Genomic DNA, 455055 nt, shown 5'->3' on the forward strand with positions numbered 1-455055 from the left:
GTAACTCATGGCAGCCAACAACCGCCGCATGTCCGGCAAGAAGGGCGCGCAGGTCGGCAGTGGCGGCCAGCGGCGCCGGGGCCTGGAGGGCAAGGGCCCGACCCCGCCCGCCGAGATGCGCAAGGGCCACAAGAAGAACCGCATCGCCACCGCCAAGGCCAAGCAGACCCAGCGCCGCCCGGTGGCACGCGGCCGCGGCGGCAAGGGCACGTCCGAGATGGTCGTCGGCCGCAACCCGGTGGTGGAAGCCCTCCGCGAGGGCGTCCCGGCCTCCACTCTCTACGTCCAGCAGTTCATCGACAACGACGAGCGGGTCCGCGAGGCGCTGCAGCTCGCCGCCGAGCGCGGTGGCATCAACCTCATGGAGGCCCCGCGCCCCGAGCTGGACCGTATGACGAACGGCCTCAACCACCAGGGCCTGGTCCTCCAGGTTCCGCCGTACGAGTACGCGCACCCCGAGGACCTGGCCGACGCGGCGGCCGACGAGGGCGAGGACCCGCTGATCGTCGCCCTGGACGGGGTCACCGACCCGCGCAACCTCGGCGCGGTCGTCCGCTCGGTCTCCGCCTTCGGCGGCCACGGAGTCGTCGTCCCCGAGCGCCGCGCGGCCGGTATGACCGCCGGCGCCTGGAAGACGTCGGCCGGTACGGCGGCCCGCACGCCCGTCGCCCGCGCCACCAACCTGACCCGGGCCCTGGAGTCGTACAAGAAGGCCGGCATCGTGATCGTCGGCCTCGCGGCGGACGGCGAGCACGAGATCGGCGACCTGGAGGCCCTCGGCGGCCCGGTCGTCATCGTCGTCGGCAGCGAGGGCAAGGGCCTGTCCCGACTGGTCGGCGAGACCTGCGACTTCCGGGTCCGCATCCCGATGCCGGGCGGTGCCGAGTCGCTCAACGCCGGTGTGGCGGCGGGGATCGTGCTGTACGAGGCGGCGCGGCGGCGGGGCTGACGGCCGTACGAGGCGGCGCGGCGGCGGGGCTGACGGCCATGCGAGGCGACGCGCCGCCGGGGCTGAACAAACGTCCGTAACCTCACCCGTGCGGGGTAATTCCGGCGTCCAGGGCATCCTTGACGGGGTCCGGACACATCCGGCCGGTCAAAGCAGTGTCCTAACTCCACGTCACTCGGTTAGATGAGTGTGGACACCAGAACACCCCGCACACCCACGGGGGACCGCTCGTCGGGATTCCGCTCCGGATTCGCCTCCGGTCCCGACGACGCTCCCGCGCTGAGCATGGTGAAGGTGCCGAGCGATCCGGCGCAGGTCATCGTCAACCACGCGAGCTTCCGCGTGCAGCTGGGCGTATCGACACGGCGTACCCAATCCCCCCGGGTCGTGCGGCACATGAGCGCCACCGAGGACACCACGCGGATCCCGGTCGCCGGCCCGGCGGGCAGAGCGGGAGCGGCCGTCGGCCGCCGCCGCCCGGTCGTGTGGAGCGGCAGGTCCGCGCCCGACGACACCGGCGCCCACCGGCTGCTCCAGGCCGTCCGCGGCGGCAGCGTCCGGTACGCCGAGGAACCGGCCGAGCCGGCCGGCGCGACCCAGGTCATCCCCCGCGTCGACGACGGCTACCACGTGCTGGAACAGACCGCCGAGACGCCGGTGGTCGGCCACCCGCGCTCCCCGGCCTCGGGCGAGAACCGACTGCTCCCGAACATGCGGACGGTCGGCAGCGCCTACGACGAACCGGGCTACGGCGAACCGGCCTACCCCGACGACCGGTTCGACGACTACGACCACCTCGACGAGGAGCCCCCCACCAGGCGGACCGGCGACGGCGACCCGGCCCGGCACGCCTACTACCCCGGCCGCCGGATGAACCTCGGCGTGGTCCTGCTCCCGCTCCGGATCTTCCTCGGCTTCATCTCCGTCTACGCCGGCATGGGCAAGCTGTGCGACCCCGTCTACTTCGACGGCGGCAAGCGCGGCTCCATGGTCACCTGGCTCAACACGCTGCACCCCTGGGAGGTCGCCGAGCCGCTGCGCCAGTTCGCCCTCCAGCACCCGGTCGGCTCCGGCCTGGTGATCGCCTTCTTCCAGGTGATCGTCGGCGTCCTGACCATCCTCGGCTGCTGGCAGCGGGTCGCCGCGGTCGTCGGAGCGCTGCTGTCCGCCGCGCTCATCGTCACCGTCAGCTGGAAGACCGTCCCCGCCTACGACGCCCCCGACATCATCTACCTCGCCGCCTGGTCGCCGCTGATCATCGCCGGCGCCCCCGTCTACTCCGTCGACGGCCGGCTGGCGGGCAGCGCCTGGCGACGCCTCGGCCCCCGCGCCGACATCTGGGAGCTGCGCGCCTTCGTGCTCCGCCGAGGCGCCCTGGTCACGGCCATCACCATCGGCCTCACCCTCCTCATCGGCTCCCTCCTGGGCGGCGCGGTCCGCGACTCCAGCCGAGTGGTCGTCCCCGGCCCCGGCGAGGCGCCCCGCAACAACCTCCCCGGCTCACCGCTCCCCGGCAAGCCGGCCAAGCGCCACGCCACGACTCCGTCGGCCCCCACCTCCCCCTCCGGGGGCGCGACGGCCGGCGCGAGCCCCTCCGGGGCGGCCACGACCCCGAGCGCCGGCCACACGGCGGGCAACACGACCACCACCCCCAGCGAGACCCAGGGCACGACAGGCCAGGCCCCGCCCCAGCACACCGCCCCGGCGCCCACCACAGCCGGCCCGACCTCCGGCGGCACCGCCACCGGCGGCGCCTCCTCGACGGGCGGCGGCACGGGCACCGGCACGGGCACCAGCGGCGGCGGCGCGTCATCCTCGGGCCAGCCGGGCCTGGTGGGCGGCCTGCTGGGCTGACCCACCTTCCTCATGGCGATGGGGCCCCGCGCCTTTCGGCGCGGGGCCCCATCGCCATGAGGAAAGAAAAAGAGGGTGAGAGGAAAGGCGCGTGACCAAGGCGCGCCCCAGAGGGGCGCGGGGAACTGCGCGACCAGCCACAACGGACCCGCAGCCGACGACGGCGGGCCGACCTTCAGCGCGGCCTACCGCCCCAGCGCCGCCAACTCCTTCGCCGCCTCCGTCAGATCCTTCGCCGTGTCGATCGCCCGCCAGTACGCCCCCTGAGGGATCGGGAACCCGGCCAGCTGTCGGCTTCGCGCCAGGTGCGGAAACGTCGTCCGCTCGTGATCCCCCCGCTCCGGCAGCATCCCGGCGAACGCGGGGGAGAAGACGTACACACCCGCGTTGATCTCGAACGTCGACGGCGGCGCCTCGATGAAGTCCGTGATGTGGCCGAAGCCGTCCGTCTTCACCGCGCCCCAGGGAATCCGCGGCCGCGCCAGCGCCAGCGTCGCCACCGCGTCCCGCTCCGTGTGGAAGTCGGCCATGTCGCGCAGCGAGAACCGCGTCCAGATGTCGCCGTTCGTGGCGTACCAGGGCCGCTCGGGATGGGGCAGATGCGCGGCCGCGTACTTCAGACCGCCGCCCCGGCCCAGCGGCTCGGACTCCACCACCGTGGTGACGGAGAGGGGCAGGTCGGCCGTCGCCAGCCACTTCTGCAGGACCTCGGCGAGGTGGCCGCAGGAGACCACCACGTCCGTGACGCCCTCCTCGGCGAGCCAGGTCAACTGGTGGCCGATGATCGGCGTGCCCGTACCGGGGATCTCGACCATCGGCTTGGGCCGGTCGTCGGTGTACGGACGAAGCCGTGAGCCCTGGCCACCGGCCAGGACCACGGCTTGAGTGGGGCGCAACGCGGCGTTCGGATGGGTCATGCCCGAACTGTACGACGCGCCCCGGGGCCGGCTTCCCGCCGGACGGGGTCCCTTAAGGTCCCGTTACCTACTTCCCAACCGCCGTTCAGCTGTGCGCCGCGAGCACGCCGGACGCGAAGGACGTGTCGCAGACCGGGCGGGCGAACGACTGGGCGCGGGAGGCGCCGTAGATGCGCACCGCGGCCTGGCCCAGCGCCCGGGCGATGGACGTGCAGTGCCGGGCGAGCGACGGGTGGCCGTTGACCGCCTGCTGGAGGTGGGTGAGGACCTGGCCCGGGTTCCGGTCCTGGAGCTCGGTCATCAGCTGGTCACGCAGTACGTCCTGCGGGGCCTGGGCGACGGCCTGGGAGGAGACGTGCGCGTCGGTCACCTCGGTCGCGGTGAGCACCGAGCTCCGCGGGCTTCCCGTCCAGTTGACGCGGGTGACGGCGAGGGTCCCGGAGAGCACCAGGACGACGGGCAGGACGAGGGCGAGAGTGCGGCCGATCCGGCGGGCAGGGCCGCCCCGGTGGCCGCGTCGCGTCTGAGGGGTGGTGGAGTGCTTCACGCGTGTGAGGGTAGCGTGCGGTAATGATTTGGCGACATTTAGTCACCGGTTCGGGGGATGGAGAAGTGCCGTGTTTCGGGTACGGGGTTGACGCACACTGCTCGAAAACCACCCGCTTGCCGGGGTAAAACCGGGCAACGGAAAGGCCCCGCAGCAGGCTGCGGGGCCTTCGTCGTCAACCTGGGCAGATTCACCCTGGTCAGAGGTTTGTCACTGTGACGGCGCCGAAGCCGTCGGTCTCTCAGTCGGAGATCTCTCAGTCGGAGAGACGCTCACCCGTGGACGTCGAGAACACGTGGGTCTCGCCCGGCCGCGGCACGACGTGCAGCGTGGCACCCTTCTCCGGGACCGCGCGGCCGCTGACGCGGACGACCAGGTCCTTGAGGTCGTCGCCGACCTTGGCGCTGCCGTAGACGTAGCCGTCGGCGCCGAGCTCCTCCACGACGTTCACGGAGACCGCGAGACCGGCCGGGGCGTCCTCGGTGTCCTTGGACAGGGCGGACGCGGCCTCGCCGTTGTGCTCGACGACGTCGAAGTGCTCGGGGCGGACACCGACGGTCACCGTGCGGTCACCCTTGTCGGCGGCGGCCTGCAGCGCCTCGCGGCTCACCGGCACCACGCTGTTGCCGAACTTCACACCGCCGTCGGTGATCGGGACCTCGACCAGGTTCATGGCGGGGGAGCCGATGAAGCCGGCGACGAAGAGGTTGGCCGGGCGGTCGTACATGTTGCGCGGCGAGTCCACCTGCTGGAGCAGACCGTCCTTGAGGACCGCGACCCGGTCGCCCATCGTCATGGCCTCGACCTGGTCGTGGGTGACGTAGACGGTGGTGATGCCGAGGCGGCGCTGCAGGGACGCGATCTGCGTACGGGTCGAGACACGGAGCTTGGCGTCCAGGTTGGACAGCGGCTCGTCCATGAGGAAGACCTGCGGCTCACGCACGATGGCACGGCCCATCGCGACACGCTGACGCTGACCACCGGAGAGCGCCTTCGGCTTGCGGTCCAGGTACTCGGTGAGGTCGAGGATCTTCGCGGCCTCCTCGACCTTCTGCCGGATCTCCGCCTTGTTGACGCCGGCGATCTTGAGCGCGAAGCCCATGTTGTCGGCGACGGTCATGTGCGGGTAGAGGGCGTAGTTCTGGAACACCATGGCGATGTCCCGGTCCTTGGGCGGCAGGTGCGTGACGTCGCGGTCACCGATGCGGATGGCGCCGCCGTTGACGTCCTCGAGCCCCGCGAGCATCCGGAGCGAGGTGGACTTGCCGCAACCCGACGGGCCGACCAGGACGAGGAACTCGCCGTCCTCGATCGCGATGTCGAGACCGTCGACGGCGGGCTTGGTGGAACCCGGGTAGATCCGGGTCGCCTTGTCGAAAGTGACAGTGGCCATGGCTCAGAGGCCCCCTTCTACCGGCAGGAACGTGCCGGACGATCCGTTGTAGGAAGGTGGTGGTGTAGTCCACGAGAGTGAACTGGCTCTGGACGGTACCTGGCGTTCACCCCGTATGTCAGTACCTGGAGCCCTGTGAACTTCGCGGAAATTTTCGACAGGCCCCGGCTGGGACGTGGGTACACTGCACTGGCACATCAGCGCCACGCGCGCGTGCATGCCTCCTTAGCTCAGCTGGCCAGAGCAACGCACTTGTAATGCGTAGGTCGTCGGTTCGAATCCGACAGGGGGCTCTCCATTCGTCGAGCCCGGCACGGTCCTGCTGCTCCACACCGGCGGCCCGGCAGCGGGATCGAGTAGTACCAGTCGCCGCCGACCAGATGTCCTGGACTCGGGGACGGGTCAGTGTCGTCCCGCCACCCGGTCTGCGATTCGGGCCAGGCGGGATGATTCGGTGCCGGGGTGGAGGCGTTCGCGTTGGTCGGCGGCGCGGTAGGTGGCGTACATGCCCTGGACGCCCAGCCAGCGGAAGGGTTCGGGTTCCCACTTGCGGACCTTGTGGTTGACCCAGGGGAGCTCGGTCAGGTCGGTGCGGCCGGCCTGGCCGGAGTCGAGCTGGACGAGGTCTCTGAGGGTGCGGGCGGCGAGGTTGGTGGTGGCGACGCCGGAGCCGACGTAGCCGCCCGCCCAGCCGAGGCCCGTCGAGCGGTCGAGGGTGACGGTGGCGCACCAGTCGCGCGGTACCCCGAGCACCCCTGACCAGGCGTGTTCGACGGCGACACCGGCCAGGGAGGGGAAGAAGCGTACGAGGATCTCCTGCAGGGCCTCGATGGTCGCCTGCTGGGTGCGGCCGTCGTTGTCGGTACGGGATCCGAAGCGGTACGGCACTCCGCGTCCGCCGAGTGCGATCCGGCCGTCGGCCGTGCGCTGGGCGTACATGTAGGCGTGTGCCATGTCTCCGAGGGTTTCCAGGCCGTTCCAGCCCACTGATTCCCACTGTGCCTCGGTCAGCGGTTCGGTGGCGATCATCGAGGAGTTCATCGGCAGCCAGGTGCGCTTCTGGCCCTTGAGGTTCGCGGTGAAGCCCTCGGTGCAGCGCAGGATGTAGGGGGCGCGGACCGTGCCGTACGGCGTGACGGCGTGCTTGGGCCGGATCTCGGTCACGGGTGTGGACTCGTGGATCTGCACCCCCAGTGCCTCCGCGGCCGCGGCCAGGCCCTTGACCAGCTTCACGGGGTGCAGTCGGGCGCCGTGCGGGGTCCAGGTGGAGCCGACGGCGTCGGCGACGCGGATCCGGTCGCGGGTCTCCCCGGCGCCGTACAGTTCGCGGTCCTGTTCGCCGTACGACAGTTCGTGTTCGTGGAAGGCCTTCAGGCGGGCCAGTTGTGCCGGGGTGGTGGCGATCTCCAGCACGCCGCCCTTGTGCAGGTCGGCGTCGATCTTCTCGGTCCTCGTGACCGAGATGACCTCGTCGACCGTCTCGTTCATGGCCTTCTGGAGGCGTACGGCGGCTGCGTGGCCGTGCAGCGCGGCGTACCGGTCGCGGCCGGCGATGCCGTTGTAGAGCCAGCCGCCGTTGCGGCCGGAGGCGCCGTAGCCGCAGAACTTCTGCTCCAGGACGGTGACACGGAGGAAGGGGGCCGTCTTCTTCAGGTAGTACGCGGTCCACAGGCCGGTGTAGCCGCCGCCGACGATCACCACGTCCGCAGTCGTGTCGCCGGCGAGCGGCTCCCGTACCGCGGGGAGGCCGTCGTTCGCGTACCAGAAGGAGATGCCGCCGTTGACGACGCTGCTTGCCGAGCTGCTCATGTCCGGACGTTAACCCTTGAGGGCGGCCAGTGTCTCCTTCGGATTCCATGCTTTTCCGCGCCCTCTGACCAGCGGAAAGCAGGCGAGGCCGATCCATACGGAGACGAAATGTCCGAGGTCGGTGAAGGTGGGCGACTCGGTCAGCGGCAGGCCGTAGACCAGCAGAACGACCGCGATGTAGGGATACCGCCAGGGTGTGGCGATCCGGTAGGCGAGTACCCCGATCACTCCGGCCAGTGCGTAACTCACCCCGAAGTCCAGGGTGTCGGCCGCCGACTGCGGGGCGATGCCGTCATGGATCCCCTTCAGCAGCGCGCCCTCGCTGATCAGCGTCGCCAGTACGTGCGCGGCCACGCACACCGTCAGCCAGCGCGCCGTGCCCAGCCAGCGTTCGGCGGGTGCGTGGAAGACGGTGTAGAGGAAGGCGTACGGCATCCAGTGCCCGCCGTCGATCCACATCGCGCTCGCGATCAGTACGCGTACGGGGTTGTCCGACAGTTCGTGGAGGTTGGTGGACCGCTGCCGTAGGAACTGCTGCTCGAACTCGGGTGACATGTAGTGCAGCGCGACGGTGGTCATGAAGAGAATCGCCAGCCAGATGTAGGTGCCGGGGGCGCTGCGGACGTACCACCGCACTCTGCTGCCGAGGCCCCGGAGAAATCCCATGAGGCGATTCATGCACGGCAGCAACGTCACATGTGTGATTGACATTCCGGATGAGCTGATCGTCCGGCATGTGCGATCGGGCGGCGCGGCGGGCATGCCGCTCGGCCGGCCCGCCCGTCGGCTGCTCGACCTCAGGTGACCGGCTCCGGTACCGGGGTCTTGGTGGGGGCGTCGTGTTTCGGCGGCTTCGCCGTCACCATCAGGCCCGCTACCAGGCTGGCCAGCAGCATCACGCCGACCGCCCACCAGATGGCGGCCGTGTAGCCGTGCACCACGGCCTGCGGGACGACGGCGGCCTTCTGGGCGGGGTCGTGGAGGTGGGCGGTGAGGTAGGCGGCGCTGCTGGTGGTGGCGATGGTGTTGAGTAGGGCCGTACCGACGGAACCGCCCACCTGCTGGGAGGTGTTGACGGTGGCCGAGGTGACACCGGCGTCCTGCGGGGCGACGCCCGCGGTGGCGGTGGCGAACACCGGCATGAAGGTCAGGCCCATGCCGAGGCCCATCAACAGCAGGGCGGGCAGGATCTCGGTGGGGTAGGAGGAGTGGACCGTGATGCGGGTCAGGAGCAGCAGCCCGCAGGCGGCGAGGAGCGTGCCCGGGACCATGAGCAGGCGCGGGGGCACGCGGTGCAGCAGCCGCGCGGATATCTGGGTGGAGCCGATGATGATCGCCACGGTCAGGGGCAGGAACCCGAGACCGGCCCTGACGGGGGAGTAGCCGAGGATGACCTGGAGGTAGTAGGTCAGGAAGAGGAACAGCCCGAACATGGCGACGGTCGCGAGGGCCATCGTCAGGAAGCTGCCCGCGCGGTTGCGGTCCTTGACGATGTGCAGGGGCAGCAGGGGGCTGGGGGCGCGGTTCTGCCACACGACGAACGCGGTGAGCAGCACGGCACCGGCCGCGAACAGGCCGAGGACGAGCGGGTCGCTCCAGCCGCGTGGCTGGGCCTCGCTGAAGCCGTAGACGATCGCGACGAGTCCGCCGCAGCCGAGCAGCGCGCCGGGTACGTCGAGCCGGGCGCCGGTGTGGCCCGGTCGGTCGTGCAGCAGTGCGGTGGCGCCGGCGACGGCGATGATCGCGATGGGCACGTTGACGTAGAGGCACCAGCGCCAGTTCAGGTACTCGGTGAGCAGACCGCCCACGATGAACCCGATCGCGGAGCCGCTGCCCGCGAGGGCGCCGTAGATGCCGAAGGCCTTGCCGCGCTCGCGCGGGTCGGTGAAGGTCGTGGTCAGCAGGGAGAGCGCGGAGGGCGCGAGGACGGCGGCGAAGACGCCCTGGAGGGCGCGGGCGCCGAAGAGCATGCCCGGGCTGTGGGCGGCGCCGCCGAACGCGGAGGCGGCGGCGAAGCCGACGAGCCCGATGACGAACGTGCGTTTACGGCCGACCAGGTCGGCGATCCGGCCGCCGAGCAGGAGCAGTCCGCCGAAGGCGAGCGTGTAGGCGGTGACCACCCACTGCCGGTTGCCGTCGGACATGCCCAGGTCGCGCTGGGCGGAGGGCAGGGCGATGTTCACGATCGTGGCGTCCAGGACGACCATCAGCTGGGCGAGCGCGATGACCACCAGACCCCACCAGCGGTGCGGGTCGGCTCCCTCGGTGCCGTGGGCCACACCGGTGGACACACCGGGAGAGTCACCCGATCGGGCGTGGCTCATCTGGTCAGAAGACCATGGATCGGGGTGTGTCGCATCCTGGGGTGTGCTGTTCCTGGTCATGGTTCGAGAACCACCTTTCCGGTTGTCGCCCGGTTCTCCAGGGCGTGGTGTGCGGCTGCGGCCTCGGGGATCCGGAGATCCGAGGTCGGAAGTCCGTGGTCAGTGCTTCGGCGGTCCGATGAGCTGACGGTTCGGTGATCTGACGGTTTGGTGATCTGACGGTTTGGTTCCTCGACTCTTCGACCTCAAGCGCGCTTGAGACTCTTCGACCTCAAGCGCGCTTGAGGTCAAGGGCGGACCGCCCGGGGACGCGCCTTCCTCGTCCTCGCTCATACGACGGATCCGGGCGGGCGGAATGTGACATCGGCGTGGTCGTGTCGGCTGTCGGCGCAGGTCGGGGGCGTTGTCAGTGGCGGCCTGCAAGATGGGGGCATGGCGAGGACAGCGGCCGGTGGGGCCGGCGGAGGCAAGGTGAAGGGCGCGCGGCGGCCGGAGGTGCGGCTGCCTCCACTGGAGCCCTGGGACGACGGCGCGCTGGAGCCGGACGGGGACTACGACGGGCTGGCGTTCCGGGAGGCGGACTTCGCCGGGCAGGACGGGGCGGGCGCCCGCTTCATGGACTGCGCGCTGACGGGCTGTGCCTTCGACGAGACGGGGCTGCGGCACGCGCGCGTGCTGGACTCGGTCCTCACCGGCATAAGAGGCGTCGGCACGGATCTGGCGGAGGCCACCCTGCGCGACGTCGAGCTCGTCGACGCCCGCCTCGGCGGCACGCAGCTGCACGGCGCCGTCCTGGAGCGTGTGGTGATCCGCGGCGGCAAGATCGACTACCTCAACCTGCGCACCGCGAAACTCAGAGACGTGGTCTTCGAGAGCTGTGTCCTGGTCGAACCGGACTTCGGCGACGCCGTACTGGAGCGGGTGGAGTTCACCGACTGCACCTTGAAGGGGGCCGACTTCAACGGGGTGACGATGAAGGACGTCGATCTGCGCGGCGCTGCTGAACTGGGCATCGCGAGAGGGGTGGAGCGGCTGGCCGGGGCGGTGATCAGCATGTCCCAACTGCTGGATCTGGCACCGGTGCTGGCGGCACAGCTGGGGATCCGCGTGGAGGGTTGACCAACCGTCTCTAGAGACTGAGCGGGAGTGAGTCCTGTTGCCAGGATTCGTGCTCAGCCGAGCGCCCCGGACGGTGTTGGGCGTTCTGGTCGACCGCGTTCGCTCCGCGTCCGGGCGGCACGGATCGTGTCCGTGGTCCGGGGATGCGGGGGCGGTGTCCCTCACGCCCTGGGGTACTCGGTCTGGCCTGGACGGTCCGATGCCCGCATCCATCGCTCTGGTGGGTGCGGGGCGGTGCCGTCCGACGCCTGATCGGGTGCCCCAGGGCGCGCCTTCCGATCGCCACGGCTGCCGCGTCGTGGCGGGTGGTCTTACGCGTAGTGGTGGTGAGGGGTTTCTGCCAGTGCTGGGCGCCCCACCGGGAGGTGTAGGCGGGGTCGACGGCGATGACGGGGATGCCGAGTTCGGCCGCCATGCTGACGAGCCGGGCCCGCAGCCTGGCCACGGGCATGCCAGAGATCAGCTTCCGGAACCACTTCTTGCGGCCGTGTTTCTCCCGGGTCTTCTCCGCGGTGAAGTCGAGGTCCTCGACGGCGATCGCGAGGCCGTGTCGCCGGGCCCAGTGCAGCAGCCGGATCAGGGCATGCCTCACCTGGGCGTCACGGTGACCGGCGGTGCCGGTGAGGTCGTAGCCGAAGCGGAGAGGTGCGCCGACAGGGTTTCCGTGGACGTCCAGGCGCCAGGCGGCCAGGTGGTCGGCGTTGGTGTCCACGCCGACCAGACCTCTCGCGCGGGCCGCCTCCAGCGGGATCGTCCGGACGGTCGGGAGGGTCCAGGAGGCGGTGAGGTACCAGCGGCCCCGGCCCACGTCTTCGTGGATGCGGTAGGCGACGGCCCGGTTGGCGGTGACGCGGTCGGCCCACTGCTCGCCCCGGTGCGCGAACGACACACGGGCAGCCAGGACATAGCGGCCGTGCGGGGCGTTCGCCAGGTGCGCCAGCGGCGCAGGGAGCTTGATCGAGACCTCGCCGTCGGGGGAGACGCGGAGGGTCTCGTTGCCGTACCGCTTGCCGGACTCGCCATCCGCCTGGAGGAAGCGGCGCCCGGCCCGCCACCGCCGACGCCACTCCTCTTCGGTCAACTGCGCCTGTTCCAGGTGATGCCGGCTGTTCAGCAGCTGCTTCCCGCCGCGCACCACGTGTACGACTCCGGTCTGCCAGTCGGCCTGTGCCGCCTGAAGCCGGTCTTCGAGAACGTGCAGGCGGCGGGATTTGGCAAACCACTCCTGTTTGCTGCGGTAGCCGCCGGGCGCGTGCTTGGAGCCCTTCTCGCCCGGGGGCAGGGACAGCCGGTGTGTGATCGTGCGCACGCCTGCCTGAAGGCTGTGGATGTGCGCGAGCCGGCCGCGCCGGGCCAGCGCCCACTGATCATGACTGGCCTTCGTGATACTGCCCGCCCAGCGGGAGGAGGACTCTCCGGTCAGAACCTGCTTGCGCCGCGCCCACTGCTCACCGTCGTGGTCCAGCTCGGCCGCGCACCTGGCCTTCAGATCACGGGAGGCCAGCGACCCGAGATGGTCACCGACCAGGCGCAGCGCCTCCTCGTCCCTGCCGGTCAGGTGTTTGAGCCGCGACCGGATCGCGACCCCGGACGGGCCGGGCACCATGAACGGTGTCGCGACCTCCCGCAGCCCGCCCACCCCTTCACCCCCGGTCCGGTGTCACACAAATCCGTCACCACCTCCAACGACCACCACCGGTAAAGGTCACGCATTCGACGCAGGAACTCCCGTTCCCCACCTAGAATCCACCCGCGGGTGCCTGGAAAAACTCACTCACGCACGCCAGAACGCGTTCAAGCACTGTCGATCGCCAACTGTTCACAACCCCAAGGACAGCGCGCCCCAAAGGGGTGCGGGGCTGTATCGATGTGCGGCTCCGCCGCGTGGGCGCGCCCAGCCCCCACCGACCGACAGCCGTGAACCGCCCGAAGCCCTCAGCTCGCCGGAGGCACCGGCGCCGCCTTCTTCCGCAGGCCCAGATGGTCGTCCGGGTCCTGGAGCCGGTCCGGCTGCGCAGCAAGCACGCGGCGGACCACCGGCTCCGGCATGCGGATCACCACCGGCCGGGGCAGGGTCAGTTCCCGTACGGCGGTGCCGGTACGGCCGGGGCGCACCCGGTCGGCCACTCTCGCCACCACCCGCACGTCCAGGGTGAACTGCACCAGGACCGACGCGGACTTGGGCTTGTGCAGCGGCATCGAGCCGGAGGCGTTCGCCGCCATGTCGGCCGCGCCGCCGGTGCCACCCGCGTTGCCCATCAACTGGTTGAGCCGGAACTCGTCGGCGTTGAGCAGCCCGGCGCCCGCCAGACCGCGCGCCGATCTGCCGTGGTCGGCGGAGCTCAGGCCGTCCGTCTGGGTGGGCCGGGGTGCGTCCAGGTGGCTCTGTCCCACCGTCTCGAAGGTCATCTTGTCGCCGACGCCCAGCACTCGCCCGTCCCGCAGCCGCGCGTGCAGGGACGCCCGCAGGTCCTGGCCCGCCGCTCCGGTGGCGTGCACCGGGGGCAGTTCCGCCCCGGCGGTGGTCAGCAGCGGCAGCGCCGCGATCAGCCACTCGGTGGAGACGGCCTCCTGCAGCGTGTATGCGGCGGCCTGCCCCTTGGTCCGGAAGCGGTCGCCGCCGCCGGCCTCCCGGACCGCGGAGTTGACCAGCTCCCGTATCTGCGGGGCCCCTTGGAAGCCGTTCACCTGCGCCTCCATCGGTAGCCGCACACCACCGGAGCGCCAGGTGCCGAGCGCGGCCGGGCGGTCGTCCTGCGGGCCGGGGGCCGCCGCGACCGGGGCGGGGCGCGGTGGGGTCAGCCGGCCGAGGGCGGCGAGGTCCTTGTCCAGGACGCGGTGGGTCAGTGCCTGGCGGCCCAGGGAGACCAGGGCCAGCCGGCGGCCGCCCCGGTGCAGTTCGAGGGTCGCCTCGATCGGTACCCGCATCCTGGACGACTTCGCGGTCTTCGCCTCGGCGACCGTCTTCATACCGAGCTGGCCGCGGCCGGCCGTGCCGGTGCGCCGCGAGCCGCCCGAGCCCGCCCCGAGCCCCGCCGCACCGCCCGTGCTCTTGAGCTGCCCGGTCCCGCCGTCCGGTTTGCCGGAGCCGGCGAAGATCCCCTCCACGCCGGTGGTCACGCCCTTGTCGTGGGAGGCGGTCTGCTGGGCCACGGCCGCGGTGATGTACTCCATGTCCCGGCCGTCGTCCGCCGCAGCGTCGTAGCCGCCGTCGCCCAGGCGGTTGATCTTGAACACCGCCCAGTACGGGGTCCTGCGGCCGTCGAACAGTTCGACGGTGACCCCGCCGTCCATGGCGCCGGACAGCAGCCCGGTGCTGCCGTCGCGGTCCAGGACGCGCAGCAGCCGCTGCACGTTGTCGTTGCGGTCCGTGAGCTGCTGCCGGGGCAGCAGGTCGTCGGCCAGGCTCTGCTGTCCGCTCTCCGTGAGACGGGTCCGCAGCCGGGCCAGCAGCGGCACGAAGTTCGGCAGGTTCTCGATCATGCCGAAGCCGAGCGGCAGTGCGCCGGCGAAGGACGGGCCGGTGCGCGGCGGTGCGGAGGTGGAGGACCCGGCGGTGTCCGTGGCGCGTGCCCGCTCCCCGGCCTCGCGTTCGGCGCCCGTGCGGGAGCTCTCGGCCGGTCGTCGTCCCGGCCGGGACGACGGCGTCATCAGCCCCGGTTCGGGGTCGAGCTTCAGCTGTCTACGGATCGCCGCCGGCAGTTGCGCCTCGGTCAGCCACACCGCCGCCTCGGCCGGCAGGGTGCGGGCGGCCGTCGCCACGTAGGGGCCGCCGCCGGTGACCTTGACCTCGGCGACCATGGTGACGAGCAGATCGCACTGTACGAGGTAGAGCGGTGCCTTCTTCGGGGTGTGGGCGTTGCGCTCGACCGTGCCGGACAGGGCCGCGGACCGGGTGTCGCCCTCGCTCGTGGTGCGGTTGCCGGAGAGGCCCTGGCCCAGACGCCACTCGGTGCCGTTCTCCGAGCCGGTGGCGCCGAACTGCCAGGTGCTGGTGGTGCCCTGCCCCTCCTGCCCTGCCGCCTGGTGTCCACCGAGCACGAAGGTCTCGGTGCCGGGACCGGCGCCCCGGTGCAGGAACTTCGGGTTGGTCAGCGTGAGCCGGGTGCCCACGGCCCCGTTGAGCGCGGCGAGCCGCCGCGGATGGCGCAGGTTCTTCACCACCCACCCGGAGGACGCGGCCTGCCGCAGCGAGGCCGTGATGGCCTGCGGCCCGAACCGCTCCTCGATCGCCAGCCGCGGCGCGAGCCCCTCGGTCTGCAGCGCGGGATCCTCGCGCACGCCCTTGTCGCGGGCGGCGGCCCGGGACAGCAGCTGGAAGGCGAGGTCCCGGACGGCTTGGCCGTCGCCGACCGTCTCCACCAGCTGCCAGTCCCGCAGCGGCTGCCCGACGGACGGCCGGGGCGCCAGCGTGGCCAGATCGCCTATGCCCTCGGCGGTGACGGCGTGCTCGGGCCGCGGGGCCTGCGCCCGGCGCCGGTCGCGCACCGCGCCCTGCCGCTGCCTGCCCTCCTCGTCGAGGGTGAACTCCGTCGGGGTGACCAGCCGCACGTCCTGCTCCTCCAGGTGCAGGCCCGCCAGCGGGGTGGCCTCCGGCGCGTCCCGGCCCGGGGAGCCGGGGGTGAGGGCGCGGCCCAGCTTGCGCTGCCGGGAGGTCATGGTGACGTCGACGTCGAGGCGCAGGGCGGCTCCGAAGGCGGCGGCCTTCTCGGAGCCGTTGGTGAGGACGTCGGTGCGGGTGGTGGGGCCGGCCTGGTTGCGGCGGGTGCCGGAGCGGTGCCTCTCGTAGCGGGCCGAGCCGGTCAGGACGCCGGGGACGAGCCTGGCCTGGCCGAGCACCAGGCCGCCGATCGAACGCGAACTGCTGCGCCCGCTCTGTGTGTTGCCGGTGACACCGGAGTGGCTGCGCACCAGCCAGTTGTCGGTGTCGCCGAGGTAGCCGGTCTCGCGGAGCTGCCCTCGGACCCGGAGCTGCACATCGTGCGCGTGCAGGGTGGTCTTGCGGCGCAGCCGGACCCGGATGCCGGTGGAGGTCAGCTGGTCCTTGTTGACCCGCAGGTTGGTCTCGGACAGGGCGGCCATCAGCTCGCGGTGGTTGCGCCGCTGGAGAGCGGCCTCCTCCTTGCCCGGGGCCGAGGCCACCGCATCCGTGCCGAAGGCGGGCAGATAGCCGGCCAGCCGGGGGTCGGTCGCGAACAGCTCCTGTACGGCCCGCACCATGGGGCCGGTGTCGAGTTGGCTGAGGGTGACGCTGGAGCCCATGGCGCCGAAGGGGAGGTGACGTTCGACGTCGGCCTCGTTCCCGTGCTCGTCGGTCCGCTTGGGCTTCTCGATGAACTCCCCGGCCTCGACGCCGGGCGGCAGCGGCAGCCCGAGCGGCTGTGCCTCGTCCGCGCGCAGGGTCATCCACACCCGCATCGAGTGCCGGGCGACCCGGGTGCCGGGGCGCAGGACCATCTCGGCCGAGCGCGGCCCCGTACCTTCCGCGGTGAACCGTACGGTCGCGAGGTAGAGCACCTTGTCGCCGCGGACCTCCGCGCCCTGGCGGCTGGACACGGTCTGCTCGGCCACGGTGAACCGCGCCTTGCGGGCCGCGGCGACCGGCATGGCCGTGGCCCGTACGACGGCGGCGCTGCCGGAGGCTCCGACGCCGATGGCCGGGCCCAGGCCGCCGGTGACGGCGCGCCCCTTGCCCGCGCTCTCGGTGACCGTGTGCTGGGTCTGCTGGTGGGTGCGCAGCTGGGTGCCGCCGGTGCCCCAGGCGGGTGACATGCCGGTGATCTCGGCGTGCATACGGTAGCTGCCCACGCTGCTGCCGTCCTTGGACGACAGGTCCTCGCCCGTGACGCCGTCGCGCAGCAGCCGGGGCATGTCCTCCAGCACGCTCGCCGTGGCGGTCGCCTCGTAGAGCCGGGCCCGGCCGGGTGCCCCGGGGGCGGTGAGCGAGGGGTGCAGGACGGAGGCGACCGCGTCGAAGAGCCCGCCGCCGCCCTGGTGCGGGGCGGCGGTGTCGGTCACCGCGACCGGGGCCATGGAGTCGGCGAGCGTGACGCGCCGGGCGGTGTCCGCCCCGACGGCCTGCGGCGGGGCGGGCGTCAGGGTGCCGGCCGGGACGAGGTGTTCGGTGGGCACCCGCTGGGTGAGGGTGCCCGACCCGTGGAAGGTCTGCTCCCGCTGGGCGCCGTGCTTCTTGATCCGTACGCCGTAGCGCACCTTGCGCGGCGCCTCGACCGAGCCCTTGTCGCTGCGCAGCACCCGTGGTTCGGCCACGTTGCGCTGGCTGCGGGACTCCCGCGAGGACTGCCAGGGCTGCGCGTTCGCCATCCCGGCGCCGCCCAGCCACAGTCCGGGTACGACGGGCGCGAGCCCGAAGGCCATGCCGCCCAGGCCCTTGCTCGACGAGCCGCTCGCGGTGGTCGCGACGGTGGCGGCGGTGTTGTGCTGGACGTCGACCTTGGTGTCCTTGCCCTCGGCCTCGTCGACCGCGGCGAGCGGTGCTCCGTCCGGGTCCGGCACGGTCTTGGCGAGCAGTTCCCCGGGGTGGAAGACGGGCGGCCGGTCGTCGGGGGCGCGGGAGACGGTGACGGTGACGTCGAACCACTCCTTGCCGTCCCTGCCCTTGACCGCGAAGGCGCGGCCCTGCCCGTAGTACGCCTCGGGCCGGCCGGCCAGGTCGGCGGCGAGGGCGGCGACCTGGCCGTCGCCGTGTCCGACCACGGCGGCCACGGCGTTGCGCACGAACTCGTGCCCGGTCAGCCCGTACGCCGTGGACAGCCCGGCGGCCTGGAAGTCCATGAGGTACGGCGGCAGTACCAGCCCGGGGGCGGTGCGTTCCTCCTCGATGGGGGGCGGCGGTGCGGGCCGGTTCCGTCCGGCCCGCGGCCGGAAGACGGCCTTCCCCTTCCGGTTCTGCAGCGCCAGTGTGGTGGCCTCGTTCCCCGCACTCCCCTGGAAGGCGAGCACAACATTCTCCGCGGGCCCGGCGGGCCTTGCGGTGACCGGTACCCGGGAGGTCTCCGGAGAGGCGTCTTTTCCGCTGTCGCCTGCCTGTCGCTGCGTCCGCACGCAGTCAACGTATGCACCGCCGGGACGGGCGGACCGCCTTCCGCCGACTCCCGCCTCACTTGTCACTCCCGCCTCGGCGGGGTGTCAACTCCCGTACATCGAACGGTCGTTCAGCGGTACGGGGACGGTCAGGAGACCCTCGGGAAGCGGGCCTGCAGCGTCCAGATCGCCGGGTTGTCCGCCAGGTCCTCGTGCATGTCGATCAGGTCGGCGATCAGGTCGTGCAGGAAGTCGCGGGCCTCCCGGCGCAGCTCGGAGTGGGAGAAGGTGAGGGGCGGTTCCTCGGCCGGCATCCAGTCGGCCTCGATGTCCACCCAGCCGAAGCGGCGCTCGAAGAGCATCCGGTCCGTGGACTCGGTGAAGTCCAGCTCCGCGTGCTGGGGCCGGGCGGCCCTGGACCCCGCCGGGTCGCGGTCGATCCGCTCCACGATGTCGCACAGCGCCCACGCGAAGTCGAGCACCGGCACCCATCCCCAGGCTGTGGACAGTTCCCGGTCCGCCTTGGTGTCCGCGAGGTAGACGTCCCCGCAGAACAGGTCGTGGCGCAGCGCGCGGACGTCCACCCGCCGGTAGTCGGTCTGGGGCGGGTCCGGGAAACGGTTGGAGAGGGCGTAGCCGATGTCGAGCACGTAGCCGATGGTGTCATGGCAGGAACCGCCTGCCTCATCGACCTGGGGGATGGGCCCCCGCCTCACTAGGATCGATCGCGTGTCCAGACCTGTACGCGTTTTCCCGGTCGCCGCAGGCGCGCTCGCACTCTCCCTCGCCCTCACGCTCACCGCGTGCGACGGCGGGGTCCACGGCACCCCGGGCGGCGCGGGCCGCCACGACCCGTACTTCCCGAAGGCGGGCAACGGCGGCTACGACGTGAGCCACTACGGCCTCACCCTCGCCTACGACCCGGGCACCCGCCACCTCACCGGCACCGCCGTCATCACCGCCCGCGCCACCCAGGACCTGACCGCCTTCGACCTCGACCTGAAGGGGCTGGACGTCGGCGCGGTCACCGTCGAGGGCAGGGACGCCCGCTGGAACCGCGCCGGCCAGGAGCTGACGATCCGCCCGCACGACGACCTGAAGAAGGGCGAGACCTTCAGCACGACCGTGCGCTATTCGGGCACCCCGGAGACGATCACCGACCCCGACGGCTCCAAGGAGGGCTGGCTGCGCACCGCCGACGGTGCGCTGGCCCTCGGCGAACCCGTCGGCTCCATGGCCTGGTTCCCCGGCGACGACCACCCCTCCGACAAGGCGTCGTACGACATCACGGTCACCGTCCCGAAGGGCCTCCAGGTCGTCTCCAACGGCGAGTTGAAGAGCGAGACGACCGACGGCGACCGCACCGCCTTCGTCTGGCACAGCGCGGAGCCGATGGCGAGCTACCTCGCCACGGTCGTCATAGGCCACTACACGATCACCCGGTCCACCACCTCCGACGGACTGCCGGTGTACGTCGCCGTGGACCCGACGCAGGTCGCCGCGAGCAAGAAGGTGCTCGCGAAGATCCCCGAGATCATCGAGTGGGAGCAGTACAACTTCGGCCCCTACCCCTTCTCCTCCACGGGCGCGATCGTCAACCGGCCGGGCGATTCCGGGTACGCCCTGGAGACCCAGAACCGGCCCGTCTTCCCCGGCGTCCCGGACACCGACATCCTCGTCCACGAACTCGCCCACCAGTGGTACGGCGACTCCGTCACCCCGAAGACCTGGCGGGACATGTGGCTCAACGAGGGCTTCGCGACCTACGCCGAGTGGCTGTGGGACGAGGACCACGGCGGGCGGACCGCCCAGCAGACCTTCGACAAGTACTACGCCACCCCCACGGACGACTCGACGCTCTGGGGGTTCCCGCCGGCGAACCCGCCGGGCGCCATGTACATCTCGAATCCGCCGGTCTACCACCGGGGCGCGATGGTCCTGCAGAAGATCCGCCAGACGGTCGGCGACGACCGCTTCTACGACATCATCCAGGGCTGGACCGCCGCCCACCGCCACGGCACCGCGGACACCGCCGAGTTCACCGCGTACGTGGAGAAGATGGCGCCGGGCAAGGACTTCAGCGGGATCTGGAAGGACTGGCTGTACGGGGACGGAAAGCCGGACCACCAGTGAGATGCGGCCCGGCCTTCACCGCCGTGCCGGAGGTCAGAGGTAGGCCGCAGCCTTCTTGCGGCGGTCGGGGAGGAACGGGTCGATCGATCCGGCGCCGGATCCGGGGACGGTGTCCTCGCCACGGATCCGGCGGGCAAGACGGGCAAGTCCGGGATCACCGGGGCGGACGTCGATCTGGAAATGGGACTCCTTGACCGGCTTTGCGTTACCGCCCCATGCGATGACGCCCTGACAGTCGGCGAGGATGTCCGCGACGACGATCTTCTCCAGATCGGACAGGCCGGTGCCCCGCTGCGCCCCCAGCGGGTAGAAGAGCGGACGGATCGCGATCGCGGTACCGGACAGATGGTTCGACTCGAAGCCGGCCCCGACGGTGCGGTGGCCGGTGTGGCCCTGAACGTCGCCGGGGCGGAGCATGTCGATCTCGTACGAGAACCTGCGGGCCACATGCAGCAGCACCGTGGCCACGTCGCCCTTCAGCAGCGGCACCGCGGCGTTGGCGCCTTCGACTCGGAAGAGCGCGGCGCGGTCGCCGTCGATCACGGGCCAGCCGTTCTGAGACCGTCGGTGACGCCACACGCTCCGCTGAGGTGCGGCCGCGGCAGCGGTAGGAGCAGTTGCGAGCAGGGCTCCCGCAGTGAGGCCGGCGGTCAGGCCGAGAGTCTGACGGCGGGTGAGTATGCGTGCGGTGTCGCTCAACGAGTGTGTCCTTTCCGGTAACGGCGGTAAGCAAGGACCGCCAACGTCACCAGACAGCCGGTCAACACGGCCATACAGGTGAACAGAAGCGGATTGACCCAGCCGCTTACGAGTTCCTTCTGCTCACCGTTGTCCCAGTGACAGGTGGCGTGCAGCGGAAAAGTGCCGTCCGTGAAGCGGTGGAAGCGGACGATGGGCCGCCTGTCGAAGAAGTCGGGACATGCATGCGACGGGAAGGCGAAGTAGACCTGGAACCAGCCGAGCAGGTAGCACAGGGTGCCAGTGGCGGTGGACGCCTTGATCAGGCTGAGGAGCCGGCGGCCTTTCCGGACGCGTACGAAGGCCAGGCCGAAGCCGACGAACAGCACCGCGAGGATCCAGGAATTCATCAGGCGGGATCGCCCGCGAACAGCCTGGCGTGGTTGGACTTCAGCTTCGCCTGGCTGCGGGCCTCCAGCCCGGCGCGAGCGATCAGCGTATCCGCGAAGCCGAGGCAGTAATTCTTCAGCCTGTCCTCCGGGAGCAGGTGGGAAAGGATCATGGCGACTCCACCGGTCTGCTGTTCGAGGGCGATGCGTCCGAGGTTGATCAGCGGATCATCGATCGATGTGAGGATGTAGAACGCCGCGTCCGTCGCGGCGGCCTGTGAAGTGCCGAACCGCTTGGCGAGGTAGTCCCTGAACCGGGTCACCCCACCGGTCTTCTCATAGTGCTCGTGCAGAGCCGTGGTGATGGCCACGCCGGACCGCATCTTCTCGGCCAAGAGGAACCCGTCGGCGTCCTCGACGAGGTCGTCGAAGCCGAACGAGGAGACCGAGCCGATCTTGCCGAGGCGTTCGGTGCAGTAGGTGTAGCCGTTGGGGAAGGAGTCGCTGTCGCGACGCCATTCCCCGTAGAAGGTCATGAGATCTCCGGCCCACCCGGCCACGTCGCCCCGGTTGGCCTTGTGTGAATCGGACAGAGGCGGCTTGATCATGTGACCGGCCGCGGTGGCCAGCAGGTGCTGTGGGCCCAGGATCTGGCCCGTGAAGGGGTCGGTGAAGTCGGACAACAGCTCCGCGCCATGGCTGTTGGCATAGTCGATGAACGACCAGTCGACCTCGCTGATCAGGTCCTTCCACTCGCGCGTCGCATAGCGCTCCTGCCGGTAGTAGTCCGTGACCAGCTGGTTCGGGTCGCCCTTTCCGTAGTTCTTGGCGAGGTTGTACAGCTGGTCGATGTTCGCGAGGAAGTCCGCGGCGGGGGACACAACACGGTTGACGTTCTGCTGTCCGTTGTCGGAGCCGGCCCGGTGTGAGTCGCGGTCCAGCGAGAACGTGTCGCTGCCGTTGGTGACTTTGTACTCCTTGATCTGGTTGAACGACCAGTTCGCCGGCAGGGGGAAGCCCAGGTTGCCGGAGAAGCCCCAGGACATGCCGGAGACGAACGAGTACGCCGCGTAGGTCTCCTCCGTCACCTGCGCGCACACGTTCCGGGAGCCGTACACCCCATGGAGATACCGCTTGCCCTTGGCCGCGAGGCCGGAGGTGACCCCGCGGAAGTACTCCACGATGTGCGTCATGTCCTCCTGGGTGGCGTCGTAGTCAACGGCGAAATAGATCACGGTGCCCCGGTTGAAGCCGAAGTGAACGGCTTGGTCATGGGCGAGCTGGCCGTGCTTGTAACCGTTGCCCCAGTAGTACTCCGCCAGGCTTCTGCCGTTGTCCTGGAAGATCGGGAAGACGCGCAGTCCGGCCTTGAAGATGTTGTCGAGCTCGCCCGGCTCCAGCATCTTCGACCCGCCGCCCGCCGAGGCCTCGTTGAGGTAGCGGCCGACGTACCGGTAGCCGTCGGAGTACATCCTGGCGCCGCGGGACGGAGTGATCGTGTAGGCGGTGTCGGAAGCGGTGACCGGCCGGTCGGGATCCCCCATGGACACCAGGAGCTGCGCCCACGTGCTGTAGTCGCCCTTTCCCGTGGCGGGGAGCTGGGAGAACGTCTGGAACGCCGTCACCCAGCCCTCGACATCCGCATCCCATGAGTCGGTGAAGTGGGTACGTGCGTCGGGCTCGCCGTATCCCGGAACGGGCTCGTTGAACACGCAGGCCGCGGAGAACAGTTGCGCGAAGAGACCGGACGAACCGGGTCCGACGGTGTGGGCCTGAAGGCCGGCCTGCGTGCCGGGGCCGAAGTTGCCGCTCGCGTCTGCCTCCGCGATGCCGATCGCGAGCTGGATCGCCTTCATCAGCGACTGCTGCACGACCCGTGAGTAGATCCCGTCAGTGGGGCCTATGGAGAACGTCTTCTTGGTCCAGTAGTTGTTGTTCAGCCACTGCTGGATGGACCGGATCTTGTCCGTGCCGCCCGCGACGGTGATGTAGGCGTCCATGTTGAGGAGGGCCTTGAGTACCTTGGGCTGGACCACCCCGCCGTCCTGGGGCAGACCCGTGTTCTCCTTCACCTTGTCGACCGACGCCGCGGCGACCGTGTCGAACTCGGCCACCGCCGTGTCGCCACCCCAGTAGCCCTTGCAGAACAGGGCGTGGCGGATGATTTTGACGATGTTGAGGTTCTTCTTCCACCCGATGCCGATGGTGCCGAGCGCTGTCACCTTGGCGAGGGTGCCGTCGCCGAAGCTCGCCACAACGGGGCTGATGCCGAGCTCGTGCTGCAGGCCCATCGTGAGGGAGAACATGGTGGACCAGCCGGTCTGCCCGTTCTCGGGGCACTTTGCATAGCCGGACACGTTGGCGTAGGTGGCGTTGACCCATTTCTGGGCGGCAAGAACCTTCTCATCAGCCATGTGGGGGGCCTCTCCTCCAGCAATCGGAGTTCTTCAGAACGTCGATATGCCGGGATAAAAGGGAAAGCGGAATCGTGCGCGTAGGCCCAGGCGGCCCGTTGCGTGCTACCTGCTGGGTGTCAGGGGCACCGCAGGAAAGGGGGCAGGCATGCGAGGTCGGATCGGCGTGCGCGAACAGCCCGGCACTGAGGCATGGCGATGTATCCCCCCATGACGACGGGTTCTCCCGGTCGTTGAACGACGCGTCGGCGGGCAGTTTGGTCGGGCTGCCCTACGCTGAGATCAGCATAGGCATAGGCATAGGCCAAAGGTCAGGGTCAAGAGACGCTGAAAGGTGTGAACGCCCTTGCGGTGGGACCGAGTTGGCGCACCCTGCCGAACGGGCGCGGCAGCAGTCGGCTCATCGTGCGGCGCACGGAACGCCGGTCAGCCCTGTTCGCGTTCGTTGCACAGCACCTTGCGCAGTACGGCGCAGGGGCGGCCGAGTTGGCGGTCTCCGCGGTGGTCGATCACCCGATAGCCGAGGGCGGTCCAGAAGGCCAGGGCCCCGGGGTTGTTGTCGAGGACGGCCAGCCGGACAGCCGTGCGGTCCGCCGCGCGGAAGCGGTCCTCGACGGCGGCGGCGATACGACGGCCGTACCCCTGGCGCTGCACCGTCGCGTCCACCATCAGCAGCCCGATCCACGGGTCCGGGTCGGCCGGGTCCGGGTGCCGGGCGAGGGTGACCGCGATCCCCACCAGCCGCCCCTCGCTGCGGGCGAGCAGCACCTCGGCGTCCGGGTGGGCCAGTTCGTCCGCCAGCGCCGTCGCCACCTGCTCCGGCCGTACGTCGTCCGGGTCCGGGAAGTCGCCGCTGAGGGCCTGGAACTCCCGGTTGGAGGCGTACAGGGCGGTGAGCTCGGTGAGGACCGGGGCCGGGATGTCGTCGCCGGGCTGTAGGGACAGGGGCTGGAGGATCATGCCCGCGACCTATGGGTAGCGGGGCAGGTTGTCCGTCGAGATCGTCCACTCCCCGATGGTGACGTCCTCGCCGTAGACGAAGTCCTTGCGGGTCGCGTAGCGCGGGCCGTCGGGCGTGGGGTGGATGTCGGTGAGGACGGCGCCGGTGCCGGTGCGGGGGTCGAAGATCGCGTAGACGGGGACGCCCATCAGGGGGTAGTCGCGCACCTTGCTGACCCAGTCGTTGTCCGGGTTGGAACAGGAGACGATTTCGACAGCGGCGATCAGCGTACGTGGGTCGAAAGACCCGTCTCCCTCCATGTCCACCTCTGCGATCACCATGATGTCGGGGCGGCGCATGATTCTTTCTGGCGCCACTTCGACATCGGGCTCGCCCGTGTGGGCCACGATCTCCTCAGGCATGACCTTCTCCAGACGTTTCCGGAGACGCAGTGCGGTGAGCTCGTGCTGCCGGACAGGCGACATCATGTCGAGGACGATCCCTTCCTTGGTGATCTCGAACTTGCCGGGGAGGGTGCCGTCCGTGGAATCCACGAAGTCGCGCATGGCCCGGTACAAGGGGGAGGCGTCCTGCCGTGCGTCGTCCGGTGCGATGGTCATGGCGCTCGCTCCTCGTCTGTGCCCAGGGGCAAGGATCGTCGCTTTCATGCTAGGTCTCCTCCGGGAGATCGGTTCGGCAGTCGCCGCAGAGTCCGGGCGCGGGGGCGCGGAAGCCGCGGTCGCAGCCGTTGCAGTTGTGGATTCGGGTGGGGACGGCTGGTGGCGGGGCAGGCGGGCGGAAGGGCGGTGGCGCGGGCAGCCGGTCCGTCAGGCGGTGGGCCAGGAGAGCGGCGGGCCTGTGGAGCGGCTCGGCCGGCAGGTCGGCGGTCAGGGCGTGCCGTACAGCGGTGGGCGTGACATCGCGTTCCAGCCAGGCGGCGACTCCGGGGACCAGGTGTTCGGTATCGGCGGCCGACAGCAGCAGCCGGGAGTCGTGGCGGCGGAGGTCCGCGAGCAGGTCCAGGGCCTTCTGGACGAGTGCGGGCGAGGGGCAGGCCGGGCGTGGCACAGGTGGGACGGCCTTGCGGACGGGTTTCTGCGGCGCCTTCGTTCGTGCTGAGGCTTCGGGTCGATGGGCGCGGCTGCGGTGACCGGGTTGATTGCAGGAGACCGTGCGGGTGACGATCCGGCCGTCGGGGATCCGCTCCCGCTCGCGCCGCAGATAGCCCTCGGCCTCAAGCTCGCGCAGCGCGGCGCCGATACGGTCCCTGCCCTCCGGAAAGCGGGCTGTCAGGCTCTTGATGTCGACCTGGGCGCCCTTCGGGAGCGACTGGATGTGCACGCCGAGCCCGATCGCGAGCGCCGAGAGGGTGGCGTGCTGGGCGAGGTGGTTGCCGATCACCACGAAGTGGGAGGTGTGGCGGGCGTTGTCGTGCAGGAGACCGCCGAACCCCCGATTCGGGTGCTTCTTGGCGGCAGTGCGGGACTCGGCACACGAGGGCGCGCTAGGGTCTTTCGTATCCATCGGGAAGGGTCTTCTTCCTGGGTGGTCAGGCCCTCGCACTGGGATTGCCGTCCCGGCGGGGGCCGAAGTTTTTTCTGCGGTTGTTGCGCTGAGCGTAGGGCACGCAACCCTCCCCAAATCCAGTCCACTTGGGCATATTCACTCGCGGGAGTGACTCTGCGCGACGGGCGGGAGGGGTGGGGCTTGGTGGGGTTCTTTCTCCCCGTCGTTCTTTGGTGGTGACGGCCCGTGCGACCGGCGCCCGCGTTTCCGGGCTACGGCGACACGCCGATCTCGGCCCACACCGTCTTGCGCGGCGACAGCCCCGGTGCCACGCCCCACTTGTCGGCGAGCGCGTCCACCAGGACGAGGCCCCGGCCCGACTCGGCGTCCGACATGAAGGGTTGGGGCTGCGGCAGGAGGTCACCGCGCGTGTCCGTGACCTCGATACGCAGGGTGTTCCCCACCACGTACAGCACGAGGCCGAAGTCGCGTCCCGGCACCCGGCCGTGCGTCGCCGCGTTCGCCGCCAGTTCGGCCACGATCTGCCTCGCCGGGTCCAAGGGCAGCCCCCACGTGCGAAGTTGCTCGGCGGCCAGCAGCCGGGCCAGCCGGGCGCCCCTCGGCGTGGACGAGAGACGCAGGCTCATGTTGCGGACGGGGGTGGAGATTTCGTCGTTCACATCACTCAGCGTGGCCGCGCGTGCGTACCGTGAACAGTCACGGAGGCCTTACGTACGGTGACTGTCCGGCGCTTGTCCAGTGCTGTCTTGGCTGTCGGGAAAGGGGTGTACGGGATGAGCGTGGACGGCGAGGTGGCCGAGCCGGGCTGGGAGGTCGACCCGGACGACGACTGGGGTGTGGCGGTCATCGCGACGGTCGGGCGTCAGCTGAAGCTGCGGCGAGAGGCGGTGGGGATGCGCGCCGCCGAGTTCGGGGAGGCGGTCGGTTACGGGGAGGACATGGTCTACAAGGTGGAGGGCGGGAAGCGGATTCCCCGCCAGGAGTACCTGAACAGGGCAGACGAGGTCCTGGAGGCGGGTGGGCTGATCTCGGCGACCTGGGAGGATGTCAAGAGAGTCCGGTACCCGAAGAAGGTGCGGGAGCTTGCGAAGTTGGAGGGGCAGGCCGTTGAGATCGGCTTGTACGAGTGCAACATCATTGCCGGGTTACTTCAGACGCCCGAGCACGCGCGAGCAGTGATCTCGGCGGCGCAACCACCCTACTCGCCGGACGACGTGGAGCGCATGGTGATGGCTCGTCTGGCTCGGCAGTCGGTCTTCGAGCGCGACCCGGCTCCGTCCATCCACTTTGTGCTGGAAGAGGCGCCGCTACGCCGCCCTATCGGAGGCACAATGGCTTGGCGGCAGCAGCTTGAACGTCTGCTGGAAGTGGGGCGGTTGCACAACGTCACGCTTCAGGTCATGCCGACCAACACGGATGCGCATCCAGGGCTGGACGGCAGGATCGAGTTGCTGAAGTTCCCGGACGGCACGGCTGTCGGACGCGCCGATGGTGCGTTCAGTGGGCGACCGACCAACGATCCGAAACAGCTTCGACTCATCGAGTTGCAATATGGCACCATCCGGGCGCAGGCTCTCCCTCCGCGGGAGTCGCAGGCCTTTATTGAGCAACTGCTGGGAGAGACATGATCCGCAAGGACTCCTCCGGGGAACCCACCGACCTGGCGTGGTTCAAGAGCAGCTACAGCGGCGGCACCAACGGCGAGTCCTGCGTCGAAGTCGCACTCGCCTGGTTCAAAAGCAGCTACAGCGACGGCCCCAACGGCGACTCCTGCCTCGAAATAGCCCCCACCCCCACCACCATCCACATCCGCGACTCAAAGTTCACGCCCGCCACCCCCGGGCCCCAACTCGCTCTCGCCCCCGCCGCCTGGGTGGCCTTCGTCCCCTACGCGTCTGCGGACTGAGCGCAGGCCGGAGCCCCTGGCGTCACACCGGGGGCTCCCGCACAGCGCAGCGCGTGTCAGACGTTGACGCCGAAGTCCTGGGCGATGCCGACCAGGCCGGACGCGTAGCCCTGGCCCACCGCGCGGAACTTCCACTCCGCGCCGTTGCGGTACAGCTCGCCGAAGACCATCGCGGTCTCGGTCGCCGCGTCCTCGGAGAGGTCGTAGCGCGCGATCTCGGCGCCGCCGGCCTGGTTGACGATGCGGATGTACGCGTTGCGGACCTGGCCGAAGTTCTGGCCGCGGTTCTCGGCGTCGTAGATCGAGACCGGGAAGACGATCTTGTCGATGTCGGCGGGCAGGGCCGCCAGGTTGACGTTGATCGCCTCGTCGTCGCCGGCGCCCTCGCCGGTGCGGTTGTCACCGGTGTGGACGATCGAGTTGTCCGGGGTGTTCTTGTTGTTGAAGAAGACGAAGTGGGCGTCCGAGTAGACCTTGCCCTGCCCGTTGACCGCGATGGCCGAGGCGTCCAGATCGAAGTCCGTGCCGGTGGTGGTGCGGACGTCCCAGCCGAGACCCACGGTGACGGCGGTCAGGCCCGGAGCCTCCTTGGTGAGCGAGACGTTGCCACCCTTGGACAGGCTTACAGCCATGGTCGGGAGTCCTTTCCCTTGTTCTGCGTACGGCCGTGCGGCGTACGGGCTCGAAGCTACAGCTACCCGTATGAACGCCACGAGGGGTACCGAAGGTTCCATCTTGCTTTACCTTCTTTACCGAACCGTGGATGAACGATATTCGCGTGACGTGTGCCGGTCAGTCGCGCGACCATGGGGACATGTCCGGTCCTTACGTCATCCGCGGCTCCGTCTCACTCCCCGAGGCCGAGCTCAACTGGCGTTTCTCGCGGTCCTCCGGGCCCGGCGGGCAGCACGTCAACACCAGCGACTCCCAGGTGGAGCTGCGCTTCGACCTGGCGAACACCGAGGCACTGCCCGAGGTGTGGAAGGCGCGGGCGCTGGAGCGGCTGGCCGCCCGGCTCGTCGACGGCGTGATCGTCGTACGCGCCTCCGAGCACCGCTCGCAGTGGCGCAACCGCGAGACCGCCGCCGTACGCCTCGCCGCGCTCCTCGCCGAGGCCACCGCGCCCCCGCCCAAGCCCCGCAAGCCGACCCGCATCCCGCGCGGGATCAACGAACGCCGGCTGCGGGAGAAGAAGCAGCGCTCGGACACCAAGCGCGGGCGCACTGGCCGCGACTGGTCCTGACGGCGCCCTGCCGCGGCCCTGTCGCACCCCCTTCAAAGCTCCAGCACCCCCACCGGCTGGTCCCCGCTGACCTCCCCGGTCTTCCGGAAGCCCAGGCGCAGATAGAACTCCTCGGGGCCGTCCGGGCCGGCGTGCCAGGTGACGTACATCTGCTCGCCGCCCCGGCGGCGGATCTCCTCGGCCACGGCCTGGACCGCGAACCGGCCGTAGCCCTTTCCCTGTTCCCCGGCGTCGATGTTGAGACGCCACAGGCCGGAGCGGAACAGGGTGCCGTCGGCGCGCCAGTCGATGTCCAGGAAAGCCATCAGAAAGCCGACCGGCCGGTTCTCTTCGCCGTCGACGATCAGACGCGGCCAGGCGACTCCGGGAGGACGGACGTACGCCTCGGCGAGGGAATGGGCGACCGGCTCGACGTTGTGTTCCTGACCGGGGCGGACGCGAATGGCGAGGGCCGCTTCCAAATTCCCCGTGGTGACTTCTTCGAGGCGGGGTTGGGGCCGGGGTGTTGTCATCCGTGCACTTTAGAAGGGGCGTTCAGCATGCGCCCAAGGGATTCCCGTACAGACCGCGCGGTCTCATCCCAACTGCCGGTACCGGCCCCGGAAATACATCAGCGGCCCGCCCTCCGTGCTCGGCAGGTGAGCGGTGAGGACCCGGCCGATGACGAGGGTGTGGTCGCCGGCCGTCACCCGCTGCTCGGTACGGCACTCCAGGGTCGCGAGGGCGCCGCCGACGAGCGGGGCGCCGGTGGCCTCGCCGCGGGTGTAGGGGATGTCCTCGAAGAGCAGGCGGTCGCTGATGCGGCCCTTCATCGCGAAGCGGCCGGCGATGTGCCGCTGGCTCTCGGTGAGCACCGAGACCGCCCAGAGCGGCTGTTCGTCGAGCAGGTCGTCCATGCGCGCGCCGGTACGCAGGCTGACCAGCACCAACGGCGGGTCGAGCGACACCGACATGAACGCCGTCGCGGTCATCCCGACGTCCTCGCCGGCCGGCGCCAACGGGTCGTCCGCATCCAGCGGCGGCTCCTGGGCGGTCACCAGGACCACACCGGCGGCCAGCCGGGACATGGCGGCCTTGAACGCTTCGTTGCTCACCCCCACAGCATGCCCGGTGGCTTCTGCGGCGGTGGGGGAGGGAGTCTTCAGCACGCCGGAAACGCTAATGTCGGTCCTTGTGCGACCGCATCGGCCATCGGCCCGAGCCGGGTCCTAGGACCAAGGGCGGGGAAGGGCCGTAACGTGCATCATGTGCGCACGGCCGCAAAGGCTGTGTTCAGTAAACGCACAGGGAAAACGCAGAAACTCCACTCAATTGTTCACGTTCTCCTGTGACTTGAGTCACAGGGGGCATTAATTGTTGACCCTGTGTACCGAGTGGGCAGCGCGCTGTGATTCAGTGGCGGGGAAAAGTAGCGCCGAATCAGACCCTTGATTCACTGCGAGGTCTCGGGGGGAGGGCGAGCATGGAGGCCGAGTCGGAGCCCTACGTCCGTCTTGCGTCCCTGCGACAGCTGCACCAGGTCATGGCCGACATGAACACGGCCCGGAGCCTGGCGGACACACTGCAGACGGTCGCCGACGGCGTGATCACCGCACTCGGCTACGAGATGGCGTGCGTCAACCTCGTCCGCCCCACCGACGGCCACCTGGTCGTCGCCGCCTTCTCCGGGAACTCCGCCGCCGAGGCCCTGATCACCGGCCGGGTCGGCTCCCGTGAGTCCTGGGACCGGCGGCTGGCCATGGGCGAGCAGTGGGGCGACCTCGTCTTCATACCGCACACCGAGGGCTGGGTCCTCGACGACGACGACGTCCCGCAGTGGTACACCGACGGCCCCGCCCCTCGCTTCGAGGACGAGTGGCACCCCTCCGACCGGCTCTTCGCCCCGATGTACACGCCCGGCATATCGGGCAGCTCCTGCGGCGAACTGCTCGGCGTGATCTCCGTGGACCGCCCGCGCAACGGCCGCCACCCCGGGGCGTGGGGCCGCGAGGCCCTGCAGATGTATGCCTTCCAGGCCGCGATCGCCATCAGCAACGCACGTCTACGCGCGAATATGCAGCGGGCACTGGTCAGGCTGGAACGCGAGCAGCAGGCCCTGCGCGCCAGCGAGGAATCCTTCCGGCAGGCCTTCGAGTACGCCCCCTCCGGTATGGCGATAGCCGAGATGGGCGGCGACCAGCACGGCCGGATACTGCGCACCAACGACGCCCTGTGCCGCCTCCTGGGCCGCCCCGCCTCCGCGATGCGCCGCTACTCCTTCTCCGACCTGGTCCACCCCGAGGACATCGGCACCCTGCTCCGCACCTCCGCGGAGGGCGGCCGTGCCGAACTCCGCCTCGGCCGCCGCGACGGCACCTACGTCTGGGTCTCGCTCCGCAACTCCGTCGTCGCCGACGCGGCCGACGGCCCCCGCTTCCTCCTCACCCACGTCGAGGACATAGAGGAACGCAAGCGCCGCGAGCTCCAGCTCGCCCACCGGGCCTCCCACGACTCCCTCACCGGCCTTCCGAACTCCGCCGAGCTCCGCTCCCGCCTCTCCTCCCGGCTCTGCACGCGCGCCGACGCCGGCGGCCTGGAGTCCCTGGACGCGGCCTACGGCCACCCCGCCTACGACGTGAACGGTCACGGCTTCGACTTCGCGGCCACGGCGGGCGGCTCGGCCGGTTCGTCGTCGTACGACGGCTACGACCACCATGTGCACACCGTCGCCCCCGAGGAGGGCCGCGACGACGGCGCCAAGGGGCTCGCGGTGCTCTTCTGCGACCTCGACGGCTTCAAGTCCATCAACGACCGGTTCGGGCACAACGCCGGCGACGCCGTCCTCATCGAGGTCGCCCGGCGCCTGGGCCGGGCCGTGCGCGACGGTGACACCGTGGCCCGCCTCGGCGGCGACGAGTTCGTGATCCTCGCCGACGGCCTCGGCAAGGCCGACGCCCAGGACCTCGCCGTACGCCTGAGAAACGAGATCATCCAGCCGATCCGCGCCGAGGGCCGGGCCGTCCGGGTGGGCGCCAGCTTCGGCATCGGCTGGGCACACTGCGGCATGACCGCCGACGAAGTCCTGAAATCCGCTGACGAGCGGATGTACGTAGAGAAACGATCTCGTCCCAAAGCACATCGCCGTGCGGGATGAGCCGCAGGTCACCGCGGGGATGCGGGCACTGATGCGGTGCGAGTCACCTGTTTGGCTCAGCAGGACCGGGTAGGCTCGACTCTCAATACTTGTATCGAGTCCGCCCGCACCTGCTGAGGAGTACCAGGGATGACGCCCGGCGACAACGGCGCGAGCACGCCCGAGGACGACGACCCGTTCGGCTATCTGTACGCCGACGGTCAGGCCAGAGGGGCCCAGCCGCCGTCCGGCTCCGGTGGCTACGGCTACCCGAACGCGGTCAGCAGGGTGCGCCCGGTCGGCGAGCGCACGTACGGCGGACAGCAGCAGGCACCGCAGCCGCAGTACGGCGCAGGCCAGACCATCCCGCAGCAGCAGCCCGGTGGCTACGGCCAGCCTCCGAACGCGGCCTACCAGGCCCCGGAGACCTTCCCTGGCGGCGCGCCGACGTCCCGCGTGGCCCCGCAGAACCCCGGCCGCGGCCGGGGCCCGAACACCAAGGGCCTCCTGATCGGCGCCATCGCGGTGGTGGCCGCGGTCGTCATCGGCATCAGCGTCGCGATGATGAACGGCAACGGGGACGAGAACAAGGCGGGCGGCGGCGCCTCCACCTCCCCGTCCACGTCCCAGAGCGCTTCCCCGTCCCCGTCGAGCAGTAGCTCGGTGTCGGCGTCCGGCGATATCGCGCCGGTCGACGCGAAGACCTTCCACCTGGACGGCGGCGCGAGCACGGCCTCGGACGTCAAGGGCGCGAAGGCCCAGGGCGGCATCTACGTGACCAATTTCAGCCAGACCGGCGCCGGCGTCACCTGGACGGTCAACGGCATCCCGTCGGACGGCCTCTACACCGTCTACGCGCACTACAGCGCCGTACAGGACCAGGCCATGACGCTGTCCATCAACGGCAAGACGTTCGGCAGCAAGTTCCCCCTGAACAACTACACGGGCCAGAGCGACCCGACCAAGGCCTGGACGACCAGCTTCACGTACCCCACCCTCACCAAGGGCACCAACGTCATCTCCCTGTCCTGCCAGAGCGGCGACAGGTGCGACGTCCTGCTGGACCAGATGTGGCTGAGGCAGGGCAAGCACACGAACAAGGACTAAGCGGCCGCAGGCCCACCGGTCACCGCGACCTGGCCGAGCAGCTTCTCGTACGCCGTGCGGTCGAACTCCCCGGCCGCCGGGGCCCGTACCGTCGCCGCCGACAGGGCCACCGCGCGGGACAGGCGGTCCGGCCAGGGGAGTTGTTCTACCAGGCCGGACAGGAGGCCGGCGACCGCGGAGTCGCCTGCGCCGGTCGGGTTGCCGTGTTCGCGGGAGGGCGGTGCGGCACGCCAGCGGCCCTCCGGGGTGAGTGCCAGCAGGCCCTGTGGGCCCAGTGAGGCGACGACCGCCGTCGCCCCGCGCCGGCGGGCGTCCTGGGTGGCCCGTGACGGCTCGTGGGAGCCGGTGAGTTCGGCCAGTTCGTCGGCGTTGGGCTTGACCAGGTCGGGCCGGGCGGCCACACCCCGTCGTAGCGGCTCCCCGCTGGTGTCCAGCAGCACCGGGACACCAGCAGAGCGGGCCGCCCTTATCAGTCCGGCGTACGCCCCCACCGGCACCCCCGGCGGCAGACTCCCGCACAGCGCCACCGCCGAGGCTCCCGCCAGCAGTTCCTCGTAGTGGTCCAGGAAGGCACCCCACTCGGCGGGCGCTATCTGCGGACCGGGCTCGTTCAACTGGGTCGTGTCACCCGTCCGTTCGTCCACGACGGCGATCGTGCGACGGGTCGCCCCGGCGACCGGCAGCAGTGCATCCCGTAGGCCCGGGGTGTCCGCGAGCCGCTCCCGTACCGCCCGCCCGGTGGCCCCGCCCGCGAAACCCGTGACCGTCGTCTCGTGCCCGAGCACGGCGAGCACCCGGGCCACGTTCACCCCCTTGCCGCCCGGCCGTTCGGTCACGGCCGAGACCCGGTGCGAGGTGTGCGGACGCAGTGCCCCGACCCGGTAGGTGATGTCGAGAGCGGTGTTCAGGGTGACGGTGAGAATCATCGGGCGACCTCCCTCGCAAATGCCCGTGCCGTCCGACGGGGGGCCTTGATCATGCCAAAGAGACGGCGACCGGGCCTAGGTCGCCGTCTCTCAAAGCATGGTCATGATCAGGGAAGTTCCGGTGCGACCACCCACTCGCCCTTCCTCATCACGCCCTTCAGCGTGAAGTCCGCGTCCAGGACGAGCAGGTCGGCGTCCTTGCCGGGCTCCAGGGAGCCGATGCGGTCGTAGAGGCCCAGCAGCCGGGCCGGGTTGGCGGACAGGGCGGCGACGGCGTGCTCGACAGGAAGCCTGTCGACGGTCACCGCCCGCCGGAGCGCGCGGTCCAGGGTCAGGGTCGACCCGGCGATGGAACCGCCCTCGACCAGCCGGGCGACCCCGTCCGTGACCTCGACCTCCAACGGGCCCAGCAGATAACGGCCGTCGCCGCTGCCGGCCGCGTCCATCGCGTCCGTGATGAACGCGACCCGGTCCGGGCCCGCGTGATGGAACGCCAACTGCAGCGAGGCGGGGTGCAGATGGGTGCCGTCGTTGATCAGCTCGACCGTCACCCGCTCGTCCTCCAGGAGCGCGGCGATCGGGCCGGGGGCGCGATGGCCCAGCTGCGGCATCGCGTTGAAGAGGTGGGTGGCGACCGTGGCGCCCGCGTCGATCGCCTCGACCGTCTGCTCGTACGACGCGTCCGTGTGGCCGACGGCCGCGATCACGCCGTGTTCGACGAGGAGCCGTACCGACTCGATGCCGCCGGGGAGTTCGGTGGCCAGCGTGACCATCCTCGCCTGCCCGCGCGCCGCGTCGAGCAGCTTGCGGACCTCCGCCGGGTCCGGGTGGCGCAGCAGCGCCTCCGAGTGGGCGCCCTTGCGGCACGGGGAGATGAATGGGCCCTCGAAGTGGACACCGGCGATCTCGCCCTGCTCGGCGAGCTCCGAGAGGAGGCCGGCCTGGCGGGCGAGGACGTCCATGTCGTCGGTGACGGTGGAGACGACGAGGGTGGTGGTGCCGTGCACGCGGTGCGTGTGGACACCGGTGAGGACCTGTTCCGCGGTGCCGGAGCTGAAGGAGGCTCCGCCGCCGCCGTGGTTGTGGATGTCGACGAACCCGGGCAGGAGCCAGTGGCCGGTGAGGTCGATGAGCTGGGCGTCGGGGGAGGGGGCGGCCGTGATTTTCATGCCCTCGACCGCGAGTCGGGCGTTTTCGATGACACCGGTCGGGAGGACTGCGCGGGCGCCGTGGAGGACCAGACCGTGTGACCCCGGGTGCGGGTGGGGTGTGGCTGGTCGCGCAGTTCCCCGCGCCCCTGACGGGGCGCTGTGGTCGGGCTCGTTCGCAGCCATCACGGGGTTACCTCCGCAGTAGTCGTAGTCAACAGATCCTGGGCGAGGAGCCCCGCCCCCAAGCAACCGGCCGTGTCTCCCAGTGCGGCCGGGACGATCGTCGGCAGCTTCTGGAACGTCACCCGGCTCTCCACCGCCTCCCGCAGCGGCTGGAACAGCACGCTCCCCGCCTCCGCCAGGCCACCGCCGATGATGAGAACCCGCGGGTCCAGCAGGGTGACGGCCGTGACCAGCCCGTCCGCCAGGGCGGCCACCGCCTCTCCCCACACCCGTACGGCGTTCGGGTCGCCGGACGTGACGGCCTTCGCGCAGTCCGCCGCGTCCGCGTCCGGGTCGCCGCAGGCCTTCGCCCAGGCCTCGCTCACCGCCGCCGCGGACGCGTACCGCTCCAGACAGCCGCGCTGCCCGCACGGACAGGGGGCACCCTGCGGCCGTACGACGACATGGCCGATCTCGCCCGCGAAGCCGTGCGCGCCCGACTCCACCCGGCCGTCCAGGCCGAAGCCGCCCGCGATACCCGTGCCGAGCGCCACGAAGAAGAAGCGGTCCGCTCCCCGGCCCGCGCCGAGCCGGCCCTCCGCCAGGCCGCCGGTGCGCACGTCGTGGCCGAGGGCCACCGGGATGCCGAGACGGTCGGAGAGGAGAGCGCGCAGCGGGATGTCGCGCCAGCCGAGGTTGGCCGCGTAGACCGCGATACCGGCCGACTCGTCCACGATTCCCGGGACCGCCACGCCGGCCGCCGACGCCGGCTCGCCGAGGTGCCGCTCGCCGTACCCGTGCAACTCGGCGGCGAATTCGAGGATGGCGGCGACGACGGCGTCGGGGCCGCGGTCACGGCCGGTCGCCCGGCGGTCCTGGTGGAGCAGCTCGCCGTCCGGCCCGACCAGCGCGGCCTTCATTCCGGTGCCGCCCACGTCCAGGGCGATGACATGTCTCACGGGAACAGTGTGGCCCGCTGACCCGCAAGAGGTCTAGTCCACTCACGTGGTGTAGACCTTATGGGTCCACATATTGAACGGCGAGACAGTTAGATCGAGGTAGTGCAAGTGCGGCGGCGTAAGGCAGGAATGATCGCAGTGGTGTCCACCCTGGGCATGACGGCGGTCCTCGGTGGCTGTGGGACGACCGGATCCTCGGACGTGACCCTCAGACTCGTCGCCGCCGACTACGGAGACTCCGCCGCCAACAGCTCGCAGAAGTACTGGGACAAGCTGGCCAAGGCGTACGAGGCCCAGCACTCCGGCGTGAAGATCGACGTCACCGTCTACTCGTGGAACGACGTCGACCGCAAGGTCAAGGACATGGTCGCCGCCGGCAAGGCACCCGACCTGGCCCAGATCGGTTCGTACGCCGACTACGCGGCCGCCGGCAAGCTGTACGAGGCCGGCGACCTGCTCTCCATCCCGGTCCAGGCCGACTTCCCGTCCCAGCTCGCCGAGGCGGGCCAGTGGAACCACGCGCAGTACGGCATGCCTTTCGCCGCATCCACGCGCGTCCTCTTCTACAACAAGACCCTCTTCTCCCAGGCCGGCATCACCACCCCGCCCACCACCTGGAACGAACTGGCCGCCGACGCGGAGGCGCTCAAGGCGCACGGGGTGAAGTACCCGTACGCCCTGCCCCTCGGTCCCGAGGAAGCGCAGGCGGAGACCATGCAGTGGCTGCTCAGCGGCGGCAGCGGCTACACCGACGACACCGGCACGTACACGATCAACTCCACGCAGAACATCGACACCCTCACCTGGCTCAGGGACGACCTGGTGGGCAAGGGGCTGACCGGCCCGACGGCGCCCGGCAAGCTCAACCGCGCGGCCGCGTTCACCGCGTTCGCGAACGGCCAGGTCGGCATGGTCAACGGCCACCCGACCCTGATGAAGCAGGCCGAGGCGAAGGGCGTGAAGTTCGGCATGGTCGCGATGCCCGCCCGCGCCGGCCAGACGACCCCCACCGCCTCCATGGGCGTCGCCGACTGGATGGCGGCGTTCAAGCAGAACGGCCACGCCGAGCAGGTGGGCGACTTCCTCGACTACGTCTACAGCGAGAAGAACGTGCTCGCCTTCTCCCGCGAGTACGGCCTGCTCCCCGTGACCACGTCGGCCTCCCAGGCGATGACCTACTCCACCCGGACGCAGGACGAACAGCTCCGTCCGTTCCTGGAGCAGCTGCCGTCCTCCGCGCTGTACCCGGCCGGCAAGACCTCCTGGGCCGCCATCAGCGCCGACATCAAGAAGCAGATAGGTACGGCGGTCACCTCGACGGGCAGCCCGACCACCGTCCTCACCCGGCTCCAGGCCGAGGCGTCGGCGGCCGACAGCCGTACGACCACGGGCTGAGCGCTACCGTTCTCGCCATGGACCGGCAAGAACTGGACGCGCGCGAGCAGGCCGTCCTCGCCCTCGAACGCCGGGGCTTTCCGAGCCCCGGCGCGAAGGAACGGGCGATACGGGAGGAACTCGACCTGGCCCCCGTGCGCTACTACCAGCTCCTCAACGCCCTGCTCGACGACGAGCGGGCCCTCGCGCACGACCCGGTGACGGTGAACAGGCTGCGGCGGGTGCGGGAGGCGCGGCGCGGGGAGCGGTGAGCTGGGGGTTTCGTCGCCCCCGCCGCCCCTACCCGTCCCATCACCAGGGGGCTTCGCCCCCTTAGACCCCCGCCGGCAGATGTGGATCCGCGGGCCGGTGGGGGTTGATCGCGCAGTTCCCCGCGCCCCTTACGGGGCGCTTGGATACTGTCGGGTGCATGGGAACCCACATCACGGAACCCCTCCCGACGCCTCGCACCGCGGCCGGTCGTGACGGCCTTGCCGCCCTCCTCGCACAGCCCCGCACCGCTCTCGTCGGCCTCGACTTCGACGGCACCCTCGCGCCGATCGTCGCCGACCCCGAGCAGGCACGGGCCCACCCGGACGCCGTACCGGCCCTCGCCGCCCTCGCGCCGAAGGTGGCCGCCGTGGCCGTCGTCACCGGCCGCCCGGCCGAGGTCGCCGTCCGCCACGGCGGTTTCGCCGGCGTCCCCGGCCTGGAACACCTGGTCGTCCTCGGCCACTACGGCGCCGAACGCTGGGACGCGGCGACCGGCGAGATCACCTCCCCGCCGCCCCATCCCGGCATCGCCGCCGTCCGCGCCGAACTCCCCGCCCTCCTCGACCGCGTCGGCGCCGCGCACGGTGCCTGGATCGAGGAGAAGGGCTTCGCGGTGGCCGTCCACACCCGCCGGGCCGACGACCCCCAGGCCGCCTTCGACTCCCTGCGCACCCCCCTGACCGACCTGGCCACCCGCCACGCCCTGATCGTCGAACCGGGCCGCCTGGTCCTGGAACTCCGCCCCCCGGGCATGGACAAGGGGGTAGCCCTGCGCGAGTACGCGAGAGAGATCGGCGCGGGGTCGGTCCTCTATGCCGGCGACGACCTGGGCGACATCCCCGCCTTCGCCGCAGCGGAGAAACTGAGGACGGAAGGCGTCCCGGGCCTGCTGGTATGCAGCGGCAGCGAGGAGGTCACAGAGCTCGCGGACCGATCGGACCTGGTGGTGAACGGCCCGGAGGGACTAGTACGACTGCTGAGAAGCCTCGCCGCATACAGCGCCCCGTAAGGGGCGCTGGGGGTCCCCCCGGCCGAAGGCTGGGGGAGGAACTGCGCGACCAGCCCCCACCGGCCCGCAGATCCGCATCTACCGCCGCGGGGGTCGAAGGGGGCGCAGCCCCCTGGTGAGGGGACGGGTAGGGGCGGCGGGGGCGAAAACTACCCGCCCAACGCCCCCAACTGCTCAAGAAACCAGGCCGCAGGAGGCAACGCGGTAGCCGCCGCGGCCAGCCGCTTGCACCGCTCCGCCCGCTCCCCCTCCGGCAAGGCCAGCGCCCGCGCCAACGCATCAGCCGTCCCCCCGATGTCATACGGGTTCACGACCACCGCGTCCTCCCCCAACTCCTCGAACGCCCCCGCCTCCCGCGAGAGCACCAGCACACACCCCTCGTCCGACACCACCGGGATCTCTTTCGCCACCAGGTTCATGCCGTCCCGGATCGGGTTCACCAGCGCCACGTCGGCCAGCCGGTACGCCGCCAGCGACCGCGCGAAATCGTCCTTCACATGCAGCACCACCGGCGTCCAACCCGCCGTCCCGTACACCGAGTTGATGTCGTCCGCCACCCGCTGCACCTCGGCCGTGTAGTCCCGGTAGACGGCGAGGTCCTGCCGCGAGGGGTACGCGAACGCGACATGCACCACCCGCTCCCGCCACTCGGGGTGGTCGTCGAGCAGCTGCCGGTACGCCAGCAGCCCCCGCACGATGTTCTTCGACAGCTCGGTGCGGTCGACCCGGACGATCGTCTTCCGCCCTTCCCCGATCTCCTCCCGAAGCGCCCGCATCCGCTCCTCGACGTCCGGCTCGTGCGACCGCTTCCGCAGGAAGTCCGCGTCGGCGCCCAGCCCGTGCACCCCGATCCGCGTCCCGCCGGACGACGGATCCGCGGCCGGAATCCCCGGCCCCAGCACCGCATGACAGCAGTCGACGAACGCGTCCGCCCACCGCCGCGTGAGGAACGCGGCGTGATCGGCGCCCAGGATCCCGCCCAGCAGCTCCGCCGCGATGTCGTCGGGGAGGAGCCGGAAGTAGTCCGGCGGCGCCCAGGGGGTGTGCGAGAAATGGCCGATACGCAGATCCGGGCGCAGCCGGCGCAGCATCCGCGGTGCCAGCGCCAGGTGGTAGTCCTGGATGACGACGGCCGCGCCCTCCGCCGCCTCCTTCGCCAGCGCCTCCGCGAACGCCCGGTTGTAGGCCTCGTACGCCCCCCACTGCCGCCGGAACTCCGCGTCGAAGACCGGCTCCAGCGGGGTCTGGTACAGCATGTGGTGGACGAACCAGAGCACCGAGTTCGCGATGCCGTTGTACGCGTCGGAGAACACGCCCGCGTCGATGTCGAGCATCCGGACCTGCTGGCCGCCGGTGTCCGTCACCGGCAGCCGGCCGCCCTCGGCCCGCCGCACCGCCTCCCGGTCCCCGTCGCTCAGCGCCGCGCACACCCACACCGCGTTCGCGTCCGGCCCGATCGCCGACAGACCGGAGACCAGCCCGCCGCCGCCCCGCTTGGCATGCAGCGCGCCGCCGCCCGCGTCGTCGGAGCGCACCTCGTACGAAACCGGGCCGCGGTTGGACGCGACCAGCACCTCAGCACCGCCGGTGGAAGCCATACGCCTGAACCTAGCCCGGCCCGGAAACGCTCAAACGTACGGCTACGCCCGACCGGCGGCCGTATACGGGACGCCCGTCGAAGTCACGCCACCCGGCGCTCGGCGTACTCCGCGATCTCCACCATCGGCGGCCGTTCCTCCGTGTCCACGGAGTACGTGCGCGGTTCGAAGCCGTCCTCGCCCCGTTCGAACTGGGTGAGCGAGGGGCGGATCAGGTGGCCGCGGGCCAGTCGCAGCTGCGCCGTGCGGTAGATCGCGGCGGACATCCGGCCGAGGGCCTGGCCGTCCTGGTGGCGGTGTTTGCGGACACCGACGTCCACCTGCGCCAGCGCATCCAGCCCCACCAGGTGCAGGGCATCGACCAGCATGCCCAGCTCGACCCCGTACCCCACCGGGAAGGGGAGCTGTTCCAGCAGGGAGCGGCGGGCCGCGTACTCGCCACCCAGGGGCTGCACGAAACCGGCCAGCTGCGGCCAGTGCATGTTCAGCAGCGGGCGGGCCATCAGCTCGGTGACCCGGCCGCCCTGCCCGGCCGCACCGGCCAGCGGACGGTCGTACATCGCCTTGACCAGGTCCACGTCGGGGTCGGTCAGCAGCGGGCCGACGATCCCGGAGACGAAGTCGGAGGAGAAGTCCCTCAGATCCGCGTCGACGAAGCAGACGATGTCCCCCGTGGTGACCAGGAGGGAGCGCCAGAGGACCTCGCCCTTGCCGGGGACGGCGGGGATGCGCGGGAGGATCGTGTCGCGGTGGACGACCCGGGCGCCGGCCGCCGCGGCCACGGCCGCCGTGCGGTCCGTGGAGCCGGAGTCGACGACCACGATCTCGTCGACGAGCGGCGCCTGCTGCATCAGGTCGTGGCGGATGATCGCGACGATGTCGCCGACCGTCTCCTCCTCGTTGAGCGCGGGCAGCACGACGGAGACCGACTGCCCGGTGCGCTGCTTGGCGGCGAGTATCCGGTGCAGGGGGCGGTCGCTCACGGACCAGGAGCGGGTGGCCAGCCAGCGCTCGACTTCTTCCAGCACAGTCAGCGGCTCCTCACTGTCACGGTCACACTGCGAAGTGTGATCCATCTCGCGGTACGGACGACTCTCTCAACTGTCCTGGCCTTCGGTTACAGTCTTGAACAACGCCGATGACCATCGCATGTCGTGCGGTCACCGTGCGTTGACAACCGAATACAGCTCATCCAGAGGGGCAGAGGGATACGGCCCGATGAAGCCCCGGCAACCCTCCAGTCGGTACTCGTAGATCGTCGTCGATCGGTCGGATCACTGTCGATCGTCCGCGAGGCTCCCGGCTAGGGAAGGTGCCAAATCCGTCTCACGGCGAGATGCGTCGTGAGGAAGATGAGGAGAAAGGGCCTCGCCTCACATGGCTGCGCAGACTGTTGCACCCACCACCGACTCTACGACCGTCGACCTCGGTCCCGCCGCGGCGCTGAGCTGCCGCGAGTGCGGTCACCGTGTGCCGCTCGGCCCGGTGTTCGCCTGCGAGGAGTGTTTCGGCCCGCTCGAGATCGCGTACGACTTCTCGGACTACGACACCGAGGAGCTGCGGAAGCAGATCGAGGCGGGACCCGCGAACATCTGGCGCTACGCGCCGCTGCTGCCCGTCCCCGCGGACGTGGCGACCAAGCCGAACATCAACCCCGGCTGGACCAAGCTCGTCAAGGCCGACAACCTGGCGCGGGAGCTCGGTGTCACCGGCGGGCTGTACGTGAAGGACGACTCCGGCAACCCGACGCACTCCTTCAAGGACCGCGTGGTCGCCCAGGCCGTCGAGGCCGCGCGCGCCTTCGGCTACACCACGCTCTCCTGCTCCTCCACCGGCAACCTGGCCGGCGCGGTCGGCGCCGCCGCCGCCCGGGCCGGCTTCCGCTCCTGCGTGTTCATCCCGCACGACCTGGAGCAGGGCAAGGTCGTCATGGCCGCGATCTACGGCGGCGAGCTCGTCGGCATCGAGGGCAACTACGACGACGTGAACCGTTTCTGCTCCGAGCTGATCGGTGACCCGGCCGGCGAGGGCTGGGGCTTCGTCAACGTCAACCTGCGGCCGTACTACGCGGAGGGCTCCAAGACCCTGGCGTACGAGATCTGCGAGCAGCTCGGCTGGCAGCTCCCGGACCAGCTGGTCATCCCGATCGCCTCCGGCTCGCAGCTCACCAAGGTCGACAAGGGCCTGCAGGAGCTGATCAAGCTCGGGCTCGTCGAGGACAAGCCGTACAAGATCTTCGGTGCGCAGGCGGAGGGGTGCTCGCCGGTGTCGGTGGCCTTCAAGGGGGGCCACGACGTGGTCCGTCCGCAGAAGCCGAACACCATCGCCAAGTCCCTCGCCATCGGCAACCCGGCCGACGGTCCTTACGTCCTCGACGTCGCGCGCCGGACGGGCGGTGCGGTGGAGGACGTGACCGACGAGCAGGTCGTCGACGCGATCAAGCTGCTCGCGCGGACCGAGGGGATCTTCGCGGAGACCGCCGGCGGTGTGACGGTCGGAGTCACCAAGAAGCTCATCGAGAACGGGCTCATCGACCCGGCGAAGTCGCTTGTCGTACTCAACACCGGTGATGGACTGAAGACGCTGGACGCTGTCGCGGAGACCGGGCTGACGGCGACTATTCGGCCCACTCTTGAGTCGTTCCGTGAGGCCGGGCTGGCCCAGTAGGCAGTCGTCGTTCTGCGGGCCGGTGGGGGCTGGTCGCGCCCGCGCGGCGGTAGCCGCAAATCGACTCAGTTCCGCGCCCCTGAAGGGGTGTTACAGCTACCGGAGGTTTAAACGTGAGCGTCACCGTTCGCATCCCCACCATCCTGCGCACCTACACCGGTGGCCAGGCCGAAGTCACCGCCGAAGGCGCGAACCTCGGCGAGGTCATCGCCGACCTGGAGCAGAACCACACGGGAATCGCCGCGCGCGTTCTCGACGACCAGGGCAAGCTGCGCCGGTTCGTCAACGTCTACGTGAATGACGACGACGTGCGATTCGAGCAGGGCTTGGAGACGGCCACCCCGGACGGTGCCGGCGTCTCCATCATCCCGGCCGTCGCCGGTGGCTGAGCCGCTGACCTGCCTGACGTGATGGCCGAATGACCGAACATTACCTTCGGTAACAGCCATCACCGATTGTTCATCTGATTGCCCCCTCCGCGAGAGAAGCGGAGGGGGCAATTCTGTGTGGTTGAGCGCGGTACAGTTGGGGAACACGGTCCCGATCTCCGGGGCGCGGGCCCTGTTATTCGATACCGCCAGCTCGCCAAGAAGTAGCCAAAGTGTGCGGGTTATATGCGGCTTTTGTGGCTTTCATGGGGCCCGACTTGCCCTGAATTCGGCCGAATTCTCGCTACATTCCGGACCCTTCCCGTCCAGAATTCTCGTCCGATTGACCTGTTGCAGACGGCAGTTGGACAGATACATTCAGCCGCGGTCGACGCGTTCCGGCGCACGCCCCCAACCATTGGGGGGTGAGGTCTGACCCGGATCCGCGAAGTGTGGATCTGTGCAAGGGCCAGTAATAGGGGAGTTAGGCATGGCTCAGGGCACCGTCAAGTGGTTCAACGCGGAGAAGGGGTACGGCTTCATCGCGGTCGACGGTGGTGCGGATGTTTTCGTCCACTACAGCGCGATCCAGATGGACGGGTACCGCACCCTGGAAGAGGGTCAGCGAGTCGATTTCGAGATCTCGCAGGGCCAGAAGGGGCCGCAGGCGGACATGGTCCGCTTGGCGACCAGCTGAAGCACGCGCCGACTGACAGCGACGTTCTTCTGTACTTCTTCGAAGGGCTCGTGCCTCCTGGGGCACGAGCCCTTCGGCATGCCTGGCAGCAGCCCGTCGCCGGCCCGTCGGCGGGCTCCCCGGCGGGCCCTCGGCGGGCCTGACTCCAGGTGCCCGATCCCCGGGAGGCGCTTGCACTCGGCATGGGCGAGTGCTAATCATTGGCGTTAGCACTCTGAAGGTGAGAGTGACAAAGAAGGACCGGGTCGGTGAGGCCCGCAGGCCGGGTGGGGCAAGGAACCCACGGGTCGGCGAGCCGTCCGTCGCGGGCGCGGGCGCGGTCCTCGAAGACTCACCCCCAGTCCTGGAGGGACCACTTCACATGGCCAAGATCATCGCGTTCGACGAGGAGGCGCGGCGCGGCCTCGAGCGCGGCATGAACCAGCTCGCGGACGCCGTGAAGGTGACGCTCGGCCCCAAGGGCCGCAACGTCGTCCTCGAGAAGAAGTGGGGCGCCCCCACGATCACCAACGATGGTGTGTCCATCGCCAAGGAGATCGAGCTCGAGGACCCGTACGAGAAGATCGGCGCCGAGCTGGTCAAGGAAGTCGCCAAGAAGACGGACGACGTCGCCGGTGACGGTACGACCACCGCGACCGTGCTCGCCCAGGCGCTGGTCCGCGAGGGTCTGCGCAACGTGGCCGCCGGTGCCAACCCGATGGCCCTGAAGCGCGGTATCGAGAAGGCCGTCGAGGCCGTCTCCGGTGCCCTGCTGGAGCAGGCGAAGGATGTCGAGACCAAGGAGCAGATCGCTTCCACGGCCTCCATCTCCGCCGCCGACACCCAGATCGGCGAGCTCATCGCCGAGGCCATGGACAAGGTCGGCAAGGAAGGCGTCATCACCGTCGAGGAGTCCCAGACCTTCGGTCTGGAGCTGGAGCTCACCGAGGGTATGCGCTTCGACAAGGGCTACATCTCGGCGTACTTCGCCACCGACATGGAGCGTATGGAGGCGTCCCTCGACGACCCGTACATCCTGATCGCCAACTCGAAGATCGGCTCCGTCAAGGACCTGCTCCCGCTCCTGGAGAAGGTCATGCAGTCGGGCAAGCCGCTGCTGATCATCGCCGAGGACGTCGAGGGCGAGGCCCTGTCGACCCTGGTCGTCAACAAGATCCGCGGCACCTTCAAGTCCGTCGCCGTCAAGGCCCCGGGCTTCGGCGACCGCCGCAAGGCGATGCTGAACGACATCGCCATCCTCACCGGCGGCGAGGTCATCTCCGAGGAGGTCGGTCTCAAGCTGGAGAACACGACCCTCGACCTGCTGGGCAAGGCCCGCAAGGTGGTCATCACCAAGGACGAGACCACCATCGTCGACGGCGCCGGCTCCTCCGAGCAGGTGCAGGGCCGCGTGAACCAGATCCGCGCCGAGATCGAGAACAGCGACTCGGACTACGACCGCGAGAAGCTCCAGGAGCGCCTGGCCAAGCTCGCCGGTGGCGTCGCCGTCATCAAGGCCGGTGCCGCGACCGAGGTCGAGCTGAAGGAGCGCAAGCACCGCATCGAGGACGCCGTCCGCAACGCGAAGGCGGCCGTCGAGGAGGGCATCGTCGCCGGTGGTGGCGTGGCCCTGCTGCAGGCCTCCCAGGTCTTCGAGAAGCTGGAGCTGGAGGGTGACGAGGCGACCGGCGCGCAGGCCGTGAAGCTCGCCCTTGAGGCCCCGCTGAAGCAGATCGCCGTGAACGCCGGCCTCGAGGGTGGCGTCGTGGTGGAGAAGGTCCGCAACCTCACCCCGGGTCACGGCCTCAACGCCGCGACCGGCGAGTACGTCGACCTGGTCGCCGAGGGCATCATCGACCCGGCGAAGGTGACGCGTTCCGCCCTGCAGAACGCAGCCTCCATCGCCGCGCTGTTCCTCACCACCGAGGCCGTCATCGCCGACAAGCCGGAGAAGGCCGCCGCGGCCGCTCCGGGCGGCATGCCGGGCGGTGACATGGACTTCTGATCCGGCAACGGATCGGCTCGTCCTTTCCGAGGGCGGCACCCCCTGCTACGGCGGGGGGTGCCGCCCTCGGGTGTTTCCCCGGCACGGGTCCGTGTCCGGTGTCACATGGCATCCGCGCGGAAGCGGGAATGCGTACGTCCGGGCAGTTCGTTGTGCACAGACGTGCACTCGATGCGCGTGCACATACCATCTGGTATTCGCCCCCGGACACACGCCTACTCACGAGGAGCCCCCCACGTGACCGTCACCACGCCCCCCGCCTCCCGCGCGGCCGAGATCCTCTCCCGTCCCATCGCTCTCAACGGGCTCACGGTCCCCAACCGGATCGTGATGGCGCCGATGACCCGCCAGTTCAGCCCCGGCGGCATCCCCGGCGAGGACGTGGTCTCGTACTACTCCCGCCGGGCCGCCGCCGGTGTCGGCCTGATCGTCACCGAGGGGACGTACGTCGGCCATGACTCGGCCGGGCAGAGCAGCCGCATCCCGCGGTTCCACGGCGAGGAGCAGCTGGCGGCCTGGGCGAAGGTCGCCGAGGGCGTGCACGCGGCCGGCGGCACGATCGTCCCGCAGCTGTGGCACATCGGCATGGTCCGCAAGCAGGGCCAGCCGCCGTTCGCGGACGCCCCCGCCGTCGGCCCCTCCGGCATCCGCCTGGACGGCACCGAGGGCGAGGGTAAGGAGATGACCCGGCAGGACCTGGACGACGTCATCCGCGCGTTCGCCGAGGCCGCGGCCGACGCCGAGCGCATCGGCTTCGACGGCGTCGAGCTGCACGGCGCCCACGGCTACCTGCTCGACCAGTTCCTGTGGGCGGGCACCAACCGCCGCGCCGACGCGTACGGCGGCGACCCGGTCGCCCGCACGAAGTTCGCGGCGGAGATCGTGGCCGCCGTACGTGACTCGGTCTCCCCGGAGTTCCCGGTCATCTTCCGCTACTCGCAGTGGAAGTCCGACAACTACGACGCCCGTCTCGCCGAGACCCCCGAGGAGCTGGAGGCGATCCTCACGCCGCTGGCCGCCGCCGGCGTCGACGTCTTCCACGCCTCCACCCGCCGCTACTGGCTCCCCGAGTTCGAGGGCTCCGACCTCAACCTGGCCGGCTGGACCAAGAAGCTCACCGGAAAGCCCACCATCACCGTCGGCTCGGTCGGCCTCGACGGCGACTTCATCAAGGGCTTCATGGGCGAGGGCTCTCCGCTCAAGAGCATCGACGACCTCCTCGACAGCCTGGAGCGCGAGGAGTACGACATGGTCGCCGTCGGCCGCGCCCTCCTCCAGGACCCGGAGTGGGCGTCGAAGGTCCTCGCCGGCCGCACGGACGAACTGAAGTCGTACGACGCGGCCGCGCTCAAGACCCTGAGCTGAGCACCTGCGCTCACACGAACGGCCGGGACGTCCTGCGTCCCGGCCGTTCGTGGTCTGCCGGCCGACGCCCGCCGACGGTCAGACGACCGCCAGGAAAACCAGGGACACCACCGCTTGGAGCGGCAAGGACACGATCCCGAAGAGCAGGGCCCGGTTCCATGCGATGGACGGCTCCGGCCGGCGTGGTCTCGCCCGGGCCCATGACACGAGAGCGGTGAACGCCGGAATCAGGGCGAGCAGGGCGCACGCCAGCCGGAACGGTGTCCGGGAGGCGTCATCGGCCGCTCTCGTCCACAGCGGCCAGGCGTAGAGCGCGTCGATCGCGAGCATGACCAGCAGCCCGGCCCCGGCCCTGCAGACGGACTGGCTGTTCGCCATGCCGTCCCTGCGCCTGGCGGAGGCACAGATCGCGGGCGGCGGCCGGGCGCACCTGTACGAACTGACCTGGGGCGCCCCCGGCAGCGGCGGGATCCTGGGCACCTGCCACGGCCTGGACATCCCCCTCCTCTTCGGCATGTTCGAGGCGGACCTGACCAACCTCCTCCGGGCGGGCGCAGGCGTCACCCCGGAGGAGCGGACGAGGCAGCTGCGGGAGGGGTGCGACCTCACCGTTCATCCGCTCTCGGGTCAGCCGGCGAGCAGCCGGAAGAACCCGAGAGCGAACGCGTAGGGCACGAGGAGCAGAAGCGCGGGGCGGTCCGTCAGCAGGCCGAAGGCCATGAAGCCGAGCGCCGAAAACCGCGATCGCCGGTGTCGCGCGCTACTGTTCCCCGCGTGACGGACAAGGACATATCCACGCCCCGGGTGGACGGACGGGTCGAACGGGGGAACAGGACGCGTCAGTCGGTGCTGGACCGGACCGTCAGGATCGCGTCCGTGGAAGGGCTGGAGGCGTTGTCCGTCGGGCGGCTGGCGACGGAACTGGGGCTCAGCAAGAGCGGGGTGTTCGCGCTCTTCGGGTCCAAGGAGGAACTGCAGCTCGCCACCGTGCGGGAGGCGGGACGCATCTTCACCGAGCGGGTGATCCGCCCGCTGGCGGCGGATCCCGCGGGGGTCCTGCGGGTGTGGCGGCTGTGCGAGGGATGGCTCGAGTACTCCCGGGGACGGGTCTTTCCGGGCGGCTGCTTCTTCTACGAGGTCATCGCCGAGTTCGACGCCCGTTCGGGGCCGGTGCACGACGCCGTGGTCCGGGCCCAGCGCGACTGGATGGCCCATGTGGAGCGCACCGTCGCCGACGCGCGTGACGCGGGTGAGCTGCACGCCGGCGTCGATGTGCCCCAGCTCGCCTTCGAACTCGTGGCGTTGATGGAGACGGCCAACGGGGTCGCGGTGCTGCACGGCGAGGAGACCGCCTACCGGCGGGCCCGGGTCGGGATCGCGGCACGTCTGCGGGCGGTGGCGGCCGACCCGGCCCGGTTGCCTCAAGTCCCCTGAGCCCACGATGAATTGGGACGGACCGGATCCCGTCAAACAACTAGCACGATCGTTCGCACAGTTTTAGGCTCGGTCCATGACTGTCACAGGAGCGGACATCGTCGAGTTGGACCGGATCGCCGTGCGTGAGGCGGTCCGGGTGGTGGATCTGGTGGGCGGCCAGGACTGGGAGCGGGACACACCGTGCGCGGGGTGGACGTTGCGCCGGCTCGTGGCGCACATGACGGCCCAGCACCACGGCTTCGCGGCCGCCGCACGGGGTGCGGGGGAAGGCGCCGCCCACTGGCGCGAGCCGGAGGACATGAGCGAGCCGGCGCGGGTGCACCGGGCGGCCGCGGCCCAGGTGCTCGGCGCGTTCGGTGAACCGGGCGTGGACGGACGGGAGTTCGCGCTGCCGGAGCTGGGCGGGACCTTTTCCGGGCGGCGGGCGATCAGCTTCCACTTCGTCGACTACGTGGTGCACGCATGGGACGTCGCCGTCACGCTCGGCGCGGCGGTGGAACTGCCGGACGAGGCGCTCGGTGCGGCGCTCGCCGTCGCTCGCCTGGTCCCGGCCGATCCGGCGCGGCGAGGGCCGGGATCCGCCTTCGCGCCCGCGCTGGAGGTCTTTGCGGGTGCCGGTCCCCTGGAGGAGACGCTGCGGCTGCTGGGGAGGGACCCGGAGCGGTGGCCGGTCCGCGGGTGAGGGCCGGGACCGCCCTCGTCCCCATCGGACCGGCCTCTTGCGTCATTCCGGTGACGGCGCGGTGATCCGCTTCTCGAACCAGTGGTGGGCGTACGGCTCGTCGTTGAAGGCGGGGACCTCCTGGAAGCCGAAGGAGTGGTAGAGGGTGATCGCGGCGTCCAGCGTCTTGTTGGTGTCCAGGCGCAGGGTGTCGCAGCCGTGCCCGGCGGCCCGTGCCTCCAGTTCGGTCAGGAACCGGCGGCCGAGGCCGAGTCTGCGGGCCTGGGGGGCCACCCACATGCGCTTGATCTCCGCCGGAGCCCCGGGCGGCAGCTTCACCCCGGCACAGCCGACGGGTTCGCCGTGCAGCCGGGCGACCAGGAACAGCCCGCGTGGAGGCCGGAGTTCACCCGCGTCGGGCAGCAGGCTGCGCGCGGGATCGAAGCCGGTGTCGAAGCGCTCCTGCAACTCGGCGAAGTAGGCCAGCAGGCAGTGCCGGGCGTCGGGGTGGCTGGGGTCGACGACGTCGAGGGTGACGGTCGAGGCGGTCAGCAGCCGGTCGACCTCGGCCATGGCCGCGACCAGTCGGGTGCGCTGTGCGGCGTTGAGCGGTTCGAGGAGGGAGGAGGCCAGTTCGTCACTGCGGTCGTCGAGCAGGGCGCGCTCCGCCCGGCCCTGCTCGGTGAGCCGCACGGTGCGTACCCGCCTGTCCTCGCGCTGCGGCTCCACGGTCACCAGGCCGGCGCTCTCCAGAGAGCGCAGCAACCGGCTGACATACCCGGAATCGAGCCCGAGGCGCTCACGCAGGCGCCGCACGTCCCGGCCCTGCTCGCCGATCTCCCAGAGCAGCCGAGCCTCGCCGATCGGCCGGTCGCGGCCCAGGTAGCGGTCGTGCAGCACGCCCACGCGTTCGGTGACGGTGCGGTGGAACCGTCGCACCTGCTCGATCTGTGCCGTATCCATTCTCTGACTTTAGTCAGAGAATTCTTCGTGGGCTACTCGATGTCTCACGGCAGGATGGAGTCGACGTATCCGCCGTCCACCCGAAGCGCGCCCCCGGTGGTGGCCGAGGCCTGGTCGGAGCTGAGGTAGACAACCATGTTGGCGATCTCCTCCGGTTCGATCAGGCGCTGCAGCAGCGACTGCGGCCGGTACTCGCGCATGAAGGCGCGCTGGGCCTCGTCCCAGGGCAGGTCGCGGTCGACGAGTTCGTAGACGAAGTCCTCGACCCCTCCCGTGTGGGTGGGGCCGGCGATCACTGAGTTCACCGTGACACCGGTGCCGGCGGCCTGTTTGGCGAAGCCGCGGCCCACCGCGAGCAGCGCGGTCTTCGACATGCCGTAGTGGATCATCTCGGCGGGGATGACGACCGCCGAGTCACTGGCGATGTACTGGACGCGTCCCCACCCGCGTTCGGTCATGCCCGGCAGGTACAGGCGGGTCAGCCGCACGGCGGCCAGCACGTTGACCTCGAAGTAGCGCCGCCACTCGTCGTCGGTGATCCGCAGCGGGTCCTCGGAGCCGAAGATCCCCAGGTTGTTGACGAGGATGTCGACCTGCGGCAGGGCCTGCGCCGCCAGACGGGCCCCTTCTTCGGTCGTCACATCCGCCGCGACCGGGAGGAGATCGGCCTCCGGTACTTCCTTCGTCAGCCGGGCGATGCTCTCGTCGACGCGCTGCGAGGACCGGCCGTTGACCCCCACCCGGGCCCCGGCGCGGGCCAGTCCGGCGGCGATCGCCGCGCCGATGCCCTGGGTGGAGCCGGTGACCAGCGCCGCGCGACCGCTCAGATCGATCTTCATCTCTCATCACACCCCTTTCGTGCGTGTGTCTCCGCTCAGGTACCCGAGTCGGAGCGACGGCACAAAGGGATCAGGCCTTCAACGCCTGTATGGCGGCACCGGGCTGTACCGGTGTCAGAGGTTGCCGAGGGGCTCGATGTCCACATGCACGGGAGTGCCCCAGACCCGGAGTACCTCGTAGTCGGTGAACTCGTGGACGAGCCGGTAGGCCATGGCGGGCCGGGATCCGCGCCGCTGGGCGGCGATGTACAGCTCTGCCTCGCGCCGGTCGCGGCGGGGCGTGCCGCACAGCTCCCACTTCCGGCCGTTCCACGCCTCCGGCAGCCAGCGCTGCTGCGGCTGCGGCCGGTCGGCCCGCACGCCGTACCGGGACATGGACGGACTGACAGCCTCCCCCGGCACCGGCCGCGGGCCACCCCCGAACTCCGACCGCCGCGCGGCCCGCCGCCGCGTCTCGCAGAGCAGACACAGATCGGGGGCGCTCTCGTCCACGGGCCCCTGCGGATGCTCGGCGCACCGGGTGGTGGGCGCGGCCGCGCTGACGCTCTCCTCCAGCAGATCGAGAGCGCGCCGCAAGTCGTCCTTCACCTCGTGCAGCTTGGCGTCTGGCGTGTCACCGGTCAGGGCCTCCCCGTGCTCGCCGATGACACGGAGGGCACGGCCCAGAGCGGTGAGCTGGGAGTGGTTCATGTGAACCAGGGTTGCACAGAGCGCTGACAACGCTCCGGTGAGATCAGTCGGCGTAGTCCTTGAGTTCTTCGGTGTCCAGGGTGAAGGCGAGGGGGGCGGGGAGCTCGACGGGGGTTCCCCAGGGGTAGGAGACGATCTGCTGGTAGCGACTGTCCTTGGGCTCGCTGTAGACGACAACGGTGTCGTTGTCGCGGTCGATGAGCAGGTAGACGGGGATGTCGGCTGCCGCGTAGCCGACAGGCTTGTCGATGCGGTCCCGTCGGTCGGTGTCGTGGTCGTGAGAGGTGATTTCCACGGCCATGAGGATGCCCTCCGATGCCGACCACTCGCCGTGCCCTTTGAAGTGGCCCTTGCGAGCGACGGCTCCGTCCGTGCGGGCGCGACCCCTCCGGTATTCCTCGGTCTTGACGCCGGACTCCCCGTAGACGCGCAGGTCAGGGCGATGCTGCATGCACTGCTCCTGCAACCAGACGAAGATCTCCCGGTGGTTGCCGTCCGGCACTGCCTTGACCTCTAGTTTTCCGTTGACGTACTCAAGCCGGACGGTCTCCGGAGCCCGCCGCTCCAGTTCCTCGAAGTCCTCGACGGTGAGCGGGTCCTTCGTACGAACCTTCCCGTCGACGAATTCGAGCCGCACGCCCTCCGGGGCCACGCCGGCGAGTTCCTCGAAGTCCTCGACGGGCATCTGCGGGCGTTCAGCGGCACCAGGGGTCATGGAATTGCCTCCTCCCCTCCATCGTGCCCCGGGGTGGCGTCGTCGGACCGTAGGAGCCGTCATGCGGGTGTCCTTTCTCGTTGTTTGATCATCGCGCCACGGATTTCGGCGGCCCGTGAGTGGACTTCGGGAGGCGACAGGGGCGTGTTGGGACTGCCGGGGGCGCGCCCGCCCCGGCATGCGCCGCAGATGCCGCCGGGCAGGGCCTCCGGGCGGCCCGGGGTGCCGCACTTCGCGCACTCCAGGATGCGGAGGGACGGGCGAGCGGGCGGGCTACCGGCTCGGGTGGGAGTTTGTCGGTGAGGCGTTTGCGGAGGAGGGCGGCCGGGTGGTGGACGGGGGAGGGGAGACCGCTGGTCAGAGCGTGGAGTACGTACTCGTCGCTCGCACCCCGCGCGAACCACTCCGTCAGCAGCGGGGCGAGGGCGGCGCAGTCGGCCTGGGAGAGGGAGAGAGCCGGGGCGGTACGGCCGAGGGCGGCCAGGAGGATGTGGGCGCGGGAGCGGGTGGGGCGAGCCCGGTCGGGGGGCTGTTCCGGCTCCGGTACGTCGCCTCGTGTGAACGCCGCCCACCAGTCATCGTCGCGTGCGGTACGGGACCACCACGAACGGGTGATCCAGCGTCGGCTGCCCGAGTCGGCGAGATGTTCCCGGCCCCGCCTCAAGTGCCCCGCCTGCTGAAGCCGGTTGAGGGCGGTGCGGAGGGCGCACTGCCCGTACGGGAGGTGCTTGGCCAGCGTCTTCACGGAGATGTCGGCGCCCTCGGGGAGCCGGTCGACGTATGCGGCGATGGCTGCTTCGCGGGGTGGGAGGTGGGCGAAGTCGTGGGCGGTGCGCCGGTGTTGGTTCGACGCGGACCGTTTTCCGTAGCCCGGGTTGGCCATCGGGTGCGGGGAGACGTGCGCGGGCGGGAGGGCAGCACTAAGCTGGCTGTCAGCCATGGGATCGCCTTTTCCGATCTCGTTGGTTAAGCCCCCGCAGGTGTTGGTAGCGCCTGACGGGGGCTGTTTCGTTCGTTATGCGGGCACGCTAGAGGATCGTCACTGTGCGTGGCAAGTCGAACGCGTCAAGTCAACACGCAGGGTGGGAGGGCGGGTTGAGGCCCTCCACCCATTCCCTGAAAAGAGGGCTCGGGGCTGGCGGCTTGAGCTTCGGGTGCTCGCTAGGCCTGTGACAGGACGACCGCGATGACGTCGCCCGGTTTGAGGCTCTTGTAGAGCCAGACGGCGTCCTTCGTGTCGAGGCGGATCCGGGCGCCGGAGTCGTCGGAGCAGCTGAAGGCGCCGACGTAGATGCTGGTCCGGCCGGTGTCGCGGAGTTCGACGACATGCGGATCGGCCGTCTTGCAGGCGGTCTTGGGGAGCGCGGCGACGGAGTCCCGGTCGAGGTTGAGTTTCGCGGTGACGGTCATGACGCCGGCGGAGAGAAGGGTCGGGGAGCCGGCGGCGATGGGCACGGTCCGGCCGTCGATCGTCAGGGTGTGCTTCTCGAAGTCGACCGTGCCGATGATCGCGGTCGGGACGGCGGAGACGGAGGGTGCGGGGGAGCCGGAGGCCGAGGGGGAGGGTGCGGGGGAGCCGGAGGTCGAGGGGGAGGGTGCGGGGGAGGTGAGGTGAGGGGTGGCGGCCGGGGGGCGGTGGTCGGGGCCGGTGTCGGTGCCCGTGTTCAGGGTCAGGGCGACGGCCGCCAGGGCCAGCGCCGCCGCGCCGGTGCCGAGAGCGAGGGTCGTGCGACGGCGGCGGGTGCGGCGGGCGGCAAGGCTGCGGATCTGGGTGCCCGCGACCGTCGGCGGGGTCTCATTCTGAGCGGCCAACTCACGGAGGGCGCGGGTCAGTTCATCGGACACGGCCGCCCTCCTTCCGTACCGGCTCGTCGGCCTCGTCCGGGCCCAGGTGCTGCGCCAGGGCCGCCCGGCCCCGGGACAGCCGGGCCTTGACCGTGCCCACGGGCGCGCCGGTCTCGGAGGCTACCTGCTCGACGCTCAGGTCGCACAGATGGTGCAGGACGATCGCCAACCGCTGTGCCTGGGGCAATTTGCGCAACGCGGCGACCAACGCGGTGTGTTCGGGGCCGGGCCCCGGCGTCGACTCGGGCGGGAGGTGCTTCCGCATCAGCTCCAGCCAGCGTCGGGTGCGCCGCCAGCGGCTGACCGCAAGCCGTACGGCGACCGTGCGGATCCACGCCTCGGGGGCGTTGTCGGCAAGGAAGGACTTGCGCCGGTCCCAGGCGCGTACGAACGCCTCCTGCACCACGTCCTGGGCCTCGCCGTGGTCACCGGTGAAGGCGTAGAGCTGCCCGGTCAGACGGGGGAACGCGGCCGCGTAGAACGCGTCGAACTCGTCCTCGGTCATGCCCTCCGCCGGAGTCTCTCGTTTCCCGTGCAACCCACCCGCCCCACCCGTGCGTACAGGTCCCGTGGGCCGCACATGCGGCGTACATCGAAACACACGCGAGCATGCGCGACCGAAGGAGAAGACGATGCGGACGGGCTCCGGGATCCCTCATGACTTCGACGCGTACGCACGCGACCGCTGGCCCCAACTCCTCGTCACCGCACGGTTGCTGACGGGTGATCTGCCCGCCGCACGGGAGCTGGCGCTCAGCACGCTGGCCCGGGTGTACGCGCGCTGGGGGCGCGTTCCGCGCAACGACGTGGACTTCCACGTGCGGCGCCGGCTCGTCCGGACCTGGCTGCTGCGGCGGCGGTGGCCGGGCCGCCGTCGGCGTGCCGCCCGGCAACAGACCGTGCTGGTGCTGCGGCACTGGGAGGCCGTGCCCGACAAGCAGATCGCCCAGCTGCTCGGCACCTCCGCGGGGGCGGTGCGCCACCTCGACCGGCGGGGCATGAAGGCGGTCGGGGTCGACGCCCGGCGGCTGCGCGAGGTGTACGCCGCCTGGGCCGGTGAGGTGCCCGATTCACCCTTCCCGCGTGAGGCGGTACGGACGCGGGGGCGGGCGCTGCGGCGCCGGCGGACCGCCGTGCTCGCGGCCGGGTGCGCCGCGGTGCTGGCGTTGCCGGCCTACCTCGCCGTCGGCCTCGGCGGCGGGACCGGCGCCGAGGCGTCGTCCGGTACGGCGGCGGGGCGGACGCCCGGCACGGTACGGATCGTGGCACCCGGCGAGCGGGTGGACGCGGCACCCGGCGTGCAGCTGTGGCTGACGGCGGACGGCAGCCACTGGTCGACACCCCGGGAGAACGACGTCTTCAGCGGGGTGGCCAACGACCGGCACGGCGAGCCCGGCGTGTCCTCCCAGCAGGCGGAGCCGGTGCGCGGCCGGTACCTCCTGTCCGGGGTGTACTACGGCGTGCACGGTGACCCGGGAGGCGTCGAGCTCGACACCGGCCACAGCAGGATCGCCGCCAAGGTGCTCACCCTGGCGGGCAGCCCAGGCTGGGGTGTCTGGTACGCGAGCGTGCCGGTGTCCGGGCGGGACGCCAAGGCGATCCTCGCGGGGAGCACGGAGCGCGGCGCGGGCGGCGATACGGGCGGCGTCAAGGTGTACGACAGCGCGGGCGCCGTCCTCGCACGGCTGCGGTTCGGGGGGTGGCGGGCATGACCGTACTGAAGTCGGATCCCGCGTCGGAGCCCAAGAAGGCACCCTCGCCCATGAGTTCGCGCCGCATACCGCTGCGCACCCGCCTGCGCCGCAACCGGGGCCGTATCGGGCGCCGCCTGCTGGCCGCCCTCCTGCTTGTCCTCGCCCTGCTGTGCGGAGCGGTCGTCGTCGCGTACCAGCTCACCGTCATCCCCAAGCCGCACCCGGAGACCGTCGTCCAGAGCACCGTCTTCCTCGACGAGAAGGGCTCCTACCTGGGCCGCCGGGGCCCGGTCGACCGTCAGGACGTACCGCTGTCGCGGGTACCGCGGTATGTGCAGGACGCCGTGATCGCCGCGGAGAACCGATCCTTCCGCAGCGACTCCGGGGTCTCCCCGAAGGCCGTCGTCCGCGCCGTGGCGGCGGCGCTGACCGGCGGCGAGCGGCAGGGCGGCTCCACCATCACCCAGCAGTACGTCAAGAACGCGCTGCTCAGCCCCCAGCAGACGCTGTCCCGCAAGGCGCGCGAGGCACTGATCGCGGTCAAACTGGACCGCACCCGCTCCAAGGACCAGATCCTCGCGGGCTATCTCAACACCGTGTACTTCGGCCGGGGCGCCGCCGGCATCCAGTCCGCCGCCCGCAACTACTTCGACGTCGACACGCAGGACCTCACGGTCGGGCAGGGCGCCGCGCTCGCGGCCATCATCAACCTCCCGTCCTACTACGAGAAGGCGGGCTCCGACCCGAAGGTGACCGCGACCCTCCAGAACCGCTGGACCTGGGTCCTCGACGCGATGGCGGCGAGCGGGGACATCACCGCGAAACAGCGCGCCGAGGCCCGTTTCCCGGCGTTCCGGTTCTATCCGCCGGGCGCGACCGAGGGACAGCGGCAGTATCTGATCGACGTGGCTGCGAAGGAGGCCGCCGACCGGCTCGGCATCACCGAGGACCAGCTGGCGCGCGGCGGCTACACGGTACGGACCACCTTCGACCTCTCCCTCCAGGACTCCGCGGCCGCGCTGGTCAAGGGGCACAAGGCCGCGGGCAAGGGGGTACGGCTGCACACCGCGATCGTCGGCATCAAGCCCGGCGACGGCGCGGTGCGCGTGCTGTACGGCGGCTCCGACTACGCCCGGCAGCCCTTCAACGACGCGGTGAGCGGGGCGGTGGAGGCGGGCGAGGCGCTGGAGCCGCTGGCGAAGTATCCGTTCACCGGGCCGCTTGCGAAGTTGCCGAAGACGGCGGCGCCGACACCGCTGAAGCTCACGTCGGCGTACGCGACGGTCGCGGCCGACGGCATGTACGCGGTGCCGTACACCGTCACCCGCATCACCCGCGACGGCCGGACCGTCTACTCCGCCCACCCCGACCGCGAACGGGTCCTGGCCGGGGAGGAGGCCCGCGCGGTGGCCGCGCCGGTCCCCGGCGGCTTCGCCGCCACGCCGGTCGCGGGCCCCGCGGCCAACCTGTTCACGGCGGGCGCGGGCGGCGGCATCACCCGCCGCACGGTGTGGACGGTCGCCTACGACGACCGGCTCGCCCTCACGGTCTCCCTCTTCGCCGACAAGCCCGGCAAGAAGAAGAACACGACGGTGCCCGCACAGCTGCCGACGTCACCCGCACCGACGGAGGTTACCGAGCAGACGGCAAGTCAGTTGTGGGAGCGCTTGATGTGATCGACGAAGGTGGCCCAGGCCTCCGGCAGGAACGTGAGTGTTGGGCCGAGGGGGGCTGCTTTGGAGTCGCGGACGGGGGTGAGGGCGGGGTGGTGGTCGACGGCTACTTCGAGGCAGTCGCCCCCCTGGCCGCCGCTGTACGTCGATTTACGCCAGCGGGCAGCTTCGAGGCAGTTGTCGCCGCCGCCACCGCTGTAGCTCGACTTGATCCATACGGCTGCGCTCAGGTCGTAGTCAGGGATGTTCCGCATGGGCGTAATCCTGCGCCAACGCCTCAATCAGGGCCAGGGACTTCTCTTGTGGGAGAGCCGAGGCCACGAGGAGATCAAACACGAACCTCAGTTGGGTGACGGTGGCCGGGTCGTCTTCCAGTCGCCCGGTACGGACCCCTTCGTAGTAGGCGAGCGGCGGCGCGTCCTCGAATTCCATCAGCTTCAGAGCACCCTGCATGGCCGTGTGAGCACCCGCGCTGAACGGCAGCACTTGCATGATGACCCGGTTCCGGCGCGCCAGACCGGCGACATGACTGCAGGTCGGCCAGGTCGAGTCGCTCGGACTTCGCCGCGAAACTGCCCATGGTCACGACGCGGGCCGCCGGTGCGGCCGACAGCAGCGGCATCAGCCACCGGGTCAACGCGAAGTGTCCGAGGTGGTTCGTGCCGAACATGAGCTCGTGGCCGTCCCCGGTCTCCTCGCGCGGCGGGTCGTCGAGCGCGACGCCGGCGTTGTGGACCACCGCGTCGAGGCGTTCCACCTTCAGTGATTCCACAACTGTCCGCAACGACGAGAGGTCGGCGAGGTCCAGCCGTACGGCCCGCACCTGGGCGCCGGGGACCCGCGCGCGTATCGACGCCATGGCGGCCTCGGCCTTCGTCGGGCTCCGGCTGCCGAGTACGACGGTCGCTCCGGTGGCCGACAACTGCTCCGCGACGAAGTACCCGATGCCGGCGTTGCCGCCGGTGATGAGGAAGACGCTGCCATCGGCACGCGGCAGCCGTTGGACGTTCCAGGGCGGAGTGGACGAGGTGGAGGACGTGGACGGCATGGCGACGGGACTTCCTTGCTGGTGAAGGCGGCTGCGGCTGACTGCCGGGCAACTCGGCACCCACGGTTCCAGCGGTCACCGACACATCGCCTACAGATCACCGACCGTCCCACCGACACGAGGCCGGCGGCCGTTGAAGAACCTCGGTGCCGACGTGGACATCAAGTACTACTGGGACGCCGGGCACGGCGCCGACGAGGACCCCGGGGACTTCATCACGTGGATCGGCGAAGTGACGAGCCATCGCCGACAGAATCGCCGTCGAAGCTGAGGTATGTGGCCAGGAAGCCGACGGCGTAGCCGGTCAGCAGACCGCCCGCGTAGATCGCCGCCGCGAGGGCCGGGCCCCTGTTTCCCGTGAGGAGCGGGAACAGGGCCCAGCCCGACGGGCCGATCGCCGTCGCGCCCACCCGGTCGCCGAGCACCGCGAAGAACCCCACGAAGGCGCCGCCGGCCGCCCCGCCCGCGCACGCGGTGAGGAAGGGGCGGCCCAACGGCAGGGACACCCCGTAGATCAGAGGTTCGCCCACGCCCAGCAGGCCCGCCGGGAGCGCCGACTTGATCGTCGTACGGAGCGAGGTGTCGCGGCGGAGGCGGGCGTAGACGGCGAGGGCGGCCCCGACCTGGCCGGCGCCCGCCATGGCGAGGAGGGGGAGCAGCACGGTGTAACCCTGCTGCTGGATGAGGGTGGTGTGGATGGGGATCAGGGCCTGGTGCAGGCCCAGCATGACGAGGGGGAGGAAGAGCCCGCCGAGGACGAGTCCCGCGAGCGGTCCCGTGGTGGCGAGGAGCCAGTTCGCGGCGGTGCCGATGGCGGTGGAGACGAGACCGGCGGCGTACATGAGGCCGTAGAGCGTGGCCAGTCCGGCGACCAGGACGGTGACGGTGGGGGTGAGGAGGACGTCGAGCGCGTCGGGGACCCGGCCTCGGCACCACCGTTCGACGCGGACCGCGAGCAGCGCCGCCGCCAGTGCGCCCAGCACCCCGCCCTGGCCGGGGGAGAGCGCGACCCCGAAGGCGGTGACCTTCGCGACCCCCGGATAGACGACGATCGCCGCGACCGCACCGCCAAGGACCGGGGTCCCGCCGAACACCTTCGCCGTGTTGTAGCCGACGAAGACGCTGATCAGGGCCATGAAGCCGGAGGCGATGGCGGCGAGGGCCGGGGTGAGCCAGGGCAGCCAGCCGGCGTTGACGAGCAGCCCGCCCAGCCCGGCCAGGATTCCGCAGCCGATCAGGGCGGGGATGAGCGGGACGAAGACGTCGGCGATACGGCGGAGGGCGGTCTTGAGGGGCGTCGCGTTGCGCCGGGCGTGGTCCGCCCGCAGCTCGGCCCCACGGGCGGCGAGCCGCTCGGCGGACAGCGGCGGGACGGGCAGCGGATCGGGGGACAGCGGCTGGGCGGACGCTGGCGGAGCGGACTGCGGCTCGGCGGGCAGCGGCGGGACGGGCAGCGGCTCGGCGGACTGCGGCTCGGTGGGCACTGGCGGAGCGGGCAGCGGATCGGCGGACAGCATCTGTTCGAACTCCGCGGTCACGGCCACCACGGCCCCGGGCCCGATGACGATCTGGAAGGTGTCCCCGTCGGCCACCACCCCGAGCACCCCCGGCACCGCCCGTACCGTCTCCTCGTCCACCGCCGACCGGTCGGCGATCCCCAGCCGGAGTCGGGTCATGCAGTGGGCGACGGAGGTGATGTTCGCGGGCCCGCCGAGCAGGGGCAGGAGCGCGGCGGCGGTGTCGTACGGCGATCTCTGCACTCCCCGAGCGTGCGGGTCAGCCGGCCGCGGCGGTGAGCGCCGCGCGCAGATGGCCGCGGGACTCCTCCAGAAGGCGGGCGGCGGAGGGTCCGTCGACACCGGCGAGGACCACCAGGATGGCGTTCTTCACCTCGCCGCCGGTGGCGGTGAGAGCCGCCTCGATCTCCTCGTCCGACGCACCCGTGGCGAGGGCGACGATGCGCCGGGAGCGGGCCCGGAGCTTGTCGTTCGACGCACGCACGTCGACCATCAGGTTCCCGTAGGTCTTGCCGAGCCGGATCATCGTGATCGTCGACAGCATGTTGAGAACGAGCTTCTGGGCGGTGCCGGCCTTGAGCCGGGTGGACCCGGTGAGCAGTTCGGGCCCGACGACCACCTCGATGCCGTGCTCGGCGGCGGCCGCGAGGCCGCTGCCCGCGTTGCAGGACAGGCCGACGGTCAGGGCGCCGAGGGCGCGGGCGTGCTCGACGGCGGCGACGGCGTAGGGGGTGCGGCCGGAGGCGGAGACGCCGACGACGGTGTCAGCGGCACGGATCCCGAGCCCGTCCAGGTCCTTTTGGGCCAGTTCGGCCGAGTCCTCGGCGCCTTCCACCGACGTCACCATGGCCTGCGGCCCGCCCGCGATGACACCGACGACCTGCCCCGGGTCGGTGTTGAAGGTGGGCGGGCACTCGGAGGCGTCCAGAATCCCGAGCCGCCCGGCCGTCCCGGCACCGGCGTAGACCAGCCGGCCGCCACGGGCCATACGGTCGGCGATGGCGTCGATGGCGGCGGAGATCTCGGGAAGCCGCAGAGCGACAGCGGCGGCGACTTCGGCGTCCTCGCCGTTCATCAGACGGGCGATGTCGAGGGTCGGGAGCGTGTCGATCTCGGCGAGCTCGGGCCGGAAGGCCTCGGTGGTGAGCGTTTCGAGCTCGGTGCGGAGAGCGCGGTTTTCGGTGGTCATAGGAAACGGTTCTTTCTGACGCGGTCCAGTGCACCCCCCCCAGGGGCGCGGGGAACTGCGCGACCAGCCACAACCCACCCGCAGCCGCCACACAACCCGCACCCCTACGGTCTATCGGCGCAAATTCCGATGCCGATGAGCCAACGCCTCATAAGACGCCGCCAACGCAGGAGCCGCCGCCTCATAGGTCCGCTGCGCCACCCCCACGAACAGGCAGTCCACGACCAGCAGCTGACCGGTCCGCGAGGACATCGCCGCTGGCCGCAACTCGCTCTCCCGCGAGGTCGAGGTCGTCAGCACGTGATCCGCGTACTGCGTCACCGAGGAATCCGGCCGCCCGGTGATCGCCACGGTCGTGGCGCCCCGCTCGAACGCGACCCGCAACGGCTCTATGACATCCCCGGTGGACCCGGAGTGCGTGATCGCGATCGCCACGTCCCCGGCCCGCAACTGCACCGCGTTGGTGACCGCCAGATGCGGATCACTGTGCGCATGGGCTATCAGCCCTATCCGCAGCAGTTTCTGGGTGAGGTCCTGGGCGACCAGCCCGGACGCCCCGATGCCGTACACGTCCGTGCGCCGCGCCCCGGCGAGCGCGCTGACGGCCGCCCCCAACTGTGCCGTGTCGAGGCCGGCGGCCGTGTCCGCGAGGGTCTGCTGCTCGTCGTAGGCGAGTTTCGCGACGACGTCGGCGATCGGATCGTCGACGGCGATGTCGGTGGTGATGGCGGGCGCCCGCCCCGACTGCTGCTGCGCGGCGAGCCCGGCGAGGGCGAGCCGCAGGTCGCGGTAGCCGGGGTAGCCGAGCAGCCGGGCGGTGCGTACGACGGTCGCCTCGCTCGTGCCCGTGAGTTCCGCGAGGCCGGTGACCGTGAGGGCGGCGCAGCCGGCGGGGTCGCCCGCGACCGCCTCGGCGACGCGCTGCATGGAGCGGGTCATGGAGGGCGCGAGGGTACGCACCTTGGCCGCGAGGGCGGCGGGAGCCGGCGGCGTACTCCTTCGCACGCCGCCCGAGCCGTTGCCGTTGCCGTTTCCGAAAATTTCCTTCATCTTCTCGGTCACCCTTGAAAGATATTTTCGGGTCGGTGTCCGGGTCAAGACCGCGCACAATGGGACCATGGACCCCGTAAGCCCCTTGGAACAGGCGTTGCACGCCGCCCGCGCCCTTGTACTCGCCGATCTGGTCGCGGGCGAGGTCGCCGAGGCGGATGTGGTCTCGCTGGTCGAGGACTCCGTCGTACAGCGCAGATGGTGGGTCCAGCAGTGGCCGGACGGGGCGGAGTACGTGGCGGGGCTGGTGGCCCAGGACGTACAGGACGCACTGCTGGAGCGGTACGGCCGCTGGCCGCTGTGCCCGGTGTGCGAGGCCGGCGACCCGCACGCGCTGGATGTCGAACCGGAACTCGGCCCGGACCCGCACTGGGTGTGCCACAAGGCGGGCGTGAAGGTCGCCTCCGTCGGCTCCCTGGGCCTGGCCACCGGAGGCGGGATGTCGTCCTCGTGACCGTGTACATCGACCCACCGAACTGGCCGGGCCACGGCCGGATGTGGTCCCACCTGGTCAGCGACGTCTCATACGCCGAACTGCACGTCTTCGCGGAGGAACTGGCCGTCCCGCGCCGCGCCTTCGAACGCGACCATTACGACATCCCCTCCCACCGCTACGCGGACGCGGTGCGGGCCGGTGCCGTGGAGGTCAGCAGCCGTGAGGTGGTACGGCTGCTGCACGGGGCGGGGCTGCGCAGACGCAAGAGCGACGTGGCGCGGTAACGGCTTTCACCGTCCCCGGCTTTCACCGTCCCCGGCTTTCACCGTCCCCGGCTTCTACCGTCCCCGGAGTTCGAAGGCGATGCCTTCCTCGTCCTCGCTCACCTTGGTGAAGCCGGCGCGGGACACGACCGCCTGGGAGGGCGTGTTGGCGGGGTCGATGGTGGCGAACAGGGAGCGTACGTCGTCGCGGGCCAGGGCCCAGTCGGCCAGGGCGCGGAGCGCCTCCGCCGCGTAGCCGTTGCCGCGGGCGGCCTCCGTGAGGTCGTAGCCGATCTCCACCCGGCCCTCCTCGTCCGGGGCGGAGTGGAAGCCCATGCCGCCGATCGCCCGGCCGTCCGCCCGGCGGACCAGGGTGAAGACGCCGAACTCCGGCCGGTGCACGCCTCCTTCGTACGCCTTCAGCATGAAGCCGGCGGCGTCCCGGGTGCCCTCGTACGGGCCGCCGTCGATCCACTCGAAGCCGCCGTCGCCGCCGAGGCGCAGGTCACGGGCCTCGGCCGGGCGGATGCCGACGAGGTCGAGGCGTTCGGCGGGTATGACGAGGTTGTTGTACCAGCCCCAGTCGCTGACCGGGGCGCGGCCGGGCAGCTCGCCGCGGCCGGTGGCCCACAGCAGGGTCGGCCAGGCGGCCGGGCCCGGCTGGACGTGCGGGAAGATCCAGGTCAGGACGGACTCGGCTAGTTCCTCGGCGGGCCGGTAGCGGATGCCCAAGCCTTCCGTCACATCGTGGGTGTGCAGCAGTACTTCGGCGATGGCCATCGCGGCGAAGCCCCGGCGGTCGGCGCTCCCGAAGCGCTGGGGATGGAAGGCGCGGACTCCCGGCGGGGTGGCGCGGAGGGTGGCCGCCAGCAGCGCTCCGGTCGCCTCGACCACGTCCAGCAGGCCGTGGTTGTCGGTGCCCTCGGCGAGGCCGATGCGCAGCGGGAGGCGGCCTTCCAGCACCCGCCCGGCGAGGCGGGAGGAGTAACCGACGAAGGTCTCGGCGATGTGGAACGCCGTGGTGCGGCAACTCCACTCCAGCCGTCCGGCTGTGACCCCCTCCCAGTCCCGGTCCGCCGCCGGTCGCAGTACTGCCAGAGAGCCCGCGACGGCCTCGTTCACATCATCCGCGTCTACCGGTCGCATGGGCGCACCCTAGGACGCCGGATCCCTCGCGGTCGACAGCATTTCCAGCTCCGCGGCGAGGTTGTAGCGGGCGGTCGGCTCCCACTCGGTGCGGCCGTGCGGAGTTCTGAACAGCTGAGGCAGTGCGAGGAGTTGGCGGAGGATCGCGGAACGGCCCTCGCGGAAGGCGTCGTTGGGCACGAAGTGGTACTCCTCACGCACGGCGGCGGTGTAGGCGGCGTACGCGGACGGCGGGGCGGCGAGGATCGCGAGGTCGGCGTCGCACAGGACCTCGCCGTTGCGGTCGCCGTCGGCCGGGTCGTGGGTGACGGTGAGCCGGACCAGGCGGGCGACTTCCGCGGTGTTCTTCGCGGAGATCATCGCCTCGGGGAGGGCGCGTTCGGCGAGGCGGGCCGAGCGCTCCTCGTTCGTCGAGCGGTCCGGAAGGTACACCGCGTCGTGGAACCAGGCGGCGAGCCGGACCAGTTCCGGGTCGGCCGCGTACTCCTCCAGTACGTCGATGTGGTCGAGGACCGCGGTGAGATGGGCGAGCGTGTGGTACCGGCGCTGGGGCTCCTGCCAGCGGCGCAGCAGTTCGTCGGCGTAGCGGTAGGGGTCGGGGCCGCAGGAGTCGTCGTCCCGCGCCATGAGGAGGGCGCGGAGCCAGCGGGAGCGGAGATCGTCGAGATCGGCCATGAGTTCATTCTCCCGCGCACCACCGACATCGCCCCTAGCGTGGCAGGCATGACTGCTGCTGACGCTGCACGCGACCCCCTGCTGCCCGGACGTCTCCTCACCGTCGAGCGCGATGCGCTGATCCCGCTCCTCCGCTCCAGGCCGGACGCGGACTTCGCGCTGCCGACCGCCGCGTGTCCGGGGTGGTCGGTGCGGGATGTGCTCGCGCACTGTTCGGCCGCGCTGATCCGGGTGGTGGAGAGCCGTTTCGAGCCGGGGGTGTTCTCGCCCGAGTCGAACGACCGGGACATCGCCGAGCGCGCGGAGTGGGAGAACGCGCGGGTCGTGGACGAACTGGAGCGCGGGATGACCGAGGCCGGGGAGGTGATCGCGGGGCGTGCGGACGGGCTCCTGGACCCGATAGCCCTGGGGGAGTGGGTGCACGCCGGTGACGTCCGCGACACGCTCGGCGAACCGGGGGCCTACACGGGCGCGGGCCTGCCCCACGCGCTCTCGCTGCTGGCCCGGGTGACCGGCGAGCGAGGGCACCTGAGGTTGCAGGCCGACCTGGACGACGTGGACGAGCCGCTGCAGCTGGGCGCGCCGAGCGGGACACGGACACCGGCCCGTTTCATCGGGGACGCGGCGACGCTCGTACGGCTGTACACCGGGCGGTCGGCCGACGGGGTGCCGTACGAGCTGACGGGGGCGGAGGTGAAGGAGCTGAATCTGTACGGGTGAGCGGCCGGGGGCGGTCTCGCGGCCCCGCACGGTCGGCACGTACCCTGGGATTGGACTAGACCTCCTGTAGCCGCTCCAGGGGAACACCGACGGAAGGGGTCCTATGAGCACGCGTGCAGTCCTGGAGGTGATCGCCCTCGACGCGGGGGACGCGGTCGCCGCCCAGGCCGGAGGCGCGGACCGCCTCGAACTGGTCACCGACATGGCGGCCGACGGCCTGACCCCGCCGACCCGGACCTTCACCGCGATCCGGGCCGCCGTCGATATCGACCTGCGCGTGATGCTGCGGCTGGCGGACGGGTTCGCGGCGGGCGACGTCGACCGCCTGGCGGGGGCGGCTGGGGAGCTGCGGGCGGCCGGGGCCGACCAGTTCGTGCTCGGGTTCCTCGACGCGGCGGGCGGGGCGGACCTGACCGCGGTGGAGCGGGTGGTGGAGGTGCTGGAGGGCTGCCGCTGGACCTTCCACCGGGCCATCGACCGCGCCGCCGACCGGGATGCGCTGCGCAAGGAGCTCGCCGACCTGCCGGGTCTGGACACCTACCTCACGGCGGGCGCCGCGGAGGGCGTGGACGAGGGCTTCCCCACGCTGCGGGCGGAGGCGCGCCGGGGCGGGGAGCCGGGGTACGGGCAGACGCTCCTGGTGGGCGGAGGGCTACGGCTCGATCATGTGCCCGAGCTCCGGGCGGCGGGCATCGGTGCGTTCCACATCGGCGGCGCGGCGAGGCCGGGGGGCTGGGACGGACCGGTGTCGGCGGAGGCGGTGCAGGAGTGGCGTCAAGTCCTGGACCGACCGTGAGTGGTCCCACCTAGGGGCGCGGGGAACTGCGCGACAAGCCCCGATGCGCCCGCTCCACCGCGGTCGGGTCCACCCGCACGCGAGTTTCCCGATCTACGGACCGCCCGATCTCCGGACAGCCGCCCGGGACCAGAGGAGCGACGCGGCCGACCGCGACCGGCCGGGTGCTTCTCCACCCCGGGTTCCACCCGTGGGTCCAGGTGTCGCGGGCCCTGCGACAGCAGGCTTGGGGGCATGACAACGACCGAGTGGATCACCGACATCGCTCTCATCCTCGTCGTCTTCCGGCAGCTGCGGGAAGGCCGGCTGGACCTCAAGACCTTCCTGATCCCGCTGGGGATCGTGGCCTACGTGGCCCACACGTACCTGGACTCCGTTCCCACCGGGGGCAACGACCTGATACTGGTCGGAGCGCTCATGGGCGCGGGCGCCGTACTCGGCATCGCCGGCGGCGTCTACACCCGGGTCAGGACCGCGGGCGAGCACATCCTGATCAAGGCGGGCGCGGTCTCCGCGATCCTGTGGGTGCTCGGCATGGGTGCCCGGATGGGCTTCCAGCTGTGGACCGAGCACGGCGGCGCCGACGACGTCGCCCGGTTCAGCCTCGCCCACCACATCACCAGCGACCAGGCATGGGTGGCGGCCTTCGTCCTGATGGCGCTCACCGAGGTCGTCACCCGGCTGGCCACGATCTTCGTCCGTAGCCGGATGCTGACCGCCGGGCAGCCCGCCCCTGCCTCGAACCGTGTCGCGGTCCGACCGTGAGCTATGGTCTGGCCGTGCCCACCGCCGAGACCGCCTCCTCCCCCGGACAGGTCCCGCCCCCATCGGCCGCGCCCCGGCCGATCCCGGGCCGGGACCCCCGGGCGCAGTGGGCCCTGACCGTGGCGGTCATCGTCAGTGGGGCCCTGACGATCCAGCCGATGGGCGTCAGCGGACGGGGGCTGGTGGTCGCGGTCCTGTTCGTACTGAACTGTGCGGCGCTGCTGGCCCGGGGCCTGCCCCTGGGCAAGGTCCCGCCGCGCGCCGCCGTCGTCTGGCTGTCGCTGGGCATCCTCGCGGCGGCCGCGCTGATCGGCGCCAGCCGCAGCGGAACGGGTTACCTCTTCGCCTTCTTCCTCTCCGGTCACATCGGATACCGGCTGCCGACCAGACAGGCCGTCGTCCTGGCGCTGGCCTGCAGCCTGCTCTGCGGCGGCGTCCTGTACTTCCATGTCGGACCCGGTCACCACCTGCTGCCCTGGGCCGTCGGTCTCACCACCGGCGCACCGGTCCTGATCGGGATACTCAACCGCGTCCAGCACCAGGCCGTGGACGCCGCGCTGTCGGCGGCCGAGAGCGCGGAGCGCGCCGCCCGGGCCGAGGCGCAGGCCGCCGTGCTCACCGAACGCGCCCGGATCGCCCGGGACGTGCACGACGTCCTGGCGCACACGCTCGCCGGGATCAACATGCAGCTGGAACTGGCCGACGCGCTGCTCGACACCGGCGACCTGGAGAAGGTCAGGGCGGTCAACGACAAGGCCCACAGCCTCGTCAAGGAGAGCCTGAAGCAGGCACAGTGGACCGTCCACGCGCTCCGCGAGGACTCGCTGCCGCTGGTGGAGACCCTCACCGCGATGCTTGAGTCGTCCGGCCACCGCGACGCCCTGACCGTCCGCGGCACCCCCGTGGAGGTACCGGCCCGGGTGACCCAGAATCTGCTGCGGATCGCCCAGGAATCCCTGACCAACGCCGCGCGGCACGCCCCGGGCGGTGCGGTGCGGGTGGAGCTGGCCTTCGCGGCTTCCTCGACGGCGCTGACGATCCGCAACCGGCACGCCACCCGTACGGTGAACGCGGGGGTCGGCAGCGGAATGGGGCTGATCGGAATGCGCGAACGCGTCGCCCTGCTGGGCGGCACCCTCACCGCGGGACCGGTCACCGAGGGACCGGACCAAGGCGGCTGGCAAGTGGAAGCAGTGATCCCGCGATGAGTGAACCCACCGAGAGCTCCCGGCCGTTGCGCGTGGTCGTCGCCGACGACCAGGCCGCCGTCCGCGAACCGCTCGCCGCGGTGCTGGGTCTGGCCGAGGACATCGACGTCGTCGCGGCGGCCGCGGACGGCAACGGCGTACTGGACGCGGTCGCCGCCGGTCCGGTGGACGTCGTGCTGATGGACCTGCGCATGCCCGTGCTCGACGGAATCGAGACCACCCGCAGGCTGAGCGACGAACACCCCGGGGTGGCCGTCGTCGTGCTCACCACGTTCGCCGACGACGACTCGATCCTGGCAGCCCTCAGCGCGGGCGCCCGCGGCTATCTGACGAAGAACGCCGGACGCCAGGACATCGTCCGCGCGATCCGCGCCGCCGCCGCGGGCCAGTCCGTCCTGGACCGCGAGGTCCAGGATCGGCTGCTGGCCACCGTCCGCGCCAGGCCGACGGCGTCCGGACAGCAGCTGCCCGCGGATCTCACGCCCCGCGAACGCGAAGTACTCACCCTGATCGGCCAGGGTCTGCCCAACCGCGCGATCGCCGAGAAGCTCTTCGTGAGCGAGGCGACCGTCAAGACGCACATCAACAACCTCTTCGCCAAGGCCGGCATCCGGGACCGGGCCGACGCCGTCCGCCGCGCCATCGCGGCCGGCCTGGCCTGACCTCCCGGCCCCGTGGGGCGGCCGCACAGCAGGCGGCGGCCGCCGTCCACGTCGAGCGTCCGGCCGGCGGCGAGACGGGCGCCGTCGGCGGCGAGGAAGAAGACCGGCCCGACCACGTCCTCGGCGGCCCGGTGCATCGGCAGCGCGCGGATCCCGATGCGATGTGGAACCGGATCGAGCCGTTGCTGCCGGCCGATCCGGTCCGCGGGCGGCGGTGGGCCGATCATCGCCGAACGCTTGAGGCCGTCGCGTGGAAGTACCGCACCAGCTCACCCTGGCCGGGACCTGCCCGAGGAGCTCGGCCCTTCCAGACCTCTCACAAGCGACCCGCTCGGTGCCCAGGACCGGGAAGTCTGCAGCACCCCAGTCCCAACGGTCAGAGAGACAGAACCTTGTCGTTTCAGTCGCCGGGGAAGCGGTGTCAGGGGGATCGGCTCAGGTCAGCTGGGGCGGCAGTGGGGCCCCGTGGGTGACGATGAGGCCGGACACCGCTCGCGTCAGCGACACGTACAGCCGTCGTAGTCCGGTCCGTTCGTCCGGTTCGCCGTCGACCACCGCCTGGGGCTCGTCGAGGACCACGTAGTCGTACTCCAGGCCCTTGGCGAGTGACGCGGGGACCAGGGTGAGGCGGGTTTCGGCCGTGGTCTCCTCGCCGGGGGCGAGGTAGCCGATCCCGGCCGCGGTGAGCGCTTCGGCCAGCGCGGGTACGCGCGCGTCCGCCGCGATCAGGCCCGTCGAACCCTCGTTGCGCAGCAACTCCTCGCAGGCGGCGATCACTTCGGCGGTGTCCTCGGCCGTACGGACCTCGAAGAAGCCGGGGTTCTCACGGACCGAGGCGACCGGGGCGAGACCGGGGGCGATGTGGGGGAGGAGCCGGGAGGCGTAGGTGATGACGTCCGTCGGGACGCGGAAACCGGCCGTCAGCTCCTCGATCACACCGTCCGTCTTGCCGAGGTGGGCCAGCGCCTCGTCCCAACTCCGCGTCGCCCAGGGCGTGGTGCCCTGTGCCAGGTCGCCGAGGACGGTCGCCGAACCGGTGGTGCAGCGGCGGCCGACCGCGCGGTACTGCATGGGGGACAGGTCCTGCGCCTCGTCGAGGACCACATGGCCGAGGGAGTGGGTGCGCTGGACGAGATCCGTGGTCTCGTCGATCAACACGGCGTCCGCGGCCGACCACTTGGCCGACTTCACACTGCGCACCGGCTTCGCCCACACGATCGTCTTCTGCTCGTCCTCGTCGAGGATCCCGGCGGCGTGCTCCGCGAGGAAGTCCGCGTCCGTCAGCAGGCGCAGCACCAGCTTCGCCGGGTCGACCGGCGGCCAGACCTGCTTGACGACCGCCTTCACCGCCGCGTTGCGCGCCACCGAGTCCTGCACGCGGTCGTCCGGCGCCTCTCCCGAGCGCTCCATCTGGACCAGCACGGCGTGCGCGATGCGCTGCGGCAGGGCCTCGCGAGCGGCGCCGTACCGGATGTCGCGGTCCAGCAACTCCCGGACGATGGCCTCCAGTTCGTACGCCGGGACGCGCCAGCGGCGGGAGCCGCGCACCACCACGACCGGCTCGGTGGGCAGGGAGACATGCGAGTAGACGGCCCTGCGCAGCACCTCCGCCATCCGCGCGTCGCCCTTGATGACCGCGGCCGGCGCGTCGTCGGCGCCGCGTACCTCGGCGCCGGTCGCCACCAGGTCGTCCACCGTCGCCTGCTGCACGGTCAACTCGCCCAGCGCCGGCAGCACCTGCTCGATGTAGTGGAGGAAGGACCGGTTCGGGCCGATGACCAGGGTGCCGGTGCGGGCCAGCCGCTCCCGGTGGGCGTAGAGGAGGTAGGCCACCCGGTGCAGGCCGACCGCGGTCTTTCCGGTCCCCGGGCCACCCTGTACGCACACGGTCCCGCCGAGCCCGCTGCGCACGATCTCGTCCTGCTCGGGCTGGATGGTCGCCACGATGTCCCGCATCGGACCGACGCGCGGCCGCTCGATCTCCTGCTGGAGCAGCTTGCTGGTGCGGGCCGCCTCCGCCGGGTCGGACAGGTGCTCGTCCTCGTACGCCGTGATGTCGCCGCGCGTGTACCCGAAGCGGCGGCGCAGCGCGATGTCCATCGGGTCTTTCTTGGAGGCCCGGTAGAACGGCTGCGAGACCGGCGCCCGCCAGTCGATGACCATCGGGTCGCCGTCGTGGTCGTGCACGTGCCGGCGCCCGATGTAGAAGCGCTCCCCGTCCGCGCCCTCGGCCTGGTCGGCGCCGGGGGCGTGCAGGTAGTCGAGGCGGCCGAAGAAGAGAGGCGTGTCGCTGAGGTCGGCCAGCGCCTTGATGCGCTCGTCGATCTGGCGGGCCAGGACCTCGGCGTTGACCCAGTTCGCGGTGACGTTGCTGATGTCCAGCGACTCGACGTCCTCGCGCATGGCGCGCAGCGCGGAGCGGGAGGACGCGAGGTGGGAGCGCTCGCGGGAGAGGGGGTCGTCGGCGGGTGCGGTGTGCGGGTCCGTGAGCGGGTCGTGGGCGGGCGTGGACAAGGGGGTGCCTCCGAAGGCCTGCGGGTGGTCGGCGCTCAGGTGTGGATGGCGCACGGGTGGCGATCAGCCGACCGGTTTCCGTCCGGGCGGCGGCACTCCGGGGGGCGGAGGCGGGCAAGAGCGGAGAGTCTAGTGAGACGGGGCCGGGGAGGCCAATGGATTTTCCCCCAATCGGCCGTCGGCCGGCTTCCGTGCCGTGCCCCCTAGGGGGAGTGTCACCCTGGAGGGCGGTCTGAGGTAGGGGGGAAGGTCCATCCGAGGGTGGACGGGCGGATGCCGGAAATTGGACCCGTGGACCGATGCCGTCCTTATGCCCGAAGTTCCACCATTGAGGCATGAGCGCAGCAACCATCACACCAGCCCCCAGCCGTCCCCCGGGCGCCACAGCCGTGGACGGCGTCCCGACCCACCGCCTGGGCGACGCCCTGCGTGCCGTCAAGGTCTTCGTCAGCGCGGCGTTCAGCGTCGTCATCCTCGGCGAGTACGGCGAGGAAACGGGCATACACCGTAAGTGACGGCATAGGGTCACCTGCGTGCCGAACCGGACGACGGTGACGTCCTCCCCTCTCCCCCTGTCCATCTCTCTCCCTCCGCCCGTCTCCCTCCGCCTGTCCAGCTCCCTCCTGGCGGTCTCTCTCTGCTCCTTCGCCGCCCTCTGCGTCCTGCTGCACGCCCCGATGGCCGATCTGCTGGTCTACCGGGCCGAGGGCGAGGCCGTGGTCCACGGCGGTGATCTGTACGGCTTCACGGTCACCGAGTGGCGGCTGCCGGCGACGTATCCGCCCTTCGCGGCGGTCCTGTTCGTCCCGACGACCTGGATCCCCGTCCCGGCCCTGAAGGTGGCGTTCCTCGCGGGCAACGCGCTCCTGCTCGCCTGTCTCGTCGCCCTCTCCGCCCGGCTGGCCGGACGCCCGCTGCCCCTTGCGCCGCTGTGCGCGGCTACGGCCCTCGGCCTCTGGCTGGAGCCGGTCTTCCAGACGGTTCTCTTCGGCCAGATCAACCTGGCGGTCGCCTGTCTGGTCCTCTGGGACCTCACCCGTCCGCCCGGCGCCCCCGCCAAGGGTCTGGCCCTGGGCATCGCCGCGGGCGTCAAACTCACCCCGGCGATCTTCATCGCGTATCTGTTCCTCACCGCACGCAGAAAGGAGGCAGGCGTTGCGACGGCGTCCTTCGTGGGCACGGCCCTGCTCGGTGCCCTTCTCCTCCCCCCGGCCTCCGTGGACTTCTGGACGCGGCGCCTGTTCGAGACGGGCCGGGTCGGCAAGGCGTGGATCGTCGACAACCAGTCGCTTCAGGGCCTGGTCGCAAGGGCGCTGGGCGCGGAGGCACCGGGTCTCGTGTGGTCGCTCCCGGCGGCCGGGCTGGCGGCGGCGGGGCTGTGGCTGGCCACCCGCGCCCGCCATGTGAACGGTGACCGCTGGGGCGTCCTGCTGACCGCGTTCACGGCCCTGCTGGTCTGCCCGATCAGCTGGTCCCACCACTGGGTCTGGTGCGTCCCGCTCCTGGCCGTCCTCCTGGCGGACCGCCGCCCGGCCCTCGCCCTCACCACGGCGGCCCTCTTCACCGCCCGCACGATGTGGCTGCTGCCCCACGAGGGCGACCGGGACCTGCGCCTGCCGTGGTGGCAGCAGCCCTTCGCGTCGCCGTACCCGCTGCTGGGGCTGGCGCTGCTGGCGGGCGCGGCCGTCGCCCTACGGCGGCACGGCCGCGCCCTGCGGAGCGGTGGGCCTCAGCTCTCCGCGAGGATCTCGTCGGCGTCCATGATCCGGTAGGCGTACCCCTGCTCCGCCAGGAAGCGCTGCCGGTGGGCGGCGAAGTCCTGGTCGATCGTGTCGCGGGCGACGACGGAGTAGAAGTGGGCCTGGTGGCCGTCCGCCTTGGGACGCAGCACCCGGCCGAGACGCTGGGCCTCCTCCTGGCGGGAGCCGAAGGTGCCCGAGACCTGGATGGCGACCGTGGCCTCCGGCAGGTCGATGGAGAAGTTGGCGACCTTCGACACGACCAGCACGCTGATCTCGCCCTCGCGGAAGGCGTCGAAGAGCTTCTCGCGCTGGGCGTTGGAGGTCTCGCCCTTGATGACCGGGGCGTTCAGGTGCTCGCCCAGCTCGTCGAGCTGGTCGATGTACTGGCCGATCACCAGGATCTGCTGGCCCGCGAAGCGCTTCACGATCGCCTCCGTGACCTTCCGCTTGGTCGCGGTGGTCGCACAGAAGCGGTACTTCTCCTCGGTCTCGGCGGTGGCGTAGGCCAGCCGCTCCGAGTCCGTGAGGTTCACCCGTACCTCGACACAGTCGGCGGGTGCGATGTAGCCCTGCGCCTCGATCTCCTTCCACGGGGCGTCGAAGCGCTTGGGCCCGATCAGGGAGAACACGTCCGATTCCCGGCCGTCCTCGCGCACGAGGGTGGCCGTCAGCCCCAGCCGCCGGCGCGCCTGAAGGTCGGCGGTGAACTTGAAGACAGGAGCCGGCAGCAGATGGACCTCGTCGTAGACGATCAGACCCCAGTCCCGGGAGTCGAAGAGTTCGAGGTGCGGGTAGACACCCTTCCGCCTGGTCGTCAGCACCTGGTAGGTGGCGATCGTGACGGGCCGGATCTCCTTGCGCGTCCCGCTGTACTCACCGATCTCGTCCTCGGTGAGACTCGTCCGCTTCACCAGCTCGTGCTTCCACTGCCGCGCGGACACGGTGTTGGTGACGAGGATGAGCGTCGTCGACTTGGCCTGCGCCATGGACCCGGCGCCGACCAGCGTCTTCCCGGCCCCACAGGGCAGGACGACGACACCGGACCCGCCGTGCCAGAAGTTCTCCACGGCCTGCTTCTGGTAGGGCCGCAGCGCCCAGCCGTCCTCGGCGAGCTCGATGGGGTGCGCCTCGCCGTCCACGTACCCGGCGAGGTCCTCGGCCGGCCAGCCCAGCTTCAGCAGGGTCTGCTTGATCTGCCCGCGCTCGGAGGGGTGCACGACGACGGTGTCGGGGTCGATCCGGGCGCCCACCAGCGGGATGATCCGCTTGGAGCGCAGGATCTCCTCGAGGACCGGGCGGTCGGTGGTCGTCAGCACCAGCCCGTGCGCCGGGTGCTTGCTGAGCGTCAGCCGCCCGTACCGGTCCATCGTCTCGGCGATGTCGACCAGCAGCGCGTGCGGCACCGGGTAGCGGCTGTACTCGACCAGGGCGTCCACGACCTGTTCGGCGTCGTGCCCGGCCGCCCGCGCGTTCCAGAGCCCCAGCGGGGTCACCCGGTAGGTGTGGATGTGCTCGGGCGCCCGCTCCAGCTCCGCGAAGGGCGCGATGGCCCGACGGCAGTCGTCGGCCCGCTCATGGTCGACTTCCAGGAGCAGGGTCTTGTCGGACTGGACGATCAACGGACCATTCACGCGCGGCACCCTTTCCCTCCGGCCCATGAGGCCGTTCATGCGGCCATCGTCATGGACCAAAGTTCCAGTGTGCCTCATGCGCGAGCGATCACCTCGGTCCCCGAACGGACCCCGTCTGATCGTCCGGTGCAACCTCGGGCCCGTTTCGGGTGTCATGTCCGGTGGAGGCCGCGCAGCGCGCGTGGCCCGGCGAGGAGGCGTGCGGTGACGTCCATACGCATCTGGGGACCCGGCGCGGGGGCTGTGGTGGTGCTGGTGGCCGCCGGGGTGTGGGCGCGCGGGTCGAGCGCGGTGGACGCCGGTCTGTGGGCCGACGTACGTCCCGCGATCGAGGCCCGGCTCGTGACGCAGTCCGCCGGGAGCGGAGCCGGAGAGAGCGAGCCCGATCTCAGATCACGGTGGTTCTGCCGGGCGGAGGCGCTGGACCTGGAGCAGAGCGAGAACCGGGTGCGGGCCGGCATCAACACCCTGTGCGAGGAGTACGGCGTGCGCGCGGGCGCCCTGGTGATGTGTGGCGGCGCGCAGATACCGCAGGTGATGCGGCTGGAGCGGGACCCGGTGAACGGCGGCTATCGCGTCGTCTCCCAGGAGGAGGAGCCGGACGACGGCAGCGGGTGGGAGGACAGCCACTTCAGTCACTACGCCGAGTCCCGCATCGGCCAGGGGATGGAGGCGGAGTCCGCCGGGCTGCAGACCCTGGCCCGGGCCCACTTCGGCCTGCCGGCCACCGCGCCCGTGCGGAACTGCTAGTCCGCCGCCCCCTCTTGCCCTTGCTCTCCTGCTTCTCCTACTCCTCGGCGAGCTCCGCCACGCCCGTCACCCGGTGCAGGGGATAGGTGCGCACCTCGTCGGCCGTGTGGTCGTACGCCGTGACGAAGCCGCCCTCCACGCGGATCGGGGCGATGACGCGCTGGCTGGCGGTGCCCTCGGCGTTGACGTAGCCGATCCAGAGGGTGTCGCCGGTGAGGACGGCGGCCTGCATGGTGGCGAGGGTCTCGGCGGGGGTGGTGCGCGGGAGCTCGCCGCCGCTGACGGGGGCACCGGCGGGCTTGCGCGGGGCGGTGGCGGCCAGGTCGCCGGCGCGGATCGCGCGGATCGCGGCCGACAGGAGGGTGGAGTCCGGTGCCGGCGGGCCGTCCGGGACCGGTTCCGGGGCCGTGCGCGGCGGGGTGCGGTGGGCGTGGGCGCGGGTGATCAGGACGTCGCCCTCGGCGGACTCGGCCGCGGGGGCGTAGCCCATCGCGCGCAGTCCTTCGAGGAGCGTGCCGGGGTCGGCCTGGGTGGCCAGCACCGTCGGGGCCAGGCGGCGCAGGCGGAGGGCGGCGGCGCGCTTGTCGGCCATGATCTCGCCCAGGACCGTGTCGTCGTCGCAGCGGACATAGGCCGAGGCCGCCCCCACCCGCAGATGGCCGTGCTTGCGGGCCACGTCGTCGACCAGGTAGGCGAGCGGCTGCGGGACCGGGGTACGGGAGTGCGTGGTGAGGAAGGCGTGCAGGTCGGCGGCGGTGCGTCCGGCGTCCAGGGCGCGGCGGACCGAGGCCGGCGTGAAGCGGTAGACCGTGGCGCCGCCCTTCGACTCGACGTCGGCCAGCACGCCCAGCGCGTCCGCCAGCGGGCGCCGCAGCGGGCCCGGGGCGACCGCCGTCAGGTCGGCCTGCAGAAGAACGTGGTCGAGGGGCTCGGGCAGGAGCGGGGCGAGGAGCCGGCCCGCGTTCGCGGTGGCGGTGGCCTGCTCGGGCGGCGAGAGGGGTTCGAGGACGGGGACGGGATGGGGGTGATGGTGCACGGGGAGCTTGTCACCGGGGCCGCCGGGCTGCGCGGGCGCCTTCTCCGCCGCCGGTGCGCCGAGGAGCGCTCTGCCGTGTGCCGACAGCGCCCCGCGTCCGGTCACGCCGAGCAGCTCGGCCTCCGTCAGGGTCCAGCGGGCCAGCCGGCCGCGCAGGTCGTCGTCCCTCTGCTGGGGGCCGCGCAGCGGGCGTTCCCAGCGCAGCCGGGCCAGCACCGACTCGGCGGCCGGGGCGGTGCCCTCCGGGAGCGCGGCGAGCAGGGTCAGCACCCGGTGCCGTACCTCCGGCGCGGCCGAGCGGTCGAGTCCGGGGCCGAGCGCCGACAGGGCGCGGTCCTTGGCGTCCCGGCCGCCGACCAGGCCGGAGGTGCGGGTCGCGGTGAGCCAGGCCTCCGCCAGCAGGGCCCAGCGCTCGGCGGGCGGGCGGTCCAGCCACTCGTCGTAGGCGGGGGTGGCCGCGTAGCGTTCGTCGGCCTCGCCGTCGGAGGCGAGCAGCCCGGCCGCGTAGGCCAGCTCGACCCAGAAGGCGGCGATGGGCTCGGGCACGTCCAGGGCCACGGCCGTCCGCTTCAGGTCCCGGACGCTGAGTCCGCCGGCCCGCAGCACGGCCGGGCCGCCCTCGTCCCAGTCCTTCAGCAGCTCCTCGACGGTCGCCAGCGCGGTGTACGCCTGCCCGGCCGCCGTGGCGTCCACAACCTGTGGACGGTGGGTGGCCGTCGGCTCGACGGCGGGGGGCGCGGGCTCCGGCTCGCGGTGGGCGCGGCCCTCGCGCAGATGCAGGGCGACCTCTCGGGGCAGCACCACCGTGCCCGGCGCGGTCGGCAGCAGCAGGCCGCGGTCCAGGAGCCAGCGCAGATGGGCGGCCGGTTCCGGGGTGACCTGGCCGTACGGCGGCCCCCACACCAGCCGGCCCAGGACCTCGCGGGATTCTGCGGGTGCGGCGGCGAGCAGCTTGGCCATCTTCTTCCGGTGGCCGAACAGCTTGCCGAGCGCGTCCACGGCCGACACCGAGTCATGCGTCGAGGGCAGCCCGGCCGCGGCAACGATCTCCTGGATCCGGCCCGGCGACATCCCCGAGGTCGCCTCCCGCACGGTCGGGCCGAGCCCGGTCGGGGACGGGTACTGCGGGGACGGCGCGAGCACCTCGCGCGCGGTCCGCACCAGCCGCAGCCGGTCGTCGTCGCCCCACACCAGCGCCTGGTCGCGGAGCGCGCCGAGGGCACGCGGCAGGGCCGCGGCGACCACCTGGTCCCCGGCGTCACCGGCCATCAGCCCCAGCAGTTCCCGGTACGGCGCCGGGTCGCCCGCCACGGCCAGCGCCTCCGCGGCCTGCAGAGCGAACCGGTCCAGGCGTTCCAGGGCGCGCAGCACCGAGGCGCGGGTACCGGCCCGGGTGGCCAGCTGGGTGAGGTCGGTGGGGACGGGGGTGATGAGGTCGGGGCGGGCGCGCAGCAGTACGGCCAGGGAGGCGTCGTCTCTGGCGCGAAGCGCCTCCGCGAGGGAGCGCGGCGGAGTGGCCGGGTTGCTCATCCGACCCACGGTAGCGGGTGCGGGGCGGAGACCGGGATCACCCGGGTTCGGCAACCGCCCCGGCTCGCAACGCGCTGCCGGTCGGTGCGCGGGCCGACGTGAACGGCGGGCTGCGCTAACGTCGTCGGGACGGGGTATTGAACGCAGCGGCCCCGGAGGGGACTTCGTGGGTATCGAGAGCGATCAGGTCGTCTACGAGTATCTGAGCCGCGTCGGGGACATCGCGCACCAGCGCCAGCTGTCGTCGGCCGACCGGATGCGCCTGGTCTCCGGGCTGCGCAACGAGATCGACCGGCACCGGGCGAAGACGACCGTCGACAGCCCCGCCGCCGTACGGCGCATCCTGGACCGGCTGGGCACGCCCGACGAGGTGGTGGAGGCGGCGGGGGGTACGACGGACACCGTCCCGCAGCCGCCGGCCGCGGTCCCCGTCCAACGGGAGGCGGGGAGACCGGCCGCACCGCCCGCCGAAGATCTGCGCGACGTCGTACCGAGCCCCCGGTACGGCGAGTCCGACGGCGGCGGTCCGGGGCAGCCCGACTGGTGGCGGGTGGACAGCAGCCCGTTCGGGGACGGCGACGGTGTGCCCGGGTTCGTGGGCGGGGTGGAGATCCCCGAACTGCTCAGGAAACCGCGGCTCCGGAAGGAGGCCGAGCCCGCGGCGGCGGAAGAGGCCGCGGCTCCCAAGGCTCCGGAGGCCGAGGTCGCCCCGCGTCGCAGGGTCCGTCTCCTTCCCCGCGCCGGCGCCGGCGCGGGCGCCGGCTGGAGCAACCCGTTGCTGCTGCTCGCCGCGGCCGCGCTGGTCGTGGGCGCGGTGCTGGGCAACTGGTTCGCGTTGTTGCTCGGCTGGCTGACCGCGTACGGCTCCCGACGGCTCACCCCGACGGAGACCAAGCTGGCGGTGATGTGGGTACCGGGGCTGTCCGTCGCGGCCGGGGTGGTCTGGCTGTGGGGGCGGAGCGACGGGCGGTGGGGCGCGCCGATCGCGCAGGGGCAGATGAGCGGTGCGGTGGGGGAGACGTGGCCGTGGGTGGTACGGGGGGCGGCGGTGGCGTCGGCGCTCTATCTGGTGTGGCGGTCGCAGAGGACGCGGTAGGGGACTCCAGCTCTCACCCCCGACCTCAGCGTTCCCCCGGCCCCAGCCTTCCCTTGGCCTCAGCTCTCACCCTCGGCCCCAGCTCTCTCCCCCTCCCCGACCCCAGCCCCAGCCCCCGGCCCAGTGCCCGCAGGGACCGGCACAATGGCGCATATGACTGATCACGCCCTGACCGTCGGTTTCGATCTCGACATGACCCTCATCGACTCGCGGCCCGGTATCCATGCCGCCTACACGGCGCTCGCCGAGCGGACCGGGACGTACATCGACGCCGATCTGGCGATCACCCGGCTGGGGCCGCCGCTCGCGGAGGAGCTGGTCCACTGGTTCCCGGCCGAGCGGATCGCGGAGATCAGTGATCTGTATCGGGCCATGTATCCGGAGATCGCCATTGCCGCCACTCCTGCCATGCCCGGGGCGCGGGAGGCCATCGCCGCCGTGCGGGACGCCGGGGGCAAGACGGTCGTGGTCACCGCCAAGTACGAGCCCAACGCCAAGCTGCACCTCAGCCACCTCGGCATAGTCCCCGACGCCGTCGTCGGGGATCTGTGGGCCGAGCAGAAGGCGGAGGCGCTGCGCGAGCACGGCGCGGGCGTGTACGTCGGCGACCATGTCGGGGACGTACGTGGGGCGCGTAAGGCGGGAGCCCTGTCCGTGGCCGTGGCCACCGGGCCGTGCGATGCCGATGAGCTGCGTGCGGCGGGCGCCGATGTGGTCCTCGCGGACCTCACCGAGCTGCCCGCCTGGCTCGCCGCCTACCGCGAGGACGCCTCCCGGGCCTGACGGCGTCCCGCCGCGATCGACTGGAGCACGCCGGCGCCGGCGACGAGGAAGCCGACGCCCATGAGCATGCTCAGCAGGTACATGTAGGTCGGAAAAGGCTTCGCACCGAGGAACAGCGGTATCACGGTGACGAGTGTGGCCACCGTACCGATGAAGAAGACCACGGCACCGGCGCGGATCAGTCGGTCACCGGGCCCGGCGGAATTCGCTTGGGTTTTGTCACGCACTCGACCAGGGTAGTTCCCTGCCCGAAGGAACAACCGGGCGACGTCTTGTCACGCGCCCGAAGACCATTAGCCTTGGTACCGGCGGGTCATGGTCGACCCGCCCGAGTGCTATCAAGGCCCGTTCCAGAGCTGTTGCATTCAGAAGTTTTCCGAGCAGTTTCCGACGAGATACGAGGACGAGGACAGACGTGCCTACCGGCAAGGTCAAGTGGTTCAACAGTGAGAAGGGCTTCGGCTTTCTCTCCCGCGACGACGGCGGTGACGTCTTCGTCCATTCCTCGGTTCTCCCCGACGGGGTCGACGCACTCAAGCCGGGTCAGCGCGTGGAGTTCGGCGTCGTCGCCGGTCAGCGCGGTGACCAGGCGCTGTCGGTGGTCCTTCTCGACCCCACTCCGTCGGTCGCCGCCGCCCAGCGCAAGAAGCCGGACGAACTGGCCTCCATCGTGCAGGACCTGACGACCCTGCTGGAAAACATCACGCCGATGCTGGAGCGCGGCCGCTACCCCGAGAAGACCGCCGGCAAGAAGATCGCCGGGCTGCTGCGAGCGGTCGCGGACCAGCTCGACGTGTAAATCCTTTATGGGAAATCCAGTGCGTGCGGGCCGAGGGGCGGAACGAGTCCCTCGGCCGCCGCGCGTGTGAGCAGTCCGCGTACCGCGGCGTAGCCGTCCTCGCCGAGTTCCGAGGTGAACTCGTTGACGTAGAGCCCGATGTGCTGGTCGGCGACGGCCGGGTCCATCTCCTGGGCGTGCGTCATGACATACGGCCGGGAGGCCTCGGGGTCGTCCCAGGCCGCGTGGACGGACGTACGGATCGAGTCGGCGAGCCGGGTGAGTGTCTCCGTGCCGAGCGAGCGCTTGGCGATGATCGCGCCGAGCGGGATCGGCAGGCCCGTCGTGTCCTCCCAGTGCTCGCCCATGTCGGCGAGCTTGTGCAGGCCGTAGTTCTGGTAGGTGAAGCGTGCCTCGTGGATCACGAGCCCCGCGTCGACCTTCCCGTCCCGTACGGCCGGCATGATCTCGTGGAAGGGCATGACCACGATCTCGCCCACGCCACCGGGAATCGTGTCCGCGGCCCAGAGGCGGAACAGCAGGTACGCCGTCGACCTCTCGCTCGGTACGGCGACCGTACGGCCGGTGAGGTCCGTCCCGGCCTCCCGGGTCAGCACCAGCGGCCCGCAGCCCCGGCCCAGCGCGCCCCCGCAGGGCAGCAGTGCGTACTCGTCGAGGACGTACGGCAGCACGGCGTACGACACCTTCAGCGCGTCCGACTCGCCGCGCTCGGCCATGCCGTTGGTGATGTCGATGTCCGCGAAGGTCACGTCCAGTGCGGGCGCGCCCGGGACCCGGCCGTGGGCGAGGGCGTCGAAGACGAAGGTGTCGTTGGGGCAGGGCGAGTACGCGATACGCAGAGGGTCACTGGTCATGTGGGTTCCAACTCTCCAGGACGGGCGCGAGCTTCCCGAAGGCCTCGGTCAGGGCGGCCAGCGCGTCGCCGATGCGCCAGGCGGCGCGGTCGCGGGGGCCGACGGGATTGGAGACCGCGCGTATCTCCAGCACGGGCACCCCGTGCGCGGCGGCCGCCTCGGCCACCCCGAAGCCCTCCATGGCCTCGGCGAGGGCGTGCGGATGCCGGGCGCGCAGCTCGGCGGCGCGGGCGGCGGTTCCGGTCACCGTGGAGACGGTGAGTACTCCTCCGGAGTGAGCACCGGCCGCTTGGGCGGTCGCTCGTACGAGCGAATCCGGCGGACGGTGACTGACGGTCCCGAAGCCCAGCTCGGTGACCGGCACGAACCCGTCGGCCGTCTCGGCACCCAGGTCGGCCGCGGTGATCTCGTCGGCGACGACCAGGGAGCCGACCGGGGCCTCCGGCTGGAAACCGCCGGCGATCCCGGCGGAGACGACCAGCGTGTAGGGGCGGCCGTCCAGGGCGGCGGCCGTGAGCGCGGTCGCGGTGCCGGCGGCGGCCAGGGCCGGGCCGACCCCGGCGGCGAGGAGGTCGTACCCCCCGCGAGTGCGCAGCAGGGTCGCCGCCGGTAGCGGCACCTCGGCCGCGTCGCCGAACGCCCGTGCCACCGCGTCCCGTTCGGCCGGGACCGCGGTGGCTACCAGGATGCGTACGGCGGACGTGGTCAGGCGTCCTTCTTGAGCTTGAACGACCACAGGCCCAGCACCGACTTGTCGCCCTCCTTGATGGAGACGAGGGTCTGGTTGCCGGAGGCGCCGTACTGGGCGTTGAAGAACACGCTGCCCGGGATGGTGCGGTAGGTCTTGGTGCTGGAGTCGGTGAGCGGCTGACCGTTCATCAGGATCGTCCAGCCGTTGTCCGCGATCTTCGGGTCGACGCCGAAGCGGACGGTGTCGTCCGGGTCCACCTTGATGGACTTGATCCCGGTGTCCTTCAGGCAGCTGGTGAGGGAGGCCGTGTCCAGGGCCTTGCCGTCGTTGTAGCAGGTGGCTTCGGAGTTGACCGAGTTCGTGCCGACGGTGATCGTGGCGATCGGGGTCGGCTTGTCACAGGCCGACAGAACGAGCAGTCCGGCGGAAACGGCGCCGGCGGCGGCGACGACGCGGCGGCGTCGCGAGCGGGAGTGCAGCGTGGTCATGGCCGAAGGCTATCGGGCGCTCTCGGCCGTCTCCCCATGTGGGGTACGGCGTGCCCGGTTCGTTACGCCACTCGCGGGCGCGTTCGGGTGCCGTGCCGGGCGGAGGCCAGCAGACCGCGCAGGGTGGTCAGCCAGCCGGCAGCCACGATCGCGGCGGCCACCACCAGGCCCAGGGTGCCGTTCAGCGGCATCACGATGCCCACCGCGCCGCCGAACACCCAGGCCACCTGGAGCAGCGTCTCCGAGCGCGCGAACGCCGATGTGCGCACCAGCTCCGGCACGTCCCGCTGGATCAGCGCGTCCAGGCAGAGCTTGGCCAGCGCCTGCGCGAAACCGGCCACGGCGGCGAGGACGGCCACCAGGAACGCGCCGAAGAACAGGGCCGCGACGATCGCCGTACCCAGCACCACGGCGACCACCGTCACGATGATGATCTCCGGGGCGCGGGAGCGAAGCCAGGACCCCACCGCCGTACCGAGGGCGTTGCCCGCGCCCGCCGCGACGCCCACGATCCCCAGCGACACCGCCGCGCTCTCACCGGTCAGCGGGTGCTCCCGGAGCAGGAACGCCAGGAAGAAGATCAGGAAGCCGGAGAGGCAGCGCAGGGCCGCGTTGGCGCCGAGCGCGTGGGTGACGGCGGGTCCGACGGTCCGCAGCCCCGGCCGCTTCGCCTCCTTCGCCTGCTTCCGGAGCGGGCCGTGCAGATGTTCCTCGTCGGCGGCGAGCAGCGCCACGTCCTCGCCCTTGGCGGAGTCGACCTTCGGGGGCAGGGAGAAGGAGAGAAAGGTTCCGGCGACGAAGATCACGAAGGCGCCGTAGAGCGGCCAGGGGTCGCCGATGGCATGCAGCCCGGCCCCGATCGGGGCGGCCACACCGGTGGCGAGCAGCCCGGCGAGGGTGACCCGGGAGTTGGCCTTCACCAGCGAGAACCGGGGCGGCAGGAGGCGGGGCACGACGGCACTGCGCACCACCCCGTACGCCTTGGACGCGACCAGCACGCCGAGCGCGGCCGGATACAGCTCCAGGCCGCCGCCGGCCACCGCCCCGGAGACCACCAGCGCGAGCAGCGCCCGGGCGAGCATGGAGGCGGCCATCGCGGCGCGGCGGCCGTGCGGGAGGCGGTCGAGAAGGGGGCCGATGACGGGGGCGAGGACGGTGAAGGGCGCCATGGTGATGGCGAGGTAGAGCGCGACGCGCCCCCGGGCCTCGTCGGTGGGTACGGAGAAGAACACGGTCGAGGCGAGCGCGACGGTGATCATCACGTCACCCGCGCCGTTGACCGCGTGCAGCTCGATCAGCTTGCCGAGGCCGGACTCACCGGCGCCGTGCGCGTGCGTGGCCTTGCGGATACCCCGGGCGGTTCCGGTCACCGGGAGGTGCAGGGCACGCCCGACGGAGCGGGCGGCACCGCGCATCCGGCCCGCACCGCTACCGACCCCGACGGCACGTTGGGGTGACCTCGCGGTTGCCACGTGCTTCATAGTGCCCTGAGTATGCGGCCCCCAGTGCACTTTGTGGCCAAGCGAGTCCGAGCACCCCGTGAGACGCTCTCGCTCGTAGCGCCCCGTCAGGGGCGCGGGGAACTGCGCGCCCAGCCCTCACTCACCCGCAGCCCGCGACGATGCAGTCCCCCCTCCCCGCACCGCCTTCGACCCAGGGCCGCCGCCCAGGCACCGCGCCGGACTGTCCCCCACCACCGGCGACGGGGTAGCGTGCCTATCTCAGCCATACATAACGCACAATGGATGGCAGAGGTGCGCCCGAGCGCGATCGGACGCGGACGTCGATGCGGCCCACAGGTCCGCTCCGTCCGCCCCACCGCCGGAGGCAGCCGCACTCGTGAGACGGCGTAGGAGAGAAGCGATACCTGTGAGCGCAGCGACAACGCGAAGCCGCACCCCCGACCGTCTGTGCGCCGAGGCGGTCGACCTCGCCCGCGCCGCCGCCGAGGAGGCCGCAGCACCCGGAGTGGTGGGCGAGCACGCCGGCGTGGTGGCGGAGGGCGATCGCGTCGTCACGCACTTCTTCGCCTGCAAGGAACTCGGCTACCGCGGCTGGCGCTGGGCGGTGACGGTGGCCCGCGCCTCCCGCGCCAAGGTCGTCACGCTGGACGAGGTGGTCCTCCTCCCCGGCTCTGACGCCCTCCTCGCCCCCGAGTGGGTGCCGTGGAGCGAGCGGCTGCGCCCCGGCGACATGGGCCCCGGCGACCTGCTGCCCACCGAGGCCGAGGACCTCCGTCTGGAACCCGGCTACAGCGGCGAGGACGAGCCGGCCGCGGACTCCCCGGTCTCGGCGGAGATGGAGGAGCTGGCGGAGGCGGAGGACGCCGAGGTCACCGCGGGCACCCCCGCCCATCTCCCCACGGTCCCCACCCGGGGCACGATCGCCTCGGTCGCCGAGGAACTCGGCATGCGCCGCGCCCGGGTTCTGTCCCGCTACGGCCTGCACACCGCCGCCGACCGCTGGGAGGAGGCGTTCGGTGCCAAGACCCCCATGGCCCAGGCGGCCCCCGCGACCTGCGTCAGCTGCGGCTTCCTGAGCCCCATCGGCGGCTCCCTCGGCCAGGCCTTCGGCGTCTGCGCCAACGAGTTCTCGCCGGCCGACGGCCGGGTGGTCTCCCTCTCCTACGGCTGCGGCGGCCACTCGGAGGCCGCGGTCATGCCGAAGCCTCCGGTGGTGGCGCCCCCGGTGATCGACGAGACCCGCGTCGATCCCTTCCCGCTCCGGCCCGCCGCGGACTCCGGTTCGGTCCCGGCGGCCTCGGACGAGGAGACGGCGGAGCTGGGGCACTCCTAGCCGACGCCGCTTCACCACGGGCCGCCCGCGAGGTGCGGGAGGCCTGCGGTGGCGTTTCTCCGGTGTGTCTTTCTCCTTGTGGTCCTCCGGGGCTTTCTCCTCGCGTGTCCTTCGGTTCGGGATTGACGGCCCGCGGGCCGTGGCCCATGAGCCCGAGGCCCGCGTTCCCGGACGCCGGGCGCGCCCCGTCCGGGTGAGCCGGGGCCGGTGTGCGGGGTGGCTCGGCCTCTTCACCCTGACCCGTCGAGCGGCCGGGCGGCACGGTCGCCACCACCCACAGGCTCCCGGCCAAGGTCGGCGGCCTCCAGCAGAAGACCCCCCGGTGAGGCGGTACCTTCGTGCTCACGTCGACGAGGAGAGTGAACGTGAGCAAGTTCGTGCGGCCCGCCGCCGAGGGCGCCGACCCCTTCGGCACCGCCCGCCTGCGCCGCGGTGTCCTCGACGCCTGGGCCACCAGCCCCGCCCGCTTCCGTGAGGACGCCAACGCCGAGGAGGACCTGGTCCTCGGGGGGTACCGGGACCGGCTCGTCGTGGAGCTCGCGCAGAACGCGGCCGACGCGGCGGCGAGGGCCGGCGTCCCGGGCCGGTTCCGGCTCACCCTCCGCGACGGCGTCCTGTTCGCCGCCAACACCGGCGCCCCGCTGGACGCGGCCGGCGTCGAGTCCCTCTCCACCCTGCGCGCCTCCGCCAAGCGGGGGGACGACGAGGGGGCGGTGGGGCGGTTCGGTGTCGGCTTCGCCGCCGTGCTGGCGGTGACGGACGAGCCCGCGGTCGTGGGACGGCACGGCGGGGTCCGCTGGTCCCTGCCCGAGGCCCGGGAACTGGCCGAGGAGACCGCCCGTAACAGCCCCGGGCTCGGCGACGAGATCCGCCGCCGGGACGGCCATGTGCCGCTGCTCCGGCTCCCGTTCGCGGCCGAGGGCACCGCCCCGGACCCGTACGACACGGTCGTGATCCTGCCGCTGCGGGACACGGCGGCCACCGACCTCGCCGAGCGTCTCCTCGACGCCGTGGACGACGCCCTCCTGCTCGCCCTGCCGGGTCTGGAGGAGGTCGTGATCGAGACGGCCGACGCCACCCGCACCCTGCGCCGCCGCGCCGACGGCGCGCTCACCGTCGTGGAGGACTCCCAGGAGGGCACGACCCTCTGGCGTACCGTCTCCGCGCACGGGCCGCTCACCCCCGACCTGCTCGCCGACCGCCCGGTCGAGGAGCGGCTGCGCCCGCACTGGTCGCTGACCTGGGCCGTGCCCACGGACTCGGCGGGCGCCCCCGACCGGCCGCGCACCGCCGCCGTCGTGCACGCCCCCACCCCCAGCGACGAGCCCCTTGGCGTCCCCGCCCTCCTCATCGCCTCCTTCCCCCTCGACACCACCCGCCGGCACGCGGCCCCCGGCCCGCTCACCGACTTCCTGGTGCAGCGCGCGGCCGACGCGTACGCCGAACTCCTCGCCGACTGGCGGCCGGTGGGGGAGGGGATCATCCACCTCGTGCCCGGCCCGCTCGGCAAGGGCGAACTGGACGGCGCGCTGCGCCAGGCGATCCTGGAGCGGCTGCCGCGCACCGCGTTCCTGCCGCCCGCCGTCGACGCGGCCGACGACTCCGACCTTCCCGAGGCACTGCGTCCGCGCGATGCCGAGATCGTCGAAGGGGCGGGGGCCGACACGGTCCGCGTCCTCGCCGAGGTCCTTCCGACCCTCCTGCCCGCCGGGCTGGAACGCCGCGTCGAGCTGCGCACGCTGTCCGTCGCCCGGCTCCCGCTCGCCGACGCCGTCGACCGGCTGGCCGGACTGGAGAAGGACCCGGACTGGTGGTGGCGGCTCTACGACAGCCTCGCGGGCGTCGACCCGGAACGGCTGTCCGGACTGCCGGTGCCGCTGGCGGACGGCCGTACGACCATCGGGCCCCGCCAGGTCCTCCTGCCCACCCCCGACGCGACCGTCATCGACCCCGAGGTCCTGGCCCGGCTCGGCCTCAAGGTCGCCCACGAGGACGTCGCCCACCCCCTTCTGGAGAAGCTCGGTGCTCTCCCCGCGTCCCCGCGCGCGGTGCTCACCACCCCGCAGGTGCGGGCCGCCGTGGCGGCCTCGCTCGACGACGAGGGGGGCGTGAACTGGGAGGAGGAAGCCCCGGACGCCGAGGAGTTGGCGGACACGGTGCTGGCGCTGGTCCGGGACGCCGGCCTTGAACCCGGTGACGAGCCCTGGCTGGGCGCCCTCGCCCTGCCAGACGAGGACGGCGAGCTGGCCCCTGCGGGTGAACTGGTCCTGCCCGGCAGCGCGTTCGCCCGGGTGATCAGAGAGGACGAACTGGCTTCCGTGGCCGCCGACCTGGCGGAGAAGTGGGGTGAGCAGCCGCTGGCCGCCTGCGGTGTGCTCGCCAACTTCGCGCTCGTCCGCGCCACCGACGTCGTGCTGGACCCGGACGAACTGGAGCCGCGCGAGGGCGACTTCGCCGAACCCGACGACGCGGGCCTGCTCGACGCCGTCGACGTCTGGTGCGAGGACATCCTCGACCGCTTCCCGGACACGCCCGTGCCGCCGGTCGCCACCGAGCTGATCGCCGTCCGCGACCTCGACCTGGTCGACGAGGACCGCTGGCCGGAGGCGCTCGCCCTCCTCGCCCAGCCCCCGCTCCGTGACGCCCTCACCCAGCCGGTCCGCATCCTGCTGCCGGACGGCACCCATGAGGTCGTACGGCCGTACACCGCCTGGTGGCTGCGCGGCCATCCGGTTCTCGACGGCCGCCGACCCGCCGGACTGCTGGCCGCCGGCGGCGACCCGTTGCTGCGCGGTCTCTACGAGGAGGCCGACGCGACCGGCTTCGAGGACGAGCAGGTGCTGCGGGCGCTGGGCGTACGGACCTCGGTGGCGGCGCTCCTCGACGAGCCCGGCGGTGCCGCCGAGCTCCTGGACCGCCTCGCCGACCCGGACCGCCCGGTCACCTCCGGTCAACTGCACGCCCTGTACGGAGCCTTGGCCGACCTCGACCCCGAACAGGTCACGCTTCCCGACGACGTGCGGGCCGTGGTCGACGGCCGGGTCGAGGTCGTGGACGCGGCGGACGCGGTGGTCGTGGACTCGCCGGACCTGCTGCCGTTCACGACCGGTGTGCCGTTGCTGCCCGTACGGCCGTTCCGGGCCGCGGAGTTGGCCGAGCTGTTCCAGGTGCGGCGGCTGAGCGAGTCCGTGACGGGTTCGGTCGACTCGGAGGGCGCGGAACACGACGTCCCCGAGTCGGTGCACGTCCTGCTCGGCCCGCGCACCCCGGAGACGTACGTCGAGCACGAGGAACTGGTGGTCGACGGCGTCGAGATCGACTGGCGGCTCACCGGGGACGGCGTCCTGCACGCGGCGACCCTGGAGGGCGTGGCCGCCGGTCTCGCCTGGGCCGCGGGCCAGTGGCCGCGCCGCTTCGAGGTGGCCGCGCTGCTGGAGGACCCGTCGAGGACGGAGGAGCTGGCGCGGGACCGCTGGTTCGACTGAACTTCACGGATCGCACACAACGTCCAGACGGCGTACAACCGTTCCCCTGCTCCCGAGGTCTGATCACACGAGCCACAAGGCTCACCGATCACTTCCATGCAGGGGAACGCATGCGTATACGTGCCACTGTGGCCGCCGTCTCCGGCGCCCTGGCTCTCTCCGCTTTCGCCATGCCGGCCGCGCAGGCCGCCGGCGGCTCCTCGTACACCCCCGCCGACCTGGCGAAGTTCGCCTCCGTCGCGCAGCATGCCGCGTCCGGCCGGTCCGCGTACACCGCGTCGACCGCCGCTGACACCGGCACGCCGTACACGCTGGACCTGTCCTTCTCCAACGTGAAGATCAACAAGGGCAAGCCGATTGCGGCGGGCATCGGCGGCCATGTGTCGGTGCCGGTGACCTTCTCGGTGAAGCACGCCGCGGACGTGAACATCCACGCGGACGACTTCATTCTGGCCGTCGACCTCTACCGCGGCTCCTACGACGACCCGAGCGGGATCCTCGTCGGCGAGGACCTGCCGACCTGCACGGACACCTCGACCACCACCGCCGACTGCAAGGGCACCATCGACATCTACCCGGGCGATGAGCTGTCGAACGCCGACGCCACCACCTGGAAGGCGGAGGGAGGCGCGCTCGCCCTCAACGGCCAGGACCCGACCGACCCCAACGTCGACCTGAGCAAGATCGGTTTCGTCGACTACCCGTCCCTGACCACCGTCAAGCTCCAGCGCGTGTCCAGGCTGACGGTCAACGCGGCCCCCGAGCCGGTCAAGAAGGGCAGGACCGTCACGGTCACCGGCAAGCTGACCCGCGCCAACTGGGACACCAGCACGTACACGGGCTACGCCAACCAGTCCGTGAAGCTCCAGTTCCGCAAGAAGGGCTCCAGCACCTACACCACGCTGAAGACCATCAAGACGTCCTCGACGGGCACCCTGAAGACCACGACCAAGGCGACGGTGGACGGTTACTACCGCTACTCCTTCGCGGGCACGTCCACGACCCCGGCGGTCAACGCCACGGGTGACTACGTCGACGTGAAGTAGCAGGCACAGCGGGTAGCCGCAAGGCCATGGAGGCGTAATCCGGTCGCAAAGGATTCAAAATCTGGCCGGATTACGCCTCACTCGTACAACCACTTGCACTGCTCATGGATCTGATCGCGTGAGTCAACAGACTCCCTGATCACTTGGGCCCCGCGCCCACTGTTCTCCACCTGGGGAATCCATGCGTATTCGTGCCACTGTGGCCGCCGTCTCCGGCGCCCTGGCCCTCTCCGCCCTCGCAGTCCCGGCCGCCCAGGCCGTAGGTAACTCGGGCACGCCGTACACGCTGAACGCCAGCTTCTCGAACCTGTCCATCACCAAGGCGATCAAGGTCGGCACCAGCGCCGCGGTCAGCGTCAAGTACACGTACAAGCTGACCCACGGCGCCGACGTGAACATCGCCGCGAAGGACTTCTACACGGACGCCATCCTCTACCACGGCTCCTACAGCGACTCGGCCCCCGAGCTGTACGGCGACGCCGACTCCGCGACCTGCACCGCCACCTCCTCGACCACCGCCAACTGCACGGGTTACATCAACATCCACCCGGCCGACGGTGACCTGGAGAGCGCCTGGGCCGGCAGCTGGAGCGTGGCCGCCGAGGCCGTCGCCTTCAACGGCCAGAGCCTTTCCAACCCCGACCTGAGCAAGGTCGGCTACAAGGACCAGAGCGGCCTCGCCACCACCCTGGTCCAGCGCGCGTCCAAGCTGACGGCCGACGCCACCCCCGAGCCGGTCAAGAAGGGCAGGACCATCACGGTCACCGGCTCGCTGACCCGCGCCAACTGGGACACCCACAAGTACTCGGGCTACGGCAGCCAGTCCGTCAAGCTGCAGTTCCGCAAGAAGGGCTCCAGCACCTACACCACGCTGAAGACCATCAAGACGTCCTCGACGGGCGCGCTGAAGACCACGACGACCGCGACGGTGGACGGCTACTACCGCTACTCCTTCGCCGGCACCTCCACGACCCCGGCGGTCAGCGCCACGGGCGACTACGTCGACGTGCAGTAAGCCCCTTTAGGGGCGCGGGGAACTGCGCGATCAGCCCCCACCGGGCCGCGCAGTTCCCACTACCGCATCACCACCGCATCACACCGGAAATCTCCGCTCCACCCACTTCCAGAGAACCTCCAGCACAGCCGACGCCACCACGGCCACGCCGACGGCAGTCCACGGCATCGCCACCCCCACCAGCTTCAGCGCGAAGAAGCTCTGCAGCGCGGGCACCGCCAGCACGAACACGAACGCCACGCCCATCGACGCGACCAGGACCACCCGCCACCAGGTGTACGGGCGGGCGATGATCGCCAGGATCCACATCGAGACCAGGAACAGGGTCAGGGTCGCCGCGCTGGTCTCCGCGTCCAACGATCCTGTTCCCGCGTAGTGGTGACGGGCGATCAGATACGTCACGAAGGTCGCGGCCCCGGCCACCACCCCGCCCGGGATCGAGTAGCGCATCACGCTGCGCACGAAGTGCGGTCTGGCCCGCTCCTTGTTGGGGGCGAGGGCGAGGAAGAACGCCGGGATGCCGATGGTCAGGGTCGACAGCAGCGTCAAGTGCCTGGGCAGGAACGGGTATTCCACCCGCCAGCAGACCACCAGCACCGCGAGCAGCACCGAGTAGACCGTCTTCACCAGGAACAGCGTGGCCACCCGGGTGATGTTGCCGATCACCCGGCGCCCCTCGGCGACCACCGAGGGCAGTGTGGCGAAGCTGTTGTCGAGCAGGACGATCTGGGCCACCGCCCGGGTGGCCTCGGAGCCCGAGCCCATCGAGACACCGATGTCGGCGTCCTTCAGGGCGAGTACGTCGTTCACCCCGTCCCCGGTCATCGCGACCGTGTGCCCGCGCGACTGCAGCGCCCCGACCATGTCCCGCTTCTGCTGCGGGGTGACCCGTCCGAAGACCGTGCCCTCGTCCAGCGCCTCGGCCATCTCGCCGGGCTCGGCGGGCAGCCGGCGCGCGTCCACCGTCGTACCGCTGAGGCCGAGCTTCGCGGCCACGGCACCGACCGACACCGCGTTGTCGCCGGAGATCACCTTCGCCCGGACGTCCTGCTCGGCGAAGTAGCGGAGGGTGTCGCCGGCGTCGGGGCGCAGCCGCTGCTCCAGGACCACCAGGGCGGTGGGGCGGGCGCCCTCGGCCACCTTCGTGTGGTCGAGGTCCCGGGCGGCGCGGGCGAGCAGCAGCACCCGCAGTCCCTGCTCATTGAGGCGTACGGTTTCGGCCAATGCCGGGTCGTCGGCGCCGAGGAGCACGTCCGGCGCCCCCAGCAGCCAGGTGCTCAGCTCCCCGTCGCCCTCGCTGAAGGTCGCCCCGCTGTACTTGCGGGCGGAGGAGAACGGCAGTGACTCCACGCACCGCCAGTCCACGCTGTCGGGATAGGCGTCGATGATCGCCCGGAGGGAGGCGTTGGGGCGCGGGTCGGACTCGCCGAGCGAGCCCAGCACCTTGCGTAGGTACGTCTCGTCGACCCTGTCCAGCGGCCGTAGCTCCATGACGTCCATGCCGCCCTCGGTGAGCGTGCCGGTCTTGTCGAGGCAGACGGTGTCGACGCGGGCCAGGCCCTCGATCGCGGGGAGTTCCTGGACCAGGCACTGCTGGCGGCCGAGCCGGATCACACCGATCGCGAAGGCGACGGAGGTGAGCAGCACCAGGCCCTCGGGGACCATCGGGACGATGCCGCCGACCGTGCGGGCGACGGCGTCCTTGAGGCCGTTGTTCTTCACCAGGAGCTGGGTGGCGACCAGGCCGATCGCGGCCGGGACCATCATCCAGGTCACGTACTTGAGGATGGTCGAGATGCCGGAGCGCAGCTCGGAGTGGACGAGGGTGAAGCGGGAGGCCTCCTCGGCGAGCTGGGCCGCGTAGGCCTCCCGGCCCACCTTCGTCGCCGCGAACGCGCCGCCGCCGGCCACCACGAAGGAGCCCGACATCACCTGGTCGCCGGGGTGTTTGACGACCGGGTCGGCCTCACCGGTGAGCAGCGACTCGTCGACCTCCAGCCCGTCGGCCTCGGCACACACCCCGTCCACGACGATCTTGTCGCCGGGACCGATCTCTATCAGGTCGTCGAGCACGATCTCGTTCGTGCTCACTTCGACGGCGGCCCCGTCCCGGCGCACGGTCGGCCGGGCCTCGCCGATCACCGCGAGCGAGTCCAGGGTCTGTTTCGCCCGCCACTCCTGCACGATGCCGATGCCCGTGTTGGCGAGGATCACGAACCCGAACAGGCTGTCCTGGATCGGTGCCACGAACAGCATGACCAGCCACAGCACACCGATGATCGCGTTGAACCGGGTGAAGACGTTCGCCCGCACGATCTCGCCGAGCGAGCGGCTGCTGCGCACCGGTACGTCGTTCACCTGGCCGCGTGCGATGCGCTGCGCGACTTCGGCCGACGTCAGGCCGGTTGTCCTGGCCGGCGCCGGGAGGGGTACCGGATGCACAGGGTCGAGCTCCGCGCCCGCGTCGATGTGCGTCATGCATTCGACGGTACGTGTGGATTTGGGTGTTCACCCGCTGGGTGGGCGGAAGATCCGACCAGGGGAGGAGCGATGTCGTGCGCTGGTAGTAGGGGGTGGGTCAACCGGTGCGGCGCCGTGGGGGTTGCTCGCGCAGTTCCCCGCGCCCCCGACGGGGCGCTCCCTACGAGGCGCTTGCCGCGGCCGCCCTCTTGATCGCCGCGTCCCGCTTCTTCACGTACCAGATGCCGATCAGGCCCAGGCCGGCGCCGGCCAGGCAGGTCCACACCCACCAGGCGTGGCCGTGGTCGGAGAACCAGCCGTAGAACGGGAGCTGGACCAGGAAGAGGACGAACCAGACGATCGTGCCGCCGATGATGGTCGGCACGACCGGGCCCTCCAGGGGTTCCGGTGCCTCGTGCTTGGGGGTCCACTTCGCCATGGCGCTCAGCTTACGCACCTCTGGGGTCTACGCGCGGAGATAGCGATCTAGAACTCATACGTTCATACTGAAACCGTTTGTGTCTGGCTACTTCTGCTCGTAGGAACCTCCAATGTCTACCCCGGCTTCCACCAAGGCCCCCGCCCCCGAACAGCCGGGTGCGACCCCCGCATACGGTGCGCTCGACCGTTACTTCAAGATCTCCGAGCGGGGCAGCACCCTGGCCCGTGAGGTGCGCGGCGGCTTCGCCACGTTCTTCGCGATGGCGTACATCATCGTGCTGAACCCGATCATCCTCGGCAGCGCGAAGGACATGTACGGCCACCAGCTCGACCACGGTCAGCTGGTCACCGCCACGGTGATCACCGCCGCCTTCACCACGCTGCTCATGGGTGTCATCGGCAACGTCCCGATCGCGCTCGCCGCCGGTCTCGGTGTGAACTCCGTCGTCGCGCTCCAGCTGGCGCCCCGGATGTCCTGGCCGGACGCCATGGGCATGGTGGTCCTGGCCGGCCTCATCGTGATGCTGTTGGTCGCCAGCGGGCTGCGCGAGCGCGTGATGAACGCCGTGCCCTACAGCCTGCGCAAGGCGATCTCGATCGGTATCGGCCTGTTCATCATGCTGATCGGTCTCGTGGACTCCGGCTTCGTCACCCGTATCCCGGACGCCGCCCAGACCACCGTCCCGCTCCAGCTCGGCGCCGACGGGCATCTGAACGGCTGGCCGGTCCTGGTCTTCATCCTCGGTGCGCTGCTCACCCTCGCGCTGATCGTCCGCAAGGTCTCCGGCGCGATCCTCATCTCCATCGTCGCGATGACCGTCCTCTCGCTGATCATCAACGCCGTCGCCCATGTGACGACCTGGGGCCTGGCCGTCCCGACGTGGCCGGGCAACCCGGTCTCCACCCCGGACTTCGGCCTGCTCGGCAAGGTCAGCCTGTTCGGCGGCTTCGGCAAGGTCGGCCTGCTGACCGGCATCCTCTTCGTCTTCACCGTCCTGCTGTCCTGCTTCTTCGACGCCATGGGCACGATCATGGGCGTCAGCGACGAGGCCAAGCTGACCGATGCCCAGGGCTACATGCCGGGCATCAACAAGGTCCTGTTCATCGACGGTGTCGCGGTCGCCGCGGGTGGCGCCAGCTCCTCCTCCGCCACCACCTGCTTCGTGGAGTCCACGGCCGGTGTCGGCGAGGGCGCCCGTACCGGCTTCGCCAACGTCGTCACCGGCGCGCTCTTCGCCGTGGCGCTGTTCCTCACCCCCGTCGCCACGATGGTCCCGTCCCAGGCGGCCACCCCCGCGCTGCTCGCGGTCGGCTTCCTGATCCTGGCCGGTTCGGTCAAGGAGATCGACTGGGCGGACTACACCCTCGCGATCCCGGCCTTCGTGACCATGGTGATGATGCCGTTCACCTACTCGATCACGAACGGCATCGGCATGGGCTTCATCACCTTCGTACTGCTCCGGCTGGCCGCGGGCCGGGCCAAGGAGATCCCGGTCGCGATGTACGTCGTCTCGGCGGTCTTCGCCTTCTACTACCTGATGCCTGCTCTGGGTCTCACCTGATCCCCAGGGGTCAGGTGGCCTCGTAGAACCTCTCCGTCTCCTCGACGGCGGCCGAGAACCGCTCGTCGAAGTCGTCCCGAATGAGCGTCCGGATCACATAGTCCTGGACGCTCATTCCCCTTTTCGCCGCGTGATGCCGGAGCCGGTCGAGCAGCTCTTTGTCTATCCGCAGGCTGAGCACACTGGTCCCCATGCATATGAGGGCGCCACATCCGCGCGTCCGGCGCGTCACTTTCCGGACTTGTCTCACTCGTACGGGTGACGATGGGGTTCAGTGGCCGAGGTCACGGGCATCCTGGCGTGTCCCGAGTGGTCCTTAGCTAGGGTAATGAGTTACTCTAAAGAACATGCCGGACCTTAGCCATGGCGACGACGCAGCCGCCGTGAACGACCTCCGCTCCGCCGTGATGCGACTCTCGCGACGGCTCAAGCACCAGCGGGTCGACGAGTCACTGAGCCCCACCGAGATGTCGGTGCTGGGCACCCTTTCCCGCTGCGGCCAGGCCACCCCCGGTGAGCTCGCCCGCAAGGAACACGTCCAGCCGCCCTCGATGACCCGCATCGTGGCGCTGCTGGAGGCCAAGGGACTGGTCCGTCTGGAGCCGCACCCCGAGGACCGGCGCCAGAAGGTCGTCAGCAGAACCGAGCAGGCCGAGGCGATGCTCGAGGAGAGCCGCCGCAAGCGCAACGCGTTCCTGGCCGGACTGGTCGACGGTCTCGACGAGGACGAGTGGGCGAAGCTGCGCGCCGCCGCCCCCGTGCTGGAGAAGCTCGCACATCTGTAAAACCCCGCAACGAGGAGGCGAACCCACTTTGAGTACGGGATCCGGAGCACCTTCCGCCCCCGCACCGACCGCCCCTACTACCCCCACATCCCGCAAGTCGTCGATGTTCGGCTCGCTGAAGGTCAGGAACTACCGCCTGTTCTTCGCGGGCCAGGTCGTCTCGAACATCGGCACCTGGATGCAGCGCATCGCCCAGGACTGGCTGGTGCTCAGCCTCACCGGCTCCGCGACCGCCGTCGGCGTCACCACCGCCCTGCAGTTCCTGCCGATGCTGCTCTTCGGCCTCTACGGCGGAGTCCTGGTCGACCGCCTCAACAAGCGGCGCGCACTCCTCGTCACCCAGACCTCGATGGCCCTCACCGGCATCGCGCTCGCGCTGCTGACCCTCTCCGGCCATGTCCAGGTCTGGCACGTCTACCTCGCCGCCTTCGCCGTCGGCCTCGCCACGGTCGTCGACAACCCGGCCCGGCAGTCCTTCGTCTCCGAGATGGTCGGCCCGGACCAGCTGCAGAACGCGGTCAGCCTGAACTCCGCGAACTTCCAGTCCGCCCGCCTGGTCGGCCCCGCCGTCGCCGGTCTGATGATCACCGGCGTGGGCACCGGCTGGGCGTTCCTCTTCAACGGCCTGTCCTTCGTCGCGCCCATCGTCGGCCTGCTGCTGATGCGCGCACGTGACCTGTACGTCGTCGAGCGCGCGCCGAGAGGAAAGGGCCAGCTGCGGGAGGGCCTGCACTACGTCGCCGGCCGCCCCGACCTCATCTGGACGATCGTCCTGATCGGGTTCGTCGGCACCTTCGGCTTCAACTTCCCGGTCTATCTCTCCGCCTTCGCCGACGACGTCTTCCACGCCGGCGCCGGCTCCTACAGCGCCTTCAACACCCTGATGGCGGTCGGCTCCCTGGTCGGCGCCCTGCTCGCGGCCAGACGTGGCACGGCCCGGATGCGGGTGATGATCGCGGCCGCGATCGCCTTCGGCGCCCTGGAGGTGGTGGCGGCCGCCGCACCCTCGCTGTGGCTCTTCGCCCTGTTCATGGTGCCGATCGGCATGTTCGGCATGACCGTCAACGTCACCGGCAACACCACCGTCCAGATGGGCACCGACCCGGCCATGCGCGGCCGGGTGATGTCCCTCTACATGATGGTGTTCATGGGCGGCTCGCCGATCGGCGCGCCCATCGCCGGCTGGATCACGGACGCGTACGGCGTCCGGGCGGGCCTCGCCGTCGGCGGCGCGATCGCCGCGACCGCGGCGATCGGCATCGGCCTGGTCCTGGCCCGCGTCGGCAATCTGCGCGTGTCGGTCGGCTGGCACCGGGGGCACCCGCGGGTGCGGTTCGTGCCGCGGGAGGACGAGCGGATGGCCACCGTGGCGTAGCGGGTGCCGGGTGCCGGGTGGCGCCGGTCGGGTGCCGGTGGCGGGGTTCGCGTGTCGATCACGAGTGCGATGACGGTCATATGAGATGACTTCTCCCGTTATGTCCATAGAGGACCTGTACGGGAAACAGGAGCATCCGCATGGCATCCATGGCATCACCGGTATCACCGGGACCGACCCGAGGACCCCGCTCCCGCGCACGGCGGCTGACCGCGGTCGTGCTGGCCCTGGGCACGGTCGGCGCGCTCGCCGCCGCCGCGCCGTCCGTCGCCGCGGACGCGCCGCACAAGGCCGATCACGGCTTCGTGGAGCGCGACCTCGTCTCCGACATCGCGGGCAGGGCCGAGGTGCAGGACCAGAACCTCGTGAACCCCTGGGGCCTGGTCAACACGCCGAGAGGCGCGATCCGGGTCTCCAACAACGGATCCAACACGTCCACGGTGTACTCGGGCGCCCGGGACCGGCAGCCGGTCAACGTCCTCTCTCCCGTCGCGCAGCTGCCCGACACCGCGGATCCGACCGGGGTCGTGCGCAACGACGGCAGCGCCTTCCGCTTCAGGGCCGAGTCCGGTCGCACCGGTCCCGCGCGCTACATCTTCGCGGGGGAGAACGGCGGGCTCTTCGCCTTCAACCAGAACGTGGACCCGACGAACGCCGTCCAGGTCGCGCAGGAGGACGACGCCGTCTTCAAGGGCCTGACGCTGGTGGAGTGCCAGAAGAAGGACAGCAAGGGCGCGGACTGCGGCAAGGGCAACGAGCGGCTGCCGCGCATCCTCGTCGCGAACTTCCGTGACGCGCGCATCGACGCCTTCGGCCCCGACTTCACCCGACTGAACCTGTCCGCCGGCGCGTTCCGGGACCCGCGCATCCCGGCCGGTTACGCGCCCTTCGACATCAAGAAGTTCGGCGAGGTGATCTTCGTGACCTACGCCAAGCAGGACGATGCCAAGCACGACGACGTCCCCGGCGCGGGCCACGGCTTCATCAACGTGTTCACCACCAAGGGCCGGCTGCTCGGGCGCTTCGCCAGCCGGGGTGTGCTCAACTCGCCCTGGGGCCTGGAGACGGCGCCCAAGGGGTTCGGGAAGTTCGCGGGCGACCTGCTCGTCGGCAACTTCGGCGACGGCCGCATCAACGCCTTCGACCCGAGGAACGGCCGGTTCGAGGGAGCCCTGAGGAACCGCAACGGGCAGCCGATCGTGATCGACGGCCTGTGGGGGCTGCAGCGGGGCACCGCCCTGTCCGGCGGCCGGGACAGCATCTGGTTCTCCGCGGGCCTCAACGGTGAGGCGGACGGGCTGCTCGGCACCCTGCGCGCCGCGCCGTGATCCGTCACCGCACCCCGGGTGCTCGCCGGGCGGTCACACCCGCCGGGCGAGCACCTGCCCCGGCCAGTCGTCCGACGCGGTGTAGGCGTCGGTGCGGGTGAAGCCGTTGCTCTCGTAGTAGCGGACCAGCTTGCCGTCGGCGCCCGCGTAGCAGTCCACCCGCAGCAGCGAGACCCCGGCCCGCCTGGTCTCCTCGGCGGCGTGCGCCAGCAGGGCGCTGCCGACTCCGTGCCCCTTGAAGCGGCGGTCGGAGGCCAGCCAGTGGATGTACCGCTCGGGCTCACCGGGCGCCGGCAGGTGGGCCAGATAGGCGCCGGGCGCGCCGGTGAGGGTCAGGGTGGCGGCCGGTACCCCGTCGGCCTCGGCGATGTAGGTCACGCCCTCGTCCATGTACCGGACGACCGACTCCACGGTCTTCTCGCGCTCCGACAGCGGTGTGGTCCCCCACTGCTCGGTCCGCCCCTGCCCCACCAGCCACTCCACGCAGCTGTCGAGCATGCCGAGTATCGCGGGAACGTCGTCGGGTCCGCCTTCTCTGATGGTGATCCGCATCACCCCATGATGGCAGGGTGGTCCGCATGAGACTCTTCGCAGCCGTGCTGCCCCCGCCCGAGGTGGTCGCCGAACTCGCCGCCGAGGTCGACAAGTTGAAGCGGCTGCCGGGCGCGGAGGGGCTGCGCTGGACCGGCCGCCCCGGCTGGCACTTCACGCTCGCGTTCTACGGCGAGGTCGAGGACGGGGTCGTACCGGACCTGTCGGACCGGCTGGCGCGGGCGGCCCACCGGACCGCTGCCTTCCCGCTGGCCGTCGCCGGCGGCGGGCAGTTCGGGCACGGCCGGGCTCTGTGGGCCGGCGCCGACGGCGACCTGGAGACCCTCCGGCTGCTGGCCGACCGCGCGGAGGCGGCGGCGCGGAAGGCGGGCCTGCCGATGGGGGAGCACCGCCGCTACAAGGCCCACCTGACAGTGGCCCGCAGCCGGGACGCGGTGGCCGTACGGCCGTACGTCGAGCTGCTCGCCGAGTTCGCCAGCCGGACCTGGACGGTGGAGGAGCTGGCGCTGGTGCGGAGCAATCTGCCGACGTCGGGGGTGCGGGGGGAGCAGCCGCGGTACGAGGTGGTCGGCCGCTGGGGGCTCGGGGCGGCCGGTTAGGCTCGTTGCCGTGGACCCGAAGACCCGGAACCGGATCATGGCCGTTGTGCTGGTGCTGCTGTTCGTCGTCGTCGCGGTGGCTTCGGCGATGAAGTGACGGCGGCGGCGATGAGGTGACAGCGGCGATGAAGTGACGGCGGTGGGCGGGGGAACTGCGGCCGGTCGGTTGTCGGCCGCGGGCCGTGGCCGGCTGGTCGCGCAGTTCCTCCCCCAGCCTTCGGCCGGGGGTGCCCCCAGCGCCCCTTACGAGGCGCCTGTCCCCTCCGGTGTTACCAGGCGAAGGCCTCCGGGGAGGGCCCAGGCCCCGGGAAGACCTCGTCCAGCCCGGCCAGGAGTTCCTCGCTGAGCTCCAGCTCCACCGCCCTGAGAGCCGATGCGAGCTGCTCGCCGGTGCGCGGGCCGACGATCGGGCCGGTGACGCCCGGACGGGTGAGCAGCCAGGCCAGGGCGGCCTCGCCGGGTTCCACGCCGTGCTTGTCCAGCAGGTCCTCGTAGGCCTGGACCTGGGCGCGGATGGCGGTGTTGGCGAGGGCGTCGGCGGCCCGTCCACCGGCCCGGCGCCCGCCCTCGACCTCCTTCTTGATCACCCCGCCCAGCAGCCCGCCGTGCAGGGGCGACCAGGGGATGACCCCGAGGCCGTAGTCCTGGGCGGCCGGGATGACCTCCATCTCGGCGCGGCGCTCGGCGAGGTTGTAGAGGCACTGCTCGCTGACGAGCCCGATGGTGCCACCGCGCCGGGCGGCGATCTCGTTGGCCTGGGCGATCTTGTACCCGGGGAAGTTCGAGGACCCGACGTAGAGGATCTTCCCCTGCTGTACGAGCACATCGATGGCCTGCCAGATCTCCTCGAAGGGAGTCCGCCGGTCGATGTGGTGGAACTGGTAGACGTCGATGTAGTCGGTCTGCAGCCGCTTCAGGCTGGCGTCCACGGCCCGCCGGATGTTGAGGGCGGACAGCTTGTCGTGGTTGGGCCAGGGCTCGCCGTCGCCGGCCATGTTGCCGTACACCTTGGTGGCGAGCACGACCTTGTCGCGGTGCGCGGGGCTCTTGGCGAACCAGTTGCCGATGATCTCCTCGGTCCGCCCCTTGTTCTCACCCCACCCGTATACGTTGGCGGTGTCGAAGAAGTTGATGCCGGCGTCCAGCGCCGCGTCCATGATCGTGTGACTGTCGGCCTCGTCGGTCTGGGGGCCGAAGTTCATGGTGCCGAGGACGAGTCGGCTGACCTTGAGTCCGGTACGTCCGAGCTGCGTGTACTTCATGGTCACCCAGCCAACGGCGTGGAGTGCGCTCTAGGCAAGGACCCGCGTCAGCCGTCTCCGAAGTCGCCTGCTGCCGGCCTGTCGGTCTGCCGGCCTGTCGTCGTCGGGGGAGGCGCTGTAGGTGTGGGGGCCGGACGGCGAGTGAGCAGCGGAAGGACGAAGTAGCAGCCCCTGTCGTCGTCGTCCCGCACGATCGGGTGAACGGCGAAGCCGAGCCGCAGTTTGAGCTGATGGTTCTCGGCGGGAGGGGCATCCGCTCAAGGCGCTCGAACCACTCGTCCAAGCGCCTGGTGTCGGCGTCGGCCATCTAGATCCTGTCCTCCAGGACGGTCATCGTGGCTCTTCACGGCCGCCCCGTGGACGGGTGCGACCGCACGGTTCAACGATACGCACGGTGACCGGGCAACGGCGGAATTTGGTCAGTATGTTCCGGCCTCGTACGGCTGTCCCACGTCCCACCCCTGCCACAACGCCTCCGCGAACGCCGCCGCGATCCGGTGCTCGCCGCTCGCGTTGGGATGGGTGCCGTCGTAGGTGTCGGTGTGGATGTCGTACGACTCCGGTGGCGAGGCCAGCAGGATCGGGGAGCGGGGTTCGTCCAGGTCGGCCACCGCCTTCGCCAGCAGCATGTTGAACTGCTCGACCTGTTCGGCGAACGGCGCGTCCGACGTGGCCCTGACGTTCGGGATCACCGGCAGCAGCACCATGCCGATGCGCGCGTTCGCCTCCCGTGCCGCCGCGACGAAGGACCGTACGCTCTCGGCCGTCTGCTCCGCGTTCGTGTAGAAGCCCAGGTCGATCAGGCCGAGGGAGACCAGCAGGACGTCGGCGCGGTGGACCCGTACCGCCTCCCCGATCAGCGGCGCCATGTGCATCCAGCCCTCGCCCCAGCCGGCCAGGTGGGCACGGGGGAAGTCGGGGTCGGCGTAGCCGTACGACGTCGGGGCGTCGGCGAGCTTGTCGTACAGCGTCTCGCGTGGACCGACCAGCGTGAACGGGCCGCCGTACGTCGCGCACAGGTGCTGCCACATGCGGTACCGCCATGTGTGTTCACCCGTGCTGCCGATCGTCATCGAATCCCCGACGGGCATGAACCTGAGCATCCGCTCATGATGGACGATCAGCGGGACGGGCGGGGTGTGAGTACCACCACGTCCTGCGCGCTGAAACACAGGGCGGGATGGCAGGCTTGGGCCCATGCGCCGACGATCGCCCGCCCTCCTCGCCGGGTTCCTGCTCACGGGAGTCCTTGCCTCCGCACCCGCCGCATCCGCTGCGGACGGCACCGGCGACCAAGGGTTCACGATCCAGGATCCGCGCATCACCGAGTCCAGCGGTCTCGCCGCCTCCCACCTCCATCCTGGCATCTACTGGACCCACAACGACAGCGGCGACGGCCCGTACATCTACGCCGTCGACAGCACGACCGGGAAGACCGTCGCGCGGATCACGCTGAGCGGCGTCGGAACGCCCCGCGACGTCGAGGCCATCTCCATCGGCCCCGACAACCAGATCTACGTCGGCGACATCGGCGACAACCTCGACGGCAGCTGGCCGTACGTCTGGATCTACAAGCTGCCCGAGCCCAGGAAGCTCGTCGACCAGACCGTCCGGGCCACCCAGTACGTCGTCAAGTACTCGAACGGCGCCCGCAACGCCGAGTCGCTCGTCGTCCACCCCAAGACCGGGCGGGTCTACATCATCGACAAGAAGGAGGACGGCGGGCATCTCTACGAGGGCCCGGCCACGCTCTCGGCCTCCGGCACCAACGTCTTCAAGCCCGTCGCCACCGTCGACCTCTGGGCCACCGACGCCGCCTTCTCGCCCGACGGCAGACAACTCGTCGTACGCGGCTACCTCGGCGGCATCTACTACGACTGGAACGGCGGCCGGATCAAGCGGGAGGGGCGGCTCGACGTGCCCCTGCAGAAGCAGGGCGAGTCGGTCAGCTACTCCACCGACGGGACCAGGCTGATGTACGGCAGCGAGGGGGCCGACAGCCCGGTGCAGGCCGAGGATGTGCCGGGAGGGTCCGGGAGCAGCAAGTCGCCGTCCGGCAGCGGGAGTGCGGCGGCCGGTGGGGGCAGCGGCAGTCTTACGGCCGGTGGGGCCAAGGTCGGCGCCGTCGCGGTCGGCGTCGCCGTGCTCGCCCTCTTCGGGCTGCGGCGGCTGCGGCGCGGCTCTACGCGCCGTAACTGATCCATTCCCCTCCGTCACCCGTATGGGTCACCGGCGCGGCGGAGGTGCGTCGGCCCGGGCACGCTGGAAAGCGTCTCGCGGGACGGGGGCGGCGACAGGCGATTCGGGTCCCGCCTCACTCGAACGGGAGTACCCATGCGCCGCAACGCCCTGCGCCGGGCCGGGAACGTCTGCCTGCTCACGGCCGCCCTCGGTCTGACCGTCCCCGCGACCGCCGGCACCGCCGCGGCTGGGCAGCCCGCCCGATCGGTCCGGACCGCGGCCGCCGTCCTTCCCCAGGTCCGCACCGTCAGCCGGTCGCTCAATGGTCTCGTCGCCGGCCCCAGCGAGAACATCAACCTCACGGGCACCATCGACATCACCGTCATCACCCTTCCCGCCACCGCCGGCGGCGGCACCGCCCAGATCATCAGCAGCCTGGACGACGCCACCGGCACCGGCGCCACCAGCGGGCGGAAGTACCTCTTCGTCGGCGCCCACCGGGACAACGTCACCTTCGCGTCGGGGGCGACCACGACCATCGACGTCACCCCGAACTTCCTGCTGATCCCTCTCGCCGTGCCGCCCAATCCGGTCGTCCCGCCGCAGCAGATCAAGCCCGTCAAGGTGTCGGTCACCGTCACCTCCGCCGGCGTGATCGACTCCATCGTCGCCGTGCCCGTCGCGCCCACGACCTGACGCGAGGCGGACCGGAGCGTCGTACGTCTTGACGTGATGATGGTGTGTCAGTTTCCTGGGAGGTGCGCGGCGCGTGGGAGCGCTCCCATCGGTTCCGGGGCCGCGCCTCCCTCCCGAGAGGAACAGGCACATGTTCCGCTTGCACCGTCTGGGAAGAGCGCTGTGCGCTGCCGCCGCCGCGCTTCTCCTGCCCCTCGCCGGTACCCACACCGCACACGCGGCGACGGCCCCCGCCGGGGCCGCCGCCGAGGCGGAGGCCGGGACCGGCTACTGGCACACCAGCGGCCGGCAGATCCTGGACGCGGCCGGGCAGCCGGTCCGGATCGCCGGGATCAACTGGTTCGGCTTCGAGACCGCCAACTACGTGGTGCACGGCCTCTGGTCACGCGACTACAAGAGCGTGATCGACCAGATGAGGTCGCTGGGCTACAACACCATCCGGCTGCCCTACAGCGACGACATCTTCAAGAGCACGACCGTCCCCAACAGCATCGACTTCAGCAACGGCAAGAACGCCGATCTGCAGGGGCTGAACTCGCTGCAGATCATGGACAGGATCGTGGCGTACGCCGGTCAGGACGGCCTCCGGGTCATCCTCGACCGGCACCGTCCGGACGCCGGCGGCCAGTCGGCGCTCTGGTACACGTCGGCGGTCCCCGAGTCGACGTGGATCGCCGACCTGAAGGCCCTGGCGGCGCGTTACGCCTCCGATCCGACCGTCGTCGGGATCGACCTCCACAACGAGCCCCACGATCCCGCCTGTTGGGGCTGCGGCGACACTTCCGTCGACTGGCGGCTGGCCGCCCAGCGCGCCGGGAACGCCGTCCTGTCCGTCAACCCCGGCCTGCTGGTCTTCGTCGAGGGAGTCCAGACGTACAACGGCGTCTCGGGCTGGTGGGGCGGCAACCTGATGGGCGTCGCCCGGTACCCGGTGCAACTGGACGTGGCGAACCGGGTGGTGTACTCCGCCCATGACTACGCCACCAGCGTGGCCCAGCAGAGCTGGTTCAGTGATCCGGCGTTCCCCGCCAACATGCCGGGGGTGTGGGACTCGTACTGGGGCTACATCTTCAAGCAGAACATCGCCCCGGTGTGGATCGGTGAGTTCGGTACGACGCTCGCCTCGACCGTGGACCAGAAGTGGCTGGCCGCGCTGGTGAGTTACCTCCGGCCCACGTCGACGTACGGCGCCGACTCCTTCCAGTGGACCTTCTGGTCCTGGAACCCCGACTCCGGTGACACGGGCGGCATCCTGAAGGACGACTGGGTGACCGTGGACACGGTGAAGGACGGGTATCTGGCGAGCATCAAGGCGCCGTTGTTCCCGGGCACGGGGGGCGGAAGCGGTGGCGGCGGTGGCGGCGGTGGTTCGACGGCCGCCTGCTCGGCTTCCTACACCGTCAGCAGCGACTGGGGGAGCGGCTTCAACGCCAGTGTCACGGTCACCAACACCGGTACGGCCGCGATCGGTTCATGGCGGGTGACCTGGACCTGGAGCGGGTCGCAGCAGGTCACCAACGCGTGGAACGCGTCGTACACGCAGAGCGGTGAGACGGTCACCGCGGTGAACGCGGCGCACAACGGGACGATCCCGGTCGGCGGCTCGGCGAGCTTCGGGTTCGGGGGTGCGCCGGGCGGCGGTGCCGTGCCGAGTGTGAGCTGTACGGCGACCTGAGGCGGGGTGCCCGGCGACGCGCTGTCACCTGCTTGGTGGACCGTGGCGCCCGAAATGCGCGGGTGTGCGCATCTGTGGAGTCAGGCTGTTCCCGATCGCACCGCGACCGCCGAAGGAGCCCAGCCATGTCCTATGTGCCCACCGACCTCCGCTACACCGACGAACACGAGTGGATCCGTACCGGTACCGACGGCATCGCGACCGTCGGTATCACCGACCATGCCCAGAAGAACCTCGGTGACATCGTCTTCTTCGAGTTGCCCGACGTCGGCAGGAATGTCGAGGCCGGGCACCCCGTCGGCACGGTGGAGTCGGTCAAGGCGGCGTCCGATCTGTACAGCCCGCTCACCGGGGAGGTCGTCGAGGTCAACCCCGACGTCGTCGACGAACCCGAGGCGGTCAACTCCGACCCCTACGTCATGTGGCTGTTCAAGATCAGGCCCAAGAAAGGCGCGTCCCCCAACGGGCTGCTCGACGCCAAGGCGTACCAGAAGCTCATCGCCGAGGGCTGACAGCACGACGGGTGCCCGGCGGTGATCCGCCGGGCACCCCTCACCGCCGTGGGGACGGGGCGGCCAGAGCTTCTCGACGAGTCAGAGCTTCTCGATCACGTAGTCGATGCACTTCGTGAGCGCCTCGACGTCCGCCGGGTCGATCGCCGGGAACATGGCGACACGGAGCTGGTTGCGGCCGAGCTTGCGGTACGGCTCGGTGTCGACGATGCCGTTGGCGCGCAGCACCTTGGCGACGGCGGCCGCGTCGATCTCGTCGGCGAAGTCGATCGTGCCGATGACCTGGGAGCGCTTGGCCGGGTCCGAGACGAACGGGGTGGCGTACTTCGACTCGTCCGCCCAGGTGTACAGGCGGGTCGAGGAGTCCTTGGTGCGGCCGGTGGAGAAGGCGAGGCCGCCCTGGCCGTTGAGCCACTCCAGCTGCTGGTTGAGCAGGAAGAGGGTGGCGAGGGCCGGGGTGTTGTACGTCTGGTTCTTGCGGGAGTTGTCGATCGCCGTGGGGAGGCTGAAGAACTCCGGGATGTGGCGGCCGGACGCGTGGATGCGCTCGGCGCGCTCGATCGCGGCCGGGGAGAAGACGCCGATCCACAGGCCGCCGTCGGAGGCGAAGGACTTCTGCGGGGCGAAGTAGTAGACGTCGGTCTCGGCGATGTCGACCGGGAGACCGCCGGCGCCGCTGGTCGCGTCCACGAGGACCAGCGAGCCCTCGTCGGCGCCCGCGACGCGCCTGATCGGCATGGCGACACCGGTCGAGGTCTCGTTGTGGGTGAAGGCGTAGACGTCGACGCCGGCCTCGGCCTGCGGCTCCGGGTGGGTGCCCGGGTCGGAGGCGATGACGGTGGGCTCGCCCAGCCAGGGGGCGAGCTTGGCGGCCTTGGCGAACTTGGACGAGAACTCGCCGAAGTTCAGGTGCTGCGACTTGTTGTCGATCAGGCCGTGGGTGGCGACGTCCCAGAAGGCGGTGGATCCGCCGTTGCCGAGGACGACCTCATAGCCCTCCGGGAGGGAGAACAGGGAGCTGATGCCCTCGCGGACCTGGCCGACCAGGTTCTTGACGGGAGCCTGGCGGTGGGACGTGCCCATCAGAGACGTGCCGGTCGCGGCGAGCGCCTCCAGCGCCTCGGTACGCACCTTGGAGGGGCCCGCGCCGAAGCGTCCGTCGGCGGGCTTGATGTCAGCGGGGATCTCGATGTCAGCCACGTGTCGGAGGGTAGCCGGTGGGCGAAACGGGACGGAACCGTGTCCGTTCGATGAGACGAGATCGCCAAGCCGTGGACTTGTGCGGTTGTACGACGGTATTGGCGCGACTGTGGAAAAGTCTCGGTGACTGTGCGTGATCGGATGCATCCTGGACGCATGACGGAACTCTCGGGTCTAGAGGCGGAACTGCGGGGGACCGTCCGGGGCGAGGTCGGCTTCGACATCACGTCCCGGGCGCTGGTCACGATGGACGCGTCCAACTACCGGCGGGTGCCGGCCGGGGTGGTGGCGCCCAGAGACGCCGACGACGTGGCGGCCGTACTGGAGGCGTGCCGGGCACGTGGCGTGCCGGTGGTGGCGCGCGGCGGGGGCACGTCGATCGCCGGGCAGGCGACAGGAACGGGCGTGGTGCTGGACTTCACCCGCCATATGAACCGCCTGGTCGGCCTGGACCCGGTGGCGCGTACGGCGGTGGTCCAGCCGGGCCTGGTCCTGGACCGCCTCCAGGAGGCCGCCGCCCCGCACGGCCTGCGCTTCGGCCCGGACCCCTCCACCCACGGCCGCTGCACGCTCGGCGGCATGATCGGCAACAACTCCTGCGGCTCCCACAGCGTGGCCTGGGGCACCACGGCGGACAGCGTCCGGGAGCTGGACGTGATCACTGCGAGGGGCCGCAGACTGCGTCTGGGGCAGGACTGGGCCGGGGCACCGGAAGGCTTGCGGGAGCTGGTGTCGGGAGACCTCGCCCGGCTGCGCACCGGCTTCCCGGACCTGCCCCGCCGGATCTCCGGGTACGCGCTGGACGCCCTGCTGCCGGAGCGGGGCGCCGACGTGGCCCGCTCGTTCTGCGGGAGCGAAGGGACGCTGGGGATCCTGACCGAGGCGACCGTGCGCCTCGTCGAGTCACCACGCGCGCGTGCGCTGGCGGTGCTGGGGTACGCCGACGAGAGCGCTGCCGCGGAGGCGGCGGCCGGTCTGCTCGCCTTCGGCCCGCTGACGGTGGAGGGCATGGCCGCCGACCTGGTGCCGTCCCCGGCCGGACTGCCGCGCGGCGGGGCCTGGCTGTTCGCCGAGACGGGCGGGGAGTCGGCGGAGGAGGCACGCGCGCGTGCGGACACGATCGTCCGCGCGGCCGACGCCCTGGACACCTCGGTGATCACCGACCCGGCGGAGCAACGGGCGCTGTGGCGCATCCGCGAGGACGCGGCCGGTACGGCGACGAGGATGCCGGACGGCGCCGAGGCCTGGCCGGGCTGGGAGGACTGCGCGGTACCGCCGGCGCGGCTCGGCGCGTACCTTCGCGACTTCCGGACGCTGTTGTCGGCCCACGGCCTGCGCGGCACCCCCTACGGTCACTTCGGCGACGGCTGCATCCACGTCCGCATCGACTTCGACCTGCTCGGCGAGGAGGGCGTGGCCCGCTTCCGGCGCTTCTCCGAGGAGCTGGCGGAGCTGGTGGTGGCGCACGGCGGTTCCCTCTCCGGCGAGCACGGGGACGGCCTGGCGAGGGCCGAGCTGCTGCCGAGGATGTACGGCGCGGAGCTGGTGGCGTTGTTCGAGCGGGCGAAGGCGGTATGGGATCCTGACGATCTCCTCAACCCCGGCGTCCTGGTCAGACCGGCCCCCCTGGACGCGAACCTCCGCTTCTCCGTCCTGCCCCGTGAACCGGTGGACGTGGCCTTCGGCTACCCCTTTGACGGCGGCGACTTCTCGGCGGCGGTCCGCCGCTGCGTGGGCGTGGCGAAGTGCCGTACGACCGAGGTCTCCGGCTCGTCCGTCATGTGCCCGTCCTTCCGGGCGACGGGCGAGGAGGAGCACTCGACGCGTGGCCGGGCCCGGCTGCTGCACGAGATGCTGGCGGGCGAGGTGGTGACGGACGGCTGGCGTTCGACGGAGGTCCGGGACGCGCTGGACCTGTGCCTGTCCTGCAAGGGCTGCCGGTCCGACTGCCCGGTGGGGGTGGACATGGCGACCTACAAGGCGGAGTTCCTGCACCACCACTACGAGGGCCGGCGCCGCCCGGCCGCCCACTACAGCATGGGCCGGCTGCCGGTGTGGCTGGGCCTGGTGGCCCGCACCCGCACCGCGCCGGTCGTCAACGCGCTCGCCTCCGTACGACCGCTGGCGGCGCTGGCGAAACGCCTGGGCGGGATCGCGCCGGAGCGGGGGATCCCGCGCCTGGCGGCGGAGCCGTTCAGCCGCTGGGAGCGGCGGCGCGAGCGGAAGCGCCTGCGGGGGTGGGCGGCGGAGGTGCGGGCGGGACGGCGACCGGACTTCCCGGCCGGGATGGCCTTCCTGTGGCCGGACACGTTCACGGAGTACCTGTCACCGCAGGTGGGGCGGGCGGCCGTTCGGGTGCTGGAGGCGGCGGGAGTGGGGGTGCTGGAGCTGCCGACGCGGCGGTGGAAGGCGCGGCGGTCGGAGGACGGTCGGCTGGAGGGCTTCGGCATGTCCGTGTTGAGCCCGCGCCGGACCCGTGCCTGCTGCGGCCTCACGTACCTCTCGACGGGCCAACTGGACCGGGCCCGTGCGGTGTTGCGCGAGACGCTGGACCTGCTGGAGCCGTTCCTGTTGGAGCACTCGGATCTGGACGTTGAGCTGGACGCGGACGATGAGCCGGAGGCGGAGCTGGACCCGGAGTCGGAGCTGGACCCGGAGCTGGACTCGGACTCGGACGACGAGTTCCCGTCCCCGCCGCCACCGTTCGTCGTCCTGGAGCCCAGCTGTGCCGCCGCCCTCCGCAGCGACCTGCCGGAGCTGCTCCCCGACGACCCCCGGGCCGCCCGTCTCGCCGCGCGGGTGCTCACCTTCGCGGAGGCGCTGGAACAGCTGGCCCCCGATTGGACCCCGCCTCGCCTGAACCGCCCGGTCACCGGCCAGACCCACTGCCACCAGCACGCGGTACTCGGCGACGCCCCCGACCGCCGCCTCCGCGAGGCAGCCGCCCTCACCGGGGACCTCTCCGGCGGCTGCTGCGGACTGGCGGGCAACTTCGGCTTCGAGAAGGGCCACTTCGAGGTGTCGAGAGCCTGCGCGGAGGAACAGCTGCTGCCGGCGGTACGGGAGGCGGCGCCGGGCACGGTGGTCCTCGCGGACGGCTTCTCCTGCCGGACCCAGCTGGAGCAGTTGGCGGGGGTGCCGGGGAGACATCTGGCGGAGGTACTGGCGGAGGGGCTGGAGAACTAGGCGGAGTTCAGGGCGCGGTAGCGGTCGAGGGCCTCGCGGGCGTCCGGGACGAAGGAGTCCCGGGCGGCCAGGGCGGAGAGTTCGGCGGGCGTCACCCAGGCGTGCGACCGCCCACCGCCGATGCCGATCACCGACCGACAGCTCCGCGGCGACCACCTGCCCCCGACACGCCCTCGGTGCCGTAGCGAAACGGTTCGGGAGCGTTGCGCGTCTGTTGTTCTTGATCGAGTCACCGGTCCGAAAGCCTTCCGAGCCCCGCCCGAGCCCTGCCTGAGCCTCCGCCCGAGCCTCCGCCCGAGAACTGCCCGCCCCCCCGAGACGTCCGAGCCCCCCGAGACACCGAGAACCCGAGGAGCCCCCGCCCATGACCGTAGATCTCCGTCTTCAGCCCGTGTCCCGTGCCGAGCACCTCGCCTTTGTCGGCTCTCGCTCCTCCGCCAGCCATATGCAGCTGCCGTCCTGGGGGGACGTGAAGCCCGACTGGCAGGCGGAGAGTCTGGGGTGGTTCGACGGGCAGGGGCGGATGGTCGGGGTGGGGCTGGTGCTGTTGCGGCCGGTGCCGAAGGTGAAGCGGTATCTCGCCTATCTGCCGGAGGGGCCGGTCATCGACTGGCACGACCCCGACCTGGACCGCTGGCTCGATCCGCTGCTGGCGTATCTGAAGGGGCGCGGGGCGTTCTCCGTGAAGATGGGGCCGCCCGTCGTCGTACGACGGTGGAGCGCGGAGGCGGTCAAGGCGGCGATCGCCGACCCGGCCGCCCGGCGGCTGCGGGACGCCGAGCCGACCTCGTACGAACCCCACGCCCTCGACCTGGCCGAACGGCTGCGCCGGGCGGGCTGGCGGCAGGCGGAGGCGGGCGGCGAGGAGGGGTTCGCGGTGGGGCAGCCCCGCTATGTGTTCCAGGTGCCGTTCGCCGGACGGTCGCTGGACGACATCCAGCGCGGGCTCAACCAGCAGTGGCGACGCAATGTGAAGAAGGCCGAGAAGGCCGGGGTCAAGGTCGTCCGCGGCGGCCACGAGGACCTGCCCGCCTTCTACACCCTGTACGCCGAGACCGCCGAACGCGACCGCTTCATCGCGCGCCCCCTCTCCTACTTCCAGCGCATGTGGACCGCGCTGACCGCGGAACACCCCGACCGGATGCGCCTCTACCTCGCCCACCACGAGGGCGACGTCCTCGCCGCCGCGACCATGCTCACCGTCGGCGAGCACGTCTGGTACTCCTACGGCGCCTCCACCGGCCGCAAGCGCGAGGTCCAGCCGAACAACGCCATGCAGTGGCGGATGATGTGCGACGCCCATGAACTCGGCGCCGCCGTCTACGACTTCCGGGGCATCACCGACACCCTGGAGGAGTCCAACCACCTGCTGGGGCTGCTCCGATTCAAGGTGGGGGCCGGCGGAGAGGCCGTCGAGTACCTCGGGGAGTGGGACTTCCCGCTCAACAAGCTGCTCCACAAGGCGTTCGACGTGTACATGGCCCGCCGCTGACCACGTACGGCCCAGCCCGGGCGTTCAGTCTCCTCAGCTTCATAAGGAGACTCTCAGGTTCATAAGAGGACTCTCAGGTTCGGCGTCGTTATACAGCTGTTACCTATGTATTCACAGCACCTGTTTGCCGTTCGGAAGCCGACTTTGCCGTCCCTTGGGATTTGAGCCGTGTAAGTTCATCGGTGTCGGGCGGCGGGGATTGCCGAGGATGACGATCCGAAATCCCCGTACGTTGCCCAAGAGAATTCTCGTACCACTTGCACTTGCACATCGAACTCTCAAGGAGTCGGAATGAGCCTCAAGAAGCTCGCCCCGCTGCCCCCCAAGCCCAACAAGCAGCTTCCCCCTCCGCCGCCGAAGCCGAAGAAGCGGGCCCCGAAGCCGGCTCCGAAGCCCATCCAGGGCCCGGGCCAGGACAACTGACGCAGTTGTGAAAAGGACCGACGGTTCGCCGTCGGTCCTTTTTCTCTCCTGAATTCCAGTAGAGCCGGCGCGGAAAGTGGAGGTAGTGAGAAATGCGCGTGAAGGAGAGTGAGGGCGCGGAATACGAGTACGAAGTCGCCGACTCGGAATACGAGGACGAAGACGACGACGAGTACACGCCCACCATCCCGGCCCGTACCGCCTTCCGCCGCTTCTGGCCGCTGACCCGGGGCCTGCGCCGCTGGCTGCTGATCGTCTGGGTGTGCACGGTGATCGCCGCGCTCGCCGAGACCGAGGCCATCCTGCTCTTCAGCGACCTCACCGACCACGCCCTGCAGAAGGGCTCGCTGAGCGCCTTCTGGAGCCCGGCCGGCAAATGGCTGGCCATCGCGATCGTCGGCGCGATCGTCGCGTACGCCGGCAACTCCCTCGCCGCCTGGACCACCGAACGCTTCGTGATGCGACTGCGCGAACACGTCTTCGACCACGTCCAGCAGCTGCCCCCGCACTTCTTCCAGCGCCACCGCCAGGGCGATCTGCTCTCCCGTCTCACCAGCGACGTCGACGCCATCGAGACCATGGTCGTCTCCGGGCTCGTCGGCGCCGCGTCCGCGCTGTTCAGCGCCATCTTCTACGCGGCCGCCGCGTTCTGGCTGCGCTGGGACCTGGCCCTCGCCACCTTCGTCCTGGCCCCCCTGTTCTGGCTGGCCGCCCGCCGCTTCTCCGGCTCCATCAAGGACGTGTCGAGGCAGGGCCGGGTCGCCGACGGCGCGATCACGTCCGTGGTCGAGGAGTCGCTCGGCAACATCGTGCTGACGCAGGCGTACGACCGCCGCGATGCCGAGCGCCGCCGGCTGAGCGAGGAGGCGAACGCCTGGTTCCGCGCCTCCGTCCGCTCCACCCGCCTCAACGAGGCCTACGAACAGCTCGTCCAGGTCATCGAGACCATCTGCGTCCTCGCGGTGATCGGCATCGGCGCCTGGGAGATCTCCACCGGCCGGATGACCCTCGGTCAGCTCCTCGCCTTCTCCGCCTTCCTCGGCTACCTCTACCCGCCCGTGCGCGGCCTCGCCCAGCTCGGCCTCACCGTCACCGCCGCCACCGCGGGCGCGGAACGGCTGATCGAGATCCTCGATGTGCAGCCCTCGGTCACCGACCCCCGGCGCGGCACCGGCACCGAAAGCGGCCGGCCCGACGGCACCGTAGAGCTCCGCGATGTCGGCTTCCGCTACCCCGGCGCCGACCGCACCGCCCTGGAGGGCCTCTCCTTCACCGTCAGCCCCGGCGAACTCGTGATCATCACCGGCCCCAGCGGCGCCGGCAAGTCCACCGTCTCCAAGATGCTGCTCCGCTTCTACGACCCGGACAGCGGCGAGGTCCTCCTCGATGGCGTCCCCCTCCGCGACTTCCCGCTGGCCCGCCTGCGCGAGTACATCACCCTGCTCCCGCAGGAGACCCTCGTCCTGCACGACACGGTCCGCGCCAACATCGCCTGCGGCCGCCCCGGCGCCAGCGACCAGGCCATCGAGGAGGCCGCGAAGGCCGCCGACGCCCACGACTTCATCGTCAGACTCCCCGAGGGCTACGACACCAAGGTCGACCCCAACTCCGCCCGGCTCTCGGGCGGCCAGCTGCAACGCCTCGCCATCGCCCGCGCCATCCTGCGCGACGCACCCGTCCTCGTCCTCGACGAACCGACGACCGGCCTGGACGCGATGGCCGCGCGCCGCGTCGTCAAGCCGCTGCGCCGCCTGATGACCGGCCGTACGACCATCATGATCACCCACGACCTCAACCTGGCTCCCGACGCCGACCGCATCCTTGTCGTCGACCGCGGCCGCATCGTCGAGACCGGCCGCCACGACGAACTCCTCGCCCGCGGTGGCGCCTACTCCCGGCTCCACCGCTCCCAGAACAACGCGATCATGGACACCGGCGAACTGCGCATGCCGCTGTTCATCGAGCAGAGCGCACCGGCTCAGGCCGTGGCACAGGCGCCGTACGCGGCGGCTTCGGTGACCGCAGCGACCGCTGCGACCGCGGCGGTCTCGGCGCAGGGCGTCGGCGGTGGGTACGGCTACCAGCAGCCGTACGGGAATGTGTACGACTACAACGCGTACGCGGTCGCCGGACTATGGCCCCAGCCCATGTACGACACGCACACGGATCCTGTGTACGCGGCGGACGTCCCCACCGTTCTTCCCGAGGCGATCCCGACCAGCCTTCCCGATGGGCGGCCCTTGTTCCGTGATGAGGAGGCCTGGCCGGGGATCTGAGCCGCGAGCCGTCGAAGCCGGCCGACCGCCTGGATGCCGGGTCTCAGCATCCAGGACAGTTCCATCAAGGGTTCACGCGCCTGTCGAAGTCCATTACCCTGGACTCGGCAGTACATCTCGATGAACGAGTCCTGGGCCGTCGAGCCCAGGAGCCGCAGCGCCGAACCCCAGGACCGCCCGTGACCACGCCCAGCACCTCACAGCCGACGCCCACACCGACACCCGCATCCGCACCTGTGTCCGCGCCCGCCGCTGAGGGCGCCCCGAGCCGGTTCGGCTCGCTCGGTCCCGTCGGCCTGGTGCTGGCCGGCGGGATCTCCGTGCAGTTCGGCGCCGCCCTCGCGGTCACCCTGATGCCCAGGGCGGGCGCGCTCGGCGTGGTCTCCCTGCGGCTGTTCGTGGCCGCCGTCGTCCTGCTCGTCGTCTGCCGGCCCAGGCTGCGCGGCCACTCCCGCACCGACTGGGGCACGGTGATCGTCTTCGGTATCGCCATGGCCGCGATGAACGGCCTCTTCTACCAGGGCGTCGCCCGCATCCCGCTGGGCCCCGCCGTCACCCTGGAGGTACTGGGCCCGCTCACCCTGTCCGTACTGGCCTCCCGGCGCGCGATCAACGCGGTCTGGGCCGGGCTGGCCCTGGCCGGAGTCTTCCTCCTCGGCGGCGGAGGCTTCAGCGATCTCGACCCCATAGGTGTCGCCTTCGCCCTGGGGGCCGGCGCCATGTGGGCCGCCTACATAATCTTCAGCGCCCGCACCGGCCGCCGTTTCCCGCAGGCGGACGGGCTGGCGCTGGCCATGGGAGTCGCGGCACTGCTGTTCCTGCCGCTGGGCATCGCCGAGGCCGGCACCAAGCTCCTCGACCCGACCACCCTCGCCCTGGGCTCGGCGGTCGCGGTCCTCTCCTCGGTCCTGCCCTACACCCTCGAACTCATCGCCCTGCGCCGCCTTCCCGCCCACACCTTCGCCATCCTCATGAGCCTGGAACCGGCCATCGCCGCCACCGCCGGTTTCCTCGTCCTCGGCCAGGCGCTGACGGCCACCGAAGCGGCCGCCATCACCCTGGTGATCGCGGCGAGCATCGGCGCGGTGCGCACCCAGGTGGGCCGCGGCCGCCGACCGGCGGGCGGCACCCGGCCGGAGCCGGCGGCCGGTTCTCAGCCGGAGGGGAACGGCAGCGCGTCCTGATAGCCGTTCGACGGCCGCTGGATCTTCTTCACGGTCTGGGCGTCCAGCGCGACCGGTGCCGACTTCGTGCCCAGCCTTCCGCCGGGATGCCAGTTCCCCGTGACCGACACCCAGGTGTTGGCGGGCGGGACGCTGCTGCCGTAGATCCGCACCTTCACGGACTGCGCGTCCGCCGCGCAGCACGAGATGATGATCCGGGTCAGGTCCCAGCTCCCGCCCCCCGAGACGGGTGTGACCAGCCCGCTCATCTCCACGGTCCGCCCCTTGATCGCCAGTGAACGGTCCTGCTGCACCCGGGTGGTGAAGTCCGTGAGCGTGATGGGCAGCGGTGAGGTCCCGGGCAGCGGATCGAAACTGTCCTGCTCCGGCACGGCCTTGGCGGGCTGCCGGGCGGCGGTGTACGCACCGAGCGCCGGCGGGGCGTAGAAGAGCAGACTCAGCGCCGGGAACAGCAGCAGCCAGGCGACCCGGGGGATGGCCGAGTGGTCGTGACCGTGGTGCCCGCCCTCATCGTCCTGTGGTCCGGCGCCATGTGCGTGGCCACCATGCTGCCCGTGCCCGTGCCCGTGCCCGTGCCCGTGCCCACGCTCCTTCCTGCCCTCCCGTGCGACCGCCTCCACGATGCCCAGTACCAGCAGCACGAACCCGGACAGGATCAGCAACGGACGCATCCCGGGCTTGACGTAGCGCAGGCACAGGTCGGTGAAGAGCGAGGCCTGCAGCAGGCCCAGGCCGCTGAGGACCAGCAGGGTCACCTGAAGCGGACGTCTCACAGCAGCATCCCTCCGACCAGCACACTGCACAGGACCGCGACGACCGTCGTGGCGGCCGAGAAGCGGGCCGCGAAGGCCCGGCCGAAGGTGCCCGCCTGCAACGCGATCAGCTTGAGGTCGACCATGGGCCCGACCACCATGAACGCCAGTCGGGCAGTGAGCGAGAACCCCGTGAGCGACGACGCCACGAACGCGTCCGCCTCCGAACACACCGCCAGGATGATCGCCAGCGCGGCCAGGAACAGCACCGACAGCCACGGCGAACCGGAGAAGGTGTCGAGCACGGAGCGCGGCACGGCCACATTGAAGGTGGCCGCCGCCATGGCGCCGACCACCAGGAAACCGCCCGCCTGCAGGAAGTCGTGCTGGAAGGCGCGCCGGAACTCCGTCCAGCGGCTGTGCCCCGGCTGGTGCCCGGTGTGCCGTACGGCGGGCCGCAGCCACTCCTCCCGGCCCAGCCAGAGCCACAGCCAGCCCATCACGGCGGCGGTGACCAGCGAGGCGAGCAGCCGGGCCAGCACCATGAGGGGGCTGCCCGGGAAGGCGATGGCGGTGGCGGTCAGCACGACCGGGTTGATGGCGGGAGCGGAGAGCAGGAACGAGAAGGCGGCGGCCGGCGCGACCCCGCGCCCGATCAGGCTGTTCGCCACCGGCACCGACGCGCACTCGCACCCCGGCAGCACGACCCCCGCGACCCCCGCGACCGGCACGGCCAGCGCCGGACGCTTCGGCAGCAGCCGGGTGAACACCCGCTCCGGCACGAACGCGTTGATCGCCCCCGACAGCGCCGTACCCAGCAGCAGAAACGGCGTCGCCTGCACGATCACGGCGAGACACACCGTCTGCCAGGCCTGCAGCGCGGCCTTGCTCACGCCCTGACCGAGGAGGAAGAGAGCGCAACCGGGCAGGACGGCGGCGGCGACCAGGAGAAGGGGCCAGAAGCGGGGGAGTTCGCGCGCCGGCGCGTCATCGGCCACCGCGTGACCGGCTCCCGGGGGCTCTACGACAATCGTCGCCTCTGTCCCCACGGCGAGTCCATCTGTCCTCCGCATCACCCGCACGCCCCACACATCACTCCATTGCCGGATGTTCGCATCGAACATAGGGCATGGTGGTGCCGGTGCTGCGGCGGGTTGACCCAAGGAACGCCCCAGAGGGCACCAAGGATCGCCCCAGGGGAACGTCCACCACCAAGAGGCGGCTGCGGTGCGGCAAATTCATGCAAGCATGCTTGATTGTTTCTGGTGCCGCTGCCATGCTCCTCCCCATGTCCGATCCGACGCCCGTCATCGACGACCTGCGTGAGGAAGGTGCGGAACTCGACCGGCTCGTGGCCGAGTTGGGAGCCGAGCAGTGGGCTCTCGCCACCCCCGCACCCCGCTGGACCGTCGCTCACCAGATCGCCCACCTCGCCTGGACCGACCACTCCTCGCTGCTGGCCGTGACCGACCAGGACGCCTTCGCCCGCGAGGTGGAGAAGGCACTGACCGCACCCGGGGACTTCGTCGACAACGGGGCGGAGGACGGGGCCGCCAAGCCCACCGCCCAGTTGCTGGCGGACTGGCGGGCCGGGCGCGACGCCCTGGCACAGGCGCTGTACGCGGCGCCCATGCGGGCGCGTTTCCCCTGGTACGGACCCCCTATGTCGGTCGCCTCCATGGCCACCGCCCGGCTGATGGAGACCTGGGCGCACGGCCTGGACATCGCGGACGCGCTGGGTGTCACCCGTACCCCCACCGACCGGCTCCGGCACATCGCTCGACTCGGCGTCCGCACCCGCGACTTCTCCTTCGGCGTGCACGGACTGCCCGTGCCGTTCGAGGAGTTCCGCGTCGAACTGACCGCGCCGTCCGGCGAGCTGTGGACGTACGGGCCCGAGGACGCCGACGACCGTGTCACCGGCCCCGCCCTCGACTTTTGCCTCCTGGTCACCCAGCGCGCCCACCGCGACGACCTCGCGATCGAGACCGTCGGCCCCGACGCCGACCGCTGGCTCGACATCGCCCAGGCCTTCGCGGGCCCGCCCGGCTCCGGCCGTGCCCCGAAGGGCGGCACGCCGTGACCCTCCGGATAGGCAACGCCTCCGGCTTCTACGGCGACCGCTTCGACGCGATGCGGGAGATGCTGACCGGCGGCGAACTCGACGTCCTCACCGGCGACTACCTCGCCGAACTGACCATGCTCATCCTGGGCCGCGACCGCCTCAAGGACCCCGGCGCCGGATACGCCCGCACCTTCCTGAGGCAACTGGAGGACTGTCTGGGCCTCGCGTACGAGCGGTCCGTCAAGATCGTCACGAACGCCGGCGGCCTCAACCCGGCCGGACTCGCCGACGCCGTACGGAAGCTGGCCGACCGGCTCGGCATCCCGGTGCGCGTCGCACATGCGGAGGGCGACGACCTCACCGCCGCCCACCCCGGCAGCCTCGCCGCCCACGCCTACCTCGGCGGCTTCGGCATCGCCGAGTGCCTGCGGGCGGGCGCCGACATCGTGGTCACCGGCCGGGTCACCGACGCCGCCCTGGTCACCGGACCCGCCGCCGCGCACTTCGGCTGGCAACCGGGGGAGTACGACCGGCTCGCGGGCGCCGTCGTCGCCGGCCATGTCCTGGAGTGCGGGACGCAGGCCACCGGCGGCAACTACGCGTTCTTCGCCGAAGCGGCGGCCGCCGGCCGGGACCTGCGGCGGCCCGGCTTCCCGCTCGCCGAACTCCATGAGGACGGCAGCTGCGTCATCACCAAGCACCCCGGTACCGGCGGCTTCGTCGACATCGGCACGGTCACCGCCCAACTGCTGTACGAGACCGGCGGCGCCCGTTACGCCGGCCCGGATGTCACCGCCCGCCTGGACACCGTACGGCTGCGCCAGGACGGCCCCGACCGGGTGCGGATCGACGGCGTACGCGGCGAGGCCCCGCCCCCGACCCTCAAGGTCGGCCGCAACCGGCTCGGCGGCTTCCGCAACGAGGTCGTCTTCGTGCTCACCGGGCTCGACATCGAGGCGAAGGCCGCACTCGTACAGGAACAGCTGGGGGACGCGCTCGCGCTCGCCAAGTCGCGACCGTCCGAGATCCGTTGGGAACTCGCCCGCACCGACCACCCCGACGCGGACACCGAGGAGACGGCCAGCGCGCTGCTCCGGCTCGTCGTACGCGACCGCGACCAGGAGACCGTCGGCCGGGCGCTGAGCGGAGCCGCCGTGGAACTGGCGCTCGCCAGCTACCCGGGCTTCCACGTGCTCGCGCCACCCGGAAAGGGCGCGCCCTATGGGGTCTTCGAGGATGCGTATGTCCCCCAGGGGGAGGTACCGCATATGGCGGTCCTCCACGACGGGCGACGGATCCCTGTGCCGCCGGCCCAGGACACCCTCGTACTCCAGGATCCGCCCGAACCGCCGCTGCCCGAGCCGCTTCCGGCCGGTCCCACCCGACGGGCGCCCCTCGGGCTCGTCGCAGGAGCCCGCAGCGGCGACAAGGGCGGGAACGCCAACGTCGGCGTCTGGGTGCGCTCCGACGAGGCCTGGCGCTGGCTCGCGCACACCCTGACCGTCGGCACCTTCCGCGAACTCATCCCGGAGAGCCAGGAGCTGACCGTCACCCGGCACCTCCTTCCCGGGCTCCGCGCCCTCAACTTCACCGTCGAGGGCATCCTCGGCCGGGGCGTTGCCGCCCAGCACCGTTTCGACCCCCAGGCCAAGGCCCTCGGCGAATGGCTCCGCTCCCGCCACCTGGACATCCCGGAGGCCCTGCTTTGACGGTCATCGAGACCACGCTCGACACGAACACCCCCGGCTTCCGGGCGAACCGCGACGCCATGCTCGCCAAGCTCACCGACCTGGAGGCCGAGCACGCCAAGGCCCTCGCGGGCGGCGGCGAGAAATACGTGGCACGGCACCGGGGGCGCGGCAAGCTCCTCGCCCGCGAGCGCATCGAACTCCTCCTCGACCCCGACACCCCGTTCCTGGAACTGTCGCCGCTGGCCGCCTGGGGCAGCGACTACGCCGTCGGCGCCTCCCTCGTCACCGGGATCGGGGTCGTCGAGGGCGTCGAGTGCCTGATCACCGCCAACGACCCGACCGTGCGCGGCGGCGCCAGCAACCCCTGGTCGCTGAAGAAGGCCCTGCGCGCCGACGACATCGCCCTCGCCAACCGGCTGCCCTGCATCAGCCTGGTCGAGTCCGGCGGCGCCGACCTGCCCTCCCAGAAGGAGATCTTCATCCCGGGCGGCGCCATCTTCCGCGACCTGACCCGGCTCTCGGCCGCCGGCATCCCCACCATCGCCGTCGTCTTCGGCAACTCGACCGCGGGCGGCGCCTACATCCCCGGCATGTCCGACCACGTGATCATGGTCAAGGAGCGTGCGAAGGTCTTCCTCGGCGGACCGCCCCTGGTGAAGATGGCGACCGGCGAGGAGAGCGACGACGAGTCGCTGGGCGGCGCGGAGATGCACGCGCGCGTGTCGGGTCTCGCCGACTACTTCGCCGTCGACGAACCGGACGCGCTGCGGCAGGCGCGCCGCGTGGTCGCCCGTCTCAACCACCGCAAGGCGCACCGGGACCCGGATCCGGCCGAACCCCCCAAGTACTCCGCCGAGGAACTCCTTGGCATCGTCCCCGGCGACCTCAAGATCCCCTTCGACCCGCGCGAGGTGATCGCCCGGCTCGTCGACGCCTCCGACTTCGACGAGTTCAAGCCGCTGTACGGGACGAGCCTCGCCACCGGCTGGGCGAGCCTGCACGGCTACCCGGTCGGCATCCTGGCGAACGCACAGGGCGTGCTGTTCAGCCAGGAGTCCCAGAAGGCCGCCCAGTTCATCCAGCTCGCCAACCAGCGCGACATCCCCCTCCTCTTCCTGCACAACACCACCGGCTACATGGTCGGCAAGGAGTACGAGCAGGGCGGGATCATCAAACACGGCGCCATGATGATCAACGCGGTCAGCAACAGCCGCGTCCCCCACATCTCCGTCCTCATGGGCGCCTCCTACGGCGCCGGCCACTACGGCATGTGCGGGCGCGCCTACGACCCCCGTTTCCTGTTCGCCTGGCCCAGCGCCAAGTCGGCCGTCATGGGCCCGCAACAGCTCGCCGGCGTCCTCTCGATCGTCGCCCGCCAGTCGGCCGCCGCGAAGGGGCTGCCGTACGACGAGGAGGGCGACGCGGCCCTGCGCGCCATGGTCGAGCAGCAGATCGAGTCCGAGTCGCTGCCGATGTTCCTGTCCGGGCGGCTGTACGACGACGGCGTCATCGACCCGCGCGACACCCGCACCGTCCTCGGCCTTGCCCTGTCCGCCATCCACACCGCCCCCTACGAAGGCGCGCGGGGCGGCTTCGGCGTCTTCCGGATGTGAGGGATCAAGTGATTTCGACCCTGCTGGTGGCCAACCGCGGCGAGATCGCCCGCCGGATCTTCCGCACCTGCGCCGAACTCGGCATCAGGACCGTCGCCGTGCACTCGGACGCTGACGAGAACGCGCTGCACGCGCGCGTGGCCGACACGGCGGTACGGCTGCCGGGCAACACCCCCGCCGAGACGTACCTGCGCGGCGACCTGGTGGTGAAGGCCGCCGTGGCCGCCGGCGCGGACGCCGTGCACCCCGGGTACGGCTTCCTCTCCGAGAACGCCGACTTCGCCCGCGCCGTCCTCGACGCCGGCCTGCTCTGGATCGGCCCGTCCCCGGCGGCGATCGAGGCGATGGCGTCCAAGACGCGCGCCAAGGAGCTGATGGGGATCGCGCCCCTCGGCGACGTCACCGACGCGGACCTGCCGGTGCTGGTGAAGGCGGCCGCGGGCGGCGGAGGGCGCGGAATGCGCATCGTGCGCCGTCTCGACGAACTGGGCACCGCGTTGGAGGGCGCGCGCGCCGAGGCCGCCAGCGCCTTCGGCGACGGCGAGGTCTTCGTCGAGCCCTACATCGAGCGCGGCCGCCATGTGGAGGTGCAGATCCTCGCCGACACGCACGGCACGGTGTGGCCGCTGGGCACCCGCGACTGCTCGCTCCAGCGCAGGCACCAGAAGGTGATCGAGGAAGCGCCGGCGCCAGGTCTCCCCGAAGGCCTCGTGAAGGAGCTGTACGCGCTGGCCGTGCGCGCCGCGCGCTCCGTCGCTTACGTGGGCGCGGGCACCGTCGAGTTCCTCGTCGCCGAGGGCAGGGCGCACTTCCTGGAGATGAACACCCGCCTCCAGGTCGAACACCCCGTCACCGAGGCCGTGTCCGGCATCGACCTGGTCGCGGAACAGCTCCGCGTCGCCGAGGGCCACGCACTCCCGCTCGACGCACCACGCGCGCGCGGCCACGCGATCGAGGCCCGCCTCTACGCCGAGGACCCCGCCCGCGACTGGGCCCCGCAGACCGGCACCCTGCACCGCCTCGCCGTACCCGACGGTGTCCGCCTGGACACCGGGTACACCGACGGCGACGAGATCGGCGTCCACTACGACGCGATGCTCGCGAAAGTCGTCGCGCACGCCCCCACGCGCGCGGAAGCGCTGCGCAAGCTGGCGCACGCGCTCGAAAACACCATCCTGCACGGCCCCACCACCAACCGCGACCTCCTCGTCCGCTCCCTGCGCCACGAGGAGTTCACCGCGGCCCGCATGGACACCGGCTTCTACGAGCGCCACCTCACCGAGTTGACGGCGCCCGCCCCCGATCCGCACGCCCCCCTCGCGGCCGCCCTGGCCGACGCCCACGGCCGCTCCCGCTTCCGCGGCTGGCGCAACGTCCCCTCCCAGCCGCAGACGAAGCGCTACCTGATGGCGGGCGAGGAGCACGAGGTCCACTACCGGCACACACGCGAAGGCCTCACCGCGGACGGCGTGCGCGTCGTGCATGCGGACGCGCGTCTGGTCGTACTCGAAGTGGACGGCGTACGCCGGAAGTTCGACGTGTCGACGTACGGCGACCAGGTCCACGTCAACAACACGGCCCTCACCGCCCTGCCGCGCTTCCCCGATGCCAAGGCTCAGTTGGCACCGGGTTCGCTGCTCGCACCGATGCCGGGGACGGTCGTACGAGTGGCGGAGGGGCTGGAGGCGGGGTCGGCCGTGGAGGCCGGCCAGCCCCTCCTCTGGCTGGAGGCGATGAAGATGCAGCACCAGATCACGGCACCGGTGACGGGCGTGCTGAGCGAGCTGCGAGTCCTGGTCGGACAACAGGTGGAGCCCGGCTCTCTACTGGCAGTAGTGCAGGCGCCCCTTTAGGGGCGCGGGGAACTGCGCGACCAGCCACAAACAACCCGCACCCGAGGAGCCACAGTGACCCCCCAGATCGAAACCGACGAACACAAGGCACTCCGCGCAGCGGTAGCCACCCTCGGCGCGAAGTACGGCCGCGACTACATCACCCGCACCATCGCGGAGGGCCGCCACCCCACCGAACTCTGGCAGGAGGCCGGAAAACTCGGCTACCTCGGCGTCAACCTCCCCGAGGAACACGGCGGCGGAGGCGGCGGAATCACCGAACTCTCCATCGTCCTCGAAGAACTCGGCGCCGCGGGCTCCCCGCTGCTCATGCTCGTGGTCTCACCGGCGATCTGCGGCACCGTGATCGCCCGCTTCGGCACCGAGGACCAGAAGCGGGCCTGGCTCCCCGGACTCTCCGACGGCTCACTCCTCATGGCCTTCGGCATCACCGAACCCGACGCCGGCTCCAACTCCCACCGCATCACCACCACCGCCCGCCGCGACCCGGACACCGGCGACTGGCTCCTCACCGGCCGCAAGGTCTTCATCTCCGGCGTCGACATGGCCGACGCGGTCCTGATCGTCGGCCGCACCGAAGACGCCCGCACCGGACGCCTCAAGCCCTGCCTGTTCATCGTCCCGACGGACGCCGAGGGCTTCCGGAAACACCCGATCGACATGGAACTCCAGGCGGCCGAGAAGCAGTTCGAGCTGACCCTGGACGACGTACGGCTGCCCGCGGACGCACTCGTCGGCGACGAGGACGCGGGCCTGCTGCAACTCTTCGCCGGCCTCAACCCGGAACGGATCATGACGGCCGCCTTCGCGATCGGCATGGGCCGCTACGCGCTGTCCAAAGCGATCGAGTACGCCCGCGACCGTGCCGTCTGGAAGACCCCCATCGGCGCCCACCAGGCCATCGCACACCCCCTCGCCCAGGCGCACATCGACCTCGAACTCGCCCGCCTGATGATGCAGAAGGCGGCGCAGCTGTACGACGCCGGGGACGACGCCGGCGCAGGTGAGGCCGCCAACATGGCGAAGTACGCGGCGGGTGAGGCATGCGTCAGGGCGGTCGACCAGGCCGTGCACACCCTCGGCGGCAACGGACTGACCCGTGAATTCGGGCTCGCGTCTTTGATAACAGCCGCGCGTGTGGCTCGTATTGCTCCGGTGAGCAGGGAGATGATTCTCAACTACGTCTCCCACCAGACCCTGGGCCTGCCCAAGTCGTACTAGGCCGCCTTGGAGGAACCGTGTTCCGCAGCGCGTACGCAGACGTCCCGCCCGTAGAACTCCCCATCCACGAGGCGGTGCTGGGCCGGGCCGCCGAGTTCGGCGACACGCCCGCCCTGATCGACGGCACCGACGGCACCACCCTCACCTACGCACAACTGGACCGGTTCCACCGGCGGATCGCCGCCGCGTTCGCCGACGCGGGCGTCCGCAAGGGAGACGTCCTCGCCCTGCACAGCCCGAACACGGTCGCCTTCCCGACGGCGTTCTACGCGGCCACGCGCGCGGGGGCCTCCGTCACCACCGTGCACCCGCTCGCCACGCCCGAAGAGTTCGCCAAACAGCTGAAGGACTCCGCGGCCCGCTGGATCGTCACCGTCTCACCGCTCCTGCAGACCGCCCGCCGGGCGGCCGAACTCGCTGGCGGCGTCGAGGAGATATTCGTCTGCGACAGCGCGACCGGACACCGGAGCCTGCTCGACATGCTCGGCTCCACCGCCCCCGAGCCGCAGGTCGACATCGACCCGGCCGAGGACGTCGCCGCGCTGCCGTACTCCTCCGGCACCACCGGCGTCCCCAAGGGCGTGATGCTCACCCACCGGCAGATCGCCACCAACCTCGCCCAGCTGGACGTCTCCGTGCCCTCGGGCCCCGGCGACCGCATCCTCGCCGTCCTGCCGTTCTTCCACATCTACGGCCTCACCGCGCTCATGAACGCGCCCCTGCGCAAGGGCGCCACCGTCGTCGTACTGCCCCGCTTCGAGCTGGAGACCTTCCTCAAGGCGATCCAGACCCACCGCATCACCGGCCTGTGGGTCGCCCCGCCGATCGTCCTCGCCCTCGCCAAGCACCCGCTGGTCGAGCAGTACGACCTGTCCTCCCTGAAGTACGTCATGAGCGCCGCCGCACCCCTGGACGCCCAGCTCGCCACGGCCGGCGGACAGCGCCTGGGCCTGCCGCCCGTCGCGCAGGGCTACGGCATGACGGAACTCTCGCCCGGCACCCACATCGTGCCCCTCGACGCCCTCGACCAGGCACCGCCCGGCACGGTCGGCAAGCTCATCGCCGGCACCGAGATGCGGATCGTGTCGCTCGACGACCCGCACAAGGACGTCGGCGTCGGCGAGCCCGGCGAGATCGCCATCCGCGGCCCCCAGGTCATGAAGGGCTACCTCGGCAAACCCGACGCCACCGCCGACATGATCGACCCCGAGGGCTGGCTGCACACCGGGGACGTCGGCCATGTCGACGCCGACGGCTGGCTGTACGTCGTCGACCGCGTCAAGGAACTCATCAAGTACAAGGGCTTCCAGGTGGCCCCCGCCGAACTGGAGGCACTCCTGCTCACCCACCCGGGCATCGCCGACGCCGCGGTCATCGGCGCCTACAACGAGGACGGCAACGAGATCCCGCACGCCTTCGTCGTTCGCCAGCCCACCGCCGACGACCTCACCGAGAACGAGACCATGCTCTACGTCGCCGAACGCGTCGCGCCCTACAAACGCATCCGCCAGGTCACCTTCATCACCGCGGTCCCCCGCGCCGCCTCCGGAAAGATACTCCGCCGCGAACTGCGCGAACTCGCCAAGACCGGGGAACCCGAGGAGGGCCCATGACGTTGATCGGACAGACCCGCGAGCGAGCCGTCACCACCCTCAGCCTCGACTCCACCGCCACCCGCAACGCCCTGTCCGCGGCCCTCGTCACCGAACTCGCCGAGGCCCTCACCGACTGCGCCAAGGACCCCGACGTCCGAGCGGTCGTCCTCACCCACACCGGTACGACCTTCAGCGCCGGCGCCGACCTGCGCGACCCGCCCCACCCCGACGCCCTCGTCCAGCTCCTGCGCCAGATCGTCGAGCTGCCCAAGCCGGTCGTCGCCCGCGTCACCGGCCACGTCCGCGCGGGCGGCCTCGGCCTCCTCGCCGCCTGCGACATCGCCGCCGCCTCCACCGAGTCCACCTTCGCCTTCACGGAGGTGCGGATCGGAGTCGCCCCCGCGGTGATCTCCCTCCCCCTCCTCCCGCGCACCGACCCCCGTGCCCTCGCCCGCCACTACCTCACCGGCGAACGCTTCACCCCCGCCGAAGCCGTCCACCTGGGCCTGCTCACCACGACGGCCGACGACGTGGACAGCGCCCTCTCACCCATCCTCGACGGCATCCGCCGCTCCTCGCCCCAGGCCCTGGCCGAGACGAAACAGCTGCTCACAGCTAGGGTGCTGGAGACATTCGACCGGGACGCGGCCCACCTCACCGCGCTCTCGGCCCGGCTGTTCTCCTCCGACCAGGCCCGCGAGGGGATGACGGCCTTCCTCGAACGACGGGATGCGGCGTGGGTGGTGTGAACACGGGTGTGAGTACGGCGGAACGCGCCCCGAAGCAGGACCGCAGCCGGGCCACCCGGCAACGGCTCCTGGAAGCCGCCGTGGCCTGCCTCGCGGAACACGGCTGGGCAGGCTCCACGGTCGCCGTCGTCGCCGAACGCGCCGGCGTCTCCAGGGGCGCCGCCCAGCACCACTTCCCGACCCGCGAGGACCTCTTCACGGCGGCCGTCGAATACGTCGCCGAGGAACGCTCCACGGCCCTGCGCGCCCTGTTCCCGCAGGGCGCGGGCGACGACCGCCGAGCCGTCGTCTCGGCCCTCGTCGACCTCTACACCGGCCCCCTCTTCCGCGCCGCCCTCCACCTCTGGGTGGCCGCCTCCAACGAGGACCAGCTCCGCCCCCGGGTCACCGAACTGGAAGCCCGGGTCGGCCGCGAGACCCACCGCATCGCCGTGGACCTCCTCGGCGCCGACGAGACCCGCCCAGGCACCCGAGAGACCGTCCAGGGCCTCCTGGACATGGCCAGGGGCCTGGGCCTGGCCAACCTCCTGACCGATGACAGGGGGCGGCGGGAACGGGTGGTGGCGCAGTGGGCGGCACTGCTGGACGAGGTCCTATGAGAATCAGGGCACGAAGTGCCCGATTCTCAGGGGCGCGGGGCCGTAGTTGATTTGCGGCTCCGCCGCTTGGGCGCGACAAGCCCCCACGCACCCGCAGCCGCCCACGTACCCCAGCCAGCCCCCTCAGTGGGCGATATCCACAAACCCCTCGATGTCCTGAGGCTTCCGCGCCCCCGGCCCCACATACTCCGCAGACGGCCGAACCAACCGCCCCGTCCGCTTCTGCTCAAGAATGTGCGCCGACCACCCAGCAGTACGCGCACACGTGAACATCGACGTGAACATGTGCGCCGGCACCTCCGCGAAGTCCAGCATGATCGCGGCCCAGAACTCCACGTTGGTGGCGAGCACACGATCCGGCCGCCGGTTGTGGAGCTCCTCCAGCGCCGCCTTCTCCAGCGCCTCCGCGATCTCGAACCGCGGCGCCCCCAGCTCCCGCGCAGTACGCCGCAGCACCCGCGCCCGCGGATCCTCGGCCCGGTACACCCGGTGCCCGAACCCCATCAGCCGCTCACCCCGGTCCAGTGCCTGCCTGACGTACCCGACCGCGTCCCCGGTCCGCTCGATCTCCTCGATCATCCCGAGCACCCGGGACGGCGCACCCCCGTGCAGCGGCCCCGACATGGCCCCCACCGCACCCGACAGCGCGGCGGCGACATCCGCACCGGTGGAGGCGATGACCCGGGCCGTGAACGTCGACGCGTTCATGCCGTGCTCGGCGGCAGAGGTCCAGTACGCGTCCACGGCGGCGACATGCTTCGGGTCCGGCTCCCCCCGCCACCGGATCATGAACCGCTCGACCACCGAGTGCGCCTTGTCGATCTCCTGCTGCGGCACCATCGGCAGCCCCTGCCCGCGCGCGGACTGGGCGACGTACGACAGCGCCATGACCGCGGCCCGCGCCAGGTCCTCCCGGGCCTGGGCCGCGTCGATGTCGAGCAGCGGTTTCAGCCCCCACACAGGGGCGAGCATGGCGAGCGCGGACTGGACGTCCACCCGGATGTCACCCGAATGGACGGGGATGGGGAACGGCTCGGCCGGCGGCAGCCCGGGATTGAAGGCCCCGTCGACGAGCAGCCCCCACACGTTCCCGAACGAGACGTGGCCGACCAGATCCTCGATGTCGACGCCCCGGTACCGCAGGGCGCCCCCCTCCTTGTCCGGTTCGGCGATCTCCGTCTCGAACGCGACGACTCCTTCGAGCCCAGGTACGAAATCGGACATGCGGCGGCTCCTCATGGGTGTAGGCGGAGGCAACAGCACCATAACCCCGAGTGCCATAGTTGGGGAGCCCAGCGGCACTCAGTGCCACACTCAGTGCCACACCCAGTGCCACACTCCGGTACCGCACAGAGCGATACGGCAAGATGACCGCGTGACCGACCGCGACGCCGCCACCTCCGACGAACCCATCCTCGACCCCGCCGCGATGCGCGAGCACTACCGGGCCGAGGGCTTCGACGAGCACGACCTGGCCGCACACCCGATGGACCAGTTCACCCGCTGGTTCGAGGAGGCAGCGCGGGCGGCCGCCGACGGCATGATCTACGAACCCAACGCAATGGTCGTCTCCACCGCCGACGCCGAGGGCCGCCCCAGCTCACGCACGGTCCTGATGAAGCAGTACGACACCCAGGGCTTCGTCTTCTACACCAACTACGACTCCCGCAAGGCCCAGGACCTCGCCGCGAACCCGTATGTCTCGGTGCTCTTCCCCTGGCACCCCATCGGCCGCCAGGTCGTCGTCACCGGCACCGCCCGCCGCACCGGCCGCGACGAGACCGCCGCGTACTTCCGCACCCGCCCGCACGGCTCCCAGCTCGGCGCCTGGGCCAGCACGCAGTCCACGGTCATCTACTCCCGCGCCGAACTCGACGCGGCCTACGCCGAGCTCAACGCCCGCTACCCCGAGGGCGAACAGGTCCCGGTCCCACCGCACTGGGGCGGCTTCCGCATCGCCCCCCAGACCGTCGAGTTCTGGCAGGGCCGCCAGAACCGCCTCCACGACCGCCTCCGCTACGTCGCCGACCCCGACGGCACCTGGCACGTGGAACGCCTCAGCCCCTGACAGCCCCCACAAACGCAGACGACCCGCGAGCTCGGGTCCCTCCGCCTCGGCGGAGGAGCCGGCCGGACGTACCGGCGAGCTCACGGGTCGGGTGACTGCTTGGGATTGGGCCGGCTGCGTACGTCTCGCGCACGCTGGTCCGGCACCGCACATCGTGTGGTGGCGAGCCGCTAGCCCGCAGCCACCTCGCGCGTCCGGGTTTCACTCATTTACCCGATCACCTCCTCTCTCACGTAAGAGCCACCCTAGGAAGCCGCCGGGCAGGACTCAACTGTTTTTCGGAGGTGCTTGCGGAGGCGCTTCACGCCGGGCGCTGTAGCCGAACCCGTCGCCCCGCTGGAGAAGCCGCAGATTCCAGTGCGAGACGTTGAGGCGGCCTTGGGGCGTGGTGAGGCTGTGCTGCCCCCCTGGCCCGGACGGAAACGTGCCCGGTCCAGGTGCCCGCCCACTTGCCCAGGGGGACGGCGGCACGCACGAGGTCCCCGGTGACGTACCCGAAGTGCTGCTTGGTGCGGGAGCGTCGCAGGCGCGGGAATCCGTTCGTCGTCCTGCAGGACCATGTCGCTGACGTACAGCAGCCCGCCGGGTGTCAGGAGGCGGTTCACCTCAGTGGCGAGTGTCCGCTGGGCGTCGTCGTCCGGGATGCACGTCAGCACGGCGAACAGCAGGACGACGTCGAAGCTCTCCGGGGCGCATGGCAGTCCCGGCGGGGATTTCAGGACCGAGAACCGCAGGTCCGGCCTCAGCCGGCGGCCACGTGCGATCAGCGCGGGAGACAGGTCCACGCCGGACACATCGGAGAAGCCGTGTTCGCTCAGCTCGGCCATGACGCGTCCGTATCCGCAGCCGTAGTCCAGCACGCGAGCGGTCCTGTTCACTCCCGTCAGCCAAGGGACGTGCAGCGGGTGGGTGAACGTCTTCGTGGCTCCGACGGTGTCCCAGTATGCGATCTGAGTGCCGAGATCCTTCATGCGAGTGCAGCGTACGGCTCTTCAGGGCACTCTCCAGTGCCTCTTGATCCACTTCCGGGGGGACTGTCCTGAAGTTTGTGTTTGGCCTGGTGTGACCCGAGTTGGCATGAGATGGGTTCTCTGCCGGGAAGGATCACGATGGGCAGTACGAACGAGAGTGGCCCCGAGGGTAACGAGCATCAGGTGCGGACGGGGGCGGAGTTGGCGCAAGCAGCGACTGAGCAGGACCGGGGGCTGGCCGAGAGCCTGATCGAGCGGGCCCGCCGGGACGGGCTGCAACTGGTCGGCGAGAACGGGCTGCTGACGGGGCTGGTGAAACTGGTCCTGGAGGGTGCGCTGGAGGCCGAGATGGCCGAGCACCTGGGCTACGAGAAGGGCGATGCGGCCGGCGCGGGCTCGGGCAACCACCGCAACGGCACCAGCCGCAAGACCGTGCTCTCGCAGGTCGGACCGGTGACCATTGACATCCCCCGCGACCGGACTGGCAGTTTCACCCCGCAGATCGTGCCCAAGCACGCCCGGCGCGTCGACGGCTTCTCGGAGACCATCGTCTCCCTCTACGCCAAGGGGCTCACGACCGGGGAGATCCAGGCCCACCTCGCGGAGATCTACGACGTGGAGGTCTCCCGCGACCTGGTCTCCCGTGCCACCGCCCAGGTCGCAGCCGACCTCGCCGTCTGGCGCACCCGCCCGCTCGACCGCATCTACGCGGTCCTGCTGATCGACTGCATCTACATCAAGATTCGCGACGGCGCCGTCGCGAACAAGCCCGTCTACATCGCCGTCGGCATCAACCTCGACGGCGACCGCGACGTGCTCGGGATGTGGGTCGGCACGGGCGGTGAGGGCGCCAAGCAGTGGATGACCTGGCTGACCGAACTACGCAACCGCGGCGTCCAGGACGTCCTGATCGCCTGCTGCGACGGGCTGAAAGGCCTGCCGGAGTCGGTCAACGATGTCTGGCCCCAGGCCGATGTCCAGCTCTGCGTGGTCCACCTCGTCCGCACGAGCCTGCGCTACGCAGCCAAGCAGCACTGGGGCGCCATCGCGAAGCAACTGCGCGAGGTCTACACCGCCAAAACCGCAGATGAGGCCGAGCAGCGGTTCGCCCGCTTCGAGGAGGAGTGGGGCCAGCGCTACCCGGCCGTGGTCGATACATGGCGCCGCAGCTGGGAGCACGTGATCGTGTTCATGCGCTTCCCGGCCCCGATCCGACGTGTCGTCTACACCACGAACATGATCGAATCCCTCAACTCCCGCTTCCGCCAGGCCACCCGACGACGCGGGCACTTCCCCGACGACGACGCGGCCTTGAAGGTGCTCTACCTGGTCATCCGCAACCCGATCAAGAACCGCCCCAACGTCACCGGACGGACACCCGCCTGGAAACAGGCCATCAACAGCCTCGCCAGCTACTACGGCGACCGCGTCACCGACCGCTAATCACGAACAACCACACCAGGCCACCCACAAACGATCAGACACTCCCCTTCCGGGACACCCCTAGCGTTCCGAGCATGGCAAAGCGGCGGGTGATTCTCAGTGGGTCCGTGTTCGAGGAGGAGATCGGGTATGCGCGGGCGGTGGTGGACGGGGAGTGGGTGCATGTGTCGGGGACGACCGGGTTCGACTATGCGGCGATGACCATCTCCGAGGACGTGGTGGAGCAGGCCGAGCAGTGTCTGCGGAACATCGGGGACGCGCTGGCCGAGGCGGGGTGCGGGTTCGGGGACGTGGTGCGGGTGCGGTACCTGCTGCCCGTGCGGGAGGACTTCGAGCCGTGCTGGCCGGTGCTGCGGCGGGTGTTCGGGGAGGTGCGGCCGGCCGCGACGATGATGGTGTGCGGGCTGGCCGATCCCCGGATGAAGATCGAGATCGAGGTTTGCGCGCGGCGGTCGGCGGAAGCCGAGGGTGACGCGTGAGCGGGCTCAGGGTGGCTCCCGTTGACGGGGGTGAGGCGCTGGAGCGGTGGCGGTATGTGCACAACGTCGTTGTGCCGCCGGCCGCGATGTCGGCGGAGGAGGCGGGGGAGCGGCTTGCGCGGGGGTATCGGCTGGAGAACGCGTATGACGGGGATGTGCTCGTGGGGTGTTCGACCGTGCGGCCGGCCGTCGACGGGGTGGTGACCGTGATCGTGCGGGTGCTGCCGGAGTTTCGGGGGCGGGGGTTCGGTGCGGCGTTGTACGAGCATGCGCTCGGGTGCGCGCGCGTGCCGGGTGTCACGGCTGTCGAGACGTGTGTGCTGGCCGTCAACGAGGGTGGGCTGCGGTTTGCCGAGCGGTACGGGTTCGTCGAGGTCGAGCGGTATGTGCTGGACGGGGAGAGCGACGAGTGGGTGGATCTGCGGCTCGGGCTGTGAACGACCGCTTGCAACGATTCCTTCAATCTTGCGGGAACACAGTGTGGGCTGCGTCACGTTCGAGTTGAATGAAGGGCAGTGAGTGAATCGACGCGCCGTGCGTGCGGACGCAGCCTGATGGGGGTCCAGGTGAGTGCTTCCCGGCGTAGTGGGGCCACGGACGAGCTGGGGCCCGACGGGCCCGAGCCGGAACCGGAGCGGGATGCTCCGGAGGACTCGGGCGGGTCCGATCTGCTCGCCGCGCTCCTCGACGGTATGGACGCGGCTCTGTGCGCCTTCGACGCGGACGGCTCCGTCACCCACTGGAACCGTGAGGCCGAGCGGATCCTCGGGTGGACGGCGGCCGAGGCGGTGGGGCGGCACGGGTTCGCCGGGTGGGCGGTGCGCGAGGCGGACGCCGAGGAGATCGAGGGGCGGCTGATGGCCGCCATGCACGCGTCCGGCCGGCAGGTGCACGAGTTCGCGCTGCTCACGAAGAACGGCGGGCGGGTGCTCGTACGGACGCAGTCGGCCGCGGTGCGCGGTCCGGACGGGAAGCCGGCGGGTGTGTACTGCGCGTTCAGCGAGGTGCACGCGCAGATAGACCTGGAGCGGTCGATCGCGCTGAGCGAGGCGCTGTTCGAGGACGCGGCCTGGGGTGTCGTACTCGTGGACGCGGATCTGCGGCCCGCCGTGGTGAACGCGCATGCGGCCCGGGCGCTCGGTATCGGGCGTACGTCGGCGCTGGGGCGGCCGCTGGGCGAGTTGCTCGCGGTGGGGGTGGAGGACCTGGAGGGTGCGCTCACGCATGTGCTGGCGGAGGGCGCGCCGCCCGCGCCGGCGGAGATGTGGGTGAGCGTACGGACGGCGGAGGGCGAGCAGCGCCGGTGCTGGCGGTCGGGGTTCGTGCGGCTGGCGTCGCCGCTCGCGGAGGAGCCGGTGCCGCTCGGGGTCGGCTGGCTGTTCCAGGACGTCACGGAGGCCAAGCAGGGCGAGCAGGAGGCGGCTGTGCTGCGCTTCCGTGTCAACCAGCTGCATCGCGCCGCCCGTGCCGCCGCCGAGTGCGAGGATCCGGCGGAGGCCGCGACGGTCCATCTGGACTTCGCGTTGGCGGGGTTCGCCGATCATGCGGTGATCGACCGGGTGGTGGGCGGTTCCCGGGGTGACGGGGATGTCGGGCTGGTGCGGCTGGTGCGGATCGCGGCCACGCCCGCCGGGGCGCCGGGGCCGAGCCTGCTGACGGGCGCGGCGGGGCTGCCGGTGCGCTACGAGGAGGGGCATCCGGCGCTGCAGTGCGTGGAGCGGTCCGGGAGTGTGCGGGCGGACGCCGGGTCGGTGCCGCCTGATCGTGCGCGGGCGTGGGCGCTGGACCGGCAGTGGCCCGGCGATGCGGTGCACGCGATGTGCGCGGTGCTGCGCAGCCGGGGGCGGACGTTCGGTGTGGTGACGTTCCTGCGCGGGGCGGGCCGGAGCCGCTTCGAGCGGGTGGACGCGACGTACGCGGAGGACGTGGCCGTACGTATCGCGACGGCGCTGGATCTGACGGGGCTCCTGAGAGAGCACTAGCTGGCTAGTGCTGGTAGAAGATGCGGTCCCGGTACTCCTCGAACACGCGGGCGTTCCATTCGTGGCCGCCGTCGACGTTGCCGGAGCGCAGCAGCGGGGGTTCGACGCCGCGGTCGGCGAGGATGGCCGCGGTGGTGGCCAGGACCGCCTGGAGCAGGGCGCTGGTGACGACCGTGGAGGCGGGTGCGAAGGGCGCCGGGATGGTGTCGAGGGTGAGTTCCGCGTCCCCGACGGCGATCTTCGAGTCGAGGACGACGTCGCAGTGGTCCTTGAGGTAGGTGCCGGAGGAGTGCCGGGAGGTGGTCTGCGTGGCGTAGGCCACGGAGGTCACGCCGATGACCTTGGCGCCGCGTTCGCGGGCGCCGATGGCCATCTCCACGGGCATGGCGTTGCGGCCGGAGAGGGAGATGATCACGAGGGCGTCGCCGGTGCGCAGGGGTGAGGTGTCGAGGACCGCGGTGGCGAGTCCGTCGACGCGTTCGAGGCGGGAGCCGAGGGTGGCGGGCATGACGTCGACGCCGACGAGACCGGGGACGGCGAGCAGGTTCATGAGGGCGAGGCCGCCGGCGCGGTAGACGACGTCCTGGGCGGCGAGTGAGGAGTGGCCGGCGCCGAAGGCGAACAGCCGGCCGCCGGCCGTGACGGTGTCGGCGAGGAGGGTGCCGGCGGTGGCGATGGCCTCGGCCTCCTCGTCGCGGACCCGTTGCAGGAGGCCGATGGCGGCGTCGAAGAACAGGTCGGCGGGCGTGCCGTCGCTCATGCGTTGCCCCTTCGCAGCGTCAGCGGCAGCGCTTGTGTCAGCGTCTGCGTCGCGGATCACCCTCAGGTCTGGACCAGCATGGTGTCAATACGGCCGCATGCCGGCCGCACGCGTACCGCACTTCGGCCGCTCTCTTGAGGCTCCCTTTTGTCGGTGCGGCCCGGTTGTCGGTGGGATCCGGCAGAATTGGTTGCAGGGCCAGCGCACGCGGCCGGGCTTCCGGCAGAGGTAATCGAGGGGCACGTATGTCCGGACTGATCGACACCACGGAGATGTATCTCCGCACCATCCTCGAGCTCGAAGAGGAAGGTGTGGTGCCCATGCGCGCCCGTATCGCGGAGCGGCTCGACCAGAGTGGGCCGACGGTGAGCCAGACGGTGGCTCGGATGGAGCGGGACGGTCTGGTGTCCGTCGCCAGCGACCGCCATCTGGAGCTGACCGACGAGGGCCGCCGGCTGGCCACGCGGGTGATGCGCAAGCACCGGCTCGCCGAGTGTCTGCTGGTCGATGTGATCGGCCTGGAGTGGGAGCAGGTGCACGCCGAGGCGTGCCGCTGGGAGCATGTGATGAGCGAGGCGGTGGAGCGGCGGGTGCTGGAGCTGCTGCGTCACCCGACCGAGTCGCCGTACGGCAACCCGATCCCGGGCCTGGAGGAGCTGGGCGAGAAGGACGGCGCGGACCCGTTCCTCGATGAGGGGATGGTGTCGCTGGCCGACCTGGACCCGGGTGCGGACGGCAAGACCGTGGTCGTACGCCGGATCGGGGAGCCCATCCAGACCGACGCGCAGTTGATGTACACGCTGCGGCGGGCGGGTGTGCAGCCCGGTTCGGTGGTGAGCGTGACCGAGTCGGCCGGCGGGGTGCTGGTGGGCAGCGGTGGTGAGGCGGCCGAGCTGGAGGCGGACGTCGCCTCCCATGTGTTCGTCGCCAAGCGCTGAGATCGCGGTGGCGTTCAACTTCCGTTGTACACAGGGAAGTTGACGCTCCTCTTCGGCGTCCTTGCCTGGTGTGTCGAACGCGCCGAATCCAAGATTCAGTGCGCTGAATCGCAGCGCTCGAACGTTTCGCGTGCGAGGCTGTCGCGAGAGGCATATGACCTGAGGGGGGCGGGGAGGATGTGCCGAAGACGTGGAAATGGACACGGGGGCGGACGTGGGTTTGGCCCCGGCACCTTGCGGTGCCGGGGCCTGTCCTCCCCATCGCTGACCCGGAGCCCCGAGCTCCCAGGGTCATCCCCTCGGACCGTTTTTCCCCGAGCGGTCCGCCCCCCCGCAGAACAAATCCCCCCGGCGGCGCCGATCATGCCTGAGCAGGGGTCACTCGAACGAGGGGTGTTGCCCGCAGGAGCCCTATTTTCGAATAGGCATTCGATAGTCTGCAGCGGTACCGGAACACCAGGAAGCGATACGAGGCGACACTAGGCACGCGGAGCTAGGGGGGTGCCAGGCCCATGGCACGGCGCATCGACGTGACAGGATCCGGCGGCGTACACCTCGCCGCCTGGGAGTTCGCGGACCCGCCCAAGAAGGACGATCCGGCACGGCTGGGCGCCGACCGTGCCGACCCGGACCACTCGTCCCCCGGCGTGCTGTTACTGCATGGCCTGATGGGCCGCGCCTCGCACTGGGCGTCCACCGCCCGCTGGCTCTCCGAGCGGTACCGCGCCGTCGCCCTCGACCAGCGCGGCCACGGCCAGAGCGACAAGCCCCCGCAGGCCGCGTACACCCGTGAGGCGTACGTCGAGGACGCCGCGGCCGCCGTCGAGCAGCTGGGCCTCGCCCCGGCCGTGCTCGTCGGCCACGCCATGGGCGCGCTGACCGCCTGGCAGCTCGCCGCGAAGCGCCCCGAACTGGTCCGGGGCGTGATCATCTGCGATATGCGGGCCTCCGCGCTGGGCGCGGCCTCGCAGCGCGAGTGGGCCGACTGGTTCAGGTCCTGGCCCGTTCCCTTCGCCACGCTCGCCGACGTACGCAAGTGGTTCGGCGAGGACGATCCCTGGGTGGAGCGGCCGAACCCCGCGCGCGGGGAGTTCTACGCCGAGGTGATGCACGAGAGCGGCGACGGCTGGCGGCCCGTGTTCGACCCCGACCGGATGCTGAAGTCCCGGGAGACCTGGGTGTACGACGCGCACTGGGAGGAACTGGCCCAGGTGGAGTGCCCCGCGCTGGTCGTGCGCGGGGTGGACGGGGAGCTGGGGCGGGCGGAGGCGCAGGAGATGGTCCGGGTGCTTCCCCGAGGGGAGTACGCCGAGGTGGCGGACGCGGGGCATCTGTTGCCCTATGACCGGCCGGAGGCTTGGCGGGCGGCTGTGGAGCCGTTTCTTGATCGGGTGGGGGAGTGAACAGCGCCTACTGGGCAGGGGATCAGGTGCGTCGGCGGCTGCGGGTCGTGTGTGGTTGCTTGCGCAGTTCCTCCCCCAGCCTTCGGCCGGGGGTACCCCCAGCGCCCCTGAAGTCACCCCTTACTGACAGCCATAAGGATCTCCGGCAGGTAGGCCGCCGTGCGCGGTGCCGCCGCGCGTAGCCCCGCCCACGTGATCGTCGCCCCGTAGGCCGCCCCCACCGGCAGCAGCAGCCAGGTCCACTCCCCGCCCCCCGCGCTCACGTTCAGAGCGATCGTCAGGGCGATCACGGGGGCGCACAGCAGGGCCGCCGAGACCATGCCGCCGAAGATCGCGATCCAGGCCAGGCCGGTCTGGCCGGCCGCGACGTTCCGGTGGCCCTCCTGGGGGATGGAGTACGGGAAGCGGGCCGAGGTCCAGGCGCCGGTCGCCAGCATCGCGCCGAGGAGCGCGAAGGACAGGCCGAGCACCTCGGGCAGCCGGGGCCAGTCGCCCAGCATCGCCGTGGTCAGGACGGTCACCAGCGCCGCGTACGGCAGGGTGATGACCAGCAGGGCCAGCGCCCGCCCGCGCAGTTCGACGTAGGCGTCGCGAGTGGACGAGATGGTCATGGCCACCATCCAGAAGGCCGACGTGTCCTGCCCGAACTGGTTGTACATCTGGATGCCGAGCATCCCGGCGGCGAAGCACGCGAAGTAGATCGATCCGGTGCCCTGCAGGGCGTTGAAGACGGGCACGATCAGACCGATGGCCAGCGAGGTCACCCACGCGGCCTTGGTCTTGGGGTCGCGCCAGACGTAACGGAGGCTGCGCATCATGACCGTACCGGTACGTCCGGAGGGGAGCAGCCGGCCCAGACCGTCACTCGACGCCGGGCCCCGGCCGGCCGAGTCGGGCGCCTGGAGCGTGGAGCCGTCCGGCGCGGTCATCAGCCGGGTCAGCGTCCGCGCCCAGGCACCGACGAGCAGCGCCAACGCGGCGGCGCAGAGGGCGAGCTGAGCGACGGCCGTGCCGTACGATCCCTTGCTCGCCGAGTGCACCGCCCCGATCGCCGAAGCCGGCGGCAGCCACCGCACCACGTCGGCCACCGGCGCGAGCTCCCCGAGCCCGGCCGAACCCAGGCTCCGCGCCCCGAAGTTGACCAACTGCGCCCCGACGGCGATGACAAGGCCGCTCAGTACGGCCAGGTCACGTCCCTTGCGGCTGGTCAGCAGCCGTACGTTGGCGGCGGCGACCGCCCGTGCGAGGGCCACGCAGACCAGCAGTGCGAGGGCGACGGCGACGACCGCGACGCCGTACCCGGCGGCCCCGTGCGCCACGGACACCGCACAGCCCACCAGCAGCAACAGCGTGAACAGCGGGCCGATGCCGACGAGCGAGGCGGCGAGGAGGGCCCGTACCAGCGGCCGGGGCCGCAGCGGGAACATCACCAGGCGGGTCGGGTCCAGGGTCTCGTCGCCGCTCGGGAAGAACAGCGGCATGAACGCCCACCCCAGCGCCAGTACGGCCGTCACCAGCACGGCCACCGCGTCCGCGTGCGGGTGGCCGCGCAGCAGGACCAGACCCAGCAGCTGCAGCACCCCGAACAGCAGCGCGACGACCGCGGACGCGACGAACGCGGCCCGCCGGCCGCCGGACTGCCGCAGCCCGTTCCGCAGCAGCGAAAGCTTCAGCCGTACGACGGTGGAGGTCACGTCCGTCATCGCGCCCCGCCGCCCAGCCAGTCCAGATCCGAGGCCGTGTCCCGCCCGCTCGCCCCGACCAGTTCCAGGAACGCCGCCTGGAGGGTGGTGTGCGCCCCGCGCACGTCCTCCAGCGTCCCCGTAGCGCGGATGCGTCCCGCCGCCATCACCGCCACCCAGTCGCACAACGACTCGACGAGTTCCATGACGTGCGAGGAGAAGACGACGGTCGCCCCGGAGGCCGTGTAGCGCTCCAGCACGCCCCTGATGGTCTGCGCGGACACCGGGTCGACGCCCTCGAACGGCTCGTCCAGGAAGAGGACTTCGGGGTTGTGGAGGAGGGCGGCGGCGAGCCCGATCTTCTTGCGCATGCCGGTCGAGTAGTCGACGACGAGTTTGTGCTGGGCGCCGGCGAGATCGAGTACGTCGAGGAGTTGGGTGGCCCGCTTGTCGACCTCGGTACCGGGCAGGCCGCGCAGTCGTCCCGAGTAGCCGAGGAGTTCACGGCCGGAGAGGCGCTCGAAGAGGCGTAGCCCTTCGGGGAGCACGCCGATGCGGGCCTTCACCGCGACCGGGTCCCGCCAGACGTCGTGGCCGACGACCTCGACACTGCCCTGATCCGGCCGGAGCAGCCCGGTCACCATGGAGAGGGTGGTCGTCTTCCCCGCTCCGTTGGGCCCGACAAGGCCGACGAACTTCCCGGCGGGCAGCGACAGATCGACACCGGCGACGGCAACCTGCTGCCCGAACCGCTTCCAGAGACCACGAACACGAACGGCATCGGTCATGCCGGTCACCCTACGGGGGCGCCGGGTTCTCAAGTGTGCGGGTGGGCGGGGCTGGGGGTTTCACTTACCGGCGCCGGCAGGGTGCCGCTGCGCCCACCTGTGCCGCCCTGCGGCACGCCTGCCCGCAGCTGGGCAGCTGTGAAAGGGGCGGCTGGGCAGCGCCCCGTAAGGGGCGCGGGGAACTGCGCGATCAGCCACGAACCACCCGCGGTCGCGGACGGCGCAGCACCTGGCAGCCCAGTAGGCGCTACCGATCCCTCCCGCACGCATAGGCCAGCGCCGAGATCAGCTCCTCCGCGTCCGGCAGCCACCGGTTCGCCGCGGTCGGCCGGCAGGCCCACTGCACCGCCCCCTGCGACCCGTACCGCGTAGGCGGTGCGGGAACGTACGCGCCCTCCCCGAGCGCCGTGAGGTCCAGCGAAGCCGGTGACCAGCCCAGCTTCCGTACCAGGTCAGGCACCTTCACCGCGGCCCCCGGCAGCACGAAGAACTGCATCCGGCGGTCGGGCGTCAGCGTCACCGGCCCCAGCGTCAGCTCCATCCGCTCCATCCGGGCGAGCGCCAGGAAACCCGCCGTCTCCGGGACGGACAGCGCGTCGAAGGTACGTCCCGTCGGCAGCAGGATCGACGCCGTCGGCTGCTTCTGCCACATCCGGCGCGCCACCGTCGCACTACCGGTCGCCTGCGATGCCCAGTCCGCGCGCGCCGCGTGCGCGCCGGGCGCCGCGCACGCGACCTCCCCGCAGGAGCAGCGCTGCACCCCCTCGACCGCTTCCAGCCAGGTGCCCGCGAAGACGTCCCAGTGGCGCTCTTCGGCGTAGCGTACGGCGGTCTCCAGCAGCGATTCCCCGCGCTGCTTCGGAATCTGAGCGGCTTCGGTGCCGACGATCGTCTCTTCCACGCTCAACACAACTCCCGCACCCACCTGGAGTTACGGGCGTAGCGCGCGCGGGGGAGGAGCATCTTTTCCGCAACTGGGGCGCATGGGTGCACGTGTGGGGGCGCGCAGGAGGAACCGGGGCGTGAGCGGGTAGTCACAAGTGGGGGGTTGGTGGCGGCCGTGCCCGCAGTTCCGCCGCCTTTACCCGGCAATCCTCGTATGTCCCGCATTTTCGGTATGTCCGCTGGGCAGTGATCGTCAGGGCCGGATCTTTTCCCTACAGGGAGTTCGCAGGGGGTACGCCATGGCCGCAAGGCCTCTCGTCGCGCGGCAGCCGAACGAACGGTTGCAGGCGCTCATCCAGGAGGCGGGGTGCTCGAACGCCGGGCTCGCCCGCCGGGTCAACATGTGCGGCGCCGAGCACGGTCTCGACCTGCGGTACGACAAGACGTCGGTCGCCCGCTGGCTGCGCGGGCAGCAGCCGCGGGGCCGGGCGCCCGCGATCATCGCCGAGGCGCTCGGGCGCAAGCTGGGCCGTACGGTCACGATCGACGAGATCGGCATGGCCAACGGCAAGAACCTCGCGTCGGGCGTCGGTCTCCAGTTCTCGCCGACGGTGCTGGGGGCCATCGAGCAGGTCTGCGAGCTGTGGCGCAGCGACGTGGGGCGCCGGGACTTCCTGTCCGGCTCCTCGGTGGCCGCGTCCGCGCTGGTCGAGCCGAGCCGGGACTGGCTGATCTCGGCGCCGGACGCGCAGGTCGCGCGGCAGGCGGGGCCGCGGGTCGGGCCGTCGGACGTCGCGGCCGTGAAGGCCATGACACAGGCGCTGACGGACCTGGACCACCAGTTCGGCAGCGGGCATGTGCGCCCGGTCGTGGTGCACTACCTCAACAGTGTGGTCTCGGGGCTGCTGGCCGGCTCCTACCGGGAGTCGGTCGGGCGGGAGTTGTTCGCCGCGGTGGCCCGACTCACCGAACTCGCCGGGTACATGGCCGTCGACACCGGCCAACCGGGTCTCGCCCAGCGGTACTACATCCAGTCCCTGCGCCTGGCACAGGCGGCCGGGGACCGCGGGTACGGCGGCTATGTGCTCGCCGCCTCCATGAGCCACCTGGCCGCGCAGCTCGGGAACCCCCGGGAGATCGCCCAGTTGGCGCGGGCGGCGCAGGAGGGGGCGCGCGGTCGTGTGACCCCGCGCGCGGAGGCCATGTTCTTCGCGGCCGAGGCCCGCGGCCATGCCCTGCTGGGCGATGCGCGGTCGGCGCAGCTGGCGTCCGGGCGGGCCGTGTCGGCGATGGAGGCGGCCGATCCGTCCTCCGGGGACGACCCGGCGTGGATCGCGCACTTCGACGAGGCCTATCTGGCCGACGAGTTGGCGCACTGCCACCGTGACCTGGGCCAGGCCGAGGCGGCCGCGCGGTGCGCCAGGCAGTCGCTGGACGGGCACCCGGAGACCAGGGCGCGGCGCCGGGCGATCGGTTATGTGCTCCTCGCCACAGCCCAGGTGCAGCAGCGTGAGATCGAACAGGCCTGCGCCACCGGTATGAAGGCGGTGGAGCTCCTGGAGACGGTCCGTTCCAACCGGGGTGCCGAGTACCTGGAGGACTTCCAGCAGCGCCTGGAGCCGTTCCGGGACGAACCGGTCGTCAGGGAGTTCGGCGCCCGGCTGGATCTGCAGGCGGCCGCATGAATTCATGCCCCGCGGATGCGTGAACGTGTGGCAAACCACACCTTGCCGTGCAGGAAGCGGCATTTACAGCGCACCGCGGGGCGGTTCTGTTACTGCTGTCACAGGGAACAAGATCGCGCCCTCGGCCGCGTGGCACCTTGCTGAGGGGACCCGGTAGCGTAAACCGACGATTCACAAGGTCCCCCATTAGTAGGAGTCCCGGTGACGCAGAGTGGACAGGGCGAGCCCGCACGCGAAGGCATCGTGCTGCCCTCCGACGGTGGCGAGCCGCTGCTGCCGGGCATGACGGGCGTTCCCGCGCCCATGTCGCAGCCGCCCGCCGCGGCCCCGGCGCCGGCCGCCGCACCCACGGAGGGCCAGGCCTGGGGGCAGCCGTGGGGTCCCGGCCATCCGCAGGGCGCGCCACAGCCCCAGCCGGAGTGGCCGCAGGCGGCCGGCCAGGAGTGGAGCACCCCGGAGCAGCCGCCCGCCTGGAACGCCCAGTCCCACGACGCCCAGGCGCAGGCCGCCGGCGCGGGCCCGCTCCCGCCGGAGGGGGCGTCGGCACCGTCGTACGGCGGCGGCTACGAGCAGTCGTACGGCTACGGCGCCCAGCCCCAGCAGCCGTACGGAGCCCCGCTGCCCCCGGCCGCCGGCCAGGACCACTACGGCGCTGCGGGCGCCGCGCTGCCGCCCGCCGTCCCGCACGGCAGCCACGGCGGGTACCCCGGCGCGTTGCCGCCCGCCGACGAGGGCGCGACCCAGTACATCCCGCCGGTGCCCGCCGCGCCGGTGGACGAGGGGGCCACGCAGTTCATCCCGCCGGTGGCAGCGGCCCCCGAGGGTGCCACCCAGCTGATCCCGCCGGTGGGCCCGGGCGCGTTGCCGCCGGAGAACTCCCACGGGCAGACCGCCTACCCGGGCGGGCCGCCCGCGCAGCACTCCGACGCCGACGCCACCCAGTACATAGCCCCGTACCCGGCCGGCGGCCCGCAGGGCGGCGACCGGCAGCCGCCCGCCGAGTTCGACAACCTCTTCCGCAGCGGGCCCGGCGGCGAGCCCCCGGCCGCCTCCACCGCCCAGCTGCCCCGCTTCCAGCAGCAGCCGCAGCCGTCCTACACCCCGCCCCCGCCTCCGCCGTCGTACGAGCAGTACGGCGGCGACGACGGCGGCCGGGGCAAGTCGAAGGTGCCGCTCATCGCGGCCGTCGGCGTCGGTATCGCCGTCCTCGGGATCGGGGCCGGTGCCCTGTTCAGCGGGGGCGGCGGCAACTCGGACGACAGCAAGACGGTCGCCGCCTCGGCCTCCGCCACCGGCGGGGCCACGTCCGGCGCGGCCGACCCGGCGAAGGCGCAGGCCGCCGCCCTGGACAAGCTGCTCGCCGACAGCGGCAGCAGCCGGGCCTCGGTGATCGCCGCCGTGGCCAGCGTGAAGCAGTGCAACAACCTGGACGGCTCCGCCTCCGACCTGCGCACCGCCGCCACCCAGCGCGCCTCGCTGGTCACTCAGCTGTCGAAGCTGTCCGTCGACAAGCTGCCGAACAACGCCGAGCTGACCGCCGCCCTCACCAAGGCCTGGCAGGCGTCCGCGAACGCCGACAACCACTACGCGGCCTGGGCCGACCAGGTGGGCGCGAAGCACGGCTGCCGCAAGGGCCAGGCCCGCGCCACCGGGCAGACCGCCGCCGGCAACCGCGAGAGCGGCACCGCCAGCAGCCAGAAGGTGAAGGCGGCCGCGCTGTGGAACACGATCGCGAGCAAGTACGGACTGACCCAGCGGCAGCCGACCCAGCTCTGAGCGCGGGCCGGCTGCGGGGGCGAGTCGGTCAGGTGCGAACCGGTCAGGTGAGGTCCGCGTTCTGAAGGATCTTCGTCATGTCGAGGGCGTTCTTGTTCGCGGACTGCAGCAGGCCGCCCTTGACGGTCTGGACGTTCACATCGGTGTTGACCAGCCGGGAGAAGCCGGCCGCGGCCAGCTTGCCCTGGTAGGGCCAGGAAAGGGTGGGGGTGAGGCCGCCGGTGGAGACCTTCAGGCCGTCGTTGAGGGTGCGGCGCACACTGTCGGAGCTGACCTCGCCGTCGCCGATCTCGTCCAGGACGGCCGTCAGGACCTTGTAGGCGATCCAGGTGGTCTGCACCCCGGCGTCGGCCGGGTCGATCCGGTTGTCGCCGAAGGCCTCCTTGCTGATGACCTTCTTCATCTCGTCCCAGTGCGAGTCCGAGGCCACCGGGTACCAGCCGGTGATGTACGACCCCTCGTACGGGCCGGACGCACCGCCGGTCGAGTTGATCACCGTCTGGTCGACGCTGCCGATCTCGGCGGCCGTCTTCACCTTCGCGTAGTCGCTGCGGGCCCGCTGGAAGTTGTCCATGAAGGTGGCCGTGCGGTCCCCGAGCTCGGGCACCACGCAGCCGGTCTTCAGCGAGTTCGAGGTGGCGCTCTCCAGGGCCTTCTGCGACTGCTTGTCGTACTCGGTGAGGTCCTCGGCCGCGAGCTGGTCGATCGACTTGGCGTGGCCGCCCGCCTGCAGGCCCGAGTCGAGCAGCTGGGGCAGCTGGTCGCCGGCGATGCTGTCGGGCCGGACCAGGGTCACCGGGCCGCAGGAGCCGGCCAGCGCCTCCCCGAGCCCGCTCAGCAGGGTGAGCTGGCCGCCGTTGACCGGGTAGGAGACCGGGCTGGTGAACTCCTGGTTCGAGGCCCCGTAGCCGCCTATGTAGGGGATGGCCGCGCCCTCCAGCGGGGCGAAGTAGGAGTCGCCGAACTGGCTGTAGGAGCCGACCACGGCGACGACGTTCTCGTCGACCGCGCGCTGGGCGCAGCTCGCGGCGCCCACGCTGGTGTTGTGGTCGTTGCAGGTGAGCAGCTTGAGCTTGCGGCCGTGGATGCCGCCCTGGGAGTTGATCCAGCGTACGTAGGCGGACGCCATGGCGGGCATGCCGGGCTTGTTGGTGGCGCTGGTGTCCTGCGGTGCCCACGTCATGATCTTGATGGTGTCGTCCGCTGAGCCCGACAGTCCTGGGACGGTGCCGCAGCCCGCGGCGAGTGAGGCACAGGCCGCCATGGCCACCGCTGACAGGGCGGTGGCTCTCGCGGGTCGGTGGGCCGAAGTGGGGAAGGTGCTGCGCTTGGGTCGCCTGCCGGTCATGGACACGCACGATTCCGCCACATCTGAAACCCGGGAGTGACCCATGGTCAATGAGGGGTGACGCGGAGGTGAATTACGGGGGCCTCTCACAGGCTTGCGGCGAGGAACGTACGATCGATGACCGTGCAAGGTTCGGAGAACTCTTCCCGTCGTGGCCGTCGCTCCTCCACCATGGGCGACATGCCACTCAATGACATGCCATGGTGGCGCTGGCGCAGCAATGTGCGCTCCGCGCTGCACATGCTTTCCGACCCGGAGTTCCAGCGGAACGTCTGGCTGGTCGGCACGGACGGCTACGGTGATGTGACCGACGCCGTCTACCGGCTGGTCGAGGACACCTGGCTGGACAACTGGTCCGCCGAGAAATACGTCGGGACGATATTCCGCGACTCGCAGGAGGCGGCGCTCGTCGACACCGCCGTGCTGCGGGTGCTGCGGATCATGCACCAGGTCGGGCCGGACGCCCCCGTCTCCGCGTATCTCGACCACCAGGCGTGGCCGGACGCGGTCCGCGCGGCCCGGGACGCCCACATACGTCTCGCGACGAGCGACGGCGACGACCCGGAGGCGCCGCCGCGCAGCCTCGAGGTGCTGCGGATCATGACGCGGGCGGCGTGAGCCCGAGGACGTCCGGGTAGGCCGTGCCGGGTCGGCGCTGGTCCGCGCTGGTCCGCGTGGCGGACAGGAGCCGACGGGGGCGGCGGGGCATGAGACCCTGTGGTGCATGACCGATCAGTCCACCCGAGCCCAGGCCGCCCCGGCCGACCAGTACGTCCTCACCCTTTCCTGCCCGGACAAGCAGGGCATCGTGCACGCCGTGTCGAGCTATCTCTTCATGACCGGCTGCAACATCGAGGACAGCCAGCAGTTCGGGGACCACGACACGGGTCTGTTCTTCATGCGGGTGCACTTCTCGGCCGAGTCGCCGGTGACGGTCGACAAGCTGCGGGCGAGCTTCGCGGCGGTCGGTGACTCCTTCCGCATGGAGTGGCAGATCAACCGGGCGGACGACAAGATGCGCATCGTCCTCATGGTCAGCAAGTTCGGCCACTGCCTGAACGACCTGCTCTTCCGCGCCAGCATCGGCGCGCTGCCGGTGGAGATCGCGGCCGTTGTCTCCAACCACACCGACTTCGCCGAGCTGGTGGAGTCGTACCACATCCCCTTCCGCCATATCCCGGTGACGAAGGAGACGAAGGCCGACGCCGAGGCCCAACTGCTCGAACTCGTCCGCGAGGAGGACGTCGAGCTGGTGGTGCTGGCCCGCTATATGCAGGTCCTCTCGGACGACCTGTGCAAGCAGCTCAGCGGCCGGATCATCAACATCCACCACTCGTTCCTGCCGAGCTTCAAGGGCGCGAAGCCGTACCACCAGGCGCATGCGCGGGGCGTCAAGCTGATCGGCGCGACGGCGCACTACGTCACGGCGGACCTCGACGAGGGCCCGATCATCGAGCAGGAGGTCGAGCGGGTGGGCCACGACGTCACCCCGGACCAGCTGGTCGCGATCGGCCGCGACGTGGAGTGCCAGGCGCTGGCGCGGGCGGTGAAGTGGCACGCGGAGCGCCGCATCCTGCTCAACGGCCGACGGACGGTCGTCTTCGCCTGACAGCACGTTTACGCCCCTCGGGCGAACACGCCTACATCCGGCTCAGGCTCGCCGCCGCGAACAGCACGTCCCTGATCGCGGCCCGGTCCCCGAGCTGACCCGCGGCGGCCTCCTCCGGCGGTACATGTCCCGCGGCCAGCCTGCAGAACTCCACGTCGTCCAGCGCCACGTGCGCCACCTCGTGGTCCGCCGAGCCCACCGCTCCCGGCGAGTCCAGCGGGATCAGCCACTCGCCGCCGCCGTTGCCCTCGATCTCCAGCCGCAGGCTTCGGCCGGGCCGTCCCGCAGGGACCAGGTGGGGGGTCTGCCCGGGCGCCGCCAGCCCGGCACGGCGCCGCTCGGCCAGTACAGCGGGCAGCATGCGGGCCGCGAGGTCGATCATCCGGTGCAGGTGCCTGGGGGCCGGCGGCCCGTAGGGATAGTCCACGGCCTCCGCGATGTCCTCCGCGTGCACCCAGCACTCGAAGGCGCGGTCCAGCATCGCGTCGTGCAGGGGCAGCGCGAAGTCGCCGTACGACACTCCGAGCCGCCCGGCGCCGCCGCCGGTGAAGGAGACGGTCTGCACGAGCTGGTGGCTCTGCTCCCGCCAGGGAACCCGCACCGCACGGGTCGGCGGGAAGTGCGAGGCCTGCCAGAAGGCCTCGGTGCGGCCGGCCGGACCCTGCGCGGGCGCGTCCCCGAGCGGGTCGTCCAGGCCGAGGGCCACCGCCACCAGCCCGTCCACCGACAGCAGGTGGGCGATGACTCCGGCGACCGTCGTACGGCGGCTCGTCGGCGCCTGGCCGTCGAACCAGCGCAGCCGCACCGGTGTGTGCCACTCCGCGTCGCCGATGTCCTGGAGGAGCGCGTCCAGGCGGGCGGCCTCGGCGTCGTAGGGTGCCGCCCAGGCGGGGAGCGGGATCCGGGCCGGCCGGCGGTCCAGGCAGCTCTCCAGGACGCGGGTGCGCAGGCCCGGGTCGAGGTCGAGGCTCTCCGGCTGGTGCAGCAGACCGACCGCCTCGCGCAGCCGCCGCGCCTCGTCCGCGCAGGCCCCGCAGTCGCCGAGGTGGACCTCGACGGCGAGGCTCTCCGCCGTCGAGCACGCGGCCAACGCCCACGCCCCGAGGAGCGACTTCAGGACGTCGTGCGGCAACTCCAGCGCTACGGGCGGCGGGTCGGCCGGCTCCGGCAGCGGCTGCCCGCCGTCCTCGACGGAGGACCGGGGCAGCGGTATGCGCGGCGGCAGCCCGGAGTCGCCGGTGCCGTCGTGCGCCTCGAAGGCGTCGCTCACGCGCCACCCCCGTATCCCGGCGGTGTTCCGGCGTCGTGCGCGGTGGACAGCAGCTGCAGGCCCAGACGCAGCCGGCGGCGGGCCTCGTCCTCGGTGACGCCGAGGTCCACCGCGGTCTGCCGGTAGTCCCGGCGCTGGAAGTAGGCGAGCTCCAGGGCGGCGCGCAGCGGGGTCGGCATGGAGTGGACGATGTAGTCCGCGCGGGCGGCGACGGATGCGCGCCGCACCTTGCGCTCCAGCTCCTCCGCGGCCTGGGCGGCCTCGGCGGAGCCGATGTCGCCCGCCGTGAGCGCGGCGGTCTCGGTGGCACGCAGGCGCTGTACGGCCAGCCGGTGGGTCAGCGCGGCGACCCAGGAGCGCAGCGGGCCCTGCCGGGGGTCGTAGGCGTCGGGATGCTCCCAGACCTGCGTGAAGACCTCGCGGGTTATGGAGTCAGCGGCGTGCTCGTCCCCGAGGACGCGGTGGGCGAGGCCGTGCACGAGCGAGGCGAAGCGGTCGTAGAGCTCACCGAGGGCGGCCGCCTCGCCACGCGCGAGCCGCTGCTGCATCTTGCGGTCCCAGCGGGGCGGTACGTCCTTCTTCGCCATGCGGCCCCCTCCCCGTGCCCGTGCCCAGCGTGTCTCCACCGTCACCTCGAATGTAGTCGGCACGTCCGACAACGCACGCCCCTTTGTGGCAATGCGCGCCCCTCGACGCATCGCGGGTGGTAGAAGGCCCCCTCCTGGTGTTTCTCGTGTTCCCCTCCCGCTCCTGATCGAACAGGATCGGAGATGACCGAAACAAGACCCTTCTTGATCGTCTCTCGTTTGTCATCCGGGGTTTCGGGGAACCGCCGCTGGGCAGCCGCGCGAAAAGAAGCGTAGGAACTGACTCCGTTTCCGGGCGGTTCCGGGAGATCCGGCGAGCGGAGGGCTGAGCCGTGGCTTTCAAGGTGACCGGCGTCGAACAGGGCGAGTGGGCTGTTCTCGGGGTGTCGGGCGAACTGGACCTGGTGACCTCACCGGTGCTGCGTCAGCGGGTGCACGACGTGGTGGCCGAGGGGCATCACTGCCTGGTCCTCGACCTCTCCGACGTCTTCTTCTGCGACTCCAGCGGCGTCGGCGTCCTCATCGCCGCCCGCCGTCTCATCCGCTCCTGCCGGGGCCGGCTGCGGCTGATACTGCCCGCCCAGGGCGCGAGTGACGGTTCTCACGTCAACCGGGTCCTCGGCGCCCTCGGCGTACGACGGCTGTTCGACGTGTACGGCGACATCGACAGCGCCACCGCCGACGAGGAGGACCCGCTGTCCGCCTGAGCGGGCTTCACCGGGCTCCTGGAGCGCATAGCCGATGGCGGCGGCAGCGCCACATTGTTGTCGCAGAATTCCCCCGGTCTTGGCACAACCGTCGTTTTCGTGCTCCGGGGCGGCCGCCCGCGTCGTACGCTCCCTGCTGGATGAACCCCCACGTCAAGTAAGGCGGCCCGAACACACATGGTCAGCACCGAGTACGAGCGACGGATCGCCGCCCGGTTCGCAACCTTCGACCAGGACGGCAACGGCTGGATCGACCGCGGAGACTTCAACGCGGCGACCAAGGCCCTGCTCACCGAGTTCGGCACCCCCGCCCGCTCGGACCGGGGCCAGGCCCTGTACGCGGGTGCGGAGGCCTTCTGGCAGGGCATGGCCGGCATGGCGGACCGGGACGGCGACCAGCGCATCACCCGCGAGGAGTTCGTGAGCGGCGCGGTCAAGCGGCTGCACGACAACCCCGACCGGTTCGGCGAGATCGCCCGCCCCTTCCTGCACGCGGCCCTCGCCCTCGCGGACACCGCGGGCGACGGCACGGCGACCGTCGCCGACACCGCGCGCGTGCTGCGCGTCCTCGGGGTGCCCGCGGAGATCGCGCAGGCGGTCGCGACCGGCCTCGACGTCGACGGCGACGGCAAGGTCGCGGAGGCCGAGATCGTCCCGGCGTTCGCCCGCTACTTCACGATCCCGGACTAGGACTTCCCGGGAGCCTTTGAGCCGGCACTCCCCGGGAGCCCCGAGAACCGCTCGCGCAGCCTGTACTTGAGCACCTTGCGCAGCGTCTCGTTGCGCGGAAGGGCGTCCACCACCTCCAGCCGCTCCGGCAGCTTGTGCACGGACAGCCCCTTCGCGCGCAGGTACGACACCACCTCCGGGAGCGTCAACGCAGCGCTCCCCGGCGGCTGTTCGACCACCGCGCACACCAGCTCCCCGCGCTCCGCGTCCGGCAGCCCGACCACCGCGGCGTCGCCGACCGCCGGATGCGCGGCGAGCAGGTCCTCGATCTCCTTGGCCGAGATGTTCTCGCCCTTGCGGATGATCACGTCCTTGAGGCGTCCGGTGAGGACCAGGTGACCGGTTCCGGTCACCTGACCCAGGTCACCCGTCCGCAGGAACCCGTCCGCGTCGAAGGCCTCGGCGGTCTGGGCCGGATCCAGATACCCCTGGCACACCGCCTCTCCCCGCAGCCGCACCTCGCCGCCCTCGGCTATCCGGATCTCCATCCCCTCCGGGGGCCGCCCCTCGGTCGTCGCCAGGTTCTCCGCCGTGTCGTCCGGCGTCCCCATGGTGATCATCGGCACCTCGGTCATGCCGTACCCGTGCGTCAGCTGCACCCCCATCTCCCGCACCACCGCGTGGTAGACCTCCGGCGGCTTCGGCGCCCCACCGCCGGCCAGCAGCCGCAGCGAGGGAATCACCGGAACCCCCGGCTGCCTGCGCTGCTCGGCCAGGAACATCGAGTAGAACGCCGTCGACCCGCCCGCCACCGTCACCCCGTGCCTGCGGTACTCCGGCAGCGCGTCCGGCAGCGCGAACTGCTCGAACATCACCGCCGGGAAGCCGTACAGCAGCAGCATCACCGTGTAGTCCGGGCCGGCGATGTGCGCGTACGGGAACGCCATCGAGCCCACGTCGTCCGCCGTGAGCCGCAGCGCGTGCGCCAGGCACGAACCGCCCGCGATGAGCGACCGGTCCGTATGCAGAACGCCCTTGGGGTCCGAGGTGGTTCCCGAGGTCCAGTAGATCCACCGGACGGAAGTGCCCTCGGCGGGCGGGGCGGGCAGCACGGCCGGATCGCCGGCGGGCAGCCCGGCGCCGTCGTACGCCTCGAAGATCCCCTTCGCGCCCAGCCGCCGTGCCATCTCGGTGTGGTCGAAGCCGCGCCACACGCCCGGCACGGCGAAGAACTCGGCCCTGGACTCGCGCAGCGCGAAGCCGACCTCGCGGTCCCGGTAGAAGGGGATGACGGGGGACTGGACGGCGCCGAGCCGGGCCAGCGCGAAGGACAGCACGGCCGTCTCGATCCGGGTGGGCAGCTGCCAGGCGACCACCGTGCCCGGGCGCACACCCATGCCGTACAGACCGGCCGCGACGCGTTCGGCACGCGCGCGCAGCCCGCCGAAGGACAGGGTGCGGTCGCCCTGGAGGAACACCGGGCGGTCGGGGGTGAGCCAGGCGCGACGGACGACCAGGTCCCAGAGCGTGCGGGAGGCGCCCAGTTCGCGCGCGACGGAGTCCGGATCGTACGAGACGGCGTTCGGATCGTGTGCGGTGGCGTTCGTGTCGTCCATGGCCCGGGCCCCCTGCTCGCTCCGTTAGCTGACGAGTCGTCAGATCGTAGGTCCTGGCGCCTTGTCGGTCCAGGGGTGCGGGGCTAGCCTGCGAGATCTGACGAACCATCAGTTCCATGGGGGTGTCTGCCGGTGGACCTGTCGTACACGCCCGAGGAGGAGGACTTCCGGGCCCGGCTGCGGGAGTGGCTCGCCAAGGCGCTGCCCGGCCTCCCGCCGAAGCCGAAGCCCGAGGACTGGCCGGGCCGCCGCGCCTACGACCTCGGCTGGCAGCGGATGCTGTACGACGCCGGGTACGCCGACGTCCACTGGGACGCGTCCCCCACCGTCCGGCTGATCTTCCTGGAGGAGACCGAGAAGGCCGGCGCGCCCTATGTGGGCGCCAACTTCGTGGGCCTTCTGCACGCCGGCCCGACCATCGCCGCCGAGGGCAGCGAGGAGCAGCGGGCGCGCTGGCTGGCGCCGATCCTGCGCGGTGACGAGGTGTGGTGCCAGGGCTTCAGCGAACCGGGCGCCGGCTCCGACCTGGCCGCGCTCCGTACGCGCGCGTGGCGCGACGGCGACGACTACGTGGTGAGCGGTTCCAAGATCTGGACCTCGCACGCGGAAGTCGCCGACTGGTGCGAGCTGTTGGTACGCACGGACCCGCAGGCACCCAAGCACAGGGGCATCACCTGGCTCGCCATGCCCATGAACGCGCCCGGTGTCACCGTACGGCCGCTGCGCACGCTCGCCGGGTCGGCCGAGTTCGCCGAGGTGTTCCTCGACGAGGTGCGCGTACCCGTGGCCAACCGGGTGGGCGCCGAGAACGACGGCTGGCGCGTCACCATGGTCACCCTCTCCTTCGAACGCGGCACCGCCTTCGTCGGCGAGGTCGTCGCCTGCCGCCGGGTGCTCGGCGACCTCGCGCGCGTGGCGTACCGGAACGGCACCTGGGATGACCCGGTGCTGCGCCGCCGCCTAGGCCGGCTGAACGCCGAGTTCCGGGCGCTGTGGCGGCTCACCCAGTGGAACGTCAGCGAGGCGGAGGGCAAGGGCGTGCCCGGGGTCGGCGGCTCAGTCTTCAAGCTGCGCTACTCGCACGCGCGGCAGGAGCTGTACGACGCGGCCGCCGAGGTGCTCGGCCCGGACGCCCTCGACCTGGACCGGCCGTGGGCCCTCGACCGGCTCTCCTCCCTCTCGTACACCATCGCGGCCGGAACCTCGCAGATCCAGCGGAACATCGTGGCCGAGCGGATCCTCGGGCTGCCGAAGGGGCGGTGACGTGCGCTTTCAACTGACCGAAGACCAGCGGTCGTTGCGGGACGGTATGCGGGGGCTGCTCGCGCGGCGGTTCGACGGCGAGGCGCTGCGGGCGGCCGTCGGTACGCCCGGCGCTCTCGACCGGGGCCTGTGGCGGGAGCTGGGAGCGGCCGGGTTCTTCGCGCTGCGGCTGCCGGAGGCCGACGGCGGGGTCGGGCTCGGACTGCCCGAGGCGGTGCTGGTCTTCGAGGAGGCCGGGCGGGCGCTGCTGACCGGCCCGCTGGTGGCCACCCACCTCGCGGCGGCCGACGTGCCCGGGGCGGCCGCCGGGGAGGCCGTGGTGGCCCGTGTGGACGGCGGCCTGGTGGAGTGGCTGGCCGAGGCGGACACCGTGACCGGGGACGCGTCGGGGGCCGTAGCGCTGCGCTCCGTGGACCCGTTGACGCCCCTGCACCGCGTCCCCGCGGCGGCCTCCGACCCGGCCTCCGACCCGGTGGCCGTACTTCTCACCGCCGCCGAGCAGCTCGGCACGGCCACGCGCGCGTGCGAGCTCGCCGTGCAACACGCGCGAACGCGCGAACAGTTCGGGCAGCCGATCGGGGCGTTCCAGGCCGTCAAGCACCTGTGCGCCGAGATGCTGGTGCGCGCCGAGACCGCGCGTGCGGCCGTCTACGCGGCCGCCGTGACCGCCGACACCGTGGACATCGCGGCGGCCCGGCTGCTCGCCGACGAGGCCGCCGTGCGCGGCGCCCGGGACTGTCTCCAGGTGTACGGCGGGATGGGCTTCACCTGGGAGGCCGAGGTGCATCTGCACCTGAAACGGGCCTGGGTGCGGGCGCAGCGTGGCGGTGGCAACACGGAGAGTGAGGAGTTGCTCGCCGTCGAGCTGCTCAAATGAGCGTTCGAAACGGCTCTGATCTGCGGAATCAGTGGTGCTGGTGGGTCGGATGTCGCGGATTGTGGCATACCGTAATCACGGAGCGTTGATACCGGGTTGTGTCCAACGCGTGACTCGTCACGGCCTGGAGTCGAGTGTCCTCTCCGGTACCTTCTGTGGGATGCGAGTGGTTCCGAGGACGAGCCATGCCGGCGGTGCCGTCGAAGCGGCCCCGCGGTTCATGGTGCGTGCCACTGCTTGCAGGGCGGTAAGGGCTTGCGCCCCCGCTTGTTCGACTCCCCGCCGCGAGCGTCGCACAGTATGCCGTAGGCGTACTCCTTCGCGCTGGAATATGCCCGAAGCGCTTGTTGGGGTGACTGTACGTCAACCATGCTGTCTCGTAAGGGAATCACGTTCCGTGACCCTTGCTCTGGCCGTTGTTCTGGCCATGCAGAAAATGGCTACGATCGTGGCCCTCGTCGCTCCAGTCGTCGCGACCCTCGTCGTGGCGCTGACTCGGCGCGGGTTCATGTGTCCGCCGGTTCGGATGGTGTGAGCGGTGCAGGTGCTTCAAGTGCAGCTGGAGATCCGGCCCGACCCCGCGGAGGTGGGGCGGGCCAGAAGGTGGGCCCGCTCGCGCCTCGCGGGGTCCGGTATAGCGGCGGACGAACCGCTGGCCGAGATCCTGATCCTGCTCGTCTCCGAACTGGTCACCAACGCCGTGGTGCACACCGGCCGCCCGGCCGTGCTGCGGCTCTCGCTGCCGGGTGTGGACCGCAGGGACGACGCCGAGGAGTCGGTCACCGTACGGCTGGAGGTTGCCGACACCAGCAACCGCGCGCCGGTGCCGCGCTGTGCCGACGGTGACGCGACCGGCGGCCGTGGCCTGGCCCTCGTCGACGGGCTCGCCGACCGCTGGGGCTGGAGTCCCGAGGGTGCGGGCAAGCGCATCTGGTGCGAACTCGACCGGTGTTCGGAGACCCGGCAGGGCGCGGCGGTGGCGTACGGGGGTGGGCTGGCCTCGTTCGAGGGGCTGGCGTTCGAGGCGGTGTGATCCCGGCGTGCGGACCGTGCGCCGGGGGTTGCATCCGTGCGCGCCCATTGTGAACCGGGGCATAAGCCATATAAGCCCGTACGGGTGTTGACGCCTTGTGACCGTTTGAACACGCTTGAGGTCTGCGATTCGCCGCGAGGGGACGGCGAGGGGTCCTGGGGACGGGCGCCTCGTCGAGTGTGGGTCGAGTCGGACGGTGGCGCGCGGGACCGGGCTCGGGGCGGGCCGGCGCGCGCAGCCGTCCGGATTCAGGGGGAATGGGGGAGGGTCGGTGTCACGCCGTCTTCGGCGTGACACCGACTTCGACTTCGATACCGACTTCGATACCGACTTCGATACCGACTTCGACTTCGACCTTGGCTTCGACCTTGACTTGGGCCGCGACGCCGACTTCGGCTTCAGAAGATCGCCACGGGTGCCACCGGAGTGCCCGTCGCCCCGACGAACGGCTCCGGCATCGCCGACAGCAGGAACGCATACCGGCCGGTTTCTCCACAGGCTGTGGACAACTCTTCGAGATTCCAGTTCTGGCCCTGGAGCATCCCCATCTCGACCAGGTCGAGCGCGTGTACGGGTAGCCACAGGTCCTCGATCTCGGGCGGGAAGATCTCGAACGTCAGGGTGTCGTTCGCCGCGGCGGCCACATCGCGCGCGTGGAACCACTCCGGGGTGCGTACCGAGAGCCCCGGCGACGGATAGCCGTACCCGTGCTTGTCCCCGGCGAGATACACCTGCACCTGCCCGGTCCGCACGAGGACGACGTCACCGCTCCGGACCGTCGTCCCGGCGAGCTCCTCGGCCGCGTCGAGGTCCTCCGGAGTGACCGCGTGGCCGCCCTCCAGCCGGTCCGTGCCGCGCGCGCGTGCCACGTCCAGCAGCACCCCGCGCGAGACGATGTGCCGCGCCGTGGCGATCCCGCTGAACTCCGCGCCGCCGTGCGCGGTCACGGTGTCCGCCGGGCGGCCGTTGTACAGCTTCCCCGAGTGCGAGACATGGGTCAGCGCGTCCCAGTGCGTGCCGGCCTGCAGCCCCATGGTCACGGCGTCGTCGCTGCACGCGACGGTCCCCGGGCCGAAGAGCTCCTGGTTGATCTGCACCATGGCGTGCAGCGGGTTGACCCGCCCGGGGATCATCCCGGTCTGTATGCCGTCCTCCCGGAGCGGCAGCGCGAGTGGGACGCGGCGGCCGGTGCGGACGGTCGCCGCCGCCTCCCGCACCACCTCGTCGGTGATCAGGTTCAGTGTGCCGATCTCGTCGTCGGCCCCCCAGCGGCCCCAGTTGTTGACGCGCTCGGCGATGTCGTGAAACGCGGGATGAAGGGTCGGCAGTGACATCTCGGTCCTCCCCGGGGCTTGTGTCCGCACATCCGACGCGCCATAAAATCTAACGGTCCGTCAGAAACCGCGGGAAGGGGCCGGGCGTGGGGAACTTCTTGGCAGGCAAGGTCGTCGCCGTGACGGGTGCGGGGCGCGGTATCGGACGGGCGGTCGCGCTGGCGGCGGCGGCCGAGGGGGCGAAGGTCGTCGTCAACGACTACGGCGTCGCGGTGGACGGCGCGTCGCCCACGAGCGAGGTCGCCGAGGCCGTCGTCAAAGAGATCGGGGCGGCGGGCGGGGACGCGGTCGCGGTGGCCGACGACATCTCCACGATGGCGGGCGGACAGCGGATGGTGGATGCCGCGCTGTCGTCGTACGGCCGTCTCGACGGGGTCGTGTGCGTGGCGGGGATCCTGCGCGAGCGGATGCTGTTCAACATGACCGAGGAGGAGTGGGACCCGGTGGTCGCCACTCATCTCAAGGGCACGTTCACGGTGTTCCGGGCGGCGTCGGCGGTGATGCGGAAGCAGCGCGCCGGCACGCTGATCGGCTTCACCAGCGGCAACCACCAGGGCTCGGTCTCCCAGGCCAACTACAGCGCGGCCAAGGGCGGGATCATCTCGCTGGTCCGGAGCGCGGCGCTGGGCCTGCACAAGTACGGGGTGACCGCGAACGCGGTGGCGCCGGTGGCCCGGACCCGGATGTCCGCGGGGGTGCCGACGGAGCTGGCGGAGATCGGCGAGCCGGAGGACGTGGCGGCGTTCGTCGTCTACCTCCTCTCGGACGGCGCACGGGACGCGGGGATCACCGGGCAGGTGTACACGGTGGCGGGACCGAAGATCGCGGTGTGGGCCCAGCCGAGGGAACTGCGGGCCGCGTACGCGTCGGAAGGGCCCTGGACCCCGGAGCGCATCGCGGAGGTACTGCCGGGGAGCGTCGGGGTGGATCCGATGCCGATGCTCGCGCAGCTGGCGGCGATGGAGGTCGCTGCGCGGGCGGGGGAACGGCCGAACGCGTAGGGGAGGTGGGCCGCGTGGGGGTGGGAGCCGGGCGCCTGCTCGCCGTTGGGGGTGCGGTGTGATGGCGAGTGCCGCGCCGTCGTGGTTGCTCGCGCAGTTCCCCGCGCCCCTGGGTCGGCTGCCCGCCCCGCCGTTGAAAGGCACCGCCCCCGGACCACCCACCCACTCAACCGCCGCCCGCCCACTCACCTGCCGCCCCCGCCCACTTACCCCCGGGCCCACTCACCGTCCCCCCGCCCACTCAACCGTCGCCCGCCAGCCACCTGCTCCACCCGCTTTCGCTGTCCGTACGCGCTGTCCGCCCCTCTTCTTTTTTCCGCCGCGACGGCGGTCAGCCCCGACGGCGGTGTCCGGCGGATTCGTACGGCCGTAACCCCGACGCACTTCTGGAGGTCACCGTGGAGTTCGGCTTCGCGCCGGAGGACGAGGCGTTTCGCCGGGAAGCCCGGGCCTGGCTCGGAGCGCACGCCAAAGCCGGTGTGGACCGGCGCAGTTGGGAGCGCACGCTGGGCGCCGCCGGGTGGATCGGGCTCGGCTGGCCGGAGGGCGGGTACGGGAACCGGACCGCCACCCTCACCCAGCAGGTCGCCTGGGCCGAGGAGTACGCGCGGTCGGCCGCGCCGCCGCGTTCCGGGCACATCGGGGAGAACCTGCTCGCCCCCACGCTCATCGCGCACGGCGACAGTGAGCAGAAGGCGCGCTTTCTGCCGCCCGTCGCCGCCGGCGAGGAGCTGTGGTGCCAGGGGTACAGCGAGCCGGGCGCCGGGTCGGACCTCGCAGGCGTGCGGACCGCGGCCGTCCGGGAGGCGGACGGCTACCGCGTCAGCGGGCAGAAGATCTGGACCTCGCTGGCGCACGAGGCGGACTGGTGCTTCGTACTCGCACGCACCGAGCCCGGCTCACGACGTCACCACGGCCTGAGTTTCCTGCTCGTGCCCATGGACCAGCCGGGCCGTATCGAGGTCCGGCCCATCCGCCAGATGACCGGCACCAGCGACTTCAACGAGGTCTTCTTCGACGGGGCGCACGCGCGCGTGGAGCACGTCGTCGGCGGTGAGGGCAACGGCTGGCGCGTGGCCATGAGCCTGCTCGGCTTCGAGCGGGGGGTGTCGACCCTCGCCCAGCAGATCGGGTTCGCCGAGGAGCTGGGGCGGGTGGTGCGGGACGCCGTGGAGACCGGCGCCGCCGGCGATCCCGTCGTACGGGAACGACTCGTGCGCCAGTGGGCAGAGTTGCGGGTCATGCGGTGGAACGCCCTGCGCACGCTGGGGAATTCGGCCGCAGAACCGGGCGCGCCCAGCGTGGCCAAGCTGCTGTGGGCCGGCTGGCACCAGCGGCTCGGGGAGCTCGCCGTGCTGGTGCGGGGCGCGACCGCGAGCGTCGGCCCGGCCGACTGGTCGGCCTCCGCACCGTACGAACTGGCCGCCGTCCAGCACCTGTTCCTCTTCTCCCGGGCCGACACCGTCTACGGCGGCTCGGACCAGGTCCAGCGCACGATCATCGCCGAGCGGGTGCTCGGTCTGCCGAGGGAACCCAAGGGGGTCGAGTCGTGATGCGTGGTGTTGTGTTCGACGGCAAACAGGTGCAGGTCGTCGACGACCTGGACGTACGGGAACCGGGACCCGGGGAGGTGCTCGTCGCCGTCACGGCGGCCGGACTCTGCCACAGCGATCTGTCCGTGGTGGACGGGACCATACCCTTCCCCGTTCCTGTGGTGCTGGGCCATGAGGGCGCCGGTGTGGTGGAGGCCGTGGGTGTGGGCGTCAGCCATGTGGCGCCGGGGGACCATGTAGCGCTGTCCACGCTCGCCAACTGCGGTGCGTGCGCCGATTGCGACCGGGGCAGGCCGACCATGTGCCGCAAGGCCATAGGGCGCCCGCAGAAGCCGTTCACGCGCGGCGGCCGGGCGATTTATCAGTTCGCGTGCAACTCGGCCTTCGCGGAACGGACGGTCGTCAAGGCCGTGCAGGCGGTGCGGATCCCGAAGGACGTGCCGTTGACGTCGGCCGCGTTGATCGGCTGCGGGGTGCTGACCGGGGTGGGCGCCGTACTGAACCGCGCCCGTGTCGACCGCGGCGACACCGTACTGGTCATCGGCACCGGCGGGATCGGGCTGAACGTCATCCAGGGGGCGCGGATCGCGGGCGCGCTGCGGATCGTGGCCGTGGACGCCAATCCGGCCAAGGAGGAGGTGGCCCGGCAGTTCGGGGCGACCGACTTCCTGACCTCGACGGACGGGGTCAAGGACCTGCTGCCGACCGGAGTGGACCACGCGTTCGAGTGCGTCGGCCGGGTCGAACTGGTCCGCCAGGCCGTCGACCTCCTCGACCGGCACGGTCAGGCCGTCCTCCTCGGCATGCCCGCCGCCACCGCCGAGGCGTCCTTCGTCGTCGCCTCCATGTTCCTCGACAAGTCCATCCTGGGCTGCCGCTACGGCTCCTCGCGCCCCCAGCGGGACATCGCCCTGTACGCCGAGCTGTACCGCCAGGACCGCCTGATGCTCGACGAGTTGGTGACCGAGACCTACCCGGTGGAGGACTTCGAGAAGGCCCGGGCCGACGCGGAGGCGGGGCGGGTGGCGCGGGGCGTGCTCACGTTCTAGGAGGTGTGCGTGAGTGGCGTGTGTGCGAGTGGGGTGTGTGCGCGAGGGGTGTCGGCGGGTTGTCCACAGGGCCCGGGAAAACCGCTCGGCGTTGTCGGCGCACCGCCCTACCGTCGTCCCATGCCCTACCGCGACGTCGTGTCCAAGCAGGTCCTGATCTGGGCCTGTACCGCCGTGGGCGCCCGGATGCCGGTCGCCATGGCCCCGTTGGCGCTGGTGTTCCTGGTGCGCGAGCGGCCCGGCGGGTACGCGCTGGGCGCGGTGGTCGCGACGGCCTATGTGATCGGCGAGATCCTGGGTGCGCCCGTGCTCGGGATGCGGCTGCGTCCGGAGCACGCCCGTGCGCAGCTGGCCGTGGGGCTCGCGACCGGGGCCGCCGCGTTCGCCGCGCTCGGCGGTCTTCCGGACGCGCACCCGGGCCTCCTCGCCGGGTTCGCGTTCGTCGCCGGTGCCGCACCGGCCGCCGCCACCGGGGGCCTGCGGACCCTGCTCACCACACTCGTCCCGGAGCGGTCGGCGGCCCAGGCACTGTCCGTCGAGTCGGTCCTGACGGCCGCCGTGTGGGCCGCCTCCCCGGCCGCGGTGGCCGGTCTGGCCCTCGGCGTCGCGCCCGGCGTCCCGTTGCTCCTCGCGGCCGCCCTCATGGCCTCGTCGGTGGCCGGGCTGTGGCTCCTCCCGGCAGCCTGGGGCGTGGGAGAGCGAGCGGACGCGCCCCTCGCGCGCGTGCTCGCCGGTGCCTGGCCGGTGTACGTCACGGGTGCGGCCAGTCTGACCCTGCTCGGGCTGTCCGAACTCGTCCTGCCCGCCCTGCTCGAACAGCGCGGGATCGGCGTCGGCTGGTCCGGTCCGCTGCTGGCCGGGATGGCGGTGGGCGGCGGGCTCGGCGGGTTCCTGCACGGCCTGCGCGCCTGGCCGGGCCGGCTGCGCACCCACAGCGTGCTGCTGATGACCGGCACGGCGGTCTGTACGACGCTCGCGGCGCTGATACCGCACACCGCCGGGATCGCGCTCGCGCTCGTCGTGGGAGGCATGCTCCAGTCGGCCGCGATGCTCACCCGCAACCTGGCGCTGCGCGCGGCGCTCCCGGCCCGTGCCCACGCCGCCGGGTACTCCGTCATGTACGCGGCCGCGGGAGCCGGTTACGCGGCGACCGGCTCCCTCGCCGGTGCACTGCTGCGAGTGGTGGCGCCGTCCACCGCCGTCCTGGCCGGGGTGGGGGTGACCCTGGCGCTCAGCGCGCTCGGCTGGTGGGGCGAGGTACGGCGGGCCGGGAGGTCAGCGCGGGGTGCCGGCGGTGCCGTGGCTCTCGCCGGTGCCCGCCCCGGTGCGGAAGGTCCGGCGATAGGCGGTCGGGGTGACACCGAGCGCTGCCTGTAGGTGCTGCCGCATCGACTGGGCCGTGCCGAAGCCGGAGTCCCGGGCCACCTGGTCGACGGAGAGGTCGGTGGACTCCAGGAGGTGGCGGGCGCGTTCGACGCGCTGCTGGGTGAGCCACTGGCCGGGGCTGACGCCGGTCTCCTCGCGGAAACGGCGTGTGAAGGTCCGTACCGACATGGCCTCCTGCTCGGCCATGTCCCGCAGCTGGACGGGCTCGTGGAGGCGGCCCAGGGCCCAGGCGCGGGCGGCCGTGGTCGTGGCCACCTGCGGGTCGGGGACCAGGCGGTGGATGTACTGCGCCTGGCCGCCGTCCCGGTGCGGGGGGACGATCGTGCTGCGGGCCACGCTGTTGGCGACGGCCGTGCCGTGGTCGCGGCGGACCATGTGCAGGCACAGGTCGATCCCGGCGGCCACCCCGGCCGAGGTCAGCACGTCGCCGTCGTCGATGAACAGGACGTCCGCGTCCACCTCGATCCGGGGGAACAGCTGCTGGAGATGGTCCGCGTGGGCCCAGTGCGTGGTCGCCGGGCGGCCGTCGAGGTAGCCGGCGGCGGCGAGGACGTAGACGCCGGTGCAGATGGAGGCGAGCCGGGTGCCGGGGCGGATGCGGGCCAGGGCGGCGGCCAGCTCGGGGGTGAGGACCCCCTCGTCGAAGACCGGGCCGAGCTCGTACGACGCCGGGACGATCACCGTGTCGGCGGTGGCCAGCGCCTCCGGGCCGTGCGCCACGTGGATCGCGAAGTCGGCGTCGGTCTCGACCGGGCCCGGCGACCGGATCGAGCAGGTCACGATCTCGTACAGCGGCCGGCCCCGCGCGTCCTTGGGACGGCCGAAGATGCGGTGCGGGATGCCCAGCTCGAAGGGGAGCAGACCGTCCAGGGCAAGGACGACGACTCGGTGCGGGCGGAAGCCGGGGCCACTGCTCATGGCCCGATCCTAACGAATACTGTCCTCCCGGCCACTCGATGGAGTGAATCCACTGACCGAAGCTTTATGGCGTGACCCAGACAACCGAACCCGCAGCAGCGCTCCAGGACTCGAAGCCGCCCCGCTCACCGCGTATCCACCGCGCCTGGTTCGTCGCCGCCGTCACCTTCGTCACGATCATCGGTGCGGCCGCCTTCCGGTCCCTGCCCGGTCTGCTCATCGACCCCCTGCACCAGGACTTCGGCTGGTCGCGCGGCACGATCGGCGCGGCCGTCTCCGTCAACCTCGCGCTGTACGGGCTCACCGCGCCCTTCGCCGCCGCCCTGATGGACCGTTTCGGCATACGGCGGGTGGTGGCCGTCGCCCTGACCGTCATCGCGCTCGGGTCCGGTCTGACCGTGTGGATGACGGCGGCCTGGCAGCTGATGCTGTGCTGGGGCCTGCTGGTCGGCCTGGGCTCCGGCTCGATGGCGCTCGCCTTCGCGGCCACGGTCACCAACCGCTGGTTCACCACCCGGCGCGGCCTGGTCAGCGGCATCCTCACCGCCGCCTCCGCCTCGGGCCAGCTGATCTTCCTGCCGCTGCTGTCCTGGATGGTCGAGACGTACGACTGGCGCCCGGCCGCCGTCACCGTCGCCCTCGCCGCCCTCGCGGTCGTCCCCTTCGTCTGGCTGCTGCTGCGCGACCACCCCGCCGACGTGGGCGTGAAGCCGTACGGCGCCGAGGAGTTCGTACCGAAGCCGGCACCGGTCACCGGCGCGGCGCGCAGAACCCTCGGGGTGCTGTCCTCCGCCGTGCGCACCGGTCCCTTCTGGCTGCTCGCCGGCACCTTCGCGATCTGCGGGGCCTCCACCAACGGCCTGGTCCAGACCCACTTCGTGCCGGCCGCCCACGACCACGGTCTGCCGGTCACGGCGGCCGCCTCGCTGCTCGCGGTCATCGGCGTCTTCGACGTCGTCGGCACGATCGCCTCCGGCTGGTTCACCGACCGCTTCGAACCCCGCCGCCTGCTCGCCGTCTACTACGCCCTGCGCGGCATCTCACTGCTGTTCCTGCCGATGCTGCTCGGCCCGACGATCCACCCCTCGATGGTCTTCTTCATCATCTTCTACGGCCTCGACTGGGTCGCCACCGTGCCGCCCACCCTGGCCCTGTGCCGGGAGCAGTACGGCGAGGACAGCGCCATCGTCTTCGGCTGGGTCCTCGCCTCCCACCAGGTCGGCGCGGCCCTCGTCGCCTACCTCGGCGGTGTCGCCCGCGATGTCTTCGGCGCGTACGACATGGTCTGGTACGCCTCCGGCGCCCTGTGCGCGGCGGCGGCCCTGATGGCACTGGTGATCCGACGCCGACCGCTGACCCCGCTGCCCGCGCCCGCCCTGGCCGGCTAGCCCTCCAGCCTGGCGAACCGCCCCCGGTGGAACAGCAGTGGCCCGCCGGGGGTCTCGCCCGCTCCCAGGGCGTCCACCCGGCCGACCACGATCAGGTGGTCGCCGCCCGTGTGCACCGCGTGGATCGTGCAGTCGATCCACGCGGCGGCGCCGGCCAGCCGGGGCGCCCCCGACACCGGGGCCGCGTCGTACGCCACGCCCGAGAACTTGTCCGCGCCGCTCACCGCGAAGGCACGGCACAGCCCGCCCTGGCCGGCGCCGAGCACGTTGACGCAGAACACGCCGGCGCGGGCGATGCGCGGCCAGGTCGCCGACGTACGGCCGACCATGAAGCAGATCAGGGGCGGGTCGAGGGAGAGGGAGGAGAAGGACTGGCAGGCGAAACCGGCGGGGGAGGGCTCCCCTTCGGCGGCCGGCGCGGTGACCACGGTCACCCCGGTCGCGAAGTTCCCCAGCACCCGTCGGAACTCCGACTGGTCGATGGGCACCCGCTCGTCCGCGCGTACGCACCGCAGCTCGGGGCGCGGCAGCGGCTCCACGGGCCCCGGTGCGGGCACCGACCTGAGATAACGGACGGCAGCCGCGGCCGCCCCTGCGTGTCCCATCACCCTTCCATTGAAAGTGACGGGTCGTCAGATGGGAAGGGGTGCGGGGGCCGGAATGGGGCGGGTGTCGCCCTCGACGGCCCCGGTCGCCGCCGTCAACGGCCCCGGAACTCGGGGCTTCTGCGCTCCATGAAGGCCCGCAGGCCCTCCTGAGCGTCCCACGTGGTCATGTTGATCTCCTGGGCCGCCGCCTCCGCCGCGAACGCGGTGCGGCGGTCGGTGTCCAGGGACGCGTTGACCAGCTGCTTCGTCAGGGCGAGGGCGCGGGTGGGGCCGGCGGCCAGACGCTCCGCCCACTCCCGTGCCGTCTTCGCCAGCTCCTCGTCCGGTACGACCCGGTTGACCAGCCCCAGGCGCTCGGCCTCCGGTGCGGAGAGCGCGTCGCCGAAGAACATCAACTCCTTGGCGCGGTGCGGGCCGACCAGGCGGGGCAGGAGATGGGCGCCGCCGCCGTCGGGGACCAGGCCGCGGCGCACGAACACCTCGATGAAACGGGCCGATTCGGCGGCCAAAACCAGGTCGCAGGCGAGCGCGAGGTGGACGCCGAGGCCGGCCGCGGTGCCGTTGACCGCCGCGATCACCGGCTTCTCGCAGTCGAGGACGGCGGCGACGAGCCGCTGGGCGCCGAGCCGGATGGTGCGGGCCACGTCGCCGGGGACGCGTTCGCCCGTGGCGCCGCCGCGGAGATCGGCGCCGGCGCAGAAGCCGCGGCCCGTGCCCGTGAGGACCACGGCCCGGACGTCGGGGTCGGCGGAGGCGTCGCCGAGCAGGTGGATGATGCGTTCGCGCTGGTCAGGGGTGATGGCGTTGAGGGATTCGGGGCGGTTGAGGGTGATGAGGGCGACCCGGTTGTCAGTGGCGTGCAGTACCAATGACTCAACGGATTTTTCCGGCTCTTGGGAGGAAACAGGCATGTTCATCTCAGCTGCACACCGCCAGCGCGTCCAGCGCCACGGCGCCCTGTCCCTGCTCCAGCACCATCAGCGGGTTGATGTCGAGCTCGGCGAGCCGGTCCCCGAGTTCCAGGGCCATCCGCTGGACGCGGAGGATCACTTCGACGAGCGCTTCGAGGTCGGCCGGCGGCCGCCCCCGGACCCCGTCCAGCAGGGCCCGCCCGCGCAGTCCGGCGAGCATGTCCCGGGCCTGCTCCTCACCGAACGGCGGCACCCGCACGGCCGCGTCGTGCAGCACCTCCACCAGCACCCCGCCCAGCCCCACGGTCACGGTCGGCCCGAACAGGTCGTCGTGGGTGACCCCGACGACCATCTCCACGCCCCGCTCCACCATCTGGCAGACCAGCACACCGTCCAGGGTGACGCCCTCGTGGCGGGCGATGTCGGTCAGCTCCCGGTAGGCGTCCCGGACCTGGCTGGCCGAGGTCAGGCCGATCTTCACCAGGCCCAGCTCCGTCTTGTGGGCGATCTGCGCGCCGGACGCCTTCATCACCACCGGGTAGCCGACCAGCCCGGCCGCGCGCACGGCGGCCGCCGCGCTGGTCACCAGCTGCTCGCGCGGCACCCGTATGCCGTACGCGCGCAGCAGCTGTTTCGCCGCGTGCTCGCTCAGCTGCTGTCCCGGCCGCATCAGCGCGAGCGCCTTGCGGTAGGAGGGCGAGGGGGTGCGCGGGGCCTCGTCGAAGGGGGAGCGGTAGGAGCGGACGAAGCGGTGGTGGTCGAGGTAGGCGCGGACGGCGGTCAGGCAGTTGCCGACCGTGCGGAAGGTGGCCACCCGGGAGGAGCCGAGCAGTACGTCGCGGTAGGCGGCCTCGGTGCCGACCGGCGAACCCCACACCACGCACACCAGCTTGTCGCTGGCCTCGGCCGCGTCCACCAGGTCTCGCACCAGCCGGTCGCTCAAGGGCGGGAAGGGGCCGGTGATCGGGCAGATCAGCACCCCCACCTCCGGGTCGGCGAGGATCGAGTCGATGATCTTCCGGCCGCGCCAGTCGCCCACCGGATGCCCCCCGTTGTCGACCGGGTTGGCCACGCTCAGATACTCCGGTATCCACTGGTGCAGCTCGGCCTGCCGGGCCTCGGACAGCACCGGCAGCCGCAGCCCCAGGCCGGACGCCAGGTCGGCCGCGTGCGCGCCCGTGCCACCCGAGATCGAATAGACGACGACCCCGTCGGCGCGCGGGGCCCGGGCCCGGGCCAGTAGCGCCGCGGTGTCCTGGAGTTCGTCCAGGCCGTCGACGCGGATCACCCCGTACTGGCGCAGCGCCGCGTCGACCACGTCGTCCGCGCCGGTCAGCTTGCCGGTGTGGGAGGCGGCGGTGCGGGCGCCGGCCTCGGTGCGGCCGACCTTCACGGCGACCACCGGTACCTTGCGGCGGGCCGCGCGGTCGGCGGCCAGCAGGAAGGCGCGGCCGTCCTTGAGTCCCTCGACATAGCAGGCGATGGCGCCGACCTCGGGGCGCTCGGCGAAGTAGGAGATGAAGTCGGAGGTCTCCAGGTCCGCCTCGTTGCCGGTGGGCGCCCAGTGCGAGAGGCGGATGCCGAGTTCCTGGGCGGCGAAGACGGGCCGGCCCTGGTGGCCCGACTGGGTGATCAGCGCGATCGCCGGGCCGCCCAGGTCGTCCCGGAAGCGTTCGAAGGCGTTCAGGTTGGTGTTCGGGCCGAGGAGTCGCAGCCCGGAGCGGCGTACGGCCGCCGCCAGCCGGGTCTGGGCCGCCGCGCCCTCCTCGCCGGTCTCCGCGAACCCGGAGGCGAAGGCGACGGCGAACTTCACCTTGGCCTCGGCCAGTTCCTCGATCACCGGAAGGGGGTCGGCGACCAGGAGCACGGCGAGATCGACCTGCTCGGGCAGGTCGGCGACGGAAGGAGCGCAGGCGATGCCGAAGACCGACGGCCGGGTCGGATGCACCGGGTGCACCCGGGCCCCGACCCGCCCGGCCCAGTCGAGCAGCTGCCGGGTGATACCGGTGTTGGGCCGCCCCTCGGCGTCCGAGGCGCCGATCACGGCGACGGACTCGGGCCGGAAGAACCGGTCCAGATCCGGTACGTCCGCGTACAGCGGCCGCCCGCTGACGTCCAGTTCGTCCTCGTCGGCCGTCCGGCCGTGGACGGCGGGTCCGGGACGCTGCTCACCGCAGGCGAGGACCCGGGCCCGGCGGGAGTCGGTGGTGAGGGTGCCGTGGGTTGATCCAAGCATCGTTCCGCCCGCTCCTGTGTGACAGCACAATTAACTGACGCAGTGTCAGATTACTGAACTGACACTGCGTCAGGAACTGGTCTGCACGCAAAGTTGAGGCGGGAAACGACCGGCGCCCTCAGCCGAGGGCGGCCAGTACCTCCTTCGCCACCCGCTCGCCCGACCGCACCGCTCCGTCCATGAAGCCCGTCCAGAACGTGGAGGTCTCCGTACCCGCCCAGTGGATCCCGCCCGCCGGCTCGCGCAGCGCGGCCCCGTACTCGGTCAGCACACCGGGCGGCGCGTAGGCCACCGGGCCACCCCGTGAGAAGCCCTCATTGTCCCAGCGCTGCAGCACGAAGGAGGAGGGGGATTTGGCCTTGCTGCCGAAGTAGTTGACGTAGTCCGCCAGTACGGCGGTCCTGATGTCGGCCTCGCTCGCCGCGTCGTACGCCCGCATTTCGTCGGCCTCGATGAAGCCCATCAGCGCCCCGTAGGAGGCGTCCGGCGGGGAGTTGTCGAAGGTCGAGCGGACCACGCCGGAGTCGCTGACGGCCTGCCCGTTGAGACCGTCGGCCCGCCAGAAGGGGGTGTCGTAGACGGCGATGGCCTTGCCGATCGAACCCATCGGCATCCGCTGGGTGAGCTGGTCGCGGGCGGCCGGCAGCAGCGGGTCGTAGGTGATGCGGGCGGCCAGCGGGGGCGGCACGGCGACGACGACGCGGGTGGCGTTGACCGTGATGCCGTCCGCCGTGACGACGTACGAGCTGCCGGACTTGACGATGGACCGGACCGGCGCGCTCAGCACCACCCGGTCGCCGAGGGTCGCAGCGAGCTTGATCGGGACCTGCTGGGAGCCGCCGACGAAACGGGACTCCTGGGCGCCGCCGGCCGTGTCGGTGAGGCGTTCCAGGGTGCCGGCGTTGGAGGCGTTGCCGGCGGCGGCGATGTAGTAGAGGACGTAGAGAAGGGAGAGTTCGCGGGGCTGGGCCGAGAAGATCGAGGTGCAGGCCAGGTCCAGGAGGAACTTGGCGGAGGGCACGATCGCGTTGGCGTTCAGCCAGCTCTCGAAGGTCTGCTTGTCCCACTCGGCGGCCTTGGCGGCGGTCCAGGGCGCGTCCACCGGCACCTGCGTGGCCATGCTGTCCAGCTCGGACTGCACGATCGCCGCGTTGGCGAGCCCGGCCGCGTCCACCGGCGGCACCGAGCCGAGCAGACCGCTGGTGTCGTACGGGGTGCGGGCGCCGTTTTTGTAGAGGAGGTTGTTGCCCGTGTTGTAGGTGGTGAAGGTCGCCACGCCCAGGGAGTCGGCGAGGGCCTTGATGCGGTCCTGGGTGGGGCCGATGAACTCGCCGCCGCCCTCGGTGTAACCGCCGTTGGCCAGCTTCAGGTTCACCACCCGGCCGCCGACCCGGTCCCGGGCCTCCAGGACGGCGACCGTCCTGCCGCCGGCGACCAGGTCCCGGGCCGCGGTGAGCCCGGCGAGGCCGCCGCCGACGATCGCCACGTCGACGGTCCGGGAGGCGGCCGAAGTCGCCGCCGCGGCCGTCCCGGCGGCGACGGTGGAGACCACGGTGAGGCCGGCGGCCCCGGCGGCGGCACCGCCGAGGAGGGAGCGGCGGGAGAGCTGTCTTTCACGTGCCACGTGCGTCCTCCGAGCTGAGCGAGAGGGGTGGAGCCGGAAAGTTGAGCAGGGCTCACATTCTGGCCTCGCGCACGGGCACAGTGCTACCGCCGGTAACAAACAACTGTCGTCGCATCGGTCACATGCGTAACAGGTCTTGTGCGGAAGGAGGTTGAGGCTTTCTACGCCACCCGCACACGCTTGGCGACCGTCTTCGCGATCTTCTCCGCGTCGATGGCCATCTCGCGGAACATGCCGCTGATCGGGTTGGTGTAGCCGGTGAAGTAGAGGCCGGGCGCGTCCTTCGGGGTGCGCGGGCCGTGGGCGACCGGGCGGCCTCTGCCGTCGAGGACGTCGAGGTGGCCGACCAGGCCCTCCAGCGCGCGGACGTACCCGGTCGCGGCGATCACCGCGTCGGGGGAGACGCGGGTGCCGTCGGCGAGGGCGACCTTGCCGTCCTCGAAACCGTCGACGGCGGCCACGATCTCGATCTTCCCCCGGCGCACCGCGTCGATGAGACCGACGTCCAGGACCGGGATGGAGCCCTCCTTGACCCGGCTGTAGAGGCCGGAGGCGGGGCGGGGCAGGCCCTGGGCGGCCAGGTCGGGCACGCTGACCTTGGCCATCGTGCGGGCCAGCCGGTCGACGAGGCCGGTCGGCAGTCGTCGTACCAGGATCGAGTTGTACTGGGCGGCCCAGCCGGCCGTGGAGCGGCGCACGATGTGCGGGACCGTGCGGACGGCGAGCCGCACCCGGGAGGCGCCGCCCTCGACCAGGTCGACGGCTATCTCGGCGCCGGTGTTGCCGACGCCGACGACGAGGACGTCCAGGCCGGCGAAGGGCTCGGCGTCGCGGTACTCCCCGGCGTGCAGGAACCGGCCGCCGTAGCCGTCCAGGCCGGGCCAGTCGGGGATGCGCGGGGTGTGGTTGAAGCCGGTGGCGACCACCACCGCGGAGCCGGTCAGCTCACGGCCGCCGGAGGCGTGCAGCAGCCAGCCGTCACCGTCGGGCGCGGGCTCCACCCGGGAGACCTCGACGCCGGTGACGATCTCCAGTTCATGGTGCTCGGCGTACTTCTCCAGATAGCGCACCACGTCGTCGCGGGAGACCCAGCGGCCGAAGCGGCGCGGCATGGGCAGACCGGGCAGGGCGGAGAGCCGGCGGGTGGTGTGGAGGTGGAGACGGTCGTAGTGGCGGCGCCAGGACGCGCCGACGTCGTCGGACTTCTCCAGGATCACGGCACGGACGCCCCGGGCTCGCAGCGCGTACGCGGCGGCGAGACCTCCGGGGCCTGCACCGATGACGTAGACGGGCGAGACGGTGGGGGGAAATACGGCCATGAGCGGGAGCGTAATCACACGTCACGTTGATGGGTCTCGGTCAAGACCGGAATTGGTTGCGGATTGATCACACCCGTAGGAGAAGTGGGTGGGACTTGTGACGTAGCCCACTTGGTCTGTGCGGACAGTCGCGAAAACGGGAGATCTGAAGAAAGGCCGCGCCGTCGGGCCCCGGTGCGCTGGGGCCCGACGGCGCGGGTGGCGGCGCCCCTTAGACAGACGGGAAAGGGACACCGCGTTCGGGGAGGCTATCGCGGCTTTGTTAGGACCATCACGATTGTGAGAGCTTCTTACTTCCGCTGATGCCTATTGGTTCTGCGGCGGGCTGTTAATTCCGCTTGCCCTTCTTGCCCTTGCCATGGCCCGTCACCTCGGCGATCCAGGTGATGAAGTCGCCGGGGTCGGTGTTGGCGCCGTGGCCCTGGTCCCAGTAGTAGAGGTGGTTCACGTCGTCGCCGAGGTTGTCCAGGCGGGCGGCCAGGTTGGCGGAGATGACGTGCGAGGTGTCCGAGTCGTTGGTGCCGAGGCGGATCCACCAGTGCCTGGAGCGGCGGTCGTTGACCTTCTCCATCAGGTGGTACATCGGGTTCATCAGGTTCAGCTTCGCGGGGATGTCGGCGGCGACCCGCTTGGTGCCGAGACCGGTGGTGTCGTTCTTCGCGCCGTACGCCGTGAAGTGCCGGTTCTCGGTCGTCCCCGCGCCGAACTCGTTGTTCTCGCCGGCCGACAGGTCGAAGGCGTCGAAGGCCGGGGTGTCCTTCTTGCGCGCGCCGACGTGGGTGAGGAAATCGGCCCAGGTGAAGGTGGCCTTGCCGGCGGACCAGGTGATGAAGGTGTTGGCGGCGAGATACGTCTCGCGGTCCGAGTCCGACAGGCCGGTCAAGTACCTGGTGGCCGACGGCTGGAGGTACTGCTCGACCAGGTAGTCGTCGTAGTTACGGGCGTTCAGCGGGCCGAAGCCGTCCAGGCCGCGCAGCTTCAGGCCCGCCTGGTACTCGGCGAACTGCGCCTTCAGGTCCTTCGAGACGGACTGGTCGACCTGCGCGCCCGTGGACAGGTCGTTGGTGCCCCAGTTCCACTCGTAGGCGCCGTCGGCGTGCTCCAGGTCGGTGATCGGGCACCAGGCGCCGACCGCGAAGATCGCGTCGGAGGCGTCGGCCGCGCCGAGCTCCTTGAGGTACTTCTCGTAGACCGGGCTGTCGCCGGACGCGCCGAGCAGCGAGGACAGGGCGCCACCGGCGCTCGTACCGGCGGAGACGATCCGCTCGACGTCGCCGGGGATCAGGCCCTTGTTGGCCCTGATGTACCGGACGGCCGCCTTGAGGTCGACGATCGCGGCGGGGGCGGTGCCGTAGTACTCGCCGCCGGAGTTCTTGAGGGTACGGCCGCGGGCTCCGGGCTCGATCACGACGTACCCGGCGGCGAGCGCGAGGAGCTGGTTGCTGGAGGTGGCGCCGCCGCTCGCGTTGGTGTTGCCGTTGGCGCCCGGGGCCGCGCTCGTGGCGGAGCTGGGGGCCGCCCCGCTGGGCGCCGCACCGCCGCCCATGGCCGAACCGCCGCCGCCCACCTCGGTGGCGTCCGCGACGGAGGAGGGCATGTAGCCGCCGACGGAGTTGGCGAGCAGGATCGGGGCGTCCGTCGGGTCGACCGTCTTGCCGTCGATCTCGACCGGGGCGCTGACGATCAGGGACTGGTAGGTCGCGTCCACCGGGTCGGCGACGTAGGTGATCGCCTTCCAGAAGTGGTAGGTCACCTCGTGCTCGGTGCCCTCGGTGTCCGTGATCGTCTTCGTCAGCTTCGAGTACCCGTCCGGGTCGAACGTCAGGGAGTCCGAGGACGAGGAGGGGTTGCTCGACGCCTGCGCGCTGAGGGCGATGCCGCCGACTGCTGCGACTCCGGCCGTGGCGCCGATGCCCATGACGACGGTCCTGCGCTTGAGTGCCCTGTGCTTCACCTTGCTGCCTCTCGTATCCGGCTCCTTGGCCTTGCGGCTGCGAACGTATTCGACCGCCGACAAAATCGTCAACAATTCGCCGGGATCTCATGGGGGACCCACAGGGCCACGGGAAACGCACAGGTTTTCCCTGTCCGGGTCTAGGTTGCGCTTCAGGAGCTGACGTAACGTCAGATTATGGATGCGACACGTTCCGGCGGGATGCACAGCGTTCCGCCGCGATACGACCTCCCCGAACCGGACGCCTTCACCCGCCCCTACTGGGACGCGGCGGCCGAGGGCCGGCTCCTGCTGCGCCGCTGCCGCCCCTGCGGCCGGGCCCACCACTACCCGCGGGAGTTCTGCCCGCACTGCTGGAGCGAGGACGTCACCTGGGAGCCCGCGACCGGCCGCGCGACCCTCTACACCTGGTCCGTCGTCCACCGCAACGACCTCCCGCCGTTCGGCGACCGCGTCCCGTACGTGCCCGCCGTGGTCGACCTGGCGGAGGGCCCGCGCATGATGACGGAGCTGGTGACCGCCGACCCGGAGACCCTGCGCGCCGGACTGGAGCTGGAGGTCACCTTCCGCGAGGGAGCACCGGTGTTCCGCCCGGCGCCGGCGCACTGAGACCGGCCGGTCCGCGCGGAGGAAACCGCCGCAACGCCGCCCGGCGAGGCAAGGGAACCCGCTGGACAGTTGCCCGGCGACTCATGGAACCCGCTGGGCTGCCGCCTGGTGCGGAGGTTTCAATGGGCCCATGGCTCTCACCGACGAACAGCCCGCCGCCCATCGCCCCGACAACGCCCCTTGCGGCCGCGGTCTGCGGCTCGACCGCTGGGACCCGGACGCGGAGGCGCAGGTCGAGGCGTGGCTGCGGGCCCGTAACGACCCGGACTTCCGTCGCTGGAACACCCCGCTCACCCTGGTGACCGACCTCGCGGGTGCCCGCGACGTGCTGCGCAGGCAAGCGGCGGACAGCACGTGTGAGCCGTTCCGCATCACGGACGCGGAGAGCGGTGCGACCCTCGGCCACATCGGTATCAACATGATCGACCGGACGTTCCGGACGGCCCGGGTCGGCTACTGGACGCTCCCCGAGGCGCGCGGCCGCCGGGTCGCGACCCGTGCCCTGGCCCTGGCGGCGGACTGGGCCTTCGCCGAACTGGATCTCCACCGCCTGGAGTTGGGGCACGCCCTCGGCCATGAGGCGTCCTGCCGGATAGCCGGGACGTGCGGTTTCGCGTACGAGGGGACGCTGCGCGGCGCGATGTTCGAGGCGGGCCGCAAGGACGCCTTCCGGGACGTACACCTCCACGCCCGCCTCGCCACGGACCCCGGGGCCGCCGCGGAGGCCTAATTCAGGTGCCGGGCAGGGCGGTCGGACGGGAACATCGACCATGGCACCCGAAACGCACGCATCCGATACGCAAGGATCCGGCTGGCACTTCACCTCCGACGTCGGCCAATTCCTCGCCCATTCCAGGGACTTCCTCCACTCGCGCCCCGATCTGCACACCGTCCATCTGACGGTGACGGAGCAGCTGCGGCGGAGGGGGCCACGGGCCTACGGCGACGCGCCCCCGCTCCTCGGCCACCTGGTCCGGGAGGACGGCAGCGTGGGCGCCGCGTTGCTGCACACCCCGCCGTTCTCCCTGCGCACCACTCCACTCACGGCCGGCGAGACCGAGACGCTGGTCACCGCTCTCCTCGATCTCGGCCACCCCGTCACCGGCTTCGCCGCCGAGCGCGCCACGGCGGAGGCGTTCGTGACGGCGTGGGAGCGTCGGACCGGGGTGCCCGCGCGGCTCGGCGAGCGCCAAAGGCTGTACCGGCTGGCCGAGTTGACGGACCCGTCGCCGATGCCGGAGGGCCGGGCGAGGGCCGCGGGCGAGGCGGACCGGGAGCTGCTGGTCCGCTGGTACGGCGGGTTCGTCGTGGACGCGGGCGTGCACGACGGCCGGGACGGCGGGGACTGGGCCGACTTCCGGCTCTCGTACGGCGGCGTCACCCTCTGGGAGACCCCCGACGGCACCCCCGTCTCCATGGCCGGCGTCACCCCGACGGTCGGCGGCCAGGCCCGGATCGCGCCCGTCTACACCCCGCCGGAGCTGCGCGGCCGGGGTTACGCCGGTGCGGTGACGGCGGAGGTCGGCCGGGCGGCGCTGGCGGCAGGGGCCGGCGAGCTCCTCCTCTTCACGGACCTCGCCAACCCGACGAGCAACGCCCTGTACCAGCGCATCGGATACCGGGAGGTGGCTGACTGGGCGGAATACCACTTCGAGGAGCGGCGCATCTGAGGGTCGGCCATGCCGAGGGCCGGTGCTCACGGCCACAGCAGCTCCTTCCGCCAGCCGCCGTCCGCGCCGCCGTCCGCGCCGGTGTCGGTGACGTACCGCAGCCGCACGTGCCGCCGTTCCGGGTCGCCCTGGAAGAACTCCACCTCCTGCGGGTGCAGCCGGTAGAGGGTCCAGGTCGGGGAGGGGGCGGCCGGGTCGGTGCGGGCCCGTTCCCAGGCTGCCTCGGACGCCTCCCGCAGCTCCTCCAGCGAGGACAGGACCCCGCTCTGCAGGCCGGTGAGCGCGGCCGCCAGGGCGCCCGTGGAGCGGGCGTGCAGATCCGCCTGGCTCTCCTGCGACGGGGCCGCGGTGACCGGGCCGCGGAGCCGGACCTGGCGGCCCAGCACCGGCCAGTAGAAGGCCAGCGCCGCGTACGGGCGGGCGCTCAGCTCGTGGCCCTTGCGGCTGGTCACATGCGTGCCGAAGGACCAGCCGGCCGCATCCGCGCCGTGCAGCATCACGATCCGGACGTCCGCCCGGCCCTCCTCGTCGGTCGTCGCCAGCGACATCGTGTGCGGCTCCGCCTGCCCCGCCGCCACCGCCTCCGCGAACCACGTGGTGAAGAGGGGGAGCGGGGCCGCGGGCGCCGCCGCCGGGTCGAAGGGCCGTAGCTCCGTCGCCCCGGGGGCCCAGACCCGGAGCTGCCCGAGGAGTGCGTGAAGATCCGTTGCTGCCATGGGGCGAGTATCACGCGGGCGGCTCCGCGACACCCATCACGGACACCCGTCACGCGGCCCGGCCGGGTACGGCAGCCCCTCGCCGTGGCCCTCGCCACAGATGGGCGGCGAAGTCACGCAAACCGCTGCGAACGCGCGTGCGCTGCCCCCAGACTGTCCGGGTCGAACGACGGCGGAGGGGACATGAACGCGCAGAGGACCGTGAAAGTGGCCGTCCGCCACATACTCAGCGATGTGGTCAAGGGCGGTGTCGTCACGCCCCGGACCCGTACCGTCACCTGGGCCTCCGGCCAGTTCCAGCTCAAACGGCCCGCCGAGGGACGGCACAGCGTCGAACTGGAGTGCCCCGTCTGCACGGCGTCCATCCTCGCCGAGGTCAGCGACCATACGCGGACCCGGCGGGTGCGGAACATCTGGGCGGTCGTGTCGGCGATCTCCCTCGTCGTGTTCGTCGCCGCCCTCGGCTACGCCTTCCAGGAGGGCGGCAAGACCCTGCCCGAGGGGCAGTCCCTGCCGGTCCTCTTCCCGGTCAGCGTGGTCGCCGTCTTCGTGGGCTTCGCCATGGCCCCCACAGCGTGGTTGCGCAGCCGCAACCACGTCGGCGTCACCATGCTGGACGCCCCCAGGCCCCGCCGCGGCCACCGCATCGTGCCCGTACGCGACTAGCGCCCGCCTACCGCCCGTGTCCGGTCAGTGCCGGGCGAACTGGAGCCCGGTCTGCTGGGCCACGTCCGGCCGTACCGCGAGCGCGGGCACGGTGAGCTGCTCGCCGTAGATGTCGGTGAGCCGGATCTCGCTTCCGCAGCCGGTGCCCTGCTCGGAGAGGAAGTAGTTGTACCCGGTGCGGGTCAGTGCCAGCCAGCCGCCGCTCGTACGGACCTCCAGCCGGGCCAGCGGGTTGCGGTGGCCGATCGCCTGGATACCGCACCAGTACTGGGTGGAACCGGTCTTGTAGCGGATCGAGATCGTGTCGGAGGTCGCCGGGCTCAGCAGGCTCCAGGTGATCGGGATCCGGCCCGCCGAGAGGGGCGCGAGCTTCGCGAACGCCTGTCGGCTGAGGTCGAGCTGGCCGACCGCGCAGGGCGCCGGGCACTCGTTGGTGATCCGCACGGTGATGGACTTGCCGCCCGCGTGCACGGAGATGTACGCCCCGCAGGCCTTGGCGGTCTCGTAGTCCGCGGTGTTCATCGCCGCGGTCATGACGTCGTCGGTCGGGCCGAACGAGCAGGCGCCGTCGCCGTTGCCGACGTCGTAGGAGGTGGCGACCCCGTCGTACGTCGTCCCGGGACGGATCCGGCCGGCCGCGGGGGCCGTGGTGGTCGAGGTGCCGGCGGTGCCGCTCGCCGCCCGGCGGGCGGGGGAGGCGGCCGACGGGGTCGCGGACGCCGACGCCCGGGCGGGGCTGCTCGCCGTGGGCTTCGGTGCCGCCGACGAGGGCTTCGACGGTGTCTGCGATGCAGAGTCCGTCTCCGTCGCCGTCCCGCTTGGCCCGGCTTCGGACGAGGACGAGGAGGACGACGCGGACACCGCCCGGTCCGACCCGGTGTCGGACGAGCCGCCGGGGCGGAAGGCCACGACCAGGGTCACGATCAGTGCGACGGCGGCCACGGCGGCGACCGCGAACAACGGCCCGCGGACCGGGCGCCATTGGAACTCCCGGTCCGGCTGCGAGCGACGGCGATGAGAGGAGGAGGCCACGGAGGGATCCTTACGTGGTTCGGCGGTGTACGTCCTTCGAACGTCTCCTTCTGAACTACGCAGTTCTGCGACGAAGTTCTGAACGTCTGAACGTCGAAAGCTTCCGGTAGGCAGTCGCCGCCGAAGCCCGGAAGGTTGCCGCCGTCACCCCGATTTCCGCCGCCCGTACGGAACCCGGGTCACCCCCGCCCCAGCACCACCGTCCCCGACGAGCAGAACCAGCCCCCCGTCCCCGACGCCACCCCCAGCTCCGGCAGCCCCCCGTCCGCCCGCCGCACCTGCCGGTCACCGGCCTCGCCGCGCAACTGCCGTACCGCCTCCACCAGGAGGAACAGGCCCCGCATCCCGGGGTGCTGGGCCGACAGCCCGCCCCCGTCCGTGTTCACCGGCAGCTCGCCGCCCTCGACCCGCAGCCGGCCCTTCTCCACGAACGCCCCGCCCTCGCCCTTGGCGCAGAACCCCAGGTCCTCCAGCGTCACCAGCGTCATGTAGGTGAACGCGTCGTAGATCTCCGCGAAGTCGACGTCGGCGGCGGTGACCCCGGCTCGCCGGAACGCCAGTCGTCCGCTCACCGCCGCCGGGGAGACCGTGAAGTCCGCCCACTCCGACATCGTCGCGTGGGACACGCACTCGCCCGCGCCAAGGACCCACACCGGGGAGGTATCGCAATCCCGTACGTACTCCTCGGCCGCCAGCAACACCGCCGCGCCGCCGTCCGAGCGGATGCAGCAGTGGAGTTTGGTGAAGGGGTCGGCGATCATCGGGCCGGACAGGACCTCGTCGACCGTGATCGTGGTGCGGAACATCGCCTCCGGGTTCAGCGCCGCGTTCGCCCGCGCCTGGATCGCCACCTCCGCCAACTGCTCGATCGTCGTGCCGTGTTCGATCATGTGGCGGCGGGCCGCCATCGCGTACTTGGCGATGAGGGTGTGGCCGTAGGGGACCTCGAACTGGAGGGGGCCCCGGGAGCCGAAGGACAGGTTCCCCGTCCGCCGCCCCGCCCTGACGTCGGCGCGGGCCGTCGAGCCGTACACCAGCAGGACCGCGTTCGCGTGGCCCGCCGCTATCGCGTCCGCCGCGTGCGCCGCCATGACCTCCCACGTGGAGCCGCCGACGGAGGTGGAGTCCATCCAGGTGGGGCGCAGGCCCAGGTACTCGGCCACCTCCACCGGGGCCAGCGTGCCGAGGCCCGCCGAGGCGAAGCCGTCCACCACCTCCCGGCCGAGGCCCGCGTCGGCCAGCGCACGGCGGGCCGCCTGGGCGTGCAGGGCGTAGGGGGTGGCTTCGTCCACCCGGCCGCAGTCGGACAGGGCCACGCCGACCACGGCGACCCTGCGGGGTCCAGTCATGAATCTGACGGTACATCAGATCTGCCTCACTCCGCCCCTGTGCATCTGCGTCCGGCGCCCCTAGCATGACGGGCCGTCAGATCGTCAGGAGGTCCGTTCATGGACGCCCGCTTCACCGACGAGCAGGACGAGATCCGGCGCGCCCTGCGTGAACTGCTCCACAAGCGCTGCGGTCCGGAGGACGTACGGGCCGCCGTCGACCGGGCGGGAGGCCATGACCCCGGCCTCTGGACCGCCCTGAGTGAACAACTGGGCCTGCCCGGGCTCGCGCTCCCCGAGGCGTACGGCGGGGTCGGCTGTTCCGGCACGGAAGTGGCTCTGGCGGTCGAGGAGTTGGGGCGCTCCCTGGCCCCCACCCCCTTCCTGGCCACCGCCGTCCTCGCGGCCCCGCTGCTCCTCGCCCTCGGTACCGACGCCCAGCGCGCCGAGCTGCTCCCGAGGATCGCGGCCGGCGGCCTCACCGCCGCCCTCGCCGTCCCCGGTACCCGGCTCGGCACCGCGCTCGCCCTCACCGGGACGGACGGCGGCGACTGGGCCGGCGGCGGCCGGGCCGGGGGCATCCAGGCCAGGCGCAAGGGGCAGGAGGGCGGGTGGCGGCTGTACGGGGAGGCCGACCAGGTTCTCGACGGGCACAGCGCCGGACTGCTGCTCGTCCCGGCGCACACCGGGGGGTACGCCCGCTCGCGCGTCCTGCTCTTCCTGGTGGCGGGGGACGCGGCCGGGGTCGTACGGACCCGGCGGACCGCCCTCGACGCCACCCGGAGCCAGGCCCGGGTGCAACTGCGCGAGGTGCACGCCGAGTTGCTCGGAGCGGACGAGGACACCGACATCCGTCCCGCGCTTGCCTCCCTCGGCGACTTTGTCGCCGCCGTGCTCGCGGGCGAGGCGGTCGGGGCCGCCGACCGGGCGCTGGAGCGGACCGTGGAGTACGTGAAGCAGCGCGAGCAGTTCGGACGGGTCATCGGGTCCTTCCAGGCCGTCAAGCACCGGCTGGCCGATGTGTACGTGGCGGTACGGGCGGCCAGGTCGGCCGCCTACTACGCGGCCTGGGCCACGGCGCACGGGGACCACGTGGGCGGGCTGGCGCTCGCGCAGGCGCTGGAGGCGCTGCGGACCGCCGCCGGGGAGGGGATCCAGTTGCACGGCGGGATCGGTTTCACCTGGGAGCACGAGGCGCATATGTACTTCAAGCGTGCGGCAGGGGACGAGTTGTTGTTCGGGCCCGTGCACCGGCTGCGCGGCCACGCGGCCGCCACGGCAGGGCTGTTCGAGCGGGCGGAGGTGACGGTGTGATCGGGGAACGGCTGGTGCAGCGGGTCTCCGCCACCCGGGGGTTCGCGAAGGTCGCCCCGCATGTCGTCCCGGCCCTGGACCGGGCCGTCCACCGGCTCAGCCGGGGCAGGGTGCTGCTCAGCGCACAGATGCTGCCCGGGGTGATCCTGACGTCCACCGGGGCGCGCAGCGGGCAGCTCCGGCGTACCCCGCTCGCGTGCATGCCGCAGGACGACGGCTGGTTCCTCGTCGGGTCCAACTTCGGCAGGGACGACCACCCCGCCTGGACGTACAACCTGCTCAGGCATCCCGACGCCGAGATCAGCTGGAAGGGACGGGACGTCCCGGTCACCGCCCGGCTGCTGGAGGGGGAGGAGCGGGCGGCCGCCTGGCGGGAGCTGCTGACGTTCTGGCCGCCGTACGCGGCGTACCAGGAACGGGTGGCGCGGGAGCTGCGGGTCTTCCGGCTCACCCGCAGGCAGGCATAACGCAGGCAGGCATAGCGCGACAGGCGATGGCCCACCTCGGGTGAACCACCGCCTGCCAGACAGGACCCAGGGCGCGGGTTACTTCGTGGGCTTCTTCCCGGTCACGCCCAGGTGCACCAACAGCGCGAGGTTCGGCTTGAGTTCGGCCTGCTTCACGCCCCAGGTCTGGAAACCCTTCTGGTGCGCGGCGACGGCCGCGAGCATCGCGACCAGCGAACCGGCCACGGCCGCCGGGTGCACGTCCTTGTCGACCTTGCCCTTGGACTGCAACTCCGCGATGGAATCGGTCAGGGAGTTGTTCACCGAGTTCAGGATCTTCATACGGATCTTGTAGAACCGTTTGTCCCCCTCGGCGGCCCCCAGGTCGACCACGCGCAGAATCGCGTCGTTCTTGCGCCAGAACTCCAGGAATCCGTCCACGAGTTCCTGCGCGGTCGCCCAGCCGGCCTTGCCGACCCAGGAGCGCCCCGCGACCAGTTCCGTCAACTGGCCGCCCTCGGTGGCCATTTGCTCGGCGATCTCCAGGACGGCGCCCTCGACGTCCGGGAAGTACTGATAGAAGGTCGCGGGCGAAGTCCCCGCTTTCCGGGCGACATCGATGACCTTGACGTCCCGGTAAGGGGAGGAGCTGAGCATCTCGCTGAGGCAGTCGAGCAGCTTCTGCCGGGTCGCCTGCCCACGCCGGCCGGCCACGCGGCCGTCGACGGTACGCACTTGTCCTGTCATGCCGTCAGCTTACCGAGGGGTGATCGGAGCGCGATTCGGCCGACTGCAAATGGGGTGCACGAATGTGCGGAGCCGCCGCACCGAAGGGAAACGGCGGCGAAAGCGCCGGTCACTCCGTCGGGGTGCGGCCGGTCTGCGGGGTGCGGGCCGGGCGGTTACTTTGACGACATGGCCGAAAACAGGGCATCCGAATACCGGGAGGGCGTCCCGTGCTGGGTGGACGTGCAGCTTCCCGACGTCGAGGCGGGCAAGCGGTTCTACGGTGAGCTCTTCGGGTGGACCTTCGAGGACACCGACGGCGGCTCCGCGCTGGCCCGCCTGGGTGGCGCGGACGTCGCCGGGCTGGCCCGCAAGACGGACGGCCGGATGCCCACCGTGTGGACGGTGTACTTCGCGACCCCCGACGTGTACGCCTTCACCCGGCGGATCCTCGCGGCCGGCGGCCATGTGCTGCTGGAGCCCGTGCCCGTCCGCGACCTCGGCACCGCCGCCCAGGTCGCCGACCCGCAGGGCGCCGTCTTCGGCCTCTGGCAGGCCGCCGCCCGCCGCGGCTTCGGGGTCCGGCACGCCCCCGGCACCTTCGCCTGGGCGCAGCTCTACACCAGCGACACCGACGCGGCCAACGCCTTCTACTCCCAGCTCTTCACCGACGCCCTGTTCGGCGCCGGTGCCGCCCCGGACTTCGGCCGTGCCCCTGTGACCGAGGTGTTCGCGGCCGGGATGCCGTCCCAGTTCGTCGTCCACTTCCGGACCGGGGACGTGGAGGCCGCGGTCGGGGCGGTGCAGCAGCTGGGCGGCCGGGTGCAGGCGCCGCCCTTCAGCACGTCGTACGGAAAAGTCGCCGTCGTGACCGACAATCAAGGGGCGTCCTTCGCGCTGCTGCAACGCTGAGGCCACAAAAATTCGGTACTCGGTGGCTAAATGTCTCACTTTGTCATGAGACACCCCGATTGGTCGCCGGGTTCGCAACCTGTGCCCGGGCCAGGAAGAATCAGGGTGCGTGCCGCCATGGCGGTGCGGTGGTGAGACGCTGCACAGGGTCGCGTACATATGTGGGTGGACGTGGCCCGTACGGGGAGGTGGCAGGCAAGTGGTGGATCAGCTGACGCAGCACGATCCGCGCCGGATCGGGCCGTTCGAGGTGCTGGGACGGCTGGGGGCCGGCGGCATGGGGCTGGTCTATCTGGCGCGCTCGGCGTCCGGCCGGCGCGTGGCGATCAAGACGGTCCGGACCGAACTCGCCGAGGACCAGCTGTTCCGGGTCCGCTTCACCCGCGAGGTGGAGGCGGCCCGCGCGGTCTCCGGCTTCTACACGGCGGCCGTCGTCGACGCCGACCCGCGCGCCGCGGTGCCGTGGCTCGCGACCGCGTACGTCCCCGCGCCCTCCCTCGAGGAGATAGTGAACGACTGCGGGCCGCTCCCGGCCCAGGCGGTGCGCTGGCTCGCGGCGGGCGTCGCCGAGGCGCTCCAGTCGATCCACGGCGCCGGACTGGTCCACCGCGACCTCAAGCCGTCCAACGTCCTCGTCGTCGAGGACGGTCCCCGGGTCATCGACTTCGGCATCGCCTCCGGTGTCTCGAACACCCGCCTGACCATGACGAACGTCGCGGTCGGCACCCCCGCCTACATGTCCCCCGAGCAGGCCAAGGACTCCCGCAGTGTCACCGGCGCCAGCGACGTCTTCTCCCTCGGCTCCATGCTCGTCTTCGCCGCCACCGGCCACCCGCCCTTCCACGGCGCCAACCCGGTCGAGACCGTCTTCATGCTGCTCCGCGAGGGCCCGGACCTGGAAGGCCTCCCGGACGAGCTGCGCCCGCTCATCGAGTCCTGCATGCAGATGGAGGCCACCGCCCGCCCCAACCCGGCCGACCTCCAGGCCCAGCTGGCGCCCCACCTCTTCGGCTCCGGCTCCGACGACAGCGGTACGGCGTCCGCCTGGCTGCCCGAGAAGGCGGTCGGGCTGATCGAGTCCCGCCGCGGCGGCCGCCCGGCCGTGAAGTCCTCCGCGACCCCGTCGGGCGGCCGCAGCGGCGGCCGCCCGATGCTCCCCCCGCCGCCCTCCTACGACCCCGCGATCCCCGCCCCGGTCCCGGTCGGCGGCCCTTCCCCCGACACCGGCCCGGTGCGCCTGGCCGGCGCCCAGGTGCCCATCGGCCCCGGCCCGCGGGTCTCCGACACCCGCGCCGCCGCCGTCAAGATGCCGCCGCCCGAGGCCGGCCTGGTGGCCAGCTGGTCCCGCCCGCACCCCGGCGTCAACGGCGCCGACCCGGCCGTACCGGCGGTACCCGCCCAGCTGCCGGAGACGGCGTCCGGCTGGCGCCCGTGGCGGTTCCGGATGTCCAACGACGTCTGGGGCACCCCGTCCGTCGAGGGCGACCTCGTCTACGTCACCTCCTTCGAGGTGCACGCCCTGGACGTGGCCACCGGCCGCCGCCGCTTCAAGACCCGCGACGTCGCCTGGTCCATGGCGGTCGCGGACGGCCGTGTCCACGCCTCCGACGGCCCCACCCTGTTCGCCCTGGAGGCCCGCGAGGGCGGCGACCTGTGGCGGCTGTCCACCGACGCCTGGGTGTACTCCCTCAAGGCCGACCGCGGCACCCTCGTCACCGGCACCCGGGGCGGCGGGGTCCAGGCCTGGGAGGCCTCCAACGGGCAGAAACTCTGGGAGCTGTCCGGCGCCCAGACCGACTTCGAGGCCCCCGAGTCCGGGCCCTCCCTGTACGACGGCACGGTCTACGTCTGGCAGGACGCCAGGCTGCGCGCGCTGGACGCCCGTACCGGCGACGAACGCTGGTCGTACCCCATCGGCGACGCGGCCTCCTGCGGCGGGGTCCCGGTCCGCCTCACCCACGCCGACGACGGCTTCGTGTACGCCTCCGCGGGTACCCGCGTCATCGCCCTCGACACCGCCACGGGCCGCGTCCGCTGGCACTTCGAGGCCCCCGCCGTCTTCCTCTCCCCGCCGACCTTCGTACCCGGCCCCGCGGTCACCGGCGGCGGCATCTACCTCGCCGACTACCTCGGCACGGTCTACGCCCTCGACGCCACCGACGGCCGCGACCGCTGGCGCATCGCGACCGAGGCCCGCGCCTCGATCGAGCCGGTGCTGGTCGCCGCGGGCCATGTCCACGTCGGCAGCGGCAAGGGCCTCTACACCCTGGACGCGGTCACCGGCACCCCCAAGTGGCGCTTCCAGGCGGGCGGCGATGTCGTCGGCGCCCCGGCGGTGGCCGAGGGCCGTATCCACTTCGGCTCCACCGACCACCTCCTGTACACGCTGAAGGCCGACGACGGCCGGCTGCGGTGGAAGCTGGCGACGGGCGGGGAGATCACCGGGTCGCCGGTGGTGAAGGACGGCGTGGTGTACGCGTGCAGCAAGGACCGGTGCGTGTACGCCCTGGACGCGGAGAAGGGGACGGGGACGGCTCGCACGGCGTGAGTGCCGGGGGTTGAGCGCCGAAGGGGGTGCCGCGATCGGTCGACGGCCGTGCTGCATCGGCACCCCCGGGACGGCCGTCGTACCGGTTGGTCGCACGGAAGGGTTGTGCACGGCGGCCGTCGCTCGGGGTGGGAGTCGGCTCCCACAGCGAACGGTACGCCGGGGTGACCCGGGCCGCCACGCGGCGATTCAGCGGATGCGGGGCGGGGTCCGGGGCCGGTCGCGGAAGAGGTCCGTCTGCCGGTCCGCGGGCAGGTTGCCCAGGGCGATCAGGTGCGGTGCCTGGGCGAACCCCCGCTCCCGCGCCGCCTCCTTCGCCGCCCACAGCGCCCGTACGCTCCCCTGCACCCCCTCCGTCGGATACCCGGCGATCACGGTCGCGCAGCGCACCGCCGCCTCCAGCGCCCGCCCGGCGCCGGTCACTTCCGACACCAGCCCCACCTCGTACGCCCTGCGCGCACCCATCCGCTCCGCGTTGCCCATGAGCACCATCCGGGCCACCTCCCCGTACGGCATCCGCTGGGCCAGCAGCACGGACTCGTAGGCGCTGACCATGCCGTAGGAGGTGTGCGGGTCGAAGAACGTGGCGGTCTCGTCGGCGATCACGAAGTCCGCCTCCCCGAGGAGGTAGAAGGCACCCCCGCAGGCCATCCCGGCCACGGCGGCGACCACCGGCTTCCACAGGTCGTTCGCCTTGGGCCCGATCGCGAGCAGCGGATCGTCCTGGCTGTACGGGGACGAGGGCTGTGGTACGACCGCGTCCCGGTCCAGCCCGGTGCTGAAGGCACGCCCGCCGGCCCCGGTGAGGACGACGGCCCGTACCGCGTCGTCGAACCGCAACGCCCGCCAGGTGTCGGTGAGTCCGGCGGCGGTGGTGAGGTCGATGGAGTTCAGTTTCTCCGGCCGGTCGAGGGTGAGGACCGCGACCCCGGTCTCCTTGTCGGTGGTGAGTCGCAGGGTCACGGCCGCTCCAGGACCCACTGCGGGACGCCGTCCGCGAAGACCGCCTGGACCCGGGCGCCGATCCGGATCCGCTGCGGGGGGAGAGAGCCGAGAGGCGCCCCGGCCTCGCTGACCATGTTGCCCACGATCCGCACCCGTGGCGCGTCGTCGAGTTCCACGACCACGACGTTGTACGGCGCCTGCGCCGCGTACTCGGGGAGCAGCGGCGGATGCGGGACGACGTACGACCAGATGCGGCCGCGCCCGTTCGTCGGCCGCCACTCGCTCGCGAACGACTGGCAGTGCGGGCAGCACGGGCGGGGCGGGAAGCGGGGCTCGTGGCAGTCGGCGCAGGCCTGGACGCGGAGCTCGCCGCGGGCCGCGTACTCCCAGAAGGGGGCGCCGTCGGTGTCGATGGCCGGTCGCAGCATCTCAGCTCCGGTTGGTGAGGAGGAGGGCGGAGGTCGGGACGCCCTCGCCGGCGGTGACCAGGCAGGTGGCGGCGCCGGGCACCTGGGCGGTACTGGTGCCGCGCAGCTGCTTGACGCCCTCGGTGATGAGGTTGAAGCCGTGCACGTAGGCCTCGCTGAGCCCCCCGCCGCCGGTGTTCACGGGCAGCCGCCCGCCGATCTCCAGGGCGCCCCCCTCGGTGAACGCCCCGCCCTCCCCTCTCCCGCAGAAGCCGTAGCCCTCCAGGGAGAGCGGTATGAGGGCGGTGAAGGCGTCGTAGATCTGGGCGACGTCGACGTCCTCCGGGGTGATGTCGGCGTGCTTCCAGAGGTGGCGGGCGGCGGTCCAGGCGGGGCCGGTGAGGGGGTCGTCGTTCCAGTAGTTGACCATGCCGTGGTGCTGGGCGGGGAGGCCCTGGGCGGCGGAGTGGACGTAGACGGGGGTCTTGGCGCAGTCCCGGGCCCGTTCGCGGGAGACGACCACGCAGGCCAGCGCCCCGTCCGTCTCCAGGCAGTTGTCGAAGAGGCAGAGGGGCTCGCTGATCCACCGGGAGGTCATGTACATCTCGCGGGTGAGGGGGCGGTCGTACATGACGGCGGCGGGGTTCTGGTTGGCGCGGTTGCGGCAGGCAAGGGCGACGTTGAAGAGGTGGTCGCGGGTGGCGCCGTACTCGTGCATGTAGCGGCGGGTGAGCATGGCGATCTCGTCGGCCGGCCGGAGCAGGCCGAAGGGGCGGGTCCACTGGGCGGGGGTGGGGAGCTGGACGGTGGTGTTGGTCCACGGGCGGGGTCCGGAGCCGCGCTTGCGTGACCGCCAGGCGACCCCGACGGAGGCCTGCCCGGAGGCGATGGCCGCGGCGAGGTGCGCGACCGTGGCGCAGGAGCCGCCGCCCCCGTACCCCACCTTGCTGAAGAAGGTCAGGTCGCCGAGGCCGACCGCCTTGGCCAGCTCCACCTCGTCGGTCTCCTCCATGGTGAAGGAGGCGAGCGCATCGACCTCGCCGGGGGCGATGCCGGCGTCGTCGAGGGCGGCGAGGACGGCACGGCAGGCGAGGGTCTTCTCGTCCTCGTCGAGCCGTTTGGCGAAGGGGGTCTGGCCGATCCCGACGACGGCGGTGGCGTCCTTGAGGCCATGGAGACCTTTGCGATCGGTCATGGTGCCCGCACCTCCACGGCTCTCGCGCTCTGCTGACAGGCCGTCAGGCTACAGCTAATCTGACGGTCAGTCAGCTATGCATCCGGGGAGGTCGGTTGTGCGCGGTGACATGGGGTGGGGGACCGTTCCAGGGCTGGTGCGGTCGGCGGCGGAGCGGTACGCGGACGTCGAGGCGGTGGTGGACGGCCGTACCCGGATCACGTACGCGGAGCTGGGCGCCCGGGTGGAGCGGGCGGCGGCCGCCTGCATCGCCTCCGGCGTCGGGAAGGGCGACCGGGTCGGGATCTGGGCGCCCAACTCCCTGGAGTGGATCGTCGCGGCGCTGGGCGCGGTGTCGGCGGGCGGGGTGCTGGTCCCGCTGAACACCCGCTTCAAGGGGACGGAGGCGGCGGACGTGCTGCGCAGGAGCGGGGCGCGGCTGCTGTTCGTGACGGGGACGTTCCTGGGGACGTCGTACGTGGCGTCGTTGCGGAGGGCGGCGCGGGAGGGGGCCTCTGAGGGGGCCTGTGCGGGTCCGCTTCCGGGGCTGCCGGCTCTGGAGCAGGTGGTGGTGCTGTCGGAGGACGCGCCGGTGGACTTCCGCACCTGGAAGGACTTCCTGGCGGGAGGCGAGGGGGTGGAGGCCGCGGAAGTCCGGGCGCGGTCGGGTGAGTTGGACGGCTCGTGCCTGTCGGACATCATCTTCACCTCCGGTACGACGGGCCGCCCCAAGGGCGCGATGATCACCCACGCGCAGACCCTGCGCGCCTACGAGGTCTGGGCCGACCTGGCGGGCCTGCGCAGCGACGACCGCTACCTGATCGTGAACCCCTTCTTCCACACGTTCGGCTACAAGGCCGGGGTGATCGCCTGCCTGATGCGCGGGGCGACGATGATCCCCCAGCCGGTCTTCAACGTGGAGACGGTCCTGGCGAACGTGGCGTCGGAACGGGTGTCGGTGCTGCCCGGCCCCCCGACCCTCCACCAGTCGCTCCTCGACCACGCGGCGCGCGATGCGCATGACCTTTCGGCGCTGAGGCTGGTGGTGACGGGCGCGGCGGTCGTACCCCTGCAGCTGGTGGAACGCCTGCGCGGCGAACTCGGCGTCGAGACGGTCCTGACGGCGTACGGCCTCTCCGAGGCGAGCGGGATCGTGACCATGTGCCGGCGGGGCGACGACCCGACGGTCATCGCGTCCACGTCGGGCCGGGCGATACCCGGCACGGAGGTGCGCCTGGACGAGGCGGGTGAGGTGCTGGTCCGCGGCTTCAACGTGATGCGCGGCTACTACGAGGACGCGGCGGCGACGGCCGAGACGTTCACGGCGGACGGCTGGCTGCGCACGGGGGACGTCGGCGTCCTGGACGGCGCTGGGAACCTGCGGATCACCGACCGCCTGAAGGACATGTTCATCGTCGGCGGCTTCAACGCCTACCCGGCGGAGATAGAGCAACTCCTGGGCCTGCACCCGGAGGTCGCCGACGTGGCGGTGATCGGCGTACCGGACGGCCGGCTGGGCGAGGTCGGCAAGGCGTTCGTGGTGCGCAGAGCGGGCGCGGTGCTCACCGGGGACGACCTGATCGCCTGGGCGCGACGGGAGATGGCGAACTACAAGGTGCCGCGGATGGTGGAGTTCGTGGCGGAGCTGCCGCGGAACGCCGGCGGGAAGGTGGTGAAGGGGGAGCTGCGGGGGCGGGGCTAGTGTGAGGCCTGCCCCCTCCGCACGTCATCCGACCAGCCAGAGGCCGTTCCCCGCGCGCGATATCTCCGGTCCGAGGTCGAGGTCGGTCTCCTTGAACGAGAGCAGCCGGGATCCGCCGCGCCACACCTCGATCCCCTCTTGGCCGGTGACCACCAGCTCGGCCGGCCTGCGGCCGTCGGTGTCGAGCAGTTCGGCCGAGCCGCCGGGCACGGACCGCGCCCCCTCGGTGGTCAGCCCTCCGGCGCTCCCTCTCAGCAGGATGACCTCCTCCGGCCCCGTCCTGGGCCGGACCGAGAACGCCACATCGGCGTATCCGTCGCCGTCCAGGTCCCCGACCGCCGGCGCGTTGCCGAACGTGCAGGGCATGAAGGGCCCCTTCACCGGCAGGCCCGCGGTCTCCTCGGTGAAGCGTGACGTCTTCAGCGTCCCGCCGTAGAGGACCATCAGCCGGCTGCCGCCCTCTGGGACCATCGTGTCGCCGAGCATCTCGCAGGGCAGCCCCGCCACCACGTCGGCGTAACCGTCGTGGTTCACGTCCGCCGTTCTGAGCGTCGAACCGTAGAAGCCGTCCGCCAGCCGCGGGCCCTTGACCAGCTTCCCGTCGGCGGCACCTCGGTACACGACGGTGGCGCGGGCGACGGGCGCGTAGTCCGCCAGGATGGACCAGCTGACCAGGAGATCGTCCTTGCCGTCCCCCGTGACGTCCCCCAGGGCGGCGGGCACCCCGACGGCGTAGCGCGGGTCGCTGGGCGTCAGGTCGAGAGGGACGGTACGGCGCGGTGTGCCTTTGCGGCTGAAGGGGCCCAGCAGGACCCGTACGGCGTTGTCCTTTCCCATGCCGACGCCCATGCCGACCACGAGATCGGTGTGTCCGTCGCCGTCGACGTCGCCCGCCAGGGGCGCCGAGCCGGTCAGCCGGGCGGCCGCGGCACCGGTCAGCCCCTTGTCGCTCCCCCAGACGACGAAAATCGTGTTCCGGCCCGCCTGGGTGACGAAGTCGGCCCGCCCGTCACCGTCGAGGTCGGCGGTCACGCTCGTGCCCGGGCTGCCGAAGTAGCCTCCCTCGCCCGCCTTGCCCAACCCCAGATCGTTCTGGGTGACGACCTGCGGCTTCCCGGTCCGCGGGCCCCGTGCGGACCCTCGCAGGACGGCCGCGAATCCGGCGGCGTACTTCCCGTTCACGGTCGCGGTCGTGTCACCGACCACGAGATCGCCGTACCCGTCCCCGTCGAAGTCGGACCGCACCCCCGGATGACGTGCCGGTCTCTCCTCCGACCCGCCCGACCCGCAGGCCGACAACAGGAGAAGCAGAACGGCACCCGCGCCAAGAGCTCTCTTCATGCCAACTCGGACCGCTGGGAGGGGCCTTGGGTTGCCCACAGACGCGAGGCTATGGAGGCGGCGGCCGGAGCGGTGAGCACGGTTCCCGCCGCGGATCGGCAAGAACCGTGCTCTTGACGCACCTCGGCCGCGACGGCTCCCCCTCCGAGCCGCCGCGGCCGTCCCCGTGTGGAGAAGGCTCCGTCGTCAGGCCTTCTCGTCGGTGATGTGGATGTTGGCCGGCGTGACCGTGGCGGTCTCCGTCACGGTCTCCGTCGTGGTGTCCGTGAGCGGCTCGTCGGTGATGTGGATGTTGGCCGGCGTCACCGTGTCGCCGGCCGGCTCGTCGGTGATGTGGATGTTGCCATTGGTCTTCTCGGCGCTCATCGGGTGCTCCCCTGACAGTGTTGGACGTGGTGGATGGACAAGATCCGTCCGGCAACTCCCCCGCGGGCTGCCGGACGGATCTTGAGGCCGGATCACCATAAGGGTCTGGCCCGACGCCGTTCCGTCTGCCCCCCGACGCGACGACCCGACACAGGCGAGAGTGCCGGACCGCGATAAACGAACGATGAACGCCTCCGCCGCGCCTGCTCAGGCCACCTGAGTCGGCGTCAGCAGGCCCCGGGCCTCGTCCGCTTCCGGCGCGCCGAGCGACTCGAAGATGTCGAGGGCCTCGCGCCAGCACACCTGTGCCCGGTCCAGCTGGCCGATGCCGTTGAGAGCGCGGCCGAGGACGGTGAGGACATTGCCGCGCCGCCACTCCCCGCCGATGCCCCGCAGCAGGGTCAGCGCCGTCTCCGCGTTCGACGCCGCCTGCGCGGGGCGCCCCGCCGTGACGTCGAGTTCGGCGAGGCGGAAGACCGTCATGCCCTCCCACAGCCGCTGCCGGCTGTCGCGGAACACCACGAGGGCCTGTTGGAGGCATTCGGTCGCCAGAGTCAGTTTTCCGCTCTGCGCCAGCGCGAGGCCCAGTGCGTACCGCCCGTTGGCGCCCTTCAGGTCGTGCCCCATGTCGTCGTACATGGCCGTACCCTGTCCGGCCAGGGTCACCGCGCTCTCCGCCCGGCCGGTGGCCAGGTGCACGCGCGACAGGTTGCACAGGGCGCTCGCCTCGCCCGGCCGGTCGCCGAGCGCGCGGAAGTGCTCGATGGCGCGGGTGAAGTGCGCCTCCGCGTCCTCGTGCCGGTTCTGGTAGGCCGCGATCGCGCCGCCCACGTTGGACGACCAGCAGTCGGCCATCGGGTCGTGGGAGGAGTCGGTCAGCTCGCGGGCCCGGCCGGCCTCCTCGTCGGCCAGGTCGAACCGGCCGGTGAGGCTGTGCGCATAGGCCAGGGTGATCAGCGCCCGGACCTCCGCGCACGGGTCCGCGGCCACCCGCGCCGCCGCGCACAGCGCCACCGCGACCGTCTCGTACTCCCGGGAGTTGGCCCCCGACTCGGCCAGGTCGATCGCCGCCCACAGGACGTCGACGGCACGCCGGAGCATCCCGGGGTGCGCGGACTGCCGGACGCACGCCAGCAGTGAGACCGCCTCGGAGTACAGCCAGTCCTGTGCCGCGTGCCGGTCGTCGAACGCGAGCCCCGGGTACTCCGGGGCCGCGAGGTGATCGACCAGCCGGTCTCCCGGCCGTTCGATCAGGTAGACCGCCGCGGCGGTGGCCAGGTAGAAGTCCAGCAGCCGCGACAGTGCCGCCTCGCGCTCGCTCGGCGGCTGTTCGTCGCGTTCCGCGCACGCACGCGCGTAGAGCCGGACCAGGTCGTGGAAGCGGTAGCGGCCGGGGGCCGCCGACTCCAGGAGCGAGGTGTCCACGAGGGCCTCCAGGAGGTCCTCCGTGTCCTCCTGCGGGAGGTCCAGCATGGCGGCCGCCGCCGCCAGGGAGATGTCCGGGCCGTCGGCCAGGCCGAGCAGGCGGAAGGCGCGGGCCTGGGTCGGCTCCAGCTGGCCGTAGCCGAGTTCGAAGGTGGCCTTCACCGCCAGGTCGCCGGCCTGGAGTTCGTCCAGGCGGCGGCGTTCGTCCGCGAGCTTCGCCGCGAGGACCGAGACGGTCCAGGTGCGTCGGGCCGCGAGACGGGATGCCGCGATGCGGATCGCGAGGGGGAGGAAGCCGCAGGCGGCGACCACGTCCAGGGCCGCCTCGCGCTCAGTGGCCACCCGCTCCTCGCCGACGATCTTCGTGAAGAGCTGCAGCGCCTCGTCGGGGGACATCACGTCCAGGTCCACCAGATGGGCCCCGGCCAGGTCGACCATGCGGACGCGGGAGGTGACCAGCGCCGCGCAGCCCTCCGTGCCCGGCAGCAGCGGGCGCACCTGTGCCGCGTCCTTGGCGTTGTCCAGCAGGACGAGGACGCGGCGGCCGTCCAGGACGGAGCGGTACAGGGCCGCGCGGTCGTCGAGGGAGTCGGGGATGGCCGAGTCCGGTGTGCCGAGCGCACGCAGGAAGGAGCCCAGCACCGTCTCCGGTTCCGCCGCCCGCGAGCCGGCGCCCTGCAGGTCGACGTACAACTGGCCGTCCGGGAAGGCGGACCGGGCCTGGTGGGCCACATGGACCGCGAGGGTCGTCTTGCCGACGCCCCCGATGCCCGCCAGCGCCGATACGGCCATCACCCGGCCCTCCGCCGAGGCCAGCACCTCGCCCAGCTCGGTGACGAAGGCCGAACGGCCGGTGAAGTCGGGCACGGTCGCCGGGAGTTGGGCCGGGCGAACGGGGACGGCCGCCGGCTCCTCCTCCGGGGAGGAGGGCTCCGCCAGAGCCGGGTCGGCCTGGAGGATGCGCTGCTGCAGCTCGCGCAGGCCCGGTCGCGGGTCGACGCCGAGTTCCTCGGCGAGGAGGCGGCGGGTGTCGGCGTACACCGCGAGGGCTTCCGCCTGGCGGCCGCTGCGGTACAGGGCGAGCATGAGCAGTTCGCGGAGGCGTTCGCGGAGGGGGTGGGCGGCCGTCAGAGCCGTCAGCTCCGAGACCGCCTCCGCGTGGCAGCCCTGCTCCAGGTCCATGTCCAGGCGGGTTTCGAGGAGTTGGAGCCGCCACTCCTCCAGGCGGACCCGCTGGGCGTCGGCGTACGGGCCTGGTACCCCGGCCAGCGGTTCGCCGTCCCACAGCGCCAGCGCCCGGTTCAGCACGTCACGGGCGTGGCACAGGTCCCCGCCGTTCTTCGCCTTCTCCGCCTCCGCCGCCAGGTCCTGCGCCGCCGCCAGGTCCAGGGCGCCCTCGCCGAGCCTGCGCACCGCGTATCCGCCCGACTCGCTGACCAGGACCCCGGGGTCCAGGACCTTGCGCAGCCGGGACGCGTAGGTGCGGACCGCCGCCAGCGCCTGCGAAGGCGGCTCGGGGCCCCACAGCGCGTCGATCAGCTCGGCCGCGGTCGCCGTCCGGCCCTCGCGCAGCAACAGGGCGGCGAGCAGCGCGCGTTGCTGGGGGGAGCCGGTGTTGAGCGGCTCCTCCCCCCGCCAGGCGCGCACCGGACCGAGCACACTGAAGCGCAACGCCGCCGCCTCCGCAGAGGAGGAGGGGCGCCGCTGCTCCGGTACCCGCGGTCCACCGTCCATGCCCGTCCCCCTAGACATCCCGATCCACCCCGTCAGTTTGCCTTGTTCACGGGGGTTGCGTCAGCCGGGCGAGACACCGATCACAGGGCGACACACGGTGGTCCACACACTCTTCACACAGAAGTGGCCTCTGGCGGCAGGACAGTCTTCACGCGGAAGCGGCCTCTGCCAGCAGCGCGAGTTCATGGCGGAACGACTCCGCGAGCAGGTCGGCGTCCTCGGCGCCCGAGTTGGTGCACACGCTCAGGGTGTGGCCGCGGGCGCAGCCGCCCAGGGCGAAGGTGACCGTGTCGTCCGGCGGCACCATGGGGACCAGGCTGATCCGGCGCAGCGGACGCCCGGCCAGGGTACGGCCGGACTCGCGCAGATGGACGTAGGTGCAGGCGGCCGGCGCGTAGTCCGGGGCGAACAGGCGGCCGCGGGCGAGCGCCTGAGCCAGTCCCGGCAGGGCGGTGACGGCCGCCTCGAAGAACTTCTCCGTCCTGCCGAGGGGGCGGGTGACGGTGGTGAGCAGACCGGCGCAGGCCCGGAGCCGGGCGGCCGGGTCGGACAGGGCGACCGGAGCGGGCAACCGTACGTTGCAGAACGCGTTGCCGAGGAAGTCGCTGCGGTCGGCGGGCCGTTGGTCGACCGGGACGGACAGCCAGACCGGTCGTCCGGCGGGGTCGGAGGTGTCAGAGGTGTCCGAGGTCAGCAGGCAGGAGCGCAGTACGCCCGAAACGGCCGCCAGGAAGACCATGTTGGTGGTCGCCCCTGCCCGCCCGCGCGCGGCCCGCACGAGTTCGGGAGGCAGTCGTACGACCGAGTACGCCGTCCTCCGTTCCCCCTTCCCCGGCAACGGCACCGCCAGACCGGCCGTCAGCAGGCCCGGTTGGGTGCCGGGCGCGGGGACGCGGCGCAGCTCGCCCGGTCCGGCCGCCGAGGCGTCGGCGTCCACCGGGCCGCAGCCGTCCAGGAGAGCGCGCAGCAGGGTGGTCAGCGACCGTCCGTCCAGAAGGCTGTGGTGCATCCGGAAGAGGAGGGTGAACTCGCCCTCGGCCGGGCCGCGCAGCAGGTGCAGGTTCCAGGGCGGTTCGCCGGACGGGAAAGGGGTGTGGAACCAGTCCCGTACGGCCTCCTCCAGGGTCTCCCCGCCCGTGTCCCGTAGCTGCGCGGCCGGGTCGGGACCGGCTGCCGGGGTCTCCCAGCGGTGCCGGCGCGACCAGCCCGACCGGGCCCGCCGCTCGTCGCGCACCAACTGCCGCCCCAGCCGGGGCAGATCGGCCCAGCGCCTGCGCACCAGCGTCCGGAGTCGCGCGAGTTCGGGCGGCGCTCCCGCGAAGTCCAGCGCGATCCCGGCATTGGGCGGACCGAACGGCCAGCGGGCCATCCCCTCCTCCATGAAGGGCAGCTGCGTTCCGGGCATGAGGCGGCTCCTGTCGTGGCGGCTCGTGGCGACTCGTGGCGGCGGTCCTCCACGCCGCCCAACGCTCGCCCACGACCTGCGGTCACGCTCGTCCACGACCTGCGGTCACGCTCGTCCACGACCTGCGGTCACGCTCGTCCACGACCTGCGGTCACGCTCGTCCACGCCCTGTGGCCCGCCCTCGTCCACGACCTGTGGCCGCGGCCGCTCACGCCCTGCGGTCACTCCCGTCTGGTCAACCCGCCGCCCCGCAGGTCACCACGAAGGGGTTGTCTTCGGTCCGTTGCCAGTCGCGTGACACGGGTCGGTGTCGTTGTACCGATGCCCGTCTCCCCACACCACGGCCCCACACGAACCGACGGGTGTCCTCCAACGCGCCGTACAGGAACAGGAAACGCCCATCGTGCCTGGCACCAGCCCCGCCGCCTCCTCGACCCCGCTTCTCCCGCAGGGACCGGCGCACATCGCCGTGGTCAACCTCCCGATGCAGGGGCATGTGAACCCGACCCTGGGCGTGGTGGAGGAGCTGGTGCGCCGGGGCCACCGGGTCACGTACGCCATCACCGAGGACTTCGCGCCCGCGGTCAAGGCGGCCGGCGCAGAGCCCGTCGTCTACCCCGTGGAGAGCGACGGCTCCGACGCGCCCGAGCGCCTCGCGGAGGGCTTCGCCCGCGCGGTGCACGTCTCGCTGGGCTCCCTGCCCGCGCTGACCCGGGCGTACGAACACGACCGCCCCGACCTCGTCCTCTACGACGTCTACAGCTTCGCGGGGCTGCTGCTGGGCGCCCAGTGGGGCGTGCCGACCGTCCTGTGCTCGCCCACCCACATGGCCTACGACGGACTGTTCCCCGAGTTCTTCGACGGCGCGGACGGTCTCGCCGGCCTCCCCGGGTACGACGACCTGGCCGCCGCCTTCGCCGTGCGCGGTCTCGACCCCGCCCGCATCCACGAGGTCGAGCGGCCCGACCGGGCGATCGCCTTCCTGCCCCGTTCCTTCCAGCGCGGTGCGGACACCGTCGCCGCCCGCCGCGTCGCCTACGTCGGGCCCGTCCTCGGCGACCGCTCCTACCAGGGGTCCTGGCAGCCGCCCCGCCCCGACGTGCCCGTGCTGCTGGTCTCGCTGGGCTCCCAGTTCACCCGGCGCCCGGAGTTCTACCGGGTGTGCGCCGAGGCCTTCGCGGACCTGCCCCACCATGTGGTGATGGCCGTCGGCCCGGACGTCACCCCGGACCAGCTCGGCCCGCTCCCCGCCCATGTCGAGGTGCATGCGCAGGTGCCGCAGCTGGCCGTGCTGGCGCACGCGGACGTCTTCGTGACCCATGCGGGGATGGGCGGCACGATGGAGGCCGTGCAGTACGGGGTGCCGATGGTGGCGATCCCGCAGATGGCGGAGCAGCGCGTCAACGCGGGCCGGATCGAGGACCTGGGGCTCGGGGTGCACCTGCCGCGCGAGCGGGTCACCGCGGAGTCGCTGCGGGCGGCCGTGCTGCGGGTCTCGGCGGACCCGGCCGTCCGCGCGGCCGTCGCCGGCCTGCGCGCCGAGATCGACCGGTCGGGCGGCGCGAGTGCCGCCGCGGACCTGGCCGAGGACGCGCTGGGAGCCGAGCAGGGAGCCGAGCAGTGAGCCATGCGACCCTGACGGCGGTCCCCGCCCCGGCCCCCGGGCCCGCCCCCGTGCCCGCGCAGCAGCAGGCGCACCACCACCGCCCCCACCTCTACAGCCGCCCGGTCCGGATGAGCGATCTGGACCCGATGAACCACGTGAACAACGTCCGCCTCCTGGAGATGGTCCAGGACGCCCACGTGGACCTCTTCTACCTCCAGCGCGGCCACCCCGGGCAGGCCGTTCGCGTCCGCGTGATCTACGCCCGCCACGAACTCGACTACACCGAGGCGCTCGACCTCCGTCCGGAACCGGCCGTCATCAGCACCACCGTCAGCGCGGTCCGCCGCACCTCCTTCCAGCTGACCAGCCGGATCACCCGGGGCGACCAGGTGTTCTGCACCTGTGTGAGCACCTGTGTCGCCTACGACCCCGCCGCCCGCCGCACCCGCAGGCTGGAGGACGACGAGCTGGCCGTGCTGGCCCGGCACGCGGCCTGCGACTGCTGACGAACCGCCATCCCAGTAGCTGACGGTTCGTCAGATCGGCGCTACCGTGAGCGCCATGGACACCCAGGACGGCACGTTTCCGCTGATCATCTCCGTCGACGACCACACCGTGGAGCCGCCGGACGTCTGGCAGTCCCGCCTCCCGAAGAAGTACCTGGACGTCGGACCGCGCATAGTCCGTGCCCCGCTGAGGGAGATGAGCTTCCTCGGCGGCCGGTTCAGGCCGGTCATGGGGAAGCCCGGGGAGGACGGCCCGACAGGCGACTGGTGGATCTACGAGGACCTGCACCGTCCCCTCACCCGCCTCGACACCGCCGTGGGCTACTCCCGTGACGAGATCAAGCTCGAAGTGATCACGTACGAGCAGATGCGGGCGGGGTCGTACGACGTCCCGCAGCGGCTCGCCGACATGGACGTCAACCACGTCCAGTCCGCCCTCTGCTTCCCGACCTTCCCGCGCTTCTGCGGGCAGACCTTCACCGAGGCCAAGGACCGCGAACTGGCCCTGCTCTGTGTCCAGGCGTACAACGACTGGATGGTGGAGGAGTGGTGCGGCCCGCTCGCGCAGGGTCGGCTCATCCCCCTCGCGCTCATCCCCCTGTGGGACGCGGAGCTGGCGGCCGCCGAGGTCCGCCGCAACGCGGCCCGCGGTGTCCGTGCCGTCGCCTTCTCCGAGATACCCCCGCACCTGGGGCTGCCCTCCGTCCACACCGACGCGTGGGACCCCTTCCTGGCCGCCTGCGACGAGACCGGCACGGTGGTCGCCATGCACATCGGCTCCAGCAGCAAGATGCCCTCCACCTCGGCGGACGCCCCGCCGGCCGTCGGCTCCACCATCACCTTCGCCAACTGCTGCTTCTCGGTGGTCGACTGGCTGATGAGCGGCAAGTTCGAACGCTTCCCCGACCTGAAGGTGATGTACGCGGAGGGCCAGATCGGCTGGATCCCCTACATCCTCGAACGCGCCGACGTGGTGTGGGAGGAGAACCGGGGCTGGGGCGGAGTCGCCGACAAGGTGCACCGGCCGCCGTCCGAACTCTTCGGGGAGCACGTCTACGGCTGCTTCTTCGACGACGCGTTCGGTCTGAAGAACCTGGACGCGATCGGTCTCGGCAACGTCCTCTACGAGACCGACTACCCGCACTCCGACTCCACCTGGCCGAAGTCACGGGAGGTCGGCGAGGCCCAGATGGGCCACCTGCCCCCGGACGTGGTCGAACGCATCGTCCGAGGCAACGCGATCGACCTCCTGGGCCTGACCCCCGACGGCCTGTGGCCGGGGCCGGGGGCGGTCACGACCGGCTGAGCCCCGCTCCCGCTGCCCTGCCCTGCGGGGCCGTGTCTGGATCAACGCTCCCGACCCTTGTCTGACAGAGCGTCAGGCAAGACGATGACTCCGACAGCTCCGATATGACGGATCGTCAGTTTTGGTTCACCGGATACGGCCACCGGATTCGGTTCATCGGATACGGCCACCGGATTCGGTTCATCGGATACGTCCACTGGATCCGGCCCATCGGATTCAGTCCATCGCGTTCAGGAGGGTGTGTGTCCATCCAAGCCCTGCCGGGCGGGCGGCCGGCGTACGGGATGCAGCTCCCCGTCCAGTCCCAGTCCACCATCTTCGCGGAGCCCTGGGAGGCCGCCGCCGGTCCGGCGGACCTCGTGGCGATCGCCCGCGCCGCCGAGCATGCCGGCTTCGCCTATCTCGCCGTCTGCGACCACGTGGCGATCCCGCGCCGGCTGGCCCCGGCCATGAGCACGGTCTGGTACGACCCGGTCGCCACCCTCGCCCACCTGGCCGCCGTGACCGAGCGGGTGCGCCTGCTCAGCCATGTCGCCATCGTGGGCCTACGGCACCCCCTCCTCTCCGCCAAGCAGTATGCGACCCTCGACCACCTCTCCGGCGGCCGGCTGATCCTCGGGGTCGGCGCCGGGCACGTGGCGGAGGAGTTCGAGGTGCTCGGTGTGGACTTCCGGCAGCGGGGAGCGGTGCTGGACGAGGCGATCGACGCGCTGCGGGCGGCTCTCGGGCCGGATGAGTTCCCGTCCCATCACGGGAAGTTCTACGACTTCGAGGGGCTCGGGCAGCGTCCCCGGCCCGCCCAGGAGCGGGTGCCGGTGTGGGTCGGCGGGTCGTCGCCGGCCGCCGTGCGCCGGGCCGCCCTCAAGGGCGACGGCTGGCTGCCCCAGGGCGACCCCAGGGACCGGCTGCCCGCACAGATCGACAGGCTGCTGCGGCTGCGCGAGGACGCGGGTGTCGAGGAACCGATCACCGTCGGCGCGATCGCCGAGCCGCTGTACGTCGGCGCGCCTGGGTGGGAGGTGGGCCGCCGCACCCTCAGCGGGAGTCCCGAGGAACTCGCCGAGTCGCTCAGGGCCTACGGCGAGATGGGCGTGCACCAGATCCAGGTGCGGTTCCGCAGCCGGAGCCGGGCCGAACTCATCGACCAGATCCACGCGTTCGGGGCCGAGGTCGCGCCCCGCCTGACCTGAGGAGCGGTATGGGCAAGCTGGACGGGCGCGTCGTCATCGTCACCGGGGCGGCGCGCGGGCAGGGCGAACAGGAGGCGCGGCTCTTCGTCGCGGAGGGCGCGCGGGTCGTCGTGGCGGATGTGCTGGACGACCAGGGAGAGGCGCTCGCCAAGGAGATAGGGGCGGCCTACGTCCATCTGGACGTGGGTGTGGAGGGGGAGTGGCAGGCCGCCGTGGCCGCCGCGAAGAAGGCGTACGGCCGGCTCGACGGGCTGGTGAACAACGCGGGCATCCTGCGGTTCAACGCGCTCGTGGACACGCCCCTCGACGAGTTCATGCAGGTCGTACAGGTCAACCAGGTCGGCTGCTTCCTGGGCATGAAGACGGTCGCGCCGGAGCTGGCCGACGGCGGGACCATCGTCAACACGGCCTCCTACACGGCGCTGACCGGGATGGCGGCGGTCGGCACGTACGCCGCGACCAAGCACGCGGTGCTCGGGCTCACCCGGGTCGCCGCGCTGGAACTGGCCGACCGGGGGATACGGGTCAACGCGATCTGCCCCGGCGCCATCGACACCGCGATGTCCAACCCCGCGCGGCTCGACCCGACCGCCGACCCGGCGGAGATGAGCCGCGCCCTCGACGACCTGTACCGCAAGCTCGTGCCGCTGGGCCGGATCGGGCGGGCCGAGGAGGTGGCCAGGCTGGCGCTCTTCCTGACCTCGGACGACTCGTCGTACATCACCGGGCAGCCGTTCGTGATCGACGGGGGGTGGCTGGCGGGGGTCAGTGTCATCTGACGGCTCGTCAGCTATTGACCTTTCTGACGCTACGTCAGAAAGTGCGTAGGACTCATAAGGACCACCCACCTGGACTTGGGACGGTGAACCGCCTTGGAATTCGGGCTCTTTGTACAGGGATACGTGGGCAAGCGCGCCGAGACCGACCCGCTGGCCGAGCACAAGGCACTGATGGAGGAGACCGAGTACGTCATCCAGGCGGACAAGTCGGGGTTCAAGTACGCCTGGGCCTCCGAACACCACTTCCTCGACGAGTACTCGCACCTGTCCGCCAACGACGTGTACCTCGGCTATCTGGCCCACGCCACCGAGCGGATCCACCTAGGCTCCGGGATCTTCAACCCCCTCGCCCAGGTCAACCACCCCGTGAAGGTCGCCGAGAAGGTCGCCATGCTCGACCATCTCAGCGGCAACCGCTTCGAGTTCGGCAGCGGACGCGGCGCCGGCTCCCACGAGATCCTCGGGTTCATCCCTGGTGTGACCGACATGAACTACACCAAGGAGATCTGGGAGGAGACGATCGCCGAGTTCCCCAAGATGTGGCTCCAGGACGAGTACGTCGGCTTCCAGGGCAAGCACTGGCAGCTGCCGCCGAGGAAGGTGCTGCCGAAGCCGTACGGCAAGTCGCACCCCGCGATGTGGTACGCGGCCGGATCCCCGCCGTCGTACGCCATGGCGGCGAGGAAGGGGCTGGGGGTGCTCGGGTTCAGCATCCAGAAGGTCTCCGACATGGAGTGGGTGCTGGAGCAGTACAAGACGGCGATCGTGAACGCGGAGCCGGTCGGGGACTTCGTCAACGACAACGTCATGGTGACGACGACGGCGATCTGTGCGCCGACCCACGACGAGGCGATCCGGATCGCGGCGAGCGGCGGGCTGCACTATCTGCCCTCCCTGGTGTTCCGGTACCACGACACGTTCCCGCGGCCCGAGGGGTTCCCGGTCTGGCCGGAGACGCTGCCGGAGTACACGCCGGAGTTCGTGGAGCTGCTGGTCGAGGAGGAACTGCTGATCTGCGGGGACCCGGACGAGGTGCTGCGGCAGTGCAAGCGGTGGGAGCAGGCCGGGGCGGACCAGTTGAGCTTCGGGTTGCCGGTGGGGGTGCCGAAGGAGGAGACGCTGCAGACGATCCGGTTGATCGGGGAGCACGTGATTCCGAAGATCGACACGGATCCTGTGCATCGGACCACGCGGTTCCGTCAGGGGGCTTGAGCGCGCGTTGGCGGGTGCGGGTGCGTTGTGGCTGGTCGCGCAGTTCCTCCCCCAGCCTTCGGCCGGGGGTACCCCCAGCGCCCCTAGGTAGGTAGTCCTGCCGCATACCAGGAGGTGAGCCCATGCTTGATCACGTCATCAAAGGGGCGACGGTTGTCGACGGCACCGGCGCGCCCGCTTTCGTCGCCGACGTCGGTATCCGTGACGGTCGTATCGCCGTCATCGGGTCTGTCACCGAGGAGTCCCGTACGGCCGAGGACGGCGGCGGGCTCGTCCTCGCCCCGGGGTTCGTCGATCCGCACACGCACTACGACGCCCAGCTCTTCTGGGACCCGTACGCGGTCCCTTCGTTGAACCACGGTGTCACGACCGTCGCCGCCGGGAACTGCGGGTTCACCCTCGCCCCCCTCAACCCGTCCCGCCCCGCCGACGCCGACTACACCCGCCGCATGATGTCCAAGGTCGAGGGCATGTCCCTGGTCGCCCTGGAGGAAGGGGCGCCCTGGAGCTGGAACTCCTTCGGGGAGTATCTGGACGCGCTCGAAGGGCGGATCGCCGTCAACGCCGGGTTCATGGTGGGGCACTGCGCCCTGCGCCGGTACGTGATGGGGCCGGACGCGATCGGCGGGCAGCCCAGTGAGGAGCAACTAGCCGAGATCGTACGGCTGTTGCACGAGGCCATGGACGCGGGCGCCTGGGGGTTCTCCACCACCCAGTCCAGCACCCACTCCGACGGGGACGGGCAGCCGGTGGCCTCGCGGCACGCGCTCCCCGCCGAGCTGCTGGCCCTGTCGAAAGCGGTCGGGGAGCACGAGGGGACACAGATCGAGGCGATCGTCGCCGGGTGTCTCGACCAGTTCAGCGATGCCGAGATCGAGCTGTTCGCCGAGATGAGCGCGGTGGCCGGGCGGCCGCTGAACTGGAACGTGCTGACCGTCGACGCCGCCGTGCCCGAGCGGGTCCCCCGGCAGCTCCAGGCCAGCGAGCGGGCCCGGAAGGCGGGCGGCAGGGTCGTGGCGCTGACCATGCCCATCCTCACCCCGATGAACATGTCGCTCGGGACCTTCTGCGCGCTGAACCTCATCCCCGGGTGGGGGCCGATCCTCGGACTGCCGGTTCCGGAGCGGATCGAGAAGCTGCGCGACCCGGACGTAAGGGCCGAGATGCTGGCGCGCGCCAACAGCAAGGAAGCCGGGGTCTTCCGGCGGCTGGCGAACTTCGGGCGGTACGTCATCGGGGACACCTACAGCGAGGCCAACGCCGGGCTCACCGGGCGGGTGGTCAAGGACATCGCCCAGGAGCGCGGCCAGGACCCCTTCCACTGCCTCGTCGAGATCTGCGCCGCCGACGACCTCCGCACCGTCCTGTGGCCCATGCCCACCGACAACGACCCCGCCTCCTGGGCGCTGCGCGCCGAGACCTGGCAGCACGAGGACGTGATGCTGGGCGGGTCGGACGCGGGGGCGCATCTGGACCGGATGTGCGGGGCGCCGTACACCACCCGGTTCATCGGGGACTGTCTGCGCGGGCGGAAGCTGCTCGGCCTGGAACAGGCCGTGAAGATGCTCACCGACGATCCCGCCCGGCTCTTCGGGCTGCGGGAGCGGGGGCGGATCGCGGAGGGCTGGCATGCGGACCTCGTCCTCTTCGACCCGGAGCGGATCGCCGCCGGCCAGGCCACCCTGGTGCACGACCTGCCGGGAGACAGCCCCCGCCTGGACGCGAAGGCGATCGGCGTGCACGCGGTCTGGGTCAACGGCGTCGAGGCCATCCGGGACGACGTGGTGAGCGGTGCCGTACCGGGCAGGGTGCTGCGGTCCGGGCGGGACACCAGGACGGTGAGCACCCGGTGAGTGCCGTGTCCGACGGGCAGCGGCTGTTCGTGGGCGGTGCCTGGGTGGCACCGGACGGCGGGCACTACGAGGTCGTCGACCCGGCGACCGAGGAGACCGTCGGCTGGGCCCCCGAGGCCTCCTCGGAACAGGTCCGGTCCGCGTGCGAGGCCGCCCGGGAGGCCTTCGGCGCCTGGTCGCGGACACCGGCGGGGGAGCGGGCGGCGGTGCTGGGCCGGGCCGCCGACATCATCCGGGGGCACCTGGGGCCGTACGCCGACCTGGCCCGGGCCGAGACCGGGGCGACCACCGGGACCGCCCGCGCGATGCAGGTGGGGGTGGCCGTGGCCCGCTTCCGCCGCTACGCCACCGTCGAACCGGCGGAGTGGGCGATCCCGCCGCAGATCAACGAGGCCGGCCCGATGGGCAAGGCCGGGGTGATGGGCGCGCTGGCCGTGCGCCAGCCGGTCGGTGTGGTCGCCTGCATCACGTCGTACAACAACCCGTGGGCCAACCCGGCGGGCAAGGTCGCACCGGCGCTGGCCATGGGCAACACAGTGGTGGTGAAGCCCGCCCCGCAGGATCCTCTCTCCGTCTACCGGATGGCGGAGGCGCTGGAGGCGGCGGGGGCTCCGGCCGGGGTCGTGAACGTCGTCTCCGGGCGGGACGTGGGGGTGGGCGAGGCCGTCGTCGCGTCACCCGACGTCGACATGGTGAGCTTCACCGGGTCCACGGCCGTCGGGCAGCGCATCGGCGAGGTGTGCGGGCGGGACATGAAACGCCAGTTGATGGAGCTGGGCGGGAAGGGCGCGGCGGTCGTCTTCGAGGACGCGGACGTCGGGTCGGCGGTGGCCGGGATCGGTACGACCTTCTCCTTCTACAGCGGGCAGATCTGCACGGCGCCCACGCGGGTGCTGGTGCAGCGCGGGCTGTACGACCGTCTCGTCGAGGAACTGGCGGCCTACGCGGGCAGGTTGAAGGTCGGGGATCCTTCGGAACCCGGCACGGTGGTGGGGCCGTTGATCACCGCCGAGCACCGGGCGCGCGTCGAGTCGTACGTCGAACTGGCCAGGAAGGAAGGCGCGTCGGTGATAGTCGGCGGTGAACGCCCGTCCCTGGAGCGGGGTTTCTACCTCACCCCCACCCTCCTCGCCGACTGCACGCACGACATGCGGGCCGTCCGGGAGGAGATCTTCGGCCCGGTCGTCTCCGTCGTCCCCTTCGACGAGGAGGAAGAGGGCATCGCCCTCGCCAACGACTCCGACTACGGCCTCATCGACTACGTCTGGTCGGGGGACGTGGCCCGGGCCTTCCGGGTGGCGCGGCGGCTGCGGGCGGGCGGCGTCGGGGTCAACACCGTGGGGCGGAACATGGAAGCGCCCTTCGGAGGGTTCAAGAAGAGCGGGGTGGGACGGGACGTGGGCTCGTACGCGCTGCACGCCTACAGCGAGGTGCAGGCGATCGTCTGGCCGGGATGAGGGTGTCAACTCGGTAGGCCCGCTTGCCCTTTGGGGATCCGGGAGGTGTCCCGTGCGGGCAGAGATCGGGGATCGGGTTCCGAAAGCGGTCATGGATCCGTAGCGTCCGGACGTGACAAGGGGGACGGCCGGTTTCCGGTCTGTCGATGTCCGGCCGCTTCCTTCCTCCGACACGCACGAAATCCTTGGAGACCACTCCATGAAGCTCGCCAAGAGACTCGCTCTGACCACCACGGCCGTAGCCGCCGCGGCGGCCGCCACCCTGCTCGGCACGACGGCGGTCCAGGCCGCGTCCACGCAGCCCGCCCGCCTCCCGGCCGTGCACGCCCCCGCCGCGCTGGCGGTGCCCGACGGCAACAAGCTGACCGGCGTCTACTCCGCGCACGGCGTGCAGACCTATACCTGCACCGACGGCGCCTGGAAGCTCCTGGAGCCCGCCGCCACCCTCTCCGACAAGCGGGACCGCGCCCACCGCCCGGTCGCCCTGCACTCCCGCGGCCCGGTCTGGGTCTCCACGGTCGACGGCAGCGCCGTCAACGCCTCCGCGGTCGCCACCTCCGCCAAGGACGGCGCCGTCCCCGAGCTGCTCCTGAAGGCCACGGCCACCCGTGGCGCCGGGACGTTCGAGGGCGTCACCTACGTCCAGCGCCTGGACACGGAGGGCGGCGTGGCCCCGGCCACCGCCTGCACCGGCACCGACCAGATCTCGGTGCCGTACTCGGCGACGTACGCGTTCTACAAGGCGAGCTGACCCGGTCAGTCGGTGAGATCGACCCGGATCGTCAGGAGCTGCGTGCCCAGCATCTTCACGGCCGCGCTGTTGCCCTTGGGCAGGGTGCGCAGCCGGGCGACCGGGTCGTCGTCGGGCAGCAGGTGGGCGGTGCCGTGATGCCACCGCCCGCCGATCCGCACCCGCACCCGCGGATCGGCCTGGATGTTCCGCACGTACTGCGACCTGACCCCGAACTCCGACACCAGCCAGAAGCAGTCCCCTACCCGCTTCCCCCCGAGCGGCGTCCGCCGTGGCTGCCCGGAGACCCGCCCGGTGGTCTCCAGCAGCGTCTGGAAGGGCAGCAGCCGGGTCAGCGGGTTGGCGACGTGCCGCTGGAACGCGGTGGTGACACGGAATCTGCGGTCGGACATGGACCCTCCTACTGTGTGAAGTGCGAGGCGGGGTGGCGGGGGTCGGCCGAGCAGACGAACAGACCCGCGTGGCCGCCCCGGCCGATGGTCATGCCCGTCGGTTCCAGCGCGGCCCAGCAGGCGTCGGTGTGCGGCTCCAGCCCGCGCTCCTCCAGGGGCCAGAAACGGTCGGGCGTACCTTCCGGGCCCCAGCTGCCCAGCCCGTACTCGGACGTGTCGAACTGCAGGAACAGCTCCAGCGGCGCCCGGCACGCCTCGCACTCCAGGCGCTCGGGCCGGTCGGTCACACCCCAGGTCATACTGCCGCCCAGCTTGTAGCCGGGGATCGCCGACACGTCGTCGGGCAGATTCCGTTCGGCGAGCCAGGCCTCGTAGCGCCGCGCCGGTCCGGCCGGGAGCTCCTGGACGCAGGGGTACTCCGTCAGCCGCTCCGGGTGCAGCACACAGGGGCGCGGGACCATGTCCGGATCGGGGTCCTCGGAGCGCGGCTGCTCGGTGAGGAGGCCGGTCACCTCGGCTGCCCGGCGCCAGAACAGCCGGCACGCCTGGCCCCAGCCCTCCGGATGCGGCTGGTCGTGCCAGTCCGGGCACCACAGCAGCTGTACGACGTCAGTGCCGTCCGGGAAGCGGATCTCCGGGAAGTCCGCCGTCGTCAACTGGGCCACCGCGGCCATCGGCTCCTCGTGCTCGCCGCACCGCGGCCACGGCTCGGCGGCCGGCCACAGCATCGGGCCACCGAGGTGACTGCCCCGTGGCCCGGGGACGCCCCGGCGCGGATGCAGCCGTACGACCGTACGTGCGTACGGCGCCAACTCGGGGAAGTCCCGGGCCGGATCGTGGGAGGCGGGCGCGGTGGTGAGACTCACATGCGCAGTTTCGCAGACGCCTCCGACACCGCACCGGGGGGTTCCAGCGGCGACCGACGAGATCAGGAACTCGCCCGAGACCATGACGGCCCTGGAAGACGCGCGAGCCGAAGGCGGCGGCGCCGACGCGGGGAAAAATGTTCCAGGCCGTTGTCGATCCGGTCGTGTCTCGTTCGACGTCATGGTGTGGGGCGGCTTGCCCCGCGACGGTGCGACAGGGTCTGGTGAGGAACGACGTGGATCAGCTGCTGAAAGTCATGAACTTCAACGTCTCGAGTGACGGGATCGGTGCCGGTCCCGGTGAGGACCAGAGTCTTGAGCGGCCGTTCGGCCTCGACCGGCCCGAGCGGCTCTTCTCCTGGGCCGGGGCCACGGCGAGCTGGCCCATGCGGACCGAACCCGGCGGGAGCCGGGGGCTCGACGACTACTTCACACGGGAATTCGCGTGGAACATCGGTGCCGAGATCATGGGCCGCAACAAGTTCGGGCCCCAGCGTGGCCCATGGCAGGACCATGACTGGCTCGGCTGGTGGGGCGACGAGCCCCCGTTCCACACGCCGGTGTTCGTCATGACCCACCACGAGCGGCCGTCGTTCACGCTCTCCGACACCACCTTCCACTTCGTGGACGGCGACCCGGCCTCGGTCCTCCGGCAGGCGCGGGAAGCGGCGCAAGGCAAGGACGTCCGGCTCGGCGGCGGGGTCACCACCATCCGGCAGTTCCTCGAAGCCGACCTCGTCGACACCCTGCACGTGGCGGTCTCGCCGTTCACGCTCGGGTCCGGACTACGGCTGTGGGAGTCCCCCGACGAACTGCTCGACCGCTTCCACCTGGACGTCGTGCCCAGCCCCAGCGGCGTGACGCACCACCTGTTCTGGCGGAGGTGAGGACCGAGGCGTACTGGCCGCCGGTCGGCCGGTGCGCGGGGCGGATCAGTTGCGCGTGCCGGCCGGTGGGCCGACGACGGTGGTGAGCCGGAGTCCGGTCTCGTCCTCACTGCCCGGCGCGGCGGTCATGATGACGATCTTGAGCTCGGTGTCGCCGTCGGGCAGGACATCGCAGTCCACGGTGACCGGGCCCACCGACGGGTGATCGACCGTCGTGCGGACCTCGCGGTTCGCGGTCACCTCTCCCGTCGCCCACAGCTCGGCATGAACGACGTCCCGTCGGACGGCATCACGGTTTACGGGCCACACCGACGTACAGCGGGACCGGGGAGTGGGGTTTCCGGTCGCCGGGCTCGGGGTGCCAGTCCGTGGCCACCTGGATGCCGGGTTCCACGAGTTCGAGGCCTTCGAAGAAGCGGGTGAACTCCGCCCGGGAGCGGACCTGCGCGGGCACCCCGCTCTCGCGGTAGATGCCGACGATCTTCTCCCACGTCTCCGGATCGAAGTCCCCGGTCACGTGTGAGAGCACGAGATGGCTTCCGGAGGGGAGGGAATCGAGGAGGCTCTCCACAAGGTCGTAGGGCCGGTGCTCGTCGGAGAGGAAGTGGAGGAGGGCGACCATGGACAGGGCGACCGGCTGATCGAGGTCGAGGATCTCCCCCGCGCCCTCGATTATCTTCTCGGGTTCCCTGGCGTCGGCCTGGATGTACCCGGTCCGCCCCTTGGGAGTGCTGCGCAGGAGCGCCTCCGCGTGCCGCAGCACGATGGGGTCGTTGTCCACGTAGACGACGCGCGCGGCGGGAGCGACCTCCTGCACCACCTGGTGGAGATTGGGCGCGGTCGGAATCCCGGTCCCGATGTCGAGGAACTGGCGTATGCCACGCTCCGCCAGCAGCCGGCAGGCCCGGTTCATGAAGGTGCGGTTGATGCGCGCGCCCGTTCCGATTTCCGGGAAGAGGGACATCACCCGATCCGCCGCTTCCGAGTCGACGGGGTAGTTGTCCTTGCCGCCCAGGTAGTAGTCGTACATGCGGGCCGGGTGCGGCCTGCTGGTGTCGATGGGCGGCGGCGTCGAGTTCTGCTCTGCCTCGTTCAACGGAATCTCTCCTCGGGCTCTCGCGGTGATCTCAAACGTACGATGCCCGGCTCCCCTCGGAGGGGGAAACCGGGCATCAGCGCCGCCAGGGCGCCGGGGACCGTGCCGAGTGCCGTCTCGTGGCGCGACTCCGCCCTGCCGTAGGCCGCGTACGACGGGGTCGTGCGCCACTCCACCACGCCCGATCCGGCGACCGGGACGGGATCGCTGGTCAGGCGGCTAATGCCGTTCCCACTGGTCCTTGGTGATCTCGTACCGTACGCCGCCGTGCTCGGAGCCTTCGACCGTCTCCATGTCGGGGGGAGTGGGGATGGTCTCCGCGAGTGTCATCGCGAGCTTCTCCATGATGTTGCGCGAACCGTGGTTCACGGACATCGTCTCCGCCCAGACCATGCGCACACCGAGCTCGCGGAACGCCTTGCCCAGCAGGGCCCGTGAGCCCTCGGTGGCATAACCCCTGCCCCAGGCCGCCTGCCGCAGCCGGTAGCCGAGTTCGACCTCGTCCAGCGGGCCCTCCGGTTCGGGGCGCAGGATGAACCAGCCGATGAACGCGCCGCCGTCCTTCTCGTGCGCGGCGAACAGCCCGAGATTGCCGCCCCACTTGTCATAGTTCGCGAGGATGTTCGGCAGGTAGCGCTCACGGACGATCTCCGGCGGGGTCGGAGTGCCGCCGGTCAGGTAGCGCATCACCGCCGGGTCGCTGTCCAGCTCGATCAGCAGGTCCGCGTCGTCGGCGGTGAAGCGGCGCAGAGCCAGCCTCGGGGTCTCCAGGTAGGTGTCCACCAGCGGATGATGCCTGAAGCGGACCGGGCGGCCCAACGGGTTTTCCTCGGACACCGAGCCGTGGACCGGTGAGGTTCACCGCCCCAGGAAGATCGGGTTCGTCAGTGCCGCCAGGGCGCCGGGGACCGTGCCCGCCGCCGTCTCGTGGCGCAGTTCCGCGCGGACGTACGCCGCGTACGACGGGGTCGTCCGCCACTCCACCGTGCCGGAGCCGGCCACCGGGAGGGGATCGCTGGTGAGGAGGACCCCCTGGTCGGTGACGAAGCGGACCGTGCAGCGCGGCACGCCGGAGGCCTCCAGGCGGACGGCCACCGGGGTGTCCGCGTCGACCGCGAGGCGCTCGCCGATCCCGGCCTGCTCGCCCCGCCCGCCCGTCGCCGTGAAGCTCAGGGTCACGTTCTTCGACTCGGCGATGTAGGAACGGCCCGCGCGCAGGCCCTCCTGGATGGCCTCGCGGGACAGGTCGTCGGCGAGGACGACCGTCTGGGGCGAGCCGACGACGTCCGGGTCCCGGTGCGCGTCGCTGTTGCCCATGCCCGGGAGCCACTGCCGGTTGTTCCGCACCGACGCCACCAGCGAGGCGTCCCAGGCCGCCAGCGCCACCTCGTCGTCGGGCGTGTAGGGCCCGTTCCAGACCTCGACCGCGTCCGCCTCCCCGAACCCGAACTTCCAGGCGCAGCCCACACAGGTGGCGTGCGGATGTGCCGGTACGACGAGACCGCCGGCCTTGTGGATCTGGTGCGCGAAGTGACCGAACCGGTTGTCCCGGGCCCGGTAGCGCCAGTCGACGAAGGTGCCGGGGTCGGTGCCGAGGGCGACGACATGGCCGTTGCGGGTCGTGACCTCCTCGCCGAGCATGATCAGCAGGTCGTCGCCGGCCTGGTCGGCCCAGTGCGCGTGCGCCGAGTGCGTGTTGTGCTCGGAGGAGTTGATGAAGTCCAGGCCGGCGGCCCGGGCCAGGGCGGCGATCTCGGCGGGGGTGCGGCGGCCGTCGGAGTACCAGGAGTGCAGGTGGCAGTCGCCGCGGTACCAGTCCCGGCCGCGGCCCTTGGCCCGTTGCGGCGGGTAGACCGGGCGGACCGGGGTGCCGGGTTCGCCGTCGGTCAGGGTGATCGTCAGCTCGTACGTCAGGCCCTGCGGGGCGACCGTGTACGGGCCGAGGGCGATGTGCCAGGTGCCCGCGCCGACCGGGCCGGGGAGGTAGCCGGGGGTCGCGTCGTCGGCGCGGACGAAGAACTCCGTGCGGGCGCCGCCGGACCAGCCCCGGAAGCCCTTGCCGCCCAGCTCGGTGCCGTGCTGGTCGAAGATGCCGATGTCGAGTGCGTTGCCGGTGGTGCCGGCCGGGACGCTCGGTCTGTCGTAGGTGTAGGAGACCCTGATCTCCCGTACGCCGGTGGGGACTTCGACCGGTACGTACACGAAGTCGGGGGAGCCGGGCGGCAGCGTGCCGCTCACCGTCGCCGTCCTCTGAGTCCCCGGGCCCTGACCGTCCGCCGCTGCGAAGCTCACGGGTCCCAACGTAAGGGCTGCCGCCGCGCCCGTCACGAACAGTGCGCGCCTGCCGATGCCGTGCGTGTCCTCACACATGCCGGTCACTCTCCCCTCCGGACGTGAACTCCCCTGGAAGGACAGGGAATCCACAGGCGTCTGTATGTCATGTGCATAGCCGTGTGAAAGGCGGGGCGTGTGATGCCGACCGGTCGGTATGGACATATCGAGCCACCCCCGGTACAGATGGGCCATGCGTATAGCCGTCACGATCTTCCTCACCGACGAGACCATCGCCCCCGTCCGGCTCGCCCGTGAGCTGGAGGAGCGCGGTTTCGCCGGCCTGTACCTGCCCGAGCACACCCACATCCCCGTCGAGCGGACCACCCCGTACCCGGCCGGCGGCGACCTGCCGCGCGAGTACGGCCGTACCCTCGACCCCTTCGTCGCCCTCGGCCAGGCCGCCGCGGTCACCGACCGCCTCGGCCTCGGCACCGGCATCACCCTGGTCTCCCAGCACGACCCCATCGACCTCGCCAAGCAGATCGCCACGCTCGACCACCTGTCCGGCGGCCGCTTCACGCTCGGCGTCGGCTTCGGCTGGAACGTGGAGGAAGCCGCGGACCACGGGGTGGCCTGGCGGACGCGGCGGGAACTGACCCGGGACCGGATGGCCCTGATGCGGGCGCTGTGGGCGGAGGAACCGACCGCGTACGAGGGGGAGTTCGGCAGCGTACGGGCCTCCTCCGCCTTCCCCAAGCCGGTGCAGAAGCCGCGCGGTCCGGTCGCCGGGCCGCGCACGCTGATCGGCGGGGCCGCGGGGCCGAAGCTGTTCGCGCACATCGCCGAGTATGCGGACGGGTGGATGCCGATCGGGGGACGCGGGCTGACCGAGTCGCTGCCGGTGCTCCGCTCGGTGTGGGCCGATGCGGGGCGGGACGCGGCCGCGCTCCAGGTGGTGCCGTACGCCGTGTATCCGACGCCGGGGAAGCTGGCGCACTACGCGGAGCTGGGCATCGAGGAGGTCGTGGTGCAGCTGCCTCCGGCGGGGGAGGCGGAGGTGTTGGACGTGCTGGACGCGTGTGCGCAGTACCTCTGAGCGGGGCGCCGTCCCGTCTGCCGGGTCGAGGGTGGTGTGCGGCCGCGGGTCCGTTGTGGCTTGTCGCGCAGTTCCCCGCGCCCCTCCAGGGGCGCGGGGAACTGCGCGGGCAACCACTCTCCACCCGCACTCGGCAACGCATCAGTAGCTCTCAAGGTCACCCCCGCCCCTGCTGAACCGGCGGAGTCCCTCCGTATGCTCGAAGAATGACGACTTCCGCGACCTCCGGAACCGGCCCCACCGAGAACTCCATGCGTCGCGCCCTCAAACGCGCCCGGGACGGCGTCGCCCTCGACGTCTCCGAGGCCGCCGTTCTCCTCCAGGCGCGCGGCGGGGCCCTCGACGACCTCGCCGCGTCCGCCGCCCGGGTCCGCGACGCGGGCCTCGCGGAGGCGGGCCGCCCCGGTGTCATCACGTATTCGAAGAGCGTCTTCATCCCCCTCACCCGCCTGTGCCGTGACAAGTGCCACTACTGCACGTTCGTCACCGTCCCCGGCAAGCTGCGCCGGGCCGGGCACGGGATGTTCATGTCCCCCGACGAGGTCCTCGACGTCGCCCGCAAGGGCGCTGCCCTCGGCTGCAAGGAAGCCCTGATCACCCTCGGTGACAAGCCCGAGGAGCGCTGGCCCGAGGCGCGCGAATGGCTCGACGCGCACGGTTACGACGACACCATCGCCTATGTCCGCGCCATCTCCATCCGCATCCTGGAGGAGACGGGCCTGCTGCCCCACCTCAACCCCGGCGTGATGTCCTGGACCGACTTCCAGCGCCTCAAGCCGGTCGCGCCGAGCATGGGGATGATGCTGGAGACGACCGCGACCCGGCTGTGGTCCGAGCCCGGCGGCCCGCACCACGGCTCCCCGGACAAGGAACCCGCCGTACGGCTGCGGGTCCTGGAGGACGCCGGCCGTTCCTCCGTCCCCTTCACCTCCGGCATCCTGATCGGCATCGGCGAGACGTACGAGGAGCGCGCCGACTCCCTGTTCGCGCTGCGCCGGGTGGCCCGGTCGTACCACGGTGTGCAGGAACTGATCATCCAGAACTTCCGGGCCAAGCCCGACACGGCGATGCGCGGAATGCCGGACGCCGAACTGGACGAACTGGTCGCGGCCGTGGCGGTGGCCCGGCTGGTGATGGGCCCGGCGGGCAACATCCAGGCCCCGCCCAACCTGGTCGACAGCGAGTACGAGCGCCTGATCGCGGCCGGTATCGACGACTGGGGCGGGGTCTCCCCGCTCACCATCGACCACGTCAACCCCGAACGCCCCTGGCCGCAGATCGAGGAACTGGCCCGGAAGTCGGCGGCCGCCGGCTTCGAACTGCGGGAACGTCTCTGCGTGTACCCGGAGTTCGTCCGCCGCGGCGAGCCCTGGCTGGACCCGCGCCTGCGCCCGCACGTCGCCGCCCTGGCGGACCCGGAGACGGGCCTCGCGGTCCCGGACGCGGTCGTCGAGGGGCATCCGTGGCAGGAGCCGGAGGAGGTCTTCGTCCCGACCGGCCGTACCGATCTGCACACCGCCATCGACACCGAGGGCCGTACGGGCGACCGCCGCGACGACTTCGACGAGGTGTACGGCGACTGGGGCGCCCTGCGCGAGGCGGCCGCCCCCGGCATGGCCCCGGAGCGCATCGACACGGACGTACGCGCGGCCCTGGCGACCGCGGCCGACGACCCGACGAAGCTGACGGACGCCGAGGCCCTCGCCCTCTTCCACGCGGACGGCCCGGCGCTGGACGCGCTGACGAGGATCGCCGACGACGTCCGGAAGGCCGCGGTGGGCGACAACGTCACCTACATCGTCACCCGCAACATCAACTTCACCAACGTCTGTTACACCGGCTGCCGCTTCTGCGCCTTCGCGCAGCGCCGCACGGACGCGGACGCGTACACCCTCTCCCTGGAGCAGGTCGCCGACCGGGCGCAGCAGGCGTGGGACGTGGGCGCGGTCGAGGTCTGCATGCAGGGCGGCATCCACCCGGATCTGCCCGGCACCGCGTACTTCGACATCGCGAAGGCGGTGAAGGAACGCGTCCCCGGCATGCACGTGCACGCCTTCTCGCCGATGGAGGTGGTCAACGGCGCGACCCGCACCGGTATGTCGATCCGCGAGTGGCTGACCGCGGCGAAGGAGTCGGGCCTGGACACGATCCCCGGGACGGCGGCGGAGATCCTGGACGACGAGGTGAGGTGGGTGCTGACCAAGGGCAAGCTGCCCGCCGCCACCTGGATCGAGGTGGTCACCACGGCCCACGAGGTGGGCATCCGGTCGTCCTCGACGATGATGTACGGCCATGTCGACCAGCCCCGCCACTGGCTGGGCCACCTGCGCACGCTGGCCGGCATCCAGCAGCGGACCGGCGGCTTCACGGAGTTCGTCACCCTCCCCTTCATCCACACCAACGCCCCCGTCTACCTGGCGGGCATCTCCCGCCCGGGTCCGACGATGCGCGACAACCGGGCGGTGACGGCGATGGCCCGTCTGCTCCTCCATCCGTACATCCCGAACATCCAGACAAGCTGGGTGAAACTGGGCGCTGAGGGTGCGGCGGAGATGCTCCGCTCGGGCGCGAACGACCTGGGCGGAACGTTGATGGAGGAGACGATCTCGCGGATGGCGGGCTCGTCGTACGGCTCGTACAAGTCGGTGCGCGATCTGATCGCGGTGGCGGAGGCGGCGGGGCGTCCGGCGAAGCCGCGTACGACGTTGTACGGCGAGGTGCCGCAGGAGCGGCAGCGGGCGGCGGAGGCCTCCGACGGTCACCTGCCGGAGTTGCTGCCGGTGCTGGACTGAGCGGGAGAGCGGGAGGGGCCCTCGGGTACGGCCCGGTACGATGATCCGACCTCTGTCGTCTGTGCAGGGGGCCTCACAGCGGAGGAGATGCGTACCCGTGGCTGCCCTACTGCCCTCCTGGGTCACGGTCACCGGCCTGACGGCGGGGGCGACGGTGGCCGTCGTCTTCCTCGCCGTACAGGCCGAGAAGGGGCCGCACCCCACGGCCGCGGCGGTCCGCCCGTCGGCGAGCGCGTCGGCGGGCGCCCACCCCTCCGCGTCACCGGCCCCGGCGAAGGCCCCCGGGATACCGGCGGCCTCCGGCACGGGCCGCCGGGTCGTCTACGCGCTCGGCGACAAGCGGGTGTGGCTGGTCGACGCGACCGGCAAGGCGACCCGCACCTTCACGGTGTGGCCGGGGACGGTGAGTCCCGACCCCGGCACCTACACGGTCACCAGGACCAAGGCGTCCACGACCGGCTCGGACGGCGTCCAGATCGAGCACATCCTGTACTTCGCCTATAAGTCGGGCCTGTCGGTCGCCTTCTCCAACGCGGTCGACGGCTCGTCCCCGCCACCGGCCGCTGCCGGCAAGCAGACCAGCGGCATTCGCATGCCCAAGGCGGACGGCGCGGCCCTGTGGACGTTCGGCACGGAGCCGGACACCAAGGTGACGGTGGTCAAGTAGCCGACGAGCGCTCCGGCAGCTGTACGACGACGAGCGCTATGCCGGTGAGCACCAGTACCCGGGTCGCGGCGTCGAGGCCGTTCCAGGTCTTCGACTGCCACATGGCGAACCACTCACCGCCGATGGCGATGAACCCGGCGCCGAAGAGCAGCACGAGCATCAGCAGGCCGTAGGTGGAGAGCTGGCGCGCGCGAACGTTGTCACGCCGGAACCACAGCACGGTCCCGGCGATCAGCACGAGCGCGGCGACGGTCTCCCAGACGATGATGGCGATGTAGGCGGCGTTCTCGAGTCCCTTGTCCGTGATGGCCCGCCACATCAGATCGTCGTCCTTGAACGTGGTGTCCATGGCCAGGACATGCTGGACGAAGGCCTGGTTGGTGCCGAAGTCGGTGATGTTCCCCAGCGCGACGAGGGCGATGTAGAGGGCGACCGTGCCGGTGAGGACGGCGGCTGCGAGCGCGAGTGCGCGTGATGAGTGGGAGGTGGACATGTCACCGTCCTTCCCGCTCCCCGGTGTTCACACCCCCTGTGCGGCAAGCGCCGTTCGACGTCGTGCCGCGGCGATGAACCGCTCGTACGCCGGTACCTTGGTCGGAGTTTCGTGCGAGGGGGGTCTCATGGACACGGCGGACGCCACCGGACACATACCCGGCGGAGGAGCGGAAGAGCCCGACGGCTTCGCGGAGTTGAGGGAGCGCGAGTTCGGCTACCTCGACGAGGGCGGACACACCTATCTCGACCACACCGGTGCCGGACTTCCCCCGCGCTCCCTCGTCATGGGCAGCGCCCGGCGGATCACCGGCGGACTGTTCGGCAACCCGCACTCCGAGAGCCCGGCCTCCCGCGCCTCCGGGCTCCTGCTGGCCGAGGCGCGCCAGGCGGTGCTCCGGCACTTCAACGCCGATCCCGACGACTACGCCGTGATCTTCACCCCCAACGCGACCGGCGCCCTGCGCCTGGTCGGCGAGGCGTATCCCTTCACCCGCGACAGCAGACTCGTGATGTCGCTCGACAACCACAACTCGGTCAACGGCCTGAGGGAGTACGCGCGGGCGCGCGGAGCCACGACCTTGTACGTGCCCGGCCTGCACATCGACGAGGGACGACTGCTCGCCGCCCTGGCCCCGCACCGCCTGCGGCGGCGGGCCGGCGGCCTGCTCGCCTATCCGGCGCAGAGCAACTTCACCGGCGTCCAGCACTCCCTGGACTGGATCGAGACCGCCCGGGCACACGGCTACGACGTCCTGCTCGACGCGGCGGCCTTCGCACCGACCAACGCCCTGGACCTGAGCCGCCACCGGCCGGACTTCACCGCGGTCAGCTGGTACAAGGTCTTCGGCCACCCCACCGGCATCGGCAGTCTGATCGCCCGGCGCACGGCCCTCGCCAGGCTGCGCCGTCCCTGGTTCTCGGGCGGCACCATCTACGCGGTCAGTGCCCAGGCCCAGTGGCACGTCCTCGCCACCGACGAGGCCGCCTTCGAGGACGGCACCGTCAACTTCCTGTCGCTGCCCGACGTGACCGCCGGACTCGCCTGGATCGACGGCATCGGCATGGACCGCGTACACGCCCATGTCGCTGCCCTCACCGACCAACTGCTCACCGGTTTACGGGCCTTGACGCACAGCGACGGCTCCCCGCTGGTCCGGGTGTACGGCCCCGACCGTGCCGGCGCGGACCGCGGCGGCACGGTCGCGCTGAACGTGCTCGGAGCGGACGGCCGGATCGTCGACGAACGCGTCGTCACGCGCGACAGCGCCGCTCACGGCATATCCCTGCGCACGGGCTGCTTCTGCAATCCCGGCGCCGGGGAAGAGGCGTTCGCCCTGCCACTGAACCGACTGCGCTCGGCGGCCCGCCGGCAACTCGGCTCACTTGAGGAGTACTTGGAGCTGCTGCGGCTGCCGACGGCGGGTGCCGTGCGGGTCTCGCTGGGCGTGTCGTCCCAGCCCAGGGACATCGAGACGTTCCTGACGTTCGTGACGAAGACCTACCGGGACCGGGTGCCGGGGGTGACCGGGCTGGCCGCCCGGGAGGGCTGCTGAGCCCCTGCCCGGGGATCACCGTCCCGACCGGCTCCGCGCCGCGCCGTCCCGGCACTTGCGCACCAGAACCGCCCAGGTCCAGGCCAGGAACAGCAGCGCGAAGCCCGCCAGGACCAGCCAACCGCGGCTCGCCGGATGCCCGAACGAGTCCCCGTACGACTCCAGGAGCGGCGGCCCCGACGGCGAGCCGCCCGCCCGCCACAGCGACGCCAGCCCCACCCCGCTGCCCAGCGCCTCGAACGCCCAGCGATTGGTCATCGCCCAGCTGATCGCCTGCCCGGCCACCGTCATCCGGGGTACCGGCACGAAGGCGCCCGAGAACAGCACCTGGGGGAAACAGAGCAACGGCAGCATCAGCGTCGCCTGTCCCGGCTCCGACACCGCGGCCGACGCGAGCAGTCCGAGTGCGAGGGCGGCGGCGGAGGCCAGCACACTGGACGCGAACAGCGAGCCGTACGTGTCCCAGCCCGCCGCGGGCAGCCGGTCCAGGGCGCGCAGCACGATCAGCAACAACGCGTCCGCGACCGCGAGTACCGGCAGCATCGTCGTCAGCTTCGAGGCGACGTACGGGCCGATCCGCAGCCCCGCGAGCCATTCACGACGCAGGACCGGCAGCTCGGTGCAGATCTGCAGCAGGCCGTACGTCAGCCCGAAGAAGAACGCGCCGAACGCGATCCAGAACATGATCATCGCCGTGGAGCCCGGATCAGGCGCCGCCCGGTCGAACGCGCCGGCCCGGAACAGCACCGCGAACATCGCCACGATCATCACCGGCGAGCCCGCCAGGACGGCGACCGAGAGACGGTTGTGCAGCATCAGCGCGGTACCGCGCCGGGTGAGCAGCGTCCACTGACGGAGGGCGCCGACAGGAGCCGGGCGCCTGGACGGTGACGGGCTGTCAGCCGGGCCGATGTCATCGGGACCGGCGCGTTCGACCCGCACACCGCCCGCCACCGCCTCATACACCTCCTCCACGGTGCCGACCCCGAACGCCTCGCACAGCGCGGCCGGTTCACCCGCGTACGCGACCTCCCCGCCGGAGGACAGGAACACGATCTGATCGGCGCGGAGCAGATCGGCGAGGACATGCGTGGTCAGCACGACGGTGGTGCCGTCCTCGGCCAGTGCCCGCAGGGTGCGCAGCAGGGCCGCGCCCGTGACCGGGTCGAGCCCGGACGTCGGCTCGTCGAGGAAGAGCACCCTGGGGCGGGTGAGCAACTCGACGGCGATACTGGCCCGTTTGCGTTCACCGCCGCTCAGCGCACGCACCGGAGTCTCCGCCCGCTCCGCCAGTCCGAGCGTGTCCAGCACTTGCTCGACGGTTTCGAGTACGGTCCCGGCCGGCGTCCCCGGAGGCATCCGCAGCCCCGCCGCGTACACCAGCGTGCGGCGCAGCGGCAGCTCGCGGTGGATGATGTCCTCCTGCGGCACGAACCCGAACTCCGGCCCCGGCGGCCCGGGTTGCGCCCCGTCGTGCAGCACCTCGCCCTCGGTCGGAGCGCTCAGCCCGGCCAGCGTCTGCAACAGCACGGTCTTTCCGGCGCCGCTGCTCCCGGCGATCACCGTGAGCTGTCCGGGCGGCACGTCGACCGATATCCCGTTCAGTACCCGCCCCGCCCCACGGACGTCCCGGCTCACCCGACGTGCCCGCAGCCGCAGGCCGTTGGCGGACGGGCGGGGTGTTTCGACGGATGCGCGGGGGTGCGGGGGTGGCGTCGACATGGGGGCAGCATGTCAGGCCGGGGCCGGATCCGTCCGTGGGTGGGCGACTCAGCCGCGGGCGAATTCGAGGAGGTCGGCGTCGAAGCGGTCCGCGAACTCGGGGACCATCGCCAGGCCGTGCGGAGCGCCCGGGTAGACCTTGAGGACGGCGTCCTTGACGAGCTGCGACGACTTCTCCGCGGACGCCACGATGGGGACGATCTGGTCGTCGTCGCCGTGCGCGATCAGGGTGGGGATGTCGAACGTCTTCAGGTCCTCGGTGAGATCGGTCTCGGAGAACGCCTTGATGCAGTCGTAGGCCCCCTTGATACCCACCGTCATGCTCCAGAGCCAGAACTCCTCGCGGGTCCCCTCGGAGACCTTCGAACCGTCACGGTTGGCACCGTAGAACGGGGCGCTGAGGTCCTTGTAGAACTGGGAACGGTCCGCGAGGACGCCTTGCCGGAGCCCGTCGAAGACATCCATCGGCAGCCCCTCCGGGTTCGCCTCCGTCTTCAGCATCAACGGGGGGATCGCGCCGAGCAGGACCGCCTTGGCGACCCGGCTCGTGCCGTGCCGGCCGATGTAGCGGGTGACCTCCCCGCCACCGGTCGAGTGCCCGACCAGGATCACGTCCCGAAGGTCGAGGGTCTCGATGACCGACGCCAGGTCGTCGGCGTACGTGTCCAGCTCGTTCCCGTCCCAGGGCTGGCCTGAGCGCCCGCCCCCGCGCCGGTCGTGGGCCACGGCCCGGAAGCCGTTGTCCGCCATCAGCTTCAGCTGCGGATCCCACGCGTCCGCGGTCAGCGGCCAGCCGTGGGAGAACACCACCGGCTGCCCCGCCCCCCAGTCCTTGAAGTAGATCTGAGTGCCGTCCTTGGCAGTGGCAAAAGCCATGATCGCTCCTCCAGCACTTGTCCGGGACTTGGCGAGAGCGTCGTGTTTTTCACCCTACGCGCGGCGTCCCGACAAGGCGCGCCGGGCGGACGGCGGCGGGCGGACGGCGGCGGGCGGACGGCGGCGGGGAGCGACGCCGGATGCCCGGTCACACCCCCTGACGACCGCCCCGACCGCCCCGGCCGACCGTGCCCAGCCAGCGCGTCAGGGCCCCGCGTACGTCCTCCGGGTCCGGGTCCTCGGCCGCCCATGCGGCATAACCGTCGGGCCGGACCAGTACGGTCGGGCGCAGACCGGCCGCCGGGGACGCCGTCACCACCCGCTCCGCCCACGGCGCGGCGACCGCAGCGACATCGCGCCCCACCAGCACGAACTTGCCCTCCCGCAAGGCCTCATAGAGCCGAGCCGGCTTCTCCGACAGGCGGAGATCCGGTATCCGGCGGCCGGCGAGCGGATGTGAACCCCGGGGCGCACGGTAGGCGATCCCGATGCCGGAAATACCACGTGACGCCTGCGCCTCCACCACGACCAGCCCGTGCACGACGGTGGCCAGAGCGGCCCGCAGCGCACGGACCAGGGCTGACCCTGCGGTCACCGCCGAGAGCAGTGCGTGACTGACATGCAGCACCGTGCGCCCCACCGGGTGGCGCTCCGCGTGGTAGCTGTCCAGCAGCGCGTCACCGGCCCAGCCCTTCAGGACGGCCGCCAGTTTCCAGCCGAGGTTGGCCGCGTCCTGCATCCCGGTGTTCATGCCCATGCCGCCGGCGGGCGAGTGGATGTGCGCGGCGTCGCCCGCGAGGAACACCCTCCCCTGCCGGTAGCGGGGTACCTGGCGCTCGTCGCTGTGGAACCGGGAGAGCCACCGCGCGTCGTGCATCCCGAGGTCGTCGCCGATCGTGCGTTCCGTGATGTCCCGGACGTCCTCCAGGGTGACCGGCGCGTCGTCGGGCAGCTGCCGGTGCCGGTCCCAGCCGATGATCCGGTACCAGCCTTCCCCGAACGGCGCGAAGAAGGTGAAACCCTGGTCGTTCGAGCTGAAGTTGAAGATCTCGTCCGGTGCGCGGTCGAGCAGTACGTCCGCCAGCATCACGGAGCTGATGGCCGATCTGCCGGGGAACGGCATACCCAGGCTCTGCCGGACGTTGCTGCCCGCGCCGTCCGCACCGACCACGTGACGGGCTCGGAGCACGCCCGTGGTGCCGTCCGGATGGCATACGTCCACGTCGACGCCTTCCGGGTCCTGCCGCAGTCCGGTGACCCGGACCCCACGGAGGATGGTGGCTCCCGTTTCCTCGGTCCGGCGCAGCAGGGACCGCTCGAGCTGCCACTGGGGAATGGTGAGGATGAAGGGAAAACGCGTGCGCAGCCTGGAGAAGTCGATGCTGAGGCGGCCGAACGGCGCAATGCCCGGGTGGGCGTGCCGATCCGGAGCAGTTCGTCGGCCAGGCCCCGGGCGTCGAGCTGTTCCAGGGTCCGCGCGTGCAGACTGAAGGCCCGGCTCAGGTTGGACTCGTGATCGCGTCGCTCCAGCAACGTGACATCGACTCCGGCCTGGGCGAGATCGCCCGTGAGGAGCAGACCGGTCGGGCCGGCCCCGACCACCAGAACGTCGGCGTCCGGGGCCCGCGCCGTTCCGGAGAGGCGCTCGGTGACCTGTCCGCTGTGTCCATGCTTCCGAGTGTCGGCCCGGCTCAGGGGCGCCGCACGGCGAGGTGGCGCTGAGCCCGATCAGCGGCCGTACGGGCGTCCCGTGTGCGGAGGTGCGGGGGCGGCATGCCAGGTGGGCCTCGGACCCGGCAGCCGCCCGGGTCCTGATGCCGGGGCCTCTGCCAGACTGTGGGCGAAGCGGCTACGGGGGTGCAGCTGATGGGGTCGACACGGCCGTCGATGCAGGAGCTGATCGGGCGGCGGCGGAGGGCCGGGTTCGTCGGGCGGGCCGAGGAGCGGGCGGCGTTCCGGCGCAACCTCGACCTGGCGCCCGAGGACGAGCGGCACCGCTTCCTCTTCCATGTCCACGGTGACGCCGGTGTCGGGAAGACCCGTCTGGTACGGGAGTTGGAGCAGATCGCCCGGGAGGCCGGGGCGCTGACCGTGTACGTCGACGAAGGCGTGGCCGGAGTGCCCGAGGCACTGGCGGTGATGGCCCGTCAGTTCGCTGCCCAGGGACGGCGGTTCAAGGAGCTGGAGCGGCTGCTGGCCGCGCACCGGGAGCGGCGGCACGAGGCGGAGGCCGCCCTGGCGGTGGGCGGACCGGAGGACCGGGAGGGGCCGTCGGCGGGGAGCCTCGCCGTGGCGCGGGCGGCGCAGGTGGGGCTGGGGATGGTGCCGGTGGCCGGCGCCTTCGCCGTGGCCCTGGACACCGACCGCCTCGCCCAGGGCACCGACCGGCTCCGGGCCCGTTTCCGCAGCCAGGAGGACGCCCAACTGGTGCTGTCCCCGGAGCGGGTACTGACCCCGGTACTGCTGAACGAGCTGGCCGGCGCGGCCGACACCGCCCCCTGGATCGTCCTGCTCCTCGACACCTACGAGCGCACCGGCCCGTTCCTCGACCCCTGGCTGCACGACGTGATGACCACCGACCGCTACGGCGCCCTTCCCGCCAACGTCGTCGTGGTCACCTCCGGCCAGCACCCCTTCGACACGGCCCGCTGGGGCAGCTTCGCCGACTTCAGAACCGACCTGCCCCTCGGCCCGTTCACCGAGGCGGAGGCCCGGGGGCTGCTCGCGGACAAGGGGGTACGGGACGAGCCGGTGGTCGCCGAGGTGCTGCGGCTCACCGGCGGCCTGCCCGTGCTCGTCACCGCCCTGGCCGAACAGCACCCCACCGACCCGGACGACGTGGGCGACCCCAGCGCCACCGCCGTGGAACGCTTCCTGAAGTGGGAGCCCGATCCGGCCCGCCGGTCCGTGGCACTCGCCTGCGCGCTGCCCCGGCGCCTGGACCTGGACGTCTTCCGGACCGCCGTGGACTGCCCGGACGAGGACGCCGACGCGCTCTTCGACTGGCTGCGCGGCCTGCCGTTCGTCACCGAGCGCCCCGACCGGCTGACCTATCACGACCTGGTCCGTGACGCGATGCTCCGACTGCGCCGACGGCTCTCGCCGCGCGGCTGGACACGGGAGCACGAGAGGCTCGCGGAGGCCTACGGCGGCTGGCGCGAGGAGGCGGCGAACGGCCTGCGTTCCGGCACGGAATGGGACCACGAGCCGTGGCGCGAACTCCTGCTGGAGGAGACGTACCACCGGTTGTGCGCCCGGCCGCAGACCGCTCTGCCGGGAGCGCTGAACACCCTTCTGCCGGCCTGCGCCGCGGATCCGGCGGTCGGCCGCCGCTGGGCGGCCATGGTGGCGGAAGCGGGCATCACCGCCGACGCCCCGGCCGTACGGGACTGGGGCCGCCGCCTGGGCCAGGCCCTCACCGACGGCGTGACCGAGGCCATGGACCTGCTCCTCGCCCGGCCCGATCTGGACAGCGCCGGCCGGGCGCTGGCACATGTCGTCCGGGGCCGGGAACTCCGCAACGTTGGGGACTTCGGCCGCTCCCTGGCCGAGTACGACCGGGCGATCGAACTGGATCCGGAGCGGCCGATGGCCCACTACGGCCGCGGCCTGTGCCGCCGGGCACTGGACGACTTCGACGGTGCCCTCGCCGATCTGGACCGTGCGGACCAACTCGCGCCCGACACCGCGCTGTTCCTCGCGGCCCGGGGCGAGACCCACCGACTGGCGGGCCGGTTCACCGAGGCGCTGGCCGACCTGGACCGGGCCGTCGCCCTGGAACCGGCCGACGCGAGCACCTTGGCCTCCCGGGGTGTGTGCCGACACGCGTTGGAGCAGTACGACGCGGCCCTCGCCGATTTCGACCGCGCGCTGAGCCTCAACCCAGGGCATCTGTGGGCGCGGGTGCGCAGGTCACGGCTGCGTGGCGTCCGGGGCGAGTGGGCCGAGGCCTTCGCCGACCTCGACGAGACGGCCCGGCGCGCGCCCGACTCGCCCTGGATCGCCTCCGAGCGCGGCGACGCCTACCGCCGCGCGGGCCGCTTCGCGGACGCGGTCACCGAACTCACCCGGGCCGCCGGCCTGCTCCCCGACTACCCGTCCGCCCTCGCCGGCCGCGGCGCGGCCCTGCACGAACTGGGCCGCACCGAGGAGGCTTTGACCGACCTCGACCGGGCCATCGAGCTGGACCCCGACTTCGAGTGGGCGATGGAGACGCGGGCCCGGATACGGCTCCGGCTCGGCGAAGGGGACCAGCGCCTGCCCGGCGGATCGATCACGTGACGGCGCTCGAAAACCGGTGGAGCGGCGCCGCCGTGCGCCGTTACCGTGCTGCCCAGCCAAGTCGTCCAGGCAAGGACGTGCCGTTGTACACCGTGTGAGACCTCCCGAGAGCTGATCTGTCGCGCGTCGCGCAAGCGCGCCGCGCTCCTTTTTGCTGCGGATTTCTCACTGAAACCGGTGTACTTCTGTGCTCAATAGCTGGGTGGTCATGCCCACCTGCCTGCCGACCGTTCTCCGTCGCTGCCACGCGTGTGCGTCCGAGCGCTTCCGGGTGAACGGCAAGTTCCGTGTCAACGCACACCACAAACTCCTCGACGCCTGGCTCCTCGTGCTCTGCACCGCCTGCGGGGACACGGCGAAGCTCACGGTCCTGGAGCGGATGAACGTCCGCTCCGTACGGCCCGAACTGCTGGACCGGATGCACGACAACGATCCAGGCCTGGCAGCCGAGCTGCTCCAGGATCCGCTCCTGCGGCGCCGCAATCGCATCGCCCTCGACTGGGACGACGCATGGCGCCTCGACACCGGCGGATCGGATCACCTGGACCACGAGGTGATCGACGTTTCGGTCCGCTTCGCGGCGCCGATCCCCGTCCGGCCGGTACGACTGATCGCCGACGGTTGCGGTCTTTCGCGGGCCCAGGTCGAGCGACTGATCACGGAGGGGAAGCTCGTTTCGGCGGTCCGGCTGAGCGGCAGGCTCTCCGACGACTTCACCTTCACGCTCAAGCGCTGAGCCCTCCCGCGACCACGGGCCTGTCCGGCATCATCCGCCGGACAGGCCCGGAAACGCCGTGACGGTCCGCGTGAAGCGGTCGGCGCCGTCCAGCCACGGGTAGTGTCCGGCTCACGGCTGGATCACGAGCCGAGGCGCGTCCCTGCCCAACCTGGGCCGCCAGGACGATGCCCTCAGCGACCTGAACCGTGCCCTTGCGCTGGACCCCGGCTACACCTGAGCCCTGGCGATGCGGGCCCGGGTACGGCGCCGGCTGGGCGACCTGCCGGGCATGCACGAGGACCTGCGTCGAGCCGTCGTGGCGGATCCCGACACCGACTGGATCCGCCGGGAGCTCGCGGAGACCTGAGTCCCGGGTTCAGCCGAGGCCACGATAGGCGAAGCGCAGTGGTTGGCCGGTGGGGTTGCCGTGCGCGTCAAGGTGCCAGGCCGCCAGATGATCGGCATTGGTGTCCACGCCGATCAGGCCGTTCGCGCGGGCCGCCTCCAGCGGCACCGTCGAGGTGGGTGGGATGGTCCAGGACGCGGTCAGGTACCAGCGGCCGCGCTGCACGTCTTCGTGGATGCGGTAGGCCACGGCCCGGTGGGCGGTGACGCGGTCGGCCCACTGCTCGGCCCGGTGCGCGAACGACACCTTCCCGGCGAGGACGTACCGGCCGTGCGGCGCGTTGGCCAGATGCGCCAGTGGTGCGGGGAGCTTGAGGGAGACCTCGCCGTCGGGCGTGACGCGGATGGTCTCGTTGCCGTGGCGCTTGCCGGACTCGCCGTCGGCCTCAAGGAACCGGCGTTCGGCATGCCACCGGTGCCGCCACTGCTCGTGGGTGAGGTGGGCGGTCTCCAGATGGTGGCGGGTCTTCAGCAGTCGCTTGCCGCCGCGCACCACGTGCACGACCCCGGCCTGCCAGTCGGCCCGCGCCGAGCGGAGCCGGTCTTCGAGGACGTGCAGGCGGCGTGACTTGGCGAACCACTCCTGCCTGCTGTGATATCCGCCAGGAGCTCGTTTGGACCCCTTCTCGCCGATCGGCAGGGACAGCCGATGCCTGATGGTGCGCACCCCCGCCTGGAGGCTGTGGATGTGCGCGAGCCGGCCGCGGCGGGCGAGGGCCCACTGGTCGTGGGTGGCCTTCGTGATGGACCCGGCCCAGCGCGAGGAGGACTCCCCAGTCAGGACACGCTTGCGCTGTGCCCACTGCTCGCTGTCGTGCTGCAGCCCGGCCGCACACCGCGCCTTCAGATCACGGGAAGCCAGTGTGCCGAGAAGGTCGCCGACCATGCCGAGCACTTTCTCGTCCCCGGCGGTCAGGCCCTTGAGCCGGGTACGGACCGCGACGCCCGAGGGGCCGGGCACCACGAACGACGCCACCATCTCCCGCAGTCCACCCACCCCATGTCACCCCCGGTCCGGCATCGCAGAACTCCGTCACCACACCCAACGACCACCATCGCCGAAGGTCACGCATTCGATGCGAGAACTCCCGTTCCCCACCGGCGCAAGTGCGCCTGCCACCGCCGGGAGGCTCACTCCCGTGTGCCAGAACGCACTCAAATGCCGTCAACCCCCAACCTGTTCACAACCCTCCCCTGCCGTCCCCGTCGATCACTCGCCGGAGTGAATATGCCGAACTCAACTGGCGCGGAGGGGCAGTTGTGCGGCAGCGTCTGCCGCGACAGGTCCAGACATACTTCGGCCCCCGCCGGGACTGCCATCCCACTGCGAGGGCCTGATCATCAAGGAAGAAAGCACCTTCCCCATGACTGCCCAGCAGCCTAGCGCGCCCGCGCCCGCCAAGACCCGGCATTCCCACTCCGGCGTCACCCATGTGAGGGAACGCCTCGAAGGCAACTTCACCGTGATCAGCAACGAACTGCTCCAGCACCCGGAGTTGTCGTCCATGGCGAGGGGCATCGGGAGTTACATCCAGTCGCTGCCCGAGGGGGCCCCGGTTGGCATCAAGGCGCTGGCCGAGCAGCTGCCCGAGGGCGAGATCCGGATCGCCGCCGCCCTGCGCGAGTTGGAGAAGTACGGGTTCCATCTGCGCACGAAGGAGCGTCTTCCCTCGGGGCAGGTCGTGACCCGGACGTTCGCGTACAACAGGCCGCGGCGGGCTGTGGTCGAAGCCGCCCGAGCCCCCGAACCAAAGCCGAAGACTCCCGTCCCGCCGAGGACACCGCGGGGCCCCCGCAAGGCCGCCGACCTGCTCGCCGGGCTCCGTGCGCACGACTCCCGGCTGCTCCTCAGCGAGCGGGACGTACACCGGCTGACACCGGCCGTCTCGGGGTGGCTGGAGCGTGGCGTACCGCCCACGGCCGTCGTACGCGTGCTCACGGCCGACCTGCCACAGGATCCGATCAAGCACCCGGCTGCCTTCCTCGCCCACCGCCTCACCAACCTCCTGCCCCCGGCCATCCCTCTCCTGGCCATTCCACCGCCGTCCCGCCCTGCCCTCCGCCCGGACCCCTGGCAGACCTGCGACGGCTGCGAGCGCGCGTTCCGTGCCGACGGGCCGGGGCGGTGCCGGGACTATCGTGCGGTCGGCGCGGTCGCCTAGGTAAAGAGGGACGCGAGAAGTGAGCTCCGTGACAAGCGCCGCCAAGGCGCCGCGCCGCCGACTGCCCGGGTACCGTACGAGGACCGAGCCACCCGCACCGGAGGCCACCGTGAGCGCCCAGACCGACGGCCCGATCGAACCGCTGATCCCCATGCCCGAGCTCACCCCGGACGCTCTACGGGCGGCGGTCGCGCGGATCGCCCCGAGTCGGATCCCGGCTCTCACGCAGCACCTCTTCGAGGCCACGACGAACGCCCAGCAGACCCAGAGCCTTGCGCCGCTGCGAGCCTTCGTGCACTCGTGGGCCGTTTTTGTGGCGATTCAACGCCGCCCGGAGCGCGCCGCACGCCTGCACGAGCTGGAGCGGCTTATTGACGAGGGGGAGCAGGACCCGACGGCCGCCATTACCGAGATCCGGATGATCTGGGAGACAGCCGAGGCGGAGGCCGGGCTGTGACGGACTCGGCCTGGGACTACAACCCGAGCGCCGAGTATGTAACGGACGGCCTACCACCAGGCGTCGTAGCCGAGATTGAGCGTCTCGCGACGGAACTCGCCGCCCTTGGCCAGGACTCCGTGAAGGTCGGAAGGCCCTTGGACCGAGAGGGTGGACTGCGTCAGTTCGACCTCTTTGGCGGGCGCGGCTTCATGAGCTTCCTGCCGGTACCGCGCCACGAGGGCATCTACGTCTGCAACATCACATGGCACGGCTGACCACGCAGCGCACCTCCTAACCGATCCCCACCCACTCCCGACCTGGCCGAAACCCGGTCACCCGGGACCACACAACCCACACTTCGCATACCTAACTGCACCCTGAACGGAACGTTCCCGGTCGATTACAGTGCTGAGCTGTCGTACGTACGGACGGTGCCCGTGAGGAGGTCATGGTGGGTGCGACATCGGGTGCCGTCTGGGGTCGTGCCGAGCAGCAGGACTTCCGGGGCAGGGTGCGGGGGACTCTGCTCGGCAGCGCGGTCGGGGATGCGTTGGGCGGGCCTGTGGACGGGCTGACGCTGGAGGAGATCCGGGGGGCGTACGGGCCCGAAGGGCTGGTCGACCTCGGGTTCGGGTACGGGCGGCGCGGCACCGTGACCCATCACACGCAGCTCACCCTCTTCACCGTGGACGGGTTGATAAGAGCCCAGGTCAGGAGGGACACGGGGGCCTGGCATCCGCCCACCGACCTGCACCGGGCCTATCTGCGGTGGGCCGCCACCCAGCGGGACTGGGGGCCCGACGAGCGGCGGAAGGAGGACGGGTGGCTGGCCCGGGAGGAGTGGCTGTACGCGCGGCGGGATCCCACGCGGTCGCTGCTGCTCGGGCTCGGGGACGAGACCATGGGGACCCTGGAGTCGCCGAAGAACCCGGACGACATGGGGCCGGAGGCCGTCGCCCGGTCCGCGCCGTTCGGGCTGCTCGTGGGGTGGGAGCCGCAGCTCGTCGTACAGCTGGCGGTGGAGTGCGCGGCGCAGACGCACGGGCATCCGACGTCCTGTCTGTCGGCCGGTGCGTACGCCGTGATCGTGCACGGGCTGGCGCGCGGCCAGTCCCTCGACGGGTCGGTCCAGCAGGCCCTCGCCCTGCTCGCCGCCCGCCCGGGGCACCAGCCCGTCTCGGACGCGCTGCAGCATGCCCTCGGTGCCGTACGGCAGGGCATGCCCTCCCCGGCGCGGGTCGAGGAGCTGGCCGGGGACGGTGCCGCGGACGGGATGCTCGCCGCCGCCGTCTACTGCGCGCTCGTCGGTGAGGACGTACGGCACGGGCTGTGCCTGGCCGTGAACCAGGCCGGTCCCTCCGCCGTCGCCGGAGCCCTCACCGGCGGCCTCCTCGGCGCCCTGCACGGCGAGACGGCCCTCCCGCCGGCCTGGGTGGCCGAGCTGGAGGGCCGTCCCACGATCCTGGAGCTGGCCGACGACTTCGCGATGGAGATGACCCAGGGGCCGGCCCTGCACAACCCGGCGGGCGCGGCTCCGGGGTGGCTGCTGCGTTACCCGCGGGGCGGCTGAGCGGCCCCGCTTCAGGTGGCGCGACGAACTCTGACCATGGTGGGTTCGAAGTCGTAGACGAGGCTGTTGATCCGCAGGCCGTCGACGGCCCCGATCCACATGTAGTCGCGGCCCTTGCTCACCGCGGCGGAGTAGATGACCGGCTGCGTGCCGCCGTCGTTGAGTGCGGTCAGCAGATCCTGGAAGGTGCACTGGTGGGACAGCGAGCAGTTGGTCGCGGTTCCCGCGGCGCCCGTGAGGAACCACGTGCCGGTCGTGGTGGCGTCCAGGTAGGGACTCCACCGGTTCAGGTCCGTCGTCGGCAGGGCGGGCGGGTTCCACACCATCGAGGAGTAGGTGCTGGGGGTCGCGGTGAGGTTCGGATTGATCTCGAACCTGATGTTCGGCAGGTTCGCGGCGCCGCCGTAGGACACGTTCTCGCCGGTCTGGAAGACGTGGAAACCGACCTGGCGCAGTCCCAGTACCGGGGCACCGAAGAAGTCGACCTCGTTGCCGAAGTCGGCGGCCTCACTGGGCGGGGTGAGGGAGGTGGAGTGGTCCGCCACCTCGATGCCGAGGCTGCCGCGTCCGAAGGGCGGTCTCGCGGAGGGGCCCGTCACGCCGAACGAGCCGAACGGGCCGTTCCGCAGGGCGGCGACGGGCGAGCCGATCGTGTTGCGGGTGATGACGCCCCAGTGGTCGGAGCGCCCCCATTTCGTGTCGGTGTCGGTGTCGGTGTGGGTGACGGTGGTGGCCGATACCGGGGCGGCCGAGGCGGCGATCGCGACCAGTGCCGTGATCCCGAGCGCCGCCTTCCGTTTCACCCCGAAGCGAGCTTTCACGCTCACTCCTTTCGTGGTCCTTGCATGGCGCACGCCAGGCTAAGGACTCCCGGAACCGAAACCATCACGACGCACCAGTGATATGTGCTGATTAATCACGATGATGGAGTCGGTCAGTCCTGGGCCGGAGTTCCCGCCGGAGCCTGCGCCGCCACCGGCACCGTCGCCGCCGTGCTGTCGCCGTCCGTGTTGACGGTCTCGATGACCGCCAGGCGTTCCGGGGTGTCCTCCGGCTTCAGGTAGCCGATGAGGATGTAGAGGACCAGGGAGACGGCCAGCGGGATCGAGACCTGGTACTGGAGCGGGACCCCGCCGTCCACGTTCCAGTTGATCGGGTAGTTGACCAGCCAGAACGCCAGCAGGCCCATGGACCAGCTGACCAGCGCCGCCGTCGGGCCGGAGCGGCGGAACGGGCGGAGCAGGCCCAGCATCATCGGGATCGCGATCGGGCCCATCAGACCGGCCACCCACTTGATGACCACCGTGATGATGTCCTTGAAGGTGGGGGAGTTGACCTGGGTGGCCACCGCCATGGACAGGCCGAGGAAGACGACCGTGGTGACGCGGGCCGCGATCAGGCCGGAGCGTTCGGTCCAGGACCGCGCCTGCCGCGACAGGACCGGGGCCACGTCCCGGGTGAAGACGGCCGCGATCGCGTTGGCGTCCGAGGAGCACATCGCCATCGTGTGCGAGAAGAAGCCGACGACGACCAGGCCCAACAGGCCGTGCGGGAGGAGCTGTTCGGTCATCAGGCCATAGGAGTCGGAGCCGTCCGGCTTCTGCGCGTGGACCAGGAGCGGGGACATCCACATGGGGAAGAAGAGGACCACCGGCCAGACCAGCCAGAGGGCGGCGGAGAGGCGGGCCGAGCGTTCGGCCTCGCGCGGGCTGCCCGTCGCCATGTAGCGCTGGGCCTGGTTGAGCATGCCGCCGTTGTACTCGAAGAGCTTGATGAACAAGAAAGCCAGCAGGAACACCGTGCCGTACGGGCCCACCAGCGGCTTGCCGTGGCCGTGCAGGGCCGGCTGGTCCCAGGCGTCGAAGAAGCCGATGCCCTTGTCGTTCAGTTTCAGGACGACGGCCACGAACATCGAGATGCCGGCCAGCAACTGGATGACGAACTGGCCGAGTTCGGTCAGCGCGTCCGCCCACAGGCCGCCGATCGTGCAGTAGACCGCGGTGATCGCGCCGGTGATGAGGATGCCCTGGTTGAGGGTGACCCCCGTGAACACGGACAGCAGCGTCGCGATCGCCGCCCACTTCGCGCCCACGTCCACGATCTTCAGCAGCATGCCGGACCAGGCCAGCGCCTGCTGGGTCTTCAGGTCGTAGCGGTTCTTCAGGTATTCGAGCGGGGAGGCCACATGGAGGCGGGAGCGGAGGCGGTTGATGCGCGGGGCGAACAGCTTGGAGCCGATCGCGATGCCGAGCGCGATGGGGAAGGACCAGGTGACGAACGACGTCACGCCGTAGGTGTAGGCGATGCCCGCGTATCCGGTGAACATCACCGCGCTGTAGCCCGACATGTGGTGCGAGATGCCGGAGAGCCACCAGGGCATCTTCCCGCCGGCCGTGAAGAAGTCGCTGACGTTGTCCACCCGCTTGTGCGACCAGACACCGATCGCGACCATCACACCGAAGTAGCCGATGAGCACGGCCCAGTCGAGCCCGTTCATGCGCCCCCCTTCCAGGGTCCACCTTGTGAACTCCGCTCAGCTGGCTGGCACTTCGCATAAGCGGAGCGAGGACGGGGAAGGCCGCGAAGTGCCCGCTCATCGTGGGTTCGTTTACGAGGGCACGACAAGCGGGCGTAAGGTCAAGGCGAAGTAAAATCGTTCGGCTTGCTGACCTTGATTTATGTACATGAACGGGCGGGTTGGCTGGAATCAGTGCCTCAGTGCATCAGCTCCCCCGCGTTGACCAGCAGCGACTGGCCCGTGATGGCCCGCGCCCGGTCCGACGCCAGGAACACCGCCGCGTCCGCCACGTCCCCGTCCGTCGCCAGGTCCGGCAGTGCCATCCGCCCGGTCAGCCGCCCCAGCACCTCGTCCTCCGGCACGCCCTCCGTGTGCGCCGTGAACTGCACGTACGCCTGCACCGGCGGCCCCCACATCCAGCCCGGCAGCACCGTGTTGACCCGGATCCGGTGCGGTCCCAGCTCCCGGGCCAGCGAGTACATCGCGCTGGTCAGCGCCCCCTTCGAGGCGGCGTACGCGGCCTGTCGCACCTGCGAGGGCGCGGCGACGGCGGACTGGGTGCCGATGAAGACGACCGAGCCGCCCCCGGCGGCCTTCAGCCCCGGCAGGCAGGCCCGGGTCATCCGCAGCGTCCCCAGCAGGTTCACGTCGATGACCGAGGCCCAGGTCGCGAAGTCGGCGTCCTCGACCCCGCCGAAGTAGGAGTCCCAGGCGGCGACATGGACCACCGCGTCGATCCCGCCGAACCGCTCGCGGGCTAGCGCGGCCAGCGCCTCGCACTGGCCCTCGTCGGTGATGTCGGTGGGCAGGTACGCGGTCCGGGTGCCCTCCGGATCGATCCCGGCCGCGCTCTTCGCGAGGTTCGCCTCGGTCCGTGCACCCAGTACCGCTTTCCCGCCGTCCCGTACGACGGCCGCGGCGACCTGGTGCCCGAGCCCGGCGCCGACTCCCGAGACGACGACGGTCTTGCCCGTGAGCAGCGACATCGATGACCTCCGGTTCACCCACCTGTGTCTGACGGACCGTCAGAGTAAGGGCGGGGGCGGGAGGGCGGAAGGGGGCCGGGGCGGCGGTCCGTAACGGCGACGGCTCCGCCCTGGGGGCGGAGCCGTCGGATGTTCAGGTGGCCTCGGGAGAGGCTCAGGACTTGCGGGTCCGGCGGGTGGCGAAGAGCGTGCCGGCGCCGAGCGCGATCACCAGGGCGGCGCCGCCGGCGATCAGGGGCGTCGAGGAACTGGCGCCGGTCTCGGCCAGCGGCGGGGTGCTGGTGCTGGGGGAGGGCGCCGGGGTGGTGGGCGGCGGCGTCTTCATCGGGGGGACGTGGGACGTGGTGGGCGGGGTGGAGGAGGAGGCCGGCGGGGTGGAGGACGCGGGGGTGGAGGGCGTCGGGGTGGCCGGTGCGGAGCTCTCCGGGGCGGGCGGCTGGCTTGCCGGTGTCGACGCGGAGGGCGTGGGGGATTCCGGCTGGGCGGGGGTGCACGCCTTGTCGCCGCCGTTCCAGGCGGCTATGAGGTGGTACGGGGTGACGACGTTGCCGGGCTCGTAGGGTGCGGGGCCGTGCCCGTCCCCCGACTTGCCGTCGTAGACGACGTCGTCGCCGTACAGGTCGATCTGCCCGTAGCAGTCGGGGCTCTTCACGGCCAGCTTCTGCCAGGTCCGCTTGGCGTCGTCGCTGCCCGCGACGTCGTCGGCGGTGAGGTACACCGTGGCGTGGTCGACGAGCGTCTGGTGGCCGGAGGTGTACCAGTTGGAGCCCTCGGTGGTGTACTCGGCCAGCGACACCGGGTACGTGCAGCCGGCGCCGACGTTCTGCCCGGGGGCGAGACGCACCTCGACCGTGCCGGGGGCGGAGTCCCACTGGTGGAAACCGCCCTGGGAGGTCCAGTCGGCGCCGACCGGGTTTCCGTCGGCGTCGACGATGCGGTACTGCACGGTGGCCGTCTGGCAGTCACTCGCGGTGGTGGCGCTCGCGGTCGTGGCCCCGGCGAGGGGTGCGGCGGCGAGGAAAGCGGTTGCGGCGAGGACGGCCGACGTTCTGGGGCGTGAGAAGCGCGTCAAGATGTGCCCTTGCGGAAACTAGGTGTGGGAGGTGGTCGTGTGCGAGGGGTGTGCACAGGCCGGCGGAAGGCGACGTGGCTCAACCCTGGCGTCACTTCACTCATTGTGGTGGCAGTGAGGATCCGCATTCTCGCCACCTTGATGACGTCCGTCAATCTCTTGCGAATTGAACAACACCTCCCGCACCGTCGGCCGGCTCCGCCGCCCTCTCGTAATCTGACGCACAGTCAGCTAAACCGGAGTCATGACAGGCGACTCGACGCACACAGAGAACGACACACGCAGTCAGGTGTACGCGGAACTGGCCGCCGTGGGGCCGTACGGCGTCCGGCCGGGCCACGCCCTCATCACCATGGTCGAACCGCACCTCGGGCACGAGTACGCGTACAACCGCTGGTACGAGGACGACCACTACTACGCGGGCGCGATGGCCATGCCCTGGATGTACGCGGGCCGGCGCTGGGTGGCCACCCGCGATCTGCAACTCCTGCGCTACCCCGAGAAGTCGGCGATCGCCCAGCCCGTCACCGCCGGCTGCTACATCTCCGTCTACTGGATCACCGACGGCCGCTACGCCGACCACATGAGGTGGACGGTCGCCATCAACAAGCGGCTGAACCGCGACGCCCGGGTGTACCAGGACCGGACCCACGTCTTCACCGCGTTCCAGGACCACGAGGCCACGGTGTACCGGGACGGGGCGGCCGGCCCCCGCGACTTCCACGCCCTCGACCATCCGTACGCGGGACTGGTGGTGGAGGTCATCGACAGCGAGTCGCCCGAGCAGCGGGCGGAGTTGCTGGAGTGGCTGCGCTCCCGGCACCTGCCGAAGCAGGTGGCCTCCTCCCCGGCCGCCCTGGTGACCGTCTTCCGCCCGACGCCCCTGCCCGGCGACCGGATGACCTATGTGAAGCAGGTGGAGGGCGTCGACACCCGGCTGACGCTCCTGTGGTTCCTGGAGACCGACCCGAGGGACTGCTGGGAGGCCCGCTTCACCGGGCTGGACGAGCAGGTCGCCGAGTCGGGTCTGGGCAGGGTGGAGCTGGTGGCGCCGTTCGTCCCGACGGTGCCGGGCACGGACCGCCACGTGGCCGAGCTGCGCTGAACCCTGCTGAGGCCCTAGTGGCCGTTGGACAGCGGGCCGGAGGCGGTTCGGCGGCCGGGGCCGATCTGCTGGGCGAAGGCCTGCCGGGCCACGGTGCTGTTCGCCGGCAGTACGGCCATCAGGCCGCGCGCCTCCGCCTGCGCCAGCGTGTCCGCGGCGTCGCTGCCCTCGGGGACGAAGGCCAGGCGGACGTGCCCGTCGCCGGAGCCGCGGCGGTCCACCGGAGCCACGGCGCCGTGCGTGCCGTCGGGCAGGGTCACCCACAGCTGGAAGTCGTCGAACCGGACGAAGTCCGCGCCCTTCACCGGCCAGGGATAGTGGTGTTCACCGGGCACGCTGGGAAGGATGCCCTGGTGGTTCCCGTGGCTCAGCGGCACGCAGGCGTTGAACAGGGAGTCCGTCCACGCCTCGACCCCGTCGGCGTCCTTGATCGGCGTGCGCAGCAACGCATCGGCGCCGTCGTAGCCCAGCTCCGCCAGCGCGGGCAGCGTGAGCGGGAAGGCGTCCATCAGCTCGGCCGCTTCCTCCCGGAGCCGGTCGACCTTCACGGGGTCCGCGCAGAACTGCATGCTCCACTCGATACCGACACGGGCGCGGTACATGCGCCAGCCCTTGGCACCCTTCACCCACAGGCTGCCCCCGTGGTGCATCTCCCAGTGCTCGCCGGCGTTCGGTCCCGGCCCTGGGTCGACGGGCCTGGGCCCGTAGGGCAGGTCGGGGTCGGCCATGGCGTGCAGGATCGCGTGTGCGGTCTTCTTGGCGGCGATGAACTGCGGGGAGTCAAAACGTGCGGGATGTTTGACGAGGCGGATCTTCCACGGATGGTCTTCCGATTCGGTGCCACCCGGCGGGAGTTCGGTGTGGGCCACAGCTGACCTCCTCGGCCTGGCCCCGCGGACCGGTCACCGGCACTGAAGGGTGCAAACTGGTGCAAACCCCTCGCGGGGCGCGATGCGGTACCCCCTGCTTCCATCGTGCGCGCCGCACGGGTTGATCGCGACTCGAGCGGAGACCCCGTCAGCCGGTGAGGGCCGGAACCGCTCCGGCCCTCACTTGAGTTCGTCGGGGCAAGGGGTGCCCCGCGGCAGCTGGTACGGCGCCGCCAGCCGGTAGGTTCCGGCCTTCGGGGCCAGCAGCATCGTCCACTTGTCCCCCTTCGCGTCCTCCGGGGTCTCCGCCAGGCAGCCGTTGACGTTGACGTACGTCTTCGGCCGGCCCTCGGCCCGGTGCTTGGACGCCTGCGTCTCCTGCGGGGGCTTGAGGCTCTTGCCCTTCGCGTCGACGATGCTCAGCCACGGCGAGTACGGGATCCGGATCAGGATCCGCCCGGCCTTGTGGACCTCGATGGTCAGCTCGCCCTGCCCGGCGCTGTCCACCACCGCGTTCGGCTCGGCGAGCGGTATCGGGTCGGTCACCTTGAACAGCTGCCAGTTGGCGTCGCCCCAGATCTGCTTCAGATACGGCATCCCGCGCCGGACCAGGGCGCGTTCCCGCTCGCCGCCGTCACCGTCCGGCTCGCCCTTCGGCAGGACGACGAAGTGGACGGCCCAGCGCTGCAGCCACTCGTGGTAGTTCGCGGAGTTGAGGGTGTCGTCGTAGAAGAGCGGGTTGCGCTCCATATCGGCCTGGCGGTTCCAGCCGCGGGCCAGGTTGACGTACGGCGCGAGCGCGGACGCCTCCCGGTGGGAGCGGGCCGGGACCACCTCGACGCGGCCCTTCTCGGCGCCGACCTGCTGGAGCTGGTGGACGAGCGGGGCGAGCTCACGGGCCCAGGACGCGGCCGGGGTCGTGTGGATGATGTCGTCCACCGACTTGAAGCCGATCCAGCCGACGAAGCCGAGGAAGGCGAGGACCGTGACGTAGTACTTGCGCGAGCGCGGCACGGTGTACGGGAGGGCGGCGACCAGGGTCGCGCCCGCGAACAGCATCGGCAGCCGCGAGATGTTCGAGCCGATCTGCGAACTGACCAGCCACACCAGCACCACGGCGAGGCTGTACACGGCGGCCGTCAGCCGGACCGTCTTCCACTCCTTGGGGACGAGGAACAGGCACAGCAGGCCGTAGCCGAGGGGCAGGATCACCGAGCCGATGGTCATGGGCTGGGTGCCGGAGAACGGGAACAGCCAGGCGGAGACCGCCACCACGGCCGCGGGTGCCAGGCCCAGCGCCCAGGCGCCCGGACGCCGCTTCTGCAGGAACAGCGCGACCGCCACCAGGCCGATGAAGAGACCCGCCACCGGGGACGACATGGTGGCGAGCGCGGCGAGCGGGGCCGCGACGAGTGCCTTCGCCCACCGTTTGAAGCGCCAGCGGTGCGGCCAGCAGAACACCGCCCCGACCGAGGCCAGCGCGAACGCCGTGCCGAGTCCGAAGGTGACCCGCCCGGAGATGGCGTTGCACAGGAGCGCGAAGACCCCGGCGGACGCGGCCCACAGCGGGTTCCGCACCGCCCGGCTGCGGATCAGGAGCAGGGTCAGCAGGCCGGCCGAGGCGGTGCCGGCGATCATCATCGTCGTACGGACGCCGAGCACCGACATCAGGTACGGCGACACCACGCTGTACGACACCGGGTGCATACCGCCGTACCAGGCGAGGTTGTACGCCGAGTCGGGGTGCCGACCGACGAACTCGGCCCAGGCGTCCTGTGCCGCGAGGTCGCCGCCGCTGTTCGCGAACGTGAAGAACCAGATGATGTGCAGGACCCCGGCGAGGACCGTGACCGACAGCACGGGGTGCTGCAGCATGCGCCGGCGCAGGGGTTCGGCGGCCTCCAGGAGCCGGCCGGCCATGCCGGCTCTCCTCCCGGTCCTGTCGTCACGGTGTGTGTCGTGCGTACCGTCCGTACCGGCTTCGAGGCCGGTCTCGGGACCGGCCTCGGGCAGGGCTATTCGCGGGCCGGCTACCGGGCCCGGATCGGCATCGTCGGCGCGTGTCACATCCGCTGTGGCCACCTGAAGGCACTCCCCGTGTCCCGTCTTCTGTTCTCGGCCGCGTTTCACGGTGTTGGCGGCCGCTTCCCGTCCAGTTCGCGGTCGTGTCCCGACGACCGGCGACCTGCCCCGATTCGTGACGCTAGCACGCACCCCGCCGCGGGGCCCTGGGGTGGGCCGCCATCGGCGGGGTGCGGAGACGGAATGTGCGTTATGGGTCAGCCGAGGCGGGTCAGCTTGCTCGTGAACCCGGGCTCGGCGAGGTCCTTCTGCAGGGCGACCGGAATCCGGACGGCGGAGCCGGAGCCGTCACCCACGGTGAGGGTGCCGACCTTGGTGCCCGCCTTCGCGGTGTGCGGCACCTTGTCGGCGGCGAAGGACAGCTTCACCTTCAGCCCCGACCAGCCGATGGCCGTGACGTCCTGCGTGGCGACGACCGGGGTACGGCCGCCGAGACCGTCGTCCGCGTAGCCGACGACGTCGCCCTTCTTGTAGATCGTCGCCGACTTCAGCGCGCCCTGCGCCGCCCGGATCAGCTGGTCGCCGGCGTTGAGGGCGGCCTTGAGGATGCTGTTGCCGTTGCTGGCGTTGGCCTGCTGCCGTATCACCGCGCCGATGATCGTGCGGGTCTCGCCGTTCACGTCCTTCTTCGCGGCGAAGACCAGGTTGCCGAGGGCCGAGGTGGTGGTGCCGGTCTTGATGCCGACGACGTTGTTCTGGCCGACCAGCTGGTTCCAGTTGCCGTGGTTGACACCCTTGTAGTCGTCGTACGACATCATCGCCGCGACCTCGCGGAACGCGGGCTCGCTCGCCATCGCCGCCTTCGCCAGCTTCACCTGGTCCACGGCGGTGGACACGGTGGAGTTCGTGAGGCCCGACGGGTCGGTGTACGTCGTGTTCGTCATGCCGAGCTTCTTCGCCGTGGCGTTCATCTTCACCACGAACGACTTCTCGCTGCCCGCGTCCCAGCGGGCCAGCAGGCGGGCCACGTTGTTCGCCGAGGCGATCAGGATGGACTCCAGGGCCTCGCGCTGGGTGATCGAGTCGCCGGCCGTCACGTCGACGGTGGACTCCTGGCCGGCGTTCGCCTGGTCCTGGGCGGCCTGGTCGATCTTGATCTTCGGGCCGGCGGCGCCGCTCTTCAGGGGGTGGTCGCGCAGGATGATGTACGCGGTCATGACCTTGGCGACGCTGGCGATCGGGACCGGCTTCTGGTCGCCGGAGGAGCCGAACGTGCCGATGCCCTGGACGTCGAGGGCGGCCTGGCCGCCGGCCGGCCAGGGGATGTCCGTCTTGCTGCCGTCGAAGGTGTACGTGTCCTTCGCGGTGAGGTCGAGGGTGGGCTGGGGGAGCGGACGGAGAGTCTGTACGACCGCAAAGACGATCAGCAGGACGATGACCAGGGGCGTCCAGATCTTGACCCGGCGGATGGCGGTCCTGACCGAGGTCTCCGGCGGCGGAGGCGTGTTGGTCAGCTCGGCGAGCAGGTCCAGCGGGGGCTTCGGGGGGAGCGGCTGCCGGGTGGTGCGCTCGGGACCGACCTGGGGGATGACCGTGGTGCGGGTGGTGGAGGCGGTCTCGGGCTTGGCCGCCGGCTTCGCGTCCGGTTTCGCCTCCGACTGTATGTCCGACTTGAGCGCGACGAACTTGCTGGTGCGCTCGGAGGACTTGGGGCTGGGCTTCCCGCCCAGCTTGAGCGTGGTGGTGGGCTGGTCGACCTGCGGCGGGCGGGGGGCCTTGAGCATGGTGGTCGGCTGATCGACGGCGGACCCCTGCGGGGTGGCTTCGCCGTCGGTTGTGGTCTCGGTGTCCCCACCCGCACCACCCGTGCGGCCATCGTTGTCAGGTGCGGGTGGCCCCTGTGGGTCGTCCTCGCCGTCGGCGTCCGCGGGTTCGGCGTCAGCCTTCGCCTTGTCGGCGGGCTCCGCGTCCTCGGGTTCGTCGTGGGTTGCGGTCTTGGTGTTCCCACCCGCGCCACCCGTGCGGCCATCGTTGTCAGGTGCGGGTGGCCCCTGTGGGTCGTCCTCGCCGTCGGCGTCCGCGGGTTCGTCACCGGGCACGGCGTCCCGGACATCACCCTTCGGCTCATCCGCGGGCTTCGCGTCTTCGGGTTCCGCGTCGGCCTTCGGCTTGTCTGCAGGCTTGGCGTCTTCGGGTTCCGCGTCGGCCTTCGGCTTGTCTGCAGGCTTGGCGTCTTCGGGTTCCGCGTCGGCGATCGGTTCGTCCGCGGGCTTCGCGTCTTCGGGTTCGGCGTTCGCCTTCGCCTTGTCCGCGGGCTTGGCGTCTTCGGGTTCGGCGTTCGCCTTCGCCTTGTCCGCGGGCTTGGCGTCTTCGGGTTCGGCGTTCGCCTTCGCCTTGTCCGCGGGCTTGGCGTCTTCGGGTTCGGCGTTCGCCTTCGCCTTGTCCGCGGGCTTGGCGTCTTCGGGTTCGGCGTTCGCCTTCGCCTTGTCCGCGGGCTTGGCGTCTTCGGGTTCCGCGTCGGCCTTCGGGTCGTCCGCGGGCTTGGCGTCTTCGGGTTCGGCGTTCGCCTTCGCCTTGTCCGCGGGCTTGGCGTCTTCGGGTTCGGCGTTCGCCTTCGCCTTGTCCGCGGGCTTGGCGTCTTCGGGTTCGGCGTTCGCCTTCGCCTTGTCCGCGGGCTTCGCGTCTTCGGGTTCCGCGTCGGCCTTCGGCTTGACTGCGGGCTTCGCGTCCTCCGGGGCCGTGTCGGTCTCGGAGGGCGGCTCTGGCGTTGCCTTGGGCTTCGTGTTGGCCTTCTGGGTGGTCTTCGGTGTCTGTGGGGGCTCCTGGCCCTCCGCGGCGTCCTCGGGGCGCTCAGCGCGGTCCTCGGGGGGCGTGGTCGCCTTCTCCTGTGCGTCGGCGGGGTGTTCGGGGGTCGCCTCGGGGTCCTCGGAGGTCTCCGCGTCCTCCGTCGGGTTGCCCGTTCGTACCCATGCCGCCACCGCCTCGCGGAGCTTCGTGTCGTTCTCCTCGGCCGGGTTCGGCTTCAGGTCACGTACCGAGAAGACCCGGGTCGCGGTGTCCACGCCCCCGGTCGTCTCCTTCTCGGCGGCCACCGCCAGCCGCGGATCGCGTGCTTCGGGAACCGAATCCGCGCTCCCCGACGTCGGTTCCGCCGACGACTCGCGCTGCTTCGACCTGTCGGGGGACTCGCCCGCCACCGATGCCTCCTCCACGCTTCGCACGTTTCCGTGCGCTGTCCGAACCATGTACCAGTGTCCTGTGTGCGGGCTTAGCCCCTGCGGTAGACGAGAACGACATACCTTCCGGTTCCCTTACAAACCGGTCACGCACCCTCGACAGACCAATGTGAGAGGGGTCACCCTGTCATTCATCCACGCGGGGAGGCATGGATGGGCAGGAGCCGCAGAACACTTCCGGAGGAGCTTCTGCTGCTGGCACTGGACCCGGCCACGGGTACCACTGCACAGCCGCAGTCGCTCGACCTCGGTCTGGCCGGAGCACAGCTAGTGGAGCTGGCGCTGGCCGGACGGATAGCCCCAGACGGGGATCGTATCGCCGTGGTGCAGCCACGGCCGACTGGAGATCCGACTTTGGACTGCGCGTTGGAGTTGCTGCGAAGGCGTGGCGCTCCCGTGCGGGCTGTTCACTGGATCGGCGGGCCCCGGCTGGGGCTGCGTCAGATCTATCTCGCGCATCTCGAACGGTGCGGCATGGTCGCCGCCGTAGCGGGGCAGATGTGCGGGGTGCTGCCGACCACTCGGTACCAGGCGACGGACAATGCCGTCACCCGGGAGATCCGTGGCCGGCTGGATTCGGCGATCCGCACCGGCGTACCGCCGGACCCGCGGACCGCCGCGCTCGCCGCCCTGGCCCACGCGGTCGGTCTCGGCAAGCACCTGTATCCGGGCAACGAGGGACGCTCCTCTCGTTCCAGGCTGCGGGACTTGATCCGGCACGACCCGATGGGCGGGCTCGTCGCCCACGCCGTCATGGACGTGCAGAACGGCGCGGCCGCACAGCCACGCCGTAACCCGGCCCCGGCAGGCCGGCAGGCAGGACCAGGCGCCAGGCCCGGTGCGCCGGAACCCGCCCGTGGAGTTCCGATGCAGCCGCGCCGAGGTGCGATGGCCCGCGCCGTGGTGCACTGAGCCGAACTGCCGCGGCGGCAACGGGCGGCAACACAGCACCCCTGAGACCCGGTTCGGGAGCCGCTGGTCCGAGCGGGGCGGTGAGGCGTACACAGCAGTACGCGCCTCGCCGTCCCGCTCGGCCGTGTCCGCCCCCGGAGTCCGGAGAATCCGGAACGCGCCCGAACTGACGCGTACGCGCCGCATATCCGCTGTTTCCCAGCGGTAGGAAGCACCTTGGTGGCAGTCTGCTCAACAGCAGATACGCAAAGTGGTAGTTACAGGCAGGCAGCCGGAGGTGCACGTCCCGTGGCGTCCAATGTCAATCCCACCGTCAGGCGGCGCCGGCTGGGCCAGGAGCTGCGCAGGCTCCGCGAGCTCAAGGGCATGACGGCGGAGGAGGTTGCGGAGCGGTTGCTCGTTTCGCAGTCGAAGATCAGCCGGCTGGAGAACGGGCGCCGGAGCATCAGCCAGCGCGACGTCCGCGACCTGTGCGGGGTGTACGAGGTCGAGGACCAGCGGGTCGTCGAGTCCCTGATGGAGATGGCCAGGGATTCGCGGCAGCAAGGGTGGTGGCATGCGTTCGGGGACATTCCGTACAGCGTCTACATCGGCCTTGAGACCGATGCGGAGTCGCTGAGGGTGTACGAACCCCAGCTGGTCACCGGGCTGTTGCAGACCCGCGCCTATGCCGAGGCCCTGGTGCAGGGCGCGTTGCCGGAGACCTCCGCCGCCGACATCGAGAAGCGCGTCCAGGTGCGGATGCGCCGACAGGAACGTATCACCGCAGAACACAACCCCCTTCGCCTCTGGGTGGTGCTCGACGAGGCCGCGCTGCGCCGGCTCGTCGGCAACAGGCTCGTGATGCGCGAGCAGTTGGAGTACCTACTGGAGATGTCCCAGCAGCCGCACATCACCGTCCAGGTGCTGCCCTTCGAGTGCGGCGCCCATCCCGGCCTCAACGGCCAGTACGCGATCCTGGAGTTCGCCGACGCGGCCGACTCCAGCGTCGTCTACCTGGAGGGCGTCACCAGCGACCTGTACCTGGAGAAGGCCCACGACGTGCAGAAGTACGCCGTGATGTACGAGCACCTGCGGGCCCAGTCGCTGAACGTCGAGCAGTCCCGTCAGTTCATCGCCGACGCGGCCAAGGAATACGCCCGCTGAGCCCTCCCGGACGCCCTCCCGGACGGAGGGCGCCGGATCGTACACCGGCGCCACGCTCCAGCGGAAGTCTCCTCTGGAATATGCCATCCGGTCGAGTGAACGAGTGCTCCAGGTGAGGGAGTTGGCTAGTAGCGTCGATCACGCCAACCGGTCAGAAAGGTTGGCGTGATTCGCACTACAGCAAGCATCACAGCAACTCGCTACAGGAGTGGACATGGCACTGCTTCAGGGCGCCACGGAGACGTGGACGAAGTCCTCCTATTCCGCAGGGAACGGGGCGTGCGTCGAGGTCAAGTCGCCGACGACCGCTGGACTCGCCGTACGCGACTCCAAGGTCGAGGAAGGCCCCGTCCTCGCGTTCCCGGCCGACGCGTGGAACACCTTCGTGGCCTCGGTCAAGGCGTAGGGGGCATTCGCTGACCCACCGCCCGCTCTTCCGACTACGACAACTTCACAAGCGTCACGAACAGAGCCCTCTCGACTGGCCCGCCGTCCTTGCCGAGGGGGCTCGGCTTGTGCCCGTCAGGCCTTCAACCGGCTGACCGGAAAGGCGACATCGCACACCGGGTCCTGGGGCCCGGCCGCGTCCCAGTCCGCGAAGTAGACCTCCCGGCACGGGCCGTCGTACTCCAGGCCCTCCTGCCCGGCGATCCAGTGCTCCACCGCCTCGAAGGCCGCCAGGATCTGCGGATGCGCCACCTGCGCCTTGCGGATCCGGGTGTACGCCAGCGTGCACGCCGGCTCGATCCGCACCTTCGTCTCCCAGGCCCGCCCGTGCCGCTCCGCCCACGCCCGGGCCGCCGCCTCGTCCGCCACCGGCACACAGGCCTCGGCGGGGCCGTCGCTCTCCATGGACACCTCCGCGTGGTACACGACGAACGGCGCCCCCGTCACGCCCCCGCACTCCCGGGCCGCCGCCTCCAGCCGGCCCAGCGAGGCGCCGATCCAGGCGGGCAGCTCGTCCGCCAGCGTGTGCCGCGTCTCGGTGATCACCACCTGTGCGGGCACCTCCACCGTCTCCACCGCGAACGTCTCGTACATCTCCGAACTCCTCCCGGACAGCCGTCCACGGAGATATGCGGCGAGCGTCCGCTGCCCGGCGACCCGCGCCTCGACGTCCGCCCAGAAGCCGGCCAGCAGGGCGGCGGCCCGGTCGCCCTCCTCCGCCTCCACCACCTCGGCGATCCGCGCGAGCGGCATGTCCAGCTGGCGCAGCAGCGCCACCAGCCGGGCGCGCTCCGCCTGGCCGGCGCGGTAGTAGCGGTAGCCGGTGGCCTCGTCGACATGCGCCGGGGCCAGCAGCCCGAGGCGGTCGTACAGGCGCAGTGCCTTCGCCGAGAGCCTGGACCGGCCGGCGAACGCGCCGATCGTGAGCAGTTCCTCGTCCACGGCCACATCCTCCGTCACCGGGCGGATCCTTTCCGCCCGGTGACCCCGAGGCTGGTCCCTGCCCCAGGGGCAAGGTCAACCCGGACTACCCGGACTCAGGCGAGGGCGGCCTCCACCGCGGCCACGACCTCCGCCGACTCGGGCTCGGCCTGCGGCGAGAACCGGGCGGCGACCTGCCCGTCCCGGCCGATCAGGAACTTCTCGAAGTTCCAGCGGATGTCGCCGCTGTGCCCCTCGCCGTCGGCGAACCCGACCAGACGGTCGTACAGCGGGTGCCGGCCCTCGCCGTTCACCTCGATCTTCTCGGTCATCGGGAAGGTCACGCCGTAGGTCGCCGAGCAGAACTCGGCGATCTCCTCGGCGCTGCCGGGCTCCTGGCCCATGAACTGGTTGCAGGGCACCCCGAGCACGGTGAAGCCCTGCGCCGCGTACCGCTCCTGGAGCTTCTCCAGGCCGTTGTACTGCGGGGTCAGACCGCACTTGGAGGCCACGTTGACAATGAGCACGGCCTTGCCGGCATAGCTGCCCAGGTCGGCGGAGCCGCCCCGCAGCGCACCGATCTCGATGTCGAGCACGGACCCGTTGTTCTCGGTAGTCGTCATAACCGGATGCTAACTCCGCTAAGTGGCCGACCGAGCCCAGCCCCTGCCCGGTCACGGCGACCAGCTGGGTCGTGCTCATGGGCGTCCCCAGCAACACCAGCAGCCCGGCCGCGCTGGCGGGCTCGGTGGCGCAGCTCACCTCGCCCGCCCGCGCGATGACGCTCATGGCGTGCGCGTCACTCGTGGTGACGCTGGCCCTCGCTACTGCCGCTCGACGGGAGCGGACCGCTCCGGTGCCGGTTCCCTCGGAGCGCTGAGTTCCGCGGCGGGCCCGAACTTGTCGGCGACGGCGGCGATCTGCTCGATCCCGGCCTTCAGCCCCTCGTTGAGGACCTCTGCCTCCCGCTCGTTCTTCTCGACCTCCTGGTCGAGCCGCTTGGTCGCCCGCTCGAAGTAGCGCAGCAGCTCGACCGGGAAAGGCATCACGAGCGTGGAGTTCTTCTCGGCGGCCACCTCGACGACGGTCTGGAGCAGACGCAGCTGCATCGCCTCGGGGGAGTCGGACATGATCCGGGAGGCGTTGGCGAGCTGCTGCGCGGCCTGGAACTCACCGTCCGCGGTGATGACCCGGGCCCGCCGCTCCCGCTCCGCCTCGGCCTGCCGGGACATGGACCGTTTCAGCGACTCCGGGAGCTGTACGTCCTTGATCTCGACGCGGTCGATGTGGATGCCCCACTCGGTGGCCGGGCTGTCGATCATCAGCGCGAGCCCCTCGTGCAGCCGCTCGCGGTCGGTGAGCAGGTCGTCGAGGTCGCTCTTGCCGATGATGGACCGCAGGGAGGACTGGGCGACCTGCCCGACGGCGAACATGTAGTCCTGCACCTCGATGGCGGCCCGCACCGGGTCGGTCACCCGGAAGTAGACGACGGCGTCGACCTTCACCGACACGTTGTCCTTGGTGATGCCCTCCTGGGTGGGGACGGGCATGGTGACCACCTGCACGTTCACCTTGCGCATCCGGTCGGCGAAGGGGATGAGGAAGGTGATCCCCGGGTGCCGGTACGACGGCAGTGCCTTGCCCCAGCGGAACACGACCCCGCGCTCCACCTGGTTGACCACGCGCATCCCGCTGCGCAGCACGAGCAGGGCCAGCGCGACGACCAGTACGACCCCTACAACGGCGCCGTCCATCGGCACTCACTCCATTCTCCGACGAGATCCGGACAACGCCCGGACAAGAATGAGGACACCGGCCGGGCTCCTCGGGGTGCGGTCGCCGGCGTTAGGAGTGTGTAAAGAACGGGCCGGCACCGGGATCGGCCGGGCCACCGCCCGCGCACTTCGGCACCCCTGAAGGCGCTGCTGGGACTGCCTTCGGCGGAGGCCGACGGCTGATCCCCGCTCGGTGGCCGCCGAGCGCACCCTGGGCCGCGTGGGCTATGATCTTCTCAGAGCTGGCCGGCCCGACTCGGGTCGCCCGGTGCTGCGTTGGTGGTCCAAGGAAAGACGCCCCGCTTCCTGCGGGGAAATGCAGGTGCAAGGCCTGCCCGGCGCTCCACGGAGAGGCCCGTCCGCATCGTCGGACGGGCCTCTCACGTTTCCCCGTTTCACTGGATCCGGCTCTTCGATAGCCTGCGGCACCATGACACGCGCGCGGATCCTGCCAGTGCTGTTCCTGCTCTGCGGCGCGGCCCTCGCGACCGGGCTGGTCCTCAAGGGGAGCCCCGGCACGGCCGTCGCGCTCCTGCTGGTGTTCGTGGTGCTCGCCGGCGTGAACTCACCGCTGGTCTTCCCGAGGTCGATCGGCGCCCTGGAGGCACAGCGCCGCAGCGCGGCCGACGGCCGGCCGGTCGTCTACTGGCGGCCGGGCTGCCCGTACTGTCTGCGACTGCGCGCCCGGCTGGGCCGCCATGCCCGCCGGCTGCACTGGGTCGACATCTGGCGGGACCCGGCCGGAGCGGCAGCGGTGCGGGAGGCCAACGGCGGCGACGAGACCGTACCGACCGTCGTGGTGGCGGGCCGGCCGCACACCAACCCCGATCCTCGATGGGTGCGCGAACAGCTCTCCCGTTCCGCCTGATCAGGCGGCGGCCCGCTGTGATCAGACGGTGGCCGCTGTGATCAGGCGGATGCTCACTCGCTGCGTAGCGCCGTCGCCGTGTCGCTTCTCGCCGCCCAGCCCGCCGGGAGGAACGCGCCCGTCGCCGCGATGAGCAGCCCGCCGAGGGCGAGCAGGGCCAGTTGGGGTGCGTGGTAGACGGCGATGTCCGAGGCGGGCAGCGTCATGCCCACCGCGTCGCCCATGAGCGGTGTGACCAACCGGTGCAGGGCGACCCCGGCCGGGACCGCCGCCACACCGGCGAGCAGACCGATTCCGGCGACCGAGGTGAGGACCATGGTCACGGTCTGGCGCGGGGCCATGCCCAGGGCCTTGAGGACGCCCAGGTCGTGGACGCGGTCGCGGGTGTCGAGGACGACCGTGTTGAGCACGCCCAGACCCGCGACCACGACGAGCATCAGGGTGAGCGTCCCGACCAGCGCGTCCATGGTCGCGATCACCTCGGACGCGTTGGAGGTGTTGGCCCTGGCGACGGCGCCGACCGGGCCCAGGGCGGTGTTGAGCGAGGTCAGGTAGGGCGCCAGGGCCGTGCCCGGTTTCGTCTGCACGTGGTACTGGCCCGGTTTCGCGTCGAGTCCCAGTGCCGCGAGGGTCGAGGTCGGGGTGAGGAGCGCCATGCCCTCGCCCTCGGTGAAGAACGCCTCGCCGACGATCCGCACCGAGGTCCGCCGCCCCCGCTCCGTCAGCGTCACCGTGTCCCCGACCCGGAGTCCGGCCGCCTTCAGGAACCGGGTGGTGACCACCGCCTGCCCCGGCCCGTACAGCCAGCGGCCCGAGACCAGCTGCGGGGCGCCCCACGACGACTCGCCCTGGTACGCCACCACCGTGGTGGTGCCGGTGATCCCGGACGCGACGGCCTCCGCCTGGGCCGTGCCGTAGAAACGGCCGGTCCCGCGCTGCGCACGCAGTACGGCGGCCACCTTCGCCGGATCGGCCTTCGGTATGTCGGACTCGCCGCCCGCGTGCACCACCTGGGCGCCGGCCGGCCCCTGCCCGCCGCCCGCCTCCACCACGACCTGACCGGCCGAGTTCAGCATCCGGCCCGACTGCACGGCTCCCAGCGTCAGCGCGAGCCCGACCCCGAAGGTGACGGCGGCGGCGCCGAAGGCGACCGCGGCGGCCGTCGTGGCCGAACGCGCCGGGCGGGCGCAGGGGTTCGCCAGGCCGAGGCTCACCGCGCGCGGCACCGGCAGCCGCCCCGTCAGCCGGCGGACGAGACGCCCCCGGCCGACGCCGGGCGTACGCCCCACGGTGATCGCCGCCACGGTGCGCAGCCGGCCCGCGCGCAGCGCCGGCACCAGCGCGGCGGCGGCGACCAGGACGAGGGCCGCGGCGGGCACGACGGCGTTGACCCACACGGGAATCGACGCCGCCGGGCCGCCGAAGGCCGTACCGACCTCACCGAGCACCGGAACGGCCAGCAGATTGCCGAGCCCCAGCCCCAGAACGCAGCCGACCCCCGCCGGGATCAGCGCCTGCCCGACGTAGGCGCGTACGACCTGTGCCGGGGTGAAGCCGAGCGACTTGAGGATGCCGATGCGCCGGGTCGCGGCGCCGACCGCACCGCTGACCACGATCCCGATCACCAGCACCGACAGCAGCAGCCCGAGGACCCCGAAAGCGGCCAGGAAGGGCACGAACGCCATCGCGTTGGCGGTCTCCTGCCGTTTGACGGCCAGATAGGAGTACGACCCGGTCAGCGCGCCCTTCGGCACCGTCGCGCGGATCGCGGCCCGGTCGGCGGCCAGCTGGGAGTCCGTGCCCGCGTGGCGGAAGCGGTAGAGCATCTCGTACGCCGACGGGCTGTTCGGCGTGGTCAGCGCCCCGGCCTGTGCGGGGGTCACCCAGGCGTCCGCGGTGCCGGTCACCGACCGGGCGACGCCGACCACGGTCAGCGTGGGGCTGCCAGGCGCGTCGGGGAAGGTGAGCCGCCCGCCCGGCTCCATGGGCACCTTGCCGTAGGCCAGCACGATCTGACCGGGGCGGGTGGCCCAGGTGCCGGAGACGAGGCTGAGCCCGTCGACGCGGCCCGAGGCATCCGCACGGCCGGCAACGGTCATCGGCGGCAGATCGACACCGGCCGGAAGCGCGTCCGAGCCGGACGCCGTGCGCGGCCGTACCGAAAGCGTCCGGAAGGGGCCAGCCGTCGCCGTCACGCCGGAGGTGCGGGCGGTCGCCGTGAGCTGCGCGGCGGTCACCTTCGTCCCGTCGAACTGCGCGGTCAGATGGGCGCCGTGCTGCCGGGCGAAGGCGTGGTCGAAGGGGGCGCGGGCCGCGACGAGCAGTCCGGCGGCCAGCACCGACGCGGTGACCGACATCAGCGTGGTCAGGACCAGCACCGCGGTCTGGACGCGCCGTCGCCCCACCCCGGCGCGCACCACCCGGCCGAGGGCGCTCACGGGGACACCGCCGCGGCGCCCTCGATGTCCCCGATGCCTGCCGTGCCCCGTACGATCCGGCCGTCGACCAGCTCGACGGTGCGGGTCGCGCAGGACTCGGCGAGGCCGAGATCGTGGGTGACCAGGATGATCGTCTGGCCCCGCGCGTTGAGTTCGGCCAGCAGCTCCCGGACGTCGTCGCCCGAGGCGGTGTCCAGCGCACCCGTGGGCTCGTCGGCCAGCAGCAGGGCCGGACGGTTCATCAACGCGCGGGCGACCGCGACCCGTTGGCGTTCGCCGCCGGACAGCCTGCCGGGGTAGGCGTCGGCGTGCCGGTCGATGCGGAGGTACTCCAGCAGACGGGTCGCCCGCTCCCGGGCCTCGGCCCGGGGCAGGCCCGCCAACTGTGCGGGCAGCAGCACGTTGTCGGCGACCGTCAGGTCGTCCAGGAGGTTGAAGAACTGGAAGACCATGCCGACCTTCGCCCGCCGGTACTCCGCCGACCTCGCCTCGCTCAGGCCGTCCACGCGCTGCCCGTCCACCGTGATGCTGCCCGCGCTCGGCCGGTCGAGCCCCGCGACCAGGTTCAGCAGCGTCGACTTGCCGCTGCCGGACGGCCCCAGGACGGCGACCGCCTCCCCGGCGCGCACGCTCAGCGTCACACCGGCGAGCGCCGGGGGCCCCTCCCCGTACGTCCTGGTCACATCACGGATGTCGATGACGGGCGCGGTCGCTGTCACGGTGCCTCCACGGGCCGGTGGTTGACGGTTCGGCCCGAAACTAGGGGCCGGGCCGCAGGCGGGGCGTCCGCTGCGAAGCCGAGACGCTCTGCCGTACCCGGATGACCCGCCGGCCGTGTCATCCCTGCGATGTACGCGGGGGATGTAGCGGCCGTCGGCGGCGGGAGGGATGTGGCGGGCGGCGGAGGTTGCCACACTGGGCGCTCCGGACGGGGGTGGAGCGTGGCGGGCCGGGGACGTGGCGTGACGGCGGAGGGGGCACGGGGTGACGGCGGCGGAGGGGGCACGAGGTGATGGCGGAGGGGGGCACGGGGTGACGGCGGAGGAGGGGGCAGGGGGTGATGGCGGAGGAGGGCATGGGGTGACGGCGGAGGGTCGTGGAGCGGGGGCGGACGGCGGGCCTGGCGCGGGGGCGGAGGCGGGCTCTGAGCGGCGGCGGACAGGGACCGCCGGACGGTGGCGGACAGGGATCGCCGGACGGTGGCGGACAGGGATCGCCGGACGGTGGCGGACAGGGATCGCCGGACGGTGGCGGACAGGGACCGCAGAACGGCGGCGGACAGGGATCGCCGGACGGTGGCGGACCGGTGTCGTGGAGCGATGGCGGACCGGTGTGGAGGCGCTGCGGCGCTGGAGTCCGTTGCCGCGGCCGTCCCGGTGGATGTGGGCCGCCGACGCGATCCTCGCCTTCGTCCTCGCCGCCTGCACGGTGGGTACGGTCCTCAGACAGGGCGGCGGTGACGTACCAGTGCCGTCGATCCTGGTGCAGCCAAACCTCGTGCCGGCGGAGGCTGCCGCGCCGGTGCCGGATGCCGTGCCGGCCTATCCGCTCCCGCCGGTGGGTGCGGTCCAGCACCTCGACGTCGTCCAGCCCTGGCATTTGGTGCTCGCGGCGCTGACCGCGCTGCCCCTGGTGGTGCGCCGGCGGTATCCGCTGGCCGCGTTCTGGGCCGTGACCGGCGCGAGCCTGCTGTTCAACCAGCGCCAGGGCGGCGGCGATCCGACCGTGTACACGTTCCTCTCCTGCGTGGTCGCCGCCTACAGCGCAGCCGTGTACAGCCCGTACCGGGTGCGCGCGCTCACCAGCCTGGTGACCGGCGCCGGCCTGCTCGCCTGGTTCCACGAGGAGAACTTCCCGTCCTTCACCCCGAGTCTGGCGCCGTTCCTCGTGCTGCTCGGGGCGGGGCTCGCGGCCAACGCGGTCCACACCTGGAAACAGCGCCTGCGCGTCCTCCAGGAGGAGCACGAGGCCGCCACCCGGCTCGCGGTCGACCGCGAGCGCTCCCGGATCGCGCGTGAACTGCACGACGTCGTCACCCACAATGTGAGTGTGATGGTGATCCAGGCGGGCGCGGCCCGCAAGGTGATGGGCACCGCGCCCGACCGGGCCCGCGAGGCGCTGCTGGCCGTGGAGGCGGGCGGACGCACCGCGATGACCGAACTACGCCATGTCATGGGCCTGTTGACCATGGCCGGTGACGTACCGGACGCGGGCGGCGAGGCCGACCTGGCGCCGCAGCCGGGCCTCGGCCAGGTGCATGCCCTCGCCGACCGGGTCCGCGGGACCGGCGTTCCCGTCGAGCTCACCGTCACCGGCACCCCGGTAGCCCTGCCGGCCGGCGCCGACCTGGCCGCGTACCGCGTGGTGCAGGAGGCGCTGACCAACACCGTCAAGCACGCCGTCGGCGCCCGGGTGCGGATCACCGTCGAGCACGTCCCAGGCGCCGTGCACATCGACGTATCCGACACCGGCGGCACGGGCGCGGCCCCGGCCGGTCCCGGGGGCGGCCGCGGACTGATCGGCCTGCGGGAACGCCTCGCCGTCTACGGCGGCACCCTCCAGGCGGGCGAGCACCCCACCGGCGGCTTCCGGGTACGGGCCGTCATACCGATCCCCGCGCCGATCCCGGCACCGGTCGAGGAGCCCGCGTGAGCCGACCGCCCCGCGTGGTCATCGCGGACGACCAGGCGCTGGTCCGCACCGGCTTCGGCCTGATCCTGGCGGCGGACGGAATCGACGTCGTCGCCGAGGCCTCCGACGGCGACGAGGCGATCGAGGCGGTCCGGCGCACCCGCCCCGACCTGGTCCTGATGGACATCAGGATGCCCGGGACCGACGGCCTGGAGGCCACCCGCCGCATCCTCTCCGACCCCGACCCCGCCCCTCACCCCGACCCCGATCCGCCGCGGGTCCTCATCCTGACCACCTTCGACCTGGACCGTTACGTCTACGCCGCACTCACCGCGGGGGCGAGCGGCTTCCTCCTCAAGGACGTCACCCCCGAGCATCTGGTCGCCGCCGTCCGCCTCGTCCGCAGCGGTGACGCGCTGCTCGCCCCGGCCATCACCCGACGGCTCGTGGAACGCTACGTCGCCGGCGACGGACAGTCCGCCGCCCTGCACCGGGACCTGACGGTGCTCACCCCTCGCGAACTGGAGGTCCTCCGCGCGCTCGGCAGCGGACTGAGCAACGCCGAACTCGCCGCGCGCTTCCGTCTGAGCGAGGCCACCGTGAAGACCCATGTGGCCCGGATCCTGGCCAAGCTCCGCCTGCGCGACCGCGCCCAGGCCGTCGTCGTCGCGTACGAGACGGGACTGATCACACCTGGGGCGGGCGCGCCGTAGGCGTAGCCGGGGGAGGGGCCTCTAGTCGACGTCCACCGGGCCGTCGTCCGACTTCCGCGGCTTGCCGGTGGGCAGCTGGAGGAGGCGGTCGGCCGCGCTCTTCCCGGAGCGGTCGCCGTCGGAGGCCTGGTCGTTGCCGTTCAGGTTCTGCCGGACCGAGTCGAGGATCGTCAGGCCCTGGGACACCAGGCCGGCGGCGAGCTCGCCGAGGCCGTCCGCGCCGTTGAGGACGTTGACGTTGGCGCCCGCCAGACCGCCGGCGGCCTCCTTGACGATCTGCGGGAGCTGGTCGATCAGCATCCGGTCGAGCGCGACCCGGTCGTACGAGGCGGCCGCCTCCGCCTGGATCTTCATCCGCTGCGCCTCGGCGGCCGCGAGGATCCTGACCCGCTCGGCCTCGGCCTCGGCGGGCTTCACGACCTCGGCCACCAGCTGCTGCTGGCGCAGCTGGGCCTGGCGCTGGGCCAGCTCCGTCTGGGCGGCGAGCACCTCCTGCTGGGCGTGCGCCTGCGCCAGCGGTCCGGCCTGCGCGGCCTGCGCCTGGGCGCGGTCCACCTCGGCCGAGTACTCCGCCTTGACGATCGCGGTCTGCCGGGCGTACTCGGCCTGGTTGCGGGCCGCCACCTGCTCCGCCTCGACCGAGGCCTGGGTGGCCTGCGCCTGGGCGATCTGCGCCTGGCGCTGGATGGCCGCCTTGTGCGGGGCGGACATGGCGTCGATGTAGCCGGTGTCGCCGTCGTCGATGGACTGGATCTGCAGCGAGTCGACGATCAGCCCGATTTTCGCCATCTCCGTCTTCGAGGTGTCCAGCACCTCCGCGGCGAGCTTCTGCCGCTCGGTGACGATCTCCTCGACCGTCATCGAGCCGATGATGGCCCGCAGGTGCCCGGCGAAGATCCGGCCGGTGAGCACCGACATCTGCTCCTGGTCGGAGAGGAAGCGCTGGCCCGCGTTGATGATGCTCTCGTGGTCGTTGCCGACCTTGAAGGCGATGACCGCGCGGACGTGCAACGCGATGCCCTGCCGGGTCACACAGGTCTCGGTGACCTCGGACTCGCACATGGACAGAGTGAGGAACCGGACCTTCCGGAAGACCGGCAGCACGAACTTCCCGTGCCCCGTGACCACTCGGAACGGCGCGCCCCCCAGTCCCCGCCTGCCCCCCGAGATCAGCATCGCCTCGTCGGGAGCGGGTACGCGGTATCCGAACATTCCTGTTACTCCTCAGCCGGCGTCGGCGGCATCCCCGCCGAGCGCGTCCAATGGATCCACCCACTCGATGACGCCGACCTCACGGCATCCCCGTGATTCGATCACGAGCACCGTCGCGCCCTCGGGCAGGGGCTCCTCCGACCAGGCGAGGAACGTCTCGGAACCGCCTCTGACCCGCACCAGGACCTCGCCCGGGCCGGTCGAACCGCGCGTTCCGATGAGCACCTTCCCCATACAGCCGATCACGGCCTCGTCCTGCGGCATCACCGGCCGTCCTCCTCGTCCTGGCCCCATGATTCCGACGATAGACCCAGTCCGGCCGGGACCCAACGGGCGGGACGCCCGCCGTTGCTCACGGCCGCTCCAGCCGCGGTGAGGGAGAGTCAGCGTGACAGCGACAGGCGGCTAGTCCGTTTCCCTGTTCAGGACCCGGCGGGCCGCCTCGGCCTCGGCTGCGGGCGGCGACAGCTCGTCGAGGGTGTCGAGCTCGTCGTCCGCTTCCAGCTCCCGTTCCCAGGCCGCCGCGAGGCGCTCCTGTTCCTGGCGCGGCCTGGCGCCGATGGCCTCCCTGTGCTCCGGGTCCAGGGCTGTGAGGAATCGTCCGACCGGGTCCGTCGACATGCGGTGCTCCTCGTCGTGGGAAGGCTCTGCCTGTCTGTCCAGCATGACCGAACACTCCGGCATCGGCCGCCCGGTGCCGGAGTGTACGGCTCGCGTCACAGCAGGTCCGACCAGCTGCTCCAGCCGCTCGTCGCCTTCGACACCCGGGACTTGAACGTGCCGGTGCCGGTGCCGGCATAGAAGTACAGGGCGCCGGCGGAGTTGGTCGTCATGAGGTCGGCCTTGCCGTCGCCGTCGGCGTCGCCCGGGGAGAAGAGCTTCTTGTACTGCTGCCAGCCGGTGCCGATCTTCACGCGGGCCGAGAAGGGGGCCGAGGCGCTGCCCGTGCCCGCGTAGCGCCACAGGGCGCCCGAGGTGTCGCGGGCCAGCAGGTCGGGGCGGCCGTCGCCGGTGAAGTCGCCGCCGCCGATCAGGGCGTTGTACTGCTGCCAGCCGGAGCTGATCTGCACCCGGCCGGCGAGGTTCGTGCCGGTGCCGTCGCCCGCGTAGAGGTAGAGCGTGCCGCTGCTGGTCATGGCCAGGATGTCGCCCTTGCCGTCGCCGGTCAGATCGCCGGGACCGACGATCCGGCTGTAGGAGGTGGAACCCGTGGCGAGCTTGGGATCCGAGAGGGCGTAGAAGGCCGGGTTGGTGAGCTGGCCGCCGGAGACGGAGTGCACGACCAGGTCGGCCAGGCCGCTGTCCCGGAGGGAGGAGGCGTAGGCGAGCCGGGTGGTGGAGGCCGGCCAGGACGAACCGACCAGGAGCTTGTTCGTCAGCGTGCCGGTGCCGGTGACCTGGTAGCTGTAGACGGACCCCGCCGACGTACGGGCCATGATCCCGTACTTGCCGAAGTGCGGGTTGTTGCCCGCGCCCGCGAACTGGGTGGCCTTGCCCCAGCCCTTGCTGCGGGCGGCCCGGGCGGCGAAGGTGCCGTTGCCGTTGCCGGCGTAGAACCACAGGTTGCCGGAGAAGTCCCGGGCCAGCAGGTCGGTCCTGCCGTTGCCGTCCCAGTCGCCGCCGCCGATGATCTGGTTGTACGACGCCCACTCGGTCCTGGAGTCCTTGACCTTCGCGTTGAAGGTGCCGCCCTTCTTGCCCTGGTAGCGGTACAGGACGCCGGCCGGGGTGCGGGCCAGCAGGTCGCCGACGCCGTCGCCGTTCAGATCGCCGGCGCCGATCAGCTCGTCGTACTGCTGCCAGCCGGTGCCGATCTTCACCCGGCTGCCGAAGGCGCCGGTGCCCAGGCCCGGGTAGTAGTAGAGCGTTCCGGAGGGCGTCCGGGCGAGCAGGTCGGCCTTGCCGTCGCCGTTCATGTCCCCTGGCGCGGCGACCTTGTTGTAGATCTGCCAGCCGGTCGCGACCGTGCGGCGTGAGCCCAGGCCGCCGGGGACGCGGGCGTAGATGCCGGGGTGGAAGGACAGGACGCCGCTGGAGCTGAGGGTCAGGATGTCCTGGACGCCGTCCCCGTCGAGGTCGCCGGGGGTCAGGACGTCCTTCACCTTGGACACGTCCGCTTCCAGCGCCATGGTCTCGGCGGAGCCCGTGTTGACGTACAGCTGGCCCGCCACGTTGCGGTAGACGAGGTCGGAGGTGCCGTCCCCGTCGAAGTCGGCGCGCGCCGGGGAGGTCGCGTCCGCGTCGCCGGGCAGCAGTGTGAGGGCGCCTGCCACCAGCACCGCCGCCGTGCCGGCCAGCAAGGACGCCTTCATGACGAGGGGGCGCCGGTGTCTGTGGTTCCCGTCGGCGCGCCGGGATCGGGTGGTGAACACGTTCTCTCCCGGGGTCAGAGGGTGCTGGTGGCGTCGTCGGTCGTGGCGGAGACCGGTACGTCCGTCGATGCGCCGGCCGGTACGTCGCTGGAGGCGTCGCCCGCCGGCTCGGTGGCGGAGGGCGAGGCCGACTCGCCGGGCGCGGACGACTCCGTGTCCGCCGGTGTGGCCGAGTCCGTCGAACCCGTCGGGTTCGTCGAATCCGCCGAGTCTGTCGGGCTCGCCGAGTCGTCCGCGCTCGCGCTCTGCGAGGGACCCGTCTGCGCGCCGACCATGGACACGCCCGGCACCCCGTCCGCCACCCGGAAGGTCGCCGCCGTGCTGGTCGTGCCGTCCCTGGTCACGACCGTCGAGATGGTCCGCAGCCGGGCCTCGATACCGTCCGCCGAGATGTCGAGGAGCAGATAGCCGCGCCGGGCGTCGATCATCTTCCAGTGCGGGTTGTCCGCCAGCAGGGGCGCCCACTCGGCGGCGAAGGCCTCCAGATCCTCGTCGCCGTTGCTGGAGATGGAGGTCCCGACGAACTCCGCGCCGACGACCGTCGAGTCCGGGTCGGAGTAGTCCAGCTTGAGGTCGCTGACGATGGTGCGGTGCCGGTCGCCGGAGAGCACCACGGGGTTGCGGAGGTCCTTGAAGTCGGCGAGCAGGGCGTTGCGTTCGACCTGGTAACCGTCCCAGGCGTCGTAGAACCACTCCTTGCCCACACCGGCCAGGAGGTCGGTCTCGGCCATCATCACCTGGGAGGCGACCAGGTTCCACTGCCTGCCGGAGGTGCGCATGCTGTCGACCAGCCAGTCGCGCTGGGTGTCGCCCATGATGACCCGGCCGGCCTTCATGGCGCCCTCCTGCGTGGTCGCCTGGTCGTCGCGGTACTGCCGGGTGTCCAGGACGTGCAGCCGGGCCAGGGTGCCGAAGTCGAGCTTGCGGTACATCTGGACGTCCGGGCCGCTGGGCTTCTGCGCGAGGCGGATCGGCATGTGCTCGTAGTACGCCTGGAAGGCGGCCGCCCGGCGGGCCAGGAACTTGGCGGTGGGCTCGGCCACCGGGTCGTCGGCGACGTCGCCGGCCCAGTCCTGCTCCACCTCGTGGTCGTCGAACACGACCACGAAGGGGGCGGCGGCGCGCATCGCCTGCAGGTCCGGGTCGGTGCCGTACTGCTCGTGGCGGGCCCGGTACTGGGCGAGCGTCACGGGCGAGCCGGGGCCCTCGTGGCGGCGTACCCGGTTCGAGTACGCGGGGCTCTCGTAGATGTAGTCGCCGACGAACAGCACCAGGTCCGGCTGCTGCGCGCGCATGTCCTGGTAGACGGTGAAGTAGCCGTGCGCCCAGTTCTGGCAGGAGGCCAGCGCGATGCGCAGCTTCTCGGGGCTGCTCCCGGCGGCGGGGGCGGTGCGGGTCCGGCCGGTGCGGGAGGTGCGGTCCAGCGCCTTGAACCGGTACCAGTAGTCGGTGGCCGGGGACAGGCCCGTGACGTCGACGTGGACGCTGTAGCCGAGGCTGGCGGTCGCGTTCACCGTCCCGGACTTGAGGATCTTGGTGAAGCCGCTGTCCGAGGCGAGTTCCCAGGTCACCGTGACGGACGGGGGGAGAATGCCGGAGCTGCCCGGATTCGCGGGCACCACCCGGGTCCACAGCACGATCGCGTTCGGCAGCGGGTCGCCGGAGGCGACGCCCAGCTTGAAGACCGAGCCGCTCACCGACGTACCGGCACCGGCCGTGGCGGTCGACCCGCCGACGGAGGCCGAGGCGTTCCCGGTCAGCAGCTGACCGGTGGCCACCGCGCCGGCGGCGCCCAGCGTGACGGCTCCCGCGCCGAGGAAGCGCCGTCTGCGTATCCCGTTGGTGCCCTGGTCGTCGCTGCTGCTCGGTTGCACGTGTGTGCCTCTCCCCCGAAGGCGGTGCGCGCTCCGCAGCGCCGGTGAACGTGAACGGCGAGGATTCTATGCAATACGCTCACGTGTACGACACGGAGATCGTCGACGCGTTCGCAGAATCCGTGAATCCGCTCGAAGGGCAGGCAGGAGTCATGCGCCGACCACCGATCGCAGTCATGGTCCTGCTCCTCGTCGGCGCGGCCGGGTGCTCGTCGTCCGCGTCCTCCTCGTCGTCCGACGCCGGGGACCGCCCCGGGACCGGTTCCGCTTCCAGCTCGTCGAGTACGGCGGCCGGGGGCCGCTCGCAGACCGGCGGCTCCTCGTCCTCGTCATCCTCGTCGTCCTCGTCGGCCGGGGTGCTCTACGGAGCGGACTCCCTGCCGAGCCCCGCGGCCGATCACTGCCGTACGAAGGACCTGAAAGCCACGGCCGTCAGCACAGGTCAGGGCCGGGCCTCGGTGGTGATCACCAACAAGGGGGACGGCTCCTGCACGGTGCGCGGCTTCCCGTCCCTCCGGTTCGCCGGCACGGCCGGCCGGATGGAACTGCCCGTCGACTGGGCCGGGGCGACCGCCGACGCGGTGAAGGTCGAGCTCGCTCCGGGGGATTCCGCTTCCGCCGCGCTCACCTTCACGGCCCTCGACGACTGCGATGTCGTCACCGGCGTCGACGTCGTCCCGCCGGGTGAGTCCCGGCCGCTGCGCCCCGCGTTCACCACGAGCGGCGGCGAGAAGGCGACCGTGCGCATCTGCGACACCGGTGTACGGGTGAAGGCGTTCTCGGCCTCGTGACCCGGGGGGACGGCAGAACCGCCGCGAGGCGCCCGGCGCCGATCCGGTCGGCGGAAGGTTCCGCTCCGCCCAGATGATCTCACCGGTGGTGGTGTGGGGGGTGCCCCAGCGCCGGGTGAACTGCGCCACCGGAAACAGGCCGCGACCCGGCCTGTACCGCCTCACCGCAGACCGCGTCCAGGGTGGGGCGGGGCGCCCGAAGCTTGCGATCCCCTGGTCCCAGGAGCACTGTGGATACTGCCTGGGACAAGAGATCAGAGACCACCATGCACACCTGGGGCAGGCGGAACACTCGCCAATTCACCGGTGCTCGCCTGGACGTGTCCGCCGCGGCGGGCGTGCTGGACCGGGACGGCTGCGTCACCCACTGGAGCAGCGGTGCGCAGGAACTGCTCGGCTACGCCCCTGTCGAGATCATCGGCAGGCCGGTGGACGATCTGCTGACGGCCGAGGGAGCGCTGCGGCACCGCGACGGCATCCCGCTGCACGCACGGGTGCACCTGTGCCCGCTGCAGGACACCGACCGGGACTGCGGCTTCCTGCTCCTGCTGACGGCCGTTCCCGAGGCCGCGACGGACACCCTCCAGGATGCCCTGCTCCCGCAGTGGATATTCGAGCAGCAGCCGCTCGCCGTCGCCATCTGCGACCTCGACGCGCGCCTGCTGCGCGGGAACGAGCCGATGCTCGGAGCGGGGGGCTTCTCCGAGCAGGAGGCCTGCGGGCGGCGCCTGACCGAGATTCTCCAGGGCAACGCGATCGAGGAGGTGGAGCGGCGGGTCCTCCGAGTGGCCAGGACCGGGAAGGCGGAGGCGGCCGAGCCCATCGTCAGACTCCCCGGGGAAGCCAAGGCGCACGCCTGGGCCATGGACGTCTTCCCGCTCAAGGACGCCGACGGCTCGGTGCGAGCGGTGGGCGTGGCGGCGTCCGACTACTCCCAGCAGTACGACTCCAGGGAGCGCATCGCCCTGATCAGCGAGGCCAGGACCCGGGTGGGTACGAGCCTGGACATCACGGGAACGGCACGGGAATTCGCGGAACTCGCGGTCCCCCGCTTCGCCGACTTCGTCAGCGTGGACCTTCTGGAGCCCGTCTTCCAGGGCGAGTTGCCCGCGCCCGTCCTCCCCCGGGACGCCACCGCCCTGCGCACGGCTGCCTACCGGTGGGCCGCCGGGCAGTCGCTCGACACGGTGATCAGCGCCACGGAGGCGCACGCCCATCCGTGGTCGTCGCCGGTCGCGCGGTGCCTGGCCGAGGGCCGGGCCGTCCGGCACAGCACCAAGGATCCCGAGATCACCGGCTGGCTGGCCGAGGACCCCGTCCAGGCGGCGCTCGCGGAGACGTTCGGCCCCCACTCGCTCATCGCGGTGCCGATCCGGGCCCAGGGAGTCTCCCTCGGGGCGGTCCTGTTCGTCAGGTACGCGGCCTCGCACGAAGAGGCCTTCGGCCCGGACTGCACGGCGATCAGCGAGGATCTCGTGGACCGGCTCGCGATCTGTCTGGACAACGCCCGCCGGTTCACCCGGGAACGCGGCATCGCGCTCGCCCTGCAGCGGGCCCTGCTTCCGCGGGAGTCGGCCGTGCACCCCGCTGTGGAGACGGCCGCCCGTTACCTGCCCGCGGGCGACTGCGGCACCCAGGCGGGCGGTGACTGGTTCGACGTGGTCCCGCTGCCCGGAGCACGGGTCGGCCTGGTGGTCGGCGACGTCGTCGGCCACGGTGTCAACGCCTGCGCGACCATGGGCCGGCTGCGTACCGCCGTACGCACCCTCGCCGACATCGACCTGCCGCCCGAGGAACTCCTCACCCACCTCGACGACATCATCACCCACGCCGCGGGGGAGCAGGGCGGCGAGCCCACCGGTGAGATCCCCGGCGACATCGGTGCCACCTGTCTGTACGCCGTCTACGACCCGGTCTCCGGTACCTGCTCCCTGGCCCGCGCCGGCCACCCCGCCCCCGTGCTGATCCACCCGGACGGCACCAGCAGCGTCATCGACCTGCCCTGCGGGCCTCCGCTGGGGCTCGGCAGTCTGCCGTTCGAGGCGGCGGACGTCATCGTGCCCGAAGGGGGCATGCTGGCACTGTTCACCGACGGCCTCCTCACCACCCGGGAGCGTGACGTCGACCAGGGGTTCTCGGACCTGTGCGGCGCCCTCGCCCTGCCGGCCGCCACGCTCGACGCCCTGTGCGACACCGTCCTGGACACCCTGTGCCCCGAACCGCACGCCGACGACGTCACCCTGCTCCTGGCCCGCCCCCGCGTGTTCGACGAGGACCGCCTGGCCAGCTGGGACCTGCCGGGCAATCCCGCGGTCGTCGCCGACGCCCGCAGGCTGGTGGCGGAGCAGCTTGCCCTGTGGGGACTGGCGGAGGCCGGGTTCGTCACGCAGCTGGTGGTGAGCGAGCTGGTCACCAACGCGATGCGGCACGCCGGAGGGCCGATCCGGCTGCGGCTCATCAAGGGGGACACGCTGATCTGCGAGGTCAGCGACGGCAGCGGCGTCAGTCCCCATCTGCGCCGGGCCCGGGTGTTCGACGAGGCCGGCCGGGGTCTGTTCATGGTCGCCCAGTTCACCCAGCGCTGGGGCACCCGCTACACCCGCACCGGCAAGACCATCTGGGCCGAGCAGGTGCTCCACATGCCGTAGGCGCCGCCGTGCCACGCGGCCGTCCGCCGCCACCCCGCGCAGCAGTCGACCGCCGTCGCAGACTCCGGTGTCGCCGCTCGCAAACCTGTTCATAATGGGAAAGCAGCAGCTTGGAGCACTCGTGATGCCGGATCCCAGGCAGGCCGGGGAGCGGACGGCTGCGGTCGGGCAGGCCGCGGCATGGTGGAATCCGCTGCCCGTCGCCCTGATCGTCTCCGATGCCACCGGACGGATCAGGCAGTGGGCGAAGGCCGCCCCCGAACTGCTCGGCTACGCCACCGACGAGGTCATCGGCCGTGACCTCACCGACCTCGTCCTGCCCGACCATCGCCGGGAGGCCCGCGCCGTGCACGACGCGGTCGCCGCCGGGCGCACCGTGACCGGGCAGTTCCCGATGCGGCACAAGAACGGCGCCACCATCGGGACGGAGGTGTGGGGGTGTCCCGTGCCCGCACCGGGCGGCGAGGGCTGGGACGTACTCCTCCTGGCCGCCGACGCCGGTGAGGCGCGCCGGGCCCGCGAAGCCGACGGCCCGCTGGACGCGATGTTCGCCCGCTCCCCGGTGGGACTGGCGATCTTCGACACCGAGCTGCGGTTCCAGCAGGTCAATCGTGCCCTGGAGGCGATGAACGGGCTGCCCGCCGCGGCGCACCTGGGGCGCCGGCCCTCGGAGGTCCTGCCCGGGGTCAACAGCGAGCAGATGGAAGCGGCGATGCGACGGGTGCTGGTCACCGGTGCCCCCGTGGTGAACTTCCGCCGTATCGGCCGTACCCCCGCGAGCCCCGACCACGAGCGCGTGTGGTCCTGCTCCTACTTCCGCCTGGAGGACGCGGCCGGCGAACCGCTGGGGATCAACGCCACGATCATCGATGTCACCACCCAGGAGAAGAGCGAGCGAGAGGCCACCGCCGGCCGTGAGCGTCTGGCACTGCTCAACGAGGCCACGCTGCGGATCGGCACCACCCTCGACGCGGCCCGGACGGGACAGGAGCTGGCCGACATCGCCGTGCCCCGCCTCGCCGACATCGCCACCGTCGACGCCCTGGCCGACCTCACCGAAGCCACCGAGCCGATGACCAGCCTGTGGGGCGGTGCCGCCCTGCGCCGCCTCGGCAAGGCACCCGCCCGGGGGCACGCGGCCGCCGACATCCTCACCCCCGTCGGCGGCACCCTGCACTTCCCCGCGAGCGCGCCCTACGCGCAGGCCGTCATCGACCGCCGGCCCTTCCTCCTGCGCCGCATCGACGCCCGTGCCGTCGCGCAGGCCGCCCGCTACTCCTCGATTCCCGGACGGCTCCGGTCCCTGGGCGTGACGTCGATGATGATGGTGCCCCTCGCGGCCCGCGGCCTGGTCCTCGGCGTCGCGACCTTCCTGCGGGACGGCGACCGGCCCGCCTTCGACGCCGCCGATCTCGCGGTCGCCGGCGATCTGGCCGCCCACGCCGCCGTCTGCATCGACAACGCCCGGCTGTACCACCGTGAGCACGACGTCGCGCTCACCCTGAAGCGCAGCATGCTCCCCAGTCTCCCGAAACCCCCGGCGGGCATCGAGATCGCCCACTGCTACCGGCCCGCCTCCGACGTCCATGAGGTCGGAGGGGACTGGTTCGACGTCGCCACCCTCGCCCCCGGCAAGGGTGCCCTGGTCATCGGCGATGTGATGGGCCACGGCATCCAGGCCGCCGCGATCATGGGGCAGATGCGCACCACCGTGCGGGCCTTCACCCACCTCGACCTGCCCCCCGACCAGCTTCTGCACCACCTCGACGACGCGCTCCAGGAACTCGACAGCCCCCTCCTGGCCACCTGCCTCTACGGCATCTGCGACTGCACGGCGGCCCGCTGCCGGCTCGGCCGCGCCGGCCACCCCCCGCCCGCCGTGGTGACACCCGACGGCAGCGCCCGCCTGCTCGACCTGCCCGCCGGCGCGCCCCTGGGCATCGGCGGCATCCGCTTCACCACCACCGAGGTCGCCCTGGACCCGGGCAGCATCGTCGTCTTCTACACCGACGGCCTCATCGAGACCCGCGGGACCGACCTGGACGAGCGGCTGGACGATTTCGTCCGCCTTCTCGACGGCCCGCACAACGACCTCGACGAGCTGTGCAACACCCTCATGGACCGCTTCGCCCCCAGTCCCGCCGAGGACGACATCACCATCCTCGCCGCCCGCATCGGCCGCCCCACGGCCTGACCGGCTTCTGAAGAAGATCTCCTCCGAAGCGCCCGAAAACCACCCCCGATCTGTAGCGATCATGACAAATTCGGGTAGTGATGCCGACATGCCCTTACAACGGTTACGTCGATCGCGTTCGGGAACCACTCGCGCTGCCGCGCTCGCCGCCGCCGCGGCACTGATCCTGGCGGGCTGTGACAGCGGCGGCACATCGCACTCCGCAGACGGCCGGCAGCAGCTGACCGTGGCGGCACTCCCGCTCACCGACTCCGTAGCTCTCTACCTGGCCCGGGACCGCGGGCTGTTCGCCAAGGAGGGCCTGGACGTACGCATCCAGCCCGTGCAGCAGAGCATCCAGGCGCTGCCCGCACTGCTCAAGGGCCAGGTGGACGTCATCGCGAGCGCGAACTACGTCACCTACCTCCAGGCGTACGAGAAGGGCACCCTGGACCTGCGCATCCTCGCCGAGGGCGTGCGGATCGCCCCGCACATGATGGATGTCCTCGTGCCCAAGGACTCCGCCCTGAAGTCGCCCGCGGACCTCGCCGGCAAGAAGGTCGCCGTCGCCGTCCTGAACAACATCCAGTCCCTGACCCTGAACGCGATCCTCGACGCCCGGCACGCCGGGCGCCCCGTCTACCGGCAGATCCTGTTCCCGCAGATGGGCCCGGCCCTGCAGCGGGGCCAGGTGGACGCCGCCCACGCGGTCGAGCCCTTCGACACGGCCATCCAGGGCGAACTGGGCGCGAGGGTGCTGCTCGACGGGGGTTCGGGACCGGCGAAGGGCCTGCCCGTCGACGGGTTGCCAACCGTTGATTCGGTTGTTTGGTCGTTGTTGGCCGGGGTGTCGCTCGATGGGATGAACTGGGCCGCTTCTCAGGGTGTTGCGCCTGCGGGGAATGCATGATCGATGGTGGTGGATTCGTTCGATGCAGCCGAGGGAGGGGTGCCCGGTGGTGCGCAAGCAGGGGAGGAAGCGTGAGCTGCGCGAGCTGGCTGCCTCGTTCACGGTGGCCGCTCCGTCCGGGGCGCGGATCCGGGACCGGCTGAAGGACCTGACGGCGGCGGATGTGAAGGTCCTGACGCTGGTCGGCGAGCATTTGGGTCGCCACCAGCGGGGGGATCTGGCCGCACGTGTCCGGATGGGGAACGTTCCGGCGAAGCAGACCTGGCGTGCGGCGAGGAAGAAGCGGCTGACGGCTCTTTCCTCGTCGCGATGGGCGGGGGCGATGACCCGTGCATCGGAGGACCAGTACCAGCTGTCGATGCGCTGCCTCAGGGATGAGCGGGCCGGTCTGCGGCGCCGGATCCGCAAGATCGAGCAGCGGCTGGCGGTGGCGTGCGGGCAGCGGCAGGGTCGGGTGCGTGGGTATGCCGACCGGGCTGAACGCTGGCAGAAGCAGCGGCATCTGAGCAAGCTTCAAGCCCGCTTGGCGGTGGTGGAGCAGCGGATCGAGCAGGGGCGCCCCTCGATCACGGTGGGCGGACGCCGACTGACCAGAACCCGTCACCACCCCGCTGAGGCCGGCCTCACCGAAGTCGGCTGGCGCAAGCGGTGGGACGCTGCTCGGCTGTTTCTGACTGCCGACGGGGAGTCCGGGGCCCCGCACGGCAACTACACCATCACTGTTGATCCCGCAGACGGTTCAGTCGCGCTGGTGCTGCCGGAGCCCTTGCGGTATCTGGCCAACGCCCCACGCGGGCGCTACCGGCTTTCCTGCACGCTCACCTTCCACCACCGCCGTCCGGAGTGGCTGGACCGGGTGAGCGCCAACCGGGCCGTGCGCTACGACATCGTCCACGACCCGGCCCGCGACCGCTGGTACCTGTACGCGTCCTGGTCTATCCCCACTACCAACCCCCCGACCCCGGAAGAGATCCGGGCCTTGGGCGCGAAGCTGCTCGCCGTCGACCTCAACGCCGACCACCTCGCCGCCATCGTCCTCGACGAGCACGGCAACCCGGTCGGTGAACCGAACACGGTCCCGCTGGAGCTGACCGGCCCCGCCACCACACGGGATGGGCGCCTGCGGGCGGCGATCACCCGCCTCATCGCCCTCGCCCGCGAGCACGGCTGCGCGGCGATCGTGGTGGAGAACCTGGGCTTCGCCGACGCACGCACCACCGGCCGGGAAACCATGGGCCGCGGCCGCCGGGGCAAGACCTTCCGCCGCACGGTCGCAGGCATCCCCACTGCACGCTTCCGCGAACGACTGTGCTCCATGGCCCACCATCAAGGCCTGGCCGTCATCGCCGTCGACCCCGCCTACACCTCCATCTGGGGCGAGAAGTACTGGAAGAACCCGCTCCAGCGGCAGACCAAGACCGCCGTCACCCGGCACCATGGTGCCTCGGTGACGATCGGACGGCGTGGCCTGGGACACAGGATCCGGCGTCGGCCAGGTGTGACCGCACCCGACCAGAGGATCGGGCGGCGGAGAGCTACCGGCCAGACCGCATCCATTCCCAGGCTGCGCGGGACCACGGGCCCACCCAGGACAGCGGGCACGCCCCACCGGGGCGGCAAGACCCGACCGTGCCGAGGTGACCAGCTTGTGCTGTTCCCGGACCTCGAAGACCGTTCGCGAGGTCACCGGGCCCCAACCGGCCTGGTTTGCGAGGAGTTGGCCAGCACTGGCCAACTGCATAGGAACGGTATCTCCTCAACACCGGACTGCTGGCGGCCGAGAAGAGACTCGTAGGCCCGGTTTCGTCCACGGCTACGGCCATGGCCTTGTCCGTGTCCGCAAGGAGGACGGCATGACGACGGCCACGACGGTGCGCGAGGCGGTCCTACGACTGCTGCGCGACACCGGCATGACCACGGTCTTCGGCAATCCGGGCTCCACGGAACTGCGGATGTTCCGCGACTGGCCGGACGACTTCACCTATGTGCTGGGGCTGCAGGAGTCCGTCGCCGTCGGCATGGCGGCCGGGCACGCGCTCGGCACCCGGCGGGCCGCGTTCGTCGGCCTGCACTCGGCCGGCGGGACGGGGCACGCCCTCGGCGCGGTCTTCAACGCCTTCCGCGACCGGGTGCCGCTGGTGATCGTGGCGGGTCAGCAGGCGCGCTCGCTGCTCCGGCTGCGGCCGTTCCTGGGCGCCGACGAACCGGCCCTGTTCCCGCGCCCGTACGTGAAGTACGCGCGCCAGCCGGAGCGTGCCGAGGACGTGCCGGCCGTGCTCGCCGAGGCCTACCGGATCGCGATGACGCCGCCACGCGGCCCGGTGTTCGTGTCCGTGCCCGAGGACGACTGGGACCGGCCCGCCGAACCCGTCACGCCCCGCACGCTGCACTCGGGGTTCACGGCCGACCCGGCCGCCCTCGACGCGCTCGCCGCCCGCCTGGAGACCTGTGTGCGCCCGGCACTCGTGGTGGGTCCGGGCGTCGACGACGAGGACGCGCTGGAGCCGGTCCGCGCGCTGGCCGAGCGGATCCGGGCCGGGGTGTGGATCAGCCCCCTCTCCGGCCGCTCCGGCTTCCCGGAGTCGCATCCGCTGTTCCAGGGCTTCCTGCCGCCCGTCGCCCGCCAGTTGTCCGCGTCTCTCGCGCCGTACGACGTGGTGGTCGCCCTCGGCGCGCCGGTGTTCACCTATCACGTGGCGGACGACGGCGGTCCGCCGCTCGCGCCCGGCACCGAACTGTTCCACCTGGACTGCGACCCCGGCCAGGCCGCCTGGCTGCCCACCGGCACCAGCATCGTCACCACCCTGCGGCCGGCGCTGGAGCGACTCACCGGGCTGCTGAAGACGGCGGCCGACCGCGAACCGCCGCCGCCCCGTCCGGCGCCGCCCCCGGCCCGTGCCGGCGGACACATCACCCCGGAGCTGCTCTTCGACCTGCTGCGCGCCCGCCTGCCGCGCGAGAGGGTCCTCGTGGAGGAGGCGCCGAGCCACCGGGACACGCTGCACGCGCGCGTGCCCGTAGCGTCGAGCGGCGGCTTCCTCACCACGGGCAGCGGCGCGCTCGGCTGGGGCCTGCCCCTGGCGGTGGGCCGGGCCCTCGCCGACCGGCGCCGGGTGGTGTGCGTGGTCGGGGACGGTTCGGCGCTGTTCTCGGTACAGGCCCTGTGGACCGCGGCCCGCCACACGGCACCGGTCACCTACGTCCTTGTGGACAACGGCGGTTACGGGGCCGTCCGCGCGCTGGGCCGCCGGATCGGCATCGCGCCCGTCCCCGGCACGGACATCACGGGCATCGACTTCACGGCACTCGCGCAGTCCTTCGGCTGCCCCGCGGCCCGCGCCGAGCACCCCGGCGAACTGCCGGACGCCCTGGACCACGCCCTGGGCCGCGGTGACGACGCCGGCCCCTTCCTGCTGCACGTCGTGGTGACCGGCGGCACGGCCACCCTGTACGAGACCCGGGCGGGGTGAGGGATGCTGCGCCTCGACTCCGTCAGCCGGCATTTCGGGGGCCGGCCCGTCCTGGACGGCATCAGCCTGACCGTGCCCGACGGGCAACTCCTCAGCGTGGTCGGGCCCTCCGGCTGCGGAAAGTCCACGCTCCTGCGCGCCATCGCCGGGCTGCTGCCCGCACAGGAGGGCACGATCACGGTCGACGGGACACCGGTGACCGGCGTGCCGGAGCGGCTGGCGGTGGTCTTCCAGGAGTACGGCCGCTCGCTGCTGCCCTGGCTCACCGTCCGCGACAACGTGGCCCTGCCGCTGCGCCGCCGGGGCCTGACCCGTGCCGCCCGCCGGGCCGAGGCCGAGACCATCCTCGGACGCGTCGGCCTGCACGGGGCCGCCCGGCGCCATCCGCGCGAACTGTCCGGCGGTATGCAACAGCGCGTCGCCATCGCCCGCGCCCTGGTCTGCCGTCCCTCGCTGCTGCTCATGGACGAGCCGTTCGGCTCGCTGGACGCGGGCACCCGGGAGGACCTGGAGGACCTCCTCCTCGAAGTCCATCGCACCGACGACACGACCATCGTGTTCGTCACCCACGACATCGACGAGAGCGTGTACGTGGGCGACCGGGTCGTCGTCCTCTCCCCGGGCCCCGGCTCCCACGTCGTCCGGGACCTCCCGGTCGCCCTGCCGCGGGAGCGGGACCAGATCACCACCCGCAGCTCACCCGTCTTCGTGGCGCTGCGCACGGAAGTGGGCCGGGCGGTGCGAGGCACTCCGCCGGGAGGGCCGCCGCCGGTCGGTTGACGCTCTGTCCGCCGTCCACCATGACCGAATGCCCGGTGACGAAGGAGTCCCGGTCGGACAGGAGGAAGAGAGCCACCTGGGCGACCTCGTGCGCTTCGCCGACACGGCCGACCGCCGCGGTGCCGGCGTTGTTGAAGGCCACTTGGCCGCATTGCGGCCGGAGACGATGACGGACGCGCTCTCCCGGGCCAGTTCCCGTCGGTGGCCTCATCCGGAAACCCCGGGCCGCGACCGTCCCTGCTTCTGGCCCGCCATGAACCGAATCTTCATCGGTCCCGGAACATGTCGAGGTCTTCGCCCGGTCCGCTCGCCGTGCGCGACGATCGTCCTGGTGCCTTCGCTGCCCGCCCCGATGTGAGAGGACCAGGAGACGTGGATGTGTACGAAGCCGTGGACAGTCGCAGGGCCGTGCGGGCGTTCAGCGATGAGCCGGTGCCCAGAGAGGTGCTCGAACGAGTGCTGGCCGCGGCGACGAGGGCTCCGTCAAGCGGGAACCTGCAGCCGTGGCATGTGTACGTCGTGGCCGGCGAGCCCCTGGCCGAGCTGAAGCGACGCGCCACGGCCAGGGCGCTGGCGGGAGACCCGGGCGATGAGCGGGAGTACCCGATGTACCCGGCCGAACTGGCCCCGCCCTACCTGGACCGTTTCTCCGCCGCGGCCGCCCAGCGGTACGAGGCGCTGGGCATCGAGCGCGACGACCCCGAGCGCCCCAGGAAGATCGCTGCCTTGAACTCGGGGGCGTTCGGGGCGCCGGTCGTACTGTTCTGCTACCTCGACCGGACGATGGGACCCGGGCAGTGGGGGGACGCGGGGATGTACCTGCAGACGGTCATGCTGCTGCTGAGGGCGGAAGGGCTGCACAGCTGCCCCCAGGTGATGTGGACGATGTACCGGGACACCGTCAGCCGGACAGTCGGAGCCGGCGACGGGCTCACACTCTTCTGCGGTGTCTCGGTGGGATTCGAGAGGGACGGCGTGCCGCGGCTGCGGACCGGGCGGGCGGACATGGCGGAGACGGTGAGCTTCGTCGGGGTGTGACCCGCCGCCCGGGTCCCGCCCAGGTCCCGCCCGGGTCCCGCTGAGTCCCGCTCAGGACGGGGGCTGGAGAACCGCGTCGACGACGTAGATGGTGGCGTTCGCGGCCTTGATGTTGCCGCAGACGATGTTCGCCTTGCCGTTGACCTTGAAGGTGGTACCCGAGCCCGATGTGGTCAGTTTGCTGCCTTCCACCGTCGTGAAGGAGCCGTGGGAGAGCTCGTTCGGGGTGATCTGCTTGTTCACGACGTGATAGGTCAGCACCTTCTTCAGCTGCCCCTGGTTGCCGAGCAGCGAGGTGAGCTGTGACGCGGTCACCTTCTGGAAGGCCTGGGCGTTGGGGGCGAAGACGGTGATGTGCGGTTTCCCGTCGAGGGTGCCGTTCAGCCTTGCTCTGACCACGGCCGAGACCAGCTGGCTGAGCTGTGGATACGCGGCGGCGGCCTCCATGACCCGGTCCCTGGCCGTGTTGGCCTTCTGGGAGAGCGCCGAACAGCCGGGACCGAACGTCCCCGACGGGCCGGGAGATGCATCCTGCGCGTGGCTCTGCGACGCCAGGCCGCCGAACGCCAGCGGGACGGCGACCAGAACGGCCGCCGTTGCCTTTGCGGTACGCATGTGGGTGAACCTCATCGCAACCTTCCTCCCGTGGAGGCGTGAACACTGCAGAGGTCGGGACTGCGGATTCTCCGTTCCGCGGGCGGGGCGGGGCGGCTGCCGCGCCGCGGCCTCGGGCCATCGTCACCCGGCCATATCGTCACCCGGCCACTGAGCGAGCGTATCCAGCCGGTGCGGTGGCCGCATCTCGAAGTCCGGGCCCGGTCCAGGCCCCGGGCAACGCCCTGAGCAGGGCCGCGTGTGAACCCACGCCCCCCGAGGAGCAATCCAAAAGGGCGTCTGTGACGTATCGGAAATAGGCCGCATCCTGCGAGTGCGCACCTGGTCGGCCGGTTCCCGTGCAGCGGGATCCTGGATGCGGGACGTGCTCGCGGCTGCAGCCATCCATCTCGTGCCACCGAGTCGCGCGAGACGACGGAAGGAAGGGGGCGTATCCATCATGCGAGCACTGAGCGCGAGGCGTCTCGGCGCGGCGTTCGCTGCCGGCGTTCTGATGGCCGGCGGCGCTGCGATAGGCGCAGCCGGCACGGCCGTGGCGGCAGCCCCTGCAGTGCACACCCAGGTACCCACCGACTCCTGCTTCGGCCACGACGACTGGCGCTGCCTCGACAACGGCGGGTTCCGCTTCGAGCACCCAGGGTTCGGCTTCGATCAGCCCGGGTTCTGCTTCAACCACTCGGGGTTCTGCTTCGACCACCGATTCGACCATGGCTTTGACCACGGCTTTGACCACGGCTTTGACCACGGCTTTGACCACGGCTTCGGCCACCGCTTCGACCATCGATTCGTCAACGGGAGCATTGTGATCATCCTGCTCCGGTAGCGGTCACCGCAGGTGCACAAGGGCGCGCCCGTCACGCGCGCGCCCGGGGTGCCGTTGTCCGCCGGGGCCGCCGAGGTGCGCTGTCGGGGAGAATGGAGGCGGTTCGAGAACGGCGAGGTGGGAGACGCGTAGCACAAACACGGCTGGGCACGCGCCACCCTCTGACACTGCGGCTGTGGGTGTCACACGCCATGCTCGGATTCCGACGGGCCGTTTCACACGCAGCACCGGCAATAAAGATGGGCGGCGGCCGTCCGCGCCCTCGACGCCAGGGCCTTGAACGTGCCGACCGCGTTCTCGGCATCGAGGTAGTCCGCGAAGTCGACCTCCTCGATCTCGTACCACTGGGCCGCCACCATCGGGACGGCGTCCTCGGGGAGGGCGGCGAGGATGTCCCGCCAACGATCGGGGAGTTGCTGGAGAATCAGCCCCGTGTCCCAGGGGGAGTCGGGGGCGATGGGCTCGCCCTGGGGGTACGGCGGTTCGGGCCAGACCAGTTCCGGCGCGTCCTGCTGGTCGGCGAAGGGCACGGCCTCGGCGTAGGCGACCAGTTGGCCCAGGACGATGTCCGGGTCCAGGCCCTTTGCATCGATCCAGTCCGCGCCCGCCTCCTCCAGCGACGTCCCGTCGAGCCAGTCGCCGTCGGGGCCGATGGCCTGGTCCACCGCCGTGGTGTGGTCGGTCGCGTGGAAGTAGTCGTACAGCACACCCATGTCGGTCTCCGTCGTTCACCGGGTCCTGCGCTCAAGTAGAGCAGGCGCCTGCACCGGACGACCGCCCGCAGTCCGGACAACGCGGGGTGCATCAGGCTTCGTTGACGGGCTCCAGGGGGGCGTAGCCGGCCGTCAGCACCTCCGCGGTCTGGGTGAGGTGCCGGACCAGGGTCTCGGCTGCGGTGTCGGCATCGCGGGCGAGTGCCGCCTCCTCCAGTTGCCGGTGTTCCAGGGACCCGTCCCGGCCGGGATTGCGGTGCGTCGACCAGCGGCGGGCCAGCTCGCTGGCGGTCCACATCCGGTCGAAGGTCTGGAGCAGGACGAGGTTGTCGCACCCCTCCAGCAGGGTGCGGTGGAAGATCCTGTGAGCCTCGGACCACGCGCTGCTGTAGTGCTCGCCCTCCTCCGGAACGTACACCGGGGTACGGGCCAGGCGGTGGTGGGCGGCACGCACGCGGGCCTCCCAGTCGACGTCGCCGCGCTCGATGGACATGCGCAGCACGACCGGTTCGATGGTCCGGCGGGCCTCCGCGATCTCCTGCCAGCGGCGGTCGGAGACGGCCGGGACGGCGAAGCCGCGGTTGGGCAGCCGGTCGGCGAGCCCCTCGCCGACCACCCGCACGAGCGCCTCCCGCACGACGGCCAGACTCACGCCCTGTTCCTTGGCGAGGTCCTGCGGTTTGAGCGCGTCGCCAGGGGCGAAGTCACCGCGCAGGATGGCGTCTCGCAGGTGTGCGTAGACCTGCTCGGAAAGCATCTGCTTCCCGGCGGGGGCCGGGGTGTGAGCCGTACCAGTCATGGCCTCAGCATAGACGATTCCCTAGATAATCGATTATCCGTGTTATCATCGATTCATCGTTGTGAGGCCCCTGAGAGGAATGCCGAGATGATCGCCAACGACCCCTTCGCCCGCCTCCCCGAGGTCGCGTCCTTCACCGTCACCAGCACCACCGTCACCGACGGAGCCGTCTGGCCGCCCGAACAGCACGCCTCCGGCCTGCCCGGCGGAAAGGACATCTCCCCGCAGCTGTCCTGGCGCGGCGCCCCGGACGGCACCAGGAGCTACGCCGTCACCGTCTACGACCCCGATGCCCCCACCGGGTCCGGTTTCTGGCACTGGGCGGTCGCCGACATTCCGGCCACCGTCACCGAACTGCCCGAGGGCGCCGGCAGTGACACGGGCTCGGGCCTGCCCGAAGGCGCCTTCCAACTGCCCAACGACACCCGCTCGGCCCGCTACATCGGCGCCGCCCCGCCGGCCGGGCACGGCCCGCACCGCTACTTCATCGTGGTGCACGCCCTCGACGTCGCCTCGATCGGCATCCCCGCCGACGCCACCCCGGCCGTCCTCGGCTTCACCATGGCCGGCCGCACCCTCGCCCGCGCGGTGCTGACCGTCACCGCTGAGACACCCGCCTGAGGACCGGCATGTCCCGGCTCATCGACACCACGGAGATGTATCTGCGCACCCTCCTGGACCTTGAGGAGGAAGGCGTGGTCCCGCTGCGTGCCCGCATCGCCGAGCGCCTGGAGCAGAGCGGCCCGACGGTCAGCCAGACCGTCGCCCGCATGGAGCGCGACGGCCTGCTGCGCATCGCCGGCGACCGGCACCTCGAACTGACCGACGAGGGCCGCCGACTGGCCGTGCGTGTCATGCGCAAGTACCGGCTCGCGGAGTGTCTGCTCCTCGACGTGATCGGGCTGGAGCGGGAGCAGGTCCACGCCGAGGCCTGCCGCTGGGAACATGTGATGAGCGAGGCCGTGGAACGCCGCATCCTGGAACTGCTGCAGCACCCGACGCACTCACCGTACGGCGATCCGATCCCCGGCCTGGCGGAGCTCGGCCGGGAAAGCGCCGCGGCGGATCCGTTCCCCGACGGCACCGCGGTCGGTCTGGGCGGCCGGGACACCAGACCGGACAGCGTGAGCGCAGCCGTACGCCGCATCGGGGAGCCGGTCCAGACCGCCCCCGGCTCATGACCACTCCGCGGTACGGCGGGGTCCGGCCCGGCGCGGCGCGGTCATGAGCGTGACCAGACCCTGAACCCGGCAGGGCGCTCGCCCGGCTACGGGACGGTCCTCGACCACGGTCACGGTCGAGGACCGCCCCCGCCTGCGGCAGCCACCGGCGAACAAAGCCGCTCCCACCCGCGCCGGGGCAGCCGCCGGAGCGGGGTACGAGCGGCGTCTCGTCAGACCTTCTCGACTCGTACGGGGTGTCCCGCGAGAAGGTGATTCATGCCGTCGGTGGGACGCGGCAGGGTGAGCGGTTCGCCGGTCTGCGACGGAAGCGTTCTGGCGCAGGAGTGGCACGACACCTCGCTGCGTCACCAGGACTCGGCTTGCAGGAACAGCGTGATCACCTCCGCGAAGAACCAGATGGAGAACGCCAGGCACGCCAGCCACAGCCCCCACAAGACCCAGCGGGCCTCTCGTCGTATGTGCATCAGCGGATCAACCCCCGTCACGGCCCTGGCCTGCCACCGGCACGGTCCTCCCGCCACGCACCGCAACTTTCCCCCGCCGACGTGTAGTTGACCCCTCGGCTCCCACCAGGCCGGCGAGGCGCCGCAGGGAGCTTCACGATCTCGTCCCGTCCTCGTGGGCGACGGTGACGACGATCTTGCCGACCTGGCCGTTGGCCTCCATGTAGCGGTGCGCGTCGGCGACGTCCGCGAGGTCGAAGGTGCGGTCGACGACCGGGGTGAAGGATCCCGAGGCCAGGCCCGCGTTGACGAACGCGACCGCGCGGCGCAGGCGCTCGGGGTTCGTGGTGATCTCGAAGAGGGTGTACGTGCTGCTGGTCAGCGCCGGGAAGGACTGGGCGTTGGGCAGCGGGGTGGGGCGCGGGTCGAGGGCGCCGTAGACCACCAGGAAGCCGCCGGGCGCGATGCCCTGGGCGATGGTCTCGACTCCGGGGCCCGCCACCGGGTCGAAGGCCAGGCGGACACCTTCGCCGCCGGTGATCTCCTTGATACGGGCGGGCAGGTCCTCCTCGTCGGTGACGATGACGTGCGCCGCACCGGCGTCCAGGAGTCGCTGCTTCTTGCCGGCGCCGCGCGTGGTGGCGATCGGGATCGCACCGACATGCCGGGCGACCTGGATCGCGGCGAGACCCACGCTGCTGGAGGCCGCGGTGATCAGTACATGATCGCCCGGGCGCACCTGGCCGGACTCGGCGAGCGGCCCGTAGGCGGTGATGTAGGCCATCCAGACCGCGGCGGCCTGGATGGGGGCGACGCCCGCGGGGCGGGGCACAACCGCCGAGGCGGGAACGATGACGTGGTCGCCGTACGTGCCGTACTCGCTCTGCAGGAATGCCGGCACGACCGCGACCGGGTCCCCCTCGGCGACGTGGACCACGTCCCGGCCGACGGCCTCGACCACGCCCGCGGCCTCGTGACCGAGCGCGGAGGGGAAGACCGGCTCGTAGAAGTAGCCGCCCTCGCGGTACATGATCTCGGCGCGGTTCAGGCCGATCGCGTCGACGCGGATCCGCACCTCTGCCGCTCCCGGAGCGCCCACCTCCACCTCGCGGAGGGTGAGGACCTCGGGGCCGCCGAGCCGGTCGAACTGTACGAGTCTTGCCATGGCGGATCCGTCCTTGGGACAGGGGAGTGTGAAGTGCACCGAGTCAGCTCGGCGGCACTACCCACCCTGCCCCAAGGTTCGATGGCCGTCAAATTTTGATAGTGGTCGAAGTTAGTTGCCGCCGGCTGTCGAGCCCGACTCCTTCGCCAGGGCGGCGGCCAGCACGGCCGACAGCAGGCCGGGGAACCGCTGTTCCATCTCGTCGGTGCGCAGTGCGTTCATCTTTGTCGTGCCGACGTAGTACTGCCGGATCACGCCCGCCTCGCGCAGCACGTTGAAGTGGTGTGTGAGCGTCGAAAGCGACACCGGCGCGTCGAAGGTGCCGCAGCTCTTGTCCTCGCCCGCCCGGGCCAGCTGCGACACCACCATGCGCCGCACCGGATCCACCAGGGCCTCCAGGACCTGCTGCAGCGAAACCTCCGACGGGTCGGGGTGCTCCACGGTCCGGGTGGCGGTGCGGGGGCGGGCCACGGTGACTCCTTGAGGTGGCATCGATGCGGTCGGTCCATAGTACGACCGTCATCGAAAATAGGCTGATCTCCGGAATCGCCCGCGCCGGTTTTGCGGCCGGCGGGCGGGATGGCGGGGCGGGCCCGGCTGATGCGCCGCCCGGACGCGGACGCCGGTGTACACCCCTGTCCGGCGTCGTCGATGTCGGCGGTGGTGTCGGACGCGTGGATGTCAGGCGTGTGGTTGCGGGGCGGGGGACAGCGCGGTGCGGGCGGCGGAGAGGACCTGCTCGGACACCGGGGAGTCCTTGGTGGCGCGGGCCAGGAGAAGGGCGCCGAGCATGGTGCACAGCCGGGCGATGCCGTCCTCGTCGTCGGTGGCGAGCCACTGGGTGAAGTCCTGCACCCCTTCGGTGTAGGTGCGGTGGGCCCCGTGGTCGCCGCCGTCCCGGGCCATGTCGGTGGCGAGCGCGGCGACGGGGCAGCCTGAGGCGGGGTTGTCCCGGTGCCGGACGGACAGGTACCCGTCGATCAGGGACTGCTGGGCCTCGGCACGGTGCCCCTTGTGCTCCGTGAGCGTGGTGGCGTGGTGCTCGGCCAGTTCGCCGAACGCATGGGTGACCGCCTCGTCGATCAGCGCCTCCTTGGAGGCGAACTGCTTGTAGAAGCCGCCGTGCGTCAGGCCGGCCGCCTTCATCAGCTCCGCGACGCTCACGCTTGTGCCCTGCTCGCGGAACAGCTGCGAGGCCTGCTCCACGACCCGCCGGCGGTTCGCCTGTGCCTGTGCCTGTGAGACGCGACCCATAGGACACCTCCTTTTGGATGTCGTACGCAATCTATCGTACGATCCGATCGGGTTTAGATTATCTGCACCATCTATTTGGGGCGTTCCCCTCCCTTCGTCCAAGGGCGCCCCTTCACGGGAGACACTTCATGGCCACTCGCCTCGGCCCGGCCGCCGAAGCCGACCTGACCACCCACACCGACACCGACACCGCCACTCCCTCCCCGGCAACCGCGCCACCGGTCCGGCTCTGGCTCCAGCCGGCCGTGATCGCCCTGGTCGTCGTGGCGGCCTTCATCGGCTGCTACGTCGGCCTGCAGCGCGACCCCCAGCCGCACCGGATACCGGTGGCTGTCGCCGGGCAGGAACTTTCGGGCGAGATACGCCAGGTTCTCGGTGACAGCGTCGATGTCCGTCCGGTCGCCGACGCCGTCACGGGGCGCAGCGAGGTGGAGCGCCGCGATGTCGTGGCCTCGATCAGCGGCCCCGCGGACTCCGGCCGGTTGCGCCTGGAGGTCGGCGGGGCCAACGGGCTCTCGACGACGACGGCCGTGAAGAGCCTGATGGGCGCCTACGCCCACGGGTCGGGCCGGCGCCTGACCACGGTGGACGTCGTCCCGTTCGCCCGGTTCGACTCCCGTGGACTGGCCGGTTTCTACATGGCGTTCGGCGTCACGCTGGCCGGCTTCGTCCTCGCCCAGAACGCCCTGGGCCTCGCGAACCATCTGCACCTGCGCCACCGGTTCCGGCTGCTGTCCGGTGCCTCGGTGGCCATCGGCATCGTCGCCACCGTCATCGCCGGACCCGTCCTCGGGGCGGTGCCGGCGCCGGTGGTGCCGATGGCCTTCACCCTGACCCTGCTCGCCGCGGCGGCCGCGTTCACCACCAAGCTGCTGGGCACCTACCTCGGTCCGGTCGGCGTGCCCGTCGCCACCCTCCTGCTGCTCACGGTCGGCAACTCCACCAGCGGCGCCGCCATCGGCCCGGACCTCCTGCCCTCCGCCGCTCGCGCCGTCTCCGCCCTGCTGCCGCCGGGCGCGGCCGTCCGCGCCGTGACCGACCTGAGCTACTTCCACGGCGCGCAGGCGGTGCAGCCATTGGCCACGCTCGCACTGTGGGCGGTGATCGCCGCAGTCCTGGTGAGCCTGCGCCCCCACCTGAGACGGCGGCACACGCACGCACGCGGGTGACCGTCTGACCCACGATCAGGGTCAGGGTGACGGTGGTGCCGCAGACGTGCCGTCACGGGCCCACAGGGTCCTTCTCGAAGGCGTTTCCCGGCCTCATGCGTGCTGAATCCGTGCCGGCGGCCCCTTCCCCGGCAAGTGCTCACCGGCGAGGTCGTTCGAGGGCGTCGAGGGATCGACGGGTCCTGGAGCGCTCGGGTATCGAGGGGCCCGGACGGGCACACGGATGTGGAAGGATCGATCCCGTGAATGTGCTTCCCCCGTCCGGTGCGGGTGCGGCAGGCGGTGGTGAACTGCGGCGTGTTCTGGAGCGCTTCGACGTCGGCGTCGTGGTGCGCCGGATGGAGGCCGGGTTCAGCCGGTTGCCGGCGTACACCGGGTTCGAGTGGCCGGTGGACCGGACGGCCGTGGTGCGCTGGAACGTCGACCTCGTACTGCGCTGGATGGTCAACGGGATCCCGCCGGACAGTTACCTCCGGTCCGAACTGCACGAGTTCCTGCGCGCTCGCGCTGCCGCCGGCCAGCCGATCGAGGACAGCATCCTGGTCTACCGCCGTGGTGCGCGGATGTTCTGGGAGGCACTGCTCGACCTGGCGGATGACGAGGACCGGGCGGTGCTCGTCGCGGAGTGGGACACGGTCTGGGGCTGTCTGGAGGACTACCTCGACATGGTCGTGGACGTGTTCGTGCGAGCCTACGCCGACCAGCAGGACGTGCCGTCCACGGCCGGAGACCGGCGCGCCCGAGCCCTGTTCGACCGGTTGTGCGCGCGGCTGCCGGTCACGGTCGAGGACCAGGACCGGGCTGCCCGGCTCGGGTTCGACCTGGCGGAACCGTACCGCCCCTTCACCGCCCGGCTGGCCGGGGCGACGGCCGTCGGACATGCCGATCTGGCGTCGCGGCTGCGTACGGCAGGGGCGCTCGCGTTCACCGAGGGGGTCCGGGTGACCGGGCTGACACCGCCCGGGTTCGGCTGGGCGGCGTTTCTCGAAGACCCGCGGCTGATCCTGGCCCAGGACCCGCCACTCGCCCGCGAGCGGCTCGGCGTGGCGGTCGACGGCCTGCGCGCGCTGGTCGCGATCGCGGCCCGGTCCGGACGCCGGGGCCGGATACGCGCCGACGACTACCTGCCCGAACTGTTGCTGGCCGACTCGCCGGAAGCCTCCGACCGGATCGTCCGGCGGGTCTTCGGTCCGCTGGAGCGGGCCGAAGCCGTGGATCTGGCGGACACCTTGCGGTGTCTGGCCGTCCACGGCTTCGACAGCACGACGGCGGCGGCCGCGCTGCCGGTGCACCGCAACACGCTGCTGTACCGGGTGGGCCGGATAGAGAAGCTGACCGGTCTGTCGCTCAAGGACCAGCGGGACCGCACCCTCGTGCTGCTCGCGGTCACCTGGGAGACCGTCGCCGCGGCCCTGCAGTCGCCCTCGGGGCGACCGGACACCCCCTAGGCCGGTCGGGCGATGCCTCGGATCCGGCGTGCCAGGCCGAGTTGCATGGCGCCGAGCATGATCAGCCACAGCCCGGCCAGGAAGGACAGCGTCAGCAGCGACAGCCCCGGCCAGGTCAGCAGTGTCAGGCCGGCGAGGACACCGAGCATCCCGATGAAGATGTTCCACCCTCGCCCGGGCAGGCCGGGATGGTCGACCGCCGCGAACACGGCGGTGAAGCCGTCCACGATCCAGTACACGCCGAGCAGCAGCCCCAGCGCGAGCACGGTGATCAGAACGTGCCGGATCGCGTAGAACCCGAGCAGCAGGCTCACCACGCCGAGGACCGCTGTGAGGGTGCGGGCGGTACCCGTATCTCCCAGGCTCGCCGATCCCACCATCCGGAAGACCCCGGTGGCAATCAGCTGAGCGCCGAGGACCACCGCGAGTCCGACAAGGGTCGGACCGGGCCACGCCACGGCTATGACACCGATGACGATCGAGATCAGCCCGTAGAGCAGATGCCAGGTCCAGGAAGCGCCCAGGCGGGCGACAGGGCTCTTGTTCATGCCGCGAAGCTATCGGCGCTCCCGTTGGGCGATCTCCCAAAACCCCTTCCCGTCTTCGTGCCCTCGCACAGGACGGAAGGGCGTTGAATGGAGCGGACAGAACGTGCATTCGGAGGGGAGCCCGTGCCGGTGTCCGTCACGTACCGGACACCGACCGGGGTCCCGGCGCGGCCCCGTCGGAAGTGGCCGCCGGAGTACCGCCCGAGCGTCGCGGAAGCTGTTCCGAAAGACCTGTTCCAGTTGCCGATGCGGGGAGTGCGAGGACATGGCCGGTCCCGTTGACTGGGAAAGCTTCGCCGTGATGACCGGAGGCGCCAGCGGTGCCCTCACCGGCCTGTTGTTCGTCGCGGTGTCCCTCAACGCCAATCGGATCGCCAGGCACCCGGTTCTGCGTGCGATCGCGGCGCAGACCCTCGTGCTGTTCCTTGCGCCGCTGGTCATGGCGACGCTTCTGCTGGCGCCCCGCCAGGCCGACTGGGCCCTGGGCGCCGAGCTCATGACCGCCGGGCTGGCCGGGGGCCTGAGCCTGCTGGCCATCGGGCGGCGCAGGCGCGGTCCGGCCACCGCCGACAAGCGGCTGACCGGACTCTTCGACCGCCGTGACACCAGCATCGTCGTCATGCTGCTGTTCGTGGCCGGCGGAGCAGTCCTGGCGTCCGGCAGGCCCGCCGGGCTCTACCTGCTGCTGCCCGCCTCGCTCGTGGCGTTCGTCAGCGGGGTGCTGAGCGCATGGAACTTCCTGCTCCCGCCGCCGGACATGCTGTAGCGGCGCTGCGCCGACGGCCTGGTGTCGGCATGTGCCGACAGCACCGTGGCCGGCGGTGACCACGGCACCGGCCCCCGCCTGGTCGTCATCGGCCTCCCGCCCGCCGGTCGTCATCGGCCACACCGATGCGCCGGTCGCAACGGACATCCCCGTGTCCCGGCCACCACCGACTGCCCATGCGTCGGTTGTCCCCATGTACCGGCTAGGCCCGGACCGCACCGAGCATCTGGAAGGTGACAGCCATGTGCGCCATGCCCCGGGTCGGCGTCGGACCCGCGGCTGCCGGCCGGCTGCGCCGCGTACTCCACGACCTTGACAGCGAGGTGCTGGCACGGCAGTTGGCCTGCGATCTGAGCGGCGCTCCGGTCGGCCGGATACCCGGCCGTGGCTATCGGGCCGGAGCCATGGAGGACATCATCCGTCGAAGCCTCGAACTGGTCAGGAACTGGCTGCTGAGCGGGCAGGAGCCCGGCGGGGACGTGCTGTCGGACCTGTATGAGGCGGGGCGCGCGGCGGCCCGGCACGGCCTGGCCGCCGAGGACGCGATCCGTGCCTGCTGCGGTGCGGCGCGGGCGGTGCGGAGCACCCTGCTGGAGGCCGGCCCGCCCGAGGGCGGTGCCTGGCTGCTGCCTCACCTGGACGTGCCGTGGGCGTTCCTCGACATCGCCCTGACGACCGTCACGCGGGCGTTCGCCGACCAGCGGGACCTTCCGTCCGCCGACGGCGACTCCCGGGCGGCGACACTGTTCGCCCGGATCTGCGCCCGGTCGGCGACGACCATCGAGGACCTCGACCGGGCCGAGCGGCTGGGCTTCGAACTCGGCGGCCCCCACTGCCCGTTCGTCGCGGCGATCGACGGCGGTTCAGCCGCCGCGCACGCCGGACTGGCGGCGCGTATCCGCTCCGCGGGCGCACTCGCCTGTACGGAAGGGCACCGCGTCGCCGGGCTGACCAGGCCGGGCTTCGACTGGGCCGGCTTCCTCGCCGACAGCACGCTGATCCTCGCCGCCGAATCGGCCACCAGTGACGCCGGGCTCGCGGACGCGGTCGGCAACCTGCACGATCTGGTCACCCTGGCGGGCCACGCCGGACGCCGGGGACGGATCCGCCCGGACGACTTCCTGACGGAGCTCATGCTTGCGAGCTCCCCGCGGCTGGCCGAGGACATCGTGCGGCGGGTACTTGGCCGGCTGGACGCCGAGGACCCTTCCGGGACGCTGTCGCTGACGCTGCGGTGCCTGGCCGCGCACGGCTTCAACCGGACGGCGGCAGCGGCAGCGCTCCCGGCCCACCGCAACACCCTGCTCTACCGCATCAACCGGATCGAGAAGCTGACCGGCCTCGACCTCGACCGTCACGCGCATCGAGAACTGGCCCGACTGGCCGTCGTATGGAGAGACACGACAGGCGGCGACGCCTTGGCCCGGCCCGAGTGAGAGCCGGGCCCCGGCCGGTCCGAGTGAGAGCCGGCGGTGGGCGGGTGCGCCGACGGGGCCGAGCCTCGGCCGGTGTCGGACGAACGCCACGCGCCCCCGGCACTGCTCGCGGTCGGAGTCCAACCCCGCTGCCGTCAGGGGCTGGTGCCGCGCACAACGGTGAGCCGAATCCTTGGCCCCGTGCACAGCGCGAGCGGTGCAACGCTGACGGCAGCAGCAGAGCCGGCCGGGCGTCCGCCCTGACGGCTGCCGTAGCGATGGAGGGATGCGGGCATGACTTCTGCACCGGACACGATCGTCCTGATCCACGGCCTGTGGATGACGCCCCTAGCCTGGGAGCACTGGACGGCCCGGTACGAGGAGCGGGGCTTCACCGTGCTCACGCCCGGATACCCCGGGATCGAGCCGGGGGAGGCCGGGGTGGCGGCGCTCCGCGAGGACGCCTCGGCGATCGCCGGTGTCGGGGTGCGCGAGGTGCTGGATCACCTCACCGCCGTCATCGGGAAACTCGACTCCCCGCCGATCATCATGGGGCACTCGTTCGGCGGGACGTTCGCTCAGCTCCTGGTGGGCGCCGGGCTCGGGGCGGCCGGAGTGTCGATCGACGGCGCCGCGGTCAAGGGCGTGAACGCGATGCCGTTCTCGGAGCTCCGCTCGGTCCTGCCGGTCCTGAAGAACCCGGCGAACGCACACCGGGCCGTCCCCCTGACGGCCGAGCAGTTCCACTACGCCTTCACCAACACCCTGGACGAGGACGCCTCCCGGCGGGCCTACGACCGTTACGCCGTGCCGACGCCGGCCCGCATCCTCTTCCAGGGCGGCCTCGCGGCCGTCACCCCGCACGCGGCCACGACCTTCGACTTCGCCGACGGCGACCGGGCGCCGCTGCTGTTCGTCTCCGGCGGCAGCGACCACATCCTGCCCCCGGCCGTCCAGCGGCAGAACTACGAGAAGAACGTGAAGCACTCGACGGCGGTCACCGCCCACACGGTCTTCGAGGGCCGCGATCACTTCACCTGCGGCGAGCCCGGCTGGGAGGCCGTCGCCGACTTCGCCCTCGACTGGGCGCTGGAGCCGCGCGCCGGAGTCCTCGACGCCACGACCGGCTAAACCCGCTGACCGGATCCGACGACCCGCTGACCGGCTCCCACGAGACCGGCTGAGAACGGAGACGACACCCGACATGTCGAAGACAGTGGCCGACGGCCTGTGGGAGATGCTGGTCAGCGCCGGTGTGCGGCGCTGCTACGGGATCGTGGGCGACGCACTGAACCCGGTGGTCGACGCGATGCGCCGCAACGGCCAGGTCGACTTCGTACATGTGCGCAACGAGGAGTTCGGCGCCTTCGCCGCGGTGGCCGAGGCGAAACTGACGGGGCATCCGGTCGCCGTGTGCGGGACGGCCGGCCCCGGGGTGGCGCACCTGATCAACGGCATGCTGGACGCCCTCAAGGAGGAGGTGCCCGTCATCGTCCTGGCCGGCGACACCGAAACCGCCCTGATGGACAGCGAGACCGTCGAGGAGCTGAACCCGTACCGGTTCTTCGCGCCCGCAGCGGTGTACGTCGGCCGGCTGGTCAATCCCGGTCAGCTCCGTACCGTCGTGACCTCGGCGGTGACGGCCGCGGTGACCCGAGGCGGCCCCGCGGTCGTCGCACTGCCCGGTGACATCGCGGCGGCGCACGCGCCGGAGGACCGTTATGAGATCCGGCTGCCCCGCCCGGTACACATGTCGGCCGGGGCGGAGGATCTCACCGCCATGGCCGAGATGATCAACGAGGCGGGCACGGTGGCGGTCTTCGGCGGCCAGGGCTGTGCCGGAGCGCACACCGAGGTGACAGCGCTGGCCGGAAAACTCGGGGCGCCGGTCGGCTACTCCCTCAAGGGCAAGCCGTTCCTGGAACACGACAACGCGAACGCGGTCGGGATGACCGGCCTCCTCGGCTACGGCGGCTGCCATCACGCACTCCAGCACGCGGACGTGCTCCTGATGCTCGGCACCGACTTCCCGTTCAGCGGTTTCCTGCCGCACGGCAGGACCCGCGTCATCCAGGTCGACCGGAACCCGGAACGGCTCGGCCGGCGCATACCGGTGGACCTGGCCGTGACCGGCGACGTACAAGCCACCGTCGCCGCGCTGCTGCCGTTGGTCGAGCCGAAACCCGACGGCGGCTTCCTCGCCCGTTGCGTGGACGAGACCGAACGGTTCCACCGCAGGATGCGGCACTACGCGGAGAAGGGGCCGCGGATCAAGCCCATCAGGCCGGAGTACCTCGCCACCGTCCTCAGCGACCTCGCCGCCGACGACGCGCTGTTCTTCGCGGACACCGGCACCCCTGTCATCTGGGCGGCCCGGCACATCCGGTACGGGCCGAGGCGGCGGCTGTTCGGATCGTTCTCGTGGGCGTCGATGGCCACCGCCTCGCCCGGCGCGTTCGGGGCCCAACTGGCCTTTCCCGGACGGCAGACGATCGCACTGTGCGGCGACGGCGGGTTCACCATGCTCGCGCTCGGCGACCTGCTCACGGAGGTACAGCGCCGGCTGCCTGTGGTGCACATCGTGCTGAACAACAGCGGCCTGGACTTCGTCAAGATCGAGCAGCAGGAAGCCGGCTTCGTCCCGTTCGGGACCGACTTCGCCAACCCGGACTTCGCCGCCGTCGCCGAGGCCATGGGTGCCAAGGGCATCCGCATCGAAGACCCCGGTGAGGTGGAAGACGGCCTCGCGGCCGCGCTGGCCCACACCGGCGGCCCGGTCGTCGTCGACGTCCTCGTCGACCCCTACGCGCTCGCCGTCCCCGCCCACGTACCGGCCAGGACCGCGGCCGGGTTCACACTGAGTGCGGCACGGCAGGTCCTCGCCGGCCGTCTCGACGACGTCATCGACACCGCCACGCACAACGCCCGGCTCATCTGAACGGCCGCCCCACCGACGGAGGAAGACGCACGATGACCGACAGCCACGACTCACCGCCGGATGCACCGGACGCGCCGGGTGCGGCGCCCGGCTGGCGCGAGATCCACCACGGCGGCTCACCGGAGGCCGAAGAGGCCCACTTCCGCGACCTGGCGGACGTCGTCGTCGGCGTCCAGCGGACGAACAAGCGGAAATCCGGCTCGCAGGTCTCCCGCCGCACGTTCCACGCGAAGATCGTCGTCGGAGTGGACAACGCCGAACTCGCCTTTCGGGCCGATCTGCCCGCCGATCTGGGTGCCGGGGACTTCACCGCCGGGGCCCGGCTGCCGGCCATCGTCCGGCTCTCCAACGCCAGCGGCACCGTCCGGCCCGACGGCAGCCCCGACCTCCGCGGCGCGGCACTGAAGATCACCCTCCCCGGCGGCGGCGAACACGACCTGCTCATGACCAGCTACCCGGTCTCCCACGCCCGTGACGCCACCCAGTTCGTCGAGATCGCCAGGATCGGCGCCGGTCCCAAGCCCCTGGTCCTGCCGCGCATGCTGGCGAGGCTCGGCCCTTCGGAGACCGCCCGCGTCCTCGGCAACCTCAGGCGGGCCAACCGTCCGTCGCCCGGCCTGGCTCTGGAGTCCTACTGGAGCCGCGGCGCCGTCCTGTGGGGCGACACCGGCCCCGTCAGGTTCCGCCTCAGTCCACACAGTCCGCTCAGTCCGCTCGACGGTCCCGCCCCGGCCTCCGCCCCGCCGCCGGACCCGGCCGACAGTCTCCAGACCGACTTCGCCGCACGGCTGAGCGGTTCGCCGGTCCGGTTCGCCCTGCACATCCAGAAGTACGTCAGTGAGAGGCTGACACCGATCGAGGACGGGGCGATCGAATGGAAGGAAAGCGACTCGCCCTGGCTCGACGTCGCCACCCTGACGATCCCCGCCCAGAACATCCTTGATCCGAAGGGCCGGGCCACCTGCGACCACGTCGACACCCTCGCCTTCAACCCCTGGCACGCCCCCGCGGAGTTCCGCCCGCTCGGCAACCTCAACCGAGCCCGCCGCACGGTCTACGCGGCCAGCGCCAGGGAATGGCACGCCCGATAGCGGGCTCGCCGAGTCGCAACCCGCCTTTCCTGCACCCGCGTCACCGAGTCCACGGGCCTCCGCCTCATCCGGTCGTGCAGGACACCCGGCGCGAAGCCATGAGCCGCATGGACCGGCTGCTCAGGAAAAGGCGCCGCGGTCGCACCTGACCGCCCGCGTTGATGTCAGAAGCAGATGCCAAAGGCCCGCCGCCTCCGGACACCCGGAGGCGGCGGGCCTTCGACCTGGTGCCCCGGCAGGATGCGAACCTGCGACACCCGCTTCAGGAGCTTTCTTCGGGCGGGGCCGTGACCTGCGGAATCGTCTGAAGTGGGGTGTCTGGCCCAGGAGAACACCCCGCCGCGGTTCTCACGTGTTCACGGGGTTTCCCGCGGCGGAAACCCCGATCTCGAGCAACTGGCGCCGCCGCTACGGACACCACCCCACCAGCGCCGCCGTCGGCCGGGCAGGACTCGACGCCCGGCTCACCGGCCGCCGCTCCCTCGCCCGCACCCCCGGCGTCCCGTCCCTCGGCGGGTTTACCACGATGGGGTGAATCCCGCAGTTAAGCGGCAACCATGCGCCATCTTCACATGTCACACATCTTGCTCTCGACAGCAGACACCTCAGGGGGAGCCATGATTAACCAGCAGCCGCAGCATCCCGGATGGGCCGGCCCACAGCAGCCCTTCGGCCAGGCCCCTTTCGGCCAGCAGCCGTACGGGCAGCCGCCGTTCCAGCCGCAGCCGCCGGAAAAGCGACCCGGCGCGGGGAAGGCCATCGGTCTCGGCTGTCTCGGCCTCGTCGGCGTGGCCGTCGTCCTCCGGAGCCTGACGGGTGGTTGACGGCCACCAACGGCGGTTACGGAATGCGCCGTATCGTACCCGTGGCGTAATGATTGTCCTGCCTGGTCGTTCCTGACACGGGCCGCCACGGGACGGGGCCGGCGTGCCCGTCGGCGCGCCGTTTTCCGGCCCGAGGAGTCACGTGTCCGAGCAGAACACGGTCGAAGTCGAGACCGCCTACGGCAAGATTTCGGGCCTGGTGCAGGGCGGCATCGCCCGCTTCCTGGGCATCCCCTACGCGGCGGCGCCGCTCGACGACCTGCTGTTCGACGCCCCGCAGCCGCCGGAGCCGTGGACGGGGGTACGCACCGCGCACGCCTACGGCCCCACCGCCCCCAAGCCGCCGCTCGCCGGCCGGCTGGGCGACATCGTCTCCGACCCGGACATCGAGGGCGACGAGTGGCTGAACCTCAACGTCTGGACCCCCGACCCCCAGGCCTCGGGACTGCCGGTGCTGGTGTGGATCCACGGCGGCGGCTTCACCACCGGATCATCGGCCGTGCCGACCTACGACGGCGCGACCTTCGCCGGTGACGGTCTGGTGTGCGTGAGCTTCAACTACCGGCTCGGCGTGTACGGCTTCGGCTACCTGCCGGACGCCCCGGCACCGGCCAACCGCGGTCTGCTCGACCAGGTCGCCGCCCTGCGGTGGGTCCGCGAGAACATCGCCCGCTTCGGCGGTGACCCGGACAACGTCACCGTCGCCGGTGAGTCCGCCGGGGCGATGAGCGTGCTCGCGCTGCTCGCCCGCGACGACGGCCTGTTCCACCGGGGCATCGTCCAAAGCGGCAACGGCCACATCGGCCAGACGCCCGCCGACGCCGGCAAGGTCCTCAAGGCCGTCGCCGACGAACTCGGTATCGACCCCACCCCCGAGGCGTTCACCGACATCGACGTCGATGAACTGCTGAAGGCGCAGGCCTCGGTCAGCTCCGACATCAGTCAGAAGCCGAACAGCGCGACTTACGGCACGAGCACGATGGCCGCCTGCGGGCTGTCCTTCATGCCCGTCGTGGACGGCACGACGCTGCCGAAGCGCCCGATCGAGGCGATCGCCGACGGTGTGGGCGACCGTGTCCCGCTGCTGATGGGCACCACGACCGAGGAGTTCCGCCTCTTCATCGTCTCCACCATCCTGGTCGCCTGGAACCTGCCCTCCCTCTACAACGGCCACCTCACCAGTTACAGCGTGCCCACCGGTTCGTGGGACGAGTACAAGAAGGGCGGCACGACCACCTACCCCCGTGACGGATCCTCCGGCGTGGCCAGCGCACTGTTCACCGACCGGATGTTCCGCATCCCGACGTACCGCGTCGCCGAGACCCGCAGCGAGAGGTCCGGCGCCGCCCCCACCCACCTCTACGAGCTCGGCTGGCGCTCCCCGGTGACGCCCAACAACGTCGGCGTCAAGCTGGGCGCCTGCCACAGTGTGGACCTGCCGTACGCGTGGGACACCACGGAGCTGGCGGAGAGCAAGAAGTTGACCGGCAACAACCCGCCGAAGCCCCTGGCCGAGGCCCTGCACAAGGCGTGGGCGGACTTCGCCAAGACCGGCGCGGTCTCCTGGGCGGCCTACGACACCGACAAACGCCCCGTGATGACCTACGCCCACAACAACACCACGACCCACCAGGTCGTCGAGGACCCGCGCAAGACCGAACGCACCTGGTGGGACGGCCACCCCGCCACCAGCTGACCCACTCCCACTCCCTCACCGGGCAACCAGCGAAGAGCCCCCCGCTCATCCCATCCGGCCCGTCACCGAAGAGGAGGCCGCGAAAAACAACACTCAGTGACATCAGAAGAAGACACCAAAGGCCCCGGACCATAACCGGCCCGGGGCCATTTCCCTGGTGCCCCCGGCACGGCGGCCTGGCATCACAACGGTCAGGCAGGTGCGCTCATGTACGCCGCTGTCCGGTGCCGTCGATGTCAGTCATGGACGTCAGGGTCCGTCGGGGGGGCGAGGGGCGCGGCCGAGACCCAAGGCGGCCAAGACCGAACGGGGGTTGAGAAGATCCCGGCATGCAGTTCGACGACCCTGCCGACTTGAGTCGCGTATGCACGGAACGGCTCGGTGAGAAGGCCGGTCGGCAGTTTGCTGCCATGGGCCGCCGCGGCTTTCGGTTGGTCCGCCCAGCAGGAAGTATCCAGGCCACTGGGCGATGCCGACTTGGTGGGCCTGCCCTCCTCGAACCGGAGACCTGCTGGCCCGAACACAGCGGGGTTCCGTTGTCCCTGCATGCCGTGCTGGACACCGATGCTCTCGCTGCCTGGCTGGGCAACGAACTGCCCACACGGCCCGGCCTGCTCAACTTCTTCCACCTCGATCCGGACCTGCCGTACGAGGAGTACCGCCAGCTGCACATGTCCGAGTCCGGGGTATGCCGCGTCATTCCCGCCGACCCGGCCCGGGCAGTCGAGACGACGGCACCCGAGCCGGCGAGAAGCTACCCGGCGATGCCCGTCCATGCGGCCGAGGTGACCATGCTCCCGGACTGCTGGGACGTCGAGGACGAGGACGTGGAGTTCGACGGGGACCAGCACTGGGGAGCGACATCGCTCATTCTCGGCGAGTTGGGAGATCTCGACGGGAACACCGCCGGCAGTCACTGCGCCTTCGGTTGGCCGGACACCTCGTACACGCTCAAGGTGACGTCCCGCGACGCCGACGGCCCGGCCGTCCATCTGCTCCAGCTCGCCGAGGACACCGAACTCGGATGGGGCTGGGGGGACGCCGGAACGCTGTACTTCACGATCCCGATCAAGGCACTCGCGACCGGCGACTTCAGCCGGGCCGTGACACAGGTTCTCTGCTGCTGATCCGCACAACAGGAGGCCGCTGCCGGAGACCGCATCGTCGTCGCCGTGTTCTCTTGGAAGAAGGAGACGTCAAGGGCCCCGGACCATGATCGGTCCGGGGCACGCCATGACCAGGCGTGCGGACCGCCGGCCGGTGGCCCCGCAGTACGTGGCGAGTGAGACCCCGGCAGGCCGGGGCGTCCTTCAGCGCCCCCTGCGCCGCCGTCGCACGGTGGAGTCGGTGCCGCCGCCCAACTGGTCCGCCAGGCAGGCGAGGTAGAGCGCCATGGTGGTCCGGTGTTCGCGCAGCGGGCGGCCGGTGATCTGCTCGATCTTGTTCATCCGGTAGACGACGGTGTTGCGGTGGACGTGCAGGGCCTCGGAGGCCCTGACGAGGTTGAACCCGTTCTCGCACCAGGCGGTGATCGTGTCGCGGAGCGCCGGCCAGTCCGGCTGGGTGCGCAGGTCCGCGGTGGTGAGGTCGAGCAGCCGGTTGCGGGCGGACTGGCTCACCGTGGTCAGGAGCTGGTGGACGCGCAGATCGGTGATGTGGTGGACGGCGGAGCCGCCCGCCAGGCGGGTACCGAGGCGAAGCGCCTCGCACGCGTCCTGGTAGGAGTCGTGCAGCCCGCCGACGGAGGTGGCCGGCTCGCCGATGCCCGCGCGGGCGGCCAGGCCGTCCTGGGCGGCGATGACGTCTGTGACGCGGCGGCAGTCGGCGGCCAGGGACGTCGTGCGGCTCCCGGCCGGGATCCGGTGCAGTACGCCGATCCAGCCGGGGGCCGTGACGGCGATGATGTCCTGCGGGTCGGCGAAGACCTCGCCGACGGTGCGCAGCAGCTCGGAACGGACCAGTGCCAGGGGCGGGGCGGCGCCTTGGCGGTGGGCGGCCTGGCGGTGCGCGCCCTGGCCGTGGGCGGCCGCAGCGGGCACGGTCACCTCGAACACCACCGCGACTCGCCGCAGCCGCAGGTCGAAGCCGAGTTCGGCGGCCCGGAACACGAGGAAGTCGCCCTCGACGACCTCGGGATCGTAGGCGGCGATGTCGGCCAGCAGCTTCTCGCCCGCCCGCTCGGCCAGCAGCCGGGAGCGCAGCATCACGGACTCCCGCAGCAGGATCTCCGTCTGCCGTTTCACCAGCAGTCCGAACCGCCGGACCTGGGCCGGCGTCCCGGTGATCCCGACCGTTCCCACCGCCTGCCCGCCCGCGATCAGCGGCAGGGTCATGCCAGGGCGTACGCCACGTAGTTGCTGAGCCTGGGAGGCGTTGTGCGTGGCGGCTTCCTGGGTGCGGACGACCTGCACGGACGCCTCGTGGAAGGTGCCGACGCGGCTCCTGTCGCCGCTGCCGATGACCATGCCCTCCGCATCGGTGATCAGCACGTTGAAGCCGATGACGGCGGAGGTGTCCCCGGCGATCTCCTGCGCGAGTGACGGGCTCAGCACGGGCGTTCCTCCCGTCGCGGGCCGGGTCGGGCCTGGACGCACCGTACAGGGGAGGGAGCGATTCCAGCCACAACTGTGTACGAAGTGACCGGTGACGTACGGCGGGCGGCTCCTTAGCGTATGGCCCCAATCACCTCCCCGCCGGGGGCACAACGCGGTGAACGGCGGGTTCCCTCAGCCGGAACGGAAGGCTCATGCCGATGATCCGTGCGCGCGCCATCGCCGCATCCTTCTCCACATTCCTCCTCCTTTCCTCCGTCGCCGCCTGTGGCTCGGGCGGCGACGACGCCCCGAAGAACGTCTCCGCGAAGACCGCCGCCCTGGGCACCCTCACGCCCGGCGTCATCAAGGTCGCCGTCGAGCCGTACGCGCCGTACACCACCGTCCAGGGCGGCAAGATCGTCGGCCTGGACGGCGACATCCTCGCCTACGCGGCCAAGAAGCTCGGCCTGGAGATCAAACCGCAGGTGACGGACTTCGCCGGCATGCTCGCCGGGGTGCAGTCCCGCCGGGTGGACCTCACCGTCGGCGGGGTCGCCTGGTCCGCCGACCGGCAGAAGCAGGGCCTGTTCACCGACCCGCCCTACTACTCGCCCCCGGCGATGGCCGTCCGCGACGGCAAGACCTACAAGACGGTCGACGACCTGGAGAACCTGAACCTCGGCACCGTCGAGGGCTACGTCTGGGTCAAGTCGATCCAGGCCGTACCGGGCGCCAAACTGCACGCCTACCCCGACGCCAACGGCGTCTTCGACGACCTCGGCGCGGGCCGCGTCGACGTCGGCTTCCTCGACCCGCTGCTCATCATCGCGGCCCAGAAACAACGCCCGGACCTCAAGATCAGCACCGAGTACCTCACCCCGCCCACCGCCGCGCAGGTCAAGGCGAAGCCCGCCTACTCCTACTTCCAGCCGTACCAGACCGGCTTCTACCTCCCGAAGCAGGAGCCGAAGCTGGAGAAGGCGATCTCCGCGCAGATCGACGCCATGTACCAGAACGGCGAGCTGGCGAAGCTCATCAAGAAGTACGGCGGCGATCCCGAGCAGTTCCTCAAGCCCTCGGCCGGCATGGCCGCCGCGCGCCGGGGCGTCGACCGGCCCGCCGACTGGACCCCGCCGACCATCGGCTCCACCGGCTCCACCGGCCAGTGAGGGGATGACATGTCCGGCTTCTTCCAGGTGCCCTGGTCCGACTACCGCCCCGACCTCACCGCGGCCCTCGGCCGCACCGTGTCCTACACCGTGGTCAGCTTCGCCGGCGCGATCGTCCTCGGCCTGGCGGTGGCGCTGCTCCGGCTGAGCCGGGTGTGGCCCGCACGGACGCTGGCCGCCGTCTACACCGAGGTGTTCAAGAACGTCCCCCTCCTCGCCATCATCTTCCTCTCCTACTTCGGCCTGGCCTCGGCCGGCATCCGGCTCGACGTGTTCACCGCCGGCTGCCTGAGCCTCGTCGTCTTCTACGCCGCCTACCTCTCCGAGATCTTCCGCTCCGCGATCAGCGGGGTGCACGCCGGGCAGACGGAGGCGGGCGAGGCACTGGGCCTGGGCCGGGCCGGCATCTTCGGTCACGTCGTGCTGCCGCAGGCCGTCCGGCTGGCCCTGGCCGGCACCAACACCATGCTCGTCGACCTGCTGAAATCCACCTCGCTGCTCGTCACCATCTCCGCCGCCGAGCTGATGTCGGAGGGACGGCTCATCACCTCGGCCACCTTCCGGGCGCTGGAGGTCTACCTGGTCATCTCCGCCGTCTACTTCGTCCTGTGCTACCCCCTCTCCCAACTGCTCCTGCTGCTGGAGCGGAAGGTACGGGCCGGCGTCCCCCTGTCCCCGTGGCGACGGCGACGGCTGCGTGCCGCCCGCGCCCTGCTCGCCGCCGAACCGGCCGCCGGCCTCGGCGCGGCAACGGCAACCGACCGGAAGGAGGCGGCCGTATGACCGAGCCCGTCACCACCGCGCACACCTCCGTGGCGCCGACCCCGGCCGAGGCGGTCGTACGCATCGAAGGGCTCCGCAAGTCCTTCGACGGCCGCACGGTCCTGGACGACGTCAACCTGGAGGTCGACCGGGGCAGCATCGTCAGCGTCATCGGGCAGAGCGGCGGCGGGAAGACGACGCTGATGCGGTGCGTCAACCTGCTGGAGTCCCCGGACGCGGGCACGGTCGAAGTGGCCGGCGAGGTGGTGCACCAGGGCGGCCGGAGGATCTGCCGGGACCTGCCCCGGCTGCGCCGCACGGTCGGCATGGTCTTCCAGAGGTTCAACCTCTTCCCGCACCTCACCGCCGTGGAGAACGTCGTACTGGCCCAGCGCACGGCCGGTGTCCCCGAGCAGGAGGCGCTGGAGCGCGCCGTCACGCTGCTGCGCCGGGTCGGCGTGGCCCACCGCGCCCTCGCCCAGCCCGAGCAGCTCTCCGGCGGTGAACAGCAGCGCGTCGCCATCGCACGGGCCCTCGCCCTCAAACCCGAGGTCCTCCTCTTCGACGAGCCCACCTCCTCCCTCGACCCGGAGGCCACCCGCGAAGTGCTCAGCGTGATGCGGGAGCTGGCCGCCGACGGCATGACCATGCTGCTGGTCACCCACGAACTCCCCTTCGCCCGCGAGGTGTCCGACCACGTCGTCTTCGTCGACCGCGGCCGGATCGTGGAGGAGGGCAGGCCACAGGACGTCCTGGACAACCCCGCCCAGGCCCGGACCCGGGAGTTCCTCGCCTCGTACGGATCCGCGTCATGAACACCACGCCCGGCCTCGTGGGTGACGGTCCCGTCGTGGTGGTCGGGGGCGGTGTCGTGGGGCTCTGCACGGCCTACTACCTGGCCGAAGCCGGCGTCCCCGTGGAGGTCGTCGAGCGGCGCGGCCTGGCCTCGGGAGCCTCCCGAGGCAATGCGGGCTGGATCTGCCTGAGCCACTCCACCCCCGTCCCGGCCCCCGGCGTCGTGCGCTACGCCCTGCGCTCACTGGGCCGTCCGGACTCACCCCTGTACCTACGACCGCTGCCCGACCCGGCGTTCGTTCGGTGGCTGTGGCGGTTCTGGCGCAGCAGCACACCGGCCGCCTTCCTGCGCGGCTACGCGGCGATCGCCGAACTGAACCGCGACACCTTCGAGCTCTTCGACGGACTGCGCGCGGCCGGGGTCGACACCACCCTGACCCGCCCCGGCATGGTGCACGCCTTCCTGTCCCCGGCCGAGGCCCGCCACCACCTCGCCGTCCAGCGGGAGATGGCCGACGGCCGCTACCCGCTCCCCGACGACGTCGTCACCGGCTCCGCGGCACGCCTGCTGGACGAGGCGCTCTCGGACCGGGTGCGCGCCGCGTACCTCGTCGAGGGGGAGGGCGTCGTCGACCCGGAGGCGTTCGCCCGTGCACTCGGCGAGGCGCTCACCGCATCGGGGGTGAAGATCCACGAGAACGCGGAGGTAACCGGTTTCCGCACCTCCGGGAGCGGCAGCAGCGGGGTCACCGCGCTGCGCACCACCCAGGGCGACATCCCCTGCGCGGCCGTCGTCATCGCGGCCGGCACACGCTCCTCGGCCCTTCTCGGCCGCCTCGGCCGGCCGCTGCCCCTCCAGGCGGGCAAGGGCTACAGCTTCTCGGTCGATCTGGACCCGGCTCCCCGGCACACGCTGTACTTCGGCGAGCGCCGGGCCGTCGCCTCGCCCATCGGCACCACCACGCGCATCGGCGGCACGATGGAGCTCAGCGGCAACAACAACCGCCTCGACTGGCGCCGCATCGTCGCCGTCGCCCTCGCCAGCCGGCACTACCTGGGCCGCTGGTTCGACGACCCGGACGACCTCGTCGGCCTGATCCGCGACCCCTGGGTCGGCGGCCGGCCCTTCCTCCCCGACGGTCTCCCCGTCATCGACCGCGTCCCGGGCCACTACAACGCCTACGCCGCCACCGGCCACGGCATGCTCGGCGTCACCCTGGGCCCGGTCACCGGCCACACACTCACCCAGTACCTCCTCACCGGCCGCCGCCCCGAGGCCCTGACACCCTTCGGCTTCGACCGGCTCAGCCGGCGTCGAGCCAGGGGCAGGCAGCGCTGACCTCCTTGAGCCCGGCCGTGTCGCGGGATCGGTCGTGAGCCGGCGGGCAAACACGCCGGGCTCCGAGGCCGGTCCGCGGCTCGGGCGGCGGCGCCGACGGGTTGCCCGGTTCGGGGCCGCCTGCTCTCCGAGGCGACCCGGCAGCCGACCGGCGGCAAGGTGAACGCCCCGGAACTGGAGAACAGGGGAGCCCGCTCCCGATCCGCAACCCGGGCCCGCCGGCCCGGAGAGGCCCGAGCCGACGTCCGAACCGGCTGATGCCGATCCGCTGGACGACATCCGGCGGACAAGGCCCGGTCCGCCCACGCAATGATCTCTGACCGGCCGACGTAGCCCTACTCGTGCGACAGCGACGCTCCCCAACCTGGGCCGTTGCCGCCCGTCCGGACTCGGCTCACCCGGCAGCTCTCACGGTCGCCCCAGTAAAGGAGCCCGGCGCCGTCCGAGGCCAGTTGCTCGCCGGTGGTGATCGCCCCGGGCTCGCCCACGTTCCGGCTGCCGTTGCCGTTGCCGTTGCCGTTGCCGTTGCCGTCCGGACGGAGCGCGTGCGCATCGCCATTGCGCGGGGAGAAGTCCTGGGCCGCCTCCCCGGAGCCCTGGGAAGCAGCCGCGATGCCCGTTGTCCCTCTGGGATACGGGGGAGCGGCCTGTCGGGGCCAGGTGCAGGCTGGATGGTGGAGGTGGGTTGCCGTGGCCCAGAACGAAGCCGTCTCGCCGGGCGAGGGTGCTGCAGTACTGGAAGCTCTGTTCCAGCATTCGCCCACAGGCCTGCTGATCCTGGACACGGAGCTGCGCATCCTGCGGATCAACCTCACCAAGCCGGATCTGCACGATGCGCCCCATGAACAGCTCGTGGGTCGACACGTCACCGACGTATACGACCTCTCCGCACCCGGTGAGGTGGAGTCGATGCTGCACAGCGTGCTGGAGAACGGCGCACCCGCACGGGAGCGACTCGTGGCGTTGCGTCCGAAGGGCGCACCGGGCCCGGAGTACCTGTTCTCCGTCTCGGCATCTCGTCTGGACGACTCGCAGGGGAGGACATGGGGAGTGCTGACGGAGATGCTCGATGTCACCGAACGCGAAAAGGCGCACGCCCGCATACGTGTCCTCAGCTCCGTGCGCGAGCACGTGGGGCGGACCCTCAACGTGGTGGCCACCTGCCAGGAACTGGTGCGGGCAGTGGTGCCGGACCTCGCCGACATCGCCGTGGTGGAAGTGGTGGACGCCGTGGTGCGCGGTGAGGAACCACCCCCGAGCCCGCTGGGACCGGAGGTGCCACTGCGCCGTGCCGCCTTCGGTCACAGCGGCGGCGAGGAGCAGGCCGAGGCACATCCGGTGGGCGACGTGCGCGCTCTGCCGTTCCCCACGCCTTACGCCCAGACGCTGACCGACCTCAAACCCCGCCTCGTCGCCCTGGCACCCGACGCGCCCTGGCTGGCAGCGGACCCGCCACGCGCCGAGGCGATCCGCGTATCCGGTGCCCGCCTTCTCATCACGGCACCTTTGACGCTGCGCGGAACCGTGCTGGGACTGCTGAGCCTGTACCGCACCGACCAGGCCGACGTGTACGACGAGGGCGATGTCACCCTCGCCCTCGCAGTTGCCGCGCACACCGCGCTGTGCATCGACAACGCCCGTCGCTACACCCGCGAACACACCATCGCTCTGACGGTCCAGCGTCACCTGCTGCTGCCCCGCACCGACACGCGGACCACCGTGGAGACCGCGCATCTGCACGTGCCGTCCGAGGTCGGCGGAGGCAGTGGGTTCGGCACCTTCGCCCTGTCCGGCGCCCGCACTGCACTGGTGGTCGGCGAAGTAGCCGGTCAAGGCATCCACGCGGCCACGACCATGGGCCAGATAGGGACTGCCGCCCGCTCCCTGGCCGCTCTCGATCTGGAGCCCGACGAGCTCCTCGCCCGCCTCAACGACACCGCCATAAGCCTCGCCGAGGAACGCGCAGCTCTGCCGCCCGGCGATCCCATGCCCGTCACGGGAAGCTGCGTGTACGCGGTCCACGACCCGCTCGCCCAGACCTGCACCGTCGCCCTGGCAGGCCATCCCCCACCCGTCATCGCCCATCCCGACGGGACCACCGAAGTACCCGACCTGCCCGCCGGACCTCCTCTGGGCACCGTCGAGGGACCCCCCTTCGCCGCCACCACCCTCTCCGTCGCCGACGGCAGCGTCCTCGCCTTCTACACCGCGTCACTGCTGCGCACATCAGCGTCACCGGACACCCTCCAACGGGTGCTGGCCCACCCTGAGCGGCCACTGCAGGATCTGTGCGACGACGTGCTCTACCGGCTGCGGAACGACACCCGCCACAGCGACGTCGTCCTCCTCCTTGCCCGCACTCACCCGTTCCCCGCCGATCAGATCGCCACGTGGCATCTCGACCATCACCCCCAAGCCGTTGCATCGGCGCGCAGCCACGTCCGCCACCAGCTCATCCTTTGGGGAGCCGATGAAGAGACCGCCTGCACCGCCGAAATGATCGTCAGCGAGCTGGTCACCAATGCCGTCCGTTATGGCACCCCGCCTGTCCAGTTGCAGCTCATCAAGGACCGAACCCTGACCTGCGAGGTCCACGACAGTAATTCCCTCGCGCCACGGCTGCGCCACGCGAAGACGATCGACGAAGGCGGGCGCGGCTTGTTCATCGTCGCCCAGCTTGCACACAACTGGGGCGTCCGCTACACGCTCGACGGCAAGACCGTCTGGGCCGAGCAGGCCCTCCTGCCCGCGCCCCCAGTCCGCCCCAAGGCAGTGGCCGGTTCGTCATGACAAGCTGCTCGAGGACCCGCCGCCGTACCGTGCCAACGCGGTGCTGCGCGGCCCCCGGCACCTTCCCGTGGCGATCGAGGGCCTCACGGCCGGGGCACCAGCTGTTTCGCGTTGGCGGGGGAGTCAGGCCGGCCTGAGTTGTACGTTGTCGCGGCGCTGCGGGCTGCGAGGCCCGTAATCGATGTCCGCGCCGGTGTTGCTGCTGGTCATGACCGCGGCGGGAGCGTCGTAGGGATCCATGACCGCTTCGATGAAGATCAGCGTGTCGTTGGGCGCGCTGAGGGCCTCCGCCAGGTCCGCGGTGGTCTTGCCGACGAACGACCGCGCCGTGGTGTCCGGGCGGAGAACCCTCGGCAGATCCGCGGAGGCCCAGGTCGCGATGTCGTTGTACTGCTCGGTATTGCCGAGGTAACCGCGTTCGATGGTGTATCCGCCGTTGTTGATCAGGAAGATCACCGGTGATCAGGGAAAACGCTCCTCTGCGGTTCTCAGGTGTTCACGGTGCTTCCCGTCCCCGGACGGTTGCCTCACTCCCTGGGCGGCTTCTCGCCTGGCCACAGCCGCCAGAATGGCGCCTCGACCGGCTACGGAGTCAGTCCTGCCTTCGCACAAGCGGCCCGCAGCTGTGGTGTGCAGATCTGAGGGATGGTGTACACGCCGTCCTTGATGAGGGTCTGCTTGATGTTGGCGGTTGTCACGGCGACCGGGGTGAGGAGCACGGACGGGATGTGCCGGGTGGTGGGGCTGTCGGTCGTCGTCGTGGCGATGGTGTGCAGCTTCTCGCCGCGGCCCAGGGCGACGGCCATGGCAGCGGCTGCTTCGGCTTCCGCGCGGAAGGACTTGTACACCGTCATGGACTGCTCACCGTTGACGACGCGCTGCACCGCGTCGAGGTCGGCGTCCTGGCCGGTGACCGGTGGAAGGTGCCCGACGTGGGCGCTCTTGAGTGCGGAGATGACGCCTGCTGCCATGGCGTCGTTGGCGGCGAGGACGCCGTCGATCCGGCCCGGGCCCAGGGCCGAGATGGCGGCGGACATGTTGGCGTTCGCGTTGTTCGTGCTCCAGCCATGGGTGTCGTAGGAACGGCCGATCCTCACCTTGCCCCGCAGGACGGACAGTGCGCCCCTCTTGTACCACGCGGCGTTGGGGCTGGTCGGGTCGCCGTTCATCATGACGATGGTCCCGTCCTGGGCCGGGGCGTGCATGGCCTTGAGGAGAGCCTGGCCCTGCAGCGTTCCGACCTGTATGCCGTCGAAGCTGACGTAGCCCGAGATCGGCCCCTCGGCGAGCCTGTCGTAGGCGACGACGGGGACGCCCGCGTTGTGCGCCTCCTGGACGGTGGAGCGCATCGCCCTGTTGTCGGTGGCGCCGAGGATGAGGACCCTGGCCCCCTTGGTGATCATGGCGATCATCTGTTGCCGCTGGGCCGTCGAGTCGTCGTCGGCGTTGGCATAGGTGATGTCGCAGTGCGGGCAGAGCTGCTTCACCCGTTGCTCGATCAGCGGCTTGTCGGAGTTCTCCCAGCGTGGCACCACCCGGCTCGGCAGCAGCAGGCCGACGGTGAAGCCGTCCGTGGTAGCTGTTCCGGTCCCTGTGCAGGCGGCCGAAGGCATGGTCAGCAGGCCCGCGACGAGCGCGCCGACGGCATACCGCGTACGAGACGTTACGCATCGCCTACGATACGTCATGATCGGTCCCCGTCCTTGGCACCCGGTTCCGCGCCCACGGAAGCCGGTTCACGATGAGGTACCGCTATCTCGCTGCACACCTGCTTGCCGCCGGCCACCGGCACCGTGCCGAAGGACTCCGACATCGCCTCGACCAGGAGCAGACCCCGGCCGCCGGTCGACTCCCAGTCCACGATCACGGGCTTGGCGGGTGCCCGGGGAGAGGAGTCGCTCACGCAGACGCGCACGCGGTCCCCGCGGAGCAGCAGTTCGAGACCGACCGGGCCCTGGGTGTGCACCAGGGCGTTGGTGACGAGTTCGGACACCACCAGCAGCACCGGATCGGTGGCCTCTTCGACCTTCCAGCGGCGCAGTGTGCGTGCGGTGAAGCGGCGGGCGTGCATGACGGCGTCGGGCAGCCGCCACACCACCCAGCCCGACCGGATCGGCCGGGTCTTCATGCCGTCGTAGCGCAGCAACAACAGCGCCACGTCGTCCTCGCGACGGCCGTGGTCGCCCAGCAGGTCGTCGGCCACCCGCCCGGGATCCGACGGGTCGGCCGCGGCGAGGATGGCACGCGCGCGGCGCATGCCCTCGTCCAGGGACAGATCGGCGGCCTCGACCAGCCCGTCGGTGACCAGGGCGAGCATCATTCCGGGCTCCAGTGCCAGCGCGGTCATCGGGAAGTCCGCCTCCATGGAAATGCCCAGCGGAAGGCCGCCCTCGACGTCGACCTCCTCGGTGCTGCCGTCGGGATGGCGCAGCAGCGGTGCGACGTGCCCGGCTCGGACGAACAGGACGTCGCCCTCGTCCATGTTCAGTTCGGCGTAGCAGCAGGTGGCGAACAGATCCGTCTCCATGCCGACGAGGAGACGGTTGGCGTGCGAGACGACCACGTCGGGCGGGTGGCCCTCCACCGCGTACGCCCTGACCGCGGTACGCATCTGTCCCATGATCGTCGCGGCTGCGGCGCTGTGGCCCTGCACGTCGCCGATGACCAGCGCCACCCGGTCCTCGGAGAGGGCGATCACGTCGTACCAGTCGCCCCCCACTTGCAGTCCTCGCCGGGCGGGCAGATAGCGGGCGACGGTGATCCCGCCGGGCAGCTCGGGCAGACGGCGCGGCAGCAGGCTGCGCTGCAGCATCGTCGCGAGTTCCTGTTCGGCGTCATAGGCGTGGGCGCGGGTGAGGGCCTGGCCGGCCAGTGAGGCGGTGGCGGTCAGCAGCGAACGTTCCTCGGGGACGAACTCGTGCGGCCGGTCCCAGCCGATCAGGCACACGCCGGCGACCCGGCCCTTGGCGGGCAGCGGCAGCACGGCCAGGCCTCCGGGGCCGATGCCGTCGAGTCCCGGTTCGAAGGCGGTACCTGTCGGCCACAGGCCCATACGTCCGTCTCGCAGAGCCGTCTGCAGGGTGGGCAGGGCACTGAGGGGTGCGTCGGGCCACTCCGAGCGCCACTGGAGACGCCATGCCCGCGGCCAGGCGGCGGGCTGCGGCGGGTCGAGCAGGGTGACCTGGAGCCGTTCGTGCTGCAGCTCGGCGAGCGCCACCCGGTCGGCGCCCAGGGGTTCGCGCAGGGCGGTGACCACCACGTTGCTGACGTCGCGCACGGTGGCGGTCTCGTCGAGTGCGGCGGTGAGCCACTGGATCCGGGAGACGTCGTCGGCGCCCCGGTGCCGGACCGGGGTGGCCGTCACCACACCCAGCACCTGTTCCGGCCGGTCGTCGGCAGCCGCCGCCACGCGGCACCTCAGGCTCAGCCAGCGCATCTCACCGGTGGGGCGGCGGACGCGGAAGTCCAGTTCCCGTCGGCCGAACGTCCGGGTGGACGGCTCCAGCACCGACATCAGCGCGTGCAGGTCTTCCGGCAGTGCGTGCGCGAGCAGGGAGTCCGCCTTGCCGTCGACGTCGTCCGGCCTGATGCCGACCAGTTCGCGCAAAGTCTCGTCCATGTCGATCACGCCGGTTTCCGGCACCAGGACGAAGGAGCCGACGCGCATGCGGCGCAGTGCGGAACTCAAAGGGGCCGACGGCGGCCCTCCCACGGCCCCGGCCTCCAGCACGCCGGCGACCGCGTCGGCATAGCGCTCCAGGAAGCGCCGCTGCTCGGCTTCGAAGCCGTTCTCACCGGCGCCCACGACCACAAGGCAGCCGAGCCGTCCGCCCTCGGCGCCCAGGGGCAACGCACCGAGCGACGTCCGGGCTCGCGGCGGCGCCGGACATCCCTCGGGACAGGACGCGAGTGCCGCGGGAGTCAGCCACACGGAGTGTGAGGCGCGGAAGGCGCGGGCCGCAGGCGAGCCGCCGGACAGGGCCAGGCGCTCCGGCAGCCCGTACTCGGCAGGGGCGCATCCGGCCGTGTCCACCGACCGAAGGTCGTCAGAACCTGCGTCGGGCAGATAGAGCACTGCCGATGTCGCCCCGGCGAACGTCAGGGCGCGGACGCCCACGGGGGTCTCCGACCCCGGTGGTGCGCCGGTGTCCGCGACCCCGGCCTCGGCCGTCCCCGACTGCGGGAGTCCGGCCCCGGCACTGCCGTCGTGAGGCATGTCCGCACCTACCTCCGTCCGTGCCGGGGTGCCGACACGGCTACCGCTGGTGACTCCTCTTACCAGAATCGCATAGAGGGACGAACCGGATAAGTCGACGTCATATCGGCCACGCGGCACCGGGTTCGCAGTTCACCGTGGCCGGTGTCACACTGGCGAGGTGGTCGTTCTGCGGCTTTCGCCTGGTCCGGGCGGGTGCCGGCCGAAACCCCGCCCCGCCCCGGCGGGCCACTCTGCTGCACCGCGGTTGCAGTCGCGGCGCTCCAGGGAGGAGGGAGGTCTCGCGCATGAAAGCCTGCGTCCGGGACACCGCCCTTGCCCTGGTCGCGGCCTCGACGGCCGTGTCCCTCACCACCTGCGGATCGGGCGCCGGGACCACTTCCGCCCCAGGGAGCACACGGAAGATCAGCGTGCTGCTTCCGGACTCCACCACAGCCCGCTGGGAGACGCAGGACAGGCCCCTGCTGGAGCAGAGGATCCGGCAGCTGTGCGGCGGCTGCACGACCGAGCGCGCCAACGCCGAAGGTGACGTGGCCATCCAGCAGGAACAGATGGACTCGTCGATCGCCAACGGGGTTGATGCCATCGTGCTGACGGCGGTCGATGCCAGAGCCATGGGCGCCTGGGTCGGAAAAGCAGCTGCCGCGCACATCCCGGTCATCGCCTACGACCGCCTCGCCGAGGGCCCGATCTCGGGCTACGTCTCCTTCGACGGCCAGGAGATCGGCAGGCTCCAGGGCAGGGCGCTGCTGACGGCCATGGGCGCCAAGGCCCACGGCGGCCGGATCGTGATGATGAACGGCGACCCCGGCGACCCCAACGCGCTGTCGTTCAAGCAGGGCGCACTGTCCGAACTCCGGGGGAAGGTGACGATCGCCAAGGAGTACGACACACCCCAGTGGAGCTCGGAGGCGGCGAACCGGAACATGTCCGGAGCCGTCTCCGCCCTGGGCGCCGGCAGCATCGACGGCGTCTACGCCGCCAACGACGGCCTCGCCGCCGGCAGTATCGCCGCCCTCAAGGCCGACAAGGTCACCCCGCTGCCCCCCGTCACCGGGCAGGACGCCGAGCTCGCAGCCGTGCGGCGCATTGTCAGCGGCGATCAGTACATGACCGTCTACAAGCCGTTCGGACCCGAGGCTGCCGCAGGCGGCGCCATGGCCGTGGCCGCCGCCCGTGGTCAGCGCCTCGACGGGGTGGCCACCGGGCGGGTGAAAACCCGCAGCGGCGCGGAGGTTCCGGCCGTGCTGCTCACCCCGGTGCCCGTGGTCCTTGACACCATCAAGAACACCTTGGTGAAGGACGGCGTGTACACGCTCGAACAAATCTGCCCCCCGCCACTCGCGGGCGACTGCCACAAGGCCGGGCTGACCTGACAGGCGGGACGGCCGACCCCAGGCCCGGGAAGGAGATGATTCTCTTGCCGCCCCCCTTGCTCGCCCTGCACGGCGTGTGCAAGCGCTTCGGAGTCGTCGAGGTCCTCCGGGACATCGAGCTGGAGATCCACGCCGGCGAGGTCCTTGCCCTCCTCGGCGACAACGGAGCCGGCAAGTCCACCCTGGTCAAGGTGATCTCCGGGGTCGCTCCCGCGGACCAGGGGAGCATCGAGTGGGAGGGCCGGCCCGTGCACATTCGGCGTCCTCAGGACGCCCGGGACCTCGGCATTGCCACCGTCTACCAGGACCTGGCGCTGTGTGGAGGCCTCGACGTCGTCGGCAACCTCTTCCTCGGACGAGAGATCCGCAGGTTCGGCTTCCTCGACGAGGTGGAGATGGAGCGCCGCAGCACGCAGCTGCTGGAGCGCCTGACCCGGAGCATCCCCGATCTGCGCGGTCCCCTGGTGTCACTGTCCAGCGGTCAGCGGCAGACCGTCGCCATCGCCCGCTCGCTACTCGGCGACCCGCGCGTCCTTCTTCTGGACGAACCGACGGCGGCGCTGGGGTTCGAGCAGACCACCGAGGTCCTCGACCTCGTCGACCGTCTCCGTGACCAGGGCCTGGGGGTCCTGCTGATCAGCCACAACATGGGTGATGTGAAGGCCCTCGCGGACCGGGCCGCCGTGCTGCGGCTCGGCCGCAACAACGGCTTCTTCGACGTGAGCACCACCCCCCAGGAGCAGATCATCTCCTCCATCACGGGCGCCACGGACAACGTGCCCCGCCGGCCGGCCCACCGCGAGGCCGAGTGGTGAAAGGGATGCGTGACATGCCGGACGAGACGCGGGCCGATTCCGCGGCAGCCACCGCGAAAGCCCGTCAGCGTCGTGCCGGGCGGGCCGTCACCCGTGCCCTGGCGGGCTGGATCGCCGTCCGGCGGCGCATGCTGAGCGCCGGTGAGCTGGGCTACCTTCCCGTCACCCTTGTCCTCGTCGCGGTCTGGATCATCTTCCAGAGCCTGAACTCCAGCTTCCTCTCGCCCCGTAACCTGTCCAACCTCAGCGTGGACATCGTGGGCACGGGCCTCATCGCGGTGGGCATCGTCTTCGTGCTGCTGCTCGGTGAACTCGACCTGTCGGTCGGCTCGATCAGCGGGTTCGCCGCCGCGGTCTTCGCGGTGCTCAACGTCAACAACGGCGTGCCGGAGTGGCTCGCCCTGATCGCCGCCGTGCTGACGGGCACCGTGGCGGGAACCGTCCAGGGCTACTCCATCGCCAGGACCCGGGTGCCGGCCTTCGTGGTCACCCTCGCCGGGCTGCTGACGTGGAACGGCCTCATGCTCGTCATCCTCGGCACCAGCGGCACCGTCAACCTCGACGAGAACGGGCTCATCGCTCACCTCACCAGCTACTACTTCACCAACGCCGGCGTCGCCTACGCCGTGGCGGCACTCGCCACAGCTCTGGTCTTCCTCGCCTCCTACCTGAACAGGCGCCGCCGCATGGCCCTCGGCATGTCACACCTCCCGCTGCACACCGTCGGGGTGCGCACAGGCGTAGTGGCGGTGATCGGGTTCGGCTCCGCCTATCTGCTGAACCAGTTCCAGGGCCTGCCGCTGGCTCTGCTGATCTTCCTCGCCACGGTGGCGGGTCTCGACATCGTGCTCCGGCGCACGCACTACGGACGGCAGGTCTACGCACTGGGGAGCAGCGTCGAGGCGGCCCGTCGCGCCAGCCTCGGCGTGACCGGCGTACAGACGGCCGTGCTCGCGGTTTCCGGCACCCTGGCGGCGACCGGCGGCCTGTTCCTGGCCTCGCGCATCACATCGGTGAGTCAGAACTCCGGCTCCGGCGTCCTGCTGCTCAACGCCATCGCTGCCGCCGTCATCGGCGGTACCAGCCTGTTCGGAGGACGCGGTACGACCTGGTCCGCAGTGCTCGGCATGCTGGTCATCCAGTCGATCGCCTCGGGCATGGCCCTCACCGACACGCCCACCGCCGTCCAGCTGGTGATCACGGGTGGGGTGCTCTTCGCCGCGGTGGTCATCGACTCGCTGTCCCGGCACACGCAGCAGGCGCACGGGCGCGCCTGACGCTTCCACGGGCGGCGCAGGCGGTCCCCGCGGGGGCCTGGGCGTGGCATCGGGGTGCCGATCATGCCGGGTATATCGTAGAAAGAGACAGTTTAGTGTCGACCGGGTGGCCTGTGCCCACCGGCCGAGTGGGCCCGCCACCATCCCGTGGTCCGAGTGAGCCGGGATTTCCAGTCGGCCCTGCCGAGGGGCAGACGGCAGGCGCTTCGGGACGCACCGCGAGGAAGTACCGATGAGGCCCAGACCCGTCCTCTGCTCCATTGCTTCCGCCCTCTCCGCACTCGTGCTGCTCGGCGCCTGCAGCGGCGGCTCGGACAGCACGCCCACGTCGAGCGACGGCAAGCCGCTGGTCGGCGTCGACTACCCGCGCTCCGACACCGACTTCTGGAACGCGTACATCAAGTACACGCCTGAGTACGCCAAGCAACTCGGCCTCTCACTCAGGACGACCAACTCGCAGAACGACGTCGCGAAGCTCGCCGTCAACGGGCAGACACTCATCCTCCAGGGCGCCAAGGGCATCGCGATGGCCCCGCAGAGCACATTTGCCATTGCGTCGATCCTGGCGCAGTTGCAGGCGGCGAAGATCCCGGTCGTCACCGTCGACACCCGCCCCGACACCGGGAAGGTCTACATGGTGGTACGCGCCGACAACCGCGCCTACGGCGAGAAGGCATGCAGGTACCTGGGCACCAAGCTGGGCGGCAAGGGCAAGGTCGTGATGCTCCAGGGCGACCTCTCATCGATCAACGGCCGTGATCGCACCGAGGGGTTCAACGCATGCATGAAGGCGAACTACCCGGACATCAAGGTGTTCGCAGAGGCCACCAACTGGGACGAGGACGTCGCCGCGCAGAAGCTCCAGAACGACCTGACCGCACACCCGGACATCAAGGGCATCTACATGCAGGCCAGCTTCGCCCTTTCCGGCACGCTCCACGTGCTCAGGCAGCAAGGGCTGCTGGTCGGCCCGAGGAACCCGAAGCACGTGTTCGTCGTCTCCAACGACGGCATCCCCAGGGAGCTCAAGGACATCTCCGACGGCAACATCGACGCCACCGTGTCCCAGCCGGTCGACCTTTACGCCAAGTACGCCCTGTACTACCTGAAGGCCGCGATCGACGGGAAGACGTTCAAGCCCGGCAGGACCGACCACGAGAGCACCATCGTGCGGGTCCGCGACGGACTTCTGGAAGACCAGCTCTCCGCCCCGCTCGTCACCGCCGACGGCGGCACGTACGGCGGCGTCCCCAGCCTCAAGAGCACCGACACGTCCCTGTGGGGCAACAGTCTCGGCTGACTGAACCGCTGACTTACAAGGCAGGAGCAGTATGCGGCCGGAGCGGTCTTCCGTAGCGTGCCGTAGGGCGCCGGCTGGGCTGACTCGTGAACCGCTTGCCGACCTATGGCTCTCCCGGGGCGCGTTGCCCATGTGCGGTGTCGGCCCGGTCGTTGACGAAGATGCTCACGGATCGCGTGATCGGCAAGTGGAGGAGGGCTGTGGTGTCTGAAGGCCAGGTCATGGACGATGACCGTTGGTCCAAATGGCCGGAGCCTTGGGCAGGCACGGATTTCGACATGCGCACGGTCGTGAGCGCGATCCCGCGAGAGGTCAAGGACGGGTTCAAGTACGACGAGATCCCTTGGCAGCGGTTTCCGCATTTCTATGGCCCGGGCGAGGAGATTCCCGGACTCCTTGCGACGCTCGCAGCCGGAGACCTGGTGCCCCCGGCAGGATTCGGGCCTGCGACACCCGCTTTAGAAGTTTCTCTGGTTGGGGCCGTGGCCCGCGGAAACGCCGACTGCATGGTGCCTGGGCCGGGGAAACACCATTCCGTTCTTCTCACGTGTTCACAGGGATTCCCGGCCTCATGTGTGCTGAATCCGTTCCGGCTGGGGGCCGCCTTCGGCGAGGAATCGCCGGGACGGTGATCCGCCTGCACGGCGGATCACCCCGCGACGACGGCCAAACGGTTGCTGATCTTCTGTTGCCGTGGACCGGGCCGCCCTGGACCGTGCCATCGCCGCCCACCGCACCGACGGTAGGTAGCGCCCGGCCTTCCGTGAGCACTCTGGGCATCACGCCGGCCCGGTGGTCGAGACGCAAGACGGACCAGGAACGCGTGCTGCTCGCGGAAACGCCGGTGAGGGCCTCGGTGGGCTCGGGATCTTGTCACGGAGTTTCCGCTCGGCCAGGGGCCCGGCTGACCAGCGCGGCAGGCGGGGAACCTCACGCCGAAGGGCGCGCGGATGCGTACATGACTGAATCTGCAACTGGATCTACACAGCGAAGGCGCAACTGCGGCACAGGTGAGTTCGGTTGATGCGGAATTGTCCGGGTCGGAGCAGACGCGACAGCAGCTGCCGGTTTCAATGTGCAGCACTACATGTAGAGAGACTGCCCTCAATTCGTGTGCATGTATGCACGGATGAGTGGCCGGCCGTTTCAACTGCCCTGCCGGGAGCAACGACCGACTGGATGCCGGGCATGCTCCGTGATTTGATCCTTCGCGCCGCAGGGATCGTGCCAAGGCGCCCGGAAGGGATGGTGCGGGCTGCGGTCGCGGCCGACCTTCTGTCCCCAGCTTGGCCGCTCCCCCTTGTGGAACATCCATACGAAGGGCAGTTTCATGATGAACTCCGCTCCCCAGGTTCAGACCCTTGAAATCTCCGACGCCGAGCTCGACACCGTCTCCGGTGGCCTGAGCCCGCAGGTCGGTATCACCGCCGGCCCTACGGCGATCAGCAGCTCGGACCTCGTGGCTCAGTTCGGCGCGGTCAAGGACGAGGTCCTGGACACCGTCGGCCAGTACCACCAGGTGGGATTCACCGTCTCCTTCTGATCGCCAGATCGCGGGACTCCCTCGTCGGGTGATCGCTGATGGCCTGACCGGCAGCCTGCCGTTGATCGGTAACCCCGGCAACGAGCCCCCTACCCGTGGGTCTCCTCTGGTAGGGGGCTTGATCGTCAGGGGTTTCCACTTGGTCGTCTTTGGTCACTGTAGAGCGGCCCCGGACGGCCCAGACATCGGCCCGTCGGCCCCGACCACGACCTACGAGCTGATGGGTAATTCCCGTGCTCATCCGCGTACTTAGGCCCGTAGCTTCTTCAGGCGGCTGTGGAAAGCGGAAGGTTGCGTCCAGGGAAGTGGTGTACGGGTTCGACCTGATCCGGGGGTTTGCTCCGGCATCGGGATGGTGCCCGCATAGATGAACGGCCACCGGCTGATCTTCGAAGTGTCGAAGCCTCGAAGGAGATCAGCACGATGACCGCACCCGACAGTCTGCCCCTGCACGCCCTCGCGGAAGACAACCTCGCCGCGGCGAGTCCCGATCTGCTGCGCGCGATGGTGAAAACGTTCGCCGACGCGCTCATGTCCGCGGAGGCCGATGCCCTCTGCAACGCTGAATACAGGCAGGTCAGCGACGAGCACGTCAACCACCGCAACGGATATCGCCCGCGTGAGGCTAGGGCTCACTGCGGGCCGAGTCGACTCCAACAATCAGTTCTTCTGGAAGTGATACGCCGGTTCGGCGGCACGTCGCGCGCAGGCTTTGAGGTTGGCGCGCATCCTTATCAGGTCGATCACAGGTAGCCGTCGACCCCGGTCGACCAGTCCGGCGCCTCGGTCGAGGGCTCGCTGAGATCTGATGCTGACGCGCTTGTTGGTGTCAGCCGTTGATGTCAGATGTCGTCCATGCTCACTGGGCCTACGACGCATTTCCCGCTCTCGTCCACTACGTAGATGACGTCACGGGTCCCCACTGCGCCCTCCGCCTTATCAGGCTCGGGGTCGATGAATGGGCAGACCGACTCCACGCCGCGGACGACGACCTTGTACGTCGTAGGCCAGGCGCGTCCCTCGGTCCACCCAAAGACGGAACCGCCGCCCTCGCCGGGCTTTCGGTCAGGTTCCCCTTCGACCACAAGGCCGAGCTTTCCGCACTGCGGACAACCGAACACGTGGGCATCCCAGGCCGATTCGTTGACCACTCGCACCGGCAGTCCTTCATCGTCGGAACTGCCGCACCCCGTAACGGAGACGGCAACGATGCCTAGCGCGGCGACCAGCAGCGAAATACGCGGCCGCTTCATGCTCCGGCAGGACGCAGTGCTGGGCCTGCCTGGTCTCGAAGGTTGCATGCCCGGACTCTCTTGTGATCACGATTCGGGCTGAATCATCGCAGGTAACAGCAGGGATGGACAACGGTCCAAGACCGACGTGAACCCTCTCGATGCGAACTATGAGCACGGCGGTTACCGCAGTCATTCGGCCTGGTCATGGAGGCGCTAGCGGTCATGGGCGGCCCCCAGCGGTCGGCACGGTTGCCGTACTGCGCTGCTGTACAGCACTCGGCAAAGTGGACTCAGGAGCCGAAGAAGTGTGGGCCGGGTTCGTGGACTGCGGACTTGTTGTGACCTGCGCCTTGACTGTCGACGGTTGTCAGCGTTGGCCGTCGCTGTGCGGCCTCGGACGGCCCAACACCGCGTGGCGGCTTCGGCGGCCTTCCTCTTCAGAAGCTGGCGGGGCCGTTCGGGATCGGCGGCTGCCCCGGCGCTCCGTTTCCGTGGTGGCGACTGGCTACGGCTGCGGCGAGCGCCAGAAGCGCCTCCACCTGAGCCATCTGCAAGCGGTAGTCCGCCTGGAGCGTTCCTCCTGTGACAGCTCTGAGCGGCGCCAAGAGGTCGATGGCAGCTTGCTCGTGTTCTTCATAGCTGGCCATGTATGCCTCCGAAGCCAAGGTGGGCAGCGCGGCACGCTACCACGCGGTCGGCGGAGTCTTAATGACCGAGTCAACCCGTCGGTGTGCTGGTTCCTTCTTCCCATCCCCACTCGTGGCGGCAGTCGGCGCAGGTGAGGTAGGTGGGCACCGACTCTGAAGCGCTGTGTGCAATGCGGAAGAGTTCGTCCTCGTCTGTGGTGGCGGGGACGAACACGGTCAGGACGCGGTCTGTTGCTGCCCCGCAGCGAGGGCACGGGGTGGGCGGATAGGGGCGTGGACGCATGGATCACCTGCTCGGTCTGCTGATCGCACAAGGTAGTCAACTCTGGTGCGCGATGAAGGTGATCGGGAGGGCCGTGGGCTTGGTGCCCGGTTCAGGCCGCTGTGGTTGTCTCGGTCCGTGCTGGTGGGCTCGTGGCGAAGGGGCGGTTGTCGCGGAGCAGGGCCCAGAGCACGTCGACGTGGCGGCGGGCGAGGGCAATGACGGCGGGGATGTGTTTGTGACCCTGGGCTCGTTTCTTCAGGTAGTAGGTGCGGTTGGGGCCGTCGCGGATGATGCTGGTCTGCGCGGAGAGGTAGAACACTCGGCGCAGGCGGCGGCTGTAGCGCTGGGGCCCGCGGAGGTTGCCGGTGCGGCGTCCGGAGTCTTTGGCGACGGGGACCAGGCCGGCTGCGGAGGCGAGGTGACCGGCGTCGGGGTAGGCGGCCAGGTCACCCGCGGCGACGAGGAACTCGGCGCCGAGGATGGGGCCGATCCCCGGCATCGACTCGATGACAGCGGCCTGCGGGTGGGTGTGGAAGGCGTCGCTGATCTGCCGGTCGAGTTGCTTGAGCCGTTCGTCCAGGGCCAGCACTTGCGCGGCGAGGGCTGCGGTGATGCCCGCGGCCGTGTCCTGGCCGGGCAGTTGGATGTGCTGGGCGTGCGCGGCGGTGAGGGCGGTGGCGGCGACCGTTTCGGGGTGACGCACGCCTCGTGCGGTGAGCCAGCGGCTTAGGCGGGCGTGGCCGCAGCGGCGCAGGGCGGCCGGGGTCTGGTAGCCGGTGAGCAGGACCAGGGCGCCTTTGTGGTCGGCGTAGCCGCTTCCAGGGCGGGGCTGATGCCGGTGAGCACGTCGTGGAGGCGGTTGAGCAGACGGACCCGGTCGGCGATCAAGTCGGAGCGGTGGGTCGTGAGCAGAGCCAGGTCAGCTGCCAGGTTCGTGGGCGCCTCAACGGGGACGAAGTCCCGCCGCAGACGGGCTGTCTCGGCGATGACGTAGGCGTCGCGGGCACGCATTCGACGCCGGCACGGACGTGCTGCGCGTTGCTGGCCCCGGGCGCGGCATGGTCGTTCACGGCAGTGGCGTCTACCAGCTGCTCATGGAGTTCGTCCGCACAGACCGCTTCATCCCCGCCACCAGCGAAGCACTCGAACTGCCCCACCCGCCGCAACATACGCTGCATACCTACAGCAACGAAAAGGCAGCCTGGAGCTGAGGCATTAGTCCACGCACCGCACGCCGCCTTCCGGTTGGCGCGGTCCGGCGCAGGTCAGACGCCCAACTCGCTTTAGCCCTGGCTATTCAGCGGAATTGGTTCATCTGACGGTCCGGCCTCGCGCGCCGGTACCGAGCGGGTGTTGTCCGGCATCGGCCTGCGCGCCGCGGACGGCGGTGGAGGGGTTTGTGGCGCGCGAGGCTGCCTATGAGGCCCGAAGCGCGGCGGGTGCTTCGTGCACACGCAGTACGGACCCGAGGCACGGGACGCCGGGCGGGTGGCGCAGGGTGATCGAAGCGGTGAGCGCCGCTTTCGCCAGCGGATTCTCCAGATGCGCGAGCCAGGCGCTTCCGCCCCGCTCAGCATCGCCCGGAGAGCAGTTCACCGGGGCTGGCAATTCCCCCCCAGATAAAGATGAAGCTACAAAAAGCAACCATGAAGTAATCGACGAAGGGTTACTACTCGTTACTCATCGTGCCGTTCCCATCGGGTTCCCATCTAGGACAAAAGCACCCCTCTGTGATCCTCGCCGACGGGTGCTATGTCCAATTATCTAGCATTTTGTTGTGCCCCCGGCAGGATTTGAACCTGCGACACCCGCTTTAGGAGTTCTACCAGCTGAACGGGCCGCCTGGGTGCCAAGCCCGTGGCAGGGCATGGCGAGTGTTCTGGGAGGTGCTCAGGACCGGGTCAGTGTGCTGACGTTGCCGTCAGAAACTGCCGTCGCTCTTCATCTCGTCGGTGGCTGCGTTGACTTGCTCGGTGGATTCGACCTCCGCGCCGAGGTGGTCGAGGCGGGTTTCCTGCCCGGGTTCGGCCTGAAGCCGACTTGCGGGCCCGGGCGGCGGTCTGCACCGTCGGCCGGCCTCGGTCAGTCCGTGCGGTGCTGCGGTTCGGACTGCCCGGAGCCGCTCTTGGTGAGAGCCGTGCGCGCGGCCTGCAGCAGTTCTTCGGAGATCGGATTGCCCCGGGTGGCACGGGCAAGAGCGAGGGCACCGACCATGGTGCATAGCTGAGCCATGCCGTCGTCGTCGCCGGTGGCCAGCCGGGCAGCCCGGCTCCGTACCCCATTGATGTAGACGTCCTGGGAGCGGGCGGCCCGGCCGGGTTCGCGCCCCAGGTCGGCTGCGAATCCGGAGACGGGGCAGCCGTCCCCGGCGTGGTCGCGGTGCCAGATGGAGAGGTATTGCTCGATCAGCGTCTGGCGGGCGGTCCCACGCTCCCCGGCATGCTCCTCGAGTGCCACGGGCGAGTGCGCCGCCGGATCCTCGAAGGCATACGCGATGGCCTCGTCGACCAGGTCCTCCTTGGAGGCGAACTGCTTGTGGAACCCGCCACGGGTGAGCCCAGCAGTTTTCATCAGGTCAGCGACGCTGACCGCGGTGCCTTTCTCACGGAACATCCGGGAGGCGACGGCTACGACGCGCTGCCGGTTCTCCTGTGCCTGCGCCTTGGACACCCGTCCCACGGAATCACTCTCCTCAACATAGATGTCACTTGACATCTATTCTAGCCTCCATTTAGATTCCCATCTGCATCTATTTGATGTCGCTATCACCGGGCAGGTCAAGCAGGGCCCTGCGCTGCCTCCTACCGTCCGGGGCCGATGGCCTTCGCACGGCAATCGCAGAACCACCGACAGCACGGGAGACCCCTGTGACATCACCACCCACCCCCTCCGAGTCCTCGATACCCGCGGCGTCCACGCCACCCGTGCCGCCTGCCCAGCGACGAAGGGTTTCCGAGGTGGTCCACCGCCGGCGCTGGGCCATCCTGACCGTGCTCGCGTTCAGCCTCCTGGTGGTGATGCTGGACAATTCGATCCTCAACGTGGCGATGAAGACCATCGCCCAGCCTGCTCCCACCGGACTCGGCTCCACCCAGAGTCAGCTGGAGTGGGCGGTCAACTCCTACACGCTGGTCTTCGCCGGACTGCTCTTCACCGCGGGCCTGTTGGGTGACCGGCTCGGCCGCAAGAAGGTGCTGCTCTTCGGCATGGCCGTGTTCGGTGTGGGATCGGTACTGTCCGCGCTGTCGGACTCCTCCGGGCAGCTCATCACCTTCCGCGCCGTGATGGGCTTCGGCGGCGCCTTCATCCTGCCCGCCACCCTCGCGATCATCATGAACGTCTTCGAGCCCGAGGAGCAGCCAAAGGCCATCGGCATATGGACAGGTGTGGTCGGTTTCGCCATAGCCGCCGGCCCGATCGCCGGCGGCGTTCTGCTGGAGCACTTCTGGTGGGGCTCGGTCTTCCTGGTCAATGTGCCGATCGTGGTCGCCGCGGTGGTCGCGATGGTGGCGATCGTCCCCGACTCCAGGGACCCCAGGCCCGGCAGGCTCGACCCGGTCGGCGTGCTGCTGTCGATCGTCGGTCTGGCGGTGCTGGTCTACGGCATCATCAAGGGCGGCCAGCTGGGCGACTTCACCCGGCCCGAGGCGTGGGCGACGATCCTGGGCGGCCTGGTGGTCCTCGCCGGTTTCGTGGTGTACGAGGCCCGCAGTGACCATCCGGCCCTCGACGTCACCTACTTCCGCAACCGGCGGTTCTCCGCCTCCGTCGCCGCCATCGGCCTGGTCTTCTTCGCCCTCATGGGCGTCACGTTCTTCAGCGTCTTCTACAACCAAAGCGTGCGCGGCTACAGCGTCCTGCAGTCCGGACTGCTCGTGCTGCCGCTGGCCGCCTCCCAGATGTTCTTCGCCCCGCGAGCCCGGCTGGTCGTGGGCCGCTTCGGCGCCCGGGCCGTGTGTGCCGCCGGCCTCGTCCTGACCGCCGTGGCCTTCGCCGGCTTCCTGCTGCTCGGCCAGGACACCCCCATCTGGGTGCTGGAGGTGCTGTTCTTCCTGATGGGCACGGGGATGGCCCATGTGATGCCGCCCGCCACCGTCATGATCATGTCGTCGCTGCCCCGGGAGAAGGCTGGCTCCGGATCCGCGGTCAACAACACCTTCCGGCAGGTCGGCGGAGCCATGGGTGTCGCCGTGCTGGGGTCGCTGCTGTCCACCACCTACCGCAACGGCATCGACGGCCACCTGGACGTACTGCCCACCTCCGACCGGCACGCCGCAGGTGAATCCGTCCAGGCGACCCTTACCGTGGCCAAGAAGCTGGGACCGGCCGGCAGGGCACTGGTGCAGCCCGCGCACGACGCCTTCATCCATGCCATGCACATCACCGCGATGGGGTCCGCAGCCGTCGCCCTGGTCGGCGCGGTTGTCGTGCTGGTCTTCCTGCCCGGCAAGGACGCCGCCGCGGCAGCCAGCGGTGCCAAGTCCCAGCGCCAGACCGTCTGAGCCCGACGGTGATCACGAACCATCCCCGCGAGACATGGAGGCGACCGCCTGCCGGGGACGTCCCCGCAGTGTCGTCGCCGAAACCGCCGTCATCGAGACGGTACTGCGGCTGTTCGAAGAGACCGTCACGACGTGTGAAATCGCCACACGGACCCACAGTGGCATCGCAGGGGCCAATGCCTTGCTGACGGCTGGGCTGACGCTCTGATCACGCCTCAACTCAGATATTTTCCATTACTTTCGAAGGAGATCGCCCGATGGTTGTCAACAACCTTGTTCTTATCCCCGGTGCCGGCGGCGTGGGCCGCACGGTCTTCGAGTACCTGCGTGCTCAGGACGTGCCAGTGCGTTTCATGGTCCGGCGCGATGACGAGCGGGCCGCTGAACTGCGGGCACTGGGCGCAGAGGTCGTCATCGGTGACCTGACCCGGCCCGAGACGGTGGCTGCCGCTCTGCAGGGCGTGGCGCGGATGTACTTCGGGATGCGCGTGTCGCCGGACCATCTGCTGGCGGCGACCGCGGTGGCTTCCGTTGCGAAGGAGTACGGGAAGCTGGAGGCCCTGGTCGACCTGTCGCAGATGACGGTGTCGCAGATGACTGCCACCAGCACGGAGGAGTCGCACCAGCAGCGGCTGCACTGGCTGGCGGAGCAGGTGTTCGACTGGTCGGGTCTGCCGGTGGTGCACATCCGGCCGACGGCGTTCCTGGACACTCCGCTGTTCACCACGATGGCGGCGCGGTCGATTCAGGAGAACGGCACGATCACGGTGCCGTTCGGCACCGGACGCACCTCGCCGGTCGCCGTGGACGACGTCGCCCGGGTCATCGCCACTGTGCTCCGCGACCCGGCTCCCCACATCGGGCAGGTCTACGAGCTGACCGGGCCGCGCTCGGTCGACATGACGGAGCTGGCCGCGGAATTCTCTCGGGCGCTGGGCAGGCCGGTGTCCTATGTGGACATGCCCCCGGAGCGGTGGGAGGCCCACCTCCCGAAGCTGGGGATGCCCCCGCACCTCGAACAGCACGTCGCCACTATGGCCCGGCTGCACCGGGACAACCGTTACAACCGCACTGCCGACGGCGTCGAGCGCGTGACGGGCATCCCCGCCCAGTCCATCGAGGCGTTCGTAGCCGCCCGAAAGGACTTCTACCTGGGCTGAACCGACCTGCTTGTGCGCGTTCGGTGCCTGCCGCGGGAGGCGGTGTCCATCATTTGCGATCGGCTCCGGGAGCGGGCCTACCCGAGCTCGGTCGCGTCAGGGACGCCGTAGCCGTGGTCCATCGGCCGAAGCATGTTGTGATGCCGAAGGATTCGGGTGTCAGTCAACCCGTATCGCGTAGCGGTCGCCTGCTTGCCGCCTGTGGGTCGTTGCCGTCAAAGCGCCCCGGACCATCCTGGCCCGGGCGTATCCCCTGGTCACGCTTGTGCCCCCGGCAGGATTCGAACCTGCGACACCCGGTTTAGGAGTCCTGGTGGGGCGTGGGGGGTCCGGATGGTTCTTCGCTGTCCGGAACGACCTGGTCAAGGCAGTGCTGGGTGCTACGCCCTCCACTCCGGGATGGCTTGTGCCGCGCCGTCCGCTCACGCATCGCTCACGCACGGACCGCTGCCGAGCGGGGCATTCGCACACCTACTGCTGCTTGGCCAGAAAGCGCTTCGCGATGGTGCGGGCACCGGAGGGGTGCATGCGCATGGCATGGCGCGCCTCTCCGCGAAGAGTCCCGGTGTACGGCGAGCGCGGGCTGTCAGTCGTCCTCGTCGTCCGGTTCGGACTCCCGGGTGAAGGCCAGGTCAAGGACGTAACGCTCGTCAGCGGGACACTGGTCCCATGCGTGCTGGATCTGCTCCAGGGACCAGTCGTCGGTGATGCTCTTCAGGATCTCGTCGTAGTAGGCGGACGCCGCCTCGCGTCCCGACCACCACGCGTAGCCTTCGTACACCCCCGGGCGGGGCAGGGTCATCTGGCCAGCTGGGCCCATAGTCAGCTGGTTGACGACGAGGATGCCGGTCTCGCACTCGATGCTGACCGGGGTCTGGCCTTCGGCGTCGGCGGGGGGCTCGGGGGGCGTGTCCCAGATGCGGACGGTGACCTTTACGTCGATGTCGGGCTGGCGGCTGAGCAGGTACAGGTGGTAGCCGTTGCCGGCTACCACCTGTACCTCCGCGGCTGCCATGGCTGCCTGGTCACCGAGGTAGGCGTCAGCGTCGTGGACCTCGACGACTCGGCGGTCGGGGCTTGCGGTGACGCTGTACTCGGCGAGGAGTGCCATGGGGTGCCTCTCTGTCAGTCAGTGATCTTCACGTAGAAGGGGTCGCCGTCCAGGACTCGGTTGGCGCTGTACATCGCCAGGATCATGTTGCCGCCGGCGTTGTTGTCCGTGCCCGTGATCAGGCGGACGGAGTACCGGTTGTCGCCCTTGGTCGATCCTTCCTTCGTACTGGCGAAGGGGTACTCGTCGCACTCCAAGCCCGACCCGGAGTAGTCGCCCCACACCTTGTTGCATTCCGCGATGGACTTCTTGCGGTTCGCCTTCTGCTTGTCCTTGTCGATCAGCCGGTGCAGGGGCTCCTTCTCCCCGGGGATGGTCTTGCCCGCGAAGGACGGGAAGGTGCGCTCCGGGTGCTTCAGGGCGTCGTAGAGGTGTAGGGCGCTCTCCTTGACGGCGGGGTCCTTGCGGCTCATCACGAGTTCCACGCGGGCTCCGGTGAAGACGGTACCCAGGTGCTTGCCTGCCACTGGTCCGGCGTAGTCGAAGCGCACGCCGGAGTGGTAGGCGTCGACCTCGCTGTACGGGGAGACACTGGGCGACGAGACGCCGAGGTCCATAGAGACCGTTCCCGCGACCTTCTGCTGGTTACCGGAGTCGAACTGGGCACCCAGGTCGGGGGAGGTGTACGTGAGCGTCCACGTCGGTTTGTCGTTCCAGACCCCGAGCGGTTCGTCGCGCTGGACCGTGCTGGGAGCGGTGATCTGCGGATTGGGGTCGCTGGCGCTGGCGTTGACGTCGTCCCGGAAGAACTGCCCGATGCTCCACTTGGTGGCGTCCTCGGGAGGCGCGGTCTGGACGCGGATATTCTCGACGCTGGCCAGGTAGTCGACCCTGCGGCTTCCGTCGTAGGCGAAGCCCAGGGTCCACATGTCGAACCAGAGACGGCCGATGGCCTCGGTGCCGTTCTTGTCGCGCAGGATCAGGTCGTACGGCTTCTTCTGACAGCTCTCGAAGCGGCTCTTGATCCAGCCGGCCTGGGTCTTCGCGGCAGCCGTCTGCTGCTCGCACTGCTGGCGCAGGTCCGACTGTTCGTCCGCGGGTGCGCGCCGGACCGTGTGCCCGTGCCGCGTCTGCTTGCCGTGCGAGCGCCGATAGACGGCGAACGGAACCGGGTGGTTCAGCTCTTGGAGCTCGGACTTGGGAACGGACGAGGCGTTCACGAACCCTGCGGTCGTCGCGGGTCGCGGTGTGTGCGCCTGAGTGGGCGCCGCGGTCGCGGCGGTGGTGGTCAGGAGGGTCACGGCGCAGGCGGCTGCTGCTCGGCGGGCCCAGCGGACCAGTCGTATTCGGTGGTTGGGGTGCTGCACACGGAGTTGCTCCCTGGGAAGCGTGGTGAAGTCTCGGATGGTGGAAGGTTTCGGCCGGGACTGCTCGTGGCGGCCGTCGCGGGTGGCGCCTTGCTGGTTCCGTCCGCTCAGGAACGGCACATCCCGCCCCAGCAGGCTTCGAGGAGCTGGCCGGTGCGGGCCGAGTACACGGCGGTGAAGCCTCGATAGCGCCGGTGACTGTGCTCGAGTCCCGCTGTCATCTGCTGGGAGCTGACGGTCCATATCGGCTCCGACTTGGCTTCCAGGGACTGTTCCACGGTGGTCGACGACCGGGCCAGGTCGACGTGCTGCGGGTCGACGGCGAAGGAGTGCGCGGCGCGCTCGCGGAGGGACGCTGCGCTGGGCGCATCGCCGGCAGCGCGGGCGGCCATGACCTCTGGCTTGGCCTCCAGAGCGACGGCGTTGCAGACGTGGGCGGAGGGAGGGGCCAGCGGGAGCGCTCGAGAGCGGTTACCCGGCCGTCCAGTTCCTCGAGGGCCTTGTCGATCTGGTCGGAACGCTGGACCAGGAGCGCGAGTTGGCCGTCGATCCGCGCGAGCCCGACTTCGAGGGCGCGGCGGAGTTCGGCGAGCTCCAGGGCGATCTCTCCGTCGGGCATGTCGGTCGCTCCATTCGCCGCCGTGGCGTCCTCTACGACGACGACCCCAAGAGCCGCCGTCGCCGAGCTGTCCCGCTGCCTGCCCTCTGCATTGCACCCCTGCGCTGGCACCGCATGCGGCAGGCGGACGCCCGGATCAAGGCGGGGGAGAGGTGGCAGGAGTCCGACTACGTCTTGGCCACCCGCACCGGTCGCCCGGTCGAGCCGCGCAACCTCTACCGCTCCTTCACCCGCGTCGCTGAGTCCGCCGGCCTTCGCGTCATCCGGCTGCACGACGCCCGCCATGGCACCGCCACCCTCCTCACGGCGGCCGGGGTCGCGCCCCGCGTCGTGATGGAGATCCTCGGGCACTCGCAGATCAGCATCACCACGGACGTGTACACGCACGTCGTCCAGGACACCCAGCGTGAAGCCATGAGCCACATGGACCGGCTGCTGAGGAACAGGAAGAAGCGCCCCAGTCGTGGGTGACCGCCCCCGTTGATGTCAAAAGTAGAAAGTAGATGTCAAAGGCCCCGGACCATGATCGGTCCGGGGCCTTTTGCCTGGTGCCCCCGGCAGGATTCGAACCTGCGACACCCGTTTTAGGAGAGAGTCTATTGATCACCCTGTCTGTCCTGACCTTTCCCCGGCTTCACTGTTCCTGCTGGTCAACAGGGTGGAGTCTTCCGGGTTCTCCCGGTCCTTCCCTGTCTTTACTCGGCCTTCCGTTCCCATGACGTTCCCATGTGGAGCCTCGGAAACTCTGGAAACGGAGCCAGGGGAGTCGGCTGAGGTCAGCTGCGGTCGTCGAAACGGTGAGCACCGCAGACCTCTTGGGGGCGGCAAAGGCTCCTGGAATTCGGCTCAGGGGGTCGAGGCTTTCGACCGTCTGAGCGGGCCGCTGCAGACAGGTTAGAGGCTCGGACTAGGGATCCCGGGCGGTCTCCACTGCGGTGACTATGCGGCGTGGTCATTTCGCAGGGCCTGGATGAGCCGGGGGTACGCCGGGATCAGGTTCGGTACTACCTGCCAGCCGTTGACGATCCACACCAGCCGCCAGTATCGGTCCACCCGGGGATCGTGCGCCTCTTCGAACTGCTGCGCCATCCAGTCCCGGAATTCCGTGTCAGGGGTGCGCGCGAACACCTCGGCGAAGCGGTGTACGAGGTCGTCGATGATGGGTGCGCCCCTGTCGCCGAGCGGGTCGATGCTCGACTTCATGGCCTCGGCCACCTTCTGACGGGTGAACTCCATCAGTTCCTCGCCGGCTTCGCATTCGATGTCGAGCGGGCGCCCGGCCGCCTGACGTACGGCCGTCCGGCGCATCCGGGCACGGAAATCCTCGTCGCCGACCAGCTCGGCGAGCTCCACCCACGCGGCGACCTGCTCGCCGGTCGGATCATCGGGGAGGTCGGGAGTGGCAGCGCGAACCATGGCCACCGCGGCCGGGTCGGCATCCACTGTGCCGAAGGTGCCATCCACGAAATCGTCGATCAAACGTCGGCGTTCCTCGCCGGACAACTGTGTGAGCCTGTGCATGAGCTTGGTCTCCTCGGGACTGGACCCGCGGCTGGCCACGACTCGCAGAACGTTCCGACGCAGTCGCAGCATCCGGATCTGGACGTCCAAGGCGTCGGCGTGCGCCGCGGCGACTTCCGCCACCGAGAGCTCACGGTCCAGTACCCGTTGAATCGTGGCCAGGTCCATGCCCAACTCGCGCAGTGTGCACAAGAGTTCCAGACGAAGCAGTGCGTCGAGGTCGTAGAGCCGATAACCGGCGGGACTACGGGTGGTCGGCGCTACCACCCCCGAATCGGAGTAGAACCGGATGGTCCTCACAGACACGCCGGTCCGCCGGGAAAGCTCCCCGATCGAGTAGAGGGTCGTAACGTCCATGTCCCCCACTCTGCTGTCTCCAGTCGCTGGAGACTCAAGGCCATTCCCCAGCCGGGCCCCGACCCAGACGTCCACCGAGTCGCTGAAGCATGCGTCGCGTGCTCTCCGCTGACCTCCAAAATGAAACGGGCACGCCTTGCACGTGCTGGGCGGGCGATAGCAGCGACATGCGACATCACTCGCCGGCGGCCTACGGCTACGAGCCCTTGGACTCAATCATCTAGTGGCTCAGGATCAGCCGCGGGAGGCCAAGACGTACCAGAGGCCCCTGCCAGAGCGGTGGTCGATCGAGATCGGGACCGAGCCGGTGTCAGCTCGGCCAGCCCCAGTCCTCGAAGTCGTCCCAGGTGATCCTCTCGGGCGCCTCGCTCCGAACAATGACGAGTTCAGTGGCGACTGCCGGAGATCATCGAGGCGTCGGCGCCAGGTGGTTGTTGACGGAGAAGGTCTCCTGGAGCCAGGTCAACGCCTTCTCCCACCGCGCCTTTCGGTGGGAGGGAGTCGGCGACTCCCAGCCGAAGAACGTCAGGGAGCTTTCCGGTTCGCCCGCTCGTGTAGTGCCGTATAGCGCCGAAGCGCCTCGTCGGCGAGCTCCTTGTCCAAGCGCCCCGCCAAGATCCGCTCGTGGGTTGCACTTGCGGGGAGCCTGCGCGCCTTGAGGCGCTTGACCTTCTGTTTGGCATCCGTGAGCGAGGCTTCGGCCAAGGCAAGTGCGGGCCGGCGGCCGGATGCCTCGTCGATCTTCCGCTCAAGCCGAGAGGTTGCGGAGTCGAGTTGATCGAATCTTCGGCAACGCTCGCACACGAGGCCGCCGGATCTCTGGAGCCGGAAGAGGAACTGGTGACACGCGCTACACGGGGATGAGAGCGCGAAGAGCGCCAGTGGGACTCTGTTGCCGGACCCTGGAACCTGACCACCCGTTTGACGGACATGGCGGACCTTGTTGTGCATCAGCCGGACTCCTCCCTGGCTAGAGATCTTCACTGAGTTCGGCCTTCCAGGGTGACGATGGTGGGGCGAGGCAGACGCCCGTGGCACGGCGTTCACTCCGGCTCGGCCTGGCTAAGGTGCGCCTTTGATGGGTACTGGACCTGCTTGGTCGTGTCCAGTGGGCTACGTCGTCGCCGAACTGCTCACTCCGCGCTGGAAGGCTCGGCCGAATGCAGGTGGGCGACTGTCGGGTTCGGCTCCTGGGACTTCACGCCGTGGCCCTTACGTCCGCGGGGTTCGGTTGCGCAGCCGGTCGATCTCGGAGAGCACGCGGTCCACATGCGGGCGCACCTGCGCCTGCAACGCATCGCTCCAGCTCTCCTCGGAGTAGGGGCAGTTGAGATAGAGCTGCCTGGCGTGTTCGAGGGCGGGACGGTGCGCGGGCGGGAGCTGGGCAAGGGCCCAGCTGGCGGCGGCGTCCTTCGACTTGATCTGGCCGGTGGCGAGCGTGGTCCAGATGCGGGCGAGGGTCAGCAGGACGTTGCGGGTGTCGTTGTCCAGGTCGTCGAGCAGGCCGGGGATACCCGCCACGCTCGCCCGGACCAGGTCGGCCTGCGGGACCGGGTCGAAGACCTGCGCCGGGTGCGGGCCGGTGAGGGGGTGGTCGCCGGTCAGCGTCATGGTGATCAGCAGGGCCAGATCGGGCATCGGCTCCGGCTGGGGGACCTGCCCGGCCTCGTATGCGGCGCGCAGCCACTCGCCGTAGAGGAAGTCGCCGGTCGGCGGGTACCGCCACGGCCGGACCTCGGACTGGACGACCACAGTGAGCTCGATGGGGCGTGCCTTGTTTCGGGGGCCGGAGATCCGGAGCAGTCCACCCAGGAGTGTCCGTCGCTCCTGCTCGCCCATTCGCCGCCGGGAAATGACCAGCACGTCCACGTCGCTGGCCGGCCTGAGTCCACCGAGCACACAGGAGCCGTGGAGGTAGGTGCCGATGACATCTTGGCCCAGCACACCGTCGACCAGCTCCACGACCTGCTGAACCTGATTCATTGCACCAGCGTCTCCTGTCATCCGGCCGCCTGCACCGCATTATCTGACTGCGGCTGGTCAGGGCGATGTGCCGAGGGCGAGGCCGGTTCCGGTGATGAAGCCGTCGAGGGTGTCTGGCCGGTGCTGGAGGCGTTTGAGCCGGTTGTGGACGAGCGTTTCCAGGCGGTTGAGGGCTACGACGGCGAGATTGGCCAGGCTGCGTTTGACATGCGCCCATACCCCCTCGACCGGGTTGAGGTCGGGCGCGTAGACAGGCAGCAGGAACACCGTCAGCCACTCACGCTCGGCGATCAGCTCACGCATGGCGTGGGAGACATGCGGCAGCCGGCGGGACGGAGGGGCGGGTGCGGGTCAAGAGGGCGTCAATTCCCTCCGGGTCAGGCAATGTTGCACCAAAAATATTGACGTGGTCATGTAAATCACGGCAGAGTGTCGGCGTCCTTCAGCGCGTCCTGCACGATGTTAGGTTCGGCCGGGCCCCGCCCGCCCTCATGGTGCGGACGTGTACAAGGCATGCTCCCGTTCCCGCTTTGCGACGCAAGCGACACATCGATGCCGGACGTGCCCCTTCTCTGAGAGGGAACGGATCATGTCCCTGGCGTCACTGTTCCACCGCCTGGCGAGACCCGGCCTGGTGACGGCGGCCCTCGCGGCCGGCGCGCTGGCCCTGACGACGACCACCGCCAGTGCCGCGCCCGCCCTCACGCAGATCAGCGCCGATCCCTACACCAACTCCACCAGCCAGCACGCCACCGAGGTCGAGCCGGACACGTTCTCGTACGGCTCGACGATCGTCTCCGCCTTCCAGGTCGGCCGGTTCACCGACGGCGGCGGCTCGAACGTCGGCTTCGCGACCTCCAAAGACGGCGGTGCCACCTGGACCAAGGGATTCTTGCCGGGGATCACCACACAGGCGGGCGGCACCTTCCAGCGGGTCAGCGACGCCTCGGTGACCTACGACGCGAAGCACAACGTCTGGCTGATCTCCTCCATCCCCATCACCTCGTCCGTCACCGTGCCCGAGGTGTACACCAGCCGCTCGACCGACGGCGGACTGACCTGGAGCAACCCCGTGGTCACCGCGACCGGTTCGAGCCTCGACAAGAACTGGATCGTCTGCGACAACACCGCCACGAGCGCCTTCTACGGCAACTGCTACACCGAGTACGACAACAACGGCGACGGCGACCGCAACAAGATGACCACTTCCTCCGACGGTGGACTGACCTGGGGTGCTTCGAAGAACACCGGCAACAACGCCACCGGCCTGGGCGGTCAGCCCGTCGTACAGCCGAACGGTACCGTGGTGGTCCCGATCGCCAACGCCTCGGAGACCGCGATCCGCGCCTTCACCTCCACCAACGGCGGCAGCTCCTGGACCAACGCCACCACCGTGGCCACCGTCAGCACGTTCACCGTGGGCGGCAGCCTGCGCAGCGGCCCGCTGCCCTCCGCCGAGATCGACTCCGCCGGGAAGGTCTACGTCGTCTGGCAGGACTGCCGCTTCCGCGCGAGCGGCGGCTCCTGCACCTCCAACGACATCGTGATGGCGACCACCACCAACGGCACCACCTGGTCGTCGGTGACCCGCATCCCGATCGACACGACGACCAGCACCGTCGACCACTTCATCCCCGGCCTCGCGGTCGACCCGTCCACCTCGGGTTCCACCGCGCACCTGGCGCTGACGTACTACTACCACCCGACCGCCAACTGCAGCGCCTCCACCTGCCAGTTGGACGTCGGGTACGTCTCCTCGACCAACGGCGGCAGCACCTGGACGACGCCGACCCAGCTCGCCGGGCCGATGGCCCACTCCTGGCTGGCGAGCACCACCCAGGGCACCATGGTCGGCGACTACATCTCCACGTCCTTCTCCGGCGGAACGGCACACCCCGTCTTCGCCGTCGCCTCGGCCCCCAGCGGCTCGGTCTTCAACGAGGCGATGTACACACCGGCGGCGGGCCTCGCGGCGACCGCCGGCACCACGGCCGTCACCACCGCCACGGCCCGCGACAACGCCTTCTCGGCCCGCCTGGCCGCGATCGCCTACGTGCAGTGGCTGGCCAACGGTGGCACCGAGGGCGGGGAGGACAGTCCCTGACAGTTTGAGCGGCCTGGTCTGTCCGGCGCTGAGCCGCCGGACAGACCCCAAGGTGCGCGACTGCGGTTGACGCACCCCGAGTAGTGAAGGGAGGGGCCTCGGGTTCTTTAAGGGGCGCCCCTCCCACATGTACGGGACCACGTTCATGTGCAGTCGCCCTGCAGCCTCAAAGGCGGGGCAGACATCGCTTTTTGTCGGCTGGGCGCTCGGCTGCGGCACCTACTCAGTTGCAGTGGACCCTACGCTCCGGTGCCGCTCACCGGGACCGACAGCGTGGGATTGCCGGTATCGCTGCTGGTGAGGTGGAAGGTCGCTGTGGCGATCCCAGCCGTGGTGGGCTGGAAGTGCACGGTGAAGTCCTGTTCCTGGCCGGGCTGCAGGGTGAAGGGGAAGCCGGGTCCGCCAGCGAGAGAGAAGGCCGGGCTGCCCGATGCCCGCGAGACGTAGGCATCGCGAAGGGTGAGTCATGCGTGAACCATCCACAGGCTCCAGTGCCCCGCGCCAGTGATCAGCGAAGCGATCAGTTGGACTGGCCGTTTTCTCATGGGGCCATTTCGGCTTCAGCTGTCCCCGCTGTTCCACTCGTCACCGAGCCCCCATCGCGGCGCCGACAGCTGACACTCAACCATGTGGCCAGGCGTGGGCTGCCGTCCGTCGTCGTGAACACCGCCGTGGCCTCCACCCCGCGCTTGTAGCGACGATCGTGCGCGCTCACCGTCATGCCGCCATCGCCCGGCACGTTCCGTAAGGAGCCGCCGCGCTCAGTCGTTGGCTCGGTCGTCACCTGCGGGCGCGGCGCGCGGGCGCTCGCTTGCGATCGACCCTGACGGACAATCAGACTCCGTTCCCACGGCGTTCCCATTTCCTTACAGAAACCAGAACATGTAATTACCCTGCGTTAAAGTCGCAGGTCAAGCCTGCCTCCGGCAGGATTCGAACCTGCGGCACCCGCTTTAGGAGTCTTCTTTCGACAGGGGTGTGACCTGCGGAAACGTCGACTGCAATGTGTCTGGCCTGAGAAAACTCCCCTCCGTGGTTCTCACGTGTTCACGGGGTTTCCCGGCCTCATGTGTGCTGCGGTGCGGAAGAGGTTGGTCGGCATGCCGCGTATCTCTTCAGGGATGCCGGAGATCAGCCGGCGCCCGGCCTCGTTGGTGAGCCGCACATTCCACTGCCCGTCGATCGCCGCGCCGGGAAACGGGTCGTGCGCGTCCAGGAGCGTCTGCAACGAGGTCCGGACTCCGGACAGCGCCGGATCGGTCAGCGGCGTCTCCGGGAAGCGGGGAGTGTAACCCGCCGCCAGCAGCCAGTCGTTCCGCTCCCGCAGTGGCAGGTCGAGGTGCCTGGCAATGGCCATGATCACCTCGGGGCTGGGCTTCGACCTGCCCAGCTCGACAAAGCTCAGATGCCGAGGCGAGATCCCGATCTCGTGCGCCAGATCCATCTGGCTGCGCCGGACCAGGTCCCGCCGCCGACGAATCAGGTCTCCGACGGTCACAGCTGTCACGAACCGCGACGGTATCCCGCGTATGCGTGAGAAACGAGTACCTCTCAGGGTATTCGCATCGCGGTCCCCGGCGGCCACACGATGGCCGAGTTCCAGCGGACCTGTAGCGGTGAGAGGACCTCAACCATGCCCTACTTCGACACCACCGACGGCACTCGGCTCTTCTACGCGGAGGCGGGCCCGGCCGAGGGCCGCACGGTCGTGTTCGCCCACGCCTGGGCGTTCAACAGTGGGATGTGGAACTACCAGATCCCCGCCATCATCGCCGCCGGCATGCGCTGCGTCGTCTACGACCGGCGCGGCCACGGGCGCTCCGACGTTCCCGGACGGGGCTACGACCTCGACCGCCTCGCCGACGACCTGGCCGACCTTCTCGCCCACCTGGACCTGCGCGACGTCGTACTGGTCGGACACTCCATGGGCGCGGCCGAGGCGGTCCGCTGCCTGACACGTCGGGGCGACGGGCGCGTCAGGGGCGTCGTGCGCATCGGCGCCACCGTCGCCGAGACACCCGGCAGCCACGCGATCTACGTATCGCGGCCGGGCGTCGTCGCCGACCTGATCAAGAAGGCCGCTGCAGCGATCGGATGACCGGATCGGCCGTGAGGCTGATGACGAGAGAGCTTGGACGGGGAGCGGGAGGGCTGCGGTTCAGGTCGCATTCGGCTGCGTCCGTGCGGGTCCACTTGGGCCGACTGGATATGTTCCACCGCAGGTCAGGACAGTGCCCAGCCCGTCCGGCCTCCCGGACGAACATGTGGAAAGCGTGTTGGGGCAACCTCTCACGAGTTCGAATCTCGTATTCTCCGCCAGTGCCTCACCGGGCACGATGTCGAAGGGCCTCACCGTTCGCGGTGAGGCCCTTCGACATGCGTGGTTTCTATGTACAAGCACTTCGAGGACCCCGAGCCCGGCTACGTCGCCGACCTGCCTGACCTGCCTGACCTGCCTGACCTGCCTGACCTGCCCGACCGGCAGAAGGAGACCGACGCCGACATCTTCGAGGCCATCGAGGACGTTCCGAAGCAGCCGCACATCCGCAGGAGGCCAACCGTGACGCGCGAGCTTCTCGCCGTCGGCGACGCCTGCAAGAAACCCGTCACCGATGGTGAGGGCAGCCTCTGCGTCGACATGACGGAGGTCGATCAGCCCACGGTCAACGGGCGGCCCTGCTCTCGCACCCGCAGCAGTCCGCTTCGGTCTCGCCGGTGTCACCGTGCCGGCCGCCGTCGCGGGGGCGCAGGTGATGGCGCGGGGCGAGTGCGGCCGCAATCAGAACCGCAGCTGCCGCGAGCAGGGCGACGAGGGTGCTGTGGGCCTGGATCCAGGTGGACATGGAGGCGGAGAAGCGGGTCGGACCTCCACTCCTGATCGGACGCACCATGTCGTGGTTGTCCGGCTACCGCAGACTCGGCCCCCGCTACGAGCGCAATCCCCGCAACCGCCTGGCCTTTCTCGGACTCGCCGCAGCCCTGTGCTGCTACAAGCGACCGGTCCGCCTCACCACGTAGGACACGGTCTTGTTCGGAGCCCGGGTCAAGCGGTGGGTCCGCGCTGCCTCGCACGCCACCCGTTGGCGGCAGCGACCCCATGCCTCCCGATCGACCACGGCGGGACGGTGACTCCGCAGGCCCCTTCGCGCGCCGGCGGTCGAGAATCGGATTCCGCAGCATATGCATTCGAGGCGGTTTAGTGAAGAATGAAATGCCTAGCACGTTCGAATTCACGTCACATTCACTTTCTTCACGGAATGCAATGTGCGCATTGGGGTGGTGAGGTCCGTTCTCACAGGTCATCTCAGTAAGAAAGTGAGGCAATGAAACGGGCGATTAACTGACGCGTAGCCGACGGGAATCGTCTCCTCTGGTCAACTCCTGGTCACCGCAGTTAACACACAGCGTCAGGAGGGGCCATGTCCTTCTTCGCCAGGGCGTCCTGGCCAGGAGACCACCGCGACGAGATCGTCGCCGGAACGCTCGTCGCGGCGGTGATAGTCGTGCTCGGCTACGCCTCGGGCATCGGCGCCCCGGCGGCGACGCCCATCAACACCGCCGCTCCTCCGGTGGCCGGGGCTCCGTCCGCCTCGCCCGGCGCTTCGGACGGTTCCGGGGCCAGTAATTCAAGGGTCCGCAATTCCGGTATTTCTGCCGGTGGGGCGGGATCCGGCTCTGCGGGGGATTCCTGGCCGGGAAGCGGTGACGCCGGAATTCCGGTGGTCGCCGAAACGCCGCCGACCAGCGGGCGGAGCGGCGACGGAACGGCTGGCGAAGGCGGCGGGCAAGAGCCGGTTCCCGTCCCGTCCGGCTCGGCATCGGATTCGCCCACTCCAATCCCATCTCCCACTTCGCCGAACGGCTGCCAGGAGGGTGAAGCGCATCTGGTGCAGCCACTGTTGAACGGCGTGATCACTCCGGTCACCGGTTTGCTGGACGGTCTCCTCGACGGCGGCGCCTCCGGCGTCACGGCCTCACCGTCCCCGTCGGCTTCCCCTTCGCAGCCCACCTCCTCGGCCGCCGGGCTGTCGTCGGTGTGTGTCGGCGTGGCGGCCTCGCCCTCGCTCCTCACGGGGGTGCTCCCGTGAGACGCCGCCTCCGCTCCCTGCTTCTCACTGTGCTGGCCGCGCTCGCCGCCCTGTTTCTCGCCGCGCCGGCCGCCTCGGCCCACACCGAGTTGGACTCCTCGACGCCGAAGAACGGCGCACGGATCGCGCACACTCCAGCCGAAGTCCGGTTGGCCTTCACTGAGCAGGTCGATCTCGCGGACGTCCATGTCACCGTGGGCGGCAAGCGGCTGGCACCGTCCCGTCCGCCCCGCGGCGACGCCAAGGGCAATGTCGTCGAGGTCACCGTCCCGAAGACCACGGGCAGGGACCGTCTCACTGTGGTGTGGCAAGTGCTCGACATGGAAGACGGCCACCCGACGTCCGGGGCCCTGTCCTTCACGCTCGCGACGAAAGCCAAAGAGTCCGGCGCGGCCGGAGCCGGCACCCAGGCCGCGCCGCAAGCGTCCGAGTCGGTACGCACGGCCTGGACCGTGACCCGCTGGGCCGCGTACCTCGCCCTTGCCTTTTATGTGGGCGGGCTGGCATTTCTGGCGCTGCTCTGGCCGCAGGGCGCCCATGACCGGCGTACCCGCCGGATCCTCACGCTGTCCTGGACGGCAGGGCTCGCGGCGAGTCTCCTCGCGCCGGGGCTGCAGGGTGCGTACGGCGCAATGGGCCCGCTCGGCGACGTACTGAAGTCCTCTACCTACACGGACCTGTTGGGCACCGAAGTCGGAGTCGTCGCCGCATGCCGGGGGCTGATGTGGGTGCTGGCCGCCATCGTGCTGGCCGCGCTGCTCCAGGGTGGTGAGCGGACCGCCCGGTCGCCGGGCTGGCGCGTCGGTGCCCTCGCCGTAGCCCTCGGACTTCTGCGGACCACCGGAATGACCGGCCACAACGCCGAAGGCACGCATCCGGGTTGGGGCGCGGTGGCCGATCTGGTCCACCTGCTGGGCGTCTCGCTCTGGCTGGGCGGCCTGACCCTGCTGCTGTTCGGCGTGCTCCCCCGGCGCCGGCCGGAGGAGCTGTCGTCCACCGTGTCCGGCTACTCCACGCTGGCCGGGGTGGCCGTCACCGCGATCGCCGTCGCCGGGGCGGTCCTGACCTGGCAGATCGTCGGCTCATTCGGCGCCCTGATCCACACCGGCTACGGGCAGCTGCTGCTGCTCAAACTCGCCGTACTGGCCGTTGTGCTGCTGATCGCCCAGGGCAGCCGCGGCTGGGTGAAAACACGGCTTGACATCGCCGTACTGCTGCGCGGTGACCGAGCCACCGTACGGCCCTTCGTCTACTCGGTCGCGGCCGAGACGGGGCTCGTCCTCGTCGTCCTCGCCGCGACGAGCGTGCTGGTCACCTCCGCCCCCGGACGCTGACCGGCGATCCCCGCACCATCCCTCTCACCTCGCAAGGGAGACGCACCACCATGCACACCGAAGACACCACCACACCCCCGCCGCGCCACCGCCGCTCCCGGATGGGCAACCGAGTACTGCTCGCCACCGGCGCAGGCGCCGGCATCGCGGCCGTCGCCTGTCTCGCTCTGCTCCAGGCGTCGAGCGGGTCCGCCGCACCCGCCACGGCCGCACCGGCGGCCGACGCCCACTCGATGACCTCCATGGATCAGGCGCGGCCCGCCGCCGCCCAGGCCAAGGCAGCCGACTACACCATCAAGATCACCAACTACAAGTTCGCCCAGCCGGCCCTGACCGTCAAGGTCGGCCAGACCGTGAAGTGGGTCAACGAGGACACCGCTCCGCACACGGTCACCACAACCAGCGGTCCGGCCAAGTTCGACTCCGGCACGCTGAACAAGGGCGACAGCTGGTCGTACACCTTCACCAAGGCCGGCACCTACAAGTACTACTGCGCCGTCCACCCGGACATGACGGCCTCCATCACCGTGGTCGCCGACAGCGGGGGCGGTGGCGGCAGCACCGGGGGTGGCACCGGAGGCTCCACGGGCGGTTCGACCGGTGGCTCGACGGGAGGCTCCACGGGCGGCTCGACGGGCGGCTCGACGGGAGGCTCGACGGGAGGCTCCACGGGCGGTTCGACCGGAGGCTCCACCGGGGGCAGCACAGGCGGTTCGACCGGGGGGAGCAGCGGCTCCGGCGGTACGGGCGGCGGCAGCGGCGACGGCGGCAGCGAGCAGTGCGTCAGCGTCCAGCAGGTCCTGCTGCCCATCCTCCAGCACATCGACAAGGCCCACTTGGAGGAGTCCCCGGGCCAGCAGGTCCAGGACGCGCTCCAGCTCGACAGCTACATCAAGATGCACACGGCCTGGCTCGAGTCGATCCTCACCCCGGCCGTGAACGGCACCAGCTCCGTGGCCGACAACACGCTCACGGTCATCCTCCAGCACGTCAACTCCGCGCACCTGGAGGAGTCCCTGGGCCAGCAGATCACGGACATCCTCAACCCTGACCAGTACGTGAAGACGCACACCGTCTGGGCGGAGCACCTGCTCGCACCCACCACGAACTACCTCACCAACTCCTGCTGACCCTCCGAGGAACGTGGCGGGCCGGCCGAGTCACAGTCGGCCGGCCCGCCACCGCAGGCCATTGTCCCTCGCCCCCTCGTCATGTCGAGGTGCCCCGATGAGCGCACAGACCTTCCCCGCAACGCCCCTCCCGCCGACCGATCCGATTCCCGCCCGGCTGCCGCGCCCCGGCACCTACACCGCGGACGGCGACCGCTGCATCGTCGAACTCACCACCCGTCTCGGCCCGTTGGTCACCCTGCGCCGTCGCCTCACCGCGGGCGAGGCCGCGCTGACCGTCGCGCCGTCGGCCTCCGACACCGTCCTCAGCCTGAAACTGACCGGCGTCGCGCTCGGCGGCGACGAACTCTCCTTCGTCAGCACCGCAGTCGAGCCCGAGGCCGACGGCGCCCGGCTGCGTATACCCGGTGTACTCGCCACCGGCGACCCGACTGTTCCCTCCGTCCCGGCCACCCTCACACTGCGCGTCGTCGACCGCGCCGACGACAGCCTCCTCGTCCTCGGCACCGCCCAGGTCCCGTACGGCCCTCTGCGTCGGACCACCGGTTTCGTCCTGTCCCGCATCCGCCCCGCAGACCGACTGCGTCTGCTTGTCGCCGCGGAGTTCACATGTCCCGCCTGACCACCCGGATCCCGCGGATCCTGCTCGCCGCTCTCCTCTCCACGGGCGCCGTCACTTTCCTCGGCGCTCCGCAGGCGAGCGCCGCCGGCCACCAAGTCGTCATGTCCGGCTACGCGTTCGCCCCACGCTCCCTGACCATCACCGCCGGGGACACCGTCACCTGGGTCAACCATGACCAGGCGCCGCACGACGTGAAGACCACGTCCGGCCCCGCATCGGTCCACTCCCCGATGCTCAACAAGGGCGGCACTTGGAGCTATACCTTCACCACTGCGGGCACGTACGGCTACGTCTGCACCGTGCACCCCGGCATGACCGCCCAGCTCGTGGTCCAAGCCGCCGCCACCCAGAAGCCAACCACCGCGGCGCCCACCCACCAGCACAACAACCCCTCGGGCCCCACCAAGACGGCTGCCTCGCGCACCCCTGCCCGGGTGACCGCGTCCACCCACCCGGATGCCACCGCGTCGGCGGCCGCCGTACCAGCCGCGTCCAACAGCCCGCTCTCCCGCGCTCAGAGCACGGCGCCCACGCTTCAGGCACAGGTCCCGACCGCCGCCGACAGCGCCGCAGCCGCCCGGCCGCTCGACCCGCTGCTCGTCCTCGCAGGCATTGTCGCAGGGGTCGCGGTGCTGTGCCTGCTGCTCGTCGGCTCCCGCTCCGCGGCCGCGTCCGGAGCTCCCTCAACGGCTGACGTCGAGGCGGACAGGAACTGAGCACGGCGCCAAGTGCGGCGCTTCCAGATGCCGGTCGGCGTTGCCGCCACAAGAGGCGACTGCGTCCCTCACCCCCCGGCCAGGAGATGGCACACCCTGGTGCTGGCTGTTGGTGAATCCGACGACGGCGCCCCACCAGCAGAGCTGAGAGACCAGGGCGTAGCGGCTCGCAGCGCGCCGCTTCACCGGTCGAGCAGGTACGGTGCCCCGTCCGGGAGCGGGGCCGGCGTGTCCATCGCCCGCCGTACACCCGACGCCGAGGAGGCGCTCGGAGAGTGCTGGGGCGGTGGGTCTCGGCACCCCTTTCCGCTGACTTCATATACGGGCAACGATGCCGGATGGATTGGCCGGTGCGGCGTTCGCGCACCCCCTGACGGCCGGCCAGGCCCGGGGCGGGCCATCGGGCCCGCCGCGCCCCCATGTAATGACTTCACCAAGCTTGCGTGAAATGGCGCTTCAGGGATTGTTAGGCAAGCCTTATCTAACTTTTACTCGGTCTGCGTCCCGCACGTCAGACCGGAGTCACCATGTCCAGCGCAAACGTCACCCTGCTCGGCGCCATCGCCGGCTTCACCATCTACCTCGGCCTCCCGATCGGCCGACTCCGCGCACCAACTCCCCGCCTCAAGGCGGGCCTGAACGCCGTGGCCATCGGTATCCTCGTCTTCCTCGTGTGGGACGTGCTGACCCACACGTGGGAGCCGGTTGACGAGGCGCTCGGCAAGCACGAGTGGGCAACCGGTGCTTCCGGGGGCGGCACTCTGGCTGTGGGTCTGACGATCGGTCTGGCCGGTCTCGTGCATTACGACAGACAGCTGGATCGGCCGCCGCCGGACGTCTGCCGACCGCCCGTCGGGACCCGGCGCCGCCGCCACCGCCGAGCTGGCCCCGAAGGTCCGCAGCCAGGCAGGGGCCCTGGCGCTGATGATCGCCACCGGTATCGGCCTGCACAACTTCGCCGAGGGCCTGGCCATCGGAAACTCCGCCGCTCGGGGCGAACTCTCCCTCGCCGTCCTGCTGATCATCGGTTTCGGCCTGCACAACGCCACCGAGGGCTTCGGCATCGTCGCACCACTGGCAGCGGAAGGTGAACGCCCGTCCTGGCTCACCCTCCTGTGGCTCGGCCTGATCGGCGGCGGCCCCACCTTCCTGGGCACGCTCGTCGGCCGGCACCTGGTCAACGACACCCTGTCGATCGCCTTCCTCGGCCTCGCCGCCGGTTCGATCCTCTACGTGGTCATCGAGCTGCTGGCCGTTGCCCGCAGGACCGGGCTGAAGACACTCACCACCTGGTGCATCCTGCTCGGCCTCCTCCTCGGCTTCGCCACGGACGCCGTCGTCACGGCAGCCGGCGCGTGAACCGACCGGCAGCCCGTCAACCGCTCCAGGCCGGTCGGCGGGCCGGAATCCCAAAGTGTCGCTGACCAGCGAGGACCGACAGATGTCCCCTCTCGGTTCTGGTCTCATCCACCCCCGCCCGACGCTGTACGGAACGGTCACCACCGCGCGCTGCGCCCAGGCCGGAACGCCCCGCTCGCCCCTGAACCCCCAGGCCGAAGGCTTGGCTGAAACGCACGCGCCTCGGACTGCTCCCCGCACCCGCGGGGATGGTCCGGACCAAGCCTCGCCAGGCCATTTCGACCGGCGCTGCTCCCCGCGCTGATCTCTGGCACTTGCAACCGTCTCTGCAGCAGGCGGCTACCAAAGTAGGCAGACCTAGTCCTGCGACCAGGTCAAGCGTGCCCCCGGCAGGATTCGAACCTGCGACACCCGCTTCAGGAGTTCGATCCAAGCCCGCTCCCGCTGGTGTCGTCGACTGGTGCGGCGGCCGGTCAGAGTCGCTGATGTACGTCCCCGTCCGGCGTCGTTGATGTCAGCCGTGGATGTCAGAAGCCCTCTGGGGTTGCTGAACTTCGTTGCTGTACAGCGGCGAGGCACCGTCGCTCCTCCGGGGCCCGGACCGTTATCAGTGCCACTTGCTAGTTTGCCTGGTGGAGTGAGACCGGTCAGAGAACCTTCGAGGTCCGCGGTCAAGGGGGGTGGGCATAAAGGTCCCCGGGAGCCACCTCGGGACTATGTTGCAGGCCGTAGATCCCACCCCCCTCATCCTCTATGAGGCCAGCGGTCGGCACCTCCACTGAACGGCGGTGCCGGGGAGGCTCCCTCACTCCTCCCGGGGTGGGATAAGGCGGTCGGCGCTCTCAGCATCGTCCACGTGTCCGCGGACGTCGACGGTGATCGGGGTGGCGCGTCCTCTGGCCGTGACCAGCCAAGCAAGAACCTGCTCGGTCAATGGCCCGTTGCTGGGCCCTTCGTCCTCCAGTACGCGCGCCAGCCGCCACCTGGTACGGCGGCTACCACCTGGTCGGCTTGCTCCAGGTGGGAGAAATCTGGGTAGTCCGTCACGGGGCGGCGGGTACCGCGTTTGGGATCGACCACAAGTGCCACGCCCGTCGCCTCGTCCCAGGCGTCCACGTGCACTGTCCGACCGATCGTCGTCTCTGTGCCGGTGAAGATTGCGAGCCAGCCTGTGCCGTTGAAGTACCGCATGCGGTTATCGTCCATGACGGCGGCCGACCCCGACGTGGAAGTGCCCACTTCGGTGCCTTGGCGGACTCTCAGCTTGGGAAGCTGAGGTGATCAGCGGCTAGCCACAGGGCCGACCTGCGGCGGAAGGGTTTCGACACCTGGTGGCGGGTCCGCCGATTCCCCGGTGTTCCCCGTGGTTCCCCGCAGGATCTGGCACGCGTCTGGCACGCCCTCTTGGTCCTAGGTCCGGTTCGACCGTCGATCACAGCTGATGATCAAGGAGCGACTGGCCCGAGGACTTCGTCGGCGCTGCGCGGCTCTGTGCGCGGCTGCTGGTTGAGCTTGTGGCGTGCGATGGAGGAGCGTCGGTAGACCTCCTTGCGGGCCCGCATGATGTTGCCCAGGGGCGCGTGCTCGGCGGTGACACGCCAGGGCGTGAAGGACAGTGAGTCCATCTTCTCCAGGGTTTCCGGGCCGGAGATGTCCTGCTGCGGCAGCCGCAGCTTGGCCACGGTGACGGACGGCGAGAGCTGCTCGGGCCACTCCACGGTCGTGTCCTCCACCGGCATGCGCTCCAGGTCGGTGCAGAGCTGGACCTGGATGTCGAAGGCGTAGGGCCGCTCCTGCAACTCGGCCTGCAGGGCCGGTCGGAAGACCTCCGCCGCCGAGGTCGGATCGATGTTGCGCCGGACCACCGCGCGACAGGCGGCCCAATCAGGCAGGCTGATCAGCGACCCGAGGCGTGTCGATCCTAGAACGGCGGCCCGAAAGAGGTGGGGACATCCGAAGCCAGTCGCAGAGCCTTCCGGACGTCCCGCTGGTACGTGTAGGAAGGGTGTGGCCAGGCGTCGTCAGAACGGGCCCAGTAACTGTTGTCCGAACGTGCCGCCACAGCCTTGCGCCACAGCTCGGCGCTCTTTCGAAGCTCCCCGACGTAGGCGGTGACCTTCGGCCTGGCGCCGGCAGACCAGTTGGCGACATTGAGGCCATCAGCCTCATGGTCCAGCGCGGCCGCCATCTTTGCAGCCCAGACGCGATTGGCGGCCGTGCTGCCCAGGTGCGGATAGGTCTTGAAGACGCGCGCGGAGGCCAGTTCCAGCCTGAGGAAGGCAAGCTGGTCTGCTGCCAGGCTGGTCTCCTGCTCGCGTACGCTGCCAGTGGTCTGACCGTCCGTGTCGGCCGCAAAGCAGGTGACGGTCCTGTTACCCGAGTGCTGGACCTCACGGGTCGGGTAGTAGTAGTTGATGCCCATCGTGTGGGGCAAGGACCAGTCGTCCATGACGTAGTCGGTCAGACGATCGCTGCACCGGTGGTACGACCGTTTGGCGAGGACGTCGTCGGCGCCGCTGGACCCGGTGAGAGCGACCGTGGCGAACACTTCCCCGTCATGTGGCCGGGAGCACGACACGGGTACCGCGGAGTAGACCTCTTTGTGCTGCGAGCTAGTGAAGCAGTCGCCCACCGCGAGGCTTACGGCCGACCGGTCCCCTGCGCCAGACATCCGCTTATCCGGATTTTCGTCGGCGTCACCGGCGATCGCCCTGCTGACCAGGCTCATCGCCAGCACGACCCCACCGAGCGCCAGCACACCCACGATCGCTAGGTTGCGGCGCTTCTGGTTGCGCTTGGAGCCGGGCTCAGACGGCGCGGGCAGCGGTACGGCGGACATGGGTCTCCGGTCGACCTCGGCAAACACGTATGCGGAGCCGGATCTTCGCACACGACCAGGCATCTCAGTCCCCCCAGTGCGCATTTGACTCCCGCCTGATCTGGCCAACGGCGAGCCTTCGCCACGTAGACCCACTGGCTTTGGTTTATGTGATCGACTCATGGCCCCGGCCCTATCCACCAGTGGGCGCGCGTCGGCGCAGCGCGGTTGAGCGGGCCGGAGGCAGGAGCGGCGCGCAGCCGGGGCTTGACGATGTTCTGACACGGGGCCGGTTGACCCCGCGTTCCACACGGCGTTGGATCTTCCCTGCCTGTGCGGGTTCGGGGAGGGAGAGCTGGGACGATGACTGGGGACACCGGACCCGGGCTGATAAGGGTGGTGTACTTCGAGCAGACGTCTGCGTTGATGATGGGCGCGGGCGCGGTGTTGTCCGAAGGGTTGTTGCTGGTCTTGATCGGGACGACTCACCGGCTGGAGACCCTGCTGGTGGGCACAGTTGCGGTCACCCTGGGGTGCCTGGGGCTGCTGCCACTCGGTTTCCGTCTACCCGCCCGGCTCCGCCGCAAGTACGAGCAGGCCGCGCAGATCGACAGCGTCGACGAACCGCACGCGGGCCGGGATGCGGCGCGACGGCTGTCGCTACGGCGCACGGCCGGATTCGTCGGGGCGGGAGGCTGCTGGATGGTGCTCATCGGCGTTACGTTCCATCAGGTGATGCCGCCCGTCATGTTGATTCCGGCAGCCCTGGCTGCGTGGGTGCGGTCCCGGGCGACAGCGGACTGGGAGCGGGAGAACGGTGCAGCCCTATGGCAGGGCGTACCCGGTGTCCTGGGGGCCCGAGGCCCGGTATTCCGTGTGCCTTCAGGCGGCGGGATATGAATGATGCCTACGCTCCGCTCTCATGAACGGAACGAGTTTGGAAGATCGCGTACGTGGATGGAGCCTGGCCTGCGGAGTCGCTGACCTGCGATGTCATGCGGGATTCCCCGTGGCTTCCCCTTGTTCACCGGGGCCTCCGCTGGTCTGACCTCGACCTCGACAACCGCGTTCTCTACGTCCGCCACCAGGTCCAGCGTCGCCGTGGCGTCCTCTACGACGACGACCCCAAGAGCCGCCGTCGCCGAGCTGTCCCTCTGCCCGCCCTCTGCATCGCGCCCCTGCGCTGGCACCGCATGCGGCAGTCAGATGCCCGGACCAAGGCGGGGGAGAGGTGGCGGGACTCGGACTACGTCTTCGCTACTCGCACCGGCCGCCCCGTCGAGCCGTGCAACCTCTACCGCTCCTTCACCCGCGTCGCCGAGTCCGCCGGCCTCCGCGTCATCCGCCTGCACGACGCCCGCCACGGCACCGCCACCCTCCTCACGGCGGCTGGAGTCGCGCCCCGCGTCGTGATGGAGATCCTCGGGCACTCCCAGATCAGCATCACCACGGACGTGTACATGCACGTCGTGCAGGACACCCAGCGCGAAGCCATGAGCCACATGGACCGGCTACTGCGAAAGCGGCGCCCCGGTCGCGACTGACCGCCCCCGTTGATGTCAAAACTGGACGTCAAAGGCCCCGGACCATGATCGGTCCGGGGCCTTTTGCCTGGTGCCCCCGGCAGGATTCGAACCTGCGACACCCGCTTCAGGAGTTTTCCCTGGACGTAGCGCTGACCTGGGGAGATGTGGGCCATGGGATGTCTGACCAGGGGAAACACTCCTCCGTGGTTCTCACGTGTTCACGGTGCTTCCCGTTCCCGTGTGTGCTGAATACGTGCCGGTGGATCCTGTCCGACAGGGCCATGGGCTGCTCGGGGGTAGCCGGCGAGTGGTCGGAGCGCAGCGCGGGCGGCGTTTCGCCAGACCTTCTCGACTCGCACGGAGTGCCCCGCGAGGAGTTGACTCATGTCGTCGGTGCCGGAGGTGAAGACGGTTGCCTGAGCTCCCTGTGCGGCTTCACGTCCTGTGTCCGTCGGGAGGACGGTGGCGCCGACCGCGTCGGTTGCCGGCCTGTCTGTTCGATGCGACGTTCGGACGTGGTTCCGTCCTCGACGGGTCGACGGCTGCTTCCCGGATGCATGCTGGAGGGACCGGAGGGAGTCTTCCTCCCGAGGGGAGCCGGAGTGGACGAGGACACGGACCCTACAGAGGGCACCGGGGACGGGGCGGCGCCCCAGTTCCGGTTGGACGGGCGACTGCAGGACATGCAGGCCCAGATCACGCGAGTGCGTTCCGCCCGGGAGCGGGTGCACGGACTGCTGGAGGCGGTCCTGGCCGTCGGGACCGATCTGGACCTGGGTACGGTGCTGCGGCAGATCGTGCGGTCCGCAGTCACCCTGGTCGACGCCGAGTACGGGGCGCTGGGCGTACTGGGCGAGGAAGGCGGTCTCGAAGAGTTCGTCACGGACGGGATCGATGAGAAGGCCCTCGCCGGCATCGGGCACCCCCCGGAGGGCCGGGGCATCCTCGGACTGCTGATCCGTGAACCGCGCCCGCTGCGGCTTGCCGACCTCAACGAGCACCCGGAGGCCGTCGGTTTTCCGGCCGGGCATCCGCCGATGCGGACTTTCCTGGGTGTTCCCCTCCGGGTGCGCGAAGCGGTGTTCGGCAACCTGTACCTGACCGAGAAACGCGGTGGGGCCGAGTTCGACGCCGATGACGAGGCGGTGCTGGTGACGCTGGCCGCAGCGGCCGGGGTGGCGATCGACAACGCCCGGCTGTACGAAACGGCGCACCGCCGTGAACGCTGGCTGGCGGCCAGCGGCGAACTGACCCGCAGCCTGCTGTCCGGCACGGCCCCGGCCGAGGTCCTGGACATCTTCACCGACACCGTCCGGGAGATGGCCGACGCGCATCTGGTCGCCCTCGCCGTGCCCGTGTCCCGCAACGGCGACCTGGTCGTCGAAGCCGCCGCGGGCCAGGACGCCGACCGCGTACGCGGGCTGGTGCTGTCGGCCAGCACGTTGGCCGCGAAGGTCTACACCTCCGGCGAGACGATCACGGTCGGCGACTGGAATTCCGACCCTCGGACCGAACACGACACCGCCCTCATGCCGCTGGGGCCGGTCTTCCTGGTCCCGCTCGGCACCCCCGAACACGTGCGGGGCGTTCTGCTGGTCGGCGATCTCCCCGGTCGTTCCGCCTTCGCCGACGCGACCGTCGCCATGATCGCCGGATTCGCCAACCACGCCGCACTCACCCTGGAGATCGCCGAGCACCGCCGCGCCGCCGAACAGCTCCTGCTCCTCGGCGACCGTGACCGCATCGCCCGCGACCTGCGCGACCTGGCCATCCAGCGCCTGTTCGCCGGAGGACTGGCCCTGCAATCGGTCCTCGCGCAGGTCGCCGACCGCCCGCAGGCCGCAGAGGCCGTCCAAGGGGTCGTGGACGACCTCGACGGCATCATCGGGATCATCCGATCGACGATCTACGCCTTGGGGCAGCGTGACAGCGCCGGGCACACCCGCCTGCGGACGCGGCTGGTCGCCGAGACCGGCGAGGCCGCGGCGACCCTGGGTTTCACTCCCGCCCTGCGCATGACCGGCCTGTTGGACACCCTCGTCGCCGACGACATCGCCGACCAGTTGCTCGCCGTGCTCCGCGAAGCCCTCGCCGACGCCGCCCGGCACACCCACGCCACCGCCGTGGACGTCACGGTCGAGGCCACCGCCGCGCACCTGAGGCTGCGGGTCTGCGACAACGGCCGCGGCGTCGACCCGGCTCGCACCCGTCGCAGCGGACTGGCCGCCCTCCGCATCCGCGCCACGGAACTCGGTGGCACCCTCACCGTCGACCGGCACCGGCCCACCGGCACCACCCTCGACTGGACCGTCCCCCTGCCCGCGGACAAGGGCTGATCTCTCGCCTGTGCGGGGGCGGCCACGGTGGGGACCGTTCGGCCCAAGCGGTGCGCGTGCGCGTCGAGCGATGCTGGACACACGGCCGGTCCCGAGGCCCGTACGGCATCGGGTGCCCGGTGCCGGTGAACCGCGCTTCTCGCGACGGGACACGAGCACTCACAGAGTGCTCGCCCCTGGCGTCAGGTGCTCCGCCGACCCATTTCCGGGACCTCGCGCGAACGCCGTGGTCCTCGTCCCGAGGAGCCTTGTATGCAAGTCCTGATCGTTCTCATCGTCGTGGTCGGCCTTCTGGCCCTCGTGGCGCTCGCCATGGCCGTGAAGGTTGTCAAGCAGTACGAGAAAGGGGTGCTGTTCCGCTTCGGCCGACTGGTCGGAACACGCTCCCCGGGGCTGCGGTTCATCATCCCGTTCGTCGACGCCCTGCACCGGGTGTCGCTGCGGGTCGTCACGATGCCGATCCAGTCCCAGGGCATCATCACCAAGGACAACGTCAGCGTCGACGTCTCCGCGGTGGCCTACTTCCGCGTGGTCGACGCCGTGAAGTCGGTCATCGCGATCGAGAACGTGAACGCCGCGATCGACCAGATCGCCCAGACCACCCTGCGCAAGGTCGTCGGCCAGCACACCCTGGACGAGACCCTGTCCGAGACCGACCGCATCAACCTGGACATCCGCCAGATCCTCGACATCACCACCGCCGAATGGGGCGTGGAGGTCACCCTGGTCGAGCTCAAGGACATCCAGCTGCCCGAGTCCATGAAGCGCGCGATGGCCCGGCAGGCCGAGGCCGAGCGGGAGAAGCGGTCCAAGATCATCAACGCCGAGGGAGAGTCCCTGGCCGCTGCCGCCCTGGGGGACGCCTCCGACACGATGATGGCCCACCCGCTCGCCCTGCAACTGCGCAACCTGCAGAGCCTGGTCGAGATCGGCGTGGACAAGAACACCACCGTCGTCTTCCCGGCACCGCTGATGAGCACCATCGGAGAACTCGGCTCCTTCCTCACCCGCGAAGCGACCGCGGCCGCCGCCACGGTGCCGCCGGCTCCCGCACCCGTACCGGCCCTGGGGACTCCCGCCACGGTGCCGCCGTCCCCCACCGCCGTACCGGCCCTGGGCCTGACCGACTCCGCTCGCGTGCCGGCACCGAGTGGGGCGACCGAGACCAGGTGAGGTCCCCTGTGGCCGCGAGCCCGCGGTGACCCACGGCGCATGTCCGCCTGCCGGGTCACCGCAGGGTGATCTCCTGCCCTGTCCGCGCCCCGCCGCTCGCCGCCGGCCGACGGTCCGCATCACGGCGGGCCGTCGGCCGGCGTGGGGCGGGGCGCGGCAGTGCTGAAGCGGCCGGCCCGGCGCCGCAGGTGACGACGGTCGGCGTAGTGCCGGGGAACCGGAGGTGCCACTGCCACGGCCCCGTAGAAAAGCCGTTTGCCGATTTCGATGAGGACCAGGTAGGCGAGGACCATGCCGACCAGCGCGGCGAAGAACGCCCCGGGAAGCGGCTGGAAGCCCAGGGCGTGGGCGAGCGGGGTGGCCGGCAGCACCGTGCCGACCAGGACGACGCCGAGCGCGGCGAGAGTCAGCGGCAGGCTGGGGTGGCTGCGGAAGAACGGGACGCGCCGGGTACGGATGGCGAAGATCACCAGGGTCTGGGTGGCCAGCGACTCGACGAACCAGCCGGAGCGGAACTGGGCCGGCCCGGAGTGGAAGACCCAGAGCATGACGCCGAAGGTGAGGAAGTCGAACACCGAGCTGAGCGGCCCGAAGCAGATCATGAACCGGCGGATGAAGGCGATGTCCCAGTGCGAGGGCTTCCGCAGCTGTTCCTCGTCCACGTTGTCGGTGGGGATGGCGAGCTGACTGCTGTCGTAGAGAAGGTTGTTCAGCAGGATCTGTGAGGGGAGCATCGGCAGGAAGGACAGGAACAGCGAGGCGCCCGCGGCGGAGGCCATGTTGCCGAAGTTGCTGGACGTGCCCATCAGTACGTACTTGATGGTGTTGGCGAAGATCCTGCGGCCCTCGGCCACACCGTCCGCGAGGACGTCGAGGTCCTTCTCCAGCAGGATGACGTCGGCCGCGTCCTTGGCGACGTCGGTGGCCGAGTCGACGGAGATGCCCACGTCGGCGGCGTGCAGGGCCAGTGCGTCGTTGACTCCGTCGCCCAGGAACGCCACGCCGCCGCGGCTGAGCCGTTGGGCGTGCACGATGCGGGCCTTGGCCTCGGGACTCACCCGTGCGAAGACGGTGGTTCTGGTGATCGCTTCGGCCAGCTGAGCGTCGTCCAGCGCGTCGACCTCGCTGCCGGTCATCGCGCCCGCGTCGGTGAGCCCCAGGTCGTGGCAGACCTTGGCGGCGACCGCGGCGTTGTCGCCCGTGACGACCTTCACCGCGATTCCGAGGCCGGCGAGTCTGCGCAGCGCCGTGGCGGCGTCCGGCTTGGGCGGGTCGAGAAACACCAGCAGCCCGGCCAGGCTCAGCCCCCGCTCGCTGTCGGGTTCGACGGTCTGCGTTCCGGGGGCGACGGGCCGGGTGGCGACGGCAACCACCCGGTTCCCCGCGGCGAACTCCGCCGCCAGCGCCGCACGGGCTTCGGGCGGAACCTCGACGCAGCGGTCCAGGACGGTCTCCGGAGCACCCTTGGTGACCAGGCTCGAACGCCCGTCCCCGTCCCGCACGAGGACCGAGACCATGCGCCGTTCGTGATCGAAGGGCAGTACCGCGACCTGTGTGTACCCGTCCAGGGCGGCCCGCTCGCCCGCGGCGGCCGGAGACCGCCACAGGGCCTGGTCCAACGGGTTCCCGCCGACGTCCTGCGCGTCCCGCGCCGCGTTCTCGGTACTGAGCAGTCCCCACCGCACCACCGCCTCAAAGCCGTGGCCGTCGGCGGGGACGGCGCGCATGTACTCGATGCGGCCCATGGTGAGCGTGCCGGTCTTGTCGGTGAACAGGACATCGACGTCGCCCAGGTCCTCGATGCAGACCAGCCGCTTCACCAGCACCTTGCGCCGGCTCATCCGGCGCGACCCGGCGGCCAGGCTGGTCGAGACGACCGCGGGCAGCAGCTGCGGGGTGATCCCGACCGCGATGGCGAGCGAGAACAGCAGTGCGTCGATGACCGGCTTGTGCAGGACGACGTTGATCACGAAGATCGAGGTGGTCAGCGCGCCCGCGACGTAGACCAGCAGCAGCGAGAAGCGCCGCAGGCCGACCTGGAACTCGGTGTCGAGCGGGTGGGTGTCGAGCCCGGCGGCGATCTTCCCGAACTCGGTGTGCGCCCCGGTGGCCACCACCACCCCGCGGGCGGAACCGGTCCGGACGACCGTGCCCATGAGCGCGCACCCGGACAACTCGGCCAACGGGGTCCCGGCCGCGACCGCGGCGAGGTTCTTGTCCACCGGCAGCGACTCGCCGGTCAGCACCGACTCGTCGCACGCCAGACCGGTGACCCGCAGCAGCCGCAGGTCCGCCGGAACGATGTCGCCCAGCCGCAGTTCCACCACGTCACCGGGGACCAGCGCCGTGACGTCCACCAGGCTCGCCCGGCCGTCGCGCAGCGCCACGGCCTGGTGGTGGATCTGGGAGTGCAGCGCCTCGGCCGCCTGCTCGGCCCGGTACTCGTTGACGAAGCCCAGTCCGACGGACGCGGTCACGATCAGCCCGATGATCACCGCGTCGTTTCGCTCGCCCACCAGGAAAGACGCGACAGCAGCCGCCATCAGCAGTCCGAGCAGAGGAGAGCGCAGCTGATGCCACAGCACAGGGAACACCCGGGCGTGGTGTGTGGCGACCGCGTTGGGGCCGAACCGCGCCTGCCGTCGTACGACATCCTCGCCGCCGAGACCCTCGGCGGCGACGACACCGAGTTCACGCAGGACGTCGTCCCCCGACAAGGCCGCCGCCGACATCACCCCGGGCGCGAGCACGGACTCCTGCGCCGGAGCGGAGACGCTCACCCCGCCCCGCCTCCCGGGCAGGGCGCACCCTCCCGCACACCCTGGTACCGGCTGTTCTCACGATCCCGGCACTGCTGCCCGGCCATTACGCATCGCCGCCCTGGGGCCGTCACGCCCGGTGAGAACGCGGGGCCCGAGGACCCGGCGCGCTCCAGGGTTCCAGCATCGCATGCCCAGCGCGGCCTGACGCCCGGCGCGGCCTGACGCCCGGCACGTACCTTCGGCGGGCTCTGTGATGGCGTTCATCGTGCGATCCCGTTCGGGGCGGCTTCTGGCCGCCCGGGAACGGCGCCGCCGTGGTCGTGCGCCCGAAGAGCTCTCGGTACCTGTCAGGCTACTCCCGGCCGTGGCGCCCGGCGTGTTGCGCGGCCATCGCGCGGAGCGGCAGACAGCCATCGCGTCGGGACACGTCCGTACGGCGCACGACGGGTGGCGTGACCGCCCCGGCAGGTACGACCGCCGGCTCGTCGCTCCTCTGCCAAATCATCGGCGTGCCACGGGCTGCCCTTCGACAGAGAGGGTCAGCACGCAGGGGGCGACGGGGCCGGGCAGCCCGACGACCTCACCCATGTTCTGCCAGCCCCAGGACGAGAAGGCGGCTTGTCCTGCCCGGTCGGCAGGGTGCAGCAGGGTGACCCCGAGGGAAGAGCGCAGGTCTGTGAGTGAGCAGACGCTGCTGCAGGCGGCGGGCGATATCGCGGTGCTGAGCGTGCGGATGGGCCACGACCTGGGTGGCTGCTTCCGTCCGATGCCGTGGGTGTCCGTCATCGTCGGTCGATGCCGGCCGACCTCGCACGGCCAAGAGACGACCCGGCGATCGGCCGCTGTATAGGCCTGGCCGCTGCGCGCCGGCTCTTTCCAGTTGCCGTCGGGGTGTGCTCAGCGCTTTCTGGAAGAGCGGGTGGGGCCCGTTCTTCCAGGAGGAGCGCACCATGGTGCAACCGGTAAGCCGGCCAACGATCAGCGCTGTGCAGTTCAGTCGAGTGTGTGACGAGATCAGGAGCACGGCGGTGCCCGAGACGGACGCTCAGTCCATCCGGGACTGTGCTCTGCGCATTGTGCAGACCCTGGGCCTGGCGCTGTCCACGGATGATCTAAGCGGGCTCCTCGCCGGACTCATGGTCCCTGGTGCGGCCCCACCGCCGGGGAGCCCTCGGTACACCCGAGAGCCCATCCTGGACATGCCTGACGAACGGCCAGGAGAAGATGAAGGTCCGGTCAGGTAGGCCGGGCCGGCCAGGCGTTCTTGAGATCAACGATTTCGCAGGTCGCCTCTGCCGTTGCGTACGGGCATGAGACTCGCACCTTGTCGCCCTCCGGGACGAACTCGATCAGCTCGGCGTTCTCGGTGAAGCCGGCCGCCGAAGGCTCGCCCCGCTGCGCGTGTTCGAGCGCACCCTTCATCGACCACAGGAGGTCGAACACGGGCGTCCAGGACCACGGCGGGCTCAGCTCAGCCTCACCGGTCGTGGACGTAGGGCGTGGGAGAACGAGTGGGTCACCGGGGAGCCATCCACACGTCTGACATGGTGGGCTGGGCGCCTGGGCCGGAATGCTGGGCAGTGCGAGTACGGGTCAGCGTCTCCAGCGACGTTGCTCAGCTGTTCGGCGCCGGATCACGTACAGGTCGGTGATGGCAACGACGGTGGACGCTGCGCAGAGCGCGGCCAGCGCGATGAACACCAGCCGATCGGGGTGGGAGGTCGGGCCTGCTTTCCAGGCCAGCAGCGCGAAACCAGCGGCACCCAGCACGAACAGGGCTCCGAAGATGCGGGAGAGGAGGCGCCGGGCGGGCAGGTCGCTCTGTGCCCAGCGTGGCTCGTTGCCCGTGTGGCGCCAGCGGCGCGCAGCGGCCCGTGCCCGCCGGTCGGCCGCTCGTGCGTGCCAGCGCTGTGTCGCATGATGGCGGTGATGGTGTGGATAGGCCATCACTTCATCCCTTCCCCGAGGCGCCAGGTGGTCGGCCGCCTGCCTCTTGCTCGACTGGTGGCCGGGTCACCTGTGGGCTGCGCCCTGGTTGTGCCTGGTTGTGGTGTTGCAGGTCAAAGACGGTGGCACGGATGTCCTTGATGACGGTGTCGAGGTGGCTGACGGCCTCCAGTGCCTGTTGCTGGTCGCCGGGTGCGGTGCCGGCCACCTTGTTGAGGGCGAGGCTGACGGTGAAGATCTCCTCGATTCGATGACCCGGTCGCGCAGACCTTGAGCGATGCGTTCGTGGTCCTCGACGCGGGCGAGGAGTTCGGCATTGGCGCGCTGCACGGCCAGGTGCCGGCCATGATCGGATGGACGGTGAGGTCATCGATCCGCAGCGGCTGCCGGCCGTTGGCGAGCTGCCGCAGTACGCCTTCGTTCTCGGGCCCGCAGCGCTTGATGCCCTCGGAGGTTGCAGGACCGGTGCCCATCTGGAGGAACTCGGCCAGATCACCGGTCGCATGGAAGACGGCGAGGCCGCCGTACCGGGCGTGCTGCAGGGCGCAGGCTGTGGTCAACAGGTGGTCCAGCCCGCCGGGCGAGGTGACGTCGGCGGTGATGGCGAGGACAGCACGCAGCAGATCCCGTAGCCGACCCTGAGTGCGCAGTACCTCGCCGGCGCGGTCGAGCAGGTCCTGTACGGCGCGGTCCAGCTCCAGCCGCGCGGGATCGGGGAAGCGCAGCATCTGGGGAATGTCATCGGCCGGGCCGGAGTCTGACACGCCCGGACCAGTCGGGAACGGTCCCATCGGGTCCTCGGAGAGATCGGCAAACTCTTCACTATATAGGCGTCAAGTCATGATTACCCATTTTCTGTCTCTCCGATGCTCGGCGTCACTCCTGTCGCGACGACGCCGGGCCGAGGTGGCCGGCCACCGCCGAGTGGGCCGCCGGTCAGGGGAAACGTACGGCCGGTGACCTCGGCCAAGGCGATGTGCACCAGCACCTCCCCGGAGACCGGCGCCCATGCCGACCGGGACCGGGGCAGGCGTTCACAGTGGTACGAGTCGGAGACGACGAAGGAGTTCCACGCCCGGCTCCGGGCGAAGGTCCGCGAGGAGCTGGGGCGGGACGCCGAGCCGACGGCCGGGGTGATCGACTCGCAGTCCGTCAAGGCGGATGCAGCCGCGGACGAGCGCTTCCTCGCAATCGCCGGGCACAGCCTGCGCGTCGTTGAAATCGCGTGCATTCCCCATGACCGCCTGGGTGAGCACGCTGCGAAGGCCCCGACCCGTGAACTGCCCGTGTGGCTCGCGCGCCCTGGGCATCCTGAACCCGGAACTGCGACTGCTGAGGCACCAGTTGGGCCGGGATCTCGACGCCACAAGCGCCAAGGCGGAGCAGCTCCTCGGGTGGCGGGCACGTCCCATCGAGGACACCATCGCGGAAACCGCCGAGAGCCTCCTCGCCCACGGCATCGGGGGATGACCATCTGCTGACCGACCGATGCGCCGGCCTTGCGCGCGGATCGGGTGGGGCCTGGCGAGGCCCGTGCACCACAGCGTGCCCCCGGCAGGATTCGAACCTGCGACACCCGCTTCAGGAGGCTTCAGGAGTGGGATCGAATCCTTGCCGGGTGGTACCCGGCGCTGCCGCGCGGTGCTGTTTTCCCTGGTCGGAACGGCACGGCGAGCCACTTGATCCGGCTCATGCTGCCCTGTGTCGGGCCGTCCGCTCACGCATCGCTCACGCGCTGCCGACTGCTGAACAGGGCGTGGTCAGAGTTGGCCGAGGTCGATCTCCACCGGGAAGGGGGCCGCTACCTTGAGGACGCCGGTGAACACGTCTCCCTCCCGGTAGGTCTTCGTCGCGGGGTCGAGAACGTAGGTGTACACGAGAGGAACGCCTGTCGCGGCTTGCTCAATCCGCCAGTAGAAGCCGATGCCTGCTTTGGCGTACTGGTCGACCTTCACGATCCGGTCGGTGGTCTCCGAGCCTGGCGACACCACCTCCGCGACCAGCAGCACGTGCTCAGGGCGGGTGGGGGTGATGTCGATCGTGTCTGCGCGGTACACGACGACGTCCGGGCGGCGATTGGTGAGCGGGACGTCCTGAAGCCGGACGTCGAAGTCCGTGTCGGCGTTCCACTCCGGGCCCGCGGCGGCATCCAGGGCGTTCGCCAGAATCCGCGCCAGCCGGTTGTGCCGCTTGGACGCGCTCGGACTCACGACGACCATCCCGTCCACGATCTCGATGCCGGCGCACTGTTCCTCGGACCAGGACTCGTACTCCTCCGCCGTGATCTGCTCATGCATCCACGCCGGGGCCACCATCTCGGCCGTCATGAAGCACCTCCCGGACACTGTGCTGCGGGCCCGATCCCGCTGGACTCAGCGTACTGTCCGCCATCCGTCCGGCACGCTGATCTCGCTCACGTCACTCCCCGGCAGCGAACTCACGACAAGTGAGGGCCAGGCCGGCCTGCGGAAGCGGTCGGCAGCTGTGCCTTCGGCGAGGGACGTACGAGGCGTTCAACTCGCCGCTCCGGGACCCCGCTGATCGCCGGGGCATGGAGTTCACCCCGTGCGGGCCATGCTGGCGGAGGCGCCCGGCAACGTCGTCGTGCTGTATCGGGTGGGTGGCGAGGCCCCCCTCCGCGAGGCGCCGTGGAGGTAGTTCCTCCGGTCCAGGTGCACCCCCGGTTGACCACCGTGCGCCGTCCCTGGTGACCCTTGCGGTTGTCTGCGCAAGACCCCTCGGTCACAGTTATTTCAGATGGAGTTCTTGTCTGGACAGCGATTGGAGGCGGCTATGGCTCGTACGAGCGTTCTTGCCCGTGCTGAGAAGGTCGAACCGAATCCCTCGCATCAGTGTGCGCTCGCCGCGACTGCCCGATTGGTGCCAGAGCAGGTTCAGGTTCTGGTGCGTACCTCGGACGGCGGCGAACTGGCGCTGCCACGGGAACTGGTCCGCATTCTCCTTGCCTCCGCCGGCGAGCTGGCCCGCGGACATGCAGTCACGGTCCTGGCCTCCGAGGTTCAGCTGTCGCCTGCTGAGACTGCTGAGCTTCTGGGCCTGTCTCGACCCTTCGTCACCCGCCTGCTTGACGCCGGCGACATCCCGTCGATGAACCTGCCCGGAAGTAGTCACCGTGTGGTGCGCCTTGCCGATGTGCTGGCGTTCCAGCAGCGGCGTGAGCGCCGCAGGGAGGGGCGGCGGCAGATCGCCGACGTGTTGGACGACGCCGACTCGGCCAGTTGATTCGGATCTCACCGCCAGCGGTGAAGCAGAGGGGGAAGCGTGGCGCCGTGGGTCTTCGTGGACACCAATGTCTAGTTTTCGTTCTCGGTGATGGACGTGATGCTGGCTCCCACGGAGGACTCCGTCCACGAGATCGTGTGGTCCGAGCGACTCCTCGCGGAGTGGGAGCGGGTCATCGTCCGGGAGGGTAGGCGTTCAGCGGAGTCGGCTGCCGCGGTTGGCCGCGCCGTTCGACGCTTCTTCGCTGACTGTGAGATCACGGCGGCGTCCTATGGGCATCTTGTAGATGAGATGCCGGGCGATGACCCCGACGACCGGCACCATGCGGCGGCAGCGGTGGCTGCCGGTGCCGCCGCGCTGGTCACCTGGAACCTTGCCGACTTCCCTGCGGGTGACTTGGCTGAGCGCGGAGTGCGGGTGAACGACCCGGATTCGTACGTGTGCGGGCTGTATGGCGATGTGCCGGATGAGGTGGCGGACACGGTGGTCAGGCTTGCCGGAGAGAAGCGCAACCCGCCCGTCGCGATCGCTGATGCCATCGCCCGACTCGCGAAGGCCGGCCTGCCAGGCTTCGCCGGCCTCCTGGCGCGGCATCTCGGGCACTGAGCCCAGCTGCTGCGATGGCGGCTCGCGAGCGGACGACGGGAATCGAATGCTCACGCAAACGGCCCCGGACGGGGAGTCCGAGGCCGAATAGAACGCCTCCCTGCGAGAGAAACCCCAGGTCAGCCGTGTAATGCGCTGCGCCGTGCCCCCGGCAGGATTCGAACCTGCGACACCCGCTTTAGGAGTTTTCTCTGGGCGGGGCCGTGACCTGCGGGAACGTCGGCTACAGGGTGCTTGGCCTGCGAAAACACCCCTCGACGGTTCTCGCATTTTCACGGGATTTCCCGGCCTGATGTGTGCTGAATCCGTTCTGGATGCGCGGACTCTCCATAGAGACAGCCACCGGCATGCGGGGCGAACTGCTTGGAATCCACGCTGCGCACGATGCGGCTTTGTCCGGCGCTCCTCAGGAGCAGGCAGTCTGAAGCGTGCCAGGAGTGAAGTGCGATCATGTCGCGGTGACGGCAGGATCTGCAGCGCGGTTCGTGGCGGCCCCGGTGCTAACCCTGGGGCTGCTGCTCACCGGCTGTGTCTCCGGGCAGCCGCAGTCTGCAAAGCCGGTGGAAGACGCGGTGCGGCGGATCACGGCACCGCAGGGCCGGTACTTCGGGGTGAGCACCCGGCAAGCCCCCTGGTCCCGGGCGGAGACGGCCGCGGTGGCCCGGAAGGCGGGGAGCGCGCCGAACCTGCTGGAGTACTTCGTCAAGTGGACGGAGGGTTTCCGTCCGGCTGCGGTAAGGGCGTCGTACGCGCAGGGGGCGGTGCCGCTGCTGACCTGGGAGCCGTGGTCCGGCTCCAGCGCGGGGACACGGCAGCCGCGGTACGCGCTGGCGCAGATCGCCGGGGGCGGCTTCGACGCCTACGTGACGCGCTTCGCGAAGGCGGTACGCGCGCAGGGGCGACCGGTCGTGATCCGCTTCGCGCATGAGATGAACGGCACGTGGTTCCCGTGGTCGGAGCAGCGCAACGGCAACCACAGGGGCGACTACGTGAAAGCCTGGCGGCATGTCCACAACCTCTTCGCCCGCGTCGGAGCGGGCAACGTCGTCTGGCTGTGGAGTCCGAACGTGGTGCGGGACGCGCCCGCGGTGTCCCTGCGCGAGCTGTACCCCGGGGACGCGTACGTCGACCTGGTGGGGATGACGGGTTATCAGGACGACGAGTCCACGGCGGATGCGGTGTTCGACGCGACACTCGCCCGGCTGCGCGGGCTGACCGGCCGCCCGGTGGTGATCGCGGAGACCGGGGCCCGGCCGGGCCGGAAGAAGGCAGCCTGGATAGCCGCCTTCTTTCGTTGGTTCGCCGCGCATCGGGAGGTGATCGGCTTCGTGTGGTTCGAGCGCAGCCGTGCCGACGGCGGTCACCAGGACTGGCGCTTCAGCCAGACCCCGGGGACCACCCGTGCCTTCGCCGGCGGGCTGGCCACCGTACGACTGACGAGGATCAGCCGGTCGTAGTGGTGGCGGAGGCCGTCAGTGTCCCCGGCGTCGACACGTCAGCCACCCCGGTCAGGTCGATGTCCGCGAGCCCGTGCCGGAACGCCTTGAGCGTCGCCGTGTTCTCGGTGAAGCGCCAGTCCGCGCCGCCGCCCTGTTCCCGGTCGCGTTCGAACCAGATGAAGCCGATGACGTCGTCCTGCTCGCTCTTTCCGAGCCAGTCGAAGAAGTCGCTGATCCACGCGGCCTTCGACGCGCCGGGTTGCGCGCCGGCCTCGGTGATGACGATGGGGTGGTCGGTGAGCTTGCGCAGCTTCTTCAGCGTCGGGTCGAAGACGGCGGCCGCGGTCTTCTCGTGCACGGCGTAGCCGACCGTGCCGATCCAGTCGGTGTAGTCGTCGCCGGGATACAACTCGGCCAGGCTCACCTTGGGCACCGGGCGCAGGATGTTGGGGCTCCACAGCCAGATGACGTTGTCGGCGCCGGCCTGTTCGAAGAGGTCGTGGACGTGCCGCCAGGCCTTCACGTAGTCGCCCTTGTGGTTGCCGCTGCGCCGCTCCGACCAGGGGTACCAGGCGCCGTTCATCTCGTGGGCGAAGCGGATCACCACGGGCCACTTGTGGCCGGCGACGGCTTTCGCGAAGCGAGTGACGTACGCGTCGTACGTGCCGTCGGCGATCTTCGAGAGGGCGTACTTCGGCTGGTTGGTGCCTTCCTTGCGGCCGGCCCAGGGCTGCCAGGAGATCACCGGAAGCATGCCCTGCCGGTAGGAGGCGTCGACGGCGGTGGGGTCGAAGTCCTCGTTCCAGTTGACGAAGTACTCGGACATGGTCGGCCGCTGCCCGGCCGCCTTGGCCAGGGTGTCGGTCTTCTTGAACGACCAGGGGATCTGGGTGCTGCTGAGCCCGAAGTACTTGCCTTCGGGAGCGGTGAAGGAAGCTTTCTTCGGGACGGTGGTGCGGGTGGCGGACGCCCCGGACGTGAGCCGGTCCTTGATGCCGGGCTCGGCCGCGGGGACACCGAGGCCCTGGTACACCGGGTCGGAGCTGGAGTTGGCGAGGAGGTAGACGCCGTAGCTGAGGAGCGACAGGACGACGACGTTGACGGCCATCCACAGCCGCAGCCGGACACCGCTGCCGCGGTTCCACCAGTGCAGGCGCTTGGCGTGAGCCCGGCCGGGGGGTGCGTCTGCGCTAGACACTCATCATCACCGATCCGAAGAGCAGGGCGGCGCCCAGCAGGTAGGGGACCACGACGAGCGGGCTGCGGGTGCGTTCGCCGGCGAAGCTGTCGGCGCGGGTTCCCCAGCTAGCGTTGTGGGCCATGCGGAAGAAGCCAAGGAGGCGTACCGGGAGCAGGAGCAGCGTGTTGATGATCATGAAGACCGGCAGGAAGAACATGTCCTTGGGCCGGTAGGCGAAGTGGCGGCCGAAGCGGATGGCCATGGAGATCAGGGACATGAGGGCGGCCAGGCCGAGGACGAACACCAGCGCGTGCCAAGGGGTCTGAGGCAGCGGCAGCTGGTTGTAGATGCCGGGCTTGTCGCGCCGCCAGGCTGCGACGGCCCAGGACGCGAAGGTGCCGAGCAGGACGAAGGGCACCAGGATATCGGCGATGTAGAACAGCCAGAGCATCTTCGCGTGGCGCAGCATCCACCAGAACATCCGCAGGGTGTTGTACTGCGAGCCGCGCGCCCAGCGGTACTGCTGCTTGGCGAGCTTGCGCAGCTCCAGCGGGGCGTCGGTGTAGACGAGCGAGGTGGACTGGTAGACGCTCTTGTACCCGGCCTTGAGGGTGTAGTTGGTCAGCGTCCGGTCGTCGCTGACCTCCAGGAAGACGCCGAGGAACTTCTCGCTGAGGAAGTCCTCCATGCAGTTCTCCAGGATGCTCCGACGGAAGGCGATGGTCCGGCCGGGCAGGCAGCCCACCGTGCCGACCACACTCATCGCGGGCATCGAGTAGTGGCAGCGGACGCTCTCCAGCCAGTCGGCCCAGCGGGTGAGTACCGAACGCCCGGGGTCGAGGATCCGCTGCCGGGTGGTGACACCGCCGACCTCGGGATCGCGGAAGGGTTTCACCAGTTCGGCCAGGGTGTCCGTGGTCCAGATGGTGTCCGAGTCGACGAGTACGGCGATCTCGCCGGTCGCCTCCTCCAGGCCGACGCGCAGCGCGTTGCGCTTGCCGGGTATCTCGGTCCAGCGCCAGTCGACGCCCATGTCGGTGCAGATGTCCTCCAGAACCGGGTTGCGTCGGCCGTTGATGACGACGATGACCTCGGTCGGCTGTTGCTCGGTTATTCGCTGGAGTACGGAACGGAAAAGGTCTTCCGGCTCGTCAACGACGGGAATGATGACAGAGGTCGTCGTCTGCCAGGGTCGCTTCCACGGTTTGTAGCGGCGGGCCAGCAGAATGCGGATGATCCAGAGGGACCAGACCATGGTCATGAAAACAGCGAACGGGTAGACGACCCCGTTGTTCCGCCATTCTCTCAATTCCAGCAAATACGCAAGCATGACCTTCCCTGGGCCGTGGAATCGGAGATTCAGGCACGGAAGGTCGTCTGTCGGCGGGCTGTGCCGACTGCTCCGTCGGGCCTGCACGGCCCCGGTCGCCCTCCTACCCCTGCTGCTGGCGACCTCGACGCTGATTTTCGCCAACTGGCCGGAAACTAGCAGGAGTTACAGTGTGCTAAATCATGAAAAACACCTCAAATCGTCACATCAAGATCGTCTGTTATTCAACAGAGATGTGAAAGATGTGTGAGGGTTACACGTTGAAGGCGTGATGGATCACGTCCGTGTGACGTTTGCGTGACATGGGTGGGCGCGGTCGATTCGCTCTCTTCCCCGGGTTATGGTTCCGCTCTCCACAGACCTCCAAAGGGGTCACTGAGCACCATGTGCGGAAGGCGATTCAGTGTCTGCCCGTGTGACAGTCATCGGCACCGGATATCTCGGTGCCACGCATGCTGCCTGTATGGCAGAAATAGGCCACGAGGTTCTCGGGCTCGACGTCGACCCGGACAAGATCGCCGCATTGCGGTCCGGCAGGGTCCCTTTCTATGAACCCGGTCTGGAAGAGCTTCTGGCCAAACACGTGGCCACCGGGCGGCTGCGCTTCACCACCTCTTACGAGGAAGTCGCCGAATTCGGCGAAGTCCACTTCTCCTGCGTCGGTACCCCGCAGTCGCCCGGTGGCAACGCGGCGGACCTGCGCTACGTCGACGCCGTCATCGAGTACCTGGCCCCGCTTCTGGCCGGCCGGAACGCGCTCGTGGTCGGCAAGTCCACCGTCCCGGTCGGCACCGCCGAGCGACTGGCGGCGATGCTGCCCGAGGACGCCGAACTCGCCTGGAACCCCGAGTTCCTCCGGGAGGGCTTCGCCGTCGAGGACACCCTCCGGCCGGACCGGCTGGTCTTCGGCGTGCGGTCGACGGCGGCGGAGGCGCGCCTGTGCGCGGTCTACGCCCCCGTCATCTCGAACGGAACTCCGGTCGTCGTCACCGACTTCCCGACGGCGGAGCTGGTGAAGACCTCGGCCAACGCCTTCCTGGCCACCAAGATCTCCTTCATCAATGCCATGGCCGAGGTCTGCGAGGCCGCCGGCGCCGACGTCACCCTCCTCGCCGAGGCCCTGTCCCACGACACCCGCATCGGCGGCCGCTTCCTGCGCGCCGGAGTCGGATTCGGCGGAGGTTGCCTGCCCAAGGACATCCGCGCCTTCATGGCCCGAGCGGGAGAGCTGGGCGTGGACCAGGCACTGACCTTCCTCCGCGAGGTCGACCACATCAACATGCGCCGCCGCAGCCGGGTCGTGGACCTGGCACGCGAAGCGGCCGGGGGCAGCTTCCTCGGCCGTCGGATCGCCGTCCTGGGCGCTGCATTCAAGCCCGACTCCGACGACATACGGGACTCCCCGGCCCTCAACGTGGCCGCGCAGATACAACTCCAGGGCGGCAATGTGAGCGTCTACGACCCCAAGGCCATGGACAACGCTCGCAAGGCGTTCCCGACCCTGGCCTACGCGACCTCCGCCGAGGACGCCCTGTGCCAGGCCGATGTCGTCCTCCACCTCACCGAGTGGCAGGAGTTCCGAGACCTGGACCCCGCCGTACTGCGGGACATGGTGGCGCGGCCGTACATCATCGACGGCCGCAACGCCCTGGACGGCGGACGGTGGCGCGCGGCGGGATGGACGTACCGTGCGCTCGGCCGGCCCTGAAAGCAGCCGACGCGCCACATGAGCGCGCCGACCAGAACGGTCCCGGGGCGCTCATCCCCCTCCCGCGTCCCGGGGCTTCTCCTCCGACCTGGCCAAGGCCACGAAGCGCACCGCCCACGAGGCGGCCCCTTTGGGAACGGGCTGTGGCCGACCGTGCAGGCAACCATCCGCCCGAGGCCGGTGACGGCTGGCTCTGCCCGATGTCCTTGTACCCCCACGACTTGTAGAGCGCGTGAACCTTCCCGTCCCCGGCAGCCGAGTTGACCATGAGCGTCACGTACGGCTCGTCGCGGGCGGCGAGGAGGGCGTCGTGGATGCGGCGGGCGGTGCCGGTCTTCCGCCAGGCTGGCCGGACGCCGATCTCCTTCAGGGCCACCGCCGGGCGCTCGGTGTACTTCTCCGCAGGCATCGGGCTGGTGCGCTGCCAGTAGCGGTCGCCGTGCTCGATGGTGTTGCCGTAGGCGTAGCCGACTGGATGTCCGTCTGCGTACGCGAGGACGGCCGTGAATCCCGGCTCGGTGCTGTGTCGGTCAAGGCGCTCGCCGAACGCGGTGACCGCGTAGTTTGGCAGGTGGAGGAGCGGGGCGCGCACGTCGGCGTACACATCGAGGAGGTCGCCGCGGGCGGTGTCGAGAGTCGTGAACGTGCGCAGTTCGATGGCAGGCGCCGGCCGTGGACCCTGGAGGAGACCTTGGCCTTCCTGGAAGCCGCAGCGGCCGGCGTTGCCCCACGGGTCATCATGGAGATCCTGGGACATAGCCAGATCAGCATCACGATGGACGTGTATACGCACGTCGTGCACGACACCCGGCGGGAGGCGATCAGCCACATGGACCGGCTGCTCAAACGCCGACGGCCCGCCGCCTGACAGACTGTTGGCGAGTCGTCGCATAGTTGGGGGCGGGATGCTCATAGGTCTGGTGCTACTGCTGGTATTGGCCATCAGTTGGGCTGTGCTCGGGATGCACGCGTTGCTACTCGGACGGATGCCTGGCCGACGCCTTCCCCGGCTGGTGCGACAGCCCCGGCTGTGGGGTACCGGGGCCCTGCTCATGCTGGTGAGCTGGAATGTCCGCTCCCCGTCGCTTCTCGCGGTCGGCGTCGGGTTCGTCGCTTTGGGACACGTTATGAAGCCTGGGCGTTGATCGGCCTACTGCCACGTAGAGGCGACTGCCGTCAAAGCCTGCCGTCAAAACGGCCCGGACCATGATCGGTCCGGGCCGTTTTGCCTGGTGCCCCCGGCAGGATTCGGACCTGCGACACCCGCTTTAGGAGAGTCCCTATAGTCTTCCCCGTCCGTGATGATCTTCCTCGGGATTCGTCGTTCCTTCTGGTCAGCGCAGTCCGACCTTGCGTTGTCGTTCGATCGTTCCCCGCCTTTACCCGACCTTCCGTTCCCATGAGGTTCCCATTGAGGACTCCACGAGCCCGTAGGAAGGAGGGCTGGGGAGTCGGTCGAGACCGGCTGCAGTCGTCGAAGCGGTGAGCACCCAGACCCCTTGGGGCCGACAAAGACCCCGTTCCCGTCACTTGGGGTCGTGGGTTCGCGGGCCGTCTGTGCGGGCCGTGGATGGCCGGGCACCGCGTACAAGACCCCGGTGGCCAACGGCCGTGGCGCTTTCCGCGAGCCTGGCACTCGGCCTCGCGGGGGCATCGTCCCAGGAGGCGCACGCGCAAAATCCGTGCGGCACCAATGGAACCTTCACCGGTGGACCCCCCACCTGCACGTACACCACCACCGGGGAAGACACCTTCACCGTTCCCTCCGGGGTGACCAGCATCCATGTGGTCACCGACGGCGCCAACGGCATCACCACGGATCAGCAGCGGAAGCTCCGGAGCACAGGTGACCGCGGACATCCCGGTCACGCCCGGCAGCACCCTGTATGTCGAGGTCGGGGTGGCAGGTGGCACGGGCGGCAGTGCCCGCGGCGGAGCAGGCGGCGGCGTGTCCGACGTCCGCACGTGCTCAGTGTCTTCCGCCCCTTGCGGACTGACCGGCGTTCCAGCGACAGACCCGCGGATGCTGGTCGCCGTCGCCGGAGGCACCAACTTGCCCCTGCGGCCCGGTGGGCCCGGTGGCGTCGGGACTGCCAACTGCAACCCCGGTGGCAACGGCACCGGCGTCAGCGGTGCCGGCTCGGGCGGCGGTGGGATGTGCGCCTCCGGCGGAGCAGGCAGCGGAGGCAGCGGCGGTCGAAGCAACGGTGGGAACGGAACACCGGGTGCCGGGGGCAACGGCGGCACCTTCGGATCCCCCTCGGGCGGCGGCGGGCGGGGGCGCCGGCTTCTGGGGCGGACGTCTTCGGGCCGCACCCCGTTCCCCACGAAAAAGTGCCCCCCGCACGACTGCGCGAGGGCACTTACGGGGCTGGTCAGAGGGCGTCGACGCCGCTCACCTTCCAGCCGTCGGAGGTGCGGGTGAGCGTCATACGCACCCGGTTCAGGTCCAGCCGGGGCTCCGGGACCTGGGTGCTCCGGGTGACCTGGTTGACGAAGAGCAGGACGACGGCCCGGTCCGGTGTGGCCGACACGACGGAGACCGCCGGGGTGCCGCCGTCGGTGGGTGTGGCCACGGTCGCCTTCACCACGCCGTGGTACTTCGTCGCGGTCGGCGCGACCACCGCCTTCGTGGTCTTGCCGTACTGGTCGCGGAAGTGCCCGGTCAGCAGGGCGCGGGCCTGGGAGAAGTCCCGGTCCAGGTGCCGGTAGTCGTACGACAGCACGACCGGCGCCGCCTGCCGCGCCGCCGCGAGGGCCTCGCCGCGGGCCTGTTCCGCCTGCCGCCCCTGCCGGTACTGCCACCCGAGTACGGCCGCCGCCACCAGGGCCGCCACGAGGACGAGGCCCAGCACCGCGGTGAGCACGCTCGGCCGGGCCTTGCGCGAGGGCGCGCCGTCCTCCGGCTGCTCCCCCTCGAACGACTCGGGAGACTCGGGCTCCCGCGGGTCCTCCCAGCCGTTCGCCGGGGGCTCGACGAGCAGGGTGCGCCCGGAGGGAGTCTGCTCTTCCTGGCGGGCACCGTGCTCGGGGAGCGCGGGCCGTCCGGCGCGCTTGGCTGCCGCGCGGGCGGCCGCGGTCATGGTGCGGCGGGCCGGTGAGCCGGTGCCGCGGGTGCGGGAGGTCGGGTTCACCACGGTGTCTCTTCTCATCGATGGCCTCACGGGTGGGTCAGCCCACGAACGCGACGTCGGAGGTCAGCCAGCGGCCGGCCACGCGCGCGAGGTCGAGCTGGAGCCGGTAGGTGCGCGCCTGGCCCTCGGGCGCGGCGGTGTTGGTCACCTTGCTGTCGGCCACGACCAGGACCCGGGCCGAGCGCGCGTCGGACCGCACGATGCCCGCTTCCAGGACCTGCCCCTCGGACACCGACTTGTTCTGCGCAACCAGCTTCGTCAGCTGTGCGGTCTGAGCGGCGAACTCCTTCTTGAACTCGCCGGTGGCGCCCTTCAGCACATTGCCGCTGTCCCGGTCGTAGTGCCGGTAGTCGAGCGAGGTGAAGCTCAGCGCCGACTGGCGGGCCGCCGCCAGGATGTCCTGACGGCGCTGTTCCGCCGCGCGCTGGTCGGACAGCTTCAGGCCCAGCCAGACACACAGCACGGTCGTCAGCACGGTCGCGGCGACGAGCCCCGCCGACAGCAGCCTCATGCGGCCGCCTCTCACGCCATCGGTCCCACGAGCAGCCATTGCCACGACTCCTTTCCGAACACGGTCTGTTCCCCGCCCGTCGAGCCGATCTCGACGGGCGTTCCGTCCGGGCCGGTCACGGAGCCGGTCTCCGGGTCGTACGGGGCCACGAACGCGGCCTGGTCGGCGCCGTACCGACCGGTCGTCACGCCGGGCGCGTTCTGCGCTCCGCGCACCGAGGTCTTGCTGCCGCGCGGTACCGTGCAGCGGGCGTCGGTGTTCGCCGGGCGCGTGCCGGTGTCGGCGGGGTCGCGCCGCCGGGTGCCGTAGCCCTGGGTGCATGCGGGAGGGTCATCGGCGTTCACGGTCAGCCCGAAGTGGGTGGTGCCGTCGCCGGGGATGACCGTGTAGCTGCCCGCGACCGTGAGCGGGAGCGTGACCAGGGCCTGTTCGACGCCGGGCAGCCGGGCCACGGTGATCTGGCCGCCGCTGATGAGGTTGGCCAGCAGGACCGGCACGTGCGGCCGGGTGGACTTCAGCAGGGAGTCCAACTGCTGGGCGGCGGGCGCGGTGTTGCCGATAAGCCTGCGCAGATCGCCGTCGCTCGACTTCAGCTGCTCGGTGAGCGTGGCCAGGTCGCGGGAGAACGACTTGATGGCCGAGCCCTCGTCGGCCTGTGTCTTGAGCACCTTCCGCGAGTCCTCGATCAGCGAGACCGTCTGGGGGAGCGAATCGGATGCCGACTCCACCAGCGCGTCGCCGGAGTCCACCAGTCGGCTCAGGTTCGGTCCGGTGCCGGCGAACGCCTTGCCCAGCTCGTCCACGGTGACCCGCAGATCGTCCTTGCCGACCGAGTTGACCAGCCGGTCGAGGCTGAGGACCAGGTCGGTGACCGGCAGCGGGGTCCGGGTGCGGCTGCGCGGGATCGGGCTGCCGTCCATGAGGTACGGCCCGCCCGACCGCCGTGGCTGGAGGTCGACGTACTGCTCGCCCACCGCCGAACGGTCGGCGATCACCGCGAGCGTGTCGGCCGGGATCCTCGGGGCGCCGTCCTCGATCTTCAGCGCCACCGAGATCCCGGACCCGGTCAGCCGCAGATCGCCCACGCGGCCAACCGGCACCCCCCGGTAGGTGACCTCGGCGCCGGGGAAGACGCCCCCGGATTCGGCGAAGTCGGCGCGCACGGTGTAGCCGCGGTGCAGGACGTCGTCCACCAGGCCCGTGTACCGGGCGCCGACATACGACACTCCGAGGGCGGTGACGGTCGCGAAGGCGAGCAGCTGGGCCCTGACCGTACGTGTGATCACGGCAGTATCCCCTTCAGCATCAGCTCGGCGAGGCCGAGATCGACCCCCGGCGGGAGGCGACGCGAGCCGCCCTCGGTGCCGTAGGCAGCGGTGCACACCGGCGGGCACAGCAGGGTGCTGCCGTCGGAGGGTGTCGAGGGCACGGCGGGTGCCGAGGGCACGGGGGGCACGGACGGGGTGCCCGGCAGGGACGGGACGGACGGGAGAGGGGTGGGAGTGGGGACGCCGGGAAGGTGCGGGGTCCCGGGGGCCGGGGACTTCCCGCCGTTGCCCGGCTTGCCGGTGACGTTGCCGTACAGGTCCGCCAGGTCGAGGTCGGCAGTGATCTTCAGGTTGACGTAGTCGCCCTTGACGGCGTCCGTCGCGTTGCGCGGGAACGGGTAAGTGGTCAGGAGCTCAAGGGAGTCGGGCAGGTCGTCGCCCGCCTTGTTCAGCTCCTGCAGGATGGGCCGGAGTTTCTTCAGGTCGGCGACGGTGTCGTCGTGGGAGGCGTTCACCACCCTGGTGCCGGTCTTGCCGAGCGTTGACAGGGCGGTGAGCATCTTCGTCAGGTCCTTGCGCTGGTCGGCGAGGGCCTTCAGGGCGGGCGGCATGGTGTCGACGGCCAGGGCGATGGTCTTCTTCTCGTTCTTCAGCCGCTTCGCCAGCCGGTCGACGCCCTTGAGCGCGCGCACGATCTCCGCCCGCTGGTCGTCGAGGCCGCCGAGGAACGTGTCGAGCTGCTTCAGCAGGGACCTGACCCGGTCCTCGCGGCCGCTGAGGGCCTTGTTCAACTCGACGGTGATCGTCTTCAGCTGGGCCACCCCGCCGCCGTTGAGCAGCGCGGACAGGGCCGACAGCACCTCCTCGACCTCCGGGTTGCGGCCGCTGCGGGACAGCGGGATGCGGTCGCCGTCGTGGAGCCGTCCGACGGGCCGCGTGCCGGCCGGCGCGGACAGGGCGACGTACTTCTCGCCGAGCATGCTGGTCTGCCTCAGATCGGCGACGGCGTTGCCGGGCAGCTTCACCGAGTCGGCGATTCTGAGCCGCACGCGGGCGTGCCAGCCGTCCAGTTCCACCTTCTCGACCGTGCCGACGGTGACGTCGTCGACCTTGACCGCCGACTGCGGCACCAGGTCCAGGACGTCCCGGAAGTCGACGGTGACGTGGTAGGCGTGACCGTCCGAGGCGGCGCCGCCGGGGAGCGGAACGTCGTACCAGCCGTTGAACTCGCAGCCGGTCAGCAGCAGCGAGCCGACCGCCGTCCAGGCGGCCACCCGCCCCTTGCGCTGCACGCTCATGCCGGTGCCCCCAGAATTCCGCCGAGGGTCTTGTCGACCGTGCCCGTCGACGCCGGGGCCGACGGAACCTCGGGCAGGGAGTGGAGAAGCTTCTTCAGCCCGGCACAGTTGTCGTGGTCGTCGCCGGTCGTCTTCAGGATCGAGCAGAGAAGGGATGACGGATCCTGCGGGGTCTGCGCGTTGTTGCGGGTGTCGAGGGTGCCGGCGGTGGGGTCGTAGGCGTTCTGCAGGTTCGACAGGCCCGTGGGGGCGACGGTCAACAGCTCCTCCAGAGCGTCCCGTTGGGTGACGAGGACCTTGGTGACCTTGGCCAGGCCCTGCACGTCCGAGGTCAGCGCCTTCTTGTTGCCCTTCACGAAGCCGGACACGTCGCCGAGTGCGGCGGCCAGGTACTTGAGCGCGGCCGCGAGATCCTTGCGCTCCCCGGCGAGCTGCCCGGCCACGTCGGCGAGGTCGGTGTTGAACGACCGCACGCTGCTGTCGTCCGCCGCCAGTGCGGCCGTGAACACCTGAAGGTTCCGGACGGTCCCGAACAGGTCGCCGCGCCCGTCGGACAGCGTGGTGACCGCCTGGGACAGGTCCTCCACCGTCTGGTTGAGGTTCTCGCCCTGCCCCCGGAGGTTGTCCGCGCTCACCCCGAGCAGCCGGGACAGCGAGCCTTTCTTGTTGGCACCGTTCGGGCCGAGCGCCTCGGCGGTGGTGTGCAGGCTGTCGAAGATCCGGTCCAGCTCGACGGGGACGGCCGTACGGGACTCGGGGATGACGCCTCCGTCCCGCAGCACCGCGCCCCTGCGGTACACCGGCAGCAGCTGCACGTAACGGTCGCTGACCACCGAGGAGTTGACGATGGCGGCCTGTGCGTCGGCGGGGACCTTGCGGCCCCGGTCGTATTCCAGCTCCACCCGTACCCGGTCGCCCTCCGGCGTGATCTCCCTGACCTCGCCGATGCGGACGCCGAGGACACGGACGTCGGAGCCGGGGTAGATGCCGACGGTGCGCGGGAAGTACGCCGTGACGCGCACGGGGCCGGGGCCCGGCCACAGGACGACGGCGAGGCCGACGACGATCGCGAGCGCGGTGAACAGGGCCAGGAGTCTGCGGGTCATCGGGTGCCTCCCGTCCGTGGCGTGACCGGGGCGGCGACCAGGTTCTGGATGTAGGAGTCGAACCAGCGGCCGTTGCCGAGGGTGTTGGTGAAGAGCCGTACGTAGGGAGCGAGCAGTCGGACGCTGCGGTCGAGGCTCGCCTGGTTGCGTTCGAGCATCGTCACGAAGGTGTCGAGGTTCTTCAGTGCGGGCCCGATCTCCTTGCTGTTGTCGTCGACCAGGCCGGACAGCTCGATGCCGAGCAGCGCGGAGCTCTTGAGCAGCTTGTGGATCGCCGCGCGCCGCTCGTCGATCTCCTTGAACAGGGCGTCACCGTCCTTCACCAGCGCGGAGAAGTCCTTCGTGTGACCGGCCAGCACCTTGGTGACTCCGTTCGCATGGTCGAGGAGCCCGCGCAGCGCCTTGTCACGGGCGGCGACGGTCCGGGAGATCCGCGACAGCCCCTTGACCGACGCCCGCACCTCCTCGGGGGAGTCCTGGAAGGTGACGGAGATCGTGTCCAGTGCCTTCGCGAGCCGGTCCGTGTCGACCTCCTCGGTGGTGGTCGTCAGGTCGCTGAAGGCCTGGACGACGTCGTACGCCGACACGGTCCGCCGGAGCGGGATCTCGCGGCCCGGCTTCAACTGGCCGGGCCCCTTCGGGTACAGGGCCAGGTACTTCGCGCCGAGGATCGTCTTGACACGGATCGAGGCACCCGTGTCGGTACCGAACGCCGGATGGCCCTTCACCTTGAAGGTCACCTTGACGTGGTCGCCGTCCAGGTCGACGCCCTCGACCTTGCCGACCTTGACCCCGGCGATCCGCACCTCGTCGCCCGGCTTGAGCCCGCCGGCCTCGGAGAAGGCCGCGCTGTAGGTGTCGCCGCCGCCGATCAGCGGCAGGCTGTCGGCGTTGAAGGCGGCAAACGTGAGCAGCGCGAGGACGGTGAGGCCGACGGCGCCGACGACGACCGGATTGCGCTCGCGAAAGGGCTTCAGGCGTGGCCGCTTGAGCCGGATCCTGGGCAGCTTCGGCGGCAGGACGCGTACCTTCACGAGGGGTTCGGGGCGGGGTTTGCGTTTCGGCAGCAGTCTGGGGAGTTTCGGCAGCTTCGGCGGGAGGACGCGTACTTTCACCAGGGGTTCGGGGCGGGGTTTGCGTTTGGGCAGCAGTCTGGGGAGTTTCGGCAGCTTCGGCGGGAGGACGCGTACTTTCACCAGGGGTTCGGGGCGGGGTTTGCGTTTGGGCAGCAGCCTGGGGAGTTTCGGCAGCTTCGGCGGGAGGACGCGTACCTTCACCAGCGGCTCGGGGCGGCGGATATTGCGCCGCCTGATGCGCATGCTCATCCGCCACACCTCGCCTGCGCCACGTGCAGCTCCGGGCTGATCACCTGCTTGGTCTTCGGCAGCACGATCCGGCCGTCGAAGTCGCAGAGGTAGAAGTTGAACCACGAGCCGTACGAGGCGGTCCCCGTCAGCTTCTCGAGCTTGTTCGGCAGCCGCTTCAGGACGCCCTCCACGGTGTTCTCGTTCTTGTTCAGCGTTCCGGTGAGATCGCCGAGCCCGGCGATGTCGTCCTTCAGCGGTGGACGCGCGTCCTTGAGCAGCTCCGACGTGACGTCCGTGAGGTCGCCGATGCTCACCAGCGACTCCCCGATGGGCCCGCGGTCGGCGGCCAGCCCCGAGACCACCCGGCGCAGCTGCGTGAGCAGCCCGGAGAAGCGGGAGCCGCGCTTGTCGAGCGTCTCCAGGACGGTGTTGAGGTTGTCGATCACCGATCCGATCAGCTTGTCGCGGTCGGCGAGGGTGCTGGTGAGCGAGGCGGTGTGCGCGAGCAGGCTGTTCACCGTGCCGCCCTCGCCCTGCAGGGTCTGGACGATCTCGGTGGCGAGCTGGTTGACGTCGCTCGGGCTGAGCGCGGCGAACAGCGGCTTGAAGCCGTTCAGCAGCGCGTTGAGGTCCAGCGCCGGCTGGGTCCGGGACAGCGGGATCGTGCCGCCCGGCCGCAGCCGGGCGGTGACGTCACCCGTGCCCTCGGTGAGCGCGATGTACCGCTGCCCGACCAGGTTGCGGTAGCGGACGACCGCGTGGGTCCCGGCGAGCAGCGGCCGGTCCGCGCTGACGGTGAACGTGACCTCCGCCAGGGTCCGGTCCTTGATCCGGATGCCGTCGACCTCTCCCACCCGCACTCCGGCCACCCGGATGTCGTCGCCGGTCTCCAGCCCGGTGACGTCGGTGAACACCGCGTGATAGGTGTCCTCGGGGGTGAAGGAGACGTTGACGATGGTGGCGGCGAGCAGCGCCGTCGCCGCGATCGTGACCAGCGCGAAGAGGCTGAACTTGACCAGCGGGGCGGCGGTCTGCCGGGCTCCTGACCTGCTCATGCGACACTCACCGCCGTTCCGCGCGCGAGCGGCCCGAACAGCAGGGTCGCCACGGGCGGCACCTGGTCCGCGGGGACGCCCATGACGGGGGCCACGAGCGAGCCGACGGCCCGCTGCTCGGCCCGGGTGGCGGACACGTCGACACCTCCGGGGAGTGCGCCGCCGGAACCTCCGGCCGACGTACCGTCGTCGAGGTGGGGCTTCGGCCCGGGCACCTGCGGATGCGGCAGGCCGCGGCAGTTCGGGCCGGACCGTTCGCCGTACACCGGCTCCTCACCGGGCCGGTACGCCCCCTGCGGCCGGACGACCTCGAGGGTGATCCGCATCTCGCCGCCCCGGAACGCGTCCTCCGACGCCTTCTCCTGCCGGACCAGGCCCTGGAACAGACAGGGGTACTCGGGGGAGTAGCGGGCGAACAGCTCCAGCGTGGGGCGGGCGACCCGGCCCAGGGTGATCAGCCGGTCGCCGTTCTCGGACAGGAAGTCGTTCGCCGTGCCCGCCACGGAGGCGGTCGCGCGCAGAGCCGAGGCCAACCGGTCCCTCTTCTCGACGATCGTTCGGCTGGTGGTGACCGTGTTGCGCAGGATCCGCATCAGGTCGGGTGCGGCGTCGCCGTACACCTCGGCGACGTCCGCGAACCGTGTGATGTCCTCCTCGAGGGAGGGCAGGTGCGGGTTGAGGCGGCGCAGATAGCCCTCGACCCGTGTGAGGTTGTCGCCGATCCGGTCGCCGCGGCCCTCCAGAGCGGTGGCGAACGCCGAGAGCGTGGCGTTGAGTTCGCCCGGCCGGACCGTCCGCAGCAGCGGCAGCAGGTCGTTCATCAGCTGCTGTACCTCGATGCCGACCGTGGTGCGGTCCTGCGTGATGACGTCCCCGGCGCGGATGGGCCGGGCCGCCGACCCGGCGGGCGGCACGAGATCGACGTACTTCTCGCCGAAGAGTGTCTTGGGCAGCAACCGCGCGTGTACGTCCGAGGGGATGTACGGGACGTACTCAGGCTTGAGCGCGATGTCGAGCGTGGCCTTCGTCCCGTCCGCGTGCGTTGCCCGAACCTCGCCGACCAGCAGCCCGCGCAGCTTGACGTCGGCGCGCGGCTCGAGCTGGTTGCCGAGCGTGTCGGCCTGCAGCGTGATGCGCACGACCGGCGTGAACGCCTGCTCGTAGACGGCCACGGCGAGCGACAGCAGCAGCGCGAGCACGGCGATGAACGCGACGCCGTACAACCTGAGTCTCAGTGCTCTCACCGGCCTCACCCCGCGATTCGTACGGTTGTGGTGGCGCCCCAGATCGCGAGGCTCAGGAAGAAGTCCAGGACGTTGATGGCGACGATCGAGGTCCGCACCGCACGGCCGACCGCGACGCCGACGCCCGCCGGGCCGCCGCTCGCGTGGTAGCCGTAGTAGCAGTGCACCAGGATGATCAGGACGGCGAAGACGATCACCTTGCCGAACGACCAGAAGACGTCGACCGGTGGCAGGTACTGGTGGAAGTAGTGGTCGTACGTGCCCGTCGACTGCCCGTAGTAACCGGTCGTGATGGTGCGGGCGGCGAGGTACGAGGACAAGAGCCCGATCACGTACAGCGGGATCACCGCGACGAAGCCGGCGATCATCCGCGTCGTCACCAGGAACGGCAGCGACGGGACGCCCATCACCTCCAGCGCGTCGGTCTCCTCGCTGATCCGCATCGCACCGAGCTGCGCGGTGAACCCGGCGCCGACTGTCGCGGACAGGGCGAGTCCGGCCACCAGCGGGGCGATCTCCCGGGTGTTGAAGTACGCCGACAGGAACGCGACGAAGTTGGAGGTGCCGAGCTGGTTGAGGGCCGCGTAGCCCTGGAGGCCGACCTCGGTACCGGTGAAGAAGGAGAGGAAGGCGATCACGCCGACCGTGCCGCCGACGACGGCGAGGGCGCCTCGGCCGAAGCTCACCTCGGCGAGCAGCCGCAGGATCTCCTTCTTGTAGCGGCGCACGGTGCGGCCCGTCCAGGCCAGTGAGCGCCCGTAGAAGGAGAGCTGGGATCCGAGCTCTTCGAGAGCGTCCAGTGGACGGCTGAGAAGTCGCATGGGCTAACCCCTCTGCGGGACGACCTGGAAGTACACCGCGGTCATCACGAAGTTGGTCACGAACAGCAACATGAAGGTGATCACGACCGACTGGTTGACCGCGTCGCCCACGCCCTTCGGCCCGCCCTGCGCGGTCAGCCCCTTGTAGGAGGCGACGATCGCGGCGATCGCCCCGAACACCAGCGCCTTCAGCTCGGCCGCCCACAGGTCGTCCAGCTGGGCGAGGGTGGTGAAGGAGGCCAGGTAGGCGCCGGGCGTGCCGTTCTGCAGGATGACGTTGAAGAAGTAGCCGCCCGCGACGCCGACGACCGACACCAGACCGTTGAGCAGCACGGCCACCACCATCGAGGCCAGCACGCGCGGCACCACCAGCCGGTGGATCGGGTCGATGCCGAGCACCTGCATCGCGTCGATCTCGTCCCGGATCTTGCGCGCCCCGAGGTCCGCGCAGATCGCCGTGCCTCCCGCGCCCGCGATCAGCAGGGCCGTGACGATCGGCGAGGCCTCGCGCAGCACCGCGAGCACGGACGCGGCCCCGGAGAAGGACTGGGCGCCGAGCTGCCGGGTCAGGCTGCCGATCTGGAGCGCGATGACCGCGCCGAAGGGGATGGACACGAGGGCGGTGGGCAGGATCGTGACACTCGCGACGAACCACGCCTGCTGGATGAACTCCCTTGCCTGGAAAGGCCGTCGGGGCAGGGTCCGGACGACGTCCAGGGCCATCGCGAACAGGTTGCCAGAGTGCCGTAGCGCACCGGTGGGGGACAGGCTCATGCGTCGGCCACCTCCTTCCGCTGCAGCTCGGCCTCCCGTGCCGCGATCGCCTCCCAGCGGGGCGGTCGGGTGATGCCGGGGCCCGGCAGCAGGCGGGGGGTCAGGGGCCTGCTGCCGGGAGTCCCGGTGGGTTCCCGGATCTGGGCGAGTTCCTGTTCGACCTGGGCCGCGTCCTTCTCCTCCGCCATGCCGATCGGCCCCTGCATCCGGCCGTTCAGGAACTGGCGGACGACCGGCTCGTCGCTGGTCAGCAGCTGTTCACGAGGCCCGAACATCACCAGCTCGCGCCGGAACAGCAGCCCGATGTTGTCGGGGACCTGGCGGGCGGAGGCGATGTCGTGGGTGACGATGAGGAAGGTCGCGTCGATCTGCGCGTTGAGGTCGACGATGAGCTGGTTGAGGTAGGCCACGCGCACCGGGTCGAGGCCGGAGTCCGGCTCGTCGAAGAGGATGATCTCCGGGTCCAGGACCAGCGCCCGGGCAAGCCCGGCGCGTTTGCGCATACCGCCGGAGATCTCGCCGGGCAGCTTGGCCTCGGCGCCGAGCAGCCCGACCATGTCCATCTTCTCGAGCACGATCCGCCGGATCTCGCTCTCCGACCTGCGGGTGTGCTCGCGCAGGGGGAAGGCGATGTTGTCGTACAGGTTCATCGAGCCGAACAGCGCGCCGTCCTGGAACAGCACGCCGAACAACTTCCGCACCTCGTACAGATCGTGCTCACGCAGCTTGGTGATGTCCCGCCCGGCCACCGTGACCGAGCCGCGGTCCGGCTTGAGCAGGCCGACGAGCGTCTTGAGGAACACCGACTTGCCCGTCCCGGAGGGGCCGAGCATGACCGAGACCTCCCCGGCGGGCAGCGTCAGTGACACGTCCTGCCAGATGACCTGGTGACCGAAGGACTTGGTCAGCCCTTCCACACAGATCTCGACACCCATCCGGTCCCGCCCTTCGCCCGTGCCCTCGCCCGTGAGTAGCTCCGACGACTGCTCTACGGGGAGGGGCGGGGCGTCCGTCGCGGCGGACCCGGATTTTTTTTCGGACGGGTTCGCGGGCCCTACGGCAGCTTCACGCGAGGCGTACTCGGGGTGGGTACGGAGAGCGGGGCGGACGGTACGGCGTCAGGGGCCGGGACCGGCGGGACCGACGGCGGCGCGGGGACGGCCGACACAACCGGCAGGTCCGGAACCCGCGGCACCGCCGGAGCCGACAGGCTCGGAAGCGAGGCAGGCAGGACGGCCGGCAGGGGTGGCACGGACATCTTCGCCGACGACCCGCCGGCAGTGGACGCGGCCGGCTGGTGCGCGCGGCCCGTCGGCTTGCGTGCGGCTTCGGGCGTCCCCGGGACCCCCGCCCGGGCCGTGCTGTCCGACCGGATCGCCCCGGCACCGGTGGACACCGCCGGCCGGGGCGCCGGGCCCTTCCCGCCGCCGTCCAGCGCGTACGGCAGCGCGAAGCCCGTCACCACCAGCGTCGCCGCCGTCGAGGCCACGGCCACCGTGTGCGCCTTGCCGCCCGCGCGCGGCCGGCCGCGTCCCAGCAGGAACAGCACGAGCCCGAGCGTCCCGGCCAGCGAGGCGCGCAGCGTTCGCCGGGCGCGGGCCAGCAGGGACTCGACGGTCCGGTAGCTCAGCCCCATGCGCATGGCGACCTGGCCGACGTCCAGGTCCTCCGACTTCAGCCGCAGCGCCTCCGCCTGCCGGGCGGGCAGCTCACCGCTGCGCACGGCGAGCCACTTCGCCTCGGCCCGGTCGCACACCGCCTCCTCGACGGGAACCGGGCCCGGCGCGACGAGTGTGCGGCGGCTGCCCACCTCGGCCTCGCGGTTGACCTGCCGGTGCCGGTCGACGCACAGCCGCATCGTCACCGTCGTCAGCCAGGCGCCGAGCCGCTCGTCGTCGAGGTCCGGGCGTTCCGCGGCCCGCAGCATCGCCTCGTGAACGGCGTCCTCGGCGTCCTCCCGGCTCATGGATCGCCGCCGGGCCACCTTGAGCAGCTGCTCGCGATGGCTCCACATGCGCTGCCAACGCTCGTCGTCGGCCGCTGTGTCCGCAGGCATGTCCGTCGCCATGAGGGCCCCTTCGCACTCACCCGCCGGTCCTGTGCTTCCGGCGGGGGGCGACATTACCGCCGGGTAGTGGCATTTGTGGAGGGGGAGACGTCCATCGTGTTCCCGCCGTTGCCGGTGGTCAGCGGTCCCGCGTCGGGCAGCACACCGAAGTCGGGCAATGTGAGGGTCGGTTCGGGGACGGGAACCAGCGGCGGCCCGGACTCCTTCGGGACGCCGGCCTTGGGGGACGGGCTGGGGGAGGGCAAGGTGGGCGGGGGCGACGGCGTGTGCGAAGGACCAGGGCCCGGCTCCCGGTCGTCTGACGGCTTCGGCCTCTTCGGGCTGGCGGGCTTCGGCCGGTCCGACCGGGAACCGTCGGACGCGTCCGGCACCACGCGGTGTCCGGTCAGGTAGTACGCGTACCACGCCTTGACGGTGCGCAGATAGGCGTCGGAGTGGTTGTAGCCCAGGATCGCCCGGTCCAGGTCGGCGGGGTTCGACAGGTCCCGGCCGCCCGCGCACAGGTAGCGGCCGGCGGCGAGCGCCGCATCGTAGACGTTGTTCGGGTCCGCGCGTCCGTCGCCGTTGCCGTCCGCTCCCCAGCGGGCCCAGGTGGACGGGATGAACTGCATCGGGCCGACCGCGCGGTCGTACACCGTGTCCCCGTCGTACGCACCGCCGTCGGTGTCCGCCACGACGGCGAAGGCGCCGCCGGTCAGCCGCGGGCCGAGGATGGGCGTCACGGTCGTCCCGTCCCGGGTCACCCGGCCGCCCCGTGCCTGCCCGGACTCCACCTGTCCGATCGCGGCCGGCAGCTGCCAGCGCAGCCGGCAGCGTGGCGCGCTGCGCGCCAGCTCCTCCTCGGCACGCCGGTACGCGGCGAACACGCTCGCGGGCAGGGCGCCGCCGCCCGACACTCCGTGTGCCGAGCCCTTCTTCCGCGTCCGCAGCGGGGGAAGGCCGGTGCGGTACGGGGCGTCGCCGGACACGCTGAGGCCGTGCTCGGCGGGTGCCGCCCTACGCGCGGGCTCCACGGCCTCGGCCGAGACCGCCCTCGGCGCCTGCGACGCGGTCAGCACGGCCATCGCCGCTGCCGCGATCGCCGTACCCCTGGCACCCCTCAGTGCCCCCTTGAGTGCACGCGCTGTCACTGTGCAGTCCCCTCCGTGGGTGAATCCGTCGTCTGCTCTACGCGGCCGGGGAGCAAGTCCGTCGCGCGCATCCGGGGGCAAACGGCTCCACCCCTGCACGATGCCGCCCGCGTACCTCCCCCTGGAGGGCAGGCGGCCCGACCCACGTCCGGGGGTCACTTTCTTCAGCGCAAGCGGGTTTCAAGTAGCACGGGTGACGGCCCGCCGCCATGAGGTCAACGCATCTGTGTGGTGCTGATCTTGCGAGCGTTGCAGATCGTCCACGAAGTCCGCCGCACGCGTGAGCATGAAGGGCCCGGCTGCGGGCAGGCGAGGAATGTGTGAGGTGGATGAGCTTGTCGCGCAGGTCCTGCATGCTCTGAACCAGGCGGGATTTGAGGTGGTTGGCGGAGGGGATTGTCAGATGCCCGGTCTCCAGGTCAGTGACACCCCCTGCCGGGGTACTGGTCGCGTGGGCGACGTCTGACGGATTCAGTGCGCCGGCTGCTGACAAGCCTGGCGGCGGTTCCCGGGACGGCATGCGGTGTGCAGTGCAGGCTGCCCTCTCCGCCTTGATGACCTCCCTGGGATACCCGGTCATGGGCACGCCCGCCGGAGTCATCGTCCTGGTGAAAGACGGCGATGCCGGCTAGACGGGCATAGCGGCCAGCATGCCCCGTTGGGTCAGAGGCGCCGAGATGGCCCCTCCACACGCGGTGGGACGCCCGCGGGGTCCCGAGGATGGCTCCCGCGTCGGCGATAGGTCCGTTCGTTACCTGCTCGTGCTGGACCCATCGTCAGGCCGGACCGGATGCTGAGCCGCCCCCTCCACATCTTCCCATTCGTATCCCGAAGATGGGCCTACCCCATGCGTACCCTCATCCGCGCCGGCGCGCTGACCGCCGGCGCTTCGGCCGTGCTGCTGTCTGCGCCGGCCGCGCACGCCACCGCTCCCGGTGACAACGGCGCAGTGAAGATCCACGACGCCAAGACAGGCGAGGAGCTGCGCCGCAACGAGCCCCACGTCTGCACGTTCTACCTCGACGCCTTCGGCTTCGACGCGGTCCAGCAGGTCGACTGGCACATCGAGGCCTGGGCTCCGACCGCCGTCACCAAGGGCGAGACCGTCAAGGCCGGCGCCATCACCCTGGACGGCCAGGGTCACGGCCGTACGGCGGACCTGTCGCTGCCCGACGGGCACTACAAGCTGTTCTGGAACTTCGACGGCGAGAAGGGCGCCGCCAAGCACAAGGTGTTCTGGACCGACTGCAAGGGCTCCGAGGGCGGTGGTGGCGGTACGACGCCGTCCGCTTCCGTTTCGCCCTCGTCTTCGGACTCGGCAGGTGCGTCGGCCTCGCCGAGTGCGTCGTCCGGCGAGGGCGGTGCCGCCCCGTCGGCCGCCGCATCCCCGTCCGCGCAGGGCGGCAGCGGCGATCTGGCCGAGACCGGCAGCAGCGCGCCGGTGGGCCTGTTGACGGGCGCTGCGGCGGCGCTCGTGGCCACGGGCGGTTACCTGGCGCTGCGGCGCCGCAGGGCCTCCCAGGGCTGATGCCCGCCGCGTATGACGGTGCCCGTGCTCGTCACCCGGACGAGTACCGGGGCACTGCACACACACCGCCGCCAGGCAGCGTGAGGGTCAGTTCGGGAAGGAGAACGAGCGGAGTCCCGGACTCCTTCGGGACGCCGGCCTTGGGGGACGGGCTGGGGGAGGGTGAGATGGACGGCGCGGCTGCTCAGCGGCTTATCCCAGTGTTCGGGACTGGCCGCGCGTCCGGCCTGCAGCAGCACTCCCAGCCCGGCGGCGTCGGGGGTGGGGTCTGCCGCCAGATCGGGATCGTCGTGGTCGGGGGGCGTCCGGCTCTGCGGCACTGCTGAGCGAAATGCGTGCCAAGGCACCGCCGTCACTGACCTCCGGGGCCCGGCCCACTACGGCCGACTTGCCAGTCACCGTCGCCACACTGGCAACGCGCCCCGACATCACCCTGGCCAGCGAGCCATGCGGTACTCCAGCTTGTGCATGGCACTCGCGCTGACTTCCGGCATCGCGCACGTCTCTGCAGCAGGCCAGGTGGGCAGACGTAATCCCGCGGCGGGCGGATTGACCGCTACGCATGGGTCAGCCTTGCCACCACCATCTGCGGCCAGGACTGACGGGCAGTCAGATTTCGTTCCCACGGCGTTCCCATTTCTCCGGGAAAATGGGAACGCCGAACTACTTCGCGGCAAAACCGCAGGTCAAGCGTGCCCCCGGCAGGATTCGAACCTGCGACACCCGCTTTAGGAGAGCGGTGCTCTATCCCCTGAGCTACGAAGGCGGGGATCTGTCGGAAAGCGGGTCTGAAGGGGGGTGGCCCTGGTGGGGCGGTCCCTTTGGACAGGTTTCCGGCAGTGTGGTGGTGGCAGGGCTGGAGTGCAGCTGTGCCACCGCCCACAGTGTAGCGGCTGGCGCGGTGGGGGCCGGGGCCTTGTCGTGCCCCGTGTGCTGATCGAGGGCGTCGCCGGCCGGCCGGGGTCAGTCGGTCCTGTGGCGTCGGTAGTGGCGGGCGACCCGGATTCGGTTGCCGCAGCGGGTGGCCGAGCACCAGCGGCGGCGTGGGTGCGTGGGCAGGAACAGCATCACGCAGTCGTCGGCTTCGCACTCCCGGATGCCGGTGACCGCCGGGTCCGTCAGCAGTCCGGCGGCGGCCTCCGCGAGGTGCGCGGCCAGGCGTCGGCCGGGTGAGCCGTCGCGTCGGCGTGTGGTGACGACCGCCGAGCCGTTCCAGGTCAGTTCGTCGATGGCCGGCGCTGCGCGTTGTGCCTGGTTGAGCGCCTCCAGGTCGGCGGGCGACGGCTCGGCCCCGCGGCGGACGTGGTCGAGGGCGCGGGCGGTGTGCTCCCGTACGGCCCGTACGGCGGCCACGTCCGCCTCGGTCAGTTCCTGCGGCACCTCGCCCGGAACGCGGTCGGCCTCAAGAGCCCACCAGGTCCGCAGGTCGGCCGGGGTCAACAGCAGGTCACCCGCGGTCTGACGGGTGTTGACCAGGTCCAGGGCGAGGGGTTCCCCGGTCAGAGGCGCGAGTTCGCTCATATGGCTAATGGTACATAGACGGATTGACACGTTAGGTGGGCGGATGCAGGCTGGGGCTAATGCAAGAAACGGCGAAGAAAGAGTTAGGTATGTTTGCCTCAACAGCCCGCACCGTCCATCGCCACCTCGATGTCGACGGTGTCGACGTCTTCTACCGGGAGTCCCTCCCCGAGCGGCCCGACGCGCCCGTCCTGCTGCTCCTGCACGGTTTTCCGTCCGGCTCCCACCAGTTCCGCGGCCTCATCGACGCCCTCGGTTCGCACTATCGGCTGATCGCCCCGGACTACCCCGGCTCCGGCCACACCCGGGCCCCGGACGGGTTCACCTACTCGTTCGACCGGCTCGCCGACATCACCGAGGGTTTCGTGCAGCGCCTCGGACTCGACCGGTTCGTGATGTACGTCTTCGACTTCGGCGCGCCCGTCGGTTTCCGTATCGCCGAACGCCACCCCGAACGGATCGCCGGGCTCGTCGTGCAGAACGGCAACGCCTACGCCGAAGGGCTCTCCGACACCGCCCGCGGCCTCCTCGGCCTGACCTCCGACACCCCCGACGCGCAGGACGCCGTCCAGGCCGTGCTCACCCTCGACGCCACCCGCAGTCAGTACGAGACCGGTGTCCCTGCTCCCGACCTGGTCGCCCCGGACGGCTGGACCCTCGACCAGCACTTCCTCGACCTGCCGGGCCGCAAGGAGGCCCAGCAGGCGCTGATCTTCGACTACCACTCCAACGTCGAGCGCTACGACGCCTGGCAGGAGTGGCTGCGCCGGCACACCCCGCCCACCCTCATCACCTGGGGCAGCAACGACCCCTTCTTCACCGAGCCCGGAGCCCGCGCCTACCTCCGCGACCTGCCCGACGCCGAACTCCACCTCTTCGACACCGGCCACTTCGCCCTCGAGACACACCTGCCGGAGATCGCCCCGCTGATCGCCGACTTCCTCGACCGCGCCTGGAAGTAGTCCGGAAAAGTGGTTCAGGAGGAGTGGTTCGGAGGAGCGGTTCAGGTGGAGTGGTTCGGCGGGCGAGCCTCCGCCATCCCGTCAGGACAAAGGAACTCCGCTGAACCGGGATGCCGTCCGCAGGTCGTCCTGGATCCGGTCGGCGGTGGTGCGTAGTTCGGGGAGGACGTCCGTCACCAGTTCCTCCAGGCTGCGGCGGGCCGCGTGGGCGGCCACGTTCAGGGCGGCGACCGGGCGGCCCGCGCGGTCGCGCACCGGCACCGCGATCGAGCGCAGACCGGACTCCAGTTCCTCGTCCGCCAGGGCGTGGCCGTGAGGTCCGTCGAGTTCCAGGAGCGCCCGGCCCAGGGCCGTGCGGCTCGCCGGCAGCCGGGTGCCCACCGTGATGTCCACCGTCAGGACCCGGCTCGCGGCCGCCACCGCGACGTACTGGATCTCCGCCGGGTCGGTCCCCGGGACCAGGACCGCCAGCGCCGTCGGCTCCTGGAGGCGGTCCGCCAGGGCGCGGAGGTGAGGGGTCGCCAGGCGGGCGAGGGTGGTGCGGGACAGCGGGGGGTAGCCCAGGGAGAGGACCCGGGGGGTGAGGGTGAAGGCGCGGTCCGCTGCTCTCACCAGGCCCAGGTACTCGTACGTGATCAGGGCCCGGCGGGCCGTCGCCCTCGCCAGCCCCGTCGCCTTCGCCACGTCCGTCAGGGTCAGCGCGGAGCGGCCCTCGCCGAAGGCCGTGAGGACGGTCAGTCCCCGGGCCAGCGACTCCACGAAGTCACGGCCCAGTTCGTGCTTGGAAGCCGTGGTCCACACCGCGAGGCCTGCGGGGGGCGGGCCCGGCTCTGCGGGGCGGGCCTCGCGCAGGTCCCGCTCCATCGCCGCCACCGCCGTACGCAGCCGGGGGAGGAGCGTGTCGCGCAGGTCCGCCGCCGTGTGGCGGCTGGTGTGGCTGACGACGTTCGCCACGCACGCCACCCGGCCGGTGCCCGGGTCACGTACGGGGACGGACACCGCGACCAGGCCCGGTTCGATCAGCTGGTCGTCCAGGGCCCAGCCCTCCCGACGGGCCCGCTCCGCCCTGGCCTCGAAGCCGTCGAAGTCGTCGAAGTCATCGAAGCCGTCGGCGACAACACCGACATCGGCGTCGTCCGCGCCGCCAGGACTCCGCGGCGGTACGGCCGGGAAGCCCGCGTCCGTCGGGTCCGCCGCGCGCCGCGCCCGCCAGTGCGCCCACTCCGTCTCCGTCCACTCGGCCGCGAACAGCGGGCCGGGGGCGGTGCGTTCGGCCGGCAGCAGGTCGCCGATGCGGAAGCTCACGGACATCGCGCGGCGACGGGTCGCCTGGTGGATGAAACGGATGCCGTCCCGGTCGGCGACCGCGAGGGAGACGGATTCGTCCAGTTCGTCGGCGAGGGCGTCCGCGTGCGCGTCTAGGAGCGCGGGCAGACGGAGGGCGGCCAGGTAGGCGTTGCCCAGTTCCATCACACGGGGGGTGAGCACCGCGTCCCGGCCGTCTTGGCGGACGTATCCCATGCGGGCGAGGGTCGCGGTGATCCGGTCGACCGTGGAACGGGCGAGGCCGGTACGCCGTTCCAGCGCGCTCGCGCTCAGCGTCCCGCCCGCCTCGGTCAGCGCCGTCAGCACCGCCACGCCCCGGATGAGCGGCGCGACCGCCTCGGCGGGCGGCTCGCCCGGGACGGCGGAGGAGGAGAAGGGGGACGGGAAAGGGGACAGGGAGGCGGTCATCGGCTCTCCGGTACGGCGATCAGGGCACTCTTACCGTAAACCGTGGCCGACCTGGCCATCCCCGTGTCACCCGCACCCCGTGGCGACCATCCTCGTGTCACCCGCACCCCCGTACCCGTAGTGGCTATCCCCGTGTCACCCGCACCCGGTAGTTCCCCTCCAGGTCCGCCGACAGGACCTGTACGTCGATCCCGTGCTTGGGGTCCTTGAAGCTCTCGCCCGGGCCGAACGGGGCGTCCGAGAGTTCCGCCTGGACGTTGGGGCTGCGGGTGCAGCCGCCGGTGTCGCGGTGGGCGTCGTACACCTTGATCGGTCCGCGGCCGGTGTCGACGTTCGCGTCGACCTTGTAGATGAGGACGCCGGGGCGGCAGACCTCCTCGTCGTTGCCGCTCTTGGTCCGCACCTCCAGGGCGTAGCCGGTGCGGGCGTCCAGGGGGACGAAGACCAGTTTGCGGCCGCCGGGGCGGGAGAGCGGGGTGAGGGTGTAGTCGGCGGTGCCGTGGGTCCCCGCGCAGCTGACCTGGGCGGCGTCCAGCCAGCCCAGCTTCCACTTGTGCCAGGCGAGCAGGTCGTTGTCGGCCCCCCAGTCCTCGCTCATGATGTCCCAGTGCCCGACCGCGCCGCCGCCCTCCTGGGTGTAGAGGTCGGGCAGGCCGAAGACATGGCCGTTCTCGTGGGGGAGGACCCGGTAGCCGGTGCGGTCGTAGGAGCCGGAGCCGTCGTCCTGGCGGGAGTAGACGAACGAGGCGTTGGCGACCGGGACGCCGTCGGCGACCGGAGCCTCGCTGTTGCCGGCGAAGGTCACGGAGAGCACGGTGTCCAGGGCGGAGGGGCCGGCGTTCGGGGTGACCAGCACGTTCAGGAGGTCGTACGAGCGGAAGTCCACGTCCGGGTCGGCGGCGGCCACGATGTCCTGGACCAGTTGCCGGTAGCCGGGGTCGAAGGGGGCGCCGCGTTCTATGCCGTACTCCTTGAACGGCTTGGGCATCCGCAGCCAGTGGTCGATGGGGGCCGCGGGCTCGTAGTCGAGCTTGCCGTAGGAGGCGGTGCGGAACCATTCCTGGGTCTGCGGGAAGAACTCGCGGTAGCGGTCGAGGGCGCTGCCCTGGCCGGGCGCGTCGGAGAAGTCGACCATCAGGGTCAGGGCGTGCACGGTGCCGGTGGAGCGGGAGTAGCCGCTCGGGGTGGGGATGCCCTCGGTCATCTGGACCGTGTGGTTGCCGCTGATCAGGCAGGGGCCGTAGACGGAGGAGCGGGCCAGCGCGATGGGGCCGGCGCCGGCCGGCGAGGGGGCCGTCGTGAGATGCCCGGTGCCCGCCGAGGTGCCGACCGCGAGGAGCAGCGCGGCCACGGCGGCGAGGCAGAGCGCACGGCGGGGGCGTATCCGGCCGCGGTCCGGACGTATCCGGCGGGTCGCCGGCGTACGGCGGCCCAGGGTCCTGCGGGGGGTACGACGGCTCGCGGGCGCACGGCGGCTGGGCTGCGGCTGCATGCATGGACCTTTCGCTCCACGGCAGCCGCCGGTCTCCGGCTGCACCCTTTCGATCACCCTGTGTCGGCGGGGCGTTGGGCGCGCGCTGGAGGGGCCGATCGTGGGACCACCCCGGAAAGAGCGGTGTGACCCAGGTCACGTGAAATCCGTGGAAGGCGCGGAAATAACCGGGGACCCTCTCCCCGTTTAGACCTGTGTCCGAGCGAAACGGGGAGCTGCTCCCCGGATCGCGGAAGTCAAGACCGAAGCCAAGACCGAAGTCCGACAGACCAGGAGTGCGCCGTGCAGACCGCGACCGCCATCCCCGCCGTGCGCAAGGCGCCCCGGCCCCGCGCCGACGCCCTGCGCAACCGGGAGCGGATCGTCGCCGCCGCCCGGGAGATGTTCACCGAGTACGGCCCCGACGTGCCGCTCGACGAGATCGCCCGCCGGGCCGGCGTCGGCAACGCGACGCTGTACCGCAACTTCCCCGACCGCGACGCACTGGTCCGCGAGGTCGTCTGCTCCGTCATGGACCGGACGTCGGAAGCGGCCGAACTGGCGCTCGCGGAGACCGGGGACGCCTTCGAGGCGCTGGAGCGCTTCGTGCACGCCTCCGCCGACGAGCGGGTCAGCGCGCTGTGCCCGATGGTCGCCAGCACCTTCGACGAGAACCACCCCGATCTGGAAGCGGCACGCGAGCGGTGCGAGCAGCTCATCGAGCAGCTCATGGACCGCGCCAAGGCGGCCGGACAGCTCCGTCCGGACGTGGGCGTCGGCGATGTGATGATCGCCGCCGCCCAGCTCAGCCGGCCCCCGGCCGGTACCGGCTGCCTGGTCAACGACCGCTTCGTCCACCGCTATCTGCAGCTGTTCCTGGACGGGCTGCGGGCTCCGGCCCGATCCGCCCTGCCGGGCACGGCCGTGACCATGGAGGACCTGCGCCAGGCCTGACCCAGCCGCGAACCGCCGATCAGTTCCCGATTAGTTCGAGACCGCCTAGCGGTCCTTCATCCGACACATCTGACGTTCGCCTCACACATCACATCTGACCTGCGTCGCCGATCCCGATCCGTCGCCGATCGGCCGTCGCACACCTCACGCATCGCTTTTTCCGTCACGAAGCCACGAAGTGGGTACCCCTATGTCCGAAACAGCCGCCAAGGCTCCCGGCGCACCGGCACCGGCCGGTGACGCCAACCGCTGGAAAGCGCTCGTCTTCATCGCGCTCGCCCAGCTGATGGTCGTCCTCGACGCCACCATCGTGAACATCGCACTGCCCTCCGCCCAGACCGACCTGGGCATCTCCGACGGCAACCGGCAGTGGGTCGTCACGGCCTACGCCCTCGCCTTCGGCGGTCTCCTCCTCTTCGGCGGCCGGATCGCCGACCTGTGGGGCCGCAAGCGGGCCTTCGTCATAGGCCTGACCGGCTTCGCCGCCGCCTCCGCGCTCGGCGGTGCGGCGACCTCCGGCGCGATGATGTTCGGCGCCCGCGCCCTCCAGGGTGTCTTCGGCGCCATGCTCGCCCCGGCCGCGCTCTCCCTGCTCGCCGTGATGTTCACGGACGCCAAGGAGCGTGCCAAGGCCTTCGGTATCTACGGCGCGATCGCCGGTGGCGGCGGCGCCGTCGGCTTCATCCTGGGCGGTGTGCTCACCGAGTACCTGGACTGGCGCTGGACGTTCTTCGTGAACATCCCGTTCGCCATCGTCGCCGCGCTCGGCGCGTACTTCGTCATCCGTGAGCCGGAGGGCGGCCGCAACCGCAACCCGCTCGACATCCCCGGCGTGCTGCTCTCCACCCTCGGCCTGGTCTCCCTGGTGTACGGCTTCACCCGCGCCGAGTCCGACGGCTGGGGCGACGCCACCACCGTCGGCCTGTTCGTCGCCTCCGCGGTGCTGCTGATCGCGTTCGTCGTCACCGAGACCCGGGTCAAGGCCCCGCTGCTGCCGCTGCGCGTGGTCCTCGACCGCAACCGCGGCGGTATCTACCTCTCCCTCGGCATCGCGATCATCGCGATGTTCGGCACCTTCCTCTTCCTGACCTACTACCTCCAGGTCATCAAGGGCTTCTCGCCGATCAAGACCGGCTTCGCCTTCCTGCCGATGATCGCGGGCATGATGGTCGGCTCGACCCAGATCGGCACCCGGCTGATGACCCGGGTCCCGGCCCGGCTGCTGATGGGCCCCGGCTTCCTGGTCGCCGCGGCCGGCATGCTGGTCATGACCCAGATCGAGATCGGCTCGTCGTACGCCTCGACGATCCTGCCCGCGATGGTGCTGCTCGGTCTCGGCATGGGTACGGCGTTCATGCCGGCCATGTCCCTGGCCACGCTCGGCGTCGAGCCCCGGGACGCCGGTGTCGCCTCCGCGATGGTCAACACCTCGCAGCAGGTGGGCGGCGCCATCGGAACCGCCCTGCTGAACACGATCGCCGCGTCCGCGACGACGTCGTACATCAAGGACCACATCGCGACCGCGACGTCCAAGTCCCAGCAGCAGCTGGTCCAGATGGAGGGCGCGGTGCACGGCTACGCGAACGCGATCTGGATCGCCGCCGGCATGCTGGTGCTGGCCGCGGTGGTCGTGGTGACCTTCGTCAACGCGGGCCGGCAGGACACCACGCCGGTCGCCTCCGGTGAAGGCGCGGAGGACGAGGTGGCGATCCCGGTGGTCGCCCACTGAGCCTCTGAGCCACCCCTGGGTACCCGCGTCGCGGACCTGCCCCGGCTCCTCAGCGGAGCCAGGGCAGGTCCGCGCCCGCTTCGTCGGGCTGCAGGCCCTCGGCGACGATCTGCATGATCTCGCCGAGGGCCTGCTGCTGTTCCGGGGTCAGCCGCTCGAACAGCGCCTGCCGTACGGCGGCCACATGGCCCGGCGCGGTGCGCCGCAGCACCTCGATGCCCTCGTCGGTCAGCACCGCGAACTGGCCGCGCTTGTCGGAGGGGCAGTCCTCGCGCCGCACCCAGCCGTTCTTCTCCAGGCGGGCGATGGCGTGCGAGAGCCGGGACCGGGTGATCTTCGCGTTCATGGCCAGCTCGGTCATCCGCAGCCGCCGCCCGGGCGTCTCGGCGAGGCCGACGAGCAGGCCGTAGTAGATGTGCGGCATCCCCGCGTCCCGCTGCAGCTGACGGTCCAGATGGTCCTCCAGCAGGGTCGTGGCGTGCAGATACGAACGCCAGACGTGCTGTTCGTCGTCGGTGAGCCAGCGGTTCTGCACGGGGGCGGATGCGGATGCCGAATTCATGTGTCCCACTGTACGAGCCTTCTCCTTGAAGGTTAAACAAGTAAGGCGTAAGGTGTTGAACGGAAAGCTTGAGAGTTAAAATATCAGGGTTGAAGAAGAGGGCCGGGAAGAGGCCCGGAGGGAGCTGCCGTCATGACCGCCGCCGCCAAGGAGCGCATGCCCGCCCTCTATCTGAGCCACGGCGCGCCGCCGCTCGCCGACGACCCGGTCTGGCCCGGTGAACTCGCCGCCTGGAGCGCCGGCCTGCCCCGCCCCAAGGCGATCCTGATGGTCTCCGCCCACTGGGAGGAGGCACCCCTCGCCCTCGGCGCCGTGCAGCCCGTGCCCCTCGTCTACGACTTCTGGGGCTTCCCCGAGCACTACTACCAGGTCCAGTACGGGGCCCCCGGCGCACCGGAGCTCGCCGAGTCCGTGCGCAAGCTGCTGCGCGCCCCCGGCACCCCCGTACAGGACATCCCGGACCGCGGCCTCGACCACGGCGCCTATGTGCCCCTGGTGGAGATGTTCCCGGCCGCGGACATCCCCGTCCTGCAGATCTCCATGCCCACCCTCGACCCGGTCCGCCTGATGGAGATCGGCCGCAGGCTCGCCCCGCTGCGTGACGAGGGCGTGCTGATCGTCGGCTCCGGCTTCTTCACCCACAACCTGGCCGCCCTGCGCTACACGGGCAACGGCGTGCCGTCCTGGTCCTCCGAGTTCGACGACTGGGGCCACCGGGCGCTGGAGAACCGCGACTGGGACGCCCTGCTCGACTTCCTCGACAAGGCCCCGGCCGGCCGGTACGCCCACCCGCGCACCGAGCACTTCGCGCCGCTCTTCGTCACCATGGGCGCGGCGGAGGCCGGTGGCGAGCTGGACGCGCAGAAGTCGGTGATCGACGGGTTCTGGATGGGGATGGCGAAGCGGTCGGTGCAGTTCGGCTGAACAGCCCCGGCGGTGTCCTACAGGGGCTTCTCGTACCAGGCCACGTCCCAGTAGCGGCCGAACTTGCGGCCCACCTCGCGGTACGTGCCGACGTACCGGAAACCGAAACGCTCGTGCAGCCGGGCGGACGCCTCGTTCGGCTGCGCGATGCCCGCGTAGGCGCGGTGCAGGTCCTCGCCCGCCAGCGCCTCGAAGAGGGCCTTGTAGAGAAGCGTGCCGATACCGCGCCGGCCGGCGTCCGGGGTGACGTATACCGTCGTCTCGACCGAGGTGTGGTAGGCCGGTTTCACTCGGTAAGGGCTGGATGTGGCGTACCCGAGAATCTGCTGTGAGTCTGCCGATACGGCAACCTTCAGGCGGTACGGGCCGTCTTCCGGGTGGGAGAGCAGCCAAGGACGTCGCTCTTCCGGCGTGAAGGCCACCGTGTCGAATGTGATGGGCGTCTCACGTACGTAGTGGTTGTAGAGCTCTGTGAGGGCTTCGAGGTCCGCCTCGACTCCCGGCCTGACCTGCACCTCAGTACGTTCCGACGACATTCGGTCTCCTCACGTGGTCGCGCAGGATACTGCATGATCAGAAAAATCGGAGGACGGCGTGGGAATTCTGTCCGGATTCCAGTCGTTGTTTCCATCAGATGCAGGGCACTCGGCGAGAGTCCGAGGAGTTCCAGGAGTGGAGTTCCGCAGGGCGTCGAGTCGAGAACCCGGCAGCTGAAGCACCGACAGGACCACCCGCCCGCCCACCATCGCAAGGGAGCACGCATGGCAACCCGTGCCGTCGCCCGTCGTAAGACCGCCACTGGCGAGGCGGCCGACTCCACAAGCAGTGTTCGCGCCCGTGCCGTTCGCGGCCACGGCGGCGAGATCGCCGACCGTGATCTGGTCGGCATGTACCTCGACGAGATCGCGCGCACACCGCTGCTCGACGCCGCCAAGGAGGTCGAGCTGTCCCAGACCGTGGAGGCGGGTGTGTTCGCGCGGCAGGTCCTCGACGGCGAGGAGGAGTCCGCTTCGGACGCCACCCGCGAGGAACTGGAGGCGCTCGTCGCCGCAGGTGAGCGCGCGAAGGACGTCTTCATCCGCTCCAACCTCCGCCTGGTCGTGGCCGTCGCCCGACGCTACCCGCGCAGCGGTCTGCCCCTGCTCGACCTGATCCAGGAGGGCAACGCGGGCCTGGTGCGCGCCGTCGAGAAGTTCGACTACCGCAAGGGCTTCAAGTTCTCGACGTACGCCACCTGGTGGATCCGCCAGGCGATCACCCGTTCCATCGCGGACCAGTCCCGGACCATCCGGCTCCCCGTCCACCTGGTGGAGGAGCTCGGCCGGATCCGTCGTGTCCAGCGCGAGTTCAACCGGGAGAACGGCCGCGACCCGGAGCCCGCCGAGATCGCCACCGAGCTCGGCTCCACACCGGAGCGCGTCATCGACGTCCTCGACTGGGCCCGTGACCCGGTCTCCCTGAACATGTCGGTGGACGACGACGGCGACACCCAGTTCGGCGACCTCCTGGAGGACACGTCGGCGGTCAGCCCCGAGCAGTCCGTCCTCACCCTGCTGCGCAGCGAGGAGCTGGACGACCTCATCGGCCGTCTGGACCAGCGCACCGCCTCGATCATCAAGATGCGGTACGGCATCGAGGACGGCCGCGAGCGCACGCTGACCGAGGTCGGCAAGGAGCACGGGCTGACCCGTGAACGGATCCGCCAGATCGAGAAGCACGCACTTCTGGAGCTGAAGAAGCTGGCCCGCTCCACCGGGTTCGAGCCGGCGGCATAAGGGGGTTGTGAGGGGGCTGCGAGGGGGTTCGCGCAGAGGAGGCTCGCGCGCCTGGGGGCGCGCGAGACTCCGTTCGCACCGACCGCGTGCGCGGGGTGGCGGAAGACGGCGCAAACATGGCGCGGTACCGCCGCTTCAGCGCTCCGCGTGTAGGGAACAACCATTCAGGGCCGGGGAGTTGAGAGCCTCGGCCGTGACGGTCGGCTTTCTCGACCGGACCTCTGACGACGTTCTGGCGACCTTGTGACGATCCCTCGATGAGCCATGTCCCGACGCACCATCCCCCCGGCGCCGGGACTTTCCCGGAGCCGGGCTTCGGCGCCCATCCCCCCGGGTGCCGGAGCCCGGCTCCACGTTCTGAGCGTCCGGCGCCGCGCGTTCGCTCTGTTGCTCGGCCCAGTGCGTCTGCCCGGTTCGCTTTCTTCCGGACATGCTGGAACGGTGGTCCACCCCGTACCTGAACCACGGGGTGAACCACCGGATGGCAGATTCTGCCACAGCGGCATAGCCTGCCGAGGTGAGCACCCCCAGCACCGCCGGCAACACCCCCGAGCAGGCCGCCGCCCCTCTCTCCCTCATGGAACGACGCAAGGCGGAGACCCGCATGGAGATCGCCCGGGCGGCCGCGGGCCTCTTCGTACGGCAGGGACTGCGGGCCACCCGTGCCGAGGACATCGCGCAGGCCGCCGGTATCGCCCCCCGCACGTTCTACCGCTACTTCGCGACGAAGGAGGAGGCGGTCGCCCCGCTCTACGCGGCGGGCGCCCGGCGCTGGGCGGAGGCGGTGCGGTCGGCCCCGGCGGCCCTGTCCGTCCCCGAGGCCCTGGAACACGCGGTCCACCACACCCTGACCCCGGGCGCGGGTGTCTCCGCGGCCTCCTGGGAATGGGTCCGCACCCTGATCCACCTGGCCGACACCAGCCCGGCCCTGCGCAAGGTGTGGGCGGAGGTGTGCCAGTCCTCGGAAGATCTCCTGGCGTCGATCCTGGCGGAGCGCACCTCCCAGGACAACGTTGCCCCGGCCCCCCGCCTCCGCTTCACGGCGGCGGTGGCCGGCGCGGCCGTACGGGTGGCGGTGGAGTCCTGGGCCGCGAGCACGGCACCACCGTCGGGGGAGCAGGGGCCGAAGGCGCTGGCACTGCGGAACCTGAGGGCGTTGCGGGGGTTCGACTGGGCGGGGGAGCGGGCGTAACCGCCGACGAGCCCACGTCCCCCATCACCCGTCCTTCGTCCTCCATCCCCCACCGGACTCACGAGCCCCCGCCCGCCCGATTCAACCGTCCCCCCAACTCCCTTACGCACTGCATGAGTTCCGGGGGCTCCCGGACCACGAACTCACACCCCGTCATCGCGAACCGCACCGCCAGCCACTCCATCGGATCCCCGGTGGTCCCCCGGACGACACACCAGCCTTCGTCGCCTTCGGCACCTTCGTCCACCGGTGTCCCCAACCACCCCGGGACCCGGGCCGCCACCTCCGTCACCGTCCCGGCGAACGCGACCACAAACTCGTACGTCTCCTGCTGCCGTTGGATCGACCGCCGCAGAAATTCCGCCGCACTCCCGGTCGGCATCTCCCGCGGAGCGAACCGTGCCCCGGTGGCGAACGGCTCGCTCACCCGGTCGACGCGGAACGTCCGCCAGTCGTCGCGATCGAGGTCGTACGCCACGAGGTACCAGCGCCGTCCGGTCGACACCAGCCGGTACGGCTCCGCCTGCCGCCGTGTCCCGCTCCCGTCCGCCGCCCGGTAGGCGAACCGCAACCGCTCCCGCCCCGCGACCGCCGAGGCCATCACGGTGAGTGTCTCGGGTGCGATGCTCGCCCCGTCCCCCATCGTCAGCGGTGTGGTCGCGGCCTGCAGCGTGGTCACCCGGTGCCGCAGCCGGGCCGGCAGCACCTGCTCCAGCTTCGCCAGCGCCCGTACGGACGCCTCGTCGACCCCCTCGACCGCGTGCCCGGCCCCGGCCCGCAGCCCGACCGCGATGGCCACGGCCTCCTCGTCGTCGAGGAGCAGCGGTGGCATCGCCTTCCCGGCGACCAGCCGGTAGCCCCCGTCGGCCCCCTTGCTGGCCTCCACGGGATAGCCCAGCTCCCGCAGCCGGTCGATGTCCCGCCGCACGGTACGCCGGGACACCCGGAGCCGCTCGGCGAGTTCGCCCCCTGGCCACTCACGGGGCGTCTGAAGAAGGGAGAGAAGCTGAAGAAGCCGAGCCGGAGTGTCCGTCGTCATGCGTCCGAGGATGCCCTACGACTAGGACGGGATCTGTCCTAATCGGCTCCTAGATTGACGGCATGACTTCCACCGACGTCGACACCGACGCCCGATCCGTACCCGACCGAACCCGTTGGCTGGCCCTGGCCATCGTCATGACCGCCGCCTTCATGGACCTCGTCGACGTCACCATCGTCAATATCGCGATCCCCTCCATCCAGCGGGATGCCGGCGCCTCCTTCAGCCAGATCCAGTGGATAACCGCCGGCTACGCCCTCGCCTTCGCGGCCGGTCTGATCACCGGTGGTCGTCTCGGCGACATTCACGGCCGTAAACGGCTGTTCCTCTTCGGGGTCGCCGGCTTCACCCTCGCCTCGGCCCTGTGCGGCTTCGCCGCGAACCCCGGGATGCTGGTCGCCTCCCGCATCCTCCAGGGCGGCATGGCGGCGATGATGGTCCCGCAGGTCCTCTCGATCGTGCACGCCACCTTCCCGGCCCATGAACGCGGCAAGGTCTTCGGCCTGTTCGGCGCGATCGTCGGCCTGGGCGCGGTCTCCGGCCCGCTGCTCGGCGCCCTGCTCACCGAGTGGAACCTCTTCGGTCTCGAATGGCGCCCGATCTTCCTCATCAACCTCCCGGTCGGCATCGCGGCCCTTCTCCTCGGCCGCCGTTACATCAGCGAATCCAAGGCGCCGCACGCGCTGAAACTGGACCTGGCCGGCGTGGCCCTGGTGACCCTCGGCCTGCTGATGCTGCTCTACCCGCTGACCCGCGGCCGCGAGCTCGGCTGGCCGCTGTGGGGGTACCTGTCGATGGCCGGGTCGCTCGTCGTCTTCGGTGTGCTCGTCGCATACGAACGCAGGAAGGCCGCCCGTGACGGCTCGCCCCTCATCGAACCCTCCCTCTTCAAGGTGAAGAGCTTCGCCGCCGGCATCGCCGTCCAGACCGTCTTCGGTGTCGCGCTCGGTGTGTTCTTCCTGGTCTGGACGCTGTACATGCAGATCGGTCTCGGCTGGACCCCGCTGCATGCCGGCCTGACCGGGGTGCCGTTCTCCATCGCCGTCTCCGTCGCGGCCGGCCTGTCCGTGCAGAAACTGGTCCCGCGCTTCGGCCGCAAGGTGCTCCAGGCCGGCGCCCTGGTGATGGGCCTCGGCGTGCTGCTCTACGTCTGGGAGTCCGACCACTACGGCCTCGCCATCGCCTCCTGGCAGATGGCACTGCCCCTGGTCGTGATGGGCCTGGGCATGGGGCTGATCGTCGCCCCGCTGACGGACGCGGTGCTGTCGGAGGTGCCGCGCGAGCACGCCGGTTCCGCCTCCGGTCTGATCAACACCGTGCAGCAGATGGGCAACGCGCTCGGCCTCGGCCTGGTCTCGGTCGTCTTCTTCGGTGTCATCGGGGACCGGCTCACCTCCGCCCAGGTCGGCCCGGCCTTCGCACACGCCTTCCGGCACGCACTGCTCTGGGTGGCCGCCGTCATGGCCGTGATGTTCCTGCTGATGTGGGCCCTGCCCAAGCATCCTGCGCAGCACCTGGAGGGCGGCGACGGTACGGACGAGCCGCTCCCGGCGCCGGAGGCGGAACCCGAACTCGTCCACTGACCAGCGGCGAAGGGCCCGGTACCGGAAGGTGCCGGGCCCTTCCGCATGCGCCGGGAAGTCCGATCGTGCCCGATTGAGGTCCGAACCTGTTTACTTTCCGGAAATCCGGGCGTAGCCTCCCAGCGAAACCACAAGTTCGGGCACAAGTCGGACGCAGTCGGACATCGGCCGGACGACGGACGGACTCGGTCGGGCATCGGCCGACGTATCGTGAAGCGGAGGCGCAGGGGCATGTACGCACCGGAGCGGCAGCAGGAGATCCTCCGGCTCGCCCGTGACGGCGGCCGGGTGGACGTCGTGTCGCTCGCCGAGGAGTTCCAGGTCACCGCGGAGACGATCCGCCGCGACCTGAAGGCCCTCGACCGCGCCGGCCTCGTCCGCCGTGTGCACGGCGGTGCCATCCCGGCCGGACGCCTCGACTTCGAGCCGGACCTCGCCGAACGCGAGTCCACCTCGGCCGACGAGAAGGACCGCATTGCCAAGGCCGCCGTCTCGGAACTGCCGACCGAGGGCACCCTGATCCTCGACGCCGGTTCGACGGTCGCCCGCCTCGCCGCGGCCATCCCGCTGGAGGCGGAACTCACCGTCGTCACCCACAGCCTTCCGATCGCGGCCCGCCTCGCCGACCACCCGGGCATCCAGCTCCACCTGGTCGGGGGGCGCGTACGGCACCGTACGCGCGCCGCCGTGGACGCCTGGGCGCTCCGTGCGTACAGCGAGATCCGCGCGGACGTCCTCTTCGTGGCCGCCAACGGCTTCTCCGCCGAGCAGGGCCTCACCACCCCCGACCTCGCCGAGGCCGCGGTCAAGCGGGCGGCCGTCGCCGCGGCCCGCCGGGTGGTCCTGCTCGCCGACTCCGCCAAGCACGGCCAGGAGCACTTCGCCCGCTTCGGCGACCTGGGCGACGTGGACCTGCTGATCACCGACAGCGGACTGAGCCCCGAGGACGCCGCCGCCATCGAGCGCGGCGGCACGGAAGTAGTACGAGCATGAGCACCACGCACAACGCGAGCGCCACGAGCGCCGGCGCCACGAACGGTACGGGCATGATCCTCACCGTCACCCCCAACCCCTCCCTCGACCGCACCTACGAGGTCCCCGCCCTGGAGCGCGGCGAGGTCATCCGCGCCACCGGCGAACGCATGGACCCCGGCGGCAAGGGCGTGAACGTCTCCCGCGCGGTCGCGGCCGCCGGATGGCGCACGGTCGCCGTACTGCCCCTGGGCGGTGCGCCGGGGGCGCTGGTCGCCGACCTGCTCGACGCGCAGGGCATCGAGGTCGCGCCGGTACCGGTCGCCGGTGCCACCCGCTCCAACATCGCGCTCGCGGAGTCCGACGGGGTGCTCACCAAGATCAACGCGCCGGGTCCTGAACTCTCCGCGGAGGAGCAGGAGCTCCTTCTCGGCACGGTTCGCGAGCAGTCCCGCGACGCCGACTGGATCGCGTGCTGCGGCAGCCTGCCCCGCGGGCTCGCACCCTCCTGGTACGCCAATGTCGTCGCCCGGGTGCACGCCGGGGGCGCGCGCATCGCGCTGGACACCTCGGGACGCGCGCTGCTCGAAGCGCTGCGTGAGCGGCCCGACGTGGTGAAGCCGAACGCCGAGGAGCTCGCGGAAGCCGTCGGGCGCCCCCTGGCGACGGTGGGCGACGCGCTCAAGGCGGCCGAGGAGCTGCGCGGCATGGGCGCACGCGCCGTGCTCGCCAGCCTGGGCGCCGACGGCCAGCTCCTCGTGGAGGACGCGGGCACCTGGTTCGCGAGCGCCCGTGTGGACGCCGTCCGCAGCAACGTCGGCGCCGGCGACTCCTCCCTCGCCGGCTTCCTCATCGCCGGCGGCAGCGGCCCGAAGGCCCTCGCCTCCGCCGTCGCCCACGGCGCCGCCGCCGTCCAGCTGCCCGGCAGCGTGATGCCCACCCCGGCCGACCTGGACCCCACGGCGGTGACCGTCACCGACCGCGTCCCCGTCGACCGCGAACTGACAGAGCCGGTGTCATGAACGTCCAGACCGTGGATACGACGACCCGTGCGGACGCGCTCCTCCCCGGCGCAGCCCGCCGACAACCGGCCCAGGAGCGGCGAGGTCCCTCGTTACTCGCCGCGCCGACGGGCCGTCGGGGCACCCTGAGCCGCCCCGCCGTCCCCGGGAGGCGGGGCTTCCCCGGCCCCGTCTCCCACCCCGCCCCCCACGGCACCCCCGTCCCCACCCCCACCCCCGCCCACCCCACACTCCGGGCGATACGCGTGCATAGGAGCCCGCGATGAGCGACATGATCACCGCGGACCTGGTCGATCTCGACCTGTCCGCCGACTCCAAAGAAGCGGCGGCGCGCGCCCTCGCCGAGCGCATGGTGGCCCTGGGCCGGGTGACCGACCTGGACGGCTTCCTCGCCGACGTGGCCGCCCGCGAAGCCCAGATGCCCACCGGCCTCGACGGCGGCATCGGCATCCCGCACTGCCGCAGCGCCCATGTCACCGAGCCGACGCTTGCCTTCGGGCGCAGCGCCGCCGGCGTCGACTTCGGCGCGGCCGACGGCCCCGCCGACCTCATCTTCCTGATCGCGGCTCCCGCCGGCGCCGACGACGCCCACCTCACGATCCTCTCCTCGCTGGCCCGCCAGCTGATGAACAGCGAGTTCACGGACGCGCTGCGGTCGGTGGGCGACGCGGAGACGGCGGCGGCGCTGATCCGCGGCGACGAGAAGCCTGCGACCCCTGCGGCCGAGGGCACCGCGAGCGCCTCCCAGAACACCGCTGCGGCGCCGGCGGCGGCCTCCGCCGGCACCGCAGCGGCCAGCACGAGCACGGGCGCGGGTTCGGACACGGGTTCGGGTGCGGGCTCGGAGGCGGGCGAGCGCCCCTTCCGTATCGTCGCCGTCACCTCCTGCCCGACCGGCATCGCCCACACCTACATGGCGGCCGAGTCCCTGGAGAACGCGGGCCGCGAGGCGGGCGTCGAACTCGTCGTCGAGACGCAGGGCTCGGCCGGCTTCACCCGGCTCGACCCCGAGGTCATCGCGGCGGCGGACGGCGTGATCTTCGCGCACGACGTCCCGGTGCGCGAGAAGGACCGCTTCGCCGGCAAGCCCACCATCGACGTCGGCGTGAAGGCGGGCATCAACCGTCCCGCCGAGCTGATCGGCGAGGTCCGCGAGCGGGCGGCCCGCGGTGAGGTCACCTCCGGTTCCGCGCCGTCCACGCCGGTCGAACGCGCCGGTGACGCCGGCGAGGGCTACGGCACCAAGCTGCGCAAGTGGCTGATGTCCGGCGTGAGCTACATGGTTCCGTTCGTCGCGGCCGGCGGTCTGCTGATCGCCCTCGGCTTCGCCATCGGCGGCTACAAGGTCAACAAGGCGCCGTCGGTCATGGACCACTTCGTGTGGACCCAGGGCGACAGCTGGGCCGCGCTGCTCTTCCAGATCGGTGTCGTCTCCTTCGGCTTCCTGGTCCCGGTCCTCGCGGGCTACATCGCCTACGGCATGGCGGACCGCCCCGGTCTGGTCCCCGGTTTCGTGGGCGGCATGATCGCGTCCACCATCAACGCGGGCTTCCTCGGCGGCCTGGTCGCCGGTCTGCTGGCCGGTGGCGTGGTGATGGGGATCCAGAAGATCAACATCCCTACGGCGCTGCGCGGCATCATGCCGGTGGTGGTGATCCCGCTGATCTCCTCGGCGATCGTCGGGTTCCTGATGTTCGTCGTGGTCGGCAAGCCCATTGCCTCCGCCCAGAAGGGCATGACCGACTGGCTGAACGGCCTCTCCGGCTCCAACGCCATCCTGCTCGGCGCCCTGCTCGGCCTGATGATGTGCTTCGACCTCGGCGGCCCGGTCAACAAGGTCGCGTACACCTTCGCCACCGCCGGTATCGCGGTCTCCAACCCCAGTGACTCCGCGATGAAGATCATGGCGGCGGTCATGGCGGCCGGCATGGTCCCGCCGCTGGCGATGGCCCTCGCGACCACCGTGCGCGGCAAGCTCTTCACCCAGACCGAGCGCGAGAACGGCAAGGCCGCCTGGGTGCTGGGCGCCTCCTTCATCTCCGAGGGCGCCATCCCGTTCGCCGCGGCCGACCCGCTGCGCGTCATCCCGTCCTCGATGGTCGGCGGCGCGATCACCGGCGCCCTGTCGATGGCCTTCGGCGCCACCCTGCGCGCCCCGCACGGCGGCATCTTCGTGGTCCCGCTGATCGGCAACCCGTTCCTCTACCTGATCGCCATCGCCGCCGGCGTCTGCGCGACCGCGGCCCTGGTCGTCATCCTGAAGGGCATGCGCAAGCCGGCCCAGCAGACCACGGCGGGCGGCTCCGCGGGCGGTGCCGCCGCCGGCGCGAAGGAGGACAGGCAGCCGGTCGCGGCCTGATCGACCGCACCCCTCTTGTCCCTTTGATTCGCTGTGAGTTGTTCACGGCACCTGCGAGATACGTCACGGTCCGGGGCCAAAGTCCCGGACCGTGGTGTGTACTGGGATGCATGCCTGAGCACGCCTCGACCTTCCAGCTGATCGGCTTCGCCGCGCTCACTCTGGCGACCGTCGCCTGGGCGGTCGTCGTGACGCGTCTGCTGCGCCGCAACCGCCGTGAGGCCATTGCCTGGCACGCCGCGCGTACCGTGCCCGCCTTCCCGCACCAGCACCCGGAGGCCGGCCCGTCACGGGAGTCCGTCGAACTGACCCCGGCCGAACAGGACGCCTTCGCGGGCCTGGTCCGGCGCCTGGGCGGCCGCTGACCGGCCACCTCGCCGACAGGTCCTGGGCCTCCGGCAGGTCCTGGGCCTGCCGCGCCGGCAGCTCCTAGGCCTGCCGGGCCGCCCGCCGCTCCATCGCGTCCCGGGCCGCGTCCTCCGTCGGATACACCTCGCACATGTGCCGGCCGTCCTCGGTCGCCGTGTGCTCGACCTCCCACAGGGACAGCTCCCGGCCGTCACGCAGCAGGAACGCGTGCTCGTAGAGCGAGAAACTCAGACCCGCCCGGCCGGCCCGCCCCGGACGCCCGAACGCCTGCGTGATCTGGTGCGCGAACGCCGTCGTCAGCGCCTGGGTCGTCGCCGTGTCCGGCCGGTCGGCGTTCTCCGCGCGGCGCAGCAGCCGGCGTGCGTGGTCCGCCGAGTCGTCCGGCACATACACATGCCGGGGCTCGGGGACCGGCGCCGCCGTCGTCATCAGCACCGGCAGCTCGAAGTCCGGGGCGTCCAGCGGTAACGGCAGCCGCGCGGTCGCGGCCCGCAGCTCCTCCTCGTCGACGTACACCTCGTGCTGCGGTTCGCTGCCCGGTGCCGTGTTGTGCACGAGCTCCCACAGGGTGACCGCCGAGCCGTCGGCGAGCAGCCAGGTGTGCCGGTACGTCTCCCGGTGCAGCCCCGCGCTGTGGTGCGCGGAGTGCAGTGAACTGTCGTGCGCCAGGGCGCAGTCCAGCTGCCTTATGGCTTCGTCGGGCAGCTCGAAGGAGTTCAGGGCACTGCCGAGAAGCCGCGCGAGGTGCTCCTCCGGAGACTCGGGCGACTCGGCTGGTTCGTACGCTGCCGTCTCGTACGGAACGCTCAAGGTTTCTCCCGGCGTTGCTGCATGTCACCTTGTGGGTGCATACCGTAGCCCCTCGGTCGGACATCATGTCCGGGAACCGAGAAAACGTACGCCGGGAAAACTCGCGGGCCGCGCGAAAAGTTCCCGCGCGGCCCGACGAACCGTCAGAACCGGCCGGTCAGGCCGCGCTTCCCGCGGTCCACTCGCTCCACGACAGGTTCCACCCGTTGAGCCCGTTGTCCGGCTGCACGGTCTTGTCGGGCGAGTTCTTCACGATCACGACGTCCCCGACGAGCGAGTTGTCGTAGAACCACTTGGCCGTCGTGTCACCCTGCGCGCCCTGCACGTCCGCCATTCCCACACAGCCGTGGCTGGTGCCCTGCTGCCCGAACGGCGGGTTGGACTTGTTGTACCAGTAGTTCCCGTGGATGAACGTCCCCGACGTCGTCAGCCGCATCGCGTGCGGCACGTCCGGGATGTCGTACTCCCCGCCGAGGCCGACCGTCTGGCTGTTCATCCGGGTCTGGGTGAACTTCTCGGAGATCACCATCTGCCCGTTGTACGTCGTGTGCTCCGGGCTGCCCGTGGACACCGGCACCGACTTGAGGAGCTTGCCGTCCCGCATCACGGTCATGGTCTGCGTGTTCGCGTCCACCGTGGAGACCTGCGAACGTCCGACGGTGAAGGTCACCGTCTTCTTCTGCACCCCGTAGACGCCGTTCGCGCCCTCGACCCCGTCCAGGTCGATCTTCATCGTGACCTTGGAGCCGGCCTTCCAGTAGTCCTGCGGCCGGAAGTCCAGCCGCTGCGACCCGAACCAGTGCCCCACCACCTGCTGGCCGCTGCTGGAGGTGACCGTGATGTGCGACTGCACGGCCTTCCTGTCGGTGATGACCTTGTCGAAGTCGAACGACACCGGCATCCCGACACCGACCGTCGTCCCGTTGTCCGGTGTGTACGTCCCGATGTAGCTGTTCGCCGAGTTGACGGTGGTGAAGATGGAGTTGGCCGCCGCCGTGAGCCCCTTGGCGTCCTTCGCGGTCGCCGATATCTCGTACTTCGTGCCGCGCTCCAGCTGCTCCTTCGGCTTCCAGGTGCTGCCGTCCGCCGAGACGGTGCCGGCCACGGCCTGCCCCGACCCCGACACGGTCATCTTCACGTCGGCCAGCTTGCCGCCGCTGACCTGCACGCCGGTCGTGTTGATGGACGCGCCGGTCGAGCCGTCCTTCGCCGAGATCGCGATCTTCGCCGTGGACGTCTTGGCGGCGCTGTCCTGCCCGCCCTTGCCGTCGTCGGTTTTGGCGTCGGCGTTGCCGCCGCAGGCGGTGAGGGTGAGGGTGCCGACCAACAGGGCGGCACAGGCCCCCAGTGCGCGCCGCGCTGAAATGTTCGGCGTTGTCACGGGCTGCTCCAGGTTCTTGTGATGTGCGTGATCCGTGCCAGTGCGTGGGGAAAGAGGCCGGAGGCCCCAGTCGGGGTTCCCTCCGGCGCTCGCTGACGCCATCACGTGACAGAACCAGGACAATCGACAGGTACCCGCAAGGATTTGGGCGGGACTCTCGCCGCCGTCACCGCGTCCCGTACAACTCCCGGTACGACGGCCACACTCCGCCCGGCCCGGCCACCGGCTCGGCGGCCCGCACCGCCCGCACGATCGCCCGCGTCACCAGGTCCGCGCCCGCCGCGAGGATCTCGTTGAGCGCCAACGGGCTCGCGTCCAGCGGGCGGGCGCCCGTCGCCAGCGCGAACACCGTGTCCCCGTCGTGCAGCAGGTGCACCGGACGAACGGCGCGCGCGATCCCGTCGTGCGCCGTCCCGGCCAGCTTCTGCGCCTGCGCCTTGGAGAGTTCGGCGTCGGTCGCGACCACCGCGAGGGTGGTGTTGAGCGGCGGGAGCCCGTTCTGGGCGGCGGCCTCGGCGAGCCGCCGGCGCGCCGCCTCGTGCACGCGCTCCTCGGGGTACTCCACCCGCCCCTGGAACAACTCCCCGTACAACACGCCCGTTTCGGGGTCCAGCACCTCGCCGGCGGCGTTGGCCACCACCAGTGCGGCCACCGTGATCCCCGAGTCCAGCACGGTGCTCGCGCTGCCCACCCCGCCCTTCAGCCCGCCGGCCACCGCGCCTGTACCGGCGCCCACGCACCCCTCCCGTACCGGCGCCCCCGGCGCGCTCGCCGCGGCCTCCTCGACCGCCGCCCGCCCCGCAGCCGCGTCCGGCCGGGCCCGGAAGTCCCCGCCCCGCCCCAGGTCGAAGATGCAGGCGGCGGGCACCACCGGCACGACATGCGCCGGATCCGGCCCCACCCGCACCCCGCGCCCCCGCTCCTCCAGCCAGGCCATCACCCCGGACGCCGCGTCCAGCCCGTAGGCGCTGCCGCCCGTGAGCACGATCGCCTCCGCCCGCTGCACCAGGTTGCGCGGGTCGAGCGCGTCCGTCTCCTTGGTGCCCGGACCGCCGCCGCGCACGTCCACGGCGGCGACCGCGCCCCCTTCGGGAGCGAGCACGACCGTGGTGCCGGTGAGCCGGCCGTCGCCCCTGAGGGTCGCGTGCCCGACCCGCAGCCCGGTCACATCCGTCAATGCGTCAACTGTCATGACGGCCAGTCTGCCCAGCCCGCCACGGTTGCGAAGCGGCCGGGAGGCGGTGCGGAGGCGGTCAGGAGGCGGCCGCGGTGGCGTCCGCCGGGCGCCCGGGGCGGGTCGCGCGCGCCGTCAGGGTCGTCCCGGTCGCCACCGCCAGCGCCGACACGACACCCGCCGCCGGCACCGCCCAGTCGCCCAGGAAGGTGCAGCAGATCACCAGCAGCGCCGTGACCGGCAGCACCAGCTGCTGGGCGATGCCGATCTTGAAGTGGCGCGAGTGCAGCGCCCACACGGTCAGCAGGTACAGCGCCGTCGGCAGGGTCACGGCAGCCGAGGCGGCGAGCGTGGAGATGTGTGCCTTGCCGACCGCCTCCTCGACGGCCACCTCCAGGCCCGCGCCGATCGAGGCCGCCGCCGAGAAGATCAGGTAGTGGCCGTAACCCCACAGGAACGACTGCCTGTTGGAGCGCAGATGGCCGCTGATCGGCACCACGAAGTAGATCCACCACGCGGAGAAGACGATCAGCAGGCCGCCCGCCGCGATCGGCAGCAGTTCGCCCAGCGCGTCGTGCTCGGCGACGGCCGACTTCACGGCGACCGTCGCCGCCGAGATGGTCTCCCCGAGCACGATGATCGTGAACAGCCCGTAGCGCTCGGCGATGTGGTGCGGATGCCAGGAGGTCGTGTAGTCCTTCTCCGCGTACAGCGGGACGCACATCTCGGCGATCGCCATCACCAGGAACACCCAGGCGCGCGCGTGCTCCGGCAGCAGCACCAGCCCCAGCCAGCCGACCATGCACAGCAGCACGCCGCCCGCGTACCGCAGCGCCATGGTCCGCTCCGCGCCGTCGGCCCATCGCGCGGCCCTCAGCCACTGCCCGGCCATCGCCAGCCGCATGATCACATAGCCCAGCCAGACCACCAGGTAGTCGTGGACCGTGAACGCCTGCGAGATACCGGCCGCCAGCACCAGGACACCGGCGATCTGGACCAGGGTGACGACCCGGTAGAGCGCGTCGTCGTTGTCGTACGCCGAGGAGAACCAGGTGAAGTTCATCCAGGCCCACCAGATCGCGAAGAACTGCATCGCGTAGTTCAGGACGCCGCCGCCCGCGTGCCCCGCCGCGACGGCGTGCATCAGCTCCCCGCCCGCCTGCGCGATGGCCACCACGAAGCACAGGTCGAAGAAGAGCTCGAGCGGCGAGGCCACGCGGTGGGCCTCGTCGCGCCCGCGCGCGGTGAGCCGGCGCAGCGGCCGGAGGGGCTGGGGCGCGCCATGGGAGGCGGGCGCCGGAGTGGAACTCGACGTCATGCCCCCCAGCAGAGCAGAAAACCGCGGCGATATCGCGTGCGGGGGCCGGTAGCGGGGCCTGCGGAGGCGGCTCGCCCGGGGCGGCGCCGGGTGCGCCGTACCCTTGTGGCATGAGTACCGCCCCCGAGCCCGCCTCCGCGCCCGAGCCGCGTGACCCGAAGGCTGCGCTGATCTTCGACGACCCGCTGGACCGGCAGTCCTCGGACGACACGGACCGCGGGTGGGGCGAGCGCCCGGCGGGGGACTCCGCGGCCGACCTCAAGCGCTTCCTCGACGAGAAGCCGCCCCACCACCTGTGATCCCGCCCCGGCGAGGCCCTGGTCAGCGTTCGTAGCGGCCCTGCGTACCCCGCTGCGCGACCAGCTCGTCGCGGATCTGCTTGAGCACCTCCAGCTCGGTCACCTCCATGACCTCGTGCGTGCCCTCGCGCGCCTTGCGGCGGGCCTCCACCCGGGCCAGGTACTTGGCCATCGGCAGGACCATCAGGAAGTACACGACCGCCGCGGTGATCACGAAGTTCAGCGCGGATCCGAGGACCGAGCCCCACATCAGCTGGATGCCGTGGCTTCCATGGCAGGACGAGCTCAGGCATGAGCTGTAGTTGTCGAGGCTCGTCGTGCCGACCGCGCCGACCAGCGGGTTGATGAGCCCCTTCACCACCGAGTTGACGATGTTGGTGAAGGCGGCGCCGATGACCACCGCGACTGCCAGATCGACGACGTTGCCGCGCATCAGGAAGGCCTTGAAGCCGTTCCAGATGCTCGGTTCGTTCTTCGCGCTCACCTCGGGGACTCTCCTCGTGTGCACAGGGTGTGGAACAAAGTGCTCCGCAACCTACGTCACCGTGCCGCCATTCGGCCCCATCCAGTAGCTCGAATGAGCGATTTGACATCATTCGGCCGATAAATTTCCCCAGGCTGTTCAGCACAACGTCACCGCCAGCCGGGTCGTGGCGCTCGCGCCGACCAGCCGCGCCGCCGTTGCGCGCGGCACCGAGAGCACGACCAGCGCCCCGCTCTCCGCGCTCCCGCCGGCCGGCTCCGGCACTTCCGTGACCCGCACCCCGCGCGCGACCACCCGGGCCTCCCCGCCCGAGGCGGGATCCCCGGCTGCGATGACGTCCACCCGGTCACCGGGGCGCAACAGCCGGACGGTGGCCGCGTCGGCGATCCGCACCGGCGCCGTCACCATGTCCACGGGCGGGACGTGCCGTCGTTCCGGCTGGGCGGCCGGATGCCCCCGGGCCCGCTCGGCGCGCAGGGGATCCGGGGCGGCACGCGGCCCGGCCGCGACGAGCGCCGCCGTCACCGCCAGGCCGGCGGCGAGGGCCCGCCTGCGGTGGCGCAGCAGCCGTTGCAGCCGATACCGCACGCCGCGTACGCGCACCGGGTCGAAGTGCGGGACCTTGCAGGTGGCGGGGGCGTCCGTGCCGGGCGGGCCCGGGGCACGGAGGGGAGACGGAAGAGCGGGGGAGGGGGACGGGGGAACGGACATGTGGATCACCGCCTGCGACGAGGAATCGGCTTGCGGGACCACGATGAGGTCTCGCGCCGAAACGCGCCGGAGCCGGTGCGCTACCGACCGGTTGTGGAAAACTCCGTCACCCCGAGGGCTAGGGCAGCTCGAACCCCGGATCCATACCGCCGAGCGCGCTCGTGCACAGACAGTCCCGTGCCGTGTTCTCCGGCAGGGCCGCCACCGCGTCGAACAGCACACCCCGCAGCCGGTCCACGTTCGCCGCGAACACCTGGAGCACCTCGTCGTGCGAGACGCCCTCGCCGCTCTCGGCACCCGCGTCCAGGTCGGTGACCAGCGTCAACGACGTGTAGCAGAGCTCCAGTTCGCGGGCGAGCGCCGCCTCCGGGTGACCGGTCATGCCCACCACGGACCAGCCCTGCGCCCGGTGCCACAGCGATTCGGCGCGGGTCGAGAAGCGCGGCCCCTCGATCACGACCAGGGTGCCCCCGTCCACCGGCTCCCAGTCCCGGCCGCGGGCCGCCTTGAGCGCCGCGGCCCGCCCGGCGGGGCAGTAGGGGTCGGCCAGGGACACGTGCACCACGTTCGGCACGGCGCCGTCGGGCAGCGGGAGCCCGTCGAAGTACGACTGGGCCCGGGACTTCGTACGGTCCACCAGCTGGTCCGGCACGAGCAGCGTGCCCGGACCGTACTCGGGGCGCAGCCCGCCCACCGCGCACGGGCCGAGCACCTGGCGCACGCCGACGGAGCGCAGCGCCCAGAGGTTGGCCCGGTAGTTGATGCGGTGCGGCGGCAGATGGTGGCCGCGACCGTGACGGGGCAGGAAGGCGACCCGGCGGCCGGCGATCTCGCCGAGGAAGAGGGAATCGCTGGGCGGCCCGTAAGGGGTGTCGACCTGGACCTCGGTCACCTCGTCGAGGAACGAGTAGAAGCCGGAGCCGCCGATTACGCCGATCTCTGCGTTCACCATGCTCAGCACACTAGCTGGCCGCCCGAGCGCGCAGGAGCCGATGCCGGGGAACACCTCGTACCCCGCCGTCGGGCGACGGCGGGGTCCGGGAGGAGGAGTTTCAGGCGGCGGAGCTGCTGGCCGAGCCGGACGACGAAGATGACGACGTCGAGGACGACGACTTCGAGTCGGACGAGGCGGAGCCCGACGAGGACGACGTCTTCGAGTCCGACGACGTGGAGCCCGACGACTTCGACGCGGGGCTGCTGCTCGACGAGGAGCCGCGGCTGTCGTTGCGGTAGAAGCCAGAGCCCTTGAAGACAATGCCGACCGCGGAGAACACCTTCTTCAGGCGGCCACCGCAGTTGGGGCACTCGGTCAGGGCGTCGTCGGTGAACTTCTGCACCGCCTCGAGGCCCTCGCCGCACTCGGTGCACTGGTACTGGTAGGTCGGCACTGTCTTCCTCCTGGCACTCTCACTCGATGAGTGCTAACGACGATCCATAGTGACGTATTCCGGGGGATCAGTCCACCGTCACCGGCACTCGGTGACCGACGCCACGTGCGACGGTACGGTTCCGGGGCCGGGTGAGCAGCCGTGAACGCAGCGCGAAGAGGGTCACCAGGGCGAGCAGGGTGCCGGCCATCGGCACCAGGAACCCGGCACCGCCCCCCAGGCGGTCCTCCAGCTGTCCGGCGACGGTCACCGCGGCCGCCTGGCCGAGCGCCACCGCGCCGGTCAGCCAGGTGAACGCCTCCGTGCGGGAGCCGGCCGGGACCAGGCTCTCGACCAGCGTGTAGCCGGTGATCAGCGCGGGCGCGATGCACATGCCGACCAGCAGACCGAGGCCGGCCAGGACGAGCACCGAGTGGGACGTCCACAGCGCCGACGCGGTCAGCGCGAGCGCCGTGTAGCCGACGAGCAGGCGCCGGTGCGGGGCGGCCTTCCAGACGATCGCGCCGCAGACGATGCCGGAGAGCATGTTCCCCGCGGCGAAGGTGCCGTACAGGACGCCGTTCAGGCCGGGCTCGCCGATCGACTCGGTGAACGCCGCGAGGGAGACCTGCATACCGCCGAAGACGGACCCGATGCCCAGGAAGGCCACGACCAGCACCCGCACGCCGGGGACACGGAGCGCGGAGGCGTGCTGCACGCGCGCGTGGCCGGTGCCGGACACCTGCGGCTGGGTGCTCTTCCGCGCGGCGAACAGCAGGCCGCCGACCAGAGTCAGCGCGGCCTCCGTGACCAGGCCCGCGGCCGGTGCGACGGTGGTGCACAGGGCGGTCGCGAGCAGCGGGCCGAAGACGAAGGTGAGCTCGTCCGTGACGGACTCGAAGGCGGCCGCGGTGGACATCAGGGGCGAGTCCTGGAGCTTGACGCCCCAGCGGGCGCGCACCATGGGGCCGATCTGCGGCACCGAGGCGCCGGTCGGCACGGCCGCCGCGAACAGTGCCCACAGGGGTGCGTGCGCCAGCGCGAGCGCCGTCAGACCGAGGCCCGACAGCGTGTGCACGAGGACTCCGGGGATCAGCACCGCGCGCTGCCCGTAGCGGTCGGCGAGACGGCCGCTGTAGGGCGCGAACAGCGCCATGGAGACGCCGGTGACCGCCGCGGCGGCGCCCGCGGCGCCGTACGAGCCGGTGGTGTGCTGCACGAGCAGCACGATGGAGATGGTGAGCATCGCGAACGGCTGGCGCGCCGCGAAACCGGGGAGCAGGAACGTCAAGGCGCCGCGGGTGCGCAGCAGCTGTCCGTATCCCGGGCGGGGCGGCGCCGCCGGGTTCTCCGACGGCTCGGTGGTGACCGTGGACTCCACGGCCCGTGCCTTTCTGCCGCCTGGTAGCGCGCCCGTGCGGGGGCGCCGAGAGCTGTCCTCTTGCGCGGAACTGCGGTAGATACCGGCGCCCACTGCGAGGAGTGATCCGGCCGCCATACGGTCGCGCCAGCTCTGCGTCAGGCAGAGTTGGTTCGATCAGGGTGCTTTCATCGTACAGGCGGCAAGGCCTTGTCCACCTGTGAAAACGGGCACCACGGGGTCCGTTCGCCTGGGATTGAGGGTGGTGTGAACCCCCCGAAACACGCCCTTAACGCGCGTTCGTGGTCGGCTAACGCGTGTTCGCGCCCAGCCAGCCCGCCAGCTTGCCGCCGTGCCCGACCGCGCGCAGGCGCCGTTCCGCCGCGTCCCGCACCGGGTCGGTGGCGACCACGAGGAGTTCGTCCCCGAGGCGCAGCACCGTCGTGGGCAGCGGGACAAACGATTTTCCTTCGCGGACGACCAGGGTGACGGCGGCCCCGGCAGGCAGCCGCAGCTCGTTGACCTCGACGCCGTGCATCCGTGAGCCCTCGGGGATCGAGACGGACAGCAGATGTCCGCGCAGCCGCTCCAGGGGCGCGGACTCGATGCCGAGGTCGGCGGCCTCCGGGCCCTCGCCGAGCCGCAGCTTGCCTGCCAGCCAGGGCAGCGTCGGCCCCTGGACGAGGGTGTAGACGACGACCAGGACGAAGACGATGTTGAAGATGCGGTGGCTGGTGTCGACGCCGTTCACCATCGGGATCGTCGCCAGGATGATGGGGACGGCGCCGCGCAGTCCGGCCCAGGACATCAGGGTCTGCTCCCCCCAGGGCACCCGGAACGGCGCGAGACTGACGATCACGCTCAGCGGCCGCGCCACCATGGTGAGCACCAGCCCGATGATCAGGGCGGGCAGGAAGTCGTCGCCGAGCTCGTGCGGGGTGACCAGCAGGCCGAGCAGTACGAACATGCCGATCTGGGCGATCCAGCCGAGTCCCTCGGCGAAGCCGCGCGTGGCGGGCCAGTGCGGCAGCTTGGCGTTGCCGAGCACCATGGAGGCGAGGTAGACCGCGAGGAAGCCGCTGCCGTGCGCGAGCGCGCCGGCGGCGTAGGCCGTGACCGCGATGGCCATCACGGCGATCGGGTAGAGGCCGGAGGCGGGCAGGGCGACGTGCCTGAGGCCCCAGGCGCCGAGCCAGCCGACCGCGAGGCCGATGGCCGCGCCGATGGCCAGTTCCGTGGCTATCTCGCCCAGCAGCACGTACCAGTGCTCGACCGGTCCCGCCGTGGAGAAGGCGACGACCAGGATGACCACCGGGGCGTCGTTGAAGCCGGACTCCGCTTCCAGCGTGCCCGTCACGCGCGCGGGCAGGGGGATGCGCCGCAGCACCGAGAACACCGCCGCCGCGTCCGTCGAGGACACCACCGCTCCGATGATGAGCGCCTGCCGCCATTCCAGCCCGACGAGATAGTGCGCGCCCGCCGCGGTGACGCCGACGCTCACGCCGACCCCGACGAGGGCCAGCATGGAGGCCGACGCCAGGACGGGTTCGACCTCCTTCCACTTCGTGCCGAGGCCGCCCTCGGCCAGGATCACGACCAGGGCCGCGTACCCGATGACCTGGGTCAGCTCGGCGTTGCTGAAGTGGATGTTCCCGATGCCGTCCTGGCCCATGAGGACGCCGATCCCCAGGTAGACGAGCAGGCTGGGGAGCCCGCTGCGCGAGGAGATCCGGACCGCCGCGACGGCGACGAGCAGGACCAGGGAGCACACGAGCAGGAGCTGGTTGAGGTGGTGGACGGTCAGCGGCGGTTCCCTTCCTTGGCTCCCGCGCGGGCGGCGCGGAAGCTCACGTACACAAGACCCGAGGATGCGGCACTCCGCACCCTAGTTACTTCGTTACCTTACCTAACTCTTGACGCTTTCTTGACGCTTCCCCAGGCAAGATCGAACGTCCGTGCTCGCCGGTTCCCGACTCCGCGTCAAGTGGCTCGGGGCCCTGCGCCTATGGTTGCTCCAGCACTCCAGGACCGCCTGCCGCTCGCGTTAGGACAGCAAGGACAGCGATGCCCCCCAACACCACCGCCACAACGGGTGACAAGCCCGGCAAGTCCGGCAGGAAGAAGGGGCGCAAAGCCCGTCTGATCGTGCTGGTGCTCGTCCTGGCCATCATCGGAGGCATCGCCTACGGGGCTTACTGGTCGATCAGCACGGTTCGCGCGTCCTTCCCGCAGACCAAGGGTTCGATCACGATCAAGGGCCTCTCCGGGCCCGTCACCGTGAAGCGCGACGGCTACGGGATCCCGCAGATCTACGCCTCGACCGACGAGGACCTGTTCATGGCGCAGGGCTACGTCCAGGCGCAGGACCGGTTCTACGAGATGGACGTGCGCCGCCACATGACCTCCGGGCGCCTGTCGGAGATGTTCGGCAAGGGCCAGGTGAAGAACGACGAGTTCCTGCGCACCCTGGGCTGGGACCGGGTGGCGAAGAAGGAGTACGACACCAAGCTGTCGGCCGCCACGAAGAAGTACCTCCAGGCCTACTCCGAGGGAGTCAACGCCTACCTCGCGGGCAAGGACGCCGAGGACATCTCCCTGGAGTACGCGGCCCTGGGGTTCGTCAACGACTACAAGCCCGAGCAGTGGACCCCCGTCGACTCGGTCTCCTGGCTGAAGGCGATGGCCTGGGACCTGCGCGGCAACATGCAGGACGAGATCGACCGCGCCCTGATGACCAGCCGCCTGTCCGCGCAGCAGATCAAGGACCTCTACCCGGACTACCCGTACAGCCGCAACAAGGCGATCGTCCAGGAGGGCCAGTACGACGGGCTCACCAAGACGTTCCAGCAGAGCGGCTCCGGCTCCACGAGCGGCTCCGCGACCTCGACGGGCACCAGCGGCTCCTCGACCTCGTCGTCCACCGGTTCGGCGCTCACGAGCCAGCTGGCGGGCCTCTACAACGTCCTGGACGACGTCCCCACGGCCGTCGGCGTGAACGGCCAGGGCATCGGCTCCAACTCCTGGGTCGTCAGGGGGGACCACACCATCAGCGGCAAGCCGCTGCTCGCCAACGACCCGCACCTGTCGGCCTCGCTGCCGTCCGTCTGGTACCAGATGGGCCTGCACTGCACCACGGTCTCCAGCAAGTGCCAGTACGACGTCACGGGCTACACCTTCGCGGGCATGCCGGGCGTCATAATCGGCCACAACGCGGACATCGCCTGGGGCATGACCAACTCCGGCGTCGACGTCACCGACCTCTACCTGGAGAAGCTCTCCGGCGACGGCTACCTGTACGACGGCAAGGTGAAGCCCTTCACGACCCGTGAGGAGACCATCAAGGTCGCCGGCGGCACGTCCAAGAAGATCGTCGTGCGGCAGACCGCCGACGGCATGCCCCTGCTGTCCGACCGCGACGACGAACTCGTCCAGGTCGGCAAGAAGGCCACCGTGAACACCGCCGCACCCGACCGCGGCGACGGCTACGGCATCGCCCTGAGGTGGACCGCCCTCGACGCCGGCACCACCATGGACGCCGTCTTCGCCATCGACAAGGCGGCCGACTGGAGCGAATTCCGTGACAGCGCCGCCCAGTTCGACGTGCCCTCGCAGAATTTGATCTACGCCGACACCAAGAACAACATCGGCTACACCCTCCCGGGCAAGATCCCCACGCGCGCGTCGGGCGACGACGGTTCGATCCCGGCACCGGGCTGGGACTCCAAGTACAAGTGGACCGGCTTCATCAAGCAGGACGAACTGCCCTACGAGTACGACCCGAAGCGCGGCTACATCGTCACCGCCAACCAGGCCGTGGTCGACAAGGACAAGTACCCCTACACGCTCACCACGGACTGGGGCTACGGCACCCGCAGCCAGCGCATCACCGACCTGATCGAGTCGAAGATCAAGGACGGCGGCAAGATCTCCACCGACGACATGCGCCAGATGCAGATGGACAACAGCAGCGAGATCGCCAAGCTGCTGGTGCCCAAGCTGCTGAAGATCAACCTCGACGACAAGGACGTCCGCGAGGCGCAGAAGCTCCTGGAGGGCTGGGACTACACCCAGGACTCCGACTCCGCGGCGGCCGCCTACTTCAACGCGGTCTGGCGCAACATCCTCAAGCTCGCCTTCGGCAACAAGCTGCCCAAGGAGCTGCGGGTCAAGGGCCAGTGCCTGTGGGTCGACAAGATCGACAGCACCGGTCCGGTCGACGACGACACCAAGGTGCGCGAGTGCGGCGAGCGCGACGCCGACCAGGCCCAGCCGGACGGCGGCGACCGCTGGTTCGAGGTGGTCCGCAACCTCATGAACCAGCCGAACAGCGACTGGTGGAAGACGCCGGCCGGAGTGGGCGACCGCAACAAGGCCGACAACATGAACGACCTGTTCAAGCGCGCCATGGTCGACGCCCGCTGGGAGCTGACCGCCAAGCTCGGCAAGGACATCGACACCTGGAGCTGGGGCCGGCTGCACCGCCTGTTCCTGAAGAACCAGACCCTCGGCACCGACGGCCCGAGCATCCTCCAGTACGTCCTCAACCGCGGCCCCTGGAAGCTCAGCGGCGGCGAGGCCACGGTCAACGCGACCGGCTGGAACGCGGCCGGCGGCTACGGCGTCGTCTGGGTCCCCTCCATGCGGATGGTCGTCAACCTCGACGACCTCGACAAATCCAAGTGGATCAACCTCACCGGAGCCTCCGGCCACGCCTTCAGCTCCCACTACACCGACCAGACGGGCAAGTGGGCCGACGGCGAACTGCTCCCGTGGTCGTTCACGGACAAGGCGGTCGACAGCAGCACCAGTGACACGCTCGTCCTCAAGCCCTGAGCCCGCTGACCGTACGCTCTTGAAACGGCCCTCCACGCGCGCGTGGAGGGCCGTTTCGCACGAGGGCCGGATCAGGGACCCGCGAACCGCCGCGCGCCCGACGGCGTCACCACCGCCTGGACCGGCCGGTCGTGTTCCTCCGCGGGCACGTGCTCGACGATCTCCGTGTCGTACAGCAGCACCACGAGCGCCGGGTGCGTACCCGCGCGCTCCAGGCGGGCCAACACGCGGTCGTACGACCCTCCGCCGCGCCCCAGGCGCATCCCGCGCGCGTCCACCGCGAGCCCGGGCAGCAGTACGACGTCGGCGCGGAGCACGGCGTCCGGCCCGAGACGTTCACCCGAGGGTTCGAACAGCGCCATCTTGCCGCCGTGTTGGACGCGCGCGAGGGATCCCTCCCCGGCGTAGGCGCCCCAGTCCAGGTCGTTGTCCGGCAGCAGCGCGGGGAGCAGGACGCGTACCCCCCGCGTGAGCAGGGCATCCAGCAGCACCAGCGTGCCCGGCTCGTTCTCGACGGAGACGTACGCCGCCACCGTGCGGGCCCCCGCCAGCTCGGGAAGCTCCAGTGCGTGCCCGGCCAGTGCGTCGGCCGCCTCCCTGACGACATCCGTCGTCAACCTGTTCCTCACCCCGAGGAACGCTCGCCGCAACATTCGCTTGTCACCCTCGGCCTCGGATCCACCGTGCTCCACAGGTCGCTCCCGCGCCCTTCTCAATCAGCTCATATGAGTGCCTATTAACCGGAGCCTCAGATTCTTCACAAAGGCACCGGATAAGGTTACGGACATGACTCAGTCGCACCCCAGGATCAGCAAGGCTGTCATTCCCGCGGCCGGCCTCGGCACCCGGTTCCTGCCGGCCACCAAGGCCACTCCCAAGGAGATGCTGCCGGTCGTCGACAAGCCGGCGATCCAGTACGTGGTCGAGGAGGCCGTGTCGGCGGGGCTCGACGACGTCCTCATGATCACCGGACGCAACAAGCGTCCCCTGGAAGACCACTTCGACCGCAACTACGAGCTGGAATCGGCGCTCCAGAAGAAGGGCGACGCCCACCGGCTCGCCAAGGTCCAGGAGTCCAGCGACCTGGCCACCATGCACTACGTGCGCCAGGGCGACCCCAGGGGCCTCGGCCACGCCGTGCTCTGCGCGGCCCCGCACGTCGGCCACGAGCCCTTCGCCGTCCTGCTCGGCGACGACCTGATCGACCCGCGCGACCCGCTGCTCCAGCGCATGATCGAGGTCCAGGAGCAGCACGGCGGCAGCGTGATCGCGCTCATGGAGGTCGCCCCCGAGCAGATCCACCTCTACGGCTCCGCGGCCGTGGAGACCACCGCCGACGGCGACGTCGTCAAGGTGACCGGCCTGGTCGAGAAGCCCGACGCGGCGGACGCCCCGTCCCACTACGCCGTCATCGGCCGCTACGTCCTCGACCCGCACGTCTTCGACATACTGCGGCGCACCGAGCCGGGCCGCGGCGGCGAGATCCAGCTCACCGACGCCCTCCAGCAGCTCGCCCAGGACGAGAAGGTCGGCGGCCCCGTGCACGGCGTCGTCTTCAAGGGCCGCCGCTATGACACCGGCGACCGCGGCGACTATCTGCGTGCCATTGTCAGGCTCGCGTGCGAACGTGAAGACCTGGGCCCGGACTTCCGGACCTGGCTTCGCAGTTACGTAGCCGAGGAGATGCAGCAGAGTTGAGCAGCGCCGCGACCCGCCCCGCCGGCCCGGACCACCTGTGGTCGGTGGACGAGCACCTGGAGGACATCCTCGCCACTGTCCGCCCCCTGGAACCCATCGAGCTGCAACTCCTCGACGCCCAGGGCTGCGTCCTGGTCGACGACGTCATGGTGCCGGTCTCAATGCCGCCCTTCGACAACAGCTCCATGGACGGGTACGCGGTACGGGTCGCGGACGTGGCGGGCGCGAGCGAGGAGTTCCCGGCCGTCCTGGAGGTCGTCGGGGACGTCGCGGCGGGCGCCGCGGAGCTCACCCCGGTCGGCCCCGGCCAGGCCGCCCGGATCATGACCGGCGCCCCGCTGCCGCCCGGCGCCGAGACCGTCGTCCCCGTGGAGTGGACCGACGGCGGACTCGGCGAGGGACCCGTCGGCGGGATGCGGGCGCGCAGCATCGCGCCCGAGGGCGCCGCAGGGCACGTGCGCGTGCACCGGCCGGCCGAGCCACGCGCGCATGTGCGCGCGAAGGGCAGCGACGTGAAGGCGGGCGACCTCGCGCTGGAGGCCGGCACCGTCCTCGGCCCGCCGCAGATCGCCCTGCTCGCTGCGATCGGCCGCGGCACGGTACGCGTACGCCCGCGCCCGCGCGTGGTCGTCATGTCCACCGGCAGCGAACTCGTCCAGCCCGGCGAGCAGCTGGGCAGCGGCCAGATCTACGACTCCAACAGCTTCGCCCTCACCGCCGCCGCCCGGGACGCCGGCGCCATCGCCTACCGGGTGGGCGCCATCGTCGACGACGCCGACACCCTCCGCTCCACCATCGAGGACCAGCTGGTCCGCGCCGACCTGCTGGTCACCACCGGCGGGGTGAGCGTGGGGGCGTACGACGTCGTCAAGGAGGCGCTGTCGCACGTCGGCGACGAGGACGAGGCGGGCAGCGGCATCGACTTCCGCAAGCTCGCCATGCAGCCCGGCAAGCCCCAGGGCTTCGGCTCCATCGGCCCCGACCACACCCCGCTGCTGGCCCTGCCCGGCAACCCCGTGTCGTCGTACGTCTCCTTCGAGCTGTTCGTCCGTCCCGTCATCCGCACCCTGATGGGTCTCGACGACGTCCACCGCCCCCGCATCACGGCGACGCTCAAGGCCGACAAGGCGCTGGGCTCCCCGAAGGGCCGCAGGCAGTTCCTGCGCGGGGCGTACGCCGACGGCGAGGTGACCGCCGTGGGCGGCGCCGGTTCGCATCTGGTCGCGGCACTCGCACACGCCGACGCGCTGATCGTCGTACCCGAGGACACGGAGTCCGTCGAGCCCGGCAGCGAGGTCGAGGTCGTCCTGCTCGGCTAGGGCCTCTCCGGTGGTCCTGCCCGGTGGCGTGCGCGGGCTTGGCGGTACCGTGTCGCGCACAGCAGGCCCGAGCGCCGCACCGCCACGGGCCCGGACCGGGAGCGCCACACAGCATGACTGAGCCCTTCCGGGGGGAGACCCCCGGACCCTCTGCGCCGGAACGACTGACGCACATCGACGACGCGGGCGCCGCCCGTATGGTCGACGTGTCCGGCAAGGACGTGACCGCACGTACCGCGCGCGCCAGCGGACGCGTCCTCGTCTCGCCCCGCGTGGTCGAACTGCTGCGCGGTGAGGGCGTCCCCAAGGGCGACGCCCTGGCCACCGCGCGCATCGCGGGCATCATGGGCGCCAAACGGACCCCGGACCTGATCCCGCTCTGTCACCCCTTGGCGGTCTCCGGTGTGAAACTGGATCTGTCGGTCGCGGACGACGCCGTGGAGATCCTGGCCACCGTGAAGACGACCGACCGCACGGGCGTCGAGATGGAGGCCCTCACGGCGGTCGCCGTCGCCGCGCTCACCGTGATCGACATGGTCAAGGCGGTCGACAAGGGAGCGGTCATCACGGACGTACGCGTGGAGGAGAAGACGGGCGGCAAGTCCGGCGACTGGAGCCGGGCGTGAACGCCGGGCCGTCCGCTGGTGGTGCGCCGCGCGCGCCGTATCGCGCGCTGGTCGTGACCGCCTCCAACCGGGCCGCCGCAGGGGTCTACGAGGACCGGGGCGGCCCGCTGATCGCGGCCGGTCTGGAGGGCTTCGGGTTCACCGTGGACGGGCCGCGGGTCGTACCCGACGGGGATCCCGTGGCGGCCGCGCTGCGCGCGGGTGTCGAGGCCGGGTACGACGTCGTCGTCACCACCGGCGGCACCGGCATCTCGCCCACCGACCGCACGCCCGAGGCGACCCGCACGGTGATCGACTACGAGGTGCCGGGCATCGCGGAGGCCGTCCGGGCGTTCGGACGGGAGAAAGTGCCCACCGCTGCGCTCTCCCGGGGCCTGGCCGGGGTGGCGGGCCGGACACTGATCGTCAACCTTCCGGGGTCCACCGGCGGGGTACGGGACGGCCTGGCCGTCCTGGAACCGCTGCTGGCGCATGCCGTCGACCAGATCCGCGGCGGCGACCACCCCGGGCCGAGCAGTGGGGGTGCGAGCTGAACAGCCCGTCCTGGCCCGTCGTGCTGGCGGACGGCGATGTCGTCCTCCGGCCGATAAGGCTGCGCGACCAGCGGCCCTGGCGCGAGGTCAACCGGCGCAACCGCGACTGGCTGCGCCCCTGGGAGGCGACCATCCCGCCGCCCACCCCCAGCGGGCCGATCGCGCACCGGCCGACCTACCGGCAGATGGTCCGGCATCTGCGGTCCGAGGCGAACGCGGGCCGCATGCTGCCGTTCGTCATCGAGTACCAGGGGCGGCTGGTGGGGCAGTTGACGGTCGCCGGGATCACCTGGGGTTCGATGTGCTCGGGGCACGTCGGCTACTGGGTGGACCAGGGCGTGGCCGGCCGCGGGGTGATGCCGACCGCCGTGGCGCTCGTCGTGGACCACTGTTTCCGCACCGTCGGTCTGCACCGCATCGAGGTCTGCATTCGCCCCGAGAACCGGCCCAGCCGCCGGGTCGTGGAGAAACTCGGATTCCGCGAGGAGGGGCTGCGGCCGCGTTATCTCCACATCGACGGGGCCTGGCGTGACCATCTCGTCTTCGCCCTCACCGCGGAGGAGGTGCCCGAGGGGTTGCTCGGCCGCTGGCGGCGGACCCGCTCCCAGAGCGCGTCCGCGCAGTCACCGGGCACGACGAGCACGCCGAACGGGCCCCGGAATCCGCAGAACACCCCGGGGAATCCCGGCTAGCCGCGAAAATTGAATACGTGTTCGAAATTGATCGATCGGTGACCGTCTCGGGGCATTGAATTAGCAGCTTCGGCGGTCTGCTGATCGCATCGATCACAAAAAAAGCTCGAAATATCAGCCAGATCGTGCGACACACCGACGCAATTGGCAGATGGCCCCACGCAAACCCCTCTACCGTGTGAGGCGTGAGCAGCAGCGGCCTCATCTACGCAGTCATTGTCGGGGCCTGGGCCGCCTACTTGGTGCCGATGTGGCTCCGTAGGCAGGACGAGCTGAACGAGGCCCGTCCTACGGAACGCTTCAGCACCGCCATCCGGCTGCTGTCCGGACGGGCGGGGATGGAGCGCCGGTACGCCAGGGACCTGCGGGCGCGCTCCGCCTCGGAGGGGGAGCAGGACGCCGGCGACCCGGACGCCGTCACCGACTCGGTGGACGTCCGGGCCTTCGCCATGCCTCCGACCCGCCGTCAGGTCCGGGCGGACGTCCAGGCGGAGAGGGAGCCGGAGGCACCCGGGCGCCAGGAACCGGCGCGCGACCAGACGGTCGCGCCCTCGGCCAAGTCCCCCTCCGCACCGGCACGTCAGCCGGGCGGCGCGCCCGCCCCGGCACCGGCTTCCGCATCCGCATCCATGCCCGCGCCTGCGCCTGCGCCTACGCCCAAGCAGGTTCCGGCGGCCAGGCGAGCGCCCTCCGCCCAGGCGGCCGCAGCGCGCGCCCGGCGCACGAAGGCACTCGCGCGCCGTCGCCGCACCACCGTTCTGCTCTTCATCGCGTTCACGCTGGGCGCGATCGTCGCCGCCGTCGGGGGGCTCGCCTTCCTGTGGGCGCCGGGCGTGCCCGCGGTCATGCTCAGCGCGTACATCGCCCACCTGCGCACGCAGGAGCGCCGGCGCTTCGCCTACCAGATGGACCGGCGTCAGGCCGAGGCCGCCGCGCAGCGGTTGCGGGAGCGCCAGCCGCGACGGCGCACACCCCTCGACACGGGCGCCGTCGCGGACGAACCGGACGAGGCGCCAGCGACCGAGACCGACCCCGGCCTGTCCGCGCTCGCCGCCGACCGGCGCGCCCTCGTAGAGCAGACCGACCATGCCGAGTGGGTCGACCAGCAGCGCGAGCGGCAGCGGCGCCCCGGACACGGCGACAGCTGGGACCCGGTACCGGTGCCCTTGCCGACCTACGTGACCGCGCCGGTCGCGCCGCGCGCCACCTCCGACGTGGACCTGGGGGCACCCGACGCGTGGAGTTCGGCACGGTCCAGTTCCGTCGTGCCCGAGCAGGAGACCAGGCCGGTCGCGCCGGAGGCCGAGGCCGAGGCGGAGGAGCCGCTGCCCGCCGACGACGACAAGCCGGACGACGGCAGGAGCGACGCGCGCCGCGCGGCCTCCGCCCGCCGGGCGCGCGAGCGCGGCCGTACGCCGCTCTTCGACCAGTACGAGGACGGCGACCGCCCGCGCGCGGCCAACGAGTGACCCGCACACGACGCGAGGCGCCCCCGGGACCCCGGTCCTGACCAGTCAGGGAACGGATTTCCAAGCACCCCGACGGGGATGCTAGAGTTTCACTCGTTGCAAGGGCCTGTGGCGCAGTCCGGTAGCGCACCTCGTTCGCATCGAGGGGGCCAGGGGTTCAAATCCCCTCAGGTCCACTGCACAAGAAGATCCCGGCGATCATCACGATCGCCGGGATCTTCGTCGTTCCCGGAGCCTTCCGTCCCGTCCCGGAGCCTTCCGTCCCGTCCCGGAGCCTTCCGTCCCGACCCGGTGGCGCTACCGGCTCGTCCCGATCGCCTCGCGCAGGCGACGGACCGCCTCGTGCAGGCCGTTGTCGGCGAGGTTGCCGTAGCCGAGGACCAGGCCGTGATCCGCGTGGTCCGCTGTCGCGTGGTAGGCGGCGAGGTCGGCGACGCGCAGCGAACGGGCGGCCGCCGCCCTCACCACGGCGCCGCTGTCCACGTCGGCCGGCAGCCGCAGGATCAGATGCAGGCCGGCCGCGACGCCGGAGACCGGGGCCCGGGGCAGCTGTTCGGCGAGGGCCTGGACGAGGGTGTCCCGGCGCAGCCGGTACCGCTGCCGGCAGGACCGCAACTGGCGGTCGTAGCCGCCCGACTCCAGCAGCGCGGCGAAGGCGAGTTGGTCCAGGGCCGAGGGCTGGGCGGCCACCAGGTCGGCCCGGTGCAGCCGTTGGGTCCAGCGCGGCGGAGCCACGATCCAGCCGATACCGAGCGCCGGGGACAGGGTCTTGCTCAGCGACTTGAACAGGACGACCCGCGACGGGTCCATGCCCTGCATGGCCGCGACCGGACGCCGGTCGTAGCGGAACTCCGCGTCGTAGTCGTCCTCCAGGACCACGCCGTCCACCCGCCGGGCCCAGTCCAGCAGCGCGGCCCGCCGCTCGGGCACGAGCACGGTGCCCAGCGGGAACTGGTGCGCCGGCGCCCTCTCGGCGCTGCCGGTCGTACCGGACGGCACCCGCCGGGAGCGGTCCGCGCGGTGGCGGCCGCCGGCCCTGCGAGGACGGCGGGGCTTGCGGGGGTGGACGCCGTCCCGACCGGGTTGGGGCCGTACCTGGTGACTGGTGACTACGGGTTCTCTCCGAGGGCCTTTGCGAAGCAGCGGCTCGACTCGTAGTGGCGGTAATAGCCGAACTTGACGCACGGTTCGTAGCCGCTGGAGGTGTAGAGGGCGATGGCCTCCGGCTGCTTGGTGCCCGTCTCCAGGACCATGCGCACGCGGCCGGCCGCGCGGGCGTCCTCCTCCAGCGCCGTCAGCATGCGGCGGGCCAGACCCCGGCCGCGCATCCCCTCGACGACGAACATGCGCTTGAGCTCGGCGTCGCCGTCCTCGTTGCCCTCGCCGTTCTCGTCCTGGCTGCGCCAGCCGCCGGTGGCCACGGGGCGGTCGGACTCGTCGTAGGCGATCAGGTAGACGCCGTTCGGCGGTGCGAAGTCGGCCGCGTCGAGGACCGTGGCGTCGCCGCCGTCGCCGTAGCGGACGTGGTACTCGGCCTGGACCTCGTCGTTGAGCTTGACGGCGTCGGGGTGGTCGAAGGGAACGCGGCGTATATTCATGTCAGGCATCGTATATTCGTGCAGAAGGCGAGTGTTGGACGGGCGATGGGTGGTGGGCATCCGGACGTCGTCCAGTGTGCCGGTATCGTGCCCTGGTGCTGACTGTGACCTCGGTTAATGTGAACGGGCTGCGGGCCGCCGCGAAGAAGGGCTTCGTGGAGTGGCTCGCGGAGACCTCCGCGGACGTGCTCTGCCTCCAGGAGGTGCGCGCGGAGCCGCAGCAGCTCCCCGAGGAGGTGCGCGCGCCCGGCGGGTGGCATGTCGTGCACGCCCCCGCAGCCGCCAAGGGGCGCGCGGGCGTCTCCCTCTACACCCGGCGCGAGCCGGACCGGGTACGGATCGGCTTCGGCTCGGACGAGTTCGACACGAGCGGGCGCTACGTCGAGGCCGACCTGCCCGGCGTCACCGTCGCCTCCCTCTATCTCCCGTCCGGCGAGGTCGGCACCGAGCGGCAGGACGAGAAGATCCGGTTCATGACCGAGTTCCTCGCCTATCTGAAGGACCTGCGCGAGCGGGCCGCCGCCGACGGGCGCGAGGTCGTCGTCTGCGGCGACTGGAACATCGCCCACCAGCAGGCCGACCTGAAGAACTGGCGCGGCAACACCAAGAACTCCGGCTTCCTGCCCGAGGAACGCGAGTGGCTCGGCACCGTCCTCGCCCCGTCCGACGGCGGCTACGTCGACGTCGTACGCACCCTCCACCCGGACGCCGAGGGCCCGTACACCTGGTGGTCCTACCGGGGGCGGGCTTTCGACAATGATTCAGGTTGGCGCATCGACTACCAGCTGGCCACGCCCGGACTCGCCGGCAAGGCGGTCAAGGGGTTCGTGGAGCGCGCGGCCACGCACGCGGAACGCTGGTCGGACCATGCGCCGGTCACCGTCGTGTACGACGTCTGACGGCTCCCGGCGGCCACGGCGGCTCCCAGCGGCTACGGCCGCTTCCGAGCTAGGGACGCTTCCGAGCTACGGCCGCGTCCGTCGCTACGGCTTCTTCCGCAGCCGTCGGTCCAGTGCGAGTGACACCTCTGCCTCCACCACGCTCCGGGCCAGGGGGCGTAGGCGTTCCATGTTCTCCTCGGGGCCGTGGCGCAGGACCAGGTCGGCGAAGAGGTCGGCCAGGGCGTCGGCGTGTTCGCGTACTCTCCGGCCGGCCGCCAGGACCTCCGCGAGCGGGATGCCCTCGCGGACCAGGGCCGAGGAGACGTCGAGGAGGCGGCGGCTGATGTGGACGATGTCGTCGCCGTCGGTGCCGAGGTAGCCGAGGTCTAGGGCGGCGGCGAGGTTCTCCGCGGTGACCTCGCCCTCGAAGCGGGCGGCGAGTTCCTCGGGGGTCAGCCGGACCGGCTCCTCCTCGGTGGGGGTGTCGATGCCGATCAGGTCGGCGACGTTGCGGCCCTGGTCCAGGGCCTCGGCCAGTTCGGCGATGCCGTTGAGCGTGTGGCCGCGCTCCAGAAGCGCCGAGATCGTGCGCAGCCGGGCCAGGTGGTGGTCGTCGTACCAGGCGATCCGCCCCTCCCGGCGCGGTGGCGGGATCAGCTTGCGCTCGCGGTAGAAACGCAGCGTGCGCACGGTGATGCCGGCCAGCCCCGCCAGTTCTTCCATGCGGTACTCGCGTGGTCCGCCCTGGTGGAGGGGCTGGTCGCGGTCCGTGGAGGTTGTTCGTCCGCCGTCGTCTGCCACGTGCGCAGCCTATGTTGTACCGCCGGTAACTTTCGTCGGTCCGACCCCTACCCATCAGTACGGGGCTGCTCTACAGTCCCATTGCGCCAGTGTTCACTGGCGCAATCGCGGTCGAGGTGTGGAGGCTCCGGGATGGCCGAGCACGAGCATGTACGGGTGGCGGTGATCGGGTCCGGGTTCGGCGGACTGGGCGCGGCCGTACGGTTGCGCCGGGAGGGGATCACCGACTTCGTCGTCCTGGAACGGGCCGGCAGCGTCGGTGGCACCTGGCGGGACAACAGCTATCCGGGGTGCGCCTGTGACGTGCCGTCCCATCTGTACTCCTTCTCCTTCGCGCCCAACCCCGACTGGCCGCGCACCTTCTCCGGGCAGGAGCACATACGCGCCTATCTGGAGCACGTCGCCGACGTGTTCGGGCTGCGGCCGCACCTCCGCTTCGACGCCGAGGTGAAGCGGATGACCTGGGACACGGAGAAGCTGCGCTGGGACATCGAGACGGCCGCCGGCGCGCTCTCCGCGGATGTCGTCGTCTCCGCCACCGGGCCGCTGTCCGACCCGAAGATCCCCGGGATCCCCGGGCTGGACTCCTTCCCGGGGAAGGTCTTCCACTCGGCCCGCTGGGACCACGACTACGACCTGCGCGGCAAGCGGGTCGCCATGGTCGGCACGGGCGCGTCCGCGATCCAGATCGTGCCCGCGATCCAGCCGGACGTCGCGCGGCTCACCCTCTTCCAGCGCACGCCCCCGTGGGTGATGCCCCGGGTGGACCGTGCCATCAGCGCCGCCGAACGGCGGCTGCACCGGGCGCTGCCCTTCACCACCCAGGCCCGGCGCGGGTTGCTGTGGGGCATACGGGAGCTCCAGGTCCAGGCGTTCACCAAGCGCCCCGACGAACTCGGCCTGGTCGAACAGCTCGCCAAGCGCAACATGGCCCGCGCGATCAAGGACCCGGCGCTGCGCGTCAGGCTCACCCCCGACTACCGCATCGGCTGCAAGCGGATCCTGCTGTCCAGCACCTACTATCCGGCGCTCGCGCAGCGGAACGTGGACGTGGTGGCGAGCGGGCTGAGCGAAGTGCGCGGGTCGACGGTGGTGGCTGCCGACGGCAGCTCCGCCGAGGTCGACGCGATCATCTTCGGCACCGGCTTCCACGTCACCGACATGCCCATCGCCGAACGTGTCGTCGGTGCCGAGGGCAGCACGCTCGCGGAGGCCTGGAAGGGCGGCATGGAGGCGCTGCGCGGCGCCTCGGCCGCCGGGTTCCCGAACTGGATGACGATCATCGGGCCCAACACCGGCCTCGGGAACTCCTCCATGATCCTCATGATCGAGTCCCAGCTGAACTACATGGCCGACTACCTGCGCCAGCTCCACGTCCTCGGCGGGCGGGCGGCCCTCGACGCCCGCCCCGGTGCGGTGGCCGCCTGGAACCACCGGGTCCAGGAGCGCATGAAGCGCACCGTGTGGAACACCGGCGGCTGCACCAGCTGGTACCTGGACGCGAGCGGCCGCAACACCACCATCTGGCCCGGTACGACCACGGAGTTCCGGCGCGCGACCCAGCGGGTGGACCTCGCGGAGTACGACGTGATCCGCGCGCCCCTGAGCGAGGGTGCGCACGGCGCCAGGTCCGGCGCGGAGGTGGGCGCATGAGCCGGCTCACCCATGTGACCACCGGGCCGTACGCCCCGCCCGTGCCGGTGCGTGAACTCACCGTCGTCTCCGCCGACGGCGCGCGTCTGCACGTCGAGGTGCACGGCCCCGAGGACGCCCCCGCCGTCGTCCTGGCCCACGGCTGGACCTGCTCGACCGCCTTCTGGGCGGCGCAGACACGGGAACTCGCCGTCGACCACCGGGTCATCGCGTACGACCAGAGGGGGCACGGGCGCAGTCCCGCGAGCCCCGCGTGCACCACCCGCGCGCTGGCGGACGACCTGGAAGCGGTGCTGGCCGGGACGCTCACGCCCGGGGAACGTGCCGTGATCGTCGGGCACTCCATGGGCGGTATGACCGTCATGGCGGCCTCCGCGCGGCCGCGCTTCCGCGAACACGCCGCCGCCGTCCTGCTGTGCAGCACCGGCAGTTCGCGGCTGATCGCCGAGGCGCTCGTCGTACCGATGCGCGCCGGGGCCGTGCGCACCTGGCTCACGACGCGTGTGCTGGCCTCGCGCGCCCCGCTCGGACCGGTCACGCCCCTCGCGAAGCGCATCCTCAAGTACGCCACCATGGGCGCCGGTTCAGCCCCGCACATGGTGGAGGCGTGCGCGCGGATCGTGCACGCCTGCCCCCGTGCGGTGCGCCACGCCTGGGCCCGTGTCCTCGCGCAGCTCGACCTCGACGACGGCGTACGGGAGTTGCGCGCGCCCACGGCGGTCGTCACCGGCACGTCCGACCGGCTCACGCCCCCTGTGCAGGCCCGTGCGCTGGTCGCCGCGCTGCCGCACCCGCTCGGTCTCACCGAGCTGCCCGGCATGGGCCACATGACTCCGGTCGAGGCGCCGGAGCTGGTCAACGGAAAGATCCGGGAACTGGTCAGCGTCTATGTGATCAAGGAGGGCTCATGAGCAGGGTCGGTCTCGAAGGACAGGTGGCCGTCGTCACCGGAGCGGCGCGCGGCGTCGGCGAGTTGCTCGCCCGCAAGCTCTCCGCGCGCGGCGCGAGGGTCGCGCTGGTCGGCCTCGAGGAAGAGGCACTCAAGGAGGTCTCCGGACGGCTGCACACCGACAGCGCGCACTGGTACGCCGACGTCACCGACCGCGAGGCGATGACCCGGGTGGCGCGGGAGGTCAAGGAGCGGTTCGGGAAGGTCGACATCGTGGTGGCCAACGCGGGGGTGGCGAACGGCGGTCCGTTCGCCGACTCGGACCCCGAGGCCTGGCGGCGGGTGATCGAGGTCAACCTGATCGGCTCGGCGGTGACGGCCCGCGCGTTCCTGCCGGTGCTGACGGAGAGCCGCGGCTATCTGCTGCAGATCGCGTCGCTGGCCGCGATCACGCCGGCGCCGATGATGACGGCGTACTGCGCGTCCAAGGCGGGCGTGGAGGCGTACGCGCACAGTCTGCGTGCCGAGGTCGGCCACCAGGGCGTGCGGGTCGGGGTCGGGTACCTGTCCTGGACGGACACCGACATGGTGCGCGGCGCCGACCAGGACGAGGTGATGCGGGAGCTGCGGCAGCGGCTGCCGTGGCCGGCGAACAAGACGTATCCGCTGGGTCCGGCGGTGGACCGGATCGTCGCCGGTATCGAGCGGCGCTCGGCGCATGTGTACGGACAGCGGTGGCTGCGCGGGATGCAGGGCGTGCGCGGATACCTGCCGGCGCTGATCGGGACGGTCGGGCAGCGCGAGATGAAGCGGTTCGCACCCCGCTTGCAGGGCATGCGTACGGGACTCGTCGGTGCAGGTGGGGCGGCCGATGAGGAGGCACGCGTCACGCACCGTCATTGATCGAAATGCGTGCGTTGTCCCCTCGTGTGAGTCTGGTCGAGGCCCCACTGAGGGCCGATCCCCTCACCCTCCACGGGAGTGAACCCACATGGGTATGAAGGACAAGGCCGGCAAGATGCAGGAACAGGGCAAGCAGAAGACGCAGCAGGCCCAGGAGCAGGCCAAGCAGCGTGGTCAGCAGACGCAGCAGCAGACGCAGCAGCAGGCGCAACAGCGTGGCCAGCAGGCCCAGCAGCGTGGCCGGCAGACGCAGGACCGCGGTCGTCAGAACCTGGACGACACCGAGCAGGAGATGCAGGACCGGTTCGACCAGGACTACGACGCGTAGCCGTTGTACCCGGTTCGACCGCGTGGGGCGCCCTTCGATGCGGAGGGCGCCCTGCGCCTTTGCCCACGGGCCGAGGCCTGCCCCTGCCCGTGGCAGCGCGGACCGTGATGGGCATACTGTCGCCTGATCGCCTGAACGCCGCGCGGTCTTCGGAAACACGGGGAGTGGGGGATTGTCGTGGGGCTGATGGACCGCATCCGCGGAGAGTTCATCGACATCATCGAGTGGACCGACGACGGCCGGGACACCATCGTGTGGCGCTTCCCGCGCTACGGCAACGAGATCAAGATGGGCGCCCGGCTCGTGGTGCGCGAGTCGCAGGTGGCCGTCTTCGTCAACGAGGGCCGGCTGGCCGACGTCTACCAGCCCGGCACGTACACCCTCTCGACCCAGAACATGCCGGTCCTGTCCACCCTGAAGGGCTGGAAGCACGGCTTCGAGTCGCCGTTCAAGGCCGAGGTCTACTTCGTCACCACCCGGCAGTTCACCGACTTCAAGTGGGGCACCCAGAACCCGGTGATCCTGCGGGACGCCGAATTCGGCATGGTCCGGGTCCGCGCCTTCGGCACCTTCGCCGCCAAGGTGGTGGACGCCGCCGCGCTGCTGCGCGAACTGGTAGGCACCGACCCGCAGTTCCGCACCGAGGAGGTCGGCGAGCACCTGCGGCAGCTGATCGTCTCCAAGCTGGGCTCCGCGCTGGGCGCGTCCGGCGTGCCGCTGCTGGACCTCGCCGCCCGGCAGGACGGCATCGGGCAGCAGCTGGCCGGGACCCTGACCCAGGAGCTGTCCGGCACCGGCATCGCCATCCCCCGGTTCTACATCGAGAACATCAGCGTCCCGCCGGAGGTCGAGGCGGCGATCGACACCCGCTCCCGGATGGCGATCACCGGCAACCTGGACGACTACGCCAAGCTGCAGGCGGCCGACGCGATCCCGATCGCCGCCGCCAACCCCGGCACCGGCGGCGACGCCCTCGGGCTGGGCGTGGGCATGGCGCTGGGCCAGCGGATCGTGCAGAGCACGTCCGGTGCGGCGGCTCCCCAGGCCCCGGCGCAACCCGCCCCCGCCCCCGCTGCCACTCCCGTCCCGGCCGCTCCCGCTGCCGCCGACGTCCCGCCGCCGCTGCCCACCGCGCCGCGCTGGTTCATCGCGGTCGGCGGTCAGCAGCAGGGCCCGTACGACGAGAGCGCGCTGGCCGGGCAGGTCGCGGCCGGCAACCTGACCCGTACCACGCTGGTCTGGCGCAGCGGGCAGGCCGCCTGGCAGCCCGCGGACCAGGTTCCGGAACTGGCGTCGCTGCTCGCCGACGTCCCGCCGCCGCTGCCCCCGCAGGGCTGAGCTCCGCCACCCGGAACCTCCCGGCAACAGGTCGCAAGGAGAAGTGAGTTGACGGATCAGGACGTCGTGCCTGCGCCCGACCGGGCGTTCCAGTGCGAGGCGTGCGGCGGGGTCAGCGAGTACGCGCCCGGGACGTACGCGCTGCGCTGCCCGTACTGCAAGCACGAGCAGGACATCACGCCGATACCGCGGCAGGTGACCGAGCACCCCATCGAGGAGCTGGCCGCGCTGCCCCGCCGGGCATCCGCGCCGGACCGGGTGAAGGTGTACACCTGCCCCGGCTGCCACGCGGTGACCGAGAGCGACACGCTCAGCGACAAGTGCCAGTTCTGTGGCACCCCGCTGGTCGCGGACGCCTCCGGCACCGAGCGCGTGGTGCCCGAGGCGGTACTGCCCTTCGGGGTGGGCCGCGAGCAGGCCCGTGACGCGCTGGCGAAGTGGACCAGGTCCCGCTGGTTCGCGCCCGACGAGCTGAAGAAGGTCACCGAGGCGGAGACCTTCCGGGGCAGCTACCTGCCGCACTGGACCTACGACGCGCAGACCACCACCCAGTACACCGGCGAACGCGGCGAGTACTACTGGGTGGAGGAGGAGGACTCCGAGGGCAACAAACGGCAGGTGCGGCACACCCGCTGGCACCACACGTCCGGGACCGTCGGCCGGTTCTTCGACGACGTGCTGGTGCCCGGCAGCGGCCAGGTGCCGGTGAAGGAACTGGACAAGCTGGCCCCCTGGCCGCTGGAGGAGACGGTTCCCTACCAGGAGGAGTACCTGGCGGGCTTCCGTACCGTCCGCTACGACGTCGAGCCGGAGACCGGCCTGGAGTCGGCGAAGGCGCGGATGGCGCCGGTGATCCGCGCCGACTGCGTGCGGGACATCGGCGGCGACGAACAGCGGGTGCACTCGATGTCCACCCTCTACAGCGGCCTCACCTACAAGCTGGTGCTGCTGCCCGTCTGGTTTCTGACCTACCTCCACGCCGGCAAGACATGGCCGGTGATGGTCAACGCCCGTACCGGCGAGGTCATCGGCGAGCGGCCGTACAGCCCGGTGAAGATCGCCCTGGCGTCGGTGGGCGGCGCGCTGCTGATCGCCCTGGTGGTGCTGCTCGTGATGATGCTGCGCAACTGAGGGCCGAGGCTGTGCTCACGTGGCCGTCGGCCGTGGGGGCAGCTTGGGGCGGGACCTGTCCGGGGCCTCGCTGTGGTCGGGCGGGAGCGCCGCGGGGTGGGTGGTCAGGAGGTCCAGGGCCAGCTGGATCGCGTCGTCCATCTCGACATGGCGGCCCTCCGCCCAGTCCAGGGGGGTGCGCAGGACCTCGACGTCGGGGGCCACACCGTGGTTCTCGACGGACCAGCCGTAGTCCTCGAACCAGGCCGCGTTCATCGGCACCGTGATCACCGTGCCGTCGCCCAGCCGGTGCCGCCCGGTCATGCCGACGACTCCGCCCCAGGTCCGCTGCCCGACCACCGGGCCGAGCCTGAGCAGCTTGATCGCGGCCGTGATCATGTCGCCGTCGGAGGAGGTCGCCTCGTCGGTGAGGGCCACGATCGGGCCGCGCGGGGCGTTGGAGGCGTACGACACCGGCTGGGCGTTCCTCGTCAGGTCCCAGCCGAGAATGGTCCGGGTCAGTTTCTCGACGACGAGTTCGCTGATGTGGCCGCCGGCGTTGCCGCGCACGTCGACGATGAGCGCCGGGCGTGAGACCTCCATGCGCAGATCGCGGTTGAACTGGGCCCAGCCCGAGCCGCCCATGTCGGGGATGTGCAGATAGCCGCACTTGCCGCCGCTCACCTCCCGTACCACCGCACGGCGTTTGGCCACCCAGTCCTGGTAGCGCAGCGGCCGCTCGTCGATCAGGGGGAGGACGGCGACCCGGCGTGGCGGCCCCGACTCGCCCTCGCCCGGCGTGAACGTCAGCTCCACCGTCGTACCGCCCGCCCCGGCGAGCAGCGGATACGGACCGGTCAGCGGATCCACCGGCCGGCCGTCCACGTGCGTGAGCACCGCGCCCTCGCGGATGCCCGTGCCCGCGAGCGGGGAACGCGCCTTGGAGTCGGAGGAGTCGCCGGGCAGGATCCGTTGCACCGTCCAGCCGCCGTCCCGGTGCACGAAGTTGGCGCCGAGCAGGCCCTGGAGGCGCTGGTAGTGCGGCGGGCCCTCGTTGCGCCGGGCAGGGGTGACATAGGCGTGCGAGGTGCCGAGTTCGCCGAGGACCTCGCGCAGCAGGTCGGCGAACTCGTCGGGGGAGGCGACCCGTTCGACCAGCGGGCGGTACTGGTCGAGCACCCCGTCCCAGTCGATGCCGCACATCCCGGGGTCCCAGAAGTAGTCGCGGATGAGGCGGCCGGCCTCGGCGTACGCCTGGCGCCACTCGGCGGGCGGGTCGACCTCGTGCAGGATGCGGCGCAGATCGATCCAGACGGTCGTGTCGCCGTCGCCGGACTCGGTCGACGGGACGGCCCGCAGCTCGCCCTCGTCGACCACGACCAGCCGGCTGCCGTCGCCGCTGACCGTGAACCAGTCGAGGTGGTCGACCAGTTCGGACTTCTTCGCCTTGCTGATGTTGAAGTACTCGAGGGTCGGCCGGCCGCTGGTGTCGGCCGGGTTGACGAAGGTCTCGCCCAGCGCGCCCGAGATCGGCCAGCGCAGCCAGACCAGACCGCCGCCCGCGACCGGGTACATCGCCGAGTACTTGGAGGCGGTGACCGGGAACGGGGTCACCCTGCTCTCCAGACCCTCCACCTCGACCGTCACCGCGCCGCCCTCGCCGGGCTCCTCGTCCTCGACGGGGTCCAGGCCGCCGGCCGCCGGGCGCCCGTCGGGGCTGAGGGCGAAGGGGGAGGGGGTGGCGGAGGAGAGCGGGACCAGGTAGGGGCGGCAGCCGAGCGGGAAGGACAGGTCGCCGGTGTGCACGTCGTACACCGGGTCGAAGCCGCGCCAGGACAGGAACGCGAGATAGCGGCCGTCGCGGGTGAAGACCGGGTTCTCGTCCTCGAAGCGGCCGTTGGTGACGTCGATGACGTGCCGGTCGCTGATACGGGCCATCTTGATCTGCCGCAGCGAACGGCCGATGCCCGGATGCGACCAGGTCAACCATGACCCGTCCGGTGAGAAGGCCAGATCCCGCACCGGACCATTGATTGACTGGATCAACTCGGTGACCACGCCGCCGGAGCTTGTGCCGTCGGAAGAGTCAATGTCGTCAGCCTCGGTGGTATCAACATCGTCAACGTCGTCAATGCCATCAATGGAGTCGACGGAATCAACGGGATCAACATGATCAACGAGATCGGCGGAATCAAGTGAATCAAGTGAAGCCTCGACGCCGTCGGCATCCTCGGTCACGTCGATGAGCAGCAGCCGCCCGTCGTGTGCCGCCACCGCCAGCCGTTCGCCCAGCGGGTCCGAGACCAGTTCCAGCACGCGGCCCAGCTGTCCGGAGGCCAGCCGGCGCGGTGGACGGTCGCCGGTCGCCCGCGGCAGGTAGGCGATCTCGACCGCGTCCTCGCCCCCGGCGTCCGTGACATACGCGATCTGCCCGGTCGAGCCGAGCATCTCCGGCAGCCGGACCCGTACCCCGGGTGTGTCCGCGATCGTGCGCGCCGGGCCGTCGCGGTGGGTGAGCCAGTACAGGCTGCCGCGTACGACGACGGCGCTGGCCCGGCCCGTCTCGTCGACCGAGACGCCGTCGACGTGCTGGGCGGCCGGTACCTGGTAGGGGCGGCGCCCGGCGCGCGGCCCGGACAGCCGTACGTCCAGCCTGCGCGGCGCCGCGTCCGGGCCGAGGTCGTCGACGAGCCACAGGTCGCCCGCGCACTGGTACACCACGCGCGTGCCGTCGCTGGAGGCGTGCCGGGCGTAGAAGGCGTCGTGGTCGGTGTGCCGGCGCAGGTCGGAGCCGTCGTAGGCGCAGGAGTAGAGGTTGCCGACGCCCTCGTGGTCGGAGAGGAAGGCGATCCGGCCGCCGACGAACATGGGGGCGCACAGATGGCCGCCGATGCCGTCGAGCAGCCGCTGCCCGTGCAGCCACAGCCGGCCCATGGCGCCGCCCCGGTAGCGCTTCCAGCCGGCCGGTTCGTGCGGCGGGGTGCCGGTGAGCAGCAGGGTCCTGCGCTCGCCTTCGATGTCGGCGACCTGGATGTCGGAGACCGGTCCCCAGGGCAGCTTGCGGCCCGGGTCGCCGTCGGGGGAGACCTTGTAGGCCCAGGTGAAATAGGAGAACGGCTGTCCGTGCGAGGCGACGGCGAGGATGTCCCCGTCCGGAGTCCAGCCGCACACCTGGGTGTCGGCGCTGCCCCAGTACGTCAGCTGCCGTCCGGGCCCGCCGTCCACGTCGACCAGGTGGATCTCGGGCACCAGGCTGCGCCAGCTCGTGTACGCGACCCGGCGGCCGTCGGGGGAGAAACGCGGGTGGCCGACCTTGGTGCGGTCGACGGTTTGCCGCCAGGCGCGGCCCGGGGCGTCGAGCGAGGTCAGCCAGAGGTCGTCCTCGGCCACGAAGCACAACAGGTCGCCGTGGAGATGCGGCAGGCGCAGATAGCTCACCTCCCCATGCTTTTCCGGCCGCAGGGGCCCAGCAACTCGTGGGGGCGCACCTGTCTCGAAAGTACGTGAGAGAGCACACGTACGAAACGGTTTCGTTTCTATAGATCTCAGGGTATCTTCATGGTGTACGCAAGAAGATGCCGATGGAGCAGGGAAGGGTGAGTGGCATGGCTGAGGTCGCAACGGCGCGTCGCAGTCGGATCACGCCCGAGCGTGAGGCCGAGCTGTACGGGGCCGTGCTCGACCTGCTCCGCGAGGTCGGCTACGACGCCCTCACCATGGACGCCGTCGCCGCACGCACCAAGTCCAGCAAGGCCACCCTCTACCGCCAGTGGGGCGGAAAGGCCGAGCTGGTGGCCAAGGCGGTGCGGTACAACAAGCCGGGCGGCCGGCTGGGCGAGATCGACACCGGTTCCCTCCGGGGCGATCTGCACGCCCTCACCATGCGCTCGGACGACTGCGAGATGGAGCAGAACTCCGCGCTCATGCGGGGCCTCGCCATGGCGATCCACGGAAACCCGGATCTCCTGACGGCGTTCAAGGAGCATCTGATCGAGCCCGAGATGGCCGAGTTCCAGAGTGTGCTGCAGCGCGCGATCGTCCGGGGTGAGGTCCGTGCGGACAACCCGGCGATCGACTTCGTGATGCACATGATGATCGGCGGGTTCGCCGCTCGTTCGCTGATCGACGAGCAGCCGCCGACGCAGTCCTTCCTTCTGTCGTACATCGACGCCGTGGTGCTCCCCGCCCTCGGCGTGACCACGCGCTGACGATTTCCCGCAGCCAGCCCACCTGACGTCTCCGCTCACGTCGTCGGGCCGATCAGCCCTGCCCCCACCGGGTTGATCACCCCTGCCCTGAAAACCCCACGACCTGACCGGGAGTACGCCCTCGTGGCCACATTGCTCTACAAGCTGGGCCGGTTCGCCTTTCGGCGACGGCACTTCGTCGCCCTCATATGGGTGGCGCTGCTGACCCTCGCCGGCGTCGGCGCGGCCAATGCCCCCGCCGCGGGCTCCACGTCCTTCTCGATCCCCGGCACGGAGGCCCAGAAGGCCTTCGACCTGCTGGAACAGCGCTTCCCCGGCTCCAGCGCCGACGGTGCGACCGCCCGGGTCGTCTTCAAGGCCCCCGTAGGGGAGAAGATCTCCGACACCCTGAACAAGGCGACCGTCGAGAAGACGGTGAAGAAGCTGGCCGACGGCTCCGAGGTCACCTCCGTCGCCGACCCCTTCAAGACGCACGCCGTCAGCAAGGACGGCACCGTCGCCTACGCGTCGGTGCGGTACGACGTGTCCGGCATGGAGCTCAAGGACTCCTCCCGCGACGCGCTGAAGGCGGCCGGGAACGATGCGCAGAAGGCCGGGCTGACCGTCGAGATCGGCGGTGACGCGCTGCAGGCCGGAGCCGAAGCAGGGGCGGCCGGCGAGGTCATCGGCCTCGCCATCGCCGCCGTCGTCCTCGTCATCACCCTGGGCTCGCTGGTCGCGGCCGGACTGCCGCTGCTGACGGCGATCATCGGCGTCGGTATCGGCGTCTCCACCATCACCACGCTCGCCAAGGCGCTCGACCTCGGCGACACCACGTCCACGCTGGCGCTGATGATCGGTCTCGCGGTAGGTATCGACTACGCGCTGTTCATCGTCTCCCGCTACCGCGGCGAGCTGGCCGAGGGCCGGGACCGCGAGGAGGCGGTCGGCCGGGCGGCCGGTACCGCCGGTTCGGCGGTGGTCTTCGCGGGCCTCACGGTCGTGATCGCGCTGGCGGGCCTCTCGGTCGTCGGCGTCCCCATGCTCACCAAGATGGGCCTCGCGGCGGCCGGCACGGTCGTGGTCGCCGTCCTGATCGCGCTGACCATGATCCCGGCCCTGCTCGGCTACGCGGGCAAGCGGGTCAAGCCGGCCGGCGAGAAGCGCCGCAAGAAGACCGAGGGCCACGCCAAGCAGGGCAAGCCCGGTCTGGGCGAGCGCTGGGCGAGCTTCGTCGTCCGCCGCCCGGCCGCCGTACTGCTGCTCGGCGTGGTCGGCCTGGGCGCGGTCGCCCTCCCGGCCACCCAACTCCAGCTCGGCCTGCCCGACGACGGCTCCCAGCCGACGTCCACCACCCAGCGCCGCGCCTACGACCTCCTGTCGGAGGGCTTCGGTCCCGGCTTCAACGGTCCCCTGGTGGTCGTGATCGACGCCAAGGACAGCGACCACCCCAAGGCCGCGGCCACCACGGTCGCCGACGACATCAAGGGCCTCAAGGACGTCGTCACCGTCACCCCGGCGACGTTCAACAAGGCCGGCGACACCGCGACGATCACCGTGATCCCGTCGTCCAAGCCGTCCTCCGTGCAGACCGAGGACCTGGTACACGTCATCCGGGACAACGGCGCCGGCATCAAGGCCGACACGGGCGCGAAGGTGCTGGTCACCGGTACCACCGCGATGAACATCGACTTCTCGCAGAAGCTCAACGACGCGCTGGTCCCGTATCTGGCCCTGGTGGTCGGCCTCGCCTTCCTCCTCCTGATCGTGGTCTTCCGGTCCGTCCTCGTCCCGCTGAAGGCGGCTCTCGGCTTCCTGCTCAGCGTGCTCGCCGCGCTCGGCGCCGTCGTCGCGGTCTTCCAGTGGGGCTGGCTCGGCAGCCTGCTCGGCGTCCAGCAGACCGGCCCGATCATGTCGATGATGCCGATCTTCATGGTGGGCGTGGTCTTCGGTCTCGCGATGGACTACGAGGTGTTCCTCGTGACCCGGATGCGAGAGGCGTACGTCCACGGGGAGACGCCGGGCCAGGCCGTCGTGACCGGCTTCCGACACAGCGCGCGCGTCGTGGGCGCCGCCGCCGTCATCATGATGTCCGTCTTCGGAGGTTTCATCACCTCCAGCGAGTCCATGATCAAGATGATCGGCTTCGGCCTCGCGATCGCCGTCTTCTTCGACGCGTTCATCGTCCGCATGGCGATCGTCCCGGCGGTGCTAGCCCTGCTCGGCAAGCGCGCCTGGTGGCTGCCGAAGTGGCTGGACCGCGCCCTGCCCAACGTCGACGTCGAGGGCGAGGGCCTGCGCACCGCCTCCGACCGGGCGGCCGGCAAGGACGACGAGGACCGGGAACTGGTACGCGCCTGACGCATGGCGCATGACAGACCGCCGGTGAGGGTCCGTGGGGACGGGGCGCCCTCACCGGCTTCCTCGTTCCCGCACGGGAACGCGCGTTATCCGCTCGCAGTCGCCGTGTCCCCCTGGCTAGCGTGCCCCGTATGACGACGACAGCCGCCACTGACGCCGATGCCGGGGATTCCGGCGCCCACCCCCGTTTCGCCGCGGCCCTCGCGGAGCTGGGACTGGGGGAGCTGACCTCCCGCATCCGACGCTTCCCGGACGCGACCCGTACCGCCGCCGAGGCTGCCGTGGCGGTCGGCTGCGAGCTGAGCGAGATCTGCAAGTCGCTGATCTTCGCGGCCGACGGGGTGCCGGTGCTCGTGCTGATGGACGGCGCCTCCCGGGTCGACGTGGAACTCGTCCGCAAGGAACTCGGCGCCGAGAAGGTGACGAGGGCCAAGGCGGACGTCGTACGCGAGACGACCGGGTACGCCATCGGGGGCGTGCCGCCGTTCGGGCACCGTACCCGCACGCGCGTGCTCGCCGACCGGGCGCTGCTGCGGCACGGCACGGTGTGGGCCGCCGCCGGCAACCCCCACGCTGTCTTCCCGATCGCGCCCGCCGCCCTGGTGACGCACGCCGGCGCCACGGTCGTGGACGTGCGCGAGCCCTCCGCGTGACCCCACTGGTCACCGCGGCCGTCCTGGTCGCCGCGGTCACGCACGCCGGCTGGAACGCGATCGCCCACCGGATCACCGACAAACTCGTCGGCTCCTCCCTGATCGCCGCCGGCGGGGTGCTGATCGGGCTGCTCCTGATGCCGTTCGCCGCGGTCCCGGCGGCGGCCGCATGGCCGTACCTGATCGCCTCCTCGGTCGTCCATGTCGCGTACTTCGCGCTGCTGATGCTCTCCTTCCGGCTCGGCGACTTCGGGCAGGCGTACCCGATCGCGCGCGGCACCGCACCGCTGCTGGTCACCCTGTTCGCCGCCGTGTTCGCGCACGAGGTGCCCGACGCCCCGGCGGCCGCGGGGATCGCCGTGTCCTGCGCCGGGCTCGCCGGGGTCGCGCTGTGGGGGCTGCGCGGCCGCCGGCCCGACTGGGCGGCGATCGGGGCCGCCCTCGCCACGGGCCTGTCGATCGCCGCGTACACGGTCATCGACGGCCTCGGGGTACGGGCCTCCGGCTCCTCCGTCGGCTACATCGCCTGGCTGATGGCCCTCCAGGGCCTGGTGATCCCTGGCTACGCCCTGTACCGCAGACACGGCGAACTGATCACCACGGCGCGCCCGTTCGCGGCCCTGGGACTGTTCGGCGCCGCCCTCTCCGTACTCGCCTACGGTCTCGTCCTCTGGGCCCAGACCCGCGCCGAACTCGCACCGATCGCCGCCCTGCGCGAGTCGTCGGTCAACCCGTGCTGATGCAGTAATAACTTGGCTGTTCAGAGGTCACAGGTCGCGGTTATTTGCAGTCCCCTCCGCCGTCCGTCTACGCCTCGAACCAAGTTGATCAAGCCATCCGATACTACTGCTTCGAGACATCCTCATAATTGATGTGGACTCAACAATGGGGCAATGCTTGCCCTCCTTTGGGTTGTTGATCTTTGGATCACGCCAGAGAGCTGATTTTGACCACGAGGGGGGAACGACCATGTTGAGCAAGAAGCTGGTGGTTGCTGCCATGACGGGTGCGCTCGTCATGACGGGAACGAGCGCGTTCGCGTTCGGTACGAAGAGCACATCGTTGCAGAACGGGACCTTGAGCATCTTCGCTCAGGACGGCTGCGATGTCTCTGCGAACTGCAGCCTGTACTACTCCTCCACGACTTACAAGAAGACTGGTGGCAGTAGCGTGTCGATTCAACTCGGCATGACCACCGGAGACTCTCTGTACCTGGACACGGCGAAGACGATCAAATCAGGGCAGACGGCGTCGCACAGTTGGGGCGGTAAGAGCAAGGCTGCCGTTCCTGACTGCACCATCGTCGGATACATGAAGGCCAGCACCGGCGACTACTACACGCCGCCCGTCGACGTCTGCTAACTACTGTGGTGCGATGCCCAGGGAGCAAGTCTCAATCCCTGGGCGTCGTGCCCGTAAGGTCATCACGTGATTGAAGCGTCCATCGCAGCCGTTCCAGGCCTGGTTGTCTCCTTCCTGATACTTGCCGTCCTGCTCGGCCTCCCGACGGCACTGGTGGCGAAAGCTCGCGGCAAGTCCTGGCCGCTGCGAACCGCGCTGGCGGTGTACCTGGCGGGCATTCTCGCCGTGACCCTACTCGCGGGCAACGCCGGCCTGAAGCCGGGACAGTGTGACACCGGAGCACCTATCCATCTTTTTACGTCGGCGGGTTCTCTGTTGAACATCGCCCTTTTCGCTCCCGGCGCTTTCCTGGCTGTCCTGTTGTTCAGGCGGCCGGTTACCGTCGCGGCGGCGTTCGGCCTTTTGAGCGCGGCAGTGGAACTGACCCAGGCCTTGGGCAACCTCGGCCGCGCATGCAGCGCTACTGATTTCGTGGCCAACGGGACCGGCGCTGTGTTGGGCGCTGCTATCGGTGCCGTATGGCTGTACCGGCGGGGCCAGACGACGGGTAAGCCTGCTCGTGACCTCGTATGGGGTGTTGCCCTCGCAACGCTGGGTGCCCTGGGTATGGCGGGAGTGTTCCACGATCGGATCAAGCCGGTGGATGTCGTTGCGCAGGACGGCCGGACCCACAGTCTTGCGGAATCCTCCGTTCAAGCCAACGAATGGATCACTGTCGCGGCTCAGGGAATCTTCGGTAGCGGCACGGAGGTACAGCAGTCTGAAACCGATAAGCACGGTGACCGCCTGCGAATCAGTGTCCGGACCAATCGGGGCAAGATCTCTGGTTGGTGGCCCGACAAGACCTTGGAGAGCGCTTGGTCTTCGAACACGCGGGGGGATGAGGGGAACCTCAACGAGGACCAGGTAGCCGCAGCGGCTGACAAGTTCGCGCGCCGGTGGTTCGCAGAGGATGTGGCGGGGAGCAAGCGAGTAGTTCGCTCGATAGGAGACGGCTCCACCCGGGCCTACACCGTCACCTACCGGCGGTACGTTAATGGCGTGATGATGCCGATGCGACTGAATGTCACGATCACAACAACTGCTCGTGTCATGGGATTCACGGCCAGGACGATTGAAGATCCTGAGCTGGCCACGGTCACGGTGGATGAGGCGAAGGCCCGAAGCATCGCAAAGCAGAAGACAGGACGGACCCCTAAAGCGTCCCTCCTCTTGGCGCAGAATGTTTCCGATGTTTGGAGGCCTGTCTGGATCGTCGGAACCGGTAAAAGCGATGTCTCGGTTGACGCTTCGACCGGCATTGTGATCGCTGACACTGAGATACCGGGAAAATCCAACTGAGGCGCAACTGCTGGTAGGGCTTCGCGGTATTCGCGAATCGGGCCCTACGCCATGCTCACCGTGTGCCTTTGGCGTTGTTTTCAGCCACGCTGGCCGAGGTTGCCGACGTGCTCGACGCACACACCGTGCTGCCCTTTCCCGTCCCGCACGACTTCACCGACGGTTTCCAGATCGCCCTACTTGCGTCCCCGGCAGTGCTACCTTGACCGGCCCGTTCGGCGGGCCGGTTCCACCTTCGCTGAGCTGTCGCCCGTCGTCGTAGAGGCGGCGATCGCCCGGCTCCGCGCCGGTCTCGACTCCGGTCAGGGGCTGGCCTCAGTTGACGGGGTTCTCACCCTAGCGTGAGCCATCGGATGCCGAGTCGGCTGACGTCCGATGCTTCCTCCTTGGAGATCGGCTCGCGTCCGGTGGCCTTGTGCAGGAAGCGAAGTTGATCCCAACCCAGCTTCTCCACTGTGGCTGCTCCGTCCGGTCCGAGCAGCAGTTCCTGCACCAGATCAGCGGCCGGGGAGGTCAGCCACGGTTCGCGCCCCAGGGCGTCGGCAAGGTCCAAGCCGTGCACGGCGACCTCGACCACGCGCGTCAGCAGGAACTCCGACAGGAGCATCGGATCGCCGTGCCGGGTGCGAACCACACGCCCTTCGGGTTCGGTCCGGCACAGTCGGTCCACCTGTTGCCACACGGTGTTGAAGTCGTCGGCGAGCGCGGCGCCGTTGAGCTGTGTGGCCGCGTGGTCCTGGGCCAGGGTGATCCGGGCCGCGTTGGTGTCAGGAGCGAAGCGGTCGTCGGACCGGTAGTACTCCGCTGCCGAGACCTCGGCACGGGGCGGTGCCGGCGCGGCCAGCATGCCCGGCAGCCAGGCGATCACCACCCGGATGTGAGCCAGCAGGTCACTCACATTCCACGGCACGCACCGTGTCGGCAGACTCCATTCGGCCGTTGAGACCCCGGTCATCGCCCGCGCGAGCTCGTTCGCCTCCAGACGAAACGCTTCGACCACCCGCCCCTGATCCATACCGATCAAGCTACCGGCCGGGACTCGTGCAGTGGCAGAAGCCGTCATCCCGGAGATGCTCAGTCACGCCGGTCGGAGAGCAATCGCCCTGCCACAGCCAGCACCAGCCCGGCCGCGACGAGGTAGAGGCCAAGGCGTTCTTCGGGCACTGCCTGTGACCACACTTGCCAGGCTGACGAGATGTAGGAGTCGGCTGCCAGGAAGGAACCGTAGACCCTGGGGGGCGTGCTGGTCCGGCCGCGCACCCACAGCAGGGCGCCTATGGCGGCACAGGTCGCGGACATCGCGTACAGGACCGTGGCGCGGCGCGGATCCGGTCTGTTCACGGGCTCTCCCTCGGCTTTGTTGTTCTGGCGTGTGGATTCTCGCCTCCCGTATCGGTCATGTCCGCCCCGGGGACTCGTTCCGGCCTGTGTGTGCAACAGCCTTGGCCATCGCCCCTGCGGTCTGCTGGGCTTGGTTCCATGGACACCGCCGCTGCCGACCGTCCGTCGGCGACCTACGACCGCATCGGCAGGGGATACAGCGAAATCCGACGTCCTGATCCCCGCCTGAACGCCCTGATCGGCCAGGCCCTGGAAGGCGCCTGTGCCGTTGTCAACGTCGGCGCCGGTGCCGGTTCCTATGAGCCGGAGGACGCCGACGTGACAGCTGTCGATCCCTCTCAGGTCATGCTCGACCAGCATCCGGGGGCGAAGAAGGTGAGGGCAGGGGCCGAAGCCCTGCCGTTCCCGGACGGTTCCTTCGACGCTGCCATGGCCGTCCTGACTGTCCATCACTGGGCCGACCTGAACCGGGGACTCGGTGAAATGCGCCGCGTGGCCCGCAGGCAGGTCGTCTTCACCTGGGATCCGACGCACCGGCCGGAGCTCTGGCTGCTGGAGGAGTACCTGCCGGAGATCCGTGAGTTGGACCATGCCCGTTTCACTCCTGTGGCCGAGGTCGCCGACGCGCTCGACGCGCACACCGTGACGCCTTTTCCCATCCCGCACGACTTCACCGACGGCTTCCAGTGCGCCTACTGGAGTCGTCCGGAGTTCTACCTCGATCCGGTGATCCGGCGAGCCAGTTCCACCTTCGCCCAGCTGCCGCCCTCCGTGGTGGAGCCGGCGATCGCCCGACTCCGCGCCGACCTCGACTCCGGCGCCTGGCACCGCCGCCACGCCGACCTGGTACGCGAGCAGAGCATGGACTACGGATACCGCCTGCTCATCGCAGGTACGTAGCACCGGGCAGCCGTCCACATCACATCGGTCATCGTCGGCGCCGCCATCGGCGCGGTCTTCTTCAAGGAACGGTTCGGGGCGCCCCGTATCGCGGCGGCCGGGCTGCTGGTCGTCGGGATCGGGCTGATGCTGCATGCCGGTTAGGGCGTCCGGGTGTTGCCCGTGCGTCGCCCGGGTTCGGCCGGAATTCGTCTCGCCCTCGGCCGACTTGCCGTTGCTTTGACGAACCGTTCGACGGGCGTTCAGCCATTCGTCTGTGGCCGGGTTGTGTGTCGTCCATAAGGTCCCTGCGGATTGCGGAAGAAGGGACGCATGGGACTCATGGACACACTCCACGCAGTCCGGGCCCGAGGGATCACCAAGTCCTTCGGCGATGTCGTCGCACTCGACGGTGTCGACCTGGATGTGACGCAAGGCCAGATCCATGGCCTGGTCGGACCCAACGGCGCCGGCAAGACGACACTGCTGGGCCTGTTGCTGGGCCTGGCCGTCGCCGACGGCGGCCGGCTCGAGATCCTGGGCACCCCGGTCGAACGGGCGCTCGCCGCCCCCGACGGTGTCGCCGGTTTCGTGGACGCGCCCGGCCTCTACCCCTCCCTCACCGCCCGGCAGAATCTGGCCGCGCTGGCCGCACTCCGCGGCCTCGACGCGGGCACGGCGGGCGCGTCGGGCATCGACGACGTGCTCGGCGAGGTCGGGCTCACCGATGTCGCCGACGACAAGACCCGCGGCTTCTCCCTCGGCATGCGCCAACGGCTGGGGCTCGCCGCCGCCCTGCTCACCCGGCCCCGGCTGCTCGTCCTCGACGAACCGTCCAACGGCCTCGACCCGGCCGGCAAGCGCCATGTGCACGGTGTCCTCACCCGGCTCGCCGCGGACGGCACCAGCGTGGTGCTGTCGAGCCACCGGATGGACGACCTGGAGGCACTGTGCTCCGAGGTCACCATCCTCGCCACCGGACGCGTCGTGTTCTCCGGCCCGCTGGGCAAGCTGGCCGCCGAGAACCGTGAACTCGACTACCGGCTGCGCACCTCCGACCCCGACACCGCGCGCCGGCTGGCCGCGGACACGGACGGCATCCGGATCGTCGACGACACGGGCGTACGACAGGACGCCGACGTCCTCGTCGTACGCGCGCTGGTGCCCGCCCTGGACGAACTCGTCGCGAAGGTCGTGCGGTCGGACGTCGCGGTGCGCGAACTCGCTCCCGTCGTATCACCGCTGGAGGCCGCCTTCCTCGCCCTCACCGAGCTGCAGGAGGCCGGACGATGACCGCCGTCGCAGTCGAAAGCAGCGTTGCTCCCGCCCGCCGTGTCCCGGTGTCGCGCGGCTACCGTTTCGAACTGGTCAAGCTGGTCTCGCAGTGGCGGATCCGGCTGCTGGTGCTTGCCTGCTGGATCGCACCGGCGCTGTTCGTCGCGGGGGTGAGCCAGCAGAGCACACTGCCCGCCGACACGCTGTTCGGCCGCTGGATGCATGCCACGGGGTGGGCCGGGCCGCTGGTGATGCTCGGTTTCGCGGGCACCTGGGCGCTGCCGCTGCTGACGTCGGTGGTCGCCGGTGACGTGTTCGCCTCCGAGGACCGGCTCGGCACCTGGCGCCATCTGCTGGTGGCGGTCCGCTCGCCCGCGCGGATCTTCGTGGCCAAGACGCTGGCCAGCCTCACCGTCATCCTGCTGCTGGTCGCCGGGCTGGCCGTCTCCAGCGCGGTCGGCGGACTCGTGGCGGTCGGCAACCAGCCCCTGGTCGGACTGGACGGCCATCTGCTGTCGCCCGGGGACGCGGCCGTACGGGTCCTGCTCTCCTGGGTCGCGGCCCTCGCCCCGACCCTCGCCCTGGCCGCGATCGGGCTCCTCGGCTCGGTCGCGCTGGGCCGCTCCCCGATGGGGCTGCTGCTGCCCCCGGTGGTCGCGCTCGCGCTGTCGGTCGCCCAGATGCTGCCGCTGCCCGTGGCCGTGCGCCTCGCCCTGCCCGGCTACGCCTTCATCTCCTGGAACGGCCTGTTCACCAGCCCCACCCAGCTCGCCCCGCTCCTGATCGGCGTCGCGGTCGCCCTGGCGTGGGCCGTGCTCGCCACCGTGCTGGCCTATGCGCTGTTCGTACGACGGGACTTCACCAACCCGGCCTACGACGGCAACGGGCGCCGTGCGCTCACCGTCGGACTGCTGCCGCTGGCCGCGCTGACCGTCGTGACCGTGGGGGCGGTCGCCGTGGCCACCCCGTCGACGGGCTCCGGCATCGACCAGGGCAAGGTCCAGCGCTCCCTCGCCACCGCCTTCGCCCACCTCTACCGGCTGCAGACCCGCCAACTCCACCGTCCCGCCGTCACCGAGGCACAGCTGCGCACCACGGCGGCGTGCACCAAGAGCGACGGCCAGGCCGCCCAGGAAGGGGCGGGCAACGACTGGCGCTGCGTCGTCAGCTGGCATCTGCCCGGTGTCGCGGTCGCGGGGACGGCGATCTATCAGCTCGACATCACCTCAGACGGGCGGTTCGTGGCCGACGGTGACGGTCCGAAGGAGGTCAACGGCTACTTCCTTGTACGGACCCCGACCGGAGACGCCCCGAATCCGCTGTGGCAGTTCGACGGGAACGTCGAGTTGCTGAACACCCACTGAAGGGAACAGTTCCGTGCAGGTAACCCGCCAGCGTCGGACCAGTGAGAAGAAGCAGTTCACCCTCCTCGGCAGACACGTCGGCCGCCGGACCCTGCTGGTGACGACGGGTATCGCCGTCGCCCTCGGCGTCACGGGCACGGCGGTCGCCTCGACCTACCAGTTCGGCACCCAGCAGGTCGCCCAGGTCACCGCCAACGGCCAGGTCGTCTCCGCCGACCAGTACATCAACCCCTACGGCAGCCGTACCGTCATCAACGACGGCAAGATCATGTCGTCGACGGTCAGCCCGGACGGCACCCACCTCGCGGCCTCCATCGCCGACGGCGACGCCTCCCTCGTCGTCATGGACCTGAGCACCGGTCAGGTCAAGCAGAAGGTCGGCACCAACGCGGCGGACGACCTGCGCATCAGCAGCGGCGCCGTCGGCCAGGAGGGCCCGGCCTACTCGCCCGACGGCAAGCAGCTGTGGCTGGGCCAGGCGAACGGCTACACCAAGTTCACCGTCAACGCGGACGGCACCCTCTCCACCCCGACGGCCGTTCCGATCGCGGCCGACGGCTCCAAGCAGGCCCTGGTGGGCGCGGCCGTGTTCTCCGCGGACGGCTCCACCGTGTACTCCGCGGTCAACGGCCAGAACAAGGTGGTCGCCATAGACGCGGCGACCGGCACGATCAAGCAGACCTGGGCCGTCGGCAACGCCCCGCGCGGCCTCGCCCTGGTCGGCGGCAAGCTCTACGTCAGCAACGAGGGCGGGCGCCCGGCCAAGGCCGGCGACACCACCATCAACTCGTACGGCACCGACGTGGTAGCGAACCCGGAGACCGGCGCCAGCACCACCGGCACGGTCAGCGTCATCGACACCACGGACGCGTCCGCGGCCGTCGGTACCATCGACGTCGGCCTGCACCCGACCGCCGTGTACGCGAAGAACGGCGCGGTGTTCGTCACCAACACCGCCGACAACAGCGTGTCGGTCATCGACAGCCGCAAGGACCGGGTCGTCCAGACCATCGCCACCCAGCCGTGGCCCGAGGCCTCGGTCGGCTACGAGCCCAACGCGGTGACCCTCACCGACGACGGCCGCCTCCTGGTGACCCTCGGCCGCGCCAACGCCGTGGCCGTCTACCGCTACACCTCGTCGAACCCGCAGCAGCCCGCCCGCTACGTCGGCCTGCTCCCCACGGACTACTACCCCTCGGGGGTCTTCGCCACCGGCAAGCAGGTGGTCGTCGCCAACACCCGTGGCGTGGACGCCCGCCGCCCCGACGCCGCCGGCCACAACACCCACGACACCACGTCGAGCCTGACGCAGTTCACCCTGCCGAGCGACTTCACCATCAGGGCCCAGACGGTCAAGGTCTTCAAGCAGAACGGCTGGACCCCCGGCTCGGTGAAGACGGCCAAGGGCAGGGGCTACACGACACCCGTCGCGGTCCCGACGCGGATCGGCGACCCGTCGACGATCAAGCACGTCTTCCTGCTCGTCAAGGAGAACCGGACCTACGACCAGGTCTTCGGCGACATGCCGCAGGGCGACGGCGACTCCTCGCTCACCCAGTTCGGCGAGAACGTGACGCCGAACCAGCACGCCCTGGCCGAGCAGTTCGGGCTGTACGACAACTTCTACGACATCGGCACCAACTCCGCCGAGGGCCACAACTGGCTGATGCAGTCCGACAACCCGGAGTACACCGAGTCGTCGGCCGGCGAGTACACGCGCAGCTACGACACCGAGGACGACGTCCTCGGCCACCAGAAGAGCGGTTTCATCTGGACCGGCGCGCAGGCGGCCGGCAAGTCCGTCAAGGACTTCGGCGAGTTCCAGTCGCTGGAGACCAAACCGGCCGGTGCGACCTGGCAGAACCTGTACTGCGACAGCAAGACCATGGCCGCGACCGGCGCCGAGACCCAGTACCCGATCAAGACGGGTTCGGCGATCCCCTCGCTCAACAAGGTGGCGGTGCAGGGCTTCCCGCTGTTCGACCTGAACGTCCCGGACATCTACAAAGAGCAGATCTGGAAGCAGGACTTCGAGAAGAACGGCCCGGCGAACCTGAACATGTTCTGGTTCTCCAACGACCACACCGGCGGTCCGGCGAACGCGGCCGCTGAGGTCGCCGACAACGACCTCGCGGTCGGCCGGATGGTCGACGAGATCACTCACAGCAAGTACTGGAAGGACTCGGCGATCTTCGTCGTCGAGGACGACTCCCAGGCAGGCCTCGACCACGTCGACGGCCACCGTGCCCCGGTCCAGGTCATCAGCCCGTACGCCAAGCACGGCACGGTCGACAACCACTACTACTCGCAGATCACCATGGTCCGCACGATCGAGCAGATCCTCGGGATCCACCCGATGAACCAGCTCGACAGCGCGGCCACCCCGATGTACGGGGCGTTCACGCAGAAGGCCGACGACACCCCGTTCACCGCGGTGCCCAACCGGACCTCGCTGACCCTCGGCGTGAGCCCGCAGCCCACCTGCGGCTCGGACACCCCGGCGGCCCAGAACCCCGAGGCCGCGGCCGCGCCGACGGCCGTGTCGGTGCCGGCGGCCGAGAAGACCGTCGCCGCGCAGTGGAAGACCTGGGCCTCGCACCAGCGCCTGACCGGCCCGAACGCCGTTCCGGACTACGCGAACGCCATGCAGATGAACCGCTACACCTGGTACCAGACCCACAACTGGGCCAAGGCGTACCCCGGTGACAAGAAGATCTACGCACCGAACGACGTCCCGGGCGCCTACCTCCCGACGTCGGAGAACGACGGCTGACGCAGCGTCCGTTCCTGTCAGGGAACCCCGGGCCGCCGGTCCGGGGTTCCCCGCGTTCTCCGGCCCGATGGCACGCGCCGCGGGGTACGCGCCATGGGGGACGCGGTGCGTCAAGCTTGCTGCGCAGCGCACGAGAGCAGAGAGAGAACAGGGCGAGGACAGGGAGACGTCATGACCGACAAGCCGACCGTGGCCGTGCTGGGCACCGGCATCATGGGCGCCGCGATGGCCCGCAACCTCCTCAGGGCCGGGCACACCGTCCGCGCCTGGAACCGCACCCGCGCCAAGGCCGAGCCCCTCGCCGCCGACGGCGCCCAGGTCACCGACACCCCCGCCGGTGCCGTTGAGGGCGCCGACGCGGTCCTGACCATGCTGTACGACGGCAACACCGCCCTGGAGACCATGCGCGAGGCCGCCTCCGCGCTGCGCCCCGGGGTCGTCTGGGCCCAGTCGACCACCGCGGGCCTCGACCAGATCCCCGCGCTCGCCGCGTTCGCCCACGAGCACGGACTGGTCTTCTACGACGCCCCGGTCCTCGGCACCCGCCAGCCCGCCGAGGCCGGACAGCTCACCGTGCTGGCCGCCGGGCCCGAGCAGGGCCGGGAGACGGTCACGCCCGTCTTCGACGCCGTCGGCGCCCGCACGCTGTGGACCGGCGACGACGGGGCGACGGCCGCCGCCACCCGGCTCAAGCTGGTCGCCAACAGCTGGGTCCTCGCCGCCACCGCGGCCACCGGCGAGGTCGTGGCACTGGCCCAGGCCCTCGACGTCGACCCGCAGAAGTTCTTCGACCTCATCGCGGGCGGCCCGCTCGACATGGGCTACCTGCGGGCCAAGGCCGGGCTGATCCTAGACGGCGGGCTGACCCCGGCCTCCTTCGCGGTGGACACCGCGGGCAAGGACGCCCGGCTGATCGTCGCCGCCGGCACCAGCCACGGCGTCCGCCTGGACGTCGCGGAAGCGGCCGCCGCACGGTTCGCCCGCGCCGCCGCCCAGGGCCACGCCGACGAGGACATGGCCGCCGCCTACTTCGCCAGCTTCGACCTCAAGTAGCCGGTCCCCCGACGTGACGGCCCGGGCGCCGAGGAGCACCCTGGAAGCAGCGATTCCGGAGGTGGTCCCCATGATGCAAACCGCTGTGGGCTGGCATGTCGAGCTGGAGTTCCTGGAGGACGACACCCACACGCGCGCGGCGGCCCTGGTCCGGCTGCCCGACGGTACCGAGGTACGGGCGCACGGCCATGCGAGCCGTCACGAGTCCGACAGCAATCAGCCGAGAGTCGGCGAGGAGATCGCCGGCGCCCGTGCCTTGAACGAGCTGGCGATGCAGTTGCTGACCAAGGCACACGGTGAGATCGACGCGGAGTCAGGGCGGCACTCGCATCCGATCCACGTGTGAGGGGCGCGGGTGCGGTGGTGAGAGCCGGGGCGGGGGCGCCTTCGGCGGTTACGACAGCGCCGTGCGCACCGCCCGCACCAGCGCCTGCGCCCGCGGATCCGCCGTCACGCTCTTGCGGAAGCCGTTGGTGACATAGCCGAAGGCGATGCCCGACTCCGGGTCGGCGAAGCCGAGCGCGCCGCCGCGGCCCGGGTGGCCGAAGGAGGTGGGGGAGAGCAGCGGGGACGCGCTGCCGTGCAGCATGTAGCCGAGCCCGAAGCGGGTCGAGATCACCAGGACGCGGTCGGGTCCCGCCGACTGCTCGGTGCGCGCCGGCTCCATGGTCTCCGGCGTGAACAGACGGCGGCCGCCGTCGACCTCGCCGATCAGGGAGGCGTAGAAGCGGGCCAGGCCGTCGGCCGTGGCGATGCCGTTGGAGGCGGGGAGGGCGGCCGCGCGGTAGGCGGGGTCGTTCTCGTCCGGGAGCGGGCTGATCGCGCCGAACGCCCGGCGGGTCAGCGACCCGGGGTCGGCGTACGCCTCGGAGACGGCACGCTTGGGCCGGGTCCGCAGCGCGCCGGCGGTCTCGGGCGCCGCCACCGGCCCGACGCGCCCCACGCGCGTCTGCGCCGTCTTCGGCAGCCCGAGCCACAGATCGGCGCCGACCGGACCGGCGATCTCGTCCGCGATCCACTCGCCGATGCCCCGCCCGGTCACCCGGCGCACCAGCTCACCGGTCAGCCAGCTGAAGGTCTGCGCGTGATAGCCGTGGTCGGTGCCCGGCTCCCACACCGGCGCCTGCGCGGCCACCGCGGCGGCGCCGGTATCGGGGTCGGCGGCCTCGGCGGGTGTGAGCGGCCGGTCCAGCACCGGCACGCCCGCACGGTGCGCGAGCAGCTGCCGTACCGACGTCCGCTCCTTGCCGGCCGCCTTGAACTCCGGCCAGTACTCACCCACCGGAGCGTCCAGGTCCAGCTGCCCGCGCTGCCACAGGAGCAGCAGTACGGCGGCGGCGACGCCCTTGGTCGCCGAGCGCACGATCTGGGCGGTGTCCCGTTCCCAGGGCGCCCGGCCGGCGTCCCCGTCGAAGTCCCGGGCGCCGCCCCACAGGTCGACGACCCGGTGCCCGTCCCGGTACACGGTCACCGCCGCGCCCCGGTCCCCGAGCAGCTCGAAGTTCTTCACGAACGCGTCCCTGACCGGCTCGAAGCCCTCGGCCACTGTGCCGTTCACGTCCACGTCCGTACTCCTCGCTCGGCGGCGCCGCTGTTCTCCTTTCAACCAAGCACGATCGTCACGTCGATGTTCCCGCGTGTCGCGTTCGAGTACGGGCACACCTCGTGGGCGGCGTCCACCAGCTTCGCCGCGACGTCCGCGTCCAGCACCGGCAGCGAGACGCTGAGGGCGACCGCGAGACCGTAGCCGCGCTGCTTGTTCGGGCCGATACCGACCTTCGCGGCGACCGTGGAGCCGGTCAGGTCGTAGCCCGCGCGGTTGCCGACGAGGATCAGGGCGTTGTGGAAGCAGGAGCTGTAGCCGGCCGCGAACAGCTGCTCCGGGTTGGTGCCGTTCCCGTCCCCGCCCAGCTCCGGCGGCATCGCCACCTTGAGGTCGATCTGGCCGTCCTGACTGGTGACATACCCGTTCCGGCCGCCGTGCGCGGTCGCCTCGGCGACATACATGATCTTCGTCGGACGGGTGTCGACGGTGGCGCCTTCGATCACGGCGGGACCTCCCCCAGGACAGAAACAGTGGTGGGCAACACAGATGTGTGCAAGCACATCGTGCACAAGGTACCGACCGGTAGGAAGCCCTGGGATTACCAGGGGGGTGGAAACCGTGGGTAACAGGAGGCGGCTATGCCGGCCGGGAGGCCGCCCTGCCCGCCCGTTCCGCGAGCTCCCGCAGCTCCTCGCGCAGCCGCGCCACGTCCGCCCCGCCCAGACCCGTCGTCGTGAGCAGGGCGCCGGGTATGCGCGCCGCGCGCTCCCTCAGTTCCTCCGCGCGCCCGGTGCACGCGACGAGCACCGAGCGCTCGTCCTGCTCCGAGCGCTCCCTGCGCACCAGGCCGGCCGCCTCCAGCCGCTTCAGCAGCGGCGACACCGTGCCGTAGTCGAGACGGAGCGCGCCGCCCAGGTCCTTGACCGTGGTCTCGCCCCGCTCCCACAGGACGAGCAGTACGAGGTACTGCGGGTAGGTGAGCCCGAGTTCGTCGAGGAGGGGACGGTAGGCGGCGGTCACCGCGCGCTGCGCGGCGTACAGCGCGAAGCACAGTTGGTCGTCCAGCCGTGGCGGTCCCGCGTCCTCTTGATGCGTCACGCGCCCATTGTCCCGGACGCGGAGAGGCGGCGGACGGCCGTCACGGAAACGCGTCACATGCCACGGCGCGCGGCGGCCGCCGCGCGCGGGTCGAAGCCGAACGGCAGTTCCAGCCGGTGCGCGCGCATCAGGGCGTCGTCGGAGAGCAGGTCACCGGTGGGCCCGTCGGCGGCGATCGTGCCGTAGCTCAGGATCACGGAGCGCGGGCACAGCTCCAGGGCGTAGGGCAGGTCGTGGGTGACCATGAGGACCGTGACGTCCAGGGAGCGCAGGATGTCGGCGAGTTCGCGCCGGGAGGCCGGGTCGAGGTTGGAGGAGGGCTCGTCGAGGACGAGGATCTCCGGTTCCATGGCGAGCACGGTGGCGACGGCGACCCGGCGGCGCTGGCCGAAGGACAGGTGGTGCGGCGGGCGTTCGGCGAAGCCGGCCATGCCGACCCGGTCCAGGGCGGCACGCACGCGTGGCTCCAGTTCCGCGCCCTTCAGACCGGCCGCCGCCGGTCCGAACGCCACGTCCTCGCGCACCGTCGGCATGAACAGCTGGTCGTCCGGGTCCTGGAAGACGATGCCCACCCGGCGCCGGATCTCCGCCATGTGCCGCTTGCCGACCGGCAGCCCGGCCACCGTCACCGTGCCCGTGCCGCCGCTCAGGATGCCGTTGAGGTGCAGCACGAGGGTGGTCTTGCCGGCGCCGTTCGGGCCGAGCAGCGCGACGCGTTCACCGCGCGCGACGGTGAAGTCCACGCCGAACAGGGCCTGGTGCCCGTCCGGGTAGGCGAAGGCGAGGCCGGAGACCTCCAGAGAAGCAGTCACAGGGCCCATCCCAACAGGCAGACGACAAGGGCGGACAGGGGCAGCGCGAAGGCGCGGGACCACTCGGCCCGGGACGCGGTCACCTCGTCGATGACCGGCACCGAACCGGCGTACCCCCGGCTCACCATGGCCAGGTGGACGCGCTCCCCGCGTTCGTAGGAGCGGATGAACAGCGCGCCCGCGGACTTCGCGAGCACGCCCCAGTGGCGCACGCCCCGCGCTTCGAACCCGCGCGACTCCCGGGCGATCCGCATCCGCCGCATCTCGTCGGTGACGACGTCGCCGTAGCGGATCATGAACGAGGCGATCTGGACGAGCAGCGGCGGGAGCTTCAGCCGCTGGAGGCCCAGAAGCAGCTCACGGAGCTCTGTGGTGGCCGCCAGGAGGACGGAGGCGGCGACGCCGAGTGTTCCCTTGGCGAGGACGTTCCAGGCGCCCCAGAGGCCGTTCACGCTGAGCGGGAGGCCGAGGACATCGACCCGCTCGCCCCCCGCCACGAACGGCATCAGCACCGCGAACGCGACGAACGGCACCTCGATCAGCAGCCGCCGCAGCAGGAAGCCGGCGGGCACGCGCGCGTGCTGTGCGACGAACGCGAGCAGCACGGCAGACAGCGCGAACGCCCATATCGCCGCGCGCGGTGTGGAGACCATCACGACCACGAAGGCGAAGGCGGCGGCGAGCTTGGTGTGCGGCGGGAGCGCGTGCACGGGGGAGTGCGCGTGCCGGTGGAGCCGGTGCGCGTGGCCCGAGCCCATCTCAGCGCACCCGGGAGGGGACGCTCGTACGGCGTCTGCGCACCGCCCAGAACACCACGCTGCCGGCGGCGACGGTCGTGCCCACCCCGATGACGCCCGCGAGGCCGCCCGACAGGCGGGCGTCGGAGACGTCCTCGACGCCGTAGTCGGCGAGCGGGGAACCCGCGGCGGCATGCTCCTCCGTCCTCGCGTCGATGCCCTGGTCGCGGGCGACCTTCTCCAGGCCGTCGGGGTCGGAGGAGGCGTAGAAGCTGACGAAACCGGCGAGCACCAGGGACGTCACCAGACCGGTGGCCCACACGGCGCGACGGGAGGCGCGCGCCCCCGCCACGGGCGCGGAGGGCGCCGAGGGCGCGTCCACCAGCACGCCGTTCACGCGCAGCTTCAGCCCCTGCCGCATCCCGCGCGCCCCGTACACCAGGTCGGGGCGGACGGCGATGACGGCGCCGACCGTGAGCGCGGTGATCGCGGCCTCACCGACGCCGATCAGCACATGCACGCCGATCATCGCCGTGGCCACCTTGCCGATGGACACGTCGGTGGTGCCGCCGACGGCGTAGAGGAGCGTGAAGGCGACGGAGGCGGCCGGGACGGAGAGCAGGGCGGCGACGAAGGAGGCGGCGGTCACCGAGCGCCGGGAGCGCGGCAGGACCTTCAGCGGACCCCGGAAGACGGCGTACGCGACCACGGTCGTCACGATCGCCATGTCGGTGATGTTCACGCCGAGCGCGGTCAGCCCGCCGTCCGCGAACAGGATGCCCTGCATGAGCAGGACGACGGACACGCACAGCACCCCCGTGAAGGGGCCGACGAGGATCGCGGCCAGCGCCCCGCCGAGAAGATGGCCGCTTGTTCCGGCCGCGACGGGGAAGTTGAGCATCTGTACAGCGAAGATGAACGCCGCCACCAGGCCCGCCAGCGGAGCGGTCCGTTCTCCCCCACGCTCGGCTTCGCTCGCGCGGGAGGTGCCCCCCTGTTCCTGGCGGGCGCCGCGCAGGCTCACCGCGAGGGCGCCGACCGCGACCGCTCCGGTGACCGCGGAGGTGGGGGCGTCGAAGAATCCGTCAGGTACATGCACCGTTCGATTTTAGGGTTCTATTGCGAAGCTTTTGCAAGAGCTAGAAGGTTGTGAATCGCACATCCGGGAGCGCGCGCGAGATACGACGGCCCCCACAAGCGCATTCCGGAAAATGTGCGACATTGGAGGGAAAGCGGATGGACAGCTTTCGCAAAGGTCACGGAGCGTAAAGGGCAGTCCGATGTCTGTAGTCGAGCAGTACGCGCGAGCCCACATCGTCACGGACGAGGACGAGCGGGTGGAGCCGCCCGCGGTGCCCGTCGTCCTGCGCTACGACCCCGACGCCGATCCGCGGTCGGTGCGGGTCGGGCTGCCCGGGACGGACGAGTGGACGTTCTCGCGCTCGCTGCTGGAGCAGGGCCTCAGGGCGCCGGCCGAGAGCGGCGACGTACGGGTGTGGCCGCTGGGGCGGGTGCAGGCCGTGGTGGAGTTCCACTCCGACCACGGCACATCGGTGGTGCAGTTCGAGTCGAAGGCGCTGCTGCGCTTCCTCAGGCGCACCTACATGGCCACTCCCGTGGCCGGCTGAAGAACCGCGCCGCAGGGGCAAGCGCCCCGCAGGGCCCTAGAGGGACGCCCCCAGCTTCAGCAGCGCCGCCACGATCGGTCCGGCCGTGTCGCCGCCGTGGCCGCCCGCCTGGACCACGCCCGCGGCCGCCAGGTCGCCGCAGTAGGCGGTGAACCAGCCGTTCGGCTTCTTCTGGCCGTCGACCTCGGCGGAGCCCGTCTTGGCGCCGCAGCTCGAACTCAGGCCCGACATCGCCTTGGCCGCCGTACCGTAGGCCGCCGTGTAGGACATGACATCCTTCAGCTCGGACTGAGTCTTCGACGACATCGTCCGGGAGGCCTTCGCGATCGTCCGGTTGTCGACGCTCGGGGAGACCAGGTACGGCTGGTGGAAGGAGCCGGTCGACACGGTCGACGACACCGACGCCATGTTCAGCGGGTTCATCCGCACCCCGCCCTGCCCGATCAGCGAGGCACCCATCTGCGCGCCGCTCTGCACCGGGACCGAGCCGTCGAAGGTCGGGACGCCGATGGCCCAGTTGTTCATTCCCAGGCCGTAGACCTGCTGGGCCTCGGTCGTCAGGTCGCTGTTGGACAGCTTCGGCGCGAAGTCGATGAAGGCGTTGTTGCAGGAGGCACCGAAGCTCAGCTTGAACGAGCCCTGCTTGATCTCGGAGTTGTCGTCGTTGTGGAACGTCCAGCCCGCCAGCTTGTACGTCTTCGGGCAGGGGTGCGACGCGTCCGGGGTGATGAGGTTCTTCTCGAACAGCATCGTCGATGTGACGATCTTCATCGTCGACCCGGGGGCCAGTGAGCCCTGGAAGGCCACGTTGAAGCCGTGACTGCTGTTGGCGACGGCGAGGATCTCGCCGGTCGAGGGCCGCATCATCACGACCGAGGCGTTCTTCTGCGTGGTGACCTGCTTCTCGGCGGCCGCCTGCAGGGTCGGGCTGAGCGTCGTCTTCACCGTGCCCGGGGTGCCCTTGCTGAGCTCGACGAGGGTCTTGTCGGACGCTCCCGCCTTCTCGGATGCCTTGCCGCGCACCACGCGCAGTTCGACGCCCGCCTTGCCGCCCGCCGTCTTGCCGAACTTCTCGCGCAGCCCGTCGAGCACCGAGCCCAGCGACGGGTACTTGGCGGTGGTGATCTCCCCGCCGTCGCGGTCCAGGGCCTTGATGGGCGGGGTCCCGGACTCGCCGGTGACCAGGGTGTCGCCGTCCTTCATGTCCGGCTGGACGACCGAGGCGTGCCAGTCGACCAGCGGCTTGCCGTCGCTCTTGCGCCGGACGACGGTGAACGCGGAGTCGTACGACAACGGCTTGCTGACGCCCTTGTACGACACCGTCGCCTTCACGGAGAACGGGACCTTGTCGCCGGTGCGGGTGCCCTCGGTGAGGGTGACGTCCTTGATGTGGGCGTCCTTGCTGTAGCCGGTCAGCAGCCGGATGCAGGCCGCGGCGTCGTCCGTGACGGCGGCGGCCGAGGTGGCCTTGCCCTGCTGCCAGGACGCCAGGAAGGTCCGGGCCGTCGTCTGCACCTCGGTCGCCGACAGCGGGCCGGTCTTGACGTCCTTGTGGTTGGCGGAGCTCGACGACGCCGCGTCGGCCGCCGCCCCGCCGCCGTACAGCGCGTAGAGGCCGAAGCCGGCGCCGCCGACGACGACGGCGATCATCCCGCCGATGACGGCGGGTCTCTTCTGCCGTCGTCCGACGGCGCGCCTTCTCTTGCCCACAGCTCAGTTCCTCCGCGCACTTCCCCAGGGTCCCCGCCGCCCCGTTGCCCTCACGCTCCCCAACGACTGCACCAGCCTAGAGTCCCGGCCTGTGGGAGTGACGTCAGCCACCGATCCGTAGCACGCTTGCGACAATCGGCCCGGCCGCGTCGATGCCGTGACCGCCGTCCTGGGTCATGGCCGCGGCCGCGACGTCGTTGCGGTAGCCGGCGAACCAGCTGTTCGACTTGGTCTGCCCGTCGACCTCCGCGGACCCCGTCTTGGCGCCGATGCTGCCGCGCAGGCCGCGCATCACACCGGCCGCGGTGCCGCTGGTCGCGGTGCGGTTCATCATCGCGCGCAGCTGTGCGGCCGTACCGGCCGACAGACCCTTCGCGGTGGCCAGGTCACGGTCGTCCAGCTTCTGCGAGACCAGCACCGGCTGCCGGAAGGTGCCCGTCGACGCGGTCGCCGCCACGGAGGCCATGTTCAGCGGGCTCATCTGCACCTGGCCCTGGCCGATCAGGTTGGCCGCGGTGTCCGGGCCGCCGGAGGCCGGCACCCGCCCGTCGAAGCTCGGGATGCCGACCTTCCAGTTGTTCCTCCCGAGCCCGAAGCGGTCCTCGGCCTCCTTGGTGAGCGAGTCGACCTGCACCGAGTCCGCGTACTTCACGAACGCGGTGTTGCACGACCGCGCGAAGCTGTCCGAGAGGGTGGCCTTCTCGTCCGGCTCCAGTCCCTTGAGGTTGCTGAAGGTCTGGCTCTGCCAGGTCGCGGTCGGCGGGCAGGGCGCCGGGCCGGTGGCCGTCGTGAGGCCGGTGTCGATGAGGGTGGCCGCACTGATGATCTTCATGGTGGAGCCGGGCGCCAGCTCGCCGAGGAAGGCCGCGTTGAAGCCGTCGTCGCGGTGGTTGGCGACCGCGAGCACCTCGCCGGTGCTGGGTTTGACGGCCACCACCGACGACTCGGCGTACTTCGTCACCGCCGTCTCGGCGGCGGCCTGCACGCGCGCGTCGAGCGTCGTACGCAGCTTGCCCGCCTTGCCCTCCTCAAGGGTCAGCAGCGTCGTGTCGGCGGACTCCTCGGACGCGTGCCGGATCACCAGCTCCACACCCGGGGTGCCGCCCGCCTTGTCGCCGTAGCGGCTGCGCAGCTCGTCCAGGATCGGGCCCAGCGACGGGTACTTCTCCTTCGTGAGCACCTTGCCGTCGCGGTCCACGGCCTCGATCGGCGGACTCGCCGCCTCGCCGGTGGACAGGGTGTCGCCGCGCCGCAGGTCCGGATGGACCACGGACGGCGCCCAGTCGACGAGCGCGCGGTGCGTGGTCTCGCCGCGCACGATCTTCAGTGAGCTCTTGTAGGCGAGCGGCTTCGACTTCCCGCCGTAGGACACCGTCGCCTTCACGGCGAACGGCACGGTGGCGCCGGTCGCCGTGCCGGGCGTGATCTGCACGTCCTTGATGTGCGCGGTGGCGCTGAAGGACGTGAGTACGGGCTCGGCGTCCGCGGAGTCGTTCGTGAACGACGCCGCCGTCACCGACTCGCCCTTCTCCCAGGCCGTGAAGAACTTCTGGGTGGTGTCCTTGATCTCGTCGTTCGTGGGCGGCCCCGTCCGTACGGACGGCGTGCTGTCACCGTGCAGCGCCGACAGGACGTTGTAGGCGGCGTAACCGCCCCCGCCCAGCATGGCCGCGCAGGCACCGCCGATGATGGCGCCCTTGACCCCCTTGCGCATGGTGCGAAATCCCTCCCCGTGTGCTTTTGCCGTGTTTTGTGAACGCGTTCAAAAGCTGGTTGTGGCTCGCACTGTAGGTCGTTGTGAAGCTCCTGTGGCAGGTGTTGGCCGATTGTTGTCCGAACGGAGATCAGGGATGTGGCTCACACCCAGGTATCGAGCCACATACGTGAACGCCAGGAGTCGATGGGGATCGCCGTGCCCGTGTACAGGGGCCAGAAGTAGATGAAGTTCCAGACGATCAGCAGCACCAGGACGCCCGCGCCCGACGCGCCGACCAGACGGCGGGTGTCGCTGGAGCCGGGCGGGCCGATGATCGCGC

401 protein-coding genes, 5 tRNA genes, 18 pseudogenes and 1 riboswitch (1 of these 425 cut by a window edge) are annotated in these 455055 nt (G+C 70.8%); of the genes and pseudogenes, 224 read left to right on the top strand and 200 right to left on the bottom strand.

The window, feature by feature from the left end; all coding sequences use genetic code 11:
• The first annotated feature begins 7 nt into the window (after positions 1-7).
• Together rlmB and EDD90_RS30005 are read left to right on the top strand one after the other, a co-directional pair.
• Positions 8-949 carry a 23S rRNA (guanosine(2251)-2'-O)-methyltransferase RlmB gene (gene rlmB / locus EDD90_RS30000; RefSeq protein WP_123976051.1) on the top strand — a complete coding sequence of 314 codons (942 nt, stop codon included), beginning with the start codon at positions 8-10 and terminating at the stop codon, positions 947-949.
• Between the two features lie 183 nt (positions 950-1132).
• The gene (locus EDD90_RS30005; RefSeq protein WP_185149272.1) at positions 1133-2803 is read left to right on the top strand and encodes a DoxX family protein; all 1671 of its coding nucleotides are present in this window, start codon (positions 1133-1135) and stop codon (positions 2801-2803) included.
• A gap of 185 nt (positions 2804-2988) precedes the next feature.
• Here the strand turns inward: EDD90_RS30005 and EDD90_RS30010 are convergent, their stop codons facing one another.
• The 3 genes from EDD90_RS30010 to EDD90_RS30020 all read right to left on the bottom strand — a co-directional run bounded on the left by EDD90_RS30010 (position 2989) and on the right by EDD90_RS30020 (position 5660).
• Positions 2989-3720, bottom strand: a complete 732-nt coding sequence (locus EDD90_RS30010; protein ID WP_123976052.1) for a nucleotidyltransferase family protein — start codon at positions 3718-3720, stop codon at positions 2989-2991.
• A gap of 85 nt (positions 3721-3805) precedes the next feature.
• Entirely contained in the window at positions 3806-4267 is a 462-nt protein-coding gene (locus EDD90_RS30015; RefSeq protein ID WP_123976053.1) for a hypothetical protein, read from the bottom strand.
• A 256-nt stretch (positions 4268-4523) separates the two neighbouring features.
• Positions 4524-5660 carry an ABC transporter ATP-binding protein gene (locus tag EDD90_RS30020; RefSeq protein ID WP_123976054.1) on the bottom strand — a complete coding sequence of 379 codons (1137 nt, stop codon included), beginning with the start codon at positions 5658-5660 and terminating at the stop codon, positions 4524-4526.
• Between the two features lie 219 nt (positions 5661-5879).
• Here EDD90_RS30020 and EDD90_RS30025 point away from each other — a divergent pair.
• Positions 5880-5953: transfer RNA gene (locus tag EDD90_RS30025), tRNA-Thr, on the top strand.
• A 109-nt stretch (positions 5954-6062) separates the two neighbouring features.
• Here EDD90_RS30025 and EDD90_RS30030 read toward each other — a convergent pair.
• On the bottom strand, positions 6063-7469 hold the full coding sequence (locus EDD90_RS30030) for an FAD-binding oxidoreductase (protein WP_123976055.1): 1407 nt from the start codon (positions 7467-7469) through the stop codon (positions 6063-6065).
• A gap of 9 nt (positions 7470-7478) precedes the next feature.
• Positions 7479-8135, bottom strand: a complete 657-nt coding sequence (locus EDD90_RS30035) for a rhomboid-like protein (protein WP_260328167.1) — start codon at positions 8133-8135, stop codon at positions 7479-7481.
• Positions 8136-8145: 10 nt separating this feature from the next.
• Between EDD90_RS30035 and EDD90_RS57660 the strand changes: the two genes are divergently transcribed.
• Positions 8146-8274 carry a hypothetical protein gene (locus EDD90_RS57660; protein ID WP_260328168.1) on the top strand — a complete coding sequence of 43 codons (129 nt, stop codon included), beginning with the start codon at positions 8146-8148 and terminating at the stop codon, positions 8272-8274.
• On the opposite strand, the gene EDD90_RS30040 is transcribed toward EDD90_RS57660, so the two are convergent.
• Positions 8267-9793: an MFS transporter gene (locus EDD90_RS30040; protein ID WP_123976056.1), complete on the bottom strand. Its 1527-nt coding sequence runs from the start codon at positions 9791-9793 to the stop codon at positions 8267-8269. The genes EDD90_RS57660 and EDD90_RS30040 overlap by 8 nt on opposite strands.
• Positions 9794-10225: 432 nt before the next feature.
• Between EDD90_RS30040 and EDD90_RS30045 the strand changes: the two genes are divergently transcribed.
• The gene (locus EDD90_RS30045; RefSeq protein ID WP_123976057.1) at positions 10226-10912 is read left to right on the top strand and encodes a pentapeptide repeat-containing protein; all 687 of its coding nucleotides are present in this window, start codon (positions 10226-10228) and stop codon (positions 10910-10912) included.
• 10 nt (positions 10913-10922) lie between these two features.
• Here the strand turns inward: EDD90_RS30045 and EDD90_RS30050 are convergent, their stop codons facing one another.
• The 3 genes from EDD90_RS30050 to EDD90_RS30060 form a co-directional block, all read right to left on the bottom strand.
• Complete coding sequence (locus EDD90_RS30050; RefSeq protein ID WP_123976058.1) at positions 10923-12551, bottom strand: IS200/IS605 family accessory protein TnpB-related protein; 1629 nt, start codon at positions 12549-12551, stop codon at positions 10923-10925.
• A gap of 296 nt (positions 12552-12847) precedes the next feature.
• Positions 12848-17875 carry a hypothetical protein gene (locus EDD90_RS30055; RefSeq protein ID WP_260328171.1) on the bottom strand — a complete coding sequence of 1676 codons (5028 nt, stop codon included), beginning with the start codon at positions 17873-17875 and terminating at the stop codon, positions 12848-12850.
• Between the two features lie 230 nt (positions 17876-18105).
• Positions 18106-18606: a hypothetical protein gene (locus EDD90_RS30060; protein ID WP_123976059.1), complete on the bottom strand. Its 501-nt coding sequence runs from the start codon at positions 18604-18606 to the stop codon at positions 18106-18108.
• A 79-nt stretch (positions 18607-18685) separates the two neighbouring features.
• On the opposite strand from EDD90_RS30060, the gene EDD90_RS30065 reads away from it, so the two are divergent.
• Positions 18686-20089, top strand: a complete 1404-nt coding sequence (locus EDD90_RS30065; RefSeq protein ID WP_260328172.1) for a M1 family metallopeptidase — start codon at positions 18686-18688, stop codon at positions 20087-20089.
• 33 nt (positions 20090-20122) lie between these two features.
• Here the strand turns inward: EDD90_RS30065 and EDD90_RS30070 are convergent, their stop codons facing one another.
• The 7 genes from EDD90_RS30070 to EDD90_RS30100 form a co-directional block, all read right to left on the bottom strand.
• Positions 20123-20632, bottom strand: coding sequence for a M15 family metallopeptidase (locus tag EDD90_RS30070; protein WP_260328173.1), 510 nt, complete (start codon positions 20630-20632; stop codon positions 20123-20125).
• 152 nt (positions 20633-20784) lie between these two features.
• Positions 20785-21177 carry a hypothetical protein gene (locus EDD90_RS30075; protein WP_123976061.1) on the bottom strand — a complete coding sequence of 131 codons (393 nt, stop codon included), beginning with the start codon at positions 21175-21177 and terminating at the stop codon, positions 20785-20787.
• Positions 21177-23570 carry a glycoside hydrolase domain-containing protein gene (locus EDD90_RS30080; protein WP_123976062.1) on the bottom strand — a complete coding sequence of 798 codons (2394 nt, stop codon included), beginning with the start codon at positions 23568-23570 and terminating at the stop codon, positions 21177-21179. Before EDD90_RS30080 ends, EDD90_RS30075 begins: the two co-directional genes overlap by 1 nt.
• 426 nt (positions 23571-23996) lie before the next feature.
• On the bottom strand, positions 23997-24530 hold the full coding sequence (locus tag EDD90_RS30085; RefSeq protein WP_123976063.1) for a GNAT family N-acetyltransferase: 534 nt from the start codon (positions 24528-24530) through the stop codon (positions 23997-23999).
• Positions 24531-24539: 9 nt separating this feature from the next.
• On the bottom strand, positions 24540-25130 hold the full coding sequence (locus EDD90_RS30090) for a Uma2 family endonuclease (RefSeq protein ID WP_123976064.1): 591 nt from the start codon (positions 25128-25130) through the stop codon (positions 24540-24542).
• A gap of 49 nt (positions 25131-25179) precedes the next feature.
• Positions 25180-26034, bottom strand: coding sequence for a helix-turn-helix domain-containing protein (locus EDD90_RS30095; RefSeq protein ID WP_123976065.1), 855 nt, complete (start codon positions 26032-26034; stop codon positions 25180-25182).
• A gap of 254 nt (positions 26035-26288) precedes the next feature.
• Positions 26289-26663, bottom strand: coding sequence for an ATP-binding protein (locus EDD90_RS30100; protein WP_123981808.1), 375 nt, complete (start codon positions 26661-26663; stop codon positions 26289-26291).
• A gap of 147 nt (positions 26664-26810) precedes the next feature.
• Here EDD90_RS30100 and EDD90_RS30105 point away from each other — a divergent pair, with 147 nt between their 5' ends.
• Positions 26811-27665 carry a helix-turn-helix transcriptional regulator gene (locus EDD90_RS30105; RefSeq protein ID WP_123976066.1) on the top strand — a complete coding sequence of 285 codons (855 nt, stop codon included), beginning with the start codon at positions 26811-26813 and terminating at the stop codon, positions 27663-27665.
• Positions 27662-27943, top strand: a complete 282-nt coding sequence (locus tag EDD90_RS30110) for a DUF397 domain-containing protein (protein WP_123976067.1) — start codon at positions 27662-27664, stop codon at positions 27941-27943. Before EDD90_RS30105 ends, EDD90_RS30110 begins: the two co-directional genes overlap by 4 nt.
• A 56-nt stretch (positions 27944-27999) precedes the next feature.
• On the opposite strand, the gene EDD90_RS30115 is transcribed toward EDD90_RS30110, so the two are convergent.
• A complete protein-coding gene (locus EDD90_RS30115) occupies positions 28000-28575 on the bottom strand; it encodes a TerD family protein (protein ID WP_123976068.1) in 576 nt (191 codons plus the stop codon).
• Positions 28576-28757: 182 nt separating this feature from the next.
• Here EDD90_RS30115 and arfB point away from each other — a divergent pair, with 182 nt between their 5' ends.
• Positions 28758-29186 carry an alternative ribosome rescue aminoacyl-tRNA hydrolase ArfB gene (gene arfB / locus EDD90_RS30120; RefSeq protein WP_123976069.1) on the top strand — a complete coding sequence of 143 codons (429 nt, stop codon included), beginning with the start codon at positions 28758-28760 and terminating at the stop codon, positions 29184-29186.
• Between the two features lie 32 nt (positions 29187-29218).
• On the opposite strand, the gene EDD90_RS30125 is transcribed toward arfB, so the two are convergent.
• Both EDD90_RS30125 and EDD90_RS30130 read right to left on the bottom strand, forming a co-directional pair.
• Positions 29219-29698, bottom strand: coding sequence for a GNAT family N-acetyltransferase (locus tag EDD90_RS30125; RefSeq protein ID WP_123976070.1), 480 nt, complete (start codon positions 29696-29698; stop codon positions 29219-29221).
• Between the two features lie 63 nt (positions 29699-29761).
• Positions 29762-30253: a flavin reductase family protein gene (locus tag EDD90_RS30130; RefSeq protein WP_123981810.1), complete on the bottom strand. Its 492-nt coding sequence runs from the start codon at positions 30251-30253 to the stop codon at positions 29762-29764.
• A 395-nt stretch (positions 30254-30648) separates the two neighbouring features.
• Here EDD90_RS30130 and cdgB point away from each other — a divergent pair, with 395 nt between their 5' ends.
• Entirely contained in the window at positions 30649-32319 is a 1671-nt protein-coding gene (cdgB, locus tag EDD90_RS30135; protein ID WP_123976071.1) for a diguanylate cyclase CdgB, read from the top strand.
• Positions 32320-32448: 129 nt separating this feature from the next.
• Positions 32449-33405, top strand: a complete 957-nt coding sequence (locus EDD90_RS30140) for a carbohydrate-binding protein (RefSeq protein ID WP_123976072.1) — start codon at positions 32449-32451, stop codon at positions 33403-33405.
• Here EDD90_RS30140 and EDD90_RS30145 read toward each other — a convergent pair.
• The 3 genes from EDD90_RS30145 to EDD90_RS30155 all read right to left on the bottom strand — a co-directional run bounded on the left by EDD90_RS30145 (position 33402) and on the right by EDD90_RS30155 (position 36603).
• Positions 33402-34331, bottom strand: a complete 930-nt coding sequence (locus EDD90_RS30145; RefSeq protein WP_123976073.1) for a 1-phosphofructokinase family hexose kinase — start codon at positions 34329-34331, stop codon at positions 33402-33404. The two genes, EDD90_RS30140 and EDD90_RS30145, sit on opposite strands and share 4 nt — an antisense overlap.
• A 107-nt stretch (positions 34332-34438) precedes the next feature.
• Positions 34439-35665 (bottom strand): N-acetylglucosamine-6-phosphate deacetylase, encoded by a 1227-nt coding sequence (gene nagA / locus EDD90_RS30150; RefSeq protein WP_123976074.1) that lies wholly within the window; start codon positions 35663-35665, stop codon positions 34439-34441.
• Positions 35665-36603, bottom strand: coding sequence for an ROK family protein (locus EDD90_RS30155; RefSeq protein WP_123976075.1), 939 nt, complete (start codon positions 36601-36603; stop codon positions 35665-35667). The genes nagA and EDD90_RS30155 overlap by 1 nt, the downstream gene beginning before the upstream one ends.
• Before the next feature lie 129 nt (positions 36604-36732).
• Here EDD90_RS30155 and EDD90_RS30160 point away from each other — a divergent pair, with 129 nt between their 5' ends.
• The 3 genes from EDD90_RS30160 to otsB all read left to right on the top strand — a co-directional run bounded on the left by EDD90_RS30160 (position 36733) and on the right by otsB (position 39259).
• Positions 36733-37998 carry an extracellular solute-binding protein gene (locus tag EDD90_RS30160; RefSeq protein ID WP_185149275.1) on the top strand — a complete coding sequence of 422 codons (1266 nt, stop codon included), beginning with the start codon at positions 36733-36735 and terminating at the stop codon, positions 37996-37998.
• 17 nt (positions 37999-38015) lie between these two features.
• Positions 38016-38249 carry a DUF3263 domain-containing protein gene (locus EDD90_RS30165; RefSeq protein WP_123976077.1) on the top strand — a complete coding sequence of 78 codons (234 nt, stop codon included), beginning with the start codon at positions 38016-38018 and terminating at the stop codon, positions 38247-38249.
• 158 nt (positions 38250-38407) lie between these two features.
• Positions 38408-39259 carry a trehalose-phosphatase gene (gene otsB / locus EDD90_RS30170; protein ID WP_123976078.1) on the top strand — a complete coding sequence of 284 codons (852 nt, stop codon included), beginning with the start codon at positions 38408-38410 and terminating at the stop codon, positions 39257-39259.
• 149 nt (positions 39260-39408) lie between these two features.
• On the opposite strand, the gene EDD90_RS30175 is transcribed toward otsB, so the two are convergent.
• On the bottom strand, positions 39409-40857 hold the full coding sequence (locus EDD90_RS30175; RefSeq protein ID WP_123976079.1) for a trehalose-6-phosphate synthase: 1449 nt from the start codon (positions 40855-40857) through the stop codon (positions 39409-39411).
• Positions 40858-40940: 83 nt separating this feature from the next.
• Positions 40941-41885 carry a glucosyl-3-phosphoglycerate synthase gene (locus tag EDD90_RS30180; protein ID WP_123976080.1) on the bottom strand — a complete coding sequence of 315 codons (945 nt, stop codon included), beginning with the start codon at positions 41883-41885 and terminating at the stop codon, positions 40941-40943.
• A gap of 157 nt (positions 41886-42042) precedes the next feature.
• Positions 42043-42216: riboswitch (SAM riboswitch) on the top strand.
• Positions 42217-42234: 18 nt separating this feature from the next.
• Here EDD90_RS30180 and thrC point away from each other — a divergent pair.
• From thrC to EDD90_RS30205, 5 genes are all read left to right on the top strand, one after another.
• The gene (gene thrC, locus EDD90_RS30185; RefSeq protein ID WP_123976081.1) at positions 42235-43524 is read left to right on the top strand and encodes a threonine synthase; all 1290 of its coding nucleotides are present in this window, start codon (positions 42235-42237) and stop codon (positions 43522-43524) included.
• Between the two features lie 113 nt (positions 43525-43637).
• Positions 43638-43913 (top strand): MoaD/ThiS family protein, encoded by a 276-nt coding sequence (locus EDD90_RS30190; protein WP_123976082.1) that lies wholly within the window; start codon positions 43638-43640, stop codon positions 43911-43913.
• A gap of 469 nt (positions 43914-44382) precedes the next feature.
• Entirely contained in the window at positions 44383-44589 is a 207-nt protein-coding gene (locus EDD90_RS30195; protein WP_019057200.1) for a cold-shock protein, read from the top strand.
• 361 nt (positions 44590-44950) lie between these two features.
• Positions 44951-46573, top strand: coding sequence for a chaperonin GroEL (groL, locus tag EDD90_RS30200; RefSeq protein WP_123976083.1), 1623 nt, complete (start codon positions 44951-44953; stop codon positions 46571-46573).
• A gap of 237 nt (positions 46574-46810) precedes the next feature.
• Complete coding sequence (locus EDD90_RS30205; RefSeq protein ID WP_123976084.1) at positions 46811-47938, top strand: NADH:flavin oxidoreductase; 1128 nt, start codon at positions 46811-46813, stop codon at positions 47936-47938.
• 78 nt (positions 47939-48016) lie between these two features.
• Here the strand turns inward: EDD90_RS30205 and EDD90_RS30210 are convergent, their stop codons facing one another.
• On the bottom strand, positions 48017-48268 hold the full coding sequence (locus tag EDD90_RS30210; protein ID WP_123976085.1) for a hypothetical protein: 252 nt from the start codon (positions 48266-48268) through the stop codon (positions 48017-48019).
• 22 nt (positions 48269-48290) lie between these two features.
• Between EDD90_RS30210 and EDD90_RS30215 the strand changes: the two are divergent.
• The 3 genes and pseudogenes from EDD90_RS30215 to EDD90_RS30225 form a co-directional block, all read left to right on the top strand.
• Positions 48291-48501 (top strand): annotated as a pseudogene (locus EDD90_RS30215) (carboxylesterase/lipase family protein); the annotation flags it as partial.
• A 226-nt stretch (positions 48502-48727) separates the two neighbouring features.
• Complete coding sequence (locus EDD90_RS30220; RefSeq protein ID WP_123981812.1) at positions 48728-49372, top strand: TetR/AcrR family transcriptional regulator; 645 nt, start codon at positions 48728-48730, stop codon at positions 49370-49372.
• Positions 49373-49448: 76 nt separating this feature from the next.
• A complete protein-coding gene (locus EDD90_RS30225) occupies positions 49449-50057 on the top strand; it encodes a TIGR03086 family metal-binding protein (protein ID WP_123976086.1) in 609 nt (202 codons plus the stop codon).
• 42 nt (positions 50058-50099) lie between these two features.
• Here the strand turns inward: EDD90_RS30225 and EDD90_RS30230 are convergent, their stop codons facing one another.
• The 7 genes and pseudogenes from EDD90_RS30230 to EDD90_RS30260 form a co-directional block, all read right to left on the bottom strand.
• Entirely contained in the window at positions 50100-50999 is a 900-nt protein-coding gene (locus EDD90_RS30230; protein WP_123976087.1) for a helix-turn-helix domain-containing GNAT family N-acetyltransferase, read from the bottom strand.
• A gap of 44 nt (positions 51000-51043) precedes the next feature.
• Complete coding sequence (locus tag EDD90_RS30235) at positions 51044-51838, bottom strand: SDR family NAD(P)-dependent oxidoreductase (protein ID WP_123976088.1); 795 nt, start codon at positions 51836-51838, stop codon at positions 51044-51046.
• Between the two features lie 114 nt (positions 51839-51952).
• Positions 51953-52528, bottom strand: a complete 576-nt coding sequence (locus tag EDD90_RS30240; RefSeq protein ID WP_123976089.1) for a hypothetical protein — start codon at positions 52526-52528, stop codon at positions 51953-51955.
• A gap of 43 nt (positions 52529-52571) precedes the next feature.
• The gene (locus tag EDD90_RS30245; protein WP_123976090.1) at positions 52572-53243 is read right to left on the bottom strand and encodes a Uma2 family endonuclease; all 672 of its coding nucleotides are present in this window, start codon (positions 53241-53243) and stop codon (positions 52572-52574) included.
• Between the two features lie 59 nt (positions 53244-53302).
• A pseudogene (locus tag EDD90_RS30250) lies at positions 53303-54126 on the bottom strand (hypothetical protein).
• Between the two features lie 278 nt (positions 54127-54404).
• Positions 54405-55088: a hypothetical protein gene (locus EDD90_RS55720; protein ID WP_185149276.1), complete on the bottom strand. Its 684-nt coding sequence runs from the start codon at positions 55086-55088 to the stop codon at positions 54405-54407.
• Positions 55078-55593 (bottom strand): SigE family RNA polymerase sigma factor, encoded by a 516-nt coding sequence (locus tag EDD90_RS30260; RefSeq protein ID WP_123976091.1) that lies wholly within the window; start codon positions 55591-55593, stop codon positions 55078-55080. Before EDD90_RS30260 ends, EDD90_RS55720 begins: the two co-directional genes overlap by 11 nt.
• A gap of 127 nt (positions 55594-55720) precedes the next feature.
• Here EDD90_RS30260 and EDD90_RS30265 point away from each other — a divergent pair, with 127 nt between their 5' ends.
• Both EDD90_RS30265 and EDD90_RS30270 read left to right on the top strand, forming a co-directional pair.
• Positions 55721-56800 carry a sigma factor-like helix-turn-helix DNA-binding protein gene (locus EDD90_RS30265; protein ID WP_260328179.1) on the top strand — a complete coding sequence of 360 codons (1080 nt, stop codon included), beginning with the start codon at positions 55721-55723 and terminating at the stop codon, positions 56798-56800.
• A complete protein-coding gene (locus EDD90_RS30270; RefSeq protein WP_260328181.1) occupies positions 56797-58458 on the top strand; it encodes a transglycosylase domain-containing protein in 1662 nt (553 codons plus the stop codon). Before EDD90_RS30265 ends, EDD90_RS30270 begins: the two co-directional genes overlap by 4 nt.
• Here EDD90_RS30270 and EDD90_RS30275 read toward each other — a convergent pair.
• The 6 genes and pseudogenes from EDD90_RS30275 to EDD90_RS30300 form a co-directional block, all read right to left on the bottom strand.
• Entirely contained in the window at positions 58434-58709 is a 276-nt protein-coding gene (locus EDD90_RS30275; protein ID WP_123976092.1) for a DUF397 domain-containing protein, read from the bottom strand. The genes EDD90_RS30270 and EDD90_RS30275 overlap by 25 nt on opposite strands.
• A pseudogene (locus tag EDD90_RS30280) lies at positions 58693-58983 on the bottom strand (Scr1 family TA system antitoxin-like transcriptional regulator); the annotation flags it as partial. The gene EDD90_RS30275 and the pseudogene EDD90_RS30280, both read right to left, overlap by 17 nt.
• Positions 58976-59503, bottom strand: a pseudogene (locus tag EDD90_RS30285) (SDR family NAD(P)-dependent oxidoreductase); the annotation flags it as partial. The pseudogenes EDD90_RS30285 and EDD90_RS30280, both read right to left, overlap by 8 nt.
• 215 nt (positions 59504-59718) lie before the next feature.
• Entirely contained in the window at positions 59719-61263 is a 1545-nt protein-coding gene (locus EDD90_RS30290) for a PTS transporter subunit EIIC (RefSeq protein ID WP_123976093.1), read from the bottom strand.
• A 16-nt stretch (positions 61264-61279) separates the two neighbouring features.
• On the bottom strand, positions 61280-62209 hold the full coding sequence (murQ, locus tag EDD90_RS30295) for an N-acetylmuramic acid 6-phosphate etherase (protein WP_123976094.1): 930 nt from the start codon (positions 62207-62209) through the stop codon (positions 61280-61282).
• 111 nt (positions 62210-62320) lie between these two features.
• Entirely contained in the window at positions 62321-63271 is a 951-nt protein-coding gene (locus tag EDD90_RS30300) for a MurR/RpiR family transcriptional regulator (protein WP_398925922.1), read from the bottom strand.
• A gap of 55 nt (positions 63272-63326) precedes the next feature.
• Between EDD90_RS30300 and EDD90_RS30305 the strand changes: the two genes are divergently transcribed.
• Both EDD90_RS30305 and EDD90_RS30310 read left to right on the top strand, forming a co-directional pair.
• Positions 63327-63713 carry a hypothetical protein gene (locus tag EDD90_RS30305; protein WP_123976095.1) on the top strand — a complete coding sequence of 129 codons (387 nt, stop codon included), beginning with the start codon at positions 63327-63329 and terminating at the stop codon, positions 63711-63713.
• The gene (locus EDD90_RS30310) at positions 63710-63979 is read left to right on the top strand and encodes a DUF4031 domain-containing protein (protein WP_123976096.1); all 270 of its coding nucleotides are present in this window, start codon (positions 63710-63712) and stop codon (positions 63977-63979) included. The genes EDD90_RS30305 and EDD90_RS30310 overlap by 4 nt, the downstream gene beginning before the upstream one ends.
• A 54-nt stretch (positions 63980-64033) precedes the next feature.
• On the opposite strand, the gene EDD90_RS30315 is transcribed toward EDD90_RS30310, so the two are convergent.
• Positions 64034-65080, bottom strand: coding sequence for a GNAT family N-acetyltransferase (locus EDD90_RS30315; protein WP_123981820.1), 1047 nt, complete (start codon positions 65078-65080; stop codon positions 64034-64036).
• Between the two features lie 33 nt (positions 65081-65113).
• Entirely contained in the window at positions 65114-65779 is a 666-nt protein-coding gene (locus EDD90_RS30320; protein ID WP_123976097.1) for a hypothetical protein, read from the bottom strand.
• Between the two features lie 48 nt (positions 65780-65827).
• On the opposite strand from EDD90_RS30320, the gene EDD90_RS30325 reads away from it, so the two are divergent.
• The 6 genes from EDD90_RS30325 to EDD90_RS57665 all read left to right on the top strand — a co-directional run bounded on the left by EDD90_RS30325 (position 65828) and on the right by EDD90_RS57665 (position 70403).
• Complete coding sequence (locus EDD90_RS30325; protein ID WP_123976098.1) at positions 65828-66499, top strand: maleylpyruvate isomerase family mycothiol-dependent enzyme; 672 nt, start codon at positions 65828-65830, stop codon at positions 66497-66499.
• A 103-nt stretch (positions 66500-66602) separates the two neighbouring features.
• A complete protein-coding gene (locus EDD90_RS30330) occupies positions 66603-67295 on the top strand; it encodes a copper homeostasis protein CutC (RefSeq protein WP_123976099.1) in 693 nt (230 codons plus the stop codon).
• Positions 67296-67529: 234 nt separating this feature from the next.
• On the top strand, positions 67530-68060 hold the full coding sequence (locus EDD90_RS30335; protein ID WP_123976100.1) for a hypothetical protein: 531 nt from the start codon (positions 67530-67532) through the stop codon (positions 68058-68060).
• A gap of 158 nt (positions 68061-68218) precedes the next feature.
• Complete coding sequence (locus EDD90_RS30340; RefSeq protein ID WP_123981822.1) at positions 68219-69268, top strand: sensor histidine kinase; 1050 nt, start codon at positions 68219-68221, stop codon at positions 69266-69268.
• On the top strand, positions 69265-69930 hold the full coding sequence (locus EDD90_RS30345) for a response regulator transcription factor (protein ID WP_123976101.1): 666 nt from the start codon (positions 69265-69267) through the stop codon (positions 69928-69930). Before EDD90_RS30340 ends, EDD90_RS30345 begins: the two co-directional genes overlap by 4 nt.
• Positions 69931-70091: 161 nt before the next feature.
• Entirely contained in the window at positions 70092-70403 is a 312-nt protein-coding gene (locus tag EDD90_RS57665) for a transposase (protein ID WP_260328182.1), read from the top strand.
• Here the strand turns inward: EDD90_RS57665 and EDD90_RS30355 are convergent.
• Positions 70366-72444 carry a UvrD-helicase domain-containing protein gene (locus EDD90_RS30355; protein WP_123981824.1) on the bottom strand — a complete coding sequence of 693 codons (2079 nt, stop codon included), beginning with the start codon at positions 72442-72444 and terminating at the stop codon, positions 70366-70368. The genes EDD90_RS57665 and EDD90_RS30355 overlap by 38 nt on opposite strands.
• 335 nt (positions 72445-72779) lie before the next feature.
• On the opposite strand from EDD90_RS30355, the gene EDD90_RS30360 reads away from it, so the two are divergent.
• On the top strand, positions 72780-72959 hold the full coding sequence (locus tag EDD90_RS30360) for a hypothetical protein (RefSeq protein WP_123976102.1): 180 nt from the start codon (positions 72780-72782) through the stop codon (positions 72957-72959).
• A 162-nt stretch (positions 72960-73121) separates the two neighbouring features.
• Positions 73122-74216: a glycosyltransferase 87 family protein gene (locus EDD90_RS30365; protein WP_123981826.1), complete on the top strand. Its 1095-nt coding sequence runs from the start codon at positions 73122-73124 to the stop codon at positions 74214-74216.
• Here EDD90_RS30365 and EDD90_RS30370 read toward each other — a convergent pair.
• Positions 74174-75817, bottom strand: a complete 1644-nt coding sequence (locus tag EDD90_RS30370; RefSeq protein ID WP_123976103.1) for a DNA repair helicase XPB — start codon at positions 75815-75817, stop codon at positions 74174-74176. The genes EDD90_RS30365 and EDD90_RS30370 overlap by 43 nt on opposite strands.
• Positions 75818-76021: 204 nt before the next feature.
• Here EDD90_RS30370 and EDD90_RS30375 point away from each other — a divergent pair, with 204 nt between their 5' ends.
• Positions 76022-76567 (top strand): hypothetical protein, encoded by a 546-nt coding sequence (locus tag EDD90_RS30375; RefSeq protein WP_260328183.1) that lies wholly within the window; start codon positions 76022-76024, stop codon positions 76565-76567.
• A gap of 37 nt (positions 76568-76604) precedes the next feature.
• Here the strand turns inward: EDD90_RS30375 and EDD90_RS30380 are convergent, their stop codons facing one another.
• Entirely contained in the window at positions 76605-79133 is a 2529-nt protein-coding gene (locus EDD90_RS30380; protein WP_123976104.1) for a helicase-associated domain-containing protein, read from the bottom strand.
• Between the two features lie 166 nt (positions 79134-79299).
• Between EDD90_RS30380 and EDD90_RS30385 the strand changes: the two genes are divergently transcribed.
• Together EDD90_RS30385 and EDD90_RS30390 are read left to right on the top strand one after the other, a co-directional pair.
• Positions 79300-80229, top strand: a complete 930-nt coding sequence (locus EDD90_RS30385) for a hypothetical protein (RefSeq protein WP_123976105.1) — start codon at positions 79300-79302, stop codon at positions 80227-80229.
• 144 nt (positions 80230-80373) lie between these two features.
• Positions 80374-81012: an HAD family hydrolase gene (locus EDD90_RS30390; RefSeq protein WP_398925930.1), complete on the top strand. Its 639-nt coding sequence runs from the start codon at positions 80374-80376 to the stop codon at positions 81010-81012.
• Here the strand turns inward: EDD90_RS30390 and EDD90_RS30395 are convergent.
• Positions 80985-81239 (bottom strand): hypothetical protein, encoded by a 255-nt coding sequence (locus EDD90_RS30395; protein WP_089101874.1) that lies wholly within the window; start codon positions 81237-81239, stop codon positions 80985-80987. The two genes, EDD90_RS30390 and EDD90_RS30395, sit on opposite strands and share 28 nt — an antisense overlap.
• Before the next feature lie 188 nt (positions 81240-81427).
• Between EDD90_RS30395 and EDD90_RS58640 the strand changes: the two genes are divergently transcribed.
• The gene (locus EDD90_RS58640) at positions 81428-81811 is read left to right on the top strand and encodes a cold-shock protein (RefSeq protein ID WP_046734071.1); all 384 of its coding nucleotides are present in this window, start codon (positions 81428-81430) and stop codon (positions 81809-81811) included.
• Between the two features lie 5 nt (positions 81812-81816).
• On the opposite strand, the gene EDD90_RS30405 is transcribed toward EDD90_RS58640, so the two are convergent.
• The 4 genes from EDD90_RS30405 to EDD90_RS30420 all read right to left on the bottom strand — a co-directional run bounded on the left by EDD90_RS30405 (position 81817) and on the right by EDD90_RS30420 (position 85259).
• Positions 81817-82665: a 1,4-dihydroxy-6-naphthoate synthase gene (locus EDD90_RS30405; RefSeq protein WP_123976107.1), complete on the bottom strand. Its 849-nt coding sequence runs from the start codon at positions 82663-82665 to the stop codon at positions 81817-81819.
• Positions 82655-83401: a futalosine hydrolase gene (locus EDD90_RS30410; protein WP_123976108.1), complete on the bottom strand. Its 747-nt coding sequence runs from the start codon at positions 83399-83401 to the stop codon at positions 82655-82657. The genes EDD90_RS30405 and EDD90_RS30410 overlap by 11 nt, the downstream gene beginning before the upstream one ends.
• Complete coding sequence (locus EDD90_RS30415) at positions 83371-83844, bottom strand: DUF2771 domain-containing protein (RefSeq protein ID WP_123976109.1); 474 nt, start codon at positions 83842-83844, stop codon at positions 83371-83373. The genes EDD90_RS30410 and EDD90_RS30415 overlap by 31 nt, the downstream gene beginning before the upstream one ends.
• 62 nt (positions 83845-83906) lie before the next feature.
• Complete coding sequence (locus EDD90_RS30420) at positions 83907-85259, bottom strand: MFS transporter (protein WP_123981831.1); 1353 nt, start codon at positions 85257-85259, stop codon at positions 83907-83909.
• 454 nt (positions 85260-85713) lie between these two features.
• Between EDD90_RS30420 and EDD90_RS30425 the strand changes: the two genes are divergently transcribed.
• From EDD90_RS30425 to EDD90_RS30440, 4 genes are all read left to right on the top strand, one after another.
• Positions 85714-86640: a DUF3027 domain-containing protein gene (locus EDD90_RS30425; protein WP_123976110.1), complete on the top strand. Its 927-nt coding sequence runs from the start codon at positions 85714-85716 to the stop codon at positions 86638-86640.
• Between the two features lie 365 nt (positions 86641-87005).
• A complete protein-coding gene (locus EDD90_RS30430; RefSeq protein ID WP_123976111.1) occupies positions 87006-90125 on the top strand; it encodes a sacsin N-terminal ATP-binding-like domain-containing protein in 3120 nt (1039 codons plus the stop codon).
• Positions 90126-90235: 110 nt separating this feature from the next.
• Positions 90236-91171 carry a hypothetical protein gene (locus EDD90_RS30435; protein WP_123976112.1) on the top strand — a complete coding sequence of 312 codons (936 nt, stop codon included), beginning with the start codon at positions 90236-90238 and terminating at the stop codon, positions 91169-91171.
• A gap of 181 nt (positions 91172-91352) precedes the next feature.
• A complete protein-coding gene (locus tag EDD90_RS30440) occupies positions 91353-92186 on the top strand; it encodes a hypothetical protein (RefSeq protein ID WP_123976113.1) in 834 nt (277 codons plus the stop codon).
• A 78-nt stretch (positions 92187-92264) separates the two neighbouring features.
• On the opposite strand, the gene EDD90_RS30445 is transcribed toward EDD90_RS30440, so the two are convergent.
• The gene (locus EDD90_RS30445; RefSeq protein WP_123976114.1) at positions 92265-94664 is read right to left on the bottom strand and encodes an HAD-IC family P-type ATPase; all 2400 of its coding nucleotides are present in this window, start codon (positions 94662-94664) and stop codon (positions 92265-92267) included.
• 163 nt (positions 94665-94827) lie between these two features.
• Positions 94828-95085, bottom strand: coding sequence for a DUF2530 domain-containing protein (locus tag EDD90_RS30450; protein ID WP_123976115.1), 258 nt, complete (start codon positions 95083-95085; stop codon positions 94828-94830).
• 112 nt (positions 95086-95197) lie between these two features.
• Here EDD90_RS30450 and EDD90_RS30455 point away from each other — a divergent pair, with 112 nt between their 5' ends.
• On the top strand, positions 95198-96649 hold the full coding sequence (locus EDD90_RS30455) for an NCS2 family permease (protein ID WP_123976116.1): 1452 nt from the start codon (positions 95198-95200) through the stop codon (positions 96647-96649).
• A 10-nt stretch (positions 96650-96659) separates the two neighbouring features.
• Here the strand turns inward: EDD90_RS30455 and EDD90_RS30460 are convergent, their stop codons facing one another.
• On the bottom strand, positions 96660-96842 hold the full coding sequence (locus EDD90_RS30460; protein WP_185149277.1) for a ribbon-helix-helix protein, CopG family: 183 nt from the start codon (positions 96840-96842) through the stop codon (positions 96660-96662).
• Positions 96843-96996: 154 nt separating this feature from the next.
• Between EDD90_RS30460 and EDD90_RS30465 the strand changes: the two genes are divergently transcribed.
• From EDD90_RS30465 to EDD90_RS30475, 3 genes are all read left to right on the top strand, one after another.
• Positions 96997-97434 (top strand): MarR family winged helix-turn-helix transcriptional regulator, encoded by a 438-nt coding sequence (locus EDD90_RS30465; protein WP_123976117.1) that lies wholly within the window; start codon positions 96997-96999, stop codon positions 97432-97434.
• 28 nt (positions 97435-97462) lie between these two features.
• The gene (locus EDD90_RS30470; RefSeq protein WP_123976118.1) at positions 97463-98809 is read left to right on the top strand and encodes an MFS transporter; all 1347 of its coding nucleotides are present in this window, start codon (positions 97463-97465) and stop codon (positions 98807-98809) included.
• Between the two features lie 140 nt (positions 98810-98949).
• Positions 98950-100137, top strand: coding sequence for a TIGR03118 family protein (locus tag EDD90_RS30475; protein ID WP_123976119.1), 1188 nt, complete (start codon positions 98950-98952; stop codon positions 100135-100137).
• 33 nt (positions 100138-100170) lie between these two features.
• On the opposite strand, the gene EDD90_RS30480 is transcribed toward EDD90_RS30475, so the two are convergent.
• Entirely contained in the window at positions 100171-100689 is a 519-nt protein-coding gene (locus EDD90_RS30480) for a GNAT family N-acetyltransferase (protein WP_123976120.1), read from the bottom strand.
• A 26-nt stretch (positions 100690-100715) separates the two neighbouring features.
• Between EDD90_RS30480 and thpR the strand changes: the two genes are divergently transcribed.
• Positions 100716-101288 carry an RNA 2',3'-cyclic phosphodiesterase gene (gene thpR, locus EDD90_RS30485; RefSeq protein ID WP_123976121.1) on the top strand — a complete coding sequence of 191 codons (573 nt, stop codon included), beginning with the start codon at positions 100716-100718 and terminating at the stop codon, positions 101286-101288.
• 269 nt (positions 101289-101557) lie between these two features.
• Here thpR and EDD90_RS30490 read toward each other — a convergent pair whose 3' ends face one another.
• Positions 101558-102550, bottom strand: a complete 993-nt coding sequence (locus tag EDD90_RS30490; RefSeq protein WP_123976122.1) for an aldo/keto reductase — start codon at positions 102548-102550, stop codon at positions 101558-101560.
• Positions 102551-102969: 419 nt separating this feature from the next.
• The gene (locus EDD90_RS30500) at positions 102970-103653 is read right to left on the bottom strand and encodes an SGNH/GDSL hydrolase family protein (protein WP_123976123.1); all 684 of its coding nucleotides are present in this window, start codon (positions 103651-103653) and stop codon (positions 102970-102972) included.
• A gap of 94 nt (positions 103654-103747) precedes the next feature.
• On the opposite strand from EDD90_RS30500, the gene EDD90_RS30505 reads away from it, so the two are divergent.
• From EDD90_RS30505 to gcvH, 4 genes are all read left to right on the top strand, one after another.
• Positions 103748-104749 carry a WD40 repeat domain-containing protein gene (locus EDD90_RS30505; RefSeq protein ID WP_123976124.1) on the top strand — a complete coding sequence of 334 codons (1002 nt, stop codon included), beginning with the start codon at positions 103748-103750 and terminating at the stop codon, positions 104747-104749.
• 135 nt (positions 104750-104884) lie between these two features.
• Entirely contained in the window at positions 104885-105427 is a 543-nt protein-coding gene (locus tag EDD90_RS30510; RefSeq protein ID WP_123976125.1) for a hypothetical protein, read from the top strand.
• A 130-nt stretch (positions 105428-105557) separates the two neighbouring features.
• Positions 105558-107102 carry a cellulase family glycosylhydrolase gene (locus tag EDD90_RS30515; RefSeq protein WP_123976126.1) on the top strand — a complete coding sequence of 515 codons (1545 nt, stop codon included), beginning with the start codon at positions 105558-105560 and terminating at the stop codon, positions 107100-107102.
• Between the two features lie 125 nt (positions 107103-107227).
• On the top strand, positions 107228-107614 hold the full coding sequence (gene gcvH, locus EDD90_RS30520; protein WP_123976127.1) for a glycine cleavage system protein GcvH: 387 nt from the start codon (positions 107228-107230) through the stop codon (positions 107612-107614).
• Positions 107615-107695: 81 nt separating this feature from the next.
• Here the strand turns inward: gcvH and serC are convergent, their stop codons facing one another.
• Positions 107696-108814: a phosphoserine transaminase gene (serC, locus tag EDD90_RS30525; RefSeq protein ID WP_123976128.1), complete on the bottom strand. Its 1119-nt coding sequence runs from the start codon at positions 108812-108814 to the stop codon at positions 107696-107698.
• Between the two features lie 156 nt (positions 108815-108970).
• Between serC and EDD90_RS30530 the strand changes: the two genes are divergently transcribed.
• The gene (locus tag EDD90_RS30530) at positions 108971-112000 is read left to right on the top strand and encodes an FAD-binding and (Fe-S)-binding domain-containing protein (RefSeq protein WP_123976129.1); all 3030 of its coding nucleotides are present in this window, start codon (positions 108971-108973) and stop codon (positions 111998-112000) included.
• Here the strand turns inward: EDD90_RS30530 and EDD90_RS57675 are convergent.
• On the bottom strand, positions 111997-112131 hold the full coding sequence (locus tag EDD90_RS57675) for a hypothetical protein (RefSeq protein ID WP_260328188.1): 135 nt from the start codon (positions 112129-112131) through the stop codon (positions 111997-111999). The genes EDD90_RS30530 and EDD90_RS57675 overlap by 4 nt on opposite strands.
• A 233-nt stretch (positions 112132-112364) precedes the next feature.
• Here EDD90_RS57675 and EDD90_RS30535 point away from each other — a divergent pair, with 233 nt between their 5' ends.
• From EDD90_RS30535 to EDD90_RS30545, 4 genes are all read left to right on the top strand, one after another.
• Positions 112365-113492: a peptidoglycan bridge formation glycyltransferase FemA/FemB family protein gene (locus EDD90_RS30535; RefSeq protein ID WP_123976130.1), complete on the top strand. Its 1128-nt coding sequence runs from the start codon at positions 112365-112367 to the stop codon at positions 113490-113492.
• A gap of 291 nt (positions 113493-113783) precedes the next feature.
• Positions 113784-113915 carry a hypothetical protein gene (locus tag EDD90_RS57680; RefSeq protein ID WP_260328189.1) on the top strand — a complete coding sequence of 44 codons (132 nt, stop codon included), beginning with the start codon at positions 113784-113786 and terminating at the stop codon, positions 113913-113915.
• 185 nt (positions 113916-114100) lie between these two features.
• Entirely contained in the window at positions 114101-116191 is a 2091-nt protein-coding gene (locus tag EDD90_RS30540) for an ABC transporter ATP-binding protein (RefSeq protein WP_398928634.1), read from the top strand.
• 179 nt (positions 116192-116370) lie between these two features.
• On the top strand, positions 116371-117375 hold the full coding sequence (locus EDD90_RS30545; RefSeq protein ID WP_123976132.1) for a DMT family transporter: 1005 nt from the start codon (positions 116371-116373) through the stop codon (positions 117373-117375).
• Here the strand turns inward: EDD90_RS30545 and EDD90_RS30550 are convergent.
• Entirely contained in the window at positions 117345-118148 is an 804-nt protein-coding gene (locus EDD90_RS30550) for a TIGR03943 family putative permease subunit (protein WP_123976133.1), read from the bottom strand. The genes EDD90_RS30545 and EDD90_RS30550 overlap by 31 nt on opposite strands.
• Positions 118145-119200, bottom strand: a complete 1056-nt coding sequence (locus EDD90_RS30555) for a permease (protein ID WP_123976134.1) — start codon at positions 119198-119200, stop codon at positions 118145-118147. Before EDD90_RS30555 ends, EDD90_RS30550 begins: the two co-directional genes overlap by 4 nt.
• Before the next feature lie 215 nt (positions 119201-119415).
• Here EDD90_RS30555 and EDD90_RS30560 point away from each other — a divergent pair, with 215 nt between their 5' ends.
• Genes EDD90_RS30560 through EDD90_RS30595 form a run of 8 tightly spaced genes read left to right on the top strand, consistent with a single transcriptional unit; the run spans position 119416 to position 129513 of the window.
• Positions 119416-120210, top strand: a complete 795-nt coding sequence (locus EDD90_RS30560) for a TIGR03084 family metal-binding protein (protein ID WP_123976135.1) — start codon at positions 119416-119418, stop codon at positions 120208-120210.
• Complete coding sequence (locus EDD90_RS30565) at positions 120207-121901, top strand: acyclic terpene utilization AtuA family protein (RefSeq protein WP_311737225.1); 1695 nt, start codon at positions 120207-120209, stop codon at positions 121899-121901. The genes EDD90_RS30560 and EDD90_RS30565 overlap by 4 nt, the downstream gene beginning before the upstream one ends.
• Positions 121898-123496 (top strand): acyl-CoA carboxylase subunit beta, encoded by a 1599-nt coding sequence (locus EDD90_RS30570; protein WP_123976136.1) that lies wholly within the window; start codon positions 121898-121900, stop codon positions 123494-123496. The genes EDD90_RS30565 and EDD90_RS30570 overlap by 4 nt, the downstream gene beginning before the upstream one ends.
• Positions 123497-123504: 8 nt before the next feature.
• Positions 123505-125349, top strand: coding sequence for a biotin carboxylase N-terminal domain-containing protein (locus tag EDD90_RS30575; RefSeq protein WP_123976137.1), 1845 nt, complete (start codon positions 123505-123507; stop codon positions 125347-125349).
• A gap of 54 nt (positions 125350-125403) precedes the next feature.
• A complete protein-coding gene (locus tag EDD90_RS30580; RefSeq protein ID WP_123976138.1) occupies positions 125404-126570 on the top strand; it encodes an acyl-CoA dehydrogenase family protein in 1167 nt (388 codons plus the stop codon).
• A 17-nt stretch (positions 126571-126587) separates the two neighbouring features.
• Positions 126588-128183 carry a 4-coumarate--CoA ligase family protein gene (locus tag EDD90_RS30585; protein WP_123976139.1) on the top strand — a complete coding sequence of 532 codons (1596 nt, stop codon included), beginning with the start codon at positions 126588-126590 and terminating at the stop codon, positions 128181-128183.
• A complete protein-coding gene (locus EDD90_RS30590) occupies positions 128180-128914 on the top strand; it encodes an enoyl-CoA hydratase family protein (protein WP_123976140.1) in 735 nt (244 codons plus the stop codon). Before EDD90_RS30585 ends, EDD90_RS30590 begins: the two co-directional genes overlap by 4 nt.
• Complete coding sequence (locus tag EDD90_RS30595; RefSeq protein ID WP_123976141.1) at positions 128902-129513, top strand: TetR/AcrR family transcriptional regulator; 612 nt, start codon at positions 128902-128904, stop codon at positions 129511-129513. Before EDD90_RS30590 ends, EDD90_RS30595 begins: the two co-directional genes overlap by 13 nt.
• A gap of 123 nt (positions 129514-129636) precedes the next feature.
• Here the strand turns inward: EDD90_RS30595 and EDD90_RS30600 are convergent, their stop codons facing one another.
• Positions 129637-130737 (bottom strand): citrate synthase 2, encoded by a 1101-nt coding sequence (locus EDD90_RS30600; protein WP_123976142.1) that lies wholly within the window; start codon positions 130735-130737, stop codon positions 129637-129639.
• A gap of 151 nt (positions 130738-130888) precedes the next feature.
• Between EDD90_RS30600 and pdxH the strand changes: the two genes are divergently transcribed.
• The gene (pdxH, locus tag EDD90_RS30605; protein ID WP_123976143.1) at positions 130889-131581 is read left to right on the top strand and encodes a pyridoxamine 5'-phosphate oxidase; all 693 of its coding nucleotides are present in this window, start codon (positions 130889-130891) and stop codon (positions 131579-131581) included.
• Positions 131582-131826: 245 nt separating this feature from the next.
• Here pdxH and EDD90_RS30610 read toward each other — a convergent pair whose 3' ends face one another.
• Complete coding sequence (locus tag EDD90_RS30610; protein WP_123976144.1) at positions 131827-132552, bottom strand: bifunctional 2-polyprenyl-6-hydroxyphenol methylase/3-demethylubiquinol 3-O-methyltransferase UbiG; 726 nt, start codon at positions 132550-132552, stop codon at positions 131827-131829.
• A 138-nt stretch (positions 132553-132690) separates the two neighbouring features.
• Between EDD90_RS30610 and EDD90_RS30615 the strand changes: the two genes are divergently transcribed.
• The 4 genes from EDD90_RS30615 to EDD90_RS30630 all read left to right on the top strand — a co-directional run bounded on the left by EDD90_RS30615 (position 132691) and on the right by EDD90_RS30630 (position 136456).
• Positions 132691-133995, top strand: a complete 1305-nt coding sequence (locus EDD90_RS30615) for an IS256 family transposase (protein WP_260327723.1) — start codon at positions 132691-132693, stop codon at positions 133993-133995.
• A gap of 74 nt (positions 133996-134069) precedes the next feature.
• Positions 134070-134474 carry a RidA family protein gene (locus tag EDD90_RS30620; protein WP_123976145.1) on the top strand — a complete coding sequence of 135 codons (405 nt, stop codon included), beginning with the start codon at positions 134070-134072 and terminating at the stop codon, positions 134472-134474.
• Positions 134471-134911 (top strand): GNAT family N-acetyltransferase, encoded by a 441-nt coding sequence (locus tag EDD90_RS30625; RefSeq protein WP_260328192.1) that lies wholly within the window; start codon positions 134471-134473, stop codon positions 134909-134911. The genes EDD90_RS30620 and EDD90_RS30625 overlap by 4 nt, the downstream gene beginning before the upstream one ends.
• Positions 134912-135040: 129 nt before the next feature.
• The gene (locus EDD90_RS30630; RefSeq protein ID WP_123976146.1) at positions 135041-136456 is read left to right on the top strand and encodes a PAS domain-containing protein; all 1416 of its coding nucleotides are present in this window, start codon (positions 135041-135043) and stop codon (positions 136454-136456) included.
• Between the two features lie 4 nt (positions 136457-136460).
• Here EDD90_RS30630 and EDD90_RS30635 read toward each other — a convergent pair whose 3' ends face one another.
• Positions 136461-137216, bottom strand: a complete 756-nt coding sequence (locus EDD90_RS30635; RefSeq protein WP_123976147.1) for an SIS domain-containing protein — start codon at positions 137214-137216, stop codon at positions 136461-136463.
• 245 nt (positions 137217-137461) lie between these two features.
• On the opposite strand from EDD90_RS30635, the gene EDD90_RS30640 reads away from it, so the two are divergent.
• Together EDD90_RS30640 and EDD90_RS30645 are read left to right on the top strand one after the other, a co-directional pair.
• Positions 137462-138154, top strand: a complete 693-nt coding sequence (locus EDD90_RS30640) for a metal-dependent transcriptional regulator (RefSeq protein ID WP_123976148.1) — start codon at positions 137462-137464, stop codon at positions 138152-138154.
• A 512-nt stretch (positions 138155-138666) separates the two neighbouring features.
• Positions 138667-139557 (top strand): alpha/beta fold hydrolase, encoded by an 891-nt coding sequence (locus EDD90_RS30645; protein WP_123976149.1) that lies wholly within the window; start codon positions 138667-138669, stop codon positions 139555-139557.
• Between the two features lie 113 nt (positions 139558-139670).
• On the opposite strand, the gene EDD90_RS30650 is transcribed toward EDD90_RS30645, so the two are convergent.
• The 3 genes from EDD90_RS30650 to EDD90_RS30660 form a co-directional block, all read right to left on the bottom strand.
• A complete protein-coding gene (locus EDD90_RS30650; protein ID WP_123976150.1) occupies positions 139671-141260 on the bottom strand; it encodes a transporter in 1590 nt (529 codons plus the stop codon).
• Entirely contained in the window at positions 141257-142027 is a 771-nt protein-coding gene (locus EDD90_RS30655; RefSeq protein ID WP_123976151.1) for an ABC transporter ATP-binding protein, read from the bottom strand. Before EDD90_RS30655 ends, EDD90_RS30650 begins: the two co-directional genes overlap by 4 nt.
• A gap of 247 nt (positions 142028-142274) precedes the next feature.
• Complete coding sequence (locus EDD90_RS30660) at positions 142275-142937, bottom strand: bifunctional DNA primase/polymerase (RefSeq protein WP_123976152.1); 663 nt, start codon at positions 142935-142937, stop codon at positions 142275-142277.
• Between the two features lie 274 nt (positions 142938-143211).
• Between EDD90_RS30660 and EDD90_RS30665 the strand changes: the two genes are divergently transcribed.
• On the top strand, positions 143212-144597 hold the full coding sequence (locus tag EDD90_RS30665; RefSeq protein WP_123976153.1) for a transcriptional regulator: 1386 nt from the start codon (positions 143212-143214) through the stop codon (positions 144595-144597).
• 201 nt (positions 144598-144798) lie between these two features.
• Positions 144799-146373, top strand: a complete 1575-nt coding sequence (locus EDD90_RS30670; protein ID WP_123976154.1) for a hypothetical protein — start codon at positions 144799-144801, stop codon at positions 146371-146373.
• Positions 146374-146416: 43 nt separating this feature from the next.
• Here EDD90_RS30670 and EDD90_RS30675 read toward each other — a convergent pair whose 3' ends face one another.
• Complete coding sequence (locus EDD90_RS30675; RefSeq protein ID WP_123976155.1) at positions 146417-147721, bottom strand: ABC transporter substrate-binding protein; 1305 nt, start codon at positions 147719-147721, stop codon at positions 146417-146419.
• 117 nt (positions 147722-147838) lie between these two features.
• Between EDD90_RS30675 and EDD90_RS30680 the strand changes: the two genes are divergently transcribed.
• Positions 147839-148339, top strand: a complete 501-nt coding sequence (locus EDD90_RS30680) for an SCO4402 family protein (protein WP_123976156.1) — start codon at positions 147839-147841, stop codon at positions 148337-148339.
• 106 nt (positions 148340-148445) lie between these two features.
• Positions 148446-149330, top strand: a complete 885-nt coding sequence (purU, locus tag EDD90_RS30685) for a formyltetrahydrofolate deformylase (RefSeq protein ID WP_123976157.1) — start codon at positions 148446-148448, stop codon at positions 149328-149330.
• A 31-nt stretch (positions 149331-149361) separates the two neighbouring features.
• Here the strand turns inward: purU and EDD90_RS30690 are convergent, their stop codons facing one another.
• On the bottom strand, positions 149362-150615 hold the full coding sequence (locus EDD90_RS30690; RefSeq protein ID WP_398928637.1) for a maleylpyruvate isomerase N-terminal domain-containing protein: 1254 nt from the start codon (positions 150613-150615) through the stop codon (positions 149362-149364).
• The gene (locus tag EDD90_RS30695; protein ID WP_123976158.1) at positions 150597-151187 is read right to left on the bottom strand and encodes a sigma-70 family RNA polymerase sigma factor; all 591 of its coding nucleotides are present in this window, start codon (positions 151185-151187) and stop codon (positions 150597-150599) included. The genes EDD90_RS30690 and EDD90_RS30695 overlap by 19 nt, the downstream gene beginning before the upstream one ends.
• A gap of 332 nt (positions 151188-151519) precedes the next feature.
• Between EDD90_RS30695 and EDD90_RS30700 the strand changes: the two genes are divergently transcribed.
• Together EDD90_RS30700 and EDD90_RS30705 are read left to right on the top strand one after the other, a co-directional pair.
• Positions 151520-151894 (top strand): STAS domain-containing protein, encoded by a 375-nt coding sequence (locus tag EDD90_RS30700; RefSeq protein ID WP_123976159.1) that lies wholly within the window; start codon positions 151520-151522, stop codon positions 151892-151894.
• Between the two features lie 177 nt (positions 151895-152071).
• On the top strand, positions 152072-152584 hold the full coding sequence (locus EDD90_RS30705) for an EF-hand domain-containing protein (protein ID WP_123976160.1): 513 nt from the start codon (positions 152072-152074) through the stop codon (positions 152582-152584).
• Here EDD90_RS30705 and EDD90_RS30710 read toward each other — a convergent pair.
• Positions 152581-154179 carry a class I adenylate-forming enzyme family protein gene (locus tag EDD90_RS30710; RefSeq protein WP_123976161.1) on the bottom strand — a complete coding sequence of 533 codons (1599 nt, stop codon included), beginning with the start codon at positions 154177-154179 and terminating at the stop codon, positions 152581-152583. The two genes, EDD90_RS30705 and EDD90_RS30710, sit on opposite strands and share 4 nt — an antisense overlap.
• Before the next feature lie 132 nt (positions 154180-154311).
• On the opposite strand from EDD90_RS30710, the gene EDD90_RS30715 reads away from it, so the two are divergent.
• From EDD90_RS30715 to EDD90_RS30730, 3 genes are all read left to right on the top strand, one after another.
• On the top strand, positions 154312-155442 hold the full coding sequence (locus EDD90_RS30715) for an acyl-CoA dehydrogenase family protein (protein WP_123976162.1): 1131 nt from the start codon (positions 154312-154314) through the stop codon (positions 155440-155442).
• Position 155443: 1 nt separating this feature from the next.
• Positions 155444-156319 carry an acyl-CoA dehydrogenase family protein gene (locus EDD90_RS30720; protein WP_123976163.1) on the top strand — a complete coding sequence of 292 codons (876 nt, stop codon included), beginning with the start codon at positions 155444-155446 and terminating at the stop codon, positions 156317-156319.
• A 553-nt stretch (positions 156320-156872) separates the two neighbouring features.
• On the top strand, positions 156873-157352 hold the full coding sequence (locus EDD90_RS30730) for an ATP-binding protein (protein WP_123981843.1): 480 nt from the start codon (positions 156873-156875) through the stop codon (positions 157350-157352).
• 398 nt (positions 157353-157750) lie between these two features.
• On the opposite strand, the gene EDD90_RS30740 is transcribed toward EDD90_RS30730, so the two are convergent.
• Entirely contained in the window at positions 157751-158686 is a 936-nt protein-coding gene (locus EDD90_RS30740) for a cyclase family protein (RefSeq protein WP_123976165.1), read from the bottom strand.
• An 86-nt stretch (positions 158687-158772) separates the two neighbouring features.
• On the opposite strand from EDD90_RS30740, the gene EDD90_RS30745 reads away from it, so the two are divergent.
• The 4 genes from EDD90_RS30745 (at position 158773) to EDD90_RS30760 (ending at position 163666) form a co-directional block, all read left to right on the top strand.
• Positions 158773-159687: an SDR family oxidoreductase gene (locus tag EDD90_RS30745; protein WP_123976166.1), complete on the top strand. Its 915-nt coding sequence runs from the start codon at positions 158773-158775 to the stop codon at positions 159685-159687.
• A 398-nt stretch (positions 159688-160085) separates the two neighbouring features.
• On the top strand, positions 160086-161240 hold the full coding sequence (locus tag EDD90_RS30750; RefSeq protein ID WP_123976167.1) for an acyl-CoA dehydrogenase family protein: 1155 nt from the start codon (positions 160086-160088) through the stop codon (positions 161238-161240).
• Positions 161240-162289 (top strand): Zn-dependent alcohol dehydrogenase, encoded by a 1050-nt coding sequence (locus EDD90_RS30755; RefSeq protein WP_123976168.1) that lies wholly within the window; start codon positions 161240-161242, stop codon positions 162287-162289. Before EDD90_RS30750 ends, EDD90_RS30755 begins: the two co-directional genes overlap by 1 nt.
• A 120-nt stretch (positions 162290-162409) precedes the next feature.
• The gene (locus tag EDD90_RS30760) at positions 162410-163666 is read left to right on the top strand and encodes an MFS transporter (RefSeq protein WP_123976169.1); all 1257 of its coding nucleotides are present in this window, start codon (positions 162410-162412) and stop codon (positions 163664-163666) included.
• On the opposite strand, the gene EDD90_RS30765 is transcribed toward EDD90_RS30760, so the two are convergent.
• Positions 163565-164593: a GlxA family transcriptional regulator gene (locus tag EDD90_RS30765; protein WP_123976170.1), complete on the bottom strand. Its 1029-nt coding sequence runs from the start codon at positions 164591-164593 to the stop codon at positions 163565-163567. The genes EDD90_RS30760 and EDD90_RS30765 overlap by 102 nt on opposite strands.
• A gap of 71 nt (positions 164594-164664) precedes the next feature.
• Here EDD90_RS30765 and EDD90_RS30770 point away from each other — a divergent pair, with 71 nt between their 5' ends.
• A complete protein-coding gene (locus EDD90_RS30770) occupies positions 164665-165981 on the top strand; it encodes an MFS transporter (protein WP_123976171.1) in 1317 nt (438 codons plus the stop codon).
• On the opposite strand, the gene EDD90_RS30775 is transcribed toward EDD90_RS30770, so the two are convergent.
• The 6 genes from EDD90_RS30775 to EDD90_RS30800 all read right to left on the bottom strand — a co-directional run bounded on the left by EDD90_RS30775 (position 165978) and on the right by EDD90_RS30800 (position 174597).
• Complete coding sequence (locus EDD90_RS30775) at positions 165978-166586, bottom strand: flavin reductase family protein (RefSeq protein ID WP_123976172.1); 609 nt, start codon at positions 166584-166586, stop codon at positions 165978-165980. The genes EDD90_RS30770 and EDD90_RS30775 overlap by 4 nt on opposite strands.
• Before the next feature lie 95 nt (positions 166587-166681).
• The gene (locus EDD90_RS30780) at positions 166682-167500 is read right to left on the bottom strand and encodes an enoyl-CoA hydratase/isomerase family protein (RefSeq protein ID WP_123976173.1); all 819 of its coding nucleotides are present in this window, start codon (positions 167498-167500) and stop codon (positions 166682-166684) included.
• 7 nt (positions 167501-167507) lie between these two features.
• The gene (locus tag EDD90_RS30785; protein ID WP_123976174.1) at positions 167508-169736 is read right to left on the bottom strand and encodes an acetate--CoA ligase family protein; all 2229 of its coding nucleotides are present in this window, start codon (positions 169734-169736) and stop codon (positions 167508-167510) included.
• A 118-nt stretch (positions 169737-169854) separates the two neighbouring features.
• Positions 169855-171360 carry an FAD-dependent oxidoreductase gene (locus EDD90_RS30790; RefSeq protein WP_123976175.1) on the bottom strand — a complete coding sequence of 502 codons (1506 nt, stop codon included), beginning with the start codon at positions 171358-171360 and terminating at the stop codon, positions 169855-169857.
• A 161-nt stretch (positions 171361-171521) separates the two neighbouring features.
• Positions 171522-172679: an NAD(P)/FAD-dependent oxidoreductase gene (locus EDD90_RS30795; protein ID WP_123976176.1), complete on the bottom strand. Its 1158-nt coding sequence runs from the start codon at positions 172677-172679 to the stop codon at positions 171522-171524.
• Between the two features lie 328 nt (positions 172680-173007).
• Complete coding sequence (locus EDD90_RS30800) at positions 173008-174597, bottom strand: subtype B tannase (RefSeq protein ID WP_123981845.1); 1590 nt, start codon at positions 174595-174597, stop codon at positions 173008-173010.
• 213 nt (positions 174598-174810) lie between these two features.
• Here EDD90_RS30800 and EDD90_RS30805 point away from each other — a divergent pair, with 213 nt between their 5' ends.
• The 3 genes from EDD90_RS30805 to EDD90_RS30815 all read left to right on the top strand — a co-directional run bounded on the left by EDD90_RS30805 (position 174811) and on the right by EDD90_RS30815 (position 176912).
• Entirely contained in the window at positions 174811-175242 is a 432-nt protein-coding gene (locus EDD90_RS30805; protein WP_260328195.1) for a Zn-ribbon domain-containing OB-fold protein, read from the top strand.
• Between the two features lie 130 nt (positions 175243-175372).
• Positions 175373-175972, top strand: coding sequence for a GNAT family N-acetyltransferase (locus tag EDD90_RS30810; protein ID WP_123976177.1), 600 nt, complete (start codon positions 175373-175375; stop codon positions 175970-175972).
• Between the two features lie 40 nt (positions 175973-176012).
• Entirely contained in the window at positions 176013-176912 is a 900-nt protein-coding gene (locus EDD90_RS30815) for a GNAT family N-acetyltransferase (protein ID WP_123976178.1), read from the top strand.
• 26 nt (positions 176913-176938) lie between these two features.
• Here the strand turns inward: EDD90_RS30815 and EDD90_RS30820 are convergent, their stop codons facing one another.
• Positions 176939-177628 carry a pyridoxal 5'-phosphate synthase gene (locus tag EDD90_RS30820; RefSeq protein WP_123976179.1) on the bottom strand — a complete coding sequence of 230 codons (690 nt, stop codon included), beginning with the start codon at positions 177626-177628 and terminating at the stop codon, positions 176939-176941.
• A gap of 183 nt (positions 177629-177811) precedes the next feature.
• Here EDD90_RS30820 and EDD90_RS30825 point away from each other — a divergent pair, with 183 nt between their 5' ends.
• On the top strand, positions 177812-178294 hold the full coding sequence (locus EDD90_RS30825; RefSeq protein WP_123976180.1) for a hypothetical protein: 483 nt from the start codon (positions 177812-177814) through the stop codon (positions 178292-178294).
• Positions 178295-178318: 24 nt separating this feature from the next.
• Here the strand turns inward: EDD90_RS30825 and EDD90_RS30830 are convergent, their stop codons facing one another.
• Together EDD90_RS30830 and EDD90_RS30835 are read right to left on the bottom strand one after the other, a co-directional pair.
• Positions 178319-179326 (bottom strand): expansin EXLX1 family cellulose-binding protein, encoded by a 1008-nt coding sequence (locus tag EDD90_RS30830; protein ID WP_123976181.1) that lies wholly within the window; start codon positions 179324-179326, stop codon positions 178319-178321.
• Positions 179327-179505: 179 nt separating this feature from the next.
• On the bottom strand, positions 179506-180675 hold the full coding sequence (locus tag EDD90_RS30835) for a thiolase C-terminal domain-containing protein (protein WP_123976182.1): 1170 nt from the start codon (positions 180673-180675) through the stop codon (positions 179506-179508).
• A 99-nt stretch (positions 180676-180774) separates the two neighbouring features.
• Here EDD90_RS30835 and EDD90_RS30840 point away from each other — a divergent pair, with 99 nt between their 5' ends.
• Together EDD90_RS30840 and EDD90_RS30845 are read left to right on the top strand one after the other, a co-directional pair.
• Positions 180775-181968: an acyl-CoA dehydrogenase family protein gene (locus EDD90_RS30840; RefSeq protein ID WP_123976183.1), complete on the top strand. Its 1194-nt coding sequence runs from the start codon at positions 180775-180777 to the stop codon at positions 181966-181968.
• Positions 181965-182435 carry a nitroreductase family deazaflavin-dependent oxidoreductase gene (locus tag EDD90_RS30845; RefSeq protein ID WP_123976184.1) on the top strand — a complete coding sequence of 157 codons (471 nt, stop codon included), beginning with the start codon at positions 181965-181967 and terminating at the stop codon, positions 182433-182435. The genes EDD90_RS30840 and EDD90_RS30845 overlap by 4 nt, the downstream gene beginning before the upstream one ends.
• 78 nt (positions 182436-182513) lie before the next feature.
• Here EDD90_RS30845 and EDD90_RS30850 read toward each other — a convergent pair whose 3' ends face one another.
• On the bottom strand, positions 182514-183161 hold the full coding sequence (locus EDD90_RS30850; RefSeq protein ID WP_123976185.1) for a TetR family transcriptional regulator: 648 nt from the start codon (positions 183159-183161) through the stop codon (positions 182514-182516).
• A gap of 168 nt (positions 183162-183329) precedes the next feature.
• On the opposite strand from EDD90_RS30850, the gene EDD90_RS30855 reads away from it, so the two are divergent.
• The gene (locus tag EDD90_RS30855; protein WP_123976186.1) at positions 183330-184052 is read left to right on the top strand and encodes a VOC family protein; all 723 of its coding nucleotides are present in this window, start codon (positions 183330-183332) and stop codon (positions 184050-184052) included.
• 199 nt (positions 184053-184251) lie between these two features.
• Entirely contained in the window at positions 184252-186600 is a 2349-nt protein-coding gene (locus EDD90_RS30860) for a PQQ-binding-like beta-propeller repeat protein (RefSeq protein WP_123976187.1), read from the top strand.
• Positions 186601-186789: 189 nt separating this feature from the next.
• Here EDD90_RS30860 and EDD90_RS30865 read toward each other — a convergent pair whose 3' ends face one another.
• The 3 genes from EDD90_RS30865 to EDD90_RS30875 are packed head-to-tail and all read right to left on the bottom strand — an operon-like array spanning position 186790 to position 189147.
• On the bottom strand, positions 186790-187563 hold the full coding sequence (locus tag EDD90_RS30865; RefSeq protein WP_123976188.1) for an enoyl-CoA hydratase/isomerase family protein: 774 nt from the start codon (positions 187561-187563) through the stop codon (positions 186790-186792).
• Complete coding sequence (locus tag EDD90_RS30870; RefSeq protein ID WP_123976189.1) at positions 187560-187973, bottom strand: Zn-ribbon domain-containing OB-fold protein; 414 nt, start codon at positions 187971-187973, stop codon at positions 187560-187562. The genes EDD90_RS30865 and EDD90_RS30870 overlap by 4 nt, the downstream gene beginning before the upstream one ends.
• 1 nt (position 187974) lies before the next feature.
• Complete coding sequence (locus EDD90_RS30875; protein WP_123976190.1) at positions 187975-189147, bottom strand: lipid-transfer protein; 1173 nt, start codon at positions 189145-189147, stop codon at positions 187975-187977.
• Positions 189148-189244: 97 nt separating this feature from the next.
• Between EDD90_RS30875 and EDD90_RS30880 the strand changes: the two genes are divergently transcribed.
• Positions 189245-190828, top strand: coding sequence for a FadD3 family acyl-CoA ligase (locus tag EDD90_RS30880; protein WP_123976191.1), 1584 nt, complete (start codon positions 189245-189247; stop codon positions 190826-190828).
• 24 nt (positions 190829-190852) lie between these two features.
• On the opposite strand, the gene EDD90_RS30885 is transcribed toward EDD90_RS30880, so the two are convergent.
• The 4 genes from EDD90_RS30885 to EDD90_RS30900 all read right to left on the bottom strand — a co-directional run bounded on the left by EDD90_RS30885 (position 190853) and on the right by EDD90_RS30900 (position 197099).
• Complete coding sequence (locus EDD90_RS30885; protein ID WP_185149278.1) at positions 190853-192073, bottom strand: VCBS repeat-containing protein; 1221 nt, start codon at positions 192071-192073, stop codon at positions 190853-190855.
• 282 nt (positions 192074-192355) lie between these two features.
• Entirely contained in the window at positions 192356-192535 is a 180-nt protein-coding gene (locus EDD90_RS30890; RefSeq protein ID WP_123976193.1) for a hypothetical protein, read from the bottom strand.
• Between the two features lie 207 nt (positions 192536-192742).
• Complete coding sequence (locus EDD90_RS30895; protein ID WP_123976194.1) at positions 192743-195694, bottom strand: AfsR/SARP family transcriptional regulator; 2952 nt, start codon at positions 195692-195694, stop codon at positions 192743-192745.
• 148 nt (positions 195695-195842) lie between these two features.
• Complete coding sequence (locus tag EDD90_RS30900; RefSeq protein ID WP_123976195.1) at positions 195843-197099, bottom strand: wax ester/triacylglycerol synthase domain-containing protein; 1257 nt, start codon at positions 197097-197099, stop codon at positions 195843-195845.
• A 403-nt stretch (positions 197100-197502) separates the two neighbouring features.
• On the opposite strand from EDD90_RS30900, the gene EDD90_RS30905 reads away from it, so the two are divergent.
• The 9 genes from EDD90_RS30905 (at position 197503) to EDD90_RS30945 (ending at position 207759) form a co-directional block, all read left to right on the top strand.
• Positions 197503-198723, top strand: a complete 1221-nt coding sequence (locus tag EDD90_RS30905) for a macrolide family glycosyltransferase (RefSeq protein ID WP_260328196.1) — start codon at positions 197503-197505, stop codon at positions 198721-198723.
• Positions 198720-199211 carry a thioesterase family protein gene (locus tag EDD90_RS30910; RefSeq protein WP_123976196.1) on the top strand — a complete coding sequence of 164 codons (492 nt, stop codon included), beginning with the start codon at positions 198720-198722 and terminating at the stop codon, positions 199209-199211. Before EDD90_RS30905 ends, EDD90_RS30910 begins: the two co-directional genes overlap by 4 nt.
• 55 nt (positions 199212-199266) lie before the next feature.
• Positions 199267-200517, top strand: a complete 1251-nt coding sequence (locus tag EDD90_RS30915) for an amidohydrolase family protein (protein ID WP_123976197.1) — start codon at positions 199267-199269, stop codon at positions 200515-200517.
• Between the two features lie 284 nt (positions 200518-200801).
• Positions 200802-201707 (top strand): LLM class F420-dependent oxidoreductase, encoded by a 906-nt coding sequence (locus EDD90_RS30920; protein ID WP_123981851.1) that lies wholly within the window; start codon positions 200802-200804, stop codon positions 201705-201707.
• Positions 201708-201715: 8 nt separating this feature from the next.
• Positions 201716-202486: an SDR family NAD(P)-dependent oxidoreductase gene (locus EDD90_RS30925; protein ID WP_123976198.1), complete on the top strand. Its 771-nt coding sequence runs from the start codon at positions 201716-201718 to the stop codon at positions 202484-202486.
• Positions 202487-202579: 93 nt separating this feature from the next.
• Complete coding sequence (locus EDD90_RS30930; RefSeq protein ID WP_123976199.1) at positions 202580-203698, top strand: LLM class flavin-dependent oxidoreductase; 1119 nt, start codon at positions 202580-202582, stop codon at positions 203696-203698.
• A 122-nt stretch (positions 203699-203820) separates the two neighbouring features.
• Positions 203821-205551, top strand: a complete 1731-nt coding sequence (locus EDD90_RS30935; RefSeq protein ID WP_123976200.1) for an amidohydrolase family protein — start codon at positions 203821-203823, stop codon at positions 205549-205551.
• A complete protein-coding gene (locus EDD90_RS30940) occupies positions 205548-207008 on the top strand; it encodes an aldehyde dehydrogenase family protein (protein WP_123976201.1) in 1461 nt (486 codons plus the stop codon). Before EDD90_RS30935 ends, EDD90_RS30940 begins: the two co-directional genes overlap by 4 nt.
• Before the next feature lie 199 nt (positions 207009-207207).
• Entirely contained in the window at positions 207208-207759 is a 552-nt protein-coding gene (locus tag EDD90_RS30945; RefSeq protein WP_123976202.1) for a DUF3455 domain-containing protein, read from the top strand.
• A gap of 5 nt (positions 207760-207764) precedes the next feature.
• On the opposite strand, the gene EDD90_RS30950 is transcribed toward EDD90_RS30945, so the two are convergent.
• Positions 207765-208151 carry a nitroreductase/quinone reductase family protein gene (locus EDD90_RS30950; RefSeq protein WP_123976203.1) on the bottom strand — a complete coding sequence of 129 codons (387 nt, stop codon included), beginning with the start codon at positions 208149-208151 and terminating at the stop codon, positions 207765-207767.
• Between the two features lie 8 nt (positions 208152-208159).
• Positions 208160-209017, bottom strand: coding sequence for a hypothetical protein (locus EDD90_RS30955; protein WP_123976204.1), 858 nt, complete (start codon positions 209015-209017; stop codon positions 208160-208162).
• Positions 209018-209253: 236 nt separating this feature from the next.
• Here EDD90_RS30955 and EDD90_RS30960 point away from each other — a divergent pair, with 236 nt between their 5' ends.
• A complete protein-coding gene (locus EDD90_RS30960) occupies positions 209254-209904 on the top strand; it encodes a dihydrofolate reductase family protein (RefSeq protein WP_123976205.1) in 651 nt (216 codons plus the stop codon).
• A 45-nt stretch (positions 209905-209949) separates the two neighbouring features.
• Here the strand turns inward: EDD90_RS30960 and EDD90_RS30965 are convergent, their stop codons facing one another.
• The 4 genes from EDD90_RS30965 to EDD90_RS30980 all read right to left on the bottom strand — a co-directional run bounded on the left by EDD90_RS30965 (position 209950) and on the right by EDD90_RS30980 (position 213370).
• Entirely contained in the window at positions 209950-210213 is a 264-nt protein-coding gene (locus EDD90_RS30965) for a hypothetical protein (protein ID WP_311737226.1), read from the bottom strand.
• Entirely contained in the window at positions 210194-211000 is an 807-nt protein-coding gene (locus tag EDD90_RS30970) for an SAM-dependent methyltransferase (protein ID WP_123976206.1), read from the bottom strand. The genes EDD90_RS30965 and EDD90_RS30970 overlap by 20 nt, the downstream gene beginning before the upstream one ends.
• A 219-nt stretch (positions 211001-211219) precedes the next feature.
• Positions 211220-211783, bottom strand: a complete 564-nt coding sequence (locus tag EDD90_RS30975; protein WP_123976207.1) for a GNAT family N-acetyltransferase — start codon at positions 211781-211783, stop codon at positions 211220-211222.
• Between the two features lie 75 nt (positions 211784-211858).
• Entirely contained in the window at positions 211859-213370 is a 1512-nt protein-coding gene (locus EDD90_RS30980) for a CehA/McbA family metallohydrolase (protein ID WP_123976208.1), read from the bottom strand.
• Between the two features lie 154 nt (positions 213371-213524).
• Here EDD90_RS30980 and EDD90_RS30985 point away from each other — a divergent pair, with 154 nt between their 5' ends.
• The 3 genes from EDD90_RS30985 to EDD90_RS30995 all read left to right on the top strand — a co-directional run bounded on the left by EDD90_RS30985 (position 213525) and on the right by EDD90_RS30995 (position 217829).
• Positions 213525-214370, top strand: a complete 846-nt coding sequence (locus tag EDD90_RS30985; RefSeq protein ID WP_123976209.1) for an LLM class F420-dependent oxidoreductase — start codon at positions 213525-213527, stop codon at positions 214368-214370.
• Positions 214371-214576: 206 nt separating this feature from the next.
• Positions 214577-217162: a bifunctional FO biosynthesis protein CofGH gene (locus EDD90_RS30990; RefSeq protein ID WP_123976210.1), complete on the top strand. Its 2586-nt coding sequence runs from the start codon at positions 214577-214579 to the stop codon at positions 217160-217162.
• Positions 217163-217259: 97 nt separating this feature from the next.
• The gene (locus EDD90_RS30995; protein WP_123976211.1) at positions 217260-217829 is read left to right on the top strand and encodes a hypothetical protein; all 570 of its coding nucleotides are present in this window, start codon (positions 217260-217262) and stop codon (positions 217827-217829) included.
• Here the strand turns inward: EDD90_RS30995 and EDD90_RS31000 are convergent.
• Positions 217822-218322, bottom strand: coding sequence for a DUF2165 domain-containing protein (locus EDD90_RS31000; protein ID WP_123976212.1), 501 nt, complete (start codon positions 218320-218322; stop codon positions 217822-217824). The two genes, EDD90_RS30995 and EDD90_RS31000, sit on opposite strands and share 8 nt — an antisense overlap.
• Before the next feature lie 127 nt (positions 218323-218449).
• Here EDD90_RS31000 and EDD90_RS31005 point away from each other — a divergent pair, with 127 nt between their 5' ends.
• Positions 218450-219877, top strand: coding sequence for an aminotransferase class V-fold PLP-dependent enzyme (locus EDD90_RS31005; protein WP_123976213.1), 1428 nt, complete (start codon positions 218450-218452; stop codon positions 219875-219877).
• A gap of 15 nt (positions 219878-219892) precedes the next feature.
• Here the strand turns inward: EDD90_RS31005 and EDD90_RS31010 are convergent, their stop codons facing one another.
• The 4 genes and pseudogenes from EDD90_RS31010 to EDD90_RS58645 form a co-directional block, all read right to left on the bottom strand.
• Positions 219893-221599, bottom strand: coding sequence for an ATP-binding cassette domain-containing protein (locus EDD90_RS31010; protein WP_123976214.1), 1707 nt, complete (start codon positions 221597-221599; stop codon positions 219893-219895).
• 48 nt (positions 221600-221647) lie between these two features.
• Positions 221648-222475: an alpha/beta fold hydrolase gene (locus tag EDD90_RS31015; RefSeq protein ID WP_123976215.1), complete on the bottom strand. Its 828-nt coding sequence runs from the start codon at positions 222473-222475 to the stop codon at positions 221648-221650.
• A gap of 148 nt (positions 222476-222623) precedes the next feature.
• Positions 222624-223880, bottom strand: a complete 1257-nt coding sequence (locus tag EDD90_RS31020) for an FAD-dependent monooxygenase (protein ID WP_311737280.1) — start codon at positions 223878-223880, stop codon at positions 222624-222626.
• 59 nt (positions 223881-223939) lie between these two features.
• Positions 223940-224077: pseudogene (locus EDD90_RS58645) on the bottom strand (FAD-dependent monooxygenase); the annotation flags it as partial.
• Between the two features lie 264 nt (positions 224078-224341).
• Between EDD90_RS58645 and EDD90_RS58650 the strand changes: the two are divergent.
• From EDD90_RS58650 to EDD90_RS31035, 3 genes are all read left to right on the top strand, one after another.
• On the top strand, positions 224342-226756 hold the full coding sequence (locus tag EDD90_RS58650) for a tetratricopeptide repeat protein (protein WP_123976216.1): 2415 nt from the start codon (positions 224342-224344) through the stop codon (positions 226754-226756).
• A 187-nt stretch (positions 226757-226943) separates the two neighbouring features.
• Entirely contained in the window at positions 226944-227492 is a 549-nt protein-coding gene (locus EDD90_RS31030) for a DUF1062 domain-containing protein (RefSeq protein WP_123976217.1), read from the top strand.
• 229 nt (positions 227493-227721) lie between these two features.
• Positions 227722-227841, top strand: coding sequence for a tetratricopeptide repeat protein (locus EDD90_RS31035; protein ID WP_123976218.1), 120 nt, complete (start codon positions 227722-227724; stop codon positions 227839-227841).
• A gap of 24 nt (positions 227842-227865) precedes the next feature.
• Here EDD90_RS31035 and EDD90_RS31040 read toward each other — a convergent pair.
• A pseudogene (locus tag EDD90_RS31040) lies at positions 227866-228876 on the bottom strand (IS200/IS605 family accessory protein TnpB-related protein); the annotation flags it as partial.
• A 367-nt stretch (positions 228877-229243) separates the two neighbouring features.
• On the opposite strand from EDD90_RS31040, the gene EDD90_RS31045 reads away from it, so the two are divergent.
• From EDD90_RS31045 to EDD90_RS31060, 4 genes are all read left to right on the top strand, one after another.
• A complete protein-coding gene (locus EDD90_RS31045) occupies positions 229244-230041 on the top strand; it encodes a helix-turn-helix domain-containing protein (RefSeq protein WP_185149279.1) in 798 nt (265 codons plus the stop codon).
• A gap of 19 nt (positions 230042-230060) precedes the next feature.
• The gene (locus EDD90_RS31050) at positions 230061-230498 is read left to right on the top strand and encodes a DUF6247 family protein (protein WP_398926010.1); all 438 of its coding nucleotides are present in this window, start codon (positions 230061-230063) and stop codon (positions 230496-230498) included.
• Positions 230495-230755 carry a hypothetical protein gene (locus EDD90_RS31055; protein WP_123976220.1) on the top strand — a complete coding sequence of 87 codons (261 nt, stop codon included), beginning with the start codon at positions 230495-230497 and terminating at the stop codon, positions 230753-230755. Before EDD90_RS31050 ends, EDD90_RS31055 begins: the two co-directional genes overlap by 4 nt.
• 176 nt (positions 230756-230931) lie before the next feature.
• Positions 230932-232050, top strand: coding sequence for an ADP-ribosylglycohydrolase family protein (locus EDD90_RS31060; protein ID WP_123981855.1), 1119 nt, complete (start codon positions 230932-230934; stop codon positions 232048-232050).
• An 11-nt stretch (positions 232051-232061) separates the two neighbouring features.
• On the opposite strand, the gene EDD90_RS31065 is transcribed toward EDD90_RS31060, so the two are convergent.
• The 4 genes from EDD90_RS31065 to EDD90_RS31080 form a co-directional block, all read right to left on the bottom strand.
• Positions 232062-232871 (bottom strand): hypothetical protein, encoded by an 810-nt coding sequence (locus tag EDD90_RS31065; RefSeq protein ID WP_260328201.1) that lies wholly within the window; start codon positions 232869-232871, stop codon positions 232062-232064.
• A gap of 113 nt (positions 232872-232984) precedes the next feature.
• Complete coding sequence (locus tag EDD90_RS31070) at positions 232985-234547, bottom strand: sodium:solute symporter family protein (RefSeq protein ID WP_123976221.1); 1563 nt, start codon at positions 234545-234547, stop codon at positions 232985-232987.
• A 218-nt stretch (positions 234548-234765) separates the two neighbouring features.
• The gene (locus tag EDD90_RS31075) at positions 234766-235554 is read right to left on the bottom strand and encodes an SDR family oxidoreductase (RefSeq protein WP_123976222.1); all 789 of its coding nucleotides are present in this window, start codon (positions 235552-235554) and stop codon (positions 234766-234768) included.
• Between the two features lie 154 nt (positions 235555-235708).
• Entirely contained in the window at positions 235709-236626 is a 918-nt protein-coding gene (locus EDD90_RS31080; RefSeq protein WP_123976223.1) for an LAETG motif-containing sortase-dependent surface protein, read from the bottom strand.
• Between the two features lie 244 nt (positions 236627-236870).
• On the opposite strand from EDD90_RS31080, the gene EDD90_RS31085 reads away from it, so the two are divergent.
• Positions 236871-237731 (top strand): hypothetical protein, encoded by an 861-nt coding sequence (locus tag EDD90_RS31085; RefSeq protein ID WP_123976224.1) that lies wholly within the window; start codon positions 236871-236873, stop codon positions 237729-237731.
• Positions 237732-237745: 14 nt separating this feature from the next.
• Here the strand turns inward: EDD90_RS31085 and EDD90_RS31090 are convergent.
• The 3 genes and pseudogenes from EDD90_RS31090 to EDD90_RS31100 all read right to left on the bottom strand — a co-directional run.
• Positions 237746-238615 (bottom strand): annotated as a pseudogene (locus EDD90_RS31090) (DUF6424 family protein); the annotation flags it as partial.
• A 165-nt stretch (positions 238616-238780) separates the two neighbouring features.
• Positions 238781-240682 carry an MFS transporter gene (locus EDD90_RS31095; protein ID WP_185149280.1) on the bottom strand — a complete coding sequence of 634 codons (1902 nt, stop codon included), beginning with the start codon at positions 240680-240682 and terminating at the stop codon, positions 238781-238783.
• A gap of 197 nt (positions 240683-240879) precedes the next feature.
• Positions 240880-243834 carry a D-alanyl-D-alanine carboxypeptidase gene (locus EDD90_RS31100; protein ID WP_260328202.1) on the bottom strand — a complete coding sequence of 985 codons (2955 nt, stop codon included), beginning with the start codon at positions 243832-243834 and terminating at the stop codon, positions 240880-240882.
• A 177-nt stretch (positions 243835-244011) separates the two neighbouring features.
• Between EDD90_RS31100 and EDD90_RS31105 the strand changes: the two genes are divergently transcribed.
• From EDD90_RS31105 to EDD90_RS31115, 3 genes are all read left to right on the top strand, one after another.
• Positions 244012-244770: a GPP34 family phosphoprotein gene (locus EDD90_RS31105; protein WP_123976228.1), complete on the top strand. Its 759-nt coding sequence runs from the start codon at positions 244012-244014 to the stop codon at positions 244768-244770.
• A 288-nt stretch (positions 244771-245058) separates the two neighbouring features.
• Positions 245059-245916, top strand: a complete 858-nt coding sequence (locus EDD90_RS31110; protein WP_089102094.1) for a helix-turn-helix transcriptional regulator — start codon at positions 245059-245061, stop codon at positions 245914-245916.
• A gap of 214 nt (positions 245917-246130) precedes the next feature.
• Complete coding sequence (locus tag EDD90_RS31115; protein WP_046733666.1) at positions 246131-246322, top strand: DUF397 domain-containing protein; 192 nt, start codon at positions 246131-246133, stop codon at positions 246320-246322.
• Positions 246323-246438: 116 nt separating this feature from the next.
• Here the strand turns inward: EDD90_RS31115 and EDD90_RS31120 are convergent, their stop codons facing one another.
• The 3 genes from EDD90_RS31120 to EDD90_RS31135 all read right to left on the bottom strand — a co-directional run bounded on the left by EDD90_RS31120 (position 246439) and on the right by EDD90_RS31135 (position 249038).
• Entirely contained in the window at positions 246439-247323 is an 885-nt protein-coding gene (locus EDD90_RS31120) for a MerR family transcriptional regulator (protein WP_123976229.1), read from the bottom strand.
• Positions 247324-247400: 77 nt separating this feature from the next.
• On the bottom strand, positions 247401-247907 hold the full coding sequence (locus tag EDD90_RS31125) for a glutathione peroxidase (protein WP_123976230.1): 507 nt from the start codon (positions 247905-247907) through the stop codon (positions 247401-247403).
• A gap of 201 nt (positions 247908-248108) precedes the next feature.
• The gene (locus EDD90_RS31135) at positions 248109-249038 is read right to left on the bottom strand and encodes a slipin family protein (RefSeq protein WP_123976231.1); all 930 of its coding nucleotides are present in this window, start codon (positions 249036-249038) and stop codon (positions 248109-248111) included.
• Positions 249039-249489: 451 nt separating this feature from the next.
• Here EDD90_RS31135 and EDD90_RS31140 point away from each other — a divergent pair, with 451 nt between their 5' ends.
• The gene (locus EDD90_RS31140; RefSeq protein ID WP_123976232.1) at positions 249490-249927 is read left to right on the top strand and encodes a glutaredoxin domain-containing protein; all 438 of its coding nucleotides are present in this window, start codon (positions 249490-249492) and stop codon (positions 249925-249927) included.
• A 53-nt stretch (positions 249928-249980) separates the two neighbouring features.
• Here EDD90_RS31140 and EDD90_RS31145 read toward each other — a convergent pair whose 3' ends face one another.
• Positions 249981-252365: an ABC transporter permease gene (locus EDD90_RS31145; protein ID WP_123976233.1), complete on the bottom strand. Its 2385-nt coding sequence runs from the start codon at positions 252363-252365 to the stop codon at positions 249981-249983.
• Positions 252362-253084 carry an ABC transporter ATP-binding protein gene (locus EDD90_RS31150; protein WP_123976234.1) on the bottom strand — a complete coding sequence of 241 codons (723 nt, stop codon included), beginning with the start codon at positions 253082-253084 and terminating at the stop codon, positions 252362-252364. The genes EDD90_RS31145 and EDD90_RS31150 overlap by 4 nt, the downstream gene beginning before the upstream one ends.
• A gap of 592 nt (positions 253085-253676) precedes the next feature.
• Between EDD90_RS31150 and EDD90_RS31155 the strand changes: the two genes are divergently transcribed.
• Both EDD90_RS31155 and EDD90_RS31160 read left to right on the top strand, forming a co-directional pair.
• The gene (locus EDD90_RS31155; RefSeq protein WP_260328203.1) at positions 253677-255017 is read left to right on the top strand and encodes a sensor histidine kinase; all 1341 of its coding nucleotides are present in this window, start codon (positions 253677-253679) and stop codon (positions 255015-255017) included.
• Complete coding sequence (locus EDD90_RS31160) at positions 255014-255709, top strand: response regulator transcription factor (protein WP_123976235.1); 696 nt, start codon at positions 255014-255016, stop codon at positions 255707-255709. Before EDD90_RS31155 ends, EDD90_RS31160 begins: the two co-directional genes overlap by 4 nt.
• 21 nt (positions 255710-255730) lie before the next feature.
• Here the strand turns inward: EDD90_RS31160 and EDD90_RS31165 are convergent, their stop codons facing one another.
• The 5 genes from EDD90_RS31165 to EDD90_RS31185 form a co-directional block, all read right to left on the bottom strand.
• Entirely contained in the window at positions 255731-256921 is a 1191-nt protein-coding gene (locus tag EDD90_RS31165) for a flotillin family protein (protein WP_123976236.1), read from the bottom strand.
• A gap of 12 nt (positions 256922-256933) precedes the next feature.
• Positions 256934-257185: a hypothetical protein gene (locus tag EDD90_RS31170; protein ID WP_123976237.1), complete on the bottom strand. Its 252-nt coding sequence runs from the start codon at positions 257183-257185 to the stop codon at positions 256934-256936.
• A 141-nt stretch (positions 257186-257326) separates the two neighbouring features.
• Complete coding sequence (locus tag EDD90_RS31175; protein WP_123976238.1) at positions 257327-257542, bottom strand: hypothetical protein; 216 nt, start codon at positions 257540-257542, stop codon at positions 257327-257329.
• Between the two features lie 95 nt (positions 257543-257637).
• Complete coding sequence (locus EDD90_RS31180; RefSeq protein ID WP_123976239.1) at positions 257638-259293, bottom strand: VCBS repeat-containing protein; 1656 nt, start codon at positions 259291-259293, stop codon at positions 257638-257640.
• Positions 259294-259307: 14 nt separating this feature from the next.
• Positions 259308-261167, bottom strand: coding sequence for an alkaline phosphatase D family protein (locus tag EDD90_RS31185; protein WP_260328204.1), 1860 nt, complete (start codon positions 261165-261167; stop codon positions 259308-259310).
• A 68-nt stretch (positions 261168-261235) separates the two neighbouring features.
• On the opposite strand from EDD90_RS31185, the gene EDD90_RS31190 reads away from it, so the two are divergent.
• From EDD90_RS31190 to EDD90_RS31220, 7 genes are all read left to right on the top strand, one after another.
• Positions 261236-261958, top strand: a complete 723-nt coding sequence (locus tag EDD90_RS31190; RefSeq protein WP_123976240.1) for a DUF4232 domain-containing protein — start codon at positions 261236-261238, stop codon at positions 261956-261958.
• A gap of 320 nt (positions 261959-262278) precedes the next feature.
• On the top strand, positions 262279-264606 hold the full coding sequence (locus EDD90_RS31195) for a SpoIIE family protein phosphatase (RefSeq protein ID WP_311737227.1): 2328 nt from the start codon (positions 262279-262281) through the stop codon (positions 264604-264606).
• A 124-nt stretch (positions 264607-264730) separates the two neighbouring features.
• Complete coding sequence (locus EDD90_RS31200) at positions 264731-266800, top strand: SpoIIE family protein phosphatase (RefSeq protein WP_185149281.1); 2070 nt, start codon at positions 264731-264733, stop codon at positions 266798-266800.
• An 88-nt stretch (positions 266801-266888) separates the two neighbouring features.
• Positions 266889-267689, top strand: coding sequence for an ABC transporter substrate-binding protein (locus EDD90_RS31205; RefSeq protein WP_123976242.1), 801 nt, complete (start codon positions 266889-266891; stop codon positions 267687-267689).
• A 46-nt stretch (positions 267690-267735) separates the two neighbouring features.
• On the top strand, positions 267736-269484 hold the full coding sequence (locus EDD90_RS31210) for a hypothetical protein (RefSeq protein WP_260328206.1): 1749 nt from the start codon (positions 267736-267738) through the stop codon (positions 269482-269484).
• A 58-nt stretch (positions 269485-269542) separates the two neighbouring features.
• Positions 269543-271159, top strand: coding sequence for a benzoylformate decarboxylase (gene mdlC / locus EDD90_RS31215; protein WP_123976243.1), 1617 nt, complete (start codon positions 269543-269545; stop codon positions 271157-271159).
• 3 nt (positions 271160-271162) lie between these two features.
• Positions 271163-271939 (top strand): ABC transporter ATP-binding protein, encoded by a 777-nt coding sequence (locus EDD90_RS31220; RefSeq protein WP_123976244.1) that lies wholly within the window; start codon positions 271163-271165, stop codon positions 271937-271939.
• Here EDD90_RS31220 and EDD90_RS31225 read toward each other — a convergent pair.
• Positions 271842-272081, bottom strand: coding sequence for an SDR family oxidoreductase (locus tag EDD90_RS31225; protein ID WP_260328207.1), 240 nt, complete (start codon positions 272079-272081; stop codon positions 271842-271844). The genes EDD90_RS31220 and EDD90_RS31225 overlap by 98 nt on opposite strands.
• On the opposite strand from EDD90_RS31225, the gene EDD90_RS57700 reads away from it, so the two are divergent.
• Positions 271968-272297 (top strand): hypothetical protein, encoded by a 330-nt coding sequence (locus tag EDD90_RS57700; protein ID WP_260328830.1) that lies wholly within the window; start codon positions 271968-271970, stop codon positions 272295-272297. The two genes, EDD90_RS31225 and EDD90_RS57700, sit on opposite strands and share 114 nt — an antisense overlap.
• A 14-nt stretch (positions 272298-272311) precedes the next feature.
• Positions 272312-272977 (top strand): nitroreductase, encoded by a 666-nt coding sequence (locus EDD90_RS31230; protein ID WP_123976246.1) that lies wholly within the window; start codon positions 272312-272314, stop codon positions 272975-272977.
• Positions 272978-273028: 51 nt separating this feature from the next.
• On the opposite strand, the gene EDD90_RS31235 is transcribed toward EDD90_RS31230, so the two are convergent.
• Positions 273029-273592 carry a fasciclin domain-containing protein gene (locus EDD90_RS31235; RefSeq protein WP_260328209.1) on the bottom strand — a complete coding sequence of 188 codons (564 nt, stop codon included), beginning with the start codon at positions 273590-273592 and terminating at the stop codon, positions 273029-273031.
• Positions 273593-274031: 439 nt separating this feature from the next.
• On the opposite strand from EDD90_RS31235, the gene EDD90_RS31240 reads away from it, so the two are divergent.
• On the top strand, positions 274032-274415 hold the full coding sequence (locus tag EDD90_RS31240; RefSeq protein WP_123976248.1) for a hypothetical protein: 384 nt from the start codon (positions 274032-274034) through the stop codon (positions 274413-274415).
• Positions 274416-274630: 215 nt separating this feature from the next.
• Here EDD90_RS31240 and EDD90_RS31245 read toward each other — a convergent pair whose 3' ends face one another.
• Together EDD90_RS31245 and EDD90_RS31250 are read right to left on the bottom strand one after the other, a co-directional pair.
• Entirely contained in the window at positions 274631-275128 is a 498-nt protein-coding gene (locus tag EDD90_RS31245) for a hypothetical protein (protein WP_123976249.1), read from the bottom strand.
• A gap of 91 nt (positions 275129-275219) precedes the next feature.
• Positions 275220-275927, bottom strand: a complete 708-nt coding sequence (locus tag EDD90_RS31250) for a GntR family transcriptional regulator (RefSeq protein ID WP_123976250.1) — start codon at positions 275925-275927, stop codon at positions 275220-275222.
• A gap of 87 nt (positions 275928-276014) precedes the next feature.
• Here EDD90_RS31250 and EDD90_RS31255 point away from each other — a divergent pair, with 87 nt between their 5' ends.
• Positions 276015-276548, top strand: coding sequence for a YbhB/YbcL family Raf kinase inhibitor-like protein (locus EDD90_RS31255; RefSeq protein ID WP_123976251.1), 534 nt, complete (start codon positions 276015-276017; stop codon positions 276546-276548).
• An 8-nt stretch (positions 276549-276556) separates the two neighbouring features.
• Positions 276557-277152: pseudogene (locus tag EDD90_RS31260) on the top strand (metal-dependent transcriptional regulator); the annotation flags it as partial.
• A 556-nt stretch (positions 277153-277708) separates the two neighbouring features.
• Here the strand turns inward: EDD90_RS31260 and EDD90_RS31265 are convergent.
• The 3 genes from EDD90_RS31265 to EDD90_RS31275 form a co-directional block, all read right to left on the bottom strand.
• Complete coding sequence (locus EDD90_RS31265) at positions 277709-278719, bottom strand: zinc-dependent alcohol dehydrogenase family protein (RefSeq protein ID WP_123976253.1); 1011 nt, start codon at positions 278717-278719, stop codon at positions 277709-277711.
• 111 nt (positions 278720-278830) lie between these two features.
• Positions 278831-279190, bottom strand: a complete 360-nt coding sequence (locus tag EDD90_RS31270; RefSeq protein WP_260328210.1) for a helix-turn-helix transcriptional regulator — start codon at positions 279188-279190, stop codon at positions 278831-278833.
• 210 nt (positions 279191-279400) lie between these two features.
• Positions 279401-279973 (bottom strand): TetR/AcrR family transcriptional regulator, encoded by a 573-nt coding sequence (locus tag EDD90_RS31275; RefSeq protein WP_123976255.1) that lies wholly within the window; start codon positions 279971-279973, stop codon positions 279401-279403.
• A gap of 128 nt (positions 279974-280101) precedes the next feature.
• On the opposite strand from EDD90_RS31275, the gene EDD90_RS31280 reads away from it, so the two are divergent.
• On the top strand, positions 280102-281142 hold the full coding sequence (locus tag EDD90_RS31280) for a hypothetical protein (protein WP_123976256.1): 1041 nt from the start codon (positions 280102-280104) through the stop codon (positions 281140-281142).
• Positions 281143-281384: 242 nt separating this feature from the next.
• Positions 281385-282590: a CdaR family transcriptional regulator gene (locus EDD90_RS31285; protein ID WP_123976257.1), complete on the top strand. Its 1206-nt coding sequence runs from the start codon at positions 281385-281387 to the stop codon at positions 282588-282590.
• On the opposite strand, the gene EDD90_RS31290 is transcribed toward EDD90_RS31285, so the two are convergent.
• Complete coding sequence (locus EDD90_RS31290) at positions 282587-283138, bottom strand: HdeD family acid-resistance protein (protein ID WP_123976258.1); 552 nt, start codon at positions 283136-283138, stop codon at positions 282587-282589. The genes EDD90_RS31285 and EDD90_RS31290 overlap by 4 nt on opposite strands.
• A gap of 265 nt (positions 283139-283403) precedes the next feature.
• Between EDD90_RS31290 and EDD90_RS31295 the strand changes: the two genes are divergently transcribed.
• From EDD90_RS31295 to EDD90_RS31335, 9 genes are all read left to right on the top strand, one after another.
• Positions 283404-283904, top strand: coding sequence for a hypothetical protein (locus EDD90_RS31295; protein WP_123976259.1), 501 nt, complete (start codon positions 283404-283406; stop codon positions 283902-283904).
• Positions 283905-284146: 242 nt separating this feature from the next.
• A complete protein-coding gene (locus tag EDD90_RS31300; protein ID WP_123976260.1) occupies positions 284147-285340 on the top strand; it encodes a CdaR family transcriptional regulator in 1194 nt (397 codons plus the stop codon).
• 273 nt (positions 285341-285613) lie between these two features.
• On the top strand, positions 285614-286450 hold the full coding sequence (locus tag EDD90_RS31305; protein WP_123976261.1) for an alpha/beta hydrolase: 837 nt from the start codon (positions 285614-285616) through the stop codon (positions 286448-286450).
• Positions 286451-286523: 73 nt separating this feature from the next.
• Positions 286524-288257 (top strand): thiamine pyrophosphate-dependent enzyme, encoded by a 1734-nt coding sequence (locus tag EDD90_RS31310; protein WP_123976262.1) that lies wholly within the window; start codon positions 286524-286526, stop codon positions 288255-288257.
• A 32-nt stretch (positions 288258-288289) separates the two neighbouring features.
• On the top strand, positions 288290-289348 hold the full coding sequence (locus EDD90_RS31315; protein WP_123976263.1) for a catalase: 1059 nt from the start codon (positions 288290-288292) through the stop codon (positions 289346-289348).
• A gap of 352 nt (positions 289349-289700) precedes the next feature.
• Entirely contained in the window at positions 289701-289883 is a 183-nt protein-coding gene (locus EDD90_RS31320) for a hypothetical protein (protein ID WP_123976264.1), read from the top strand.
• Between the two features lie 82 nt (positions 289884-289965).
• Positions 289966-290172 (top strand): hypothetical protein, encoded by a 207-nt coding sequence (locus EDD90_RS31325; protein ID WP_260328211.1) that lies wholly within the window; start codon positions 289966-289968, stop codon positions 290170-290172.
• A 142-nt stretch (positions 290173-290314) separates the two neighbouring features.
• A complete protein-coding gene (locus EDD90_RS31330; protein WP_123976265.1) occupies positions 290315-291868 on the top strand; it encodes a carboxylesterase/lipase family protein in 1554 nt (517 codons plus the stop codon).
• A 410-nt stretch (positions 291869-292278) separates the two neighbouring features.
• On the top strand, positions 292279-292995 hold the full coding sequence (locus EDD90_RS31335; protein WP_260328769.1) for a YwqG family protein: 717 nt from the start codon (positions 292279-292281) through the stop codon (positions 292993-292995).
• Between the two features lie 183 nt (positions 292996-293178).
• Here the strand turns inward: EDD90_RS31335 and EDD90_RS31340 are convergent, their stop codons facing one another.
• A complete protein-coding gene (locus EDD90_RS31340) occupies positions 293179-294420 on the bottom strand; it encodes a sugar diacid recognition domain-containing protein (RefSeq protein ID WP_123976267.1) in 1242 nt (413 codons plus the stop codon).
• 194 nt (positions 294421-294614) lie between these two features.
• Between EDD90_RS31340 and EDD90_RS31345 the strand changes: the two genes are divergently transcribed.
• From EDD90_RS31345 to EDD90_RS31365, 5 genes are all read left to right on the top strand, one after another.
• Complete coding sequence (locus EDD90_RS31345; protein ID WP_260328212.1) at positions 294615-295571, top strand: ABC transporter substrate-binding protein; 957 nt, start codon at positions 294615-294617, stop codon at positions 295569-295571.
• A 9-nt stretch (positions 295572-295580) separates the two neighbouring features.
• Positions 295581-296354 (top strand): amino acid ABC transporter permease, encoded by a 774-nt coding sequence (locus EDD90_RS31350; protein WP_123976268.1) that lies wholly within the window; start codon positions 295581-295583, stop codon positions 296352-296354.
• On the top strand, positions 296351-297148 hold the full coding sequence (locus tag EDD90_RS31355; protein WP_123976269.1) for an amino acid ABC transporter ATP-binding protein: 798 nt from the start codon (positions 296351-296353) through the stop codon (positions 297146-297148). The genes EDD90_RS31350 and EDD90_RS31355 overlap by 4 nt, the downstream gene beginning before the upstream one ends.
• On the top strand, positions 297145-298467 hold the full coding sequence (locus EDD90_RS31360; RefSeq protein WP_221305138.1) for an FAD-binding oxidoreductase: 1323 nt from the start codon (positions 297145-297147) through the stop codon (positions 298465-298467). Before EDD90_RS31355 ends, EDD90_RS31360 begins: the two co-directional genes overlap by 4 nt.
• 690 nt (positions 298468-299157) lie before the next feature.
• Positions 299158-301257 carry a SpoIIE family protein phosphatase gene (locus EDD90_RS31365; RefSeq protein ID WP_260328213.1) on the top strand — a complete coding sequence of 700 codons (2100 nt, stop codon included), beginning with the start codon at positions 299158-299160 and terminating at the stop codon, positions 301255-301257.
• 123 nt (positions 301258-301380) lie between these two features.
• Here EDD90_RS31365 and EDD90_RS31375 read toward each other — a convergent pair whose 3' ends face one another.
• The 3 genes from EDD90_RS31375 to EDD90_RS31385 all read right to left on the bottom strand — a co-directional run bounded on the left by EDD90_RS31375 (position 301381) and on the right by EDD90_RS31385 (position 305473).
• On the bottom strand, positions 301381-301713 hold the full coding sequence (locus EDD90_RS31375; RefSeq protein WP_123976272.1) for a hypothetical protein: 333 nt from the start codon (positions 301711-301713) through the stop codon (positions 301381-301383).
• 128 nt (positions 301714-301841) lie between these two features.
• Positions 301842-302870, bottom strand: a complete 1029-nt coding sequence (locus tag EDD90_RS31380; RefSeq protein WP_260328215.1) for a sugar ABC transporter substrate-binding protein — start codon at positions 302868-302870, stop codon at positions 301842-301844.
• 71 nt (positions 302871-302941) lie between these two features.
• Positions 302942-305473: a SpoIIE family protein phosphatase gene (locus EDD90_RS31385; RefSeq protein ID WP_123976274.1), complete on the bottom strand. Its 2532-nt coding sequence runs from the start codon at positions 305471-305473 to the stop codon at positions 302942-302944.
• Positions 305474-305760: 287 nt separating this feature from the next.
• Between EDD90_RS31385 and EDD90_RS31390 the strand changes: the two genes are divergently transcribed.
• The 7 genes from EDD90_RS31390 to EDD90_RS57715 all read left to right on the top strand — a co-directional run bounded on the left by EDD90_RS31390 (position 305761) and on the right by EDD90_RS57715 (position 312537).
• Positions 305761-306849, top strand: a complete 1089-nt coding sequence (locus EDD90_RS31390) for a substrate-binding domain-containing protein (protein WP_123976275.1) — start codon at positions 305761-305763, stop codon at positions 306847-306849.
• Positions 306850-306884: 35 nt separating this feature from the next.
• Entirely contained in the window at positions 306885-307664 is a 780-nt protein-coding gene (locus EDD90_RS31395) for an ATP-binding cassette domain-containing protein (protein WP_123976276.1), read from the top strand.
• Between the two features lie 14 nt (positions 307665-307678).
• Positions 307679-308941 (top strand): sugar ABC transporter permease, encoded by a 1263-nt coding sequence (locus tag EDD90_RS31400; RefSeq protein WP_398926050.1) that lies wholly within the window; start codon positions 307679-307681, stop codon positions 308939-308941.
• 232 nt (positions 308942-309173) lie between these two features.
• A complete protein-coding gene (locus tag EDD90_RS31405) occupies positions 309174-310241 on the top strand; it encodes a sugar ABC transporter substrate-binding protein (protein ID WP_123976278.1) in 1068 nt (355 codons plus the stop codon).
• 203 nt (positions 310242-310444) lie between these two features.
• Entirely contained in the window at positions 310445-310873 is a 429-nt protein-coding gene (locus EDD90_RS57710) for a hypothetical protein (RefSeq protein WP_260328216.1), read from the top strand.
• Positions 310874-311574: 701 nt separating this feature from the next.
• Positions 311575-311784, top strand: coding sequence for a hypothetical protein (locus EDD90_RS31415; RefSeq protein ID WP_123981869.1), 210 nt, complete (start codon positions 311575-311577; stop codon positions 311782-311784).
• Between the two features lie 423 nt (positions 311785-312207).
• Positions 312208-312537 (top strand): transposase, encoded by a 330-nt coding sequence (locus EDD90_RS57715; protein WP_260328217.1) that lies wholly within the window; start codon positions 312208-312210, stop codon positions 312535-312537.
• 89 nt (positions 312538-312626) lie between these two features.
• Here the strand turns inward: EDD90_RS57715 and EDD90_RS31425 are convergent, their stop codons facing one another.
• The 5 genes and pseudogenes from EDD90_RS31425 to EDD90_RS31450 form a co-directional block, all read right to left on the bottom strand.
• Positions 312627-313037 (bottom strand): hypothetical protein, encoded by a 411-nt coding sequence (locus tag EDD90_RS31425; RefSeq protein ID WP_123976279.1) that lies wholly within the window; start codon positions 313035-313037, stop codon positions 312627-312629.
• A gap of 419 nt (positions 313038-313456) precedes the next feature.
• Positions 313457-313666 (bottom strand): hypothetical protein, encoded by a 210-nt coding sequence (locus EDD90_RS31430; RefSeq protein WP_123976280.1) that lies wholly within the window; start codon positions 313664-313666, stop codon positions 313457-313459.
• A gap of 374 nt (positions 313667-314040) precedes the next feature.
• A pseudogene (locus tag EDD90_RS31435) lies at positions 314041-314993 on the bottom strand (IS110 family transposase); the annotation flags it as partial.
• A 716-nt stretch (positions 314994-315709) separates the two neighbouring features.
• Positions 315710-315770: transfer RNA gene (locus tag EDD90_RS31440), tRNA-OTHER, on the bottom strand.
• A 243-nt stretch (positions 315771-316013) separates the two neighbouring features.
• Positions 316014-316610 carry a TetR family transcriptional regulator gene (locus EDD90_RS31450; RefSeq protein WP_123976281.1) on the bottom strand — a complete coding sequence of 199 codons (597 nt, stop codon included), beginning with the start codon at positions 316608-316610 and terminating at the stop codon, positions 316014-316016.
• Between the two features lie 278 nt (positions 316611-316888).
• Between EDD90_RS31450 and EDD90_RS31455 the strand changes: the two genes are divergently transcribed.
• Genes EDD90_RS31455 through EDD90_RS31460 form a run of 3 tightly spaced genes read left to right on the top strand, consistent with a single transcriptional unit; the run spans position 316889 to position 319593 of the window.
• Positions 316889-318433, top strand: coding sequence for an MFS transporter (locus EDD90_RS31455; RefSeq protein ID WP_398926057.1), 1545 nt, complete (start codon positions 316889-316891; stop codon positions 318431-318433).
• A 34-nt stretch (positions 318434-318467) separates the two neighbouring features.
• The gene (locus tag EDD90_RS55725; protein WP_185149282.1) at positions 318468-318641 is read left to right on the top strand and encodes a hypothetical protein; all 174 of its coding nucleotides are present in this window, start codon (positions 318468-318470) and stop codon (positions 318639-318641) included.
• Between the two features lie 49 nt (positions 318642-318690).
• Positions 318691-319593: an NmrA family NAD(P)-binding protein gene (locus tag EDD90_RS31460; protein ID WP_123976283.1), complete on the top strand. Its 903-nt coding sequence runs from the start codon at positions 318691-318693 to the stop codon at positions 319591-319593.
• A gap of 586 nt (positions 319594-320179) precedes the next feature.
• Here the strand turns inward: EDD90_RS31460 and EDD90_RS31465 are convergent.
• The 4 genes and pseudogenes from EDD90_RS31465 to EDD90_RS57730 all read right to left on the bottom strand — a co-directional run.
• A complete protein-coding gene (locus EDD90_RS31465) occupies positions 320180-320704 on the bottom strand; it encodes a hypothetical protein (RefSeq protein WP_123976284.1) in 525 nt (174 codons plus the stop codon).
• Between the two features lie 14 nt (positions 320705-320718).
• Positions 320719-322011 (bottom strand): NucA/NucB deoxyribonuclease domain-containing protein, encoded by a 1293-nt coding sequence (locus EDD90_RS31470; RefSeq protein WP_260328218.1) that lies wholly within the window; start codon positions 322009-322011, stop codon positions 320719-320721.
• Between the two features lie 107 nt (positions 322012-322118).
• The gene (locus tag EDD90_RS57725) at positions 322119-322403 is read right to left on the bottom strand and encodes a hypothetical protein (protein ID WP_260328831.1); all 285 of its coding nucleotides are present in this window, start codon (positions 322401-322403) and stop codon (positions 322119-322121) included.
• Positions 322404-322450: 47 nt separating this feature from the next.
• Positions 322451-322630, bottom strand: a pseudogene (locus EDD90_RS57730) (hypothetical protein); the annotation flags it as partial.
• 15 nt (positions 322631-322645) lie between these two features.
• Between EDD90_RS57730 and EDD90_RS31480 the strand changes: the two are divergent.
• Positions 322646-323101 (top strand): annotated as a pseudogene (locus EDD90_RS31480) (tyrosine-type recombinase/integrase); the annotation flags it as partial.
• A 468-nt stretch (positions 323102-323569) separates the two neighbouring features.
• Here EDD90_RS31480 and EDD90_RS31485 read toward each other — a convergent pair.
• From EDD90_RS31485 to EDD90_RS31500, 4 genes and pseudogenes are all read right to left on the bottom strand, one after another.
• On the bottom strand, positions 323570-324508 hold the full coding sequence (locus tag EDD90_RS31485; protein WP_123976286.1) for a MerR family transcriptional regulator: 939 nt from the start codon (positions 324506-324508) through the stop codon (positions 323570-323572).
• A gap of 525 nt (positions 324509-325033) precedes the next feature.
• Positions 325034-325459: a hypothetical protein gene (locus EDD90_RS31490; protein WP_123976287.1), complete on the bottom strand. Its 426-nt coding sequence runs from the start codon at positions 325457-325459 to the stop codon at positions 325034-325036.
• A 261-nt stretch (positions 325460-325720) separates the two neighbouring features.
• Positions 325721-326491, bottom strand: coding sequence for an aminoglycoside adenylyltransferase family protein (locus EDD90_RS31495; protein WP_123976288.1), 771 nt, complete (start codon positions 326489-326491; stop codon positions 325721-325723).
• 57 nt (positions 326492-326548) lie between these two features.
• Positions 326549-326809 (bottom strand): annotated as a pseudogene (locus EDD90_RS31500) (transposase); the annotation flags it as partial.
• 271 nt (positions 326810-327080) lie between these two features.
• On the opposite strand from EDD90_RS31500, the gene EDD90_RS31505 reads away from it, so the two are divergent.
• The gene (locus tag EDD90_RS31505; RefSeq protein WP_123976290.1) at positions 327081-328595 is read left to right on the top strand and encodes a sialidase family protein; all 1515 of its coding nucleotides are present in this window, start codon (positions 327081-327083) and stop codon (positions 328593-328595) included.
• A 1039-nt stretch (positions 328596-329634) separates the two neighbouring features.
• Here EDD90_RS31505 and EDD90_RS31510 read toward each other — a convergent pair.
• Complete coding sequence (locus EDD90_RS31510) at positions 329635-330102, bottom strand: helix-turn-helix domain-containing protein (RefSeq protein WP_123976291.1); 468 nt, start codon at positions 330100-330102, stop codon at positions 329635-329637.
• A gap of 126 nt (positions 330103-330228) precedes the next feature.
• Here EDD90_RS31510 and EDD90_RS31515 point away from each other — a divergent pair, with 126 nt between their 5' ends.
• The gene (locus EDD90_RS31515; RefSeq protein WP_123976292.1) at positions 330229-330693 is read left to right on the top strand and encodes an alpha/beta fold hydrolase; all 465 of its coding nucleotides are present in this window, start codon (positions 330229-330231) and stop codon (positions 330691-330693) included.
• 565 nt (positions 330694-331258) lie between these two features.
• Here EDD90_RS31515 and EDD90_RS55730 read toward each other — a convergent pair.
• The gene (locus EDD90_RS55730; protein WP_185149283.1) at positions 331259-331486 is read right to left on the bottom strand and encodes a hypothetical protein; all 228 of its coding nucleotides are present in this window, start codon (positions 331484-331486) and stop codon (positions 331259-331261) included.
• On the opposite strand from EDD90_RS55730, the pseudogene EDD90_RS56425 reads away from it, so the two are divergent.
• The 7 genes and pseudogenes from EDD90_RS56425 to EDD90_RS56430 form a co-directional block, all read left to right on the top strand.
• A pseudogene (locus EDD90_RS56425) lies at positions 331473-331613 on the top strand (IS5/IS1182 family transposase); the annotation flags it as partial. The gene EDD90_RS55730 and the pseudogene EDD90_RS56425 overlap by 14 nt on opposite strands.
• Before the next feature lie 869 nt (positions 331614-332482).
• A complete protein-coding gene (locus EDD90_RS57735) occupies positions 332483-332683 on the top strand; it encodes a hypothetical protein (RefSeq protein WP_260328219.1) in 201 nt (66 codons plus the stop codon).
• A complete protein-coding gene (locus EDD90_RS31530) occupies positions 332680-334017 on the top strand; it encodes a copper resistance protein CopC (protein ID WP_123976295.1) in 1338 nt (445 codons plus the stop codon). Before EDD90_RS57735 ends, EDD90_RS31530 begins: the two co-directional genes overlap by 4 nt.
• A 50-nt stretch (positions 334018-334067) precedes the next feature.
• Positions 334068-335147, top strand: coding sequence for a plastocyanin/azurin family copper-binding protein (locus tag EDD90_RS31535; protein WP_123976296.1), 1080 nt, complete (start codon positions 334068-334070; stop codon positions 335145-335147).
• Positions 335148-335244: 97 nt separating this feature from the next.
• Entirely contained in the window at positions 335245-335769 is a 525-nt protein-coding gene (locus tag EDD90_RS31540) for a hypothetical protein (protein WP_123976297.1), read from the top strand.
• On the top strand, positions 335757-336485 hold the full coding sequence (locus EDD90_RS31545) for a plastocyanin/azurin family copper-binding protein (protein WP_123976298.1): 729 nt from the start codon (positions 335757-335759) through the stop codon (positions 336483-336485). Before EDD90_RS31540 ends, EDD90_RS31545 begins: the two co-directional genes overlap by 13 nt.
• Positions 336486-337409: 924 nt before the next feature.
• Positions 337410-337844: a ZIP family metal transporter gene (locus EDD90_RS56430; RefSeq protein WP_221305139.1), complete on the top strand. Its 435-nt coding sequence runs from the start codon at positions 337410-337412 to the stop codon at positions 337842-337844.
• 1445 nt (positions 337845-339289) lie between these two features.
• Here the strand turns inward: EDD90_RS56430 and EDD90_RS31560 are convergent.
• Entirely contained in the window at positions 339290-339709 is a 420-nt protein-coding gene (locus EDD90_RS31560; protein ID WP_260328220.1) for a hypothetical protein, read from the bottom strand.
• A 56-nt stretch (positions 339710-339765) separates the two neighbouring features.
• Positions 339766-340683: a septum formation family protein gene (locus EDD90_RS31565; RefSeq protein WP_185149284.1), complete on the bottom strand. Its 918-nt coding sequence runs from the start codon at positions 340681-340683 to the stop codon at positions 339766-339768.
• 342 nt (positions 340684-341025) lie between these two features.
• Here EDD90_RS31565 and EDD90_RS31570 point away from each other — a divergent pair, with 342 nt between their 5' ends.
• The 4 genes and pseudogenes from EDD90_RS31570 (at position 341026) to EDD90_RS31585 (ending at position 345697) form a co-directional block, all read left to right on the top strand.
• Positions 341026-341562 (top strand): hypothetical protein, encoded by a 537-nt coding sequence (locus tag EDD90_RS31570; protein WP_123976300.1) that lies wholly within the window; start codon positions 341026-341028, stop codon positions 341560-341562.
• A gap of 131 nt (positions 341563-341693) precedes the next feature.
• Positions 341694-342206 (top strand): annotated as a pseudogene (locus EDD90_RS31575) (tyrosine-type recombinase/integrase); the annotation flags it as partial.
• A gap of 665 nt (positions 342207-342871) precedes the next feature.
• Positions 342872-344524 carry a GAF domain-containing protein gene (locus EDD90_RS31580; RefSeq protein ID WP_398928645.1) on the top strand — a complete coding sequence of 551 codons (1653 nt, stop codon included), beginning with the start codon at positions 342872-342874 and terminating at the stop codon, positions 344522-344524.
• Positions 344525-344776: 252 nt separating this feature from the next.
• Positions 344777-345697, top strand: coding sequence for a slipin family protein (locus EDD90_RS31585; RefSeq protein ID WP_123976302.1), 921 nt, complete (start codon positions 344777-344779; stop codon positions 345695-345697).
• Between the two features lie 119 nt (positions 345698-345816).
• Here EDD90_RS31585 and mgtA read toward each other — a convergent pair whose 3' ends face one another.
• The 4 genes from mgtA to EDD90_RS57740 all read right to left on the bottom strand — a co-directional run bounded on the left by mgtA (position 345817) and on the right by EDD90_RS57740 (position 350406).
• Positions 345817-348477 (bottom strand): magnesium-translocating P-type ATPase, encoded by a 2661-nt coding sequence (mgtA, locus tag EDD90_RS31590; RefSeq protein WP_260328222.1) that lies wholly within the window; start codon positions 348475-348477, stop codon positions 345817-345819.
• 483 nt (positions 348478-348960) lie between these two features.
• Positions 348961-349245, bottom strand: coding sequence for a hypothetical protein (locus EDD90_RS31595; protein WP_260328223.1), 285 nt, complete (start codon positions 349243-349245; stop codon positions 348961-348963).
• Between the two features lie 450 nt (positions 349246-349695).
• Complete coding sequence (locus EDD90_RS31600) at positions 349696-349902, bottom strand: hypothetical protein (protein WP_123976303.1); 207 nt, start codon at positions 349900-349902, stop codon at positions 349696-349698.
• Between the two features lie 150 nt (positions 349903-350052).
• Entirely contained in the window at positions 350053-350406 is a 354-nt protein-coding gene (locus tag EDD90_RS57740; RefSeq protein WP_260328224.1) for a hypothetical protein, read from the bottom strand.
• A 353-nt stretch (positions 350407-350759) separates the two neighbouring features.
• Here EDD90_RS57740 and EDD90_RS31610 point away from each other — a divergent pair, with 353 nt between their 5' ends.
• Both EDD90_RS31610 and EDD90_RS59120 read left to right on the top strand, forming a co-directional pair.
• On the top strand, positions 350760-351038 hold the full coding sequence (locus EDD90_RS31610) for a hypothetical protein (RefSeq protein ID WP_123976304.1): 279 nt from the start codon (positions 350760-350762) through the stop codon (positions 351036-351038).
• 531 nt (positions 351039-351569) lie between these two features.
• Positions 351570-351876 (top strand): annotated as a pseudogene (locus EDD90_RS59120) (aldehyde reductase); the annotation flags it as partial.
• Between the two features lie 290 nt (positions 351877-352166).
• Here the strand turns inward: EDD90_RS59120 and EDD90_RS31620 are convergent.
• The gene (locus EDD90_RS31620) at positions 352167-352733 is read right to left on the bottom strand and encodes a Uma2 family endonuclease (protein WP_123976305.1); all 567 of its coding nucleotides are present in this window, start codon (positions 352731-352733) and stop codon (positions 352167-352169) included.
• 466 nt (positions 352734-353199) lie between these two features.
• Between EDD90_RS31620 and EDD90_RS31625 the strand changes: the two genes are divergently transcribed.
• Both EDD90_RS31625 and EDD90_RS31630 read left to right on the top strand, forming a co-directional pair.
• Positions 353200-353649 carry a helix-turn-helix domain-containing protein gene (locus tag EDD90_RS31625; RefSeq protein ID WP_123976306.1) on the top strand — a complete coding sequence of 150 codons (450 nt, stop codon included), beginning with the start codon at positions 353200-353202 and terminating at the stop codon, positions 353647-353649.
• A gap of 90 nt (positions 353650-353739) precedes the next feature.
• Positions 353740-354255, top strand: coding sequence for a PIN domain-containing protein (locus EDD90_RS31630; protein WP_123976307.1), 516 nt, complete (start codon positions 353740-353742; stop codon positions 354253-354255).
• 143 nt (positions 354256-354398) lie between these two features.
• On the opposite strand, the gene EDD90_RS55735 is transcribed toward EDD90_RS31630, so the two are convergent.
• A tRNA-OTHER gene (locus tag EDD90_RS55735) sits at positions 354399-354489 on the bottom strand.
• Between the two features lie 224 nt (positions 354490-354713).
• Between EDD90_RS55735 and EDD90_RS31635 the strand changes: the two genes are divergently transcribed.
• Positions 354714-355712: a glycoside hydrolase family 26 protein gene (locus EDD90_RS31635; RefSeq protein WP_123976308.1), complete on the top strand. Its 999-nt coding sequence runs from the start codon at positions 354714-354716 to the stop codon at positions 355710-355712.
• Here the strand turns inward: EDD90_RS31635 and EDD90_RS31640 are convergent.
• Entirely contained in the window at positions 355699-356892 is a 1194-nt protein-coding gene (locus EDD90_RS31640) for a glycoside hydrolase family 26 protein (RefSeq protein WP_123976309.1), read from the bottom strand. The two genes, EDD90_RS31635 and EDD90_RS31640, sit on opposite strands and share 14 nt — an antisense overlap.
• A complete protein-coding gene (locus tag EDD90_RS31645; RefSeq protein WP_123976310.1) occupies positions 356885-358204 on the bottom strand; it encodes a glycosyltransferase family 2 protein in 1320 nt (439 codons plus the stop codon). Before EDD90_RS31645 ends, EDD90_RS31640 begins: the two co-directional genes overlap by 8 nt.
• A gap of 403 nt (positions 358205-358607) precedes the next feature.
• On the opposite strand from EDD90_RS31645, the gene EDD90_RS31650 reads away from it, so the two are divergent.
• Positions 358608-359912 carry a UDP-glucose/GDP-mannose dehydrogenase family protein gene (locus EDD90_RS31650; protein ID WP_123976311.1) on the top strand — a complete coding sequence of 435 codons (1305 nt, stop codon included), beginning with the start codon at positions 358608-358610 and terminating at the stop codon, positions 359910-359912.
• Between the two features lie 172 nt (positions 359913-360084).
• On the opposite strand, the pseudogene EDD90_RS31655 reads toward EDD90_RS31650, so the two are convergent.
• Positions 360085-360570, bottom strand: a pseudogene (locus EDD90_RS31655) (GNAT family N-acetyltransferase); the annotation flags it as partial.
• Between the two features lie 54 nt (positions 360571-360624).
• Between EDD90_RS31655 and EDD90_RS31660 the strand changes: the two are divergent.
• A pseudogene (locus tag EDD90_RS31660) lies at positions 360625-360780 on the top strand (site-specific integrase); the annotation flags it as partial.
• Positions 360781-362287: 1507 nt separating this feature from the next.
• On the opposite strand, the gene EDD90_RS31670 reads toward EDD90_RS31660, so the two are convergent.
• The 13 genes from EDD90_RS31670 to EDD90_RS31730 all read right to left on the bottom strand — a co-directional run bounded on the left by EDD90_RS31670 (position 362288) and on the right by EDD90_RS31730 (position 375562).
• A complete protein-coding gene (locus EDD90_RS31670; RefSeq protein WP_260328225.1) occupies positions 362288-363049 on the bottom strand; it encodes a hypothetical protein in 762 nt (253 codons plus the stop codon).
• Between the two features lie 34 nt (positions 363050-363083).
• A complete protein-coding gene (locus tag EDD90_RS31675) occupies positions 363084-363557 on the bottom strand; it encodes a hypothetical protein (RefSeq protein ID WP_260328226.1) in 474 nt (157 codons plus the stop codon).
• An 11-nt stretch (positions 363558-363568) separates the two neighbouring features.
• A complete protein-coding gene (locus EDD90_RS31680) occupies positions 363569-364843 on the bottom strand; it encodes an MCE family protein (protein ID WP_123976315.1) in 1275 nt (424 codons plus the stop codon).
• Positions 364840-366123 carry an MCE family protein gene (locus EDD90_RS31685; RefSeq protein WP_123976316.1) on the bottom strand — a complete coding sequence of 428 codons (1284 nt, stop codon included), beginning with the start codon at positions 366121-366123 and terminating at the stop codon, positions 364840-364842. Before EDD90_RS31685 ends, EDD90_RS31680 begins: the two co-directional genes overlap by 4 nt.
• Complete coding sequence (locus EDD90_RS31690; protein ID WP_185149285.1) at positions 366120-367229, bottom strand: MCE family protein; 1110 nt, start codon at positions 367227-367229, stop codon at positions 366120-366122. The genes EDD90_RS31685 and EDD90_RS31690 overlap by 4 nt, the downstream gene beginning before the upstream one ends.
• The gene (locus tag EDD90_RS31695) at positions 367226-368227 is read right to left on the bottom strand and encodes an MCE family protein (RefSeq protein ID WP_398928648.1); all 1002 of its coding nucleotides are present in this window, start codon (positions 368225-368227) and stop codon (positions 367226-367228) included. Before EDD90_RS31695 ends, EDD90_RS31690 begins: the two co-directional genes overlap by 4 nt.
• Before the next feature lie 323 nt (positions 368228-368550).
• Positions 368551-369591, bottom strand: a complete 1041-nt coding sequence (locus tag EDD90_RS31700) for an MCE family protein (RefSeq protein WP_123976317.1) — start codon at positions 369589-369591, stop codon at positions 368551-368553.
• Positions 369588-370835, bottom strand: coding sequence for an MCE family protein (locus EDD90_RS31705; protein ID WP_185149286.1), 1248 nt, complete (start codon positions 370833-370835; stop codon positions 369588-369590). The genes EDD90_RS31700 and EDD90_RS31705 overlap by 4 nt, the downstream gene beginning before the upstream one ends.
• Before the next feature lie 5 nt (positions 370836-370840).
• Positions 370841-371656, bottom strand: a complete 816-nt coding sequence (locus EDD90_RS31710) for an ABC transporter permease (RefSeq protein WP_123976319.1) — start codon at positions 371654-371656, stop codon at positions 370841-370843.
• Positions 371657-371659: 3 nt separating this feature from the next.
• Entirely contained in the window at positions 371660-372430 is a 771-nt protein-coding gene (locus EDD90_RS31715; RefSeq protein ID WP_093498029.1) for an ABC transporter permease, read from the bottom strand.
• Entirely contained in the window at positions 372427-373365 is a 939-nt protein-coding gene (locus tag EDD90_RS31720) for an ABC transporter ATP-binding protein (RefSeq protein WP_123976320.1), read from the bottom strand. The genes EDD90_RS31715 and EDD90_RS31720 overlap by 4 nt, the downstream gene beginning before the upstream one ends.
• A gap of 119 nt (positions 373366-373484) precedes the next feature.
• Complete coding sequence (locus EDD90_RS31725; protein ID WP_123976321.1) at positions 373485-374498, bottom strand: RNA polymerase sigma factor; 1014 nt, start codon at positions 374496-374498, stop codon at positions 373485-373487.
• Between the two features lie 53 nt (positions 374499-374551).
• Positions 374552-375562 (bottom strand): lytic transglycosylase domain-containing protein, encoded by a 1011-nt coding sequence (locus tag EDD90_RS31730; protein ID WP_123981881.1) that lies wholly within the window; start codon positions 375560-375562, stop codon positions 374552-374554.
• Positions 375563-376475: 913 nt separating this feature from the next.
• Here EDD90_RS31730 and EDD90_RS31735 point away from each other — a divergent pair.
• Positions 376476-377156, top strand: coding sequence for an LPXTG cell wall anchor domain-containing protein (locus tag EDD90_RS31735; RefSeq protein ID WP_123976322.1), 681 nt, complete (start codon positions 376476-376478; stop codon positions 377154-377156).
• Between the two features lie 693 nt (positions 377157-377849).
• On the opposite strand, the gene EDD90_RS31740 is transcribed toward EDD90_RS31735, so the two are convergent.
• Positions 377850-377922: transfer RNA gene (locus EDD90_RS31740), tRNA-Arg, on the bottom strand.
• A gap of 197 nt (positions 377923-378119) precedes the next feature.
• The gene (locus EDD90_RS31745; RefSeq protein ID WP_123976323.1) at positions 378120-378677 is read right to left on the bottom strand and encodes an ABATE domain-containing protein; all 558 of its coding nucleotides are present in this window, start codon (positions 378675-378677) and stop codon (positions 378120-378122) included.
• Between the two features lie 89 nt (positions 378678-378766).
• On the opposite strand from EDD90_RS31745, the gene EDD90_RS31750 reads away from it, so the two are divergent.
• Positions 378767-379639, top strand: a complete 873-nt coding sequence (locus tag EDD90_RS31750) for an alpha/beta fold hydrolase (protein ID WP_123976324.1) — start codon at positions 378767-378769, stop codon at positions 379637-379639.
• A gap of 81 nt (positions 379640-379720) precedes the next feature.
• Here the strand turns inward: EDD90_RS31750 and EDD90_RS31755 are convergent, their stop codons facing one another.
• Together EDD90_RS31755 and EDD90_RS31760 are read right to left on the bottom strand one after the other, a co-directional pair.
• Complete coding sequence (locus EDD90_RS31755; RefSeq protein WP_123976325.1) at positions 379721-381373, bottom strand: IclR family transcriptional regulator C-terminal domain-containing protein; 1653 nt, start codon at positions 381371-381373, stop codon at positions 379721-379723.
• Between the two features lie 124 nt (positions 381374-381497).
• Positions 381498-382865 (bottom strand): M6 family metalloprotease domain-containing protein, encoded by a 1368-nt coding sequence (locus EDD90_RS31760; protein ID WP_123976326.1) that lies wholly within the window; start codon positions 382863-382865, stop codon positions 381498-381500.
• 282 nt (positions 382866-383147) lie between these two features.
• On the opposite strand from EDD90_RS31760, the gene EDD90_RS31765 reads away from it, so the two are divergent.
• Positions 383148-383798 (top strand): TetR/AcrR family transcriptional regulator, encoded by a 651-nt coding sequence (locus EDD90_RS31765; RefSeq protein ID WP_123976327.1) that lies wholly within the window; start codon positions 383148-383150, stop codon positions 383796-383798.
• Between the two features lie 190 nt (positions 383799-383988).
• Positions 383989-385527, top strand: coding sequence for an MFS transporter (locus tag EDD90_RS31770; protein ID WP_123976328.1), 1539 nt, complete (start codon positions 383989-383991; stop codon positions 385525-385527).
• Between the two features lie 49 nt (positions 385528-385576).
• Here EDD90_RS31770 and EDD90_RS31775 read toward each other — a convergent pair whose 3' ends face one another.
• Positions 385577-386089, bottom strand: coding sequence for a MarR family winged helix-turn-helix transcriptional regulator (locus EDD90_RS31775; protein WP_123976329.1), 513 nt, complete (start codon positions 386087-386089; stop codon positions 385577-385579).
• A 132-nt stretch (positions 386090-386221) separates the two neighbouring features.
• On the opposite strand from EDD90_RS31775, the gene EDD90_RS31780 reads away from it, so the two are divergent.
• On the top strand, positions 386222-387013 hold the full coding sequence (locus EDD90_RS31780) for a dioxygenase (RefSeq protein WP_123976330.1): 792 nt from the start codon (positions 386222-386224) through the stop codon (positions 387011-387013).
• Between the two features lie 17 nt (positions 387014-387030).
• On the opposite strand, the gene EDD90_RS31785 is transcribed toward EDD90_RS31780, so the two are convergent.
• Positions 387031-387549 (bottom strand): GNAT family N-acetyltransferase, encoded by a 519-nt coding sequence (locus tag EDD90_RS31785; protein ID WP_123976331.1) that lies wholly within the window; start codon positions 387547-387549, stop codon positions 387031-387033.
• 225 nt (positions 387550-387774) lie between these two features.
• On the opposite strand from EDD90_RS31785, the gene EDD90_RS31790 reads away from it, so the two are divergent.
• Positions 387775-388788, top strand: coding sequence for an RNA polymerase sigma factor RpoD/SigA (locus EDD90_RS31790; protein WP_123976332.1), 1014 nt, complete (start codon positions 387775-387777; stop codon positions 388786-388788).
• A 604-nt stretch (positions 388789-389392) separates the two neighbouring features.
• On the top strand, positions 389393-389980 hold the full coding sequence (locus tag EDD90_RS31795; RefSeq protein ID WP_123981883.1) for a TetR/AcrR family transcriptional regulator: 588 nt from the start codon (positions 389393-389395) through the stop codon (positions 389978-389980).
• 58 nt (positions 389981-390038) lie between these two features.
• Here EDD90_RS31795 and EDD90_RS31800 read toward each other — a convergent pair whose 3' ends face one another.
• Positions 390039-391019, bottom strand: coding sequence for a YafY family protein (locus EDD90_RS31800; RefSeq protein WP_123976333.1), 981 nt, complete (start codon positions 391017-391019; stop codon positions 390039-390041).
• Between the two features lie 62 nt (positions 391020-391081).
• Between EDD90_RS31800 and EDD90_RS31805 the strand changes: the two genes are divergently transcribed.
• The 5 genes from EDD90_RS31805 (at position 391082) to EDD90_RS31825 (ending at position 397320) form a co-directional block, all read left to right on the top strand.
• Positions 391082-392602, top strand: a complete 1521-nt coding sequence (locus EDD90_RS31805; protein WP_123976334.1) for an MFS transporter — start codon at positions 391082-391084, stop codon at positions 392600-392602.
• 231 nt (positions 392603-392833) lie between these two features.
• Positions 392834-393595: a DeoR/GlpR family DNA-binding transcription regulator gene (locus tag EDD90_RS31810; RefSeq protein ID WP_123976335.1), complete on the top strand. Its 762-nt coding sequence runs from the start codon at positions 392834-392836 to the stop codon at positions 393593-393595.
• Between the two features lie 53 nt (positions 393596-393648).
• Positions 393649-394596 (top strand): 1-phosphofructokinase, encoded by a 948-nt coding sequence (gene pfkB / locus EDD90_RS31815; protein WP_123981885.1) that lies wholly within the window; start codon positions 393649-393651, stop codon positions 394594-394596.
• 262 nt (positions 394597-394858) lie between these two features.
• Positions 394859-396955, top strand: a complete 2097-nt coding sequence (locus EDD90_RS31820; protein WP_123976336.1) for a fructose-specific PTS transporter subunit EIIC — start codon at positions 394859-394861, stop codon at positions 396953-396955.
• A 110-nt stretch (positions 396956-397065) separates the two neighbouring features.
• Complete coding sequence (locus EDD90_RS31825; protein WP_123976337.1) at positions 397066-397320, top strand: hypothetical protein; 255 nt, start codon at positions 397066-397068, stop codon at positions 397318-397320.
• A gap of 64 nt (positions 397321-397384) precedes the next feature.
• Here EDD90_RS31825 and EDD90_RS31830 read toward each other — a convergent pair whose 3' ends face one another.
• The 4 genes from EDD90_RS31830 to EDD90_RS31845 form a co-directional block, all read right to left on the bottom strand.
• Positions 397385-398134: a DUF6227 family protein gene (locus tag EDD90_RS31830; RefSeq protein WP_123976338.1), complete on the bottom strand. Its 750-nt coding sequence runs from the start codon at positions 398132-398134 to the stop codon at positions 397385-397387.
• Between the two features lie 157 nt (positions 398135-398291).
• Positions 398292-399515 carry an Ig-like domain-containing protein gene (locus tag EDD90_RS31835; protein ID WP_123976339.1) on the bottom strand — a complete coding sequence of 408 codons (1224 nt, stop codon included), beginning with the start codon at positions 399513-399515 and terminating at the stop codon, positions 398292-398294.
• Between the two features lie 166 nt (positions 399516-399681).
• Positions 399682-400707 carry a P1 family peptidase gene (locus EDD90_RS31840; RefSeq protein WP_123976340.1) on the bottom strand — a complete coding sequence of 342 codons (1026 nt, stop codon included), beginning with the start codon at positions 400705-400707 and terminating at the stop codon, positions 399682-399684.
• Between the two features lie 61 nt (positions 400708-400768).
• Positions 400769-402007, bottom strand: a complete 1239-nt coding sequence (locus EDD90_RS31845; RefSeq protein WP_123976341.1) for a low temperature requirement protein A — start codon at positions 402005-402007, stop codon at positions 400769-400771.
• 110 nt (positions 402008-402117) lie between these two features.
• Here EDD90_RS31845 and EDD90_RS31850 point away from each other — a divergent pair, with 110 nt between their 5' ends.
• Entirely contained in the window at positions 402118-402306 is a 189-nt protein-coding gene (locus EDD90_RS31850; RefSeq protein ID WP_123976342.1) for a hypothetical protein, read from the top strand.
• A gap of 22 nt (positions 402307-402328) precedes the next feature.
• On the opposite strand, the gene mscL is transcribed toward EDD90_RS31850, so the two are convergent.
• From mscL to EDD90_RS31885, 6 genes are all read right to left on the bottom strand, one after another.
• Entirely contained in the window at positions 402329-402790 is a 462-nt protein-coding gene (mscL, locus tag EDD90_RS31855; RefSeq protein ID WP_123976343.1) for a large conductance mechanosensitive channel protein MscL, read from the bottom strand.
• A gap of 138 nt (positions 402791-402928) precedes the next feature.
• Positions 402929-403501, bottom strand: a complete 573-nt coding sequence (locus EDD90_RS31860) for an RcpC/CpaB family pilus assembly protein (RefSeq protein WP_123976344.1) — start codon at positions 403499-403501, stop codon at positions 402929-402931.
• Between the two features lie 118 nt (positions 403502-403619).
• The gene (locus EDD90_RS31865) at positions 403620-404453 is read right to left on the bottom strand and encodes an S-methyl-5'-thioadenosine phosphorylase (protein ID WP_123976345.1); all 834 of its coding nucleotides are present in this window, start codon (positions 404451-404453) and stop codon (positions 403620-403622) included.
• Positions 404454-404553: 100 nt separating this feature from the next.
• Complete coding sequence (locus tag EDD90_RS31870) at positions 404554-404889, bottom strand: FmdB family zinc ribbon protein (RefSeq protein ID WP_123976346.1); 336 nt, start codon at positions 404887-404889, stop codon at positions 404554-404556.
• Between the two features lie 67 nt (positions 404890-404956).
• Positions 404957-406249 carry an MFS transporter gene (locus tag EDD90_RS31875; protein WP_123976347.1) on the bottom strand — a complete coding sequence of 431 codons (1293 nt, stop codon included), beginning with the start codon at positions 406247-406249 and terminating at the stop codon, positions 404957-404959.
• A 289-nt stretch (positions 406250-406538) separates the two neighbouring features.
• Positions 406539-408098 (bottom strand): potassium/proton antiporter, encoded by a 1560-nt coding sequence (locus tag EDD90_RS31885; protein WP_123976348.1) that lies wholly within the window; start codon positions 408096-408098, stop codon positions 406539-406541.
• Between the two features lie 194 nt (positions 408099-408292).
• On the opposite strand from EDD90_RS31885, the gene EDD90_RS31890 reads away from it, so the two are divergent.
• On the top strand, positions 408293-411061 hold the full coding sequence (locus EDD90_RS31890; RefSeq protein ID WP_123976349.1) for a penicillin acylase family protein: 2769 nt from the start codon (positions 408293-408295) through the stop codon (positions 411059-411061).
• 71 nt (positions 411062-411132) lie between these two features.
• On the opposite strand, the gene EDD90_RS31895 is transcribed toward EDD90_RS31890, so the two are convergent.
• A complete protein-coding gene (locus EDD90_RS31895) occupies positions 411133-411714 on the bottom strand; it encodes a 5-formyltetrahydrofolate cyclo-ligase (protein WP_123976350.1) in 582 nt (193 codons plus the stop codon).
• A gap of 133 nt (positions 411715-411847) precedes the next feature.
• On the opposite strand from EDD90_RS31895, the gene galU reads away from it, so the two are divergent.
• From galU to EDD90_RS31930, 7 genes are all read left to right on the top strand, one after another.
• Positions 411848-412759, top strand: a complete 912-nt coding sequence (gene galU, locus EDD90_RS31900; RefSeq protein WP_123976351.1) for a UTP--glucose-1-phosphate uridylyltransferase GalU — start codon at positions 411848-411850, stop codon at positions 412757-412759.
• Entirely contained in the window at positions 412756-414078 is a 1323-nt protein-coding gene (glp, locus tag EDD90_RS31905) for a gephyrin-like molybdotransferase Glp (protein ID WP_123976352.1), read from the top strand. The genes galU and glp overlap by 4 nt, the downstream gene beginning before the upstream one ends.
• A gap of 113 nt (positions 414079-414191) precedes the next feature.
• A complete protein-coding gene (moaC, locus tag EDD90_RS31910) occupies positions 414192-414704 on the top strand; it encodes a cyclic pyranopterin monophosphate synthase MoaC (RefSeq protein WP_123976353.1) in 513 nt (170 codons plus the stop codon).
• A complete protein-coding gene (locus EDD90_RS31915) occupies positions 414701-415237 on the top strand; it encodes a molybdenum cofactor biosynthesis protein B (protein WP_123976354.1) in 537 nt (178 codons plus the stop codon). Before moaC ends, EDD90_RS31915 begins: the two co-directional genes overlap by 4 nt.
• 20 nt (positions 415238-415257) lie before the next feature.
• A complete protein-coding gene (locus EDD90_RS31920; RefSeq protein WP_123976355.1) occupies positions 415258-415929 on the top strand; it encodes a GNAT family N-acetyltransferase in 672 nt (223 codons plus the stop codon).
• A gap of 185 nt (positions 415930-416114) precedes the next feature.
• Positions 416115-417398, top strand: coding sequence for a gephyrin-like molybdotransferase receptor GlpR (glpR, locus tag EDD90_RS31925; RefSeq protein WP_185149287.1), 1284 nt, complete (start codon positions 416115-416117; stop codon positions 417396-417398).
• A gap of 102 nt (positions 417399-417500) precedes the next feature.
• Positions 417501-417574 (top strand) — tRNA-Ala (locus tag EDD90_RS31930).
• Positions 417575-417695: 121 nt separating this feature from the next.
• Here the strand turns inward: EDD90_RS31930 and EDD90_RS31935 are convergent.
• Together EDD90_RS31935 and EDD90_RS31940 are read right to left on the bottom strand one after the other, a co-directional pair.
• Positions 417696-418397, bottom strand: a complete 702-nt coding sequence (locus tag EDD90_RS31935) for a PLP-dependent aminotransferase family protein (protein ID WP_260328227.1) — start codon at positions 418395-418397, stop codon at positions 417696-417698.
• Positions 418398-418507: 110 nt separating this feature from the next.
• Complete coding sequence (locus EDD90_RS31940) at positions 418508-418996, bottom strand: GNAT family N-acetyltransferase (RefSeq protein ID WP_185149288.1); 489 nt, start codon at positions 418994-418996, stop codon at positions 418508-418510.
• A 95-nt stretch (positions 418997-419091) separates the two neighbouring features.
• Between EDD90_RS31940 and EDD90_RS31945 the strand changes: the two genes are divergently transcribed.
• Positions 419092-419895, top strand: a complete 804-nt coding sequence (locus tag EDD90_RS31945) for an exodeoxyribonuclease III (protein ID WP_185149289.1) — start codon at positions 419092-419094, stop codon at positions 419893-419895.
• 84 nt (positions 419896-419979) lie between these two features.
• Here the strand turns inward: EDD90_RS31945 and EDD90_RS31950 are convergent, their stop codons facing one another.
• Positions 419980-420600, bottom strand: a complete 621-nt coding sequence (locus EDD90_RS31950) for a MerR family transcriptional regulator (RefSeq protein ID WP_123981889.1) — start codon at positions 420598-420600, stop codon at positions 419980-419982.
• Positions 420601-420810: 210 nt separating this feature from the next.
• On the opposite strand from EDD90_RS31950, the gene EDD90_RS31955 reads away from it, so the two are divergent.
• The 6 genes from EDD90_RS31955 to EDD90_RS31980 all read left to right on the top strand — a co-directional run bounded on the left by EDD90_RS31955 (position 420811) and on the right by EDD90_RS31980 (position 426920).
• The gene (locus tag EDD90_RS31955; RefSeq protein WP_123976358.1) at positions 420811-422331 is read left to right on the top strand and encodes an NAD(P)/FAD-dependent oxidoreductase; all 1521 of its coding nucleotides are present in this window, start codon (positions 420811-420813) and stop codon (positions 422329-422331) included.
• Positions 422328-423242 (top strand): alpha/beta fold hydrolase, encoded by a 915-nt coding sequence (locus EDD90_RS31960; RefSeq protein WP_123976359.1) that lies wholly within the window; start codon positions 422328-422330, stop codon positions 423240-423242. Before EDD90_RS31955 ends, EDD90_RS31960 begins: the two co-directional genes overlap by 4 nt.
• Positions 423239-424123, top strand: a complete 885-nt coding sequence (locus tag EDD90_RS31965; RefSeq protein WP_123976360.1) for an SDR family oxidoreductase — start codon at positions 423239-423241, stop codon at positions 424121-424123. Before EDD90_RS31960 ends, EDD90_RS31965 begins: the two co-directional genes overlap by 4 nt.
• An 88-nt stretch (positions 424124-424211) precedes the next feature.
• A complete protein-coding gene (locus tag EDD90_RS31970; protein ID WP_123976361.1) occupies positions 424212-424451 on the top strand; it encodes a hypothetical protein in 240 nt (79 codons plus the stop codon).
• A gap of 186 nt (positions 424452-424637) precedes the next feature.
• Complete coding sequence (locus tag EDD90_RS31975; RefSeq protein ID WP_260328228.1) at positions 424638-425789, top strand: SPFH domain-containing protein; 1152 nt, start codon at positions 424638-424640, stop codon at positions 425787-425789.
• A 48-nt stretch (positions 425790-425837) separates the two neighbouring features.
• Positions 425838-426920, top strand: coding sequence for a hypothetical protein (locus EDD90_RS31980; protein WP_123976363.1), 1083 nt, complete (start codon positions 425838-425840; stop codon positions 426918-426920).
• Positions 426921-426935: 15 nt separating this feature from the next.
• Here the strand turns inward: EDD90_RS31980 and EDD90_RS31985 are convergent, their stop codons facing one another.
• The gene (locus tag EDD90_RS31985) at positions 426936-430337 is read right to left on the bottom strand and encodes a S41 family peptidase (RefSeq protein ID WP_123976364.1); all 3402 of its coding nucleotides are present in this window, start codon (positions 430335-430337) and stop codon (positions 426936-426938) included.
• Between the two features lie 167 nt (positions 430338-430504).
• Between EDD90_RS31985 and EDD90_RS31990 the strand changes: the two genes are divergently transcribed.
• The 7 genes from EDD90_RS31990 (at position 430505) to EDD90_RS55740 (ending at position 437009) form a co-directional block, all read left to right on the top strand.
• Positions 430505-431107, top strand: a complete 603-nt coding sequence (locus EDD90_RS31990) for a TetR/AcrR family transcriptional regulator (protein ID WP_123976365.1) — start codon at positions 430505-430507, stop codon at positions 431105-431107.
• A 123-nt stretch (positions 431108-431230) separates the two neighbouring features.
• Positions 431231-433447 carry an MMPL family transporter gene (locus EDD90_RS31995; protein ID WP_123976366.1) on the top strand — a complete coding sequence of 739 codons (2217 nt, stop codon included), beginning with the start codon at positions 431231-431233 and terminating at the stop codon, positions 433445-433447.
• A gap of 131 nt (positions 433448-433578) precedes the next feature.
• Complete coding sequence (locus tag EDD90_RS32000) at positions 433579-434100, top strand: YbaK/EbsC family protein (RefSeq protein ID WP_123976367.1); 522 nt, start codon at positions 433579-433581, stop codon at positions 434098-434100.
• Entirely contained in the window at positions 434097-434840 is a 744-nt protein-coding gene (locus EDD90_RS32005) for an EamA family transporter (protein ID WP_123976368.1), read from the top strand. The genes EDD90_RS32000 and EDD90_RS32005 overlap by 4 nt, the downstream gene beginning before the upstream one ends.
• 229 nt (positions 434841-435069) lie before the next feature.
• The gene (locus tag EDD90_RS32010) at positions 435070-435462 is read left to right on the top strand and encodes a hypothetical protein (protein ID WP_123976369.1); all 393 of its coding nucleotides are present in this window, start codon (positions 435070-435072) and stop codon (positions 435460-435462) included.
• A gap of 66 nt (positions 435463-435528) precedes the next feature.
• Entirely contained in the window at positions 435529-436803 is a 1275-nt protein-coding gene (locus EDD90_RS32015; protein WP_123976370.1) for a VanZ family protein, read from the top strand.
• 68 nt (positions 436804-436871) lie between these two features.
• Positions 436872-437009, top strand: a complete 138-nt coding sequence (locus EDD90_RS55740) for a hypothetical protein (protein ID WP_185149290.1) — start codon at positions 436872-436874, stop codon at positions 437007-437009.
• 125 nt (positions 437010-437134) lie between these two features.
• Here EDD90_RS55740 and EDD90_RS32020 read toward each other — a convergent pair whose 3' ends face one another.
• Positions 437135-437866 (bottom strand): maleylpyruvate isomerase family mycothiol-dependent enzyme, encoded by a 732-nt coding sequence (locus EDD90_RS32020; protein ID WP_260328229.1) that lies wholly within the window; start codon positions 437864-437866, stop codon positions 437135-437137.
• 11 nt (positions 437867-437877) lie between these two features.
• Positions 437878-438144, bottom strand: a complete 267-nt coding sequence (locus EDD90_RS32025) for a hypothetical protein (RefSeq protein ID WP_123976371.1) — start codon at positions 438142-438144, stop codon at positions 437878-437880.
• 138 nt (positions 438145-438282) lie between these two features.
• Here EDD90_RS32025 and EDD90_RS32030 point away from each other — a divergent pair, with 138 nt between their 5' ends.
• The 7 genes and pseudogenes from EDD90_RS32030 to EDD90_RS32060 all read left to right on the top strand — a co-directional run bounded on the left by EDD90_RS32030 (position 438283) and on the right by EDD90_RS32060 (position 445834).
• A complete protein-coding gene (locus EDD90_RS32030) occupies positions 438283-439044 on the top strand; it encodes a class I SAM-dependent methyltransferase (protein ID WP_123976372.1) in 762 nt (253 codons plus the stop codon).
• A gap of 24 nt (positions 439045-439068) precedes the next feature.
• Positions 439069-439188: pseudogene (locus tag EDD90_RS32035) on the top strand (EamA family transporter); the annotation flags it as partial.
• Positions 439189-439365: 177 nt separating this feature from the next.
• Positions 439366-440316, top strand: a complete 951-nt coding sequence (locus tag EDD90_RS32040) for an ABC transporter ATP-binding protein (RefSeq protein ID WP_123981893.1) — start codon at positions 439366-439368, stop codon at positions 440314-440316.
• Positions 440313-441662 carry an ABC transporter permease gene (locus EDD90_RS32045; RefSeq protein ID WP_123976373.1) on the top strand — a complete coding sequence of 450 codons (1350 nt, stop codon included), beginning with the start codon at positions 440313-440315 and terminating at the stop codon, positions 441660-441662. The genes EDD90_RS32040 and EDD90_RS32045 overlap by 4 nt, the downstream gene beginning before the upstream one ends.
• A gap of 13 nt (positions 441663-441675) precedes the next feature.
• Positions 441676-444435 carry an alkaline phosphatase family protein gene (locus EDD90_RS32050; protein WP_123976374.1) on the top strand — a complete coding sequence of 920 codons (2760 nt, stop codon included), beginning with the start codon at positions 441676-441678 and terminating at the stop codon, positions 444433-444435.
• A gap of 171 nt (positions 444436-444606) precedes the next feature.
• Positions 444607-445488: an NAD(P)-dependent oxidoreductase gene (locus EDD90_RS32055; RefSeq protein ID WP_123976375.1), complete on the top strand. Its 882-nt coding sequence runs from the start codon at positions 444607-444609 to the stop codon at positions 445486-445488.
• 70 nt (positions 445489-445558) lie between these two features.
• Complete coding sequence (locus tag EDD90_RS32060) at positions 445559-445834, top strand: DUF1876 domain-containing protein (RefSeq protein ID WP_123976376.1); 276 nt, start codon at positions 445559-445561, stop codon at positions 445832-445834.
• A 48-nt stretch (positions 445835-445882) separates the two neighbouring features.
• On the opposite strand, the gene EDD90_RS32065 is transcribed toward EDD90_RS32060, so the two are convergent.
• The 6 genes from EDD90_RS32065 to EDD90_RS32090 form a co-directional block, all read right to left on the bottom strand.
• Positions 445883-447052 carry a serine hydrolase domain-containing protein gene (locus tag EDD90_RS32065; protein ID WP_123976377.1) on the bottom strand — a complete coding sequence of 390 codons (1170 nt, stop codon included), beginning with the start codon at positions 447050-447052 and terminating at the stop codon, positions 445883-445885.
• A gap of 38 nt (positions 447053-447090) precedes the next feature.
• Complete coding sequence (locus tag EDD90_RS32070; protein WP_221305212.1) at positions 447091-447495, bottom strand: organic hydroperoxide resistance protein; 405 nt, start codon at positions 447493-447495, stop codon at positions 447091-447093.
• 175 nt (positions 447496-447670) lie between these two features.
• Positions 447671-448132, bottom strand: coding sequence for a MarR family winged helix-turn-helix transcriptional regulator (locus EDD90_RS32075; protein WP_123976379.1), 462 nt, complete (start codon positions 448130-448132; stop codon positions 447671-447673).
• 53 nt (positions 448133-448185) lie between these two features.
• Positions 448186-448953, bottom strand: coding sequence for an energy-coupling factor ABC transporter ATP-binding protein (locus EDD90_RS32080; protein ID WP_123976380.1), 768 nt, complete (start codon positions 448951-448953; stop codon positions 448186-448188).
• Positions 448941-449702, bottom strand: coding sequence for a cobalt ECF transporter T component CbiQ (gene cbiQ, locus EDD90_RS32085; RefSeq protein WP_123976381.1), 762 nt, complete (start codon positions 449700-449702; stop codon positions 448941-448943). The genes EDD90_RS32080 and cbiQ overlap by 13 nt, the downstream gene beginning before the upstream one ends.
• Before the next feature lies 1 nt (position 449703).
• Positions 449704-450780, bottom strand: coding sequence for an energy-coupling factor ABC transporter permease (locus tag EDD90_RS32090; protein WP_123976382.1), 1077 nt, complete (start codon positions 450778-450780; stop codon positions 449704-449706).
• Between the two features lie 181 nt (positions 450781-450961).
• On the opposite strand from EDD90_RS32090, the gene EDD90_RS32095 reads away from it, so the two are divergent.
• Positions 450962-451309 (top strand): SsgA family sporulation/cell division regulator, encoded by a 348-nt coding sequence (locus EDD90_RS32095; protein WP_123976383.1) that lies wholly within the window; start codon positions 450962-450964, stop codon positions 451307-451309.
• A 36-nt stretch (positions 451310-451345) separates the two neighbouring features.
• Here the strand turns inward: EDD90_RS32095 and EDD90_RS32100 are convergent, their stop codons facing one another.
• The 3 genes from EDD90_RS32100 to EDD90_RS32110 all read right to left on the bottom strand — a co-directional run.
• Positions 451346-453019 carry a penicillin-binding transpeptidase domain-containing protein gene (locus EDD90_RS32100; protein ID WP_123976384.1) on the bottom strand — a complete coding sequence of 558 codons (1674 nt, stop codon included), beginning with the start codon at positions 453017-453019 and terminating at the stop codon, positions 451346-451348.
• A 103-nt stretch (positions 453020-453122) separates the two neighbouring features.
• On the bottom strand, positions 453123-454733 hold the full coding sequence (locus EDD90_RS32105) for a penicillin-binding transpeptidase domain-containing protein (protein WP_123976385.1): 1611 nt from the start codon (positions 454731-454733) through the stop codon (positions 453123-453125).
• A gap of 143 nt (positions 454734-454876) precedes the next feature.
• Positions 454877-455055 carry the final stretch of a dolichyl-phosphate-mannose--protein mannosyltransferase gene (locus EDD90_RS32110; RefSeq protein WP_123976386.1) on the bottom strand. Its footprint extends 1612 nt past the window's final position, so only the last 179 of its 1791 coding nucleotides appear in the window; its start codon lies beyond the right edge, outside the window; its stop codon occupies positions 454877-454879.

Source organism: Streptomyces sp. Ag109_O5-1, assembly GCF_003814875.1.
Taxonomy (GTDB): domain Bacteria; phylum Actinomycetota; class Actinomycetes; order Streptomycetales; family Streptomycetaceae; genus Streptomyces; species Streptomyces sasae.

What these genes read in the sequence shown, in the direction of transcription:
- EDD90_RS31690 (WP_185149285.1), bottom strand. Translation starts at nt 367,229, where the DNA reads ATGACCCGCAGACTCCTGGCCCTGTTCACCGCGCTCGCGATCGTCGTC.
- EDD90_RS57680 (WP_260328189.1), top strand. Translation starts at nt 113,784, where the DNA reads ATGAGCCTCAAGAAGCTCGCCCCGCTGCCCCCCAAGCCCAACAAGCAG.
- EDD90_RS30445 (WP_123976114.1), bottom strand. Translation starts at nt 94,664, where the DNA reads ATGACGCACATCGACGCGGGCGCGGAGCTCGACCCTGTGCATCCGGTA.
- EDD90_RS30405 (WP_123976107.1), bottom strand. Translation starts at nt 82,665, where the DNA reads ATGACCAGTGACCCTCTGCGTATCGCGTACTCGCCCTGCCCCAACGAC.
- nagA (WP_123976074.1), bottom strand. Translation starts at nt 35,665, where the DNA reads ATGGCTGCGAACGAGCCCGACCACAGCGCCCCGTCAGGGGCGCGGGGA.
- EDD90_RS30710 (WP_123976161.1), bottom strand. Translation starts at nt 154,179, where the DNA reads ATGGACGACACGAACGCCACCGCACACGATCCGAACGCCGTCTCGTAC.
- EDD90_RS30230 (WP_123976087.1), bottom strand. Translation starts at nt 50,999, where the DNA reads ATGGATACGGCACAGATCGAGCAGGTGCGACGGTTCCACCGCACCGTC.
- EDD90_RS30680 (WP_123976156.1), top strand. Translation starts at nt 147,839, where the DNA reads ATGACCGTGCAAGGTTCGGAGAACTCTTCCCGTCGTGGCCGTCGCTCC.
- EDD90_RS30390 (WP_398925930.1), top strand. Translation starts at nt 80,374, where the DNA reads ATGGCGCATATGACTGATCACGCCCTGACCGTCGGTTTCGATCTCGAC.
- EDD90_RS30890 (WP_123976193.1), bottom strand. Translation starts at nt 192,535, where the DNA reads ATGAGCGCCGAGAAGACCAATGGCAACATCCACATCACCGACGAGCCG.
- EDD90_RS31490 (WP_123976287.1), bottom strand. Translation starts at nt 325,459, where the DNA reads ATGCACAACAAGGTCCGCCATGTCCGTCAAACGGGTGGTCAGGTTCCA.
- EDD90_RS31805 (WP_123976334.1), top strand. Translation starts at nt 391,082, where the DNA reads ATGACTTCCACCGACGTCGACACCGACGCCCGATCCGTACCCGACCGA.
- EDD90_RS30080 (WP_123976062.1), bottom strand. Translation starts at nt 23,570, where the DNA reads ATGGCTGATGAGAAGGTTCTTGCCGCCCAGAAATGGGTCAACGCCACC.
- groL (WP_123976083.1), top strand. Translation starts at nt 44,951, where the DNA reads ATGGCCAAGATCATCGCGTTCGACGAGGAGGCGCGGCGCGGCCTCGAG.
- EDD90_RS30270 (WP_260328181.1), top strand. Translation starts at nt 56,797, where the DNA reads ATGACCGTACTGAAGTCGGATCCCGCGTCGGAGCCCAAGAAGGCACCC.
- EDD90_RS31335 (WP_260328769.1), top strand. Translation starts at nt 292,279, where the DNA reads ATGGGCCGCCGCGGCTTTCGGTTGGTCCGCCCAGCAGGAAGTATCCAG.
- EDD90_RS31405 (WP_123976278.1), top strand. Translation starts at nt 309,174, where the DNA reads ATGAGGCCCAGACCCGTCCTCTGCTCCATTGCTTCCGCCCTCTCCGCA.
- EDD90_RS32055 (WP_123976375.1), top strand. Translation starts at nt 444,607, where the DNA reads ATGACCGACAAGCCGACCGTGGCCGTGCTGGGCACCGGCATCATGGGC.
- EDD90_RS31965 (WP_123976360.1), top strand. Translation starts at nt 423,239, where the DNA reads ATGAGCAGGGTCGGTCTCGAAGGACAGGTGGCCGTCGTCACCGGAGCG.
- EDD90_RS31115 (WP_046733666.1), top strand. Translation starts at nt 246,131, where the DNA reads ATGGCACTGCTTCAGGGCGCCACGGAGACGTGGACGAAGTCCTCCTAT.
- EDD90_RS30675 (WP_123976155.1), bottom strand. Translation starts at nt 147,721, where the DNA reads ATGACCGGCAGGCGACCCAAGCGCAGCACCTTCCCCACTTCGGCCCAC.
- EDD90_RS31350 (WP_123976268.1), top strand. Translation starts at nt 295,581, where the DNA reads ATGTCCGGCTTCTTCCAGGTGCCCTGGTCCGACTACCGCCCCGACCTC.
- EDD90_RS30695 (WP_123976158.1), bottom strand. Translation starts at nt 151,187, where the DNA reads ATGGCGAAGAAGGACGTACCGCCCCGCTGGGACCGCAAGATGCAGCAG.
- rlmB (WP_123976051.1), top strand. Translation starts at nt 8, where the DNA reads ATGGCAGCCAACAACCGCCGCATGTCCGGCAAGAAGGGCGCGCAGGTC.
- EDD90_RS30335 (WP_123976100.1), top strand. Translation starts at nt 67,530, where the DNA reads ATGACAACGACCGAGTGGATCACCGACATCGCTCTCATCCTCGTCGTC.
- moaC (WP_123976353.1), top strand. Translation starts at nt 414,192, where the DNA reads ATGACTGAGCCCTTCCGGGGGGAGACCCCCGGACCCTCTGCGCCGGAA.
- EDD90_RS30010 (WP_123976052.1), bottom strand. Translation starts at nt 3,720, where the DNA reads ATGACCCATCCGAACGCCGCGTTGCGCCCCACTCAAGCCGTGGTCCTG.
- EDD90_RS31700 (WP_123976317.1), bottom strand. Translation starts at nt 369,591, where the DNA reads ATGAGCAGGTCAGGAGCCCGGCAGACCGCCGCCCCGCTGGTCAAGTTC.
- EDD90_RS32030 (WP_123976372.1), top strand. Translation starts at nt 438,283, where the DNA reads ATGGACACCGCCGCTGCCGACCGTCCGTCGGCGACCTACGACCGCATC.
- EDD90_RS31175 (WP_123976238.1), bottom strand. Translation starts at nt 257,542, where the DNA reads ATGTCGACGGACCCGGTCGGACGATTCCTCACAGCCCTGGACCCGGAG.
- EDD90_RS31850 (WP_123976342.1), top strand. Translation starts at nt 402,118, where the DNA reads ATGAGTACCGCCCCCGAGCCCGCCTCCGCGCCCGAGCCGCGTGACCCG.
- EDD90_RS31235 (WP_260328209.1), bottom strand. Translation starts at nt 273,592, where the DNA reads ATGCGTACCGCAAAGGCAACGGCGGCCGTTCTGGTCGCCGTCCCGCTG.
- EDD90_RS31390 (WP_123976275.1), top strand. Translation starts at nt 305,761, where the DNA reads ATGAAAGCCTGCGTCCGGGACACCGCCCTTGCCCTGGTCGCGGCCTCG.
- EDD90_RS31070 (WP_123976221.1), bottom strand. Translation starts at nt 234,547, where the DNA reads ATGAACGGGCTCGACTGGGCCGTGCTCATCGGCTACTTCGGTGTGATG.
- EDD90_RS31295 (WP_123976259.1), top strand. Translation starts at nt 283,404, where the DNA reads ATGGCCGGTCCCGTTGACTGGGAAAGCTTCGCCGTGATGACCGGAGGC.
- EDD90_RS30650 (WP_123976150.1), bottom strand. Translation starts at nt 141,260, where the DNA reads ATGACGGACGTGACCTCCACCGTCGTACGGCTGAAGCTTTCGCTGCTG.
- EDD90_RS31820 (WP_123976336.1), top strand. Translation starts at nt 394,859, where the DNA reads ATGAGCGACATGATCACCGCGGACCTGGTCGATCTCGACCTGTCCGCC.
- EDD90_RS30610 (WP_123976144.1), bottom strand. Translation starts at nt 132,552, where the DNA reads ATGAAGGATCTCGGCACTCAGATCGCATACTGGGACACCGTCGGAGCC.
- EDD90_RS30825 (WP_123976180.1), top strand. Translation starts at nt 177,812, where the DNA reads ATGAACGCGCAGAGGACCGTGAAAGTGGCCGTCCGCCACATACTCAGC.
- EDD90_RS31770 (WP_123976328.1), top strand. Translation starts at nt 383,989, where the DNA reads ATGTCCGAAACAGCCGCCAAGGCTCCCGGCGCACCGGCACCGGCCGGT.
- EDD90_RS31280 (WP_123976256.1), top strand. Translation starts at nt 280,102, where the DNA reads ATGGCCACTCGCCTCGGCCCGGCCGCCGAAGCCGACCTGACCACCCAC.
- EDD90_RS30920 (WP_123981851.1), top strand. Translation starts at nt 200,802, where the DNA reads ATGCAGCTCCCCGTCCAGTCCCAGTCCACCATCTTCGCGGAGCCCTGG.
- EDD90_RS31355 (WP_123976269.1), top strand. Translation starts at nt 296,351, where the DNA reads ATGACCGAGCCCGTCACCACCGCGCACACCTCCGTGGCGCCGACCCCG.
- EDD90_RS31610 (WP_123976304.1), top strand. Translation starts at nt 350,760, where the DNA reads ATGGACGGTGAGGTCATCGATCCGCAGCGGCTGCCGGCCGTTGGCGAG.
- EDD90_RS31515 (WP_123976292.1), top strand. Translation starts at nt 330,229, where the DNA reads ATGCCCTACTTCGACACCACCGACGGCACTCGGCTCTTCTACGCGGAG.
- EDD90_RS30265 (WP_260328179.1), top strand. Translation starts at nt 55,721, where the DNA reads ATGCGGACGGGCTCCGGGATCCCTCATGACTTCGACGCGTACGCACGC.
- EDD90_RS32095 (WP_123976383.1), top strand. Translation starts at nt 450,962, where the DNA reads ATGTCTGTAGTCGAGCAGTACGCGCGAGCCCACATCGTCACGGACGAG.
- EDD90_RS31015 (WP_123976215.1), bottom strand. Translation starts at nt 222,475, where the DNA reads ATGGCTTTTGCCACTGCCAAGGACGGCACTCAGATCTACTTCAAGGAC.
- EDD90_RS30640 (WP_123976148.1), top strand. Translation starts at nt 137,462, where the DNA reads ATGTCCGGACTGATCGACACCACGGAGATGTATCTCCGCACCATCCTC.
- EDD90_RS31135 (WP_123976231.1), bottom strand. Translation starts at nt 249,038, where the DNA reads ATGGACGGCGCCGTTGTAGGGGTCGTACTGGTCGTCGCGCTGGCCCTG.
- EDD90_RS32040 (WP_123981893.1), top strand. Translation starts at nt 439,366, where the DNA reads ATGGACACACTCCACGCAGTCCGGGCCCGAGGGATCACCAAGTCCTTC.
- EDD90_RS30440 (WP_123976113.1), top strand. Translation starts at nt 91,353, where the DNA reads ATGCGTATTCGTGCCACTGTGGCCGCCGTCTCCGGCGCCCTGGCCCTC.
- EDD90_RS30195 (WP_019057200.1), top strand. Translation starts at nt 44,383, where the DNA reads ATGGCTCAGGGCACCGTCAAGTGGTTCAACGCGGAGAAGGGGTACGGC.
- EDD90_RS30740 (WP_123976165.1), bottom strand. Translation starts at nt 158,686, where the DNA reads ATGTCACTGCCGACCCTTCATCCCGCGTTTCACGACATCGCCGAGCGC.
- EDD90_RS30085 (WP_123976063.1), bottom strand. Translation starts at nt 24,530, where the DNA reads ATGATCCTCCAGCCCCTGTCCCTACAGCCCGGCGACGACATCCCGGCC.
- EDD90_RS55725 (WP_185149282.1), top strand. Translation starts at nt 318,468, where the DNA reads ATGGAGGCGACCGCCTGCCGGGGACGTCCCCGCAGTGTCGTCGCCGAA.
- EDD90_RS30125 (WP_123976070.1), bottom strand. Translation starts at nt 29,698, where the DNA reads ATGACAACACCCCGGCCCCAACCCCGCCTCGAAGAAGTCACCACGGGG.
- EDD90_RS30140 (WP_123976072.1), top strand. Translation starts at nt 32,449, where the DNA reads ATGACGCCCGGCGACAACGGCGCGAGCACGCCCGAGGACGACGACCCG.
- EDD90_RS31305 (WP_123976261.1), top strand. Translation starts at nt 285,614, where the DNA reads ATGACTTCTGCACCGGACACGATCGTCCTGATCCACGGCCTGTGGATG.
- EDD90_RS30800 (WP_123981845.1), bottom strand. Translation starts at nt 174,597, where the DNA reads ATGGGCATCGGCGCCACGGCCGGAGTCGCAGCAGTCGGCGGCATCGCC.
- EDD90_RS31245 (WP_123976249.1), bottom strand. Translation starts at nt 275,128, where the DNA reads ATGGGTGTGCTGTACGACTACTTCCACGCGACCGACCACACCACGGCG.
- EDD90_RS30555 (WP_123976134.1), bottom strand. Translation starts at nt 119,200, where the DNA reads ATGCGGAGGACAGATGGACTCGCCGTGGGGACAGAGGCGACGATTGTC.
- EDD90_RS30815 (WP_123976178.1), top strand. Translation starts at nt 176,013, where the DNA reads ATGGCACCCGAAACGCACGCATCCGATACGCAAGGATCCGGCTGGCAC.
- EDD90_RS30095 (WP_123976065.1), bottom strand. Translation starts at nt 26,034, where the DNA reads ATGGATACGAAAGACCCTAGCGCGCCCTCGTGTGCCGAGTCCCGCACT.
- EDD90_RS31240 (WP_123976248.1), top strand. Translation starts at nt 274,032, where the DNA reads ATGCGAGCACTGAGCGCGAGGCGTCTCGGCGCGGCGTTCGCTGCCGGC.
- EDD90_RS31425 (WP_123976279.1), bottom strand. Translation starts at nt 313,037, where the DNA reads ATGAAGCGGCCGCGTATTTCGCTGCTGGTCGCCGCGCTAGGCATCGTT.
- EDD90_RS31105 (WP_123976228.1), top strand. Translation starts at nt 244,012, where the DNA reads ATGGGCAGGAGCCGCAGAACACTTCCGGAGGAGCTTCTGCTGCTGGCA.
- EDD90_RS30795 (WP_123976176.1), bottom strand. Translation starts at nt 172,679, where the DNA reads ATGGCCGTATTTCCCCCCACCGTCTCGCCCGTCTACGTCATCGGTGCA.
- murQ (WP_123976094.1), bottom strand. Translation starts at nt 62,209, where the DNA reads ATGACCACCGAAAACCGCGCTCTCCGCACCGAGCTCGAAACGCTCACC.
- gcvH (WP_123976127.1), top strand. Translation starts at nt 107,228, where the DNA reads ATGTCCTATGTGCCCACCGACCTCCGCTACACCGACGAACACGAGTGG.
- EDD90_RS31955 (WP_123976358.1), top strand. Translation starts at nt 420,811, where the DNA reads ATGGCCGAGCACGAGCATGTACGGGTGGCGGTGATCGGGTCCGGGTTC.
- EDD90_RS30985 (WP_123976209.1), top strand. Translation starts at nt 213,525, where the DNA reads ATGCGTATAGCCGTCACGATCTTCCTCACCGACGAGACCATCGCCCCC.
- EDD90_RS30490 (WP_123976122.1), bottom strand. Translation starts at nt 102,550, where the DNA reads ATGAAGTACACGCAGCTCGGACGTACCGGACTCAAGGTCAGCCGACTC.
- EDD90_RS31315 (WP_123976263.1), top strand. Translation starts at nt 288,290, where the DNA reads ATGACCGACAGCCACGACTCACCGCCGGATGCACCGGACGCGCCGGGT.
- EDD90_RS31685 (WP_123976316.1), bottom strand. Translation starts at nt 366,123, where the DNA reads ATGAGCGTGCAGCGCAAGGGGCGGGTGGCCGCCTGGACGGCGGTCGGC.
- EDD90_RS58650 (WP_123976216.1), top strand. Translation starts at nt 224,342, where the DNA reads ATGGGGTCGACACGGCCGTCGATGCAGGAGCTGATCGGGCGGCGGCGG.
- EDD90_RS31165 (WP_123976236.1), bottom strand. Translation starts at nt 256,921, where the DNA reads ATGTTCGGATACCGCGTACCCGCTCCCGACGAGGCGATGCTGATCTCG.
- EDD90_RS30275 (WP_123976092.1), bottom strand. Translation starts at nt 58,709, where the DNA reads ATGCGGAACATCCCTGACTACGACCTGAGCGCAGCCGTATGGATCAAG.
- EDD90_RS31595 (WP_260328223.1), bottom strand. Translation starts at nt 349,245, where the DNA reads ATGACGGACACCCACGGCATCGGACGGAAGCAGCCACCCAGGTCGTGG.
- thpR (WP_123976121.1), top strand. Translation starts at nt 100,716, where the DNA reads ATGAGACTCTTCGCAGCCGTGCTGCCCCCGCCCGAGGTGGTCGCCGAA.
- EDD90_RS31715 (WP_093498029.1), bottom strand. Translation starts at nt 372,430, where the DNA reads ATGAGCCTGTCCCCCACCGGTGCGCTACGGCACTCTGGCAACCTGTTC.
- EDD90_RS30560 (WP_123976135.1), top strand. Translation starts at nt 119,416, where the DNA reads ATGTCCGATCCGACGCCCGTCATCGACGACCTGCGTGAGGAAGGTGCG.
- EDD90_RS30765 (WP_123976170.1), bottom strand. Translation starts at nt 164,593, where the DNA reads ATGAGCAGTGGCCCCGGCTTCCGCCCGCACCGAGTCGTCGTCCTTGCC.
- EDD90_RS31085 (WP_123976224.1), top strand. Translation starts at nt 236,871, where the DNA reads ATGACAGGCGACTCGACGCACACAGAGAACGACACACGCAGTCAGGTG.
- EDD90_RS30875 (WP_123976190.1), bottom strand. Translation starts at nt 189,147, where the DNA reads ATGACCGATCGCAAAGGTCTCCATGGCCTCAAGGACGCCACCGCCGTC.
- EDD90_RS30645 (WP_123976149.1), top strand. Translation starts at nt 138,667, where the DNA reads ATGGCACGGCGCATCGACGTGACAGGATCCGGCGGCGTACACCTCGCC.
- EDD90_RS30380 (WP_123976104.1), bottom strand. Translation starts at nt 79,133, where the DNA reads ATGAGCAACCCGGCCACTCCGCCGCGCTCCCTCGCGGAGGCGCTTCGC.
- EDD90_RS30145 (WP_123976073.1), bottom strand. Translation starts at nt 34,331, where the DNA reads ATGATTCTCACCGTCACCCTGAACACCGCTCTCGACATCACCTACCGG.
- EDD90_RS30160 (WP_185149275.1), top strand. Translation starts at nt 36,733, where the DNA reads ATGATCGCAGTGGTGTCCACCCTGGGCATGACGGCGGTCCTCGGTGGC.
- EDD90_RS30030 (WP_123976055.1), bottom strand. Translation starts at nt 7,469, where the DNA reads ATGAGCAGCTCGGCAAGCAGCGTCGTCAACGGCGGCATCTCCTTCTGG.
- EDD90_RS31400 (WP_398926050.1), top strand. Translation starts at nt 307,679, where the DNA reads ATGCCGGACGAGACGCGGGCCGATTCCGCGGCAGCCACCGCGAAAGCC.
- EDD90_RS32020 (WP_260328229.1), bottom strand. Translation starts at nt 437,866, where the DNA reads ATGACGGCTTCTGCCACTGCACGAGTCCCGGCCGGTAGCTTGATCGGT.
- EDD90_RS57665 (WP_260328182.1), top strand. Translation starts at nt 70,092, where the DNA reads ATGTGGAACCGGATCGAGCCGTTGCTGCCGGCCGATCCGGTCCGCGGG.
- EDD90_RS31125 (WP_123976230.1), bottom strand. Translation starts at nt 247,907, where the DNA reads ATGACGACTACCGAGAACAACGGGTCCGTGCTCGACATCGAGATCGGT.
- EDD90_RS31940 (WP_185149288.1), bottom strand. Translation starts at nt 418,996, where the DNA reads ATGAATATACGCCGCGTTCCCTTCGACCACCCCGACGCCGTCAAGCTC.
- thrC (WP_123976081.1), top strand. Translation starts at nt 42,235, where the DNA reads ATGGCTGCGCAGACTGTTGCACCCACCACCGACTCTACGACCGTCGAC.
- EDD90_RS30915 (WP_123976197.1), top strand. Translation starts at nt 199,267, where the DNA reads ATGGACACCCAGGACGGCACGTTTCCGCTGATCATCTCCGTCGACGAC.
- EDD90_RS30420 (WP_123981831.1), bottom strand. Translation starts at nt 85,259, where the DNA reads ATGCGCGGTGCCGCCCGCTCCGTCGGGCGTGCCCTGCACCTCCCGGTG.
- EDD90_RS30835 (WP_123976182.1), bottom strand. Translation starts at nt 180,675, where the DNA reads ATGACTGGACCCCGCAGGGTCGCCGTGGTCGGCGTGGCCCTGTCCGAC.
- EDD90_RS32010 (WP_123976369.1), top strand. Translation starts at nt 435,070, where the DNA reads ATGTTGAGCAAGAAGCTGGTGGTTGCTGCCATGACGGGTGCGCTCGTC.
- EDD90_RS31275 (WP_123976255.1), bottom strand. Translation starts at nt 279,973, where the DNA reads ATGGGTCGCGTCTCACAGGCACAGGCACAGGCGAACCGCCGGCGGGTC.
- EDD90_RS32045 (WP_123976373.1), top strand. Translation starts at nt 440,313, where the DNA reads ATGACCGCCGTCGCAGTCGAAAGCAGCGTTGCTCCCGCCCGCCGTGTC.
- EDD90_RS30365 (WP_123981826.1), top strand. Translation starts at nt 73,122, where the DNA reads ATGGCCGATCTGCTGGTCTACCGGGCCGAGGGCGAGGCCGTGGTCCAC.
- EDD90_RS30535 (WP_123976130.1), top strand. Translation starts at nt 112,365, where the DNA reads ATGACCGTAGATCTCCGTCTTCAGCCCGTGTCCCGTGCCGAGCACCTC.
- EDD90_RS31545 (WP_123976298.1), top strand. Translation starts at nt 335,757, where the DNA reads ATGTCCCGCCTGACCACCCGGATCCCGCGGATCCTGCTCGCCGCTCTC.
- EDD90_RS31290 (WP_123976258.1), bottom strand. Translation starts at nt 283,138, where the DNA reads ATGAACAAGAGCCCTGTCGCCCGCCTGGGCGCTTCCTGGACCTGGCAT.
- EDD90_RS30590 (WP_123976140.1), top strand. Translation starts at nt 128,180, where the DNA reads ATGACGTTGATCGGACAGACCCGCGAGCGAGCCGTCACCACCCTCAGC.
- EDD90_RS30760 (WP_123976169.1), top strand. Translation starts at nt 162,410, where the DNA reads ATGCCCTACCGCGACGTCGTGTCCAAGCAGGTCCTGATCTGGGCCTGT.
- EDD90_RS31300 (WP_123976260.1), top strand. Translation starts at nt 284,147, where the DNA reads ATGTGCGCCATGCCCCGGGTCGGCGTCGGACCCGCGGCTGCCGGCCGG.
- EDD90_RS31890 (WP_123976349.1), top strand. Translation starts at nt 408,293, where the DNA reads ATGCCCCCCAACACCACCGCCACAACGGGTGACAAGCCCGGCAAGTCC.
- EDD90_RS31255 (WP_123976251.1), top strand. Translation starts at nt 276,015, where the DNA reads ATGATCGCCAACGACCCCTTCGCCCGCCTCCCCGAGGTCGCGTCCTTC.
- EDD90_RS31465 (WP_123976284.1), bottom strand. Translation starts at nt 320,704, where the DNA reads ATGGCACTCCTCGCCGAGTACAGCGTCACCGCAAGCCCCGACCGCCGA.
- EDD90_RS30005 (WP_185149272.1), top strand. Translation starts at nt 1,133, where the DNA reads ATGAGTGTGGACACCAGAACACCCCGCACACCCACGGGGGACCGCTCG.
- EDD90_RS30325 (WP_123976098.1), top strand. Translation starts at nt 65,828, where the DNA reads ATGACTGCTGCTGACGCTGCACGCGACCCCCTGCTGCCCGGACGTCTC.
- EDD90_RS30530 (WP_123976129.1), top strand. Translation starts at nt 108,971, where the DNA reads ATGACGGAACTCTCGGGTCTAGAGGCGGAACTGCGGGGGACCGTCCGG.
- EDD90_RS30240 (WP_123976089.1), bottom strand. Translation starts at nt 52,528, where the DNA reads ATGAACCACTCCCAGCTCACCGCTCTGGGCCGTGCCCTCCGTGTCATC.
- EDD90_RS30090 (WP_123976064.1), bottom strand. Translation starts at nt 25,130, where the DNA reads ATGACCATCGCACCGGACGACGCACGGCAGGACGCCTCCCCCTTGTAC.
- EDD90_RS31790 (WP_123976332.1), top strand. Translation starts at nt 387,775, where the DNA reads ATGGCAACCCGTGCCGTCGCCCGTCGTAAGACCGCCACTGGCGAGGCG.
- EDD90_RS30840 (WP_123976183.1), top strand. Translation starts at nt 180,775, where the DNA reads ATGGACGCCCGCTTCACCGACGAGCAGGACGAGATCCGGCGCGCCCTG.
- EDD90_RS32105 (WP_123976385.1), bottom strand. Translation starts at nt 454,733, where the DNA reads ATGCGCAAGGGGGTCAAGGGCGCCATCATCGGCGGTGCCTGCGCGGCC.
- EDD90_RS31720 (WP_123976320.1), bottom strand. Translation starts at nt 373,365, where the DNA reads ATGGGTGTCGAGATCTGTGTGGAAGGGCTGACCAAGTCCTTCGGTCAC.
- EDD90_RS30775 (WP_123976172.1), bottom strand. Translation starts at nt 166,586, where the DNA reads ATGGGACACGCAGGGGCGGCCGCGGCTGCCGTCCGTTATCTCAGGTCG.
- EDD90_RS30075 (WP_123976061.1), bottom strand. Translation starts at nt 21,177, where the DNA reads ATGAATTCCTGGATCCTCGCGGTGCTGTTCGTCGGCTTCGGCCTGGCC.
- EDD90_RS31625 (WP_123976306.1), top strand. Translation starts at nt 353,200, where the DNA reads ATGGCTCGTACGAGCGTTCTTGCCCGTGCTGAGAAGGTCGAACCGAAT.
- EDD90_RS32060 (WP_123976376.1), top strand. Translation starts at nt 445,559, where the DNA reads ATGATGCAAACCGCTGTGGGCTGGCATGTCGAGCTGGAGTTCCTGGAG.
- EDD90_RS31630 (WP_123976307.1), top strand. Translation starts at nt 353,740, where the DNA reads ATGGACGTGATGCTGGCTCCCACGGAGGACTCCGTCCACGAGATCGTG.
- EDD90_RS31140 (WP_123976232.1), top strand. Translation starts at nt 249,490, where the DNA reads ATGACACGCGCGCGGATCCTGCCAGTGCTGTTCCTGCTCTGCGGCGCG.
- EDD90_RS31675 (WP_260328226.1), bottom strand. Translation starts at nt 363,557, where the DNA reads ATGAGGCTGCTGTCGGCGGGGCTCGTCGCCGCGACCGTGCTGACGACC.
- EDD90_RS30415 (WP_123976109.1), bottom strand. Translation starts at nt 83,844, where the DNA reads ATGACCACGCTGCACTCCCGCTCGCGACGCCGCCGCGTCGTCGCCGCC.
- EDD90_RS31840 (WP_123976340.1), bottom strand. Translation starts at nt 400,707, where the DNA reads ATGACAGTTGACGCATTGACGGATGTGACCGGGCTGCGGGTCGGGCAC.
- EDD90_RS30455 (WP_123976116.1), top strand. Translation starts at nt 95,198, where the DNA reads ATGTCTACCCCGGCTTCCACCAAGGCCCCCGCCCCCGAACAGCCGGGT.
- EDD90_RS30045 (WP_123976057.1), top strand. Translation starts at nt 10,226, where the DNA reads ATGGCGAGGACAGCGGCCGGTGGGGCCGGCGGAGGCAAGGTGAAGGGC.
- EDD90_RS30620 (WP_123976145.1), top strand. Translation starts at nt 134,070, where the DNA reads ATGGCAAAGCGGCGGGTGATTCTCAGTGGGTCCGTGTTCGAGGAGGAG.
- EDD90_RS31580 (WP_398928645.1), top strand. Translation starts at nt 342,872, where the DNA reads ATGCAGGCCCAGATCACGCGAGTGCGTTCCGCCCGGGAGCGGGTGCAC.
- EDD90_RS30345 (WP_123976101.1), top strand. Translation starts at nt 69,265, where the DNA reads ATGAGTGAACCCACCGAGAGCTCCCGGCCGTTGCGCGTGGTCGTCGCC.
- EDD90_RS32080 (WP_123976380.1), bottom strand. Translation starts at nt 448,953, where the DNA reads ATGGGCCCTGTGACTGCTTCTCTGGAGGTCTCCGGCCTCGCCTTCGCC.
- EDD90_RS31960 (WP_123976359.1), top strand. Translation starts at nt 422,328, where the DNA reads ATGAGCCGGCTCACCCATGTGACCACCGGGCCGTACGCCCCGCCCGTG.
- EDD90_RS31725 (WP_123976321.1), bottom strand. Translation starts at nt 374,498, where the DNA reads ATGGCGACGGACATGCCTGCGGACACAGCGGCCGACGACGAGCGTTGG.
- EDD90_RS30805 (WP_260328195.1), top strand. Translation starts at nt 174,811, where the DNA reads ATGGATGCGACACGTTCCGGCGGGATGCACAGCGTTCCGCCGCGATAC.
- EDD90_RS31585 (WP_123976302.1), top strand. Translation starts at nt 344,777, where the DNA reads ATGCAAGTCCTGATCGTTCTCATCGTCGTGGTCGGCCTTCTGGCCCTC.
- EDD90_RS31540 (WP_123976297.1), top strand. Translation starts at nt 335,245, where the DNA reads ATGAGCGCACAGACCTTCCCCGCAACGCCCCTCCCGCCGACCGATCCG.
- EDD90_RS31385 (WP_123976274.1), bottom strand. Translation starts at nt 305,473, where the DNA reads ATGCCTCACGACGGCAGTGCCGGGGCCGGACTCCCGCAGTCGGGGACG.
- EDD90_RS31825 (WP_123976337.1), top strand. Translation starts at nt 397,066, where the DNA reads ATGCCTGAGCACGCCTCGACCTTCCAGCTGATCGGCTTCGCCGCGCTC.
- EDD90_RS31045 (WP_185149279.1), top strand. Translation starts at nt 229,244, where the DNA reads ATGACTGCCCAGCAGCCTAGCGCGCCCGCGCCCGCCAAGACCCGGCAT.
- EDD90_RS30225 (WP_123976086.1), top strand. Translation starts at nt 49,449, where the DNA reads ATGACTGTCACAGGAGCGGACATCGTCGAGTTGGACCGGATCGCCGTG.
- EDD90_RS31000 (WP_123976212.1), bottom strand. Translation starts at nt 218,322, where the DNA reads ATGTCCACCTCCCACTCATCACGCGCACTCGCGCTCGCAGCCGCCGTC.
- EDD90_RS31035 (WP_123976218.1), top strand. Translation starts at nt 227,722, where the DNA reads ATGCGGGCCCGGGTACGGCGCCGGCTGGGCGACCTGCCGGGCATGCAC.
- EDD90_RS31895 (WP_123976350.1), bottom strand. Translation starts at nt 411,714, where the DNA reads ATGTTGCGGCGAGCGTTCCTCGGGGTGAGGAACAGGTTGACGACGGAT.
- EDD90_RS30820 (WP_123976179.1), bottom strand. Translation starts at nt 177,628, where the DNA reads ATGGCAGCAACGGATCTTCACGCACTCCTCGGGCAGCTCCGGGTCTGG.
- EDD90_RS30950 (WP_123976203.1), bottom strand. Translation starts at nt 208,151, where the DNA reads ATGTCCGACCGCAGATTCCGTGTCACCACCGCGTTCCAGCGGCACGTC.
- EDD90_RS31845 (WP_123976341.1), bottom strand. Translation starts at nt 402,007, where the DNA reads ATGACGTCGAGTTCCACTCCGGCGCCCGCCTCCCATGGCGCGCCCCAG.
- EDD90_RS30785 (WP_123976174.1), bottom strand. Translation starts at nt 169,736, where the DNA reads ATGCTTGGATCAACCCACGGCACCCTCACCACCGACTCCCGCCGGGCC.
- mdlC (WP_123976243.1), top strand. Translation starts at nt 269,543, where the DNA reads ATGACGACGGCCACGACGGTGCGCGAGGCGGTCCTACGACTGCTGCGC.
- pfkB (WP_123981885.1), top strand. Translation starts at nt 393,649, where the DNA reads ATGATCCTCACCGTCACCCCCAACCCCTCCCTCGACCGCACCTACGAG.
- EDD90_RS31795 (WP_123981883.1), top strand. Translation starts at nt 389,393, where the DNA reads ATGGAGATCGCCCGGGCGGCCGCGGGCCTCTTCGTACGGCAGGGACTG.
- EDD90_RS31785 (WP_123976331.1), bottom strand. Translation starts at nt 387,549, where the DNA reads ATGTCGTCGGAACGTACTGAGGTGCAGGTCAGGCCGGGAGTCGAGGCG.
- EDD90_RS30100 (WP_123981808.1), bottom strand. Translation starts at nt 26,663, where the DNA reads ATGAGCCTGCGTCTCTCGTCCACGCCGAGGGGCGCCCGGCTGGCCCGG.
- EDD90_RS31865 (WP_123976345.1), bottom strand. Translation starts at nt 404,453, where the DNA reads ATGGTGAACGCAGAGATCGGCGTAATCGGCGGCTCCGGCTTCTACTCG.
- EDD90_RS31200 (WP_185149281.1), top strand. Translation starts at nt 264,731, where the DNA reads ATGCCGGATCCCAGGCAGGCCGGGGAGCGGACGGCTGCGGTCGGGCAG.
- EDD90_RS30475 (WP_123976119.1), top strand. Translation starts at nt 98,950, where the DNA reads ATGGCATCCATGGCATCACCGGTATCACCGGGACCGACCCGAGGACCC.
- EDD90_RS31190 (WP_123976240.1), top strand. Translation starts at nt 261,236, where the DNA reads ATGCAATACGCTCACGTGTACGACACGGAGATCGTCGACGCGTTCGCA.
- EDD90_RS31415 (WP_123981869.1), top strand. Translation starts at nt 311,575, where the DNA reads ATGAACTCCGCTCCCCAGGTTCAGACCCTTGAAATCTCCGACGCCGAG.
- EDD90_RS31735 (WP_123976322.1), top strand. Translation starts at nt 376,476, where the DNA reads ATGCGTACCCTCATCCGCGCCGGCGCGCTGACCGCCGGCGCTTCGGCC.
- EDD90_RS30320 (WP_123976097.1), bottom strand. Translation starts at nt 65,779, where the DNA reads ATGGCCGATCTCGACGATCTCCGCTCCCGCTGGCTCCGCGCCCTCCTC.
- EDD90_RS31505 (WP_123976290.1), top strand. Translation starts at nt 327,081, where the DNA reads ATGTCCCTGGCGTCACTGTTCCACCGCCTGGCGAGACCCGGCCTGGTG.
- EDD90_RS31750 (WP_123976324.1), top strand. Translation starts at nt 378,767, where the DNA reads ATGTTTGCCTCAACAGCCCGCACCGTCCATCGCCACCTCGATGTCGAC.
- EDD90_RS31380 (WP_260328215.1), bottom strand. Translation starts at nt 302,870, where the DNA reads ATGCCTTCGGCCGCCTGCACAGGGACCGGAACAGCTACCACGGACGGC.
- EDD90_RS31970 (WP_123976361.1), top strand. Translation starts at nt 424,212, where the DNA reads ATGGGTATGAAGGACAAGGCCGGCAAGATGCAGGAACAGGGCAAGCAG.
- EDD90_RS31990 (WP_123976365.1), top strand. Translation starts at nt 430,505, where the DNA reads ATGGCTGAGGTCGCAACGGCGCGTCGCAGTCGGATCACGCCCGAGCGT.
- EDD90_RS30360 (WP_123976102.1), top strand. Translation starts at nt 72,780, where the DNA reads ATGAGCGCAGCAACCATCACACCAGCCCCCAGCCGTCCCCCGGGCGCC.
- EDD90_RS31860 (WP_123976344.1), bottom strand. Translation starts at nt 403,501, where the DNA reads ATGTCCGTTCCCCCGTCCCCCTCCCCCGCTCTTCCGTCTCCCCTCCGT.
- EDD90_RS30990 (WP_123976210.1), top strand. Translation starts at nt 214,577, where the DNA reads ATGACGACTTCCGCGACCTCCGGAACCGGCCCCACCGAGAACTCCATG.
- EDD90_RS30040 (WP_123976056.1), bottom strand. Translation starts at nt 9,793, where the DNA reads ATGAGCCACGCCCGATCGGGTGACTCTCCCGGTGTGTCCACCGGTGTG.
- galU (WP_123976351.1), top strand. Translation starts at nt 411,848, where the DNA reads ATGACTCAGTCGCACCCCAGGATCAGCAAGGCTGTCATTCCCGCGGCC.
- EDD90_RS57715 (WP_260328217.1), top strand. Translation starts at nt 312,208, where the DNA reads ATGACCGCACCCGACAGTCTGCCCCTGCACGCCCTCGCGGAAGACAAC.
- EDD90_RS31780 (WP_123976330.1), top strand. Translation starts at nt 386,222, where the DNA reads ATGACCGCCGCCGCCAAGGAGCGCATGCCCGCCCTCTATCTGAGCCAC.
- EDD90_RS32000 (WP_123976367.1), top strand. Translation starts at nt 433,579, where the DNA reads ATGACGACGACAGCCGCCACTGACGCCGATGCCGGGGATTCCGGCGCC.
- EDD90_RS57700 (WP_260328830.1), top strand. Translation starts at nt 271,968, where the DNA reads ATGCCCGGTGACGAAGGAGTCCCGGTCGGACAGGAGGAAGAGAGCCAC.
- EDD90_RS30515 (WP_123976126.1), top strand. Translation starts at nt 105,558, where the DNA reads ATGTTCCGCTTGCACCGTCTGGGAAGAGCGCTGTGCGCTGCCGCCGCC.
- EDD90_RS31775 (WP_123976329.1), bottom strand. Translation starts at nt 386,089, where the DNA reads ATGAATTCGGCATCCGCATCCGCCCCCGTGCAGAACCGCTGGCTCACC.
- EDD90_RS31800 (WP_123976333.1), bottom strand. Translation starts at nt 391,019, where the DNA reads ATGACGACGGACACTCCGGCTCGGCTTCTTCAGCTTCTCTCCCTTCTT.
- EDD90_RS30755 (WP_123976168.1), top strand. Translation starts at nt 161,240, where the DNA reads ATGCGTGGTGTTGTGTTCGACGGCAAACAGGTGCAGGTCGTCGACGAC.
- EDD90_RS30665 (WP_123976153.1), top strand. Translation starts at nt 143,212, where the DNA reads ATGGCCGCAAGGCCTCTCGTCGCGCGGCAGCCGAACGAACGGTTGCAG.
- EDD90_RS30235 (WP_123976088.1), bottom strand. Translation starts at nt 51,838, where the DNA reads ATGAAGATCGATCTGAGCGGTCGCGCGGCGCTGGTCACCGGCTCCACC.
- EDD90_RS30510 (WP_123976125.1), top strand. Translation starts at nt 104,885, where the DNA reads ATGCGCCGCAACGCCCTGCGCCGGGCCGGGAACGTCTGCCTGCTCACG.
- EDD90_RS30480 (WP_123976120.1), bottom strand. Translation starts at nt 100,689, where the DNA reads ATGCGGATCACCATCAGAGAAGGCGGACCCGACGACGTTCCCGCGATA.
- EDD90_RS30210 (WP_123976085.1), bottom strand. Translation starts at nt 48,268, where the DNA reads ATGCTCGCGATCGACGCGCTCTACGCCTGGCCGCTGTGGACGAGAGCG.
- EDD90_RS30705 (WP_123976160.1), top strand. Translation starts at nt 152,072, where the DNA reads ATGGTCAGCACCGAGTACGAGCGACGGATCGCCGCCCGGTTCGCAACC.
- EDD90_RS30260 (WP_123976091.1), bottom strand. Translation starts at nt 55,593, where the DNA reads ATGACCGAGGACGAGTTCGACGCGTTCTACGCGGCCGCGTTCCCCCGT.
- EDD90_RS31460 (WP_123976283.1), top strand. Translation starts at nt 318,691, where the DNA reads ATGGTTGTCAACAACCTTGTTCTTATCCCCGGTGCCGGCGGCGTGGGC.
- EDD90_RS30900 (WP_123976195.1), bottom strand. Translation starts at nt 197,099, where the DNA reads ATGCCCGGAACGCAGCTGCCCTTCATGGAGGAGGGGATGGCCCGCTGG.
- EDD90_RS31250 (WP_123976250.1), bottom strand. Translation starts at nt 275,927, where the DNA reads ATGACTGGTACGGCTCACACCCCGGCCCCCGCCGGGAAGCAGATGCTT.
- EDD90_RS30925 (WP_123976198.1), top strand. Translation starts at nt 201,716, where the DNA reads ATGGGCAAGCTGGACGGGCGCGTCGTCATCGTCACCGGGGCGGCGCGC.
- EDD90_RS31975 (WP_260328228.1), top strand. Translation starts at nt 424,638, where the DNA reads ATGGACCGCATCCGCGGAGAGTTCATCGACATCATCGAGTGGACCGAC.
- EDD90_RS31010 (WP_123976214.1), bottom strand. Translation starts at nt 221,599, where the DNA reads ATGTCGACGCCACCCCCGCACCCCCGCGCATCCGTCGAAACACCCCGC.
- EDD90_RS31325 (WP_260328211.1), top strand. Translation starts at nt 289,966, where the DNA reads ATGATTAACCAGCAGCCGCAGCATCCCGGATGGGCCGGCCCACAGCAG.
- EDD90_RS30330 (WP_123976099.1), top strand. Translation starts at nt 66,603, where the DNA reads ATGAGCACGCGTGCAGTCCTGGAGGTGATCGCCCTCGACGCGGGGGAC.
- EDD90_RS30655 (WP_123976151.1), bottom strand. Translation starts at nt 142,027, where the DNA reads ATGACCGATGCCGTTCGTGTTCGTGGTCTCTGGAAGCGGTTCGGGCAG.
- EDD90_RS31395 (WP_123976276.1), top strand. Translation starts at nt 306,885, where the DNA reads ATGATTCTCTTGCCGCCCCCCTTGCTCGCCCTGCACGGCGTGTGCAAG.
- EDD90_RS31485 (WP_123976286.1), bottom strand. Translation starts at nt 324,508, where the DNA reads ATGGACGTTACGACCCTCTACTCGATCGGGGAGCTTTCCCGGCGGACC.
- EDD90_RS31430 (WP_123976280.1), bottom strand. Translation starts at nt 313,666, where the DNA reads ATGGCCAGCTATGAAGAACACGAGCAAGCTGCCATCGACCTCTTGGCG.
- EDD90_RS30035 (WP_260328167.1), bottom strand. Translation starts at nt 8,135, where the DNA reads ATGGGATTTCTCCGGGGCCTCGGCAGCAGAGTGCGGTGGTACGTCCGC.
- EDD90_RS30810 (WP_123976177.1), top strand. Translation starts at nt 175,373, where the DNA reads ATGGCTCTCACCGACGAACAGCCCGCCGCCCATCGCCCCGACAACGCC.
- EDD90_RS30465 (WP_123976117.1), top strand. Translation starts at nt 96,997, where the DNA reads ATGCCGGACCTTAGCCATGGCGACGACGCAGCCGCCGTGAACGACCTC.
- EDD90_RS30105 (WP_123976066.1), top strand. Translation starts at nt 26,811, where the DNA reads ATGAGCGTGGACGGCGAGGTGGCCGAGCCGGGCTGGGAGGTCGACCCG.
- EDD90_RS31755 (WP_123976325.1), bottom strand. Translation starts at nt 381,373, where the DNA reads ATGACCGCCTCCCTGTCCCCTTTCCCGTCCCCCTTCTCCTCCTCCGCC.
- EDD90_RS30305 (WP_123976095.1), top strand. Translation starts at nt 63,327, where the DNA reads ATGGACCCCGTAAGCCCCTTGGAACAGGCGTTGCACGCCGCCCGCGCC.
- EDD90_RS57725 (WP_260328831.1), bottom strand. Translation starts at nt 322,403, where the DNA reads ATGGCCGCCCGCGCTGCCGGCGATGCGCCCAGCGCAGCGTCCCTCCGC.
- otsB (WP_123976078.1), top strand. Translation starts at nt 38,408, where the DNA reads ATGGGAACCCACATCACGGAACCCCTCCCGACGCCTCGCACCGCGGCC.
- EDD90_RS31265 (WP_123976253.1), bottom strand. Translation starts at nt 278,719, where the DNA reads ATGGCAAGACTCGTACAGTTCGACCGGCTCGGCGGCCCCGAGGTCCTC.
- EDD90_RS31645 (WP_123976310.1), bottom strand. Translation starts at nt 358,204, where the DNA reads ATGCTTGCGTATTTGCTGGAATTGAGAGAATGGCGGAACAACGGGGTC.
- EDD90_RS31360 (WP_221305138.1), top strand. Translation starts at nt 297,145, where the DNA reads ATGAACACCACGCCCGGCCTCGTGGGTGACGGTCCCGTCGTGGTGGTC.
- EDD90_RS31345 (WP_260328212.1), top strand. Translation starts at nt 294,615, where the DNA reads ATGCCGATGATCCGTGCGCGCGCCATCGCCGCATCCTTCTCCACATTC.
- EDD90_RS31565 (WP_185149284.1), bottom strand. Translation starts at nt 340,683, where the DNA reads ATGTCCGCCGTACCGCTGCCCGCGCCGTCTGAGCCCGGCTCCAAGCGC.
- EDD90_RS30870 (WP_123976189.1), bottom strand. Translation starts at nt 187,973, where the DNA reads ATGCTGCGACCGGCCATCGACACCGACGGCGCCCCCTTCTGGGAGTAC.
- EDD90_RS30130 (WP_123981810.1), bottom strand. Translation starts at nt 30,253, where the DNA reads ATGTCCCGGCTGGCCGCCGGTGTGGTCCTGGTGACCGCCCAGGAGCCG.
- EDD90_RS31220 (WP_123976244.1), top strand. Translation starts at nt 271,163, where the DNA reads ATGCTGCGCCTCGACTCCGTCAGCCGGCATTTCGGGGGCCGGCCCGTC.
- EDD90_RS31495 (WP_123976288.1), bottom strand. Translation starts at nt 326,491, where the DNA reads ATGAATCAGGTTCAGCAGGTCGTGGAGCTGGTCGACGGTGTGCTGGGC.
- EDD90_RS30460 (WP_185149277.1), bottom strand. Translation starts at nt 96,842, where the DNA reads ATGGGGACCAGTGTGCTCAGCCTGCGGATAGACAAAGAGCTGCTCGAC.
- EDD90_RS32070 (WP_221305212.1), bottom strand. Translation starts at nt 447,495, where the DNA reads ATGTATGTCGCCGAGGCGACCGCGCACGGCGGCCGGAACGGGTATGTC.
- EDD90_RS30850 (WP_123976185.1), bottom strand. Translation starts at nt 183,161, where the DNA reads ATGACAGGACAAGTGCGTACCGTCGACGGCCGCGTGGCCGGCCGGCGT.
- EDD90_RS30020 (WP_123976054.1), bottom strand. Translation starts at nt 5,660, where the DNA reads ATGGCCACTGTCACTTTCGACAAGGCGACCCGGATCTACCCGGGTTCC.
- EDD90_RS30500 (WP_123976123.1), bottom strand. Translation starts at nt 103,653, where the DNA reads ATGCTCAGGTTCATGCCCGTCGGGGATTCGATGACGATCGGCAGCACG.
- EDD90_RS30505 (WP_123976124.1), top strand. Translation starts at nt 103,748, where the DNA reads ATGCGCCGACGATCGCCCGCCCTCCTCGCCGGGTTCCTGCTCACGGGA.
- EDD90_RS55730 (WP_185149283.1), bottom strand. Translation starts at nt 331,486, where the DNA reads ATGGTGCGTCCGATCAGGAGTGGAGGTCCGACCCGCTTCTCCGCCTCC.
- EDD90_RS56430 (WP_221305139.1), top strand. Translation starts at nt 337,410, where the DNA reads ATGATCGCCACCGGTATCGGCCTGCACAACTTCGCCGAGGGCCTGGCC.
- EDD90_RS30600 (WP_123976142.1), bottom strand. Translation starts at nt 130,737, where the DNA reads ATGTCCGATTTCGTACCTGGGCTCGAAGGAGTCGTCGCGTTCGAGACG.
- EDD90_RS30980 (WP_123976208.1), bottom strand. Translation starts at nt 213,370, where the DNA reads ATGTGTGAGGACACGCACGGCATCGGCAGGCGCGCACTGTTCGTGACG.
- EDD90_RS30780 (WP_123976173.1), bottom strand. Translation starts at nt 167,500, where the DNA reads ATGCCTGTTTCCTCCCAAGAGCCGGAAAAATCCGTTGAGTCATTGGTA.
- EDD90_RS57740 (WP_260328224.1), bottom strand. Translation starts at nt 350,406, where the DNA reads ATGGCCTATCCACACCATCACCGCCATCATGCGACACAGCGCTGGCAC.
- EDD90_RS31620 (WP_123976305.1), bottom strand. Translation starts at nt 352,733, where the DNA reads ATGACGGCCGAGATGGTGGCCCCGGCGTGGATGCATGAGCAGATCACG.
- EDD90_RS30635 (WP_123976147.1), bottom strand. Translation starts at nt 137,216, where the DNA reads ATGAGCGACGGCACGCCCGCCGACCTGTTCTTCGACGCCGCCATCGGC.
- cbiQ (WP_123976381.1), bottom strand. Translation starts at nt 449,702, where the DNA reads ATGGGCTCGGGCCACGCGCACCGGCTCCACCGGCACGCGCACTCCCCC.
- EDD90_RS30615 (WP_260327723.1), top strand. Translation starts at nt 132,691, where the DNA reads ATGGGCAGTACGAACGAGAGTGGCCCCGAGGGTAACGAGCATCAGGTG.
- EDD90_RS30945 (WP_123976202.1), top strand. Translation starts at nt 207,208, where the DNA reads ATGAAGCTCGCCAAGAGACTCGCTCTGACCACCACGGCCGTAGCCGCC.
- EDD90_RS31310 (WP_123976262.1), top strand. Translation starts at nt 286,524, where the DNA reads ATGTCGAAGACAGTGGCCGACGGCCTGTGGGAGATGCTGGTCAGCGCC.
- EDD90_RS31535 (WP_123976296.1), top strand. Translation starts at nt 334,068, where the DNA reads ATGCACACCGAAGACACCACCACACCCCCGCCGCGCCACCGCCGCTCC.
- EDD90_RS30245 (WP_123976090.1), bottom strand. Translation starts at nt 53,243, where the DNA reads ATGACCCCTGGTGCCGCTGAACGCCCGCAGATGCCCGTCGAGGACTTC.
- EDD90_RS30895 (WP_123976194.1), bottom strand. Translation starts at nt 195,694, where the DNA reads ATGGACGGTGGACCGCGGGTACCGGAGCAGCGGCGCCCCTCCTCCTCT.
- arfB (WP_123976069.1), top strand. Translation starts at nt 28,758, where the DNA reads ATGTCCGGTCCTTACGTCATCCGCGGCTCCGTCTCACTCCCCGAGGCC.
- EDD90_RS30855 (WP_123976186.1), top strand. Translation starts at nt 183,330, where the DNA reads ATGGCCGAAAACAGGGCATCCGAATACCGGGAGGGCGTCCCGTGCTGG.
- EDD90_RS31745 (WP_123976323.1), bottom strand. Translation starts at nt 378,677, where the DNA reads ATGAGCGAACTCGCGCCTCTGACCGGGGAACCCCTCGCCCTGGACCTG.
- EDD90_RS31075 (WP_123976222.1), bottom strand. Translation starts at nt 235,554, where the DNA reads ATGTCGCTGCTCACGGGCAAGACCGTCGTCGTCTCGGGAGTCGGCGCC.
- EDD90_RS30435 (WP_123976112.1), top strand. Translation starts at nt 90,236, where the DNA reads ATGCGTATACGTGCCACTGTGGCCGCCGTCTCCGGCGCCCTGGCTCTC.
- EDD90_RS31810 (WP_123976335.1), top strand. Translation starts at nt 392,834, where the DNA reads ATGTACGCACCGGAGCGGCAGCAGGAGATCCTCCGGCTCGCCCGTGAC.
- EDD90_RS31570 (WP_123976300.1), top strand. Translation starts at nt 341,026, where the DNA reads ATGACTGGGGACACCGGACCCGGGCTGATAAGGGTGGTGTACTTCGAG.
- EDD90_RS31710 (WP_123976319.1), bottom strand. Translation starts at nt 371,656, where the DNA reads ATGCGACTTCTCAGCCGTCCACTGGACGCTCTCGAAGAGCTCGGATCC.
- EDD90_RS30110 (WP_123976067.1), top strand. Translation starts at nt 27,662, where the DNA reads ATGATCCGCAAGGACTCCTCCGGGGAACCCACCGACCTGGCGTGGTTC.
- EDD90_RS31205 (WP_123976242.1), top strand. Translation starts at nt 266,889, where the DNA reads ATGCCCTTACAACGGTTACGTCGATCGCGTTCGGGAACCACTCGCGCT.
- EDD90_RS31005 (WP_123976213.1), top strand. Translation starts at nt 218,450, where the DNA reads ATGGACACGGCGGACGCCACCGGACACATACCCGGCGGAGGAGCGGAA.
- EDD90_RS31170 (WP_123976237.1), bottom strand. Translation starts at nt 257,185, where the DNA reads ATGCCGCAGGACGAGGCCGTGATCGGCTGTATGGGGAAGGTGCTCATC.
- EDD90_RS30450 (WP_123976115.1), bottom strand. Translation starts at nt 95,085, where the DNA reads ATGGCGAAGTGGACCCCCAAGCACGAGGCACCGGAACCCCTGGAGGGC.
- EDD90_RS30340 (WP_123981822.1), top strand. Translation starts at nt 68,219, where the DNA reads ATGGGCGTCAGCGGACGGGGGCTGGTGGTCGCGGTCCTGTTCGTACTG.
- purU (WP_123976157.1), top strand. Translation starts at nt 148,446, where the DNA reads ATGACCGATCAGTCCACCCGAGCCCAGGCCGCCCCGGCCGACCAGTAC.
- EDD90_RS31950 (WP_123981889.1), bottom strand. Translation starts at nt 420,600, where the DNA reads ATGGAAGAACTGGCGGGGCTGGCCGGCATCACCGTGCGCACGCTGCGT.
- EDD90_RS31760 (WP_123976326.1), bottom strand. Translation starts at nt 382,865, where the DNA reads ATGCAGCCGCAGCCCAGCCGCCGTGCGCCCGCGAGCCGTCGTACCCCC.
- EDD90_RS30175 (WP_123976079.1), bottom strand. Translation starts at nt 40,857, where the DNA reads ATGGCTTCCACCGGCGGTGCTGAGGTGCTGGTCGCGTCCAACCGCGGC.
- cdgB (WP_123976071.1), top strand. Translation starts at nt 30,649, where the DNA reads ATGGAGGCCGAGTCGGAGCCCTACGTCCGTCTTGCGTCCCTGCGACAG.
- EDD90_RS57660 (WP_260328168.1), top strand. Translation starts at nt 8,146, where the DNA reads ATGCACGGCAGCAACGTCACATGTGTGATTGACATTCCGGATGAGCTG.
- EDD90_RS30165 (WP_123976077.1), top strand. Translation starts at nt 38,016, where the DNA reads ATGGACCGGCAAGAACTGGACGCGCGCGAGCAGGCCGTCCTCGCCCTC.
- EDD90_RS30935 (WP_123976200.1), top strand. Translation starts at nt 203,821, where the DNA reads ATGCTTGATCACGTCATCAAAGGGGCGACGGTTGTCGACGGCACCGGC.
- EDD90_RS31730 (WP_123981881.1), bottom strand. Translation starts at nt 375,562, where the DNA reads ATGGCCGTGCTGACCGCGTCGCAGGCGCCGAGGGCGGTCTCGGCCGAG.
- EDD90_RS30115 (WP_123976068.1), bottom strand. Translation starts at nt 28,575, where the DNA reads ATGGCTGTAAGCCTGTCCAAGGGTGGCAACGTCTCGCTCACCAAGGAG.